Annotated in this window: 313 protein-coding genes, 5 tRNA genes, 1 pseudogene and 1 riboswitch (1 of these 320 cut by a window edge); of the genes and pseudogenes, 186 read left to right on the forward strand and 133 right to left on the reverse strand. The window is 68.4% G+C overall.

The window, feature by feature from the left end:
- The 15 genes in view from fabG to Q1A98_RS14605 are tightly spaced (at most 49 nt apart) and all read left to right on the forward strand, a layout consistent with a single transcriptional unit that may run on beyond the window.
- Window positions 1-595, forward strand: the 3' portion of a protein-coding gene (gene fabG, locus Q1A98_RS14535) for a 3-oxoacyl-ACP reductase FabG (protein ID WP_299574846.1). Its footprint begins 167 nt before the window's first position; only the last 595 of its 762 coding nucleotides appear in the window; its start codon lies off the left edge, out of view; its stop codon occupies window positions 593-595.
- Window positions 592-1,368 carry an enoyl-CoA hydratase/isomerase family protein gene (locus Q1A98_RS14540; protein WP_299574849.1) on the forward strand — a complete coding sequence of 259 codons (777 nt, stop codon included), beginning with the start codon at window positions 592-594 and terminating at the stop codon, window positions 1,366-1,368. The genes fabG and Q1A98_RS14540 overlap by 4 nt, the downstream gene beginning before the upstream one ends.
- Window positions 1,369-1,409: 41 nt before the next feature.
- Entirely contained in the window at window positions 1,410-2,219 is an 810-nt protein-coding gene (locus tag Q1A98_RS14545; protein ID WP_299574852.1) for an enoyl-CoA hydratase/isomerase family protein, read from the forward strand.
- Window positions 2,216-2,995, forward strand: coding sequence for an enoyl-CoA hydratase-related protein (locus Q1A98_RS14550; RefSeq protein ID WP_299574854.1), 780 nt, complete (start codon window positions 2,216-2,218; stop codon window positions 2,993-2,995). Before Q1A98_RS14545 ends, Q1A98_RS14550 begins: the two co-directional genes overlap by 4 nt.
- A 12-nt stretch (window positions 2,996-3,007) precedes the next feature.
- Window positions 3,008-4,762, forward strand: coding sequence for an AMP-binding protein (locus tag Q1A98_RS14555; RefSeq protein WP_299574857.1), 1,755 nt, complete (start codon window positions 3,008-3,010; stop codon window positions 4,760-4,762).
- Window positions 4,759-6,024 carry an aromatic ring-hydroxylating dioxygenase subunit alpha gene (locus Q1A98_RS14560; protein ID WP_299574860.1) on the forward strand — a complete coding sequence of 422 codons (1,266 nt, stop codon included), beginning with the start codon at window positions 4,759-4,761 and terminating at the stop codon, window positions 6,022-6,024. Before Q1A98_RS14555 ends, Q1A98_RS14560 begins: the two co-directional genes overlap by 4 nt.
- On the forward strand, window positions 6,021-6,551 hold the full coding sequence (locus tag Q1A98_RS14565) for an aromatic-ring-hydroxylating dioxygenase subunit beta (RefSeq protein ID WP_299574862.1): 531 nt from the start codon (window positions 6,021-6,023) through the stop codon (window positions 6,549-6,551). The genes Q1A98_RS14560 and Q1A98_RS14565 overlap by 4 nt, the downstream gene beginning before the upstream one ends.
- A 29-nt stretch (window positions 6,552-6,580) precedes the next feature.
- Window positions 6,581-6,784 (forward strand): hypothetical protein, encoded by a 204-nt coding sequence (locus Q1A98_RS14570; protein WP_299575367.1) that lies wholly within the window; start codon window positions 6,581-6,583, stop codon window positions 6,782-6,784.
- Complete coding sequence (locus Q1A98_RS14575) at window positions 6,777-8,045, forward strand: acetyl-CoA hydrolase/transferase C-terminal domain-containing protein (protein ID WP_299574865.1); 1,269 nt, start codon at window positions 6,777-6,779, stop codon at window positions 8,043-8,045. Before Q1A98_RS14570 ends, Q1A98_RS14575 begins: the two co-directional genes overlap by 8 nt.
- Window positions 8,042-9,247: an acetyl-CoA C-acetyltransferase gene (locus Q1A98_RS14580; RefSeq protein ID WP_299574868.1), complete on the forward strand. Its 1,206-nt coding sequence runs from the start codon at window positions 8,042-8,044 to the stop codon at window positions 9,245-9,247. The genes Q1A98_RS14575 and Q1A98_RS14580 overlap by 4 nt, the downstream gene beginning before the upstream one ends.
- Before the next feature lie 3 nt (window positions 9,248-9,250).
- The gene (locus Q1A98_RS14585; RefSeq protein ID WP_299574870.1) at window positions 9,251-10,624 is read left to right on the forward strand and encodes an OB-fold domain-containing protein; all 1,374 of its coding nucleotides are present in this window, start codon (window positions 9,251-9,253) and stop codon (window positions 10,622-10,624) included.
- Window positions 10,621-11,814, forward strand: coding sequence for an acetyl-CoA acetyltransferase (locus Q1A98_RS14590; protein ID WP_299574872.1), 1,194 nt, complete (start codon window positions 10,621-10,623; stop codon window positions 11,812-11,814). The genes Q1A98_RS14585 and Q1A98_RS14590 overlap by 4 nt, the downstream gene beginning before the upstream one ends.
- Window positions 11,811-13,043, forward strand: coding sequence for an enoyl-CoA hydratase-related protein (locus tag Q1A98_RS14595; protein WP_299574875.1), 1,233 nt, complete (start codon window positions 11,811-11,813; stop codon window positions 13,041-13,043). Before Q1A98_RS14590 ends, Q1A98_RS14595 begins: the two co-directional genes overlap by 4 nt.
- Before the next feature lie 49 nt (window positions 13,044-13,092).
- A complete protein-coding gene (locus Q1A98_RS14600) occupies window positions 13,093-13,284 on the forward strand; it encodes a ferredoxin (protein WP_299574876.1) in 192 nt (63 codons plus the stop codon).
- A 4-nt stretch (window positions 13,285-13,288) separates the two neighbouring features.
- A complete protein-coding gene (locus tag Q1A98_RS14605; RefSeq protein WP_299574879.1) occupies window positions 13,289-14,548 on the forward strand; it encodes an NAD(P)/FAD-dependent oxidoreductase in 1,260 nt (419 codons plus the stop codon).
- A gap of 20 nt (window positions 14,549-14,568) precedes the next feature.
- Here the strand turns inward: Q1A98_RS14605 and Q1A98_RS14610 are convergent, their stop codons facing one another.
- Together Q1A98_RS14610 and Q1A98_RS14615 are read right to left on the reverse strand one after the other, a co-directional pair.
- Window positions 14,569-15,297: a TetR/AcrR family transcriptional regulator gene (locus Q1A98_RS14610; protein WP_299574881.1), complete on the reverse strand. Its 729-nt coding sequence runs from the start codon at window positions 15,295-15,297 to the stop codon at window positions 14,569-14,571.
- Window positions 15,298-15,355: 58 nt separating this feature from the next.
- Window positions 15,356-16,366, reverse strand: a complete 1,011-nt coding sequence (locus tag Q1A98_RS14615) for an MBL fold metallo-hydrolase (RefSeq protein ID WP_299574883.1) — start codon at window positions 16,364-16,366, stop codon at window positions 15,356-15,358.
- Between the two features lie 96 nt (window positions 16,367-16,462).
- On the opposite strand from Q1A98_RS14615, the gene Q1A98_RS14620 reads away from it, so the two are divergent.
- The gene (locus Q1A98_RS14620) at window positions 16,463-17,326 is read left to right on the forward strand and encodes an SDR family NAD(P)-dependent oxidoreductase (RefSeq protein WP_299574885.1); all 864 of its coding nucleotides are present in this window, start codon (window positions 16,463-16,465) and stop codon (window positions 17,324-17,326) included.
- A 150-nt stretch (window positions 17,327-17,476) separates the two neighbouring features.
- Window positions 17,477-19,114: an AMP-binding protein gene (locus Q1A98_RS14625; RefSeq protein ID WP_299574887.1), complete on the forward strand. Its 1,638-nt coding sequence runs from the start codon at window positions 17,477-17,479 to the stop codon at window positions 19,112-19,114.
- A 38-nt stretch (window positions 19,115-19,152) separates the two neighbouring features.
- On the opposite strand, the gene Q1A98_RS14630 is transcribed toward Q1A98_RS14625, so the two are convergent.
- Window positions 19,153-19,977: an endo alpha-1,4 polygalactosaminidase gene (locus tag Q1A98_RS14630; RefSeq protein WP_299574889.1), complete on the reverse strand. Its 825-nt coding sequence runs from the start codon at window positions 19,975-19,977 to the stop codon at window positions 19,153-19,155.
- A complete protein-coding gene (locus Q1A98_RS14635; protein ID WP_299574891.1) occupies window positions 19,974-20,888 on the reverse strand; it encodes an alpha/beta hydrolase in 915 nt (304 codons plus the stop codon). The genes Q1A98_RS14630 and Q1A98_RS14635 overlap by 4 nt, the downstream gene beginning before the upstream one ends.
- A 128-nt stretch (window positions 20,889-21,016) precedes the next feature.
- On the opposite strand from Q1A98_RS14635, the gene Q1A98_RS14640 reads away from it, so the two are divergent.
- The 5 genes from Q1A98_RS14640 (at window position 21,017) to Q1A98_RS14660 (ending at window position 25,979) form a co-directional block, all read left to right on the forward strand.
- Window positions 21,017-21,415, forward strand: a complete 399-nt coding sequence (locus Q1A98_RS14640; RefSeq protein ID WP_299574893.1) for a VOC family protein — start codon at window positions 21,017-21,019, stop codon at window positions 21,413-21,415.
- Between the two features lie 149 nt (window positions 21,416-21,564).
- Window positions 21,565-22,998: a citrate:proton symporter gene (locus tag Q1A98_RS14645; protein WP_299574896.1), complete on the forward strand. Its 1,434-nt coding sequence runs from the start codon at window positions 21,565-21,567 to the stop codon at window positions 22,996-22,998.
- A 110-nt stretch (window positions 22,999-23,108) separates the two neighbouring features.
- Window positions 23,109-24,788, forward strand: coding sequence for a sensor histidine kinase (locus Q1A98_RS14650; protein ID WP_299574898.1), 1,680 nt, complete (start codon window positions 23,109-23,111; stop codon window positions 24,786-24,788).
- Window positions 24,788-25,462: a response regulator gene (locus Q1A98_RS14655; protein WP_299574901.1), complete on the forward strand. Its 675-nt coding sequence runs from the start codon at window positions 24,788-24,790 to the stop codon at window positions 25,460-25,462. Before Q1A98_RS14650 ends, Q1A98_RS14655 begins: the two co-directional genes overlap by 1 nt.
- 118 nt (window positions 25,463-25,580) lie before the next feature.
- Complete coding sequence (locus tag Q1A98_RS14660; protein WP_299574904.1) at window positions 25,581-25,979, forward strand: hypothetical protein; 399 nt, start codon at window positions 25,581-25,583, stop codon at window positions 25,977-25,979.
- A gap of 161 nt (window positions 25,980-26,140) precedes the next feature.
- Here the strand turns inward: Q1A98_RS14660 and Q1A98_RS14665 are convergent, their stop codons facing one another.
- Window positions 26,141-27,022, reverse strand: coding sequence for an oxidoreductase (locus Q1A98_RS14665; RefSeq protein ID WP_299574906.1), 882 nt, complete (start codon window positions 27,020-27,022; stop codon window positions 26,141-26,143).
- Between the two features lie 125 nt (window positions 27,023-27,147).
- Between Q1A98_RS14665 and Q1A98_RS14670 the strand changes: the two genes are divergently transcribed.
- Window positions 27,148-27,570 carry a helix-turn-helix domain-containing protein gene (locus Q1A98_RS14670; RefSeq protein WP_299574909.1) on the forward strand — a complete coding sequence of 141 codons (423 nt, stop codon included), beginning with the start codon at window positions 27,148-27,150 and terminating at the stop codon, window positions 27,568-27,570.
- Between the two features lie 4 nt (window positions 27,571-27,574).
- Here the strand turns inward: Q1A98_RS14670 and Q1A98_RS14675 are convergent.
- A tRNA-Lys gene (locus Q1A98_RS14675) sits at window positions 27,575-27,647 on the reverse strand.
- Between the two features lie 43 nt (window positions 27,648-27,690).
- Window positions 27,691-28,389, reverse strand: a complete 699-nt coding sequence (locus tag Q1A98_RS14680; RefSeq protein WP_299574911.1) for a TetR/AcrR family transcriptional regulator — start codon at window positions 28,387-28,389, stop codon at window positions 27,691-27,693.
- Between the two features lie 106 nt (window positions 28,390-28,495).
- On the opposite strand from Q1A98_RS14680, the gene Q1A98_RS14685 reads away from it, so the two are divergent.
- The 4 genes from Q1A98_RS14685 to Q1A98_RS14700 all read left to right on the forward strand — a co-directional run bounded on the left by Q1A98_RS14685 (window position 28,496) and on the right by Q1A98_RS14700 (window position 30,451).
- Window positions 28,496-30,010, forward strand: coding sequence for a DHA2 family efflux MFS transporter permease subunit (locus tag Q1A98_RS14685; RefSeq protein WP_299574913.1), 1,515 nt, complete (start codon window positions 28,496-28,498; stop codon window positions 30,008-30,010).
- Window positions 30,011-30,125: 115 nt separating this feature from the next.
- Window positions 30,126-30,198: transfer RNA gene (locus Q1A98_RS14690), tRNA-Glu, on the forward strand.
- Between the two features lie 59 nt (window positions 30,199-30,257).
- Window positions 30,258-30,334 (forward strand) — tRNA-Asp (locus Q1A98_RS14695).
- Window positions 30,335-30,377: 43 nt separating this feature from the next.
- Window positions 30,378-30,451: transfer RNA gene (locus Q1A98_RS14700), tRNA-Phe, on the forward strand.
- A 94-nt stretch (window positions 30,452-30,545) separates the two neighbouring features.
- Here the strand turns inward: Q1A98_RS14700 and Q1A98_RS14705 are convergent.
- The 3 genes from Q1A98_RS14705 to Q1A98_RS14715 form a co-directional block, all read right to left on the reverse strand.
- Window positions 30,546-32,405, reverse strand: coding sequence for a GIY-YIG nuclease family protein (locus Q1A98_RS14705; RefSeq protein WP_299574916.1), 1,860 nt, complete (start codon window positions 32,403-32,405; stop codon window positions 30,546-30,548).
- Between the two features lie 158 nt (window positions 32,406-32,563).
- Window positions 32,564-33,505, reverse strand: coding sequence for a GTP pyrophosphokinase family protein (locus tag Q1A98_RS14710; RefSeq protein WP_299574918.1), 942 nt, complete (start codon window positions 33,503-33,505; stop codon window positions 32,564-32,566).
- Window positions 33,506-33,573: 68 nt separating this feature from the next.
- Window positions 33,574-34,257 carry a type 1 glutamine amidotransferase domain-containing protein gene (locus tag Q1A98_RS14715; RefSeq protein ID WP_299574920.1) on the reverse strand — a complete coding sequence of 228 codons (684 nt, stop codon included), beginning with the start codon at window positions 34,255-34,257 and terminating at the stop codon, window positions 33,574-33,576.
- Window positions 34,258-34,298: 41 nt separating this feature from the next.
- Between Q1A98_RS14715 and Q1A98_RS14720 the strand changes: the two genes are divergently transcribed.
- Window positions 34,299-34,601: an antibiotic biosynthesis monooxygenase family protein gene (locus Q1A98_RS14720; protein ID WP_299574922.1), complete on the forward strand. Its 303-nt coding sequence runs from the start codon at window positions 34,299-34,301 to the stop codon at window positions 34,599-34,601.
- An 8-nt stretch (window positions 34,602-34,609) separates the two neighbouring features.
- Here Q1A98_RS14720 and Q1A98_RS14725 read toward each other — a convergent pair whose 3' ends face one another.
- Window positions 34,610-34,939, reverse strand: coding sequence for a GAF domain-containing protein (locus tag Q1A98_RS14725; protein ID WP_299574924.1), 330 nt, complete (start codon window positions 34,937-34,939; stop codon window positions 34,610-34,612).
- A 68-nt stretch (window positions 34,940-35,007) separates the two neighbouring features.
- Window positions 35,008-36,384, reverse strand: coding sequence for a permease (locus Q1A98_RS14730; RefSeq protein ID WP_299574926.1), 1,377 nt, complete (start codon window positions 36,382-36,384; stop codon window positions 35,008-35,010).
- A gap of 121 nt (window positions 36,385-36,505) precedes the next feature.
- Between Q1A98_RS14730 and Q1A98_RS14735 the strand changes: the two genes are divergently transcribed.
- Entirely contained in the window at window positions 36,506-37,597 is a 1,092-nt protein-coding gene (locus tag Q1A98_RS14735) for a spore photoproduct lyase family protein (protein ID WP_299574928.1), read from the forward strand.
- Between the two features lie 85 nt (window positions 37,598-37,682).
- Here Q1A98_RS14735 and Q1A98_RS14740 read toward each other — a convergent pair whose 3' ends face one another.
- Window positions 37,683-38,918 (reverse strand): diguanylate cyclase, encoded by a 1,236-nt coding sequence (locus Q1A98_RS14740; protein ID WP_299574930.1) that lies wholly within the window; start codon window positions 38,916-38,918, stop codon window positions 37,683-37,685.
- A 129-nt stretch (window positions 38,919-39,047) separates the two neighbouring features.
- Here Q1A98_RS14740 and Q1A98_RS14745 point away from each other — a divergent pair, with 129 nt between their 5' ends.
- Window positions 39,048-40,226: a zinc-dependent alcohol dehydrogenase gene (locus Q1A98_RS14745; protein WP_299574931.1), complete on the forward strand. Its 1,179-nt coding sequence runs from the start codon at window positions 39,048-39,050 to the stop codon at window positions 40,224-40,226.
- 4 nt (window positions 40,227-40,230) lie between these two features.
- Here Q1A98_RS14745 and Q1A98_RS14750 read toward each other — a convergent pair whose 3' ends face one another.
- Genes Q1A98_RS14750 through Q1A98_RS14760 form a run of 3 tightly spaced genes read right to left on the reverse strand, consistent with a single transcriptional unit; the run spans window position 40,231 to window position 43,681 of the window.
- Window positions 40,231-41,595, reverse strand: a complete 1,365-nt coding sequence (locus Q1A98_RS14750) for a glycosyltransferase (RefSeq protein ID WP_299574933.1) — start codon at window positions 41,593-41,595, stop codon at window positions 40,231-40,233.
- On the reverse strand, window positions 41,592-42,575 hold the full coding sequence (locus Q1A98_RS14755) for a hypothetical protein (protein WP_299574936.1): 984 nt from the start codon (window positions 42,573-42,575) through the stop codon (window positions 41,592-41,594). The genes Q1A98_RS14750 and Q1A98_RS14755 overlap by 4 nt, the downstream gene beginning before the upstream one ends.
- Window positions 42,572-43,681: a WcbI family polysaccharide biosynthesis putative acetyltransferase gene (locus tag Q1A98_RS14760; RefSeq protein ID WP_366943465.1), complete on the reverse strand. Its 1,110-nt coding sequence runs from the start codon at window positions 43,679-43,681 to the stop codon at window positions 42,572-42,574. Before Q1A98_RS14760 ends, Q1A98_RS14755 begins: the two co-directional genes overlap by 4 nt.
- Here Q1A98_RS14760 and Q1A98_RS14765 point away from each other — a divergent pair.
- The 6 genes from Q1A98_RS14765 to Q1A98_RS14790 are packed head-to-tail and all read left to right on the forward strand — an operon-like array spanning window position 43,647 to window position 48,399.
- The gene (locus tag Q1A98_RS14765) at window positions 43,647-44,717 is read left to right on the forward strand and encodes a glycosyltransferase family 1 protein (RefSeq protein WP_299574940.1); all 1,071 of its coding nucleotides are present in this window, start codon (window positions 43,647-43,649) and stop codon (window positions 44,715-44,717) included. The genes Q1A98_RS14760 and Q1A98_RS14765 overlap by 35 nt on opposite strands.
- Window positions 44,714-45,826: a glycosyltransferase gene (locus Q1A98_RS14770; protein WP_299574942.1), complete on the forward strand. Its 1,113-nt coding sequence runs from the start codon at window positions 44,714-44,716 to the stop codon at window positions 45,824-45,826. Before Q1A98_RS14765 ends, Q1A98_RS14770 begins: the two co-directional genes overlap by 4 nt.
- Window positions 45,823-46,812, forward strand: coding sequence for a glycosyltransferase (locus tag Q1A98_RS14775; RefSeq protein WP_299574944.1), 990 nt, complete (start codon window positions 45,823-45,825; stop codon window positions 46,810-46,812). Before Q1A98_RS14770 ends, Q1A98_RS14775 begins: the two co-directional genes overlap by 4 nt.
- Window positions 46,809-47,636 carry a galactosyltransferase-related protein gene (locus Q1A98_RS14780; RefSeq protein WP_299574946.1) on the forward strand — a complete coding sequence of 276 codons (828 nt, stop codon included), beginning with the start codon at window positions 46,809-46,811 and terminating at the stop codon, window positions 47,634-47,636. Before Q1A98_RS14775 ends, Q1A98_RS14780 begins: the two co-directional genes overlap by 4 nt.
- Before the next feature lie 9 nt (window positions 47,637-47,645).
- On the forward strand, window positions 47,646-47,804 hold the full coding sequence (locus Q1A98_RS14785; protein ID WP_299574948.1) for an ANTAR domain-containing protein: 159 nt from the start codon (window positions 47,646-47,648) through the stop codon (window positions 47,802-47,804).
- A gap of 4 nt (window positions 47,805-47,808) precedes the next feature.
- Complete coding sequence (locus Q1A98_RS14790) at window positions 47,809-48,399, forward strand: CoA pyrophosphatase (RefSeq protein WP_299574950.1); 591 nt, start codon at window positions 47,809-47,811, stop codon at window positions 48,397-48,399.
- 3 nt (window positions 48,400-48,402) lie between these two features.
- On the opposite strand, the gene Q1A98_RS14795 is transcribed toward Q1A98_RS14790, so the two are convergent.
- Window positions 48,403-49,134: a TetR/AcrR family transcriptional regulator gene (locus Q1A98_RS14795; RefSeq protein WP_299574952.1), complete on the reverse strand. Its 732-nt coding sequence runs from the start codon at window positions 49,132-49,134 to the stop codon at window positions 48,403-48,405.
- Window positions 49,135-49,212: 78 nt separating this feature from the next.
- Between Q1A98_RS14795 and Q1A98_RS14800 the strand changes: the two genes are divergently transcribed.
- From Q1A98_RS14800 to Q1A98_RS14810, 3 genes are all read left to right on the forward strand, one after another.
- Window positions 49,213-50,058: an NAD(P)H-binding protein gene (locus Q1A98_RS14800; RefSeq protein WP_299574954.1), complete on the forward strand. Its 846-nt coding sequence runs from the start codon at window positions 49,213-49,215 to the stop codon at window positions 50,056-50,058.
- A gap of 101 nt (window positions 50,059-50,159) precedes the next feature.
- Window positions 50,160-50,708, forward strand: coding sequence for a YceI family protein (locus Q1A98_RS14805; protein ID WP_299574956.1), 549 nt, complete (start codon window positions 50,160-50,162; stop codon window positions 50,706-50,708).
- Between the two features lie 86 nt (window positions 50,709-50,794).
- Window positions 50,795-51,013 carry a hypothetical protein gene (locus tag Q1A98_RS14810; RefSeq protein ID WP_299574958.1) on the forward strand — a complete coding sequence of 73 codons (219 nt, stop codon included), beginning with the start codon at window positions 50,795-50,797 and terminating at the stop codon, window positions 51,011-51,013.
- Here the strand turns inward: Q1A98_RS14810 and Q1A98_RS14815 are convergent, their stop codons facing one another.
- Window positions 51,014-51,595: a TetR/AcrR family transcriptional regulator gene (locus tag Q1A98_RS14815; RefSeq protein WP_299574960.1), complete on the reverse strand. Its 582-nt coding sequence runs from the start codon at window positions 51,593-51,595 to the stop codon at window positions 51,014-51,016.
- Between the two features lie 102 nt (window positions 51,596-51,697).
- On the opposite strand from Q1A98_RS14815, the gene Q1A98_RS14820 reads away from it, so the two are divergent.
- On the forward strand, window positions 51,698-53,335 hold the full coding sequence (locus Q1A98_RS14820) for an adenylate/guanylate cyclase domain-containing protein (protein WP_299574962.1): 1,638 nt from the start codon (window positions 51,698-51,700) through the stop codon (window positions 53,333-53,335).
- A gap of 318 nt (window positions 53,336-53,653) precedes the next feature.
- On the opposite strand, the gene Q1A98_RS14825 is transcribed toward Q1A98_RS14820, so the two are convergent.
- Together Q1A98_RS14825 and Q1A98_RS14830 are read right to left on the reverse strand one after the other, a co-directional pair.
- Window positions 53,654-54,673, reverse strand: coding sequence for an LLM class flavin-dependent oxidoreductase (locus Q1A98_RS14825; RefSeq protein ID WP_299574964.1), 1,020 nt, complete (start codon window positions 54,671-54,673; stop codon window positions 53,654-53,656).
- A 43-nt stretch (window positions 54,674-54,716) separates the two neighbouring features.
- Window positions 54,717-55,670, reverse strand: coding sequence for a threo-3-hydroxy-L-aspartate ammonia-lyase (locus Q1A98_RS14830; RefSeq protein WP_299574966.1), 954 nt, complete (start codon window positions 55,668-55,670; stop codon window positions 54,717-54,719).
- Window positions 55,671-55,747: 77 nt separating this feature from the next.
- Between Q1A98_RS14830 and Q1A98_RS14835 the strand changes: the two genes are divergently transcribed.
- Window positions 55,748-56,620 carry an oxidoreductase gene (locus Q1A98_RS14835; protein WP_299574968.1) on the forward strand — a complete coding sequence of 291 codons (873 nt, stop codon included), beginning with the start codon at window positions 55,748-55,750 and terminating at the stop codon, window positions 56,618-56,620.
- 9 nt (window positions 56,621-56,629) lie between these two features.
- Here the strand turns inward: Q1A98_RS14835 and Q1A98_RS14840 are convergent, their stop codons facing one another.
- Together Q1A98_RS14840 and Q1A98_RS14845 are read right to left on the reverse strand one after the other, a co-directional pair.
- On the reverse strand, window positions 56,630-57,262 hold the full coding sequence (locus Q1A98_RS14840; RefSeq protein ID WP_299574969.1) for an alpha-ketoglutarate-dependent dioxygenase AlkB: 633 nt from the start codon (window positions 57,260-57,262) through the stop codon (window positions 56,630-56,632).
- Window positions 57,263-57,325: 63 nt separating this feature from the next.
- On the reverse strand, window positions 57,326-58,486 hold the full coding sequence (locus tag Q1A98_RS14845; protein WP_299574970.1) for a pyridoxal phosphate-dependent aminotransferase: 1,161 nt from the start codon (window positions 58,484-58,486) through the stop codon (window positions 57,326-57,328).
- A gap of 52 nt (window positions 58,487-58,538) precedes the next feature.
- On the opposite strand from Q1A98_RS14845, the gene Q1A98_RS14850 reads away from it, so the two are divergent.
- Window positions 58,539-59,120 (forward strand): hypothetical protein, encoded by a 582-nt coding sequence (locus tag Q1A98_RS14850; RefSeq protein ID WP_299574971.1) that lies wholly within the window; start codon window positions 58,539-58,541, stop codon window positions 59,118-59,120.
- A 9-nt stretch (window positions 59,121-59,129) separates the two neighbouring features.
- Window positions 59,130-60,104 (forward strand): hypothetical protein, encoded by a 975-nt coding sequence (locus Q1A98_RS14855; RefSeq protein WP_299574973.1) that lies wholly within the window; start codon window positions 59,130-59,132, stop codon window positions 60,102-60,104.
- On the opposite strand, the gene Q1A98_RS14860 is transcribed toward Q1A98_RS14855, so the two are convergent.
- The gene (locus Q1A98_RS14860; RefSeq protein ID WP_299574975.1) at window positions 60,096-61,766 is read right to left on the reverse strand and encodes a DNA repair helicase XPB; all 1,671 of its coding nucleotides are present in this window, start codon (window positions 61,764-61,766) and stop codon (window positions 60,096-60,098) included. The genes Q1A98_RS14855 and Q1A98_RS14860 overlap by 9 nt on opposite strands.
- A gap of 62 nt (window positions 61,767-61,828) precedes the next feature.
- Window positions 61,829-64,237: a helicase-associated domain-containing protein gene (locus Q1A98_RS14865; protein ID WP_299574977.1), complete on the reverse strand. Its 2,409-nt coding sequence runs from the start codon at window positions 64,235-64,237 to the stop codon at window positions 61,829-61,831.
- Window positions 64,238-64,240: 3 nt separating this feature from the next.
- Between Q1A98_RS14865 and Q1A98_RS14870 the strand changes: the two genes are divergently transcribed.
- Genes Q1A98_RS14870 through Q1A98_RS14885 form a run of 4 tightly spaced genes read left to right on the forward strand, consistent with a single transcriptional unit; the run spans window position 64,241 to window position 65,858 of the window.
- Window positions 64,241-64,474: a hypothetical protein gene (locus Q1A98_RS14870; RefSeq protein WP_366943470.1), complete on the forward strand. Its 234-nt coding sequence runs from the start codon at window positions 64,241-64,243 to the stop codon at window positions 64,472-64,474.
- Window positions 64,475-64,532: 58 nt separating this feature from the next.
- Entirely contained in the window at window positions 64,533-64,961 is a 429-nt protein-coding gene (gene moaC / locus Q1A98_RS14875; protein ID WP_299575369.1) for a cyclic pyranopterin monophosphate synthase MoaC, read from the forward strand.
- A complete protein-coding gene (locus Q1A98_RS14880) occupies window positions 64,954-65,430 on the forward strand; it encodes a molybdenum cofactor synthesis domain-containing protein (RefSeq protein WP_299574981.1) in 477 nt (158 codons plus the stop codon). Before moaC ends, Q1A98_RS14880 begins: the two co-directional genes overlap by 8 nt.
- Window positions 65,427-65,858 (forward strand): molybdenum cofactor biosynthesis protein MoaE, encoded by a 432-nt coding sequence (locus Q1A98_RS14885; protein WP_299574983.1) that lies wholly within the window; start codon window positions 65,427-65,429, stop codon window positions 65,856-65,858. The genes Q1A98_RS14880 and Q1A98_RS14885 overlap by 4 nt, the downstream gene beginning before the upstream one ends.
- 263 nt (window positions 65,859-66,121) lie before the next feature.
- On the opposite strand, the gene Q1A98_RS14890 is transcribed toward Q1A98_RS14885, so the two are convergent.
- The 5 genes from Q1A98_RS14890 to Q1A98_RS14910 form a co-directional block, all read right to left on the reverse strand.
- A complete protein-coding gene (locus Q1A98_RS14890) occupies window positions 66,122-66,748 on the reverse strand; it encodes a transglycosylase family protein (RefSeq protein ID WP_299574985.1) in 627 nt (208 codons plus the stop codon).
- A gap of 9 nt (window positions 66,749-66,757) precedes the next feature.
- Window positions 66,758-66,991: riboswitch (cyclic di-AMP (ydaO/yuaA leader) on the reverse strand.
- Between the two features lie 311 nt (window positions 66,992-67,302).
- On the reverse strand, window positions 67,303-67,569 hold the full coding sequence (locus tag Q1A98_RS14895; protein ID WP_299574987.1) for a MoaD/ThiS family protein: 267 nt from the start codon (window positions 67,567-67,569) through the stop codon (window positions 67,303-67,305).
- Window positions 67,566-68,639, reverse strand: a complete 1,074-nt coding sequence (gene moaA, locus Q1A98_RS14900; RefSeq protein ID WP_299575370.1) for a GTP 3',8-cyclase MoaA — start codon at window positions 68,637-68,639, stop codon at window positions 67,566-67,568. The genes Q1A98_RS14895 and moaA overlap by 4 nt, the downstream gene beginning before the upstream one ends.
- 17 nt (window positions 68,640-68,656) lie before the next feature.
- Entirely contained in the window at window positions 68,657-69,190 is a 534-nt protein-coding gene (locus tag Q1A98_RS14905) for a flavin reductase family protein (RefSeq protein WP_299574989.1), read from the reverse strand.
- Complete coding sequence (locus Q1A98_RS14910) at window positions 69,187-69,435, reverse strand: hypothetical protein (RefSeq protein WP_299574991.1); 249 nt, start codon at window positions 69,433-69,435, stop codon at window positions 69,187-69,189. Before Q1A98_RS14910 ends, Q1A98_RS14905 begins: the two co-directional genes overlap by 4 nt.
- A gap of 200 nt (window positions 69,436-69,635) precedes the next feature.
- Between Q1A98_RS14910 and Q1A98_RS14915 the strand changes: the two genes are divergently transcribed.
- A complete protein-coding gene (locus Q1A98_RS14915; RefSeq protein ID WP_299574993.1) occupies window positions 69,636-70,049 on the forward strand; it encodes a cold-shock protein in 414 nt (137 codons plus the stop codon).
- 23 nt (window positions 70,050-70,072) lie between these two features.
- Here the strand turns inward: Q1A98_RS14915 and Q1A98_RS14920 are convergent, their stop codons facing one another.
- Together Q1A98_RS14920 and Q1A98_RS14925 are read right to left on the reverse strand one after the other, a co-directional pair.
- The gene (locus Q1A98_RS14920; RefSeq protein ID WP_299574995.1) at window positions 70,073-70,612 is read right to left on the reverse strand and encodes a DUF2771 family protein; all 540 of its coding nucleotides are present in this window, start codon (window positions 70,610-70,612) and stop codon (window positions 70,073-70,075) included.
- Window positions 70,600-72,369, reverse strand: coding sequence for an MFS transporter (locus Q1A98_RS14925; protein ID WP_299575372.1), 1,770 nt, complete (start codon window positions 72,367-72,369; stop codon window positions 70,600-70,602). Before Q1A98_RS14925 ends, Q1A98_RS14920 begins: the two co-directional genes overlap by 13 nt.
- 363 nt (window positions 72,370-72,732) lie before the next feature.
- Here Q1A98_RS14925 and Q1A98_RS14930 point away from each other — a divergent pair, with 363 nt between their 5' ends.
- The 3 genes from Q1A98_RS14930 to Q1A98_RS14940 are packed head-to-tail and all read left to right on the forward strand — an operon-like array spanning window position 72,733 to window position 76,876.
- On the forward strand, window positions 72,733-73,524 hold the full coding sequence (locus Q1A98_RS14930) for a DUF3027 domain-containing protein (protein ID WP_299575374.1): 792 nt from the start codon (window positions 72,733-72,735) through the stop codon (window positions 73,522-73,524).
- Window positions 73,525-73,535: 11 nt separating this feature from the next.
- Window positions 73,536-76,295: a hypothetical protein gene (locus tag Q1A98_RS14935; protein ID WP_299574997.1), complete on the forward strand. Its 2,760-nt coding sequence runs from the start codon at window positions 73,536-73,538 to the stop codon at window positions 76,293-76,295.
- A complete protein-coding gene (locus Q1A98_RS14940) occupies window positions 76,292-76,876 on the forward strand; it encodes a phosphatase PAP2 family protein (protein ID WP_299574999.1) in 585 nt (194 codons plus the stop codon). The genes Q1A98_RS14935 and Q1A98_RS14940 overlap by 4 nt, the downstream gene beginning before the upstream one ends.
- On the opposite strand, the gene Q1A98_RS14945 is transcribed toward Q1A98_RS14940, so the two are convergent.
- Window positions 76,815-77,096 carry a DUF2530 domain-containing protein gene (locus Q1A98_RS14945; RefSeq protein WP_299575001.1) on the reverse strand — a complete coding sequence of 94 codons (282 nt, stop codon included), beginning with the start codon at window positions 77,094-77,096 and terminating at the stop codon, window positions 76,815-76,817. The genes Q1A98_RS14940 and Q1A98_RS14945 overlap by 62 nt on opposite strands.
- A gap of 117 nt (window positions 77,097-77,213) precedes the next feature.
- Here Q1A98_RS14945 and Q1A98_RS14950 point away from each other — a divergent pair, with 117 nt between their 5' ends.
- The 3 genes from Q1A98_RS14950 (at window position 77,214) to Q1A98_RS14960 (ending at window position 80,582) form a co-directional block, all read left to right on the forward strand.
- A complete protein-coding gene (locus tag Q1A98_RS14950; RefSeq protein ID WP_299575375.1) occupies window positions 77,214-78,698 on the forward strand; it encodes an NCS2 family permease in 1,485 nt (494 codons plus the stop codon).
- Between the two features lie 105 nt (window positions 78,699-78,803).
- Window positions 78,804-79,235: a MarR family transcriptional regulator gene (locus tag Q1A98_RS14955; RefSeq protein ID WP_299575002.1), complete on the forward strand. Its 432-nt coding sequence runs from the start codon at window positions 78,804-78,806 to the stop codon at window positions 79,233-79,235.
- Between the two features lie 87 nt (window positions 79,236-79,322).
- Window positions 79,323-80,582 carry an MFS transporter gene (locus Q1A98_RS14960; RefSeq protein WP_299575376.1) on the forward strand — a complete coding sequence of 420 codons (1,260 nt, stop codon included), beginning with the start codon at window positions 79,323-79,325 and terminating at the stop codon, window positions 80,580-80,582.
- A 110-nt stretch (window positions 80,583-80,692) separates the two neighbouring features.
- Here Q1A98_RS14960 and Q1A98_RS14965 read toward each other — a convergent pair whose 3' ends face one another.
- Both Q1A98_RS14965 and Q1A98_RS14970 read right to left on the reverse strand, forming a co-directional pair.
- Window positions 80,693-81,334, reverse strand: coding sequence for a maleylpyruvate isomerase family mycothiol-dependent enzyme (locus Q1A98_RS14965; RefSeq protein ID WP_299575004.1), 642 nt, complete (start codon window positions 81,332-81,334; stop codon window positions 80,693-80,695).
- Window positions 81,335-81,341: 7 nt separating this feature from the next.
- On the reverse strand, window positions 81,342-82,565 hold the full coding sequence (locus tag Q1A98_RS14970; RefSeq protein ID WP_299575006.1) for a GNAT family N-acetyltransferase: 1,224 nt from the start codon (window positions 82,563-82,565) through the stop codon (window positions 81,342-81,344).
- Between the two features lie 73 nt (window positions 82,566-82,638).
- On the opposite strand from Q1A98_RS14970, the gene Q1A98_RS14975 reads away from it, so the two are divergent.
- Window positions 82,639-83,904, forward strand: a complete 1,266-nt coding sequence (locus Q1A98_RS14975) for an MFS transporter (RefSeq protein ID WP_299575008.1) — start codon at window positions 82,639-82,641, stop codon at window positions 83,902-83,904.
- Window positions 83,905-84,146: 242 nt separating this feature from the next.
- Window positions 84,147-84,977, forward strand: a complete 831-nt coding sequence (locus tag Q1A98_RS14980) for an RNA methyltransferase (protein ID WP_299575010.1) — start codon at window positions 84,147-84,149, stop codon at window positions 84,975-84,977.
- Window positions 84,978-84,987: 10 nt separating this feature from the next.
- Here the strand turns inward: Q1A98_RS14980 and Q1A98_RS14985 are convergent, their stop codons facing one another.
- Window positions 84,988-86,403 (reverse strand): NAD(P)/FAD-dependent oxidoreductase, encoded by a 1,416-nt coding sequence (locus Q1A98_RS14985; protein WP_299575011.1) that lies wholly within the window; start codon window positions 86,401-86,403, stop codon window positions 84,988-84,990.
- 66 nt (window positions 86,404-86,469) lie between these two features.
- On the opposite strand from Q1A98_RS14985, the gene Q1A98_RS14990 reads away from it, so the two are divergent.
- A complete protein-coding gene (locus Q1A98_RS14990; RefSeq protein ID WP_299575013.1) occupies window positions 86,470-86,745 on the forward strand; it encodes a DUF2537 domain-containing protein in 276 nt (91 codons plus the stop codon).
- A gap of 154 nt (window positions 86,746-86,899) precedes the next feature.
- On the opposite strand, the gene Q1A98_RS14995 is transcribed toward Q1A98_RS14990, so the two are convergent.
- The 3 genes from Q1A98_RS14995 to serC all read right to left on the reverse strand — a co-directional run bounded on the left by Q1A98_RS14995 (window position 86,900) and on the right by serC (window position 89,999).
- On the reverse strand, window positions 86,900-87,685 hold the full coding sequence (locus Q1A98_RS14995; protein ID WP_299575015.1) for a hypothetical protein: 786 nt from the start codon (window positions 87,683-87,685) through the stop codon (window positions 86,900-86,902).
- 21 nt (window positions 87,686-87,706) lie between these two features.
- Entirely contained in the window at window positions 87,707-88,738 is a 1,032-nt protein-coding gene (gene sepH, locus Q1A98_RS15000; protein ID WP_299575017.1) for a septation protein SepH, read from the reverse strand.
- Window positions 88,739-88,853: 115 nt separating this feature from the next.
- Window positions 88,854-89,999, reverse strand: coding sequence for a phosphoserine transaminase (gene serC, locus Q1A98_RS15005; RefSeq protein WP_299575019.1), 1,146 nt, complete (start codon window positions 89,997-89,999; stop codon window positions 88,854-88,856).
- A gap of 72 nt (window positions 90,000-90,071) precedes the next feature.
- Here serC and Q1A98_RS15010 point away from each other — a divergent pair, with 72 nt between their 5' ends.
- The 3 genes from Q1A98_RS15010 to Q1A98_RS15020 are packed head-to-tail and all read left to right on the forward strand — an operon-like array spanning window position 90,072 to window position 93,228.
- Window positions 90,072-90,725: a TetR family transcriptional regulator gene (locus tag Q1A98_RS15010; protein WP_299575021.1), complete on the forward strand. Its 654-nt coding sequence runs from the start codon at window positions 90,072-90,074 to the stop codon at window positions 90,723-90,725.
- Complete coding sequence (locus Q1A98_RS15015; RefSeq protein ID WP_299575023.1) at window positions 90,722-91,642, forward strand: ABC transporter ATP-binding protein; 921 nt, start codon at window positions 90,722-90,724, stop codon at window positions 91,640-91,642. Before Q1A98_RS15010 ends, Q1A98_RS15015 begins: the two co-directional genes overlap by 4 nt.
- Window positions 91,639-93,228: a hypothetical protein gene (locus Q1A98_RS15020; RefSeq protein ID WP_299575025.1), complete on the forward strand. Its 1,590-nt coding sequence runs from the start codon at window positions 91,639-91,641 to the stop codon at window positions 93,226-93,228. Before Q1A98_RS15015 ends, Q1A98_RS15020 begins: the two co-directional genes overlap by 4 nt.
- Window positions 93,229-93,233: 5 nt before the next feature.
- Here Q1A98_RS15020 and Q1A98_RS15025 read toward each other — a convergent pair whose 3' ends face one another.
- Window positions 93,234-94,382, reverse strand: a complete 1,149-nt coding sequence (locus Q1A98_RS15025; RefSeq protein WP_299575027.1) for a citrate synthase 2 — start codon at window positions 94,380-94,382, stop codon at window positions 93,234-93,236.
- Window positions 94,383-94,506: 124 nt separating this feature from the next.
- On the opposite strand from Q1A98_RS15025, the gene Q1A98_RS15030 reads away from it, so the two are divergent.
- Window positions 94,507-95,064 (forward strand): TetR family transcriptional regulator, encoded by a 558-nt coding sequence (locus tag Q1A98_RS15030; RefSeq protein WP_299575028.1) that lies wholly within the window; start codon window positions 94,507-94,509, stop codon window positions 95,062-95,064.
- Between the two features lie 28 nt (window positions 95,065-95,092).
- On the opposite strand, the gene Q1A98_RS15035 is transcribed toward Q1A98_RS15030, so the two are convergent.
- Both Q1A98_RS15035 and Q1A98_RS15040 read right to left on the reverse strand, forming a co-directional pair.
- Window positions 95,093-97,534 (reverse strand): cytochrome P450/oxidoreductase, encoded by a 2,442-nt coding sequence (locus Q1A98_RS15035; RefSeq protein WP_299575030.1) that lies wholly within the window; start codon window positions 97,532-97,534, stop codon window positions 95,093-95,095.
- A gap of 87 nt (window positions 97,535-97,621) precedes the next feature.
- Complete coding sequence (locus tag Q1A98_RS15040) at window positions 97,622-97,747, reverse strand: hypothetical protein (RefSeq protein ID WP_299575032.1); 126 nt, start codon at window positions 97,745-97,747, stop codon at window positions 97,622-97,624.
- A 180-nt stretch (window positions 97,748-97,927) separates the two neighbouring features.
- Between Q1A98_RS15040 and Q1A98_RS15045 the strand changes: the two genes are divergently transcribed.
- From Q1A98_RS15045 to Q1A98_RS15060, 4 genes are all read left to right on the forward strand, one after another.
- A complete protein-coding gene (locus tag Q1A98_RS15045) occupies window positions 97,928-98,392 on the forward strand; it encodes a hypothetical protein (protein WP_299575033.1) in 465 nt (154 codons plus the stop codon).
- Between the two features lie 156 nt (window positions 98,393-98,548).
- Entirely contained in the window at window positions 98,549-99,196 is a 648-nt protein-coding gene (gene pdxH / locus Q1A98_RS15050) for a pyridoxamine 5'-phosphate oxidase (RefSeq protein WP_299575377.1), read from the forward strand.
- Window positions 99,196-100,461: an MFS transporter gene (locus tag Q1A98_RS15055; RefSeq protein WP_299575035.1), complete on the forward strand. Its 1,266-nt coding sequence runs from the start codon at window positions 99,196-99,198 to the stop codon at window positions 100,459-100,461. The genes pdxH and Q1A98_RS15055 overlap by 1 nt, the downstream gene beginning before the upstream one ends.
- Before the next feature lie 22 nt (window positions 100,462-100,483).
- Window positions 100,484-101,287 carry a phosphatase PAP2 family protein gene (locus Q1A98_RS15060; protein WP_299575037.1) on the forward strand — a complete coding sequence of 268 codons (804 nt, stop codon included), beginning with the start codon at window positions 100,484-100,486 and terminating at the stop codon, window positions 101,285-101,287.
- On the opposite strand, the gene Q1A98_RS15065 is transcribed toward Q1A98_RS15060, so the two are convergent.
- Window positions 101,268-101,735 carry a DUF4442 domain-containing protein gene (locus Q1A98_RS15065; protein WP_299575039.1) on the reverse strand — a complete coding sequence of 156 codons (468 nt, stop codon included), beginning with the start codon at window positions 101,733-101,735 and terminating at the stop codon, window positions 101,268-101,270. The two genes, Q1A98_RS15060 and Q1A98_RS15065, sit on opposite strands and share 20 nt — an antisense overlap.
- An 81-nt stretch (window positions 101,736-101,816) precedes the next feature.
- On the opposite strand from Q1A98_RS15065, the gene Q1A98_RS15070 reads away from it, so the two are divergent.
- Complete coding sequence (locus Q1A98_RS15070; RefSeq protein ID WP_299575041.1) at window positions 101,817-104,861, forward strand: MMPL family transporter; 3,045 nt, start codon at window positions 101,817-101,819, stop codon at window positions 104,859-104,861.
- A 2-nt stretch (window positions 104,862-104,863) separates the two neighbouring features.
- Here the strand turns inward: Q1A98_RS15070 and Q1A98_RS15075 are convergent, their stop codons facing one another.
- The 6 genes from Q1A98_RS15075 to Q1A98_RS15100 all read right to left on the reverse strand — a co-directional run bounded on the left by Q1A98_RS15075 (window position 104,864) and on the right by Q1A98_RS15100 (window position 109,425).
- Window positions 104,864-105,448 carry a dihydrofolate reductase family protein gene (locus Q1A98_RS15075; protein WP_299575043.1) on the reverse strand — a complete coding sequence of 195 codons (585 nt, stop codon included), beginning with the start codon at window positions 105,446-105,448 and terminating at the stop codon, window positions 104,864-104,866.
- A gap of 60 nt (window positions 105,449-105,508) precedes the next feature.
- A complete protein-coding gene (locus Q1A98_RS15080) occupies window positions 105,509-106,084 on the reverse strand; it encodes a TetR/AcrR family transcriptional regulator (RefSeq protein WP_299575045.1) in 576 nt (191 codons plus the stop codon).
- 172 nt (window positions 106,085-106,256) lie between these two features.
- Entirely contained in the window at window positions 106,257-106,556 is a 300-nt protein-coding gene (locus Q1A98_RS15085; protein WP_299575047.1) for a DUF1540 domain-containing protein, read from the reverse strand.
- Between the two features lie 162 nt (window positions 106,557-106,718).
- Window positions 106,719-107,711, reverse strand: a complete 993-nt coding sequence (locus Q1A98_RS15090) for an oxygenase MpaB family protein (protein ID WP_299575049.1) — start codon at window positions 107,709-107,711, stop codon at window positions 106,719-106,721.
- Between the two features lie 176 nt (window positions 107,712-107,887).
- The gene (locus tag Q1A98_RS15095) at window positions 107,888-108,763 is read right to left on the reverse strand and encodes a biotin-dependent carboxyltransferase family protein (protein WP_299575051.1); all 876 of its coding nucleotides are present in this window, start codon (window positions 108,761-108,763) and stop codon (window positions 107,888-107,890) included.
- Complete coding sequence (locus Q1A98_RS15100) at window positions 108,760-109,425, reverse strand: carboxyltransferase domain-containing protein (RefSeq protein WP_299575052.1); 666 nt, start codon at window positions 109,423-109,425, stop codon at window positions 108,760-108,762. The genes Q1A98_RS15095 and Q1A98_RS15100 overlap by 4 nt, the downstream gene beginning before the upstream one ends.
- Window positions 109,426-109,513: 88 nt before the next feature.
- Here Q1A98_RS15100 and Q1A98_RS15105 point away from each other — a divergent pair, with 88 nt between their 5' ends.
- The 3 genes from Q1A98_RS15105 to Q1A98_RS15115 all read left to right on the forward strand — a co-directional run bounded on the left by Q1A98_RS15105 (window position 109,514) and on the right by Q1A98_RS15115 (window position 112,796).
- Window positions 109,514-110,440: an aldose 1-epimerase family protein gene (locus tag Q1A98_RS15105; protein WP_299575054.1), complete on the forward strand. Its 927-nt coding sequence runs from the start codon at window positions 109,514-109,516 to the stop codon at window positions 110,438-110,440.
- Window positions 110,441-110,459: 19 nt separating this feature from the next.
- Window positions 110,460-111,407, forward strand: coding sequence for a PfkB family carbohydrate kinase (locus Q1A98_RS15110; RefSeq protein WP_299575055.1), 948 nt, complete (start codon window positions 110,460-110,462; stop codon window positions 111,405-111,407).
- A gap of 72 nt (window positions 111,408-111,479) precedes the next feature.
- Entirely contained in the window at window positions 111,480-112,796 is a 1,317-nt protein-coding gene (locus tag Q1A98_RS15115) for a citrate synthase (RefSeq protein WP_299575056.1), read from the forward strand.
- Between the two features lie 21 nt (window positions 112,797-112,817).
- Here the strand turns inward: Q1A98_RS15115 and Q1A98_RS15120 are convergent, their stop codons facing one another.
- Window positions 112,818-113,615 (reverse strand): carbon-nitrogen hydrolase family protein, encoded by a 798-nt coding sequence (locus Q1A98_RS15120; protein WP_299575057.1) that lies wholly within the window; start codon window positions 113,613-113,615, stop codon window positions 112,818-112,820.
- A 46-nt stretch (window positions 113,616-113,661) separates the two neighbouring features.
- On the opposite strand from Q1A98_RS15120, the gene Q1A98_RS15125 reads away from it, so the two are divergent.
- Window positions 113,662-114,303, forward strand: a complete 642-nt coding sequence (locus Q1A98_RS15125; protein ID WP_299575058.1) for a GntR family transcriptional regulator — start codon at window positions 113,662-113,664, stop codon at window positions 114,301-114,303.
- Here Q1A98_RS15125 and Q1A98_RS15130 read toward each other — a convergent pair.
- Window positions 114,275-115,624, reverse strand: coding sequence for an MFS transporter (locus tag Q1A98_RS15130; protein ID WP_299575059.1), 1,350 nt, complete (start codon window positions 115,622-115,624; stop codon window positions 114,275-114,277). The two genes, Q1A98_RS15125 and Q1A98_RS15130, sit on opposite strands and share 29 nt — an antisense overlap.
- 127 nt (window positions 115,625-115,751) lie before the next feature.
- On the opposite strand from Q1A98_RS15130, the gene Q1A98_RS15135 reads away from it, so the two are divergent.
- Window positions 115,752-116,426, forward strand: coding sequence for a DUF2848 domain-containing protein (locus tag Q1A98_RS15135; protein WP_299575060.1), 675 nt, complete (start codon window positions 115,752-115,754; stop codon window positions 116,424-116,426).
- A gap of 71 nt (window positions 116,427-116,497) precedes the next feature.
- Window positions 116,498-116,857, forward strand: a complete 360-nt coding sequence (locus tag Q1A98_RS15140; RefSeq protein ID WP_299575061.1) for an FKBP-type peptidyl-prolyl cis-trans isomerase — start codon at window positions 116,498-116,500, stop codon at window positions 116,855-116,857.
- A gap of 9 nt (window positions 116,858-116,866) precedes the next feature.
- Here Q1A98_RS15140 and Q1A98_RS15145 read toward each other — a convergent pair whose 3' ends face one another.
- Entirely contained in the window at window positions 116,867-117,349 is a 483-nt protein-coding gene (locus tag Q1A98_RS15145) for a DUF6328 family protein (protein ID WP_299575062.1), read from the reverse strand.
- 147 nt (window positions 117,350-117,496) lie between these two features.
- Entirely contained in the window at window positions 117,497-117,997 is a 501-nt protein-coding gene (locus Q1A98_RS15150; protein ID WP_299575063.1) for a CinA family protein, read from the reverse strand.
- Between the two features lie 78 nt (window positions 117,998-118,075).
- On the opposite strand from Q1A98_RS15150, the gene Q1A98_RS15155 reads away from it, so the two are divergent.
- Window positions 118,076-119,026, forward strand: coding sequence for an ROK family protein (locus Q1A98_RS15155; protein WP_299575064.1), 951 nt, complete (start codon window positions 118,076-118,078; stop codon window positions 119,024-119,026).
- A 20-nt stretch (window positions 119,027-119,046) separates the two neighbouring features.
- Here Q1A98_RS15155 and Q1A98_RS15160 read toward each other — a convergent pair whose 3' ends face one another.
- From Q1A98_RS15160 to Q1A98_RS15170, 3 genes are read right to left on the reverse strand one after another with little or no spacing between them, the layout of a single operon-like run.
- The gene (locus tag Q1A98_RS15160) at window positions 119,047-119,433 is read right to left on the reverse strand and encodes a hemophore-related protein (RefSeq protein WP_299575066.1); all 387 of its coding nucleotides are present in this window, start codon (window positions 119,431-119,433) and stop codon (window positions 119,047-119,049) included.
- A 35-nt stretch (window positions 119,434-119,468) separates the two neighbouring features.
- The gene (locus Q1A98_RS15165; RefSeq protein WP_299575067.1) at window positions 119,469-120,821 is read right to left on the reverse strand and encodes a HAMP domain-containing sensor histidine kinase; all 1,353 of its coding nucleotides are present in this window, start codon (window positions 120,819-120,821) and stop codon (window positions 119,469-119,471) included.
- Window positions 120,822-120,859: 38 nt separating this feature from the next.
- Window positions 120,860-121,609 carry a response regulator transcription factor gene (locus Q1A98_RS15170; protein WP_299575068.1) on the reverse strand — a complete coding sequence of 250 codons (750 nt, stop codon included), beginning with the start codon at window positions 121,607-121,609 and terminating at the stop codon, window positions 120,860-120,862.
- Between the two features lie 66 nt (window positions 121,610-121,675).
- Here Q1A98_RS15170 and Q1A98_RS15175 point away from each other — a divergent pair, with 66 nt between their 5' ends.
- Both Q1A98_RS15175 and Q1A98_RS15180 read left to right on the forward strand, forming a co-directional pair.
- Entirely contained in the window at window positions 121,676-123,073 is a 1,398-nt protein-coding gene (locus Q1A98_RS15175) for a deoxyribodipyrimidine photo-lyase (protein WP_299575069.1), read from the forward strand.
- 77 nt (window positions 123,074-123,150) lie between these two features.
- Window positions 123,151-124,410, forward strand: coding sequence for an Nramp family divalent metal transporter (locus Q1A98_RS15180; protein ID WP_299575070.1), 1,260 nt, complete (start codon window positions 123,151-123,153; stop codon window positions 124,408-124,410).
- 11 nt (window positions 124,411-124,421) lie between these two features.
- On the opposite strand, the gene Q1A98_RS15185 is transcribed toward Q1A98_RS15180, so the two are convergent.
- From Q1A98_RS15185 to Q1A98_RS15220, 8 genes are read right to left on the reverse strand one after another with little or no spacing between them, the layout of a single operon-like run.
- The gene (locus Q1A98_RS15185; RefSeq protein ID WP_299575071.1) at window positions 124,422-125,483 is read right to left on the reverse strand and encodes an ABC transporter substrate-binding protein; all 1,062 of its coding nucleotides are present in this window, start codon (window positions 125,481-125,483) and stop codon (window positions 124,422-124,424) included.
- A 44-nt stretch (window positions 125,484-125,527) separates the two neighbouring features.
- Window positions 125,528-126,346, reverse strand: coding sequence for an ABC transporter permease (locus tag Q1A98_RS15190; RefSeq protein WP_299575072.1), 819 nt, complete (start codon window positions 126,344-126,346; stop codon window positions 125,528-125,530).
- The gene (locus Q1A98_RS15195; RefSeq protein ID WP_299575073.1) at window positions 126,343-127,185 is read right to left on the reverse strand and encodes an ABC transporter permease; all 843 of its coding nucleotides are present in this window, start codon (window positions 127,183-127,185) and stop codon (window positions 126,343-126,345) included. The genes Q1A98_RS15190 and Q1A98_RS15195 overlap by 4 nt, the downstream gene beginning before the upstream one ends.
- A complete protein-coding gene (locus tag Q1A98_RS15200) occupies window positions 127,182-128,030 on the reverse strand; it encodes an ABC transporter ATP-binding protein (protein ID WP_299575074.1) in 849 nt (282 codons plus the stop codon). The genes Q1A98_RS15195 and Q1A98_RS15200 overlap by 4 nt, the downstream gene beginning before the upstream one ends.
- A gap of 47 nt (window positions 128,031-128,077) precedes the next feature.
- Window positions 128,078-129,376, reverse strand: a complete 1,299-nt coding sequence (locus Q1A98_RS15205; protein ID WP_299575075.1) for an ABC transporter permease — start codon at window positions 129,374-129,376, stop codon at window positions 128,078-128,080.
- The gene (locus tag Q1A98_RS15210; protein ID WP_299575076.1) at window positions 129,373-130,272 is read right to left on the reverse strand and encodes an ABC transporter ATP-binding protein; all 900 of its coding nucleotides are present in this window, start codon (window positions 130,270-130,272) and stop codon (window positions 129,373-129,375) included. The genes Q1A98_RS15205 and Q1A98_RS15210 overlap by 4 nt, the downstream gene beginning before the upstream one ends.
- A 36-nt stretch (window positions 130,273-130,308) precedes the next feature.
- Entirely contained in the window at window positions 130,309-130,998 is a 690-nt protein-coding gene (locus tag Q1A98_RS15215) for a hypothetical protein (RefSeq protein WP_299575077.1), read from the reverse strand.
- The gene (locus Q1A98_RS15220) at window positions 130,995-131,273 is read right to left on the reverse strand and encodes a helix-turn-helix transcriptional regulator (RefSeq protein WP_299575078.1); all 279 of its coding nucleotides are present in this window, start codon (window positions 131,271-131,273) and stop codon (window positions 130,995-130,997) included. Before Q1A98_RS15220 ends, Q1A98_RS15215 begins: the two co-directional genes overlap by 4 nt.
- Window positions 131,274-131,435: 162 nt before the next feature.
- On the opposite strand from Q1A98_RS15220, the gene Q1A98_RS15225 reads away from it, so the two are divergent.
- Entirely contained in the window at window positions 131,436-131,915 is a 480-nt protein-coding gene (locus Q1A98_RS15225) for a helix-turn-helix domain-containing protein (RefSeq protein WP_299575378.1), read from the forward strand.
- A gap of 125 nt (window positions 131,916-132,040) precedes the next feature.
- The gene (locus Q1A98_RS15230; RefSeq protein ID WP_299575079.1) at window positions 132,041-133,213 is read left to right on the forward strand and encodes an acetyl-CoA C-acyltransferase; all 1,173 of its coding nucleotides are present in this window, start codon (window positions 132,041-132,043) and stop codon (window positions 133,211-133,213) included.
- Here the strand turns inward: Q1A98_RS15230 and Q1A98_RS15235 are convergent.
- The gene (locus Q1A98_RS15235; protein WP_299575080.1) at window positions 133,206-134,324 is read right to left on the reverse strand and encodes an NAD(P)-binding domain-containing protein; all 1,119 of its coding nucleotides are present in this window, start codon (window positions 134,322-134,324) and stop codon (window positions 133,206-133,208) included. The two genes, Q1A98_RS15230 and Q1A98_RS15235, sit on opposite strands and share 8 nt — an antisense overlap.
- A 10-nt stretch (window positions 134,325-134,334) precedes the next feature.
- Window positions 134,335-135,828, reverse strand: coding sequence for an HNH endonuclease signature motif containing protein (locus Q1A98_RS15240; protein WP_299575081.1), 1,494 nt, complete (start codon window positions 135,826-135,828; stop codon window positions 134,335-134,337).
- A gap of 106 nt (window positions 135,829-135,934) precedes the next feature.
- Between Q1A98_RS15240 and Q1A98_RS15245 the strand changes: the two genes are divergently transcribed.
- Together Q1A98_RS15245 and Q1A98_RS15250 are read left to right on the forward strand one after the other, a co-directional pair.
- A complete protein-coding gene (locus Q1A98_RS15245; RefSeq protein ID WP_299575083.1) occupies window positions 135,935-136,417 on the forward strand; it encodes a GNAT family protein in 483 nt (160 codons plus the stop codon).
- A 5-nt stretch (window positions 136,418-136,422) separates the two neighbouring features.
- A complete protein-coding gene (locus Q1A98_RS15250) occupies window positions 136,423-137,154 on the forward strand; it encodes an enoyl-CoA hydratase (RefSeq protein ID WP_299575085.1) in 732 nt (243 codons plus the stop codon).
- A 10-nt stretch (window positions 137,155-137,164) separates the two neighbouring features.
- On the opposite strand, the gene Q1A98_RS15255 is transcribed toward Q1A98_RS15250, so the two are convergent.
- On the reverse strand, window positions 137,165-137,551 hold the full coding sequence (locus Q1A98_RS15255; RefSeq protein WP_299575086.1) for a (2Fe-2S) ferredoxin domain-containing protein: 387 nt from the start codon (window positions 137,549-137,551) through the stop codon (window positions 137,165-137,167).
- Window positions 137,552-137,735: 184 nt separating this feature from the next.
- On the opposite strand from Q1A98_RS15255, the gene Q1A98_RS15260 reads away from it, so the two are divergent.
- Together Q1A98_RS15260 and Q1A98_RS15265 are read left to right on the forward strand one after the other, a co-directional pair.
- Window positions 137,736-139,415 (forward strand): hypothetical protein, encoded by a 1,680-nt coding sequence (locus tag Q1A98_RS15260; RefSeq protein ID WP_299575087.1) that lies wholly within the window; start codon window positions 137,736-137,738, stop codon window positions 139,413-139,415.
- A 21-nt stretch (window positions 139,416-139,436) separates the two neighbouring features.
- On the forward strand, window positions 139,437-140,915 hold the full coding sequence (locus Q1A98_RS15265; protein ID WP_299575088.1) for a carboxyl transferase domain-containing protein: 1,479 nt from the start codon (window positions 139,437-139,439) through the stop codon (window positions 140,913-140,915).
- 119 nt (window positions 140,916-141,034) lie between these two features.
- Here the strand turns inward: Q1A98_RS15265 and Q1A98_RS15270 are convergent, their stop codons facing one another.
- On the reverse strand, window positions 141,035-141,622 hold the full coding sequence (locus tag Q1A98_RS15270; RefSeq protein WP_299575090.1) for a lysozyme: 588 nt from the start codon (window positions 141,620-141,622) through the stop codon (window positions 141,035-141,037).
- Between the two features lie 160 nt (window positions 141,623-141,782).
- Here Q1A98_RS15270 and Q1A98_RS15275 point away from each other — a divergent pair, with 160 nt between their 5' ends.
- The gene (locus tag Q1A98_RS15275; RefSeq protein WP_299575091.1) at window positions 141,783-143,516 is read left to right on the forward strand and encodes an ABC transporter ATP-binding protein; all 1,734 of its coding nucleotides are present in this window, start codon (window positions 141,783-141,785) and stop codon (window positions 143,514-143,516) included.
- 17 nt (window positions 143,517-143,533) lie between these two features.
- Window positions 143,534-145,444 (forward strand): ABC transporter ATP-binding protein, encoded by a 1,911-nt coding sequence (locus Q1A98_RS15280; protein ID WP_299575379.1) that lies wholly within the window; start codon window positions 143,534-143,536, stop codon window positions 145,442-145,444.
- A 15-nt stretch (window positions 145,445-145,459) separates the two neighbouring features.
- Here the strand turns inward: Q1A98_RS15280 and Q1A98_RS15285 are convergent, their stop codons facing one another.
- Window positions 145,460-146,920 (reverse strand): Ig-like domain-containing protein, encoded by a 1,461-nt coding sequence (locus tag Q1A98_RS15285; RefSeq protein WP_299575093.1) that lies wholly within the window; start codon window positions 146,918-146,920, stop codon window positions 145,460-145,462.
- Between the two features lie 332 nt (window positions 146,921-147,252).
- Between Q1A98_RS15285 and Q1A98_RS15290 the strand changes: the two genes are divergently transcribed.
- The 4 genes from Q1A98_RS15290 (at window position 147,253) to Q1A98_RS15305 (ending at window position 151,494) form a co-directional block, all read left to right on the forward strand.
- Window positions 147,253-148,128 (forward strand): ParA family protein, encoded by an 876-nt coding sequence (locus Q1A98_RS15290; protein WP_299575094.1) that lies wholly within the window; start codon window positions 147,253-147,255, stop codon window positions 148,126-148,128.
- Window positions 148,129-148,375: 247 nt separating this feature from the next.
- Complete coding sequence (locus Q1A98_RS15295; protein ID WP_299575096.1) at window positions 148,376-148,999, forward strand: hypothetical protein; 624 nt, start codon at window positions 148,376-148,378, stop codon at window positions 148,997-148,999.
- Complete coding sequence (locus Q1A98_RS15300; RefSeq protein WP_299575097.1) at window positions 148,996-150,414, forward strand: carotenoid oxygenase family protein; 1,419 nt, start codon at window positions 148,996-148,998, stop codon at window positions 150,412-150,414. The genes Q1A98_RS15295 and Q1A98_RS15300 overlap by 4 nt, the downstream gene beginning before the upstream one ends.
- Window positions 150,415-150,510: 96 nt before the next feature.
- Window positions 150,511-151,494 carry an NAD-dependent epimerase/dehydratase family protein gene (locus Q1A98_RS15305; RefSeq protein ID WP_299575098.1) on the forward strand — a complete coding sequence of 328 codons (984 nt, stop codon included), beginning with the start codon at window positions 150,511-150,513 and terminating at the stop codon, window positions 151,492-151,494.
- 6 nt (window positions 151,495-151,500) lie between these two features.
- Here the strand turns inward: Q1A98_RS15305 and Q1A98_RS15310 are convergent, their stop codons facing one another.
- The gene (locus Q1A98_RS15310) at window positions 151,501-151,917 is read right to left on the reverse strand and encodes a nitroreductase/quinone reductase family protein (RefSeq protein ID WP_299575100.1); all 417 of its coding nucleotides are present in this window, start codon (window positions 151,915-151,917) and stop codon (window positions 151,501-151,503) included.
- A 235-nt stretch (window positions 151,918-152,152) separates the two neighbouring features.
- Between Q1A98_RS15310 and Q1A98_RS15315 the strand changes: the two genes are divergently transcribed.
- A complete protein-coding gene (locus Q1A98_RS15315) occupies window positions 152,153-153,433 on the forward strand; it encodes a solute carrier family 23 protein (RefSeq protein WP_299575380.1) in 1,281 nt (426 codons plus the stop codon).
- Window positions 153,430-154,236, forward strand: a complete 807-nt coding sequence (locus tag Q1A98_RS15320; protein ID WP_299575102.1) for an acyl-CoA thioesterase domain-containing protein — start codon at window positions 153,430-153,432, stop codon at window positions 154,234-154,236. The genes Q1A98_RS15315 and Q1A98_RS15320 overlap by 4 nt, the downstream gene beginning before the upstream one ends.
- On the opposite strand, the gene Q1A98_RS15325 is transcribed toward Q1A98_RS15320, so the two are convergent.
- From Q1A98_RS15325 to Q1A98_RS15335, 3 genes are all read right to left on the reverse strand, one after another.
- Window positions 154,233-155,036 carry a sulfate ABC transporter permease subunit gene (locus Q1A98_RS15325; RefSeq protein ID WP_299575104.1) on the reverse strand — a complete coding sequence of 268 codons (804 nt, stop codon included), beginning with the start codon at window positions 155,034-155,036 and terminating at the stop codon, window positions 154,233-154,235. The two genes, Q1A98_RS15320 and Q1A98_RS15325, sit on opposite strands and share 4 nt — an antisense overlap.
- A complete protein-coding gene (cysT, locus tag Q1A98_RS15330) occupies window positions 155,023-155,817 on the reverse strand; it encodes a sulfate ABC transporter permease subunit CysT (RefSeq protein WP_299575382.1) in 795 nt (264 codons plus the stop codon). Before cysT ends, Q1A98_RS15325 begins: the two co-directional genes overlap by 14 nt.
- A 65-nt stretch (window positions 155,818-155,882) precedes the next feature.
- Complete coding sequence (locus tag Q1A98_RS15335; RefSeq protein WP_299575384.1) at window positions 155,883-156,881, reverse strand: sulfate ABC transporter substrate-binding protein; 999 nt, start codon at window positions 156,879-156,881, stop codon at window positions 155,883-155,885.
- A gap of 420 nt (window positions 156,882-157,301) precedes the next feature.
- On the opposite strand from Q1A98_RS15335, the gene Q1A98_RS15340 reads away from it, so the two are divergent.
- Window positions 157,302-157,598 (forward strand): hypothetical protein, encoded by a 297-nt coding sequence (locus tag Q1A98_RS15340; RefSeq protein ID WP_299575106.1) that lies wholly within the window; start codon window positions 157,302-157,304, stop codon window positions 157,596-157,598.
- Window positions 157,595-159,103, forward strand: coding sequence for an alpha/beta hydrolase (locus Q1A98_RS15345; RefSeq protein WP_299575107.1), 1,509 nt, complete (start codon window positions 157,595-157,597; stop codon window positions 159,101-159,103). Before Q1A98_RS15340 ends, Q1A98_RS15345 begins: the two co-directional genes overlap by 4 nt.
- Here Q1A98_RS15345 and Q1A98_RS15350 read toward each other — a convergent pair.
- From Q1A98_RS15350 to Q1A98_RS15365, 4 genes are all read right to left on the reverse strand, one after another.
- Window positions 159,078-160,382, reverse strand: a complete 1,305-nt coding sequence (locus Q1A98_RS15350) for a hypothetical protein (protein ID WP_299575109.1) — start codon at window positions 160,380-160,382, stop codon at window positions 159,078-159,080. The genes Q1A98_RS15345 and Q1A98_RS15350 overlap by 26 nt on opposite strands.
- Window positions 160,383-160,460: 78 nt before the next feature.
- The gene (locus tag Q1A98_RS15355) at window positions 160,461-160,898 is read right to left on the reverse strand and encodes a hypothetical protein (RefSeq protein WP_299575111.1); all 438 of its coding nucleotides are present in this window, start codon (window positions 160,896-160,898) and stop codon (window positions 160,461-160,463) included.
- 11 nt (window positions 160,899-160,909) lie between these two features.
- Window positions 160,910-161,455 (reverse strand): hypothetical protein, encoded by a 546-nt coding sequence (locus Q1A98_RS15360; protein WP_299575113.1) that lies wholly within the window; start codon window positions 161,453-161,455, stop codon window positions 160,910-160,912.
- Between the two features lie 151 nt (window positions 161,456-161,606).
- The gene (locus Q1A98_RS15365) at window positions 161,607-162,917 is read right to left on the reverse strand and encodes an MFS transporter (protein WP_299575115.1); all 1,311 of its coding nucleotides are present in this window, start codon (window positions 162,915-162,917) and stop codon (window positions 161,607-161,609) included.
- A 94-nt stretch (window positions 162,918-163,011) separates the two neighbouring features.
- Between Q1A98_RS15365 and Q1A98_RS15370 the strand changes: the two genes are divergently transcribed.
- On the forward strand, window positions 163,012-163,464 hold the full coding sequence (locus tag Q1A98_RS15370) for a MarR family transcriptional regulator (protein ID WP_299575116.1): 453 nt from the start codon (window positions 163,012-163,014) through the stop codon (window positions 163,462-163,464).
- Between the two features lie 12 nt (window positions 163,465-163,476).
- Here the strand turns inward: Q1A98_RS15370 and Q1A98_RS15375 are convergent, their stop codons facing one another.
- Window positions 163,477-164,706 (reverse strand): hypothetical protein, encoded by a 1,230-nt coding sequence (locus tag Q1A98_RS15375; RefSeq protein WP_299575117.1) that lies wholly within the window; start codon window positions 164,704-164,706, stop codon window positions 163,477-163,479.
- 49 nt (window positions 164,707-164,755) lie between these two features.
- The gene (locus tag Q1A98_RS15380; protein ID WP_299575118.1) at window positions 164,756-165,031 is read right to left on the reverse strand and encodes a GlsB/YeaQ/YmgE family stress response membrane protein; all 276 of its coding nucleotides are present in this window, start codon (window positions 165,029-165,031) and stop codon (window positions 164,756-164,758) included.
- 292 nt (window positions 165,032-165,323) lie between these two features.
- On the opposite strand from Q1A98_RS15380, the gene Q1A98_RS15385 reads away from it, so the two are divergent.
- The 3 genes from Q1A98_RS15385 to Q1A98_RS15395 all read left to right on the forward strand — a co-directional run bounded on the left by Q1A98_RS15385 (window position 165,324) and on the right by Q1A98_RS15395 (window position 168,215).
- On the forward strand, window positions 165,324-166,265 hold the full coding sequence (locus tag Q1A98_RS15385) for a dienelactone hydrolase family protein (RefSeq protein WP_299575119.1): 942 nt from the start codon (window positions 165,324-165,326) through the stop codon (window positions 166,263-166,265).
- A 139-nt stretch (window positions 166,266-166,404) separates the two neighbouring features.
- Window positions 166,405-166,845, forward strand: a complete 441-nt coding sequence (locus Q1A98_RS15390; RefSeq protein WP_299575121.1) for a hypothetical protein — start codon at window positions 166,405-166,407, stop codon at window positions 166,843-166,845.
- A 56-nt stretch (window positions 166,846-166,901) separates the two neighbouring features.
- Window positions 166,902-168,215: an alpha/beta hydrolase gene (locus Q1A98_RS15395; protein WP_299575123.1), complete on the forward strand. Its 1,314-nt coding sequence runs from the start codon at window positions 166,902-166,904 to the stop codon at window positions 168,213-168,215.
- 20 nt (window positions 168,216-168,235) lie between these two features.
- Here Q1A98_RS15395 and Q1A98_RS15400 read toward each other — a convergent pair whose 3' ends face one another.
- Window positions 168,236-169,216, reverse strand: coding sequence for a 2-oxoglutarate and iron-dependent oxygenase domain-containing protein (locus Q1A98_RS15400; protein WP_299575124.1), 981 nt, complete (start codon window positions 169,214-169,216; stop codon window positions 168,236-168,238).
- A gap of 99 nt (window positions 169,217-169,315) precedes the next feature.
- On the opposite strand from Q1A98_RS15400, the gene Q1A98_RS15405 reads away from it, so the two are divergent.
- Window positions 169,316-169,999, forward strand: coding sequence for an HAD-IA family hydrolase (locus Q1A98_RS15405; RefSeq protein ID WP_299575126.1), 684 nt, complete (start codon window positions 169,316-169,318; stop codon window positions 169,997-169,999).
- On the opposite strand, the gene Q1A98_RS15410 is transcribed toward Q1A98_RS15405, so the two are convergent.
- Window positions 169,987-170,748, reverse strand: a complete 762-nt coding sequence (locus Q1A98_RS15410) for a hypothetical protein (protein WP_299575128.1) — start codon at window positions 170,746-170,748, stop codon at window positions 169,987-169,989. The genes Q1A98_RS15405 and Q1A98_RS15410 overlap by 13 nt on opposite strands.
- A gap of 352 nt (window positions 170,749-171,100) precedes the next feature.
- Here Q1A98_RS15410 and Q1A98_RS15415 point away from each other — a divergent pair, with 352 nt between their 5' ends.
- From Q1A98_RS15415 to Q1A98_RS15425, 3 genes are all read left to right on the forward strand, one after another.
- A complete protein-coding gene (locus Q1A98_RS15415) occupies window positions 171,101-172,105 on the forward strand; it encodes an aldo/keto reductase family protein (protein ID WP_299575129.1) in 1,005 nt (334 codons plus the stop codon).
- A gap of 19 nt (window positions 172,106-172,124) precedes the next feature.
- Window positions 172,125-173,378, forward strand: a complete 1,254-nt coding sequence (locus Q1A98_RS15420; RefSeq protein ID WP_299575131.1) for an FAD-binding domain-containing protein — start codon at window positions 172,125-172,127, stop codon at window positions 173,376-173,378.
- 221 nt (window positions 173,379-173,599) lie between these two features.
- Window positions 173,600-174,805, forward strand: a complete 1,206-nt coding sequence (locus Q1A98_RS15425; protein WP_299575133.1) for an aminotransferase class V-fold PLP-dependent enzyme — start codon at window positions 173,600-173,602, stop codon at window positions 174,803-174,805.
- Window positions 174,806-174,868: 63 nt separating this feature from the next.
- Here Q1A98_RS15425 and Q1A98_RS15430 read toward each other — a convergent pair whose 3' ends face one another.
- A complete protein-coding gene (locus tag Q1A98_RS15430) occupies window positions 174,869-175,573 on the reverse strand; it encodes an alpha/beta hydrolase (protein WP_299575135.1) in 705 nt (234 codons plus the stop codon).
- A gap of 36 nt (window positions 175,574-175,609) precedes the next feature.
- Window positions 175,610-178,714, reverse strand: a complete 3,105-nt coding sequence (locus Q1A98_RS15435) for a DEAD/DEAH box helicase (protein ID WP_299575137.1) — start codon at window positions 178,712-178,714, stop codon at window positions 175,610-175,612.
- A 47-nt stretch (window positions 178,715-178,761) separates the two neighbouring features.
- On the opposite strand from Q1A98_RS15435, the gene Q1A98_RS15440 reads away from it, so the two are divergent.
- Complete coding sequence (locus Q1A98_RS15440; RefSeq protein WP_299575139.1) at window positions 178,762-179,334, forward strand: GNAT family N-acetyltransferase; 573 nt, start codon at window positions 178,762-178,764, stop codon at window positions 179,332-179,334.
- On the opposite strand, the gene Q1A98_RS15445 is transcribed toward Q1A98_RS15440, so the two are convergent.
- Window positions 179,325-179,903, reverse strand: coding sequence for a hypothetical protein (locus tag Q1A98_RS15445; RefSeq protein ID WP_299575141.1), 579 nt, complete (start codon window positions 179,901-179,903; stop codon window positions 179,325-179,327). The genes Q1A98_RS15440 and Q1A98_RS15445 overlap by 10 nt on opposite strands.
- Before the next feature lie 283 nt (window positions 179,904-180,186).
- Here Q1A98_RS15445 and Q1A98_RS15450 point away from each other — a divergent pair, with 283 nt between their 5' ends.
- Genes Q1A98_RS15450 through Q1A98_RS15480 form a run of 7 tightly spaced genes read left to right on the forward strand, consistent with a single transcriptional unit; the run spans window position 180,187 to window position 185,029 of the window.
- Entirely contained in the window at window positions 180,187-180,723 is a 537-nt protein-coding gene (locus Q1A98_RS15450) for an alternate-type signal peptide domain-containing protein (protein WP_299575143.1), read from the forward strand.
- An 8-nt stretch (window positions 180,724-180,731) separates the two neighbouring features.
- Complete coding sequence (locus Q1A98_RS15455) at window positions 180,732-181,292, forward strand: hypothetical protein (RefSeq protein WP_299575145.1); 561 nt, start codon at window positions 180,732-180,734, stop codon at window positions 181,290-181,292.
- Window positions 181,289-181,849: a signal peptidase I gene (locus tag Q1A98_RS15460; RefSeq protein ID WP_299575147.1), complete on the forward strand. Its 561-nt coding sequence runs from the start codon at window positions 181,289-181,291 to the stop codon at window positions 181,847-181,849. The genes Q1A98_RS15455 and Q1A98_RS15460 overlap by 4 nt, the downstream gene beginning before the upstream one ends.
- Window positions 181,846-182,406 (forward strand): SipW-dependent-type signal peptide-containing protein, encoded by a 561-nt coding sequence (locus Q1A98_RS15465; protein WP_299575149.1) that lies wholly within the window; start codon window positions 181,846-181,848, stop codon window positions 182,404-182,406. Before Q1A98_RS15460 ends, Q1A98_RS15465 begins: the two co-directional genes overlap by 4 nt.
- A complete protein-coding gene (locus tag Q1A98_RS15470; RefSeq protein ID WP_299575151.1) occupies window positions 182,403-183,869 on the forward strand; it encodes a signal peptidase I in 1,467 nt (488 codons plus the stop codon). Before Q1A98_RS15465 ends, Q1A98_RS15470 begins: the two co-directional genes overlap by 4 nt.
- Before the next feature lie 26 nt (window positions 183,870-183,895).
- Window positions 183,896-184,264: a VOC family protein gene (locus Q1A98_RS15475; protein ID WP_299575153.1), complete on the forward strand. Its 369-nt coding sequence runs from the start codon at window positions 183,896-183,898 to the stop codon at window positions 184,262-184,264.
- Between the two features lie 45 nt (window positions 184,265-184,309).
- Window positions 184,310-185,029 (forward strand): hypothetical protein, encoded by a 720-nt coding sequence (locus tag Q1A98_RS15480; RefSeq protein WP_299575155.1) that lies wholly within the window; start codon window positions 184,310-184,312, stop codon window positions 185,027-185,029.
- Here Q1A98_RS15480 and Q1A98_RS15485 read toward each other — a convergent pair.
- On the reverse strand, window positions 185,019-185,330 hold the full coding sequence (locus Q1A98_RS15485; RefSeq protein WP_299575157.1) for a hypothetical protein: 312 nt from the start codon (window positions 185,328-185,330) through the stop codon (window positions 185,019-185,021). The two genes, Q1A98_RS15480 and Q1A98_RS15485, sit on opposite strands and share 11 nt — an antisense overlap.
- 99 nt (window positions 185,331-185,429) lie before the next feature.
- Here Q1A98_RS15485 and Q1A98_RS15490 point away from each other — a divergent pair, with 99 nt between their 5' ends.
- The 5 genes from Q1A98_RS15490 (at window position 185,430) to Q1A98_RS15510 (ending at window position 194,670) form a co-directional block, all read left to right on the forward strand.
- On the forward strand, window positions 185,430-185,792 hold the full coding sequence (locus Q1A98_RS15490; RefSeq protein WP_299575159.1) for an SseB family protein: 363 nt from the start codon (window positions 185,430-185,432) through the stop codon (window positions 185,790-185,792).
- 9 nt (window positions 185,793-185,801) lie between these two features.
- Window positions 185,802-186,392: a hypothetical protein gene (locus Q1A98_RS15495; RefSeq protein ID WP_299575161.1), complete on the forward strand. Its 591-nt coding sequence runs from the start codon at window positions 185,802-185,804 to the stop codon at window positions 186,390-186,392.
- 3 nt (window positions 186,393-186,395) lie between these two features.
- Window positions 186,396-192,470, forward strand: coding sequence for a putative T7SS-secreted protein (locus Q1A98_RS15500; RefSeq protein ID WP_299575162.1), 6,075 nt, complete (start codon window positions 186,396-186,398; stop codon window positions 192,468-192,470).
- Window positions 192,471-192,472: 2 nt separating this feature from the next.
- Window positions 192,473-192,805 carry a contact-dependent growth inhibition system immunity protein gene (locus tag Q1A98_RS15505; protein ID WP_299575163.1) on the forward strand — a complete coding sequence of 111 codons (333 nt, stop codon included), beginning with the start codon at window positions 192,473-192,475 and terminating at the stop codon, window positions 192,803-192,805.
- An 80-nt stretch (window positions 192,806-192,885) separates the two neighbouring features.
- A complete protein-coding gene (locus Q1A98_RS15510; RefSeq protein ID WP_299575165.1) occupies window positions 192,886-194,670 on the forward strand; it encodes a TerD family protein in 1,785 nt (594 codons plus the stop codon).
- A 120-nt stretch (window positions 194,671-194,790) separates the two neighbouring features.
- Here the strand turns inward: Q1A98_RS15510 and Q1A98_RS15515 are convergent, their stop codons facing one another.
- From Q1A98_RS15515 to Q1A98_RS15525, 3 genes are all read right to left on the reverse strand, one after another.
- Window positions 194,791-195,648 (reverse strand): hypothetical protein, encoded by an 858-nt coding sequence (locus Q1A98_RS15515; protein WP_299575167.1) that lies wholly within the window; start codon window positions 195,646-195,648, stop codon window positions 194,791-194,793.
- Window positions 195,649-195,911: 263 nt separating this feature from the next.
- Window positions 195,912-198,737: a PQQ-binding-like beta-propeller repeat protein gene (locus Q1A98_RS15520; RefSeq protein WP_299575169.1), complete on the reverse strand. Its 2,826-nt coding sequence runs from the start codon at window positions 198,735-198,737 to the stop codon at window positions 195,912-195,914.
- Complete coding sequence (locus Q1A98_RS15525) at window positions 198,734-199,660, reverse strand: hypothetical protein (RefSeq protein WP_299575171.1); 927 nt, start codon at window positions 199,658-199,660, stop codon at window positions 198,734-198,736. Before Q1A98_RS15525 ends, Q1A98_RS15520 begins: the two co-directional genes overlap by 4 nt.
- Window positions 199,661-199,983: 323 nt before the next feature.
- Here Q1A98_RS15525 and Q1A98_RS15530 point away from each other — a divergent pair, with 323 nt between their 5' ends.
- On the forward strand, window positions 199,984-200,487 hold the full coding sequence (locus tag Q1A98_RS15530) for a hypothetical protein (protein WP_299575173.1): 504 nt from the start codon (window positions 199,984-199,986) through the stop codon (window positions 200,485-200,487).
- A gap of 99 nt (window positions 200,488-200,586) precedes the next feature.
- Here the strand turns inward: Q1A98_RS15530 and Q1A98_RS15535 are convergent, their stop codons facing one another.
- From Q1A98_RS15535 to Q1A98_RS15560, 6 genes are all read right to left on the reverse strand, one after another.
- A complete protein-coding gene (locus Q1A98_RS15535) occupies window positions 200,587-201,462 on the reverse strand; it encodes a hypothetical protein (protein ID WP_299575174.1) in 876 nt (291 codons plus the stop codon).
- Window positions 201,463-201,536: 74 nt separating this feature from the next.
- On the reverse strand, window positions 201,537-202,091 hold the full coding sequence (locus Q1A98_RS15540) for a hypothetical protein (RefSeq protein WP_299575176.1): 555 nt from the start codon (window positions 202,089-202,091) through the stop codon (window positions 201,537-201,539).
- Window positions 202,088-202,633 (reverse strand): hypothetical protein, encoded by a 546-nt coding sequence (locus Q1A98_RS15545; RefSeq protein ID WP_299575178.1) that lies wholly within the window; start codon window positions 202,631-202,633, stop codon window positions 202,088-202,090. Before Q1A98_RS15545 ends, Q1A98_RS15540 begins: the two co-directional genes overlap by 4 nt.
- A complete protein-coding gene (locus Q1A98_RS15550; protein ID WP_299575180.1) occupies window positions 202,630-203,931 on the reverse strand; it encodes a hypothetical protein in 1,302 nt (433 codons plus the stop codon). The genes Q1A98_RS15545 and Q1A98_RS15550 overlap by 4 nt, the downstream gene beginning before the upstream one ends.
- Window positions 203,928-204,233 carry a DUF6317 family protein gene (locus Q1A98_RS15555; RefSeq protein ID WP_299575182.1) on the reverse strand — a complete coding sequence of 102 codons (306 nt, stop codon included), beginning with the start codon at window positions 204,231-204,233 and terminating at the stop codon, window positions 203,928-203,930. The genes Q1A98_RS15550 and Q1A98_RS15555 overlap by 4 nt, the downstream gene beginning before the upstream one ends.
- On the reverse strand, window positions 204,230-204,703 hold the full coding sequence (locus Q1A98_RS15560; protein ID WP_299575183.1) for an SseB family protein: 474 nt from the start codon (window positions 204,701-204,703) through the stop codon (window positions 204,230-204,232). Before Q1A98_RS15560 ends, Q1A98_RS15555 begins: the two co-directional genes overlap by 4 nt.
- Window positions 204,704-204,852: 149 nt before the next feature.
- Between Q1A98_RS15560 and Q1A98_RS15565 the strand changes: the two genes are divergently transcribed.
- Window positions 204,853-205,296, forward strand: coding sequence for a helix-turn-helix domain-containing protein (locus Q1A98_RS15565; protein ID WP_299575185.1), 444 nt, complete (start codon window positions 204,853-204,855; stop codon window positions 205,294-205,296).
- Window positions 205,293-205,640 (forward strand): HepT-like ribonuclease domain-containing protein, encoded by a 348-nt coding sequence (locus Q1A98_RS15570; RefSeq protein ID WP_299575187.1) that lies wholly within the window; start codon window positions 205,293-205,295, stop codon window positions 205,638-205,640. The genes Q1A98_RS15565 and Q1A98_RS15570 overlap by 4 nt, the downstream gene beginning before the upstream one ends.
- 30 nt (window positions 205,641-205,670) lie before the next feature.
- On the opposite strand, the gene Q1A98_RS15575 is transcribed toward Q1A98_RS15570, so the two are convergent.
- Window positions 205,671-206,876, reverse strand: a complete 1,206-nt coding sequence (locus tag Q1A98_RS15575; RefSeq protein WP_299575189.1) for a hypothetical protein — start codon at window positions 206,874-206,876, stop codon at window positions 205,671-205,673.
- A gap of 230 nt (window positions 206,877-207,106) precedes the next feature.
- Here Q1A98_RS15575 and Q1A98_RS15580 point away from each other — a divergent pair, with 230 nt between their 5' ends.
- On the forward strand, window positions 207,107-207,739 hold the full coding sequence (locus Q1A98_RS15580) for a heme-binding protein (RefSeq protein WP_299575191.1): 633 nt from the start codon (window positions 207,107-207,109) through the stop codon (window positions 207,737-207,739).
- Between the two features lie 7 nt (window positions 207,740-207,746).
- Here Q1A98_RS15580 and Q1A98_RS15585 read toward each other — a convergent pair whose 3' ends face one another.
- From Q1A98_RS15585 to pnuC, 3 genes are read right to left on the reverse strand one after another with little or no spacing between them, the layout of a single operon-like run.
- Window positions 207,747-208,442, reverse strand: coding sequence for an NUDIX domain-containing protein (locus Q1A98_RS15585; RefSeq protein WP_299575193.1), 696 nt, complete (start codon window positions 208,440-208,442; stop codon window positions 207,747-207,749).
- Window positions 208,439-209,527: an AAA family ATPase gene (locus Q1A98_RS15590; RefSeq protein WP_299575195.1), complete on the reverse strand. Its 1,089-nt coding sequence runs from the start codon at window positions 209,525-209,527 to the stop codon at window positions 208,439-208,441. Before Q1A98_RS15590 ends, Q1A98_RS15585 begins: the two co-directional genes overlap by 4 nt.
- Before the next feature lie 7 nt (window positions 209,528-209,534).
- Entirely contained in the window at window positions 209,535-210,176 is a 642-nt protein-coding gene (pnuC, locus tag Q1A98_RS15595; RefSeq protein ID WP_299575197.1) for a nicotinamide riboside transporter PnuC, read from the reverse strand.
- Window positions 210,177-210,303: 127 nt separating this feature from the next.
- Between pnuC and Q1A98_RS15600 the strand changes: the two genes are divergently transcribed.
- The gene (locus Q1A98_RS15600) at window positions 210,304-210,744 is read left to right on the forward strand and encodes a hypothetical protein (protein ID WP_299575199.1); all 441 of its coding nucleotides are present in this window, start codon (window positions 210,304-210,306) and stop codon (window positions 210,742-210,744) included.
- A 76-nt stretch (window positions 210,745-210,820) separates the two neighbouring features.
- On the forward strand, window positions 210,821-211,408 hold the full coding sequence (locus Q1A98_RS15605; RefSeq protein WP_299575201.1) for a DUF6642 family protein: 588 nt from the start codon (window positions 210,821-210,823) through the stop codon (window positions 211,406-211,408).
- A 765-nt stretch (window positions 211,409-212,173) separates the two neighbouring features.
- Here Q1A98_RS15605 and Q1A98_RS15610 read toward each other — a convergent pair.
- Window positions 212,174-213,079 (reverse strand): hypothetical protein, encoded by a 906-nt coding sequence (locus Q1A98_RS15610; protein WP_366943467.1) that lies wholly within the window; start codon window positions 213,077-213,079, stop codon window positions 212,174-212,176.
- A 160-nt stretch (window positions 213,080-213,239) separates the two neighbouring features.
- Complete coding sequence (gene dndA / locus Q1A98_RS15615) at window positions 213,240-214,433, reverse strand: cysteine desulfurase DndA (protein WP_299575202.1); 1,194 nt, start codon at window positions 214,431-214,433, stop codon at window positions 213,240-213,242.
- A gap of 88 nt (window positions 214,434-214,521) precedes the next feature.
- Here dndA and dndB point away from each other — a divergent pair, with 88 nt between their 5' ends.
- Genes dndB through Q1A98_RS15640 form a run of 5 tightly spaced genes read left to right on the forward strand, consistent with a single transcriptional unit; the run spans window position 214,522 to window position 221,030 of the window.
- A complete protein-coding gene (dndB, locus tag Q1A98_RS15620) occupies window positions 214,522-215,679 on the forward strand; it encodes a DNA sulfur modification protein DndB (RefSeq protein ID WP_299575204.1) in 1,158 nt (385 codons plus the stop codon).
- A complete protein-coding gene (gene dndC, locus Q1A98_RS15625; protein WP_299575205.1) occupies window positions 215,676-217,214 on the forward strand; it encodes a DNA phosphorothioation system sulfurtransferase DndC in 1,539 nt (512 codons plus the stop codon). Before dndB ends, dndC begins: the two co-directional genes overlap by 4 nt.
- Window positions 217,211-219,181: a DNA sulfur modification protein DndD gene (gene dndD / locus Q1A98_RS15630; protein ID WP_299575207.1), complete on the forward strand. Its 1,971-nt coding sequence runs from the start codon at window positions 217,211-217,213 to the stop codon at window positions 219,179-219,181. The genes dndC and dndD overlap by 4 nt, the downstream gene beginning before the upstream one ends.
- A complete protein-coding gene (gene dndE, locus Q1A98_RS15635; protein ID WP_299575209.1) occupies window positions 219,178-219,576 on the forward strand; it encodes a DNA sulfur modification protein DndE in 399 nt (132 codons plus the stop codon). Before dndD ends, dndE begins: the two co-directional genes overlap by 4 nt.
- Window positions 219,573-221,030 carry a DNA phosphorothioation-associated putative methyltransferase gene (locus tag Q1A98_RS15640; RefSeq protein ID WP_299575211.1) on the forward strand — a complete coding sequence of 486 codons (1,458 nt, stop codon included), beginning with the start codon at window positions 219,573-219,575 and terminating at the stop codon, window positions 221,028-221,030. Before dndE ends, Q1A98_RS15640 begins: the two co-directional genes overlap by 4 nt.
- Before the next feature lie 5 nt (window positions 221,031-221,035).
- Here Q1A98_RS15640 and Q1A98_RS15645 read toward each other — a convergent pair whose 3' ends face one another.
- From Q1A98_RS15645 to Q1A98_RS15660, 4 genes are all read right to left on the reverse strand, one after another.
- On the reverse strand, window positions 221,036-221,452 hold the full coding sequence (locus Q1A98_RS15645; RefSeq protein WP_299575212.1) for a hypothetical protein: 417 nt from the start codon (window positions 221,450-221,452) through the stop codon (window positions 221,036-221,038).
- Between the two features lie 53 nt (window positions 221,453-221,505).
- Window positions 221,506-223,563: an AAA family ATPase gene (locus tag Q1A98_RS15650; RefSeq protein ID WP_299575214.1), complete on the reverse strand. Its 2,058-nt coding sequence runs from the start codon at window positions 223,561-223,563 to the stop codon at window positions 221,506-221,508.
- Window positions 223,564-223,747: 184 nt separating this feature from the next.
- Window positions 223,748-225,895 carry a DEAD/DEAH box helicase family protein gene (locus Q1A98_RS15655; protein WP_299575216.1) on the reverse strand — a complete coding sequence of 716 codons (2,148 nt, stop codon included), beginning with the start codon at window positions 225,893-225,895 and terminating at the stop codon, window positions 223,748-223,750.
- On the reverse strand, window positions 225,892-228,114 hold the full coding sequence (locus Q1A98_RS15660; RefSeq protein ID WP_299575218.1) for a sigma factor-like helix-turn-helix DNA-binding protein: 2,223 nt from the start codon (window positions 228,112-228,114) through the stop codon (window positions 225,892-225,894). The genes Q1A98_RS15655 and Q1A98_RS15660 overlap by 4 nt, the downstream gene beginning before the upstream one ends.
- A 1,195-nt stretch (window positions 228,115-229,309) precedes the next feature.
- Between Q1A98_RS15660 and Q1A98_RS15665 the strand changes: the two genes are divergently transcribed.
- Window positions 229,310-231,253: a hypothetical protein gene (locus tag Q1A98_RS15665; protein ID WP_366943468.1), complete on the forward strand. Its 1,944-nt coding sequence runs from the start codon at window positions 229,310-229,312 to the stop codon at window positions 231,251-231,253.
- An 803-nt stretch (window positions 231,254-232,056) separates the two neighbouring features.
- Here Q1A98_RS15665 and Q1A98_RS15670 read toward each other — a convergent pair.
- Complete coding sequence (locus Q1A98_RS15670) at window positions 232,057-232,374, reverse strand: hypothetical protein (RefSeq protein WP_299575222.1); 318 nt, start codon at window positions 232,372-232,374, stop codon at window positions 232,057-232,059.
- A gap of 63 nt (window positions 232,375-232,437) precedes the next feature.
- Here Q1A98_RS15670 and Q1A98_RS15675 point away from each other — a divergent pair, with 63 nt between their 5' ends.
- The 4 genes from Q1A98_RS15675 to Q1A98_RS15690 all read left to right on the forward strand — a co-directional run bounded on the left by Q1A98_RS15675 (window position 232,438) and on the right by Q1A98_RS15690 (window position 241,334).
- Complete coding sequence (locus Q1A98_RS15675) at window positions 232,438-234,108, forward strand: PD-(D/E)XK nuclease family protein (RefSeq protein ID WP_299575224.1); 1,671 nt, start codon at window positions 232,438-232,440, stop codon at window positions 234,106-234,108.
- Window positions 234,109-234,110: 2 nt separating this feature from the next.
- Window positions 234,111-237,335 (forward strand): exodeoxyribonuclease V subunit beta, encoded by a 3,225-nt coding sequence (locus tag Q1A98_RS15680; protein ID WP_299575226.1) that lies wholly within the window; start codon window positions 234,111-234,113, stop codon window positions 237,333-237,335.
- A gap of 193 nt (window positions 237,336-237,528) precedes the next feature.
- Complete coding sequence (locus Q1A98_RS15685) at window positions 237,529-239,586, forward strand: GTPase (RefSeq protein ID WP_299575227.1); 2,058 nt, start codon at window positions 237,529-237,531, stop codon at window positions 239,584-239,586.
- The gene (locus tag Q1A98_RS15690) at window positions 239,583-241,334 is read left to right on the forward strand and encodes a GTPase domain-containing protein (RefSeq protein WP_299575229.1); all 1,752 of its coding nucleotides are present in this window, start codon (window positions 239,583-239,585) and stop codon (window positions 241,332-241,334) included. Before Q1A98_RS15685 ends, Q1A98_RS15690 begins: the two co-directional genes overlap by 4 nt.
- 528 nt (window positions 241,335-241,862) lie before the next feature.
- On the opposite strand, the gene Q1A98_RS15695 is transcribed toward Q1A98_RS15690, so the two are convergent.
- Both Q1A98_RS15695 and Q1A98_RS15700 read right to left on the reverse strand, forming a co-directional pair.
- A complete protein-coding gene (locus tag Q1A98_RS15695) occupies window positions 241,863-243,383 on the reverse strand; it encodes a PD-(D/E)XK nuclease family protein (protein ID WP_299575231.1) in 1,521 nt (506 codons plus the stop codon).
- Between the two features lie 3 nt (window positions 243,384-243,386).
- On the reverse strand, window positions 243,387-245,192 hold the full coding sequence (locus Q1A98_RS15700; protein ID WP_299575233.1) for a hypothetical protein: 1,806 nt from the start codon (window positions 245,190-245,192) through the stop codon (window positions 243,387-243,389).
- Between the two features lie 304 nt (window positions 245,193-245,496).
- On the opposite strand from Q1A98_RS15700, the gene Q1A98_RS15705 reads away from it, so the two are divergent.
- From Q1A98_RS15705 to Q1A98_RS15765, 13 genes are all read left to right on the forward strand, one after another.
- A complete protein-coding gene (locus Q1A98_RS15705) occupies window positions 245,497-245,799 on the forward strand; it encodes a type VII secretion target (RefSeq protein ID WP_299575235.1) in 303 nt (100 codons plus the stop codon).
- Window positions 245,784-247,190 carry a hypothetical protein gene (locus tag Q1A98_RS15710; RefSeq protein ID WP_299575237.1) on the forward strand — a complete coding sequence of 469 codons (1,407 nt, stop codon included), beginning with the start codon at window positions 245,784-245,786 and terminating at the stop codon, window positions 247,188-247,190. Before Q1A98_RS15705 ends, Q1A98_RS15710 begins: the two co-directional genes overlap by 16 nt.
- The gene (locus Q1A98_RS15715) at window positions 247,187-248,011 is read left to right on the forward strand and encodes a hypothetical protein (RefSeq protein ID WP_299575238.1); all 825 of its coding nucleotides are present in this window, start codon (window positions 247,187-247,189) and stop codon (window positions 248,009-248,011) included. The genes Q1A98_RS15710 and Q1A98_RS15715 overlap by 4 nt, the downstream gene beginning before the upstream one ends.
- Before the next feature lie 30 nt (window positions 248,012-248,041).
- Complete coding sequence (locus Q1A98_RS15720; protein WP_299575239.1) at window positions 248,042-249,694, forward strand: ATP-binding domain-containing protein; 1,653 nt, start codon at window positions 248,042-248,044, stop codon at window positions 249,692-249,694.
- A gap of 258 nt (window positions 249,695-249,952) precedes the next feature.
- Window positions 249,953-251,065 (forward strand): hypothetical protein, encoded by a 1,113-nt coding sequence (locus Q1A98_RS15725; RefSeq protein WP_299575240.1) that lies wholly within the window; start codon window positions 249,953-249,955, stop codon window positions 251,063-251,065.
- A gap of 80 nt (window positions 251,066-251,145) precedes the next feature.
- Complete coding sequence (locus tag Q1A98_RS15730; RefSeq protein WP_299575241.1) at window positions 251,146-251,556, forward strand: hypothetical protein; 411 nt, start codon at window positions 251,146-251,148, stop codon at window positions 251,554-251,556.
- On the forward strand, window positions 251,553-251,768 hold the full coding sequence (locus Q1A98_RS15735) for a hypothetical protein (RefSeq protein WP_299575243.1): 216 nt from the start codon (window positions 251,553-251,555) through the stop codon (window positions 251,766-251,768). The genes Q1A98_RS15730 and Q1A98_RS15735 overlap by 4 nt, the downstream gene beginning before the upstream one ends.
- A 161-nt stretch (window positions 251,769-251,929) precedes the next feature.
- Window positions 251,930-252,400 carry a peptide-methionine (R)-S-oxide reductase MsrB gene (gene msrB, locus Q1A98_RS15740; protein ID WP_299575245.1) on the forward strand — a complete coding sequence of 157 codons (471 nt, stop codon included), beginning with the start codon at window positions 251,930-251,932 and terminating at the stop codon, window positions 252,398-252,400.
- Window positions 252,397-252,945 (forward strand): peptide-methionine (S)-S-oxide reductase MsrA, encoded by a 549-nt coding sequence (msrA, locus tag Q1A98_RS15745; RefSeq protein WP_299575247.1) that lies wholly within the window; start codon window positions 252,397-252,399, stop codon window positions 252,943-252,945. Before msrB ends, msrA begins: the two co-directional genes overlap by 4 nt.
- 434 nt (window positions 252,946-253,379) lie before the next feature.
- Window positions 253,380-254,063 carry a hypothetical protein gene (locus Q1A98_RS15750; RefSeq protein WP_299575249.1) on the forward strand — a complete coding sequence of 228 codons (684 nt, stop codon included), beginning with the start codon at window positions 253,380-253,382 and terminating at the stop codon, window positions 254,061-254,063.
- Between the two features lie 245 nt (window positions 254,064-254,308).
- Window positions 254,309-254,848: a hypothetical protein gene (locus Q1A98_RS15755; RefSeq protein WP_299575251.1), complete on the forward strand. Its 540-nt coding sequence runs from the start codon at window positions 254,309-254,311 to the stop codon at window positions 254,846-254,848.
- A gap of 550 nt (window positions 254,849-255,398) precedes the next feature.
- The gene (locus tag Q1A98_RS15760; RefSeq protein WP_299575253.1) at window positions 255,399-256,622 is read left to right on the forward strand and encodes a hypothetical protein; all 1,224 of its coding nucleotides are present in this window, start codon (window positions 255,399-255,401) and stop codon (window positions 256,620-256,622) included.
- 133 nt (window positions 256,623-256,755) lie between these two features.
- Window positions 256,756-257,280 carry a hypothetical protein gene (locus Q1A98_RS15765; protein ID WP_299575255.1) on the forward strand — a complete coding sequence of 175 codons (525 nt, stop codon included), beginning with the start codon at window positions 256,756-256,758 and terminating at the stop codon, window positions 257,278-257,280.
- 79 nt (window positions 257,281-257,359) lie between these two features.
- On the opposite strand, the gene Q1A98_RS15770 is transcribed toward Q1A98_RS15765, so the two are convergent.
- Window positions 257,360-258,454 carry an alkene reductase gene (locus tag Q1A98_RS15770; protein WP_299575257.1) on the reverse strand — a complete coding sequence of 365 codons (1,095 nt, stop codon included), beginning with the start codon at window positions 258,452-258,454 and terminating at the stop codon, window positions 257,360-257,362.
- 209 nt (window positions 258,455-258,663) lie between these two features.
- On the opposite strand from Q1A98_RS15770, the gene Q1A98_RS15775 reads away from it, so the two are divergent.
- On the forward strand, window positions 258,664-259,581 hold the full coding sequence (locus Q1A98_RS15775) for a GIY-YIG nuclease family protein (protein WP_299575259.1): 918 nt from the start codon (window positions 258,664-258,666) through the stop codon (window positions 259,579-259,581).
- A 108-nt stretch (window positions 259,582-259,689) separates the two neighbouring features.
- Here Q1A98_RS15775 and Q1A98_RS15780 read toward each other — a convergent pair whose 3' ends face one another.
- Genes Q1A98_RS15780 through Q1A98_RS15795 form a run of 4 tightly spaced genes read right to left on the reverse strand, consistent with a single transcriptional unit; the run spans window position 259,690 to window position 262,084 of the window.
- Window positions 259,690-259,959, reverse strand: coding sequence for a hypothetical protein (locus tag Q1A98_RS15780; RefSeq protein ID WP_299575261.1), 270 nt, complete (start codon window positions 259,957-259,959; stop codon window positions 259,690-259,692).
- An 11-nt stretch (window positions 259,960-259,970) separates the two neighbouring features.
- Window positions 259,971-261,470, reverse strand: coding sequence for a hypothetical protein (locus Q1A98_RS15785; protein WP_299575263.1), 1,500 nt, complete (start codon window positions 261,468-261,470; stop codon window positions 259,971-259,973).
- Window positions 261,470-261,760, reverse strand: coding sequence for a WXG100 family type VII secretion target (locus tag Q1A98_RS15790; RefSeq protein WP_299575265.1), 291 nt, complete (start codon window positions 261,758-261,760; stop codon window positions 261,470-261,472). Before Q1A98_RS15790 ends, Q1A98_RS15785 begins: the two co-directional genes overlap by 1 nt.
- 3 nt (window positions 261,761-261,763) lie before the next feature.
- A complete protein-coding gene (locus tag Q1A98_RS15795) occupies window positions 261,764-262,084 on the reverse strand; it encodes a WXG100 family type VII secretion target (protein ID WP_299575266.1) in 321 nt (106 codons plus the stop codon).
- A 185-nt stretch (window positions 262,085-262,269) separates the two neighbouring features.
- Between Q1A98_RS15795 and Q1A98_RS15800 the strand changes: the two genes are divergently transcribed.
- Together Q1A98_RS15800 and Q1A98_RS15805 are read left to right on the forward strand one after the other, a co-directional pair.
- Entirely contained in the window at window positions 262,270-263,628 is a 1,359-nt protein-coding gene (locus tag Q1A98_RS15800) for a hypothetical protein (protein WP_299575268.1), read from the forward strand.
- A 21-nt stretch (window positions 263,629-263,649) separates the two neighbouring features.
- On the forward strand, window positions 263,650-263,988 hold the full coding sequence (locus Q1A98_RS15805; RefSeq protein WP_299575270.1) for a DUF1801 domain-containing protein: 339 nt from the start codon (window positions 263,650-263,652) through the stop codon (window positions 263,986-263,988).
- A 307-nt stretch (window positions 263,989-264,295) separates the two neighbouring features.
- Here Q1A98_RS15805 and Q1A98_RS15810 read toward each other — a convergent pair whose 3' ends face one another.
- On the reverse strand, window positions 264,296-265,303 hold the full coding sequence (locus tag Q1A98_RS15810) for a hypothetical protein (protein WP_299575272.1): 1,008 nt from the start codon (window positions 265,301-265,303) through the stop codon (window positions 264,296-264,298).
- Between the two features lie 67 nt (window positions 265,304-265,370).
- Between Q1A98_RS15810 and Q1A98_RS15815 the strand changes: the two genes are divergently transcribed.
- Together Q1A98_RS15815 and Q1A98_RS15820 are read left to right on the forward strand one after the other, a co-directional pair.
- Window positions 265,371-266,021, forward strand: a complete 651-nt coding sequence (locus tag Q1A98_RS15815; RefSeq protein ID WP_299575274.1) for a GNAT family N-acetyltransferase — start codon at window positions 265,371-265,373, stop codon at window positions 266,019-266,021.
- Between the two features lie 290 nt (window positions 266,022-266,311).
- Window positions 266,312-266,884 carry a hypothetical protein gene (locus Q1A98_RS15820; protein ID WP_299575276.1) on the forward strand — a complete coding sequence of 191 codons (573 nt, stop codon included), beginning with the start codon at window positions 266,312-266,314 and terminating at the stop codon, window positions 266,882-266,884.
- Here the strand turns inward: Q1A98_RS15820 and Q1A98_RS15825 are convergent.
- Window positions 266,835-267,173, reverse strand: a complete 339-nt coding sequence (locus Q1A98_RS15825; RefSeq protein ID WP_299575277.1) for a hypothetical protein — start codon at window positions 267,171-267,173, stop codon at window positions 266,835-266,837. The genes Q1A98_RS15820 and Q1A98_RS15825 overlap by 50 nt on opposite strands.
- 110 nt (window positions 267,174-267,283) lie before the next feature.
- Between Q1A98_RS15825 and Q1A98_RS15830 the strand changes: the two genes are divergently transcribed.
- From Q1A98_RS15830 to Q1A98_RS15845, 4 genes and pseudogenes are all read left to right on the forward strand, one after another.
- Entirely contained in the window at window positions 267,284-268,228 is a 945-nt protein-coding gene (locus Q1A98_RS15830) for a hypothetical protein (RefSeq protein ID WP_299575279.1), read from the forward strand.
- Window positions 268,229-268,374: 146 nt separating this feature from the next.
- Complete coding sequence (locus Q1A98_RS15835; RefSeq protein ID WP_299575281.1) at window positions 268,375-268,995, forward strand: hypothetical protein; 621 nt, start codon at window positions 268,375-268,377, stop codon at window positions 268,993-268,995.
- Complete coding sequence (locus Q1A98_RS15840) at window positions 268,992-269,519, forward strand: hypothetical protein (protein WP_299575282.1); 528 nt, start codon at window positions 268,992-268,994, stop codon at window positions 269,517-269,519. The genes Q1A98_RS15835 and Q1A98_RS15840 overlap by 4 nt, the downstream gene beginning before the upstream one ends.
- 21 nt (window positions 269,520-269,540) lie before the next feature.
- Window positions 269,541-270,284, forward strand: a pseudogene (locus Q1A98_RS15845) (NAD-dependent deacylase).
- 6 nt (window positions 270,285-270,290) lie between these two features.
- On the opposite strand, the gene Q1A98_RS15850 reads toward Q1A98_RS15845, so the two are convergent.
- The 4 genes from Q1A98_RS15850 to Q1A98_RS15865 form a co-directional block, all read right to left on the reverse strand.
- Window positions 270,291-272,009 carry a thiamine pyrophosphate-dependent enzyme gene (locus Q1A98_RS15850; RefSeq protein ID WP_299575284.1) on the reverse strand — a complete coding sequence of 573 codons (1,719 nt, stop codon included), beginning with the start codon at window positions 272,007-272,009 and terminating at the stop codon, window positions 270,291-270,293.
- Between the two features lie 22 nt (window positions 272,010-272,031).
- Entirely contained in the window at window positions 272,032-273,621 is a 1,590-nt protein-coding gene (locus Q1A98_RS15855) for an FMN-binding glutamate synthase family protein (RefSeq protein ID WP_299575286.1), read from the reverse strand.
- A 299-nt stretch (window positions 273,622-273,920) separates the two neighbouring features.
- Window positions 273,921-275,144 carry an NADH:flavin oxidoreductase/NADH oxidase gene (locus Q1A98_RS15860; protein ID WP_299575288.1) on the reverse strand — a complete coding sequence of 408 codons (1,224 nt, stop codon included), beginning with the start codon at window positions 275,142-275,144 and terminating at the stop codon, window positions 273,921-273,923.
- Window positions 275,145-275,253: 109 nt separating this feature from the next.
- The gene (locus Q1A98_RS15865) at window positions 275,254-275,559 is read right to left on the reverse strand and encodes a hypothetical protein (RefSeq protein ID WP_299575290.1); all 306 of its coding nucleotides are present in this window, start codon (window positions 275,557-275,559) and stop codon (window positions 275,254-275,256) included.
- Between the two features lie 253 nt (window positions 275,560-275,812).
- Between Q1A98_RS15865 and Q1A98_RS15870 the strand changes: the two genes are divergently transcribed.
- From Q1A98_RS15870 to katG, 3 genes are all read left to right on the forward strand, one after another.
- A complete protein-coding gene (locus Q1A98_RS15870) occupies window positions 275,813-279,319 on the forward strand; it encodes an ATP-binding cassette domain-containing protein (RefSeq protein WP_299575292.1) in 3,507 nt (1,168 codons plus the stop codon).
- 63 nt (window positions 279,320-279,382) lie between these two features.
- Window positions 279,383-279,820 carry a Fur family transcriptional regulator gene (locus Q1A98_RS15875; protein WP_299575294.1) on the forward strand — a complete coding sequence of 146 codons (438 nt, stop codon included), beginning with the start codon at window positions 279,383-279,385 and terminating at the stop codon, window positions 279,818-279,820.
- Window positions 279,821-279,892: 72 nt separating this feature from the next.
- Window positions 279,893-282,103, forward strand: coding sequence for a catalase/peroxidase HPI (gene katG / locus Q1A98_RS15880; protein ID WP_299575295.1), 2,211 nt, complete (start codon window positions 279,893-279,895; stop codon window positions 282,101-282,103).
- Window positions 282,104-282,191: 88 nt separating this feature from the next.
- Here katG and Q1A98_RS15885 read toward each other — a convergent pair whose 3' ends face one another.
- On the reverse strand, window positions 282,192-282,341 hold the full coding sequence (locus tag Q1A98_RS15885; protein ID WP_299575297.1) for a hypothetical protein: 150 nt from the start codon (window positions 282,339-282,341) through the stop codon (window positions 282,192-282,194).
- 394 nt (window positions 282,342-282,735) lie between these two features.
- Between Q1A98_RS15885 and sigJ the strand changes: the two genes are divergently transcribed.
- The 3 genes from sigJ (at window position 282,736) to Q1A98_RS15900 (ending at window position 285,115) form a co-directional block, all read left to right on the forward strand.
- Window positions 282,736-283,692 carry an RNA polymerase sigma factor SigJ gene (gene sigJ / locus Q1A98_RS15890; RefSeq protein WP_299575299.1) on the forward strand — a complete coding sequence of 319 codons (957 nt, stop codon included), beginning with the start codon at window positions 282,736-282,738 and terminating at the stop codon, window positions 283,690-283,692.
- A gap of 97 nt (window positions 283,693-283,789) precedes the next feature.
- The gene (locus Q1A98_RS15895; RefSeq protein ID WP_299575301.1) at window positions 283,790-284,542 is read left to right on the forward strand and encodes an SDR family oxidoreductase; all 753 of its coding nucleotides are present in this window, start codon (window positions 283,790-283,792) and stop codon (window positions 284,540-284,542) included.
- 108 nt (window positions 284,543-284,650) lie between these two features.
- Entirely contained in the window at window positions 284,651-285,115 is a 465-nt protein-coding gene (locus tag Q1A98_RS15900; RefSeq protein WP_299575303.1) for a hypothetical protein, read from the forward strand.
- A gap of 173 nt (window positions 285,116-285,288) precedes the next feature.
- Here the strand turns inward: Q1A98_RS15900 and Q1A98_RS15905 are convergent, their stop codons facing one another.
- On the reverse strand, window positions 285,289-286,044 hold the full coding sequence (locus tag Q1A98_RS15905) for an SDR family oxidoreductase (RefSeq protein WP_299575305.1): 756 nt from the start codon (window positions 286,042-286,044) through the stop codon (window positions 285,289-285,291).
- 718 nt (window positions 286,045-286,762) lie between these two features.
- Between Q1A98_RS15905 and Q1A98_RS15910 the strand changes: the two genes are divergently transcribed.
- Window positions 286,763-287,467 (forward strand): hypothetical protein, encoded by a 705-nt coding sequence (locus tag Q1A98_RS15910; protein ID WP_299575307.1) that lies wholly within the window; start codon window positions 286,763-286,765, stop codon window positions 287,465-287,467.
- Window positions 287,468-287,562: 95 nt separating this feature from the next.
- Entirely contained in the window at window positions 287,563-287,925 is a 363-nt protein-coding gene (locus tag Q1A98_RS15915) for a hemophore-related protein (RefSeq protein ID WP_299575309.1), read from the forward strand.
- 60 nt (window positions 287,926-287,985) lie between these two features.
- Here Q1A98_RS15915 and Q1A98_RS15920 read toward each other — a convergent pair whose 3' ends face one another.
- Window positions 287,986-289,023, reverse strand: coding sequence for an aliphatic amidase (locus Q1A98_RS15920; RefSeq protein WP_299575311.1), 1,038 nt, complete (start codon window positions 289,021-289,023; stop codon window positions 287,986-287,988).
- A gap of 150 nt (window positions 289,024-289,173) precedes the next feature.
- Here Q1A98_RS15920 and Q1A98_RS15925 point away from each other — a divergent pair, with 150 nt between their 5' ends.
- From Q1A98_RS15925 to Q1A98_RS15935, 3 genes are read left to right on the forward strand one after another with little or no spacing between them, the layout of a single operon-like run.
- Entirely contained in the window at window positions 289,174-290,205 is a 1,032-nt protein-coding gene (locus Q1A98_RS15925; RefSeq protein ID WP_299575313.1) for an AAA family ATPase, read from the forward strand.
- Entirely contained in the window at window positions 290,202-290,654 is a 453-nt protein-coding gene (locus tag Q1A98_RS15930) for a MarR family transcriptional regulator (RefSeq protein ID WP_299575315.1), read from the forward strand. Before Q1A98_RS15925 ends, Q1A98_RS15930 begins: the two co-directional genes overlap by 4 nt.
- 55 nt (window positions 290,655-290,709) lie before the next feature.
- Entirely contained in the window at window positions 290,710-291,753 is a 1,044-nt protein-coding gene (locus Q1A98_RS15935; protein WP_299575317.1) for a substrate-binding domain-containing protein, read from the forward strand.
- Between the two features lie 10 nt (window positions 291,754-291,763).
- Here Q1A98_RS15935 and Q1A98_RS15940 read toward each other — a convergent pair whose 3' ends face one another.
- Window positions 291,764-291,970 carry a DUF2510 domain-containing protein gene (locus Q1A98_RS15940; protein ID WP_299575319.1) on the reverse strand — a complete coding sequence of 69 codons (207 nt, stop codon included), beginning with the start codon at window positions 291,968-291,970 and terminating at the stop codon, window positions 291,764-291,766.
- Window positions 291,971-292,092: 122 nt separating this feature from the next.
- Between Q1A98_RS15940 and Q1A98_RS15945 the strand changes: the two genes are divergently transcribed.
- Window positions 292,093-293,562 (forward strand): DUF4185 domain-containing protein, encoded by a 1,470-nt coding sequence (locus Q1A98_RS15945; RefSeq protein ID WP_299575321.1) that lies wholly within the window; start codon window positions 292,093-292,095, stop codon window positions 293,560-293,562.
- A gap of 16 nt (window positions 293,563-293,578) precedes the next feature.
- On the opposite strand, the gene Q1A98_RS15950 is transcribed toward Q1A98_RS15945, so the two are convergent.
- The 3 genes from Q1A98_RS15950 to Q1A98_RS15960 all read right to left on the reverse strand — a co-directional run bounded on the left by Q1A98_RS15950 (window position 293,579) and on the right by Q1A98_RS15960 (window position 298,362).
- Entirely contained in the window at window positions 293,579-295,504 is a 1,926-nt protein-coding gene (locus Q1A98_RS15950) for a glycosyltransferase family 39 protein (RefSeq protein ID WP_299575322.1), read from the reverse strand.
- Complete coding sequence (locus Q1A98_RS15955; protein ID WP_299575386.1) at window positions 295,501-296,724, reverse strand: bifunctional glycosyltransferase family 2/GtrA family protein; 1,224 nt, start codon at window positions 296,722-296,724, stop codon at window positions 295,501-295,503. Before Q1A98_RS15955 ends, Q1A98_RS15950 begins: the two co-directional genes overlap by 4 nt.
- 141 nt (window positions 296,725-296,865) lie before the next feature.
- Window positions 296,866-298,362 carry an amino acid permease gene (locus Q1A98_RS15960; RefSeq protein ID WP_299575323.1) on the reverse strand — a complete coding sequence of 499 codons (1,497 nt, stop codon included), beginning with the start codon at window positions 298,360-298,362 and terminating at the stop codon, window positions 296,866-296,868.
- 61 nt (window positions 298,363-298,423) lie between these two features.
- On the opposite strand from Q1A98_RS15960, the gene Q1A98_RS15965 reads away from it, so the two are divergent.
- The 3 genes from Q1A98_RS15965 to Q1A98_RS15975 all read left to right on the forward strand — a co-directional run bounded on the left by Q1A98_RS15965 (window position 298,424) and on the right by Q1A98_RS15975 (window position 301,358).
- Window positions 298,424-299,392 (forward strand): ADP-ribosylglycohydrolase family protein, encoded by a 969-nt coding sequence (locus Q1A98_RS15965; RefSeq protein ID WP_299575324.1) that lies wholly within the window; start codon window positions 298,424-298,426, stop codon window positions 299,390-299,392.
- 135 nt (window positions 299,393-299,527) lie between these two features.
- Complete coding sequence (locus Q1A98_RS15970) at window positions 299,528-299,980, forward strand: DUF5994 family protein (protein WP_299575325.1); 453 nt, start codon at window positions 299,528-299,530, stop codon at window positions 299,978-299,980.
- Window positions 299,981-300,047: 67 nt separating this feature from the next.
- Window positions 300,048-301,358, forward strand: coding sequence for an NAD(P)/FAD-dependent oxidoreductase (locus tag Q1A98_RS15975; RefSeq protein WP_299575326.1), 1,311 nt, complete (start codon window positions 300,048-300,050; stop codon window positions 301,356-301,358).
- Between the two features lie 88 nt (window positions 301,359-301,446).
- On the opposite strand, the gene Q1A98_RS15980 is transcribed toward Q1A98_RS15975, so the two are convergent.
- Window positions 301,447-303,852 (reverse strand): amino acid permease, encoded by a 2,406-nt coding sequence (locus Q1A98_RS15980; RefSeq protein WP_299575327.1) that lies wholly within the window; start codon window positions 303,850-303,852, stop codon window positions 301,447-301,449.
- 184 nt (window positions 303,853-304,036) lie between these two features.
- Between Q1A98_RS15980 and lysX the strand changes: the two genes are divergently transcribed.
- The 7 genes from lysX to Q1A98_RS16015 all read left to right on the forward strand — a co-directional run bounded on the left by lysX (window position 304,037) and on the right by Q1A98_RS16015 (window position 315,002).
- A complete protein-coding gene (gene lysX / locus Q1A98_RS15985) occupies window positions 304,037-307,450 on the forward strand; it encodes a bifunctional lysylphosphatidylglycerol synthetase/lysine--tRNA ligase LysX (RefSeq protein ID WP_299575328.1) in 3,414 nt (1,137 codons plus the stop codon).
- A gap of 89 nt (window positions 307,451-307,539) precedes the next feature.
- On the forward strand, window positions 307,540-308,217 hold the full coding sequence (locus tag Q1A98_RS15990) for an alpha/beta fold hydrolase (RefSeq protein ID WP_299575329.1): 678 nt from the start codon (window positions 307,540-307,542) through the stop codon (window positions 308,215-308,217).
- Window positions 308,214-309,521, forward strand: a complete 1,308-nt coding sequence (locus Q1A98_RS15995) for a cyclopropane-fatty-acyl-phospholipid synthase family protein (RefSeq protein WP_299575330.1) — start codon at window positions 308,214-308,216, stop codon at window positions 309,519-309,521. Before Q1A98_RS15990 ends, Q1A98_RS15995 begins: the two co-directional genes overlap by 4 nt.
- 60 nt (window positions 309,522-309,581) lie before the next feature.
- Window positions 309,582-310,373: a DUF1295 domain-containing protein gene (locus tag Q1A98_RS16000; RefSeq protein ID WP_299575331.1), complete on the forward strand. Its 792-nt coding sequence runs from the start codon at window positions 309,582-309,584 to the stop codon at window positions 310,371-310,373.
- A gap of 131 nt (window positions 310,374-310,504) precedes the next feature.
- Window positions 310,505-312,238 (forward strand): twin-arginine translocation signal domain-containing protein, encoded by a 1,734-nt coding sequence (locus Q1A98_RS16005; protein ID WP_299575332.1) that lies wholly within the window; start codon window positions 310,505-310,507, stop codon window positions 312,236-312,238.
- A gap of 60 nt (window positions 312,239-312,298) precedes the next feature.
- Complete coding sequence (locus tag Q1A98_RS16010) at window positions 312,299-314,572, forward strand: FUSC family protein (protein WP_299575333.1); 2,274 nt, start codon at window positions 312,299-312,301, stop codon at window positions 314,570-314,572.
- 79 nt (window positions 314,573-314,651) lie between these two features.
- Window positions 314,652-315,002 carry a hypothetical protein gene (locus tag Q1A98_RS16015; RefSeq protein ID WP_299575334.1) on the forward strand — a complete coding sequence of 117 codons (351 nt, stop codon included), beginning with the start codon at window positions 314,652-314,654 and terminating at the stop codon, window positions 315,000-315,002.
- Between the two features lie 202 nt (window positions 315,003-315,204).
- Here the strand turns inward: Q1A98_RS16015 and Q1A98_RS16020 are convergent, their stop codons facing one another.
- The 3 genes from Q1A98_RS16020 to Q1A98_RS16030 form a co-directional block, all read right to left on the reverse strand.
- Window positions 315,205-316,131 (reverse strand): SGNH/GDSL hydrolase family protein, encoded by a 927-nt coding sequence (locus tag Q1A98_RS16020; protein ID WP_299575335.1) that lies wholly within the window; start codon window positions 316,129-316,131, stop codon window positions 315,205-315,207.
- A 4-nt stretch (window positions 316,132-316,135) separates the two neighbouring features.
- Complete coding sequence (locus tag Q1A98_RS16025) at window positions 316,136-317,029, reverse strand: SGNH/GDSL hydrolase family protein (protein ID WP_299575336.1); 894 nt, start codon at window positions 317,027-317,029, stop codon at window positions 316,136-316,138.
- A gap of 160 nt (window positions 317,030-317,189) precedes the next feature.
- Entirely contained in the window at window positions 317,190-318,446 is a 1,257-nt protein-coding gene (locus Q1A98_RS16030) for a cytochrome P450 (RefSeq protein WP_299575337.1), read from the reverse strand.
- A gap of 236 nt (window positions 318,447-318,682) precedes the next feature.
- On the opposite strand from Q1A98_RS16030, the gene Q1A98_RS16035 reads away from it, so the two are divergent.
- From Q1A98_RS16035 to Q1A98_RS16065, 7 genes are all read left to right on the forward strand, one after another.
- Window positions 318,683-319,339: an SDR family oxidoreductase gene (locus Q1A98_RS16035; RefSeq protein WP_299575338.1), complete on the forward strand. Its 657-nt coding sequence runs from the start codon at window positions 318,683-318,685 to the stop codon at window positions 319,337-319,339.
- Window positions 319,336-320,475: an MBL fold metallo-hydrolase gene (locus Q1A98_RS16040; RefSeq protein ID WP_299575339.1), complete on the forward strand. Its 1,140-nt coding sequence runs from the start codon at window positions 319,336-319,338 to the stop codon at window positions 320,473-320,475. Before Q1A98_RS16035 ends, Q1A98_RS16040 begins: the two co-directional genes overlap by 4 nt.
- 75 nt (window positions 320,476-320,550) lie before the next feature.
- A complete protein-coding gene (locus Q1A98_RS16045) occupies window positions 320,551-320,715 on the forward strand; it encodes an antitoxin (RefSeq protein WP_299575340.1) in 165 nt (54 codons plus the stop codon).
- Window positions 320,715-321,968, forward strand: a complete 1,254-nt coding sequence (locus Q1A98_RS16050) for a lipase family protein (RefSeq protein WP_299575341.1) — start codon at window positions 320,715-320,717, stop codon at window positions 321,966-321,968. The genes Q1A98_RS16045 and Q1A98_RS16050 overlap by 1 nt, the downstream gene beginning before the upstream one ends.
- A gap of 38 nt (window positions 321,969-322,006) precedes the next feature.
- A complete protein-coding gene (locus tag Q1A98_RS16055; protein WP_299575342.1) occupies window positions 322,007-322,447 on the forward strand; it encodes an SRPBCC family protein in 441 nt (146 codons plus the stop codon).
- A gap of 65 nt (window positions 322,448-322,512) precedes the next feature.
- Window positions 322,513-324,159 (forward strand): substrate-binding and VWA domain-containing protein, encoded by a 1,647-nt coding sequence (locus Q1A98_RS16060; RefSeq protein ID WP_299575343.1) that lies wholly within the window; start codon window positions 322,513-322,515, stop codon window positions 324,157-324,159.
- Window positions 324,160-324,465: 306 nt separating this feature from the next.
- Window positions 324,466-326,178 (forward strand): AMP-binding protein, encoded by a 1,713-nt coding sequence (locus Q1A98_RS16065; protein ID WP_299575344.1) that lies wholly within the window; start codon window positions 324,466-324,468, stop codon window positions 326,176-326,178.
- A gap of 49 nt (window positions 326,179-326,227) precedes the next feature.
- On the opposite strand, the gene Q1A98_RS16070 is transcribed toward Q1A98_RS16065, so the two are convergent.
- A complete protein-coding gene (locus Q1A98_RS16070) occupies window positions 326,228-328,402 on the reverse strand; it encodes a glutamine synthetase III (protein ID WP_299575345.1) in 2,175 nt (724 codons plus the stop codon).
- Between the two features lie 158 nt (window positions 328,403-328,560).
- Window positions 328,561-329,433, reverse strand: a complete 873-nt coding sequence (locus Q1A98_RS16075) for a LysR family transcriptional regulator (protein ID WP_299575346.1) — start codon at window positions 329,431-329,433, stop codon at window positions 328,561-328,563.
- A 174-nt stretch (window positions 329,434-329,607) separates the two neighbouring features.
- On the opposite strand from Q1A98_RS16075, the gene Q1A98_RS16080 reads away from it, so the two are divergent.
- The 4 genes from Q1A98_RS16080 (at window position 329,608) to Q1A98_RS16095 (ending at window position 333,160) form a co-directional block, all read left to right on the forward strand.
- A complete protein-coding gene (locus Q1A98_RS16080; RefSeq protein WP_299575388.1) occupies window positions 329,608-330,717 on the forward strand; it encodes a YbfB/YjiJ family MFS transporter in 1,110 nt (369 codons plus the stop codon).
- A tRNA-Arg gene (locus Q1A98_RS16085) sits at window positions 330,673-330,745 on the forward strand. The genes Q1A98_RS16080 and Q1A98_RS16085 overlap by 45 nt, the downstream gene beginning before the upstream one ends.
- 120 nt (window positions 330,746-330,865) lie before the next feature.
- A complete protein-coding gene (locus Q1A98_RS16090; RefSeq protein ID WP_299575347.1) occupies window positions 330,866-331,393 on the forward strand; it encodes a hypothetical protein in 528 nt (175 codons plus the stop codon).
- Window positions 331,394-331,477: 84 nt separating this feature from the next.
- Complete coding sequence (locus Q1A98_RS16095) at window positions 331,478-333,160, forward strand: cellulase family glycosylhydrolase (protein WP_299575348.1); 1,683 nt, start codon at window positions 331,478-331,480, stop codon at window positions 333,158-333,160.
- A 9-nt stretch (window positions 333,161-333,169) separates the two neighbouring features.
- Here Q1A98_RS16095 and Q1A98_RS16100 read toward each other — a convergent pair whose 3' ends face one another.
- Entirely contained in the window at window positions 333,170-333,478 is a 309-nt protein-coding gene (locus Q1A98_RS16100) for a hypothetical protein (protein WP_299575349.1), read from the reverse strand.
- A 174-nt stretch (window positions 333,479-333,652) separates the two neighbouring features.
- On the opposite strand from Q1A98_RS16100, the gene Q1A98_RS16105 reads away from it, so the two are divergent.
- On the forward strand, window positions 333,653-334,861 hold the full coding sequence (locus Q1A98_RS16105; protein WP_299575351.1) for a polysaccharide pyruvyl transferase family protein: 1,209 nt from the start codon (window positions 333,653-333,655) through the stop codon (window positions 334,859-334,861).
- Window positions 334,862-334,873: 12 nt separating this feature from the next.
- Here the strand turns inward: Q1A98_RS16105 and Q1A98_RS16110 are convergent, their stop codons facing one another.
- Together Q1A98_RS16110 and Q1A98_RS16115 are read right to left on the reverse strand one after the other, a co-directional pair.
- Complete coding sequence (locus tag Q1A98_RS16110; RefSeq protein ID WP_299575352.1) at window positions 334,874-335,350, reverse strand: glutathione peroxidase; 477 nt, start codon at window positions 335,348-335,350, stop codon at window positions 334,874-334,876.
- 1 nt (window position 335,351) lies between these two features.
- Window positions 335,352-336,302, reverse strand: a complete 951-nt coding sequence (locus Q1A98_RS16115; protein WP_299575354.1) for a hypothetical protein — start codon at window positions 336,300-336,302, stop codon at window positions 335,352-335,354.
- A 179-nt stretch (window positions 336,303-336,481) separates the two neighbouring features.
- Between Q1A98_RS16115 and Q1A98_RS16120 the strand changes: the two genes are divergently transcribed.
- Together Q1A98_RS16120 and cobF are read left to right on the forward strand one after the other, a co-directional pair.
- Window positions 336,482-337,315: an SDR family oxidoreductase gene (locus Q1A98_RS16120; RefSeq protein ID WP_299575356.1), complete on the forward strand. Its 834-nt coding sequence runs from the start codon at window positions 336,482-336,484 to the stop codon at window positions 337,313-337,315.
- Window positions 337,312-338,070 carry a precorrin-6A synthase (deacetylating) gene (cobF, locus tag Q1A98_RS16125; protein WP_299575358.1) on the forward strand — a complete coding sequence of 253 codons (759 nt, stop codon included), beginning with the start codon at window positions 337,312-337,314 and terminating at the stop codon, window positions 338,068-338,070. The genes Q1A98_RS16120 and cobF overlap by 4 nt, the downstream gene beginning before the upstream one ends.
- Window positions 338,071-338,208 lie beyond the last annotated feature (138 nt).

A 338,208-nucleotide genomic window follows, 5' to 3' on the forward strand; every position in this document is an offset into this window, starting at 1 on the left:
GGAGGCGATCGGGGAGCGCGCGATCGCCCATGCGCCCGACGTCACCGACGAGGGTGGCGTCGCCGAACTCGTGCGGGGGACCGTCGACCGGTTCGGGCGCCTCGACACGTTCGTCTACAACGCCGGCATCACGCGCGACGCGTCGACGAAGAGGATGTCGATCGACGACTTCGACTCCGTGATCACCGTCCACCTGCGCGGCACGTGGCTCGGTGTCCGCGCCGCGTCGGCGGTGATGCGTGACGCGAAGAGCGGATCCATCGTCAACATCTCCTCGCTGTCGGGGAAGTCGGGCAACCCGGGGCAGAGCAACTACAGCGCGGCCAAGGCGGGCATCGTCGGCCTCACGAAGGCGGCCGCCAAAGAGGTCGCCCACCACAACGTGCGGATCCACGCGGTGCAGCCCGGCCTCATCCGGACCCCGATGACCGCGGCGATGGATCCTGCGGTCTTCGCCGAGCGTGAGGCCGCGATCCCCATGCGACGGGCGGGTGAGCCGGGAGAGGTCGCGAACGTGGTCCTCTTCCTCGCCTCGGACCTCTCCGGATACATGACCGGAGCGGTCCTCGAGGTGGGCGGGGGGCGGTTCATGTGAGCGCAGCAGCGTCGGAGGCGACGGTCGAGGTGGAGCGCGAGGGTGCCCTGGGCCGGATCTGGCTGAACCGGCCGGACGTCATGAACGCCATCTCGATCGAACTCGGCACCGAGCTCACCCGCGCACTGGACGACCTGTCCGGCGACTCGGAGGTCTCGGTCATCGTGATCCGCGGACGAGGTGGGAACTTCTGCGTGGGCGGCGATTTCGACGAGGTGCAGCGCCTCCGGGAAGGAGGTCCCGACGCCTTGATGCCGTTGTTCGACCGATTCGGTGCCGCATGTGCGCTCATCGCCGAGATCGAGGTACCGGTGGTCGCGGTCGTCGAGGGGTTTGCGATGGCGGGGGGGTTCGAACTGATGGCTGCGGTGGACATCTCGGTCGTGTCGAGTGAGGCGGTGATGGCCGACAACCACGTGCGGTACGGCCAGATCCCCGGGGGCGGGGGGTCGCAGCGATTCCCGCGCGCAGTCGGGATGCACCGGGCAATGGGACACATGTTGACCGGCGATCGTCTTCGCGGACAGCAGGCGGTGGACTGGGGTCTGGCCTACCGATGCTTTCCCGCCGAGACCTTCGACGAGGACGTCGCAGACTTCCTCGCGGCGCTTGCGGGACATCGGCGGGATGCGCTGTGCGGCATTAAGACACTGATCCGTACGGGTGCAGCGATGCCCCTCGCCCACGGGCTGGCCGCGGAGCGCGACGCGGTTGTCGCCCACATCGGCGGCGAGGCCGGTGCATCCGGCGTGGACGCCTTCGCCCGGCGATGACGACCCGCTCGATCCCAGACTTCCCCGTCGAGGAGACGATGATGACGACACATCTGATCGATTCCGGCCCCGTGCTGCTCGATCTCGACAACGACGGCGTCGCGAGGTTGCGCCTGAACCGTCCCGAGGCGTCGAACGGCATGGATGTGGGCCTGTTGATCGCCCTGCACGCCGCCGTCCTGCGAGCGCACGCAGAACCGGGCGTACGTGTGGTGGTCATCTCGGGGGAGGGTCGCAACTTCTGCACGGGTGGTGACGTCAAGACCTTCGAGTCGAAAGGCGCCGACCTGCCCGAGTACCTTCGCGAGGCGACCGCGTGGCTGCAGATCGCGACCTCGGCGATCATCGCCCTCAAGGTGCCGGTGATCGCGCAGGTGCACGGATACGCTGCCGGCGGTGGTGGGTTCGGGCTCGTGTGCGCCTCCGACCTGGTCGTGGCCGCGGAGTCGTCGAGGTTCTTCTCGGGCGCCGTGCGGGTCGGGATGGCTCCCGACGCCGGCGTCACGGTGACCCTCACACACCTCGTCGGGCTGCGCCGGGCGATGTCGATCCTTCTGACGAACGAGATCCTCACCGCCGCTGATGCACTCGCGGCCGGGTTGATCACGACTATCACCGCCGACGGTGACCTCGATTCGACGGTCTCCCAGATGGCGTCGTCGCTGGCGCGCAGTGCCCCGCTCGCCCTGGCCGCGACGAAACGCCTGGTGTGGGCTGGTGTCGGATCCGGCGTCGCCGGCCAGCTGCCTGAAGAGGCGCGCACGGTCTCGGAGCTGTCGGGTACCGCCGACTCGCTCGAGGGTCTCGCCGCCGTGCTGAGTCGCCGCACGCCGGAGTTCACGGGACGATGACCGACGCAGCCCCGGTCCTCACCGCCGACGACGGCGTCGTGCGAGTCATCACGCTGAACCGCCCCCACGTGCGCAATGCGATCGACATCCCGTTGCGGGTCGCACTCGCCGACGCGATCGAGACGGCGATGGCCGACAGGTCGATCCGCGCGATCGTGCTCACCGGGTCCGGCGGCACGTTCTGTTCCGGCGGTGACATCGCGACGATGGAACGGATGCCACCGGAGCATTCGAGGCCGCGTGCCGAGGCCGCACAGCGCGTGATCCGCGCCATCTGGACCGGTCCGACACCCGTCGTCGCCGCGGTCGAGGGCGCGGCGTTCGGCGCCGGCACCGCACTCGCGCTGGCGTGCGATCGGGTCGTCGCGTCGACGGACAGCATCTTCGGGACGACCTTCACCGGCGTGGGACTCGCCGGTGACATGGGCATCTTCTCGAGCCTGCCCGACCGTGTCGGACCGGCCGCCGCCCGCCAGCTGCTCATGTTCCCTCGACGTGTCCGCGGTGACGAGGCCGAACGGATCGGCCTGGTCGACGCGACGAGCGAGCCCGGTCAGGCACTGACACAGGCGATGTCGGACGCGCGGCGTATGGCGGCCGGGCCCCCACTGGCCCTGCGCACCATCAAGTCGATCCTCGGTGGCCCCCGTCGCGACCGGCTCGATGTCCTCGACATCGAGATCGACCACCAGGTCCGACTCTTCGACAGCGAGGACTTCGGCGAGGGCGCAGCCGCGTTCGTCGCCCGACGACAACCGACCTTCACAGGTCGCTGAGAAATGGGACCTATGAACGACTTCCCGGAGAACGACGACATCGCGGTGCGCCGCGCCGCCCTGCGCGATGCGCACCCGGTGTGGACGCCCCGGACCCTCGACGGGTTCCTCGACGTGTGCGCATGTCGACACCCCGACCGACCCTTCGTGATGACCGACGACGTCGTCCTCACCTACGCCGAGGTCGCAGACCGCTCGCGGCGGATCGCCGACGGGCTCGCCGCCCTCGGCGTGGTCCCCGGCGACAGGGTGGGGATGCTGATGGCCAATCATCCCGACTTCGTCCCCCTGAAGTTCGCCATCGCGCGCATCGGGGCCATCGCGATCCCGTTCAACTTCCTCTACCGCGAGCGCGAACTCCGCTACGTCCTCGCGCAGTCGGGGTGCCGGGTGCTCATCACGATGACCGCGCACGCAAACCTCGACTACCCCGCCATGCTCGATCTCGTCACCCCGGGGTGGGACTCGCCGTCATTCGCCGATCGGCCGGTGGATCAGGACGATCCCACGCCTGAGCTCCGCCACGTCGTGGTGCTCGACACCGGTGGCGACATGCGCCCCGGCCCCATGACACTGCCCGCGCTCACCGAACTCGGCGACGCCCACCCCGGGGCATGCGACGGTCGACAGGCCTCGCCGAGCGACGTCGGCGACATGCTGTACACCTCCGGCACGACAGGCTCGCCCAAAGGTGTTCTCGTCACTCACGACGCGGTACTCCGCACGGGCTATGCGTCCGCGCTCACCCGCGCCTACGAGGACGGTCGTCGGATCCTGTTCTCGCTGCCGTGCTATCACATGTTCGGTTACGTCGAGGGCATCATCTCGGTCATGTTCGTCGGTGGCGCGGTGGTGCTGCAGAGGACCTTCGACCCCATCGGGTACCTGTCGGGGATCCAACGTCACCGGGCGAGCGACATCCTCTGTGTCCCGACGATGGCTGTGGCGATGGTCGAGCACCCCCGTCGCCATGAGTTCGACCTGAGTTCGCTGACCGCGATCCTCTGCGGTTCGGCCCCGGCGCCGATCTGGCTGTGGGAGCGGGTCGAGCAGGAGTTCGGGGTCTCCGAGATCGTCACCGGTTACGGGATGACCGAGTGCGGTGGCGCGATGACGCTGACGCTGCCCGAGGACCCGCTGGAGCTCACCTCCACCACCGTGGGACGCCCAAAGCGTGCCGGCGCCGCGAGCGTCCCGGGAACCGACGACCTCGTGGTCTACCGCACGGTGGACCCCATCACCGCGGAGCTCCTCCCGCTCGGTGAGGAAGGCGAACTCGTCTCCCGTGGTCCGTCGACGATGGTGGGGTACTTCGGCAAACCCGACGAGACGGCGGCCGCCCTCCGTGACGGGTGGCTGCACTCCGGCGATCTCGGGATCGTGCGGGCCGACGGTTACCTGGAGGTGACCGGCAGGAGCAAGGAGTTGTACAAGAGCGGCGGAGAGCTCGTCATGCCGCGTGAGGTCGAGGATCTTCTCGCCGCCCATCCCGGGATCAGCCAGGTCTTCGCCTTCGGCATCGCCGACGACCGGTGGGGCGAGATCGGTTGTGTCGCCATCGTCCGCTCCCCGGGTTCGACGATCGACGAGGTCGACGTCATCGAGGTCTGCCGAGATGGTCTCGCGCGCTTCAAGGTTCCCAAGAGGGTGATGTTCCTCGAACCCGGTGAGCTCCCGACCACACCGACCGGCAAGGTCCAGAAGTTCCGCCTCGTCGACCTCGCGCGCGACCACAGCACGACTCCTCTGGAAGGGAGCACACGATGACCGCAGTGATCGAACCAGGTGCCAGTCGCCTCGACACGTTGATCGAACCGACTCGCGTCCACGGCTCGCTGTACACCGATCCTGACATCTTCGCCGAGGAGCTCGAGAAGATCTGGTACACGACATGGGTGTTCGTCGGGCACGAGAGCGAAGTCCCCGAGCCGAACGACTACGTGCGCAAGAAGCTCGGCCTGCAGGACATCATCATGACCCGCGACCGCGACGATCGGATCCACCTGTTGGTGAACCGGTGCGCGCATCGCGCCAATCTGGTCTGCGACGACGCAAGTGGCAACTCGAGCTCGTTCCGATGCCCGTACCACGGGTGGACCTACCGCAACACCGGGGAACTCCTCGGCTACCCGTACAACAAGGGCTACGGAGGCAAGAAGGTCCTCGATCTCCGGATGGGTTCGGTCACCAGGGTCGAGTCCTACCGCGGCTTCGTCTTCGGGAGCTTTGCCGCCGAGGGCCCGTCGCTCGTGGAGCATCTCGGTGCTGCGGCCGGGGAGATCGACCGGCTCGCCCGGCTGTCCCCCCAGGGCCGGGTGGAACTCACGGCAGGTTGGCTGCAGCACTCGACTCGCGCAAACTGGAAACTTCTGGCCGAGAACGAGACCGACGGTTACCACCCACAGTTCGTGCACGGGTCGATCTTCGGTGTCACCGGGTCGCCCATCGGTCCGCTCTACAGCGACTCGTCGACCGCGGTGACCCGCGATCTCGGCAATGGCCACAGCGAGAACGATCTGCGACCCGAGTTCTGCAAGTTCGCCGAACCGATGCGATGGTTCGGGACGACCGAGTCACGGGTGCCCGACTACGTCGCCGCGATGCGGGCTCTCCATGGCGACGACGCAGAGCGGATCCTCATCGAGGGCGCACCGCACGTCATGATCTTCCCGAATCTGTTCATCGCCGAGATCCAGGTGTTCAACATCCAACCGGTCTCGGCCGGGGAGTGCGTGCAGTACGCGACGGCTGTCCAACTCGCCGGCGCGCCGGAGTTGAACCGTCGCATGATCTCGCAGTCGATCGGATCGGTCGGCCCTGCCGGGATGCTCCTCGCCGACGACACCGAGATGTACGAGCGCAACCAGGTCGGCGTGGGTATGCGCTCGCCGGAGTGGCTCGACGTCCGACGCGGTATGGCCCGTGAGTCCGTCGACGAGAACGGCTTCACCGTCGGCTCGGCCACCGACGAGGTCGGGATGCGTGGCTTCTGGTCGCACTACAAGACGTTGATGGAGGCGCAGCGATGACGACCGTCGAGACGACCGGGCAGGGACCGGTCCCGGCGCCGGAGATCGACATCCGCGAGGTCGAACAGTTCCTGTACCGCGAAGCCCGTCTGGCCGACGAGAGCGACTACGACGGTTGGGAGGCACTGTGGACCGATGACGCGATCTACTGGGTCCCGGCATCCGAACACGATGCCGACCCGTTGCGGTGCGTGTCGATCATCTACGACAACCGGAACCGCATCTCGACGCGCATGAAGCAGGTGCGCACCGGCAAGCGCTATGCGCAGTCACCGCCGTCGAACCTCCGCCGTCTGGTGTCTAACGTGGAGATCCTCGGCGGGCACCGGGCGTCCGACGGCTCTGTGGACGTCGAGGTCGGCGCGAACGTCCTCATCTTCGAGTCCAGGGCGCGTGGCAACGAGCTGTGGGGTGGACGTGTGACATACCGTCTGCGGCCGAGTCGGGATGGGCTGCGCCTGTCCTACAAGAAGGTCGTCCTCGTCGATCATGACAAGGCCGTCCCCACACTCGGGTTCCTCGTGTGACCGCGACGGTCCCCGACCCGCAGGAGCGGATCGTCGACAGCGAGTTCGCCCAGGTTCGCGTGGCGTTCGACGACACCGGACGGTCGACGCGCCTGCGTCTGGAGGACGCCAAGACCGGCCGTGTGCGGTTCCTCGACGCGCTGGAGCTCGAGACGCTCATCTGGGTGGCCGACGAACGGATCGACGCGTTGCTCGATCCGTCGGCCGATCGGTGGAACACCCGCGGTGACTGAGCCGGCAGCCGACCTCGACCTGACCCGATGGATACGGCCGGGTGACACCGTCGTCTGGGGACAGGCTTGCGCGGAGCCCCGAGCGCTGACCGCTGCGCTGGTACAGGCCCGCCACGAACTCGACGGGATCCGCTGTGTCGTCGGCATCCCCGCCACGACCACGCTCAAACCCGACACGGTCGACGGCATCGATGTGGTGTCCTACTGCGGGAGCGGCGGGAACGCCGCACTCGACCAGGCCGGTCTGCTCGACGTCCTGCCCGTGCACTACTCGACCCTGCCGGCGCTGCTCACCACGGGTGCGCTCCGAGCCGACGTGGTGCTGGTGCAGGTGTCACCGGCGGATGCGCAGGGTCGTCACTGCCTGGGACTCGGTGACGACTACTTCTCGTCCGCGATCGACACCGCGCGCGTGGTGCTGGTCGAGGTAAACCGCCACGTGCCTTTCGTCGACGGCGCCCGCACCATCGCCACCGGCGACTGGGCTCACGCCGTGTGGTCGGACGTCCCGCCCGCACAGATGCCTGCCGGCGTCCCGTCCGACACGGTTGCCGCCGTTGCCGATTCGGTCGCCGACCTCGTCGACGACGGTGTGACGCTGCAGATCGGGATCGGTGCGCTGCCCGACGCGGTCCTCGGGCGACTGCACGACCGCACGGACCTCGGCTTCCACTCGGGCATCCTCACCGACGGGGTCATGTCGCTCATCACCTCCGGTGCGGCCTCCGGTGCGGCCAAGACCGTCGACCCCGGCGTCGCGGTCGGCGGCTCCCTCGTCGGGACCGCCGAGCTGTTCGAGTTCGCCCACCACAACCCGCGGATCACCCTGCGCCCCACCGGGTACACCCATCGGATCGACGTCCTCGCCGCGCAACACCGGCTGACCGCGATCAACTCCGCCGTCGAGGTCGACCTCACCGGCGCGGTCAACGCCGAGACCGTCGGCGATCGCTACGTGGGTGCGGTCGGCGGGGCCATGGACTTCCTGCGCGGCGCCGCCCTGTCGCCGGGCGGCACCCCGATCGTCGCACTGCCGTCCACGGCGCGCGGCCGCAGCCGGATCGTGGCGCACCTGTCCGGACCGGTCAGCACGCCCCGCGCCGACGCCGGCCTGATCGTCACCGAACACGGCCACGCGGACCTGCGCGGACTGTCGATCTCCGCGCGTGTCGAGGCGATGATCGCCGTCGCCGCCCCCGAACACCGAGACGAACTCGCCGACAGCGCAGCTCGTCTCGCGACAAGAGAGGTCACCGCATGAACCGCGCCGCCATCGTCGCTCCCGTACGCACACCGGTGGGGGGATTCGGCGGGACCCTGGCCCCTCTCACCGCCGCGGATCTCGCCACCATCGCGATCACGGCGGTGGTGGAGCGATCCGGGATCGACCCGGATGCGGTCGAGGACGTCTCGTTCGCGCAGTCCTACGCCAACTCGGAGGCCCCCTGCATCGGGCGCTGGGCCGCACTCGACGCCGGACTCCCCGTCGGTGTCCCCGGATTCTCGGTCGATCGGCGTTGCGGCGGTGGCCTCCAGTCGGTCGTGACCGCGGCGATGATGGTCCAGACCGGTGCCGCCGACGTGGTGGTCGCCGGCGGCGCCGAGTCGATGAGCAACATCGAGCACTACACGACGGGTGCACGCTGGGGCTCACGTAACGGGACGGTGTCGTTGTTCGACCGCCTCGACCGGGGACGTGAACGCTCGCAACCGGAATGGCGGTTCGGGAGGATCAGCGGGATGATCGAGACGGCCGAGAACCTCGCGCGGGAGTTCGGCATCTCCCGCGAGGACTCCGACGCCTTCGCCGTCCGCAGCCATCGTGCGGCGGCCGCCGCGCACGAGGCGGGGACCTTCGATGCCGAGATGGTCCCGGTCGAGGTCCCGCAGCGGCGTGGGGAGCCACTCGTCGTCACCCACGACGAGGGCGTGCGTCCCGACTCGTCGATGGAGACTCTCGCCCGGCTCCGCAGCGTGACGCCCGACGGCACGGTGACCGCAGGCAACGCGGCGCAGCAGAACGACGCCGCGGCAGCGTGCCTCGTCGTCGCCGAGCACCGTCTGGACGAGCTGGGACTCGAACCGATCGGCTTCCTGCACAGCTGGGCCGCGGTCGGCTGCGAGCCGTCGCACATGGGGGTCGGACCCATCGGCGCGGTCGCGAAACTCTTCGCCGCGAACGGGCTGACGTTCGACGACATGGACCTCATCGAGATCAACGAGGCGTTTGCCGTACAGGTCCTCGCGGTGCTCTCCGGTTGGGGCGTGACACTCGGTGACGTCGAGGACCGGTTGAACGTCAACGGTTCCGGCATCTCGCTGGGCCACCCGATCGGCGCGACCGGCACGCGGATCATGACCACGATGCTGCATGAGCTCGCGCGTCGTGAGGGCCGCTTCGCGTTGGCGACGATGTGCATCGGTGGCGGTCAGGGTATGGCCGCGGTCTTCGAGGGGGCCTGACGCGTGGCTGTCGAACTGATCTCCTTCGCCGCCTATCTCCCGTCCGGTCGGCTCGCCCCGACCGACGTCGGCGGGCGTGCCGGCGGGCGTGATCGTGTCGTCGCGTCCTTCGACGAGGACTCGACGACGATGGCTGTCGAGGCCGCAGCGCGGGCGTTGCGCCGTATCGACACCGCCGCGGATCCGGCCACGGTCCTCCTGGCCACCACCAGTCCCGCCTACGCCGACAAGACGAACGCCGTCGCCGTGCACGCGGCGCTCGACCTGCCGCGTTCTGCGTTCTGCGCTGATCTCGTCGGCGGCGGCAGGTCGTCTGTCGCCGCATTGCGGTTGGTGTCCCGCGACGGCGGCATCGCCGTGATGTCGGACGTCCGGGTGGGGCGCCCGGGGTCCGAGGACGAGAAGCTCGGCGGCGACGGGGCGGCCGCGTTCGTCTTCGCCGACACCGCGGAGACCGGCGACGGTGTGGCCGCGGTCATCGGGACGGCGTCGGTCTCGGCGGAATTCCTCGACCGGTGGCGTGATCCCCGCAGCGAGGTCGGTGAACAGTGGGAGGAGCGGTTCGGAGTCGAGCAGTACACCCCACTGGTGCGTGAGGCCGCCGCTGCGGCATTGGCCTGCGCCGGGATCGAGTCCGCCGATCACGTGGTGATCGCATGTCCGAACTCGGGCATCGCCAAGCGTGCTGCGACGCTCGTCACCGGCGTGGTCTCGACGACGACCTCGACGGTCGGGCACAGCGGTGCCGCCGATCTCGGGGTTGCGCTGGCCGCCGCGCTCGACGGTGCCGGACGCGACCAGTCGATCCTCGTCGTGTCGGCCGTCGACGGGTGCGACGCCCTCGTGCTGCGTACCTTGCCGGGGATCGAGCGGCTCGGCACCCAACCCACTGTGGCCGAACAACGTTCGTCGGGCACCGCGGTGCGCTACCTGGACTACCTGTCGTGGCGCGGGCTCCTCGACAAGCAGCCTCCGCGTCGTCCCGAACCCGATCGGCCGGCCGGGCCGCCGTCGCGCAGATCGGTGGCGTGGAAGTTCTCGCTCACCGGCTCCCGCTGCACGGTGTGCGACTTCCTGCACCTGCCGCCGGCGCGGGTGTGTCGCGGGTGCGGGACGACGGACGCCATGCGGCCGGAGTCGGCCCGGTCGACATCGGGCACCGTGGTCACCTCCACCATCGATCGTCTCGCGTATTCGCCGGCGCCCCCGGTGGTCGAGGTCGTCGTCGACTTCGACGGTGGAGGACGAACCACTCTCGAGGTCGCCGATGCCGCTCCCGACGGTGTCGGGGTGGGTGCGCGTGTCACACCGACGTTCCGCAGGCTGTTCACCGCCGGCGGCGTCCACAACTATTTCTGGAAGGCGAGGACAGCATGACCAGCAACGGGATCCGCGACCGGGTGGCCGTCGTGGGCATGGGCTGCACCCGGTTCGGTGAACTGTGGGATTCGTCGACCGACGACCTGGTGATCGACGCGGTCGGCGAGTGTCTGGAGTCCGCCGGTGGTCTCGACATCGACGAGGTCGACGCCTTCTGGCTCGGCACCCTGGGTTCGGGGCAGTCGGGACTGGCCCTGAGTCGCCCGTTGGGGATCGACTACAAACCCGTGACCCGGGTCGAGAACTACTGTGCGACCGGATCGGAGTCGTTCCGGAACGCCTGCTACGCCGTCGCTTCGGGCGCGTACGACACCGTGATGGCGGTGGGTGTGGAGAAACTGAAGGACTCGGGGTTCTCGGGGCTGCTGCGCAGCGATCCACCCGCAGACGGTACCGCCAGTGAGCTGTCCCTGACCGCGCCGGCGGCCTTTTCGTTCCTCGATCCCGCGTACTGCGCAGCTTTCGGTGTCCACCCGGACGAGATGCGGGCCGCGATGACGCACGTGGCGTGGAAGAACCACGTCAACGGAGCGCGGAACCCGAAGGCCCAGTTCCGGTCCGAGGTGTCTCGGGAGAAGATCGACCAGGCGCCCCGTGTCGCGGGGCGGCTGGGGGTCTTCGACTGCTCGGGCGTCTCGGACGGAGCGGCGTGCGCGCTGATCGTGCGGGCCGAGGACGCCCATCGGTACACCGACACCCCGATGTACGTGAAGGGACTGTCACTGTCCGCGGGACCGGCGCGTGGCGCGCTCGATCCCGAGTTCGACTACACCACCTTTCCCGAGGTCGTCCGTAGCGCGGCCGACGCCTACCGGCAGGCGGGTGTGGACCGACCCGCCGACGACCTCTCGCTGGCCGAGGTGCACGACTGCTTCACCCCCACCGAGATCGTCCTCATGGAGGACCTCGGTTTCACCGACCGCGGGCGGTCGTGGAAGGACGTGCTAGCCGGTGAGTTCGACGCCGACGGGTCGCTCCCGGTGAACCCCGACGGCGGCCTCAAGTCCTTCGGCCATCCGGTGGGTGCGAGCGGGTTGCGCATGCTCTACGAGTGCTGGCTCCAGTTCTCCGAACGCGCGGGGGATCGCCAGATCGACGACGCTCGACTGGCTCTCACACACAACCTGGGAGGTCGCCCGGGTGCGTGCGTGTCGTTCGTGTCGATAGTCGGACGTGATCTGTCGTGAACCACCTCACAGGGGATGGCGCGGTGGCCGACGGCGCCCCGGCCGTGCTCGCGCAGGCGCTCTACGGCGCGCTCGCAGCGGGTGACAGGGAGGTGCTCGACCATGTCCTGCACGCCGACTTCAGTGGCCGGGCGACGGAGGGTCTGCCCGTCGGTCTCGGTGGTGAGCACCCCGATCCCCGCGCCATGCGGAGGGATTTCTGGGGTCGGATCGCGAAGCACTACACCGCAGCCGCTCACCCGACGGAGATGGTGGCGCTCGACGACGGCCGCCTGCTCGTGCGAGGCCGCTACACCGGGACCGCCCGTGTGTCCGGTCGCGCGCTCGACGCCGAGTTCGTGCACGTGCTGACCTTCGCCGACGGTGCCATCAGTCGACTCGAACAGCTCACCGACAGTCATCTCTGGTGCAGTGCACTGGGCGCCGACGACCGGGGGAGGACGCTGACCACGATCGACTTCTCGGTCGAGTACGGTGTCGCGACGATCCGCCTCGATCGTCCGGACCACCGCAACGCAATCGACCTCACGCTCGCCGAGGACCTGCTCGAGGCCGCCCGCCGATGCGCCGCCGACCGATCCGTGCGGGCGGTCCTGATCGAGGGTGCGGGAACGGATCTCACCGTCGGCGGTGACATCGCCTACTTCGGGGGCGACAGTTCCGACGAACTCGGGGCAGTCCTGCGTCGGATGACCGGCCCGTTCCACGAGGCGTTCGCGATCCTCGCCTCGCTCGACGCACCCGTCGTCACCGCGGCCCATGGGTCCGTCGCTGGTGGCGGCCTCGGTTTCGTCTACGCAGCCGACATCGTTCTCGCCGCCCCGGACACCCGCTTCGTCACCGCGTTCGCGGCGATCGGACTGTCCGGCGACGGCGGCGGAACGTGGCATCTCCCGCGGCTCGTCGGCGCGCGGCGTGCCGCGAAGATGTATCTCGAGAACTACCCGCTGGGCGCCGCCGAAGCCCTCGAGTGGGGTCTGATCACCGAGATCGTTCCTGCCAGCGACCTGTCGCGCATCGCACGAGAGAGGGCCCGCGCCCTGGCATCCGGACCGACACGGGCGTTCGCGCAGATGCGGATCCTGCTGCATGCGTCCTCGACCTCCACCCATACCGAACAACTCCACGCCGAGGTGGAGGGGATCGTCCGCGTGGCGTCGACCCACGACGCCTCGGAGGCGCTCACCGCCTTCGTCCAGAAACGCCGGCCCACGTTCGAGGGCCGATGACTCACCCACCGGGACCGAACACGGTGCCGGCCATCACCGAGGAGATGCCATGAAGGTCATCGTCGACCGCACCAGATGCACCGGCCTGGGGATCTGTGAATCCCTCGCGCCCGCCTTCTTCGAGGTGAACGACGACGGCGACCTGGTTCTGCTCGAGGACGAGATCGAGCCCGGGGAACGGTCGGAGGTCGACGAGGCAGTCGCGGGGTGTCCCACCGAGGCACTCCGTATCGAGGAGTGAGCCGATGAGCACCACTGACCGACGACGGCTCGTCGTGGTCGGGGCCTCACTCGCCGGTCTCCGCGCGGTCGAGGCCGCGCGCAAGGCCGGGTTCGACGGTGAGATCGTCCTGATCGGTGCCGAACAACATCTGCCGTACGATCGCCCGCCCCTGTCGAAGGCGTTCCTGGAACCGGCCGACGCCGGCACGCCGGTGCCGGACCACCCGGTCTTGAGGTCCGAGGAGATGTTGATCTCGCAACTCGGGGTGCATCTCATGCTCGGTACACGCGCTACGGGTCTCGACACCGATCGACGGGTCGTGGTCACCGCCGCCGACGACGTCGCCTACGACCTCCTGATCATCGCGACCGGCGCTGGTGCGCGCGAACTACCCGGCACACAGGGGATCTCGGGAGTGCACAGCCTGCGTACCCTCGACGACGCCATCGCGGTGCGTGCCGCGCTGGACGACGGTGCGCGCACCGTGGTGGTCGGCGCCGGATTCATCGGGAGCGAGGTCGCGTCCACCGCGTCCAAGCGCGGTCTCGCGGTGACCGTCGTCGAAGCACAACCCACCCCACTCGTGCGGGCGATCGGGCCCGTCATGGGCGAGGCGATCGCATCCCTGCACCAGCGGAACGGCACCGCATTGCGCTGCGGAGTCGGGGTCGGCCGCATCGAGAGTGTCGGGACCGCGGAGTCCCGACGCGTGGACAGCGTCGTTCTCGAGGACGGTTCGACACTCCCCGCCGATCTCGTGGTCGTCGGGATCGGTACTGCTCCCGCCGTCGGGTGGTTGCGCGACTCGCCGCTGACCCTCGAGAACGGGATCGTCTGTGACGAGACCCTGTGGACCGGCGTGGAGGGAATCTACGCGGCCGGGGACGTGGCGAACTGGTACAACCCGCTTGTCGCTCGGCGTCAACGACTCGAGCACTGGACCAGTGCGGCCGAACAGGGCGCGGCCGCCGCGCGGAACGCGGTGGATCCGAACTCCGCGAGACCGTACTCCACCGTGCCCTACTTCTGGTCGGATTGGTACGACAGCCGAATCCAGTTCGTCGGGATCACCGATGCCGACGAGGTCGCGGTGGTGGACGGAGACACCGACGTCGCCGGCCGATGGGTTGCGCTCTATCGCACCGGGGACGCGCTGGCCGGTGCGCTCACCGTGAACGGACAGGCCGACATCATGAAGTACCGCGCCCAGATCGCGAAGGGGACGTCCTGGAGCGACGCGCTCCGGTTCGCCGAGAAGCGCAGAGTTCTCGCCGCGCGGTGAAGAACGGAGGTCGTCGGCGCTCAGGCGCTCCGGGCTGCGCTCCGTCGGGATGCGGCGGTACGGCTCGCGCGGGTTCGAGGCGAGTCGGCCGAGGTGATCGACTCGGCGGTGGACGGTGACGGCGACAACCCGGCTCGCACGAGCGTCTGTGCCGACGCGACGACGGAGTCGAGGGACCCGCGGCGCGGATTCCACCACTCCACCGCCCAGTTGAGGGCGCCCATGACGAGCATGCGCGCCACCCGCTGATCCAGGTCGGCGCGGATCATCCCGGCATCGGCGGCGTTCTTGAACAGCTTCCGCCACACCTCGCCGTACAGTGCCTCCTCGGACTTCTGCCGAGCGCTGATCTGTTCGGGTACCTGCCCGGAGTTGCGGATGGACGCGGTGGTGTAGTCGGAGATCTCCAACTCATGCCGTAGATGCGCCTCGACGGCGACCATGATGCGGTCCATCGCGTCGGCGTCCGGGTCGGCGGCGTCGAGCGCCGCGAGGACATGCTCACGCATCTCGGCGATACCGACCCACATGACCTCCTCGATCAGTTCCTCGCGCGACGGGAAGTAGTAGTAGATCGCCGGGGCCTGCAGTTCGGCGTACTCGGCGACGTCGGTGAGCCGGGTGCCAGAGTACCCCTTGATGCTGAGTACGTGGGCAGCCGCATCCAGGATCCGACCGCGGGTGCGCTCGGACTTCGTCTCCCGGGGACCGGTCGGTGTCGTCGGTCCCGCGGTGCGCCTTGCTGCCATCAGGCAATAGTAGGAGGTCGACCACCACCGCATCGAGCGACGAGCCGTGGGGTCGTGCTCACGATGCCGCCGGGAGGTATCGGTCGATGGACCGGTCGTTCTCCCTTCGTAGCCGGCCCTCGTCGACGAGCACCTCGGCGTGGGCCACCGCTTCGAGAACCGCGGTCCACTGCTGGTCGTCGGCAAGCTGATCGAGTGTCTGCTCACGGCGGGTCCATCGCATCCCCCGAGCGATGTCGAGTCCGGTCCGGCATCCGTCGTCGACGAGTTCGGCGACGGTGGCCAGGCGCCTGCGGTGGTGGTCGATGAGTTCGAGCGCTCGATCACCCGATGAGCCCCCGGGCGCGCCGTGTGCAGGCAGGAGGGTCGTGCGGGGCCGGTCCGCGATCAACCGCAACGAGGACAGATACGACTGGAGCGCAAGGCGGTCCGGTGCCCGCTCGTAGGCGATGGACGGGGTGATCCGCGGGAGGATGTGGTCGCCGCTGAACAGGAAACGGCCGTCGGCGTCCTCGAACGCGAGGTGCCCCCGGGTGTGGCCAGGCGTCGCGATCACGTCCAGACAGACCCCACCACAGTCGATCCCCTCGCCGCCGTCGAGGTACCGGGTGGGGTCGCCGTAGGCGATCCCCTGCTCGAACTCGGCGATCGGCCGCTCGTACATTTCCCGTGCCCGGATGGGATCACCGGCGCGCTCGAGGAGGGTCACCTGGTTTGGGAAGGCACCGTCGAGCTCGACCCAGGCGGCGATGCTGTGACGCTCACCGGAACCGACCGCCAACGGGATGTCGCGTCGGGTGGACATCGCGAACGCCGCGCTGTAGTGATCCCAGTGCGAGTGGGTGACGAGGATCTGTGACACCTCGTCGATCGACGTACCGATCTGAGACAGGCCCCGTGACAGGGCATCTCGCGTCTCCGGCGAGGCCCAGCCCGGATCGATGAGGGTCGTTCCCGAGGTCGAGGCGATCGCGTAGCAGTTCACGGATCGGAGCTCGGCCAGCGGGAGGGGGAGCGGGATGCGGGTGATCCTGTCGGAGATCGCATCCGAAGCATCGTCGTCACTCATCGCATCCTCCTCGGCCACAGCGCATTCACGCACGACACGGAATTAATTTAATATATGATAAAAATTGGCGGACAACTGCGATCAGGGAGTGATGTCATGGGTGGAGTCGTCGACAGGGTCATCGTCGTCACGGGGGCCGGTGGAGGGCTCGGCCGCGACTACGCGCGCCTCCTTGCGTCAGAGGGTGCACTGGTCGTCGTGAACGATCTCGGCGGCGCGCGCGACGGCAGCGGTGGCGGGTCGTCGATGGCCGACGCCGTGGTCGCGGAGATCACCGCCGACGGCGGTCGCGCGGTGGCCGACTACAACGACGTGTCCAGCGCGTCTGGAGGGGAAGCGTTGGTGCAGAACGCCATCGACTCATTCGGCGCGGTCCACGGGATCGTGAACAACGCGGGCATCCTCCGTGACGCCAGCTTCGCCAAGTCGACGCCGCAGGGATGGGACGCGGTGCTGCGGGTCCACCTCCACGGCAGTTTCCATGTCACCCGAGCGGCGTGGCCGCACCTGAGGGAACAGGGACACGGCCGCATCGTGATGGCCACGTCGACGAGTGGATTGTTCGGGAACTTCGGCCAGTACAACTACGCGGCGGCCAAGTCCGGGCTGATCGGTTTGACGAACACCCTCGCGATCGAGGGTGCACGGGCGAACATCATCGTGAACGCCATCGCGCCGATGGCTGCGACACGGATGACCGAGGACATCGCCCCGAGAGAACTTCTCGACTCCCTACCGCCCGCGTTCGTGTCGCCGGTGGTGGGCTATCTCATGACCGACGAGTGCGCCGAGAGCGGGTCGGTGCTGGTGGCCGGCGGCGGCTCGGTCTATCGCGTCGCCCAATTCGCCAACACGGGGGTCAGGTTCGATACGCCGCCGGCCGTGGACGACGTGGCGCGGAGATGGTCGGAGATCGTCGACATGTCCGTTGCGAGTCTGGGCGCAAACCCACTCGCCTGAGAAATTTATTCCAGATTTTAAAAATGCTTGCCCGCGGTCGGGGCGTCCCCTATCGTCAGCACCAGGCCAGAGCGCAATGCGAAGCCGGCCCTGTCCCAGAGCCCACCGCCGGCCGCGACTACAAGATCCTGAGCGGAGTGTCCAGATCTGATGTTGCTCAACGATTCCGCCCTGTTGACCGAGGCCCATCGGCCCGCTGACACCTCGGTCGAGATCCTCGAGGTCACCGTGGGACAACTCCTCGTCGACCGTGCCGCGACCCACGCCGACACGCTCGCGTTGGTGGGAACTCGGCATGGTGACCACGCGCCCGTCCGGCTGACCTACGCAGAACTGCTCGATGAGGCGCTCCGTGTGGCCACCGCGCTACGCACGATGGTCGAACCCGGCGCGTACGTGGCGATCTGGGCGCCGAACGTCGTCGAGTGGCCGGTCATCGAGTATGGGGCGGCGCTGGCAGGTGTGGTCCTTGTGGCACTCAATCCCGTCCTCCGGGCCGGTGAACTCGACTACGCGATCGGGCATTCCGGTGCGCAGGTGCTCCTCCACGCCGATCGCAGCCGCGAGTACGACATGTCCACGGTGGCGCAGGACTTGGCCGCGCACCACCCTGGCCTGACGCGGATCAGCCTGTCCGATCGCGAGCGGTGGCGGTCCGACGTGGTCGATCCGCGCGTCCTGGTGGAGGCGCCCACCGATCCGGATGCCGTCGTGATGCTGCAGTACACGTCAGGCACCACCTCCACGCCCAAAGGTGTCGTGCTCCGCCACCGATCGCTGGTGAACGTCGCTCGCCTGACGCTGGACGCCGTCGGTGTCGAGCGAGGTGCGGTCGCGGTCAACCCACTGCCCATGTTCCACACCGCGGCGTGCGTCATCGGCACACTCGGCCCGCTGTGGACAGGCGGCACCGTGGTGCTGGTCGAGCAGTTCGACCCCCGCACCGTCCTGGGACTGCTGCGCGCGGAGTCCGCCTCCGTCCTGTTCTACGTACCCGCGGTGCTGTCGGCCATCATCGAGGCCCAGCGCGGATCCGACGCGCCCGCTCCGCAACTCGCGGTGGTGATGGGTGGTGCCTCGACGGTGACCGCGCGGATGATCGCCGACGCCCGGGAACTCTTCGGAGCCTCGGTCATCAATCTCTACGGGATGACCGAGCTGTCACCGGTCGTCAGTGCGACGCGCCCCGACGACACGCAGGACGACCAGGTGGAGACCGTCGGGCGACCGCTCCCACAGGTGGAGTGCAAGATCGTCGACCCCGTCACCGGTGAGTCATGTGCCTGCGACGAGACCGGAGAGATCTGCGCCCGGGGGTACCAGCGGTTCGTGGAGTATCTGGACGATCCGGACGCGACTGCCGGCACCATCGATGCTGATGGCTTCGTCCATACCGGCGATCTGGGTGCGATGGACGCGCGCGGGTACCTGAGGATCACCGGCCGCCTGAAGGAGATGATCATCCGCGGCGGTGAGAACATCGCGCCTGCAGAGATCGAGACGTGCCTGGCGCGGCATCCGTCGGTGCTCTCCGCGACGGTCGTCGGGCTGCCCGACGAGCGTCTCGGCGAGGTGGTGGCGGCGGTCATCACGGTTCGCGGCGACGAACCCGTCGACCTGCGGGAACAACTCGTGGCTCATGTCCGCGAGCACCTGTCACCGCACAAGTGCCCGACGAGGTGGTTCATCGGGGATGAACTGCCCGTCACCCCGACCGGCAAGGTCCGCAAGTTCGAACTCGTGAGCAGGCTCGGTCGGGGCGAGTTCGGAGAGTTGCCCGACACCTGAGTGGAGATCGCGCTCGTCGGTGTGCCGCCGGCTGCACATCAGCAGTGGGCGTAGACATGACCCGCCGTCCCTGCGGGCACGAGCGCCCGGTCGCGCAGGATCGTGCGCACCGGCGTCCGTCGACACACGTCGCCGAACGAGCCACGCAGATTGTCGGTGTACTCGATGTCGAACACCGACGACCCATACACGTCCGACGCCGCGGAGCACTCGTCGTAGCGGTCGCACTCCTCGGTGACGGCGAAGTCGAAGCCGACGTCGACGCGACCGCGACGGGCGAGGTCGACGGCGTTCTTCTGCGCCACGACGAGCCCTGCGCGATGCGCGCGATCGACCAGCAGCCGAGCGAACGCCATCGCCGCGTCAGCCCCGAACGCACCGTCGGAACGGGTGTACGAGTCGAGGTTGTCGAGCTCGATCCCGGCGAAACCCGCTTGTGCACAACGGTCGACGACGTCACCGACCCGCGCGGCCGCCTGCGCCCTGCGAGCCGCTGTGCCGATGTCCAGGATGTTCTCGTCGGGCCAGTCGGGGTCGACGATCGGCCGGCCGTCGTCGCCGCGGACGAGCAGGTCGACCGGCCACCGGTCGCCCGGCTGGGTCTGGAAGGCGTTGACGTAGCAGACGGAGAACACCCCCGACGCCGGAGGCGCCGACGCGTCGCGCACCACGACGCGAGCTCCGGCGGGCACCACGGACTCCCCGCCGAGTTGGTAGTCGAACCCGCCGGTGGCGGGGATCGCGGACCGGCCGGCCGGCGTGGCGGAGCGCGTCGCGGTGGGGCCGCTGTGGCCGTCGTCCGGTGCCGCACAGCCCGCGACGACCACCGCGAGCAGCAGAGCGACCGCCGCCCTGCGGATCACTCGACGGCGACCTCGTCCCAGATGGTCATCAGTTCCTCCAGGATGTCGGTGGCCGTGTTCAGTGCGCTCAGGTGGCTGTCCCCGGGCAGCGTGTAGAACTTCGCGTCGGGCAGGCGGTTGGCGACGTGCTCGCCGTGGGCGTGCGGGATGATCCAGTCGGAGTCGCCGTGCCAGACCCGAACGGGGACAGTGATGTCGGCGAGGCGGAAGCCCCAGTCGCGGGCGAACACGATGATGTCCGACAGCGGTGCCTCCATCCGGTGCTTGCCGCCGTTGAGCAGGTCGTCGGCAAACATGGCGCGGAACTCCGGACGTGCGAGAAGCTGCCGGTCGGCGCGGTGGGAGATCATCCCGAACGCGGCGATCGCGGGGTCGGCGACCGGGCGCGCTACGCGCATGAGCGAGCTCAGCACCCGTCCGATGGGAGCGCCGGCCACCTCCAAGGTCCCGGAGAGTCGTTTGCCGAGCTCCATCGCTCCGCCGGAGATCGCGTCGGGCCCGACGGTGGGCGCGACGCCGCCGAGGACGGCGGCCGCGACCACCCGATCGGACAGCGCGTGCGCCACGCCGAGTGTGTACGGCCCGCCGCCCGACAGCCCGATCACGGCGAATCGGTCGATGCCGAGGTTGTCGGCGACGGTCCGGAGGTCGGCGGCGAACCCGACGACGTTGTCGTAGCGGTACTCGGTCGACGATCCGACGCCGGGCCGGTCGACACCCAGCAGGCGGACACCGTTCGTCGCCGCCCATCGACGGGCCTCGAGTGGGATCTGTCGCCGGGCGCCGGGTGTGCCGTGCAGCCAGAACACCGCGCGGCCCTGCGGGTCACCGAATTCGGCGAAACCCATGCGGCGGCGGCCCTCCCCGACGGCCACCGATCCCTCGATCTGGGGACGGTCGATCTCGATCATGAGAACCACTATTCCACCCGCACCGAGCGATTGATCGGGAACGGGGGTACCCGAGGATTGCGGTCCGCAGCTGTCCGCGATCACCGGCACGATCAGCCGCGTCGTCCGCACCCATGTCAGGAGCCCCCGTGAACCTCGCATCCATCCGCATCATCACCGCCGACGTCGACCGCCTGGTCGGCTTCTACGAGATGCTGACCGGCGTCACCGCCGACCGGCCCGCACCGGTGTTCGCCGAGATCGTCACCGCGGCGGGCACGCTCGCGATCGGCGACCAGGCGACCGTCGCGCTGTTCGGTGAGGGATCGGCGCACCCTGCCGACAACCGCTCGGTGATCATCGAGTTCATGGTCGCCGACGTCGACGCCGAGTACGACCGCCTGGAAGGTCGTCTCGACGCGGTCGTGCAGGTCCCGACGACGATGCCGTGGGGCAATCGCTCGCTGCTCGTCCGCGACCCGGACGGGAATCTCGTCAACCTGTTCGCGCCGGTCACGGCGGACGCGATCGCTCGTCAGGAGCGCTGAGGCGCCGCGGCGCGCAGAAGTCGCGGGCGACGCGCGAAATGCGCAGAAGTCGCGGTTACGCACTCAAGCGTGACTGTGACCGTCGACACCTCGACGCTTCGTGGGTAGCGGAGATCACTCCGGCAGTTCACGGAAGCGACGGTATCGACATGCTTGTGGCACTCGGCCTCCTGATGGTGGTCACCTTCATGGCCCTCATCATCACCAAGCGAGCGACCCCGGTGGTCGCCCTCCTCCTGGTCCCGGTGGCGTTCGGCCTGTTCGCCGGCGCGGGCCTCGGCATCAGCGACATGATCACCGACGGGATCAAGGACCTGGCCCCGACGGCGGCGATGCTCTTCTTCGCCATCGTCTTCTTCGGGATCATGATCGACGTCGGACTCTTCGACCCGGTGGTCCGCGGGGTCGTGAAGCTCGTCCGCGACGACCCGGCCAAGCTCGTGGTCGGCACCGCGGTGCTGGCGATGGTCGTCTCCCTCGACGGCGACGGTTCGACCACCTTCATCATCACCACCTCGGCGCTGCTGCCGCTGTACCTGAAGCTCGGTGTGAGTCCGGTGGTGCTGACCGTCGTCGCCGGCCTGTCGAACGCGACGATGAACATCCTCCCGTGGGGCGGGCCGACCGCCCGGGCCGCGTCGGCGCTGAAGATCTCGCCGTCGGAGGTGTTCGTCCCGATGATCCCGTCGCTGGTCGTCGGCCTCGTCATCGTGCTGCTGTTCGCCTACCACCTCGGTGTCCTCGAGCGTCGTCGCATCGGCAAGATCGAGATCCGCGAGTCGGTGCTGGCCCGTTCGGGCGGCGGAACCGGTTCGGGCGTCGCCGTTCTCGACGGCCCCGGCACCGGAACCGTTCCCCCGGCGCGCCTGTCGGGCTCGGCCGACATCTCTCTCGACGACGACTCGACCGACAACGCCTCCGACACCGGCTTCACCGCCGGCACGCTCGACCCGAACCGCCCGACGCTGCGTCCGAAGCTCCTGTGGTTCAACGCTGCCCTGACGATCGGCCTGCTGGCCGTCCTCGGCATGGACGTCATCTCGATCCCGGTGCTGTTCATGATCGCCGCGGGCATCGCCCTCGTCGTGAACTTCCCGCAGGTGAAGGACCAGTCGGCCGCCATCACACGGCATTCGTCGTCGATCGTCGCCGTCGTCTCGATGGTGCTGGCCGCCGCCGTGCTGACCGGCGTCTTCTCGGGCACCGGCATGGTCGAGGCGATCGCCGACTGGCTGACCAGCATCCTGCCGACGTTCCTCGGGCCGCACCTGGCGATCGTGATCGGTCTGCTCTCCATCCCGTTCACGTTCTTCATGACCAACGACGCGTTCTACTTCGGCATGCTCCCGGTGCTGTCCGAGACGGCGCAGAAGTACGGCATCGACCCGGCCGAGGTCGCCCGGGCCTCCATCACCGGCCAGCCGGTGCACATGCAGAGCCCGCTGGTCCCGGCGATCCTGCTGCTGGTCGCGCTGGCCGGTGTCTCCCTGGCCGACCACCACAAGAAGGTGCTGTGGCGGGCGTGCCTGGTGTCGGTGGCGATGCTGGGAGTCGGCGTGCTGGTCGGTTCCATCCCGTTCTGACGGGCGTGACTCCCGAGTCACCTCACGGCATCCGCCGGATCGCGTCGTCGCGGTCCGGCGGATGCCTACTGTTGTCGGGTGCAGGCCGGCCACGTGGGATCGCGACACGCATGAGGCTGCGCACCCAGGTCCTGCTCCTGCAGATCGTCGTGATCCTGCTCAGCCTCGGCGTCGGGTTCGGCGTCCTGATCGCGGGGTCGGGGGACCGGCTCCGCGACGAGTACGCGCAACGCGCGCTCGCCATCGCACGCTCGGTCGCGAGCGATCCCCAGGTCCGCGAGGAGACCACCCGCTATTCGACGGACGTCGCGTCCCCTCTGACGCCGACCCGTGCTGTGCTGGAAGCCTCGGCGCTGCAACGACAGTCGCAGACAATCGCCGCCCGGACGGGCGCTCTGTTCGTCGTCGTCGCCAACGACCGCGGCATCCGGCTGGCGCATCCGGAGCCCGATCAGATCGGCGGCCCGCTGTCCACCGATCCCCGACGTGCTCTGTCCGGCCAGGAGGATCTGTCCACCGACCGCGGCACCCTCGGCGAGTCGGTCCGGGCGAAGACACCGGTCTACGCCGACGACGGACGGGTCGTCGGACTCGTGAGCGTCGGCATCTCGACCGAGCGGGTACGCAAGGACGTCCGCGGCGACCTGCTGACGACCGCCGGGATCGCCGCGGGTGCACTCCTGGTGGGTGTCATCGGGTCGATCGCCCTCTCGCGGCGGTGGCGTCGTCTGACCCTCGGGTTGGAGCCGGACCAACTGTCGGAACTGGTGCGGGAGCAGGAGGCCGTCCTGCACTCGGTGGGCGACGGGGTGTTGGCGGTCGACGCGAGCGGGGTTGTGCGCGTCGTCAACGACCGTGCCCGCGGACTCCTCGCTCTCTCCGGGGACGTCGGCGACCGCGTCGAGGACATCGGGCTGACACCGCGCGTCCTCGAGGTCGCCCGCGAGCCGGTCGAGACGGCCCGCGCCGCGGCCGTGGGGGATCGCATCGTGCTGGTCTCGTCGCGCCGGGTCCGCCGCGACGGTCGGGATCTCGGACTGGTGGTGTCCGTCGTCGACCGCACCGACGTCGAGGGCCTCACCCGCGAGGTCGCGTCGATCAAGGCGATGACAGATGCGTTGCGGGCGCAACGGCACGAGTCCGCCAACCGAATCCATGTGGTGTCCGGGCTGATCCGTCAGGGTCGTGCCGACGCCGCCCTCGAGTACCTCGACGAGGTGGCCGGCACCGGACGGTTCGCGATCGACGTCCCCGGACTGGACAACGTCGCGGAGCCGCACCTGCACGCGTTCCTCGACGCGAAGGCCGCCGCGGCGCGCGAACACGGTGTGACGCTGACCCTGGGGCCCCAGACCTGGATCGACGGTGAGCTCGTCAGCCCAGTCGACGTCGTCACGATCGTGGGCAACCTCGTCGACAACGCGATCGACGCCGCACGGGAGGGATCGCGGGAACCGCGGGTGGTGGAGGTGGAGATCGTGGCCGAGGGCGACACCGTCCTCGTCACCGTCGCCGACAGCGGCGACGGCATCGGCGGCCTTCGGCTCGGCGCCGACGCCGCGATGGCCGCCGACCCGCAGTCGGTGTTCGTCGAGGGCGTGACGTCGCACGCCGACCCGACGGTTCCGGGTGGTCGGGGGATGGGTCTCGCGTTGTCGCGGCAGTCGGCGCGGGGGCACGGTGGCGACGTGGTGATCGGCGACCCCGGCGGCGCGGTCGGGCCGGAGAACCCGCTGGGCGGTGCGATCATGGTCGCGCGGATCCCCGGGGTGTTGCGAGGTGGTGGTTGATGGCGCGCACGCCGATCCGAGTCCTCGTCGTCGACGACGACTTCCGTGTCGCCGCCCTGCACGCGTCCATCGTCGACGCGGTGATCGGGTTCGAGACGGTGGCTCGCGCGGGCAGCATCGCGCAGGCACGCACGGCGGTCGCCGAGTCCGGCGACGTCGATCTCGCCCTGGTCGACGTGCACCTGCCCGACGGGTCGGGCATCGAGCTCATCCGCGAGCTCCGGTGCGACGCCTTCGTCGTGACAGCCGAGGACAGCGCCACCGCGCTGCGTCATGCCGTCACCGCCGGAGCGATGGCGTACCTGATCAAGCCGTTCGAGAACACCGAGCTCGCGCGTCGACTCGCGGGCTACGCGCAGTACCGGCGGATCGTCGAGGTGCCGACGGTGACGCAGTCGCAGGTGGATTCGGCGATGGGTGCGGTGCGTGGCGAGCGCCCGCAGGCGTCGCGCGGGTCGGAGGTGTCGCAGACCGAGAAGGCGATCCTCGCCGCCGTCGCCGGACACGACGGTCCGATGGTGGCCGACCAGATCGCGGAGGCGGTCGGGATCTCTCCCCCCACCGCGCGTCGTCATCTCGCCGGCCTCGTCGCCGACGGCCGCCTCGAGATGGCGCTCCGGTACGGGACCACCGGAAGGCCGAAGCAGGAATACAAGATAGTGAACTCTGCGTAGGGGTCACGGGGATGGGGGATCGGGGGCCGTTAGGGGATTCGGGGCAGACCCCTACACCTGTTGGGTAGGGGGTTCGAATGTCTGGTGGGCCTCGCCGGCGCGGTGTTTGCTTTCGGTCATGACCTACACCACACGCATCGCCCGCATCACCGCTCTCACCGGATCTGCCGTCGCCGCAGGTGCTTTCGCTGCTGTCTTGATCGCTTCCCCGGCGTCGGCCGACTCGCTCGGCACCGTGCTGACCAACGGTTCACAGCAGCTGGGCACCGCCCTCACCAACGGCTCACAGCAGCTGGGCACCGCGGGCACGAACGCGGGTTCGCAGCTGGGTACGGCGGGCACGAACGGTCAGACTCAGCTGGGTACCGCGGGCACGAACGCCGGCTCGCAGCTCGGTACGGCCGGAACGAACGGTCAGACTCAGCTCGGTACCGCGGGCACGAACGCGGGTTCGCAGTTGGGTACAGCCGGCACGAACGCGCTGCGCCAGCTCGGGTCGTTCCTCGGCGGCCGCTGACCCCTCGTCCACCTCACCGCCCGGTGTCGCACCCCACGCGACACCGGGCGGTCTCGCGTTCCCGCGACCCTTCCCGTCGTTCTCGCGACCGCTCCCGCATCGCGCGACCGTCCCACGGGTAGCCGGGGTCAGGGACGGTCGCGGGTGCGCAGCGCCCGCTGTCAGCCGCCCGATCGACCGATCCGATCGAGTGCGGCAAGGTCGTCGTCGTCGAGGGCGACGGCTGCGCGGGCAACGTTCTCCCGGAGGTGCGCGACCGACGACGTACCCGGGATCACCAGGATGTTCGGCGACCGTTGCAGGAGCCAGGCGAGGGAGATCGCGATCGGCGTCGAGTGCTTCGCAGTCGCCACCTCCACGAGATCGTCGGCCTGGACGGGCGTGAAACCGCCGAGAGGGAAGAACGGGACGTACGCGATCCTCGCGTCGTGGAGTTCGTCGATCAGGTCGTCGTCGTGGCGGAACGCCAGGTTGTACATGTTCTGGACGCAGACGATCGGCCCGAGGCGCCGCGCCTCCTCCACCTGCGCGGCGGTCACGTTGCTCACGCCGAGATGACGGATGAGGCCCTCCTCGCGGAGGGCGAGCACGGTCTCGAACGGCCGGGCGAGCGAACCCTCCTGGGGCCCGGTCGCGTCGCCCATCCGCAGGTTGACAACGTCGAGGGCGTCGACGCCGAGCGCGTCGAGGTTGTCGTGCACGGCCCGACGGATCTCGTCGGGCTCTCTGGCCGTCGGCCAGTTCCCGGCGGCGTCGCGCGTGGCCCCGACCTTCGTCGCGATGTGCAGCGATGCGGGGTAGGGGTGCAGTGCTTCGCGGATCAGGTCGTTGACGACGCGCGGGCCGTAGACGTCCGCGGTGTCGATGTGGGTGATCCCTAGTTCGACCGCGGCGCGCAGCACATCGAGTGCGCCCCCACGGTCCGCCGGCGGGCCGAGGACGCCGGGGCCGGTCAGCTGCATCGCCCCGTATCCGAATCGGGTGACGGTGAGGTCCCCCAGATGCCAGGTGTCGCCGGGGAGCGAGGTCTGTCGGGTCGTCATGAGTTCTCCTTCGCACGGTCTTCCGTCGCACTGCGACCAGCACGATCGTCGCCCGCTAACATCCCATCGGGAAGTAGGTACCTGAGAGTGCGTTACTCACCACGATCGCGAGGAGGCGGTGAACCATGGCGACGATGACGGCAGCGCAGAAGCGCAGCAGGGCGAAGGTCGAGTACGACGCGTTCCTCGCCGGATGCCCGAGTCGTGATCTGCTGGAACGCATCTCGAACAAGTGGGTGGCGCTCGTGATAGCGGGCCTCGCGGGGACCGGCCCGTGCGGTGGCGACGGACCGACGGCGATGCGGTACTCGGAGTTGTCGCGGTTGCTCGCGGGGATCAGTCCCAAGATGCTGACGCAGACGTTGCGCACCCTTGAGCGGGACGGGCTGGTGTCCCGCACCGTCGTCCCCACGGTCCCGGTGACGGTGTCCTACGAGCTGACACCTCTCGGGCTGTCGCTGAACGGCGTGATCAGTGCGGTCAAGACGTGGGCACAGGACAACATGGACGACGTCTTCGCCGCGCGCGCTGAGCACGACCGCGCGTGAGCGGTGCCCCCAGTAGGGCTCGAACCTACGACCTGCGGATTAAAAGTCCGTAGCTCTACCAACTGAGCTATAGGGGCTGGTGGCCTCGAAAGGCCCACTGACCGCAGGAGTCTACAGACCTCAGCGGCCCGAGCAGTCGCCGCGTGCGCCGTGTTTCGCGGCGTGGATCTGTTCTTTGGTGAGCGCGGGGACGGTCAACGGCATGCGGGTTCCGTCGGCGCGGATGGAGTCGAGCAGGAGTGACAGGTAGCGACGCCAGGTGCCCGGCACCGACGCTTCCGTGAGGTCGGCGATGGACCGCAGCATGCAGAAGATCGCGAAGAAGTCGCTCTCGGCGATGTCCTCCCGGAGGACGCCGGTCACGCGCCCACGCTCGAACACGGCGTCGACCGACGAGGTCAGCGACTGCTTGGCGGCCTCGACCGACGCCGCGCACGGGTCGACGCGCAACATGACGGCGGCGAGCCCCCTGTCGGTGGCCATGGACTCGCTGACGAACGTGACCAAGTCGACGATCCCCTCCCACGCGTCGTCGGCGTCGAGGGCTTTCTGGACGCGAGTCTGCACGTGACCGAAGTGCTCGGTCACGATCGCCTCGAGCAACTCGTCACGGTTGGCGAATCGTCGGTAGACCGTCCCGACACCGACCCCCGCATGGGCGGCGATGTCGTCGAGCGTGACGTCAGGGCCCCTCTGCGCGAACAGCTCTCGCGCGGCGTCGAGGATGCGCAACCGGTTGCGCTCGGCGTCCGCGCGCAACGGCTTGGAGGAGGTGTCGGCGGACGGCGTCGTTGCCGACCGCGAGTCAACCGTGGTCATGCTCACAGTCTAACAAGTGGAGACAAGTTCTCCGGTTGGTGTTACCGTTCTCACCAAGCGGAGGACATGCCTCCGCATAGGCCTTCTGAGAATCGCAGGTATCCACATGACGACGAGTTCTGTGACCGACGCCCCGACGGGCGTCCCGGAGACAGGTGAGGAGCGGCACCACCGGCTGCGGTGGCTGGTGCTGGGGGTCCTCGCACTGGCGCAGCTGATGGTGGTTCTCGACGTGACCATCGTGAACATCGCGCTCCCGCACGCCCAGCAGTCGCTCGGGTTCAACGACGCCGACCGCCAATGGGTGGTCACCGCATATGCACTCGCCTTCGGCAGCCTTCTGCTGCTGGGTGGGCGACTGTCCGACCTGTGGGGACGTCGCACGACGTTCACCATCGGACTGGCCGGGTTCGCCGTGATGTCGGCGGTCGGCGGCGCGGCGGTCAACTTCGAGATGCTGGTGATCGCCCGTGCCGGGCAAGGTGTATTCGGTGCCCTGCTCGCGCCGGCGGCCCTGTCGTTGCTGACCACGACGTTCACCGACCCGGCGGAACGGGGACGCGCGTTCGGCATCTTCGGCGCGATCGCCGGTGGTGGAGGTGCGCTGGGTCTGCTCCTCGGCGGCGCCCTCACCGAGTGGGTCGACTGGCGGTGGTGCCTCTACGTCAACCTGGTGATCGCCGTGATCGCGCTCATCGGTGCCTTCTCGGTCATCGGCAAGCAGCGCAGCGAGAACCGGCCCCGGCTCGACATCCCGGGCGTGATCACCGTGTCTGCGGCACTGTTCTCGATCGTCTACGGCTTCTCGAACGCTGAGCACAACGGCTGGGGTGACTGGGCGACCATCACCTGGCTGGTGGCCGGAGCCGTGCTCCTCGCGGTGTTCCTGCGGCTGCAGACCCGCACCGCGCACGCCCTGCTGCCGCTGCGGATCGTCCTCGACCGCACCCGCGGCGGCGCGTACATGACCGTCTTCATCGCGGGGATCGGGATGTTCGGGATCTTCTTGTTCCTGACCTACTACCTGCAGCAGAACCTCGGCTTCACACCAATCAAGACCGGGCTGGCGTTCCTGCCGATGATCGGTGGCCTGGTGCTCACGGCGACGACCTCGACCTCGGTGATCCTGCCGCGGTTCGGCCCGCGGTGGCTGATGGCCGGCGGCATGCTGGTCGCGGCGGCCGGCATCACGCTGCTGACGCAACTGTCCACAGACAGCACCTATGTCGCGCACATCCTGCCCGGATTGGTCGTCACCGGTATGGGCATGGGCGCCGCGATGGCACCGGCCATGCAGGGCGCGATCTCGGGTGTCTCGCCCGACGACGCGGGTGTCGCCTCGGCGACGGTCAACACCATGCAGCAGGTGGGTGGCTCGGTCGGCACGGCGCTGCTGAGCACCATCGCGTCGAGCGCACTCACCGGCTATCTCGCCGATCACCCGGCCAGTGGCGGGGCCGCCGCGATGCAGCTCGCCCAGACAGCGGCGGTGCACAGCTACACGACGTCGTTCATGTGGGTCGCGGTCATCTTCGCGATCGGCGGCGTGCTGGCCGCCGTCGTGGTGCGGCCCGGGAAGCTGCCGGCGACGCCGGAGGGCGCGGTCGCCGTCCACGCCTGATCCGATCGACAACAGGACCCGGGGTCGCTGTGGCGGCCCCGGGCCCTGTGGCCAGCGGATTTGAGAAAATTCCGGCCCATGTCCTAAGCTCGTCTAGCTCCCCACGGAGATACTGGCCCCCTTCGTTTAGCGGCCTAGGACGCCGCCCTTTCAAGGCGGTAGCGCGGGTTCGAATCCCGTAGGGGGTACGCCATCCGGCGTTCGAGGTGACATCTCGGAGACGCCGGACAGCGTGCTGTACACGCAAGGCCCTGTGGCGCAGTTGGTTAGCGCGCCGCCCTGTCACGGCGGAGGTCGCGGGTTCGAGTCCCGTCAGGGTCGCCAGATTTCTGGTGATCAACCGGAAGTCGGTGCAATCGCACCATCCGGCCAGGTAGCTCAGTTGGTACGAGCGTCCGCCTGAAAAGCGGAAGGTCGTCGGTTCGATCCCGACTCTGGCCACTACTTCGTCGGCGCTAATTTCTGCGGCCAGCGCGAGTCTGCGGACCGATTGAGTCGCTTGCAAGGTCTTATGTGACCGCCCCGTTCAAACCTGTCAGGTACCCGAGTGGCTGCGTAAAGCCGCGTCTACCAGGTAGGGATTGTGCGATTCGCGCGTTTTGCCAGTGGCTCCCTTGTTCATGATGTTGAGTGCCGCAGTCGCCGCCGCGCGAGTTACTGCGGTGTCGTCCAGCAGGCGCTCGAGCGCATCGAGATCGGTGGCATGTAGCACGGAGTTTGCGGGTCCAGATTGGGCATACCCCGCCTCAGTGTCGTAACAGCCGGGGTGCCGTCGAATGACCGACAGATATGACGCCAGAGTCTCGTCCTCGCCGAACAGCTCGACGTCGGCCACCTGGACAAAGCCCTCTATCGCGCCAGTGGCTTTGGCTTCGGTGATCACCAGGGTCTCGGTCCAAGAGGTGGTCAGGCAAGCTAGCCGCTGAAAATCCTTGTTTTGGGTTCCTGGCAGTGCGCTCACCGACCAGAATCCATACTCGGTGCGGCTGGGAAACGGTATGCACCGGGCGATATAGGCGCCGATTACTCGCTCGACTTGATTTGCATGTTTTGGGTAGGTTCGTCGGAAATTTTCGTAGTTGTGCTTTGCGCCGGGAAAATCGTCTGCGGTGCGAAACTGAGACTCTGACTTGTCTGTGTTGTTCGTCTCGACGGGTGAATTAAGCCAACGTTCTTGATCCTCGGCCGGGACAAGGTTGCGAAAGCTTTCGGTACCGGGGGTGATTGTCATGTCGCTCAGATTCCGCGCCGGCATCTTAGCTTGCTGCACACTATGGATAAGTTGCTTTTCGACAGCCAGAAGATGGCGGTTGGGAAGTGGTGAGGCCATGGCTTCGGTGTCAGTGCGCACAAATGCGACTTCAATATCCTTGAACTTCTTGGGGTGGTCGGAAGCGACTCGGCGTGGAATATATTGCGACTGCCCGACGTAGCATTCTCCGTTCTCAAACTGCAAAATGTAGTAGCCGGCGTCGCCGCATTCGCGCTCGTTGAGCGCTTCCACTATCAAGCCACGATCGATCGGTAATGGTTCGCCGAATCCGTTTTCCTTAGACCATGCGGCAATCGATTCCTTTCGTTCCAATACTGTCTTCTCATCGGGCCGCTGAGGTGCGCTGAGAGGCGCGATCTCCACAACTGATTTCGGAGAGACGCCACCCTGAGAGTGCCAGAAGCCTCCAAAATTTACTGGTTCGAGAAATGACCAAGAAGGCGCCAACAGGAGTGCAATTCTAAGAACTTCCCCAACGGAACATGCCTGAATCTCGCTGTTTGATCCGCGAATTCCTGTGGAGCCGGAGTCTAGCTTCCATGCATCGCCCCGATTCACGAAGCGCACGATCCCGGTTCCGGGTTGCGTGTTAGCCGCTGCAAGAAATATTCGCTCGAGAGTCTTCGCTTCGATGGAATCATTTGTCGGGAAGGTGGTTGTTAAGTCAAGATAAAGCTCTGCTTTGTCAGATTCGCGGCTTTCGACGACGACTTTGCATCCACACGAGGTCAATACGATTATAGCTTCAACCAGATCACCTAATTCGCGCTCGATATAATCGAAGTGCTGATGAAGATCGCCCTCTGGTAGGTTCGACCATTCGCGACGGGTACGCGCCCGGGCGCGGATTTGAGGTGGTAGCAGCAGCGCCGGAATTGGCTCGAGTTCATCCCTATCGTCAGTACTTTCCGAGTCATTGTCGAAATTCCAACCGGTCGTTTTCTTCCTCGCCATCGCCCTACCGATGTCGTCGAGCTCTAGGAATAGAACGGGATTCGAATCGTGGCCGAACGACAGGGACGCCTCTGTCTTGTAGCCGATAAAAGGAGCCAGGAGCAATTCGTTCGGCAGGTCGTCTTGGAACAAGAGAATCGATCCCGTTGCTGACTCTGCTGAAACCACGCTTCCTCCGACCGTGCACTCTGCTACGACGCGTTCGAGCGTCTCGCGCTGCCGCCATCTGCCGAAGTCAGAGTAGCCACGAGTAGAGGAAGCGGCAGGCGTTGCAAAACATTTGCCCTAAACCCGTTTGAATCGCTGATTGGTCGGCGTTTACGAGCTCATGGGTTGAGTAGTCGGCCCAACCGGTAGTGCAGCTTGGGTTCCCGGTCCCTGTCCGACGCCATGTCGGCTGTCCGCGCGATGTGGTCCGCCCCGAACCGGGCGAGCAGCAGGTCGTCGACGAGCCGGACATGGGTGGGCTCGAAGCGGTACTCCATCGCGGCCACGACAGCGTCGACGTCGGCCGACGCGAGGAAGCCGTCGAGATCCTCCCGCACGACGATCCCGTTCGCGGCGAGCAGCGTGAGCAGCCACTCGTAGGCGTCGGACCGGGCCGGTTTGATGTCGGGGAACGCTTTCGTCAGCACCTCCTGCAGCGTGCCGATCTCGATCTCCTCGGTGGCGTGCGCGTGCGCCAGGTCGGCCCTGTGCAGCGCGTCGACCTCCGCGAACTGGGCGTCGGCCAGCTCGATGAGGCCGGCGGCGAGAGTGAAGGCACGATCGATCGGCGGCGACGACGTCGTCCGCGAACCCTTGTAGCGGATGCCGTGTTCGATCTCCGCCCAGGCGTGTTGGAGGACCGTGCGGATCTGCACCTCGAAGTGGAACTCGTCGTCGGCGCGCAGGATCAGGTGGGTACCCGCGTACCCGAACATGCCGGCGTTCTGCGTGACGGACGTCCTGTCGACTCGCTGCCGCACCTCGAACGCGGAGGTCAAGGCCTGCTCCGCGCGGTCGATGTCGGAGGTGAGGTAGGTGATGACCCGTACGCCAATGAGGTCGGTGACCTCGCGGAGGGGGTCGGTGAACATGGGTTGACCGGACTCGTCGAGTCGCGCGAATTTGCCTGCGGCCGAGTCGGGTTCCTTCGTCCGGGACTGGACCGCATGCACCGCGATGTAGCTCTCGGTCAGCCGCGCCGACACCGCGCGTTCCATCTTCGCGGTGAGGCCCTGGAACCGTGCGAAGTCTCGAAGATACTGATCGATCGCGGAGGTCAACGGAGCGTCCTTCCCACGGTGACGTGGTCAGCGACCACTCTAGGAGGGACGGGGACGGTCGGGGGGCATCAGGCCTTCTGCAGGAGATCGACGAGTGCGGTCGCGGCCTCGGCGGACGAACTCGGGTTCTGGCCGGTGATGAGGATGCCGTCGCGGACGACGTACGAACCCCAGTCGGGTCCCTTGCTGTAGTCGCCGCCGAGCTTGATCAGCTCGTCCTCGACCAGGAACGGGACGACGTCGGTCAGCCCGACGCCCTCCTCCTCGCCGTTCGTGAAACCGGTGACCTTGCGGCCCTTCACCAGGGGCTCGCCGTCGGAGCCGGTGACGTGCCGCAGGACGCCCGGCGCGTGGCAGACGAGACCGACTGGGGTGTCGGCGGCGATCGCGCTCTCGATGAGGTTGATCGAGTCGCGGTCCTCTGCGAGGTCCCACAGCGGGCCGTGACCACCCGGGTAGAACACGGCGTCGAAGTCGTCGACGCTCACCGATTTCAGCGGCACCGTCTCGGCCAGTTGGGCTTTCGCGTCGTCGTCGGCCTCGAAGCGGTGGGTGTCGTCGGTCTGGAAGTCGGGCTGATTGCTCTTCGGGTCGAGCGGGGGTTGTCCGCCTGCGGGCGAGGCCACGACGATGTCGGCCCCGGCGTCCTTGAACCGGAAGTAGGGGGCGGCGAATTCCTCGAGCCAGAACCCGGTCTTCTCCCCGGTGTCGCCGAGGGTGTCGTGGGACGTCAGGACCATGAGGATCTTCATGCGGTCCATCGTGCCAGGACCCCGAGAGGCACGATGGGGGCATGACATGTCTCGTGCTCCTCGAAATGCACCTCGACCCGGCTCAGCGCGACACCGCGCCGGCGATCATCGACGAGACCCTGGTGGCCACGCGGAACTGGCCGGGCAACCAGGGCATCGAGGTGCGTGTCGACGACGACGATCCCGACCACGTGATGGTCGTCGAGCAGTGGGCGACCACCGAGGACCACGCTGCATACGCGCAGTGGCGCACCACGCCCGAGGGTGCGAGTCGGCTGCGCGAGATCGTCGCGACGCCGCCGGTCAAGACCATCTGGTCGTCGACGGTGCCGCTGCGAGACTGACCGTCGGGTCAGCGACCGCGTCGCCTCCACACCTCGACGGACTGCGACCAGACATCGGGGTCGTGGGTCTCCTGGAAGTTGCGGCCACCGCGGGCGAAGGTCTGCAGAGTCGCGGCGGGGACCTCGTGTTCCGGCACGGGCTGATCGGTCCAGGTGCAGGGTCGCACCTCGGTCAGCCCCACCGCGACGGCCTCGTCGCTGTCGTCGTGGCGTAGTGGGCCCGTGAGCCGGCCGACGAAGTACTCGCTGTCGGCGTCACGGGTCCAGACGAGGGAGCCGTCGGGAACGTCCGCGAAGCGCTCGACCCGGCGGGCACCGCGTTCGTCGACTGCGGTCATCCCGCAGATCCTGAGATCCAGAGCGCGCTGGACGCCACCGACCATCGGCGCCCGGAAGACTCGTCCGCTCACCGCGTCCCGATGAGGATCAACAGCGTGTACACCGCGACGATCGGGATCAGGACGGTCCACGCGGTGAGGAAGATTGCGCGCAGGTTGGTCGATCGGCACAGCCCCATCACCCCCACCATCGTCGGATTCGGCAGAGGCCCGTACGTGTCGGCTTTCGACGAGAACAGCAGGACCACAACCCACACACCGGCACCGATGCCGGCGACGTCGGCGAGCGGACCGAAAACCTTGTCCATCAACACCACCTGCGCACCGGTCGCGCCCGGTATGCCGATCCAGCCGATCACCGCGATGGTCATCGCGAGCAGGAACGGCGTCATGTGGCCGATGTCGTCGCCGAAGGACCCGAGCACCACCGAGAACGGGTTGATGCGCGCGATCGCGGTGAACAGGACCGCCAGCAGGAGGAACAGGAAGAACAGCCAGGCGAGTGACGACACCCCTCGGCGGACCGCGTGGGCGAACGCTGCGGGCCGCATCCCGCCCGCGATCGCCGTCACCACGGCGAGAAGAGGGAGAGCCACCAGCGGCAGCATCACGCCGATCGTGAGGACGGTCGCGACGGCCAGCACCACGACGAGCGTCACCGTGAACACCAGTGCTGCGCGCGAGGCCCGTCGACTGGCGTGGGCGTCGACGACCTGCGGCACCGCGCCGAGTTCCTCGGCGGGGTAGTGGTCGTCGGTGCGCGCGGTCCTCCGCTGGATCCAGGGCACGATCAGCATCCCGATCGCGAACGACAGGACCGGGAGCCAGATGCCGCCGCGCAGGAGGTACTCGACGTAACCGATGTCGGCGGCCTGCATCACCGCGATCGTGCCGCCGGCGAACGGTGCGATGCCGAAACCCGCACAGCCGCCGATGAACACGGCCGACGCAGTGGCGGACCGCGTGAGTCCGGCGCGGGCCGCGACGGGCAGGAGAACGGGAACGGCGACGGCGAGCGCGCCGGCGAGGGTGCCCAGTGCGGTGACCAGCACGCAGCAGGTCGTCATGATCCCCGCCGCGACAGCTGTGGTGCTGGTGGTGCCGGTCCCACGCAGCGTCGTCGAGACGATCGTCGTGGCCGCGCCGGTGACGCGGAGCACCTCAGCCAGCGCACCGCCGAAGAGGATCGCGAACCCGATGATCGTCACCTGATCGGTGACGGCGTCGCCCGCCATCTCGAGGGCCGTGCCGGGACCGGGCAGGAGGATCAGCAGGCTCGACACGACGGCGACCACCGTCGCCCGCACGATCGGCATGCCCATCGCGGCGAGCACGCCGTACAGCGCGATCGGTAGGAACCCCCACAGTGTCGAGGGGTTCACCGTGACGCCGACGACCAGCGAGACGATCAGGCTGCCCACGGCCAGCGCGTCGACGGATCGCACGCGGGGAGTCGTCCTGCCGGTGGGACGGATCCGGCCTCTCGACGTGACCTCTGTCATCACCGGATGGAGCCTATGGCACGGATGCCGGGATGGTCGTGTTCGTCCGCGGCGTTCATCCGAGGTGACCGATGTCGTCAGCGCCCCCACGCGGATCTGGACACCCTCGCGTGTCCTGGTCATCCGCGCCGCGGCGGACCACCCGCACACCGCCGAGATCCTGCGCCGATGCGAGGCCGCCGGCGTCGAGGACATCCAGATGCTGTCCGGCGACCGCCTGACCGGGCTGCGCGGCGAAACCGAGCGGCAGACCTACGCCCTGGCGAAGACGACCCTCGCCGTCGTCGTCGCGCCGCCCAGCACCCGCAAGCCGCAACCGATCCCACCGAGCGCGGACTGGCGCATCGACCTCGCCCGCGGGTGCCCGGCGCATTGTCAGTACTGCTACCTCGCCGGATCGTTGTCGGGACCACCCGTGACACGCGTCTACGCCAACCTCGACGAGGTGCTCGACGGCATCCGCACCCACGCGGGACAAGGGACGGTCACGTCGGGCACGGTGGAGCGCGGACACGAGGGCACCACCTTCGAGTTGTCCTGCTACACCGACCCGTTGGGCATCGAGCGCGTCACCGGCTCGATCGCCGAGGCGGTCCGTCGCGTCGGCGTCGGCGACTACGGCGACGGTGTCTCACTGCGGTTCACCACGAAGTTCGACGACGTCGACGACCTGCTCACCATCGACCACGGTCGCCGGACCCGGGTGCGGATGTCGGTCAACGCCGACGAGGTCGCGCATCGGTTCGAGGGTGGGACCGCGCGGATGCCCGCTCGCATCGACGCGCTGCGTCGCCTCGCGGTCGCGGGGTACCGCGTCGGACTGACGATCGCGCCGGTGATGCCGGTCCCGGATTGGCGCGAGGAGTACGGACGGCTCCTCGCCGACGTCGCCGCCGCGCTGCGGGACGTTCCCGGTCTCGACCTCACCGTCGAGATCATCACGCACCGGTTCACGGAGTCCAGCAGGGAGATCCTGCTCGGCTGGTACCCGGCGACCAAGCTCGAGATGGACGAGTCCGCGCGGACCGCCAAGCGGAACAAGTTCGGTGGCACGAAGTACGTGTATCCCAAGGACACGATGACGGCAATGCGGTCGTGGTTCCTCGCCGAGCTGGACCGTGTGCTCCCGGACGCGCGATTCCTCTACTGGACGTGAGCGCTGTCCGAGATCCGCACCGTCACGAACCTCCGTGGGCACAATGACCACGATGGACCGCCAGGATGCGGGTCTCGGACAGAAATCAGCGCGGGCGGGCCGACTTGTCGCGGTACATCCGTTCGTCGGCGACGCGGAGGAGTCCGGCGGGGTCGTCGCCGGACCAACTCGAGCCCGCCGAGACCGAGATGCGTAGGGGTGTCGCGGTGGAGGTCAGGGTGTACGGCTCGCTGAGCACCTTCTTGAGCCGCATGCGCTGCTCCTCGAGATCGTCGGCGGTGCGCGCCGACCGCACGAGCACGACGAACTCGTCACCGCCGAAACGCGAGGCGGAGTCGGCGACTCCGATCACCGCGCGGATGCGGTCGGCGACGGCGACGAGCAACTCGTCACCGACCGTGTGTCCGTGGGTGTCGTTGACGGCCTTGAAGCCGTCCAGGTCGAGGTAGAGCATGCCCACATTCGTCGTCGCCGACTGCGCGATCTCCCCGATCTGCGCGAGCAGCAGGTGACGGTTGCCCAGGCCGGTCAGGGCGTCGGTCGTCGCCTGACGCGCCAGCGCGTCCTCGGCCGTCCTGCGCCGGGTGATGTCCTGCACCTGGGCGATGATGATGTCCTCGGTGTCGGCGTGGGCCGCGCGCACGATCACCGCGTTGCGCTGGACCCAGACGACGCTGCCGTCCTTGCGTACGTAGCGCTTCTCCGACTCGATCTGGTCGCACGTGCCGTCCAGCAGCGAGGCCAGGTGGGCATCGGCATCGGCCACATCGTCGGGGTGCGTCAGCTCGCGGAACGAGGTCGCGGTCAACTCCTCCGCGGTGTAGCCGAGCAGCGCGCACATGGCGCGGTTCACCTGCAACCAGCGGCCGCTGGTGCTCACGACGGCCTTGCCGATCGGCGCGAACTCCATCGTGGTCGCGAGCAGCGACATCGACTCGTCGCGATCGAGTTCGATCACCGAGCTCGACGGGACGTCGGTCACCTGGCTGAAGAACCCGACGACGTCGCCGTCGACGACGTCCGGGACGAGAGCGACGCGGATGTGGCGCCCTCGACCCGACGCGTCGATCATCGTCCGCGTGTAGTCCTGGCGTTCTCCGCGCAGCACGGCCGCCAGGTGTGGTCGGTCGAGCGCAAACATGTCCGGACCGACGAGCTCGAGCATCCCGCGGCCCGTCGCATCCGGCAGACCGAGGAGCGTGAGGAGAGCGTCGTTGGCCACGACGTTGCGCAGGTCGGAATCCCAGTAACCGATCGCGGCAGGAACGCCGTCGAACACCCTGAGGATGGTGTCGGCCCGGTGGGCAGCACCTGCAGTCATGGGGCCTTCACCCCCTGCTGGTTCGGTGGCCGACCGTCCGAGCATCGTCACATGCCGTTCGCAAAACGTTACCTGTTCGCGGACTGTGGTCCGTGTTTGATTCCGAACACGTGCGGGCATCCCGCCGTCATGCGTGCAGTCACATGGCAGGGCAAGCGGGATGTCAGCGTCGACGAGGTCCCGGACCCCACGATCCAGAAGCCGAGCGACGCGATCATCCGCGTCACGTCCACGAACATCTGCGGGTCGGACCTGCACCTCTACGAGGTGCTCGGCCCGTTCATGACCGCAGGCGACATCCTCGGCCACGAGCCGATGGGTGTCGTCGAGGAGGTCGGATCGGCGACAGGTGACCTCAAGGTCGGCGACCGCGTCGTCATCCCGTTCCAGATCTCGTGCGGGTCGTGCCACATGTGCTCTGACACGCTGTACACCCAATGCGAGACGACTCAGGTGCGCGACCAGGGGATGGGCGCCGCCCTGTTCGGATACTCCTCGCTGTATGGCGCCGTCCCGGGCGGCCAGGCCGAGTACCTGCGCGTCCCGCAGGCTCAGTTCACCCACATCAAGGTTCCTGAGGGGCCGTCGGACGCACGGTTCGTCTACCTCTCCGACGTGCTCCCGACGGCATGGCAGGGCGTGAAGTACGCCGGTGTCCCCGATGGTGGATCCCTCACCGTGCTGGGGCTCGGGCCGATCGGCGACATGGCCGCCCGGATCGGCGCCCACTTCGGCTACCGCGTCATCGGCGTCGATCGTGTCCCCGAACGACTCGAGCGCGTGCGGTCCCGGGGGATCGAGGTCGTGAACATGGACGAGGTCGACGATCTCGGTGACGAGATCCGTTCACGCACAGGTGGTCGCGGCACGGATTCCGTCCTCGACTGTGTGGGTATGGAGGCACACGGATCGCCGGTGACGAAGGCGGTCCAGCAGGTCGCCGGGCTCCTGCCCGACGCGATCTCCGGACCGATGATGGAACACGCCGGCGTCGACCGGCTCGGCGCGCTGTACTCGGCGATCGACATCGTCCGGCGGGGCGGCACGATCTCGTTGACCGGCGTATACGGCGGCATGGCCGACCCGCTGCCGATGCTGACCCTGTTCGACAAGCAGATCCAGCTGCGCATGGGCCAGGCCAACGTGAAGAAGTGGGCCCCGGAGATCATGCCGCTGCTCACCGACGACGACCCGTTGGGCGTCGACTCCTTCGCCACGCACGAGCTGCCGCTCGAGGACGCGCCCCACGCCTACGACATCTTCCAGAAGAAGCAGGACGGCGCGATCAAGATCGTGCTCAAGCCCTGACACGTCACCAGTCGAGGCGGGGCTCCTCGACGAGAGGCGCGACTCCGTGGTCGTCGGCGTCGCGGCGCAGGACGGGGAACAGGTCCTCGGCCAGCGTCGCGGCGTCGACGCCGAGTGCCCGCGCGTGGCGGTGAGTGCGGGAATCCGCTCGAGTGGAACGGATCTCCACGATCACCTCGTCGTCGGCGACGACATCCAGTCGCCCCGCCCGAGCCGTGTCGAGTTCGGCGACCAGCGCTGGGAGTGAGCCTGTCTCGGCGTCGATCGGCCGACGGACACGCATCGTGATGCGCGACCGGGCATCCTCGGTCGGTGGTCCCACGACGATGCGGGGGTCGGCATCACCCCATGCGGCACGCAGGGTCGTTGCGCCCTCGCCGACGAGGTGGACGACGGCGTCCAGCTCGGTCAGGATCGTGCCGACCGTCACGAGAAGTGTTGCTGCCGAATGGCCGTCGGTGTCGACGACGACACGGACCTCCGGCAGGGCGAATCGGATCCCGTGTCGCCGCGCGGCGGGGTCCGTGATGCGGGACGCCAGCGCCAGTGCCTCGGCGTTCTTCCCCACCCGATCGGACGTCGACCGCTCGGCCCAGTCGGGTCCGTCGTGCCATGCGACCGCGTCGACGACGTGCGCGAGCACTGCGCCGCGTTCCCAGGCACGCGCCGCGAACTCCCAGTCCTCGCCGCCGTAGCCGATGAAGCCCTCGTCGAAACCCCCCGCGGTCCAGAAGAAGTCGCGATCGCAGGTGAGCACGGCACTGATGACGTGGCGATACGACCGGTGGTCGGCGTGCAGCAGGTCCGCGGAGTCGCGATAGGCATCCCGCAACCACGTCGGCTCGGTCAGCTCTGTCGGCGCCGTTCCGCCGCGGAACCACGCGAGGAGGCCATCGGGCGACCAGCCCGTCAGATCAGCGTGCCGCCGACGTCCCACCGCGACGATGTCGGCAGCTGCGGCCGAGAGCCGCACGGCGCGTTCGACATACGTCGGCTCGGGCACCGTGTCCGCATCGAGGAAGCACAGCACCGACCCGTCCGCGGCTCGGGCGCCGAGGTTCCGCGCCGCGGCGGCGCGGAAGCCTCTGTCCTCCTGACGCACGACGACAGCGCCGTCGAACGCGCGCACGTCCGGCGACACCGACGACCCGTCGTCGGCGACGACCACCTGCAGCCGGGAGCCCGGGTGGGTCTGCATCGACAGCGCGGCGAGGACCAGGTCGAGCTGACGCTGCTGCTCGTAGAACGGGATCACCACCGACACGGTCGGCGGCTCGACGTCCCGGGGCGCGAGGTCCCAGCGATTGCCGGGCAACACCGACCGCCCGTCGGGAAGCACCCACCGGCCGTCGGGGAGTCGTCGGGTCACGCGGCCCACCGCGCGAACACCTCGCGATGCATGGTCACCACGTCGTCCCAGGAGGGCCGGACGTCGACGTCACCGAGCCATGTCCGCGTGGGCTCGGCGAGAGCCGACCGCAGCGCGCCGACGAGATCCTCGTCGGCATAGGTGGTCAGCACGCCGGGGGAACGGTCGGCGAACTCGTCGATGTACCGCCCGTGTGGTGCCAGCGGTCGGCGACCGGCAGCGATCCAGGTCGGGATGGAACCCGACGCCGAGATGTGACGGTGGTGTGCGACGGGCACTGCCACCGCGGCGAGCGTGGCGTGCAGTGCCTCGTCCTCGACGAACCCGGTGACGCGGAACCGACGACCGAGACGGTCCGCGCGACGACGCAGGTCGTCGACGAGATCGTCGTGGCCGGGGGACGGCGACCCGATGGCGACCACGCCGACATCGGGATCGAGATGCGCTGTCGCCTCCACCACCTCGTCGTGGCCCTTGCCGGGGTAGATGAAGCCGAACACGCCGATCTCACGATCGATCGACGGCGGTCGCACCACGCCGCGCGGTGGACTGGTCAGGGCCAGCGGGATGACATCGGGGTCCGGTCCGGTCCAGCCCGCCTCGCGCAACAGGGACCGCTCGTGCCGGCTGCTGACGACGAGTCCCCGGCACGCGCCGGCGATGCGGAGGTAGGCCGCGGCACGACGTCCGTAGGCGGCGCCGTCCGATGGTTGCGGGATGTCGTGCAGGGTCGCCCCGACAGGCACGCCGAGCTCGCGGACGAGCTCGACGAAGCGGTCCGCGGCCGCGGTGGCGTCGCGGCCGAACAGGCGGTCGGTGACATGGACGTGCAGCGGCCCGCGCCCCGGTGAGGTCGGGTCGACGTCGTCCGGCGTGCCCGCTCGGACCACGGGAGCGCCGAGCGCGGCGGCGATGTCGCGCGCCCATCGGACGACGCCGTGTCGGTCGGGCCCGACGACGAGGTGCACGACGTCGGTCACCGTGGACCGAGCCCGAGGATCTCCATGACCTCACCGTGCCGGGCCTGCGCCGCCGCGACGAACCCCGGATACCGCTCGTAGCACCGCATCTGGACACGATGGATCTCGTCCGGCGTCATCGTGCGCAGATGCACGGACCACTCCGATCGGGTCTTCCCGTGCAGTCCCAACGCGTCGAGGACGCGCTGCTCTACCGGCGCACGGATCCCACCCAGCAGTGTCCGGCCCGGGTCGCTCACCGCTCCGGGCCATCCGAGCGCCTCGAGGATGCGATGACCGAGCCGGACCAGCACCGCGTTCTGGGGATGGTTGATGGTGTGTGTCGCCTCCGCACCGACGTCGTCGAGGATGTCGGACACGGCGACGTCGGTGTCGCGCGCCTCCCGACGACGCAGCTCGTCGGCACTGCGTCGCGCCACCTCGCGGAACGCGTCGGCGGGCACGTCGACGTCCCAGGGCTCGTCGGCGGATCGGCCGTCACGGGCCGCGGCGATCGTGCGCAGGTCGTGGTACGGGACGCCCGGCGGGTCCATCGACGGGTCGTCGGGGTGACGCACGATGGCCTGGAAGGGGTGCAGCGCCGACCAGCGCACCACCGGCCAGCGGAGGATGGGCACGTCTGCGGGCAGGCGATCGCGCAGGTCGTCCAGGCCGATCGGCAGCCCGCGATAGCCCCGGGAGACGGGCTGCGACAGCACGGCACGCGTGCGGCGAAGCAGTCGAGCGAGGTGGGGGAGGTCGTCGGAGGTGAGCTCGTGCACCGGAGGTACCCGTAGGGTCCGAGGGGGGGTAGTGTTCACTGTGTTCAGTACGACCCGGAGTGCTTCGGCCTGGCAGTTGCCCCAGACGAGCACCACCGGGAGATCGGTCGAGCCAGCGGCCACCGGACCGCCCTCTACGCCGTAGAAGCCGCCGTAGTGGCGTGTCCGACCGTCAATCTCCATCGGCGCCCACGGTACACCCCGGCGCGCACCACTTTTCGCTTTGCCCGGCTGTGACCCCCTGTGGCACAGCCTTTCTCGCTCGGGTGCAGCAGTGCGGCCCGGCCCTTCGTCGTGGCCGAGAGGACGTATGCTCACCGTGGGATCGGTCCCATCCGCGCACATCTACGTGCAGCACCTGCAACCCGTCGACGCCGTCGGTGACGACGAACGCGTCGTCCGCCCACCGGATCCGACGCCGGTCGGTGCCACCTCACCCGGCCAGTGGTGGCCGCCTGTCATGTTGCGTCCGGACTGGATCGCCGAGCACGCCATCGAGATCGACGTGCTGCACGTGCATTTCGGGTTCGAGTCGTCGACACCCGCGGAGCTGTCCGACACGGTCGCGGCGCTGACGACGCACCGCGTGCCGCTGGTGCTCACCGTGCACGACCTCCACAACCCCCACGAGGTCGACCCGACCGCACATCTCGCCCGTCTGGCCGTGCTGGTCCCCGCCGCGGCCGAGGTCATCACCCTGACCGACGGCGCAGCGCGGGAGATCGCCGACCGGTGGGGTGTACGCGCCACTGTCGTCCCGCACCCGCACGTCGTCCCCCTCGACTCCTTCGCCGGACGCGCACGAACCGGTGCTCCGACGGTCCTGGGCGTGCACGCGAAACACCTCCGCGCCAACAGTGATCCGGTCCCCGTCGCCCGCGCGCTGCTCGCCATCGCCCGCGATCGCGACGACGTGTGCGTCCGCGTCGACCTAGACGACGCCGTCGTCGACCCCGCGAGCACCTGGTTCGCGCCCACCGTCGTCGACAGACTCCGTTCTCTCGCGGACGATCCCCGCCTGGAACTGCGTGTGCATCCCCGGTTCGACGACGACGCACTGTGGGCCTACCTGCGGGAGATCGACGCGTCAGTGCTGCCGTACAGGTTCGGGACGCACTCGGGGTGGCTCGAGGCATGCCACGACCTGGGCACGCCGGTGATCGCACCGCGGTGCGGCTACTTCGACGAGCAACACGGCTGCACCACCTACGGATTCGACGACGCCGGCGTCGACATCGCTTCGCTGGCGACGGCGGTGGACGCGGTCGTGGCGTGCGTGGGCACGTCGCGTGCCGCGGATCCGGACGAGCGTCGGCGCGAACGGGATGCCGTCGCCGCCGCGCACGCCGAGATCTACCGCCGGGCCATGGTGAGCCTGTGAGCCGGGCGGGTGCGCTGCGGATCGCGGTGCTCGCGTCCTCGAGCTTCCCCATCGAGCAGCCGTTCGCGGGTGGGTTGGAGGCGCACGTCTACAACCTCTCGCGGGCCCTGCGCGAACGTGGCCACGAGGTCAGTCTGTTCGCCGCACCCGGATCGTCGCTCGACCACGACATCACGACCCTGCCGGTGCACACCCTCGACCTCAGTCCCGCGTCGCTCCTCGACCCCGCGATGACCCCGACCGCCGTGAAGGAGCACCACGCCTACCTCGGCGTCATGCTCGATTTCGCCGGCCATCTCGCCGAGGACTTCGACGTCATCCACAACCATTCGCTGCACTACCTGCCGCCCGCGATGTCGGCGACGTTGCCGATGCCGATGATCACCACGCTGCACACCCCGCCGGTCCCGTGGCTGGAATCGGCTGTGGCGCTGGCGCCGCGGGACGTGAACACGTACGCGGCGGTCAGCCACTTCAACGCCGCCGAATGGTCGTCGGTGGTGCCCGAACTGACGGTCATCCGCAACGGGATCCCGTTGTCGGACTGGCCCGTCGGACCCGGTGGGACGGAGGCGGTGTGGTCGGGACGGATCACGCCGGAGAAGGGCACACACCTGGCGATCGACGCCGCGCGGATGGCGGGCGTGCGACTGCGGGTCGCCGGACCCGTCTACGACCCGGCGTACTTCGCGGACCAGGTGGAGCCCCGTCTCGGCGACGACGTCGAGTACGTCGGGCATCTCGATCGCGCCGACCTCGCGGCGCTGGTGGGGTCGTCGTCGGTCGCGCTGGTGACACCGGTGTGGGCGGAGCCGTACGGGCTCGTCGTCGCCGAGGCGCTCGCCTGTGGCACGCCCGTGGCCGCGTTCAGTCGCGGAGGGGTGCCGGAGATCGTCGACGCCGAGTGCGGTGTGCTCGCCCCCGGGGACGACGTCGCCGCCCTGGCCGCCGCCATCCCGCGAGCGGCACGGCTCTCGCGGGCCGCCGCGCGTCGTCGGGCCGAGAAGCACTGCTCGTCGGAGCAGATGGTCGATGCCTACGTCGACCTCTACCGCGAGGTCGTGGCCCGGGGCCGAGGGGTCCGCGAGGACGAGAGGTCCATCGCATGATCGGCTGGTACGTCCACCACCAGGGGATGGGTCACGCGCACCGGTCGGACTCGATCGCACGAGCGCTGGACGAGCCCGTCACCGTGCTCTCGTCCCGACCCCGCCCGGCCGGCCACGCGGCCGCGGTCTGGTTCCGGCTGCCCATGGACGTGGCCCCGGGTTCGGAGGCCGCGGACCCGAGCGCCGGCGGCGTCGTGCACTGGGCGCCCCGGCAGACGCCCGGGCTGACGGCGCGGATGGCCGCGATCGCGTCCTGGGTGGAGCGGACGAGGCCCTCGCTGGTCGTCGTCGACGTCTCCGTCGAGGTGGCGCTGTTCGTGCGGCTGATGGGCGTGCCGGTCGTCGTGATGGCCATGCCCGGCGACCGCGACGACCGCGCACACGCCGCGGCGTACGACGCCGCCGACGCCATCATCGCGCCGTGGTCGCGCGCGGTGTACGACCCGCCGTGGCTGGCCGCGCGCGCCGCCACCACCACCTGGGTCGGCAGCATCAGCAGGTTCGAGGGTCGACCGCGACCGACCCCGAGCCTCGAGGGCCGCCCCGTGGTCACGGTGCTCGGAGGTGCAGGCGGCGGAGCGGTCACCCTCGACGACGTCGCCCGCTGGCAGGCCGCGGACCAGCGATTCCGGTTCCGTGCCGTCGGTGCGCAGGGCGCCCCGTGGACCGCGGACGTCTGGCCGGTGCTCACCTCGTCGGCGGTCGTGGTGACCCACGCCGGCCAGAACGCGGTGGCCGACGTGGCCGTGGCCGCGCGACCTGCGGTGATCGTGCCGCAGGCGCGGCCCTTCGCCGAGCAGTCACGGACCGCCGCCGCGCTCGCCGATCACGGCGTCGCCGCTGTCCGCGGCGAGTGGCCGACACCCGCGAGCATCGCCGACGCCATCGACGACGCCCTCGCGCTCGGGACCTCGCGGTGGGCCGATCTGCAGACCACCGGTGCCGCCCGACGGGCAGCCGAGGCGATCGCCGGTGTGGCCGCATGACACCGACCGTCGCCGTGGTCACCGTGGTGTCGGGACGGCACGCTCATCTGCGCGCGCAGCGGCGCGGACTCGCGGCCTCGACCACAGCGGCGATGCACGTCGTGGTGGCCATGGACGACCCCCAGATCGCTGATGTCGTCCGGGACGCCGATGTCCCGACCGTCGTCGTGGACTGTCCCCGTGATCCGGACGGCCGCCTCCCTCTCGCCCGGGCACGCAACCTCGGCGCCGAGGCCGCCTCCGCGGCGGGCGGCACGCTCGTGGTGTTCCTCGACGTCGACTGCATCCCCGCTCCGGACACCCTGCGCCGCTACGTCGAGGCCGGCGCCATCCGACCGGACGAGATCCTCTGCGGCCCGGTCACCTATCTGCCGCCGGGAATCCCGGGCGATGCGTGGCCGGACGACTGGTCGGTGCACACCGACCCTCATCCGGCGCGTCCGGCGCCGCCCGTCGGAGAACTGTGGCGCGTCGACGATCCCGACCTGTTCTGGTCCCTGTCCTTCGCGCTGCACCCCGACGTGTTCCTCCGCGTCGGCGGGTTCTGCGACGAGTACGCCGGATACGGCTGCGAGGACACCGATTTCGCGGCCACAGCCGCAGGTGTGGGCGTGGCGATGTCGTGGGTGGGCGGCGCCGACGCCTACCACCAGCACCACCCCGTGTCGCGGCCGCCGCGCGAACACCTCGCCGACATAGTGTCCAATTCGGCGGTGTTCCACAGACGTTGGGGTCGATGGCCGATGGAGGGATGGCTCTCGGCGTTCGAGTCCGAAGGGCTGATCAGGCGGTCTGACGACGGCGTCATCGCGATGGAGTCGTGAGGGGTGGTGATGGAGCGTTTCGGGGTCGGCGCGGACCGCGCGTTCTCGATGCTGGCGACGCTGTCGCAGGAGTCGAACATCCCGGTCGCGCAGGTGTCCCGCAGGTTGGTCGACGCATCGTCCCGATCGGGTGCCGTGACCGCCGCCGACGCCGAGGGTGCACAGTGATCGGGTGACCCCCGAGCAGATCGCCGCGCGCCTCGACGCGTTCGAGGTGCGCCGGATCGATCTCCCCGGCGCGCGGCGGGCCGCGGTGGCCGTCACGGTGACCGTGGTCGAGGGCCGGTGCGGCATCTGGGTGCTGCGGCGCCCCGAGCAGATGCGAAACCACCCCGGCCAGTTCGCGCTCCCGGGTGGATCGATCGACCCCGGTGAGGACGAGGTCGATGCGGCGCTGCGAGAACTGGACGAGGAGGTCGGCGTCCACGTCGGTCGCGACGCCGTGCTCGGCCGACTCGACGACTACGCCACCCGTTCGGGTTTCGTGATGTCACCCGTCGTGTGCTGGGCCGGCGCCGACCGGGAAGTCGCGCCCAACCCCGACGAGGTGGCCCACCTCTACTTCGCGGGCCTCGACGAGATCGCCGTCGAGCCGCGGTTCGTCACGATCCCGGAGTCACCGCGGCCGGTGATCCAATTACCGATCCTCGGTGCACTCATCCATGCGCCGACCGCCGCCGTGATCTACCAGTTCGCCGAGGTCCTCGCGGGTCGTGCGACCCGCGTCGCCGATCTCGAGCAACCCGTCTTCGCCTGGCGCTGACCGTCACTCGTCCCGGCCGCAGGCCGCCACGATGCGATCCAGCCAGTCCAGGAGCAGGGACCGTTCCGCGTCGCTGAGGCCGCCGACATGCGGAGCGACGGTACGGAATCCGACCACGGCGGCGCTGACCGCATCTCGCGGATCGTCCGGGGCGTCGGTCAGGATCGCCGCGGCCACCGCGTGCCAGAGATCGTCGGCCAGAGGTGAGTCCGCGGCCGCGTCGGGAGTCGACAACAACACGCGGACGGCGCCGTTGGCCGCGGCCGACATCATGTCCGCGGCACGCGACTCGTCCACCCGCAGTCGACCCGTGGCGGCGGCCCGACGCACCCGTCGAGCCAACACGTGGCGGCCCTCCCGCGCGGCCTCCGACCGGACGACGCGCTCGGGATCACCGAAGAGGTGGAACAGCGACGGATGGGCGAGACCGAACTCGACCTGCCGGTACCACCCGTCGCGGAGGTCGTCGACGGGATCGACACCGTGCGGTGTCGCGGCGACCTCGGCAGCCTTGTGGGCGACGAACTCGGCCATGACGTGCTCGGCGACCGCCTCGAGCAGCCCGTCCTTGTCACCGAACAGGCGATAGATCGTCGGTGGCTGGACGCCCGCCGCCTGGGCGACGCCGCGCGTCGTGACCGCCGACGGGCCGTGGTCGGTGAGCAGGTGGGCGGCGGCCTCGACGATGCGGACACGGACGTCGTCGCGGTCCTCGTCGTGCTGCGCGCTCGTCATGTTCCGACGATAACAACGATCTGTTATCGTCGATGTTATCAACGGAAACGCTTGTACCGAATCAATGATAGGACCAGCATGATCATCGTCACCGGCGCCACGGGTGCCCTCAACGGCGCGACCACGGACCACCTGCTTGCGAGCCTGCCGGCCGAGGACCTCGCCGTCGTGACCCGTGACCCCGCCAAGGCGCGTCATCTCGCCGAGCGTGGTGTCGGGGTCCGGCGTGGCAACTACGCGGACCCCGCATCGCTGCCCGCCGCGTTCGACGGTGCCGACCAGCTGCTCCTGGTGTCGTCGAACGACCCGTTCGCCGACGCCGTGGTGTCGCACCGCGCGGCGATCGCCGCCGCAGTGGACGTCGGCGTGGGTCGGATCCTCTACACCAGCCATCAGGGGGCCGCCGCCAACAGTCCGTTCGCCCCCGCGCGCGACCACGCCGCGACCGAGGAGACGCTGGCGCGCTGCGGACTCCCCTGGACGTCTCTGCGCAACGGGTTCTACGCCCACAGCCTCGGGTGGCTGGCCGGACCGTGGCGATCGACAGGCGTCATCCGCATCCCCGCTGATGGGCCCGTCTCGTGGACCGCACGCGAGGACGCGGCCGAGGCCGCGGCGGCGATCATCCTGTCCGACGGGGCGTACGACGGGCCCGTGACGATCACCGCGCCCGAGGCGCCGACCTTCGCGGACGTGGCGGAGTCGGCCTCGACGCTCGTCGGGCGGGCGGTCGGCGTCGAGGTCGTCGACTCCGAGCAGTGGGTCGGCGAACAGGTCGCCGCCGGGGCGCCGGAGCCGCAGGTGCGGTTCTCCCTCGGCATGTACGAGGCGGCAGCCGGGGGCTTTTTCGCGGGCGTGGACCGGCTGCTCACCGACCTGCTAGGCCGCGCACCTCGAACCGCCCGGGACGCGCTCGTGGCGTGACCCCGATCACGATCGGCGGGCGAGGAATGATTCGGACCGCGGTCCGCTTATAGTTCTCGACGGGCCGGACAGGCCGACCCACCGCGCTTCGAGGAGTTCCCATGACCACCGCAACCGCCGCCGGTCTCGCCGCCGGCACCTGGACCATCGACACCGTCCACTCCGCCATCGCTTTCTCGGTCCGCCACCTCATGGTGAGCAAGGTCCGCGGCACGTTCGACACCTTCGGCGGCGAGATCACCGTCGCCGAGGACGGCACGCCGTCGGTGCGCGCCGAGATCGACGTCCGCTCGATCAATACCAAGAACGAGCAGCGCGACGCCCACATCCGGTCCGCCGATTTCTTCGACGCCGACAACCACCCCACCGCGACCTTCGTCTCGACGTCGGTGACCGGCGACAACGGTGACTACGTGCTCACCGGTGACTTCACCCTGCGCGGTGTCACCAAGACCGTCTCGATGCCGCTCGAGTTCAACGGCGTCAACCCCGGCATGGGCCACGGCGAGGTCGCGGGCTTCGAGGCGTCGATCGAGTTGAACCGCAAGGACTTCGGGATCTCGATCGACATGCCGCTGGAGACCGGCGGGACCGTCGTCGGCGACAAGGTGACCATCACCCTCGAGATCGAGGCGACCAAAGCCGCGTGATCACGCGGAAATTCGGATGACAGTCGGCTGACCGACGTCCTACCGTCCTCGGTGTCACGTCCCACACCGACCCGAGGAGGCAGCCCATGGTCATCACGACCCGCATCCCGGCGCCGGCGGTCTCCAGCCGCCTGTCGCCGACAACCGTTCTGACGCAGCTGGTCTCGCGTCTCACGCGGCATCGCGTCGCGGCGAGCCGCGCCGACCGGGAGCGCCATCACCGCCTGCGCCGTGAACGGATCGAACAGGAACGACGCTCCGCGCGATCCGATCTGGCGATGCTGTACCTCGGCGTCCGCCGGTAGTCAGCGGGCGCGGATGCCGTTCAAGAACAGGTCGACGAGGCCCTCCAGGTAGGCCTCGTCGACCTGTTCGTGTGCCAGGAGCCTGCGCGCGTAGATCGGTCCGTACATCGCCTCCAGAGCGAGGCGGTGATCGACGCCGGACGCGATCTCGCCGCGCTCGACGCCGCGGTCGAGGATCGTCGCGACCTCGGTCATGCGCTCGTCGGCGATACGACGACGCGCCTCCTCGAGACGCTCGATCTCGATTGGCATCGTCGCGAGACGCAGCAGAGCCCAGTTCTGGGGCGACGACATGGACTCGTCGAGGCCGGCCAGCAGGGCGATGAGGTCGTCGCGGACCGACCCCGTGTCGGGGACCTCGATCGCGAGCGGGTCCAGGTGGCTCAGCACCGCGTCGGTGATGAGCTGCTCCCGGGTGCGCCAGCGCCGGTAGATGGATGTCACATGCACGCCGGCGGCCTCCGCCACGGATGCGACCGTCACGCCGTCGACACCCACGTTGAGCAGCTCGTTCAGGGCTGCGGAGAGGACGTTGTCGCGGACTGCCTTGCCGCGACGGTGGCCCGCTGTGGCTGACGACACGGAATGAGCCTAACGCAACCGTAGTTGCGCTCTGTAAGCTGATTGCAACTCGACTTGCGATGGCTGCCTGACCAAGACTGCCGAGACGAAACGAGCTGCACCATGACCGGACACGATCACCATCAGGACAGGCGCGTCGTCGCCTCGCGCCTGATGGGTTTCGCGACGGTGGGCATCATCCTCGCCAACGTGGCCGTCGGTCTCGAGACCGCGCTCCTCGTCGCTCTCACGACCTCCGGTGGCCACCTCACACTCGGCGCCGGCGGCCAAAGCGTGTCCGGCGTCTTCTGGGGTCTGCTCGTCGGTGCGACCATCGACTTCGTCGCCGCCATCGCGGTGCTCCGTCCCCACATCCAGTGGTATCTCTCCGGTGCGGCCGCGGACAAGCGACGCCGACTCTCCCTGCAGCGCATGCCGTTGACCGGTGTCGTCGCCACGGGCGTCGGGTGGGTCGCTGGGGTCGTGGCCTACGCGGCCGTCGCGGGGCGGGACCTCGGCGGGATCGACCTCCTGATCATCGCGACGGCCTTCGCGTTCGGTGGGGCGTCGTGCGCTGCGGCTACGTACATGATCCTCGAGCGCGTCGGCCGTCCGTTGGTGGCCGCCGCGATGCGGGACTCCCCGCCGCCGGAGCCGATCCTCGGTGTCCGCGAGCGGATGATCGTGCTGTGGATCGCCGTCAGCGGTGTCCCGCTGGGTGGCATCGTCCTGGTCAACGTCGGGCGTGCCATCGGCTGGGTACCGCCGAGCGACACCGTGCTCGACATCCCCACCGTCGTCCTGGCGATCATCTGTCTCGCCAGCGGCGTCAGGGCGATCGCGCTGGTCACCCGGTCCATCACCGACCCGCTGCGCGACATCCGCGGCGCGGTCGAACGCGTCGCCGACGGCGACTACTCCACGCGCGTCGACGTGTACGACTCGTCGGAGCTGGGCGTACTGCAGGACGGTTTCAACACCATGGTCGACGGCCTCGCCGAGCGGGACCGGCTACGCGACCTGTTCGCGCGGCACGTCGGCACCGAGGTCGCCGCCCGAGCGCTGCGCACCGACATCGGGATGCACGGATCGCAGGCCGATGTCGGCGTGCTGTTCGTCGACATCGAGGGGTCGACGCGGTTCGCCGAGTCGACCGATCCCGAGACCGTCGCGGCCAGCCTCAACCGGTTCTTCACCATCGTCGCCGACGTCGTCGCCCGCCACGACGGCTTCATCAACAAGTTCGAGGGCGACGCGGCGTTGGCCGTGTTCGGCGCCCCGAACGCCGTGCCCGATCCCGCCGCGGCCGCCCTGGCCGCGGCACGGGAGCTCGGCGCCGAACTCGAGGAGATCCATCCGCTGCGCGTCGGGATCGGCGTGTCCAGCGGTCGGGTGTTCGCCGGCAACATCGGCGCCGAGTCCCGCTACGAGTACACCGTCATCGGCGACCCGGTGAACGAGTGCGCGCGTCTGGCCGACGTCGCGAAGCAGAGCCGGTCCAACGTGCTCGCCAGCGGTGCCGCCGTGAGCAGCCTCGTCGCGGACGCCGTCGACGACGACGGCGAGCCGACCGTGATCGCCGAGCACGACGAGTACTTCGAGTGGACCGCCATCGGTCAGGTGTCGCTGCGCGGACGCGCTGCGCCGACCGACGTCCACGCGCCGGTCGAGCTCGTCGGCGACTCGGACGTGAGCTTCACCGACCTCGTCGACGGGTTCCTCCGTCGACCGCTGTCGATGCTGTGGAGCAAGCGCGCCTGACCCGGCCCCGCGCCACCTGTTTGGCAGCCGGGAGCCGTCTGTTGGGCAGCCGGGACCAGTCGTTGGGCGCCCGGAACCGTTTGTTGGGCGCCCGGAACCGTTTGTTGGGCGCCCGGGACCAATTGTTGGGCAGCCGGAGCATCTTTCAGCGCGAGCGGGTGCTCCAAGTGCCCAACGAACGGCTCCGAGTGCCCAACGAACGGCCCCAACTGCCCAATGAACGGCTCCGAGTGCCAACGAACGGCTGCAGGTGCCCACCACGAGGTGGAGACGACGCGACCCCCGCCTGCCGGGCAGACGGGGGTCGGGCGAGAGAACTCAGCGCCAGCCGAGTTCCGGCGCCACGTGGGTCAGGATCGACTCGATGACGTGGGCGTTGTACTCGACGCCGAGTTGGTTGGGAACGGTCAGCAGCAGCGTGTCGGCCTCGGCGATCGCGGAGTCCTCGGCCAACTGCTCGACGAGCTTGTCCGGCTCGTCGGCATAGGACCGGCCGAACCGGGCGATGCCGCCGTCGATGTGGCCGACCTGATCCGACTCCTCGCCCCCGTGACCGAAGTACGCGCGGTCACGGTCGTCGGTGATCGCGAAGATGCTGCGGCTCACCGACACCCGCGGCGTGAACGCGTGTCCGGCGTTCTGCCACTCCTTGCGGAACACGCGGATCTGTTCGGCCTGCAGCTCGTGGAACGGGACACCCGTGTCCTCGGTGAGCAGTGTCGAGCTCATCAGGTTCATGCCCTGCTGCGCAGTCCATTCCGCGGTCGCCCGTGTCCCGGCGCCCCACCAGATCCGCTCCCGCAGACCCGCGGAGTGCGGCTCGAGCCGGAGCAGTCCCGGCGGGTTGGGAAACATCGGCCGCGGGTTGGGGCGGGCGAAGCCCTCGCCCTCGAGGCCCTGCAGGAACACCGCGGTGTGGCGCCGGGCCATGTCGGCGTCGGTCTCGCCCTCCGCGGGCGCATAGCCGAAGTACTTGTAGCCCTCGATCACCTGCTCCGGCGATCCCCGGCTGATGCCGAGCTGCAGCCTGCCGCCGGAGATGAGGTCGGCCGCACCGGCGTCCTCCACCATGTACAGCGGGTTCTCGTAGCGCATGTCGATGACGCCGGTGCCGATCTCGATGCGCGACGTGCGTGCCCCGACCGCGGACAGCAGCGGGAACGGCGACGCGAGCTGGCGCGCGAAGTGGTGCACACGGAAGTAGGCGCCGTCCGCGCCGAGCTCCTCGGCGGCGACGGCGAGGTCGATGGACTGGAGGAGCACATCGGCCGCGGACCGCGTCGCAGACTGCGGAGAGGGCGTCCAGTGCCCGAACGACAGGAAACCGATGTTCTTCATGTCCCTATAATGGACCGCGGTCCGTTTGTATTCCAGTCGCAGGTCAGCCCGCGGTGGCGAACAGAGTCGGGTCGACGTTCCCGCCCGAGATGACGATGCCCACACGACTGCCCGCGAACCGGTCGCGGTGACCGATCGCCGCGGCGAGACCGAGGGCACCCGTCGGCTCGACGACGAGTTTCGCGCGGGTGGCCAACAGCCCCATCGCGTGGCGCAGCGCGTCGTCGTCGGCGGTGAGGATGTCTGTGACGTGCTCCCGGATGATCGGGAACGTGCGGTCGCCGAGGCGGGTGGTCTGTGCGCCGTCGGCGATGGTCCGCGGCGTCGGGATCTCGACGATGTGCCCTGCTCGCAGTGACTGCAGCGCGTCGTCGCCGGCGGCCGGTTCGACGCCGTAGACCTCGGTGGTCGGAGACAGCGCGCCGGCCGACAGCAGTGACCCGCTGAGCAACCCGCCGCCGCCCAGCGGGACCAGCAGGACATCGAGGTCGTCGACGTCGGAGAGCAGTTCGGCGACGGCGGTGCCCTGCCCCGCGATGACGTCTGGATGGTCGAACGGCGGGATGATCGACGCTCCCGTCCGCTCGGCGATCTCACCCGCCACCGCGACACGGTCCTGGGTGTAGCGGTCGTAGCGGATGACCGTCGCGCCGTAGCCCTGCGTCGCCGCCACCTTCGGCGCGGGCGCATCGTGCGGCATGACGATGGTCGCGGGGACGTCGTGCAGCTGCGCGGCCAGGCTGAGGCCCTGGGCGTGGTTGCCCGACGAGTAGGCGAGCACACCGGCGCGACGGCGGTCGGCGGGCAGTCGGGACACGGCGGTGTAGGCCCCGCGGAACTTGAACGCGCCTGCGCGCTGCAGGTTCTCGCACTTGAGGAACAACGTGGCCCCGACCATCTCGTCGAGCAGCCGAGAGGTCACCGCGGGGGTGCGGTGGGCGACGCCGGCGATGGTCGCGGCCGCCGCGGCGACGGAGTCGTAGGTCGGCGCGGTCATGTCCGCAGCATAGGAGCGGCCCCGCCCGGCTGTGACCGCGGCACGAGTTCACGTTCGCCGCACGTAGGATCGCGACCGTGAGCTGGACGACGAGCGACATCCCTGATCAGACCGGCCGGACGTTCGTGATCACCGGCGCCAACAGCGGACTCGGCGCCGAGGCGGCGAAGGCGATCGGCGCCGCGGGCGGGTCGGTGATCCTGGCGTGCCGTTCCACCGAGAAGGCGCAGCCCGTCGCGCAGGAGATCGGTGCGAACGCCACGGTCTCGCGACTCGACCTCGCCGACCTCGCGTCGGTGCGGGAGTTCGCCGACAGCGTCGAGAAGGTCGACGTGCTCGTCAACAACGCCGGCGTGATGGCCGTGCCGAAGGGCCGCACCGCCGACGGCTTCGAGATGCAGTTCGGTACCAACCATCTCGGTCACTTCGCCCTGACCGGACTGCTGCTGCCCAAGATCACCGACCGCGTCGTCACGGTGTCGTCGTTCGCGCACGCTCTCGGGAAGATCGGTCTCGACGACCTCAACTACGACCGCCGTCGATACGAGCGGTGGACCGCCTACGGACAGTCGAAGCTCGCGAACCTGCACTTCGCGTTCGAGCTGGCTCGCCGCCTGGGCCGGTCGGGGTCGACCATCGGCTCGATGGCCGCGCACCCCGGCTACGCGAGCACGAATCTGCAGTCCCACACGGAGTCGCTCTACGACCGCCTCATGACGGTGAGCAACTTCCTCGTCGGCCAGTCCGCGGCCAACGGTGCGCTGCCGGAGCTGTACGCCGCGACCTCGCCCGATGCGGCGTCGGGTGCGTTCTACGGGCCGAAGGACCTCGGTGGCATGCGCGGCGAACCGGTGCTGACCAAGCCGCTGTCGAAGGCACGGGACGAGTCCGTCGCGCAGGCGCTGTGGATCGCCTCGGAGAAGCTCACCGGCGTCACCTACGACCTCTGACGCCCCGTCTCAGAACACTCCGACAGGCCGGAACTGCACACTGATGCGGGGGCCCACACCCGAGACCTTCGGGACGGCGTGCTCCCAGGTGCGCTGGCAGCTGCCGCCCATGACCAGCAGGTCGCCGTGCGAGACGACGAATCGCAGCGACGCGCCACCACCACGGGGGCGCAGCATCAGCGGCCGCGGTGACCCCAGCGAGATGATCGCGACCATCGTGTCCTCGGTGCTGCCGCGGCCGATGGTGTCGCCGTGCCACGTGACGCTGTCAGAACCGTCTCGGTAGCAACACATCCCGGCCGTCGCGAACCCCTCCGGTAGTTGCTCGCGATAGTGCGCGGAGAGCGCGGCGCGCGCCTCGACGAGAACGGGGTGGGGGAGGGGCTCGTCCTCGTGATACGTGCACAGCAGGCGCGGGACGTCGACGACGCGGTCGTACATCTGGCGGCGCTCGGCGCGCCAGGGCACCGTGGCGCGCAGATGGTCGAACAGGGCGTCGGCGCCGTCGAGGAATCCGGGGCGGACGTCGACCCAGGCGCCGTCGGTGAGGACCCGCCGACGCACGGACGAGCCGAGGGAGGCGACGGTCGGTTCGGCGTCGTCGGCGGCGAACAACGACCCCTGGGTGCCCGCGGAGGTCATGACCGCCAGATTACCCATGATCGAACGTGTGTGCGAGCGGTTTCTCGCGACCGGTCGAGAAGGTCAGCCGGCGAGTCGGCGGAGGCGTTCGATCCCCTCGTGCAGCACCTCGTCGCGCTTGGCGAACGCGAAGCGGATGAGGTGCTGCCAGGGTTCACGACGGTCGACGAAGGCGCTGACCGGCACACCGGCCACGCCGTACGTGCCGGGCAGGTCGCGGCACAGGGCCTCGCCGTCGGTGATGCCCAGCGGACGCGGGTCGGCGCAGACGAAGAACGTGCCCTCCGTGCGGTGGACGCGGAACCCGATGTCGACCAATGCTTCCGAGATCAGGTCACGCTTGCGCTGCAGGTCCTTGCGATTGGCGTGCACCCACTCCATCTCGGCGTCGAGTGCGCCGGCGACCGCCGGCTGGAACGGGCCGCTGCCGACGAACGTCATGAACTGCTTGGCCGTACGCACGGCCGCGACCAGACGTTCCGGGCCGCTCACCCACCCGACCTTCCAGCCGGTCACGTTGAACGTCTTGGCCGCGCTGGAGATGCGGAGCGTGCGGTCGCGCATCCCGGGGAGGGACGCGATGGAGCGATGCTCGCGGTCGTCGAAGACGAGGTACTCGTAGACCTCGTCACTGATGACGATGATGTCGTGCTCGACGCATTCGGCGGCGATCGCCGCGAGATCGTCGTCGGAGAGGACCGAACCGGTCGGGTTGTGCGGGCTGTTGACGACGATCGCCGCGGTCTTGTCGCTGACCGTCGCGGCGAGAGCCTCGCGGTCGAGGACGAACCCGTCGCCGTCGGCGACGAGCGGTACGGACCGCCGGAACCCGCCGGCCATCGCGACCGCGGCGGCGTAGGCGTCGTAGAAGGGCTCGACGAGCACCACCTCGCTGCCCGGCTCGACCAGCCCGACGACGGACGCGGCGATCGCCTCGGTGGCGCCGACGGTGACCAGGACCTCGGTGTCGGGGTCGTAGTCGAGTCCGTAGGTGCGGGACTGCTGATCGGCGACGGCGCGGCGCAGCGCGGGCACACCCGGGCCCGGCGGGTACTGGTTCGCGCCCGAGGTGATCGCCGCACAGGCGGCGTCGAGCAGGGACCGCGGGCCGTCGGTGTCCGGGAAGCCCTGCCCCAGGTTGATCGCCTCGTGCGCCACCGCGAGCTGCGACATCTCCGCGAACACGGTGGTGGCGAAGGGGGCGAGACGGGCGACGGTGCTCATCCGACCAGGCTGTCACAGCGCCGACGGACCGCTCGGTCGTAGGGTCGCTCGGGTGACCGACGTGCGAAGACGGCGGACGCGACCGCTGCTCGTCGCGGTCGTGGTGATCGTGGTGCTGCTGGTCGCCGTCGCGGTGGTCGCGGTCATCGGTGGTCGGGGTGCGGTCCGCACCTCGGCCGACGTCACCGTCGGCGGGTGTGTGGTGGTGAACGATCGTGGCAACGACGCGGTGGCCGTCGACGCCGTCGGCTGCACCGGTGACGGCATGACCTTCTACGTGGCGGCGAGGCCCACCGGCCGGGCCGGGTGCCCCGCGACGGTCTCCGGCTCCCCGCAACTCGCCCCCGATCTCCGGGTGGAGATCGGGGGCGACGCGATCTGTCTCGTGCCCGACCTCCGACAGGGCCGGTGCTATCTGCTGCCCACCGGGGGTGACGGATCGGCGGCCCGTCGCGCCGCCCGGCACGAGCGCAAAGGGTGTTCGACGGTGGCGGGTGCCGCGGACTCGCCGATCTACGCGGTGACGCGTCGCGCCGACGGCACCGCGCGCATCGCCTGCCCGGGCGGACAGGCGGCGTGGGGGACCGAACACCCCCGCGCGATCGCGTACTGCCTGGCGCCGACGCGCGGCTAGGGTGAACCGATGAGCGGTCCGCAGGACGGCCCCGACGACCAGGGCCGCACCCCCGACAACGGCGCGCCCGAGGGATGGGAGCCCGCGCCCGGGTCATCCGGTCCGTCCGACGGGCAGCCGCCGTCGTATCCGCAGTACGGGTCGCCCGAGTCCGCGACGCCACCGCAGTACGGCTCGCCACCGCAGTACGGGAGCACTCCCCAGTACGGGTCTGAGCCCCAGTACGGTTCGCCGCCGCAGTACGGTTCGCCGCCGCAGTACGGGGCGGCGCCCCAGTACGGTTCGCCGCCGCAGTACGGGGCGCCGCAGTACGGCGGTCCACCGTCGTACCCGCAGCAGCCGTATCCGGGCGCGTACCCCGGACCGGGTGGACCGCCGCCCGGCGCGTATCCCGGTGCGCCGACGGCGTTCCCGGGTGGTCCGCCCCCGCCGTGGGGCGATCAGCCGCAGCGGCGACGTCCCTGGGTGAAGTGGGTCGTGGTCGCGTCGGTCATCGCGGTGGTCCTGCTCGCCGCGGTCGTCGTCGCCGGGCTGTTCGTGCAGTCGCGGGACATCTCCGACATCGACGACACCGCTGTCGGCCAGTGCATCACCGTCTCCGGCACCAGTGACGCCGCGACGCCGCACCGTGCGAACTGCTCGTCGACCGACTTCAGCTTCTACGTCGGGCAGAAGGTCGGGGAGAGCGCGCAGTGCACCGACGACTACGCCCTGCACCTCACCCAGCGCGGCAAGGGGCGGCTCTGTCTGACGCCGAACCTGCGCGAGGGCAAGTGCTATTCGCTGCCCGGTGAGACCGGCTCGGTCACCGACTTCGCCGAGGTCGACTGCTCCGCAACGGGTCTCGCGGTGTCGAAGACCGTGATCAAGGTGCAGCAGCGCGTCGAGTCGTCGGCGTCGAACGTGTGCTCCACCGGTGAGCAGCTGTCCTACCGGCTGCCCAGTCCGGTCAGCTACTGCGCCGACGTCCTGACGTCAGGCTGACCCGGATCCCTCACCGATGGCGGGTCCGAGCAGGTCGTCGGCGTCGGTGATCCGATACGCGTAGCCCTGCTCGGCGAGGAACCGCTGACGGTGCGCGGCGTAGTCGGCGTCGAGGGTGTCGCGCGAGACCACCGAGTAGAAGTGGGCCTGGCCCCCGTCCTTCTTCGGCCGCAGCAGGCGGCCGAGGCGCTGCGCCTCCTCCTGCCGCGACCCGAACGTGCCCGACACCTGCACGGCGACCGACGCCTCGGGCAGGTCGATGGAGAAGTTCGCGACCTTGCTGACGACGAGGGTCGAGATCTCGCCGTTGCGGAACCGGTCGAACAGGATCTCGCGATCCTTGTTCTTGGTGGACCCCTGGATCACCGGGGCGTCGAGCGCCTGCCCGAGTTCCTCGAGCTGGTCGATGTAGGCGCCGATGACCAGCGTCGGTGACCCCTGGTGGCGGGCCAGGATCGACTTCACGACGTTGACCTTGGTGTGGGCGGTGGAGCAGAGCTTGTACTTCTCCTCCGCCTCGGCGACCGCGTACTGCAGGCGCTCGTTGTCGGTGAGGGTGACCCGGACCTCGATGCAGTCGGCCGGGGCGATCCAGCCCTGGTTCTCGATGTCCTTCCACGGCGCGTCGTAGCGCTTCGGGCCGATGAGGCTGAACACGTCGCCTTCGCGGCCGTCCTCGCGGACCAGGGTGGCGGTGAGCCCGAGGCGACGACGTGACTGGAGGTCGGCGGTCATCCGGAACACCGGCGCGGGGAGCAGGTGGACCTCGTCGTAGATGATGAGGCCCCAGTCGCGGGAGTCGAAGAGTTCGAGATTCCTGTACTCGCCCTTCGACTTCCGCGTCATCACCTGGTAGGTCGCGATGGTGACGGGCCGGATCTCCTTGCGCTCGCCGGAGTACTCGCCGATCTCCTCCTCGGTGAGCGAGGTGCGCGCGATCAGCTCACGCTTCCACTGCCGGCCGGCAACGGTGTTGGTCACCATGATCAGCGTCGTCGCGCCGGCCCGGGCCATCGCGGCCGCACCGACCATGGTCTTGCCCGCGCCGCAGGGGAGCACGACGACGCCGGATCCGCCGTCCCAGAACGAGTCCGCGGCGAGCTGCTGGTAGTCGCGCAGCTCCCAGTCGTCCTGGACGAGCTCGATCGCGTGCGCCTCACCGTCGACGTATCCGGCGAGATCCTCGGCGGGCCAACCGATCTTGAGCAGCATCTGCTTGATGTGGCCGCGCTCGGAGGGGTGGACGATGATCGTGTCGTCGTCGATGCGCGCGCCGAGCATGGGGGCGATCTTCTTGTTGCGCATCACCTCCTCGAGGACGGCGCGGTCGAGCGAGACCAGGGTGAGCCCGTGCACGGGGCTCTTGACCAGCTGCAGACGGCCGAAACGGCCCATGGTGTCGACGATGTCCATCAGCAGCGGCTGCGGCACGGCGTAGCGGGAGTGCGACACCAGGGCGTCGACCACCTGCTCGGCGTCGTGCCCGGCGGCACGCGCGTTCCACAGGGCCAGCGGGGTCACGCGGTAGGTGTGGACATGTTCGGGTGCGCGCTCGAGTTCGGCGAACGGCGCGATCGCGGCACGGGCCTCCCCGGCCTGGGGGTGGTCGACCTCGAGCAGCAGGGTCTTGTCGGACTGGACGATCAACGGGCCATCGGTCACCCATCCATTGTCCACACCTGCTCGGACGCCACAGCTCCGGCGGCGATCGACGCAGGTCAGAGTCAGTTCTCGAGCAACTCCACCGAGGTGATGCGGTGCAGGGAGTACCGCTCGCCGCCGTCGTCGTCGGCCGCCCCGGTCACGAGTTGCCCCGCGCCGACCGAGGACGGCACCACGACGTGCTTGCTCGCGGACCCGTGCGCGTCGACGTAGCCGATCCGCACCCGTCGGCCTGTGCGGACCGCGAGCGCCAGCAGCGCGGTCGCCGACTCCCCGCCGCCCGCGCTGACCGCCGCCGCGCCGCGGGCCGGGGTGGCGGACTCGGCCGCGTCGTGGGAACGCATGCGCTCGACGACGGCGCCGAGGCGGTCGGGGCCGATCTGCCCGGGCCGCCGGGTGGGTGCGCGGCGCGGACCGCGGCCGCCGGGCAGGCGCACACCGTGGTCCCGCATGTCGACGAGCGCTCCGCGTGAGTCCTCTCCGGCCGGGGCGAACCCCGCGGCGCGCAACTCGTCGAGCACCTGACGGAGGGGTGCCTGCGACACGGCGACGGTCGGTGCGAGCGCGCGCAGCGCCAGCGACTCGGCCACCGGCGCGGCGAGCACCGCCGCGAGTGTCGTGGCGTCCTCACACCGGACGAACGACGTGGCGACCCCGACCCGGAGCTGTCCGTGGCGGCGGGCGACGTCGGCGACGAGGTACTCCAGCGACTGCGGCACCGGTGTGCGGGAGTGGGCGGCGACGAAACCGGTGATCTCGGTGCCGGTCCGTCCGGTGTCCAGCGCGCGCCGCACCGAGTCCTCGGTGACGCGGTACACCGATGCGGCACCGCCGGATTCGAGGTCGGCCAGTGCCGACAGCTCGGCCGCGAGCTCGGGTGTCAACGGACCGGGCACGGTGATGGTGAGGTCGGCCTGGGTGAGGAAGAAGTCGATCGGCTCGGGCAGGGCGGCCGCCATCGCCAGACGCAACGTCTTGTCGACGTCGGACTCGGGGGCCGTCGGGCGCGGGTCCCGGTCGACGGTGATGTCGAGCAGGGCCCGTCCGACCGACGAGAGCGCCCCCCGCGCGACGACGCCGACCATCCGCGCCTCGTCGAGCGTCGCCTCGACCGAGCGACGGTGCAGGCGGCGCTGCCAGCGGGGATGACGCCACGCCAGCAGCTCCATCAGGGAGTCGACGTCGACGGAGGTGCCGGGCTCCGCCCCGGCGAGCGCGGCGACGACCATCCGTCGTTCCAGCGGTGCGGCGACGTCGTGCAGGTCGCCGGCCAGCGCGGGTGTGGGGGAGCCCTCGGTGCTCGGCTCGCCGATCAGCCAGGCCCGGCGCGGCATCGTCCACCACGCCTCGAGGACGGTCTGCCAACGCTTCTCGGCCGGCTGGTGCGTCCAGGTGTCGACCGCGACGGTCGGTGCCCACACCGCCTCCCCGACACCGGTCGGCGGATCGGGGAACCCGTTGTCCAGCAGTCGCGCAGCCACGGCGACCTCGACGACGAAGGCCAGCAGCGTCGTGTCGAGACCGGTCGCCTTGGCGACGCGCCGCAGTTCGCGGACGCCCAGCCCGCCCGACCGCAACACCGCGGCCGGCGCCGCGCCGAGGACGTCGAGCGTGTCGGCGACGTGGCGGAGCAGTTCGAGCGCCTCGCCACCCGCTGCGGCGTCGACGTCCTTCACCCCGGACCGTCGCCGTCCGGCCGTCGGACCGTCGGCGGCCTCGAGGACGGGTTCGCGCAGGTCGTGGGGACCCCGGGTGCGCTCGCCCCGGACCACGGCGCCGACGACGGGCGCGAGTTCGACGGTCTGGTCGTCGACGCGGGCGAGCAGGTCGAGGGCGAGCAGTCGGGGGACGGGGCGCGAGGGGTCCGCGGTCGGCGCGGCGTCGCGGGTCCGGCCGAGTGGCGATCCCTGCGCGAGGGTGTCGAGGAGTTCGCGCTCACGCTCGTCGAGACCGTCGATGCGGGAGCGCAGTGCCTCGGTGTCGAGGTCGGCGAGAGGCCCCGTCAGGTGCAGGCTGCGTCCAGGCAGCGCTGCGGGGGCGTGGGCAGCGGTCCGCAGCGCGTCGTCGGGGCCCCAGACGAGCGCGCGGTCGCGCAGGAGGTCGATCCGCGCGGCGATGTCGGCGTCGTCGGCCCGACCCGCGAGGGCCGCGCGGACGTCGTCGGCCGAGGTGGTCCCGAGGCCGGGTGCCTCGTCGCCGCGGCGGCCGGCCGCAGCCGAGCAGAGCCGGATGATCTGCTCGAGCACGGCGACACCGAGCAGATCGAGGTCGTCGGCGACGAGGTTGATCGACGGGGCGGCCAGCGCGCGCTGGGCGAGGACGGCCGTTCCCGCAGGCGGCGGGCTGGCGAGATCGGGGCGGGCCGCGAGCAGCGCGACGAGCGCGTCGTCGGAGCGGGCGGCGAGATCCTCGGCGAGGGTGCCGGGCGCAGACGCCGTAGCGGTACGCCGCGCACGCTCGGACGAGGTCATCTCATCGATCATAGGGAGGGGGCCGCATGGCAGAATGAGCCCGTGGCCGAGAAGAGCAGCAAGAAGCGGTACGTCGACAACGGGTGGCCCCAGAGCGACGAGGGCGATCACGAGCACGCGGTGTCGGAGTTCGCCGCCTCGATCTCCGGTGCGCTGTCGCCGTTCGGGGAGACGGAGTTCCCGCTCCCGGTCGACCAGCTGCCGTACACGCACGCCAAGACCACGGTCAATCGCTGACCCCGTGACCGAATCGGCCCGTCGGCTGTCGCACGTCGACGCCGACGGCGCCGCCCGCATGGTCGACGTCGGCGGCAAGCCCGTCACCGACCGTGTCGCCGTCGCGGCCGGCTCGTTCCGGACGACCCCGGAGGTCGTCGCGGCCATCGCCGACGGATCCGTCGCCAAGGGTGACGTCCTCGCGACCGCCCGTATCGCCGCGATCATGGGCGCCAAGCACACGCCCGACCTCATCCCGCTGTGCCACCAGGTGGCGTTGTCGTCGGTCACCGTCGACCTGCGCGTCGGCGAGTCCTCCGTCGAGGTGGTCGCGACCGCGGCGACCGCCGATCGCACCGGGGTCGAGATGGAGGCGCTGACCGCCGTCGCGGTCGCCGGACTCACGTTGCACGACATGGTGAAGGCCCTCGACCCACGGGCCTCCATGACCGACATCCGGCTGATCGAGAAGACCGGTGGCAAGCACGGTCGGTGGACGCGTGACTGATCGCCTCGCCCACGTCGTGGTCGCGTCCACCCGCGCCGCGTCGGGCACCTACCCCGACCGCACCGGCCCGATCATCGACGCCTGGCTGACCGAACGCGGTTTCGTCGTGCACGTCGACGTCGTCGCCGACGGGGACGCCGTCGGAACCTCGCTGCGTGCGGCGCTCGACGCCGGTGCCACGCTCGTCCTGACCACCGGCGGCACCGGACTCACCCCCACCGACGTCACCCCGGAGCAGACCCGCCCGCTCCTCGACCGCGAGATCCCCGGCCTGGCCGACGCGGTGCGCGCCGCCGGGTCCGATCAGGTGCCGACGGCGATCCTGTCGCGCGGGGTAGCGGGGATCGCCGGGACCACGCTGGTCGTCAACCTGCCGGGATCCACCGGTGGCGTGCGCGACGGGTTGTCGGTGCTGGAGCCCGTCCTCGACCACGCGCTCGACCAGATCCGCGGCGGCGACCACCGATGAGCGGCGCCCGCGTCGTGCGGACCGTCGTGACCGACGCCGTCCTCGACCCCGACGAGCACCAGCGGGCCGTCGCCGACGACGCCGCCGGCGCGATCGTGTGCTTCACCGGGGCCGTGCGCGACCACGACAGCGCGCGCTCGGTGCGCGCGCTGCACTACACGGCCCATCCGACGGCGGATCAGGTGCTCGCCGACGTGGTCGCGGGCATCGCGGCACAGTCCGACGGGGTCCGCGCCGTCGCCGTCTCGCACCGGGTCGGGGACCTGGCGATCGGTGACGTGGCGTTCGTCGTGGCGGTCGCCGCCGACCATCGTCGCGCGGCCTTCGAGACCTGCTCGCGTCTCGTCGACGACGTGAAGGCCGCGCTGCCGGTCTGGAAGCACCAGCACTTCGCCGACGGCACCGACGAATGGGTCGGCTCCGCCTGACTTGGCACCCCACCGCGTCGAGTGGGCGGTCGGAGACGTCGAGTGTGCGGTAGGAGCAGTCGAGTGGGCGTCTGCTGCCCACTGGACGCGTCCGAGCGCCCACTCGACGCCTCCGACTGCCCACTCGACGGGTGAGGGCGGCGGGAACCGGGAACCGGGAACCGGGAAGCACGGGGGCTGTGGAATGGAAAAGGACCCCGCACGGACCAGAGGTCTCGTGCGGGGCCCTTCGTCTGTGTGGCCCTGCTCAGATCACGGGGTGATCACTGGAAGGGGATCAGTCCCTTGTTCTGGTTGAACAGGGCGATCTGGTCGGCGGAGAGGGTGATGCCGCTGCGCTTGGCCTGCTCCCACAGTCCGACGATCGCCGGGTCGATCTTGTTCTGCTTCTGGGCGTTCTCGACGATCTCGTCGACCTGCTTCTTCACGTCGTCGGTCGACTTGGCGACCTGATCCTTCACGTCCTGGACCGAGGGCAGCTTCGGCGCCTTCGGCAGGTCGGTCGGGGCGGAACGCGGGGTCGGCGCGCCGAGGCCGGTGCCGCACACGGGCCAGGCACCCTTGCCCTGGCCGGCGAGCACGCGCTCGGCGACGGTGATCTGCTGCTCCTTGGTGGCCTGATTGGCGGTCGGCGCGAACTCGGTGCCGCCGTGGCCGGCCCAGGTGCTCGGGCTGAACTGCAGGCCGCCCTGGTAACCGTTGCCGGTGTTGATGGCCCAGTTGCCGCCCGACTCGCACTGGGCGACCTGGTTCCACTGGTCGTCGGTGGCCGCGGAGGCGGCGCCGACACCGAAGAAGGCGCTCGCGCCGCCGCCGATGACGGCGGAGGTGAGAACGACCTTGGCGGCGGTACGGGTGGCGGAGGACTGCTTGCGATGACGTCCGGACATAGGTGCTGTTTTTCCTCTCCCCACGCGCCTGCGAGGTGAGCTGTCGGGTTCGGGCTGAGAGGTTGCCCGGCTCCGCGTCGCGGAGCTTCACCCCAAGGGATCCGGATCTCGCGATCCGGCCCGATCCTCGTCGACCCCGTTCACCGTCTGGTGTCCGTCGACGAGGTGGGTCCCCCGTCCTCGTTCCTGAAGTCTGGTCTGACGTGGCCCTGTCCGTGGAACGAGGTTCGGCGCGGTGAACAGGGCCTGGCTTGGTGGTGGCCACGGGTGTGACCGCCACGGACGCTACGTGGTCGACGGCGCCGAGTCATACCTTCGGGTGACGCATGTCCGCGCCTGTCAGGGCCGTGTTTCGACGGCGTGACCGCGTCGATGCTGGTGAGCGCGTCGATACCCATCCCGTATCCGATCCGTGACCCCACCGTTATGTGAAGAACCTCACAGTTCTCGCGACACGCTGCGGGAAGAAATCAGCCGTGATCCGCGCCCACCGGTGTTCGATGATGTGCCACACACGATTTCGCAGATCGGACCATCGGGACGAGCCCGACGGGTCAACCGCCTGCGAACGGCGGCAGCACCTCGATGACCGAGGCGTCGCCGAGCGGGATGTCGAACTCGCGCACCACCACCGAGTCGCGCAGGAACGAGCTCCGGTCGAGGACGCGGGCCAGTCCGGGGTGCGCGGCGCCGAGCTGCGTACGCAGCTGCGTGAGCGTCGTCGACGGGTCGATCTCGACGACTTCGGATGCGAGCCCGGCGGCGGCCTCCGCGGCCGCGAAGTACCGCACCTCGACGGGGCGCCGTGGCTTTCCGGTCATCCGCCGATCGCCGACATCGGACGGTCGGGCTGCAGGAACGACGGGTCGTCGATGGCGTGCCCCGGCAGCTTCCCCCACGACGCGACCCGCCACGCCTGCCCGACGGCCTCGTCGTCGGCGCCGGCACGGAGCAGTGCGCGCAGGTCGGTCTCGGTGGTGGAGAACAGGCAGGTGCGCACCTGGCCGTCGGCGGTCAGGCGGGTGCGGTCGCAGTCGCCGCAGAACGGGCGGGTCACCGACGCGATGATCCCGACGCGGGCGGGGACCTCGGCACCATCGGCGTCGACGGCGGTGTGTCCGTCGACCAGCCACGTCTGGGCCGGTGAGGCCCCCCGGGGGCGCGGGTCGGGGAGCAGCTCGAAGTCCCGCGAGAGCCGCTCGTGGATCTGTGTGGCCGTGATCATCCGCTCCCGCGACCACGCGTGGTCGGCGTCGAGCGGCATCTGCTCGATGATCCGCAGCGAGTACCCCTTCTCGAGGCACATGCGGAGCAGGGCAGGCGCGTCCTCGAGGCCCCCGTCGGGATCGAGGACCGCGTTGACCTTAACCGGACGCAGGCCGGCCTCGTGGGCGGCGGCCAGTCCGTCGAGGACGTCGTGCAGCCGGTCGCGGCGGGTGATCGCGGCGAAGCGCTCACGGTCGACGGTGTCCAGGGAGACGTTCACGCGGGACAGGCCGGCGTCGGCGAGGGCGCGGGCGTGGCGACGCAGCGACAGCCCGTTCGTCGTCACCGACATCTCGGGCGCGTCCGGCAGTGCGCTCACGGCGCCGACGATGTCGACGAGGTCGCGGCGGAGCAACGGCTCACCACCGGTGAACCGCACCGACGTCACCCCGAACTCGTCGACCGCGATCCGGATGAGGCGGACCATCTCCGTCGCGGACAGCAACTCGGTGTCCGGCATCCAGTCGAGGCCGTCGGCGGGCATGCAGTACGTGCAGCGCAGATTGCACCGGTCGGTCACCGACACCCGCAGGTCACGCGTCACCCGGCCGTGGGTGTCCACCATGGGTCCGGCCGTCGGCATGCCCGTGACGTCGGGCTGTCGGGGCGACGCCGCGACGGGCATGCCCAGGCCGATGGAGGTCATCCCCCCAGCGTAGACGTCTCCGAGCGGGCTTCCAGGGCACGGAAGGTGCTGGCGTGGAACACCAGAGGCTCCACCGACGGATCGGCGTCGAGCGTGTCGATCCGCAGCAGCACCAGGACGTGGTCCCCCGCGGGCACCTCGTTGTAGACGGTGCAGTCGAGGACGGCGGCCGCGCCGGGCACGAACACCGACCCGGTGTCGGCGACGAGCGGGGTGAACCCGTCGAACCGGTGCTCGGCCGGACCGGCGAGGCGCGTGCACAGCGACTCCTGGTCGGCGGCGAAGACCGACAGACCCAGGCTCGGTGCCGATCGGAGTCGCGGCCACGTCGACGACGTGTGTTGCACGCACAGCGACACCAGCGCGGGCTCCAGCGACACCGTCGCGAACGAGCTGGCGGCCATCCCGACGGGCACGCCGTCGATCTGTGCGCACACCCCGACCACGCCGGACGGGAAACAGCTGTAGGCGCGGCGCAGGGCCGTGCCGTCGGTCGCGGGTTGCAGTGCGTCGAGAGCGTGGAAGGTCATCGCGCACCCCGGCTGTCGTCGACGTCGCCGTGCAGATCGGGCCGGCGACGACCGGACCGGAGCGCGAACACGATCGCGAGGACGAACCCGATCGGCAGTCCGAGGGTCGCGGCGTACACCCAGACGGGGGCGCGTACGCCGTCGTCGAGGGCGGGCACCGCGAACATAGTGACCGTGGCGACGAGGCCGATCGCGAAGAAGGCGAGGGCGACGTGGAGGAGCCGGTCGCTCGGCTGTTCTCGCATGCTCAAACGGTAGATCAGCGGCGCGGGGCCCGGCCATTCGCGGGGTCGGGCGACGTCGTGACGAGTGCGGACTTTCCGACGGCGCGCGGTAGAATGGGAGGCCGATGCGTCCTCCGAGGGGCTTCCACCCCTCCGGTGGGCGCATTCGTCATGATGCGACTCGCGACATGACACCAGCGACCAGAGTTGAAGGTGACACGGTGCCGACCGGCAAGGTGAAGTGGTACGACGCGGAGAAGGGCTTCGGGTTCCTCTCCCAGGACGACGGTGAGGACGTCTACGTCCGGTCGGGTGCGCTGCCCGCCGGCGTGGAGTCGCTCAAGCCCGGCCAGCGCGTCGAGTTCGGGATGGCCGCGGGCCGTCGGGGCCCGCAGGCGCTGTCGGTGACGGTCCTCGACCCCGCGCCGAGCGTCGCGAAGAACCACCGCGAGGCCGCGCGCGAAGCCGCCAAGCGGCACACCCCCGACGAGCTGCACGGCATGGTCGCCGATCTCATCACGCTGCTCGAGGCGAAGGTCCAGCCCGACCTACGCAAGGGGCGATACCCCGATCGCAAGACCGCGCAACGCATCTCGGAGGTCGTCCGCGCGGTCGCGCGCGAACTCGACCACTGACTCCACGCCGCGTCCGGCCAGGGTCAGGACGCGCCGGCCGGCACCTTCGTGCCCGGCGGCAGGGTGCCGATCGACCAGAACGCGCGGGTGATCGGTGCCCCTGAGGTGTCGACGCGACTCGACGGCAACCGCACCTCGATGGTGCTGAGCACCGCGTCGGATGTGGACCGTGCGGTGAACGAGAACTTCTCGTTCGGCCCGAAGAACTGCGGCGGGCGCTGCTCGAAGCCGCGGGGGGTCAGGTACTCGAGGGTGAGGACCCACGGTGCGGACGCGATCTCCTTGCTCACCGACACCAGCACGCTCTGGCCGGCCGGAACGGGGAGCTTCTTGGCGAAGGTGCCGGGCTCGCCCTGCCGACAGTCGCTGAGGTCGATGCCGCAGTAGATCGTCGGCTCGACGGTGATCAGGCTCTTCCCGGTGGTCGCCTGCACGTAGGGCCTCTCGTCGAACCCGTCGCGGGTGAGCAGGTACACCGAGACGACCACGACGAGTGCGGCGACCACGATCACCGCCCCCGCGACCAGTCCGAACTTCTTCTCGCCTCGCGTCAGCGAGCCCACGTGCGCTCCTCCCGTCCGCCGCGCGTGCCCGTCGGGATGCCCCCGGTCGGCATGGCCTGGTCCGGACGGCGTCCGCCGAGACCGGGGATCAGCGTCGCACCACGGTCGGTGACGATCGTCTGCACGGCTCCGACGGCCATGATGACCGAGACGACGGTGAACCCGATCCACAGGGTCGGCGGCAGCAGCACGCCGAGTGCGGCACCGAGGACCCAGCACAGCTGCATGACCGACTCCGAGCGGCCGAACGCCGAGGCGCGCGACTCGTCGGGCAGGTCGTCCTGGATCGACGAGTCGAGGCAGACCTTGCCGATCGCGCTGGTGCCCGCCGCGACGAGGGCGGCGAGGGCGGCCACGACGATCGAGCCGAACACCGCGGCGAGCACACACACCACGAGGCTCGCCACCGTCGACGCGACGACGATCCGCTGCGGGTTCCGCAACTCGAGTCGGGTGCCGGCGGCGTTGCCGGCGAAGTTGCCGATGCCGGCGGCGGCGCCGACCGACCCGATGAGCGCGAGCTGCACCCACCCGGAGTGGTTGCCCTGGTTCGACTTCGCGTAGAACGCGATGTACAGCGTCAGGAAGCCGGTGAGCACCCGGATCGTTCCGTTGCCCCACAGCCCGGTCAGCACCCGGCGGCCCAGCGGCTGCCGCATGGTGGCGGCGAGGGCAGAAGGGGTGAACGACTTGCGTGCCGGCTCGGGTGCCGGCGGTTCACCGTGATAGGTCAGCGTCGTGGGGATCTCGCCCGCGGTCGACTCGACCCACGACGGGATGCGCATGCACGCGTAGGACGCGATCGCGGCGAGGATCAGCAGCAGCACGAACGCGCCCGGGAGATGCAGCGGCAGAACACGTCCCAGCGCGGTCTCGAACAACGCCGCCAACGCACCACCGATGACGGTGCCCGCGACGAGCCCCCAGGTCGTCAGTCGCGAGTTCACCCGCACCAGGTCGATCGACGGGGGCAGCACGCGCGGGGTGACCGCCGACTTGAGCACCCCGAACGACTTCGAGAGCACCAGCAGGCCCAGTGCGCAGGGGTAGAGCACCCAGGGGTCGTAGGTGAGCTGGTTCGACGCCGAGTCCCACCCCGAGTTGGCCATGATCAGCAGCGCCAGCACGGCGCGCAGCCCGAAGGTGGTCGCCATCGCGATGCGTCGACCGCGCTGCAGCTTGTCGAGCATGGGACCGATCAACGGGGCGATCAACGCGAACGGCGCGATCGTCAACGCGAGGTACAGGGCGACCTTGCCCTTGCTCTCGGCGCTCGCGGCCGCGAAGAACAGGGTGTTCGCCAGCGCGACGGTCATCGCCGCGTCGACCGCGTAGTTCAGGACCACCGGCAGCGTCAGCGCGGTCAGCCCCGACCGGTCCGCCCCGTCGGCGGTCGCCGCGGCGCGCACGCGACCGACGCCCTTCGAGGTCAGCTGGCGGCCACGGAACGCGGCGACCCGCGTCACCGTCAGCTTGCGCGGCATCGCGCGACCGTCGGGATCGACCGGGCCGGGCGGCTCGGGATCGTCGACTCGGGGTGTGTCGATCGGGTCGAGGTGGGGGTTGCGCGTCGGCGGCGGTCGGTAGGCGTCGGCCTTCGACGGGCCGCTCCGCGGCGGCTTCGACGGGCCGCGTCGTGGTGGGACCGGCGGCGGCTGCGGCCGACCGCCGCGGCGCGGCGGGACCTCGCGACCGTCGTCGACGGGATAGTTCACGGCACCGGGGTGTTCCTCGGGACGCCGTGGGGCACCGGGCATCCGACGGGTCGCGTCACCGCGGCGCTCGCGCGGATCGAGACGCGCGCGCCGGGGTGCGCCCGCGTGTCGGTCGCCTGGCCGGTTCATCGGCACCATTGTTCCCTATCCCGCGGCCCGGTCGCACTGTGCCACGCGGCGCGCTGACCTCGACGCGTACGCACCCGCACGGGTGCCACGAGGTGCGGATACGGCAGACTGGAGGGCGTGGACACCGACGTGACCGACGCCGATTCGCAGACGACCCCGCCCGCCGACGACACGTCGGGCACGGCGTCTGCCGCCCCGGAGACGGCTGTGCCGGACACGGCCGACGCCGACTCGTCCGGCGACGCCGCCGCCGAGCGGCCCGCGATCGACCCCGAGGTGCGAGCGCATCTGGAGGCTGTCGTGTCCGCCGCCGTCGACATCGCGCGAGAGGCGGCCGTGGCCGTCGGCGAGACGTCGGTGGGCGAGCACCTCGACGCCGTCGTCGAGGGCGAGTGCACCGTCAGTCATCACTTCTCTGCCGACCTCCCGGGCTATCGGGGGTGGGTCTGGTGCGTGGTGCTGGCGACCTGCCCGACCGACGACGCCGACAGTGACCCCGTCGTCACCGTCAGCGAGGTCGCGCTGCTCCCCGGCGACGACGCCCTCACCGCACCGGAGTGGGTGCCGTGGGCGGAGCGTCTCGCGCCCGGCGATCTCGGTCCCGGCGACACCCTCGCCGCCCCGCCGGAGGATCCCCGTCTCGTCCCCAACCAGGTCGACGCCGACGAACTCGAGTCGACGGGACTGCTCGACGAGGCCACCGACACTCACCTCGCGCTCGGACTCGGCCGCCGCCGTGTCCTGAGCCGCGAGGGTCGCGACGAGGCCGCCGAGCGCTGGTACACCGGCGACCACGGCCCGGACAGCGAGATGGCATCGGCCACCCGGTTCTCGTGCGGCACATGCGGTTTCTACCTCCCGCTGGCCGGAGCCCTGCGTGTCGCCTTCGGTGTCTGCGCCAACCGGTACGCCGCGGACGGCCACGTCGTCTCGGCCGAGTACGGCTGCGGCGCACACTCCGACGCCGTGGCGCCGTCGGGTGAGGGATCACCCGCGTACGACGCCTACGACGACGGCGCCATCGAGGTCGTCGCCCCGCACGCCGTCGCCACCGACAGCCGCCACTGACGCCGCCGGCGGTGACGCCCGACCCGTTCGACACCGCGTCGCTGCGGGCGGCGGTCCTGGCCGCCTGGACCGCCTCGCCCACCCGGCTGGCCGAGGATGCCGCGGCCGAGGACGACCTGGCGCGCATTGGGTACCGCGATCGCGTCGTCACCGAGCTCGCCGCCAACGCCGCCGACGCCGCGGGGATCGCCGGATCACCCGGCCGACTGGACGTCTCGAGTGCCGGCGACGGCACGGTGTCCCTGGCGAACACCGGCGCCCCACTCACCGCGGACGGTGTGCGATCCCTCGCTGCCCTCCGGGTCTCGGCCAAGGTCGGCGACGACATCGTCGGACGCTTCGGGGTCGGGTTCAGCGCCGTGGTGGCCGTCGCCGACGAGGTCGCGATCCGATCGCGGCACGGGGGAGTGGTGTTCTCGCGCGCCCGCACGGCCGACGCACTCGCCGACGCGGGCATCGACGTCCCGCGCGCGGGCGCGCCGCTGCTGCGACTGCCCTGGCCCGACATGACCCCACCCGCACAGGGTTTCGACACCGAGGTGGTGCTGACGCCGCGCGGCGACGCCGCGACGATCGTGGCGGTGGCGGCCGACCAGGCGCCGATGTTGCTCGTCGAACTGGTCGCGCTCGAGTCGATCACCGTGCAGGGCAGAACCATCCGCCGCGAGGTCGAGACGGTCGCGGATCCCGCGCACGACGTCCTCACGGTCGGCGACGCCTCCTGGGTGCAGATCGCGTCCGGCCGCTCCCGGTGGTTGATGCCGGGGACGTCCGACGCCCCGCGTCCCCTGGAACGAGAGCGCTTGCGAGCGCCCACGGTGACCGACGTCGAGGTGACGCTGCCCGCCCTGTGCGTTGCCGACGTCGCGCTGACCCCGGACCGACGATCCCTTGACCCGGCCGCCGAGATCGGAACGGTGGCACGCGGATACCACCTCCTCGCCCTCGCGCTGGACGCCGCGGTCCGGCTGGCCGTCGTGCCGTCCCCGACCATCCCGGCCGGACCCGTCGACGCGCAGCTGCGGGCGGCCGTCACCGCGGATCTGACGACCGGTCCGTGGCTGCCGACCGCGACCGGTGACACCGTGGCGCCTTACCGCGCCGTCGTCGTGCCGGGTGCCCCACCCGCGCTCACCGACATCCTCGCCGACATCGTCGACGGCGTGGTGGACGCCCGTGTCGGACACCCGGCGCTCGGCGACCAGGCGGCACTGTCGCTGCTGCGGTCCGTCGGTGTGCGGGAACTGTCGTGGGATGCGCTGTGCGACACACTGACCGGCGTCGACCGACCACCGACATGGTGGCGCGACCTGTACGAGGCGCTCTCGTCCGTCGTCGTCGACGATCGTGTGCGTGAGGCCGTCGCGACCGTCCCCGTGCCCCGCGCGGACGGGCGGATGGCCGTCGGTGCTCGCGGACTCGTCGTGATCGACGCACCGACTCCGGAGGTCGCGGCCGCCCTGGGGGAGGTCGAGGTCTCGTGGGTCGCCACGGTCCACCCCGACGCCGACCACCCTCTCCTCGACCGGTTGGGTGCGCGACGGGTCACGGTGTCCGAGGTCCTCGCCGATCCCGCCCTCGAGGCGATCATTGCGAACGGTGAACCGGAACCCGCTGTCGCACAAGCGGTCCTCGCACTCGTCGCGGCCGATCCCGACGCCGCGACCCCGCCGTGGCTCGGTGGTCTGCCACTGCTCGACGACGACGGCGAGGATCGTCCCGCCGACGAACTGCTGCTGCCCGACAGCCCGCTGCGTCGGGTACTGGTCGACGACTCCCCGTTCGGGGTCGTGGCCGACGCCGTCGTCGACCGGTGGGGACCGGACGTGGTGCGGCGGATCGGCGTCGGGTGGGGGTTCACCGTCGTCACCGACGAGATGCCCGTCGGCCCCGACCACGACCTCCCCGACGAGGAGCTGTGGTGGGACACCCGCGTCGACGAACCGCAGCGGGTGGTCGCCGTCCGTGACCTCGATCTCGTCGAGCCCGACCGGTGGCGAGATGCGTTGAGCCTGCTGGCCTCTCAGGAGAACTGTCGCGACGCACTCGCCGACCGGGACGGCTACACCGCCTGGTGGCTGCGCCGGTTCGCACAGCTCGACGGCGTCCCGCTCGGCCACCTCCGTGCCCCCGACGACACCACGTTCGTCGGTCTCCTCGACGTCGCAGACCACCCCGACGCCGACGCCGTCGCGGGCGTCTTCGCGGGCACCGAGATCACCACCACGGATCTCGCGGAGCTCGTCCTCGACCGCCTCGGTGACCCCGACCGGCCCGTCGCGCCGGGGGTGGCCGCCACGGCGCACGCGGCGCTGGTGCGGGCCCTGCGGCGCGCCGACCTCGACCTCGACCGCCTCGACCCGCCCACCCGGGTCCGCACGATCACCGGGCGCACCAGCGCCGACGGCATCGTCGTCGACCTCCCCTGGATGCTTCCCGTGGTGGGGTCGGCCGACGCCGTCGTCCTCACACCGCCGGTGACCGCCGACGCCGCCCGCGACCTCGCGACCGTCCTCGACCTCCCCACCGCCTCGGAGGCGTTGCGCGTCACCCCGACCGACCCCGGTGTCGCCTCGACCTGGTCCGACAGCCCCGAGGCGATCGCGACGGCCGTCGCGCGCGGCACCGACCTCCCGTCCGGGGAGGTCCGTCTGCACGACGAGCTGCGCCTCGAGGTCGTCCGTGACGGCGACCGTCGCACCGTGACCGCCGACTGGTGGGTCGACGACGCGGGGGTCCACCACCTCACGCGGCAGGAGACCCGACGATGACCCCGGCATTCGACCGCGACGTCACGCAGTGGGTCGCCGACCACCGCGTCGACTGGCTGACCACCGTGTTCCGGGTGATCACCACGGTCGGCAACACGGCCGCGATGACGCTGATCGCGATCGTCGCGACCGTCGTGCTGTGGCGCCGCGACCGCGGGCTCGCCCTGACCGTCCTGCTCGGTTCGGCGAGTGGGTGGCTGCTGATGCAGGCCCTGAAGTACGGGGTCGCGCGACCGCGACCGCCGGAACGGTTCCGTGTGCTCGCCATCGACACGTACTCGTTCCCGTCGGGCCACGCGATGATGTCCGCGATCGTGCTGGGATTGGTGGCCGTCGCCGCGTGGCGGACGTCGGCGTGGGTGCGCGGGCACCGGGCAGTGCTCGCGATCGCGCCTGTCGCGTCGGCGCTGATCGGTGCCAGCCGTGTCTATCTCGGCGTCCACTGGACCACCGACGTGGTCGCGGGATGGGTGATCGGCGCGCTGTGGGTGGTGGTGGCGTTGGTCGTCGGCGGTGTGCTCAGTCGAGGCCGCGCTGCGCGGCGCGGTCGCCCCGTCGACTCGCCCGGCGCTGCACCGTGAACACCGCGGTGCCGAACAGCCCCACCGCGAGTCCGACGAGGCAGCTCACGAGTGTCGACGTGGTGCCGAGCCCGGTCGCCGCGACGACCACGGTCGCGACCAGCCAGCAGGCCATCCCGACGTAGACGACGTTCGCCGGCTCGGCCAGCCACTGCGGCAGGCGCGGCAGGTCGTCCGGGCCGGGTGCACCGGTGGTCTGCGGACCCTCGCTCGTGCTCACGACGGCCAGCGTAAGGTCCCCCGCGACGGGTGGACAACGTCCGCCCCCGGTTGCCTCCGAGAGGGAGGCGAGGAGGTAGGCGTGTCCGGCGAACCCGACTCTGGGGAACTCGACAAGCTGACGACGAGCACCGACGAGACCCCCGCCCAGACGCCCGACGGTGTCCGCGGCCGGCTGGACCGCTATTTCCGCATCACCGAACGCAGTTCGTCGTTCGGTCAGGAGATCCGCGGCGGGCTCGTCACCTTCTTCACGATGGCCTACATCGTGGTCCTGAACCCGATCATCATCGGCGGCGTCGCGGGCAGCGAACGCAACGCCGACGTCGTCGGCAACGTCCTCCCGATCGCCGCCGTCGCCGCGGTGACCGCGCTCGTCGCCGGCATCATGTCGATCCTGTTCGGGGCGATCGCCAACTACCCGTTCGCCATCGCCACCGGACTGGGCATCAACAGCCTTCTCGCGGTGAGCATCGCCCCGCAGGTCACCTGGCCCGAGGCGATGGGCCTCGTGGTCATCGACGGGATCATCATCGTGCTGCTCGCCGTGACCGGACTGCGGACGCGGGTCTTCACCGCCATCCCCACGGAACTCAAGGCGTCCATCGCCGCAGGGATCGGCTGCTTCATCGCGTTCATCGGACTCGTCGACGCGGGCTTCGTCACGCGCGTCCCCGACGCGGCGGGCACCACCGTCCCGGTGGGCCTCGGCAACGGCAACTCGATCACCACGCTGCCGACGCTGATCTTCGTCCTCGGCGTCCTCATCATGGGTGTGCTCGTGGTCCGGAGGGTCCGCGGCGGCCTGCTCATCGGCATCGTCGTCACGACGATCATCGCGGTGATCGTGCAGGCGTTCGCCGATCTCCCCGCCTCGGGCAACGGCAGGTCGGGGTGGAGTCTCAACATCCCCGAGTGGCCGAAGGCGGTCGGTGATCTGCCGGACCTGTCGCTCGTGGGCGACGTCGACCTGTTCGGGGCCTTCGTGCGCATCGGCGTCCTGTCGGCGTCGGTGTTCGTGTTCACCCTGGTGCTGTCGAACTTCTTCGACGCGATGGGGACGATGACCGGGCTGGGCCGCGAGGCCGGTCTCGCCGACTCCGACGGCAACCTCCCGAACATCGGCCGCGCGCTCGCGGTGGAGGGCGCGGGCGCGATCGTCGGTGGCGCCGCGTCGTCGTCGTCGAACACCGTCTTCGTCGAGTCGGCATCCGGCATCGCGGAAGGCGCGCGCACCGGCCTGGCGAACATCGTCACCGGTGCGCTGTTCCTCGTCGCGATGTTCTTCACGCCGCTGTACTCGATCGTCCCGCTGGAGGCGGCTGCCCCGGCGCTGGTCGTGGTGGGCGCGTTGATGATCGCCCAGATCCGGCACATCGACCTCACGCGGTTCGAGGTCGCCCTCCCGTGCTTCCTCACCATCGTGGTGATGCCGTTCACCTACTCGATCGCCAACGGGATCGGTGTCGGGTTCATCAGCTGGGTGGTGCTCGCGACGGCCCGCGGGAAGTTCAAGACAGTGCATCCGCTGTTGTGGGTGGTGGCTGTCCTGTTCGTCCTGTATTTCGCGAAAGGCCCGATCGAGTCGCTGATCGACTCCTGACGTGTCGTCCGTGCGACGGACACGACACGCCGCGGCGTCGCCACCGGCGTGTTCACACACGTAGTTTGTCGTGCATTCGAGTTGCGGTGTCCTATTGTTAGGCGCGTGAGCGGTAAAGACGACAATCTGGCCAGCGACTTGTCGCTGGCAGTGGTCCGCCTGGCCAGGCATCTGCGCGGGCGCCGCGCGGCGTCGACCGTGTCGCTGACCCAGCTCTCCGCACTGAACACCCTCTCCCAGCAGGGGCCGATGACCCCGGGCGCGATGGCTGCGCAGGAGCGTGTGCAGCCGCCGTCGATGACCCGCGTCATCGCCTCCCTCGCCGACCTCGGGATGGTGAAGCGCGACCCGCACCCCACCGACGGACGCCAGATCATCGTCACCCTGTCCGATCTGGGACAGAAGGTGATCGCCGACGAGACCCACGCCCGCGAGGCGTGGCTGCGCGGTCAGCTCGAGAAGCTCGGCGCCGACGACCTCACCACCCTGCGCAGCGCGGTCGACATCATGTCCGGCATCGTCGCCGGTGACGACTGACCGACCCCCGCACCGACTGACCCCCGGGAACGGCTGCGGCATTCCTCATTAGCGGCGGTTACCATCGTTCGAGTGCCGCTGCCCACGATGTTCTCGTCCCTCGGGGTACGGAACTATCGTCTCTGGGCCGGCGGCCAGGTCGTGTCGCTCGTCGGGACGTGGATGCAGCGCATCGCCCAGGACTGGTTGGTGCTGCACCTGTCCGGCAACAGCGGCATCGCCATCGGCATCGTGATGGCACTGCAGTTCGGTCCGACCGCGGTGCTGTCGATGCCCGCGGGCGCGCTGGCCGACCGCTTCGACAAGCGCAAGCTCCTCGTGCTGACCCAGATCGGCATGGCGGTGTGCGCACTCGTCCTCGGTGTCACCGACACCCTCGGCGTCGCCACCCTCGGTCTCGTGTATGCGATGTCGTTGGCGCTCGGCTGCATCTCGGCGGTCGACGCGCCGATCCGTCAGTCCTTCACCGTCGAGATGGTCGGGCCCGAGCACCTGCCGAACGCGGTGGCGCTGAACTCGATGACGTTCAACACCGCCCGCATCATCGGGCCGGCGATCGCGGGCGTGCTCATCACGGTGATCGGCACCGGACCGGTGTTCCTGGTGAACACGGCGACGTTCGTCGCGGTGCTCACCGGTCTGCTGATGATGCGCACGGGGGAACTGCACCGCAGCGAGAAGGCGCGGGGCCGGGGCTCGGTGGTGGACGGGCTGCGGTACATCCGCGCCCGTCCGCATCTGGTCGCGCTGTTCACGACGGTGTTCTTCGTGTCGACCTTCGGGCTGAACTTCCCCCTGTCCCTGGCGTTGCTGACGAAGAACACCTTCGCGGGATCGGCCGGCGGGTACGGCTTGCTGTCGACGGTGCTCGCTGTCGGGACCCTGGCCGGGGCCACGATGGCCGCCCGCCGGAACCGCCCCGCGCGGGTGCGGCAGTTGATGATCGCCGCCCTCGCCTTCGGTGTCCTCGAGGTGGTCGCCGGACTCATGCCGAGCTTCGCGCTGGTGGCGATCCTGCTCGTCCCCGTCGGTGCCGCGCAGCTGACGTTCAGCACCACGGCGATGAACATCGTTCAACTGTCCGTGGATTCGACGATGCGCGGCCGGGTGATGGGCGTCTACATGCTGGCGTTCCTCGGTGGGACGCCACTGGGCAGCCCGCTGCTCGGGTGGCTCGCCCAGGTCACCGACCCTCGCGCGCCGCTCGTCGTCGGCGGTGCCGTCAGCGCCGTGTCGGCGGTGATCGCGGCCGTGGTGTTCGGCGCGGCCGCGCGACGCCGGGTGCAGGCGGCCGACGACGCGGTGATGACCCCCGACGCGACCGCCGAGGTCGGTGTCACCCGCTGAGCGCCGCCGAGCGTGCGTCAGATCCCGTCGACCGTGCGGTAGATCCCGTCGAGTGGGCCAAAACTGGCCGCCGACCGTGCCGAAACTCCCCGCCGAGTGGACCGATCCGGTCAGCGCAGTGCTGCGCGCACGACGTCGACGCCGTCGCCCGACAGGTCGTCGACGGCGACGGCACGACGGGTGAGCGAGAGCATCACTGCCTCCGCGGGGCCGGAGACCGTCGGACGTCCGTCGTCGGGACCCGACGACCAGTCGACGTCCTCGGCGACCCAGCGGACCGGGACGGTCAGCGGCGCGAATCCCCGACGTGACTTGGGGGAGTTCAGGAAGTCGAGTGCGGCGCGCCGGCGGTCGGCGTCGACAGAGCGTTCGATGCGCAGCGGTCGGCGGATGTCCTGCCCGTGTATCAGCAGGTCCGTGAGGGGTGCGATCGGTCCGGTTCCCGGCGGAGTGAACCGGTGATGCGCGTTGTCGCGCAGCATCTGTGGGAGCTCGTGTCCGTACCGCCGCACGACGCGGGCGGTCAGTGCCACGTTCGACTTCTCGAAGTCCCCCCGTGCTCGCAACACCAGCCAGACGATCTCGGGGATCCCCGTGACGGTGGGAGCGAGCAGGTGTGCGGCGACACCCCGCACGTCCCATTCACCGCACAGTGACTGCGTCGCCCACTGCGCGTCGTCGAGGCCGTCGAGCACATCGGCGAGCGCCCGACGTTCGTCCGCGATCGCGTCGAAGATCTGTGCGTCGTCCATGGGTCTCCTAGAAGAACGTGCCGGAGAACGGCTTCCGATCGGTGAGGAACGCCTGATCGAGTTCGCACAGTGTGGAGTGGTCGGATGCCCACAACCGGTTCGCGGCCGCGAACTCCGTCGCGCGGTAGCCGCCGAGGTAGATGCTCGACAGCACCGACACGTCCATCCGCACGGTCGCCGGGTCGTCGGTGACCGACACGGTGGCGACACCGTCGCGCACCGTGAACGCGAAACGTCCACCGTTGCCGCGGAACTGGTCGATGATCTCGAGGACGGCGTCGACGTCCTCGGAGTAGGTGCGTGCCTCGAGCGCGGCGGGGATGTCGATGATGCGCAACCACATCGAGTCCGACAGTGCGGTCATCTTCGGTGCCCGCAGGTTCGTCAGCTTCATGGGAAGCGGGTCGTCGACGGGCATCGAGACGTGGATCGTCGGGATGAGATCGAGACCGAGCAGCACGCGCCAGAGATCGGTGTGGGCGGCGTCGGTGACGGCGAAGAACTCCGACACGTTGGCCGACGCCGTGCCGCCCTCGTGGCTGATGCGATAGCTCGCGTACCCGTCCGGGTGCACCAGGTAGTGCAGCGCACTCTGCCCGTCCCGCAGCAGTTCCCGGTCGGCGAAGATCATGTTCCACCACACCCGCGACCGCACGATCGCGCCCGGGTTCATCGCGGCCCACCGGTCGTGCAGATCGGGGACGAGCTCGCGGACCTGCTCGGCGGTCGCGAAGCGCACGGGCGTCCACGACGGAGGTGGTTCCCGCAGCTCGGCCTTCGACAGGTCGATCTCGGCCTTCTGCTCGAAACACGCCGGTCCGTAACCGAACCGCTCGTAGATGGTCGCCTCGCTGGCGGTGAGGATCGAGAAGACCGACTTCTCCTGCTCCCACTGGTCGAACAGTTCGGTGATCATCCGCCGCAGGATGCCCCGGCGGCGGTGCGTCGCCGCCACCGAGACCCACGAGAGCCCCGGCAGTTCGATGCGCGCGCCACCCGGCAGCGTCAACGTCATCCGGTAGAACATCGCGACGCCGGCCAGCACCGGCCCCACCGGACCGGACTCGTCGTAGACCACGACGACGTCGCCGTCCCGCAGCTTGCTGCGGATGTCGGCCTCGGCCTCGGCGTCGAGGGGATGGATGAACGCGAACGCGCGAGCGTCGGCGGCGATGATCGCGGGCCAGTCGTCGTCGTGCGCCCGGCGCAGGACGAGTTCGGAGTCGGTCACCGTCACAACCTATCGGGTGTGACGAATCCGTCCTGGTACCGCTGCTGACCACACGGAATGGCCGAGAGCCCCGATGAGCTTGTATATCCACATGTCCTCCGCCACCACCTCCGCCGCCACGGCGACGGACCCCGGGAGCCGCGCCCCGCAGACCGTCGGCCTGATGGTCGTGTTGGCGACCGTGATGGTCGGCACGACGATGCCCACGCCGCTGTACGCCGACTACGAACGCGCTTTCGGGTTCTCGCTGCTCACGGTGACCGTCGTCTACGCCATGTACGCGGTCGGCGTCCTCGCGGCACTTCTCGCGTTCGGCACCTGGTCCGACGTCCTGGGTCGTCGCCCCGTCCTGGCGCTCGGCGTCTTCTTCGCCGCCGCCAGTGACGTCGTCTTCCTGCTCGCGGACGACACCGCCGTCCTCCTGGTGGCGCGCGTCGTGTCCGGGCTGTCGGCGGGTGTGTTCGTCGGCACGGCGTCGGTCGCGATCATCGAGATGGCGCAGGGTCGGTTGTCCTCCCGCGCGCCGCTGCTGGCCAGCCTGGCCACGATCGGCGGGCTCGGCATGGGCCCGATCGTCGCGTCGCTGCTGGTCACGTGGGCACCGAGTCCGCTGCGCACCACGTACTGGGTGCATCTCGGACTGATGGTGATCGCGGCGCTCATCGTCGTCGCCGTGCCGGAGACCCGCGGTCGGCACCGCGACGAGAAGCTCGGATTCATGCCGCTGACCGTGCCCGCCGAGATCCGCGCCTTCTTCATCCGGGCCGCGATCCTGGGCTTCGCCGGCTTCGCGGTGATGGGCCTGTTCACGGCGCTCGCACCGACGATCGCGTCGCGGTTCGCCGGGGTCGACTCCGTGATCGGCCAGGCGCTGCTCGTCGCCGCGGTGATGGGCGGCTCACTGGCCGGTCAGATCGCCGGCCGCGCCCTCGACGACCGCATCTCCGAGGTCGTCGCGATCGCGATGATGATCGCCGGCATGGCGCTGCTCGTCGCGACCCTGCTCGCCGGGCACTGGCCGCTGCTCGCGGCCGCCGGACTCGTCGGCGGGTTCGGTCAGGGCGTCGCGTTCGCGCGCGGGCTGTCGGGGATCGCCACCGGCGCCCCCGCCGACCGCAAGGCGGCGACCACGTCGGCGTACTTCGTCATCACCTACATCGCCATCAGCATCCCGGTAGTCGCCGAGGGGCTGCTGTCGCGGGCGGTCGGGGTGCGCACCGCGGGCATCGTGTTCGCGTGCGTGGTGTCCGCGCTCGCGCTGACGGCCGGCGTCCTCGCGTGGCGTGAACAGACCCGCGTCGACGACGACGCCGAGAAGGCCGACGCACCCGCCCACTGAACTGCTCCGCCTGCCCAACGAAGGGCTCCGAGTGCCCAACGAACGGCTCCAACTGCCCAACGAACGGCTCCAACTGCCCAACGAACGGCTCCAACTGCCCAACGAACGGCTCCAACTGCCTAACGAACGGGGCGACGCCGTTCGTTGGGCGGCAGGAACCATCGGTTGGGCGGCCGGAACCGTCGAGTGGGCGGCAGGAACCGTCGAGTGGGCGGTCCGGACTCGTCGGGCAGACTGACGCGATGCCCGTCGACGTCATCGACATCGCCGACCCTGACGACCCGCGCGTCGACGACTTCCGCGACCTGAACTCCGTCGACCGCCGCCCCGACCTGCCGGTGCTGCCGGGTGGCCGCCCGGGCCGCGGGCTCGTCGTCGCCGAGGGTGTGCTGGTGGTGCAGCGGATGATCGCGTCGCGGTTCACCCCGCACGCCTTCCTGGGTGTCGAGAAGCGGCGCGCCGAACTCGACGCCGACCTCAGCGACCCGTCCGTCGACGGCCTGCCGTTCTACCGCGCGACCGCCGAGGTCATGGCCGAGGTCGTCGGATTCCACCTGAATCGCGGCGTGCTCGGCGTCGCCCGCCGGCCCGAGCGTCTGTCCCTCGACGCCGTCGTCGCCGGGGCGCGCACGGTGGCGGTCCTCGAGGGCGTCAACGACCACGAGAACATCGGCAGCATCTTCCGCAATGCCGCCGGTCTCGGCGTCGACGCGGTGGTCTTCGGTCGCGGCTGCGCGGACCCGCTCTACCGTCGTGCGGTCCGGGTCTCGATGGGCCACGCGCTGCTGGTGCCGTTCGCGATGGCCGACGAATGGCCGGGCGACCTGCACACGTTGCGCGACAACGGGTTCACCGTCGTGTCGCTCACCCCTGACCCCGACGCCGTGCCCCTCGCCGAGGCCGTCGACGCCGACCGCGTCGCGTTCATGGTGGGTGCCGAGGGTCCAGGCCTGTCCGAGACGGCGATGCGAGCGGGAGACGTCCGGACCCGGATCCCCATGGCGCGCGGTACCGACTCCCTCAACGTCGCGACCGCCGCGGCGATCGCTTTCTACGCCCGCGCCGCCCGGTGACGACCATCGATCACCGGTGCAGGTGCCGTAGCGCCGATTCGGCTGCGTTGTAGCCGCACATGCCGTGCGCGCCGGCGCCGGGTGGGGTCGACGCCGAGCACAGATAGACGCCGTCGATCCCGGTCGCGTACGGGTCGATCGCGGGTCGCGGCCGCAGCAGCACCTGCAGTCCGCCGTTGGACCCGCCGATCACGTCGCCACCGGCGAGGTTCGGGTTCGACTGCGCGAACTCGGTCGTCGTGGTCACCGCGGTCGCGCGGATCCGATCGCGGAACCCGGGCGCGAACCGCTCGATCTGGGCGGTGATCGCCTCCGTGGCGTCGCCGGTGTACCCATGTGGCACATGGGCATACGCGTACAGGGGGTTCACCCCATCCGCCGACCGTGTCGGGTCGGCGACGTACTGCTGCCCGACGATGAGGAACGGGCGTTCCGGCATGACGCCCTGCGCCACCTGACGTTCCGCCGCGACGACCTCGTCGGCGTCGCCGCAGACGTGCACCGTGCCCGCGGCCGCGACGCCCTCGGCGATCCAGGGGACGGCCCCCTCGACGGCGTAGTCGACCTTGAACGCGCCCGGAGCGCGACGAAAGCGGTTGTAGGACCGCCGGATCCGACGGGGAAGCGCGTCGCCGTAGATGTCGACCGCGACCTGCGGTGAGGTGTCGAGCAGCACGACGTCGGCGGACGGGATCTCCGCGGCGGACCGGATGTGGCGCCCGGTCTCGATCACACCGCCGAGGTCGGTGAGCATGGCGGCGAGTGCGGTGGTGATCGACGCCGACCCACCGCGGGCCACCGGCCAGCCGAACCGGTGGCCCGACGCGGCGAGCATCAACCCGACCGCGGACGTGAGTGGTCGGTCCAGACGCGTGTAGGCATGGGCGGCGGCACCCGCGAAGGCGGCGCGGCCCTGCGGGGTACCGAACAGTCGCATGGTCACCGTGGCGGGTGGCAGCGCGCGCGGACCCAGTGTCGCGAGGGCGAGCAGATGCCGCGGCATGTGCGCGATCGGGCGCATGACCTCGGCCGCCAGGTCGTCGAAGCGGGAGGCCAGCGGACCGACGAGGGCCCGCCACCGGGCGCCGTCGCGGCCGAGACCGTCGACCGTCGCGTCGATCGACCGGTACAGCAGCGCCGCGGTGCCGTCGTCGAGTGGATGGGCGCAGTCGACCGGGGCGTGGTCCCAGAGCAACCCGTACCGCTCGAGATCGAGCCCGGCGAGGAACGGTGACCCGACGCCGAGCGGGTGGAAACCGGAGCAGTGATCGTGGATCAGGCCCGGGAGTGTCAGCTCACCCGACCGTGTGCCGCCGCCGATCGAGTCCGCCGCCTCCAGGACGGTCACCGACACGCCCGACCGCGCGAGGTGCACGGCGGCGGCCAGCCCGTTCGGGCCGGATCCGACGACGACGGCGGTGGTCATGATCTCGACGGTAGCCGACCGGCACGTCGTCCCCGGCCGGTCGGAGTCCGGCGCGAGAATGGACCGATGACCGCCGCCGAGCCGACGCCGTGGGGACCGGGCATCACGCTGGCCGCCGTGTGCGCTGTCGTCGTCGCCGGCACGGTCGGAGGCGTCTACAGCGTCGTCGCCGAGGCGGGCCGACTCCTCGGGGTCCTCGCGGTCGTCGTCGTGTGTGGCGGTCTGGGACCGTCGGCCTGGGTGTGGCGACGGCGACCGGTACTGCGCTGGATCGGCTCCGGCGCTCTCGTCGGCCTGGTCATCGGACTGGTGATCGCGACCGCGCTCGCCGCCGAACGGTGACCACACCCACGCTTGACGATCGTTAGCCGGTCGAATTTATAATCGGTGCACTGCCGACGTCGCCGCAGAACTCGTGGGGTGTGACGACTTCGGCGATCAGGGTCGGTGCCGGCAGCAGTACGCCGCCGGCGCCGCCCCGGTTCCTCGCGTCGGGTCAGCGTCGCCCGAAACCGAACCACCGCGCGACCTTCGTCGGCGCGGACACGTCCTCGCCGTCCTCGGTCTGCTCGGCGTCGTGGGCCGGCTCGGGATTCCGGGTCTCCGCGCGGTGTGGATCGCGCAGGTCGTCGGCGGTCGGTTGATGACCAGGGGGCCGGATCGCGAAGCGCGACACGGTGATCGCCTCGGGGGAGATGACGTCCGGGCCGAACGGCGGCGTGAGGCGGAGACCCACCCAGTTCGTCGACGCCTGGTCGGCGAACTCGGTGGGGTGGAACGGAAGTGCCTGGGGGTCGGGCATCGCGCCCTCGCTGTAGCGCAGGGGCCGTTCGCCGGCCCAGAATTCCCGCTCGAACACGTACGGCAGTCCGATGTTCTCGGCGATGTCGACCGGGTTCGACGCGAACGACCGTCGGAGCGTGCCGTTCTCCCACGACGCGAAGGCCCCGAAGGACCGTTCGATGTCGGTGACGATGAGGTGGACGACCTGGGCGGGACGCGCGGCGATCACCGAGTCGGGCAGGTGCGACGGGTGATCGGTCGCGACGGGTGCGCCGACGACCACCGCGATCCGGCCGAACGAGCCGACCGCGACCTCGTCGTCGCCACCGGCGGCGGCACGGTCGAGGGTGGTCTCGCCGCGCGGGACCAGGACGGAGTCGCCGACGACGGCCCGCGCCAGATGTGCTGCGGCCTCGGGATCGTTACGGACACCGAACCGCAGGTCGGCGATCGGGTCATCGCTGTCGACGAACCAGAGCATCCCCGCGTTCGCTCCCACACCAACCCTTCCGGTCGTGTCCTACTGGCTGCCGTTGCTGCGCACCCCGAGAAGGACATCTTCCCACGCGGGTACGGCCGGCTTCCGCGAGGCCTTGCGCGGCCTGCGCGCAGGGGTCGAGGTGTCAGGGGTCGTCGCCGCCGGGTCGTCGTCCGTTGCGGCGGTGGACTCGTCGGCTCCCGGGTCCCGGCGGGTGGGGACGTCGTCGGGATCGAAGTCGGCGGCCTCGAGGTCCTCGATCGTGTCGGTGGCGCGGGCGGCGACGGGATCGGCTGCGGCACTGGCCACCTCGGGCTCCGGGGCGTCGATCGCCGTCTCGGCGTCGACGTGTCGCGACCGGGATCGCTGGGCGTGGATGAGGTCGTCGGCGCCGACGGTGACCTCGTCGGCGACGGGTGTCGGGCGGCCGGACGGGCGTGCGGTGGGTGGCGTCGCGAACGAGACGACGGACCCGGATCCGCTGAGGGGACGCGTGAGGTCGGCGTCGGTGAGTTCGTCGGCCATCTCGTCGAGCGGCTCGGTGGTGCCCCCGCTGGACCCCGGCAGGAAACGCCAGTGCGCACGGTTCTCCGATCGGCCGACGCGCCAGGCGACCTGCACGATCCACCGGTTGTCGTCGCCCTTCCAGGCGTCCCAGGCGGTGTTGTCGGGGTCGTGTCCGCGGGCTCCGAGCGCCGCCGCGACCACCTCGCCGAGCGTGGACAGCGCGGGACCGTCGATGCGGATCGGGTGCGACGACGCCGCCATCTCGGTGGCGCGGGAGCGCTCGAGAAGCACCGGGTGCGCGAAGCGATCGATCTTGTCGACGGAGACCCCGGCGGCGGCCGCGACCTGTGCGACCGAGGCGCCGGAGCGGATGCGGGCCTGGATCTCGCGCGGCCGCAGGGCGCTCTCCATCTCGATCTCGATCTGACCGATGCGGGAGATGTCGCCACGGAGTGCGGCGCGGAGCCGATCGTCCGCCGGGACGGTGAACTCCTCACCGGAGACGGGGTCGCGGCAGATCACCGAACCACTCTCGGCGTCGACGCCGATGACACGCAGTTCGCGCATCTGCCCTCCTCACCACACCAGAGTTGGGGGTTCTGCCGACTCTAGTGCAGCGCACACCCCGCGCGGGCCCGACACGCAGGTCGGATGCACGGGGTGGACCCGCAGCGGCGGTCGGTCAGAGAGCGGCGACGACGTGGTCGATGCACTGCGTGAGCGCGGTGACGTCGTCGGGCTCGATGGCCGGGAACATGCCGATGCGGAGCTGGTTGCGGCCCAGCTTCCGGTACGGCTCGGTGTCGACGACGCCGTTGGCGCGCAACGTCTTCGCGACGGCCGCGGCGTCGACGGAGTCGTCGAAGTCGATGGTCCCGACGACCTGGCTGCGCAACGCCGGGTCGGTGACGAACGGCCGGGCGAACTCGCTCTTCTCGGCCCATTCGTAGAGGCGCGAGCTGCTGTCGGCCGTGCGCGCGACGCACCAGTCGAGGCCGCCCTGGGCGAGCATCCAGTCGATCTGGTTCGCGAACAACAGCAGCGACGCGACAGCCGGGGTGTTGTAGGTCTGGTCCTTGCTGCTGTTGTCGACGGCGGTCGGCAGCGACAGGAACTCCGGCACCCAGCGGTCGGTGGCACCGATGCGCGCGACGCGCTCGAGCGCCGCCGGGCTCATCAGGGCGACCCAGATCCCGCCGTCGGAGGCGAAGCACTTCTGCGGCGCGAAGTAGTAGGCGTCGGTGTCGGCGACGTTCACCGGCAGGCCGCCGGCGCCGGAGGTGGCGTCGATGGCGATCAGGGCGTCACCGGCGGCAGCGGGACGCGACACCGGCACGGCGACGCCGGTCGAGGTCTCGTTGTGGGCCCACCCGACGAGGTCGACGTCGGCGGTCTGCTCGGCGGTGATGTCCGACGGGCTCGGCGCGGTGCCCGGATCGGTGGAGATCACCGTCGGGTCGTCGAGGAAGGGGGCCTTCTTGGTCACCGAGGCGAACTTCGACGAGAACTCGCCGTAGGTCAGGTGCAGCGACTTCTTCTCCACCAGTCCGAGCGCGGCGGCGTCCCAGAACGCGGTGCTGCCGCCGTTCGACAGGACCACCTCGTAGCCCTCGGGCAGCGAGAACAGGTCGGCCAGGCCGGCGCGGATGCGTCCGACGACGTTCTTCACCGGCTTCTGGCGGTGGCTGGTGCCGAAGACGGAGGCGCCGGTGTCGACGAGCGACTGCAGCTGTTCGGGGCGGACCTTCGATGGCCCGCAACCGAATCGGCCGTCGGCGGGCAGGAGATCGGCGGGGATGGTGATCTGCGCCGTCGTGGTGTCGCTCATGGTCACGATCGTAGAGGGGCGTGTGTGGGCGTCCCCTTCCCGTCCGTTGAACAAGCGTTTAGCATCTTGATCATGCGTTCAGCCGACGATGCCGACCTCACCGCCCGCGCCCGCATCCGCGACGCGGCCATCACCGTGTTCGTCCGTGACGGCTTCGGTGCGACCGTGCGCGCGGTCGCCGCCACGGCCGACGTGAGCCCCGGTCTCGTCATCCACCACTTCGGCAGCAAGGCCGGGTTGCGCGCGGAATGCGACGCCCACGTGCTCGCCCACGGCAGAGAACGTGCCGACTCCCTGCTCGGCGACCGGGCGCGGATGGGCGACGCGATCGGGGCGGCACTGGCCCGACTGGCCGACGAGGGCCCGATGCTCGGCTACCTCACGCGGGTCCTTGCCGAGGGCGGTGAGGTCGCCCGCTCGTTCCTCGATCGCCTCGTCGCCGACACCGAACGGTCGATGCGCGTCGCGGTCGCCGCGGGCACGGTCCGACCGTCCGTCGACGAGGCCGCGCGGGCGCGGCACATCGTCGCGATGTCGCTGGGCACGCTGTCGATGGACCTGGTGATGAACCCGCCCGACGACCCGACCGACGGTGCGGCGATCGTCGCGGCGTACGCCGATCGCATGCTCGTCCCGGCCACGGAGTACGCGACCCACGGCCTCTTCACCGACACCGCGGCCCTCGACGCCGTGCTCACCGCTCGCGCCACGGAGGAGCAGGCATGAACACGGATCCCGTCGTCGAGGTCGACGGCCTGGTGAAGTCGTTCGGTCGCACCCGTGCACTCGACGGCCTGTCACTGCGGGTCGGCCGCGGCGAGGTCGCCGGTTTCCTCGGCCCCAACGGCGCGGGCAAGTCGACCACGATCCGCGTCCTCCTCGGTCTCGTGCACCCCGACGCGGGGACGGTCCGGGTGTTCGGTGCCGATCCGGTGCGCGACGCGGTGGCGATCCATCGGCGCCTCGCCTACGTGCCCGGCGACGTCGCGCTCTGGCCCCGTCTCACCGGCGGCGAGTGCATCGACCTGCTGCTGGGGATGCGGGGCGTCACGGTCTCCGCCGACCGTCGTTCCGAACTGCTCGACCGGTTCCGGCTGGACCCGACCCGGCGGGTGTCGACGTACTCGAAGGGCAACCGCCAGAAGGTGGTGCTGGTGGCCGCGTTCGCCGCACCCGTCGACCTGCTGGTCCTCGACGAGCCCACCTCGGGCCTCGACCCGGTGATGGAGACCGTCTTCGCCGACTGCGTCCGCGAGGCCGTCGACACGGGGTCATCGGTGCTGCTGTCGAGCCACATCCTCAGCGAGGTGGAGAAGCTCTGCGACTCGGTGACGATCGTCAGAGACGGCGCGACCGTCGAGGCCGGCGCCCTGTCCCGCCTGCGGCGGATGACGCGACTGCGGGTCTCCGCCGAGATCGGCGCCACGGGCACGCCGGTCGGCGACGGGATCGACGACCTGCAGGTGGAGGCCGGCCCCGGAGGGCGACGGAGGATCAGTTTCCTCGCCGATCGCACGCGGATCGCGGCGATCGTCGCGGGCCTCGACGCGCTCGACGTCACCGACCTGACCGTCACGCCGCCGTCGCTGGAGGAACTGTTCCTGCGCTACTACGGCGGCGCCCCGGCGCAGGAGTCGCTGTGACGGCACCCGCGGGCGTGGGCGGTCTGCTCCGACTCGCCGCTCGGACCGAACGCATCCCCGGAGTCGCCGGGGCGCTGGTGGTGCCGGTGCTGCTCGGGGCGACGGCAGCCGCGCTGACGCCGCTCTATCCCGATCGGGCGTCGCGCCTCGACCTCGCTGCGGGCGCGGCCGCGAACCCGGTGTTCCGGGTGCTGCTCGGGCCGCTGCGCGACGTCTCGGGGGTCGGGGTGCTGTCGGTGTGGCGGATCGGCCTGCCCGCGCTGCTGGTGATCGCGATCCTCGCCGCGGCCACCGTCACCCGGAACCTGCGCGGCGCCGAGGCCACCGGTCGGATGGAACTGCTCCGGTCGGCCGCCGTCGCGCCCCTCGCGCCTCTGGTGTCGGCAGTCGCGGTCGCGCTGTCATGGGCGGTGGCGACAGCTGCACCGGTCGTCGTCGTGGCGGCGGCGGTCGGGGTCCCGATCGACACCGCGGCCGGGGTGGGCGCGCAGGTCCTCGCCGCAGCGGTCGCCGGGATCGGGATCGCTGTCGTCGTCGACCAGGTGGTGACCACCTCCCGGACCGCGCTGGCCACGTCGGCGGGGGTGCTGGTGGTGGCCTTCCTGGTCCGGGGTGTCGCCGATGCCGCCGACGGCTGGTCGTGGCTCGCCTGGGTGTCGCCGCTCGGGTGGGTCGAGCGGATCGACCCACTGGGTGGGTTCTCGCCGACCGGACTCGTCGCGTGCCTGGTGCTCCTCGTCGTCGGTGTCGCGACGGCGACGGTGATCGCCCGGCGCCGGGATCTCGGTGCAGGGCTGGTGCATCCGCGACCGGGCCCGGACCGTGCGCGGCTGCCGATGCGACTGCCGACGGTCACCGCGGTGACGATCGGCCCGTCGCTGCGACCCTGGCTCGGGGGGTCCTTCGCCTACTGCGTTCTCGTCGGGTTGCTGCTCGCGTCCGCCGGCTCCCTCGTCGGCTCCGGCGGCACGGCCGATCTCGTCGAGAAGCTCGGGCGCCAGGCCGATCTCACCGACGCCCTCGCGAACACGGTCCTCGGCATCGTCGGGGTGGTCGCCGCGGCCGCAGGGGTTGCGGTGGTCGGTGCGACGCGTGGCGACGACCGAGCGGGACGCGGGGAGATGCTGCTCGCCACCGCGGTCTCACCGGTCGGGAGATACCTGGCCGCAACGGGTCTCGTCGTCGTCGCGACGATCACGGTCCCGGTGCTCGCGGCCTGCGGGATGGGTCTGGGGCGCGCGCTCACCGGCACCGCGGACGGCCCGTCGACGGGCGAGATGATCGCGGCAGCGACCGTGGGGATGCCCGCAACGTGGGTCGTTGCGTCGATCGGGCTCGCCGCGTACGGGCTCCGCCCGCGCCTGGTCGCCCTGGGGTGGGTGGCCGTCGTCGTCGACCTGCTTCTCGGACCGCTGGGAGTGCTTCTCGGAGCGCCCTCCTGGCTGCGGGACGTCGCGCCCCACACGCACCTGGCCGCGACGGTGGGATCGGCGGTTCCCGGTGTGCCCGTGGCGAGCTGCCTCGCGGTCGGTGTCGTGCTCGCGGCGGTCGGGGCGGCCGCGCTCCGACGGCGCGACCTCACCTGAGGTGATCAGTGCTGGGTGACCGACTCCCAGCCGACGACGTCCTCGGGGCGACGCGGCGCGGGACCGACGTAGAGCGCGGCGGGCCGGACCAGTTTGGCGAGACGCTTCTGCTCGAGGATGTGCGCGCACCAGCCGGCCGTGCGGCCGCAGGTGAACATGGCGGGCATCATGTGCGGCGGCACCTCGGCGAAGTCGAGGATGACCGCGGCCCAGAACTCGACGTTCGTCTCGATCGCGCGGTCCGGGCGACGCTCGCGCAGTTCGGTCAACGCGGCCTGCTCGAGCGCCGAGGCGACCTCGAAGCGCGGGACGCCGAGTTCCTGGGCCGTTCGTCGCAGCACGCGGGCGCGCGGGTCCTCGGCCCGGTAGACCCGATGGCCGAAGCCCATGAGCTTCTCCTTGCGGTCGAGGATCCCCTTGACCAGGCCGCGAGCGTCTCCTGTGCGCTCGACCTCCTCGATCATCGGCAGCACGCGCGCGGGGGCGCCTCCGTGCAGCGGACCGGACATCGCACCGATCGCCCCGGACAGCGACGCGGCGACGTCGGCGCCGGTGGAGGCGATGACGCGGGCGGTGAACGTCGACGCGTTGAGGCCGTGTTCGGCCGCACTCACCCAGTAGGCGTCGATCGCGCGGACGTGCTTGGGGTCGGGGTTGCCCTTCCAGCGCGTCATGAACCGTGCGGTGACGGTGTCGCAGCCGTCGATCTCCTTCTGCGGCACCGCCGGCTGGTGGATGCCGCGCGCGGACTGCGCGACGTACGACAGCGCCATCACCGACGCCCGGGCGAGGTTGTCGCGGGCGGTGGCGTCGTCGATGTCGAGCAGTGGGCGGTACCCCCAGATCGGGGCGAGCATCGCGAGCGCGGCCTGCACGTCGACGCGGACGTCGCCGGTGTGCACGGGCAGCGGGAACGGCTCGGCCGGCGGGAGGCCGTCGCCGAAGCGGCCGTCGACGAGCAGCGCCCAGACGTCGGAGAAGGTGACGCGGTTCTCGACGAGGTCCTCGATGTCGACGCCGCGGTAGCGCAGGTTGCCACCGGCCTTGTCCGGCTCGGCGATCTCGGTGGTGAAGGCGGTGACGCCCTCCAACCCCGGGACGAAGTCGTCGGGGACACCCGCTGACCTGGTCGGCGTCTCTGCGGTTCCTGCCATGGTGGCGACTCCCTCGTCGGAGATCTCACGCTGTCACCAGGACTGTAGTGCTCTCCGCCGGCGGCACGGCCGACTCCCCGGCTCGTCACCGTCGTCCCGGGCTGACTGACCTAGGCTTTCCCTCGTGAGCGCAACCGACTTCCACTCCGAGGTGCGGGCTCTGCGTCTGGAGCGGGTGCTGGACGCGTCGGTCGAGATCATCACCGAGCAGGGCTGGGACGGGCTCAGCATGACCGCGGTCGCGAAGCGGTCCGGGGTACCCAGGCAAAGCCTGTACAAGGAGGTGGGGACCCGCGAGGAGCTCGGCAACGCAGTGGTGTTCCGCGAGGTCGACCGCTTCCTGGAGCGTGTCCGCACCGGTCTCGACGCCCATCCCGACGACTTCGAGGCGGGCGTCTCCGCCGCCGTGCGAGGCGTCCTGGAACACGGCCGGTCCAACGCCGCACTCGCGGCCGTCCTGCGGCCCGGCCACGATGCGGGCCTGCTCGCACTGCTCACCGTGAACCCCGACGCCGTACTGGGCCAGGCCACCAGCGCCCTCGAATCGCTGCTGCAGGGCGCCGTGTCCGCGGCGCTCGTCGACACCGTTGTGCGACTGACGATGAGCCATCTTCTGCAACCGACGGTGGACGTCGACGAGGCGGTCGACCGCATCGATCGGGTGGTCCGCGGATTCGACTGACCGCCCGCGAATCGTGCGCTCGCCCCGCTTACAGGTCGAGCGTCAGTTTCTGCGAGAGCGATCGGGACACGCACAGCATCACCGTGTCCCCGCGCTCACGTTCCGCCCGCGTGAGGACGGAGTCGCGGTGGTCCGGGGTCCCGTCGAGGACGTCGGCCTGGCAGGTGCCGCAGATGCCCTCCATGCACGACCCCATCACGTCGACACCGGCCTCCTCGACCGCCTCGAACATCGTCGTCCCCGCGGGGACGGTGACCGTCACGCCGGACTCGACGCACTCGACCTCGAAGGAGTCCAACGCACCCTCGGGAGCGTCGATCGCCTTGGGGGCGAACCGTTCCAGGTGCAGGCTCTCGGACGGCCAGACGGCGCACCTCTCCTCGACGGCGTCGAGGAGGACGTCGGGGCCGCAGCAGTAGACGAGTGTGTCGGGCCGGGGGTCGGCGAGGAGCGTGTCGAGGTCGAAGCGTGTGCCGCGGTCGTCCTTGGCCCACACCGTCACTCGGTCGTCGCCGTCGAACTCGTCGAGGTACGCCATCGTCGACCGGGACTTGCCGACGTAGACCATCTCCCACTTCGCCCCGTGCCCTTCCGCGGCGGCGATCATCGTGCGGATCGGGGTGACGCCGATGCCGCCGGCGATGAACAGGTAGCGCGGCGAGTCGACGAGCGCGAAGTGGTTGTCGGGACCCGTCACCCGGAGGGTCGTCCCCTCGGCGAGCTCGTCGTGGACGAAGGCCGACCCACCACGGCCGTCCGGTTCGCGGAGGACCGCGACCGTCCACGACGACCGGTCGGCGGGATCACCACACAGCGAGTAGTGACGCGTCAGTCCCGGGCGGAGGAGGAGTTCGACGTGCGCACCCGGAGCCCACTGCGGCAGGGGTTCTCCCGCCGGGGCGGTGAGCGTCAGCTCGACGACACCGTCGGCCGCATCCCGTCGCCGGGCGACCTGGACGTCGAGCACCGTCCGCTCGACGCGGCCCGTGCGCTGCGGTCGGGCCGGCGCCGGCGTCTCTGCGGCCTGTGCCCTCCCGCGCCTGCGCCGCTCCTGGTGCATGGCGCGATAGGTGCCGTGCTGTCGCCGCTCGGCGCCCTTCGGCGTGAGCTGCACCATCATCGAGCTGTAACCGCGAACGAAGTTCGACTGCACCCGTTCGGGTTCGGCGAGGACCTCGATGTCGTCGAAGCGCTCGAGCAGCTCCTCCCACAGGATCCGCAGCTGCAGCTCGGCAAGTCGGCTGCCCATGCAGCGGTGCGTGCCGATACCGAACGCCAGGTGGTGGCGGGCGTTTCGACGGTCGATGACGAAGCTGTCCGGATCGTCGAACGTGCGCTCGTCGCGGTTGGCCGAGGCGTACCACATGACGACCTTGTCGCCCTTGCGGATGAACTGACCGTTGAGAACGGTGTCGCGCGTGGCGATCCGGCGCATGTAGGCGAGCGGCGTCTGCCAGCGGAGGATCTCGTGGACCATCTTCGGCACGAGCGCAGGGTCCTCGCGGAGGCGGTCGAACTGCTCGGGGAACTGGTTGAGCGCCAACAGGCCACCGGTCATGGAGTTGCGGGTGGTGTCGTTGCCGCCGATGACGAGCAGCACGATGTTGCCGAGGAACTCCATCGGGCGCTCGATGAGGTCCTTGGTGTCCTCGGACATCTGCATCAGCGTGATGAGGTCGTACCCCGGCTTCTCGCCGGCCTTCAGACGCGCGGCCTTGTCGTGCCACAGGGCGCTGAAGCTCTTCGCGGCGTCGGCCGCGGCCCGGTAGGCCGCGTCGGTGTCGGTGGATCCGCCGGTGGCCGATGCGCTGGCGGCGACCAGATCGGTCCACTCGACCAGCTTGCGCCGCTCGTCGTACGGGAAGTCCAGCAGCGTGGCGAGCATGCGGGAGGTCAACTCGATGCTGACCCGGTCGACCCAGTCGAAGGGCCTGTCGGTCGGCAGCTCATCGAGGACCTCCTGCACCCGCGAGCGGATGAGGGCTTCCATCTCCTCGAGGTTCTGCGGGGCGACGACGCCCTGCACCGCACCGCGCTGCTGGTCGTGGCGCGGTGGGTCCATGGCGATGAACATCTCGATGTCGAGTCCCTCGGGCGGCGCACCGAGGATGATCTGCGGTTCGGCGGAGAAGGTCTCGAAGTCCTTGTCGACCTGCACGATGTCGTCGTACCGGGTGACCGACCAGTACGGGCCGAACGCGCTGTTCGCCTGGAAGTGCACCGGCGCCTCGTCGCGCAATCGCGCGAAGTACGGCTGCCACTGCTGCTGACGCCACAGGAACGGGTTGCTGACGTCGATCTGGGTCAGGTCGAGGTCCGCGACGTCCGGGATCTCGGCCTCGGTGAAACGCGGCTGCCCGTCGCCCACGACGAGCTTCTTCGCCCGCTGCGCCAGGTGCAGCGCCTGGATCTGGCGCTCCATCGGGATCGTCGCCTGGGCCTTGTTCCGGACCTGATCGAGAACGCGCATACCTGTGACCACCTTCACTCGTCGTCGTGACAACAGTGAAGCAGATGTCAGTCGCGGTGACAATAGTGCTTGTTTTGTCGCAAGCCGTCAGCCGGGCGGGCGACCGTCCGGGTTCCGCGACTGGTCGATCGCGAACGTGACCACTGTCAGCGTCGCAACCGCAGGCGTCTCCGGGTAATGGTTTGCGCGGAGTTGCTCGACGAAATCGCGCATGCCGTCTCGGCGGACGCCCCGACGTCGGTGGGGGAGATCGCGTCGGATCGGTGACTGGTGATCGTGACGATTCGCTCGGGATGCGTTGCCGACCCGGTCATCTGTCTCGTCCCACTACAGTGCTGCCATGCCGAGGCGCTCGTCGTCGCAGTCCGTCGGACTTCATCGGGACTCTGCCGCATGACGCCGCGTCGGGTGTGTGAGTCCGTCCACGTGGTGGCCACGCTCGCGATCCCATGGGCGTTCGCCGCCTGGTTCTTCGTGCCGCGGGGGCGGTCGCAGACCATCGCCGACGAAGCGCACTTCGTCTTCGTGTTCTTCAGTGCCGCTGCGATCGCGGCGGGCGTGCTCCTCTGTAGTTCGGCGATGTTGCGGGTGGGCGGGCGCGCTGTCGCGGCGTCCATCCCGTTCACGATCTTCTGGGCGCTCGCACTCGCCGCGGCTCTCTACGAGATGCACGAGTTCGGCGAGCCCTATCGCTGCGACGTCGACCTGTGCATGCCGTCGTTCGGGCTGTTCCTGGTCGTGGTGCCCTTCGCTTTCGTCGTCACGGCCGGTGTCGCCGGATCCATGGCGTTCACCCGGTCTCGCGACGCAGACCGGTCTCGCGACGATGCAGTCGGCGACCTACCCCGACATCCCTGAACGCGCCACCGAGGTGGTGGTCGACGACAGAAACACATCCGCGACGGACGGGGAGTCCGCCGCGCCGGCGGTAGGTACAGACTCTCGCGGCAACCCCATTGGCTCCCGGGAGTAGCGTCGATGCGCGTGACTGGCGAAGCGGTGAACGTCTCGGCGATGCGCGTCGGGTACCGGCCGGGTGGTGACGACGACCTCGAGCCCGACTGGCTGAGCGGCGACCCGATCTGGCTCGACCTGTTCGAGCGGTGGCTCGCCGAGGCGGTCGAGGCCGCCGTACCCGAGCCGAACGCGATGGTCGTCGCCACCGTCGGCGCCGATGGCGCGCCCGCCACACGGACCGTGCTGTGCAAGGCCGTCGACGAGCGCGGCATCGTCTTCTACACCAACTTCGGGTCCGGCAAGGGTCATCACCTCGCCGAGCGGCCGGTCGCGTCGGCGACCTTCCCGTGGATCGCGATGGAACGCCAGGTGCACGTCCGTGGCCCGGTCGTCCGCGTCGCCCGCGACGAGACGCAGGCCTACTGGGACAGTCGTCCGCGCGGCTCCCGCCTCGGAGCCGTCGCGTCCGACCAGTCGCGCCCCATCGACTCGCGAGACGCACTGCGCCGCAGGGCCGAGGAGGTCGAGCAGCGCTTCGGGGCCTCCGACGACGACGGCCCGGTTCCCCTGCCCGACGGGTGGGGCGGGTTCCGGATCGAACCGGCGTCGGTCGAGTTCTGGCAGGGCCGTGCGAACCGTCTCCACAACCGGGTGCTCGCCACACGGACGGACGACGGCTGGACCGTCGCCCGCCTCCAGCCCTGATGGCGCGGCTCCTCGCCGACACCGCACCCCTGCGCAGTCCGCAGTTCCGACGGCTGTGGACCGCCAACATCGTCACCGTCATCGGTGCCCAGCTGACCGTCGTCGCGGTTCCCGCCCAGATCTACTCCGTCACCGGCAGTTCCGCGTACGTCGGACTCGCCGGACTCTTCGGACTCGTCCCGCTCGTCGTGTTCGGGCTGTGGGGCGGTGCGGTCGCCGACGTCGTCGATCGTCGTGTGCTGCTGATCATCACGACCCTCGGGCTCATCGGCTGCAGCGCGCTGTTCTGGCTGCAGGCGGCCGTCGGGGTGGACAACGTGTGGGTGATCCTCACGCTGTTCGCGGTGCAGCAGGCGTTCTTCGCGGTGAACCAGCCGACGAAATCGGCCATCCTGCCCAAGATCGTCCCCATCGCCGATCTCCCCGCGGCGAACTCCTTGAACATGACGGTGATGCAGGCCGGCGCGATCGTCGGTCCCGTCGTGGGCGGGGCGCTCATCCCACAACTCGGGTACTCGACGCTGTATCTCGTCGACACGATCTTCCTGTTCGCGACGCTGTGGGCGGTCGTCGCGCTGCCGTCGCTGAAGCCCGAGCGCGACGCGTCGGCGCCCCGGGTGGCCGGATTGCGCTCGGTGATCGACGGTTTCGTCTACCTGCGCGGCCACAAGGTGTTGCTCATGTCGTTCGTCGTCGACCTGATCGCGATGGTGTTCGGCATGCCGCGGGCGCTGTTCCCGCAGATGGCACACGAGAACTTCGGCGGGCCCGAGGACGGCGGCCTCGCCTTCGCGCTGTTGTTCGCGGCGATCGGCGCGGGAGCGGTTGTCGGAGGTGTCTTCTCGGGCTGGGTGTCCCGTGTGGAGCGGCAGGGACTCGCGGTGATCGTCTGCATCGTCGTGTGGGGTCTGGCGATCGCGGGCGCAGGTATCGCGGTGGCGTTCGCCGGGGGCTCCGCGCTGCCCGTGCTGCCGATCGTGATCGCACTGCTGATGGTCGGCGGAGCCGCGGACATGGCGTCGGCCGCGTTCCGGCAGTCCATGCTGCAGTCCGCGGCCAACGACGACGTGCGCGGGCGCCTGCAGGGAGTGTTCACCGTGGTCGTCGCGGGCGGTCCGCGGATCGCCGACGTCGCGCACGGCGGTGTCGCCGCGGTCGCGGGTGTGGCCGTCACCACTGCCGGCGGCGGCATCCTGGTGGTCGTCTTCACAGTGGTGGCGGCACTGGCCGTCCCGGCCTTCGTCCGCTATCGCGTCACCCACTGATCGCGCCGGTAGCGTGGCTCCGATGAGAGAGATGGCCGCGCGCGTCACCGGGAGCATCGTGTTGCTCGCGGCGATGGCCGCGGTCTACCTCGTCGCCGTCTGGACCCGAGGCGGACAGTCCGTCGATCAGCGGCTCTACGAGGAGATGTTCGGCGCCAGTTCGTGGCGGGAGCTGCTGCATCGCATCGGTTTCGAACGTGTCACCGACCCCCGACTGTGGGTGGTCGCCGGCGTCGTGGTGATCGGCCTCGGGCTGCTGTCCCGACGGCGCGCGAGCATCATCCCGCTGCTGGTCCTGCCCGTCGTCGGTGTGGTGGTCGCGCGGGCCCTCCGGACCGTGATCCTTCCCCGCCCTGAGCTCATCGACATCGTCCGGGCCGCCTACAACACCTTTCCCAGCGGCCACACCGCCGCAGCCGCCGGATGCGTGGCGGCCGCGATCCGTGCCGCGCCACGGCCGCTCACGCCGATCGGGGCCGTCGTCGGCGCCATGTGGGTGACCGTCGTCGGGCAGGGCCTCATGGAGGTCGGGGCGCACCGCCCGAGCGACGTCATCGGGTCGCTGTTCATGGTCGGGGCGCTGCTGATCCTGGTGCCGACGTCCTCGCGTGAGCGCGGGTGGGGTCCGGTGACCGCAGTCGGCACCGCGGTCGTCGGGTTGGTCGGGCCGGTCCTGTGGGCCGCCTACACCGGCCACCCCGTCGTCGCCGCGGTCGGCGTCGTCGCGTCGGTGGTGTTCGCGATCCTGACCCTCGGCCCGTCCCGCGAGGGTGTCGCGCCCCTCGCCCAGCGGGACAGACGCGAGGTCACGGCTCGGACGCCATGACGCGGGTCTTTCGGACGTAGACCTCGCGGGACACCTCCGCGACGACGGTGCCGGATTCGTCGACGATGTCCGTCCGGAACCACCGCAGGTGCTTCCGGCCGCCATCGGTGGCCTCCCGGATCGCGTCGACGACCTCGTCGGTGACCACGAAAGTCGCGCGAAGTCGGCCGTGTCCCGGTGTGCGGAACAGGATGTGTCCCTGCGTGTCCCACACGCGGTAGCCGGAGCCCAGCCGGTGGGCGATCAGGAGGCAGAAGAACGGGTCTGTCATCGACGCCATGGTCCCGCCGAACGCGGTGCCGAACGCGTTGCGGGTCAGCCGCGTGACGCGGTGCTCCACGGTGAGGTGGCGGCCCGCGGGGTCGGCTTCGACCACGCGGACACCCGCGCCGAGATAAGGGGGCCACCACCGCATCACCCGACGCAACGTCGAGGGTGTGTTCGCCATCACTGGACTCCTACTCAATTGCCGTTACTATGCGTCACACCATAATGATTGTGTCGGCGGTGGTCGATCGGGAGGGGACACATGGCGCACGGACGGAGTGCCCGGTTCGCGCGGATCGGTCAGCAGATGACGCGTCGTCGGTGGTGGGTCATCGCGTTCTGGGTGCTCCTCGTCGCCGGACTGAACGTCGCTGTGCCGCAACTGGAGTCGACGGTCGCCCAGCGGTCGGCGCCGTTCCTGCCGTCGGACATGCCGTCCCAGGACGCACTGCGTGAGATGTCGCGTGACTTCGGGTCGCCCGCGTCGACCGCGCTCGGGAGCATCGTGGCGGCAGACGACGGCGGTTTCGATTCCGCCGATGAGCGGTGGTATCGCACGCTCGTGAACCGGCTCACCGACGATCACGAGAACGTCGCCTACGTCCTCGACATGGACGGGAACCCCGCGACCCGCTCCGCGGCACGCAGCCCCGACGGGAAAGCCGTCCACCTCACGGTCGCGGCGGAGGGCGACGTCGGCAGCACCCGGGCACATCACAGCACCGTCGCGATCCGCGCCCTCGTCGACGACATCCCGCGCCCGGACGGTCTGCAGGTGCACTACACCGGGCCGTCGCCGACCCTGGCCGACCTGTTCAGCTCGATCGACCTGTCGCTCCTGATCATCACCGGGGTGTCGATCCTCCTCATCACCCTGCTGCTGGTGATCGCGTACCGCTCGGTGATCACCGCGCTCGTCCCGCTCATCACGATCGGCATCGCGCTGGGGGTGGCCCGCCCGATCGTGTCCCTCCTGGGTGTCCACGACGTCGTCGGGGTCTCGAACTTCTCCATCGCGATCATGACCGCCCTGGTCCTGGGGGCCGGAACCGATTACGCGATCTTCCTCATCGCGGGCCACCACGACGCGCGTCGTCGCGGGCGATCGCCCGACGGCGCGGTGACCGAGGCGACGGCGCGGACCTCGGCCATCGTCGTCGCCTCGGCGGCGACCATCGCTGCCGCGGCCGGGGCGATGGCCTTCACCCAGGTCGGCATGTTCCGCACCTCCGGACCGCCGACGGCGGTCGGTGTCCTCGTCACGATGGCGGTGTGTCTCACCCTGACCCCGGCACTGATGTCCGTGGTGGCACGCCGCGGGCACCTCGAACCGCGCCGCTCGACCGAGCGGCGGTGGCGTCGGCTCGGAGCGCGTGTCGTGCGTCGCTCCGGCGCACTGGCGGCGGCCGCCATCGTCCTGCTCCTGGCGCTCGCCGCGGTCATCCCCACCTTCCGGGTCAGCTATGACGAGTCGGCGGTGCAGATCTACGGAAGCGACTCGACGCGTGGCTACGACATGGTGCGCGACCACTGGGGTGTCAACGAGGTGGTCCCGGAGTACCTGCTCGTGCGGTCGGACCACGACATGCGGAACACGACCGACCTCGCCGCCCTCGAGCTGATGGCGATGTCGGTGTCGAAGGTTCCGGGGATCGCCTACGTCCGATCGATCACCCGGCCGGACGGGCGCCCCCTGGCCGAGTCGGCGACGGGTTTCTCGACCGGGGCAGTCGGTGGTCAGCTCTCCGAGGCGCACCGTCGCGTCGAGGCGGCCACACCCGAACTCCAGCGGCTCGCGGCCGGGGTGACCGCTCTGCGTGACGGGGCCGACGAGGCGTCCCGACAGATGCCGCAGCTGGTCGCCGGCACCGACGAGGTCGTGTCACTCGCCGACGGTGTCCTCTCGGCGGTGGGGACCGCGGAACGGATCGTGGCGATCGCCTCGGACGGGACCACCACTCTTCCGTCGAGCGTGCGGACGCTGGCCGCGCTCGCGGACACGGTCTCGGCGTTGCTCACCGAGATCGGCGACGACGCACGACGTTCCGCCGGTGTCGCCGCCGGGCTCCAGTCGGTGTTCGGTCCCATGTTGGCAGGCCCTGACGGTCCAGGATGCTCCCGCGACCCGGCCTGCGCGGCGGCCCGCGCCGCATTCCTGGCCGTCGACCGGGCCACCGGTGGACGGGCGGGGCAGGCTCTGCGCGAGGCGACGTCGGCAGCGTCGGCGCCGTCGGGCGCCGTCGAGCGGGCACGTGCGCTGCTCCCCGAACTGCGGACCGGGTTGTCGCAGCTGCAGACTCTGCTCGACCGCCTCGACGGACGCTCGCCGGCAGAGCTGCGTGCTGAGCTGGGGGAGCTGACAGATGGCGTCTCGCGGTTGTCGACAGGACTCGACAGCCTCGCGGGCGGACTCCGGCAGGTCGAGGCCGGTACCGACCAGACCGTCGCGCTGACGGCCGAGCTGACTGCCGGACTGCGCCGGGCAGGCGACTATCTCACCACCATGTCCGACGCGACACGGTCGGGTGCGGGTGCCGGGTTCTACCTGCCGCCGCAGGCGCTGTCGGACCCTCGCTTCGTCGCTGGGACGCGACTGCTGATGTCCCCCGACGGGCGGTCGGCGCGAATGCTGGTCGTCCGATCCGTGAACCCCTACGGACATCGCGCGCTGTCGGAGGTCGGAGCCATCGCCGACGCCGCCCGCGCCGGTGCGCGCGGTACCGTCCTCGCGCGCGCCGCCGTGTCCTCGACCGGCCTGACGTCGCTGTCGGCGGACATGAACAGGCAGGTGCAGCGCGACTTCGCCCTGTACGCCGCAGTCGCGGTGCTGGCCGTCCTCGCGATCCTGATCCTGTTGCTGCGCAGTCTCCTCGCGCCCGTCCTGCTGGTCGCGGCCGTGCTGCTGTCGTTCGCCGCGACGGTCGGGCTGAGCATCCTCTTCTGGCAGCACCTTCTCGGGATCGACCTCGACTGGTCGGTGATCCCGGTGTCCTTCATGGCGCTCGTCGCGGTCGGCGCCGACTACAGCATGTTGTTCGCGTCCCGCATCCGAGAACACGCGCGGCACGGCATGATCGGTGGTGTGATCCGCGGGTTCGGGACCACGGGTGGCGTGATCACCACCGCAGGAGTGGTTTTCGCGGTCACCATGTTCGCGTTGATGAGCGCGACGGTGACCAATCTGTTGCAGATCGGCTTCACCGTGGGCGTCGGACTGATTCTCGACGTCGCCGTCGTGCGGACCGTCCTGGTGCCCGCGGCGATGGCCGCGATCGGCAACCGGATCTGGTGGCCGGCCCGGGCGTGACGTCATGCCCGGCGGGGTCGGTGGCGGGTGATCACGACCCCGGACGCCGTCGTCGACGACTCCACCAGGTCCATCGGCACGGGGGTCTTCTCCGGCCCGAACAGCCGTCGCCCCGAGCCGAGGACGAGCGGGTGGATCATCAGCAGCATCTCGTCGACGAGACCTCGGGGGAGCAGGGACCGCACCAGCTCCCCGCTGCCCATCACGACGAGAGCCCCGCCCTCCTGTCGGCGGAGCTCGGCGACGTGATCGACAGCGTTCCCGGCGAGCAGGACCGAGTTCGGCCACGGCAGCGCCGTGTCGAGACCGGACGAGACGACGTACTTGGTCGTCGCGTTCAGACCGTCGCGGAACGGTCCACCGACGGTGTTCCAGTGCGCGAGCATGTCGTCGTAGCTGCGGCGACCGAGCAGCCATGAGAACTCGGTACCCATCACGGCGCCCATCGCCGCACCGATCGCGGGATCCGCGGCGGCGGACTGGGCCCAACCGCCGTGCCGGAAACCGTCTCGCCCGTCCTCGTCCTCGCGTCCGGGGGACTGGATCACCCCGTCGAGACTCATGTGCTCGATGACCACCACGCGCATCCCTGCTCCCTTCGTCGGTGTCACGGGGACAGACCGGCGCGGGCGACCGATCTCATCGGGTCAGGCGGGGATTGCCGCCTCGAGCAGCGTGCGTAGTTCCCCGGCCACATCGTGCAGGGGTTGCATCGACCGCTGTGACCGCGACAGCAGCAACGCTCCCTCGACCGCCGCGATGGCCGTCGAAGCCAGCGTCCGCGCGCGGGTCTCGTCGACCCCGCTCTCGGTCAGCGCCGCCGCCAGGGTGCGGTGCCAGGTCGTGAAGATGTCCGCCACCAGTTCGGCGAGGTGCGGGTCGACCTCGGGGCCGCTGACCGCGGCCCCGACAACCGGGCACCCCGCGGTGAAGTCGCTGTCGACGAGTTGACGCGTCCAGAACGCGACGAAGACGTCGAGCAGTTCGGCGGGGCCGCGGTGTTCTGGCGAGGTGAGGATCGCACCGATCACGTCGCCGGATGCCTGCAGGGCGGCGGCCACGATCTCGTCCCGGCCCCCCGGGAAGTGGTGGTAGACCGAGCCGCGCGGTGCGCCGCTGTCGGCGAGGACGGCGTCGACGGTGACAGCGGCCGCGCCACGACGCTGCATCAGCCCGATGGCGCTGTGCACCATCCGGTTGCGCGTCTCACCTCGCCGTGCCATCCGCGTCCGTCCCGTCCGTCGACTATGCGCCCGAGCATAGTGCGGTGGGCGAGGTGCGTGGTCGCGTCGTCGTGGTGGGGCCGGGGACGAGCTCCGGCACGGGAGACCGCCGAACGCCAGAACGCCCCGCCGGCGAGGGCGGGGCGTTCTGGTCGATCGGTGCGAGGTGGTCTCAGCGCTTGCTGTAGGTGAGACAGTTCGCGGTGTCCGAGCTCTCGCCGGCGCCGATGCGGACCGCGGCGGCGGTGCACTCGAGGTTCGCGTTGTGCTGGCAGTCGGACCGCTGGCACGCGCCCACCTGCGGGGAGACGACGTCGAGGCCGCCCTTCACCGACAGCGGGATGAACGTGCCGCAGTCCGCGGTGCCGTTGGAGCCGCCGACGTTGATCGCGAAGGCGTGGCAGCCGTCGTGGTTGTAGGAGCAGCTGCTGACGCTGCACTCGCTGACGTGGGGCATCTCGAGGGTGGCCATGTGAACCTCCGGGTCTCGCGGTCGATCGGGGCTGTCGAACACGCGGTGCGGATCGTCGAACCGCATGTCTGGCAGCGACGATAGGAGAGATGTCCGACTCGCACCAGCAAGGTCAGGCAACCCTTCGAATCGGACATCGACGGCGAAAAGGCAACCCTTACCTCACTTTTGGGCGGTGCGCTCCCACGGCAGATCGGCCCGACGGGTGGCGGTGACAGGGCAGTAGTGCATCGAGGAGCCCCACTCGCTCCGAGGCGGGAGGTTGCGAACCGGCGTCTCGACCGGAGGGGTGTCGGGTGTGAGACGTCCTGTCGCCCTGTCCCATCCGTCACGGGCGCGAGGATGCATGCGCAGCCGGTGGGGGAGCAGTCGGAAGGTGCGGTCGAACCAGCGGCCGGCGAACCGCAGCATCTTCTCGTCGCGGTCCGACCACGCGAGGCCGAGCGTCTCGCGGACGGGTTCGTCGTAGAGACCGGTGGTGATCCACAGGAACGCGCGGCCGATCGGCTTCGCCATCTGCCGCCACAGCGCGTCGGGGACGCGGGACAGGAACGGTGGCGGCGGGAGTTCGGAGATGTCGAGCACCGTGCGCACCGCGGGGTGGTCCTGCAGGACGTCTCGACACATGTGGTCCCAGTAGACGAGGAAGTCCTCGTAGGTCTCCGGACACGGCCGCATGCTCACCCCGTAGCGGGCGTACCAGGCGCTCGACTCGTCGAACATCGCGCGCTTGTCGGCCTCGGTGATCGGCGGACCGAAGTACTCCGCGCACCGCACCGCGCCGTACCAGAAGGTCGCGTGCGCCCAGTAGAAGACGTCGGGGTCCAGGGCGTGGTAGCGCGACCCGTCGGGCATCGTGCCCTTGACGTCGCGGTGGTAGTCGCGGATCTCGTGACCGGTCTCGACCAGACCCGATGAACCCGCCGGATCGAAGACGACGCCGATGATCGGGTAGAGCGAGCGCATGAGGCGCTGCCACCGTTCACCGAAGAAGTCCGAGTGCTCCCACACCGCCTCGCCCAGTTTCGGGTGCATGTTCTGCATCGACCCCGACCACAGCCCCATGAGCATCCCGTGCCACCCGCCGAAGAAACGCCAGCTCGCGGAATGCGGGCCGAAGACGGCGACATCGGTGGCCGGCGGGGACGACGTCATGAGACGGAATCGTATTGTCGTCTCAAAGGGGCGTCAACGACGGTGCGCCCCGGCCCGTCGACCGGACGCTCACCGATTCGACTGGGTGGCTGCGTACGCCGACTGGGCGAGACCGCACACTCGATCGCTCCGAGCGCCCACCGGACGCCCGCAACCGCCCACTCGACGGGTCGGGATCAGGACCGCAGACGCACGCGCTGCCCGGGGACGAGTTGGGCGGCACGGTCGGTCGAGTCGGCGGTGAGCACGGCGACCACGGGATAGCCGCCGGTCACGGGGTGGTCGGCGAGGAAGAGCACCGGCTGCCCGCTGGGCGGGATCTGCACCGACCCGAGCGCGACGCCCTCCGACTGCAGCTCGTCCCGACCCGGCAGCAGTTCGACGGGAGGGTCCTGGCGGTCGGGATCGCGATTCAGCCGGACGCCGACGCGATCGCTGTGGGGATCGACGAGCCAGTCGCCGGTCACCAGGGAGCCGCGGTCGCGGAGGGCGTCGTCCCGCGGACCTGCGACGGCGTGCAGGACGACGACGTCGGCGCCGCCGGACCCCACGTCACCGAACGCGATCGTCTCGCTCGGCCACCCGACGGTGTCGGTGCCGATCGGCAGTCGGGCGCCCGCGGCAAGCACGTCGGGACCGATCCCCGACAGGGTGTCGGTGGACCGCGATGCGAGCACCGGCGGGACGTCGATGCCGCCACGCACCGCGAGGTAGGCGCGCAGGCCGGACACGGCTGTACCCACCTCGATCAGGGCGCCGTCGGGGACGACGACCGTCGACGCGTGTCCGACCGGCGTGCCCGCGACGGTGACCGGGCACCGCGCTCCGGTGACCGCGACGGTGACGGTCCCCTCCGCGACGGCGGCGAGGCCGCCCATCGTCACCTCGAGCACCGCGGCGCGGGCGTGGTTGCCCACCAACCGGTTCGCGGTCGCCGCCGACGCGCGGTCGGCCACACCCGACTGCGGGACACCGAGATGCGCGAACCCGCGACGTCCCAGGTCCTGCACCGTGGTCAGCGGCCCCGCGCGCGTGACGACGAGCGTGGTCATGACGCCGTGAACCGCACCCGACGACCGGGCTCGAGCAGTGCGGGAGGGTCGCGGTCGAGGTCCCAGAGCGTGACGTCGGTGCGCCCCAGCAGGTTCCATCCCCCGGGTGACGATCGGGGGTAGACAGCGGAGTGGCCCGCGGCCACGGCGACAGCGCCGACCGGGACCTTCGGGCGTGACTCCGATCGCCGCGGGACGGCGCACAGCTGCCGCATCAGGTCGTCGCCGGGCGTCTCGTCGGGCACGAGGTAGCCGAAACCCGGTGCGAAGCCCATGAACTGCACACGCCAGAGGATCCCGGTGTGCGCGGCGACCACCGCGTCGGCGTCGGTTCCCAGGCGGGCGGCGACGTCCGCCAGGTCCTCGCCGTCGTAGGTGACCGCGATGTCGAGCGGTGCTGGGCTCTGCACGCTCGACTCCGTCGGCACGTCACCCGCGGCGCGCAGGACCCGCCGGACACCGAGGCGGTCCATCCCGCCCCCCGGTCGCGACTGCACCAGCACCGCCTGGGCGGTCGGGATCACGTCGACGACGTCGGGCAGGCGTCCGTCGGCGGCCGCCGCACGCAGCACCTCCCCGGCGTGCAGGGCGCGACGCCAGGGCATCTCGTCGTCGGCGAAGTCGAGCAGGAGTGCGTCGTGGCCGGCCGATGTCTCGCGCACGCCTTCACCGTACGACGCCCGAGTGCGGGCCGAGGTGCCTCGGCGCATGCCGGTCCGGAGGACCGATCCGGTGTGCCAGACTCGGACCGTGGGTGAGTTCGCTGTCTCCGCCGGTGACTACTCGGCCGTCGTGGTCTCGCAGGGTGCCGGTCTGCGCGAGGTCCGCCATGCGGGCCGCCTGCTGACCGAGTCGCCGCCCGTCGGCCCCGACGAGAAGCCCCCGCTGTCCGCGGGTCTGGTGCTCGCACCGTGGCCGAACCGGACCGCCGACGGACGGTTCACCTTCGACGGTGTCGAGCACCGACTCGAGATCACCGAGGTCGACCGGAACAACGCCAACCACGGCTTCGTCCGGACCGTCGAGTGGGCGCTGTACGACGCCACCGAACGCTCGGTCACGCTCGGCGTGCCGATCGGGCAGCACCCTGGCTGGCCCTTCGATCTCACGCTGGTCGTGGACTACACGCTCGACGAGACCACCGGTTTGACGGTCACCAGCACGGTGACGAACAGCGGGGACGTCCGCGCGCCGTTCGCCCTCGGCTTCCACACGTTCGTCCGCGCCGGAGACGCCGCCACCGACGACTGCACCCTCACCGTCCCGGCCGGCCGCACACTGCCACTGGATCCCGAACGGCAACTGCCGCAGGGGGATCCGACCCCCGTCGACGGCACCGATCACGACTTCCGCGCGGGACGACGCCTCGCCGGGCTCTGGCTCGACACCCCGTTCACCGACTTCACCGCGACCGACGGCCGGTACGTCAGCACTCTCGCCGATCCCGACGGCATGACCACCGAACTGTGGACCAGCCCGGCGTTTCGGTGGGCGCAGGTGTTCACCGCTGATCCCGACCACGACCAGAGCTTCCCTGGCCGCGGCCGTGCGGTGGCCGTCGAACCGATGACCGCGCCGCCGAACGCGTTGGCGTCGGGTGACGACCTCGTCGTCCTCGAGCCCGGGCAGACCTGGTCGGGGGAGTGGGGTATGCGACACCGGGACTCGGCGGCATGAGCCGGACGGGTGTCACCGCGTGAGCCGCATCGTCGTCTGCGGCGAGTCGCTGGTCGACCTCGTGCTCGACGCGCGTGGCCGGGACGCCGACGACCGCGGTCTCGCGCCGCTGCAGCCGGCGCTGGGCGGCGGCCCGTTCAACGCCGCGATCGCGCTCGGCCGACTCGGGTCCTCGGTGTCGTTCTTCTCGCGCGTCTCCGGCGACCACTTCGGCGACGCGCTCATGGCCTCCCTGCGTGACGCCGGCGTCGACACCGCGCTGGTCCAGCGCGACCCGGCCCCGACGTCGCTCGCGCTCGCCACCGTCGGCGCCGACGGGTCCGCGGCCTACAGCTTCTACGTCGAGGGCACCGCCGACCGCCGAGTCGTGGACCCCGGGGCGCTCCCGGACTCCGTGGGGGCGCTGGCCTTCGGCACCCTGTCGCTCGTGCTGGAACCCGGCGCATCGGTGTACGCGCGGATGATGGCCGATCACCACGCCCGCGGACGACTCGTCCTGCTGGACCCGAACATCCGCAGCGCCGTCATCGACGACCCCGACGCCTACCGCCGCCGGTTCCGTGGCTGGTTGGAGTCCGTCGACGTCGTGAAGGTCTCCGACGACGACGCCGACTGGTTGGCACGGGGGCCCGAGGGTTCCACCCCGCAGGACTGGCTCGAATCCGGTGTCGCCGCGGTGGTCTCGACCCGCGGCGCCGACGGTATCGCGGTGTCGACGTCGACGGGGACCGTCGCGGTGCCCGCCCCGCCGGTCACCGCCGTCGACACCATCGGAGCGGGCGACACCACCGTCGGGGCGCTGCTGCACTGGCTCGACACCCGCGACGCGCTGAGCCCTGACGCCGTCCGTCGCCTGACCGACGAGGACTGGCGTGCGGGCGCCGCTTTCGCCGCCCGTGCGGCCGCGATCACCGTGTCGCGGCCCGGCGCCGACCCTCCGTGGGCGGGTGAGCTGACCAGCGACTAGTTTGGTCGCAGGGATACGCACATCTGGATCACCGTTCACGAGACGGCTCCAGCCAGTCGAAAAGGGGCCCGAGTGTCCGCCGAAGCAGTGTCTGACGGGTCGCAGACCCGGTCCGCGAAGTTCGAGTACCCAGGGGGCAGTCTCGACCTCCCGATCGTCGAGGCCACCGAGGGTGCCGACGGCGTCGCGCTGGGCAAGTTCCTCTCCGAGACGGGGATGACCACCTTCGACGGTGGTTTCGTGAACACCTCGTCGACGAAGTCGGCGATCACCTACATCGACGGCGAGGCCGGGATCCTGCGGTACCGCGGGTACCCGATCGACCAGCTCGCGGAGAAGTCGACCTTCATCGAGGTCAGCTACCTGCTCATCTACGGAGAGCTCCCGACCGCGTCGCAGCTCGAGGAGTTCACCACCCGGATCCAGCGGCACACCCTGCTGCACGAGGACCTGAAGCGGTTCTTCGACGGGTTCCCGCGCAACGCGCACCCGATGCCGGTGCTGTCCAGCGCGGTGAACGCGCTCAGCGCCTACTACCAGGACTCGCTCGACCCGAAGGACCCCGAGCAGGTCGAGCTGTCGACGATCCGCCTGCTGGCGAAGCTGCCGACGATCGCGGCCTACGCCTACAAGAAGTCGGTCGGCCAGCCGTTCCTCTACCCGGACAACTCGCTGTCGCTGGTCGAGAACTTCCTGCGCATGACGTTCGGCTTCCCCGCCGAGCCCTACGAGGTCGACCCCCGCGTCGCCAAGGCGCTCGACATGCTGTTCATCCTCCACGCCGACCACGAGCAGAACTGCTCCACCTCGACGGTGCGCCTCGTCGGGTCGTCGCAGGCCAACCTGTTCACGTCGATCTCCGGTGGCATCAACGCGCTGTGGGGCCCGCTGCACGGCGGCGCGAACCAGGCCGTGCTGGAGATGCTCGACGACATCAAGGCCGGCGGCGGTGACACCACCGACTTCATGAAGCGGGTCAAGAACAAGGAGCCCGGCGTCAAGCTGATGGGCTTCGGACACCGGGTCTACAAGAACTACGACCCGCGCGCGGCGATCGTGAAGAAGACGGCCGACCAGATCCTCGAGACGCTCGGCGTCACCGACGACCTGCTCGACATCGCGAAGGGTCTCGAGGAGGTCGCCCTCTCCGACGACTACTTCATCGAGCGCAAGCTGTACCCGAACGTCGACTTCTACACCGGTCTCATCTACCGCGCGATGGGTTTCCCGACGCGCATGTTCACGGTGCTGTTCGCGCTGGGCCGCCTGCCCGGCTGGATCGCGCACTGGCAGGAGATGAACTCCGACCCGACCACGAAGATCGGTCGCCCGCGTCAGATCTACACCGGGTACACCGAGCGCGACTTCACCGAGATGGGCGACCGCTGAGCGGTCGACCCTGACCGTCGATCACAGGGGTCGCCGGTTCCGCAGGACGGGCAGGGTGGCCCGGACCGAGTCGACCAGGTCGGAGTCGAGGTCGACGACGAGCAGGCCGGGCCCGTCGCCGAGCTGATCGGTGACGGTTCCGGTGGGGGACACCACCATCGAGTGCCCGACTCCGCGTGGTGCGGGGGAGTCGAGCACGTCGGCCGGGAGGGCCTGATCACAGGCCATCACATGACTGGTGGAATCCAGCGCTCGCGCCCGCGCGAGCAGGGTCCACTGGTCCACCTTGCCCGCACCGGCGCCCCACGACGCCGCGACCACGATTACCGACGCGCCGAGATCGGCCAGTCGATGGAACAGGGCCGGGAACCGGATGTCGTAGCAGGTCGCGAACCCGACGCGGACGCCGGCGACATCGACGACAAGCGGGTCCGAACCCGGTGCGACGGTGTCGGATTCGAGGAATCCGAACGCGTCGAACAGGTGGATCTTGTCGTAGTGCGCCTCCACGCCGCCGCCGGTGACGAGCAGCGTGTTGCGGACCCGGCCCGCGTCGGCCGGGGTGAACATCCCTGCCACGACGGTGATCCCGACGCGGGCCGCGATCGCGCGGACCGCGTCCGCCCACGGTCCGTCGATCGGTTCGGCGACGTCGGCCAGCGGCCCGCCGAAGCACCGCATCATCGCCTCGGGGAAGACGACCATCGCGGCCCCGGACTCGGCGGCGCGGGTCGCGTGGTCGTCGATGATCGCGAGGTTCTTCACGGCGTCGGCGCTGCTGCAGACCTGGGCGAGGCCGATGCGGATGGTGGTCGTCACGGTGTCACTCCTGGTGCGGTGGGTGTGGGCCGGATATACATGTCGTATGCAAGCGATGTCGGGTCGGGAGAAGGCGTACCTGTTCGTGCGCGACGAGGTCCTCACGTCCCCCGCTGCCACCGGGACGTTCCTCAACGAGCAGGAACTCGCGACCCGCATCGGGGTCTCGCGCACCCCGGTCCGCGAGGCGCTGCTCATGCTCCAGTCGGAGGGGCTCGTCGAGATGGTCCCCAAGCGGGGTGCCCACGTCCCGGCGATGTCGGGGCGTCAGATCGGTGAGCTGATGGACCTGCGCGGTGTGCTCGAACGGCACGCCGCGTCCCGGGCTCTCGCCGACGGCCGGGCGCCTGTCGACCTGATGTCGGCCGCGCTCGCCGAACAGGAGGCGCTCGCGGACTCGCGGGACACCGATGCGGCGACGCGCTTCATCGAGATCGACGGCCGCTTCCATCAGACCCTCGTCGACTCGGCCGGCAGCGAGCTGCTCTCCCGCACCTACGCGGGACTGCGTGCCCGACAGCTCCGCGTCGGCGTGAGCGCGCTGTTCAGCGCGTCCGACCGGCAGCACCGGGTGTGCGCGGAACACCGGACGATCGTCGACGCGCTCGCCGCGGGCGACGAGGCGTCGGCGCACGCCGCGATCGACGATCACCTGGAGGTCACGCTCGGAGTCCTGCTGCGGGCGTGAGCAACTCGCTCTCGGCGTGCATCGTCGCGTAGTGCTCGTCCTCGGACGGGTCGGGGTCGCGGCCGAGGGCCAGTCCGATCAGCGTGAGCACTCCGACGACGGCGATGTATCCGGAGATCGGGATCCAACTGTCGGTCTGGTCGAGCAGGTACACGAAGATCAGCGGCGCCATCGCGCCGCCGAAGACGCCGGCGATCGTGTAGGCCAGCGAGCTGCCCGTCGACCGCAGGCGCACGGAGAACTGCTCGGTGACGAAGGCGGCCTGCGGTCCGTACATGAACGAGTGGAACGCGAGCCCCACCACGACGCCGAGGACGAGCAGCGGCAGTGAGTTGCCGCCGATGACGAGGAAGAACACGGCGCTCCACACGACACCGCCGACGGCCGCCACGGCATAGACCAGCCGACGGTTCACCCGGTCGGAGATCGCCCCGGCGAGCGGGATCAGTCCGAGCTGACACGCGGACCCGACGAGGATCGCGGTGAGGACCTCGCCACGGTCGAAGTCGAGGTGCTTGGTGCCGTACGTGATCGAGAAGACGGTGAACAGCGCGTAGATGACGTCGGGTGCGATACGGGAGAGGATCCCGGCGACCAGGGGTCGGAGCTGCGTGCGGAACACCTCACTGATCGGCGCCTGCGCTCGGTCACCACTCTCCTGCAGCGCCTGGAACACCGGGGTGTCCTCCAGCTTGAGGCGGATCCACAGACCGAAGCCGACGAGCACCGCGGAGAACAGGAAGGCGATGCGCCACCCCCACGACTCGAACTGCGCCTCCGTCGTCGCGACCGTGAGCAGGGCCAGCGCACCGTTGGCGAGGAGGTTGCCGGCCGGCGGACCGATCTGGGCGGCCGACGACCAGAACCCGCGTTTGCGCGGATCGCCGTACTCGCTGGAGAGGAGGACGGCACCGCCCCATTCGCCACCGACCGCGACGCCCTGGGCGAAGCGCATCGCGACGAGGATGATCGGTGCGGCGACACCGATGCTCGCGTAGGAGGGGATGAGGCCGATCGCGAACGTCGTGACCCCGATGAGGAGCAGCGTGATGACGAGGAGCTGTTTGCGGCCGATCACGTCGCCGAGTCGCCCGAACACGAAGCCGCCGATCGGCCGGGCGACGTATCCGACCGCGTAGGTCGAGAACGCCAGCAGCGTGCCGGTCAGCGGGTCGTTGTCGGGGAAGAAGATGTCGGGGAAGACCAGCGCGGCGGCGGCGGAGTAGACGGCGAAGTCGTACCACTCCAGCGCGGTCCCCGTGAGGCTGGCCGCGAATGCCTTGGCCAAGCCTTTCCTGTCTCCCGCGACGTGCGTGGTCATCCGTGCTCCTTCGACTTCTCGGCGGGTCTCGCCCGTTGTCCGCTTCACATACTTGATGTATACAAGGCGTATGCGCAAGGGTTTCGGCGTATCGGCAACGAGAAAGTAACGAGGAGGGCCCCACACGATGCTCACGTTCACGCTCCCCGACGGGTCGACCGAATCCGTGGAACCCGTCGCGGTGCTCAACGCCGGGTACGCCGGTCGTGATCAGGAGTGGGTCGCCGCGCACATCGCCGAGCTCGCGGAACTCGGCGTCCCGGCGCCGACGGTCACCCCGGCGCTGTACCCCATCGCGCCGTACCTGGCGCAGCAGACCGACGAGGTCTTCGTCCAGCACGGGCGGACGTCCGGCGAGGCGGAGTGGGCGCTGGTCGTCCTCGGCGACACCGACGACGACGTGTTGCTCACCGTCGCATGCGATCACACCGACCGGGACCTGGAGGTCCACAGCGTCGCGTGGAGCAAGAACGCGGCACCCGACGTCGTCGGACGCGGTGCGTGGCGGCTGGCGGAGATCGCCGGGCGCCTCGACGAGATCCGTCTGCAGGCGTGGGCCGACGACGTCCTCATCCAGTCGGGATCGCTCGGTGATCTGCTCGCGCCGCAGTACTGGCTCGACGTCCTGCGCGGCCGCGGCCTCCTGCGCCGGGGGACCGTGCTGGTGTCGGGGACGATCCCGATGCGCAGCGGGGTCGACCAGTTCGCGGGGTCCTGGCGGGTCGAGATGTCGGATCCCGTCACCGGTGACGTCCTCACGTGCGCCTACCGCACCGTCGCGATGCCCGCACCGATCGGATGAGGCCCACGCCGTAGAGTCGGTCATCGAACGCACCGAGTGTTCGACGACGAGATGAACGCAGGAGACGTCAGGTGACCAAACCAGAGGTGGATTTCCCCGAGGGTCCCGCGCCCAGCGAGTTGGTCACGGAGGACATCATCGTCGGCGACGGTGACGAGGCCGTGCCGCACGGCATGGTCGACGTGCACTACGTGGGTGTGGAGTACGAGACGGGCGAGGAGTTCGACTCGTCGTGGGATCGCGGGCAGTCCGCCAACTTCCCCCTCGACCGCCTGATCGTCGGCTGGCAGAACGGCATCCCGGGGATGCGCGTCAACGGCCGCCGCAAGCTCGTCGTCCCGCCGGAGCAGGCCTACGGGCCCGCGGGCGCCGGACATCGGCTGTCGGGCAAGACCCTGGTGTTCGTCATCGATCTGCTCGGCGTCGGCTGACGCCGGCGGTCACGGCGTCCGGCGTCGGAGGACGAGTGGGAGTGCGACCCACAGGGTGACGGCGACCGCCGCGATCACGATGCCGACGGTCAGTCCGGTCTGTGGGTCGACGACCACGTCGAAGATGAGTGTGATCACTCCGATGACCGCGACCCCGAGCAGTCCGAAACCGGCGACCGCGAACCTGTTCGCCCAGCGGACGACAGTGGCTATCGCGTGGCGGCGGAACAGGATCCGGTGCATCGCCACCGGTGCGACCACCAGGACCGTCGCGAGGACCGACGCTGTCGTCGTGACGAGGTAGATCGCGACGTCGCGATCGGAGATCTGCGCGAACCGCGCCTGGAACGGCAGCGTCAGCAGGAACCCGGTGAGCAGCTGGATGCCGGTCTGCATGACGCGCATCTCCTGCAGCAGGAACGACCAGTTCCGGTCGAGGCGTTCGGTGGGCGTCTCGCCCCGCGCTCTCTCGTTCCACCTGTCGTCGTCCACCGGTCGATCTCAACACAGCCGACACCGCCCACACGGCGGGAACCACTCCTCGAGCGTGCAGCAGATCCCGCCGAGGGCCGCGAACAGGCACGATCGCTCGGATCCACTGCACGGTCGCGGCGATCGAGTGCACGCTCGACGGCGGGGTCAGGACGCCTCGGCGCGTTCCAGGAGGAGCCGGACGCCGAAGTGCACCGTCGCCGCGAGGACGTCCGCGGGGTCGCCGTCGAACTCGACGCGGTCGGCGCTCGCCTGACCCCGGTCGACGACGCCGACCCACACGGTTCCGGGCGGGACGTCCTCGTCGGTGTCCGGGCCGGCCTCACCGGTCAGGGCGATGGTGAGGTCGGCGCCGAACATCGTCGCCGTGGAGTGCGCCATCGCGCGGGCGGACTCCTCGCTGACGACGGGACCGTCGGGCACGTGCAGCAGCGAGTGCTTCACCGACGACCGGTAGGCGATGACGCCCCCCGCGTACCACTCGCCCGACGACGGTGCGCGACCCATCTGGGCGGCGAGATTCCCGGCGGTGAGGGACTCACACGTGGCGATCGAACGCCCGGTCCGCTGCGCCACCTCGGCGAGCCGCTCGCACAGCTCGGTGGTCTCCGCGTCGACGGGCAGGTGCTGTTCCGGTTGGACGGTCATGCAGACGCGGATGGCCCCGCCGCCGGGGTCCCAAACATCGCGCTCCGGCCGCCGGGGCACCCGTGACAGACTTCGACGATGAGCAAGCACGGGCACGGCCTGGTGGCGGGCGTCGACGTCGGCGGGACCAACATCGAGGTCGGGTTGGTCGACGCGCACCACGCCGTCGTCGGGCGCGCCAAGGCGCACACCCCCACCGACGGCCCCGATGCCGTGCTCGACACCATCGCCGATCTGATCGGCTCGCTCGGCGACCGGCCCGCCGCGGTCGGCGTCGGGATCCCGGGCGTCGTGCATCGCGGTGACGTGCTCACCGTGCCGAATCTGGCCAACTGGACCGAAAAGGTGCAGATCGGCGAGGAGCTCGGCGACCGTCTCGGTCTCCCGATCGCGCTCGGCAACGACGCGAACGTCGGGCTTCTCGGCGAGCACGTCGCCGGTGCCGCGCAGGGCGTCGACGACGCGCTGGGCGTGTGGATGGGGACGGGGATCGGCGGGGCGTTGGTCCTCGGCGGCGAGCTGTACAGCGGCACCCGCGGCGCCGCCGGCGAGATCGGCCACGTCGTCGTCCAGGAGCGCGGCGCGCTGTGTGGGTGCGGACGTCGGGGCTGCGTCGAGGCCTACGCCGGGCGGCGTCAAATGGAGGTCACCGCGACCGCCTTGCAGGAGGCGGGTCGGGAGACACGACTGTTCGCGATCCGCGACGAGGTGGGCAAGACCAGTGTGACGTCGAAGGTGTGGAAGCACGCCCTCGACGAAGGCGACCCCGTCGCCGTCGAGCTGTTCGCGACGGCGCTCGACGCGCTGGGTGTCGCGATCGGCTCCACGCTCAACGTGCTCGACGTCGGTCTCGTCGTCGTCGGCGGTGGACTGGCGGAGAAGCTGGGGCAGGACCTCGCCGACCGCATCGCGACGGCGACCGCCCCCTGGGTGCTCCAGTCCGACCCCGACCGCCGGTTCGTGGTGTCCGCGCTCGGTGACGACGCCGGGATCGTCGGGGCGGCGACGCTGGCGCGCGGCGCGCTCTGAGCGACCCCGGCGTCACCGGGTCAGTAGCGGTTGCAGGTCGAGAAGACCAGCGCCACACGCTGATCGACCAGCGGGCGGTACTGGCGTACCAGGCCGGCGATGCGCGGGTTGCGCTCGAGCAGCCGGTTCACCTCGGCGGTGCGCTGCGGCTCGGGAAGGACGACGATGCGCTCGAACTCGCCGCGCACCCGCGGGTTGTCGAGGTAGCGGGCCACCTCCGGGGATGTCGCGGCGACGGCACGCTCGACCTGGGCGGTGGTGCAGTCGGTGCCGGGGACACGGTCCTGCGGTGCGGCCGACGCGGATGCGGCCGGGATGGCGAGGGCTGCCGCGGCTCCCAGGGTCGCCGCGCCGAGGGACAGGGCGCGGGTGAACGGACGTCGAGTGGTCGTGCGTCGAGTGGTCATCGAGGAGAACCCTTCGCGGATCGAGCAGGACGCGCTCATCGGAGCCGGGGGTCTGCAGCGGCGCGCTCACTCCCGACGGTACCGGCGCCGATCGTGACGGTCAGTCGGGTGCCGCCCCACGGGCTGTCGGACAGCGTGGCGTCGCCGCCGTGCAGCCGGGCCTGCTGTGCGATCAGCGCCAGGCCGAGGCCGGATCCCGACTGTCGGCTGGTGCCCCGTTCGAAGCGACGGAACACCCGTTCGCGGTCGGCGGGTGGGATGCCGCGGCCGTCGTCGTCCACGACGATCGCGACGGCGTCCCCGCGCTCTTCGACACCGACACGCACCCGTCGGGCCTCGCCGTGGCGTACGCCGTTGGTCACGGCGTTGCCGACGGCCATCCGGATCCCGGTCTCGACGGCGTGCACGGGCACCGACTGCGGTGAGGCGAGGTCGATCTCGACGCCGCGGTGGTGTGCCCGTGCCTCGGTGACGACACGGTCCAGGATGTCGGCGAGATCGACCGGCACACGGTCGCGGCCGCCGAGGTCGCCCTGCGCGAGGCTCTCCAGCGCGGCCAGCGTCTCCTGCACGCGCGCGTGGGACCGACGCAGGTCGGCGACGATCTCGGCGCGGGCCGCGGCGTCCGGGGCGAACGACTCGAGCACCTCGAGGTCGGTCCGCATAGCGGTCAGCGGTGTCCGCAGCTCGTGCGCGGACACGGACGCGAAATCGCGGGCGGTCACCAGCGCCTCGTGGGTGCGGGCGCGTTCGGTGTCGACTCGACGCAGCAGCGACTCCATCGCCGACGCGAGTTCCTCGGCCTCGCGCGCACCCCGGACCTGAGCCAGCGCAGCACGTTCCGGTGCCTCGGGCCCCGCCTCGACGGGGATGGTCTCGGTCTGCCGGGTGAGACGTCGCAGGGGCCGGATCGCCAGGCCGCCGAGCAGCCATGCCAGCAGTGCCGACGCGGCCACGGCGGACAGACCGATGTAGAGCAACGCTCGGTGCTGAGAGGCGACGCGATCGAGGGTGGGCTGCAGGGGGACCGCCACCGAGGTCATGACCAGCCCGTTCAGCAGACCCGAGTTCGCCGCGCTCGTCGTCTTCACCCGGTAGCGCGTGCCGTCGATCGTGATGTCGGCCTCACCGACGCCGCGCGCCGGGATCTGCCTGCTCGTGGTCTGCAGGACGATCCCGCCGAGACGGCCGGTGGCCAGCGCACCGTCGGAGACACCGGAGGTGATGGTCTCGGTGTTCGACGTCGACAGGCTCGGCTGGAACGCCGCCGACAGGGTGTCGACGCGGGCGTCGAGCTCGCGGTAGGCGCCGGCGCCCACCTGCACCCATGCGACCGTCCCGATCGCCAGCACGATCAGGACGGTCACCAGCGCCGCGGCCGCGGTCACGCGCGTCCGGAGCGACGGTGAACGCCTGCGGCCGCCGATCACGGGTGCGCCCGCAGGACGAACCCGACGCCGCGCACGGTCTGGACGACGCGCGGTTGTCCCTCTGCCTCGAGCTTGCGCCGCAGGTAGCCGATGAACACGTCGACGACGTTGGTGTCGGCGGCGAAGTCGTAGCCCCACACCTGACTCAGCAGCTGCGTCCGGCTGAGCACCATGCCGGGGTGCTCGGCCAGCGCGACCAGCAGCTCGAACTCGCGGCGTGTCAGGTCGACGGGGTGACCGTCACTGGTGACCTGCCGGGCGTCGACGTCGACGGTCACGTGCTCGACGACCAACGTCCGATGGGGTGCGCTCGGGGTCGTCTCCACGGCGGGTGTCACCGGTCGTCGTCGCAGCAGTGCCCGCAGCCGGGCGACGAGCTCCCCGAGGTCGAACGGCTTGGTGAGGTAGTCGTCGGCGCCGGCCTCCAGGCCGGTGATGCGATCGTCGACGGTGGTCCGTGCGGACAGGACACAGACGGGGATGTCGTCGCCGAGCGCACGCAGTGCCGTCACGACCGCGACCCCGTCGAGCCCGGGCATGTTGATGTCGAGGACCAGCAGCGACGGACGGTGCTCGGTGATGCTGCGCAACGCCTGCGCGCCACCGGTGGCGGTGTGGACACGGAACCCGGCCAGGCGCAGCCCGCGCTCCAGCGAGTGCAGCACGTCGGGGTCGTCGTCGACCACCAGGACGTCGGGCGTCCCTGCGTCCGGGGCGCCGGTCTCGTCGGTCGGCGGTGGCGTCATGGCGGCCATTGTGCCGAAGACCGCTGGTCGGGACCCGTGACCCACCGGCTGCGGCAGGATGGGGTGATGACGACCACCGCGCTGCTCTGGTTCCGCCGTGACCTGCGTCTGTCCGATCTGCCGTCGCTGCTCGACGCGACCGAGGCGGCCGATCGGGTGCTGGCGTGTTTCGTCCTCGACCCGACGCTGCTGTCGTCGTCGGGTGAGCGCCGAGTGCAGTTCCTCGGCGACTCGCTGCGCGACCTGTCCGAGCAGCTCGACGGTCGGCTGCTCGTCGTGCGGGGCAAACCGGAGAGCCGCATCCCCGAGCTCGCGAAGGCCGTCGACGCGACCAGCGTCCACATCTCCAGCGATCACACGCCCTACGGCGTCGCCCGCGACAAGCGTGTCGCCGAGGCGCTCGGGGACGTCGAGCTGGCCGCGCAGGGGTCGCCGTACGCCGTGACCCCGGGCCGCCTGACGAAGAACGACGGCGAGCCGTACAAGGTCTACACGCCCTACTTCCGGGCCTGGCGGGACCACGGGTGGCATTCGCCGGCCGACACCGGAGCGAAGTCCGCCACCTGGGTGGACCCGAAGGACGTCACGTCCTCGAAGCTCAAGGCCGCCGACATCCCCGACCCCGGCGCCGATCTGCCGCAGGCCGCCGGTGAGACCGCCGCGCTCGCGCGGTGGAAGCAGTTCGTCGACGGGACGAAGGACTTCTCCGAGCACTCCGTCGCCGACTACGACGACGTCCGCAACCGCCCCGACCTCGACGCGACGAGCAGGATGTCGGCGCACCTGAAGTTCGGCAACATCCACCCCCGCACGATGCTCGCCGACCTCGTCGACCTGGAGAAGAAGACGACGACGAAAGACGGTGCGACGGGATACATCAGGGAGATCTGCTTCCGGGACTTCTACGCGACGATCATGCATCACTGGCCGCGCAGTTCCTGGTGGAACTGGAACTCGCAGTTCGACGACATCGAGCTCGACACCGGCAAGGACGCCGAGAAGGCGTTCGAGCAGTGGAAGAGGGGGGAGACCGGGTTCCCCATCGTCGACGCCGCGATGCGGCAGCTCAACGAGTCGGGCTGGATGCACAACCGGCTGCGGATGATCGTCGCGTCGTTCCTCGTGAAGGACCTGCACCTGCCGTGGCAGTGGGGTGCGAAGTACTTCCTCTCCCAACTCACCGACGGTGACATGTCGAGCAATCAGCACGGGTGGCAGTGGACCGCGGGCTGCGGCACCGACGCCTCTCCCTACTTCCGGGTGTTCAACCCGACGACGCAGGGCGAGAAGTTCGACCCGAACGGCGACTTCGTCCGGCAATGGGTGCCGGAACTGTCCGAGATCGCGGGCAAGGCGGTCCATCAGCCCGGTGACGATCGTCCCGACGGGTACCCGGAACCGATGGTCGACCACAAGGCCGAGCGCGAAGAGGCCCTCGCCCGGTACCAGAAGGTCAAGAACTGACGCATCGAGTTCGGCTCGCCTAACTTTTTTCTTCGACCTGGTTTGAAACCGCTCATCGGCTGTGACACGCTGGGCCGATGGCGTTGGGGACCGGTCCGCAGCTGAGTCCGGCTCCGTTGCGGCGGTCCCGGTTCGCTGGGGTCGCCCTGCTGGGCCCGGCGTTCGTCGCCGCCATCGCCTATGTCGACCCGGGCAACGTCGCCGCGAACGTCACCGCCGGTGCCCGCTACGGGTTCCTGCTCGTCTGGGTGCTGGTGGTCGCGTGCGCGATGGCGGTGGTGATCCAATACCAGTCGGCCAAGCTCGGCATCGTCACGGGCAAGACGCTGCCCGGGTTGCTCGGGGAGCGGCTTCCCCGGCGTCGCCGGCTCGCGTTCTGGGCGCAGGCCGAGGTGGTGGCGGCGGCCACCGACATCGCCGAGGTCGTCGGCGGCGCGATCGCCCTGCACCTGCTTTTCGACCTGCCCCTCGTTGTCGGCGGGGTGATCGTCGGCGCGATCTCCATGGCGCTGTTGGGTTTCCAGTCACGCAGTCGGCAGCGGACGTTCGAATCCGCGATCGGTGCGTTGCTCCTGATCATCGTTGTCGGGTTCCTGGCCGGTCTCGTCGTGGGCCCGCCGTCACCCGGCGACGTGCTCGGCGGACTGGTGCCGCGCCTGCAGGGCACCGACACCGTGCTGCTCGCCGCGAGCATGCTCGGCGCGACGGTGATGCCGCACGCGATCTACCTGCACTCCAGCCTCGTCATCGACCGCCACGGGCCCAGCGTCGACGACACGCGTCGTCGACGGCTCATCCGGGCGACACGCTGGGACGTCACCGTCGCGTTGGTGATCGCCGGTGCGGTGAACATCGCGCTGCTGCTGCTGGCCGCGCAGAACCTGCAGGGCCGCGCGGGGACCGACACCATCGAGGGTGCGCAGCGAGCTGTGGGCGACGCGATGGGTCCGGTGATGGCCGTCGTGTTCGCCGTCGGCCTGCTCGCGTCGGGTCTCGCGTCCACCTCGATCGGGTGCTACGCGGGCGCGTCGATCATGCAGGGACTGTTGCGCGTTCGCGTGCCGGTGTGGATACGCCGGATGGTCACCCTCGTCCCCGCGCTGATCGTCCTCGGCAGCGGGGTCGACCCGACATGGGCGCTGGTGATCAGTCAGGTCGTGCTGAGCTTCGGCATCCCGTTCGCGGTCATCCCGCTCGGCCGCTTCACCCGCGATCGTGCGCTGATGGGCTCCTTCGCCGACTCCGGTGTGCTGCGCGTCGTCGCGATCGCGATCGCCACGGTGGTCGTCGTGCTCAACGTCGCGCTGATCTGGCTGACCGTGACCGGCACGGCCTGAAACCGCTCCGCCTATGCCTTCTTCAGGTCCGGGTTCTCCTGGTACACCTCGGCGAGGACCGACATGTCGAAGATGTCAGCGGCCTTGATGGTGTAGCCGGCCTTGGCGAGCGCCTCGATGTTCTCGGCGATCAAAGCGTCGGTCATGGTGAGGAGGCCGTTGGCCTTCGTGTCGGCGGAGACGACGAGGTCGTTCTGCGCGATCGCCTCCTTGGTCTGGTCGTCGACCTTGAGGCCGAGGTTCTTGCCGTAGACGTTCACGGCGAGTTCCGCGGAGCCCTGGGGATCGGCGACGGCGTCGTTCCAGCCCTGGACCTCCGCCTTCAGGAACTTCTTCAGCAGGTCGCGCTCGGAGTCGATGGTCTCCTGGCGCACCACCAGCGTCTCGGCGACCAGCGGCAGGTTGTGGTCGGCGAACAGCAGGGTCGCCGTCGGGAAACCCTGTGCGGCCAAGGTGATCGGCTCGTTGGTGCTGTAGGCCACCCAGCCGTCGACCTCGCCCTTCGTGAGGGGGGTGGGGTCGTACTGGACGGTGATCTTGTCGACGTCGCTCTCGCGGAGGTTGTTCGCCGTGAGCAGTGCCTTGAAGACGTTCTCGTTCGACGCCTGCACGCCGATCTTCTTGCCCTTCATCTCGGCCGGGGTGGTGATGGGGGTCTTCGCCGAGGACATGATGCAGAACGGGTTCTTCTGGTAGGTCGCGGCGACCGTCTTGAGCTTGGCGCCCTGCAGGATCACCGGAGCGGTGAGCTGCGGGGCGGTCATCCCGATCCACACCTTGTTCGACGTCAGACCCGTCTCGACGCCGGTGCCCGCACCGCCGCCGGTGACGAGCTCGGGGTCCGGGGTGAACCCCGCCGCCTTGTAGTATCCCTTGTTCAGCGCGTGGTACTCACCGGCGAACTCGATGTTCTTGATCCACGACAGCTGGACCTTCTTCGCACCGCCCGACGACGAGGACGACGACCCGCTGCTGCACGCGGCGAGGACACCGGACGCGCCGAGCGCGCCGGCGGCGCCGCCCGCGAGCAGGGAGTAGCGGAGGAAGTTGCGGCGGTCGACGCTGGGGGACATGGGTTCTCCGTTCGGATGGGGTGAGGGACGAGGTGGTGGGTGGGTCAGGACGTGGCGGTGCCCATGCGGGACAACACCAGGGCCTCGCACACGCCGACGACGGCGTACAGGACGATCGAGCTGACGGTGATGACGACAACCGAGGCCCACAGCTCGTCGTAGGCGGCGGCGGGCAGTGCCTGCTGAAGACTGGCGCCGAGTCCCTTGTTCGTGCCGAGCCATTCGCTGACCGTCGCGCCGATCATGGCGCCGGGAACCGAGATCTTGGCCGCCGCGAACAGCGACGGGACCGCGGCGGGCAGCGAGGCGAGACGCAACGTGGTGGTGCGGGAACCGCCGTAGGCGCTGATGACGTCGGCGATCTGACGCGGCGCGCCGGCCAACCCGGTCATGATCATCACGAGAGCGGGGAAGAACACGATGATCCCGCCCATCACCGCCACACATGCGGGTCCACGCCCCACGATCATCGTGATGAGCGGTGTGACCGCGACCAGCGGCACCGAGCGCATCAGCATCGCCAGCGGCATGAAGGTCTGGGCTGCGGGCCGGGACAGAGTGAACACCGCGGCGACCACGATCGCGGCCACCATCCCGGTGACGAAACCGATCCCGGTGTCGGCCAGCGTGATCCACAGGCGGTCGAACAGGTCACCGCGGTTGGCGGCGGCGTCGGGGTCGGTGAACAGGTAGGCGAACACGTCGAGCGGGGTGCGTCCGATGATCGGTCCGACGTCCGGGAAGGCCAGCAGGAACGCCACCCAGATCACGACGATGAGCACCAGGGAACCCAGGAGCGACAGGAGGAGTCGCGTCGCGGAGCCCGCCCCGCGGATGCGCGGGCCGGCGATCGCGGCGGTCATCGAATCGCCTCCCCCCGCGCCCAGCGGTCGACGAAGCGGGCGATGACGGCGACGATCGCGTATCCGACGCCCGCGACGACGCCGGCGATGAGCGCGATCGCCCACACCTGCGGGATGGCCGCCTGCTGCTGGGCCAGGATCATGGACGGACCGATGCCCTGCTCGGGCATGGACAGGAACTCCCCGAGCACGGCACCGAGCACCGCGGCCGGGGCGGCGATCTTCAGCGCGGCCAGCGTGTTCGGCAACGCCGAGACGATCCGCACCCGCACGAGCTGTGCGAACGGGCCGCCCCCATAGACCCGGACGAGGTCGAGTTCGGCGGCGTTGGGCGACCGCAGCCCGGACAGCACGCCGATCATGGTCGTGAAGAACACCGAGATCGCGGCGAGGAACACGATCATCGTCTGCACCTCGCTGAACGCGACCTGGATGATCGGCGCCACGGCGATCAGCGGTGTGCAGTAGCTGATGATCGCCAGCTGCGTCGCGAGGCCCTCCACGGCGGGGATGAGGACCACGAGGAGCGCGATCGCGATGGCGAGCCCGTTGCCCCAGAGGAAGCCACGCAGCGCCAGCTCGACGGTCGGCGTCACGTTCGTGGCGTAGAAGTCGCCGCCCTGCTCGCCGATCGCACGCAGCACGGCGACCGGTGTCGGGATGGTGCCTCGGAACCACTGGAAGACGCCCGCGAGGGTCCAGACGGCCAGGACCACGACGATCCCGAGCGCGCCTGCGCCCCAGCGTGACCCGGCGGTCCGCGCACCCGACCACCGCGTGCCGGGGAGCGGACCCGGCTCGGCGGCGAGGTCGGGCCGGGGCTCGGCGAGCGTGGTCATCGCGATGTCCCGGCGGGCGCCGCCGTCTCGTCGGTCCGGCGCCCGAAGAGGACGCCGCTGAGGTGGTCGTGCAGGGCGTGGAACTCGGGTGTGCGCAGCATCTCCGGCACACGCGGGCGGGGCAGGTCGATGGGGAGCACCTCGACGATCCTCCCGGGGCGGGGGCTCATGACGGCGACCTCGTCGGACAGGAACACCGCCTCGGCGATGCCGTGGGTGACCATCAATGTCGTCGCGGGCTTCTCGGTCCAGATCCGGAGCAGCTCGTCGTTCAGGCGCTGACGCGTCATGTCGTCGAGGGCGCCGAAGGGTTCGTCGAGCAGGAGCGCGGTGGGCCGGACGACGAGCGCGCGTGCGATGGAGACACGTTGACGCATACCGCCGGACAGGGTGGCGGGCTTGGCCTTCTCGAACCCGGAGAGCCCGACGAGCTCGATGAGTTCGGCGACGAGGTCGTCGTCGGCGGGCATCCGCGCCACCTGCAGCGGGAGCTTGATGTTCGCCTCGACGCTGCGCCACGGGAGCAGGGCCGAGTCCTGGAACGCGATGCCGAGACCGTGGTCCCGCTGCAGATCGCGCGGTGACTTGCCGTTCATCAGGGCCGTGCCCGCGCTCGGGGTCTCCAGGCCGGCGAGGATCCGCAACACCGTGGACTTCCCGCAGCCCGACGGGCCGAGGAGGGACAGGAACGATCCCTCGGGGGTCTTCAGCGTCACGTCCTCGAGCGCCGTCACCGGGGTCTTTCGCGAACCGAAAGTCTTGGTGAGTCCCGAGATGTCGACACCGGTGCCGGCCGGGGGAACCCGTGCCGGCACCGGTGCCGGGGTGGTCGGCTCCTGCGTCATGAGGGCTGACGGTAGGAGCCGCCTGTTGCTGCGGTGTTACCTCACGATTACGCCGTCTCGACCGGGGTCCGTTTCGCCTCCGGTGTGCGGGAGAACAGGGCCTCCGACCACTTCACGCGCGACCCGGTCCGCAGGATCGACCGCTGGTAGATGCGCGACGCGGCCCAGGTGCTGGCCGCGCAGGCGGCCATCATGATGAGCACGGTCCCGATGATCTGCACGACGCTCGCGTCGCCCGTCGCGATGCGCATCGGCATCAACGAGGCGGAGAACGGCGGGATCCAGGACAGGATCGTCATCGGCGTCGACGTGATCGCGTTGATGCCGAAGATGCCCGCGTAGAGGACGCCCAGCGCGAGGAAGGTCAACGGAAGCGTCGTCGAGGCCGCCTCCTCCTGGCGCGAGACCATCGATCCCGCGGCGGCGTAGAGCGTGGCGAAGAACAGGAAGCCGAGGAGGAACCACACGATCACGGCGACGAACATCGACACCGCGGTCGTGGGGACCGTGAGCAACCCGGTCGCCGTGCCCGTGATCAACCCGGCCCCGGCGAGGACCACCAACTGCCCCAGCAGGATGGCGCCGATACCGAGGATCTTGCCCCACAGCAGGTGCAGCGGCTTGATGGTGGCGAGCAGGATCTCGACGATCCGCGACGACTTCTCCTCCACGACACCGGAGGAGATCATGCCGCCGCCCTGCATGATGACGATGAGCAGCAGGACGACGCCGATGTAGGCGATCGCGACGCGCTGTCCCTCATCGGGTTTGGTCACCTTCGTCTCGGTCACCGACAGCGTCGATGCCGCGGCCGCCTGCGAGGTGACCGCGACGGGGTTCGCCCCGGCCGAGGTGATCGCCGCACGCAGGCCCGACTGCGAGACCGCGGTGCGGAGCAACGTCTCGGTCGAGCCGGACAACCCGTCCTTCGTGATCGCGGTGAAGGCCGTCGACGATCCCGGGGCGTTGGCGACGAGAGCCGCTGAGACGTCACCCGACTCGACCTTCGAGCGCGCCTCGTCGGCCGAGGCGAACGATCGGATGTCGACGCCGCTGCCGGTGACGCGACCGGCCTGGGTGAGTGCGTCGGACACAGTGCTGCCCGAGGCTGCGACGACGCCGATCTTCGGTGCGTCGTCGCCGCCCTTGCCGACGAACTGTGCGGCGACGATCAGGCCGCCGACGATGAGCACCAGCAGCAGTGCGTTGATGATCCGGAACGACTTCGTCGAGACGCGGGTGGTGATCTCGCGGCGGGCCACGAGCGCGACGGACCGTGCCGCGCCGGCGGCGGTGCCCGTCGTCGGGACGGTCGGGGTCGGGTCGGGGGTCAGGGTGCTGGTCATGCCGACACCACCTCTCGGAAGAGCTCGGTCAGGTCGGGGGTACGCGGCGTGAAGCGGCGCACGGGGCCGTGGGCGAGCGCGGCCCGCAGGATCTGCTGGTCGTCGGCGCCGGGCGCCACACCGACGACGGTGGTGTCCGGGCCGGTGTGACGGACCGACGTGACGCCGGGCAGACCGTCGGCCCAGTTCTCGACGGTGGACGGGCCGGCGACCTCGATCTCGGTCCCGCCGTGCGATCGCAACTCGTCGACCGTGCCCAGGGCGCGCATCTCACCCTTGGCGATGATGCCGACCCTGTCGCACAAGCGCTGCACGAGATCGAGCTGGTGGCTGGAGAAGATCACCGGGACTCCCTGTGCGGCCTTCTCTTTGAGGACATCGCTCATGACGTCGACCGCGACGGGGTCGAGTCCCGAGAAGGGCTCGTCGAGGACGAGCACCGCGGGATCGTGCACCAGCGCGGCGGCGAGCTGGGCCCGCTGCTGGTTCCCCAGACTGAGGTCGTCGACGGTGTCGTCGATGCGGTCGGCGATGCCGAGTCGGGTCAGCCAGTCCCGCACGGTCGACGCGGCGTCGGACCGGGAGAGGCCGTGCAGCTCCGCGAGGTACTGCAGCTGTTCGCCGACCTTCATCTTCGGGTACAGGCCGCGTTCCTCGGGCATGTAGCCGATACGGCGGCGCAGGGCGAGGTCGATGGGCTGGGTGCCGAGGGAGACGGTGCCGGAGTCGGCCGAGAGCACACCGAGCACGATGCGCATCGTCGTGGACTTTCCGGCGCCGTTGCTGCCGACGAACCCGAAGATCTCTCCCGGGTGCACGGTGAAGGTCATGTCCCGCAACGCGGTCAGGTCGCCGTATCTCTTGCTGAGACGGTCGATGATCAGGGAGTCACTCACGATCGTCCTCTCTGTGGTGGGGTCTGTGGTCCGGGGTCACCAGGGGGCCGGTGCCGGCGGGTCGAGGGGTGTGTCGTCGGGTCGGGTGGACGGGCGTGCGTCGGCGCTGACACGGGGTGGTTCGACAGGCGCTGCCGCAGGGGCGGGCGTGTCCGGATCGGCGAAGTCCTCGGGGTCGGGGTCCTCGGTCCACCAGGCGAGAAGCAGAGTGGGAGTGCAGGTCCCGATCAACAGGAACGTGATGAGCAGGATCCCGAAGCCGTAGACGGTGTCACCGCTGACGGAGTCCGCTGCCGATCCCACGAAGATGAGGACGAGGTAGGGGATGAACATGAGGCTGAACACCGCGAGGTAGCCGATGGACCGGGCCGAGTTCCGTTTGGCGAGCTGGAGTTCGTCGAGCGACGCGACGGGCGCCTCGGCGATGTTGCCGGTGACGATGCCCAGCAGCTTGAGGAAGGTCAGGACCCCGGCCAGTCCGAGGACGAACGGCAGGAAGAACCACGGCTGGAGCACGAACGACATGGCCGACGCGATCAGGAGCAGCACCAGCGAGAACAGCACGCCCGCGGCCAGGATCCGCGCGCCGCGGCGATTGCGCATGCCCACGAGGCGGTGCGCGTTCTTTGCCTGCGTCTTCTCGTAGTACCGGACTCGCCACGCCTCGTAGCGCACCCAGAACGCGGGCTTGACGTGCTCCGGGATGGCGGAGTTCGGATCGGTCATGAGGCGCCTCCGTTGCGGTTCGCGTACAGCTCGGTCGACATGGCCGTGAACTCCGTCCGACTGAACACCGCTTCGACGGGGAGATCGAAGACGGCGCAGATCCGGAACGCGAGATCGAGGCTCGGGTAGTTGTCGCCGCGTTCGAGCGCACCGACCGACTGCACGTTGATGCCGACGGCGTCGGCGAGCTCTGCACGCGACATGCGCCGCTCGGCGCGCAGGACACCGATGCGGTTGTAGATGGGGAGCTGCGCTCCCCGTCGGACTGGGCTCACGCAACACAGTGTTAGGAAAACACAACACAATGTCAAGACTTTCCGACGTACGGACGTTTGGCTAAGCCCGTCGTCGGCGCGGTCTGCGTAAAGCTGTCGTTATGTAGGCTGGGAAGCATGAGTGGCACCCCAGAGCCGGACGGCGACGGCCGTCCGGCGCCGATGACCTTCGGCCCGGCGCTGGCCGACCGGAGCCGATGGAGCACCGAGAGATGTTCCATCGCAGCCGTTCTGGACGTGCTGAACACCCGGGCGGCGTTCCTGGTGATCCGCGAGTGCTTCTACGGCACCACACGGTTCGACGACTTCGTCGACCGTGTCGGGATGTCCGCCCCGGCGGTGTCCCGGGCGCTGAAGCGACTCGAGGACGCCGGCGTCGTCGCCGGTTCGCCCTACCGCGAGCCCGGGGCGCGGACGAGGACCGAGTACGTCCTGACGCCGGCGGGGGAGGAGCTGCTGCCGCTGCTCATCGCGCTCGCCCAGTGGGGTGACGCGCACCTGCGGGACGGTCGGGGGCCGCTGTCCTACACCGAGATCGCCTCCGGGCGTGCAGTGCGAGCGGTGGTGACCACCGATGACGCCGACGACGCCATCCCCGCCGACGCGATCCTGGTCGAACCGGGTCCGGGCTCCCGTCGTTGAGCATTTCTGTCTGTCCCGTCACATCGGCTGGATAATGCTTGCGTTGGTCAGCCGATCGGCGTCTACTGGCTGGGTAACGATAACATGATCCAGAATGTCTGGGTGATCTGGGGAAGAGGGACGTCATGGCCACAGCCGTCATCGTCGACGCGGTCCGCACTCCGATCGGGAAGGGCAAGGCCTCCGGGGCTCTGCACGACGTGCACCCCGTCGACCTGCTCGCGCACAGCCTGCGCGCGATCGTCGACCGCACCGGCATCGACCCCGCCGAGATCGACGACGTCATCACCGGCGTCGTCACCCAGAGCGGGGAGCAGAGCGTCAACATCGCCCGACGCGGTCTGTTGGCGGCCGGGTATCCGGAGTCGGTTCCCGGGGTCAGCGTCGACCGCCAGTGCGGGAGTGGGCAGCAGGCGATCGCGTTCGCCGCGCAGGCGGTCGCGTCGGGTGCCGCCGATGTGGTGGTCGCGGCCGGTGTCGAGTCGATGTCGCGGGTTCCGATGGGATCGGCGGCGTTCGGCACCGAGAACCTGAACGGGCAGGCGTTCGAGGATCGGTACCCCGAGGGGCTCGTAGGTCAGGGGATCTCTGCGGAGCTGATCGCCGCGCGCTACGACATCTCCCGTACGGCGATCGACGAGTTCTCGTTGCGCTCGCACGAGTTGGCCGCGACCGCGACGAAGAACGGACTGTTCGACGGAGAACTGGCGCCGCTGGCAGGACTCGCCGCGGACGAGGGGATCCGCACCGGGAGCACCCTGGAGCAGCTGGCCGGTCTGCGGCCCGCCTACTACGACGAGGCGATCGCGCGGCGATTCCCCGAGATCGACTGGCGGATCACGGCGGCCGGCGCGAGCCAGATCAGCGACGGTTCGGCCGCGCTCCTGGTGACCAGCGAGGAGGCCGCCGCGCGTCTGGGGCTGCGGCCGCGTGCTCGTGTCCACACCGCATCGGTGGTCGGCGACGACCCGCTGTTGATGTTGACCGCGATCATGCCCGCGACGCGAAAAGTGCTCGCGCGCAGCGGTCTGTCGCTGTCGGACATCGACGTGTTCGAGGTGAACGAGGCGTTCGCGCCGGTGGTCCTCGCATGGCAGAGGGAGCTGGGTGTCGACCTGGATCGGGTCAACGTGCACGGCGGGGCGATCGCTCTCGGCCACCCGTTGGGGGCCAGCGGCGCACGTCTGGCGACGACCGGACTCTCGGCGCTCGAGCAGCGCGGTGGGCGCTACCTGCTGCAGACGATGTGTGAAGCAGGCGGACTGGCGAACGCCACGATCTACGAGCGGATCAGCTGACCGTCGCCGCTGCGTCGTCGTCGAGGAGGTCGGCGACGACGCGGGCGGCCTCACGGCCGGCGCGGTTGGCGCCGATGGTCGACGCAGACGGCCCGTACCCGAGCAGCTGCACGCGAGGGTCGTCGGCGACGACGGTGGCCAACCGGCCGGTCATCGTGATGCCGCCTCCGGGGCCGCGCAGCCGGAGCGGTGCGAGGTGGTCGAGCGCGCTGCGGAACCCGGTGTTCCAGAAGATCGTGTCCAGCGGCAGGTCGGGGCGGGAGCCGTCGCGCCAGCGCACACCCTCTGGGGTGATCTCGTCGAAGATCGGCATCCAGGTGAGGATCCCGTCGGCCTCGGCGGCCGCGATCGCCGGGGTGCGCCGGAGTCCGGTCACCGACACGACGGACGTCGGCGGCAGTCCGGCGCGCACCCGACGCTCCACGCGGGCGACCGCCTCGCGGCCCTCCGCGGGGGTGAACGGCCCGTCGGAGAAGACGGGCTCGCGGCGGCTGCACCAGAACGTGGTGACGTCGTCGGCCGTACGGGCGATCTCGATGAGCAACTGCACCGCTGAGATGCCCGCCCCGACGACGAGGACGCGCTCGCCGTCGAAGTCGTGGGGACTGGCGTAGTCGTGGGTGTGCAGCTGGCGACCGGCGAACGTGTCGATGCCCGGTACGTGCGGGATGAACGGTCTGTCCCAGGTTCCGGTGGCGTTGACGACAGCCTTCGTCCGCATGGTGCACGGACCGTCGGCGGACACGGCGGCGATGGTGAAGTGGTCGGGTCCGTCGTGGCGGACGGCGCGGACGTGCACCGGCCGTCGGATGGGCAGGTCGAAGCGGCGCTCGTAGCGGCCGTAGTAGTCGGCGACGGCGGTGGACGCGGGCCAAGCATCGCAGTCCACACCGAGCGCCTCGGTGAGGCCCCAGCCGGGGAGGTCGTGCACGCGGTTCGCGCCGGCGAGGGTGAGCGTCGGCCAGCGGAACTGCCACGCGCCGCCGGAGGCGGGGCTGTGGTCGAGGACGACGAACCGGTCGCCGAGGCCGAACCGCTGCAGGAAGTATGCCGCCGACAACCCGGCCTGTCCGCCGCCGATGACGACGCAGTCGTACTCGTCGGTGGTCACGGACGGCACTCTACGCAGCGCTGTCCGGCCACCACCGGATGTCGGCACGTCGCCGCGTGCTCTCCGCGAGAACGAGGTTCAGACGGTGCTCGGCGACAGACCAGTCGGGGTCGGGTGGTGCGGTGTCGTTGAGGATGCGGTCGGGCCGGTGGAGGTGGTTGGTGCGCGGTGGGTCGGTGGTGCCGTTGGCGATCCATCCGTATTTGCCGCGGTCGGGCCCGTCGGTGATCTTGACGGTCTGCCAGCCGCCGGGCCCGTCGTGGACGGCCCGGTTGTGCGGGCCGCACGCCGGTGCGAGGTCGGTGATGTCGGTGTGCCCACCGGTGGCCCAGTCTTGTTCGGCGTGGTGGGCCTCGGTGTGGGAGAACGGGCGCGGGCAGCCCGGCTTGGAGCAGCCGCCGTATTCGGCGAAGGTGACGAACCTCTGCGACTCCGACGCCAGCCGCTTCGCGCGCCCGAAATACAGCGGCTCGCCGGTGTGGTCGTCGAACACCGAGAGGTACATCTGCGCCTGCGCCGCGAGCTTCACGATCTCGGACATGGGCAGGTCGGTGCCGGTGGTGGTGTGTCCGATCCCGGCCCGGTCGCGCAACTGGGCTTCGGTGATCGAGACGACGATGTGCGGCGGCAGTCCGCGATGCGACGCGCCGTACAACCCACCATCAGCCGCTGCCTTGAGCAGTGCGTGGAACGCGTCGTGGTTGCGTTGGGTCTGGGTGCGGCAATCGCGCTGTGCGGCCTCGCGCAGCGCCTCCTGATCGACGCTGTCGTCGTCGGCACCGCTGCGTGGCGACTCGTCGTCGTCGGGATTGTTCATCCCCGGTTTCGCCCACGACGCGAGGAGCACCTCGAACAGTGCCCGCGTCGTCGGATCCAGGGTGCCCATCAGTTTCGACATGCCCAGCGTGTCCTGCGAACCCAGCGACACGCTGCGATTCCGGGCTCGGTCGCGCTCATCGGGGAGGTCACCATCAGGGTCGAGGTGCTGCAGAATCCTGGCGCCCGCCCGGGTGATGTCCCGCGGCGAATGATGCCGCGCGATCTCGGCGAGTTGCTCCTCGGCGAGATCCCGCACCTCCGGTGGTGTCGCCGTGGGCACCTTGGCCAGTACGTCCAGCACCGCATCGACATGCTCGTGGGTGAGGTCGCCACCAGCGAACGCATCCGCGGTCTCCGGGCAGCGCGGCGGCAACTTCTCCCCGGTCATCGAATGCATCGCAGTCAGCTCGGTCACCTGCCGCAACCGCTTGCGTGGGTTCGCGATACGCAGCCGCTGACCGACGAACTCGTCGAGCTTCGTACACTGCACCGCCCGGTATGCCTCGCGGTCACTGACATCCAGGATGCGCTGCAGACCAATCGAACCGAGCTTTCGCACGATCCGTTCATGGGTGATTGCCAACTCGGCAACCTCCACCTCGGAGCACGCATTCGAGGAGGCGAGCGCGATTTCGTCGACCAACGATTCGAGCGCGTCGTACGCGGCGACCAGACCGTCGCTCACAATGCACCTCCCCGACCCGCAGCTGTACGTCCATACTAGAACGTATGTTCGAACAATGCTGTAGTCTGAACAGTGGAATCCTCACGGCGGCGGCTACATTCGCCCCGTGATCGAACTCCGGCCGGCCGTGCTCACGGACGCAGAGGCGATGGCAGAGGTGCAGAACGCGATCCATCGCGCCGGGCTGCGATCGAGCCCGGTCGACGTCGACGAGATCCGCGGACGCTACCTCGAGCACGAGCACTCGATCGCGTGCACGGTGGCGGTCGAGGGGCAGCGGGTCGTCGGATTTCAATCCCTGAAACGGGCGTGGGTGGACAACCCCTACGACGTCGCCGTCGGTTGGGGGATCATCGGCACCCACATCGACCCGGATGCAGGCCGGGGTGGCATCGGGCGCCGGCTGTTCGTCGTCACCCGCGCGGCGGCGGAGACAGTCGGCCTGCGACACGTCGACGCGACGATCGGCGTCGACAATCGTGCTGCGCTCGCCTTCTACGCGGCCATCGGCTTCACGCCGTATCGGGAACGCGACAGCGCAGGCGCCGTCGGGTATCGCTTCGACGTCGACGGGCCGCCGTTAGTGTGACGCCCATGATCGTCAGCTCGACGGAGGGCTCCGTCACGACCATCCAGCTGAACCGCCCGGAGAAGCGCAACGCGCTCGACCATGCGATGGTCGCGGACCTCGGAGCGGCGTTCGACGACGCGGTGTCGGCGGGTGCGCGCGCCATCGTCCTGACGGGCGCCGGCGACGTCTTCTGTGCGGGCGCCGACCTCTCGGGTCCCGTCTACGACCCGGAATTCCTCGCATCGCTGGTCGCCACGCTCACCCGCCTGGAGGCGGTGCAGGTGCCGGTGATCGCTGCGCTCAACGGGAGCGCGCTCGGCGCAGGCCTGCAACTCGCGATGATCGCCGATCTCCGGGTGATGGCGCCCGGTGCCACGGCGGGCATCCCGGCTGCCAAGATCGGTGTCGCCGTGGACGAGTGGACCATCCGTCGCCTGATATCCCTGGTGGGGGCCGGAACTGCGCGCGGGATGCTCATCGGGTGCGATCCCCTCACCGCAGATCACGCGCTGGCAACGGGTTTCGCCAACCGTCTGGGTGACCTCGCTGCCGCGCAGGAGTGGGCTGCGACGATCGCCGCCCTCGCGCCTCTGACGCTCGCGCACTACAAGGCGGTCTTCACCGGTGACGGCGCGCGGGACGCTGCGCCCGAGGATCGACAGGCCGCGATGATGCGGGCGTGGGAGAGCGAGGATCTCGTCGAGGGGCGGACGGCGCGGACCGAGAGGCGCGCACCGAGGTTCCGCGGACGCTGACGGGGCGCCGTCAGCCCTTCTTCTTCTTTTTCTTGGTGCCCTTCGTCGACGACCCGGGCCGGTAGACCAGCCGCTCGACGGCGGGCGGCGGGATCGCCGCCCCGGGACCGCCGGCGTGCAGCCACTCGCCGATGTCCTGCATCGCCGAGACCGTCAGCACCTTCTGCAGCCACACCGGTCGGCCGCCCTCGGCGCGTCCGGCGCGGGACGGCGACACCACCATGACGTTGGATCGCTTGCAGTCGTCGAGGCAATCGCTGGTGCGGACCCGCGCGGCGTCCTGCACCGATCGCCGGAGCTCGTCGAGCTGGGCGTCGTGATCGACGTCGGGGTGCTTCTTGCGGGTACCGCAGCAGCATCCGCGACAGACGGTCACGGTCGGCACCTTGTTGCTCATCGTCGTCCACAGTACGAGAGCGGTCGAAGAATGCTTTACGGCACCCGGCAAAGCTACGCAAGGCTAAGCGCTGGGAGTTTTCCTGCCGGAAACACGGGTGCACAGCGATCGACACACGGCGTCCCTACTTTCGCGCTATTGCCCAGCAGCGGGCGAGATCCCCACTGCGCGAACAGGAGCATCCATGACAGACGTGGCCGAACCGCCGAACACCACCACCCTCGCGACCGGACCAGCGGCCGCCGCGACCCGGGAGACCCTGGAGGACTACACCCTCCGGTTCGCACCCCGCAGCTACCGCAAATGGGGGCCAGGTGTCGTCGCGATCTCCGCGCTCGGCGGTATCGCCTACCTGGCCGACTTCGCCATCGGCGCGAACATCGGCATCGCCAACGGCACCGGGAACGCGCTGTGGGGCATCCTCTTCTTCGCCGTGGTCATCGTCCTCACCGGATATCCGCTGGCCTACTACGCGGCGCGGTACAACATCGACCTCGACCTCATCACGCGCGGAAGCGGTTTCGGGTACTACGGCTCGGTCGTCACCAACGTGATCTTCGCGTCGTTCACGTTCATCTTCTTCGCCCTCGAGGGCTCGATCATGGCGCAGGGCCTCAAACTCGGCCTGCACATCCCACTCTGGCTGGGCTATCTGCTCTCGTCGGTGTTGATCATCCCGCTCGTCATCTACGGGATGAACACCCTGGCCAAGCTGCAGGTGTGGACCACCCCGCTGTGGCTGGTCATGATGGTCCTGCCGTTCCTGTACCTGCTCATCAGCCACCCCGACGCGATCGGTGACTTCCTCGCCTACAGCGGCGGCACCGACGCCAAGGGCGGACAGGGTGTCTCGTTCGCCGGGACCATGCTCGCCGCGGGTGTCTGCCTGTCGCTGATCGCCCAGATCGCCGAGCAGATCGACTACCTCCGCTTCATGCCGCCGCGCACCGCGGAGAACCGCCGCAAGTGGTGGACCGCCGTCATCACGGCCGGCCCGGGCTGGGTGTTCTTCGGTGCGATCAAGCAGGTCGTCGGGCTCTTCCTCGCCGTGTACCTGATCCTGAACTTCTCGGCGCAGGCCGGCGTCGCGAACCAGCCGGTCGAGCAGTTCCTCGCCATCTACGACGACTTCATGCCGCACTGGCTCGCATTGACCCTGGCCGTGATCCTCGTCGTCATCAGCCAGATCAAGATCAACGTCACCAACGCCTACTCCGGCTCACTCGCGTGGACGAACAGCTTCACCCGCGTCACGAAGACCTACCCGGGTCGCATCGTGTTCCTGGTGTTCAACGTCGCCATCGCGATCGTGCTGATGGAGGCGGACATGTTCAGCTTCCTCAACAACCTGCTGAACTTCTACGCCAACTGCGGCATCGCGTGGATCGTCGCCGTCGCCTCGGACATCGCGATCAACAAGTTCCTGCTCAACCTGTCGCCGAAGCAGCCCGAGTTCCGACGCGGGATGCTCTACAACGTCAACCCCGTCGGCTTCGTCTCGGTGATCGTCGCCGCCGGCGCGTCGATCCTGGTGTACTTCCACGTCTTCGGGGATGCGATCCAGCCGTACTCGCCGATCGTCGCGCTCGTCCTCGCGCTGGTGCTCCCGCCGATCATCGCGCTGGCGACCAAGGGCAAGTACTACCTGCGGCGCACCGACGACGGCATCGACATCCCGATGCTGGACGAGGACGGCAACCCCACCGACGTCAAACTGCTGTGCTGTGTGACCGGTGTCGAGTTCGAGCGCCCGGACATGATCGCCTCGGCGAAGCCGGGTCCGAACGGGGAGAAGCAGTACATCTCGTCGCTCGCCCTCTCCTGCGACAAGACGGGAGAGCACGTCCTGCCCGCGCAGAAGTGACGGCTCGACGATGATGGGCGGGTGACCCGACGCAGCGCCCGCCAGGTGATCGACGTCCTCGCCGACGACGGCACCTGGGAGAGCTGGGACACCCCGGTCGTCGTCGCAACCGACGACGTCGCGTACGCCGACGATCTGAACAGCGCTCGCCAGACGACCGGTGAGGACGAATCCGTCCTCACCGGTCGTCTGTCACTCCGGGGGTGGCGGGTCGCGGTCGTCGTGAGCGAATTCGGGTTCCTGGCCGGATCGATCGGCCGGGACGCAGGACTCCGGGTGACCACCGCGATCCGTCGCGCCACAGCCGAGCGACTGCCGGTGCTGGTCCTCCCCGCCTCCGGCGGCACGCGTATGCAGGAGGGGACACCCGCCTTCCTGCAGATAATGACGATCACGGCCGCGGTGGTCGACCACAAGGCCGCGCATCTGCCGTACCTCGTGTACCTGCGCCACCCGACGACCGGGGGCGTGTTCGCGTCGTGGGCCTCGCTGGGACATGTGACGATCGCGGAACCGGATGCGCTCGTGGGCTTCCTGGGGCCTCGCGTCTTCGAGGGCCTCTACGGTGAGCCCTTCCCCGACGGTGTTCAGCGTTCCGAGAACCTCAGACGGCACGGGATCGTCGACATCGTCAGCGCGGTCGACGACCTCCCGGTGATAGTCGAGGTGGTGCTCAGGGTCACCCGCTCGAGCGGCGGCGACGGTGTCGCGGTCCCGGCACGCGTCGATCGGGAAGCGGTCTCGGTGGACCCGTGGGACGCGGTCGTCGCATCTCGTCGTGGTGACCGGCCCGGTGCGCGAGAGGTGTTGTCGCGGATGTCGTCCGACCTCGTCGACCTCAGTGGTACCGGGGAGGGTGAGAACGACCACGGGGTGATCGTGGTGTTGGCTCGGACAGGTGGCGTCGGTGCGGTCGTCGTGGCCCAGGACCGTCGGCAGCAACGACCGGGATCACGACTGGGGCCGGCCGCCCTGCGCATCGCCCGCCGGGGCATGCAGATCGCGGCCGACCTCCGGCTCCCCCTGGTGACGATGATCGACACGCCGGGCGCCGACCTGTCGGTCGCCGCGGAAGAGGGTGGTCTGGCCGGGGAGATCGCCCGGTGTCTGGCCGATCTCGTCGCGCTACCGACCGTCACCGTGTCGGTGCTGCTCGGGGAGGGCGCCGGGGGAGGTGCGTTGGCGTTGCTCCCGGCCGACCGGATCGTGGCCGCCTCGCACGCATGGCTCGCGCCGCTGCCGCCGGAGGGCGCGAGTCTCATCGTCTTCCGCGACACCGATCACGCCGACGTGATGGCCCGCCGTCAGGGGATCGAGGCGCCCGCGCTCGCCGCGCGCGGTCTCGTCGACACGGTCGTCGACGAGGGCGCCGACCCGGCCAGGGACCCCGAGGGCTTCGCACGGGCGATCGGTGCCGCGATCGTCGCGGCGATCGGCGAGGCTCGCACGATTCCCGACGATCGTCGCCGAGCCGATCGTGCCGCCCGCTTCGCCGGCTGATCCCCACTCGTCGAGTGGGCGTCACCGGAAGTCGGTTGGGCGGGCGGTGTCACGAATCGTCCGGAACCGCCCAGTCGACGGGTGGCGTCAGGGGCCGCTGACGATCAGGGCGGGAGGGCTCAGGGCCAGAAGATCGTGCCGCCTGCGAAGTCCTGCGCGAACCGGTTGCCGACGCGGTACTCGTCGGTCTGCGGCATGCCGTAGTACCCGGTCGAACCACCCATCGACGCCCAGCGGCCCAGGATCCTGCCCCACACCTGGTGGGCTCCCGCCGACGACGACCAGTAGACGTTCCCGCCCTGGAAGTCCTGGCGCTTGCCGCGGCCCGGAACGTCCTTCTCGTCGCTGATCGGGTAACCGAGGGCCTTGCGCTCGAAGCCGAGAGCGCCCCACTTGGTGCGGATGGCCCCGCCGACGAAGTGGGCCTTCCCGCTGTCGACGCCGCCGTTCCAGTAGAACGAGACGTTCTTCTCGAACACCTGGAAGCGACCGTTGCGAAGCGCGACGCGCTCAGGCGTGACCGGGTTGCCCCACTTGTCGACGCCGCCGGTGGCGTCGAACGCCTCCTCGATGCGTCCGCCGACGGTGAACTCCCCGTAGACGGTGTCGGCGGAGGCGGGTGCCGCGGTGCAGACCGTGGCGGCTGCGGCACCGGCGAGGACGACGCCCAGGACACGGGCGCGGAGGGTGGGTCGAGACGTGTGCATGCCGCATATGGTCACATCTCCCGCCCGGCGGCGCGGCACCACCCGAAGGTCCCGGTCCGAACGGCTCTCGCGGCGGGAAAAGGGAGAAGCGGGCGTCGGTCCCGAGCTGTAGCGTTCTGGAGGTGCCGCCTCCACCTGTCCCGACGCCGGAGACGCGATCGTGCTGATCCGCCTCCTGCGGACCTACCTCGCCCCCTACCGCCGTGAACTGGGGGCGGTTGTCGTCGTACAGGTCATCGCGACGGTCGCGATGCTCTACCTCCCGACGCTCAACGCCGACATCATCGACAACGGCATCGCCCGCGGGGACACCGACTACATCCTCCGCATGGGCGGCTGGATGCTGCTGTTCTCCGTCGTCCAGGTGGTGGGCAGCGTCGCGTCGAGCTTCTTCGGGGCGCGGGCGTCCCTGGGCGCCGGCCGCGACCTGCGCCGCGACCTCATGCGCCGCGTCGGGTCGTTCTCGGCCCGCGAGGTGGGCACGTTCGGTGCGCCGTCGCTCATCACCCGCACCACCAACGACGTCCAGCAGGTGCAGCTGCTCGGCGTGATGGCCGCGACGATCCTCGTCACCGCACCGATCATGTGCATCGGCGGCATCGTGATGGGTGTGCGCGTCGGCGCCTCGCTGGCCTGGGTGCTCGTCGTCGCGGTCCCCGTCCTCGGCGGCGCGATGGCGCTCATCATCGCGCGGATGATCCCGCAGTTCCGGGCGATGCAGGTCCGCATCGACGCGGTGAACCGGGTTCTGCGCGAACAGATCACGGGTATCCGGGTCGTGCGGGCGTTCGTCCGCGAGGACCACGAGCGCCGCCGCTTCGCCGACGCCAACGACGACCTCACCTCGGCGTCACTCCGGGTCGGTCGGCTCGTCGCGCTCATGTTCCCGACGGTCCTGCTCATCACCAACGTGACGATGGTCGCGATCGTGTGGGTCGGCGGCTACCGAATCTCCGACGGCGCCGTCGAGATCGGCGCACTCACCGCGATGATCAGCTACGTCATGCAGATCCTGATGTCGGTGATGATGGCGTCGTTCCTCGCGATGATGGCGCCGCGCGCGTCGGTCTGCGCCGAGCGCATCACCGAGGTCCTCGCCACCGACAGCTCCGTCGTCCCCGCCGCTGCCCCGGTCCGCTTCGCCGGCGACCCCGGCCACGTCGAGTTCCGTGACGCGCAGTTCCGCTACCCCGGCGCCGACGCCCCCGTCCTCTGCGACCTCACCCTGACCGCCCGCCCAGGCACGACGACGGCCATCGTCGGGTCCACCGGCGCGGGCAAGACGACGATGCTCTCCCTCATCCCGCGGCTCATCGACGTCACCGCCGGGGCGGTGTTCGTCGGCGGCACCGACGTCCGCGACCTCGACCCCGAGGTCCTGCGCGCCGCGATCGGCGTCGTCCCTCAGAAGCCGTACCTGTTCTCCGGGACCATCGCGTCGAACCTGCGGTACGGCAAGGCCGACGCCACCGACGACGAGATCTGGGAGGCGCTGCGCATCGCCCAGGCCGACGGCTTCGTCCGCGAGATGCCCGACGGCCTCGACACCGCCGTCGCCCAGGGCGGCACCACGGTCTCCGGCGGGCAGCGGCAACGCCTCGCGATCGCCCGCGCCGTCATCCGCCGGCCGTCGATCCTGCTCTTCGACGACTCGTTCTCCGCGCTCGACCTCGCCACCGACGCCCGCGTGCGTGCCGCGCTGAAGCCGGTCACCCGGGACGCCTGCGTGATCGTCGTCGCCCAGCGCGTCTCGACGGTCGTCGACGCCGACCAGATCGTCGTCCTCGAACACGGTCGCATCGTCGGCATCGGCACCCACGACGAACTGCTCGCGGGGTGCCCCACCTACGCCGAGATCGTCGACTCCCAACTCGCGGCGCAGGGAACGCGGTGAGCAGCCCGGCCGGTGGGATGCCGGGGGAGAAGGCGCGGTCGTTCCGGCCGTCCGTGCGGCGCCTCCTCACGCTCCTCGCGCGTCGCCGGATGTCGCTGGTGGTCGTCGTCGCGTGCACCGTCGGATCGGTTGTCCTCAGCGCGATCTCGCCGCGGATCCTCGGTCACGCCACCGACATCATCTTCGCGGGCGTCATCGGGGCGCAGCTGCCGTCGGGGATCACGAAGGCGCAGGCGGTCGAGGGCCTGCGCGAGCGTGGTCAGAGCACCTTCGCCGACCTCGTCGCCTCGACCGATCTGACCCCCGGCGTCGGCGTCGACTTCAGCGCGCTCGGCCGCACGCTGACCCTCGTGCTCGCCCTGTACGTGGTCTCGGCGATCCTGGCGTGGGCGATGGGCCTGCTGCTCAACGTGACCGTGCAGCAGACGGTCCGGGAACTCCGCGCCGACGTCGAGGACAAGATCCACCGACTGCCGCTGGCGTACTTCGACCGCACGCCGCGCGGGGAACTGCTCTCCCGCGTCACCAACGACATCGACAACCTCGCGCAGTCGATGCAGCAGACCATCTCACAGCTGCTGAACTCCGTGCTGACGGTGGTCGCGGTGCTGGTCGTCATGGTCGTCATCTCGCCGCTGCTGTCGCTGATCGCCCTGGCCACCGTGCCGCTCGCGGTCCTCGCGACGGCGCTGGTCGCCAAGCGGTCCAAGCCGCACTTCCTGGCGCAGTGGAAGAACACCGGTCGGCTCAACGCACAGGTGGAGGAGGCCTTCACCGGCCACGAGGTCATCACGCTGTTCGGTCGCCGCGAGGAGGTGCAGCAGCGCTTCGACGAGCGCAACGAGACCCTCTACGCCGCGAGCTGGAAAGCCCAGTTCATCAGCGGGATCATCATGCCCGCGATCATGTTCCTCGGGAACCTCAACTACGTCGCGATCGCCGTCGTGGGCGGGCTGCGCGTCGCGTCGGGGTCGTTGAGTCTCGGCGAGGTGCAGGCCTTCGTGCAGTACTCGCGTCAGTTCACCCAGCCGCTGACGCAGATCGGGTCGATGTTCAACCTGATGCAGAGCGGTGTCGCATCGGCCGAGCGCATCTTCGACATCCTCGACGAGGAGATCGAGACCCCCGACCCGGCGTCGCCCGCCACACCGCGCGCCGACGGCCGCGGTGCGGTCTCGTTCACGGACGTCGACTTCCGCTACCGCGAGGACCAGCCGCTCATCACCCAGCTGTCGCTGGCCGCCCAGCCGGGGAACATGGTGGCGATCGTCGGGCCGACGGGCGCGGGCAAGACCACTGTCGTCAACCTGCTCATGCGGTTCTACGACATCCACTCCGGGTCCATCGAACTCGACGGCGTGGAGACGCGGACGATGACACGGGCCGACCTGCGTGCGCGCACCGGCATGGTGCTGCAGGACTCGTGGCTGTTCGGCGGCACCATCTGGGACAACATCGCCTACGGCGACCCCACCGCGAGCCGGGAGGCGGTCCTCGAGGCTGCGCGGGCGGGCCACGTCGACCGGCTGGTCGCGACCCTGCCCGACGGGTACGACACCGTCATCGACGAGGAGGGCGGCGGCGTCAGCGCCGGCGAGAAACAGCTCATCACCATCGCGCGGGCGTTCCTCGCCCGGCCGCGACTGCTCATCCTCGACGAGGCGACGAGTTCCGTCGACACCCGCACCGAGCTGCTCATCCAGAAGGCGATGGTCGCGCTCCGGGCCGACCGCACGAGTTTCGTGATCGCACACCGACTCTCGACCGTGCGCGACGCCGACCTGATCCTCGTCATGGAGTCCGGGCGGATCGTCGAACAGGGCACCCACGACGAGCTCCTGGATGCGCGGGGCGCCTACCACCGGCTCTACACCAGCCAGTTCACCGGTCCCGTCGACGACCTCGACACCACCGTCGCCGCGCGCTGAGCCGGGACGCCCCGCTCAAGCGTGGACGGAGCCGGGCAGGCCGGCGATCACCGGGATGACCGCGTGCACCACAGCGTGGCGGCGGTCCTCGACGGTCACCGTGAACGAGTCCCCGTCGACGAGGGGTGCCGCCGGCACGTACACGAAGTTGCCGCTCTCGGACACGGTGACCGTTCCCCGCGACGGCGCCGCCGCGAGCGTGAACCGACAGGGGTTCGCGTCGTCGGCGACGATCGTCCCGTAGAGCGGACCCCCGACGGCGGTGATACCCGCGGCCGTCGTGACATAGCCGCGGCCGTCGGGTCCGGCGAGGACATGTCGGGCGAACTCGCCGGTGACGGCGGCCGAGGTCACCGCGCCGGTCTCGGTGTCGACGATGCGCACGCAGTCGTCGAAGGCGGCGGCGACGAGGACCCACCGACCGTCGGGCGTGACCGCGACACCGGTGTGGAACGTCTCCAGCGGGGTGGTCGCGACGACGGCCATGGACGAGAGATCGACCGTCATCAACGAGCGGGTGCCGTCTTCGACGAAGTGCGCGCGAGTCCCGTCGGGGGAGACGACGACGTCGAACACGAAGCCGTCGGCGCGGAACGTGCCGTTCCTCCGCGGGTCGTGCAGCGGCGAGCGCACCACGTGCAGGAGGGCGTCGGTGGCCGACTCGTCGAGCACGAGCGCCGTGCGGGAGTCGGCGGTGAGGACGAGCGCGCGGGGCCGTCCGCACCCGCTGATGCGGGCCAGGATCGCGTGGTCGGTCACGTCGACGGTGACGAGGTCACCGGTGTCGGTGGCGACGACCACCGCGCGGCCGTCGACGGCGGCGATCGCACGGGGACTCGGCAGGCCGATGGCGTCGACGACCTCGAGGGCGGCGACGTCGACGACCTCGACGAGATTCAGTTCGGGCAGTGTCACGTAGAGACGCCCGGTGGAGCGGTCGAGGGCGAGGTCGGAGGGTCGACCGATGAGGGCGACGGTGCCGACGACGGTCATGGTCTCGGTGTCGATCGCGACGACGCTCGCGGCGGTGGCGCTGACCGTGTAGAGGCGGGTGCCGTCGGCCGACAGGGTCAGACCGCACGGGTGCTCGTCGACCGCGACGTCCGTCGACCCCATCGAGTTCGCCGTGTAGGCGACCGGCCAGGGATGGCCGGCCGCGGCGACGACCGGCGCGATCGCGACGGCGGTCTGCCGACCACGGTCGTCGGCGACGGCGGACCGGAAGGTGTCGGTGACGGGCACCCGGGCGGACGCACGGAGCCGTTCGGCGGTGCGGGGAAGGTACGAGAAGGTGCCGTCGGCGGAGACGGTGACCGTGCCGCGATGGGGCGGCGAGGTGACCGTCAACGTGTCGTGTGCCTCCGGGGCGGTCGTGATGCGCCCGTGCACACCACCGTCGCCCGGCGCACGACGTGCCGTCGGCACGGGCGCGCGGTGGCGGCGCAGGCCACCCCAGCGGGGGCGGATCGGCGCCACGACCACACGAGACGGTGCCACCACAGACGCGCTGACCAGGGCATATGTTGTCGGTTTGGTGCGTGAGGGGACCAGGTCACCGACAGTGACCACCTCGTCGTGCATGGGGCTCGCCTTCCGACTCGAACACGTCAGGTGAGCGAACCGCGTCGTTCATCTGTCAGGTCTCATCCTGACACAGAATTCACTCAGATTCCGCACAGGATTCAGAATCGGTGAGAAGTCCTATGTCGTTGTGGGGGAGAACATTTCGCCGACGTAAAAAGTTCAGTAGGTAACCAACTCCGAGTTTGCTGTAGTGGACCTCTGGACAGGTCTCTTAGGCTCGTCCGGTGCCCGCCGTCATCGCGACGCTGAACCTCAAAGGCGGGGTCGGGAAGACCACCGTGACCGCCGGCCTCGGTGAGTTCCTCGCGGGCGAGTTCGGACGGCGGGTGCTGCTCGTCGACCTCGACAGCCAGATGAACCTGACCGCGGTGATGATCGGGCCGGATCGGTGGATGGGGCTCAACAGCCGCGGCGCGACGCTCGCGGCGCTGTTCGCCGACGCCGTCGACGGGACCAGCACATTCCGCCTGGCCGACGCGCTGCAGCGTGACGTGTCGACGGTGTCCGGTGTCACCGGCGTCGACCTGATGCCGTCGTCGCTCGACCTCATCGAGCTGGCCGAGGAGCTCAGTGCGCTGCGGGTGCGCCGCGACGACACCCTGGCCGCCGTCGGGATCCTGGGCGACGCGCTCGCGCCCGTCCTCGGCGACTACGACATCGTGCTGCTCGACTGCCCGCCGTCGATGGGTCCGATGACGCTGAACGGCCTGGCGATGTCGCACGGTTACCTGGTGCCGACGATCCCCGATGTGTTGTCCACATACGGGATCGGACAGGTGCAGACCCAGATCGCGCGGTTCGCCGCGGAGCTCGGGCGCCCGATCGTCGAACTGGGGGTGGTGGTGAGCAAGTACCGTGCGAACGCCTCGGTGCACCGCGAGACGGTGATGCGCCTACGCCGGGATCCGACCATCGCCCACGTTCTGCCGGGCTACCTCGGCGAGTCCAACGCCATCGCCGCTGCGGCCCGCTTCGATGTCTGGCCCTCGTTACGGGCGCGGTACGGCGCGCGCGGCCAGTTCGAGCAGTTCCGCGAACTCGCCCGGACGGTCCTCGTCGAGATCGACGCCAAGCTCAGCGGGGTATCGCGGCGACGGTGACCACTCGCGCGTGCGCGATCGCGCGAAACGCGCCGCGATCTGCGCGGCGAGAAGTATCTTCACGATCACGAGCCGGTACGTCAGCATCATGCGAGAAGGAATCGGGAAGCGCGACACGGGTGACGGCGTGGAGGCCACGGCGCCGCGACACCACGACGACTGACTCGCGTCAGTCACATCGTCTGTCCGGCAACCGATTCGCCGTCCTCATGATCGGGGCCCGTCGGTTGGCCGGGGAAAGGTCGCCATGACCGCCACCAGCCCGTCCGCCCAGTCCGGCGCAGCGCGCCTGTCCCGGATCACCAACAACCCCGTCGTCGGCTTCGCGCCGTGGATCGCGTTCTGGATCATCGCCTCCGGGCCGAGCACCTGGCTGCACGGCGCGATCGCGGCACTCGTCATCGCGCTGATCCTGCTCATCCCCGACGTCGCGCGACGCTCGCCGAAGATCCTCGACATGGGCACCATCGCGTTCTTCGTCGCCCTCGTGATCGCCGGGATCGCCCTGAACGCCCGCGACGGCGACTGGCTCGACCGGTACTCCAACCCCATCTCCACCGGTGTCCTCGCGGTCATCGCGCTCGGCTCGTTGGCGTTCGTGCCGTTCACCGAGCAGTACGCCCGCCAGGACACCCCGCGCGAGGTGTGGAACACGCCGGTCTTCAAGAAGATCAACCGTGTGCTCACCCTCATGTGGGGCGTCGTCTTCGTCATCAGCGCGATCTGCGGGCTCATCGCCATCTGGGCGCCGTCGACCAACGACTGGACGCAATGGGTCATCCCCATCGTGCTGCTCGTCGGGGCCATCAAGTTCACCGGCAGCTACCCCGACAGGGTCACGGCGAACCTGCCCGACCGCACCGTCGCATGACGGCACCCGCGGGGGTTCCGCCGCGTCCCGCGCCGGTGGACCTCGCCCGGCACGTCCACCTGCGCGGGGTCTTCGAACCCCAGCGCACCGAGATCGACGTCGCGGGACTGGCGGTGGCGGGGGAGATCCCTCGCGGGCTGCGCGGCACCTACCTGCGCAACGGGCCCAACCCCCGGTTCGACCCGATCGGCAGCTACCTCTATCCGCTCGACGGGGACGCGATGGTGCATCGCATCGAGCTCGCCGACGGGTCCGCGCGCTACACCAACCGATTCGTCCGGACCCCGATGGTGGTGGCCGAGGAGGCGGCGGGCCACGCGATCTGGTCGGGCATCACCGACGGGTACACGCCGTCGGCGGCTGAGGTGGGGGCCGACCTCGCCGGCACGATGCGACACCTCCCGGACATCAACATCGTTCGGCACGGTGGGCGTCTGCTCGCGATGGCCGAGGGGGACCAGCCCTACCGACTCGACCCGGGCGATCTCGCCACCCTCGGGCGTGACCCGTGCGACGGCGCGATGGCCGTCGGCAGCACCGCCCACCCGAAGATCGATCCGGCCACCGGCGAGATGGTGCTGTTCACCTACGCGCTGGAGGCGCCGTTCCTCACGTGGTCGACCGTCGCGCCCGACGGACGCGCCACCCGCGAGCCCACTCCGATCGATGGTCTCGCCGAGCCGTTGATGATCCACGACATGGCGCTGACCAGCCGATACATCGTGCTGTTCGCGTGCCCGCTGGTCTTCGACATCGCCGCCGTGATGACCGGCGGGTCGCTGCTGGACTGGCGGCCCGAGTCCGGCACCCGCATCGCACTCGTCCCGCGGGACGGTGGCCCGGTGCGATGGCTGAGCGACGAGGCGTTCTGGGTGTGGCACGTCGCCAATGCCTACGACGAACCCTCGGGTGAGGTCGTGGTCGACTACGTCGAGTGGCGGTATCCCGGCGGCCTCGCCGCGGTGTCCACACCCAACGCCGGCCGCCTCGTCCGTGCGCGTCTCGATCCCGCGGGCCGCGTCGACCGGACCGTCGTCGCGGACCGGTCGATGGAGTTCCCGCGTGTGGACGACAGGTCGCTCACGACGGAGCACCGTCACGTGGCGACCGTCGGCCTGGGGCGCGGGCCCGATCCGACGGACACGCTGCTGTTCCACGATCTGCACACCGGTACGGAGACCGAGTGGGACCCAGGGCTGTCGATGGGGGAACCGGTGTACATCCCGCACGACGACGGCGACCTCTGGGGTGTGATCGCCACCGACCCAACGGATCTGACGTCGGCGTTCCATCTTGTCGCCGTGGCCGACCCGGGAGGAGGGCCGATCGCCAGCATCGCACTGCCGCAACGGGTCCCGGCCGGACTGCACGGCGCGTGGCTGCCCGATGTCGGGATGGACGCCGCGCGAGGGTGATACGCGATCGTGGCGATTTCGTCACGCGGAAACCCCCGAGACCGTGACGTCGCCGTGCGACGATCGTCCGATGACGTCGGACATGAGGAGCGCAGAGTGGGTGTGACGGTGGCCATCACAGGACCCACCGGCGAGATCGGGATCTCCGCCGTGACAGCGCTCGAGGCCGACGACCGGGTGGAGCGGATCATCGGGATGGCCCGCCGCCCGTTCGACCCCTCCGAGCACGGGTGGACGAAGACCGAGTACCGACAGGGCGACATCCTCGACCGCGAGGCCGTCGACGGGCTGGTGCGCGACGCCGACGTCGTGGTGCACCTCGCGTTCATCGTCCTGGGTTCGCGCGACGAGGCCGCGCGGGTGAATCTCGCCGGCACCACGACCGTCTTCGAGGCGACGATCGCCGCCGAGCGACCGACCCGCATCGTCTACACGTCGTCGGTCGCGGCGTACGGCTACCACGACGAGAACCCGCTACCGCTCACCGAGGAGACCCCCATCCGCGGGTCGGACGAGCACTACTACTCGGCGCAGAAGGCCGAGTGTGAACTGGCGATCGCGGATCTCGTCGAGGGCACCGACCTCGAGGTCTACACCCTGCGGCCGTGCATCGTCGCCGGTCCGAAGTCGCCGGCACTGGCCGAGTCCATGCCGTGGAACATGCTCCCCGGACCGGCAAAATTGCTGCTCAACGCCGTCCCGGGGCTGAAGATGCCGTTCCCCGACCACGGCGTGCCGGTGCAACTGGTCCACCACGACGACGTCGCCGAGGCGATCGCGATCTGCGCGGTCGCCGAGGCGCCGCCGGGCGCCTACAACATCGCCGGTGACGGCACGGTCAGCCTCGGTGAGATCGTCGAGACGCTCGGCGGGCAACCGGTGCCGTTCCCCGCCATCGGGGTGAAGGCCGCCGCCGAGGTGGTAAAGCGGATGCCGTTCCTGCCGTCGTTCGCCGAATGGATCCACATCGGCCGGACGTCGGTCGTCATGGACACCGCCCGTGCCCGCGACGAGTTGGGGTGGACGCCGAAGCACTCCGCGCGGGAGACACTCGACGAACTGGCGGCGTCCCGCGTCTGACCCCGGTCAGGGGGTCAGACGGAAGATCGGGAACCGACGCCCCTCGGCGGTCTTCTCGTACTCCTTGAAGCCCGACGACGCCGTGGTGAATCGATCCCAGGTCTGCGCCCACTCGTCGTCGCCGATCTCGGTCACCGCTACCGACACCGTCTCCACACCCCCGTCGCCCGGCTTCTCCACGTCGATCCGCGGGTGGGCGCGCAGGTTGTGCACCCACGCGGGGTCCTTGGGAGACCCGGCCGCCGACCCGACCACCAGCCACGCGTCGCCGTCGGGCAGGGCGAACAGCGGCACCTCCCGGACCTTCCCGGACTTCGCGCCGACGGTGTGCAGTATCAGCAGGTTGTCGCCGAAGCCCGCCGTCTCCACGTGGCCGTCGTTGCTGCGGAACTCGTCGATGATGGTGGCGTTGAAATCGCTCATGGGCTGATCTTGCTCCTGACGACGGGGTCGAGGTGGCCGTTCGCGCCGGTGTCGCGTCACGTTCCCCGCCCGATCTCGTTCATCCGGATGCTCGCGGATCGCGCCGGATGGTGGTGACCCGCTCGGGATGAGCCCGACGGAACCGTCCGTCAGACTGTCCGTCATGCCGCAGAGCCCCGCCGCCCCGTCGAGCCCCGCCACGCCGCCGCCCGTCGTCGAACCCGCGGTCACCGACATGTTCCGGTGGCGTCGGGTCGGCGCCGACGACCTCGCCGACGGTGGTGTGGTCGCCCCCGGGGACCGCCTCAGCTGGCCCCGCACCGTCGGGATCGGTCTGCAGCACATCGTCGCGATGTTCGGGGCGACGTTCCTCGTGCCCGTCCTCACCGGATTCCCGCCGGCGACGACGCTGCTGTTCTCGGGCATCGGCACGATCCTGTTCCTGCTCGTCACCCGGAACCGGCTGCCGAGCTACCTCGGGTCGAGTTTCGCGATCATCGCGCCCGTCACCGCCGCGTCGGCGTCGCACGGGCAGAGCTCGGCCCTCGGCGGACTCGTCGCCGTGGGCGTGTTGCTCGTGGTGATCGGGCTGATCGTGCAGCTCGCGGGGACGGGCTGGATCGAGGCGCTGATGCCGCCGATCGTCACCGGCACCATCGTCGCGATCATCGGCCTCAACCTGGCGCCCACCGCGAAGACCAACTTCACGAAGGACGCGGTCACCGCCACGATCGTGCTCGTGCTGCTGGTCGCGGTGCTGATCTTCTTCCGCGGACTCTTCGGCCGCCTCGCGATCGTCGTGAGCGTCATCGTCGGCTACCTCATCGCGCTCGCCCGCGGGAAGGTCGAGACCGGCGGCATCGGTGACGCGTCGTGGGTGGGCCTGCCGGACTTCACCGCGCCGTCGTTCCACCTCTCGGTGCTGCCGCTGTTCATCCCGGTGGTGCTCGTGCTCGTCGTCGAGAACATCGGGCACGTCCGGTCCATCACGACGATGACCGGCGTCGACCACGACAAGCAGATCGGACGGGCACTCGCCGCGGACGGCCTGGCCACCGTCATCGCCGGGTCCGGTGGCGGTTCGGCCACCACCACCTACGCCGAGAACATCGGGGTGATGGCCGCCACGCGGGTCTACTCGACGGCCGCCTACTGGGTCGCGGGCGTGGGCGCCGTGCTGCTGGGGCTCTCACCCAAGGTCGGCGCGGTGATCGCGTCGATCCCCGCGGGCGTGCTCGGCGGCGTCACCACCGCGCTCTACGGTCTCGTCGCGGTGCTCGGCGTGAACATCTGGGTGTCGGCCCGCGTCGACTTCACCCGGCCGATCAACCAGTTCACCGCGGCCATCCCGTTGGTCATCGGCATCGCCGACTTCGCCTGGACGATCGGCGACCTCGCGTTCGGCGGCATCGCCCTGGGCGCGGTCGCCGCGCTGGTGATCTACCACGCGATGCGCGTCATCGGGGGGTGGCGGGGGACCGTCGTCGAGTCGCCGCGTGAGAACGTGAGTTCGTGATCCACTTCTTCGACGTCGACACCGGTGGGAGCGAGCCGCGCTACCGCGGCACCCAGAACTCGCTCAGCGGATGGGGTCCCGACCAGGTGGCCGGCCCCGCGGTGGTGGGATTGTTCGCCCAGGTCCTCGACGACGAGCGCGCTGTCGAGGGCTTCACGCCCGGTCGCCTGACCATCGAACTCCTCCGCCCGTTCCGCACCGCGCCGACCACGATGCACACCGAAGTGATCCGGACAGGTCGGCGGATCGTCGTCTGTCGCGCCGACGCCGTCCAGGGCGACCATCTCGTCGCGACCGCCACATGGGTCCAGTACCGCCGTACCGAGAACGCGCCCGGCGAGCGGTGGCGACCCGATCTGACCGTCCCCACGCCTCCGGCGCTCGCGACCCCACCCGCGGTCGTCCCGGGGTCGGAGGACGCGACCACCTGGTACCACTCCGATTCCGCAGGCTGGACCACCGGGGTCGTCGATCACGCGAACGCGGACCGGTTCACCGCGTGGTGGAACCCGCCGCAGGTCACCGTCGGCCGCGACCCCGGCCCGTACGCGCGGGCGATGATGGTCGGCGAGTGGACCAGTCTGGTGACCAACGTCGGCACCACCTGGGTCGGCTACATCAACGGGGATCTCACCATCGCCCTCACCCGCCTCCCGGTCGGTGACTGGGTCGGGATCCAGGCGATGTCCCACACCGACCACGACGGGATCGCCGTCGGCACGTCGACGCTCGCCGATCTGAGCGGCGTCATCGGCTCGGGGATGGTCACCGCGATCGCGAACAAGCACCCCGACTCGACCTAGGACGCGTCCTTGCGACGGGCGAGGACGGTCATGAACACCAACGCGACGATCGCGATGAGCATCAGCATCGTCGACGCCGTGTACGCGCCGTATTCGTTGCCCTGCTGGTGGCGCCCGTACACCAGCAGCGTCAACGACTGCGAGACGCCCGGCTGGTTCGACGACACCATGATGACCGCGCCGAACTCGCCGAGACTGCGTGCGACGGTGAGGATCACGCCGTACCCCAGCCCCCAGCGGATGGCGGGCAGCGTGATCCGCAGGAACGTCTGCCACGCCGACGCGCCGAGTGTCGCCGCGGCCTCCTCCTGCTCGACGCCGATCTCCCGCAGGACCGGTTCCACCTCGCGGACGACGAACGGCAGCGTCACGAAGACGGTGGCGAGGACCATGCCGGGAACGGCGAAGATGATCTGGATCCCCCAGTCGGCGAGGAAGCCGAACCAGCCGTCGACACCCCACACCAGGATCAGCGAGACGCCGACGATCACCGGCGAGATCGCGAACGGCAGGTCGACGATCGCCTGCACGATGGCGCGGCCGCGCCAGCGTCCGCGCGCCAACGCGAGGGCGATCACCACGCCGAAGACGACGTTGAGCGGCACCACGATCGCCACGATGAGCAGTGACAGGTTGATCGCCGAGATCGCCGCCGGCGACGACATCGAGTCGATGAAGGCGCCCACGCCGGGCGAGAACGTCCGGTAGAGGATCAATCCGAGCGGCACCAGCAGCAGGATCGTGAGGTAGACGAGCGTGAACGCCCGGTTCGCGTAGCGGGCGGTCCTACCGTGCTGCACGGGTCGGGGTCTCCTTCCGGGAGAGCCGGTCCGCGGTCACGCGCAGCACCAGCAGGACGAGGAACGAGATCGCCAGCAGCACGACGGACACCGCGGCCGCGGCCTGCGGGCTGTCCTGCTCGATCAGTGCGCGAATGTACTGCGACGAGACCTCTGTCTGCTTGGGGATGCCACCGCCGATGAGCACGACGGACCCGAACTCGCCGATCGCGCGGGAGAAGGCCAGCCCCGCGCCCGACAGCAACGCCGGTGCCAGAGCAGGGAACACGACGCGCCGCAGCGTCGTCGCCGTCCGTGCGCCGAGGGTGGCGGCCGCCTGCTCCGCCTCCCGGTCGAGTTCGAGGATGACCGGCTGCACCGTCCGCACCACGAACGGCAGGGTGACGAACAGCAGCGCGATGCCCAGTCCGATCTTCGTCTGCTGGACGTGGATCCCGACCGGACTGTCGGGGCCGTACAGCGACAACAGCACGATGCTCGCGACGATCGTCGGCAGGGCGAACGGGAGATCGATGAGGGCGTCGACGATCCGCTTGCCGGGGAACGAGTCCCGCGTGAGCACCCACGCGATCTGTACGCCGACGACGGAGTTGATGATCGTCACCACGACCGATGTGCCGACGGTGACCTCGAACGCGGCGACCGCGGCGTCGGAGGAGACGGCGTCGACGAACGCCGACCACCCGCCGTCGACCGACCGGGCGACGATGGCGGCGATCGGGATGAGCACGATGAGGCTGAGCCAGAGCGTGCCCGCACCGATGCCGAGCGCGGTGCCCACGCCGGCGCGCCGCCCACGCCCCGGCGGGGGCGTGGGCGGCGCGACGAGCGAGGCGGGGACCGCCACTATCCGGTCGCCTTGGCGTACACCTGGGTCAGCAGACCGTTCTGCTTGTCGAAGAGTTCCTTGTCGACCGTCTTCCACCCGCCCAGGTCGCTGATCGTGTAGACGGTGCCGAGGCTCGGGAACTGGCCGGCGGTCTCGCTCGCCACCTGCGGGTCGACCGGTCGGAAACCGGCCTGCGCCCAGAGCTTCTGCCCGTCGGACGAGGTGATGTAGTCGACGAAGGCCTTCGCCTGCGTCTCGTGGCTGCCCTTCACCACCGCGACGGGGTTCTCGATCTTGAAGGTCGTCGGGGGATCGATGAAGTCGATGTCCTTGCCCTGGCGCTGCAGGTTGATGGCCTCGTTCTCGTAGGAGATGAGGACGTCGGCGGAGCCCTGCAGGAAGAGATCGGAGGCGTCACGACCCGAGCCGGGGCGGGCCTTGACGTGGTCGGTGACGAGCTTGCTGACGAAGTCGATGCCCGCCTGCTTGTTCTTGCCGCCGTCACTCGCCGCGGCGTAGGGCGCCAACAGGTTCCACTTCGCCGACCCCGACGAGCGCGGGTCCGGGCTGATGACCGTGATGCCTGGGCGCAGCAGGTCGTCCCAGGTGCGGATGTTCTTGGGGTTGCCCTTGCGCACGACGAGGGACACCACCGAGCCGAATCCGACGCCCTTGTACTGGCCGGTGTTCCACGACGCGTCGACCTTGCCGGCCGTCACGAGTCGGGTCACGTCGGGTTCGACGGAGAACGCGACGACGTCGGCGGCGAGACCCTGGACCACCTTGCGCGACTGGTCGCCGGAGGCACCGTAGCTCTGGTTGAAGCCGACACCCTTGCCGGCGGCGGTCGCTTGGAAGCCGGGGATCACCTTCTCGAACCCGGGTTGTGGGACCGCGTAGCCGACCAGCGAGAGCGTCGTGGTCGTCGCGGCCTGACTGCCGCCGCCGTCCGCGCTGTCGCTGGTGCCGCCACCGCATGCGGTGAGTCCCACGGTCGCGGCCAGGGCGACCACCATCGGGGCGAGAATCCGTGATCGCGTCACACGAGCACCTTTCGTTGCCGGGTCCGATGAAGGATCCGTCGGAGGAGGGGGACGTCGGGGTGCCGACGCGGGCGACCCGGCGGAGGTCGCCGATTCGAGCAGGGACGCTAGCAGAGACCGACGGCGCCACCGGCAGCCGAAAAGTACTGTGCAGAGCGAACTTCTGGGCGGTGGTGCACGTGGCGCGGTGTCGTCCCGGGATAGCCGCAGTTCACACCCCGACGCACGATGAGGGATGTGGGCGACGGAACGGGCGCGGGTGATCCCGCAAGCGTCAGAATCCCGCTGATCGCAATCTGGGGCATCTGCACCGATCGACGGGGATCCACAGAGGCACCGTCGTCGATCGCGCTCAGCGCCGGCGTGATCGGTTGACGATCCTACGGTGACGACATGCCGGACGGGTTGAGGATGGATGCCGATGCCGTGGTCGAGTTCGCCGCGGTGCAACGGGCGGTCGGTGCCGATCTCGGTGCCGTCGATCCGCGCGGCGTGGGACTGCACCCCGGTGAGCTCGCGGGTTCCCTGACCGCGGACGCGCTGGGCCGCGGCGTCGACGCGATCGCGCTGGCGCTGGCGCACGTCGCGGAGCGGGTCGAGGATCTGGGCCGCCGAACCGCGTGGGGCGCGGCGGAGTTGCGTGAGACCGATGCCGCCGGCGCTGACGGACTGCGGCGGGGTGGCGGGTGACGGTCCCGCCGTCGGTCGCCGTGGTCGCCGGATGGAGCCGTGACACCCATCGTCTCGACGAGGTGGCGGTCGCCCTCGACACCCTCGTCGACCGCTGCGACGAGCGGATCGCCGCGGTGGTGCGCGGGTCGGACGCTGTCGCCGAGCGGTGGACGGGGACCGCGGCAGAGTCCCACCGGGCCGCGCTGCAGGAACGACGGGCAGATGCCGCCCGTGCCGCGATGGCGGCGCAGGAGGTGATCGCCGCGGTGCGCCGAGGGGGTCCGGAGCTCACGCAGACGGTGGCGGCCGCGGCCGCGTTCCTGCGCGCGCTGGAGACCGATGGTTACCGGGTCGACGTCGACGGTCGGGTCGACACCGAGCCCGGGCGCCGACCGGCCGACGTCCCCCACGATGCGAGTACCGCTCTCGCGCAGTCGATCGCGTCGATCAACGCGGCTGGACACGGTGACACCCTGCGTCGGCTGATCGGCGCGGCGCGCGAGGCCGATGCGTCCCTCGCCGCCGCGCTCGACGCAGTGGCGCCTGCGGTGGCCGCCGACACCGGGTCGGTCCTGCCACGCGCGCTTCCGCTCGGTCCGCCGGCCGCCGTCGCCCGGGTGTGGCGCGCCGCCTCGGTGGGTCAGCGGATGGCCTGGGCTGCTGCGGATCCGGAGATCGGCAACCGGGCCGGGATCCCCGTCGCCGACCGCGACCGGCTGAACCGGGTGCGGTTGTCGGCGGCGCGCACGACCACCGCCGCGCAGCGCGCGCTCCGACGCCGACTGTCCCAGCCCGATCGATTCCTGCTCACACTGCGCGACGACGGGCGGGCGGTCGTGGCCGTCGGCGACCCGGACATCGCGCGCGATGTGGCCGTGATGGTCCCGGGGACAGGGACGACGCTCGCGTCGCTGTCGACCAACCTCGATCGTGCCGACCGCCTGCGAACTGCGGCCGGCGGTGGCACGGCGACCAGCGTGGTCGTGTGGCAGGACTACTCCGCCCCACCCGATCTAGCGACGGCCGCGAGTCCGTCCGCGGCGCGCGCCGCTGCGTCCGGTCTCGCCGCCTTGACCACGGACCTGCGCACCACGCACGTCGGGGCAGCCGCGCATCAGACGGTGATCGGGCACAGTTACGGCAGCACCGTCGTCGGGGTCACGGCGTCCCGGCCCGAGGGCATCGACGCCTCCGACGTCATCCTGGTCGCGAGTCCCGGTGCCGGTGGCGTGGCGACGGCGGCAGGCCTGCACCTCGCGGGGGTGGCCCCCGGGTCTGTCCCGGACCACGTCTGGGCCGTCACGGCCGACCGGGACCCGATCCGTCTGGCGTCCCCCTACGTGCTCGGTCGCGACCCGACGTCACCGCTGTTCGGTGCGCGGGAATTGCCGTCGGCACCGGGTGATCCGCCGTGGGATCCGCACAGTCGCTACGGGATCGAGAACCACTCGGGTTACTGGGACACAGACTCGCCCACGCTCGCGGCGATGGGTGCGGTCATCGCCGGTCGCGGGGATCGCTGAGGTGCGGCGGACGCTGATCCCGCGGTGGGCGCTGATCGCGGGGGCGGTGTTCGTGGCTGTGCTCCTCCCGGCGACGCGGGTCCACCGTCCGCGACGGGGTGCGTCGTCGGTCGATCAGGACCACCCGCAACGCCCCGCGCAGCGAGCGGGCCACGTCCTCCCACCTCCACGACTCGACGAGACACGCGTGGGCCTCCTCGACGTCGTCTCGGTCGGCCGCGGCGTCGGCGGCGGTCTCCCACTCGTCCCGCTGACCGATGCACACCCGGTGGCACCGCAGGATGACGTCGCGATCGCGTTCCATCACCCCGGCGACCTGGTCCGGCCGAAGGGCCGCGGACTGCGTGGTCGCGACCAGCAGGAGTGCCTCGAGCTGCACCGGGAGCGTCACCGTACGGCCGGTTGTCGTCGTGACGTCGGATGTTCGGATCATCGACGGCGACTCCGGCGCGACGTCGTCGCACTCGCCCGGCGCCCCGGCCTCCACCTCGTCGAGGGCGTCGCGGATCTCCTGCGTGCCCTTCTCGAGGAACGTGAACCATCGGGTGAGCTCCGACCGCAGGTTCGCCGGCGAGAAGTCCGCGGCCTCGATCCGCATCCGCGCGACCAGGGCACCCGACCGCACGGTGACGGCCACGCCCGGCCAGCGGTCGGCCACGCCGAACAGCATCTCGGCGGTGACCGCGTCACCGGAACAGATACGGGTGCAGAACACCTCGACAGCAGCCTCGTCCTCGCTGACGCGCAGCCACGACGGGACCGCGGTGGGCATCGGGATGTCGCCGTCGGCGTCCTTGCTGACCGGGTGACCGGAGATCTCGGCGATGGTCGCGTCGACCATGTGCTGCAGCGCTTCCGGGCTGTCGGGGCGCCCACCGGCGATCGGTGCGGGAGACGCGGCCGGTGTGCCGTCGACGAAGCTGGCGTCCGCGACCGCGAACACGCCGCGCAGCACGTCGACCGTGCACCGGGCGAGTCGGTCGGCACGTCGCCGGGTGGCCTCCATCGTGCGCGGGAACGTGCCGCGAGGACGCCATCCCCACTCGGCGAGGATCGCGTCCTCGGCGGCCGTCGCGTTGCAGACGGTGACACGGACGCGCGTCGTGCCGTGGGGGGTGATCACGACGAACGGCGGGTGCTCGCGTGACAGTCCCTCGTCGCAGAGGAAGTCGAGGCGGATGACGTGGGAGTCCCCGGGCTCCATCGTCGCGAGCCGGTCGCCGAGGTCGACGGTGAACCGTCGCCACCCCGCCTCGACCGCGCCGTCGAAGTCGTCCATGATCGCCCTCCCTTCCCCGTGTGCACCGTCGTGGTGATGGGGAGAAGGTAGCGATCGGGTCCGACAGTCCGACTCGTCTCAGACGGTCAACAGATGCGGGATCGGGAGGATGTAGCTCGGCGTGGGGATGAGTCCGGTCTGCGGGGGGAACGGCCCGTAGACGACGAGCGCGACAGGGCCGGTTCCGGTGCGCAGCACAGCGCCACGGTCGGGGTAGTCGAGTGGATTTGCCGGCGCCACACGATCGGGGAGACCGGTGCTGCCCGCGGCGCCGGTGCGGAGGTTCACCCACGCCACGGTCAGCTGCGAGGGTTCGATGAGGAAGCGCTGCAGCACGGTGATCGTGCCGTGACCGTGGTCGACGGCCGCGTCGACCCGCTGTCCGGGATTGCCCCCGGGGTGCAGGGTGATGACCTGCGGAGCCGGTGCGGCAGCGGCTGTTCCGGCGCCGACCAGGCCCAGGCCGAGTGCCAGGACGGTGGCGACGGCGGCGACGAGACCTCGGAGTGTGGTCATGGTGATTCCTCTCAGGGGGTGGGTGGGGCGGTCAGGACAGGAGGACAGGTGCCGGTGCGTTCGCCGATGGAGTTGATCTCGGCGTTCGACCGCGGGTCGCCGGCGTAGTTCGTCTGGTTGGTGCAGCGCGAGTAGTCGACGCTGGGGAGGGTGCCGGGTGTGATGACCGGCGGACAGGTGCCGGTGCGTTCGCCGATGGAGTTGATCTCGGCGTTCGACCGCGGGTCGCCGGCGTAGTTCGTGCGGTTGGTGCAGCGCGAGTAGTCCACCCCTGTCGGGGCGACGTCGGTGGGGGTGACGGCAGGCGCGGTCGTCGTCGTCACGGGGGCGTCGGTTGTCGGTGGCGCCGACGCCGGTGTCGCCGACGTCGACGACGTGGACGGGCTGAGCGACACCGACGAACTCGACGAGGCGGTGCCCGCACCGTCGGAGCCGCCGGTCGAGCACGCGGAGAGTCCGGCGATGGCAAGCACCGACCACACCGCGATCGTGGCCCACATCAGCAGGGTCGTGATGCGTCGGCGAGCAGGCGTCGACAGGACGGATGTACGGATCATGTCCAGATCGTCGGATACGGACGCTCCGCCGTTACTTCGCGCCGCAAAAATTCACGCGATCGCACGACGGTCTGTCCGCGATCTGCACCGACGGCAGTCGCCGCGGTCGTGGTGACCGCGGCGACCGCTCAGGATGCGGATCTCGGACAGGTCAGGGACGCGACGCGTACCGCTCGTCCTCGGCGAGGGCCTCGCGCGCGAGCACCGCCTCCGATGCGTCGGCCGGTACCTGCGCGACGGCACGCTCGGCGTCCGCGCGCTCGTGCGACACGGGTTGCGTCTCCTCGACGTCGGCGGCGTCGATGTCGCGACGGACCGTGAAGAGCACCACCGCGGCCAGCAGGGCGGTGACCGCACCGAGGACGAACGGGACGTGGGCGTTGAAATGCTCCACGAGTTTGCCCGCCGCGAACGGCGCCAGGCCGCCGCCGATGAAGCGAACGAACCCGTACGTCGCCGACGCCACGGACCGCTCGACCGGCGCGATGCTCATGACGGCGGTCGTGACGAGGGTGTTGTTCAGGCCCACCACGATTCCCGACGCGATGGTCGCGCCGATCACGACGGCCGGGTTGTCGGAGAAGATGCCGATGAGCAGGCAGGCGATCACCATGCCGCTGAGCGCTCCGTACAGGGTGTGCGTGGTCCCGAAGCGCGCCTTCAGCATCGGTGCACCGAACACGGCGAAGATCGCGACGAGGATGCCCCAGGCGAAGAACACCGCGCCCAGCTTCAGCGCCGACAGGCCCATGAGGAACGGGGCGTACCCGAGGATGGTGAAGAACGCCCAGTTGTAGAGCAGCCCGGTGACGCTGGTGGTCGCGAGGCTGCGGTGACGCAACGCCGTGATCGGCTCACTGATCGACGACTTCGTCTGCGGCGCAGGGGTTGCCGGGACCAGCACGATGGTCGCGACGAGCGCGATCATCATCAGCACGGCGACCCCGAAGAACGGACCGCGCCAGGAGATGTTGCCCAGCAGTCCACCGAGCAGCGGACCCGACGCGATACCCACACCGAGCGCCGCCTCGTACAGGATGATCGCCCCGCCGAAGCCGCCCGACGCCGAGCCGACGATGACCGCGAGCGACGTCGCGATGAACAGCGCGTTGCCCAGCCCCCATCCGGCGCGGAAGCCCACGATCTCGGCGATGCTGCCCGAGAAGCCCGCCAGGGCGGCGAACGCCACGATGAGCACCAGGCCGGCGATGAGGGTGCGCTTCGCGCCGATGCGGCTCGACACCCAGCCGGTGACGAGCATCGCGACCGCGGTGACCACGAGGTAGCTGGTGAACAGCAGCGTCACCTGCGACGGCGACGCGTTCAGCTGCGACGACAGCGAGGGCAGGATCGGGTCGACGAGACCGATGCCCATGAAGGAGATGACGCAGGCGAACGCGACCGCCCACACCGCCTTCGGCTGGCGGAATGCGTCGGTGAACGATCCGGACGAGTGCGACACGGTGACACCCCTGACTCGACGACTGTGGTGCTTCCATAGGTACTCTATATAAATCGTCTATGCAATGGTCTGAAGGAGTCCTATGCTGACCGGCATGAGCGAGGTGCTGACGGAGGAGATCGGGGAAGCCGTCTATGCGCTCGCCACCGAGGTGGTGCGACAGATGCCCCGGGACCTGAGCCTGACCTCGGTGGCGACGCTGTCGACGCTGGCGCGGCGCGGCCCCCGTCGGGTCACCGAGCTCGCGGCGTCCGAGGGTGTGGCACAGCCGTCGATGACCGCGCTGGTCACGTCGCTGGAACGCGACGGGCTCGTCGAACGCCGGCCGGATCCGCGGGACAGGCGGGCGGCCCTGGTGACGGTCACCGAGGCCGGACGGGAGTACGTCGCGCATCGCCGACGCATCGGTACCGACCTGGTGTCGTCGACCCTGGCGGAGCTGTCGGACGAGGATCGCGCGGCGCTCGCCGACGCGGTCGGCGCGCTGCGTCGCGTGCGCGAGATCCGCGCCGCCCATCGAGAGGACACCACCACCGCCACGGGGTGACGGGCGGTCGGGTCAGCGCGTCGCGCCGCCGGAATCGCGGGAACGGCCCGTCGCGGACCGGACGTCGCGTTCGCGCAGGAGGTCGACCGCGCCGCTGACCGACATCAACATGGTCCGGCACACCTGGCGGTCCTCTTCCAGGCTGCCGGCGAGCGGGGTGTCGCCCTCGTCGGCCGCCTGTCGCTTCGCCGCCCCGATCGCGAGAAGCCGCCGAGCCCCGGTGATCAGGCACCGGCGGGCGATGATCGCGTTGCTGTCGCAGAGGCGCGCGACACCCGCGGCGGGTAGCGGGGCGCCCACCGTGGTGAGCGCGGTCATCGTGTCGAGGAGTCGCTCGACCTGGTCGGGTGTGGGTTCGCGCCCGCGGCGGGCGGCCATCGGGTCGGCGGCGTCGGCGATGCGGGCGGTGATCGCCGGCGCGCCGTCGCGCAGGAAGTCCCGCCACGACTCGATCGCGGCGATCACGTTGGTGGCGACGAACGTCGGGACGACGAGACGCTGTGTGGCCCAGACGTGTCCGTCGAGCACGTGCACCGCGACACCGGTCCAGCGGGCTCCCTCGGCGACGACGATCTCGTTCACGGTGCGGTCGTCGACGCAGACCGCCGCGACGCACGCGACGAACTCGACGACCGGTCGCGCCGGGTGAACGCGCAGCTGGATGGTCTGGGTCCCCATGTGCACGCGGATGTCGCCGTCGGCGTCGACGAACGCGTCGTCGGCGTGCGCGGCGAGGGTGTCGAGCAGGAGCTCCTGGAGGTGCTCGGTGTCGGCGACGGGATGCGCCGTGGACGCGGTCGCGGCGGTTCCGGGATCACGCCGAGACGATCGCTGGATCGTCGCGTGGTGCGAGGTGTCGGCGTCGAGGGGGTCGAGGAACGTGGGGTGCAGTACGCCGCACACCTCGCGCAGGACGTCGGTGGCCGCGGCGCACACCTCGTCGACGCGACGACGTCCGACCTCGAGGATCACGCGGCCGTCACGAAGACGCCGCCACCCGTCGCCGATGAGGACCGCGGTCTGGTCGGCGGAGAGATCGCCGCGCACCACCGTGCAGCGGATACGGCGCGCGCCGGTGCCGACGAAGGACAGCAGGGGAGTCCAGGGGGAGGACGCGTCGTGCGCCCACCGGACGACCACCTCCTCGTCGACGGCGACGTCGACGAGGAGGTCGGCCAGGCCCGTCCGGAAGTCGAGCCACGCGGCCTCGAGCGCGGCATCGAACCGTGTGCTCGTGGTCATGGCGTGACCTCCTCGGTCATGGACGGGTGAAGCGGGATGGTGCGGTGTGTCAGCGCTTGACGGAGCGGCGCCCGGTCGCGGCGACGAACAGTCCGATGAGGATCGCTGCGACGACGATGCCGACGACGAACGGGACGACCTCCCACCCGCCGTTGCTGTTGTTGTAGCCGACCTTGTAGGTGACCCACGATCCGATCAGGGATCCGAGGATGCCCAGGATGATCGTCATGATCACCCCGATGTTCTGCTTGCCCGGGAGGATCAGGCGCGCGAGGGCGCCCACGATCAAACCGACGACGATCGCGCTGATGATGGTGCCGATCATGATGACGCTCCTTTGCGTGCGCCCGGTCGTCCGACCGAGCGGGGATGCCCGACCGGGACCACGGGTCGACGTGTCTGGTCCTCCCCGATGACGGCCGTGCAGGGCAAGTCTCGTCGCGCCGTCGGTGGCGGGGAACCCCCGCGCGCCGAACGGCACCAGATCGTGTCGCCGTGTCGGATGAGGTCACGAATCGGCAACGGCCCGCGTGCCGCGCGGTGCTCTGGCACGGTGGGTGGGGCGGGTGACGCCCCACCCGTACCGACACTCCCGGGGCGGCGAAAGCGAGTGCAGGATGGCCGAGTTCACGCAGTACATCGCCGAGGAGATCGCGCTCGACCACGCCGACGGGATGTTCGGCCGCCGGGAGGCGATCCGACGTCTCGGGATGCTCGGCCTGTCGGCGGCCGCCGCGTCGAGTGTCCTCGCTGCGTGCAGCAGTGGGGGCGAGTCGGCGAGTGCGACGTCCTCGTCCGCGGCGCCGGGGGGATCCTCCGGGTCGGCGGTCACGACGACGTCGTCGGGATCCCCCGACGCGCCGGGCGCCGCGGCCGCGCTGCCCACGCGGACCATCACGTTCCCCGGTCAGAACGGCGAGCTGCAGGGCGCCTACGCCGCGGCGGCGAACCCGAAGGGCGTCGTCCTCGTGATCCACGAGAACAAGGGTCTGACCCCGCACATCGCGTCGATCGCGGGACGTCTCGCGGGCGCCGGCTACGCCGCGCTCGCCGTCGACCTGCTCTCGGAGGAGGGCGGCACGTCGACGTTCGGTGACACCGCGAGGGCCACCGCGGCCCTCGGCACCATCCCCAACCAGCGGTTCGTCTCCGACGAGAAGTCGGCGATCGCGGAGCTCCAGCGCCGCGTTCCCGGGAAGAAGGTCGGCGTCATCGGGTTCTGCTTCGGCGGCGGTCAGGTGTGGTCGCTGTTGGCCTCGAGCGAACCGCAGCTCTCCGCCGCGATCCCGCTGTACGGGCCGCTCCCGCAGGACCACGACTTCGCGGGCTCGAAGAACGCCGCGGTCCTCGCCGTCTACGCGGGTCTCGACAACCGCGTCAACGCCGGACGCGCCGAGGCGGAGGCCGCGCTCACCCGGGCCGGGCTGACCCACGAGATCCTCACCGTCCCGAACGTCGACCACGCCTTCTTCAACGACACCGGTGGCCGCTACAACCAGGCCGCGGCCACGGAGGTGTGGGGCCGCGCGCTCGACTGGTTCGGCAAGTACCTCGCCTGACCGCCGAGCGGGCCAGAACTCCTCGCCGACCGTGCGGTAGATCCCGCCGACCGTGCGGTAGATCCCGCCGACTGTGCCAAAACCCCTCGCCGAGCGGGCCGATACTCTCCGCCGAGCGGACGTGCGGTAGACCGAGATCATGACTGCTCTCCTCCAACCCACCTCCGCCCCCGAGACCGGAGCCCAGCAGATCGGGCGGGTCGCGCTCGGATCGGCGATGGTGTTCGCCGGGATCGGACATCTGACCTTCGCGCGGCAGGAGTTCCGCGCCCAGGTGCCGCGGTTCGTCCCGCGCGTCACGAAACTCTCCGTCGACGACGTCGTCCTCGCGTCGGGTGTCGTCGAGATCGCGCTGGGCGGGTCGCTCATCGTGCTGCGCAGCCGTCGTGCCGCGGTCGGGCTCTTCCTGGCCCTGTTCTTCGTCGCGATCGTCCCCGGCAACCTCGCCCAGTGGCGCCACCACCGGGACGGGTTCGGACTGAACTCCGACCGCGCTCGCGCACTCCGCCTCGTCTTCCAGCCGGTCCTCGTCGCGTGGGCGCTGTGGTCGACGGGGGCCTGGGCGGAACTGCGCGGCTGAGCAACGATCGATTCCGTACTCGACCAGGCTGAGTGAACACCTGTACTCTCAATCGCATGGACACGCTCGAGCGGCAGCGGCGGACGGAGCTCCGTGAGATGGGGCGGCTCGCGTTCGCCGAGCTCGGGGACGCGACCACCGGGATCGCGAAGGTGCACTCGGCCGTCAGCGAACACCTGTTCACCGGCTTCCGGCTCGGCCTGCGCCCGGTCGGTCTGGCCGACTTCGTGGCCCCGGCCAAGCTCGTGCACGACGCGATCGCCGGCGGTACCTACTCGACCATCGCCGCCGTCTGCGACACCGCGTCCGAGGTCGCCGGACAGTCCGCCGACGGCTGGGGTCGCCCGCCCTCGCAGACCGTGAAGGGTGGGGCGCTCATCGCTGCCATCAACGGCCTCATCGGCGACGAGCTCCACGCCGCCCGCAGCCCGCTGGCCGAACCCATGGCGGTGCGCGTCGACGGGGCGATGATCCCACCCATGCCCGACGCTCTCCGGCATGCATTCCCGACCGCCACCGACCATCTCGTCGTCTTCCTGCACGGATTGATGGAGACGGAGGCCGCCTGGCGCATTGGCGGACGGCCCACCTACGGCGCGCGGCTCGCCGAGGACGTCGGTGCGACGGAGATCCAGGTCCGCTACAACACCGGTCGGCACATCTCGCAGAACGGGCGGGAACTCGACCGCTTGATGACGACGCTGGTCGACGCGTGGCCGATCCCCGTCCGGACCATCACGCTGATCGGTCATTCGATGGGCGGTCTCGTCGCGCGCTCCGCGTGCCACCGCGCCGGGCTCGAGGGCGCCGACTGGGTGCGCTCGGTCGAGACCGTCGTGTCGCTCGGTTCGCCCCACCTCGGCGCACCGCTCGCGAGATCGGTCCACTACCTCGCCGCCGCACTGCATCTGGTGCCGGAGTCGCGGCCGTTCGCCCACCTGCTCCGCCGCCGCAGCGCCGGCGTGCGGGACCTCTTCCACGGCTCCCTCGTCGACGAGGACTGGTCCGGCCGCGACCTCGACGCGCTGCGTGTCGCAGCGGTCGAGGAGGTGCCTCTCGTCGACCACGCGACGCACCTGTTCGTCTCGGCGACGATCACGCGCAACGCCCGTCATCCGCTCGGGCGAGTCGTCGGCGACGGCCTGGTGCTCACGCCCAGCGCGATCGGCCGGAACAAGAAGCGTCACATCGGTTTCCGTGACGAGGACGGTTTCGCGATCAGTTCGGCGAACCACTTCACCCTGCTGAACGACGACTCGATCTACGAGTGGCTCCTGCCGCGCCTGCGAGGGGTTGGCGCGGACGAGGAGCGCGCGCTCGTCGGGGCCGAGCCCGTGCGCCCGCCCGACACCGACCTCGGACGGTGTTGAGGCGGGCGTTCGGGATCTGATCAGGCCCGGGCGACGACCTCGTCGGGGTACCAGCGCTCGACCACGTCGGGATGCGCGCGGGTCCGGCTCTTCCACGTGTTCTGGCCGTAGCTGTCGAACAGCGGGTTGTCGGGGTCGTCGGTGATCCGAGACGGTCCGCCGTCCCGGGTGGGGATCCTAGGCATCACCGCGTCCAGCGACGGCGCGTAGAAGTACGGGATCGACAGCCGCTCGGGGGCGCCGGGCGGGGTGACGACGCGATGACGGGTGGCGACGAGCCGCCCGTCGGTGGCGACCTCGAGCATCTCGCCGATGTTGACGATGAAGGTGCCCGGCTGCGGCGTGGCCTCGAGCCAGGCGCCGTCGGTGCGTTCCACCTGCAGGCCCGACGAACCCTCCTGCGCCAGCAGCACCGTCAGCACGCCCGAGTCCTTGTGCGCGCCGACTCCCTGATCGGTGAAGCCGTCCTCGCCGACCGGACGTGCGGGATAGCGCACCACCTTCATCAGGGTCGCCGGCAGCGCGAACGCGTCGTCGAAGAAGTCCGATCGGGCGCCCAATGCCTCTGCCCACCGCCCGAGCAGCGTCCGCGACACCCGCGCCAGCTCGTGCTGGTACTCGACGACCACGGTCCGCAGTTCCGGCAGCGCGGCCGGCCACTGGTTGCGGCCCTGCAGTCGCATCGGTCCGACGGCGTCGGGGATCGGGTCGCGGTCGGGTGCGATGTCGATCTGTTCCCGACGGTCGACGCGGCCGTTCGTCAGTTCCCCGCCGAGCCGGTTGTACCCGCGGAAGTGCGGGCTGTTCACCATCGCGATGGCGTCCTTGTCGGCCTGCGGCAGCGCGAAGAACCGGCCCGCGACGTCGACCATCTGCTGTTGCACGGCGTCCGGGACGCCGTGGTCGGTGAGGTAGAAGAACCCCACGGTCCGCGACACCTCGGCGAGATGGGCACGGCCGCCGGCCGTCTCGAGGTCGGTCAGCGAGATCAGCGGCAACACAGCTCCGAGCGTAGGTCGCGTCCGAGGCGGACGCCCGGGTTCGCCTCGCGCTGATCGGGACGCGGGTAGACAAGTGGCGAGCCCATCGAAGGAGATCCCATGGCCCGGCCGACCGTCGCGTTCCTCGACGTGAACGACACCCTCTCCGACCTCACGTCGGTCGAACCGGCGTTCGTCGACGCCGGTCTGCAGCGACACGACGTGCGGATCTGGTACCTCTCGGTCCTCCGCGACGGCTTCGCGCTGGCCGTGTTCGGTGAGAACGCGTCGTTCGCGGACCTGGGTCGTGACCAGCTGCGGTCGATGTTGTGGCTCGCCGACCCGTCGCGGGGCGATCTCGACAGCACGGCCGACGTGCTGCTGCAGGCGTTCATCGACGCAGCGCCCCACGCCGACGTCGTGCCGGGGATCGTCGCGCTCGCTGACGCCGGGCTGCGCGTCTACACGCTGAGCAACGGGTCGGCCGACGTCGCCCGGCGCCTTCTCGAGTCGACCGACGCCGGCCCGGCGATCACCGACTACCTGTCCGTCGCCGACGCCGCCACGTGGAAGCCGGGGCCGACGTCCTACCGGCACGGGCTGCAGGCCGCGGGCGTCGAGGCGGGGGAGGCGCTGATGGTCGCGGTGCACCCGTGGGACCTCGACGGCGCCCGGCGCGCCGGACTGCAGACCGCATGGATCAACCGCGACGGTGTGGCCTACCCCGACGCCTTCGTTTCACCCGACCACACGGTCGCGTCGTTCATCGACCTCGTCCCCGAGCTGACCCGTCACCACTCGTGACCGCAGTTCCCGCAGTGGAAGTCGGGAACCTCGTCGGGAGGCGCCGACGATGCGGTGACGCCGATCGGTAGCGGTGCGTCCGAGTGATTCACCGCGACGACGTCGGCGTGCCGCGCCGCGCAGCTCGGGCACGGTGGCCGCAAGCCGTACATCAGCTCCGACGCTGTGGGGGCGAGGGGCTGATGCAGGATCTCGTGACACGACGGACATACGGCGACGGTGATGTCGAGGTCGATGCGAGCGTCGATGCGCATGCCGGTGCGGTGTGCCTCGAACCGCGGGGTGAACTCGGTGCGGGGGTCCCGGCCGCACATGTTGCACCCCCACGTCCGGGCGATGGCGGCGTCGTAGTCGGTCAAACTGTCAGCGGCGCAACTCTGGTCGACGCGGTGCCACGGCGTGGGTGACACGGTCTCGGCACGTACCGCGGCGATGGTCAGATCGGCCCATCCGACCTCGAGGGTCGCCGTGAACCGTGGGAGTGCCCGCCGGACGCGAGCCTCGACCGCCGGCACGGAGACCCCACAATGGTCGACGAAGGGCTCGATCGCCTGCAGGGTCGGAGTGGTTCGGCGTAGCTCTGGGCTGACGAGCTCGTAGACGCCGTCGATCGCCCACAAGTGTGTGGCCACCACCCCGATGACGCGGTTGCCCACCTCGATCCATGACGGGATGACGTATGACGCGTCGGTCGGCTCACGCACGAGGATGTGCGTCGGCGGTACCCAGGGGTCGCCAGGGTCGTCCATGGTGTCGGTCCGATCTCGTCAGGGGAGGGGCGATCCGGGTACGGGTCGCGTGGCGCGGGGGCACTTCGGAACGGGCGCAGGACATCTCGGCGTTGCTCGAGACGTCGGTGCGTTCATCGGTGCCCTCTCGTGACAGGACCGTACGGACGGGGTCCGACAGATTTCCTCGCCGCTCTCGGCGTGGCGTCGCGCGATCGCAGCCCGATCATGATAGCCATGCTCACGTTTGTCGTGGCGTACCGGTGCCCGTTTCGTCCGACCTGATCGCAACTTCGGGGTACGCGCCTACCCTCGGGCAGTGCACGGGCCCGACCCCGGTCGGGCGAGAAGCGAACGGAAGCGGTGGACACGCATGGCGTATCGGTATCTGGGCAGCAGCGGTCTCAAGGTCTCGGAGATCACCTACGGCAACTGGCTCACGCACGGTTCGCAGGTGGAGAACGACGTCGCCGAGAAGTGTGTCCACGCGGCGCTCGACGCCGGGATCACCACGTTCGACACCGCTGACGTCTACGCGAACGGGGCCGCGGAGGAAGTGCTCGGCCGCGCCCTGAAGGGGCAGCGCCGCGAGGGTCTCGAGATCTTCACCAAGGTCTACTTCCCGGTCGGCGAGCGCGGCCCCAACGACACGGGACTGTCGCGCAAGCACATCCGCGAGGGAATCGACAACTCGCTGCGCCGCCTCGGCGTCGACTACGTCGACCTCTACCAGGCGCACCGCTACGACCACGAGACGCCGCTGGAGGAGACGATCGCGGCCTTCGCCGACGTCGTCCGGTCCGGCAAGGCGCTCTACATCGGTGTGTCGGAGTGGACCGCCGACCAGCTGCGTGCCGGCCAGACCCTGGCCCGCCAGGCCGGCTTCTCCATCGTCTCGAACCAGCCGCAGTACTCGGCGCTGTGGCGGGTCATCGAGGAGCGGGTGGTTCCCACCTCGCGTGAACTGGGGATCGGGCAGATCGTGTGGTCGCCGATCGCTCAGGGCGTGCTCACCGGCAAGTACAAGCCGGGTCAGGCGCCGCCGGCCGGGTCACGCGCGACCGATGAGAAGGGTGGCGACGAGATGATCAAGCGCTACCTCACCGACGACGTGCTCAGCCGCGTGCAGGACCTGCAGCCCATCGCCGACGACCTCGGCATCACGATGGCGCAGCTCGCCGTGGCGTGGGTCCTGGCCAACGACAACGTGTCCGCCGCGCTGGTCGGTGCGTCGCGGCCCGAACAGCTCATCGAGAACGTGAAGGCGTCCGAGGTGACACTCGACGCCGACGTGCTGTCGCGGATCGACGCCGCGCTCGGCGACGCGATCATCACCGACCCCGAGCTCACGCGCAGCCCCGGGAAGCGTTTGGCCTGACGACGGTGTTGTCGGGAGGGTGACCGCCCTCCCGACGCCACCGCCGCCCCGCCCCGACGGCGACCACGCCGAGTCCGTCGCGTGGGTCACCGAGCACCTCGGCGACCTCGCCCGCGAGGAGCCGACGGACATCGCAGCCGGGGCGTTCACCGGCGGGCAGACCGCCGCCGACATCGCGCTCGGCGCGCTCGACATCACCGGGTACGCGTCCCGTCGCAACGAGGTCCTGCCGGTCGCCCGTCGCGGCGCGAGCCGCATGTCCCCGTACATCCGGCACGGCCTCACGCCGTTGCCCGAGGTGTGGGACGCGGTGTCGGGCGCGCCCGGCCGTGACCGCACCAAGTACCGCGACGAACTGCTGTGGCAGGAGTACGCGCGGCACCTCTACTCCCGCGTCGGCACCGACCTCGGGCAGGCGTTGCGCTACGAGCAGCCGCGTCGTGACCTGCCCGCCGGCGACCGCCCGTTCGGCGGCGATCCTTGGCCGCGCGAGATGACGTGCATGGACCTCGTCGTCGACGAACTCCACGAGAACGGCTGGCTGGTCAATCAGACCCGCATGTGGGCGGCGTCCCAGTGGACCGTCCGCGTCGGTGCGACGTGGCGGGACGGCGAGGACGAGATGTTCGCTCACCTGATCGATGGATCCCGCGCCGCCAACCGCCTCGGCTGGCAGTGGACCGTGGGCACCGGGTCGGGCAAGCCCTACGGATTCAGTCGATGGCAGGTGAAGAAGCGGTCCCCGAAGCTGTGCGATCAGTGTTCGCTGAACTCCAACTGCCCCATCCAGGACTGGCCGTCCGACGACCACGGCGCCCCCGTCGACGGTCCGTACCTCGGTCCGGAGGACATCCCGTCGGGGCCGGACGAACCGTCGAACAGCGGCGAGGCCGACGCGGTGTGGCTCACGGCGGAGTCCCTGGGTGACTCGGATCCTGCTCTCGCGGTGGACGAGTCCCGACCCGCCGTGTTCGTCTTCGACGAGCCGCTGTTGCGTCGACTCCGGTTGTCGGGCAAGCGATTGGTGTTCCTCGCCGAGTGCCTCGGCGATCTCGCTGAACGACGCGAGGTCGAGGTCCGTCGCGGAATTGTCGCCGACGAACTCGAGGGCCGATCGCTGGCGTCGACCTGGGCGCCGGTTCCCGGATACACGCGCATCGCCGACCGGCTGCAGCCCACCGAGGTCCACCCCTGGCCCTGGCTGGTCCACCCCAAGCGCGCCCCGGTCCGCTCGTTCAGCGCCTGGCGCAAAGCAGTCGGCGCCCCCCGCTGACCCCGGGGTCACTTCGCCGACCGTGCCAAAACCACTCGCCGAGTGGGCCAAAACCCACCGCCGAGCGTGCGGTAGATCTCGCCGATCGTGCGGTAGATCTCGCCGACCGTGCGGTAGATTCCGCCGATCGTGCGGAAGATCCCGTCGAGCGGGCGGAAACCCCTCGCCGAGCGAGCCGGTCTTTCCGCCACGCGTGACCTACTGGTGCGACACTGACCGCCATGACGCGCCCCACCGCCGACGACCTCGACGCCGCCGACGCTCTCGCCGAGTTTCGCGCGCAGTTCGTCGACGGCGACGGCGTTCTGGCCTACCTCGACGGCAACTCCCTCGGCCGGCCGCTCAAGGTGACAGCCGACCACATGCGCGAGTTCATCGAGCACGAGTGGGGCGGTCGATTGATCCGCGGTTGGGACGAGCGGTGGCTGGACCTGCCGACGGGCCTCGGTGACCGCCTCGGCGCGGCGGTTCTCGGCGCGGCGCCCGGGCAGACGGTGGTCGCCGACTCGACGAGCGTCCTGATCTACAAGCTCGCCCGCGCTGCGCTCGCGATGCGGCCGAACCGCAGCGAGATCGTCATCGACCGCGACAACTTCCCGACCGACCGCTACCTGGTGGAGGGCATTGCCGCCGAGACCGGCACGACCATCCGGTGGATCGACACCGACCATGACGGCGGCGTCACCGTCGACCTCCTCGACGAGGCGGTCTCCGATCGCACCGCCCTCGTCCTCGTCAGCCACGTCGCCTACCGCTCGGGGTACCTGCTCGACGCGCCCGGAGTCACGCAGCTCATCCACGATCGCGGTGCGCTGCTGTTGCTCGACGTGTCGCACTCGGTCGGGTCGGTGCCGATGCAGCTCGACGCCTGGGGTGTCGACTTCGCCGCCGGCTGCAGCTACAAGTACCTGAACGGTGGGCCAGGTGCGCCCGCGTTCGCGTACGTCCGGCAGGGTCTCGTCGACGATGTCGCACAACCGATCTGGGGCTGGCTCGGCGCGGCGGACCCGTTCGAGATGGGTCAGGGATACGTCCCCGGGCCGGGTGTCCGACGCCTGCTCAGCGGCACTCCGCCGATCCTCGGGATGCTGCCGATCGCCGACATGCTCGACCTGATCGAGCGGGCGGGGATCGACGCCATCCGCACGAAGTCGGTGGCGCTGACCGAGCTCGCGATCACGTTGTCCGAGAGCGTCCTCCGACCCCTCGGCGCCACACTGGCCTCACCTCGCGACCCGGATCGCCGCGGCGGACACATCACCGTCGACCACCCGAACTCCCGGCAGGCCGTCACGCGGCTGTGGCGCCAGGGCGTCATCCCCGACTTCCGGACGCCCGACGGAGTGCGTCTGGGCTTCAGCCCCCTGACCACCAGCTTCGACGAGGTCGAACGCGGCATCGAAGCCCTCGCCCTCGCACTCGGCTGACTCGCCGACCGGACCGAAACCTCCCGCCGAGCGGGCAGAAACTGCGCGCCGAGCGGGCAGAAACTACGACGCGACGCGGTGCTCGACGGCCGCCAACACTTGCGCCCACAGGCGATGCTGTGGGGCGATGATGTCGAAGTGGTCGCCGGGTGCGGAGACCTCGTCGATGTCGTCCCCGGCCTCGATGGCCGTGCGCGCATAGTCCCGACTGATCGCGAGCAGGTGCGGGTCGTCGTCGTGCCCGCAGGCGATCACCTGCGGCACCCGCAACGGCAGGCGGTGCCGCGGCGAGGACGCGACGTCGTCGGCGTCGTCCGCCGACCACGGATGCCCGAGCGCGTTCTCGACCGCCCCGTCACCGAGCCCGAGCTGGTGGGCCTTCTCGAGGTCGATGACACCGGCGAGGGACACCGCCAGAGCCGGCGGAGACGACGCGTCGGCCGCGACCCGCAGCGCCAACTGCCCACCGGCCGAGTGCCCGATCACCACGACCGGCGTCTCCGACCCGACCGCGGCCAGTGCGTCCGCCAGGTCCGATGTCGTTGCTGCCCAGCCGTGCTGGTCGGGACGGCGGTACTCGACGTTCCACGCCGTCACCCCTGATGCGGCCAGGGCGTCGGCCATCGGTTCCATCAGCTCGGCCGTGTACTTCGACCGCCAGTACCCGCCGTGGACGAGCACCGCCGACCATCGCGACTCTCCGTCTGGACGCGTGATGTCGATGTACTGATCGGGATGGGAGCCGTAGCGAATGGTGTCCTGGGCCATGACACCAGTGTGCTCGCATCACCCGCCGGTGAGACATCACCCACCGAGCATCTGCGCGATGTCGTCGCCTGTGATGGCCGACCCGAACACGTCACCGTCACCGATGACCGCGTCGAACAGGGCCCGCTTGCGCTCCTGCAACGCGACGACCTTCTCCTCGACGGTGTCCGCGGAGACCAGGCGGAACACCGTCACCGGCTTGGTCTGCCCGATCCGGTGCGCGCGGTCGACCGCCTGGGCCTCCGCGGCCGGGTTCCACCACGGGTCGCAGACGAAGCAGTAGTCGGCCTCGGTGAGGTTCATCCCGAAGCCGCCCGCCTTCAGGCTGATCAGGAACACCGACGGCCCACCCGCGCGGAACTGCTCCACCTCCGACGCCCGGGCATGGGCCGACATCGACCCGTCGATGTAGCAGGTGCGCACACCGCCGGCGTGCAATCGATCCCGGATGATCCGGAGGAAGCCGGTGAACTGGCTGAACACCAGCGCGCTGTGCCCTTCGGCCAGGAGCTCGGGCACCACCCGGGCCAGGTGGTCCACCTTCGCCGACGTCACCTCGGCGTGCTCGTCGTCGACGAGACCGGCGTGCAGACTCAGTTGGCGGAGCATGGTGAGTGAACTGAGGATCGCGATCCGATTGCGCCCGAAGTCGTCGAGCAGACCGAGCAGGCGTTGACGTTCCCGGTTGAGGCGGGCGCGGTAGATGCGCTCGTGCTCAGGGTCTAGCGCGAGCGCCACGGTCTGCTCCTGCTTCGGTGGCAGATCGGTTGCCACCTCGGTCTTGCTGCGGCGCAAGACGACCGGCCTGATCCGCCGCTGCAGCAACGACAACCTCGCCGAGTCACCAAAAGTCTCGATGGGCCGCCGGAAGTACTGCGTGAAGATGTCCGACGACGGGAACAGGCCGGGAACCGTCAGCGACAGCAATGCCCACAGCTCCGAGAGGTTGTTCTCCATCGGGGTACCGGTGATCGCCAGGGTGAACGGCGCCTGCAGCCGGCGCGCGAGCAGGTGGGTCTTGCTCGCGGGGTTCTTCACGAACTGCGCCTCGTCGAACACGGCACCGGCCCAGCCGATCTGCGACAACTGGTCGAACTGCAACCGGAACAGGGCATACGACGTCACGACGATCCGCGCCCCGGACACGACGTCGACGACACGACGCCCGGACTTCTTCTCCGTCTCCATGAGTCCGACCGCGGCGAGATGAGGCACGAAACGTTCCGTCTCCGACAGCCAGTTCCCGACGACGCTGGTGGGCGCGACGACCAGGAAGGGGGCGCGGCTGTCGACGTGCGCCATGAACGCGAGCGTCTGCAGGGTCTTGCCCAGACCCATGTCGTCGGCGAGGATCCCGCCGATCCCGTTCTCCCACAGGAAGGTCAGCCAGTCGAGCCCGTGCCGCTGATACTCCCGGAGGTCGGCGCGGACCGTCGGCGGCACATCCACCGCCGCGGGCGGTGCGGCCGATGCCAGGCGCGCTGTGCGCTCGCGCCACGCGGACAGCTGTGATTCCACGGTCCCGAGTCCCAGCACCTCGTCCCAGAGGGTGGCATTCATCGAGTCCCGGCGGACCCGACCCCCGTCGATCTCCCCGAGTGCCCGCGCCTCGGCCAACAGGTCGGACAGTCGCCGCAGCTCGGGGGTGTCGAGGCGAAAGTACGTCCCGGACGGCAGCAGCATGTGCGACGCCCCACTCGCCAGTTCCGACATCACCTCGGCCAGCGACACCTGCTCGCCGTCGATCTCCACGTCGACGGTCAGGTCCAGCCAGTCGGTGCGTGTGTCGTCGTCACCGAGGCCGAACGTCACGGTGGCCGGAACTCGCGCCGGTCGAAACCGATCGACGTCGCCGTGCACCTCGACGACGATGTCGCCGCGGGCCCGGAGCTCGGGGATGACCTCGCCGATCAGCACGGCCGCCTCCACCGGCGCCAGCGTGTAAACGCGTGACAGCACGGATGTCGGTGCCTGCGCGATGGACCGGGGCAGCGGGTCGAGCCGTTCCATCCAGAGTCCTGCTGCCCGGATGTCGTGCGCCTCGTGCCGGACCGCCTGCTCTCGCCACCGCGTAGCAACCGAGACGGTCCGCTCGAGCGCGTCGCGGATCCTGTCCCACATCGTCAGTTCCGCCGCGATGTCGCGCAGCGGGTCCGCGTCGATCTCGTACCTGGGATCGAATTCCCGCCAGGTGTCGTCGATCTGGTAGCGGACCGTCCACTCGATGCGGGCGGCACCGTCGGCCGCGAGGTGTACGACCAGCGCAGGCGTGGGCGGTTCGATGACCTGCCCCTCGAGCACTTCGTCGTCCATCCGGACGTGCACACGCGCGTGGATCGCGGGAAGGAACGACGACGTGAACTCGTCGAGGTCCCGACGCGGCACGCGTAGGGGTGGGCCCGAGATGAGGTCGAGTACGAGGGGATCGGCCGACGCGAAGCCGGCGAGGTAGAGGGTCGTCACGCCGATGACGGCGACTCCGTGCGGTGGCGCACCGAACGTCATCGCCGACGACGTCCCGCGGTGCGGCACCCGCAGCGTCACTGCCGGCGCGACGGTGATCCCTCCATTCGGGTCGGCCATCAGCTGCAGTCCGGGTTCGATCGGCTCGACCACCTCGACTGCGTGGACGGCCAGCGATGGCGCCGGCTCGAGAGTGACCCCGGCATCGACCGCCCGTCGCAGGAACTCCCACACGGGCGCCGCCGCCTCGTTCAGACACGTCGTCGACGACCGGTGGCGGGGCCGTCCGCACGACATGACCGCGGCGAGCGCGCGCACCGCCGAGAGGTGGTCAGGGTCGATCGGCGGTACGTCTACCGACCACAGGTCGTGGCGTCCGCCGATCGCCCAGATCTCATCCCAGTCGATCTCGCGCCGACCGTGCAGGCCGAACTCGCTCGGGACGGTGATGCGCAGCGACAGGTCGCACAGACCCGTCGTGTCGCGGACGGGTTCGACGACGATCGTCAAGGCTCGGTGGGTGGGTGCGTCGGTTGCGTGGGTCAATCGTGCACGCCAGTCCTGCTGTGCGGCAGGCTCACTGATCTCGGGGAACATGCCCGCCACGGTGGTGTCGGACACCGACAGCGGCGCCATCACCACCCCTCCCGACGCGCCGTTGTCCACAGATCGGCCCATGTCCCCACCCGGTTGCCACGTCGCAGCGACTGCGTGATGCTGACCCCATGACCTGGGAGACCCATCCGGTCACACCCGACCGGTTCGACGACTTCGCCGACGTCATCAACCCGAACCGTCGGACGACGCACTGCTGGTGCCTCTCGCACCGACTGCAGGCAAAGCAGATCGAGGAACTGGGGAAGGGTTCGCGCGAACAGGCCGCCCGCGCCCTGTGCGAGCGCGAGCACCCGCCCGGCGTCGTCGCCTACCGCGACGGGACACCCGTCGGCTGGTGCAGCATCAACCCCCGCGCCGACACCCCGCGCCTGGAGCGCAGCAAGCTCATCCGACCCCTCGACGGCCTGCCGGTGTGGAGCATCATCTGCGTCGTCGTGCGCGCCGGGCACCGCAAGCAGGGCGTCGCCGGTCAGGTGATCCAAGGTGCCGTCGACTACGCCGCCGCCAACGGCGCACCGGCCGTCGAGGCCTACCCCGTCGACCCACCCTGTCGGATGGATCTCACGATGGCGTTCGTCGGGACACGGAAGATGTTCGAGGCGGTCGGTTTCGAGGTGGTCGGTCAGACCGACGCCGTGGCGTCGAAGATGCCGCGGCTGATCATGCGCCGCTACCTCTGATCGAACGGCCACGGCACGTTGTGCTCGGCGTAGTCGATGGGCTCGAGCGGATCATGCGTCGGCAACTCGAGCCCCGCCTGCGCCAGCAACATCGCGTCCACGAGATGCACCGACAGCAGCTCGCCCCCGGACACGTCGGACCCTCCCACCCGGATGTCGATCCGCGACGCACCCTCGGCCGGCGCGGTCAGTTGCGCCCTTGACCCGTCGAGCCGCCGGCACCGGTCGATCCACGGGTCGTGCGGGGCGAGACACAGCGTCTCCGGCCCGCCGTCGCGGGACACCCGCACCGGCAGCGACGCCCGCACCGTCGACGTGAAGTCCAACCACACCGCGTCGCCGCGCCACACCGGCGCCAGGAACTCCGCACCGCCGCGCTGACCGACGTCGTCGGCCGGCCGCAGTTCCAGTGGACCCAGATCGGGGAGCAGGCCGAACCGCTCCGCAGCGATGACCGTCCGGCGCACACCGATCACGAGGCACCCCTCGAGCCCCGTCTCGTCGAGCGTCAGCTGGATCCCGTCGGCCCCGATCTCCGCGACCACGTCATGCCTCTCGTCAACCCTCATGACCGTTAGATGTGCGTCGGGGCCATCTGGTTCCACCCCTCTCGAAGGCGGACGGGCTCCGAGCCCTGTGCGACCGCGATTTGGCATGCGAAATTCGTGTAACGCCCGACCCTCCCGTTTGCGACAATCCCACCGAGATTCATCAAAGTCACGACCCAATGCGCGATAGCAAAGGGTCACCGTGGAGATTCGGGCACCTCCCAGTGGTCGGGCGACACCTCGCGATGAGCTCGTCTCTTCCCGACCGCGGCCACCCACGGCTGCCTTCTCACCGAGGACCACCATGAATCGCAACACCAAAGGCGCGCTGGCCGCCGGAGCCGCCGTCGTCGTCCTGCTCGGAGGGGCGGGCTCGTTCGCACTGTGGAGTGACAACGCCAGCAGCACGCCGGGCAACCTCACCACCGGTCAGCTGAAGCTCACCGCGGTGGGGACGCCCTCGTGGAAGGACGTCTCGGCGAACGGGATCATCGGCGGCACGACGGTGAACCCCGCCACCGACTTCCTCGTCCCGCAGGACACCTGGGAGTACACGGCCAGTTACACCGCGCTCGCGACCGGCAAGAACATGAAGGCGCAGGTCACCGTGAACCCCGGAACCGCCGGCACCCTCCCGACCGGCGTCACCATCACCCCGACGGCCACCGTCGCGGGCAACGCGGCCACCGGCGGCACCGCCGTCGACATCGCCCCCGGCGCCGCGCGCACCGTGGAGGTGAAGGTGACCGTGGCCTTCGCCGACGTGACCGGTCAGACGAGCCAGAACTCGGCGGTCAACGTCTCGAACATGTCCGTCAGCCTGAACCAGGTCCGTCCCTGACGATGGACATGTCGGGCAGAGCCCGGCTGCTGCTCGTCGGGATCGTGGTCGTGGTGGTCGGGCTGTCGCTCGCGGCGGTGCAATCCACGGGAGCGCTGTGGTCGGGTAGCGCCGCGACCGGTGCGACCACCGCCACCACCGGCCAGCTGCGGCTCGTCGCGGGCGGCGGAGCGGGATCGACCTATCAGTTCCCGGGTCTCACGGGTTCGGCGATCCTGCCCGGTGCGCAGGCGCAAGCGCCGCTGGTGATCAGCAACGGCGGCACCACGCCGCTGCGGTATCGGCTGACCGCCGCCGGCCCCGAGGTGTCCTCGGGGCCGGGGGTGACGGTCGTGCTGTCCGGAGCTGTCGGGGGGACCTGCTCGACGGGTCCTCTCACCGGTACCACGGCATTCCCGACGACGACGAGCTCGGCGTCCACCACCGCGATCGCGGGCACCTGGCGATCACTGGCCAGAGGGGCCTCCGAGACCTGGTGCATCCGCACTGTCCTGCAATCGGTCTCGGGTGCAGGCTCGTCGACCTACTCCCACCTTTTCACCTTCGCCACGGAGCAGACACGATCATGACCACCGAAGCCACGGAGCGGACACGCACCGGTCCGCTGTGGTGGATCTGGCAGATCGTGACGTGGGTGCTTCTGCTTGCCGCGGTCGCCGTCCTCCTCGCGACGATTGTCGTGCCGAAGATCGCCGGCGCGCAGCCCTACACGGTTCTCACCTCGTCGATGAAGGACAAGTACCCGCCCGGCACGCTGATCGTCGTCAAGAAGGTCGACCCGGCGACGCTCCAGATCGGTGACGTGGTCACCTACCAGATCCGTTCCGGCGAGCCGGATGTCATCACCCACCGCGTCGTCGGCTTCACCTTCGACCAGCGCGGCAACCGATTGCTCACCACACAGGGCGACGCTGTGCCCACCCCTGACGAGCGACCGGTCCAGGCGGGTCAGGTGCGGGGGAAACTCTGGTACTCCATCCCGTATCTCGGCTACGTCAACAACTGGATCACCGGGTCGACGCGGATGGTGGTCGTCTACGCGATCGCCGGGGTCCTGATCGTCTACGCCGCCGCGCAGTTCGTCGGGTCGGCCCGCGATCGACGGGCGGCGAGGGCAGCGCGGTGAATCGTGTTCTCGCCGCAGCCATCAGTCGGCGCACCAGGGCGCTGCTGTCGATCGGGATGGTCGTCGGTATCAGCGTTGTCGGCACATTGGCGCTGTGGTCGTCAACAGTCTCGACACGGTCGGGAGTCTTCACCACGGCGACGATCAACCTTCTCGCGGACGGGGCGAAGGCATCGACCTTCACGTTCACCCCCAGTGGTCTGCTGCCCGGACAGTCGGCCGCTAAGGTTGTCGCCGTCACCAACACGGGCACCGCGCCCCTGACCTATTCGGCCGCGGTGTCGAGCCCTGACTCACTCGGCCGCGCGATGACCCTCACCGTGGTCGCCGGCGCCACCGCAGCCAACGGCGTCTGCGGTTCGGGTACATTGCTGACCTCCGGCACGGCGATCACCGCCACCGCGACGACCTTCGCGACCAATCGTGGTCCTCTGGCCGCCACGAACGGTGCTGAGAACCTCTGCGTGCAGGTGGGTCTTCCGTTGGCCGCCGACGCGTCACTGGCGGGTACCGCGGGATCCGTTGCGCTGACGTTCACAGGGAGCGCCGGCACATGAGCGCGCGCAGTAGGAAAATTGTGGTCGAGACGGCGCTGACGGTCGGGGCGCTCGCCGGGGTGCTGTGTGTCGTCGTCGCGATCGTCAGTGTCGCGTTCGGGCTGTCGCCGCTCGTGGTGCGCTCGGGCTCGATGACCCCCACCATCGCCACCGGTGACATCGCCGTCGCGCGATCGGTTGCGGCGACAGACGTCCGCGTCGGCGACATCGTGAGCGTCACCCGACCCGACGGGACCCGCGTCACCCACCGCGTCACGACGATCGATGCGCGCGTAGGCAATTCGACGACCATGACCCTGCGTGGCGACGCCAATCCCGTCGCCGACGCCGAGCCCTACACCGTCACCTCGGTCGACAGGGTGGCATTCCACATCCCGAAGGCCGGATACGTCCTCACCTGGTTCGCGACGCCGTGGGTGTGGGCCCTCGCGACGATGGCTGTGCTCGGTCTGCTGTGGGTGGCGTTCCGTCCCGATCGGCTGTGGCACGCCCGTCGACACGGCCGCCATGCGAAGGTCAGCCGTACAGCCGATCGCCGCTCGATCGCCGTCCAGGTGATCGCCGTGGCCGTCGTCGTCGCGTCTGCGCTGACCGGATACGCCCGCACCAGCGGCACATTCGCGGCGCTGACCGACACCGCGACCGCAACGGGCAGCGTCTCGGCGATCCGGCCCACCGCGCCGGCGTCGTTGAGCTGCACCACCGTGGGCACCTTGGTCACGTCCGCGCGGTTGTCGTGGCCGAACCCCGTCGCAAGCCAGGGCTACGACTATCAACTCGTCTTTACGCCCAGGTTGTTGGGGACGTCGCGGACGGTCACCGTGCCCGCGTCCACCACCGACCCGACGACGCTGAACGTCACCAGCAGCTACGTCACCACCATCCTCGGGCTGTCGGTCCTCGGTACCTACGACGTCGAACTGCGCAGCAAGGTCGGCAACTTCACCTCGAGCGGTCGGCTCACGATCGCACTCGGCGTGGTGCTCGGCAGCGTCTCCTGCGGGGCGTCGACGGGTACGTCGTCCGCTGCGGCCGCGCCCCCCGCAGCTCGCCAGACCGCGCCCACGTCGTCCGCCTCGACGACCCCGTCCACCTCGACGACGAGTAGTGTGCCGCCGAGCTCGATGACGACCGCCCCGACCACGACGACCTCCCCGTCCTCGACTCCGCCGGCGACCACGACGACCACGCCACCGGCGATCCCGGCGGGAGTGCCGTCACCGGACGGCTCCTATGTCGCGCTGGTGTCCGACGGCGTCGTCGTCATCCGCACCGCCGCCGGCGTGGAGGAGTACCGGGGGAGTGGGACGTCGGCGACGTGGATCGGCCCGTCGACCCTGCGTGTCATCGCATCCGACGGCACCACCACGGATCTCGTCCGCTCCGGCGGCCAGTGGACGGCCGTGTCTGCCGCCGCATCGGACACGTCCAGCGCGACCACGACGACCGACGTCGTGGGCTGACGGCAACGGGTCTACCGTTCCGGATCGTGAACACCGTCGCGGTCCTCTATGTCGGCGACCTGGTGCGCATGCGCCGCTTCTACGAGGTCTGCTTCGGCTGGCAGGTCGTCGACGAGGGCAATCGGTACTGCGGGATGCGGTCTCGGGCGGGTCTGGTCACCCTCGTCGAGACGGCTGACGCGCGGGTCGAGATCAGCCCGTCGCCCCGTCGTTTGGCCACCGCGATCAAGCTGGTCGTCGAGGTCGACAGCATCGACGACGCCGCAAAAGCGGTGGCCGAATCCGGTGGCCGGATCGACTCCGCCGACCGCCCGTGGATGTTCCGTGGGACCGCACATCTTGACGTCATCGATCCCGAGGGCAACGTCGTGCAACTGGTCCAGAGTGCCCCCTGACGGTCGTCTAGTATCCGTACGCCACACGAACGAGCGGAGGACGTCGTGAGAAGGATCGCGCTGACCGGGACCGTCGCGCTGTCGGTACTGACTGCGGCGGCGTGCAGTTCCGGGACCACGACGTCGACGGCGCAGGGCGGTGCCGCTGCCACCTCGTCGCAGACGTCGTCGAAGCCGTTGTCCGCCTACCTCCTCCAGCAGTCCGACATCCCGAGCGGCTACCAGCAGCAACAACTGCCGCCGGGCGCCGCCGACGCGGTCGGCTCCATCACCGCCGCGACGAAGGGTGCCAAGGTGACCCCGACGTCGTGCCAGCCCGACCTGTCGGGTTTCGATGCGCAGCAGGCCCTCTCGACCCCGAAGGCCATCTTCGCGAACACCGCGACCGGGGCCGCGATCGTGACGGCGGTCAGCACCAAGTCGGCCGGCGCCAACGGATCGGTCGAGGACTTCCGCCGGTACAACCTCGGTGACTGCGCGACCCACCAGATCACCACGACGGTCGGCGCGAACTCCGTCACCGCGACGCAGAAGGCGACGCAGCTGACCGTCGACACCCCGGGCGTCAGCGGGGCGCTGGCCGCCCGCCTCGAGACCACCGCGCAGGTCCCGGGAGCGCCGGAGCGGACCAGCGAGCAGCTCGTGGCCCTTCTGCCCATCCCCGACGGCGCCGTCCTCGTCAGCGTCAACAACCTCACCGCTCAGCCCGACGAGGCCGTCTTCCGACAGGTCGTCACCGCCGCGGCGAAGAAGATCAGCGGCTGACCATCGCCTGCATCAGCACCAGAGTCGGCACGACGAGAATCAGCCCACCGATCACCCGAGCCGTCGCGTTGCCGATCGCCACGCCGACCGCGGCGAACACAACGGTGGCGACCGCGAGGCCTTTCGCGATCGCCACGCCGCTGTAGTCGGCGGTGTGGGTGCCGCTCTCGAAGTCGCTCGCGAACTCGGTGCTGGAGAGCAGCTCCAGGATGGGGATAGCCGCGAGCAGCGCGCAGAGAACCGCGGCGAGTGCGCACGTCAGTCCCAGCTTCTGCCGAGGTGTCAGATCGTCGTTCGTCATGGTCGACAGTCCATCGGCTCCGGAGCACGGCGACCAGCGCGGAACTACTCAGGCGACGCCACATCTGACACCCTGTTCCGGACACGACCGGGGGTGACGGTGGATTTCACGCAGGAGCGAGCGGCGTTCCTCGCCGGGTACGGCGACCCCGTCTCGCTGCTGACGGCGCTGCGCGAACAGGCGCTGTACGTACCGCTCGACGTCGACGACCAGTTCTTCACGCTCGTCGTCGACGACATGCCGTGGAACGTCGCATTCACCACCTGGGAGCGCGCCCAGGACTTCGCCCGAGCGGCTGGTCGCGATCTCGCATCCGTAAACGTGTACGAGGTGACCGGCGGACCGTTCATCGATACAGTCACCACCGAGGGGCCGGTGCCGACGGGGCTCGTCGTCGACGCGCACCAGGCCGACACGATGGTGTTCCCGCCGGACGCGCTGACGCCCGGCCCGAGCAACTAGGGGGTCGCGATGGGCGTGAACGTACAGCCCGAGGTGCTGCACCAGGCCGCGAAGGGCATCAACGGGGTCATCGACGGACTGTCGGGCACACCCGTGATCGGTGCGTACGCGGGACAGACCGGTCGCGGTTTCAACGACCTCGCGCTCTCCGGCGAACAGATGAGCCGCCCCGAGGCCAAGGCCGCGATGGACGACTTCTGCGAACGCTGGGAGTGGGGAATGCGCGCGCTGGTGCAGACCGCCAACGACATCGCCCATCACCTGAACCTCGGCGCCGGCATGTACGAGAACCAGGAGAAGTACAACGCCGACGCCTTGAGAGACTTCGCCAACGACCTTGTCGGCGACCCGAGCCTGCAGAAGGAGAGCGTCCGCGACGGCGACGGGAACATCGTCGTGAAGGGCACCGACGACATGTCCGCCGGCGAACTGGTCGACTACAACCGCGACCGTCTCACCCACCCCGACGTGTCGGCCGAGTCCTTCGCGGCGGTGAAGGACGACGTCGAGAACAACCTGAAGTCCGCCGCCGGCGACATCCCGCAGGCCCTCGGCAACGTCAGCGCCGTCGGCACCGCGAACGCACTGTCCGGCGGGTAGCCGGTGGGCTGGTTCGACGATGTCGTCGACACAGGTGAGGGCCTCCTCGACTCCGGCGAAAAGTTCCTTGGCAAGGCAGTCGACAAGGGAACCGATCTCGTCGGCGACGGCCTGCGCGCAGTCGGTCTGGACGGTGCCGCCGATGCAGTCGAAGACTTCGGTGATTCTGTCGCCGACCAGCTCGGCGCCACCCCCGAAGAGAAGTCGCTCGACGAGACCGACGATCCGAAGGAACTCGTCCACGGTGACCCGGGCGCGCTACGCGACCGCGCCTCGTCGCTGAGCACCATGGCCGGCTCGCTGAACGACGGCGGATCGGGGCTGCGCGGGATCTCAGTCGGCGACTGGACCGGTGAGGCCGCCGACGGATACCACGCGAAGACGTCTGCGGAGTTCCCCAAATGGTTCACCGCATCCGACGCGTGCGACGCAGCGTCCGGGGCGCTCACGTCACTTGCGGGCGCGGTGGAGTCCGCCCAACAGCAGGCGGCCGAGGCCGTACGGCTGTGGAAAGAGGCCCAGCGACAACACGATGCATGGCTCGCCGACGTCAACCGTCGCACCGACGCCTACAACGCGGCGGCGGATGCATACAACGCGGGCGCCACCGATGTGAAGCCGACCATGCCGACGTTCGGCCCCGACCCCGGTCCCGCGCTGAAACAGCAGGCGAACGACGTCCTGAAACGAGCTCGGACACAACGCAATGCAGCCGCCTCCGACGCTGCCGGGGCGCTGCACGGTGCTGCCGGTGAGGCGCCGCCGCTGCCTGCCGCCGGCGACAGGCTGCTCGATTCGATCGGCGACTACGGCCAGGCCTTCGACATCGCCAAGGACCACTTCGCCATGGGATTCGCCGGCGTCGCCACCGACACGGTCAAGATGGTCCGCACGGTCAACCCGTTCGACGCGTACAACCAGGCGCACCCCGCCGAATACCTCAAGAACTCGACGCAGCTCGGCGCTGGACTCGTCCACGCCGCCGCGAATCCCGAAGAGCTCGTGAAGGGCTTCGTCGGCACGGGTTGGAGCAAGGATCCCGCGCAGGCGTCGGGCGCGTTGACCGCCAACATCATGTCTCTCGTCGCGCCCGGGCCGAAGGGCGCCGGCGCACTGTCGGGGGCGGGTCGTGTCGCCGGTGCCGCCGGTCGTGACGCCGCGTCCGCGGCTTCCGGCGCCGCTCGGTCCGCGGCGAGTGCGGGCACCCGCGATGCGGCCGCTGCAGCGGGCCGGGGCCTGTCCGACGTCAAGGCGCCGGTGACCAAGATCGGTGACTCGGTCGCCGGCGACACCCGTGCAGCTACACCGTCGGCCGGTGCGCCGCGGTCTGACGGTCCCGTCGCCGCCCGTCAGGACACGGCGGCTGCGCCGGCGAAACCGGAACCCACCACGCAGCCCGTCTCTCATCGAGCCGATTCCGATACGCCCGCGTCGGGCGATCCTCCCCTGTCGAAGCCGGACGCCGACGCCCAACCAGGACACGGGGACCACCCATCGTCCGACACCACGCCCGGCACACAACCGAAGCCCGAGCCGGACCAGCCAAGGCCGCCCGACAACGGTGACACCCCGGCTCCCGACCGCGACAGCCAGCAGGGCCGCGACGACACGAACCAGCCCGTCCGCGAACAGGATCCGTCAGCCGGCCGTGATCCGGACACGACTGCGAACCACCCGGCAGACGATCCGACACCCCCGCGATCCGACGACCCGTCGTCTCCGCGGGACGGCGACACGCCGCAAGTGCGGGACCACGACCCGTCGACACCGCGCGATCCTGAAACGCCGCAACTGCGCGATCACGACCCGGCGCCCGATCGGACACCAGAACCCTCGGCTCGACCCGACAACCCCGACGGCCGCGCGCCCGTCGACCACGGTGGTCCCGCCCCTGACAGACCGGCTGACCCCGGTGCCACTCACCCCTCGGCGGCGGAGAAGGCGGACCCCCCGCCCGTTGCGTCGACGACGCCGGCCGCGGCCCACACGCCGACCGCACCGGCGCATTCGCCACATCTCGCGGACACCAAACCCGTCGAGACGCGCCCGGTTGGCGACGCTCCGCGGGTCGATTCACCCCGTGTCGACCAGCCCTCCCCGGCAACCCCGTCGACGACGACGGCGGCGCCGCGAGGCGACATGTCCGGTCGTCCGTTCGACAGCGGTATGGCGTCGCGTCCCCTGGGGTCGGAGCCCATCGGACAGCCGCCCGGCCGACTGGGCGATGCGCCTCCGACTGGTCACCCGGCGCCCGGGCACGGCCGGTCGGACTCCACCCCGCCTGCGGCAGTTGCCACCAAGCCTCTCGACACCACCGAGACCGCACCGGCGCGAACCGATCCGGGAGCGCCGACAAAGGAGGCATCGGCCGGGTCGGGAGACCGCGGGGTTGGGCAGAACGATCATCAGGTGTTCGACCCGAAGGAGACGCTGACCCCGAACGGTCAACTGGACCGGGACAACCCGAACGCGTCCGTCGACCGAGAACTGTGCCCCAGAGCCGGCGAGCCTGTCGATGTCGCCACCGGTGAGTACTTTCTCCCCGCAACAGATGTCGACCTACCGGGGATCCTGCCGCTGACACTGGTGCGCACACACCGGTCGAACTTCCGTGGCGGGCAGTGGTTCGGCCTGTCGTGGACCAGCACTCTCGACAGCCGACTTCTCGTCGACGCCGACGGCGTGACCACCGTCGACCCCGACGGCGTCGTCCTGCGCTTCCCGCCTGTCGACGGTGACGACGTCGTCGTGGCCGAACGCGGTGCGCTGTTTACCCTGCAACGCACCCCCGTCGGCGGATACGTCCTGACCGACGGAACGGGCGACCGGCATCACTGGTTCGACCCGAAGCCCCAGCTGGCCGGTGCCGACGTCGCCGCGGGTGCATACACGCTCAGTGCCATCACCGACCGCAACCGCAACCGGATCCTGTTCGGCTACAGCGACAAAGGTGTCCCGGTCAGCGTCGAGCACTCCGGCGGCTACCGGATCGCCATCGACACCGTCGGCGGCCGCGTGGTCCGGTACCGCGCGATCACCCTCGACGCGGACGGCGTCACCTCCACCACTCTGCGCGAGTTCGGCTACACCGACGGCGATCTCACGTCGAGCACCACCGCAGTCGGCGCCACCACGCGATTCACCTACGACGACCACCGCATCGTCGGCTGGGTCGACTCCATCGGCCAGACCTACGAGAACGTCTACGACCCCGATGGCCGGGTCGTCTTCCAGACCGGCACCGACGGCATCTGGGCGAGCCGCTTCGACTACCGCGACCTCCCCGACGGGACCGGCAGCGTCACCGCGGTGACCGACGCGCTTGGCGCGACCACCTTCTACGCCATCGACGTCGACGGCCGCCCACAGCGGGTCGCCGACCCGATGGGCCGCGAAACCGTCACCCGCTGGGACGTCCGGCGCAACCCGATCAGCACGACGGACCCGGCGGGGAACACCACGACGTTCGACCACGACGAGAACGGTGACCTCGTTCGCGTCGTCGGACCGACAGGATCGACGACCGTCGCCTCCTACGCCCAGCCCGGCCGGCCGTCGCGTATCGCGCGCACCGACGGGTCGGTCGAGACGGTCGGTTACGACGACCGGGGGAACCCCGTCGAGTACACCGACGCCAGCGGTGCGACCCGCCTGCTCGAGCGGTCACTCAATGGTGCCGTCACCGGGCAGACCGATCCCGATGGGCGACGCGTCACCGTCTTAACGGACACCGCTGGGCTCCCTGTTCGCGTGGAGGACGCGCAGGGCCACGCGACGGCCGTCGACTACGACGCCTTCGGTCGCCCCGTGCGGATCACCGCACCCGATGGCGCCGTCACGACGCGGAGCTACGACCTCGAGGGACGGCTCGTCGCCGAGACCGCGCCGGATGGTGGCATCCAACGATGGACCTACGACGGCGAGGGCAACCGTGTCGCGCACGTCGATGCCGTCGGTGCCGAGACCCGCTGGGAGTACGGCTACTACGACCTCCCGGTCGCTCGTATCGAACCCGACGGAACACGTACCGCGTTCGAGTACGACCGGGCGCGTCGGCTCGCCGGCGTCGTCAACGCACTCGGGGATCGCTGGATCTACGAGTACCACCCGGATGGACGTGTTGCTCGCGAGGTCGACTTCTCCGGCGCCGAGACCACATTCGGCTACGACGAGGTCGGTCGACTCGCGTGGAAGCAGAACGGTGCCGGCCAGCGCATCGACTACCGCTACGACGCCGCCGGGTCACTCGTCGAGGAGCGGTCGGGCGACGAGGTGGTCACCTACGAGCGCGATCGGGTCGGCCGGATGGTCTCGGCGCAGAACACTTTCGGTCGTGTGGAGTTCGGTCGCGATGCAGTCGGACGAATGGTGTCGGAGTCGTGGAACGCTGCCGCTGTGTTGTCCGCGTGGAGCGCCGGCGGTGACTTGGGGCGCCGGTCGATGCCGGGTGGATCCACGGTCACCTACGGGTACGACCCCCGCGGTGCGCTCGCGAGCGTCGACATCGACGACCGCTCCATCGAGCTGACAGTGGATGCGGTCGGCCGTGAGACCCGCCGCGCGTTCGGGACCGTCGCGATCGACTCCGCCTGGGACAGCGTCGGGCGGCTGCGTCGTCGTGCCGTCGTCGACGGCCTCGCCGACGCCGGGCGGCTCAACCTGGCACTCGGCCCGTCCGCCTTGTCTGAGAATGTCCGCGCCGCCAGCGACTTCACCTATCGCGCCGACGGCGCACTGCTCGAGGTCGTGAGGGAGGGACCCGCGACTGAGAGTCTTGCTCCGGCTGCACGCTTCGGTCTCGACGGCGCGGGGCGTGTCCACACGGTCACCGACCCGGCCGGCCAGGTCCGCGAGTCCTTCACCTACGACGCGAACCACAACATTGCCCGGGCTGGTTCGCCTGACGGGGAGTCGGGGTGGGAGTACCGGAATGGCCGACTTGTCGATGACGGCCGCAGCACCTACGGCTACGACGGCGCAGGTCGCGTCGTCCAGGTCGTCCGGCGGCGGCTCAGTCGGAAACCGGATGTGTGGCGATACGGCTGGGATGCGTGGGACCGACTGAGGTGGGTGATCGATCCGTCTGGCCGTCGGTGGGAGTACGAGTACGACCCGCTCGGTCGCCGCACGGCCAAGATCGCCGACGACGGGTCGCGTGTTCTGTTCCGCTGGTCGGGAACCCAGCTCGTCGAGCAACTCGACGCATCGACTGGCGAACTCACCTCATGGGTGTACGCGCCGGGTGGTCTCACCCCGGTGGCGCAGGTGTCCGGCCCAGTGGCGTCTCGCGAAACCGGCGGTCTCCTCAACCTCGCCGGGGCAGATGGAGACGCTGCGCCTCTCACGCAGTCGGAGGTCGACCGTCGGTTCTTCGCGATCGTCAGCGACCAGATCGGTATGCCCGTCGGGCTCCTGGATCCCGACTCAGGTGAGATGGCCGGCCGCGCCACCACCACTCTGTGGGGACAGGCCACCTGGACCGGCGAATCGACGCCCATCCGCTTTCCAGGCCAGTACGCCGACGACGAATCCGGGTTGGTCTACAACCTCTTCCGCTACTACCACCCGGGCTCGGGCCGATATCTGACGCCAGATCCTCTCGGTCTTGCTCCGGCCCCCAATCCCTATGCGTATCCGACCAACCCGACGACCACAGCCGATCCGTTTGGTCTGATGCCCGATGGCTGTAAGCAAGACTTCCCCGGCGGGTCGCTGGAAGCACACGAGAATGCAGGCGGACACACCATCGAGAAGCACGTGGGAAAGTCTGATGACTATCTGCGCAACCGCCTCGGGACCTCCGGAGTTCAGGCGGCGTCGACCTTTTCGGATCTCGCTACCGCGGAGAGGGCGATAGCGAAGTTGCTCGGCGACAGGTCCGGGGACATCGGTTCGTGGTTGAACGGCGCGCGACGGCGTCTCGTCCTCACCGGCGATGTCGGCGACATCGTGGGAAGAGTGCTCGAGCGTGGTGTCCCCAGTCCGTCGGCGGCTTCCGCGATCCGTGTCGTGCTTGATCGCGGCGGTCCAGAGAATCTCGCGTACCTCATCAGAACCGCCTTCCCCGTATTGGAGTGACCATGAATTATCTCGAGACGCTTGTGCGGGACTATTACCACCAGGACTACGAGATGGATGGTGGAAGGTGGGGCGCCCTGGATGTGTTCATAGACAACTTCGGGGGCTCTGAGGCCGCAGTCGCGCTGATTCGTGAGATCGATCGGCTATTTGAGGCATCGGGCTCGGACGATGACCGCGTGTCAGATCATATCGCCAAGCTTGGTATCCAGATCATGCCGAGCGCTTCGGAAAAGAATTACGCTGGTTGGCTGCGCCAAGTTCGGGCACGAGCCGAGAACATGCTGCTCGCGCAGCCGGGCGGCCGGCGAGAGGACCGCGATGACGCGGAGTGAGGGCGGCCCGACCAGAATGAGTGCCGTCTTTCACGAGGCGCACTCCGAGACACGGTCGAGTTTCGCGAAGTGAGTTGTTGATGACCGACGATCGGTGGACCTTGGTTGATGTCGAGACCTCTGGCCTGAGTGTGCAGCGGGATCGTGTGCTGAGCATCGCGGTTCTCAATCTGGATGGCGACACGGTCGTGGACGAATACAGCACGCTCGTGAACCCCGGTTGCGATCCCGGACCGGTGCATGTCCATGGCCTTACTCCGGCGCGGCTGCGTGACGCTCCGCGATATGACGAAGTAGCCGCCGAGATTCATGGCAGGCTTCAATCGCGAATCCTAGTTGCCCATAATGCGGCCTTTGATCACGGCTTTCTTTCTGCAGAGGCCGTGCGACTCGGCGACGCGCTCCCCACGCAGCAGCGTTTGTGCACGGTGGCGTTGACCCGCCGATTGCAGCTGAACGTACCCAACGCGAAGCTCTCGACGCTGACCCGCTACTGGAGGATTCCGCACCGCCGGGCGCACGACGCGCGGGAGGACGTCGTCGCGTTGGCCGGAGTTTTCCGCCAGAGTCGTAGTTTGGCGGCCTCGTTGGGTCTGCCACTCCCGATCGTTTCCTGCGGTGTGGATGCCAAGGCAAGCCCGTCGCGAAGCGGCACCACGCGAGCGCCGCGTCCGCCCAAGCGGAATTGCCCATTCCGCAATCCAGGTCGCTTTCATGAGTCGACGGGACTGATTCAGGGCATGCGTGTCGCGATCACGGGACCGCTGTCGCGGCCTCGCGGCGAAGTGGTCGACGCGCTGACCACAGCCGGCCTCGACGTCACGGGTTCTGTGAGCGCGCGAACCAGCGTGCTGGTCACGAACGAGCCGTCTGACTCCACCAAGTCACGTGCTGCCGACGCGCATGGTGTTCCGATCATCGACGAGCGGACACTGTTTCGGCTTCTCGATCGAGTGCGCCCGGGTACGCCTGCGGACGCCCCGGTGGAAGTCGAGCCGCATCAGCCCGTTCGCGCGTCGGGCAATGCTCATGCGAATCCGATTGCGTCGGGCGTACAGCGCGGCCCATGGAGCCGTCGCCGCGTACTGCTCGTCGGTGGTCGCCATGTGGAGGCGACCATCATGCGTTCCCGGCTGATCCAGTTGGGTGCGCTCCCGGCGGTGAACCTGACGGCGGGGGTCACTGATGTTCTGGTACTCGACGGCGGTGACGGCGATCCCCGCATGCCGCGCATCCGCGAGCGCGGGCTCACCGTGCTCGCGCCGCGAGATGTCAACGCACTGCTCGGAACGGCTGCCGGTGATCCGCCGTCGGCGCCGATGACGCCGCCATCTGATGAGCACGAGCCGGTGGTCGTGCCGGCAGGGGGAGTGGTCGATCTGCCGCCTGAGGTCGACGATCTGACCGTGAACGTCTCGTGGTCGGTCGCGTCGGATGCCGATGTCGACGTCGTCGCCTTCGAGCTCGGCACGGACGACTTGGTCCCGTCGGATTCTCATTTCGTGTTCTACAACCAACCGTATGGGCCGACCAGCGCGACTCAGTTGAGCATTGACGGTGACCGCGAGCAAGCCATTCACATCGACCTGGCGGCGATCGACGACGGCATCTCCCGTGTAACCGTCGCTGCTGCGCTGGACGGGCCTGGATCATTCGGTGACATCGGGGCGTTGGGTGTGACTGTCGATGGGGGAGAACGACTTCTCGCATCATCGGTGCTGGACGCTGCGACGACCGAACGCACGATGATCGTCGCCGAGATCTACCGGCGGAGCGGGCTCTGGCGTGTTCGGGCGGTGGGGCAGGGATACGACCACGGCCTCGCGGAACTCGTGGTGGGATATGGAGTCGAGGTGGATCAGTAGGCGACGTAGCGCAAGTTCGGACTGATTCGGGTTGGCGTGGACCACCAATCGTCGCGGGAAGCTGAACAGCAGCCGCGGTGGATCGAACGACGCTATGAAATTGACGCGTCGCACGCACTGTCACCACTCCGTGTCGCAGACGCCGCACACCCAGCGTGTGACATCCATGTCGGTGATGTCGCACCCGCGGAGGGAGGTCCCGAAGGGCGGCGGCCCGGGCGGGAAACCGCGGAGAATCGAGAACGCCTGATGCTCGCCGCATTCGGGGCAGGCCGGACGGTTGCTGAACATCAGTTCCTCCACCGTCGGACCGAGCGGCTGGTGCAGGATGTCGTGGCACGACGGGCAGACGCCGACTGCGCCGGAGTCCGCCGGTGACCAGTCGTCCGGTCGGTGAGCGCCGACATGGGTCTCGAACCGTGGCGCGAACCGACGGCTGGTGTCGCGACCGCACCCGCCACACCCCCACAGACGTGCCTTCTGAATTGCGTCGTCGTCGTGCGCCCGGTCGCAGGCGTTGTCGAGGTCGCGCCACGGGGTCGGTGAGTCGGCTTCGGCGCGGATCCCCGCGGTCAACGCAGCGGCGTCGCTCGAGGCCAGTGTTCCTGTGCGTCGCGGAATGCTGACAGCCACCCGCCGCTCGACAGCCTCCAGAGAAGCGCCATCAGGAAGGTGGGGGCCGACGTGATGCAGAGCTCCTTCGCCGTTCATCTCGGTCCACACCGAGACGCGTGCGACGGCCCACTCTCGAGCATCGACCAGAGTCACAACCGCGTCCCCGACCTCGATCCCGTCCGGGAGATCCCAGGACACGTCGGTGGCGTCAGCCCCTCTCTGGAACGCGGTCCACGGTTCGGCGATCGCGATGTGCAGAGGGCGCGACGGGTCGATCTCGGGTTGACGCCGTGCCGGCCGTCGACGGGAGATGGGGACGCGCTTCCTGGGCGCGTTGCGCGCGCCTGCTGTCGGCTCTCTCATGCGTGCTCCTTTCGCGGTCTCGTGCACCATAGGGCGACCCACCGACATCTCTGGGTGCGAGCCGACATCGCGCCCGCGGCCGTAGTGGGTGTCCTTGTTGCGACACAACGTCCGACGAACACGCGCAGGATCACGACCCCGACGGCTCTCGATCCGCTTCGCCCGACCACGGGGCGGTCAGCCCCGACAGCGCGGCGGGACGCGCCATGAGCGCCGACGCGTGGAGTCAGCTGTGGTCGGCCGTGTGGGTTCCCGCCGTGGCATCACCCGGTCGTGCCCGGCCGGTAGGCGGTGGTGCCCTCCGATCCGCGGCTGTTGCTGACGAGCTTGGCGAAGCACTGGTTCGGGGCGATCGCCTTCGAGTCACACCACGCGTTCGCGCCCGCGGCGTCGAGGACGTTGGGCTGCGCCACGGTGATCCACCACCCGCGGAGGTCGAAGGTCCGCCACTCGTCGGACCACAGCAGCCGTACCTCGGGATAGCGGGCCCGCAGATCGAGGTGTTGCCGGAGGATCTGCTCGGGCGTCCAGGCGACCATGGTGCGGTCGTCGACGTCGGTGGCCATCATCGGCGGCGTGCGGACCTGCTTGGCCGAGATCTGAGCCAGCCACCGGTCGAGGTACTGCGACTGCACCAGCGGGCGGTCGGCGTTCGCCTGGGCGCGGAGCGCGTCGACGGCGTTGACCGACAGGTCGACTCCGGTCTGGGCGGCCACCTGGGGTGCCCCGACGATCGCACTGCTCCCTCCCGTCGACCCGGAGAACTCCTGTCCCGGGGCGACGCTGTCGACACCGACGCCTGAGCACTCCACAGTCTCGCCACCGGCGCCGACCGACGTGCTCGATCCGCTCCCACCGGCCAGCGACGACGGCAACCGGAAATACGTGCCTGCGGGGAAGGCGAAGTCGCGCAGGGTGTCCTGCTTGCCGGGCATCGCGAGGGGCGATTTTGCCAGGTCGAACGTCGACGACGCGACGACGCTTCTCTGATCGCGGACGGTGACCTGGTACATCGAGTTCGACAGCACGTCACCCCCCGCGCAGCCGGGCGTGAACTTCAATCGCACGACGAGGCTCTGCGCGTCCACGGAGAAGGTGACCGGTGTGACCGTCGGCGGTGTGGTGCACCGCGTCACCGGACCCGACGCGTCCTGTGCGGCGGAAGGGATGACGCCGCCGAACAGTTCGGCTGCACCGCCCGTCGGGTGGAAGCCGACGATCGCACGCGTCCCGACGACCACGAGATCGTCGCCGACGGCGACGACCTTCTGGTAGTCGCCGGTGTCGGGCAGACCGACCGACCAGGACGTGTCCCCGGTGGCGACATCCATCGCGAACAGTGACCGGTCGCCCACGTCGGACGTCCCGAAGACCCGCTGCCCGTCGGTGGCGAGGTCGTAGGAGAACGACGTCGCCGGCTTCTCCCAGAGCGTTCGCCCGCTTCGGATGTCGATCCCCACGGACCGGCCCTGGTCCGAGGAGTTGAACACGGCGACGGTTCCGACGACGGCGACCACGTCGCCGCCGAAGCTGTCAGAGGACGTCCACGGCAGCGTCCACAGGACGTGGCCGTCCGTGGGGTCGATGGCGGAGTCGTAGGTGAAGGCCACGTCGACACCGCTTGCCGGCGCATACAGACGTGGCTGCGTGGGTGTCGACGAGGTGAAGTAGAGCCGCTTCCCGGTGTCGTCGAACATCAGAGCCGAGTCGCCCGGCGGGTGTGCGGTGTAGCGGTCGCGCGTGATCAGCGACCCCTGATCTGTTCTGCCCCCGATCTTCTGGCCCTGCTCGGTGTAGGCGAGAGACCACCCACCGGTGGCGCTGCCGTCGGTGAAGACGACGACGTCGTCCGACGCGGTCAGCGTCGTGCGGGTACCACCGGGGATCTGCTCGGTGCGGGTCCAGAAGGCGGTCGGGTTGGTGCGTGTCCCCAGGGACACCGTCGCCGTGGTGTCGTCGTGCTTCGCGTACGCGTACTTGTCGCCGAGCTTCTGCACCACCTGATAGTCGCCGGCGAGCTTCGCGATCTCGGATCCGTCTCGCGCCGAGAGCAATACGAGACCGTTGGGGGCGGTCGCGCATCCGATGGTGTCGTCGTCGAACACGTCGGAGCAGTTGAGTCCGCTGTAGCTGGTCTGGCGCCAGGCCTCCTGTCCCGTGCGGGGATCGACGGCCACCAGCGCACCGTTTCCCATGCCGGTGATGAGAAACCGGTCGGACCGGAGGAACCCGGTGGATTCCTCACCCCCGACGAGGTAGTTCGGTCGGGTGAACGCCTGGGCGCCGAGTTGCTCGGGTACGACGGCGAACGCCGGTGACGGGACTGTCGGGAACGCGCGGTGGACCATTCCCGACGGGAACGCGGTCGCTGCGGCTTCGGTGCTGTCGCTCCGTGACTGCCATGCACGCCATCCCACGAACGCTCCCGCGCCGACGACGAGGATCACCACGACGGTGAGCGCGGCGGCGATCACCGGCATCCGCGATCGGGTGGACCGTGGCCCGGGGGAAAGCTGCTGCGGCGGGGACATCGACGTGGTGACCGGAGGAGGGAGGGGGTCGGTCGGCTGCGGGGGAGCGCCCGCTCCACCGAACGCCGGGTCGCCGGCCGGAGTTGTCTTGACCAACGACACCGGCGGTGTGGCCGGACTCTGCGTCGGTGGTTCCTCGGCCGGCGGGGGCGAGGGTGTCAGCGGAGCCGACGGCGTGATGGAGGCAGGCGGTGTCGTGGCCGGACCGCTCGTCGCCCCCGGGGCATGCGGCGAGGGTGGTTGTGTCGCGACGGGCGGTGTGGGCTGCGGCCACGCGGGCGGCATCGGTTGGCCACCGTCCCGAGTGGTGCCGGCGGGCACCCTGGTCGCCTGCAGCGCCCCGCGGAAGCGCGAGACCGCGCCGGTGAGGTGCATTGCCGTGTCACCCAGTCCGGCATGGGCGTTCATCCCGGTGATCAGGCACAGCGAGTACGCCCCGCACAGCAGGACGAGTAGCACACCGAAGGCCGTCCCGGCGGGGATGAGGAACGCCACGATCGCGCCTGCGCCCATCGCGACGGCGATCAGCGGGCCGGCGATGTACCGGTTCGTGGTCATGAACAGACTCCTGCGATGTGGGTGGTGGCCGACGAGAACGTGGACGGGCTGAACATCCCGTCGATGTCCTCGAGTTCGCCACCGTCGTCGCGGACCTTGCCGTCGTCGTAGCCCTTCGCCTTGTCTGCCAGATCACTCACCTCGTCGGTGACGTCGATCGTCGTGTCGTCGTTGACGACGCCGCGCGCCGACTCGTACGACGAACACAGTTCGGCCTTCGTCGTCGTGTGGAAGGTTCCCGAACCGACGGCGAGCGCGACGACCACGGCAAGCGCGAGGACGACGATCGCTGCCGTCGGGATGGCTGGGAGGTGGCGGGCGACCGAACTCGACTGACGACGGTGGTTCGGCCAGGCGGTGGCCGGGGCCGGTGCGAGGCGCGTCGCGACACCAGAACCAGATCCGCCCGTCGGTGCGCTCGCCACCGCCAGCTGTGGGGTGATGGCGTGCAGCGCCGGGAACACCGTGTCCAAGAGGTCGTGGTGCGCAGCGAGTGCGGCGCGGGGTGGGCCGCTCCACCACAGCACGGTCACCTCGCCCAGGGTGTCTCCGTCGTCGCCGGCGTGGACGGCCACCGAAGCCTCGTAGAGTCCCTGCGTGTCGTTGCCGACTGCGATCACGACGCGACCGTTCGCGTGATGGCGGTAGTGCGGCATGAGCGGCCCGGGCGTCGCTGCCTCCGCGACGCCGGGGAGTGTCGAGATCACCTGCGACGCCTCTTCGGCCGACATCGCGACTCGGAACGACTGTGCGGTTCCTAGCTCGTGGGCGTACCGATTGGTCTCGGCCTGCCTCCACAGGCCGCGGAAGGGCAGGGCCACCAGGGCGATCGCCGCGTCTGCGACCCCGTCGACCACCTTGTCGAGCACCCAGATCCCGACCGCGATCGCACCGATGATTCCCAGCGCCAGCAGGAGTGTCATTGCGGGCTCGCGTCGTGATACCGGGGGGCGCCCCCCGAGGGGTTGTAGCTCATCCCGGGATGCTCGCAGCCGCGATTCCCCGTCGCTATCGGCTGATCGTGGGATTCATGTGTGGGTCCGCGGAAACGGAAGGTACTTCGCTTCAGTATTCAGTCTTCCCTCACCGCAACGTGATTCATCCGATCAGCGGATCGCGTTTTCAGGTGTGCGACCTCGACGATCGAGGTGCCTCGTCCGAGGCTGTCGGCGCCAGGGGGCGATCGGAGTCAGTCTGCTCCGGTGCGACCATCGCTGTCGCCATCTCATCGCGAGCAAGGAACCACATGAACATTCGACGAATCGTCGCCTCAGCGATGGTCTCGACTGCCGCCGCCGCAACTCTCGCCGCCGCGCCTGCGGCTGCGGCGCCGGCGGGCCCCAGCGTCATCACCGACCTCCTCAACACGGGCTCGGCGATCCTGCGCTCCGCTCCGCAGACCCCGCGGGCGCCGCAGTCGCCGGGCAACTTGCGCAACGGGGTCGCGAGCATGAACCTGACGGTCACGAACTATTACGGAAGGAAGTACGGACCCGATCTCTACGCGACCGGATTCGCGCCAGGTGTCACCTGGTCGGCGCGGGATCGTGGGAACGGCGAGGTGAAGGGCCAGAACTGCCAGGTCGAGGTGTCCTTCCCGGGAACGAGTTTCGCGACCTATCGCTCGGCGGCGTGCCAGGGCGACGTCGGATTCACCAGCTTCTTCTATCGCACGCCCGGCACGTACACGATCGCTGTGGTGGATCGGGTGTCCGGCGCCTCGAGCAGCAAGACCTTCCGGATCAGCTGACGGGATCGGGCGGGGTCGAGCGTCGACCCCGCCCGTTCGCGTCAGGCGCCGTCAGGCGCGGGAGGAGAGTGTCTCCGTCAATGGCGCCAGCGAGTCCATTTAGACGGCGGCGAGCGCGTCGGAAATGGACGCCGCCTCACGGATCTGGGTCGTCTCGTGGCGGTCCATGCTGTCGTCGACGAGCAGCTCGAGGTCGTCGATGCCGTTGAGTCGCGCCAGATAGTCGTACTTGTTCTTTCGGCGCTGGATGCTGGCGACGACGTCGCAGTAGCTGTCGAGAGCGGTCAGCCGTTCGTACAGCGCACCGACGGCCCGCTCGATCGCCGTCGCTTTCTCGACGTACAACCGGACCACCTCGTCGTCGCTGCGCAGTTCGCCTTGTGGCTGCGGGCCGAGCACCTTCTGCTGGTGCCGGAGGCGTCGAGCGCGCTTCGTCACCTGGTTGACTTCTTCGGTCAGGTCGACGCGGACGGAGTGTTCGTCGAAGAACTCGAGCCGCCATACGCGGTACGTGTTGATTCGGGCCGCGAGCGTTCCCGCTGTCGCGGCGATGGTGCCGACGGGGTCGACGAGCATGTCTGCGTGCTCAGCCTTTTCGTCACCGCCGAGCGCGTAGGTTCGGGCGACCCGCGCGGCGACGGTCTCGTCGGTGTCCGGGGTCGCGTCGAGGTCGCCGGTGTAGAACGGCACCCAGTTCCACCCACGAGACCTGTTGCGATCGGTGAACTCTCGTCCGCACCAGACGTCGAGCGCCATGGCCTCATATCCCAGGACGTGTCCGTTCTCGGGCCGGCGCTCCTTCGGGAAGGACCGCCGCGCCGAGCTCCGCGTCGACTCGCACCACGTCGTCCGCTCAGCGTTCGCGGCTTTCAGGTCGGCCGCGAGCCGGACCAGAGGGGGCTTCGGCGTAGTCGGCTGAGCCGACGCAGCAGCCCGTCGCGCGCCCGCCCACCGCCTGCGACCCCGCTCGTTCATGCCGCCAGTGAAGCACCCGATTCAGACACAGGGTAGGCACCCGCCGGTTGCAGGCGGCGGAGCGCTCGGGTGGCTCACCGAAGCCACCCGAGACCCCTCATGACCGTCTTCGCCGCCGGCGCCGTTCGTTGACACCAGTCAACGCTTGGGCTCGATGGGCGAGTGAGTTGCAGGTCGGGGAGCACGATGACCGTGATTGCTTGGTCGGTCGGCCCGGTTCTCGCCGTGAACTCGGCCTGGCACATCGCATCGGTCTGTCTCGGCGGAAAGAGCTCGACGCCGTCGCCCACATCGACCGGACCCGTGGAGATCGATGCCAACCGATCCCGTCCGCCTGCGACCTGGACGACGTTGATCCCCAGAGTGTTCTCCCCGGTAGACCACCTACACCCGGGCGCGGTGCCTGACATCGATGTGTCGACCTCGCTTCTCACCTGCGCGTCTCCAGGCTGGCCGCCGGAGCCGGGCTGCAGGTCGAACAGCTTCACCACCTCCGCCGACGGAAGGCCTTGGCACAGTGACTCTGAGGCAGCGTTTGGCGCGCCCGCGTCGCCGGCGGTCGTGCATGCGGACGCGGTCGCGACGATCGCCGCCGAGCCCAACGACGCAACGAGTCGTTCGACTCTCACCCTCGGCGCCTCATCCGGGACCAGGCGCTCGGACGCTTGACCCGTGGCGGTGCCTTCCGCCCCGTTGCCGCTTCGAACTCCTCTGTCGAGATGTACTTCTGCAGCAGACCGACGACAAGGGCGACAAGTACACCCACGACGAACAGTTGGGCGATGATCACGAGGCCACCGCCGAAAAGCCCAGCCCTGTATCCGGCGGACCCCGCTTGGCGGTGCTGCTCGACAGTGGTGCCGGCGCGCATGATCATCGGTACGCCGAGCTTTTTCTCTTCTTCTGACCGGCGCATCAAGGAGAAGCCCCAGACAAAGCTGCCCGCCACAGCGAGCGACATGGCCCCCACCAACAGAACTCTTCCGACCCCAGTGGTGCCGTTCGCCGCTGCAGCGAAGAGCCCGACGATGATCCACACGACGAATGCGAGGATCGCGCTCCAAAAGACAAGCAGCGCTGCACGCCGAATCCAATAGCGGAACCCGCGTTCGTACCAGGTCGTTCCGAGTAGGCGGATTGGCTTGATCTCGAGATTGTCGCGAGTGCTCACCCGAAGACCGACTTCCACAGGGAGGCTGTCGTGTTCCCGACGCCCTTGCCCATGTCGACCATGTCCGACCACGTGTTGGAAGCGGTGTTGCCGGATCCATGAATGATCCCGGCGACGACGCCGTGATCGTGGATGTCTTCGGACCAATGCTCGTGAAACGCGTTGTAGCCGACTCCGCCGACAGCGATCCCCGTGAAGCCGGCCAGCGCGGAAACTGCGACCACAGGAGCTTCGATGGGCGCGGCCGCAACGGCCAGAGCGCCTGCAGCAAGCCCGACACCACCTGCCGCGTAATCGTTGACGTGGGCGGTGGTCTCGCTCCATCCCTTCTGGTGGTCGTCGATGGCCTGCAGTTCGGCGACGACGCCGGTTGCGGCGACGTCGATGACCGGGATGTCGCTGAGAAACTTCAGCTTGCCGGGCAGCTTCTCAGACAGGCCGGCGATCCCCTTGAGGTCGGACATCTTGGTGTTGAGGATCTGTGACATGGGCAGCTCGCCCTTGCCCGCCTGGGCGTCCGCGAGCTGGGTCTTCAGGTCGTCCAGCGCCTGCGAACCGGCGAGGTGATCGAGGCGTGCTTGGGTTCCCTCCGGAACCGCCATTCCGCGTTGCTTGTAGGCGGCCTGCTCGGCTTTCAGCTTCCATCGGAGTTCGCGGAAGTTCTCCCGCGACTTCGCGATCTCCTGCGGCAGAGCCTGTTTGACCCGGGCGTTTCTGTCGTTCGGCACCACGTAGAACGCCTTGAAGTAGTCGCCCATCGTGATAGCACCGTCGAGGGTCAAACCTTTGCCACCCTCGGACACGACCGGTTCCGCGAGGCCGGCGAGGTCGGACGCCGCGTCGAGGCGGAATCCCTGCGCCAACTGTTTGGCCTCTGCGTAGGCGGCTTGGTAATCCTCCTGCGCCTGCAGGGCTGCCACAGCTGCCGGCGAAGTCGGGTCGCCTGTGATCACGAGCGGGAGTGGCTGCCCTTCGGCGCCGATCTGCGCGCCGCGGGACTGTGCGTCGTGGGCGCTGTTGTAGAGAGCGGACTCCAGCGCGGCAAGGTGGTCTCCCAGTCCGGCGATGATGTCGCCTGCCTTGCCTGCCATCGCACCGATCCCTCCGGCACGGACCGCATCGGAGGTCCACAGTTTGCGGAACGCCTGCGCGGCCTCACCCGACCAGCTCGCGTCGTCTCTTAACTTGTCGACGCCATCGGTCAGCTTCGCCACGATCGGTTCGATCAACCCGGGAGCGCGCTGCAGCGTGCTGCCCATGGACTGCAGGCCGGCGATGTCGCCGCCGATCCAGCTCATCGGAAGTCCTTGTTCAGGTTGTCCCAAAGGAAGCGGTTCTTGTTGACGTCCTCCGTGCGGTCGTACTCGTCGCGGGCATCGTGCAGCTTGGCGGAGTGGTCCTCGATGGATGCGGCCATGGACTTGTGAAGCACGTCGAGCATCTCCATGACGGCGGTCATCGCGCTGTTGCAACTCCCGTCGCCGCTGTCGACGACAGGCGGGGTCACGCTGGCGGCAGCGGATCGGTAGTCGCCGGCTGCACCGGCAAATCGCGCCGACAGTGCGTCGAGATCCTGGAGGACGACGGAGAACGTGCTCATCGGACTTCCTCTTGCAGAGCGGCCAGGCGGTCGGCGCTCCACAACTTCTGAACGACCCTGGGAACGGGGTCGAGAACGATGGAGATGCCGGAGTAGACGGCGCCGATCTGGGCGGGAGTCAGTCCCAACCACGGCTGATGCTCGCCGAGCGTCTCGACCAGTCCGTCGACGGACGAGAACGCTGGGATCAGTGGCCGCCCGTTCGACTCCGTCAGTTCGATGTCGAAGCCTCTCGATCCATCGGGTCGCGGATGAGCAGGCACGACGACGACCTCCGGCAGCTGTGTACCGACGGTCGTGGTTTCGGCCTCTTCCACCGAGCTCGCTGCGGCTGCGTGGGCTGCCTCGGCGGCAGCGACCTCGCGCCACCTGGCGACGCTCGACTCCGGCGGCTCGACTGCCCACCCGTGCTCCTCGACCCACTCGTCCTGCAGCTGTGCCGCCGTCAGGTCACCTGGTTGCCACCGCACCCGTGTCCACCCCTGTGTCGTACGGAAGTTCTGCTCGAGGACAACTTAGCGGTGCGAAGCGCGCCCGTCGTGCTCTGGGTCGGAGTTGTCCACAGGAGTCGCGTGGTGTTTATATCGCACGCGATAACCCTCGGCGATACGCTGACGACATGGACCTGCGCGGGGAACGATTGGCGGCTGGGATGAGTCAGTCGCAATTGGCTCGTGCTGCGAAGGTCTCGCAGCCCAATCTGTCTGCCTATGAGAACGGGCGGCGGGTCCCGAGTCCTGACGTGCTCGTGCGGATCGCGGCCGCGTTGGAGGGCCGACCGTCCGCGAGGGTCGAGCGTCATCGTGACGAGATCCGCGCCACCGTCGAGAGGTTTCGTGGCCACCGTCCACGAATCGTCGGCTCGGTCGCCAGGGGGGAGGATCGTCCGGGGTCCGACGTCGACATTCTCGTCGACTTCACCGACGAGGCGACCCTCCTCGACGAGGTCGGGATGCGCCTCGCGCTCACCGATTTGTTGCGGGTGAAGGTCGACGTCATCGCGTCGGACTCCCTGCGCGGTGAGATCCGCGATCGATTGTTGAGCGAAGCGGTGGCCGTGTGAATGACGGTTGCAAGGCCCGGGACGCGGTGCACGCTGTGATCGGTGTGTGCGACAGACTGATCGAGCTGACCGACGTCGGCTTCGAGTCCTTTCGAACGGACACCCGCAGTCAGTGGGCTGTGGAGATGGGGTTGATCCGCATCGGGGAGGGGATCAACCGAATCCCCCATGACGTCCTCAAGCGGTTCGACGGCCAGCCGTGGCGGGAGATCGTGGGGATGCGGAACTTCGCTGCTCATCAATACGACGATCTCGACCCGAAGCGGGTCTGGCGTACCGCCACCCTCGATGTACCCGCGCTCCGCGCCTATCTCTCCGACACCGTGCTGCCAGGAATGGATTGACGAGCAGCGTGGCCCAGATGCGAACGGTGGTCAGGGTTTCTGTTCCGAGATCGTTGTGTCCGCAAGGAACGACGGGTGCACGCAATCCCAGGTCGCGAGCAGGGCGTCGTCGATGATGTGCCGGGCGACAGCCTCGGCGTCCGAGCCGCCGATGGTCAACCACGCCCCGTCGTCCGACCAGCCGGCCTCGAACAGCAACTCCGACTGCTCGTTTGAGCACTCCTGATCGGGGTGCAGGGTCGTCGCGTCGATGGCGGCAGTGAACCCGCCGGTGTCCGACGCGGTCACCACAACCACACCGTGCGGGCCTTCGGGGTACTCCCACGACTGCGCGACGGTCAGCCGCTGCCCGGGCTCGAGGGCCTCGATCTCCGCGGACAGCTCCTCGACGTAGCCCTCCCACGCCTCGGCCACCATGAGATCCACCGACGGTCGGGCAACTCGACTGGCAGTGGGCGTCCCGTCGGGCTCGTCGCCGATGCCGAGTGCGTTGCGCAGCAGGGGAAGACCCTCGTCGAGGAACTCGAACCACCGACGGAGGTACCAGCAGAAGTAGAGGAAGTTGTACCCGTCGCAGGGCGCGAACGTCGCGGCGTGCAGGTCGCCGTCTCGGACCACGAGGGTGATGTGGTCGAACTTCTTCCCGATCAGGCGCGTCAACGTCTCCGTCGAGACGTCGAACGGCAGGTCGGTGATGACGCGCGCGAAGATGTCGAGCTGCGGCTTCTCCATCGACACCGCCACCGACGTCGGGAAGTCGGCGCCGGGGATCCGGATGATGAAGTCGGGGCCGATGACTGGTGCCCCGCCGATGAACGCGGCGATGTCGTCGCGCACGCGTCGCCGCAGGGCGTCGGGACCGAGACGCCGCGGCGGCGGCGTACCGTCCGGCTGGTAGTCGCCGAGGGGTGCGATCTCGTCGGGATGGTCGAGCAGCCAATGGGTCCGGGCGATCTCGACGACGGTCACGGCGATGTCGTACGCCTGATACCCGATCTGGGTGAGCCGGTCGGATCGAACCTCCGCCCATTCCGGCGCGGCCCCGTCGTCCGGGCGCGGCCCGGTGAGCCGCATACCCTGCCCCGTCCGCAGATCGATCCGCAGACCGGCACCCGCGTCACCCTCGGCGGGCGCGACGAACATCCAGTCCATGATGGTGTCCCGGTCGATCCGGCGGGCCAGTGAATCGGTGAACGCCTCCCACGCGGCGTCGGCGAGCGTCAGTTGGTCGATCATGGTGACCTCCTCAGATGCTGACGCGGGCCGGTCATCAGCAAGGTCGATCGGGGCCGTCGGGTCCGCGATGCGGAACCCGAACTCGGCGGAAGAACCACCGTTCACCTGCAGGTTAGGGGAGGGGTCCGACAAGCCCCGCGGGCTCGTTCGGTAGCGCGGGGAACGAACGCGGCCAGGTGATCGTTCAGAAAGTGAAAGACAGTGGAGACGGAACCGAGGGGATGAGCGACATGTTGTCGACAGTCGTGAACGTTGCCGAGCAGGCGGCCGACGCCGCACTGGGGATGGTGGGGATCCGTGTGCTGACAGAGGAGCCGTCGCACACCACGCGCCGGTTGACCGACAGCGTCGAGATCCGACGCTACGGCCCGCGGATCGCGGCCGAGACCACCGTGGAGGGTGTCGACGAGGAGAAGGCGCGGTCGGACGGGTTCCGTCGCCTGGCCGGCTACATCTTCGGTGGCAACCAGGCGGGCGAGAAGGTTGCGATGACCGCGCCGGTCAGCCAGGGCGCGACGAGCGGTCAGAAGATCGCGATGACCGCGCCGGTGTCGACGTCGAGTGACGAGAACGGCTGGGCCATCCGGTTCTTCATGCCGTCGAAGTGGACCATGGCGACGTTGCCGACGCCGAAGGAAGACCGCGTGCGTCTCGTCGAGGTGCCGGAGGAGGCCGTCGCCGCGGTGCGCTTCAGCGGCTCCCGCAGCCCCGAGGCGGTCGCGACGAAGACGAAGGAGCTGCTCGACGTGCTCGCCGCGAAAGGCGTCGAGACTGCCGGCGAGCCGGTCAGCTGGTTCTACGACCCGCCGTGGACCCTGCCCTTCCGTCGCCGCAACGAGGTGGTTGTCCCGATCGCGGAGTGACCAGCACTCACGCACGGAGCATCGGGGGATGCAATGCGGTCGCCGAGCCGGCCCGATATAGCTGTGCGTGGCGTCCTCGCGATCCGGTGGAAGCGGTCCGGCCGACGACGGGACGTACGAAGTCCGGTGTGGCGAGGACCTTGCGCCGAAAGTTGGCCCGGTCCCACGTGGTTCCCCACACCGTCTCGTACACGGTCTGCAGGTCGCGCATGGTGAAGGTCTCCTCGACGAACTCGGTTGCCAACGTGGAGTACTCGAGTTTCGAGCGGACGCGTTCGAGCGCGTCGTCGACCATCTCGCGGTGGTCGAACGCCATCTCGCTCGGGAGGTCGTCCACCTCGATCCACATGGCCTCTGCGGCATCCGTTCCTGCGACCGGGTCGGGAAGATTGGGCGCGAACGCAACGTACGCGACCGAGACCACACGCATCCGGGGGTCGCGATCGGGTGACCCGTAGGTGGCCAACTGCTCGATGTGACCGTCGAACAACGCGAGCCCGGTCTCCTCGAGAAGCTCGCGCGACGCGGCGTCGTCGATGGACTCGTCCGCGCGGACGAAGCCTCCGGGGAGGGCGAGGTCTCCACGGAACGGCTCCTCGCCGCGGGTGATCAGCATCAGGCACAGCCGGTTTCGGCGGATCGTCAGGATGGTGAGGTCGACGGTGACGGCGAACGGCGGGAAGTCAGCACTGCTGTAAGTCACTGCATCACCGTCGGAGGGGTGAACTGAGAGCGATGAGTGAGCATTCGGTCGACGACTCGTGTCGCCAGGTCGAGTCTGTCGTCGAGGCTTCCTGTCAGCAGAACCCACGACAAACCCTGCCGCGTGAGCGCGTCGATGAACCAGCCGGTCATCTCCGCGCGGATGTGTTCGCCGTCGCGAATGCCGTCCTGCACGAACGGAACCCCGTGATGGTCGGTGACGAGGTAGATGCGTCCTCGGTCGTCGGCAGTGTGGCAGGCGAAGCGGCTGTGTGGACCGAGATACCGGCGCTCCCAGACGGTGGTCGCGAATGCGTCGGTGTCGCAGACGAGGAGGGGTGATCCATCGCGGGCTGCTGCGTCCTCCAGTGCCTGCTGGGTGCGGGCGATAAGTGCGAAGTCCTCGCCGGTCCACGTCAGCTCTGACATGTCGGCGGTCGGGTCCTGCTCACGGAGCGCGTGCAGTTTCGCGTCGGTGGTGTCTCGGCCGTATTCGGGGACCCAGCGGGTTTCGGTCCAGATCCCTCCACGCTCTCGGAACCTCTGCGCCAGTGCCTGACTGACGGTCGTGGTTCCCGTCGACTCGGAACCCAGAACCACGGCGCGGGTGGTGAGGCCGGCCCGTGCGGGGGCGTCCAGACGGCGCCAGTTGCCGGCCAGATCTGCGCGGCACGCGGTACCGGAGATCGGTACGCGGAGTCGTGCAGGATCGACGGCGACGTGGTCGGCGTCGAACCACCGGGCCAGCTCCGGACCGTAGGCCTCGCTGCTGACGACGACGTCGATCGACTCGTCGGTGACGGTGCGGATGGCCGCCCGCATGCAGGCGACCTGCGCTGCCCACACCGGTGTGGAGGTCAGGTCGACCGGCGCGTCGCACCGGATGCCGGTGACAGCAACGTTGGGATCGTGGCTACGCGATTCACGCAACCATGCGACGCGGTCGGCGAGCGAGATCGTCTCTGCTGCTGTCGACATCGCCACCACGACGACACGATCGGCGATCTCGGCCGCGTGCCTGATCAGCATGTGGTGGCCGGCGTGTGGCGGATAGAACTTCCCGATCACCAGGGCACGGCGGAACATGTCGGCGCTACCTCTGTGCGACCAGCACGGCGTCGTGGGCGATCTCGGCGCTGTCTCGACGCCAGGCGCGCAGGCCCATGACGCAGAGGGCGAGGAAGCCGACGTAGAGGATCGCGGTGAGGACGAGGTCCTTGTAGAGGTAGAGAGGGACGTAGATCAGGTCGGCGGTGATCCACACTAGCCACGACTCCCAGCGCTTCTTCGCCTGACCCCACGTCGCCATCAGCGACAGCGTCGTGGTGAGCGCGTCCCAGAACGGCACCACCGATTCGGTGGCGAGCGCGAGCAGCGTCGTGATGAGGATGGTCCCGACGACCCCGGCGCCGATGAGCCAGAACCACTCTCGACGCGATGTGCCCGTCACCGCCGACGGCGACGCATCCCGTCCCGCGACCCACAGGTACCAGCCCCACAGGGCGAGCGCGATGTAGACGACCTGCAGTGCGGAGTCCGCATACAGCCCGGCGGTGATGAACAACAGGATGAATGTGACGTTGTTCGCGATGCCGATGGGCCAGTTCCACACGTTCTGCCGCGCAACCAGATAAACGCAGACGGCGCCGGTGGCGAAGCCGATCACCTCGACCCATGACGTGGGCGCGCCGAACGATGTGAACGCAGTCGACCCCAGCCAGTCGATGACCCCCACGACGACCTCCTCAATTTGTAGTCGATCTGACTACGAAAGTGGACGATAGCACCCCTCGCGGCTGTTCATCTCCATGATTTGTCGGTGGCCGTCGCTACCGTCAGGTTGTCGAGACGAGGAGGAACAGATGACACGGGATACCGAGCCGGCGGGTACACGCGAGTGGTCCGACATGACGGAGTGGGTCGTCGATTCCGTATCAGACAAGCCGGTGGGTTTCGTCTTCGACCTGGGTCCGCGCGACTACGGACCGGCCGAGGAGGAAGAGGGCGTCGAAGCTATCTGCGCTCAGGTGGTCGTCCTGCGAGATGACGTCCTCATGCTTCGTCGCTCGCGGACGGTGCTGCACCGTCTGAACCTCGGCGACCACTCCGCCGACGACCTGCCGCTCGAGGAGTGGCTCGACGGCGAGCACTTCGAGGACTGCACGGACGGCTACATCTTCACCCAGGACGTCGACCTGGTCGCCGACGCGGTGACGTCGTGGTTCCGCGACTGCGGCCTCGTCACGACGCCCGATGAACTCGGCTGCAGCTATGAGTTCCCGGACGAGCTCCTGCCGGGTTAAGTAAACGATCCAGAACCTTACGAAAGTCGCGCTAACGTTGCGTCATCGGTCAATAGTGAACTGGAGGACGGCTACCGTGCCAAAAACGCCTGGACTGCTATGTCTCGAAGGTGAATGGGATGAGGATGATCCCGCGATCCGCATCAGTGTGGAACCGACACTTCGAGTCCTAGAGAAGTCCGGATACTTCGACGTCGTCCATCGTGATGTCTGCACCGAGCAGGAGCTTTGGCGCCACCTAGATCGCTGGTCCCACCACAAAGCGTTTAAGGGATACACGACTCTATACCTCGGGTTTCATGGCTCGCCTAACGAATTCTACGTTGGTGACGTTGCCGTCGGATTGGAGCAGCTTTCCCAGCGACTCGAGGGCAAATGCGACGATCGTGTGATCTACTTCGCTTCATGTGGTGTGCTTAAAGCGGACGACTCAACTTTGAAGGCGTTCTGCAAGCGAACTGGCGCAAAGGCCGTTATGGGTTATACAGAAGAGGTGGATTGGCTCGAATCTGCCGCCTTCGAACTCGTAAATATTGGAACTATCGCGACTACTTCTAGTCCAAAAATGGCTCACAAATCGATCGTCAAAGGCTACGGAGAGCTGGCCTCCCGGCTAGGCTTCCGTGTCGCAACCGCGACATGGGCTTCCGACTGGGGTTACTAGGCACGTGTGCATGGCCGACATGAGGGCTCTACGGGTGTGGTCCGGGTGTCCACCTACCGTGGGGACTATGGCATTAGTGAGAAGTCTGGCTCGTGGCACCGGCGTGGTTCGGCCGATTCAGTCCGAGGTTGATGCGACCTGGGTTGTCGCGCACGACGATTACTATGGGACTGTCCTTAAGATCTCGACGTACGGCTCGGACAGCCGAGCCTCCTCGCCGAAGCCGAGTCAGGTAATCGAGGTCAACGCGGACGTTGCGCACGAACTGGTTGACCTTTTGACCGAGACGTTCGGACCTCGCTCGCAGGGCAAGGCGCGATGAGGCAGACGTTGCCTTCGGGAAATGGGTATGAGTGGAGCGACACCGTCCACCGCGTTCATTCGTGTTCGACCGGCAATCGGTTCAATCAGGTCATCGCGACCTGGTAGTTGTGGTTGCAGGACAACGCTTCTCGGGTGGAGCCCTTACGAGAATCGCCACGCTAGTGGGCCGCGTCGAATACTGTTTCCATGCAGTAGCAGCACGTGCCTTCCTGTCGCAGTCCCAGCCGCCAGCTTTTTTCATTTTCTTCGCGCGTTCCCCTCGCTGCCGACCTGCCAAGCAGCACGGCGCACCACGGCGTCCTAACGTCTGCTGTTCTGACCACCGCACCGTTGCCTGGTGAAAATTAGCGCGGACACGAGCGCCTCTTGGTGAGGTCGCGTCGGGTGGAGGCATGTCCGTCGGAAAGTTTGTCGGGCCGAAGCTGTTGGCAGTGGGCCGATTCAGTTGTGAGGTGATGCAGTGCTTCTCGAGTTTGAGGATCGGTGGCGTCGATGACGCACCCCTTCATCCCTCCTGTGAGCAGCACCTTGTAGAAGTTGCGGACGAGCTGGTTGAACCGCGCGTCGGAAACTCGGGTTGCCGGCGCGTGCCTTGCGAACGGCGTGGTGAACGGTCTGGACAGCGGCCTGCTGGTCGCCGAGCAGATTAAAGCGCTCGCGAATTTGCACTTCATCGGCTGCCACCTTCAGCAGCTGCCGCGATGGTGCGATGGCAGAGCGGAGCAGGGTGTCGGCAGCCGCTGCTCCGGACGCCGGCGCGAGCCGGGAACGAAGGAACTCGATGAACTTGCCGAGAGCCGCGCCGGTGAACAACCGTCCCGTCGTCGACACCGGCACTGCGGACAGGTCCGCAACAGTTGCGGTGTTCGTCGCGTTGTGCAGGTACGCCGCACCTGCGAGCGCATCCGGCTGATCCGCCAAAGCCCGGACGAAGTCCGCGAGGTAGCTGCAGTAGCCCTGAACCTGCCGTACCGGACGCAATTTTGGACCACCGTTCATCCCGGGAACCGTCACGAGCTCCGGATCGCCCTCGAACATCGTCGCTGCCGACCATTGCTTGAGTTCGAGGACGACGTAGGAAGCCTGCCCAGTCGCTGGATGGATACCGGCGAGTACGACGTCGGCGCGTTGCGATGTGAGGGGCAGGTGGATGAGCATCTCGACGTCTCCGAGGCCGGCAGAACGCAGGTCGGACGCGAGCGCCGGCAGACTCCGCCGCCACGACTGCTGCTCTGAGGGCGAGGCGCGGTATCCGCGAGTGATGAGCATCTGTCCCAGCAACTGCTCGACGAGCGAGTCCGGGTCAGCAACGCCGAGCTCGTCCGCAGTCCTGCGTAGCAGTGTCAAGAACCGTCCCCAAGGAACCACGAAACAAGTCGTGCGGTGGGGACATGCCCTCACGGGGAGTCCGTCGAGCCGTGCTTCTACGCTACCGCCTGCCGGTTCGGTCGATCTCACGCCAGGACGTGGGAGCGAGTTCTCGCTCAAGTCGCGCCACGGTCACGACCTATAGACCACCCTGGATCGCTGCGAGTCTTTCCGTAATCGCGTTGATGGGGACCGCATCTGTAAGCGGCCCCCAGGAGAGTCGCAGTGCCCCGTCGATTCTCGATTGTGGCAATCCGGCTGCTGTCAGGACGTGACTCGATGTGTAGCTCTGCGATGTGCATGCCGAGCCATTGGAAAGCGCGGCCACATCCTTCAGCGCCACGATTGCAGCCTCGGAGTCGACGCCCGGAATGGAGACGTTGAGCGTGGTGGCGATCGTCCGGCCGAGATCGCCGTTGAATTCGGCCCCTAGTGCGATGAGGGCGTCTGCGAGGGCTTCTCTAATCGCCATCGCTGCTGACTCGCGCTGGGAGTGCTCAGACAATGCCAGTGCGGATGCCATTCCGAGTCCAGCGATCAATGCGACGGGAAGGGTGCCGGGCCGTAGTCCGCGCTCCTGGCCTCCGCCAAACATGAGCGGTTGGAGGGGTGGGCGCTTGTATCCTCTGCGCCGGCCGATCAATGCTCCGACCCCTTTTGGTCCGCCCACTTTGTGGCCCGATAGTGACAGCAAGTCGATACGTTGGTGACGCAACGGGTGGATCAGCTTGCCGAAGGCCTGTGCTGCGTCGACGTGGAAATACGCCTCATGATCTGCCAGAAGGTCGGCGGCTTCGTCAACAGGCTGAATGACGCCCGTTTCATTGTTTACGGCCATAATCGATACAAGTAGCGTGTCGCCCCGAAGAGCGGAAGCTATGTCGGTCGCCGACACCCACCCGCCCTCTGTGGGATCGACCAGGGTGACTTCGAAGCCAGACTTCGCGAGCTGCTCGAGGGGTTCGAGAACCGCCTTATGTTCGATCTTTGTCGACACGATGTGCATGCGTCCCGTCCGCCGACCATGGTCGGCGAGCCCCAAGATTGCGAGGTTGTTGCTCTCAGTAGCTCCGCTGGTAAAGGTGACCTCGTCGGAGTTCGCAGCTACGACGTCCGCGACCTCCTCACGTGCGCGGTTCACGCGCTCTTTGGCGATTTGACCGAATGTGTGCGTTCGGCTGCCGCTGTTGCCGAACTCCAGCGTCATGAACCGCATCACCTCGGCGGCCACTCGCTCGTCCATCGGAGTCGTTGCGTTGTGGTCGAGATACGCAGGCCGAGAGGGGGTTGTGGACAGATCTGCCCGCGTGTCGGAGTCGCTCGCTACGGTCATGTTCGGATCCTACCGCGTTGTATGGGTCGTGTTCGGGTAAGTTCGGCAGATGTTTGGATGTGTGGTCCGAACATGATAGGAGTGGAGCATGACCGGAGACGGGGCGGCTGCGACGACGCCAGCAATGTCTGGAACTGGTTCGCGCGCCGGAGAGTTCGAGTACGTCTTCCCGGCCATTCGAGGTGTTCAGGCTGGTCGTCAGTACTACGTCACGATGTGCCCCTTGCGAATCATCCCGCGGCTCTTTCTCTTCAACGAGGAAGAGCTTCCGCCCGAGATGCGTGCACAACGTTCACTTAATCGAAACCGAATTCCTGAAATTGCCCGGTATATTGTCGAGAATCCAGACTCCTACGTTTTTTCCGCGCTCACCGCAAGTGTAAACGCCGAAGTTCGATTCGAGTCAATCGTTGACGGTACCGGCCCCGCTGCTCGTGTCGGAACGCTAACCATCCCAATGTCTGCGACCTTCGTAATCAACGACGGTCAGCACCGGCGGGCGGCGATACAACAAGCGCTTACTGAAAATCCGGATATCGGGGACGAGACGATCGCGATAGTCATGTTCGTCGACGTCGAGTTGGATCGTTGTCAGCAGATGTTTGCAGATCTCAATCGACACGCTATTCGTCCGGCCCCTTCGATTGGGGTGCTCTACGACCACCGGGATCCTCTGGCTGAGCTGACACGCACCGTCGTGACACGGACGCCCTTCCTGCGGGACGTCACCGAGATGGAAAGCAGTAGTCTCGCACAGCGATCGCGGAAGCTGTTCACCCTCTCTGCAATCCATACCGCAACGGGATCACTTCTCGAAGACGTGGAGCACGATTCGGAATCCAGGCGGGTTGAGCTTGCATCCCTGTATTGGGAGTCAGTTGCACGTCAGTTTCCGCTTTGGCAGCAGGTGTACCGAGGCTACGTGACGGCTGGCGAGGTACGTCGGGATTTCATCCACACGCACAGCATCGTGCTTCACGCACTCGGACGTGTGGGCAACTCGTTGCTGCGGGAGTCTCCTGATCCGAAATCTTGGGTGGGCCGACTCGACAAGTTGCAAAGTATCGACTGGCACCGCGCCAATCGCGAAGTGTGGGAAGGCCGAGCAATGTCCGGTGGAAATGTGAGTAAGAGCCGTCGCAATGTTGATTTGACGACCGCCTACATTCGAACACGACTCGGCATGCCGTTGCCCCCAGACGAACAACGCGCAGAAGACGCATTCAATCGAGGGGAGAACAAGTGACTACCAAGCTTCCGATTCGACCGAGGTCGGCGTTCGACGACCTGGGATTCAAGGGCTCAGTTGATGCGCTCGTTGCGCAGACGCAGCAGCTATATCTTGCTGACGGTGTTCCCTGGGTAGTCGGTTACTCGGGGGGAAAAGACTCGACCGCGACGCTTCAGCTCGTCTGGCTCGCACTCGAAGGCCTCGACCCTGAGAAGCGCACAAAGCCCGTACACGTCATAAGCACCGACACCCTGGTGGAGAACCCAGTCGTCGCCGCGTGGGTGACCCATTCGCTGGATGTCATGGCTGAAGCGGCGGCTGAGAGGTCGCTCCCGCTGACACCCCATCGTCTGACCCCGGCAGTCACTGACACCTTTTGGGTGAACCTCATTGGTCGCGGTTATCCGGCACCTCGGCCGAAGTTTCGCTGGTGCACGGAGCGCCTGAAGATCAAACCCTCCAACACGTTCATCCGTCAGATGGTGCGGTCTCACGGCGAGGCGATACTTGTTCTCGGCACGCGGAAGGCAGAGAGTTCGGGTCGCCATGCGCGGATGGCAGCGCTGCAGTCACGACGTATGCGCGACCTCTTGAGTCCTAATGACTCACTTCCCAATGCACTGGTTTATTCACCAGTGGAGGATTGGTCGAACGATGATGTGTGGACCTTCTTGATGCAGTCACCCAACCCGTGGGGCTACTCCAACAAGGAACTTCTCACCATGTATCAGGGCGCATCTGCTGACGGCGAGTGCCCGTTGGTCGTGGACTCCACCACACCGAGTTGTGGTGACAGCCGATTCGGCTGCTGGACATGCACTCTCGTCGAGCAGGACAAATCCATGGCCGCAATGATACAGAACGACGAAGAGAAGGAATGGATGCTTCCACTTCTTGATCTTCGTAACGCGCTGGACGTCGCCGACGATCGGCACTTGCGCGACTTCCGCCGAATGAACGGCTCTGTGCAGCTCTTCCACGACCGACCAATCCCTGGCCCTTACAAGCAGAGTGCGCGCGAGGACTGGCTGAAGCGACTATTGGAGGCCCAAGCATGGATTCGGAAGAACGGTCCAGACTACGTAAACAAGCTGGATCTCATCACCCTCGCTGAGCTCGAAGAAATTCGTCGGATATGGGTGGTGGACAAGCACGAGTTCGAGGACAGTCTTCCGGGGATCTACCAATCCGCTATGGGTGAGGTCTACCCGGGCGGCAAGCTCGACGAGCACCTGCCTCTTGGCGCTGACATGATCGATGCGCTGCGTCAGGTAGCCGGGGACGACCGGCTCCATTTCGAACTTGTCCGAGAGCTGCTGGATATCGAGCAGCGGCATCGTGCGCAAGTACGCCGGGCTGGCTTGTTCGAGTCGCTCGAGAAAGCGATGCGACGGGGCTTCTACGACGACGAGGCCGACGCCACACAGCGTGCGCAGCACCGTAAGGCGGCGACGGAGCGCGCTAACTCCGATGTGTCAGAACATGATCAGCCCAATGTGATCGACGTAGCTGATGGCTACGTTCGGCCAGTTCCTGAGGCGGGCCTGTGATTCTCAACGAGCTTGTCCTGCACAACGTCGGTACTTTCGCTGGACGCCAAGCCATCGATTTGACGCCTCCGTCTGCTGCCAAGCCGATCGTGCTTGTAGGTGGGCTGAATGGAGCGGGAAAGACAACAATTCTCGAGGCTATTCAGCTGGCGCTCTACGGGTCTCTTGCGCATCAAGCGGGCCGGCGGGCTGGTAGCTACGAGAAGTATATCCGCGGTTTGATTCACCGCGGTGTGCCGGCCAGCGAGGGTGCCGCTGTCGAATTGACGTTTACGGCCCATCAAGAGGGGCAAGAGCATACTTACTGGATTCGGCGTAGTTGGAAGTCGGAGTCCTTTCGCGAAATCCTGCTGGTGTCGGTGGACGGACGTCACCACCCATCTTTGGCATCGACTTGGAACGAACATGTCGAGACGTTTCTCCCGCGTGGAATAACAGGGCTCTTTTTCTTCGACGGCGAGCAAATCGAAGCTCTGGCAGACCTAGACAGGTCGCGTCAGGTACTCGCTTCGGCTCTAGCAGCGCTCCTCGGCTTGGATCTCGTGGAGCGTTTAGCGACTGACCTGTCGGTTCTCAAGCGTCGTCATCGTGGCGAACACGTTCCGGAGGGCCTGCGTCAAGAGGTCGAAGAAAAAATGCAGGCGGTCACCCTGAGCCGGCAGTCGGAAGAGACCGCAGCCCAGGCCGAGCGTGATCGGCATTCCGATCTCGAACGAGCGAAGAAGCTATTCCATGAAGCGACTGAGGCTTACCGCGCGGCGGGTGGTGAGTTGCTCGAGCAACGCGAAAGTGCCGAAGCTAAATCCGCAATGGTGCGGGCAAGTTTGACTCAGTGCGAGGACGATATTCGCCACGAGTTATCAGAAGTTTCGCCGCTTCTGCAGCTTGACGAACTAATGCTCCAACTGGCCAACCAGGCGCGAGACGAGGAGGTGGCGCGGCAGAACGCCGCCCTAATTCACGAGCTGGCTTCCCGCGACGACGCTGTGGTGCAGGAGTTGCAGGGTGCGGATGTCAACTCGAAAGCCATCGCAACCATACGAGAGTATTTCGAGGCGGACAGGCTTCGGCGAGAGGCTTCGGCCAGCATCAGCGAGGTTGGGGACCTAGTCAGCTACGCCGTCGTCGATGGGCTGCGCAGCGGGTCGATTCCTGAAGCAAGGAGGCGTCTGCAGCTTGCGATAGACCGTCGGTCGGCCTTGAAGACCGATCTCGACCAGGCCGAGCGGGTACTGGTCGCGATACCTGACCCTGAAGCGTTGGCTCCACTCCTCCGGGTGCGCGAGGCGACCAGAGACGGCCTTCGGAAAGCTGAAGCTGCCGCTGACCTTGCCACCGGAGTAGCCGGCATTGCGCGATCCGAAAGGATTAAGCGTGCTGAAGCCTACGAAGCGGCCCTCGACAAGGCGGCGCACGCAAATTTCGCCGCGGACGACGATCGGCGTCTAGTCGACCACGTCGATCGCGTCCGGCAGACCCTCGAAGGACTGCGGGTGGCGGCGACTACTCGCCACCTCGAGAGGATCTCGAGCCTGGTTCTCGAAGCCCTTGGAATGCTCCTCAGGAAGCAGCAGCTCGTGACCGAGGTGCGGATTGATCCATACGACTACACGGTCTCGCTGACCGGCGCTGACGGCCACGCGCTTCCAGCGAAGGACCTGTCAGCAGGCGAACGCCAGCTATTGGCTGTCGCGCTTCTCTGGGGGTTGGCGCGCGCCTCCGGACAGCCCCTTCCAGTCGTCATCGACACACCGCTAGGGCGACTCGATTCATCGCATCGCGGTCACCTCATGGACCGGTACTTTCCGCATGCGAGTCATCAGGTCGTCCTGTTGTCGACTGACACCGAGATTGACGAGGACGCCTACCGGCGGATCGCGCCCAAGGTCGGGCGTAGCTACCACCTCAAGTTCGATGGCGACAGAAATGCCACGACCGTTCGCGACGGATACTTTTGGGAGCAATGATGCCGATCGAACACGTGCGAGTTAACCAACAGGCGCGAGATCAGTTGATCACGTTGAAGCGTCGTACTGGGGTGCAGCAGTGGAACGTTCTGTGCCGCTGGGCCCTGTGCAGATCACTCGCCGAACCCGCGCCGCCGCCGATCATTCGACTGACTCTCGACAGCAACGTCGAGATGAGTTGGCGAACCTTTGGTGGGGACCTTGGTGATGTGCTGTGGTCGCTCGTTCGGTTACGAGCACGAAATGACGGGCTGGAGCTCGATGACGACACGCTGGGTCAACAATTTCGGCTTCATCTTCATCGCGGTATCGGCTACCTGGTCGGCGACCCACGGGTGTCGGATGTCGCCGGACTAGCAAGTCTGGGGCTGGCTGAACAACCTGCTTCTGCATGACCGAAATGCGTATTGCGCGCCACAAGACTGCGCTCAGCCGCAGCTCGTTGTCACGACCGATCGCTACCGCCATTGCGGACGGTCTAATCGGTCAGGAAAGCACTCTTTTCGACTACGGCTGCGGTAAAGGTGATGACATTCGCTATCTGGCCGCGATGGGCTACCTTGTCGAAGGCTGGGACCCAACCCACCGATCGAATGTCAAACCGCGGCCGGCCGAGGTGGTGAACCTTGGGTTTGTGCTTAATGTGATCGAAGACCCTCTTGAGCGAGTACACGTACTAAATCGAGCATGGTCATTAACTGAAAAAGTCCTTGTTGTGGCCGCTCGAATGGTGTGGGACGCTCGCGGCCTTTCGGGCCGACCGATGGGCGACGGGGTGCTCACACGAAATGGGACATTTCAGAAATTCTACGAACAAGCTGAACTTGCGCAATGGATTGAGTCGGCTAGTGATGTAAAGCCTTACGCTGCGGCGCCCGGGATATTCTACCTCATCCGGGACGAGTCGTTGGCGCAGCGATTCCTCGCGTCGCGGGTGTACTCTTATCGTCCGCGGATCACAATAAGTTCGCAAGACCAATACGCGGCGAACGAGACAATTTTGCAACCGCTTCTGGAATTCATGAACCATCATGCCAGGCCTCCGAAGTCTCACGAACTAGCGCCCGACGTGGTGCAGGCACTAACTGAAGCGATCGGCGGAGTTGGAAAAGCGCAGCGGCTCATTCGTCGCGTGACGGACGATGAACATTGGGAACAGGTAGCGCAGCATCGTCGGGCCGAGCTTCTTACGTACGTTGCATTGTCGAGGTTTGGGCGTCGACCGAAATTCGGTCAGCTTGACAACACCCTCGCTGGTGATCTTCGTGCGACTTTCGGGACGTACCAACGTGCGTGCCTCGAGGCGGACCGCTTACTACTCGCGTGTGGCGACCAAGCTTTGCTCCAGGTCAACGCACGTGGTTCCAAGATCGGCAAACAGACACCGACCGCGCTCTACGTACATCGATCAGCAATGCCGGAAGTTTCGCCCGTTCTTCAGGTGTACGAGGGCTGCGCGCGCGTGTTGGCAGGGACAGTCCCGAGTGCGAATATGATTAAGTTATCGGTTGTCGAACCTCAGATTTCCTTCCTGACCTATCCGGAATTTGATCGCGATCCCCATCCACGGTTGCAATCGTCCGTGACGGTAAACCTTCGTCGCCTGAGCGTCGAGTGGCGTGACTACTCTCGCTCCGAGAATCCGCCGTTGCTGCACCGAAAAGAGGAGTTCCTCGGATCAGATGACCCACGACGTCCACTCTATTCGCGTCTTACGCGAGCGGAAGTCCAGGCGGGATTGTACCGTACTCCAGAGAAGATAGGAACGACTCTGGGTTGGCTTGACACTCTAAAGAATGCTGGGTTGACGCACCGTGGTCACAAATTGGTGCCGTGGGAGCCGGGGTAGCTCCGTCAGCTCCAGCTAACCCCTCGGAGGAGTTCATCAACACTGGCCGGTGCAGCACCTCCGCCGCTAGCAAGCGCTTCTGAAATCAGGGCATCAACAACTAGATCCGCCGTGAGGTGTCGGACGTTAACCTGCTCCTGGATCACATCTAGACCGCCGTTCGCGAACTCCTCAAAAATGCGAACACGCTCTTCCAGCCTCGGGGCGTCCAAAATTTCAGGATCATTGCCAACTATATTCGCTGCAATCATATTTATCAACGCCTCGGAATGGACAGGTGCGGTCATTGTCTCATAACGGATTGGATCACCAGCAGCATCGGAGTAGGACGCCCGGCGGTTGAAGTGGAAACCTATACCTGCAGCTAAAAGCAGTATGTCGCGAAAGGTGCCGAAGCCGGCATCTTCCTGCAGCTCTTTCATCAGACGTTCGTGCTGTTGGGGTCTGCGTATGCGAACGTCGGAAGGAACTGAACTCATGAGATCTCCATTAGTAATGCGAAGTCATCCTCGGCGGATCGGATATACGGGTAAGAATTTCCTCTTAGCAAGATGTCTTCTTCACGAGCTTCGGCGAGACTGCTGTGTGCCTCGATGACTCCGAGGTTGCTGACGTAGGGGTCAAGGACATTGACGACCTTTCCCAAGCCTTGGCTCTTGCTTACCAGGACTACCAACTGAGGCGCAAGCTGCGCTAGCGCCCGGGCGACTGTTTCCTGATAGTTCTCATCCAGAGAGCCGAACGCCGCATCCATCACAATCGGGTAGGTTCCCGAGTCGGGGCCTGGATCGCCCTCGGCTCGGCTCTCGCTCCGAACCTCGCGCGCGACTTTGGAAACTGCCGCGACGAAGCTCAGGCTCAAGATTTGGTTCTCTCCCGTGGATTTACCCACTGGTAGGTGCACGCCGTCCACAATCGTGTGCAAGTTGAGCTCAAAGGAACTGCTTAGCGACGGGACATAGTTCTTGTATGTGATGCCGCGGTATATTGACTTCAACTCCGAGTCTAGACGTAGACGCATCCGCTCTGCACGTATCTCAAGAATCTCCTCGAGAGCTCGCTTTACATTCTGAACAACGTCGGATCGGGATCGCGCCTTCGCCGCCAAGTGGTCTGTGACCTCGGCATTCTTACGATCTCTTATCTTCTGCTCAATCTCTTTGCTGATCGTGTCCAAGTCATGAATTACTGCTCCGATTTTTCGCTGCTTCAGCGAATGACGTTCATTTAAATCGATACGCTTGGACTCCAGAGCTTGCACGTCCTCAAGCCCTGGTCCTTTGAGTTTTCCGTCGAGTTCCGACAGTGTCTCCTCAAGGTCCGATATCTGGGATCGAAGATCACTGATTTGTTTCACGTGACGACCTAAGTTTTCCTCGAAATCTCCCCGCGCAGAGTCCATCGGTTCAATCTGAGCACTGAGCTTCTGCCACGCTGTTTCAACGGCTTGTAACCCTGCGTGCTGTCGCCAGCTAGTAACTTTCTCCCATGGCCCGGTGCCGACCTGAAGCGTTGTACCGCAAATACACTCACCCTCGACCAGGAGTTTGTCGACGAACTCGCGCTTAAGGGGTGTGGGGAGAGCGCCCCTCTCGTATAGCGACGTCGCCATTGCGTTGGTGGCTGCGCCAAGATCCTCGGTGAAGGCGAGAAACCCGCGCGTAGCGAGGAGATTCGCCTTCTCTCTGCGCGCAGAGTTGAGTGCCAGACGCGATTCACCAAGCGCCTTCGAGGTGGCATCACGCTGGAGCTGAATGGGCGCAACTCGTTCGTGCTTCCTAAGAAGATCGGTCACCTTCTCTCTCTCGTCGGCTAGCACGGCGAGATCCGCTTCTAAGATCCTATTCTCTTCGTTAAGTGCCGCTTCCCGATCCCGGAGGTCGTCAATAGCGGACTGGATCTCGCTGGCTTTATCGCCGCCATGCTTACGAATATCAGCCGCAAATCGTTTGTCAACTTTTGGCAAATGCAATATCGCACGCTCTACTTGTTCTAGATCCAGGAGGACCTTTATATCTTGCTGGACCTCGCTATATGCACTCTTTTCTACCAGCTTTTCAATTCTTTCACCGTTGAAGAAAAAGAATCTGCTGATGCTTTGTGGGAGGATCGATAGGATGCGTTCCTGGGGGGCTCGGACCGTATCAGTTGTACCGTCAAGCCGAGTTTTCCATAATTGAATGTCGGGTGACATTCGGCTCTGATCCTCGCTATCCTTGAACAGAGTCGCTCGCCGCAACAGACGAAAGCGCTCACCATCGTGGTCGAAAACGACCTCTACATGAGCTGTGACGGAACTGCCGACGCGGGCGGCTTGCCAGACAGTGTTCGTTACGAACTGTTGTTGTTGCTCGACATCGTCCGAGAACTCCCCGTAAAGAGCCCATGTAAACGCGTTCAGAAGGGTCGTTTTTCCTGCGCCGTTCGCGCCAAATATCAAGTTCACGGGCTTAACAGTGTCTGACTCGAGGTTGAATCTCTGAATGCCTTTGAACTGTCTGAAGTTATTCAACTCGATTGACAAGAGTCTCACGGGAGCGCCTCCTTGACGGCAGCTAACAGATCTTCAGTGGCTTCATACTTTGCAACGTGAAGTTTGGATCGCTCTATTTCCAAAACTTTCTTGAGAAGCTGCCGCTCAACTAGAGACAGCTCCTGCACTACCTGCTCCTCAGTGCGATCATCCGTTGACATTGGGTCCTTCATTGTTGATAACCTCACATATCCATAAGTTGGTAGCGCTCTTTTAATGGCCGAAGAACCCGCAATGTCTCCTCGTAGTTTTGCGAAAGTTTTCCAAACTCGTTCGCCCTCGACAGTTCACGAACGAGCAGACGGCGCTCGAGCTCGAAATTTATGGGTATGCCGTCTCTGGGAACCGCCAAGTAGTCAAAAATCTCCGCTCGCTCCTTTCCGTCGGCTTTCCGAAGCAAACGTCCGCGACGCTGAATGAACTGTCGGGGATTACTGCTGCTTGCCAACAGGTAGCCAGTACGTGCGTCCGGTATATCGACCCCCTCATCTAGGCAACGCATCGCGATCAGCACCTGAAGATCGTCGCCCCGTCCAAATCGTCGTAGTAGTTCTTTTCGTTCGGTTCTTGGTGTGTCGGAGACGTAGACGTGTGCGGTGAGTCGCATTTGGTTACCGATCAAGTCGGTGACCTCCCGCAGTTGATTAGGTCCGTCGGGCTCACCTGTGTTTGCTGGCCGTGCACCCTCGGCGCAATAGACAAGTTGGAACCAGGCGTCGCGGTGAGCTTTCAGATCACCGGCCAACGCGGCCAACTTGCCTGCCGCGTGCCCCAGTACTCCCGCTCGTTTGCGAAGAAGCAGTCCGAGCATGGATTCGGGATCTGCAGCCCCCAGTTCCTCGCCAGCAGCCATACGTACGGCAATTTTTGCTGAAAGCTCCGCGTAAAGCTCGGTTTCAGCCTCGTCCAGGGTGATTAGACGCGGATGGTAGTTATACCTACAAAGCGCGCCAATTTGAATCGCTTGATCGAGTCCGAGCTCGAAAAGCACGTTTCCAAAGTATGTGACTAGCGCGCTTGTCCCCAAATCGTCGTTCCAACGCTCTGGTGTTGCTGAAAGACCCAGTCGATAAGTGGCTTTAGCTGGCAGCATTGACCTCAACGACGCCGATCCGAGGTTATGTACCTCATCGGCGATGATGAGAAACGGCTGACCTATGCGGTCCATGATTGCCTGAAACTTATCGCCCGAAAATGACTTGTTGGTGGCTACCATCGCTACGAGCGGCCGGAGACCGAGCCTCATCTGGGTGAGCTGCTCTTCTACCACGGGCAGCCATGCGCGACTCGCTTCGTATACCGGAATTCCGCGTATTCCGAATTCACGCAGTTCTTTCATCCATTGATCGACTAGATGTTGAAGCGGTGCAACAATTAACACCACAAGAGGCTCTTCTCGTTGCTGCGAAATTGCTTCTGCAAGCTTGCACGCGGCTATCAGCGATGTCTTAGTTTTGCCGGTGCCTGTCGCCATCTTCAAGATTCCGCGACCTTGCTCAGCGAACCATGCGTCCACCGCCTTGCGTTGATAGTCGCGGATCCTTAAGGCCTCGGGTATCGCAAAGCGTTCCGGAGAGTCTTCGTCGGAAGCAGGGAATGCTAGAGCATCGGCGGTTGCTGGAAGGATGTATTTCCTCTCTTTTCCTAAGTCGATCAATCTATCTCGAGAAACTTCGGGAAAGTCCTCGACAGAGAGCATAGGCGTATTGTTTGCCCACAGAGTGTTGAAGTCATGTTCCAAACTAGCCGCGCGTTCCCCGTCGCCGTCGAGCCACCCCCGATACACTTCGATCGACTCAAAATTCGCCACCAGTCCGCCCGCCGTCTCGTTGCTGCTGCCTGTGAACGCGACCAGGTCCCCTGATGGGTCTCGAAATATGCCAAGCTTTTCATGATATATTCCGATGCGTCCTTCGTGTCTCACGAACGCGAGCTTGATATCAAGCTTCTCATCGGCAATTAGTCGACCAAGAAGCCCGAGCCCATCCAATACCGAAGCCGCATCTTCCAAATTCAAGACCCGCTCTGTGGCCCGTGTCAAGATGTCGCGGAGGCTGTAACCGCGCTCGATGTCGAGAACATCGTCTTGCGTCAAATTCGGCGAAGCAATGAGACGCATTTGACCGCCGTTTCTCGCGAATTTCTCGATCCCTCGTGAGTAGAGAGCCAAACTAGTAGAAGTAAAATATCCCACCGCTCGCGAGTAAGTGGAAGCAACTCGGAAAGCGGGCAAATAGAAGTCCTTGACAACGTCCCCGCGGTTGCTCCGATAGCGAGCATTTAGTGGAAGGTCACGAAGCCCCGGCTTCGTCTTCTTCTCCGTTGAGGTCATAGGAGATCCATAATCTCGTGCACATCAACATCGACATCAACTCTTGCAGCTTCCGTTGCGGACACGAAAAGATGGCGCGCATCCGTCAGAAGTTTCGCGATATCTTCGTCCCCACGCTCCCGGTAAGCCCCGATAATGCTATCCATGGGAGAGTCGTCGGGAAGTTCAACAGCCCGCGCTAGAGATAATCGAGCGCTTTCGATATCGCCAAAAGGTTCGGCGTCGATAAGGGTGAGGGCATCTTTAAGGGGCTCGCCGACCAGACTTCGGGCGAGTCTGAAACCGAATCTGCCTGACTCCTCAAGAACGAGAAATGCCTCTGCGTTAAGTTTCGCATCCGCGGCCAGGAGGAACCGCCGGATGGTTCCGAAGCTGGGTTGTATTCCTGTCCATGTAACTGTTTGCGGTCCGAGTGGAGATTCAAGTTGAACCATCTCTCCCGCGTTCAAACTAAGCAATGTCGCCACCGCCCTGGGAGCGATTGAGCCGCTGCCACGAAGATGGTCCGCGGTGACTTGAACCCGATACGCCCATCCATCATTTACTCTGAAAAGTCGACGTGTATTTGTGGGCGTTTTACGAGCGATCCGATCTGAGTCGCCAAACTGGACAAATCCATTTTTAATACTGAATGGAGGTGCGGACGCGTAGGCGACCACGCTATTAGCACTGACGCTATAGTTACGTGTGATAGATTCAACAATTTCCGACAAACGGATGTGGCCGCCTCCCGCGACAACTTGTTCCGTAATCAGGGACCGGATCCCCCCGTAAGCGTCCAAGCCCCACTCTTTCAGCGCCCATTTGTCGCGATCAACCCTCTCCAACCGCGGATCTAGGCCCATCGCGTTACGCAGAGCACCGAGTGTTCGTTCATGCGTGAACTCTTCGATTATTTCCTGAGCACTGAGTGGTCGTCCGCTAAGTGATAGGATCGCAGCAGCATAGTCACCTACGGACGACGTGCGCGTTAGGGCATAATCTTTGTAGACGACATACCCGCATTCCGACAGCCAGCGTGCACTTATTGCCGCTCTGCGAGACGCGTGTTGTGTTTCAATTATTGAAATCGTCTTCAAGTCGACGACTCCGTATGGATCTGAGAGTTCCTGCAAATGTGTGTTGGTAAGTTCGCGCACCGCATTAATGGTGGGAACGACACACCAGTCGCCCTCGATCTCGTACGCGTCGTCAAGTCGGTCAAAGAACCTCCAAGCTGGCTGACCTAATTGGGGAACGGTGTATCCAAGTGCAGGAAGGAGATCAACAATCTCGTCAAGCGGACGAATTGTCGACGTCATTCCCCGCACCGTCTTCGCTACAGCGGCCAGTGGAGCAGATTCTGATACTGCACTAGTCAGTGTGCCGCGAGCTTTTGCCTCAATCTGACGAATGCGCTCTCGGGTAACGCCGTGCTGGTGACCGATATCATCGAGGGTCATAGGTTTGTCGGCGAACAGACGCGCCGCGAGCACCTCTATTGCCCGCGAGTCGAGACGCAGTAATGTCTGGTCAATAAGAGAAGCAGCGTCTGCGACAGGTTTGTCGGCAACAACTTCTTTGGCAGTAAGCTGCTCGATTCGCTTTCTTGCGTCCACGATTCGGGCCGGTGTTCCAAGAGGAAACGGATCACCGAGAAGTTCCCTCTCAGGCAATCCGATAGTCGCAAACCAATGTGAAGCATAGATTAGGTCATCAATGAGCGATTTTGCCCAATCTGCAATAAAATTCGCATCATCTAGGCGTCGGCGATCGGTCGGCGCGTTTCTTGGGACGGTATCGCTAACCGCCGATGTTGGCTGACGCGTGGAAATTTCGGCCAGCACGCGAAACATCGATTCCGCAGTTCCGACGCCTATTTGGCGCCAGTCCAGCAACTCTTCTATAGAAATTCCTAGAATTTGCTCAGTAGTAACTGCTTCGAATCGAATAAAGGCATTGAGGGCCCGAGCTGGGAGGTTAAGCTTGAGGAGCTGGACGTCCGGGGAGAGCCCAGGAAAAATCTGGCCGACAGTCCACCGTGGAAGACGCTCCATCGCTAGTTCGACGACGGTTGCCATGCGTTGCTGCCGCGTGGCCGGGTCGACAGAGTCCAGCCGCTCGCTTGACCAGGAAATCTCGTTGGGTTGGTCAGCCTCTATGACGCCGGGAAGCCATGGGAACGCGTCCCCCCACGTTTGAGGATGAGTGTCCTCGTTTCGTTCAGCTGCCAGGGACATAGATCGGTTCTTCAACTTCCTGTAGTGCAGGTATGGCGCGAACCGCGGGGGAACGGAGTGCTCCCGCAACTGGTCAACCGAGAGGTATCAACGGCTGGGCTCGGGTTGGCGCCGGGTTAAACGATTGGTTCGGCTCACTCGGTTTGGTTGCGCACACGCGGTTGACTCTACGGCTACACCGGAAGCGTGTATCTGAAACGGACTCTCGCGGTACGGTCTAGACGGATGGCAACTAACTCTTCTCAGCCAGCGCACGCGCCAGAGCGGTTCACGGCACTGAACTCGGACCTGGCGCCGGCAGGGCCCGGAATCTACGCGTGGTATGCGCACGTGCCACTAGGCGTGAATGATTGGCGTCCGAACTTGGTCGATGGATCGGATGCGGCGGCTTCGGCGTTCCACCGAGGCCTATCGAAGTACGCCAGTGCTCATCGTCCGCCTCCGATCGAGCTAGTCGGTTCTGGAACCTACGATCTGAGGTGGGAGGGAACGCTTCACTTAGGTGCGGTCACAGATGCTCGCGCCGGTGAAGCGTCGTCGCTGCTGGGAGCGCGGATGGACTTCGTCATGGAGGACCCCGATTCTAGGCAGCGCCTGCTCAGCCTGATGCGCGCAGCTCCGCCAATTTTCGCTACACCCCTTTACATTGGGGTTGCCACCAACCTTCGCGCGCGTCTTGGTGAGCACAAGCGTGACTACGAGTCGGCAAAGGCCGCAATTCGTTCTGACCCGACTCGGAGTGCGCACATGCAATTCGAGGGAAAGTCGTTTGGTGAGAGATTGGCGGGTTGTGGGCTGACACTCGATTCTGTGGAGGTCTGGGTACTGCAAGCCCAGCTTCACGAGCCTGATCGGTCAGCGGAAACTCGTGCAGCAATGCCTGCGCGCGTGGTTGCACAGGCTGCCGAGTGGATCCTGCAACGAGTATTTCAACCTGCGCTCGGAAGGAAGTAACGTGGGTATCGGAAGCGCTAAGAATACTAGATCGTTTCAAGAGCGAGTTCAGGGCACTTTAGGCACCTTCGCAACGCCGGCCGGTCGAGTTGATTACCTTATGACCAAGGCTCGGCTGGGGGAGGACGCTACTGATCCGGAACGGCGTCTCACTCGACATCTAGTTCCTTTCCGCGAAGTCATTCCTTCGGAGGACCTCGACTTTAATCAGCTTTTGCAGAGGGACCTTGACGATCATCGCGTGGCCATAAATCTCGTACCGTATCTACTGAATCCGGCCAAAAATGGTCCCGCATTCTTTCCCCCAATTCTGGCGATTCTTCTGCCGTTTCAGTATCAGAGGCCATCTTCTTTCCCCGTATTAGACAACGTCGGCTCTGTCACAGATTCAGGTTTAGACTGGGATGAGAGTGTGGCGGGTGACGCCGTCAAGATGCGTCGGCTTCTCGTTGACGGCTCTCGCGAGGTTAATCCGATCCCGCTGGGAGAGGTTCATTGGAACTCCGAGTTTGCTCGCCTGGTCGTTGTCGATGGTCAACATCGCGCCATGGCCTTGTTAGCGGTAGATCGAACGATGCGATCGGCATGGCAAGGGACCCGGGGGGCTCGATATAAGTACTTTTACGAGTCCACTATTACGGATATGCTCAGCGACGGCGCGTCTGTCAGTGATCTCGAGGTGCCAGTAACTATTGTGTGGTTCCCCGAGATGTTTGGACCCGGGCATGAACCACATAAAGCGGCGCGAAAACTATTCGTCGATGTCAATAAGGAGGCGCGGACGCCAAGCGAGTCGCGCCTGATTCTTCTGTCGGACACGCAGCTGTCTAATATCTTTGTTCGGACGGCGCTGTCAACACTTCGGAACGATGCTGGAGGCGGGTTCCTGCCGCTTTATTCAATCGAGTACGACAACCCCGATACTAAGACAACCCAGTCCGCACGATGGTCCGCGATGACCAATATTCACGCACTCAAGCTCATGGTCCTAAGGGCAGTATTTGGTCCGCCAAAATATATCAATGATATGACGGCACAGATTGGCCGAAGAGAGCCGTTGGATGAAATGGACACATTCATGCGGATGCAGCTCGATGTCGAGACGCTATTTCCGGCAGTCGTCGATGAGAGCGAAGAGTTCGCGAGAACCTCGCTTGGAAATGCGGATTTCCCGGAATCGGCTGTCGAACCTATGTCGGCCCGATTTATGGAGACATGGGGTTTCTCCCTGCTAACTTTGCTGAGCGAAATCCACCCCTATCGGGCTCACGCCCAAGCTCTTAGGGTGCTAAAGCAAAATTGGATCGCCGATGACGCAATCTCGTCGTTGGCATTCGATGCAGTTTTCGGCGGCGTAGGGATGTTCTGGACTCTGCGTGAGGCTGCGACGCACTGGCAAGAAAACGTCGCAGCTCCTGGACGCTCTTCTACAGCTGAGAAGCCGGATGTCGTGCGAGCGTGGGAGCTTATCGCGGTGCGGCAGACTGAATTTGAGGAGTTGCGAGCAAAAGAGCTTCTTGGTTCTGCGTCGCGGAAGGACGATGCTGCCCGGGTCTATCAGGCGGTTAATACACACGCGTGCCAGCTTGGACTTGCGCTCTCGTTTGCAAGCTTATTCTGTGTGGCCCGCGAAGATGGTCTAACTCCCCAGGAGCTAGCCATTCCCCTGGCTTCGACGGTTAATTTCTGGATGAACAGTCGAACTCACGGAAAGTACGACAGACGATTGGCTCTATCGAAGCGAGCTTCTAATTCACCGAAGTGGCCGCTTAACCTTATCGCGAACATGGATATGCCGAGGGCAGTACAGTTCAGGTATTTTTGGCTAGAAATTTTCGCGTGTCCGGCTGGGGAGGAACATCTGACTGGTCTCATTCGCCGCGACAAGCTCGAAATTCTGAGAGACGAGGCACGAAGCGCTTATGTGGCTTATGTTACTCAAGAGAAGCAGAAGGCGTTGCGGACTACACGCCCGGAGCTCAATCTGCAGAATCGAGAGGAGCTTGCGCGGCGGGAAGCGAATCGTGAGATTCGAGAGGCACTTTTAAAATGGTTTGATTTAGATGAGGAAAAATTGGAGGCGTGGTTTTCGAGTTTGTCTGCTTCTCAGGAGTCGGTGATCGACCCAGAAAATGAAGTGGATGAGCCTTCTACCTTCGATGAGAATGATGCTTCGGTGGAATAGGTTCTTTTACTTTAGATATTGAGTCCGAGAATCGATTGCCGAGACCAGGTAGATGAAGATTTCCTTCGCAGGTCCTTGCGAATTTCGAGCGAAGCTCCTGAGCTCCTGAGCCCTTGAGCCTAATGATTTCACAAGCAAGCATTGTTCTAGTGCCGGGCGAGGCAGCGCGAAGTGATCTTATTTTGAGGATGATCGCCCGGCGTGGTTTGGTAAACACCGTCATTTCCTCGCAACCGGCCTTTAGCGCAGAGGTAGGGCGTCGGCTATTTGTCCGTCTAGCTGCACTCAAGCCTGAGACGCTTGCTGTTGCGATCGGTGCCCGGCTCGCGTGGTAGCCCGGTCTGTCCGACGAGACCGTCGACGAGCCGATCACGGCTCACACCCTGGTGGCGGCGTCGTGGGAGATCGCGCACCTGGACCGCTCGGCGATCTCTGCGCCGACACCGCTTGTGGCGGAGCTGCTGCGGATTCACGACGCGGCGGTGGCCTCGCTCGGCGATCGCTACTACCTGCCATGCGAAGCGCACCGTGCCGCGATGGCGAACCTTGACTCGCTCGGTGAGGTGCTCGTCTACTGCCCGACGCCGCGGACGCCGCAGGAAAAGGAACTGCTCGACGCGCTAGCTGCTCGGGGGACGGTGATTGATCCGCCCGAGCCGACGTTCGGGACGCAGGTCATCCATGCGTCGGACGCAGACGACGAGGTGCGGGCGATCGCGCGGCTTGTTCGGCAGCATCTGGCCGATGGGACGCCTGCACATCGGATCGGGATTCACTACGGATCGCGTGAGCCGTACCTGCGTCTACTGCACGAGCACCTTGGGGCCGCCGGTGTCGTATTCAATGGGCCGGCCGCAGAGGGTCTCGCGGACCGGCCGATTGCGCGTGCCCTTCGCACGTTGCTGAGCTTCGATCCCGACGACATCCCGCGACGGGAACTGCTCGACGCATCGTCCGAACGCGTTCTGATCCAGCCGCCGTTGGCCGACGAAGTGATGGGTCAGCCGCTCATCGAGAGACTGACCCGCAAGAAGGTCCCGATTGTGCGAGGTGACGATTGGGAACGGCTCGCGCCCGGACGGGTAGAGGGCAGCCACACGGCCGCCGCTGAAGCCCTGCATGCATGGGTCACTGAACTACGCCGTCAGCTCACGAAGATCCGCCAGGCAGCTAGTTGGACCGAGGTGTCCACAGCCCTCTCCGGCCTGATCGACTCGATGTTCCGATCGCCGGCCGATGAACTCGCCGCGCGAGACCTCGAGGCGATCCGCACCTTCATCGCCGACCTCACTCAGATCGACGGCATCGCGCCGGCGCCGACAGCCGCACGGATCGCAGATGCGGTGGACCGACGCATCCGATCGCACGTCGGGCGCGTCGGCACACGCGGCGTCGGCGTCAGCATCGGACCGCACAGCGACGGCGTCGGACGCGACCTCGACGTCAGCATCATCGTCGGCGCGGCGGAGGGGATCGTCCCCGCACGCCGCACCCCGAACCCGCTGCTCCCGCCCGAGGTCACCGGCATCACGCCCGCCGACGACATCGCCTACCAACGCGCCGTCTTCGAACGCACCCTCGCCGCCGGCGAACACCACCGCGTCATCACCTTCCCCCGCGGCAGCCTCCGCGGAGGCGCCGAGAAGGTCCCGTCACGCTGGCTGCTCCCGACGCTGGAACACCTCGCCGGCCACCCCGTCGGCATCACCAGCTGGGGCGACGACACCCGCGGCGTCGACGCCATCGTCACCGTCGAGTCCTTCGACTCAGCCGTCCAATCCGTCGACCCACGCCTCGGGACCAGCGCCGCGTCGGCCACCGAGTGGCGACAACGCGCCCTTGCCGTCGTCCCTGCACGCGAGCGCCGCGGTGTCCTCGACGACCCGATCGTCACCCTCGGCATGGCCATGCGCAGCGATCGCCTCAACGGCCGCTTCACTCGGTTCAACGGCAACGTCTCCGACGTTGCTGATCTGATCCGCGTATTCGACGAGCCCATCGCGGCAACCACACTCGAACGGTGGGTCGCCAGCCCGTATCGCTACTTCCTCACCGACATCCTCAAGGTGCGCGTCCTCGACGATCCCGACGCCGACCCGCAGATCGACGCGCTCACCAGCGGCAACGTCATCCACCGAACGCTGGAGAAGTACATCCAGGAGCGGATCGACGGCGGCGAGCCATCCCTGGACCGACTGCTGACACTGGCCGACGCCGAACTCGCACGGGAGCGCAATGATTCACCCGGCTGGCTCGCCCAGCTGTGGGAGCGCGACCGGGCGCGCATCCGCGCCGACATCGAGGACTTCTACGAACACGACCTCGCCGACCACGGCACCGGCTGGCGACCCCACGCCGTCGAGCACAAATTCGACGCGCTCGAGCTCGTTCTGCCCGGAGCGCCGATTACCCTGAGCGGTTTCATCGACCGCATCGACCTCCGTGAGGGAGCCGTACGCGTCACGGACTACAAGAGCGGCTCACCCAAGCCGTTCGGCGGGATCACCGCCGACGCACCCACCGACGGCGGAACCAAGTTCCAGCTCCCGATCTACGCTCACGCCGCCCGCGATCTCGGCGCCCCCGTCGACACCCGCTACTGGTTCATCACCCGCCAGGGTGGCTACGCGGAAGTCGGGTATCAGATCGACGATGCGGTTCAGGCCATCCTCGTCGACGACTTGCGCCTGGTCTGCGACGCGATCCGCGCCGGGTATTTCCCGCCGAAACCCGTCGAAAGTCATTGGGGTGACGACCTGCTCGAGCTCATCGGGATCGCCGGCCTCCGACGCAGCTGGACCAACCTCGACGACGTCGACGAGATCGCCGAGTACACAACGAAGTACGGGAAGTGACGATGACCGAGCAGGCACTCGTCGACGCCGCGGCCCGTCGACGCATCACCACCGACACCCGCAGCACGCTGTTCGTCGAAGCCGGCGCCGGTAGCGGCAAGACCCACGCGATGGTGTCGCGCATCTGCCGGCTCGTGATCGAGGACGGCGTCGACCTCGACCGCATCGCCGCCATCACCTTCACCGAGAAGGCCGCCGCCGAACTCCGCGAACGCGTGCGCGTCGAACTCGCCCAGCACAGTGGGGCCCACGCCGAACGAGCACTGCTCGCCGTCGACACAGCCGCACTCGGCACCCTGCACGCGTTCGCGGCGCGAGTCATCAGCGAACACCCGCTGGAGGCGCACGTGCCACCGCGGATCTCCGTCGTCGACGCACTCGGCTCGCAGCTCGGCTTCGACCACCGCTGGCAGCGGATCCGTGCGCAGCTCTTCGGTGACCGCGGCATGTGCCCACCGGATCTGGTCGCCGCGACAAGCATCATCCTCGCCGCCGGGGCGTCCATCGACCAGGTGCGCGGGTACGCCGATGCGCTCGACCAGAGCTGGGACAGGCTCGTCGTCGGCGAGTCAGCGCCAGCTCTCGCCGAAGCCGACATCAGCGAGATCGAGTCGCTCGTCGACGATCTCCGCCGACTGTTGGGCGACTGCTCTGACATGGAAGACGGACTCGCCGTGCGAATCTCCGAGGTGCTCGCTTGGCGTGATGATCTGCGCGCAGGAATCGACACAGATCGCTGGGTGGCCCTGGCGCTCGCTGCGCCGGGCGCGCCGAACAAGGGGAAGGGAGCGTGCTGGACCGGTGGCGCCGCGCGCGTCAAGGAGATCAAGGAACAGCTGCGCGAGCTGAAGGCCCTCGGTCCAGAGGTGGCCGGACGCTACATCGGCAGCGCCGTCGCCGTTCTGACTCATCACCTGTCGCGGACCATTCTCGACGAGGCCGACGCGCGACGGCGGACAGGCGCGTTGGAGTTCCACTACCTGTTGGTACTGGGTCGCAACGTCACTCGTGACCCGGCGGTGCAGGAGGCGGTGCACGCACGGTACGAGCGGATCATGCTCGACGAGTTCCAGGACACCGGCCCGCTGCAGCTCGAACTGGTGAACAACATCGTCGCCGGGGCCGACGTCACGGGGCGCCTGTTCACCGTCGGTGATCCGAAGCAGTCCATCTACCGCTTCCGTCGCGCCGACATCGCCGCGTACATGACTGCACGGGAGGCGACGCCGGCGTCCGACATCGTCAGCCTCACGACAAACTTCCGGTCGACGGTGCCCGTCATCTCCTGGGTGAACCAGGTGTTCGGCGCGCTCATCGCTGCAGAGCCGCGGATCCAGCCGGAGTATCAACCGCTCGACGCCGCATCGGGTCGCCCGGAGTGGGGCCCCGCCGGCGGATCGGGTGCGTTCGTCTTCGCGGACACGGCCGACGTCACTGAGGACGAGGCGACCCTCAGCGGCAGCGAGCTCGCGCGGACGCGGGAAGCCCGCGACGTCGCGCAGATCATCTACACCGCGGTGACCGCCGGGTGGCGCAAGGAGGTGCGTGCCGGCGCCGGCTACACGCACGAGCCGATCAATCTGCGGGACATCTGCATCCTCATCCCGTCGCGCACGGTGTTGCCCTACCTCGAACGGTCGCTCGACGGCGCGGGTATCGAGTTCCGCTCCGAGGCATCGTCGCTCGTGTACTCGACGCAGGAGGTCCACGATCTGCTGCTGACTGCGCGGGCGCTGGCGAACACGGCCGACGAGGCGGCCCTCGTCGGTGCGCTGCGTACTCCGCTGTTCGGGTGTGGTGACGACGACCTGCTGCGCTGGAATACCGCAGGGGGTCAATGGAACTGGTACGGCGATCCCCCGGCCGGACAGGAGGAGTCACCCGTCGCCGCCGGGTTGCGCTACCTGCGCGAGGTGTGGTTCGAGCTGGGGCAGCTGACGCCGGGGCGCCTGCTGAGCAAGCTCGCCGTCGATCGCCGGGTGTTCGAGGTGTCGATGGATTCACCGCGACACCGAGACGTCTGGCGGCGGCTGCGGTTCGTCGTCGATCAGGCGCACGCCTGGTACGAGGAGGACCGCGGATCGCTGCGCGAGTACCTCGACTGGGCGGCGACGCAGCAGGAGGAGACCGCGCGCGTCGCCGAGGCGGTGCTGCCGGAGATCGGCGTGAATGCGGTCCGCATCATGACGATTCACGCCGCGAAGGGTCTGCAGTTCCCGATGGTGGTGCTCGCCGGGATGAGTGGGGGAGTGCGGCGTGCGGCCGAGGCGCTGATCGTCGACGACGACGGCGTCATGCACTCCTACATCTCGAAGGGTGCCAAGAGCGTCGACTATGACACTGCAAACGCACGCGAGAAGCAGCATGCGATGGCCGAGCGGATCCGGCTGCTGTACGTCGCGTGCACGCGGGCCGAGTCGCAGCTTGCGGTGTCGGGGTACGGCGGCACTCGCGATGCGTGGAGCGCGGTCCTGCAGCCCGGGCTCGACGCCGTCGTCGATCCGGTGACGCCGGAGCTTCGCGACGTTCAGCGGCTCGAGGAGCCGGTCGTCGAGCGGTCGACGGGCGGGGAAACCTGGGATGAGTGGGTCGCGACGACCGCAGTGGTGCAGGAGAACTCGTCGAAGGTGTCGCTGATGTCGGTGACGTCGATCGTGCACGGGGAGTCGCCGGCTCAGGCTGCCGTGAAAGGTGGGTACGCGGTGCCGCCGCGACCGGACGACGAGGTGTTGCCGGCGTTGACCGGAGCTGTCGATCACGGCAAGCAGGTCGGGACCGCGCTGCACGCTGTCCTCGACACGATTGGGCTCGTCGAGCCGGATGACCCGTCGGTGGCGGAGGTCGCCGAGGCCATCGGCCGGAGAGCGGGTGTCTTCGACATCGAGGCGTTCACTGCGATGGTGCGATCGACGCTGGCGAGCGACGTCGTTCGACGAGCTGCCGCCTCCGAGCACTGGACCGAGATGCCGCTGTACGGAATGGCGCCGAATGGTGAGACCGCGATCGAGGGCATCGCCGACCTCGTCTACCGCGACAACGGTGACCTGGTCATCGCCGACTACAAGACCGACCTCGGCGTCACCGCCGCCACCTTCGACGCCTACTTCACCCAGCCCGGCATTTACGCGTCGCCGCTGTCGAAGGCGACGGGGGAGCGAGTAGGCCGAGTTGAACTCGTCTTATGTCGCGCAAACGGCTCATCCGTGATGACTCGCGTGTTGGACTGAATAGTGATCGAAATCGGGAAACCCTTGCCTGCGTCGAACGCGCGACGAGTCGCCCCGCGAACGTCGAGCCATCGCATAGATGCGTCGACTCGTACAGTTCGAGAAATGGCTGTTCGTCGAGCGCGAAAGAATTCGGTAGACGGGACGATCCCGCGACCGTGCGGCAAGATCGCCTAACATGTGTGTGTATCCGATGCCGATTTCCCAGACGGAGCGGCTGGACCCATCTTTACTCGGCAACGAGCCAGAGTCGCTCGACCCGTACCAAGCGTTGACAACCAGCCTGACCACGTTTCGGTCGATCGTCGACGGGCTTCGCGACCGCGCTGTCCACGAGGCGGAGGATGCCTTCGTCGCCGGGACCAATGCTCTCAGCCACATCGAGTCAACTGCAACGCCCACACAGCCAGAGCAAACTCGGCCGCTGATGCGTGTGGTGATGATGGGGCGGACCATGGCAGGCAAGTCATCCCTGCTCGCCGCATTGACGGACTCGCATCAGGATCGAATAGGTGACGGGCGCCAGCGCTTCTCCCGAGACGTTCTCGGAGCAGCGGCCTCTGCGGGGGGTCAGATCGAGGTGGTTGACACTCCGGGGGTCGGGGCCCAAGACGGCGCTGATGACACGGAGATGGCCCTCGATGCTGCGCGAACCGCAGATGTAATTCTGTGGGTGAACAGCAGCGACTCAATCCAGCAGGAGTCTGCCACTACCTTGAAGTACCTGGCAGCGATTGGGAAGCCGATCATCGTTGTGATCAACTGCCGACAATCGCTCGGGGGCGTCGGCGAACTGAACCTCCTCCGTTTTCCCAACCGCGTCTTCGGCGACAAGGAGGGTCTTGTCGACGAGATCAAACGGCATTTGGCTGACGTGGGCGTGCAACCCCTTGCGGTCGTGCGCGTCCACGCGCTCGCCGCGTCGCAATCATTCGTCGGTGGCGCCCGCGGTACCCAACTTCGAGATGCGAGTCGAATTGACGACCTGACGGCAGCACTCCAGCGGGAGCACGATGCCAACCGTGAGATCCGCCGTACCCTCCGCCTCGTCGACCGGGAGCGCGCACATGCGCACGCTATCGCCTGTTCCCTTGAGGCAGGAGCGGCCACTTTTCGCCAACAGGCGGAGCAGGACCGTGCTTCAACGGAAGATGCGCACGCGCGACTCCAGCGTGTGGTGCGCGCGACAGGCGAAAAAATGGAGTCGGACATCGAAATCTTGGTGGGCCGACGTCGCGATTGGCACCTCAAAGTAACCGACTTCGGGAAGTCACTCGAAGCGCGATGGTTCCGTACGCTGGCCGCTCTCAGGGACGAATTACAAACGACCCTGCAAGAGCGGCTGATCGGCCTCGCTGATGAGATCAAGTCCACGATCGAAGAAGCCAACACGGAGTGGGCAGAGGTGGCTCACGAGCAGTTTCATTTTCGCGAGCTTTCGGACCCAGACGCTGTGTGGGGCAACCGGATTCTGCGAGCAGGGGTCGGGATAGGCGGCGCAGCGGCCATGATCGGAATCGGCGCGCTGGCGGCAGGCCCGGTGGGATTTGCGATCGCCGCCGTCGGCAGTCCCGTGCTCGGCGCCGTGTTGAGACCGTTGAAGCGGGTCCCTGACCGCGTTTTTCAGGGCAAGGCCGCCGTACTGCGAAAGAGACGCGGCGAGGTGGGTAAACAGGTCGGCCCGATCCTGGATGACCTCGCTGAGCACTATCGGACGGCGATAGGAGCTCGACTCGCGGATTTGTATGACTTTCTGTCGCGGGAGCGTGCGCGCGACGACCGACATTGCGCCGCGCTGGATCGTCTGGCCGAAGTGTGGGCCGACGGCGCCGACGAATTGCGTGCGCTGTTACGCAAACTCGACCGAGACACTGCCTCGGCTCTACTCCGCATCGGAGGCTGCGAGGACCTCGCGAGTTCCGTCAAAAAAGCGACCCGGGTCCCAGGAGTCTGCATTCTGGTCGAGTTCGAGCAGTCTGCTTCTGTCGAGTCACTCCCGGCCAATATCGGCGAGCGCCTCGCCGGCGGCAGCACTCAGACGCTCGGAAGCGAGCCATCAAGCGCAGTGTCGTATGTGCGCGGTCTCGTCGACGCAGCAGTTGAGATCGTCAAGGTGGATAACACCTGCGCCGTGATTCGCGTCGACGCTGACGTTCCAAGTTCGGTCACCCGAGCGTGGTCTGAAGGTCTGAGTTCTCACGTCGGGAAGCAGATTCAGATCGAGTCAAGCCGAAGGACCAGAACCCCATGACTCCGAACTTGTTCAAAGAATCCTCGCGCGCTGCACGCGTCCTGAGTACCGAGCTCCGAAACATCCTTGAGGATCTCGATCCAATGCTCGGCCAGCCACTGCTTGATCGTATGTCGGTAGAAGCGCACCCCACTCCGCTCTTGGTGTTCACGGGTTATCACAGCGCAGGCAAATCGACGCTGATCGAGGCGCTGACGAATAGAGCATTCAGGATCCCAATCGGCTCGGGCGTCACCACCGACAAGGTCACCGAGTACGACTGGGACGGCGACGTGCGGCTGGTGGACACGCCTGGTGTGCACGCCGATCGGCCAGGCCACGACGAACTTGCCGAGCGAGCGCTGGCAGCGGCGGACCTCGTGCTGTTCGCCGTGCCCGTCGAACTTTTCGACGATGTGCTCGTCACGCATCTCCGCGACGTGCTCGGGAGGCTCGCGAAGTCGCGTCAGACGCTTATCGTCATCACGAAGGCGGGGACGATGGACGCTGCTCCCGGGCACCGCGAAGCGGCGATCAAGGATGCACTTGGCTCGTTCGAAGAAGTGCCCTGGGTCGAGTGCGACGCTCAGTATTACCTCGATGGCCTCGACTTGAGTGAAACCTCCCCGAGCGACTCCCAAGCCTTCATCCAGGCGTCCGGATTGGCGAAATTGTCAGCCCTCATCAACAGCTTCGCCAGCCGGAACGGCGAACTAGGCAGGTTGAGCCAGCCACTGCAGCTCCTCGTAGCCATCTCGCTCGAGGCGTCGGCCTTGCTAACTGAAGACCCGAGCGCCCAAGCAGCCCTCTCGGTTCTTGCGCGCCATCGTCTCACGCTGTCCAAGAGGCGGATCCATCTCAGTGATCTCCTGAGTGAACGATCAGCTGTGTTCTGTAATGACGCCATACGAGCCGCAACCGAATTCGCGGACGCCATCGAGCGCGACGAAGAATCCGGCGAGCTCTCGGACGTGGTGCTTTCGACCCACACGGCAGCACTCAACGAGGCCCTCGGCGCGGCGCTCGAGCGGTTCCGGACCTCCGTGAAGCAGGTTCTCGAGATTCAGTTCGATGACCTTGCCTCAGAGGTTCTTGCGATCGCAGCGACCCCGTACGGCCGCATCGCAGGCAATATCGCCGACCCGGAGACCGCCGACTTCGAAAGCCAAGAGGTGCTTGTACGGCCGGGCAAAGCGGGAGCGCCAGCTGCTCCGCGTTGGAGAGGTGACCTCTCGAAGTACCTGAACCAGTTTGGCAAGTTCTGGGGTGCCGGGAGCGGAGTTAAGGGTGCCGCCGGAAGCAATGGGCACGGGGTCGTGCTGAAGATTGGCCACGCTTTCGGCAAGAAATTCAAGCCATGGGAGGCTGTCAAAGCCGCGAACTCAATCGGCAAAGCAGCCAAGGTCGGCGGAGCCGTCGTCGGTGTCGGGCTTGAAGCTTACGGTGTCTACGCCCACGAGCGCGCAGCCGTCAAGGCGGAGAACGCCCGTAACGATCGGCGTCGAAGCGTCACGCAGCAGATCATGGCTCAAGCTGAAGCCATCGTTACTGATGCAATTGACACGATCGGGAAGGATTTGGACGGAATTTTCAGGCCCGAGTTTCAACGCATCGACGCGATGGCTGAGGAGATACAAGAAGCGCAGTCAACACGCACCGACCTTCGTGATCGCCTCGTTTCGATCCGGGCCCAGGCCAGCTCAACCCTAGTCGCGTTGGCGTCGTCAACCGCCGAAGTCGACCAAGTCGCCCTAGAGGGGGAGCCGTGAGCCACCCCCCCCGGGGAGTACGACCGCCGGCTTCAGCCAGGTCGGCCGGCGTGAGCTTCAGGGCGACGTTTGAAAGGTTGTCGACGGCCACTGGTGAGAGATCGTCGATGGCGCTGTCGAGTCTCTCGGCGAGGGACTGGCAGATGCACTTCTGAGATTCCGAATTGCCCTCCTGCCAACAAGAGCCGATTGCTCGCAGTTGGAGAAGGTCGCAATGTCGGCTCCCAGGGGGTTCCGGAACCGGAGCGTTGTTTCTGTGGGAGCGTCTTCCGTCACCCCTCCTCCTGGCCACCACTTCGCTGTCCGTAGAGGACCGACAAGCGATAAAGGCTGTTGAGAGGCGCGCGCGGCTCATTAATGCAGCGGTTACATGGCCGCGGCCTGCGGGATTGTCGAGAGAGTCACCTCGTCAGTGAATGCTCTGGAATGTTCCTCGTGCGTTGTCATGCTTGGGCGGTAGAGCGACGGCGGATTCGAGCGCGACAGCGTGCTTCTCTCGACCTATCTACTCACGAGCGCCCCCCGCTGCTACCACTCACTGGTCTCAAGAGCCGTCTGATGCGTCTCGGCGATGGACACCAGCTGCCCGACGGTCAGGTTCGCCGCCGGAATGCTTCGGTAGATAAAGGCTGGATCGAAGCGATTGAATCCGTCGACGGGTCCAGCAGACGCCGCCGATGTCCCGAGGGTCGCCGCGATACTGTTGAATTCGAACAGCCCGGGGTGGGCGCTCCCCCAGTCGATCCGCTTCTGGCGTGCTGCATCGGTGCTGCCTGCCAGCGTCGGGATGTTCGCGAAGAGGCGCAGTCTTCCGCCTTGCAGCTGCCAACCTGCAGCTGTCGTCTTCTTGTATCCGGTCTTCGTGTAGAACGCCTCGACGAGCGGGAGCGAGTTCGACATCCCCGGTCTTACCGACCGGCGAAGTTTGGTCTCCGCAAGACGCGACCTGACGTAGGCGGCGATCGCGTCGGCCTGAAGCTTCGCCAGTGACCTCCGGATCTGATTACCGAAGGAGTCGTCGTCGGGGACCAGGATTCCCGCGTACGGGATGGAGTCGTCTGAGATATGAGTGACACTGCTGGCGAGTTCGTCCAGGGACTCGATCAACGAACAGTACAGAGCGACCGTCAACCACTCGTACGACGTCGAGTCACCAGGAATGCTGCTCCGCATCATCTTCGCGAGATCGGCGTAGGAGACGCGCGTCCACGTCACCTTCTCGTCGTTCTTCCGCCCTTTGGCGGTGTACTCGCCCTCCGGCCAGCCGGGATCGGCAAGGCTGAGCAGCACGGGTCGTGCTCCGGACAGATCTTTCGACTTCCGGATCTTCGCCGAGTAGAGGTGCAGCTGTTCCGTGTCAGGGAGGCTGAACACTTTGTTCTCGAGGACGAAGCCCTTGCCTGCGTCGTCCAGAACCACCAGATCCAGGTTCTTGCTCTCCCGTTGAATCGATGCGGCATGGTTCGGCGTCTCGTCGAGGCCGGCAAGTGATTGAAAGACGGGCATTGCCTCCGGGGCCATGACGTCGAAATACCAAGCAAGGAGGTTCGAGTGGAAAAGCTCCCTCGAACCAGGCATGAGCCGAGCGAGTGGATTGGAACGAAGGTCGGAGATCGCGGTGGTCACCGGGCCCGGCGCGGGTGCGTCCCCAGCGGAGCCGTCGGAGATGATGACATCAAACATCCGCGGGTCCGTCTGCCACCTATTGGTGGGGCCCACGGCCTCGTCGTCGAGCACGTACATCGCGATGGCTACTCGGGAGAGGGTCGTCCCTGTTTTCTCCGCGACGTCCCACTCGACCACGGCAAGCTGATCGACGCGAACGGACTCGTAGTCGAGCAGATCAAAGGGCAGATTATCGTCGGGGTGCATGGGTATCCAGTCGCCCAGATCTCGATAGAAGCACCCTGATGTGGTGCTCAGATAGAGGATCCTGGCGACCTTGTCGTCAGCGTCGATCAGCGCCTCGAACGAATCCGTACTCACGCGCTTCACGATGCCCGATGTTGCCCACCCCGGTAGGGCGATCTGATCGATCAGGGCGGCCACGATTCAGCGCTGGTCGTTCTCCAGATCGATCTGCTGGGCGTCCGCCGGCACCAGTCCGTTGCTCTCGAGGAATGTAACCAGGTTGCGGGCCAGGTCTCGCTCCGCGATTAGGGCGGTGAGGGATCGGGACTTCGGGTCGCTGATCGGCTCCACCGTGTTCACCTGTGCCGAAAGCTCGGCGGAGACCGCAGTTGCTTTTCGCCAGATGTCCTCGTCGTAGTCGTGTCCGAACTTGTGCTGCGCATATGCGACTGCGGTAGCGAGCAGCAGCTGACCGGAGTTCAGTCGTGCGCCGTCGACTCTTCCGCCGACAGCGGCTGCGGTCGTGATCGCCGCGCCGGTTCCTGCGATCCCGCCGATCGCCGCAATACCGCCGGCCATTCCGCCGGGTCCGAGCGCGGCCAACCCGCCGCTCAGGGCAGCCGCGCCGGCCGCCCCCGTAGGTGCCAGGGCGAACAGGCTGTAGGGCGCAATCGCGATGACCGCGACCCCGGCGGCCGCGAAAGCAATACGGCCCCAATTCGCCCCGGGCTTGGTCATCTTGGTGATCGTCGCGTTGAACGCGCGAACGACTGACTCCAACTCGCCACCGAAGCCGGGCGGTAGCCCGGACTTCGAAGCGATCGACGGAAGCGCCTTGAACGCAGCATCCTCGATGTCGATCTCAAACGGAGCGATGAGGTCACTGAGCGCGAGGATCGTCAGCTGCTCGATCAGTCCCTTGACCGTCCAGTAGTTCGGGATGCCGGGAGTCTTCCCCTCGGCGAGCTGGTGGAATTCGCGGGGGAGTGGGATCCCGTTCGAGTCGGCCTCCCAGATCTCTGCGACCAGTTCGGCGCGCTTGATGCGTGCTGCTTCTGCGTAACGCGGCTGTACCTTTTTGTCTGTGATCGCATCTCGAACTGCATAGCGAAAATGCAGCTCGAGAATCAGCGCTGCCAGATCATCGTTCAGCGACGTCGTGACGCGGCTGGTGCGAGGAGGCGTCAGCGGTGAACTGTGGAACGCAGTTCCGACGGCGCGCGCTACGGCGGTGTTTCGCAGATACACCTTCGAGCGGTGTCCGGCCCCACCGATGTCGACGCGGAAGTCTTGGACGTCGGCGAAGACGCCCGCGAGTCCGCGAGCACGTGTCACCGGATCGCGAGGGCTGAAGAAGTTCAGCCAGGAATCTGTCGAACCGTAGGGGAAGTTCCCGATCAGTTCTCGCCTCGACGTGGTGAAGAGCGCTGTGTTGGCCGGGCTTCCGATGGTGACCACCCGTCGGACATCGATGTTCCTGGGGAGACGACTGATCAGATCGACGGTCACCACGCTGCCCAAGCTGTGTCCGACGATGACGACCTCACCCTCGGCGGGCAGTTGCGAGAGCACTCGTTGCAGGACGGCTCCGCGGATGCCCTTCTGGTAGGCGTATGCCTTGATCTGGCCGATCTCGTTGGCAAAAAGTTTCTCGGGAAGGGCACCTTTCAACTTGCCAAGCGCCCACTCTGGTGGTTCGACGTCCAGAAGCGGAAATCCCAGGCTTTGCACCGACGGGTCTGCGCCGACGGCCCTTGCGGCCTCGATCTGCCGGTTCAGGAATTCGGCGCGCTCGGCGGAGACATCGGCCTTGGCGCCCTGAGCTGTCGGCTTCGGGATGGGAGCTTCCGCGTCAGGCGACAACAAGATGTCTGCGTACAGCGGCGCGATGATGTCGTCATCGCTGATCGGAGAAAGTTTCTGCGCTTCGAGGCCCTCGTTGAGGCCGGCGAGCCATCCGCGGTCGACGTCACCGTCGCCGACGCCGTGCAGATACACAAGTTTCATCAAGGCCCTTCGGCTCGTACAGATACACCGTCGACGTGCTGCCGTGTTCAGCGAATCCGTCGGAGCCGGCACCGCTGTCAGGATTACGGAGCTTAGGTCGACACCCCGACACATTCCCCATGTCGTGTTTGTCCGTCCTGTTTTATCAGATCGCTAACCGACGACATTGCTTCGTGAAGATGAACCTGCCAGCGAGATGGCGTGGATGAGTTGTGGCAACCGAGCCTGTGGACAGTGCAACGCGCTCGCCGACGTCGAACTGTACTGTCTTACGGCGAACGGTTGACGACGCAGAGGAGGGCTCGTGTCATCAGTCTGGGTTGACCCTGAGCGGTTACGTGCGCTCGCGGACAAGGCGACCTCAGCCGCGGACACCGCTCAGTCCGCACACGTCGATCGTGCGGTCGAGGCCGGTTGCGACGGCCTCCCGGGTTCGTCGCTGCAGTGGGCGGCGCAGCAGATCGGTCATCAGCTAGGCCAGCAGGTGACGGCGTACGCCGAATCCGCCCGCGGCACGGCCGGCCATGTCGCCGGCGCAGCCCGGGACTACCGGATGACCGACCAAGACGCGGCCACCGTCCTGAACAAGGCGTGGCCGGCGCAGTGATCCCGTCACGCTCGAGGCTCGAGACCTGGCGCCCAGAAGGGCTTGCAAACGCCGCACCCGGGATCACCGCCGGCGGCGACAGCATCGAGCAAGCTTCATCGGCGGCCCGCACCTATTGCGCGGCATTGCCCGTCGATCAGGGATGGACCGGTGTCGCGCACGACGCTGCGCAAGGCGCCTTCGACCGAGGGTTCAAGTTCGCCGCTTACGTCTCCGACATCTGCTCGGCGGTCGCGTCCGCATTGACCACTGCGTACCACGCGGTCTCGCGAGCGAAGAACGATCTGCTCGATGCGACACACGGCGTCGAGGCGACAGGCAAGTTCACCGTCGACGACCAGTGGGTGGTCGAACTGGCAGCGATTCCATGGACTGCAGACGAGATCGACGACGCACGGGGAGCGCAGCGCGAAGCGCAGACGGTGATCAACGAGCGCCTCGTCGCGTTGGCCGACGCGGACAATCCTCAGACACTTCTGGGTGCGGTGAAGGCGCTTGGGATCACTCCGCCAAGTGAGCTCTTCGGAATGCCTCTGCCGGGTTCGCTTCCCCCGTCCGATGAGGCGCCCAACCCTGCGAGCCCGGTCACCGGACTGCTGCAGCAGGACACCATCCGGCGGCAATGGGAGGCATCCACGCCGCGCAAGGTCAGTGAGGAGCACGTGCCCGAGCATGACGGCTATCAGGGGTACCGCAGGAAGACCTTGGAGATGCAGGACGGCAGCCGTCAGGTGATCGACACCGTCGATCCTCCTGCCCGTCCATGGGAAGAGAATCCGAACACCGCTCAGCACGACAAGGTCTCGGTGACGACCTTCGATCCGTCCGGCAAATACGTGTCCACGGTGTCGTCGTACAAGTGGGTGGACGGAACTCAGAACACCGAGACCCATTTTGCGAGCGGAACGACGATCGTCTACACGCAGACACCGAACGGTGTGAAGTCGGCCAGGATCGACGTCGGCGGTTACAGCCGCGAGATCCCGGCGGATGACAAGCTCTGGCAGCATCCTGTGTCCGACACGGTGGGGAGCGCACTCACCGGCGTGGAAAATGGGCTTGAGAAGTCCGACGACATCCCCCGTGTTTCTGCCGCCACCGCCAGCAAAGTGGAGGTCGGGTCGCGGTATGCCGGGCCTGCCGTCGGCATCGCAACCTCACTCGTCGACGTGTACCAAGCGCGGACCCTGGAGGACAAGTGTGTCGCGGTCGCATCCGGGACCGGAGGGTTCGTCGGGGGCGAGGTCGGCGGACAGGCCGGCGCTTGGGGGCTCGGTTTGTTCACCGAGAATCCGGTGGGTGCTGGTTTCGGTGCCTTCGCCGGAAGCCTGGGTGGAGGCTGGATTGGGTCATCCCTCGGTGAGAAGGTGGGTGACATGCTGTGTCGGTGACGTCAGAACTGCCGCCGCCGAACGGGTTTCAGCCGAAATGGAATCCGTATTCACTGAAAGCCGTCGCAGGGCTGTTGATGTTCACAGCGTTCGGAGTGTTCTTTGCCTTTCTCAGTGTCCGTGCAGTGGTCGAGACCCGTTGGCCGTACCTTCTTTTCTACGTGCCCGCCGCAGTGGTGTGCCTGATCCCGACGTTGCTCATCGGACGCGTCCGGCCTGGCGCCGACAGTTCCGCCATGCAGGAGTTCACGGCTGAGCACGGAGATGGTGAGCTACGCCTTCAGCGTGAGCTCGGTGCCACGGTGGGGCTGATCGCCGTATCCCTCATTGCGACCCTCGGTTGCGCGACCTTCTCGATCGGTGTGTGGACTGGGTCGCTCGAGTTCGATCTGTCGCGCCGCCAGCACGGCAGCTTTCCGGTGCTGGTGGCGATGCTCGGTCTCTTCTTCGCGTCGGTCGCCATCGCAACTGCGCTGCGCGGAACGAGTGGATGGCTCGCGCTGACGCCGACTGAGATCGACTTCATGGAATGGGGCATCAGCCGTCGCCGGATCGCGTGGGACGAGATTGCCGACATGACGTTGACGCCGCAGCAGAAAAAGAAGCGCGACCGCATGTACTCGCCGAGTCGTGCGTGGTTGCTGAAGAAGGGCCCTCAGAAGCGCCCGACTTCGATCGCGATCAACTGGCCGATGGGCAACCGCGCAGCGTTCTGGCTCATTCACTTCTACTGGTCGCACCCGGAGCTTCGGGACGAACTTGCCGACGACCGAGTTGTCGACCGAATCGCAGCCGGCCGAATCCTCGACGAAGTGGCCTGACGAACCGTACGGCCGTGTCAGGGTGGTGGGATGGCGCAGACCATCCCGGCTGAACCCCGCTTCGCGAACTCCGCAGAGAAGAAGGTCTACCGGTGCCTCGTCGACCAGTTCGTCGGCGATGACCTGATCGTCGTCGGGCAGCGGGTCACCGATCACGACAAGGATCACGAGATCGACTTCGTCGTCGCCATCGACGGCGTCGGGATCGTGTGTCTCGAGGTGAAGGCCGGCGAGATCACCCACGACGGTGCCGATTGGTGGCAGGGCAGGGACGACGGCCGGCACCGGATCGACCCGGTGGCTCAGGTCCTGGGTGCGTGTTACGCATTGCGGAGTTTCGTCGAGGCCGATCCGCGGTGGACGCAGGGCCGTGTGCGGTGGACCCACATGGTGGTCTTCCCGCACACGTCGATCGCGGCGGACTTTGCATTGCCCGACTGCCCGCGGTGGAAGGTGATCGACCGCGATCAGCTCGACCAGTTCTTGCCACTGCTGCGTGCTGCGCTGGTCGATCGTGACACCGGTGAGCTGTTCATCGGCTCGAAGGGGATCGAAGAGCTGCAGCTCGCGTTGGGCGGGCGTGGTCTCCCGCAACACGACGTCGTCGCGCGTGCGCAGGAGAACGAGGACAGTGCCGACATCCTCTCGGAGCAGCAGGTCATGATCTTGCACGCGGCGTCGCTTCTACCGCGCGTCGAGGTCCGCGGTGGCGCCGGCAGTGGCAAGACGTTTTTGGCCATGGAGAAGGCGCGGCGGATGGGTCGCGACGGTAAGCGCGTCGCGCTGATCTGCTACTCGCACGGCCTTGCGTCGTTCCTGCGTCGGTCCACCGACCGCTGGTCTCGTCGTGAGCAACCCGCGTACGTGGGCGAGTTCCATGAGCTCGGCAAGCAGTGGGGTGCGCCGGCCGGACCAGACGAAGGTGTGCGCACCGACGACACGGTTCGGTTCTGGGAGCACGAGTTGCCCGCGATCATGGCGGGTCTCGCCGGCGAGCTGCCGCCAGGTAAGCGTTTCGACGCGATCGTCGTCGACGAGGCGCAGGACTTCGCCGACGACTGGTGGACACCTCTGTTGGCGTGCCTTCGTGATCCCGAGAACGGGGGTGTGTACGTGTTCAGCGACGAGGGCCAGCGCGTGTTCGACCGGCAGGGATCGCCGCCGGTCCCCCTGGTGCCGTTGATCCTTGACGCGAACATCCGCAACACGCGTCAGATCGCCGAGGCGTTCACGCCGCTGGTCGGCCAGCGGATGCGCATGCACGGTGGTGACGGCCCGGCGGTCCGCTTCATCTCGTGTAGTCCGCAGGATGCGGTCGACGAAGCCGACGGCCAGGTCGAGCTGTTGATCGACGAGGGGTGGCGCTCCGAGGACATCGCACTCCTCACCACGGGGAGTAGACATCCCGTTCAGGCCGAGAGGCAAGCCGACGGCAACGCGGCCTACTGGGACACGTTCTGGGACGGGGACGACATCTTCTACGGGCACGTCCTCGGATTCAAGGGTCTCGAACGCAATGTCGTGGTGCTCGCCATGAATCAGACTGCAGCACATGACCGCTCGAAGGAGCGCCTGTACGTCGGATTGTCCCGCGCACGCGAACAACTCGTCGTCTGTGGTGACCCGGCTTTCGTTCTCGAGGTCGGTGGATCGGAACTTGCTCGCCGGCTCGGTGTGGCGTGACGGGCCGATCCATCGCCGATGTTGAATGCGTGCGCACGCCACCGCCCACCGTCACTCGTGGAAGTAGTCCGGTCACCACTGCGTAGCTGCAGTGGACGCACGTCCACGGCTGGTCGCAGGCTGTCCGGCGTGGCTCGCCGATACAGGTGGCGGAACGGGATGACACCTCGCTGCCCCCGGCTTCGCCGCGCTGCCGGGCACCCGTATCGAGACCGGAAATCGACCAAAGCTGTCGTGGTCTGCGGATATCGTCGGGCCGTGCCTCAGCTCCCTAATTCGATCGAGCCCAACTGGACGCCGGGCCCGAAGGTCGCCCAGTGGGCGAAGAAGCATGGGTTCGGCGACCCAGTGCCCGCGACGGACTCAGACTTCCGCGCCTTTTCGAAGGCTCACGGTGGGGCGGCGCCTGGCCTTTACCTCTGGGGGGACTCGGAGCACCGCATCTACATCGGTATCGCGACACAGCACGTCGTGAAACGCATGAGATCGCACGTCAAGGAGTTCCTACCGGTGTCGAACATCCAGAACTTTAGGTATCGGCCGATGGCGAAAACGTCGGCGGAGCTTCGTGAGGTCGAGCGCAAGCTGGTCCACAAAGCCGTGGAGGACTCATCCAACTTTGTCGTCATGAATCGTGAGCATGCAGCGGTCATCGTGGGTGACTCTGTACTAGATGACGTCATGAGCCAGGCGGATCAAGCCGCCTGGCTCGAGGATCCGATCTCTACCTGGCGTTCCTCGTCTAGTTCGCAGGCTGTGGATCGCGCGGCTGCTGCGGAAAAGGCCTGGAGAAAGTTTGAGAAGCGGTCGGATAAGGCCGACATTGTCGAAGCAGTGGCGCTCTACGCCCGACTATGTATCCCCTACGCCCCGCAGACGGTGTACGACTGGTGGGTCATCACATGCCCGGGTTGGAAGAACAAGGACTTCGAGCGAGTTTGCACCGTGAACATGGCATTCCTCGAGTTGCTCTGGTTTGTGGAGGACCGGAAGTCCGGCAAGCTCACGGTGTCAGTCGGAACTGACAAAAACTTCCTGCCGACTCTGTGGTCGACTGTGCAGCTGAGGATGTTTCCGATCGGCCAGCAGCACCAGTCCGGTGGTTCATATGAGGAGGTCATTCAGTTTGCGTCCATCGCTGATTTCAAGGACGCGCTGACACGGTCTGGTGCCCTGCGACGTGGAGCCGCGAGATTCGCACTGAATCGAATGCGACGCGGGAAAGTGGGTGGGCGATATATGTCGTCACACAGCCCGCAGCTTGCAAACGCGGTACTCGACCGCGCGAATGAGCTGAATGTGAAGCCGGTCGAGGAGAAGAGTCTCAAGACACGCCTCCCCAAGGGCTGGTTCAAGAACTTTTTCAGGTGATGGCGGGGAATGAAAGCACGGGCCGATCGGATCTTGTGCAGATCGCAGACGCCATCGCAGTCGAGGCGCACCGTGGACAGATGGACAAGCTAGGCGTCGACTACATCGAACATCCGCGAGCGGTATCGCGTCGGGTCGATCCCGAGCGGCCGGACCTCGTGGCTGCGGCGCTTCTGCACGACGTGATCGAGGACTCGGAGTTCACCGCGTCCGACCTGCTCGAGCGGGGTATCCCGCAGGCCGTGATCGACGTCGTCGGCAAGGTGACGCGTCGCGACGACCAGTCCCCCGACGATTACTACGCCGAGATCAGCCGCGACCCCGACGCGACCGCGGTGAAGCTCGCCGACCTGGGCGAGAACACCGACCCCGGCCGGATGGGGCGGCTGCCGCCGGAGATGCAGGTGAAGCTCCGGACGAAGTACACGAAAGCGTTCCGGGCGCTTGGACGTCATGACCTCGCCGATGAACTCGACGGGCGTCAACCATGAGCACCTCAGCGGATGTCGACGCGGTTCTGCGCGGCGACCGCTCCTATGACTTCGTCTCAGCCCGTGACCAGGAGGAAGTGCGGGTGCGTTGGGCAGCTGACTTCGACCGGCGAATCGAGTCAATCGACCTCTCTGGCCGGTTCATCGCTGAGGGTCGTCCGTTCGTCGAACTTGATTCCGACGGTCAGCTTGCCATCAGGCGCCCACGGTGACTAGCGGACCCGGCGTATCGCGGGGATGCCGCGAGCTCACATCTCCTAAACAGACATTGGCTTGACGGTCGTTGCCGGTCCTCGTGAGGACGGGACCAAAACCGGACTCTCGTTGGTTGAGAGGGAGGACGACGCAGCCAGCGTCGTCGGAGGAGGTTCTCTTGAACTCGCGTTACAGCAAGACCGACGAGGCCGTGAAGGCGTTGACCCCCGATCAGTACCGGGTCACCCAGAAGGACGGCACCGAGCCGGCGTTCCACAACGAGTACTGGGACAACCACGAGCCCGGCATCTACGTCGACGTGGTGTCCGGCGAGCCGCTGTTCTCCTCGACCGACAAGTACGACAGCGGGACCGGGTGGCCCAGCTTCACCCGACCCATCGAGGACGACGCGGTGACCACCAAGTCCGACCGCAAGCTGTTGATGAAGCGCACCGAGGTGCGCTCGGCGTCGGCCGACAGCCACTTGGGCCACGTCTTCGGCGACGGCCCCCGCTCGGCGGGCGGGCAGCGATACTGCATGAACAGTGCTGCGCTGCGGTTTGTCCCCGTCGACCAGCTCGAGGAGCAGGGTTACGGCGAGTACCGCGCCCTGTTCACCACCACGACCACCGAGGAGAACGCACGATGAGCACCGACACCGGCCAGGTCACCACCCGCCCCGGCACCGAGACCGCCGTCCTCGCGGGCGGCTGCTTCTGGGGCATGGAGGACCTGATCCGCCGCCAGCCCGGCGTCATCTCGACGCGCGTCGGCTACACCGGCGGCAGCAACGACCACGCCACCTACCGTCGCCACCCCGGTCACGCGGAGGCGGTGGAGATCGTGTTCGACCCGACGCAGACCACCTATCGCGACATCCTGGCGTTCTTCTTCCAGGCGCACGACCCGACGACGAAGGACCGTCAGGGCAACGACGTGGGGTCGAGCTACCGGTCGGCGATCTTCCCGCAGAGCGATGAGCAGGAGCGGGTTGCCCGCGACACCATCGCCGATGTGAACGCCTCAGGGCTGTGGCCCGGGCCGGCGGTCACCACGATCGAGCCCGCGGGCCCGTTCTGGGAGGCCGAGCCGGAGCACCAGGACTACCTGATCCGCAACCCCGGCGGCTACACCTGCCACTACGTCCGTCCGAACTGGGTCCTGCCCAAGCGTGACGAGGCGACGGCACAGTAAGTCGTTCGACGCAGCGCCCCCGTTCTCTTCGGAACGGGGGCGTTGTGCTGTGTTGTGGTTGTCGGGCCTGTCGTGCGTTTGTGCGGCGTGCCGATGTAGATTCCACAGTCGGACACGACGGGGCGTGATGGGGGAGTCGACGTCGAATACCCTGACCCCCGACAAGTCGTTCTGACCGCTAAGGAGCACTCCGTGGGGACTCGGGTTCGGGCCTGTTCCACATGTGCGCGAAGCGGCAACGGCGCTGATTATCTGGCGTTGATGGATCGCCCCGCCCCGGCGAAGTACCTGTGGTTCGCGAAGAGCGGCCAGCGTCGGTTATGAGTTCCGGGGATGCATGGACGCTCTCGACTCACGAGTTTCGCCTCTTGTGGGAGGCGCAGGCCGACGCGGCTCCGTACCCCCAGACTTTCGCCTACGGCGGTGTCGGGGAGGTGTTCCAGGACGCCGATGAGCGGCGAAGCGTCGAGAAGAAGTTGCTCGAGCGGCTTCGTTCGACTTCGACGCCGGCGAAAGAAGCGGCGTTTGCGGCCTTCACCAGGCCACGGCTAAGTCTGGACGTGATCGGTGGTTACGCAGGCAAATTCGGTCCTGCCCACTTTCGCATCCATGGGGCGTGGCGGGGTAAGCCTGAGAACGCATTCGTGGCGGTACAGGGGTCGACGCCTGACCTCACGATCGGCGGCGACGTGTCCATCACGACCCACCCGTCGGAGGATTGGACCCGAGCAGTGGTTCAACGGTTCCCGACGCGACCGGCTGCAGGGCGCCGCCAGGTCGACAACGCAGTGCCAACGTCCACGCAGCTGATGGGGGAGTCCGTAGTGAGGACCGTGATTGCCAACGCGTCGAGTACATCGGCGGCCGCTGCTTTCGTCCACCTCAAACCGGTTCTAGGTGCTGTCATCACCGTGCGTGTCGGGGCGCTGGCGGACGGGGTCACGCCAGGCGAGGCTGAGATCCACGTCGCGGATATCGAGGACGAGGGCCGGTATGCACTGGTGATGGACAGCCCCGCTACGGCGCTCGGAGTAGACGCCGAAGGCTTGGCTCGTTTGATCAATAAGGTGTTCAACTCCGTTCGTGACCGCCGTCGTCGACGAGTGGATGCGCTGTGAAGTACTTAGCTGGCGTCGATGGCATCATCTTTTGGCGTACAGCTGTTCGAGATTTAGGGGGCGATATGGCGGCTCGGAGATATCAGCGACGATTTTGGGTGCCGATTGCTCTCGTCACGGCGCTTGGCTTCCTCGCGACCGGCTGCTCGTCGTCTGGCGGTGCGGCTCCAACCGGCGCGTCTTCGTCGTCGAACTCGTCTCTCCTCCCGACACCTCCGGGTACCGTCCCTGATTCGATCGAGGACGTGAACTCGACGAAGGACATGACCGGCGTCGTTACAACACTCAGCGATCACGACTCACCGAGAAATCCGTATTTTGATCTCATTCCGAATGTTTGCGCTTTCCTGCCTGACTCGCTGACCAAGGATCGGCTGGGTATGGCAGAGAAGAACACGGGATTTGCTGGGAAACACTCTTTACTGCAGCTCTGCAATATGGCTACTACGAGCGGCCCAAACTACGAGCAGCTGGGTCTGGTAGTGACCATCCAGGCGACAAGCATTGCAGACGTCTCGTCTAATCCTGAACACCGCGACATCGACAAGAGCGTCCCTGTTTGGCGGAACGTGACTGGGGTTCTCTATAAGAATCCCGCCGACGATACGCAAGGGGACCAAGTCTGCAATTTAGCTTGGGGTACCTTCTATGGATCTGCGGTCGTAACGGTATCCACGACAGGCGGGTACAAGGCAGACCCGTGCAGTAAGGCGCGCGAATTTTCGGCGGAGATCGCGCCGTACCTACCATCCCGTCCTGTGCAAATGCGACCTTCGGAGGGCTGAAATGTCGGATTCGCCGCTTAGCTCAATAAAATCAGATACAACGCTCAAATTTGACCCTGATACGGCCCGCGCCATATCGCAGCAGTGCAATTCGGCAGCAGCCGCTTTTGAGCAAATTCTACGCTCTGCGCGTCGATTGACAGATACGGGTACGGCGGGCAATTTCGGTTCAGCTCAAAGCATCCAGTCCTCCTTAAAAACTCTTGGAGAGACATGTACTTCGGCGGCGACGGGCTTGAGGGAAATGGCTCGCGAACTTGGCGATGCAGTTCGGGCGGCAGGACAGCGGATCGAGACCACCGACGCCATGACGGCGGCGGCGCTCCGTTCAACATCCGATAAGGCCGACAACTACCCAGCCGTAGGCCAATCATCCGCTGGAGCAGTGAATTGTCAACCAGGGGACCCTGGTAAGGGGGATGCCTTTCTGGGGCGGTTTCCCTGCGACACAAAGTTCGAGACGTCACCGGGTGGTGGCGTCGTCGATTGGGGATTCACTAATAGCCAGCCCGCCGACGTTGGAAAACTCCAGGCGCTCGTGGAGGCATGGATGTCCGTCGCGCGCGACATCGCCGCGACGGCTCAGGCAATGGAGGCCGGGATTGGCGGCATTCTGAACAGCGGGAGCTGGACGGGCACAGCGGCCGAAGGCATCCGGGCTGGGTCACAGAACGTAGTCAACATCGCGTCGAGCACTGGTAACAACGCCTTTTCGAACGCCAATGTGGTCGCTGGATGGGCGGCCGCGGTGATCGGAACCCGCAGCGGCTTCGAGGGTCTGAAGCAGCAGCTCGAGCAGCAGAAGTTCGCGTACAACACCGCGATTGCGTCGTCGGGGTTCAGCCCGACGCTGGTCGCGCAGCAGCAGGCTGCGTTGCAGGCACTCGATCAACAGGGCCGGGTCCTCATGAACTCGACCTACAACCCAGGGTCTGTCCACACCTCGACGAGCTTGCTCAACTTGCCCGACCCGGGTAGCCCGATCGGAACGATCCTGCCCATGGGGTTCGCTCAGTCCGGAGGCGGCGGCGGCGGCGCCGGCGGAGGAGCGGGTACGGCTGCCGCATCTTCCGGTGGTGGTGGGGGCGGAGGAGCTTCCGGCGGGGGTGGAGGCGGCGGCGGTTCGACTGCAGCCAGAAACGGCACCGATGCTGCGGGTCAGTTGGCGCGTCAGGGGACCGGTGATCCGGTGAGCAACGCTGCGAAGAACGCGTCGTCGCAGGCGGGTCAGAATCCGGCGGCGGCTGCGCAGCAGGCGATGTCGAAGGCCGGTGACGGCGCGAAGAGCTTGGGCGGTTCTCGGTCGGGGGCTGGGTCGATGACGCGGCCATCGGGTCTGGGTGCGTTGAGTGAGGCGGAGAGAAACGCTGCGAAGGCTGCTGCCGGCGGCATGAAGGGCGCTGGAGGCGGAGGCGGCGGCGCCGGGAAGCTCGGTGGCGCCGGTGGTCTGGGTGGTGCGGCTGCAGCGGAGAGTGCGTTGTCGCGCAACAGTTCGTCGCTCTCGGCGGCGGAGAAGGCGTTGGCGGGCCAGCAGGGTGCGACGGCATCTCGGGCGGCGACGCCCGCTTCGGGCGGCCCGATGGGTGCGCGTGGCGCGGGTGCCAAGGGCGAGGAGGACAAGGAGCACAGGGCTGCCAAGTACCTCAAGCACGCCGAGAACGGTGAGGAGATCGCTGGCGACCTCCCGGACACCGCACCTCCGGTGCTGGGCGGGCTGAACCTGGACACCAGCGACGACGCCGAGACCTCGTCGAAACCCGGCGATCGCTCGTGAGACCGAAGCGGACCTGATTGCCCGAACGGACAATGCGTGCAGACGCACCAGATTCCTGGGCGTTCCGTGGCAATCGTCTGCCGGTATGCGTCGCTGAGGTGTCTGGGCCGAAGGCCGGTGGGACTGTGCAGGTATGCCTTCTGCTCAATGGTCGAAAAGAGTTGCCGCACTCGCAGTGACGGTCGGCTCTGCCGTGGCGATCCTGTGTGCGACTGTCCCGTCGGCGCAGGCTGCCCCGTCACTGACTGACATCCCCGCGATCGCCAACGGCGGTATCGCTTTCGCCCGCGGCGCGACCATGCTGCACAGCAACGACTTCGGCGAGTACGGCTGCGAGGACTTCGTCGACGCCGCCTACGGCAAGACCACCGCTACCGGCATCCCCCACGACGGCGCGCTTGCGTTCTACCGCCAACTCGAGGCGAACGGCCAAGGTCACACCTCGCTACCGGCACCGCCTGGTGCGCTGGTGTTCTCGCAGGGCGAGGACGGCGACCACGTCGACATCTCCCTTGGCAACGGCCAGTACGAAAGCGGCGGGGTGCAGGGCTTCGCGCCCGGCTGGGGCGACGGCACCGACATCCAGATCTTGCCCGCACCGAACCTGGGGAATTGGAACTTGGTCGGCTGGGCGTACGCGCCATGGAGCGCCATCTGACCCAAGCCCAGATACGCCGAAGCCGGTGCGGCGAAGCGATGGTGGTCGCTCGCGGCACCGGCTTCGGTGATCGACTGGGTTAGGCGTCCTGCGTGGCCAGCGTGGGGTAGTCGATGTACCCCTCGGGGCCGGGTGCGTAGAACGTCGCCTGGTTGGGCTCGGCGAGCTCGGCGCCCTGCTTGAGGCGGTCGACTAGGTCGGGGTTCGAGATGTACCAACGACCCACCACCACCGCATCAGCGGTGCCATCGGCGACGAGCTTCTCGAGCTGCGAGAAGTCGGACTCGATCGCGAAGCCGGTGTTCAGCAGGAACGGCACTGTGATCTCGGGACGCAGCGCGGTGAGGACCTCGTCCTGCGGCTCGATGAGGAAGTGCACGTAGGCCAGCGGGATGTCGGCGATGGCCTTGAGCAGTGCCTGGTGCACCGGGACGGTGTCGGCCTCGTTCATGCCGTTGGCCTTGTGGCCGGGGGAGAGGCGGATGCCGGTGCGGTCGGCGCCGATCTCGTCGACGACAGCCTTCACGATCTCGACGACGATGCGCGCCCGATTCTCCGGCGAGCCGCCGTACTGGTCAGTGCGCTGATTGGTGTCGTCACCAAGGAACTGGTGCAGCAGGTAGCCGTTGGCGGCGTGGATCTCGACGCCGTCGAGGCCGGCGTCCACAGCGCGACGGGCCGAGCTGCGGAAGGCGTCGACGATGCCGGGGATCTCGTCGGTCTCCAGTGCACGCGGCGTCACCAGGGGCACCTTGCCGTTGGGGCCGTGGGTCTCACCGTCGGCGCGGATGGCCGACGGGGCGACGGGGTCCCCGCCGGGGAGGTCGGGGTGCGCGACGCGTCCGACGTGCCAGGTCTGCACGAAGATCCGCCCACCCTCGCCGTGGACGGCGTCGGCGATCTCCGACCACTTCGCCTGCTGGGCGTCGTTGTGGATGCCCGGGGTGTTCATGTACGCGCCGCCCGCGGTCGCGCTGGACTGCGTGGCCTCGGTGATGACCAAGCCGGCGCCTGCACGCTGGCGGTAGTACTCGGTCTGCAGGTCGGTCGGGGTTCCGTCCGACTCAGCACGCAGGCGCGTCAGCGGCGCCATGAAGATGCGGTGCGGGGTGTCGATCACGCCGGAGGTGAACGGCCGGAGCAGGGGTGAATCAGGTTCCAGGCGGTAAGTCATGCGAGAGGTAACGCGCCTGAACCGGACCGCAGTCCCGGGTGAGAGGGAGGTCACTGCGCCCTGGTCTGACACTCAATGGTTGGCCACTGCACCGCAAACACAATTCTTCTGGCTCCGCCCCGGCCAACGGTCGAGGCGTGCGGTGCCATGCACGCCTGCCGCCGTCCGGTTTCGTCTAGTTTGCTTCTACCGACGATCGGGAGACGAAAATGACCGAGGCAACAATCAAGGCCGACATTGCTGCGCTTCTGAAGCGGTACGTTTACGCACTGGTCGACCCTCTCAACGGTGAACCGTTCTACATCGGCAAGGGCACGGAGGCGCGTGTCCTTCAGCACGGCTGGGATGCGGACAAGTGGGCCTCGGCGGTGGACGAGAGCAAGGCCGGGTCTGCTGACGATAGTGTCAAGGCCGAGCAAAACTCTAAGTTGGCGCGCATATCTGAGATCCGGTCGGCCGGACACGAACCCGAAATCTGGATACTTCGGTACGGACTGACTCCGGAGCAATACTCGCTGATCGAGTCGACCGCGATCGATCTGCTGTTGACATTTCCGGTGGCACCGCTCGTAACCGACGGGCGCCGGTCAGCACTCGTCGGTGGAACTCCACTGACGAACAAGGTTCGCGGCGCTGATGCTGCCAAAGGAATAGTTCGTCTCATCGATCTTGTCCGAGAGTTCTCCGCTCCGGACTTGACCAGCGACGTTCCACTTTTGCTGGTGACACTGGGGCCCTGGGACTCTTCGGACGAGGTCTTGCCGGGCGGGGGTAGGCGCAGCGGTCACGGGTTCAAGCCAGAGTGGACTGATCCCGCGGTCCTCGAACCGGAGTTAAACGTCCTCGGTGAATCGGTTTGCTGCTGGTGGAAGATGAGCGAGAAGCATGTTGAAGAGGCGGGGATCGAACACATGGTGGCCTGTTATCGCGGAGTAACTCGTGGACTGTTCGAGATCGAACCGGGCTCTTTGGGGAAAGCAAAGGTGCACAATAGTTTTCGGAAGGGTTACACCGTGAGTCCGGTGAAGTCCGGCACCTTGTGGGACGAGGTAGTGGGCCCCAATGGGCACCGCATCCCGAAGAAGAAGCGAGGTGAACAGGCTCAGTTTCGGTACTGGCCTTTCTGAACTTTTCATCCGGTCCCGTGTGTCGTTGAAGCCGCGCGAGCATGTGCGGCGCGCGACGACTTGCAGAGGTGGGCCCCTCTACTGGGCCCCTGGCCGGAGAACGGCGCCCTACTGCGGAATAAAGGGTGTGCCCCGGTTCCAGCCGGGCTGCAGAATCAGTAGGTCGTCATGTTCGCGGCGCCGGCACGCGTCCGCGAAATCCCTTGCGGCGCGCGGTTCCTGGAGGAATCGCGCGTATTGGTCATCGCCGATCCGGTAGTACTCCTCGTAATCCATCATGTTCGAGCCGACAGGTATCGACAGATAGAGGTTGCCCGAGTCGGTGTCCCGACCCAGCGAGTACAAATCGGCCTTTGAGAAGAACTCGTCTTCGAACATGCAGGTGGCTCCTAGTTGACCTTTGACACGATCTTAAGCGCATCGGGCACGTTGCCCGCGTCGATGACGGCCTCCGGCATGCCGCCTGGGAGGTAGCCTCCAGGAATCCACATTTCGTTCGCGCCGGCTTCGTTGCCCGACGGCATCCTGACACCGAACTGCGTCGCGTCATCGATGTCGACTCTCATGATCGACGAGTTTTGTAGTTGGCCCTCCGGCAACCCCATGAATTCTTCCAGCTTGCGCGGATCTCCCTTGGCTGACTGGAGCAACGCGTCCACGTCGGCTTTGGGCATCACAAAGGAGGTGCCGTCCTCGACGCGAGCGATCCCATATTTGTTCAGGTCATTTTCTTTCATCAACCGGGAGACACCATTTTGGAACTGAGCCTCATGGTCTGCGTAGGGGCCAGGATCGACGTAGGACCTCGGGTCTGGTCGATTCCCCTTGCCCAGGTCGATGACTTCTTGAACCTTGGATGCCGTCAAGCCAGAAGGCGTGACCGCGGGATCGTCTATCGGTTTCGGGCCGTGGGCAGACGCCGAGGTCGCACGCTTGACCGCGCCTTCCTCCATCGGCTTCAGCTTGCTGAGAAGCTCGCCTGCTCGGCCCGCGACGCGACCGATCGATGCCGCGACGGCACGCGCGGCGGCGATGAGTGCCTCGATGATCGCGCGGATCTTGGCTGCGGCAGCGGAGAGTCGAGCGGTCTCGACGGCCTGGCCGGCGAATTCGCCAATGCCGGCGGTGAAGAATCCGGCAATGGCACTGACGGCCTCGATGGCAACCGTCTGGGCGAGGAGGACCTCGAGTTCGTGGATGATCTCGTGGTGCGCCTGGTCGAGGTGGCTGGCGTACTCCGAGCAGGACGAGCCGAGTTCGGTGAACACCGAGGACAACTCGCGCAGATGGGATCCGGCGTCGGTGCACGCCTGCGCGGCGGCCGCGGCTTCTGGGCTCTGCTGCGCGGACACCGCCGAAGCTGCTGCGCTGGTCGGTCCGGCAGCGTCCTGCAGTTGTGCCGCAGCAGCTTTCCAGGCCGCGTCCGCAGCGTGAAGACGGTCCTGGTGGCCGTTGGGCCAGACGTAGCCGACGAGGCCCTCCACCATCGACCACCCAGGCGGACCGCCACCGCTGCCACCCGCTGACGACGGGATCGACGGCGCCGACATCGTCGGGGGAGCGGGGGCCGCGCCGAGCGACCCGTCACCGCCGCCACCGATGACCGACGATGCATCGGCATGGGCGTGATTGTCGCCGGTGGCGTGCAGTCGAGTCGCGATGTTGCCCACCGCCCCGACCGCTGAGGCAGCGGCGCTGAGTGCCGCCCGCGCGCCCTGGTCGTAACCGTCGGCCCAGGTGGTTCCGGCGTTGTCGGAGCCGGCCATCCCCGACGACGCGCCCAGTTCACCGGCCAGCGAGCTGACGGCGGAATGGGCGGAGTGTGCCACCGACGTCATGCCCTCGGCGGCGTGCGCATACTGCGCGGGGTCGACGACGAGCGTCGGCATCAGCCCCACATCTCCTGGTTGGCCTGCACCGCGGCGGTGTAGTTGGCGTGTGCGGTGTCACCCGCCTTGCGCAGATCGGCCACGGCCGAACGCATCTCGGCCGCACCGTGGGTCCAGCGTTCGTGAGCGGCCCGCTGGGCGTTCGCCGCCTCGCCCGTCCAGGATCCGTGAAGTCGTTCGACGGTCTGCTCCGCTTCGCGGCAGATCGACTCGGCGTCGGAATCGAACTTCGCCATGTCGGCGACGATGTCCGCCAACAGTTCGGTGTTGACGGTGAACTTCTGCGCCATCGCTCAGACCGCCAGGTTCAGGCCGGAAGCCGATTGGCCGACGGCGGACGTGTTCGCGGATTCCTGCGAGGAGTAGCTCTGCGCGCTCGACGCCAGCAGCGCGGCCATCGAGTCCAGACCGCCCACCACGTCCTTAGCACCGTGCAGCCACTGCTCCCAGTCGCGACGGAAGGCGTCCGCGGCCTGCCCCTTCCATCCGCTGCCGAGCAGTTCCTCCACCCTCGAGGTGAGGGCACGCACGCGATCGTCGAGCGTGTCGGCGGCGGAGCGGATGCCGTTTGAGGCCGAGGTGACCTCGGCCGGCGTGACGGCGAGCTCGGACATCGGACGTCCTCTCCTGGCGATCTGGGCAAGCGTGCGAATCGGCCAACCGAGAATACGATACGCATCGCGAAGGAACCACTCTCACCAGCGGAAATCGGACAAACGTCGCCAACTGCCTGTCGATCCCTCGTACCAAGAAGTCGCTAGCGGTTGCCGACCGCGGTCAACGATCTAACATTCGACCGATGAGGCCCCACGGCGCCGAACAGCGTCGGTCATCGCCGGTACGTCGGACCCTCCGTCTCCTGGCCATCGCGACTCTCCTGGCGTCCATCGCCGGACTGCTGCAGCCCGTCGTCGCGTCCGCGGCCCCGCCCGCCGCGAACGCCGGCGTGAAGTGTGTGGGCTCCGCCGACGTCACCCTTCCCGAGGTCTACGACGCCATCGTCGAATCGCTAGCGCCGTCGCTGCCGTCCGGCGCGCGGGCGCAGGCTCTGGCGAGCCGCCCGGGGGTCCTGAAGCAACTGAAGTCGATGGGCGTCTCGGACACGACGATCTCCGAGCACCCGTCCGAGCTCGGCGTCACCGCGGACTCCCCGTACCCCAGCTACCGCGACCCGGTGAGCACCTTCATCGTCACCCAGCTGATCCGGGCGCGAGAAGGCAAGTCCGGCGCCCGGATCCGGCTCGACCAGATGACGCTGTCGCAGGCCGTGGAGACCGCCTACTTCTACATCTACGTGTCGTTCATCGTCCCGGCGTCGCTCATCTCCGCGACCGTGCCGCCGCTGTTCCCCGTCAACGGCGTCGGACTGGGCACCCTCATCACCCTGCCGCTGTCGTTGGGCGCGACGGGCATGAGCCTCATCCTCGGACAACTCAGCGACCGTCTCGCGTCGGCGTGCCTGGCCCGCAAGACGCAGAAACAGATCGACGACGTGCACGCCGCGCAGCAGACCGATCTCCGATTCACCAAACAGGTGCCGAAGATGCTGTACGACCTCGCGAGCCAGGTCCGCCTCGCCGACCGCTCGACGTGTCCGTCGATCGGCGTGCAGCCCCTGTCGCGCATCGTGACCCGCGCATCGGACTACCTGCGGCGCTCGGATCCGAAGTCCGCTCCGCGTGTCACCGACGCCGAGCGCAAGATCCAGTCCGCGCTGCGGACCACGCGCATCAACCGGGCGATCATCCCGACCGACCAGGCCGAGTTCACCACGGTCGAGTCGGTACTGGCGACGGTTCTCTCGTTCGCGCCGACCATCGGTGGTCCGATCACCAACGCGATCGTCGGACTCGGCGACCGCAACCTGGGCCCGGCGAACAAGCGGAACATCGTGCCGCTGGCCGACCTCCCGGTCCAGGACGCGCTCACCGGGATCGGGTACGGCTACGCGGTGACGACGCAGATCCTCGCGTACGTGACGGGCAACATCGGCAGTGGGATCGGCGCCGCGCTCGCCCCGGCGACCGGGGGACTGAACGTGTGGAACCTGGTCCCGTCGCCGTGGGGTCTCATCAACGCGCCCAACACCTACGGCATCTCCACCTACAACAACGTGCTGCGGTCACTGTGCTTCGCGGAGGACTACCGACCGCGGTGACCGCGGGACTAGGGTTCCCCCATGAGTGACTGGCGTGAGGACACCGGCGAGCACATCCGTGGCCTGATCCTGGCCGCCGACGCGGGGATCACCGAGGAACGCAAGTGGAAGAAACCGTCGAATCCCGATGGTGTGCCCACGTTCTCGTGTGACGGCCTGATCTGCACGCTGGAGACCTACAAGGACAAGCTGAAAGTCACCTTCGCCAAGGGTGCCTCGCTGCCGGATCCGTCGACGGTCTTCAATGCCAGCCTCGACGCCGGCACGCGCCGAGCCGTCGACATCAAGCAGACCGACACCATCGACGACGACGCCTTCACCGCTCTCATCCAGGCCGCGGTCGCGCTCAATCGGAGCTGATCAGAGTAGTTCCCGAACCGCGTCCGCGGCGGTGATGGACAAGGGATCCGCGGCCAGCTCGGCCAATGCCCCACGGAGACGGGCAATGTAGTCGCGCTCGGAACGCTCGACAATCGCGTCGTCAAGGTCGGCCGGGAAATGGTCGACTGCGAAACGAAACATGGGAAGCCTGGACTTTCGGTCGCCGGACATGGACGGACGCACCGATCGATCACGGTCGGGAGTCACGAGACGTCCGGCGCCGTCAGAGACCGACGCCAGGAACCGTAAGCAAAGCAAAGCCGGCGCCGCCGGGCAAGTGAAACGCTCAGACGATCCCGGGATGCCCCTGGTCGTCGACCGGAACGGGATCGGGTTCGTCGGACCTGCCCCGGACGGCCATCTGCAGGATCAGCAGCGGCGGATCCGAGTCGGGCACGAGCTCGCCGGCCGCATCGACGACGAGCCACCCGCCCTCGAGGAATCTCAGCCGGATGTTCTCCAGCGAGCCACGGACGATGTCCCCGTTGAGTGCTGCGCCCGCCTTCTCGAAGATCCGCTTGACGTCGTCCGGATGTGGGGTGTCCCGGTTGTCGCGCACATCCTTCCATGCCACTCCGGGGGGTGGATCGGTCAGCCATCGCAGTGCGCGCATGCGATGCACGTCCATGAGGACGACGTGGACGGGTGCGACTCGGGACAAGGCGGCCATCGCGAGCGCCTCCACCGACTTCGTCGTCTCGATGTGATCGACCTCGAACAGCACGCCGGGGATCCGCTTCTCGCCTGCGACGGGAAGCAGGTCGAGCACACCGTTGATCGACGTGTCTCTCAGGGGAGCGCGCACCGTTCCCCGCCACCGTCGAGGTGGTCGCGCCAGCATCGCCTGCGCCAAGGCGATGGTGTCCGCGACGTCGACGTTCCGGAGGGCTTCGGCGCTGGTGATCTGATTCCCGCCGGGGCCGGTGTCATCGCGAGCGAACAAGATGCGGGCCTCGTCCGACTCGGTGACCAAGCGGGCCGCCGGATCCCACAGCAGAGACGTCGCGAACGGAGGTACGCCCTGTCCTCCTCGGGGACGTACCCACGCTGCGGAGAGACTCCCGGCCGCCCCGGGAACCGGCCGGACATCGAGGTCGGTGGGTGGCGCGCCGGCACGGCCTCCACCACTCCAGCGAGCGAAGTCGGAGGCCAGCTCGCGGCCTCGAGTGCCGCCGGTGAGTTCGCCCAGGGCCCGGGCCAGCGACGTGCGATCCCGGGCGGTGCCGTCGCGACACAAGACTGCCGGCTCATCGGGCACGCGCAGGTCGACGAGGATCCACGAGCTCTGCGCCATAGCCGGACGGTACGGCACAAATGTGCGAGAAGCGCGCTCGCGACATGCGTGCGGCAGGATCGAGACCATGGCAGGTGAAGGAGTGGTCCGCGTCGCCGCTCGCCCGGTCCCGATGCAGGCGTGCGCGCATGTGCTCGCCGACGCATTCGCCGACGACCCCCTGATGTCGTCGATCTGGCCCGACCGCTCGCGCCGCGCAGTCGCGCTTCGTACCTACTTCACTGCGACCCTGTCCCACGAACACAGCGTGGTCGGCGTCGTCGAGTTCGTCGCGGTGGAGGGACGACCCGTGGCGGTCGCGGCATGGGACGGCCCGAACCGCGGGTCGGCCCTTGCCGGACTGTGGCGGACGCTCCGTGCCGCACCCGAACTGCTCTCAGCCCTGAGGACCCGTCTGCCCGTCGGGGTCGACGTTCGAAGACGCCTCGACGAGCACGAACCAGGTTCTCCGCATTGGACTCTTGTGAACCTCGGCGTGCATCCCGATCATCAGGGCAGCGGGCTGGCGCGCACCCTGCTGAATCACCGCCTCGCGGCGATCGACGCCGATGCCGCCGCGTCACACCTCGTATGCACCCGAGCAAAGAACGTCTCGCTCTACGAACGGTTCGGCTTCACCACCACAAAGGAATTCGGTCTGCGTGACGGCACGCCCCTGTGGGCGATGGATCGCCGATGGCGTGCTCTTTGTGACGCTCCTCCTCGCTACCCGGCGTGACTGCACATGACATGACCGATGGGCGTACATCTGTTCGGATGGTGCAGAATCGACTGCGATGAACGTCGAGCAACCCGCAGTGATGACGTGGACGCGACATACGAAGAGCGTGCAGTCACGCCACCCGTGGCTCGGAGCCTTCAATCTCGTGATCAGTTGCTTCATCGCATACTTTGCTGCGTCAGAACGGGTATGGGCGCCGGTAGCGTTCGCAGTCGTCCTTGCGTCGCCGACACCAGTGATGTTCACCAGGGCGGTCCTGCGCTTGACGGTGGACAAGGTTGCGGTGCATGTTCGACGCCAGCCTGCCACTCGCAACTCGGCCGTGTACCTCGGCGCAGGCACCGTCGCGGCCGGCCTCGTGCTGGTGGTGGGATATGCAGCGCAGCGTCGTCTGGACGTCTGTGGGTGCGGCAATCTCTGTTCTGGGGACGCTGCTCGCAGCATGGGCGTGGCGGGTCCAACCGTTCCGAATCACGCATGACGCCATCATTTTCGCGAATGAGGTGACGTTTCCGCTTGCCACCCTCACGGCGGCGATCGACTACGGGATCCGTAGCGACGACATTGCTCAGCTGAATGCGAACCGGACGCTGACAGGAGGCCCGAGGCGCTATCTGGCAGAGCGCGCTTACGGAATTCACCCGAACACCTCGCTGTCGACCATTCACCAGATTCAGGCGTGGATGCGGGATGGGGTGTCTGTCTCGCTCCACACCGTCGCCGACATGTTGTCGATTCCCGACCAGCCAGACGTGCCTGTGAGAGGCAGCGTCGAGTTCGAGCTTCGCGCAGGTACCACCCCGATCCGGGTCAGTGATCCATGTTCAGGCCCGGACCCGACGGATTCCCAGAGGCCCTGAGGCGCTCAGCATTGCGACGTTCCGTCGACTCATAGTGCCGGGCCGCATATCGGATGCGGTCCGCGCGCACATGCATCTCGTCCGTGATCTCCTTCGAGTGCTTCTCCAGCTTCTGGACCGCTTCTTCCAGCGCCCTCTTCGAGTCGCCCACCCAGCCCACGGCCTCACCGCGCATCGCGCCATACGCCGAGGACGCCGCGCGGCGGAACGCAATCTGCGCCTCGTCCACCTGATGGGCCGCGAAGAACAGATCGGCCGAGCGAACTGTGAGCTTGTCTCCGCCATCCACAGGGCGACCTCCGGTCAGACGATGCGTGTACGTCAGTACGGTAGCGTCGTTCGGCGTCAGAGGTTTGCCGGGTTCGACACTGGAGGAGCTGCAGGGTGGGTGGTCTCAGCGTGGCCGACATCGCCAGGTGGGATCCGGCCGCGCTGGGGCAAGTTGCCGACACAGCGAAGAAGTTGGCCGTGTCGGTCGACGAAACGGTGCAGCCCCTGCCAAACCTGCACGTCTTCGGCGTCTGGACCGGAACTGCGGCCGACAGCGCCCGCTGGGCGATGAAGGACACCCACACGAAAGCAGACGGCTTCGAAGGCGCCGTGAAGATCCTGGGCGGTGCGGCCTCCATCGCGCAGGGCGTCGTCGAGGGGCTGGTCCGCGCGCTGGTCGACATTCGTATCCAGGCGTCTGCACACGGATTCCGGATCAACGAGGCGGCCAACACGGTGGAGATCGCCATCTCCACTGCGCACTGGTCGGATGAGGACTTCGCGCAGCTGAAAGCCGACCAGCGAGAACTACAGGCGCGGGTGGACAAGCTCGTCGAGGAGGCGAATCGCGTCGACGACGATTTGGCGAAGGCGCTGTCGGTCGTGGGTGACGAGAAGGTCTTCTCGCAATCCGGTGAAAAGCTGACTTCGTTGGTGGTTGGCACGCTGGTGGGTGCGAAGACGGACCTCCTCGCAAAATACGGTTCCAAGGCGCTGGAGGCAGCGGACAGCAGCTTGAAGCCGTGGCTGAAAGAGATCAGCCTGCTGCAGACCAGCCGGATCGGAGTGGTCGGCAACGTCGCCATGATGATTCCCGCCGTCATCCAGGATGTCGGACAGGGCGACTCTGTCGCGAAGGCAGTCACCCGGGAAGCGGCGGGTACCGCAGCCGGTGTTGCTGCCTCGGCGGGCGCGGGGTGGCTCGCTTCGGCCGCAACGGGGGCAATTGCTGGATCTGCCTTGCCGGGGCCCGGAACTGTCATCGGGGCAGGAGTGGGTATCGCGGTTGCCGCGCTCGCCGGTGACGCGGTGTCCGGCGAAGTGTCCGACTGGGTGGGAAAACTGTGGGGATGACACAGTCTGCGAAGTACGTCTGGCAGCACGCCTCTCGGTCATGGATGCGGGATTGGCGGGCGCCACTCATCTGGGCCGCCGTGACCGTGATCCCTGGGATCAGCGCGTTTTGGTTGGGCAGATCGTGGTCAGGTGCAGGACTTCTCGTGCTGTCACTTGCTGCCTCACCTCCTTTGTTCCGGCCGCGGCCGCGCGTCGATGTCGTCGATGGCACCGCGGTCCGAGTTCGACAGAAGCCCTGGTTCATCAACACCTACTGCATGTTTCCGCTCTCTTTCTGGGCCGGTGCTGTGTTGATGACCTGCGAGCGGATAATCGGATCCCTGGACTCGACCGGCGTGCGCTACGCGTTCCTCCTCGTGTGTGCGTACGCAGGTGCGATCTTGTCGACCGTCCTGTGGTGGCGCTTTCGCGGAACCCTCATCGTCACGCCGATGACGGTGTCAGTGGATGCGCGCTACGAGGCGTCATTCCCCGGTCTCGAGGTGGACATCTCGAAGGCCGTCCGGGGCGGATTTCCATTCCTGGTACTGAAGCCTTCCGAGGGAAGACACCGAAACCTGTACCCCACCATGAGTTACGGCCTCGAGGCGAACTCCGTCTACTCGACATTGCGACACCTGGCGGAGACGGACGAGGCGACGCGGAAGACCTACAGCCCCGAGTTGATCCGAGAGATGTTGTTGTTCACTCCCGATCGTGAGGTCGCGGTGGGGGAGAGCATCGAGGTGCGGGTTGTCGCGCAGCCGGAGGTCCGGACGGCGTGACCGCACCCATCGATCCGCGGGCCCTCGGCCACCCGATGGCCACGGTGACACTGTTCGACGACTTCGCCACAACGGGTCTCGTCGTCGACGGTCTGCCCGACGGGTGGCGCAAAGTCCGTCGTGATGCCGAGATCGTCACCGTCTCAGACCTGTGGATCGACGTTGCGGAGGCCGAACAACAGGCGGACCGCGACCCCGCCGAGCGGTTCGTGTCGAACGCGCTCGCGACCGCGTGGCACCTCGCCGACCTCCCGGTCCCCGCCGAGCACCTGCTGGAGTTCGCCGAGGCGATGACCACGGGCGTGACGGGGTGGCACCTGCGACACCGCGAGGTCGACCCGATCAACGAGTGCGGTTCGACGCTCTGCGGAACGCTCGACTCGCCCTTCGGACCACTCGTCTCGAACTCACATGCGGTGATCCAGCAGAAGCCCGACGGGTCGTATGTCCTCGCCCAACTCGCGGTCACCGCGCTGCCTCACCACGGCGATGCCCTCGACGCGGTTCGGCTCCGCCCTGTCTGACCGTCGCGAGACCATGGACCCATGAGCGACACAGCCGTCACCCGCGCCGTCGAGGCCATCCGCTCTGCCACGACGGTGACCGTCCTGACCGGTGCCGGCATGTCGGCCGAGAGCGGGGTCCCCACCTTTCGTGACGTGCAGACCGGACTGTGGGCCAAATACGACCCGATGACCCTCGCGACAACGGACGCCTGGGACGACGACCCGGCCCTCGTCTGGGCCTGGTATCAGCGCCGCCGCGCGATGGTCCAGGCCGTCGAGCCGAACGACGGACATCGCGCCCTCGCTGACTGGGCGTCGACGGCAGACGTGCGTGTGGTGACGCAGAACGTCGACGACCTCCACGAGCGCGCGGGCAGCACCGACGTCGTCCACGTTCACGGCAGCTTGTTCGCCTGCCGCTGCGACACGTGTGGACGCGCGCACGAGGTCGAGGCGAGTGAGCCCGACGGCGATCGCGTCGACCCGCCCCGGTGCGAGTGCGGCGGCCGGGTGCGCCCAGGCGTCGTGTGATTCGGGGAGATGTTGCCGCGGAACGCGTTCGCCGAGGCGGAGACGCGTGCGGAGGCGTGCGACGTGTTCCTCCTCGTCGGCACGTCCGGTGTCGTCTATCCCGCGGCCGGTCTCCCCCACATCGCGCGGGGGTCCGGTGCGACGATCGTCGAGATCAACCCGCAGGAGACCGATCTGTCCGACGCCTGTGACATCACCGTCCGCGCGACGGCCGCGACCGCGCTACCGGAGATCGTGTCCGCGCTGCACTGACGATGGTCAGGTGCGGCTGGACAGCGTCTCCGTCAGCTTGGCGATGGCGAATCCCCACGCCTGACCCGCTGTCGGACGAGCCGGCACCGACACCTCGTCGGGATTCGTCATCATGTCGAGCAGCGCCGGACCGGGGTGGGCGAGCGCGGTGCGCACCGCCTCGGCGACGTCCCCGGGACGCGTGACCCGCTGCGCGTACAGGCCCATCGCCTGTGCCACGGCGGCGATGTCGGGGTTGTCGAGCTCAGTCCCGAACTCGGCCATCCCGGTCTGCTCCTGCTCGAGTTTCACCATGCCCAGGCGCTGATTGTCGAAGACGACGAACGTCACCGGCAGCGAGTAGGTGACCGCGGTGCGCAGATCCCCGAGGAGCATCATGAGCCCGCCGTCGCCGCAGAACGCGATGACCTGACGGTTCCGGTCGAGCGCCTGGATCCCCAGTGCCTGGGGCATCGCGTTCGCCATCGATCCGAGGTTGAACGACCCGACCAGCCGCCGGCGGTCACGGATCGTGACGAAGCGCGACAGCCACACCGTGGACATGCCCGTGTCCGAGGTGAAGACGGCGTCGTCGGCGGCGGTCTCGTCGACCGCGGCGGCGACGACCTCGGGTCGGATCAGCTCGTCGGGGTTGTCGAGGTGCTTGCGCACGCGACCCACGAGGGTGGAGTCATGGGCGGGATCGGCGAGTCGCTGCTGCGCGGCGTGCCACAGCTCGAACTCGGTTCGGTGATGGTCCAGGAACGACCGGCTCGTCTTGGGGGCAACTCGTTCGACGAGTCGGGCCACGGCGTCACCGGCATCGCCGACAACTCCGACGGACACCGACACCCGCCGGCCGATGTGCTCTGCGCGCGTGTCGATCTGGACCACAAGCTTGTCGTGCGGTAGCCAGTCGCGGTACGGGAAGTCGGTGCCGACCAGAAGCAGAGCATCCGCCTGATGCAGGGCGAGGTGTGCGGCCGGGTTCCCGATGAGACCGGACTGTCCGATCTGGAAGGGGTTGTCACCCTCGAAGCCGTCTTTGGCCTTCAGCGTCAGCACCATGGGGGCGGCGAGGCGGTCGGCCAGTCGCAGAACGTCCGCGCGGGCGTTCCGCGCGCCGTGGCCGACGAGCATGGCCACCGACGACGCCTCGTCGAGGATCTTCACGGCGTCGGCGATGTCGTCGGCGTCGGCGATGGAGCCCGCATGGCGCGGGGCGAACCGCGGCGTTCCCTCAGGGGCGTCCATCGCGCCGATGTCACCGGGGATGGTCAGGATGGCGACGCCGGACAATGCCAACGCCGAGTTGACCGCCTGCTCCAGCAGATACGGCATCTGCGCCGGCGACGACACCGTGGCCCGATAGACCGCGACGTCGGCGAAGACGGCGTCGTTGTCCACCTCCTGGAAGAAATCGGTACCCATGTTCTCGCTGGGCACCTGACCGCAGATCGCGAGCATCGGCGCGTGTGACTTCTTCGCGTCGTACATCCCGTTGATGAGGTGCAGCGAACCCGGCCCGACGGTGCCCATGCACACCCCGAGGGTCCCCGAGATCTGGGCCTGCGCACCGGCAGCGAACGCGGCCGCCTCCTCGTGCCGTACGCCGATCCACTCGAGGCGGTCGTCGTCGCGGATGGCGTCGGTGATCGGGTTCAGGGCGTCACCGACGACACCCCACACCTGGCGCACCCCCAGATCACCGAGGGCCGAGACGATCATGTGCGCGATGTCAGGCATGGGGTTCCTGTCTTGTCGGTGGTCAGACGTGCGTGGGGACGAAACTGTCGGCGTCTGCGTGAGACCAGTCGTCGGCCCAGCCGACCGGCGGATCGCGAAGCAGGACACCGGGTTCGAGCCACTCGTAGATCTCGGCGTAGGACCGCTGCATCACCGGGCCCAGCCGTTTGCGCAACATGGACGGGGACAGCGCGCTGGGGTCGGTGACACCCATCGACGCCATGATCCGCATCGCCTCGGACACGGTGGCCTGCTGGTAGCGGTACACCCGCGCGCTCTTGTCGGTGACGTCGAGAGCGCGCGCCCGTGCGGGGTCCTGCGTGGCGACGCCGACGGGGCAGTGGTTGGTGTGGCACCGCTGGGACTGGATGCAGCCGACGGCCATCATCATCGCGCGGGCGGCGTTCGTGTAGTCGGCACCCTGGATGAGGCGTTTGACGATGTCGGTACCGGTCGCGACCTTGCCGCTCGCGCCGATCGTGATGCGATCACGCAGCCCCGCCCCGACGAGCGCGTTGTGCACGGTCATCAGTCCGTCCGTGAGGGGGAGCCCGACGTGGTCCTCGTACTCGAGAGGCGCTGCGGCCGTTCCACCTTCGGCGCCGTCGACGATGATGAAGTCCGGGGTGACGTTCTCGTCGAGCATGGCCTTGCAGATGCCGAGCAGCTCCACGCGCGACCCGACGCACAGCTTGAACCCGACGGGCTTGCCGTCGGCCAGCTCGCGCATCCGGGCGATGAAGCGGATCAGCCCGCGGGGCGTCGAGAACTCGCTGTGCCCGGCCGGACTGACACACTTCTCACCCTGGGGGACACCGCGGTACTCCGCGATCTCGGCGCTCACCTTCGACGCGGGGAGCACGCCGCCGATGCCTGGCTTCGCACCCTGGCTCAGCTTGAGCGACAGGCATTTGACGTTCTCGTCCGCGGCCTTGCGGGCGAACTCGTCGGGGTCGAAGCGGCCGTCGTCGGTGCGGCACCCGAAGTAGCCCGACCCGATCTCCCAGACGACGTCCGCGCCACCCAGGTGATACGGCGTGAGGCCACCCTCACCGGTGTCGTGGGCGAAGCCGCCCCGCTGTGCACCGGCGTTCAACGCGCGCAACGCGTTCGCCGACAGCGCACCGAAGCTCATCGACGAGACGTTCAGCAGCGACATCTCGTAGGGCTGGGTGCAGTCGGGCCCGCCGATCCGGACGCGCGGCGGGTTGTCGGGGGGATCGAGCGGTGCGGTCGAGTGCGTGAGGTACTCGTACCCGTCCTGGTCGAGGTCGCGCTCGGTGCCGAAGGACAGCTCCGCCGCAGTGCCCTTGGCACGCTCGTAGATCAACGATCGGACGTCGCGGTCGAACGGGCGACCGTCGAAGTTCCGTTCGATGAAATACTGCTGCAGTTCCGGGCGCAGTGCCTCCAGCAGGTACCGCATGTGGCCCAGCACGGGATAGTTCCGCAGCACCGAGTGGCGTCGTTGGATCAGGTCGTATACGCCGACGACGGCCACGATCCCGACGACAACGGCCGGGATGATCCATCCCCACCCGACGAACACCGCGCCGACGATGCATCCCGCGGTGGCAAGCACCAGCGCCGCGACGAGGGCGACGCGCATCATCGCGAGCACCGTCCGTCAGGCGGGACGCTCACGAGTGCGACGATTCGTCGTCCGGGGTGGGCGAGGCTGTCGCCGCCCGGATGTCCCGATCCTGTCGTTCGGCCACTGTTGTCCGCTCCCGTCCACGCGCTCAGGCACGTCGTGATCACGACAGTCGCGGGTGCTTCACGACAGGCGCGGCGAACGCTACCCCCCGACCGACCGGCGGGCAACGACGGATCCCGGAACGTCCTGTGCCGGCGGGGGTTCAGGTCGGGGTTGCGGGATTTGCCGCTTTGACCTGCGTGCGGTCGCCCGCGTCAGGCGGCGTTCTCCTCGCGGTCGGCGATCACCTTGGCGGGCGGGAGGCCGATGCTGTCGTCGTGGCCGCGGAAGTTCTCCAGCCACCAGCGCCAGTCGTCGCAGACGAGCTCGAACGGGGTCTCGTGTCCGAGTTCGCGTGCGGCCCAGACGGGCCAGTGGGGGTTGGCGAGTGCGGGACGGCCCAGCAGGACGAGGTCGATCAGCTCGTCGCGGATCACGCTGTCGGCCATCTCCGGCACGCCGAGATTCCAGCTGGTGGCGACGGGGATCCCGATCTCGCGCTTGACCCGCGTCGCCCGTGACAGCATGAAACCGGGCTTGTCCATGACGTTCTCGCGCATGTCGTCGGTGTTGAAGCCCAGAGAGATGTCGGCGAGGTCGAGGCCGTGCTCGGCCATCCAGCCGATCGCGGTGACGGAGTCGTCGAACTGTGTGCCGTCGGGGTGCAGGTCGTCGGAGCCGAGGCGCATCGTCAGTGGGAACTCCTCCGGCCACACGGCGCGGACGGCGTCGAGCGCCTCGAGGTGGAACCGCGCACGGTTCTCCAGGCTGCCGCCGTACTGGTCGGTCCGCTGGTTGGCCAGCGGCGAGAAGAAGCTCGCGCCGAGATAGCCGTGGGCGTAGTGCATCTCGAGCCACTGGTAGCCGGCCTCGGCGGCGCGACGGGCGGCGTCGGCGTAACTCTGCATGAGGTCGGCGATCTCCTCGACGGTCAGCTCGTGCACGTCGAACGAGTGGTCACCGCCGTAGGGGATGGCGGACGGTGCGCGGCAGGTCCAGCCCTGCGGGTGGTCCGGCGGGAGTTGTGCGCCGCCGGGGAAACCGTCGATGGTCTTGTACTTCGGCACCTCGCTGCCCTTGCGGCCGGTGTGGCCGAGCTGGATGGCAGGCACGCCGCCGAAGCTCTTGATGATGTCGGTGACGCGCTTGTGTCCCTCGATCTGGCTGTCGTCCCAGATCCCGGCGCACGACGTCGACGTGCGGCCGTCGGGGGTGATGGCGATCTGTTCGGGGAAGACGAGACCGAAGCCGCCGGCGGCGCGGGCGCCGAGATAGCTGACGTGGAAGTCGTCCATCGTCCCGTCGGTGGAGCGGTACATGGTCATCGGTGACATCGCGATGCGGTTGCGCAGCGTGACGCCCTTGAGGGTGAACGGGGAGAAGAGGTCGGGCACGGCGAGCTCCTGGGGTGAGCGGGTGATCCGGATGCGCCTCTGCACCCGCGGACCCCCATTACCGCATGCGTGAGAGACGGTCCGATTACGCCGGACTACGGTCTCCGTTACGCCCGTCTCACCTGGCCGGAGGTCGACGCGTGAGGCGCTGTGATCAGCGCGCGTCGGGTGCTGCGGAGGTGTCGCCGTGGTGGCGCCAGTCCGCGTCGTACTCGGCGAGCTGCTCGGGGCTGGGCCGCCCGGCGGGAGCGATGGAACCGTTGGTCAGGATCGCCCGTCGGAGGATGGTCGCCGAGGTCGCGAAGCCGACCACCATCACCAGCAGGCAGACGACGGCGGTGAGGTCGTCGCCGCGGGCGAAGCGCCACACGGTGAGACCGAATGCGGCGAGACCGATCACCATGCAGACGTACCCGAACCAGACGGTCGGGGCGGACATCGACTTCTGGGGTGTGCTCACAGCGGAACCTCTCGTCGGGCCCGCCGTGGCGAGCGTCATCGCGTCATCTGCATCACTATCCACGGTACGCCGCCGTCAGGTGGGCCGCCACGATCTGTGATGTCTATTCCGTTGTCGCAGTGGCGATTAGACCGCTTGGTCTGATTCCGCACGTCGGGCGAATGGCAGGTCGACGAGGCGCCCGCGCCGGCGGGCTCGGTATGTCCGGAAAACGACTTTCCCGATGTCGTTGCCCCTGCGTACTGTCGGGGCGATGTCCCTCGCACCCGCCCCGGAACGCACGCTGAGCGCTGCGTCGGTGGCTCGTGCCGACGATCCGCGGCAGACGGTCGACTGGCGCCGGATGCGGGGTCGCGCGATGGGCGTCGCGCTGACCCTCCTCGTGGTCGCGTCGATCGCCGAGGCCATCGGCACGGTCGTGGTCGGACGCGTCGCCGACGGGCCGACCCTGAGCCTCGTCGTCGTCCTCGGCATTGCGCTTATCGGGTCCGCCGTGCTCGACGCGATCGGCCGCACGGTGTGGACGTCGGTGTCCGACCGCGCCGAGGGCGCCCTGCGCGACGACCTGCTGACCGCCGCGCTGGGCCAGCCGCTGTCGGTGCTGTCCGAGACGGCCGTGGGCGAGATCCTCGACCGCGTCGACGACGACACCCACGAGGTCGGGTCCCTCGTCCGCCTCCAGCTGTGGGACGCGCTGCGGACCGTCGTGCTTGTCCTCCCGATGTGGATCGTCGCGGGCCTCACGTGGTGGCCCGCCTGGATCCTCTTCCCGATCGTCGCGTCGGCGGTGCTGCTCTCGATCCGTCCGCTCCTGGGCGTCCTCACCGACCGCAAGGTCGTCGAGGAGATGGCGTGGACCGACCACGCGGCGGCGCTGGAGGAGGGCATCGCCGCCCGCGACGACCTCCGCACCAGCCTCGGCCAGGCGTTCGTGCTGCGGCGCAACGGCGAACTCGCCGCCGCGGTGCACCGCGCGTTCCTCACGGTGGTGCGGATCCAGGCGCGGATGACCGTCCGCGCCGGACTGCTGCTGCACCTGCTGATGGCCGTCATCGCGGTGGCCGGGGCGCTGCTCGTCGCGGGTCGCCACCTCGAGGTCGGCGCGCTGGTGACGCTGTTCCTGGTGTCGACGACGTTCGTCGGCCAGATCAACCAGCTCGCCCGGCACCTCCCGGACCTGCAGGCCGGCATGGGTGCGATCGTCCGCCTGCGGCAGCTGCTGGCCGCGCCGCCCGAGCCGGTCGGCGGCCTGTCGCTGCCCGACGGGCCGCTCGACGTCACCATCACCGACCTCGAGTTCGCCTACGACGAGGGCACGTTCGCCCTGTCCGGCATCGATCTGCACATCGCGGCCGGCACCACCTGCGCCCTCGTCGGTAGGACGGGGTCAGGCAAGTCGACACTCGCCGCACTCATCTCCCGTGCGGTCGACCCGCCCGTCGGGACGGTGCGCCTCGGCGGGGTCGACGTCACCGAACTCGACCTGCACCGCCTGCGCGCCGCCGTCGGTGTCGTCACCCAGCGGACCGAGATCGTCGCGGGCACGCTCGCCCAGAACATCGCCCTGTTCGGCGACGTCCACCGCGAGCGCATCGCCGAGGCTGTCGCCGACCTGCAGCTCACCGACTGGGTCGCCGGACTTCCCGCGGGCCTCGACACCCCGCTCGGCCCGGGCGGCACGACGCTCTCGGCGGGGGAGGAGCAGCTCGTCGCGTTCGCCCGCCTGCTGGTGCGCGACGTGCGCATCGTCGTGCTCGACGAGGCGACGGCCCGCATGGACCCGCTCACCGAGGCGCGGGTGGTCCGCGCCGCCGACCGGCTGCTCGCCCGCCGCACCGGTCTGCTGATCGCTCACCGACTCACCACGGTCGCCCGCGCCGACACCGTCGCGGTCCTCGACCGCGGCAGGCTCATCGACCACGGACCACAGTCGGTGCTCGCGCAGCGTCCGGGACCGTTCCGGACCCTGCTCGACGCGGCCGCCACGCACACCTCGTCGGAACCGGTCGAGACGACCGGCGGATCGGTCGGAGCCGTTCGGCGACAAGGTGATCCACCGCCGACCCGCGGCGTCGAGAGCGGCCCCAGCCTCGGGCGCGGGGTCGTCTCGCTGCTTCGCGTGCACCCCGAGTGGGGCCTGTTCGGTGCCGCACTGTTCCTCAGCGCCGCGCTCACCGGTGCGTTCGGTGCGGTCACCGCCGCCCTGTGGGGTCACGTCGTGGCCGCAGTCGGTCGCGGCGACGTCCCGACCCTCCTGCTGGTGGGTGTGGTGGTCAGCCTGATCGTCTCGCCGTTCCTCGTGGCCGGCGCCGTCCTGCGCTACACCCGCTGGTGGGTCGACGGGTTGCTGCGCGTGCGCACCTCGGTGCTCATGGCGCAGACCGAACAGCACCGCCTGCCGCGGACGCCGCCGGGCGAGATCGTCGCGCGCGCACTCGACGCCGACCGCTTCATCCGCTACGCCGACCGCTGGGTCGACGTCGTCAACGGCATCATCGTCGTGGTCGTCACGACGATCATGGCCGGCAGCCTCCTGGCCGGATCGGTCCTGATGGTCGTGATGGTCGCCGCCGCAGCGGCTTCCGCGGTCGGCCGTCCGTTCGCCGGGAGGTCGGCGGCCGCGGCGTCGGCGACCCGCGCCGCCTTCGGACGGTCGCTGGTCTCGGTGCTGGAGAGTGCGCGCACCATCAAGCTCGCCGCCGCGACCGAGGACGCCCACCGCCACCTCACCCGCACCGACGCCGGTCGCGTCGACGCGGCGGTGCGCGAACACCGCATCCAGTCGATCCTCATCGGCGTGCCCGTCGTGCTGGTGTACGCCGGAGTGGTCGCCGCGTGGGCCGTCTTCCTGGCCGGCGGCTGGGGCCTGGCGACCGCACTCCTGGTGTCGGGCACGGTGATCGGCTTCGACTGGTTCGGCCGGGTCGCGGGTGCGGTGATCACCGAAGCCCCCGGCACGAGAGCGTGGCAGCGGGTCACAGCCCGCTTCGCGGGCGGTCGGGACCTCATGGCCGTGCCGCGCGCCGTCGACCTCCTCCGCGGGTCGTCGCCGCCCCCGGAATCACCGACACGTGTCCCTCTCGAGCGCCTGTCGGTGCACTCCTTCGACGCCGTCCACTCCGACGGCACCATCGGTGCCACAGGCATCGACATCCACGTCGACGCGGGCGAACTCGTCCTGCTCCTCGGACAGGTCGGGTCGGGCAAGTCGAGCCTGCTGTCCGCGCTCGCCGGTCTCATCGACCACCGCGGTGAGATCCGCTGGAACGACGAGACCGTCACCGACACGCAGGCGTTCCTGCGTCCGGGTCAGGTGGCGCACGTCGCTCAGGTGCCGCGGGTGCTGTCGGGGACTTTCGCCGAGAACATCCGCGTCGACCACGACCGTCGCATCGACGGTGCCGTCGATGACGCGCGCCTCGCCCCCGACGTCGCCGCGGCCGGCGGGGTCGACGCGGTGATCGGCCACCGCGGGGTGCGACTGTCCGGCGGTCAGGTCCAGCGGCTCGCCCTCGCGCGGGCACTCGCCAGTGAGCCCGAGCTGCTCCTCGCCGACGACGTGTCGTCGGCGTTGGACGCGACCACGGAGGTCGAGCTGTGGCGGTCGCTGCGCGAGCGGGGGACCGCGGTGCTCGGCGCCACCAGCAAGCGTGCCGCGCTCGCCCAGGCCGATCGGGTGGTGGTGCTCGTCGACGGGACTGTCGCGGCGATGGGTGCGTGGCGCGACCTCGAGTCGTCGTGGGGTCACCTCGCCGGCTGATGCGGCGGAGAAAACGCGACAATCACTCTTGACTCAGTCCAGAAAACTGACATAGTGGTGAGCGTGGCCACACGAGGAGATGCAGAGCAGCAGTTGCGCTCGGCGTCGCTCCGTGTCACCCGCCCGCGGGTGGCGGTGCTCGACGTCGTCGACGCACACCCGCATGCCGACACCGATTCCATCTTCACGGCCGTTCGCGAGACTCTGCCCGACGTGTCTCGGCAGGCCGTGTACGACGTCCTCGGCGCACTGTCCGCGTCGGGGCTCGTCCGCAAGATCCAGCCCACGGGATCGGTGGCCCGGTACGAGTCACGCGTGGGGGACAACCACCACCACGTCGTGTGCCGGGTGTGCGGGGCCATCGCCGACGTCGACTGCGCCGTCGGTGACTCCCCGTGTCTGCACGCCTCGGACGACAACGGTTTCGTCATCGACGAGGCCGAGGTCATCTACTGGGGCACCTGCCCCGATTGCACACCCACGCTCCGATCGCAGCCGTGATCGAGATCAGCTCAGTTCACCACCCCCGGAAGGAAAGCTGTGTCTGAAGACCACACAACCCGCGAAAAAGAGATGAACCAGGATCAGCCCGAGGAGCATGCCGGTTCGCATGCGCCCGGCTGCCCGGTCGTCGGCGGTCACCGCAAGTACCCCGTCGAGGGGTCCAGCTCGCGGGACTGGTGGCCGGAGAAGGTGAACCTGCGGATCCTGGCGAAGAACCCCGACGTCATCAACCCCGAGGGCGCCGACTTCGACTACGCATCCGAGTTCGCCAAGCTCGACCTGGCCGAGGTCAAGTCCGACCTCACCGCGGTCATGACCGACTCCAAGTCGTGGTGGCCCGCCGACTGGGGTCACTACGGCCCCTTCTTCATCCGCATGGCGTGGCACTCGGCCGGCACCTACCGCGTGCACGACGGTCGCGGTGGCGCGGGCGCCGGCATGCAGCGCTTCGCGCCGCTGAACAGCTGGCCGGACAACGCCTCGCTCGACAAGGCCCGCCGCCTGCTGTGGCCGGTCAAGCAGAAGTACGGCCGCCAGCTGTCCTGGGCCGACCTCATCGTGCTCACCGGCAACGTCGCACTGGAGTCGATGGGCTTCCAGACCTTTGGGTTCGCCGGCGGCCGCGAGGACCGCTGGGAGCCCGAGGAGGACGTCTACTGGGGCCCCGAGCACACCTGGCTCGGCGACGAGCGTTACACCGGCAACCGTGAGCTCGAGGAGCCGCTCGGTGCCGTGCAGATGGGCCTCATCTACGTCAATCCCGAAGGCCCCAACGGCAACCCGGATCCGCAGCTGTCGGCCAACGACATCCGCGAGACCTTCGGCCGCATGGCGATGAACGACGTGGAGACCGCGGCGCTCGTCGTCGGCGGCCACACGTTCGGCAAGGTGCACGGCGCCGGTGACCCCGAGAAGTACATCGGGCCCGAGCCCGAGGGTGCCCCGATCGAGCAGCAGGGCCTCGGCTGGAAGAACAGCTTCGGCACCGGCAACGCGGAGTACACCATCACGTCCGGCATCGAGGGCGCATGGACGCCGACGCCGACGAAGTGGGACAACTCCTACCTCGAGACGCTGTACGGCTACGAGTGGGAGGTCCACAAGGGTCCCGGTGGCGCCAACCAGTGGCGTCCGAAGGACGGTGCCGCAACCGATCTCATCGACGACGCCCATGTCGAGGGCAAGAAGAACCCGCCGATGATGCTCACCAGCGACATGGCGATGCGCGTCGACCCGATCTACGAGAAGATCACGCGTCGCTGGCTGGAGAACCCGGCCGAGCTGGCCGACGAGTTCGCCAAGGCCTGGTACAAGCTGACCCACCGCGACATGGGCCCCATCGAGCGCTATCTCGGACCCGAGGTGCCCTCGGAGGAGCTGCTGTGGCAGGACCCGGTTCCGGCCGTCGAGGGCCAGCTCATCGGTGACGCCGAGATCGCTCAGCTCAAGGAGCAGATCCTGTCGTCGGGCCTCACCATCTCGCAGCTGGTGAAGACCGCGTGGGCGTCCGCGTCGTCGTTCCGCAACTCCGACAAGCGCGGTGGCGCCAACGGCGGTCGCATCCGTCTGCAGCCGCAGGCCGGGTGGGAGGCCAACGAGCCCGACGAGCTCGCCCAGGTGATCAGCAAGCTGGAGAGCATCCAGGAGTCGTTCAGCGGCACCGTGTCGTTCGCCGACCTCGTCGTCCTCGGTGGCGTCGCGGCGGTCGAGAAGGCCGCGAAGAACGCCGGTGTCGACATCACCGTGCCGTTCACGCCGGGTCGCACCGACGCCACCCAGGAGAAGACCGACGTCGAGTCGTTCTCCTACCTGGAGCCGCGGGCCGACGGGTTCCGCAACTACCTCGGCAAGGGACTTCGCCTCTCGGCGGAGTACCTGCTGGTCGACAAGGCCAACCTGCTGGGCATCTCGGCCCCGCAGATGACGGTCCTCGTCGGTGGCCTGCGTGCCCTGGGTGCGAACTACAAGGACTCGAAGCTGGGTGTCTTCACCGACAAGTCCGAGACGTTGAGCAACGACTTCTTTGTCGAGCTGCTCGACATGGACACCGTGTGGGAGCCCACCGACGACGAGAACGGCACGTTCGTCGGCAAGGACCGGGAGACCGGTGCCGAGAAGTTCACCGCGAGCCGCGTCGACCTGATCTTCGGGTCGAACTCGGAGCTGCGGGCGATCAGCGAGGTCTACGGCGCGAGCGACGCCAAGGACAAGTTCGTCCGCGACTTCGTCGCCGCGTGGACCAAGGTCATGGAGGCCGATCGTTTCGACCTGCACCGCTGAGGTCGTGACGGCTGACTGACAGCCACACCCGGACGCCCCGTGAACCACTCGGTTCGCGGGGCGTCCGTCGTCTGCGCGTCGTCCGTGCTCAGACCGCGCCGGGCGGTGCGGCCCAGGGGATGACGGCGACCTGTCGGTCACCGCGATCCTCGACCACGAGCACCGTCGCGCCCACCTCGATCTCCACCTCGGCGGACGCGAGGTACGTCTCGCGCGTCCCTCCGACACGGATCTCCACCTCGCCGATGCATCGCGAGGTCCCACGCCCAGCCGCATATGCCGGTCCGCGAGCACTCCGAGATCGCTCTCGCGGTTCGAGACGCAGGCGGTGGCCGCTCGGCGACGTCGGGCGAACACGACGTCGATCTGATCCCGTCGGGCGGGCGCAAGCTCGGCCCGATCGACTGGATCTCCTTCACTGAGCTGCCGGCGAGAAAGCCGTGGCGGCGGCGAATCACTGGCCGCCGCCACGAAGTGCGATCCGAACATTCGGTCATCATCGCTGTCAGGAGGTTGACGCTTGATGCTGCCGACCTCACGTTTCGGAGTTCCGATCCGTCGTATCTGATGAGAGTGTCGTGGGTTGTCATGGTCCGCAGGGCCGCGAAGCGGTCCTCTCAGAGAGGCGGAAGATGTCGCACGAGGAGCCGGCAGTGGTCCCATCCGGGGGTGACGCGGACGTTGTTGCCGAACGCCGTCGCCTCGTTTCCCTGGCCTACAGGATGACGGGAACTCTGGCAGATGCGGAAGACGTCGTTCAGGAGACTTACATTCGGTGGTACCGGCTGACAGAACAGGAACGCGGCGAGATCCGCAGTCCTGCAGCCTGGCTGACCCGAGCCGCCGGCCGAATCGCACTCGACGTGCTCAGTTCGGCCAGAGCTCGTCGCGAGAAGCAGATCGGACAGTGGCTGCCGGAACCGATCCCATCCGACCTCTTCCTCGGCACGGGAGCAGCCTCAGACGCCGCTGTCGGTGTGGTGGAGGATCCGCTGGACCGAGTGACCCTCGACGACGCGGTGAGTACTGCGCTCCTGATGGTGCTGGAGTCCATGACTCCGGCAGAGCGCGTCGCGTTCGTGCTGCATGACGTATTCGGCACTCCGTTCGACGAGATCGCAGACCTGGTTGGACGTTCGCCCGAAGCCACCCGTCAGTTGGCTTCCTCTGCGCGGCGACACGTGCGTGAGCGGCGTACTTCTGTAGTCGCCTCGAAGACACATGACGACGTGGTTCGCGCGTTCCTGGCCGCGAGTCAGGGAGGGGACATGCGACTTCTGATGAGAACTCTCGCGCCTGAGGTCGAGTTGCGGGCTGATGGCGGCGGAGTGGTGCGCGCCGCTCCCAACGTCGTCACGGGATCCGATCGCGTTGCGCGTTTCCTCATGGGCGTCATGCAGAAACAGCCGGAGCTCGTGTTCGAGGAACGGCGCACCGCGGACGGCTTGGGATACGCCTTGACTCTGGGCGGACGACTTTTCGGCATTGCCAGCTTCCACGTTGAGGGGGAGCAGATCACCGACGTTTGGCTTGTGCTGGACCCTCGCAAGCTCGGCGAGTGGGTGACCCCCGGTCAGATCACCGAGTGAGCCTGACATTCACCGTGCCTGTGCCGTCAAGTACATGAGGGCATCGAGCCGCTCGCGCTGCGGGAGGTTCCTGCTGCGCTGAGAAAGGGAGTCGAAGATGAAGATTGCAGTCGCGGGTGGAACCGGCACCGTGGGAAAATACGTTGTGCAGGCGGCGCGTCGTCGTGGTCACGAGGTGGTCCTCTTGACACGCAGCAACGGCGTAGATGTCCTTCAGGGCAGTGGCATCGACAAAGCCATCGCAGGGGCGGATGCGGTCGTCGATGTGCTCAACGCGACCACGCTGTCGACCAGAAAGGCGGTCGAGTTCTTCGAGTCGGCGTCGCGACAGTTGCTGAGCGCGGAGACTCGTGCGGGAACGCCGCACCATGTGGCGTTGTCGATCGTGGGAATCGACAATATCGACACGTCGTACTACGCCGGAAAGCTCGCTCAGGAACGTCTCGTTGCCGCATCCGATGTGCCTCACACCATCGCTCGTACCGGCCAGTTCCACGAGTTCGCTGAGCAGATCGTCGCGCAGACCACCATGGGTGCGCTGACCCTGATTCCGAAGACTCTTACTCGGCCCGTTGCCGCCGAGGAGGTCGGCGAACACCTCATCGCTGTCGCCGAGAACGAACCCACTGGTCGGGCAATCGATCTGCTCGGTCCTCGGGACGAGTCCTTGGCCGACATGGTTCGCCGGATGTACGCGCACGACGGAACGCGACGTCGGGTGCTGGAGTTGCGTTTCCCTGGCACTTACGGGCGAGGTCTGGCTTCCGGCGAGCTCCGCGGCGGCACCTCGAAGACAACTGCGCGCAGAACGTTTGACGAGTGGCTGCGCACCGGGCATCACGCCGAGTAGTCCGCCGGGTTCGGCTCTTCCTCGTGTCAACTGCGCCGAGCACCGACAGACGTGCGTCACTCCCTTCCACATGGTCTACCGACGCCCGGCGTCGAGAACGGGATTTTCATGAGCAACCGCGCCCACCTTCCCGGTGACACTGCGAGCGATGACCCACGCGTCGGCAGAATCCAGCTGGCTGCTCTCATCGGCTCCATCGTCATCGCCGCCGTCGTCGGTACATGGGCATACTTCTTCCCGGCGCAGTTCTACGATCACTTCCCGGCAGTCCTGGGCGAGTGGATCTCGCAAGACGGGCCGTACAACGAGCACCTGATCCGCGACCACGGCGCCCAGTACCTCGCACTCGGGCTGGCGAGCGTCTTCGGCCTGTTCTGGCACTCCCAGATCGGCTACCGGCTCCTCGGTATCGCATGGACCACTTTCGGGGTGCTCCACTTCCTCTATCACGTCACGCATCTCAGCCACTTGTCCGTATCGGACCGGATCAGCCAGGTCATCGTTCTCGGCTTCGCTGTCCTACTCGGTGTCGGCCTCTTCATCCCGCCGCGGCGCCGTCCTCGCCCTGCGTGATGGATACATCGGCGCATCAGGCGGCGCTCGGCACCCATGGCGGCAGCTGACCTGACGGCCACGTTCTCGAGGAGCGACAGATGCCGAAAAGAGCCTCACCTTCCACGCTCATAGATCGTGGGAGGTGAGGCTCTTCGACTCGAGATCAGGTCGGGCCCGGCGGGTGGAATGGGTCAGCTCGCGAGCGGGATGTCGCGGATCGGGTACAAGGTCTTTCCCACGTGGTACTCGCCGCGAGGCACCATCGCGTCCTCAGCGCCAAGGCTTTCCACCGTGACGACGTCTCTGGGGTCGCCGGTGGCTGCCAGCGTGCCGCGGAGCAGGTCGTCCATGTGGAACCGCTCGGGCCCGGCGATCTCGACGTCGCCGAGGGGGCCGCCGGACAGCGTCACCTCGACCAACAATGCAGCGAGTTCGTCGAGCTCTACCGGCTGGATCAGGTCCCTCGGAGCGAGAACCTTGCCGTCCACCGTGTGCTGGTCGGCCAGCACGGGAACGTAACTCTGGAACTGCGTCGAGCGAACAACGGTGTAGGGAATCGAGCCCGCCTTGAGCGCCCGCTCTTGCGCCACCTTTGCCAGGTAGTAGCCGATGTCCGACCCGTCTTCGTCGCCGACGCCCACGATGGACAGGAGGATGTGGTGCCTCACACCTGCCTCCTCACCGGCGGCCGTCAGCGCGCGGGTCGTACCGTCGAAGAAGCTGACCGCGCCTTCTTCGTCGAAGCGATTGGTGTTGAGGACATTGACGATGGTGTCCACGCCCTCCAGAACCTCAGCCACTCTCGTGCCCTCGATGTAGTCGACCCCGTCATCCAGGCCGCCGGACACGACCTCCACGCCGCGCGACTCGAGAAGATCTGCAACCTTCGATCCGACTCGACCTCGTCCACCGGCAATGAGAACTTTCACTTTCGCTGGCTCCTTCACGTGGGGTGGCGTTTCCACCCTCTACATGAGTGACGACGCGAACGCTCCCGATGTGAGGTTCGATCTGCCTACCGCAGAACACAACCACGCCCGTGCGCTCCGTGCGGATACAGCACTCGTGACAAAAAGGCTGCACACAAACGGGTTTCGGCAATATCGGCCATGCTCTCACGAACAATGCTGCGAGCCTGGCGTCCCTGATCCGGACCCGGCCGCACGGTCGGCGGCTGTGACCTCGCTCGAGGTGAGGACCGGTGACGAAAGTCCGACGAGATCGTTGCCCCAGGACAGGGTGCGCGGAGCTCTCGCCGCTGCGCGGTGGACTGTGCGACGAGGCGACGCCTCACCCCACGCCGCGAGCGTCACCACCACACCGACCCCACACCGAGACGGACACCGCCAACCCGTGCGACCCGGCCACGAACACGCCGATCGCTACGACAGCGAACCCGGCACCGGTGGCCGGCGCGACCAGCCGGTGTCGCCGACGCCTTCTTCTGAGCCGGCCGGCCAACTCGACGGTGTGCTGATCGTTGCGCGGAGCGGCTCGCTGAGACCCCCCAAAGACCTGTAGGCAACGCCGGAATCGTCGGATTGACCCGGATCGCGAGATCCGCTGCGCGCGAACGGGTGACGCCATCTGATCGGCGGCCTACCATCGCGCTGACGGTGACGGACCGGCCGATGTGCCCGCCGCCTCGAGCGAGCGGAGGTCCGCATGGTGAGACGACTGCTGAGCGTGGTGGTGGCGATCGCCGCCGTCGCGCTCGTCGCGGGCTGTTCGTCGAGCTCGACCTCGGCGCCGCCCACGTCGTCCGTGGCATCGTCGTCGGCCGGGTTCGTCGCGCCACTGACGCAGTTCGTGCTGCAGGAGCGCGACATGCCTGCGGGTTTCCGGTCGATGTCGCTGACCGACCAGCAGCGGTCGGCCACGATCGCGGACGTCGGCGGGCCGGCACCGGGATCGACGGTGAGTCCGGCGCAGTGTCAGCCGGATCCGTCTCTCGTCCCGGCGCCGACCGCCAGCCGTCACGCGGTTTCGGCGTTCGTCGACCAGGCTTCCGGTGTGCTGGTGACCAGCACCGCGTCCCGTGAGGACCCGACATCGGCGATCTACGCCCGCTACCACGTCGACGGGTGTGGGACACGCACCGTCAGGACGTCGTCAGGGACCGTGTCCGTCACCGAGACCCGGATACCGATCGTGATCCGCGGGGTCACCGATCCCGTTGTGGTGGAACAGACGTCCAGTGTTTCGCTTGCCGGGTTCGCGCAGTCGACGACCCACGCGTTGATCGCCGTGTTCGACGTGAAGGGCACGACGGTGACGGTGAGCCGGCGCTCGCTCACCGGCGTCGACCTGAACCGTGTCGCTTTTCAGCAGTTGGTCGGGATCGCGGCGGCCCAGGCGTTGGGGACCTGAAAGTCGGCTGAGGGATCCGACTCTGGCGCTGCGAATCTCAGATTCCCGGCCCACAGTCACAGGCGCATGACCGATGCATTCCGTGAGGAGACACCATGACCGACATCCGACACCCCGCCCGATGGACACGACGGATCGGTGCCGCCGCCGCCGTGACGGTGGGCATCGGCCTCGCCGCCGGTATCCCGGCTGCGACCGCGTCCGCCGCGCCGATCCAGTGCTCGCCGCAGGCCCACGCAGCCGCCGTCGCCCAGGCGGCGCCCGCGATCGCCGGTGTGCTGGCGCGCCACCCTGATCTGGCCGCCGAGCTCGCGCATCTGCGGACGCTGCCGAAGAACCAGCGCCGCGCCGAGCTGAAGGAGTTCCGCAAGGCCCACCGCGAGGAGTTCAAGGAACTGCGCCAGGCGCGGACCCCGATCCGCGACTACCGGCAAGCGTGTCACCCCAAGCGCAAGTGACCTGATCCGGAGTCCCGCCGTGCCCGGTCGACCACATGGTCGGCCGGGCACGGTCGTGTCTCAGGCCTCCATGACCTTCTCGGTGGGGAGGTCACCGACGGGGCAGTCCGCGACGCCGATGGTCTCCCGGGTGATCGACTCGACGGCATGCTGCGTCGCCTCGGCGTCGTTCACCCAGTTCCGGTAGAAGTCGAAGGGGCACTCGGCGACTCCCTTGTCGCCGTCACCGCCGGCGTGGACTCCGGTGTATCCGCGGTGCAAAAGCTTGAACAGGTGGTTCTGCGACTGGTCGTTGGCGCGTGCGTCGCGGATGGTCGACAGCGACAGCTGCGCGTACTGGACGCCGTACTCCTCCTCACCGCACTCGCCGAGCGTCCGGCCGTCGAACCCGATGATCGCGCTGTGCCCGAAGTACGAGTACACCCCGTCCCATCCGGTCGCGTTGGCGACCGCGACGTAGCAGTTGTTCGCCCACGCCATGGCCTTCGCCATCAGCACCTGCTGCTCCTTGGCCGGGTACATGTAGCCCTGCGGGCGCACGATGAGCTCGGCGCCCTTCATCGCGCAGTCCCGCCAGATCTCCGGGTAGTTGCCGTCGTCGCAGATGATCAGCGAGATCTTCAGGCCCTTCGGCCCGTCGGAGACGTAGGTCTGACCACCGGGATACCACCCCTCGATCGGCGTCCACGGCAGGATCTTCCGGTACTTCTGCCGGATCTCGCCCTGGTCGTCGATGAGCACCAGCGTGTTGTACGGCGGCTTGTTCGGGTGGTCCTCGTGGCGCTCACCGGTGATGGAAAAGACGCCCCACGTGCGCGCCTCCCGGCATGCGGCGGAGAAGATGTCGGTCTCGTCGCCGGGGATCACCGACGCGGTCGCGTACATCTCGTCGGGGTCGTACATGATGCCCTGCGTCGAGTACTCGGGGAACACGACGAGGTCCATCCCCGGCAGTCCGCTCTTCATGCCGACCACCATCTCGGCGATCGTGTGTGCGTTGGCGATCACCTCGTCGCGGGTGTGCAGCCGCGGCATCTTGTAGTTGACCACCGCGACCCCGACGGTGTCGGGGCTGGACGAGATGTCTCCGTGGCGCATGGATGGCTCCTGATCTGGCGATGATGCTTCCATCCGGAAGCGTATTGAGAACGGTATCGAGACAGCGATGACCAGCGTGTTGCGCTGGTGTTCACAACTCATGACACGGCCCACCGCCGTGTATTTTCATCTGGAACGAGAGGGGTCCGAGTGTCCGGCTTCGCCACCCAGCGCTTCCACGACCTGTCGACGGGGGCCGGTTTCCGGCTCGGTGACCTGCGCTCGCCTGCGGCGCTCCGAGACGGGCTGCGGGGCGCGGTCGTCGGGCAGGACGAGGCGGTCGAGGCCGTCGTCCGAGCGCTGACCATCGCCGCCGTCGGGCTGCGGGATCCCCACCGGCCCATCGCCTCACTGCTGCTGGTCGGCCCCACCGGGGTCGGAAAGACCGAGCTGGCCCGGCAGGTCGCGCACCACGTGCGGGGCGACGTCGACAACCTGTGCCGCATCGACATGAACTCGCTCGCCCAGGAGCACTACGCCGCGGCGCTGTCGGGAGCACCGCCCGGATACGCCGGGTCGAAGGAGCAGTTCTCCCTCTTCGACCGGGACGCGGTGGAGGGCACGGCGAGTCGGCCGGGCGTGGTCCTGTTCGACGAGGTCGAGAAGGCTCACCCCACGGTGCTGCGCGCCCTGTTGCAGATCCTCGACACCGGCCGGCTGCGTCTCGCGTCCGGCACCACGACGATCGACTTCCGCAACGCCATCGTGCTTCTCACGTCGAACCTCGGATCGAGGGAGGTCCACGACCTGCAGCGCCGGTCCCTGCGGCGGCTGACCGCCGCGGTGCGCGGACGGGGCCCGCGTGAGGTCGTGACCGAGCGCGTGCGCTCGTTCTTCGATCCCGAGCTGCTGAACCGTTTCGACGAGATCGTCGTGTTCGACTCCGTCGAGCGCGGCACGGCGCGGACCGTCGTGGACCGCGAGATCGACCGTCTCGTCGCGACCGTCGCCCATCGTGGCGTGGAATGCCGGGTCAGCGACGACGCACGAGAAGCGCTGCTGCAGAGGGCCTTCGACGTCCGGTACGGTGTCCGCGCCCTGCACCGCTCGCTCCGGGTGCATCTCGTCGCCCCGATCGCGGCGGTCCTCGCCGACCGCGACGGCGACGGACCTGCCCGGCTGCTGGTCGACGTCGTCGGCGGGGACGTGGTCGTCACCGTCCTGGACGGAGGTGCATCGTGACCTCCGACGACACCCCGTCCGTGGGCGTCCTGCTCGCGCGCGCGACGCGCGCCGTCGAGGAGCGGATGGCGCCGGTCCTCGACACGCTGGGTGTGACCGCCGACCAGTGGCGCGTCCTCGTCGTGCTGGGAACGTCCGCCGGCATCACGATGAGCGACCTCGCCCGGCTGTCGGTGCTCTCGGCGGCCGGCGCCACGCGCGCCGTCGACAGCCTGACCGAGCGCGCGCTCGTCTATCGACGCGCGGACCCCACGGACCGGCGACGGGTCGTCGTGTTCCTCAGCGCGCACGGCGCGTCGAGGATGGCCCCCGCGCTGGAGGCCGCCGCGCGGATCGACGCGGCGATCGCCGCCGAGATCGGGTCCGCGCGGTTCCTGGCCCTCGGTGACGGGTTGATCCACCTCGTCTCCGCGGCGGACGGTGCGCTCGCCGGCGAAACGTCGGCGTAATCGGGCGGTGTCACCCTGGGGTCGAGATCCTCGACGACGGACGGCGGGTGAGGCGATGCGTATGGGAGTGGTGATCCCGCGCAGTGGTCCGTCCGGGATCTTCGGACCCTCGTGTGCGGCCGCGGTCCAGGTCGCGGTAGACGAACTGAACGACGGCGACGGAGTGCTCGGTGAGCCCGTCGAGGTCAGCGTCGTCGACGGCGGAGCCGGCCCGGACGCGGTGGTCCGCGAGGTCGCCGAGATGTGCGGTGAGGTCGACGCGCTGGTGGGCTGGCACGACTCGGCGGTCCGACGCGCGCTGGTCGCGGCGCGCACACCGACGGTTCCCTACGTCTACACCGCGACCTACGAGGGCGGCGAGGCGTCCGACGGGGTGTTCCTCACCGGCGAGACGCCTGACCGTCACGTGCTGCCGGCGATGCGGTGGATGGGCGAGGAGCTCTCCGTCCGGCGATGGGCGGTCGTGGGGAGCGACTACGTCTGGCCACGGCGCACCGCGGCGCGGGTTCGTCAGGCCGCTCGTCGGTCCCGCGATCTCGAGGTGGTGTCGACGACGTTCGTGCCACTCGGGTCCACGCGCTTCGGCCCGGTACTCGACGCCGTCGAGCGGGCCGAGGCCGACGGTGTGCTGGTCCTGCTGCTGGGGTCGGACGCCGTCGCGTTCAACCGGGCATTCGCGCGCCGGGGCCTCGCCGATCGCTGCGTGCGCCTCGGACCGCTGATGGACGAGAACATGCTCCTCGCGTCGGGTGCGAGTCGGGGTCTGTACTCGACGGCCGGATTCTTCGAGAACCTCACCAGCGCAGACGGGTTGGCGCTGGGCGCACGGTACTTCGGGCGGCTCGGCAGCTGTGCGCCGCCGCTGACGTCACCGGGCGAGTCGTGCTACGAGGGCGTCCGACTGCTCGTCGAACTGGCCCGGCGCGCCGGCTCGCTCGACAGCGCGGCGATCAATCGGGCTGCGGCGGAGGGGTTCCGCTACGTCAGTCCCCGCGGGGACGTCGTGTTCGACGGCCGCCACCTCGCCCAGGACGTCTACATCGCGGCAGCGGACGCTCTCGAGTTCGACGTCGTGGCGCAGGTGAGTGCCGTCGCCTGACCCGTGGAGGTCAGGACTCCTCGGGGTTGGGACGTGTCTGCTCGGTCCACCCCTCGCCGTCGTGGTAGCGCTCGATCGACGGATCGTGCAGGTCGGGGTACCAGCCCTCGGGCGTGGGGGGAGGGGTGGAGCGGGCGAATCGGATCGCCGGGCGGATCGCGCCCACCAGCACGGACACCACCAGCACCACGATGACGATGATCAGCCAGGTCTGCACTCGTCGAGTATGACGGTTTGTCCGCTATATGTACTCAAGTCTCATCGTCCCCTCGTGCACCGTCTGTACCCGTGTTAGGTTCAGCCGTCTGAATTGCCGGTGGTGGATGAGGTATGTCTGTGATGCGCCGAACCGTGTACGTGGCGATGGCAAGTTGTGCGTTGGTGCCCTTCGCCGTCGCTGCTCCCGCCGTCGCCGCGCCCGCCGCCGCGGCGGTGCTCCCCAGCTCGGGATGTGTCAACGACCTCCCGCAGCCGGCGCGCCCCGGCAGCCCGCTGCGCCCGCGGATCGACTTCGGTCTGCCGTACCTGCAGTTCAAACCGGTTCCGCAGTTCGGGCCGCAGAACTCGCGCCAGCGCATCCCGTCGCCACCGCCGCCGAAGGACCCGTGCAAGGACCCCTGCCCGGACATCACCGATCCGCCGCCGCCGGCGGCCTCCGTCGGATCCGGGTCGGGCTCCATCGCCGTCCCCAAGATCACCTTCACCCCGCGGCCCATCGCGACGATCCCGGTGCCGGTCCCCGGGGGCACGCCCCCTCCCGCGCAGGCACGCCCGCCGGCGCAGAACCCCGCCGCCGTCGCGGGCGCCGTCACCGCGAAGCTTCCGAACCCGCGCGCGGGTGGGCTGAACTACGTCGGCCAGGTCACCGGCCACGGGTCGACCAGCCGCACCGACAAGCGATACCAGGTGAACGGCACCGACCTCGGCATCATGTGGGAGGCGTCGCCGGACAGGGTCGCCGTCGCGTTCGGTGACACCTTCGGCAAGGGCTTCCGCCCGCCCGGCGCCAACGGTGGCGACTGGCGGTCGAACACGCTCGGCTTCTCGACGAACAAGAACCTCGCGCGCGGCCTCACCATCGACTCCATGGTGCAGGACAGCCGCTGCCACGCGGCCGAGGTGATCGCGAGCCGCAAGATCAACTACGTCGAGCAGACCGTCATCCCCACATCGGGTTTCGCGGTCGGCAAGCGGCAGTACATGAGCTACATGTCGGTCAACAACTTCACGGTCCCCGGCCAGTGGTTCACCAACTACGGCGGACTCGCCTGGTCCGACGACGGCGGATCCACGTGGACCAACTCGCAGTACGCGCGCTGGGACAACTTCTTCGGGCAGTCCAAGTTCCAGGTGTCGTCGATGGTCCCGGCGGGCGGCTACGTCTACATGTTCGGCACGCCCAACGGTCGACTCGGCACCACCGCCCTGGCGCGCGTCCCCGCGTCGGACGTGCTGAACAAGACCGCGTATCAGTACTGGGTCAACGGCACCTGGCGGCCCACGGCCAACGGGGACCAGGCGACGCCGCTGTTCGGCGGGCCGACCGGTGAGCTGTCGGTGCGGTACGACGCGGCGGCGCAGCTGTGGCAGGCGACCTATCTCGACGTCGTGCGCGGCGGCATCGTGCTGCGACAGTCGAAGTCACCGCAGGGTCTGTGGTCCGAGCCGACGCTGCTGATGTCGACCGCGCAGTACCCGCAGCTCTACGGCGGGTTCATGCACCCGTGGTCGACCGACAAGGACCTGTTCTTCACGGCGACGACGTACACCTCGTACAACGTCGACCTGATGCACATCCGCACGAACTGATCCGGCGCGGGCGCGGCTACCGTCCGCGCGGTGCGGTGAGGTCGTACAGCGTCACCCCGTCGACGACGCGCGGGGTGAAGTGCGTGGTCACCCAGCGCGTGATCTGCGCCGACGCGCGGTCGGGGTCTCGGCCGCCGAACAGCGCGAATCCGCCGATGAACCAGTGGATCTCCCGGTCGCGCACCAGGTGCTGGAAGCGGGACAGTGTCGGCGCCGGGTCGCTCCCGGCGAACCCCCCGATCGGCATGACGGGGCGCTGCGTCGCGAGCTGATACCCGGCCGCCGACAGCGAACTGACGGTCGCGGCCGCCCACCGGAAACGATCGCCGCCCGCGGTGAGCAGGTCGGTGACAGACCTCGGCGGTGCCTCGCCGGTGAACAGCCGGCGCGCGGTGCGTGCGGCGGCGGCGCCTCCGGGAAGCTGCGGCGCGCGGGAGCCGCTGCGCGCGAACGGGAACGACGTCGTCGCCGGGCCTGCACTGACGAGGCCACCGATTCGCGGGGTGGCGACGGTGTCGATGGAATAGGCGACGGGGCCGGCGAGCCCCGCGACGAGGGCGGCGGCCACCATGGCGACACCGATGCGACGCCCGGGGCGCACGGCGTCGACGAGGAGTGCTCCCGTGGCGACGACGGCCGCGACCACGACGAGCCAGGGCAGCCAGCCGACGAATCCCGGTGTGCGCCGCAGAAACACCACGGCCACGACGGCGGTGATGATCAGAGTGGTCACGAGTGACGCCCGGACCCGGCGGCGCCGGCGTGCCTGCCACCCGCGGACGGCACCGACGCCGACGAGGATCGCGATCGGCGGCGCGAACGCCAGCGTGTAGTAGGGGTGGAAGATGCCGGCCATGTAGCTCATCAGCAGGGCGTTCGACGTGAGCCACAACCACGAGAACACGAGTGCCGCACGCTCGGGGTCGGTGCGAGGGGCCCGGCCCCGCAGCGCGATCGCCACCACTCCGAGGATCAGCGCGGCGGGGATCAGCCAGGCGATCTGTCCGCCGACGGCCGGTGAGAACATGCGCAGCGGGCCGGTCTCGCCGCCGAACATCGCCATCATGTGGCCCATGCCCGCGCCACCCGGTGCGCCGCCGATCCCGCTCGCCTCGTCGCCGGTGACCCGACCGAGGCCGTTGTAGCCGACGGTCAGCTCGATGATCGAGTTGTGTTGCGTGCCGCCGATGTACGGCCGTGACCCCGCCGGCCACAGCTCGACGACGAGCACCCACCATCCGGCGGCGACGACCAGCGCCGCGAGCGCGGTGAGGAGCACGACGATCCGGCGACCCAGCGGTGCCGCGGCGACCACGAGGTAGGTGACGGCGATCGCCGGGACGATGATCAGGGCCTGCATCTGCTTGGTGAGGAACGCCAGACCCAGCAGGCCACCGGCGAGGACGGCCCAGCGCAGACGCCCGTCGTCGAGGATCCGGACGGTCGCCCATGCCGCTGCCGTGAGCAGCAGGACAAGCAGTGCGTCGGGGTTGTCGAAGCGGGACATCACCACGAGGACCGGGGTGAGCGCGAACGCCGTGCCGGCGAGCAGGCCCGCGGTGGTGCCGGCGATGCGTCGACCGATCGCGTACACGATCGCGACCGTGGCCACACCCATCAGGGCCTGCGGCACCAGCACCGCCCACGAGTCGAGGCCGAACACCCGGACCGCGAGACCGGGGATCCACAGGGAGAGTGGGGGTTTGTCGACGGTGATCGAGTTGGCCGCGTCGGACGAGCCGAAGAACCAGGCCTTCCAACTCTGGGAACCCGCCTGGATCGCGGCGGCGTAGAAGTCGTTGGCGTAGCGGTTGATCGAGAGGTCCCACAGGTAGAGGGCCGCGCTCCCGACGAGCAGCGCCACGAGGCCGAGACGGTGCCACGACCGACCCGGCGTCGGGGTGTCGACGGCCTCGGCGGGCGCGTCGGCGACGGCGGTCACGCCGCTGCCTCCGTCCGGATGTGGCGTCGGAACACCCACCGCAGCGCGACGAACCGGATGACCGTGGCCACGAGGTTGGCGACGATCAAGACGGTGAGGTCGACGTGCTTGTCGGCATGGGGGAAATCGACGTGCAGGACGTACAGCGCGCCGGCGGAGATCGCCCAGCCGACCAGGAAGATCACGATGCCCTGCAGATGGTGGCCTGCGGCACCGTCCCGCCCACGCACCCCGAAGGTGAAGGCGCGGTTGGCCCACGTGTTCAGCACGGCCGTGATCAGCAGCGCGAAGAAGTTCGCCGGCTGCGCACCGACGACGGGATGCAGCAGCAGGTAGAGGACGGCGAAACCGATCGTCGACGCGACGCCGATGATCCCGAAACGCACCAGGTGCCCGATCATCCCGCGGGGGACACCGGTGACCTCGGGTTCGTCGAGGCGGTCGCGCCCGATCGTCCGCCGCAGCTCCGCGATGGGCAGGTCACCGCGGCTGATGGCGCGGGCCACCCGCCAACACCCGCGTAGATCGTCGGTGGCGGTGCGGACGATGTCGACCGAGGAGTCGGGGTCGTCGACCCAGTCGACGGGGATCTCCGCGATGCGCAGGCCGACGCGTTCGGCGAGCACGAGCACCTCGGTGTCGAAGAACCAGCCGGTGTCGGCGACGAGCGGGAGCAGACGTCGTGCGACGTCGGTGCGCATCGCCTTGAAACCGCACTGCGCGTCACGGAAATGGGTGCGGAGCGCGGTGCGCAGGATCAGGTTGTACCCGCGGGAGATGACCTCACGCTTGGTCCCCCGCACCACGCGGGACGAATACGACAGCCGCGATCCGATCGCGATGTCCGAGTGACCCGACAGCAACGGCGCGACAAGCGGGACAAGCGCGTTGAGGTCGGTGGAGAGGTCGACGTCCATGTAGCAGACGACCTCGGCGTCGCTGTCCCGCCAGGCGGCGTTGAGAGCGCGGCCACGGCCCTTCGCGTCGAGGTGGACGGCGCGCACGCCGCCGATGCGCTCGGCGAGCGAGCGTGCGACGTCGAGCGTCCCGTCGGTGCTCGCGTTGTCCGCGATGGTGATCCGGGCCGAGAACGGCACCGAGGTCCGCAGGTGCGACGCGAGCCGGCGCACGCAGCGCTCGAGACCGGCCTCCTCGTTGTACACGGGTACGACGATGTCGAGCGTCGGCGACGGGTCGGTGTGGTCGAGGACGACGACCATCCCGGGACGGTCGACCTTCGGTGGGGTCGTCATGCGGCGAGCCTCGCTGTGCCGGAGCGGATGTCGGATATGTCGCGGTCGTGAGTACCGCTAATGATCCGAGTGTACGTGCGTGCGCCCGGCCCGACTGCTCGCGCGAGCTCAGTCCGCGGTGGTCTCCGCCACAGTCGCGGGAGCCTGCTCGCTCCCGGCCAGGCGCGCGTGCCGTCGTCCGTAGACGAGGTAGACGACCATGCCGATCAGGAGCCAGACCAGGAACCGGATCCAGGTCGCCACGACGAGATTCGTCATCAGGTAGATGCACGCCAGGGCGGAGACGATCGGCACCACCGGGGAGAAGGGGACCCGGAAGGGGCGCTTCATGTCGGGCTTGGTGCGCCGCAGCACCGGCACCGCGATGGACACCACGAGGAACGCGAACAGCGTTCCGATGCTGACCATCTCCGACAGCTCGGTCAGGGGCACCAGGCCACCCAGGATCGCGACGAAGATCGTGGTGCCGACGGTGAAGCGGAACGGTGTGCCGAACCGCGGGTGCGACTTCGCCACCGCCTGGGGCAGCAGACCGTCGCGGCCGAGGGCGAACCCGATACGACTCATGGCGATGATGTCGACCAGCGTCACCGAGGTCAGTCCGGCGACCGCGGCGATCGCGATGAGCGTCCCGGCCCAACTCGCGTCGTTGGCGTCGAACGCCTTCGCGATGGGTGCGCTGACGTCGAGGTCGGTGTACTTCTGCATGCCGGTGACGACGAACGCGACGAGCACGTACAGCGTCGTACACAGACCCAGGACGATGAGCAGCGCGCGGGGGATGTCGCGCGCCGGATTACGCGTCTCCTCACTGAGATTCGCGACCGCCTCGAACCCGGTGTAGGCGAAGAACACGACCGCCGCGGCGGTGAAGATCCCCGCGACACCGTAGGTCGCGGGCTCGAAACCGCCGATCCACCGCAGCAGTGGCTGATCGAGTGTGCCGACGGATTCGGTCGACGACACGGACTTCGGGATGAACGGGACGAGGTTGGCCTTCGTGACGAAGAACGCGCCGACGACGATGATGAACACCGAGATCGCCACCTTCACGAGGACGAGGGTGTTGGTCACCCGCGCGGACTCTTTCACCCCGATGGCCGCGACCGCGCCGAGCACCAGGACCAGGGCGACCGCACCGATGTTCACCGGCGCGTCCTCGGTGAAGAGGGACTTCGGGAGGTCGAACAGGTCGGCGAGATACCCCGACCAGCTGCGCGCGACCACCGCTGCGCCCAGGGCGAACTCGAGGACGAGGTCCCACCCGATGATCCACGCGAAGACCTCGCCCAGCGTCGCGTACGCGTAGGTGTAGGCGCTGCCGGCCGTGGGGACCGACGACGCGAGCTCGGCGTAACAGACCGCGGCGAGCATGCTGACGACGCCGGCGACGAGGAACGAGATGACGACGGCGGGCCCGGCGTTCTCCTTCGCCTGGAGGCCCGTCAGGGTGAAGATGCCCGTCCCGATGACGATGCCGACACCGAAGCCGACGAGGTCCCTCGTGGTGAGGGTCTTCTTCAGACCCCGCCCCTCGCCGTCGCCGGCGCCGCTCTCGACGTCGCGGTTGATGGCCTCGACGCTCTTCGTCCGCAGTATGCCCACCGACCTGACGCTACTGCGCATGTCCGGTTGGCCGACGTGGACCGCGCCAACGGAGGCGAAAATGTCCGACTCGCAGGGCATGATCGCGACCATGCAACTGGATGAGGAGCAGCGGGATCGAGCAGTCGGCGCCCTGCTGGGGAGTGCTGTCGGCGACGCGGTCGGGGCGGGCTACGAGTTCACCCATCCGCCGCAGGACGTCGTCGTCGACATGATCGGTGGCGGTCCGTTCGACTGGGCGCCCGGGGAGTGGACCGACGACACGTCGATGGCCACCGGCGTCACGGCGGGGCTGTCGACCGGCGCGGTCGATCTCGACGCCGTCGCGGAGGCCTTCGTCGCCTGGTACGACACCCGGCCCGCCGACATCGGGAATCAGACACGGTCGGTGCTCACCCATCGCGACACCACCGCCGCGTCGATGGCCGCCCGCGCGGCGTCACTGTCGGGACGGACCGGAGGCAACGGGTCGCTCATGCGGACCGGCCCGGTCGGCGTCGCGTTCGTCCGGTCCGACGACGCGGCGTGCGCGCAGGCCGCCGGTGACATCAGCGACCTCACGCATTCCGACCCGCAGGCACGCCAGGCCTGCGAGCTGTGGTCGGTGGCCATCGCCCGGGGGATCCGCACGGGACAGCGGTCCGGTCTGCGGGAGTACCTGACCGAGCGCGAGGCCGACGTGCGCGCCTTCTGGGAGCCCCTGCTCGACGCGGCCGAGTCCGGCAATCCGTCGGACTTCTCGAACAACGGCTGGGTGGTGCACGCCCTGCAGACAGCGTGGTGGGCGCTGACCAGGGCCGACGGCGACGTCGTCGGGACCATCGAGAACTGCGTGCGTGCCGGTGGCGACACCGACACCACCGCGGCCATCGCCGCGGCGTTGGCCGGCGCGTGCGCGGGGACCTCCGGGATCCCGTCCCGGTGGACCGACATGCTGCACGGGTACCCGGACTGGACCGCGACGGACCTCCGGGCCGCCGCGTTGCGTGTCCTCGGGGAGGACCCGGTCGACACGCTCGGGCACTCCTGAACCGATCCGCCGACGCCATCGATGCAGGTGAGGCGTAGTGTCAGGGAGGTACCGACGCGTGAGACACCAGCTGGTGTCCTGTGATTCTCGGTGCGGCATCGCCCGGTCACTCCGCCGGGTAGATCGGAGCGTCTGATGACGCCGTCCCCCTCCACCAGCACCGTGTCCGTCGAGCGCGAGACGGGCCGTGTCGCCCTCAAGGGCAGGCCCACCCCCAGCGACCAGGTCGACGGGGCGTGGTGGCCGTTCTCCCGCGACCTCCCCGAGGAGGTCGACCTGCTGCTGCCCGCCCTCGGGGATCGTGTCGTCGCCGTCGGGCGTGTGGTGTTCCACGCCGGCGACTGGGACTCGCCCCGCGGGCGAATGCAGCACGCGGGCTCGGTGATCCGTCTCGACGGGTACCGCTTCTGGCCCTCGCACCTGGTGAAGATCCGCGCCGTCGCGGACACCGATGCCCTCACCCTGATGGTCATCCCGCCGGAGACCGCGGCGGACACCGCGGCGACCATCCTCGAGCAGTGCTCGGCCGACGGCTCGGTCGTCACGGTCGACGACATGACCGCGTTGCTCCAGCGATCCGCGACCTGAGACGACCCGCCCGGACAGGGCCCCTGACGGTGATCGACCACAGGCCCGGTAGGGCAGTATTGGGCCCATGGCCGACTCGCGACCCCATGTCCTGATCATCGGCGGCGGATTCGGCGGGGTGTACGCCGCGCGTCGGCTGAAGCGCGCCGATGTCCGCGTCACCCTGCTCGACCGGGGGACGTCGCACGTGTTCCAGCCGCTGCTCTACCAGTGCGCGACCGGGTTGCTGTCCGAAGGTGAGATCGCGAGCCCGCTGCGACACCTGTTGCGGCGCAACAAGAACCTGTCGGTGCTGCTCGGTGAGGCGTCGGGCATCGACGTCGACGCGAAGGTCGTGACGGCGACACGCTTCGACGGCACGACGTTCGAGGTCGACTACGACCACGTCATCGTCGCGGCGGGGATGCGGCAGAGCTACCACGGCAACGAACAGTTCGCGATGTACGCGCCGGGCATGAAGACCGTCGACGACGCGCTCGCCATCCGCCGGAAGATCATCTCGTCGTTCGAGATCGCCGAGACCCTGCCGACCGCCGACCTGCGCAAGCCGTGGCTCACCTTCGTCGTCAGCGGTGGCGGCCCGACCGGCGTCGAACTCGCCGGGCAGATCCGCGAGATGGCGACGCGATCGCTGTCGAAGGAGTTCGACACCATCGACCCGACCGAGGCCGACGTGATCCTGGTCCACGGCGGCGAGCGGGTGCTCGAGTCGTTCCACCCGAAGCTGTCGGGGAAGGCACAGAAGATCCTCGACCGGATCGGCGTCCGCACCCTGTTGGGCCGCCATGTCACCGACGTGTGCAGCGACTACGTCGTCACCACCGACAAGAAGACCAAGGCCACCGAACAGATCGACGCGCACACCATCCTGTGGACCGCGGGCGTCGAGGCGGTGCCGTTCGCGCACGCTCTCGCCGAGGCGACGGGAGTGACACAGGGCCGCGGCGGCACGATCCCCGTGCAGCCGGACCTGACCATCGCCGGCCACCCGAGCATCTCCGTCGTCGGCGACGTGATGAGCCTCGACGAGCTCCCCGGCGTCGCCGAGGTCGCCATGCAGTCGGGGTTCCACGCCGCCGGCAACATCGCGCGTGTCGTCGAGGGCAAGTCGGACCCGCGGACACCGTTCACGTACCGCGACCTCGGCACGGCTGCCTACATCGCCCGCTACCACGCGCTGCTGCAGTCGGGCCCGATCCGGCTGTCGGGTTTCCTCGGCTGGCTCGGGTGGGGCGGCATCCACATCACGTTCCTGGCGGGGACGCGGAACCGCGCATGGACGCTGGCCAGCTGGGCCACGACCATCATCGCCGGCAGCCGCGGCGAACGCGCCATCACCTACGGCGACCCCGACACCGCCCGCCGGCCCTACGCCTGACGGATCGGCCCGCTCGGCGGGGAGTTTTGTCCCGCTCGGCGGGGAGTATCGGCACTGTCGGCGGGATCTGCCGCACGGTCGGCGGGATCTACTGCACGGTCGGGGAGTTGCTGCCGTCGTCGGCGGCGGCCTCGTCGCCGTCGTTCTGGCTGACGATCTCGTAGGTCGGGTCGATGATGACGGTGCCCTTGCGACCCTGACGGGCCTTGCCGCCGGCGCGGACCAGCTGGCCCGGCACCAGATCGCTGCCGGTGCTCCCGTCCTTGCCGGTGAACCGCAGCCGCATGAGCCCGCTGTCGTCGGTGACCTCGACGATGTGCACCTCGTCGTCGTCGATGACGCGGTCGAAGGTGTCGCGGACGCGGCCCTCGATGGTCCCGCGGTGCCCGGGGATGAGGCCGCTGATGGCCAGCACCGACGACGAGCTCTCCGGGGCGTCGTGGTCGGCGATGTCGCGATCGGTCTCCTCGGCCAGTCGGGCCTGGAAGGACTCGACGCGGCGTGCGAGCCGCTCCTCCATGAGATCCGGGAACGCCTTGCGGATCTCGGCCTGCACGTCGAACGGGATGATCGTCGCCGCCGCGTGCGGGATCTCGCTGATCGCGCGGGAGATCTTGTCGGCGCTGCGGTCGTGCAGGAGGCGGCCGAGCAACGGCGCGTACGTCCGTCGCGGGAGCAGCACGGTCACGTGCGATCGCGGCGCGGCCGACAGGGCCTCGACGACCAGTCGCTGCACGCCGCGGGTGATGCGGCGGTCGGGGCAGTCGATGATCTTCAGCGGCGTCGTCAGCCCGTAGTGCTCCCACCGCTCGCGCAGCTTGCGGGCCTGCGCGGCGTCGACGACGAGGTGCACCGCGATGAGGTCGTCGGCGCGCAGACCGTGCCCGTAGCGCAGCGCCTCCAGGACGGCGAGGTCGACGGAGTTCACCAGCACGAACGCGGTGTGGCGGGCGTAGTTGACCTGCTCGGGCCGGTTCGACCGGAACTCCTCGAGGATCGCGGCCTCCGCGCGGTACTCGCGGTTGAGCCGGATCAGGATGAACACCAGCAGCGGGAACACCACGACGACGAGCCAGGCGCCCTCGGTGAACTTGGCGACCGCGAAGATCGCGACCACGATCGTCGACAGGATTCCGGCGCTGAGGTTGATCGCCAGCCGGTACCGCCACCCCGACTCCTTGTGCGTCAGATGGTGTTTCGTCATCCCGAAGCCGGCCATCGCGAAGCCGGTGAACACGCCGATCGCGTAGAAGGGGATCAGCGCGTTGACCGAGCCGCCGGTGACCAGCAGCAGCACCACCGCGAGGACGGTCAGCACGATGATGCCGTTGGAGAACACCAGTCGGTGCCCGCGTTTGCCGAGCTGTCGGGGCAGGAAGCGGTCGGCGGCGACGAAGTTCGCCAGTGCCGGGAACCCGTTGAAGCTGGTGTTGGCGCCGGTGAACAGGATGGCCGCGGTCGCGATCTGCAGCAGGACGTACAGCGTGGTGCCCACCGCGCCCGACCCGAACACCGCGCGGGCTATCTCGCTGAGCACCGACGGGTACCCGTCGACGTACGGCGTCGCGTGGGTCTCGTGCGCCAGCCAGGCGACACCGCTGAGGAGGACGAACAGGATTGTCGCCATCACCGTGAGCACCCGACGGGCGTTGGTGCCCTCCGGCTTCCGGAACGAGCCGACGGTGTTGCTGATCGCCTCGACGCCGGTGAGCGACGAACCGCCGTTGGCGAACGCCCGCAGCAGCACGAGGATCGTCGCACCGGCGATCAGTCCGCCGCCCTGGTGGACCTCGACGGTCCCGGGCAGCTCCGACGGGATGTACCGCGGCAGGCCGGTGGTGAAGTCCTTCACCAGACCCACGGCGATCAGCAGCAGCACCATTCCGGTGAAGAAGTAGGTCGGCAAAGCGAACGGTCGACCCGCCTCACGCAGGCCACGCAGGTTCATCAGGCACATCAGCAGCACGACGGCGACGGTGATCTCGAGGCTGTACGGCCCGAGCACCTTCACCGCCGACACCACCGCGACGGTCCCGGCGGCCGCCTGGACGGCGACGGTGACGACGTAGTCGATGAGCAGCGCGGCCGCGGCGATCTGCGCGACCCGGGGGCCGAAGTTCTCCCGGGCGACGACGTAGGAGCCGCCCGCCCGGGTGTATGCCATCACCACCTGGCGGTACGACGCCGCGACGAGCACGAGGATCGCCAGGATGACGCCGGTGATCGGCAACAACAGCGAGAACGCGGCGATGCCGGCGTAGGGGAGCAGCTCGACGAGGATCAGCTCGCTGCCGTACGCGGTGGACGAGATGGCGTCCGGCGCGAGGACACCGAGGGCGACCGGGTTGGTGAGCCGTTCGTCGCGCAGCTGATCGGTGATCATCGGCTTGCCGAGGAACAACCTCTTGAAGCCGTACCCGAGCGATTCGGGCACGTCCCGCGACAGCTGGAGGTCGACGGCGCGGCGGGAACGCGACGCGGGTTGCTGCGACATGACGACCCTCTCGAAAGTGCTCGACCGCCGAGACATTACGCAGCCGTGACCGGCCCCGTGGCGGCAGTGGCACGCCGCGTGAGCAGGTCCGGACATATCCGGCGCGTCCGGTCGGCGGACACGCCTCCGTCGGGTGTCGCGAAGGTCCGATTACGCCGACTTCTCGCTGCTAGTCTCGGTTTTCATGTCCGCCGCACCGACGCTCGACCGCCCCGACGGCAGCGACGCACGCCCCACCCCGTCGACGGCCCCGGCGCGCCGACCGCGACCGTCGCGAAACCGTCAGGACACCTTCGCCGAGCACGTCGCCCGGTGGTCGTCGCGGCTTCTCACCCTCGCCGCGGTCGTCTCGCTGCTGTCTATCCCGCTGCGGCACTTCCGCGTCACCGATGTCGTCACCGACATCCTCGGAGCGCTGAACCTCCCGGCCGACCCGAGCATCTTCGTCGTGTGTCTGGTGCTGGCGCTGGCGGGCGCGGTCCGGCGCCGGTTCAAAGGCGCCCACACCGCGCTGATGCTCGTGATGGCGTTGTCGGTGCTCGACGACCTGCTCGCGCTGATCACCTTCTACACCGACGACATCACCGTCGACGACGGCTACGGACAGTTCCGTACGTCCGTGGTGACCGCGTCGGTCGTCTTGGCGATCGGCGTCGTGGTCTTCGTGGCGGTGGCGTTCTCGCGCCGCGCCTACACCGCGGAACTCGCGCCCGGATCGGTTCGGACGGCGCTGGCGGTGCTCGTGGGCGGCATCCTCACGTCGTTCGTCGTCACGTTCGTGCTCACGATGCTGTTCCCCCGTCGACTCCGCGGGCTCGACGAGAAGGCCGTCTGGTCGCTGCGGTCGACCTTCGGTGACCGCGCCGACCTCGGCGACGCGGTGCTCCAGGGACACGAGGGGCACCACTGGATCTACGCGGCCGCGGGATGGATGTCGGCCATCGCGCTGATCCTCGCGCTGGTGACGCTGTACCGGGCCAACCGCGACAACGACTTCGTCGACGCCGACGAGGAACTGCGCGTGCGCGAGCTGCTCCTGCGCTTCGGCGAGGACGACTCGCTCGGGTATTTCGCGACGCGCCGCGACAAGTCGGCCGTGTTCTCCCCGGACGGCAAGGCGGCCGTCACCTTCCGCGTGGTCGGCAGCACCAGCGTGGCCAGCGCCGACCCCATCGGTGATCGGGAGTCGTGGCCGGCCGCCGTGCAGGCATGGCTGGAGAACTGCCGCGTCCACTCGCTGCACGCCGCGGTGCTCGCGGCGAGCGAGGCGGGCGGTCGGGTGTACCGCGGGGCGGGGCTGCGGACGCTCGCGATCGGCGACGAGGCCATCATCGACGTCGACGACTTCACGCTGCGCGGGCAGTCGATGAAGCCGGTCCGTCAGGCCGTGAACCGCGTGACCGCGGCGGGGTACACCACCACCATCCGCCGCCACGGCGACCTCACCGCCGAGCAGCTCGCCGAGGTGGAACGGCTCGCCGACGAGTGGCGCGGCGAGGAGACCGAGCGCGGGTTCTCCATGGCGCTCAACCGTGTCGGCGACCCCGTCGACGATCGCTGCCTGATCATCTGCGCCCACGACACCGACGGCCGCATCCGCGCGTTCCTGTCGTTCGTGCCGTGGGGCCTGCGGGGTGTGTCGCTGGACCTGATGCGCCGCGACCGCGCCGCGGAGAACGGTGTCAACGAGTACCTCGTGGCCCGACTCATCGAGGCCTCGCACGACCTCGGGGTCCGACGGATCTCGTTGAACTTCGCCGTGTTCCGGTCGGTGTTCTCCAGCGCCGAGCGTGAGGGCGCCGGCCCGATCACCCGCGCCGTCGACGGTCTGCTCGGATTCGCCTCGCGCTTCTATCAGCTCGAGTCGCTGTACCGGTCGAACCAGAAGTACCACCCGGTGTGGGTGCCCCGGCTGCTCTGCTACCACCCGTCGCTGACGGTGATGCGCGCCGCCATCGCCGTCGGTGTCGCCGAGGGTTTCCTACCGCATCTGGGCCCGAAGTTCCTCGTCGGCGACAAGACGCCGGAGGAACAACCGCGACGCACCGATGCCGAGTTCCTCGCGCGCGTCGCCGAGCTCGACGACCGGTTCCTCGTCGCCCGCGCACCCGCGCCGCGCCTCAACGACCAACAGCGCGTGCGGATGTCGAAGCTCGAGCGGATCCGCGCCGAGGGCGACGAGGCGTACCCGGTGTCGGTGCCGCGCACCGACCGCGTGGCCGACGTCGTCGCCGCGCACGCAGGTCTCGCCGCGCGGGAGCGCACGGGCACGACGGTGTCCGTGGCGGGCCGCATCCGCGCGATCCGCGACCTCGGCGGCGTCGAGTTCGCCGTCCTCGAGGACGACCGCGCGCGCATCCAGATCCTGTCCGACGCGCGCGTCGCCGAGCGCGGCATGCACGAGACCTTCCGCCGTCGCGTCGACACCGGTGACCTGGTGAGCGTGACCGGTGAGGTGGTCGCGTCGCGCTCGGGAGAGCTGTCGATCGCGATGTCGTCGTGGCGGATGGCGGGCAAGTGCCTCAACCCGTTGCCGACGCTCGGCGCGGAGATCGGCGACGACGTCCGCGTCCGGGACCGGCCGCTGGACCTGCTGACCAACCCCGACGCCGTCGACCTGCTCCAGAAGCGGTCGCGCGGGGTCCGGGCGCTGCGCGACACCCTGCAGGGCAACGGCTTCGACGAGGTCGAGACACCGATGCTGCAGACCGTGCACGGCGGCGCCTCGGCCCGACCGTTCAAGACGCACATCAACGCCTACGACCAGCAGCTGTTCCTGCGCATCGCGCCCGAGCTGTACCTCAAGCGACTGTGCGTGAGCGGGATGGGCGCGATCTTCGAGCTGAACCGCAACTTCCGCAACGAGGGCGCCGACGCCACACACAACCCGGAGTTCACCTCACTCGAGGCGTACCAGGCCTACGGCGACTACAACTCGATGCGCGAGCTGACCCGCGAGTTGATCCTCGCGATGGCCGTCGCGATCAACGGCGAGCCGGTGGCCTACCAGCCCGACGAGAACGGTGAGCGTCAGAAGGTCCGGCTCGACGGCGCCTGGCCGATCATGACCGTGCACGAGGCGGTGTCGCGGGCTGCCGGGACGTCGCTGACGTCGTCGAGCACCCAGGCCGAGGTCGCCGCGGTGTGCGCCGAGCACGGCGTCGAGGTCGCCTCCGAGATGCCCGCCGGGAAGATGGTGATGGAGCTCTACGAGGCGCTCGTGGAGAAGCAGACCCGTTTCCCGACGTTCTACTGCGACTTCCCCAAGGAGGTGTCTCCGCTCGCGCGGCGTCACCGCACCGACCCCAGGCTGACCGAGCAGTGGGACCTCGTCGGGTTCGGCGCCGAGCTGGGCACCGCCTACTCCGAGCTCACCGATCCCGTCGACCAGCGCGACCGCCTCACGTCGCAGTCGATGCAGGCCGCGGGCGGGGACCCGGAGGCGATGAGCCTCGACGAGGACTTCCTGCACGCGCTCGGGTACGCCATGCCGCCGACCGGCGGTCTCGGGCTCGGCGTCGACCGCCTGGTGATGATGCTGACCGGCGTCACCATCCGGCCCACGCTGACGTTCCCGTTCGTCCGACCCACCCAGTAGCGCACGCGTGTCGGTACCGTCGTCGGCATGGTGATCGCGGACACGCACGGGCAGCAGATCCACGGCGTCGGCGGCGCCGAATGGCAGGCATGACGTCCGCGACGCCCGGCCCGCACCCGCCGGTCCTGCACCGGATCCACCACGTCGCGGCGCCGGCGGTCGTGGTGCTCGTCCTGCACGGCGGCAAGGTGCGCAGTACCGAACCGGCCCAGACGAACCACCTGTCCGCCGCGCGGATGCGGCCCTTCGCGCGGGCGGTCGCCCGCACGATGCCCGACGCCGCGGTGCTGATGCTGCAGTACCGCTTCCGGGGGTGGAACGGCGCCGACCGCAGCCCCGTCGCCGACGTGCGGTGGGCCCTGGACAAGATCCGCGACCGCCACGGTGACGTGCCCGTCGTGCTGCTGGCCCACTCGATGGGCGCCCGTGCCGCGGCCGCCGTCGCCGACGACCCGTCGGTCGACTCGATCGTCGCGCTGGCCCCCTGGTGGCCCGACGGCACCGAGACCGACCTCATGCGGCCCGGCCAGCACCTCCAGGTGCTGCACGGCCGACTCGACCGGTGGACCAGTCCCAAGCTCTCGCTGCAGGCGACCCTGCGCGCGGCCGACCGCGGCGTCGATGCCCGCTGGCTGTCGATGGGACTGGCCGGACACTTCATGCTCATGCGGCCCTGGGTCTGGACCCGCCGCGTGGTCGCGGCGGTCGGTGCCGCGGCCGCCCGCATCGCCGATGAGAACCACGAACCCCAGGAGAACCTGCGATGACCGCCACCCAGACCGCGACGACGCGCACCACGACCGGTGCGGCACAGACCATCGCCGAGCTCCTCGCGCCCTACGTCGGCGGCGAGCTGCCCGTGCACCTACGCGCGTGGGACGGCAGCGAGGCCGGCCCCGCCGACGCGCCCGTCGTGGTGCTGCGCAGCCCGGACGCGCTGCGTCGCCTCCTGTGGAGCCCGGGCGAACTCGGGGCCGCGCAGGCCTACGTCACGAACGAACTCGACGTCGAGGGTGATCTGAACGCGGCGCTGACCCACGTGTGGTCGGTGATCGCCGAGCGTGATCTCGCGCGTATCTCGATCACCCCGTCGCGGCTGGCGCGTCTCGTCCGGTCCGCGGCGAAGCTCGGTGCGATCGGCCGACCGCTGCCCGCCCCGGCGAGTCAGGCCGTCGTGAAGGGCAAGCTGCACACCCTCGCGCGCGACCGCGCCGCGATCAGCCACCACTACGACCTCTCGAACGACTTCTACGCCCTCGTCCTCGACCCGAACATGGCGTACTCGAGCGCCTACTTCACCTCCGACGCACCCGATTACACGCTGGAGCAGGCGCAGCGAGACAAGCTGGACATGGTGTGCCGCAAGATCGGGCTCGACGCACGCCCGGGCATGCGGTTCCTCGACGTCGGATGCGGCTGGGGATCGCTGAGCCTCTACGCGGCGCAGACCTACGGCGCGCAGGTCACCGGCGTCACCATCTCGAAGGAACAGAAGGCGTTCATCGACGCCCGGATCGCCGAGCGCGGCCTCGGCGACCGCGTCGAGATCCGCATCCAGGACTACCGCGAGATCCCCGACGGTCCGTTCGACGCCGTCGCGTCGATCGAGATGGGCGAGCACGTCGGTCAGGAGAACTACCCGACGTACACGAAGGCGTTGCACGACAACGTGATCGAGGGCGGGCGCGTGCTCATCCAGCAGATGTCGCGCAAGAAGGGCGACAACCCCGGTGGCGGCCCGTTCATCGAGCAGTTCATCGCCCCGGACATGTTCATGCGCCCCGTCGGTGAGACGGTCGCGATGATCGAGGAGTCCGGGCTCGAGGTCCGCGACGTGCACGCCATGCGCGAGCACTACGTGCGCACCGTCGACGTCTGGTACGAGACGTTCGAGAACCGCTGGGACGATGTGGTCGCCATGGTCGGTGAGGAGGTCGCCCGCGTGTGGCGGCTGTACCTCGTCGGCGGCGGGATGGCGTTCCGTGACGGCCGTATGGGTGTCGATCAGATCCTGTCGGTGCGGCCCGACGCCCGCGGCCGCTCGTCGATGCCGCCGGTCCGGAATTTCTGAGCGACGCCCCGACGCTGACCTCGACGTCAGCGTGCATCACCCGAGCCGGAGGTGTCGGCAATGAGTTTCGACTGGAGTCAGTTCGGCATCGTGACCGGCGCGAGCATCGCCGGCGTGATCATCCTGCTGGCGATCACCGCGGCCATCGGCTTCTCGATCGGTCGGCACAACGTCGTCGACGTGACGTGGGGTCTCGGCTTCGTGCTGATCGCGGCGATCACCGCGATCCTCGGCAACGGCGACCTCTGGCGTCGACTGCTCGTCCTCGTCCTCATCGGTGTCTGGGGTCTGCGATTGGCGTCGTCGATGTTCCGACGCTCGCGCGGCAAGGGTGAGGACCCGCGCTACGAGAAGCTCCTCGACGACGCGGGCGGCAACCGTGCTCTGACCGCCATCACCAAGATCTACGCGACGCAGGGCCCCGCGCTGTGGTTCGTCTCGCTGCCGCTGCAGGTGTCCTCGGTCGCGCACGGCACGCTCTGGTACCTCGCCGTCATCGGGGTGCTGGTCTGGGTTCTCGGCGTCACGTTCGAGACCGTCGGCGACCTGCAGATGGACCGGTTCAAGGCCGATCCCTCGAACAAGGGCACGGTCATGGACACGGGTCTGTGGCGCTACACGCGACATCCCAACTATTTCGGCGACGCCTGCGTCTGGTGGGGCACGTTCCTGGTGTGCTGCACCTTCTGGCCCACCGTCGCGACGATCTTGTCGCCGGTCGCCATGACCTACTTCCTGGTGTTCGCGACCGGCGCGCGACTGCTCGAGCAGCACATGGCGGAGCGACCCGGCTATCGCGAATATCAACAGCGCACCAGCTACTTCGTCCCGCTGCCACCGAAGAAGGCCTGATCGTCCCTGCCGCCGGCGTGACGCCGCACGCCATGTCCGATTGGCGGCAGTTCACTACCTTCACCCGTCGTTCACCTTCGCGCCTCCTGCCCGACACCGTGGTGCCGGGCCGGGACGGTGGTCTCATATGCATGGCCGACACTGTGTCCCCCGCGCGCGCGAACCCCCTCGGAGAAACCGTCGACACCGGCATCCCGCGGGAGGTCGCGGCGTCGATGACCACCGCCGAACAGCACGAGTGGCACCGCTGGAACCTCAAGCGCCACAGCGTCAGCCGACGCAATTTCCTGTACGGGTCCGCCGCCGTCGCCGCTGCCGCCGGGATGGGCAACCTCGCGTGGTCGGGCATCGCCTACGCCGCGGACGCCCCGATCGCCGTCGGCGGCCGGCACGTGGCGTTCGGCAACGACGCCGCCAGCCAGCTCCGCTTCTCCGCGCAGCTCTCCCGCAACCCGGGCGGGGCAAAGGTCTTCCTCGACCACGGCCCGACGCCCGCACTCGGTGCCACCACCGTCGCCGAGGTCCGCAACCTGGTCAGCCAGGTGCCGATCAGTTCCGGCGGAATCCTCGGCGCCGAGCAGTTCTACGTCCACGCCGCGGTCGACGGCCTGCCCCCGCACCTTCCGCACTTCTACCGCTGGCGCACCGCCGACGGGCGCACCACCGACATCCGCAGCGCATCGACCGGTCTGCGTCCGGGACGCAGCCTGCCGTTCCGGTTCACGATGATGGGCGACCAGGGCACCGACACCACCCCGACGCAGCCGCCCGGCCTCAAGGCCGGCGACTACGACGATCGCTACTACAAGGCGGACAACGACCCCACCGCACCGCACGCCGCGAACATCGTGAACGCGATCGCCGCGCGTAACCCGGCCTTCCACATCCTCGCCGGCGACATCGCCTACGCGGACCCCTCGGGTGGCGGCAAGCCGCTGCAGTTCGTGCCCAGCGGTGGCAGCGCGGCGTCGGGCTTCGACAAGTACAACCCCTACGTCTGGGACGGCTACCTCGCCGCCATCGAGAAGAGCGCGTCGCGCGCGCCGTGGATGTTCGCCACCGGCAACCACGACATGGAGGCCCTCTACTCGCCCCACGGCTACGGCGGTCACGCGGCGCGCCTCGACATGCCCACGAACGGTCCCGCCGGGTGCCCGTCGGTGTTCTCGGTCACCTACGGCAACGTCGCTGTGCTGTCGCTCGACGCGAACGACGTTTCCTTCGAGATCACGGCCAACACCGGGTACAGCGGCGGCGCGCAGACGTCGTGGGTCGCCTCGACGCTCGCCCACTTGCGGAACGACCCGAACATCGACTTCATCGTCTGCTTCTTCCATCACTGCGCGTACTCGACGACCGCGCAGCACGCGAGCGACGGCGGCGTCCGGGCGGCGTGGGCGAAGCTGTTCGACCAGTACCAGGTCGACGCCGTCTTCCAGGCGCACAACCACATCTTCGAGCGCACCGACCCGATCCGGAACGGTCAGCCGCGCAAGGCCGCCCCCGACCGCTCGACGGTGTCGCCGAAGGTCGACGGGACCGTCTACTACACCGTCGGTGGGGGCGGTCGGCCCCGCTACGAGTTCCAGCCGGGGGAGTCGGAGAGCTACCGCGGCAAGGTCGTCGCCGACGACACCGTGCCGAACAGCTATGTGTGGACCTCCGACGGGAAGAAGCAGACCGAGAGCGTCGAGTGGTCGCGGGTGCGGTTCCGCAACTACTCGTTCATCAGCATCGACGTCACCCCGGGCCTGCCCGGATTCGACTCGCGCATGGACATCTCGGCGATCGACGAGTACGGCCGCGAGTTCGACCGCCTGACGTTCGCCCGCCGCGTTCCGCTGGGCGTGGGCTTCGGGTCCTGACGTCCGGGGCGTCGCCGTTCGTGAGCGGCGACGACCCCGCCGGGCCGTAGGCTTGCCGCCATGGGCCGGCCGCGGGGGATGACGTCACGCGGCGTCGGTGACACCCCCGCCCGACTCGTCCGGTTCCTCGTCGTCTCCGACCCGGGGCAGTTGCGGCTGCGCAGCGCCAGTCAGACGACGTCGACGCTGGTCGTCGCCCTCGTCTGCCTCGTCGTCACGACGAAGGCGCTGGGCCAACCCATCACGGTGGCGATGCTCGGGTCCGTGGTGGCGATGTTCTCGTCGTTCGTCGTGCGGGACCGCACGGCCCGGGGACGGTTGCTCACGACGGGGTTGATCGCGGTGCCCGCGGCGATCGCCGTGACCGTGTCGACCCTGCTCGGCCCGTACCGCGTCGCCGCCGACGCCGGGTTCATCGTCGTGCTGTTCACCGCCGTGTACGTGCGGCGGTTCGGGCCCCGCGGTTTCGCGCTCGGCATGGGCGCCTTCATCTCCTACTTCTTCGCGCTGTTCCTCCGCGCCCAGACGGCGCAGCTGCCGTACCTGCTGATGGCCATCGTGATCGGGATCGCGGCGTCGCTGACGGTGCGCTACCTCTTCCAACGGGAGTGGGCCGGAGCCGAACTCACCCGTCTCACCCGGGCGCTGCGCGCGTCGGCGCTCGACGTCGTCGACACCATCGACCCCCTGGGGGCGGACGGTCACGCCCCGGCGATCCCCGGACGTCACGAGGCCGGGCCTCGGCGGGCCGTCGCCGAGAAGCTCGAGCGGCTGGCCAACACCGCGCTCATGATCGAGGACTGGCTCGACCGCAACGTCGCCGGCGCACACGTGTCGGTGACCGGGAACGACCTGTCGCGCCGCATCTTCGACGCGCAGCAGGCCACCGAGCAGGTCGCGTTCGCGATGCGCGGTGCCGACCCGACGAGACTGTCGGACCCGGTGCGCCGGGTGTTCGCGGCGCTGCGCGTCGCCCTGCACAACACACCCACCGACGAGGAACTCCGGTCCGCACGGCGGGTCGTGACGAAGGCCGAGGCCGCGGCGACCGGCAGCGACCAGGAGTCCATCGTCATCCGGTCCGTCGCGCGCGCGGTGCGGGCGCACACCGCCGTGCACCGTGTCGCCGCGCACGCGATCGAGCGGGAGGCGGCGGGGGAGCGGTCGAGTGCACCGGAGCCCGCGCCCACGACAGCGGCCGGGCCCGGTGACAAGGACGAGACGTCGCCGTCGGAGCCTCGGCGCTGGTTCTCGTCGTCGGAGACGGCAGGGTGGTTCGGCCGCCTCGAGCCGACGACCCGCACCGCCATCCAGGTGGCCATCGCCACGTCCGTCGCGACCGTGCTGGGCGAGCTGGTGTCGCCGGCGCGGTGGTACTGGGCGGTGCTGTCGGCGTTCGTCGTCTTCACCGGCACCACGACCCGCGGTGAGATCCTCACCCGCGCAGGGCATCGCATCGTCGGGACCGTCGTCGGGGTGATCGCGGGCGTGCTGCTCGCCGCCCTCGTCGGACACAATCCGCCGGTGCAGTTGGCGCTCATCGTCGTCTGCGTGTTCTTCGCGTTCTATCTCGTCGCGGTGGCCAACGGGCTGCTCGTCTTCTTCATCACGGTGCTGTTGGCGATGCTCTACGGGCTGCTCGGGACGTTCAGCGTCGCTGTTCTGGAGCTGCGGATCGTCGAGACGTGCGTCGGAGCGAGCGTCGGCATCGCGGCCGCCTACTTCATCCTGCCGACCCGAACGCGGGAAACCGTGCGCGAGAAGGTCGACGACTACCTCGAGGCCCTCGACGAGCTCATCGTGCAGTGCGTCGACTCGGTCGTCGAACCGGGGCGCGAGGTGGACCTCGTGCCCGCCGCCCGTCGACTCGACCTGGCGTTGCAGGCCCTGCAGACCGCGGCGCGACCGCTACAGGTGGGCACCTCCGACCGGCGGTCGTTGCGGGTGGCGCCGGCCAGCCGGGCGCGGCGGTCCACCGCGCGGCTGGTGCGCGTGCTCGAGGCGTGTGATCGGGCCGCGCACGCGTTGACGCGCGCCGGGATCGTCGCTGCCGGAGCCGATCCCGGGACCGCGCCGTCACCGGAGGTCCGCGAGGCGTTGCGGTCGGGGAGGGACGACGTGCGCGAGTCGGTCGCCGCGCTGCGGTCGGTGGTGCGGGAGGCCGGCGGCGAGTCCGACGGTTACGAAGGCACCCGCTCCCACGCCATGGAGCAGACGCCGGTGACCGCGCTCGTCGCCCGCGACCCCGAACAGCTGCCGACGGCGACCCGCATCGCCGTCCGCGCGCTCGATCGTCTCGACCACGCGGCGGCCCTGACACGGGTGCGTATCTGAGCCGCATCAGCTCTTCCGTTCGGCCGTACGAATGTGCTATTCATGACGTGGGTCGGGGACCTGTCGAGAGGAACCCCGAATGCGCAGAATGCTCACCGCCGCTGCCGGACTCGCCATGATCGGTGCCGCGATCGTCGTCGCACCGACTGCTTCCGCGGCACCCGGCATCCCGGATCTCAGTCTGTCGATCACCCGGAACTCGTGCGACATCACCGTGACGAACGTCGGCGGTGCCACCGCGACGGGCGTGTCGCTCTACTCACTCACGTTCGGCCGTCTGTCGACCTTCCCGACGACCCTCGCGGCCGGCCAGTCGTCGACGTACCACATCCTGGATTGCCCTCCGGGGTCGCCGTATCCGAATGCGTTTCTCACCACTTCCGGCAACGGCGACCTGAACCCGTTCAACAACGTCGGCGTGCTGATCTGACCGATCCGGGCACCCTGTCGCCGGGCCGCCGAATCCACTGTCGTGCATCCGGAACCACTCATCGGGCGGTCGGCGCCGCCAGGCGCTCCTACCGCCCAACGAACGGTTCCAGCCGCCCAACGAACGGTTCCAGCCGCCCAACGAACGGTTCCAGCCGCCCAACGAACGGTTCCTGCCGCCCAACGAACGGGGATGGAGGGGGTCAGGTCAGGGAGAGGGCGAGGGTGGCGACGACGGCCTTCGCGATGCCCTCGCTGCCCGCCGGGGTCGGGTGCGTCGACGGGACCCCCTCTGCCGGACGGACTCCCGTGAACCAACGCTGCCCGGGGGCGGCGCACGAGTCGTGACCGACCGCCGCGGCCCCGACATCGACGAACCCGGCGCCGGCCCGCTCTGCCGCGGCCAGGTAGACGCCGTCGAGCTGACGGAAGAACCCGGCGACCACGGGTGCGTCGGCGTCGCTGAACGGGGCCTCTCCAGGACACCCGCGCGGCCCGAAGTATCCGCCGTGGCCCACCACCAGGAGGCGTGCGGACGGCGCGTGCGCTCGGACGCCGGCGAGGACGTGATCGAGCCGAGTCGACAGCGTCGCCAGCCGCCCGGCGATCAGCCCCGGCAGTGCCGGGTCGGCGCGGCAGTCGCGGTCCCGGCCGGGCGTGGCCTCCATGCAGTGGTCGACGATGCCGAACCAGCGGATGTCGTTGCCGCCGACGGACAGGGTCACCAGGGTGGTGTCCGGACGCAACACGGCGGTCTGCACCGGGACGCGCCGACCGTTGCTCGTCGACTGTCCGCGATCGACGACGTCGGCCGCCACCGCGCCGCCGCAGGCGACGGTGGTGAACGACGCGACCCCGAGTGCCCGCGCCACCAGTTCCGGGTACCCGGCGTCGGTCCGACCGCACCCGTCACCGCCCGCCTGGGACGTGGTGGTCAGACCCGCTGCGCGCGAGTCACCGAGGGCGACGTAGTGCACGGCCGACGTCGCCGGGGCGCTCGCCTCGCCGCTGGGGTCCGGCAGCGGGGTCGCCGACGCCGCCGTCAGGTGGCCGACGAGCACCGCGATCACGGCGAGCAGGACGGCAGCCGACGACCGCCGGCGCGCGGTGGCGCGGCGAGGCGTTCTCATGAGTTCAGGATCGTAGGGCGCGCACCACGAGATCACCCATCGACGCGCTGCCGAGCGGCGTCGGATGGTTCGGGGGAGTCAGGCCCGACGGGAACTGCCCCGCGAACCAGCGGGTGCCGACCGGTGCGCACGCGTCGTGTCCGACGGCGGGGCCGGCGATGTCGACGAAGGTCGCCCCGCGTGAGGCCGCGCCCTGCGCGAGGGTCGCGTCGAAGCGGCGGAAGAAGTCGGCCACGAAAACCATGTCGGCGCGGCTGACGGTCGCGGTGGGGAAGCAGCCGACCGGTCCGTAGTAGCCACCGTGGCCCACGACGACGACACGCGCCTGCGGCGAACGCTGCCGGATGGCGTCGAGTACACGCTGCAGCTTCGGCAGGAGACCGGCGAGCGCGGCGTCCTGCCGGGCGCGTAGTCCCGCGTCTCGGCGACATCCGCTGTCGATCTGGTCGCTCACGCCGAAACAGGGCTGGATGAGAGACGCCCAGGCGATGTCGTTGCCGCCGATCGACAGCGTCACCAGGTTCGTGTCCGGGCGCAGGGCCTCGATCTGCGGGCGCGTCGTCCGGAACGGCGGCACCGGGGTCCGCTGGCCGCGGTCGACGATGTCGTCGGTCGTCGCGGCGACGCAGGTCGCATCGGTGAACGAGGAGGGCTTCAGCGCGGCCCGCACGCGGTACGGGTAGCCCTGGCCCGACCGCGCGCACCCACTCGGTTCGAGGAGGGTGGTGAGCGACGGGGCGGCGCCACGGGAGTCACCCAGCGCGACGTAGCGGATGGGTCCGGACCCGGCCGGTTCGGCACCGGCGGGGGCGGTGCCGGCCATCACCGGCAGGGCGACCGCTCCGATCATGGCGGCCATCGCGGCCCGCATCCATCCCGATCGCAGCACTGCTCGCACGTCTCCCCCTCGCGTCCCCGGCGCCGACGCACCAGAAGGTCCAGCCCCCGACCGGATCATGCACCATCGCGGTGTCCAGGACCCCAACGCCTGTCGAACTCGAGGCGGGCTTGTGAGAGATCACGAGATCCGGACCTTCAGAACCGGACACGCTGTCATCTCACCAGGTGACACCGAGGTGGCGGGGCCCGCGCACGACCATCTCCGACTTCCAGTCGACGTCGGTGACCCGCAGGTCGGGGAAGGCGCCACTGAGGGCCGTCAGCGCTTCCTGCAGCTCGACACGGGCCAGCGCGGCGCCGAGGCAGTGGTGCGCGCCGTGGCCGAAGCCGATGTGCCCCGATCGCCCGCGAGAGGGGTCGAACTCCTCGGGCCGGTCGAACACCTCGGGGTCCCGGTTGGCTGCGGCCACGCTCACGAGCACCGGTTCGCCGGCCCGTACGACCACACCGGACAGCTCGACGTCCTCGGTGGCGTATCGGGCCTGGCCGCCGCCGAGGCCCAGCGGCACCAGACGCATCAGCTCCTCCACGACCCCGGGCACCATCGACGGGTCGTCGTGCAGGGACCGCCACGCGTCGTCGGAGATCGGCAACGACCCGAACTCGTCGGGGCGCCCCATGAGGAACAGCAGGAAGTTGGGGATCTGCGACGCGGTGGTCTCGTGGCCGGCGACGAGGATGCCGTTGCACAGGTCGATCAGTTCGAGCTCGGTGAGGCGGTCCTCGCCGTCGCGGGCGTCGAGCAGCGCGCACATGAGATCGTCAGGGGCCTCGCCGGCGGCACGACGAGACCGTTTGTCGGCCAGCAGGTCCCGCATGTACGCGCGGAACTCCTCACGGCTGGCGTCGAACTCCTCCGAGGTGAGTGTCGTCGTCGACATCGCGTCGTCGCTCCACCGGCGGAACCGGTCCCGATCGGCCGTCGGGACGCCGAGGAGCTCACAGATCACCTGCACCGGCAGGGGGAGCGCGAAGCCGTCGACGAGGTCGACCGGCCGCCCGGTGCGGGCGTGCTCGGCACGCATCCCCTCGACGAGGTCGGCACAGATGGACGCGGCCTTGGGGCGCAGCGACTCGATGCGGCGAGGGGTGAAGGCACGCGACACCAGGGTCCGCAGACGCGAGTGGTCCGGCGGGTCCATCGAGAGGATCCCCGAGGTCACCCGACCGGCCCGCATCCGGGGTTCGTCGTGGTGGGCGGCGACAGCACGGCTGAAGCGCGGGTCGGCCAGGACGGTCCGGACGTCCTCGTACCGCGTGGCCAGCCACCCCTCCTCCCCGAACGGCATGCGGACCCGGGCGAGGCCGGTGGTCCGTCGGATGTGTGCGTACTCGTCCGCGAGGCGCAACGAGTCCGGGCGGTTGAACGGGTAGTCGAGCACCTGGTCGAGATCGGATTCACGGGTGATGGTCACGGCTGGTTCCTTCCGTCGGGGCCGCCCGACGACGGCGACAGTTGCTCATGACAACGTCTTGCTTAGCGACACGAAACAATCTATCGACCGGGCGGCGGGACGGCAAGAGAAATGTGCGGACGGGCGGAGACGTTGGCACGGTCCGACGGGTCGAGAACGGGCCGAAGAGATCGCCGACGAGCACACGAGCGGCGATCAGACGACGTCGCCGACCGCGGCGACACGAGGAGGACCACATGTCACGCATCGCCATCATCGGAGGTCACGGCAAGATCGCACTGCAGGCGGCGAAGCTCCTCACCGATGACGGCCACGAGGTGTCGTCGGTGATCCGCGACGCCGGCCAGTCCGACGACGTCGCCGCCCGGGGCGCGACGCCGATCGTCCTCGACGTCGAGAAGGCGTCCACCGAGGACATCGTCGAGGCACTGGACGGTCACGACGCGATCGTCTTCTCGGCCGGAGCGGGCGGTGGCAACCCCGACCGCACCTACGCCGTCGACCGGGACGCCGCGATGCGGACCATCGACGCCGCGTCGGCCGCGTCGATCACGCGCTACGTGATGGTGTCGTACTTCGGGGCCTCGACCGACCACGGCGTCGACCCGGACGACTCCTTCTACGCCTACGCCGAGGCGAAGGGTGACGCGGACCAGTACCTGCGCGCCAGCGACCTCGACTGGACCATCGTCGCTCCCAGCACCCTCTCCGACGACGACGCCACCGGCACCATCACCACCAAGGAGCAGGGTGCCGAGCGCGGGACGAAGGTCTCGCGTGCCGATGTCGCCGCGGTCATCACGGCGGTCCTCGAGACCCCCGGTAGCGTCGGCCGGATGATCGAGTTCACCGCGGGGGACACCCCGATCGCGGACGCCGTGGCGGGCGCATGACGCCGCTGCGCAGGCTGGTCACCACGGCGGGTGTGGGCACCGTCGAGGCCGTGACGTCGGGGCTGGCGGCGGCGGGATCCGCCACCGGCCGCGCGTTCGGCGCGTCACCGGAACAGATCGCGCCCCACGTCGCGCGATCGCCCCACCAGACCGAGGGCTTCTTCGCCAACCGCGAGCCGGCGTCGGAGATCAATCCCGACCGCGGCACGGCCGTCGACATGATCCGCCAGCGACGTCGCGGTGAACCGCCGCGACCGGTGCCGGTGGTCACCCCGGACCTCCGCGCCGACGCCGCGTCGCTGGCCGTGACCTGGCTCGGGCACGCGAGTGCGATCGTCGAGATCGACGGGCGTCGCGTGCTTACCGACCCGGTCTTCTCCCGGCGGTGCTCGCCGTCGCAGCTGGTCGGTCCCGCCCGTATGCACGACGTCCCCCTGACGGTGGCCGAACTGCCCGCGCTGGACGTCGTCCTCATCAGCCACGACCACTACGACCACCTCGACATGGCCACGGTCGTCGCGATCGCACGCTCGCAGCCGTCGGCGCGATTCGTCGCCCCGGTGGGTGTGGGCGCGCACCTCGAGTACTGGGGCATCGCCGCCGACCGCATCGACGAGGGTGACTGGGGTGAGCGGATCACGGTCGGGGATCTGTCGTTCGACTGCATTTCCGCCCGGCACTTCTCCGGACGCGGCGTGGTCCGCAACCTGACGCAGTGGGTGAGCTGGGGCATCCACGGCCCCACGCGCTCGGCGTTCTTCACCGGCGACACCGGTTTCACCGAGAGCTACGCGGACGCCGGCCGAGACACCGGTCCATACGAGCTGACGCTGGTCCCGATCGGCGCCTACGACCGTTCATGGCCCGACGCCCATGTGGACCCGGAGGAGGCCGTCGCCCTGCACACGATGCTCGCCGGCGACGAGCGGACGAACTCGCTGATGGTCCCCATCCACTGGGCGACGTTCAACCTCGCGCTGCACCCGTGGGCCGAGCCCGTCGCGCGGATGCTCGCCGTTGCGGCCGAGCACGACGTCGTCACCGCGACCCCGGCGCCCGGCGCCCGGATCGACGTCAGCGACCGCACCGGCCCGGGCATCGACACGGCCTCGTGGTGGCGATCGGTGGCGGGATAGTCCGTTTCGGGAACTCGGCAGGCGTCTGGGGCGTTCCCCCTTCGACAACCCGCACTATCCGACGAGGTGGAAGACATGAACTTCAAGCAGCTCGCCGACAAGGCCAAGGCCGTCGTGCAGAAGAACCCGCAATACATCGACAAGGGCGCCGACGCGGTGAACAAGGCGACCAAGGGCAAGTACGCCAGCCAGGTCGACAAGGGCCGCGACGCCGCGAAGAAGTTCGGCCAGCAGCGCTAGTGCACCCCTCGCGGGTCGCCCGCGTCACGACGGCCGCGATCACCCTGGTGGTGGTCGCGGCCGCGTGTTCTCCGGATGCCCCACCCGACGGCGCGCGATCGTCGTCGAACCCCGCGACGGCGTCGGCGTCGTTGCCGGCGCCCGTGGCCGCGTCCGACCGGGGCAGTGTCCTCTCGCAGTCACCGATGGCGGTCGACGCGGACGGACCGCTGGCGTCCTTCGACGTCACCCGCGTCGTGTATCGGTCGAACTCGGGGTACGCCCCGGGCGATCCCGACGGCGACTTCGGCGTCCGCGTCTCCGGTGTGGTCGTGGCACCCCAGGGGTCCCCGCCCGCCGGCGGGTGGCCGGTGGTCGCCTTCGGCCACGGCACCACCGGCACCGACGAACAGTGCGGACCGTCCCTGCACCCCGACCTGCTCGGGCAGGCGTCGCAGATCGCCCGGCTCGTCCGCGCGGGCAACGTCGTGACCGCCACGGACTACGTCGGTCTCGGGGAACCCGGTACCCCGCACCCGTACCTGATCGCGCGCAGCGCCGCGTACTCGATGATCGACGCGGTCCGCGCCGCGCGGCAGGTCGTCCCCGGCACCTCCGACCGGTGGGCGGCGCTCGGCAGTTCGCAAGGGGGACAGGCGGCCTGGGCCGCCGCCGAGTGGGCGGGCACCGACTACGGTGCCGGGCTGCGGTTCGTCGGTGCGGCTGCACTCGCGCCCGCCGCCGACGTCGCGCCGATCGCCGACGGCTATGACGCGACACCCTTCCGCGCGCCGACGTTCACCACCCTGCAACTCGGGTTGATCCCCCTCGTGCTCGACGGGCTGCGCACCGTCGACCCCGGGCTCGACGAGTCGCAGTACATCCGGGGCGGTCTGGCAGCCGGCGCCGCGGCGCTGGCGTCGTGCGGGGAGAGCAGTGAGTTCCGGAAGTACTCGGCCCTCACACAGATCCGCCCGGGCGACGCGACGGTCACGTCCCCGGCGGCGTTGCGGTCGCTGCACGACATGCTGGCCCGGTCGTCGCTGCCGCAGCGGCGCGCGGCCGGTCCGCTGTTCGTCGCGTACGGCGATCGCGACCAGCTCGTCACCCCGGCGTGGACGGCCGGCGCGGTCCGTCGGGCCTGCGCGACAGGAGACACCGTCGCGGTGACCGTCGAGGCGGGACGCGGTCACACCGACCTGCAGTCGGGACCGGACGCGGTCACATGGATCGGCGACCGGTTCGCGGGCCAGGCGGCCCCGTCCTCCTGTTGACGCCCGTCGCCCGTGCGTCGACCCCTATCCTGATCGCCATGGCATCCGTGAAGGAAACCGTCACCGTCCCACTGAGTCCCGACGTCGCCTGGGGTCACGTGCAGGACCTGTCCCGCTTCGACGAGTGGCTCACCATCCACGACGGCTGGCGCAGCGACCTCCCGTCTCCCGACCAGATGAGCAAGGGCACCAAGGTGGCCAGCGTCGTCGCCGTGAAGGGCACCCGCGTGCGCTTCGACTGGACCGTCGATTCCTACGACCCGCCGACGAAGGTCGGGCTGAAGGGCAGCGGCAAGGGCGGGGTGAAGGTGAAGCTCGCGCTGTCGGTCGCGCCCTCGGGGGACGGCTCCACCGTCGCCATCGATCTCGACCTGGGCGGTCTGCCGATGATGGGTCCCGCGGGCAAGGCCGCGGCCAAGCTCGTCTCGTCCGATCTGCGCGAGTCGTTGCAGAAGTTCACGGCCACCTTCGCCGACTAGTGGGCCTCCGTCCCGTCCGATAGCATCCGTCCGATTCGACGGGTTCGTCCGGGGACGGGGGAGGAATGGGTCGCCACGCTGTGGGCGCGACACCGCAGGACAGGGGTCGTGCCGGTCGTCCACGCCGTCACGGCAGATGGCTGGTCCTCGGTGTCGTCGTCGCGCTGGCCGTCGCCGGTGGCGTCGCCTGGGCGGTGACGCGCGACAGCGGCCCCGACTGTGCGACACGGACACCCATCACCATCGCCGCCGACCCCGCGATGACGACCGCCCTCAAGGCGGTCGCGCCCACCGTCTCGGCTGACTCGTGTGTCGATTACACCGTCGCGGCCGTCTCCGGCGCGGGCATCGCGGGTGAGCTCAGCACCGGTACCGCCCCCGACCTGTGGGTGGCCGATTCGTCGCGGCGTGCCGCCGACGTCACGGGACAGGTACGCATCCCGCTCGACACCGTCGGGTCGTTGGCCTCGTCACCGGCCGTCGTCGTCGGCAAGCAGCTGCCCGCACTCGCGACGTGGGTCGACGTGATGCGGCTGCCCGGACTGCGCATCGGCAGTCCCATCACCACCAGCACCGGCAACGCCCCCATCGCCGGTGCGGTCGCGGCGGTGGAGAAGGGGACGCTGACGAGCAAGCAGCTCACCGACGCGATGACCGTCCTGGCGATCCAGCAGGGCAACATCCGCGCCGACGACGACAGCGAGGAGAACCGCCTCGACCTCGCCGACGGCCAGGGGTCGCCCACGGTCACCAGCGAACAGCAGTTCGTCGCGCACAAGCGCGCCACCGCGACCTCGACACTGACCGCGACCGTCCCGAGGGACGGCACCACGTTCCTCGACTTCCCGCTGGTCGTGACCGCCGGTGCCGGCGAGCGCGACGCTGCCCGCGATGCGGGACGACGCTTCGCCGACGCCATGGCGAGCCCGGAGGGTGTCGCCGCCCTGCGCGACGCCGGGTACCGGCCCGCGTCGAAGGAGCCGCTGCCGGGAGTGGGTGTCGGACGGGTTCCGGAGGTCACCGTCCGGGACACCGCCGCGCAGGAGAAGACGCTGCGGCAGTGGGCGGTGGTCGCCGAACCGATCCGCACCCTGGTCGCGATGGACGTGTCGGGGTCGATGACCGAGGAGGTGGGGTCCACCACCCGGGCACAGCTGCTGGTGCAGGCCGCGCTCGCGGGGAACAAGCTGTTCCCCAACAACACCGAGATCGGTCTGTGGTTCTTCTCCACCGACAAGGGTGGCCCCGGGCAGGACTGGACCGAGATCGCCCCGATCGCGCGGGAGGACTCCGTGCGTCCGGACGGGACCACGCAGCGGGACTACCTGAACTCCCGCGCGGAGAACTTCACGCGGTACATCGGCGGCGGGACCGGCCTCTACGACACGACGTTGGCCGCGTACCGGAAGGTGCTCGACTCCTACGACCCGAACTACTCGAACAGCATCATCGTGCTGACCGACGGTCGCAACGACGATCCCGAGTCCATCTCCCTGGACGAGTTGAGCCGGCGCATCCGAGCCCTGGCAGACCCGGCCCGTCCGGTCGAGATCGTCACCATCGGCATCTCCGACGACGTCGACACCGACGCCCTGAGGACGATCTCCGCGCTGTCTCCCGGCGGGACCAGCTACGTCGCCCGCGACCCCGGGGACATCGGGAACGTGCTGGTCAACGCGGTCGCAGCTCGAGTCACGGCCGCTGGTCGCTGACCATTGGTGCGAGCCCGGAATTCGCGCTCGTCCCACCCATCCGGGTCTGTATTGGTAGCGAACAGGTCGCCTGCTGCCACTCCGGTGCGAGGTGAGCAATCCGCGCTCGTCCCACCCATCCGGCTGTGTGTTGGTGGCGAACAGGTCGCCTGCTGCCACTCCGGTGCGAGGTGAGCAATCCGCGCTCGTCTCACCCATCCGGCTGTGTATTGGTAGCGAACACAGTGTGCGGCGCCCGTTGCATGTAACGGGGAGGGGTCGTCGCGCGACTGACGAGACAACTCGCCGAGCCGGAGGAGACACAGCGTGCCGATCCCCGACGACCTCACGCCCCGCGGCGTCCGCGCCGCGGTTCCCTCGGTGACCACCCTGTCCGTCGCCGGCTCCGCCGGCGTCCGGGCGCTCGCCGCCGACCACCGCATCAGCACGGAGACCGTCGTCGCGGCCGCACTCGTCGCCTACCGCGGGCCCGGTCCCGAGACCGCCACGCCGCGTGTCGGCGTCGCCGTCTCGGACGGTTCCCGGATCGCCCCGGTCGACCTGCCGGTGGGCGCGCGGCACAGCGCGTCGGGCCTCGTCGTGCGTGTCGGCGCCTGTGTCGACAGTCCCGTCGACCCCGATCCCGCGGTCGCCCCCCGCGACGTCGTCGTCGCCGAGGGCGGCCCCGCCGACACCACGGCCGCGCTCGCCGGTGTCCCCGTCGTCGTCTGGTGCCGCGCCACCGAGGGCGGGCTGCTGACCCTCGAGATCGCCGCCACGGCCGGATCGTCCTCGCTGGATCTGCACCTGCGGCGCTTCGTCGAGTTCCTCGAACGCTTCACCCGCGCGGGCCGCGCCCCCGTCGGCAGCCTGCAGATCGTGTCCGAGGCCGAACACGTGCTCCTCGACGACTGGAACGACAGCGCCGAACTCCTCGCCCCCAGCACGCTGGTCGACCTCGTCGACATGGGGATCGCCCGCGACCCCGACCGCGCGGCGGTCGTCACCCGCGACGGCGTCGTGACCCACGGCGACATCGACCGCTTCGCCAACCGCATCGCCCGCGCGCTGCTCGCCTCCGGCGTCGGGCCCGGGTCGGTGGTCGGCGTGCTGTGCGAATCGGCACCCGCGGCGATGATCGCGTCCCTGGCCGTCCTGCGCGCCGGCGGTGCGGTTCTGATGTTGTCGACGCGCGTCGGCGCCCCGGAGACGATCGTGCGGATCGCCGAAGCCCGCGCCACCCGCGTCGTCACGGACAGCCCCGCCGCCGCGATCGTCCCGCCGTGGGTGGAGGTCGTCGCCATGGACGACGAGGAACTCGACCACCATCCCGACGAGCCCGTCACCGCCGATGACGGCGCGGGGCTGGGCCACCTGCTCGCGACCGCAGAGGTGACGGTCAGCAGCACCGGTGACGACCTCGCCGCACTCGCCCACACCCACGCCGCGCTCGCCAACCGTCTGCAGTGGACGATCAGCGACTGGGAGGCAGCGCGGGCCCCGGGCGTGCAGCAGGTGCTGATACCCGCCGACGCGCATCGCCTCCGTGACCTGTGCGATGTGCTCTGGCCGTTGGTGATCGGTGCGACCGCGCACACCACGGTGGGTACCGGCGTCGACCGCGTCACCGCCGGAACCGGCAGCGTCATCGAGGCCGCCGGCGCCGCGTTCCGTGTGTCCGACGACGAGCGGCCCGGATGGAACGTCGAGGCCTACGTCCTCGACGAGCACCTGCGGCTGGTGCCGCCGGGAGCGTCCGGGGACCTCTACGTCGGCGGCGCCCAGGTCGCGCTCGGGTGGCCGCGCGACACCGGTGCCACCGCAGATCACTTCGTGGCCAACCCGTTCCGGCCCGGCGAGCGCATGGTGCGTGTCGGGATGGTCGCCGCCCGCGGGAAGTCCGCGGCCGACGACGTGGACGTGCTGCGTCGTGTCGTCGCGGCCGTCGGCGTGACCGACCACACCGGGACCGCAGCATCCCACGCGGACGCCGCGCTCCCCGACGAGATCCGCCCGGCCCGCAGCGGGCCCACGCTCTAGCGGGGACCGCCGGCGAACCGGGCGGCGAGTCGATCGATCGGCGGGGCGACTACAGGATGGTCAGCATCTCGTTGTAGGTCGGCAGCGGCCACAGGTCGTCGGCCACCAGGGTCTCCAGGGTGTCCGCGGCATCGCGCACCGCGGCCATCGCGGGGATCAACGTCTCCAGCGCGTACGTCGACTCCTCGAGTTCGGACTCACCGTGGAACGAGTCGATGCCCTTCTCGAGCGTGGCCAGTGCCGTGCTCAACGCGCCGATGGCCGTGGTGATGTCGGACAACAGCGGGTTGGTGGCGTCGAGTCCGGCCGCCTTCACGTTCACCGCGATGCCGGCCAACTCGCCCTGGTACCGCAGCGCGGTCGGCAGGATCATCGTCTTGGCGATCTCGGCGGTCTCCTTGGCCTCCACGAGGATCGTGAGTGCGTACTGCTCGAGGATGACGTCCTTGCGGGCCTCGAGCTCGCGCGCGGACAGGACTCCGTAGCGCTCGAAGAGTTCCTCGTTCTCCTTCTCCGCCATGAACGGGATGGCGTCGACGGTCGTGCGCAGGTTCTTCAGTCCGCGGGAGGCGGCCTCCTCCTGCCACGCGTCGGCGTACCCGTCGCCGTTGAAGATCACGGCCCCGTGGTCGATGACGATCTGCTGGAGGACGGTCTGCACCGCAGAGTTGAACTCGGTTCCGTCGGTGGTCAGCTTCTCGATCTCGGTGGCCAGGTAGTCGATCGAGTCCGCCAGGATCGTGTTGATCGCGACCATCGGGTCCGAGATGGACTGGTTCGACCCCGGCGCACGGAACTCGAACCTGTTGCCGGTGAACGCGAACGGGCTGGTGCGGTTGCGGTCGCCCGGGTCGGCCTTGAGCGGCGGCAGGCTGTCGACGCCGAGCTCGAGCACACCGGACTCCTTGGACTGCGTCGCGCCGCCCTTGGCGATCTGGTCGAACACGTCCATCAGCTGGTCGCCGAGGAAGATCGAGATGATCGCCGGCGGAGCCTCGTTCGCGCCGAGACGGTGGTCGTTGCTGGCCGACGCGACCGACGCGCGCAGCAGCCCGCCGTACTTGTGGACGCCGCGGATGATGGCCGCGCAGAACACCAGGAACTGCACGTTCTCGTGCGGGGTGTCACCGGGGTTGAGGAGGTTGCCCTGGTTGCTGTTGCCGAGCGAGAAGTTGACGTGCTTGCCCGAGCCGTTGACGCCGGCGAACGGCTTCTCGTGCAGCAGGCAGGTCATGCCGTGGTTCTCGGCGACCTTCTTCATGATCGTCATCATCAGCTGCTGGTGATCGTGTGCGAGCACCGAGCGCTCGAAGACCGGTGCCAGCTCGAACTGGCCGGGGGCGACCTCGTTGTGGCGGGTCTTCGACGGGATGCCGTGCTTGAACAGCTCGCGGTCGAGATCGATCATGTAGCCCAGCACCCGGTCCGGGATGGCACCGAAGTAGTGGTCGTCGAACTCCTGACCCTTGGACGGCTTGGCGCCGAACAGGGTCCGCGACGTGGTCATGATGTCGGGACGCGCGTAGTAGAAGTGCTCGTCGATGAGGAAGTACTCCTGCTCGGCGCCCGCGTACGACACGACCGTGTCGACGTCGTTGTGGCCGAACAGCTTCAGCAGACGCATGGCCTGCTTGCTCATCGCCTGCTGGCTGCGCAGCAGCGGGGTCTTCTTGTCCAGCGCCTCACCGGTCCACGAGATGAACACGGTCGGGATGCACAGCGTGTTCCCGGCCGGGTTCTCCAGGATGTAGGCCGGGCTGGTGACGTCCCACCCGGTGTAGCCGCGGGCCTCGAACGTGCCGCGCAGGCCACCGTTGGGGAAGCTCGACGCGTCGGGCTCGCCCTGCAGCAGGGTCTTGCCCTGGAACTCGGCGAGGGATGCGCCGGAGGAGTCGGGCTCGAGGAACGAGTCGTGCTTCTCGGCGGTGAAACCGGTGAGCGGATAGAAGACGTGCGCGTAGTGCGACGCACCCTTCTCGATCGCCCAGTCCTTCATCGCGTTGGCGACGACATCGGCGATCGTCGGGTCGAGCGCGACGCCCTCGTCGATGGTGGCGGAGACCTTCTTGAAGACGCTCTTCGGGAGACGGTCCTTCATGGCCGCCTTGTCGAAGACGTTGACGCCGAAGAGCTCGGCGAGTGGAGCCTCCGCCGTGGCACACTCCGGCGTGCTGTGGGCGGTTACCGCCTTGATCGCCTCACGGCGGGAAATGCTGCCACTCATCTGTTCACCCCTGTGTCCGATCCGCCCCGATGGGCCGAATGCTGGTGTCGAAACCTCAGGCGACGGTAGGGCTGACACATCGCCGCGGCGTTTCCACCGTGTGACGCCCAGGAAACACGGCCGGTGACAGACCCGACCCGTTAGGAGTGCTACGGAGCCTACGGCAGGTCGCCGGCTGTGTCTTGCGCAGCTGCCGCAGCGGCGAGCGCGGCGACGAAGTCCTCGACGGCGCGGCGAGTACCGCCGGCCGGTCGCCAGGCGGCGAGGATCGTCGACGGTGGCACACCGGGGATCCGGCGGAACACCACGCCGGGGTGCGCGACACGCGACCAGATGAGCTCGGGCACAGCGCTGATCCCACGACCCGCTGCCGTCAGCTCGATCCACTCGTCGAAGTTGCTGCAGCGCACCACGACCCGGCCCGGATCGGGATGCGCCCAGGAGTCCGGGCGGGTGGTGCCCGACGCGGTGTTGACGATGACCGGCTCGGCGGCGAGGTCGTCCCAGGTGAGGTCGGCACGAGTCACGAGGTCCGAGGACGCGCAGAGGGCGACGACGCGCTGCTCGGTCGCGAGCACGCGCGTGGCCAGGCCGGCGCCCGGGTCGGGCTCGACGCGGCTGATCGCCACGTCGACGGTCCCGGCCGCCACCGCCGCGACGGGATCGTCGAGGCGACGCACGGTGACGCCGCCGCCGTCGGACTCCGCATCCCGCACCGCGCCGGCGAACCAGTGCGGCAGCAGCCATGCGAACCCGACGGTGATGTCCGAGCCGGCCCGCATTCGTGCGACGAGGGCGTCGAGGTCGGTCAGGATCCGCCGGGCGTGCTCCACGAACTCGACACCGGCGTCGGACAGCCCCGACGACCGCGACGTCCGGACGACGAGGTCGCGGCCCACCATCCTCTCGAGGTGCTGGATCGTGCGCGTCAAGGCGGGTTGACTGACAGCGAGCGACGACGCTGCCGCGGTGAAGGTCCCCTCGTCCGCCAGCGCCACGAGCGCGCGCAGGTGCCGCACGTCGGGATCCATGCGTCCACGTTATACCTGATGCTCAGAAGGCATTTCCGCGCGCGGGACCGGATACCTAGCGTGGCGGTCGTGAACATCGTGGGTGCGCATCAACGGGTCGCGTGGGCCGGTGCCGGGGGACTGGTCGCCGCGATGGGGGTGGGGCGGTTCGCCTTCACCCCGCTGCTGCCGGTGATGGAGTCCGACCACGCGCTCACCTCGTCGGGAGGCGCTCTGGTCGCCACCGCCAACTACGCCGGTTACCTCGTCGGCGCGGCCGCGCTCGCGGTGCGGCCGGGGGTCAACACGTCGCTGCACCTGCGCGCCTGGGCTGCGCTGCTCATCGCCTCCGAGGCGTTGATGGCCGTGGTGTCCGGGGTGGGCGCGTTCTCCGCGCTGCGCTTCGTGGCCGGGGTGGCCAGCGCGGTCGTCTTCGTCGGATGCATCAGCACCGTCACGGCGGCGCGACGCCACGGTGCGTCGACGGCCGTGACCTTCTCCGGCGTGGGAATCGGGATCGCGCTGAGCGGGGCCGTCGTCGCCGCGGTCGGTGGTCGACTCGGCTGGCAGGACCTCTGGCTGGTGTCCGCCGCACTGACGGCGGTGTTCCTCCTGCCGATGCTGCTGACAGCCGTCGAGCCCGAGGCCTCCGCGGTGGCAGCGCATCGTGATCGGTCGACCGCGCACCACCTCACCTGGCGGTTCCTGCTGGTGTCCTACTTCCTCGAGGGCGTGGGCTACATCGTGATCGGCACGTTCCTCGTCGCCGCGGTGAGCGCGGGATCGTCGGCGGGCGAGGTCGGTCCACTCGTCTGGGTGGTGGTGGGAGTGGCCGCCGCGCCGTCGGTGGCCCTGTGGACCCGATGCGCTCGACGACTGGGCGCGCACCGCGTGCTGGTGATGGCGCTGGTGGTGCAGGCCGTGGGTGCCGCCCTGCCCGCGGTGTCGTCGAGTCCGGTGGTCGCGGTGATCGCCGCCGCGATGTTCGGTTCGACCTTCCTGGGGGTGGTGGCGGTGACCATGGCCGTCGGGTCGGCGCTGCCCGTCGCCCGGACGGCGGCGATCCTCACCGCCGTCTACGGGGTGGGGCAGATGCTGGGACCGCTCGTCGTGGCGCCGGTCATCGGATCGTCGTACGCGATCGCCTTCGCGCTCGCGGCGGGAGTCCTCGTCGCCGCCGCGGCAGCGGCGGTCGGCGTCGCCCGGACGATGCCGTCGGGCCGGTCGGCGACCTCGCCTGCCGTAGACTCCCCGACGCCAGCCTTCGTAGCTCAGGGGATAGAGCAACCCTCTCCTAAAGGGTAGGTCGCAGGTTCGAATCCTGCCGAGGGCACACACACGGTCGGTCGCTGCGTGACCGACGGTCACGCTCACGCACCCCCCGCTGTGAGAGTCCACGACGTCGGGGGCAGACCGTCGCCGTCGCCGCACGCGTGTCGTTACGGTGCCGCGCATGTCACCGACCTCGCGCCTCACACCCCTCGACGTCACGCTCATCGGGTTCGGCACCGCCTACGCGCTGTCGGAGCTGAACCTGATGCGCATGGTCGGCCCGGCGGCGGGCGGCGTCTACCGGGAGATCCAGACGTCGCCGTCGGCGGCCGCCTACCGGAAGTCCGTCGCCCGACTCACCCCGACGATGCGAAAGCGTCTGCGCAGTCACTACTTCCCCAACTTCGGTCACCCGCTGCTGTACGCGATCGCGCTGCGCACCGGTGGGCAGCGCCTGGCGCAGCTCGTCCCGCTGGCGCCGGCGGTGCAGACGTTCCTCACCGTCGGCCCGTGCGTCGGCGCGGCCGCCGACATCACCGAGAACGTCGTCCGGCTGCGGCTTCTCGCCGACGACGACGCGGTGACCGACCTGTCGGTGCGGACCGCCAGCGCTCTGGCCGTCACGAAATGGACCCTGGCCGTCGTCCCATTGGCCTACATGTCGACGCGCTTTGTCCCCTTCTGGCTGCGCATCCTCCGCGACCGCTGAGCTCGCCGAGCGGACTGTCTGGTCGATGGTGTACTGATTGTCTGATTCGCGGGAACGCATCCGCGACAGACGCACGGAGATCGAATGACGCGCCCCGCCCGGGTATCTCGTCCCCTCGCCCGCACGGTGGTCGCCGCGACGGCGCTCGTCCTGCTCGGTGCCGCCGCCGGCCAGGCGTTGATGCCGGGAGGTGCCGCCCCGCAGCGCCCGGCCGTCACCGCGGCGGTGATGCCCGTCGCCGACATCATCGAGAAGGCCGACACCCTCGGCATCGCCGACAGCGACCTCTACTTCAAGACCCAGGCCGAGATCGACGCCTCGCTCGACCGGATGCAGGCCCTCGGCGTCCGCAACGTCCGCGTGCTGATCCCCTGGTACGACGTCGAGCCCGACGAGGGTGTCTACAAGTGGGACAACATCGATCGCGTCGTGGCTGCGGCCGACAAGCGGGGGATCGGCGTACTGGCCACCATCACCCACTCGCCGTACTGGGCCGTGCGTCCCGGCGACACCCCGGTCACCAGCCCTCCCGCCGACGCGACGGTCTTCGGTGACTTCACCGGCCTCGTCGCGCAGCGGTTCGCCGGGAAGATCGCCGCCTACGAGGTGTGGAACGAGCCCAACGGGGCCATCGCGTTCACGCCCACGCCCGACGCAGCCCGCTACACGGAGCTGCTGAAGGACGCCTACGCCAAGATCAAGGCAGCCGACCCGTCGGTGACCGTCATCGGCGGGATCCTCGGCGCGGTGCCGACCCGCCCCGGCGAGTCGATCGACTCGCCGACGTTCCTCCAGCAGATGTACGACGCCGGCGCGCACGGGTACTTCGACGCGATCGCGTTCCACCCGTACCAGTTCACGACGCCCTACTCGCAGGGTCTGGACCTCACCGGGTCGCCGCTCAACGAGGTCACCGCGATGCGTGCGCTCATGGTGGCGAAAGGTGATGGCGGCAAGCTGATCTGGGCGACCGAATACGGCCTGGCGACCATCGCACCGATCAAGCCCGCCGACCAGGCGGTCACCGAGGAACACCAGGCGGCCTACATCAAGGACTTCGTCGCCGCGTGGAGCGCGCAGTCGTTCGCCGGCCCGATGTTCATCTACACGATGCAGGACAAGCCGCAGTACACCGGATCGCTGGAGGACTCGTTCGGCCTCTACCGCGCCGACGGCACCCCGAAGCCCGCCGCGCAGGTGATCGCCGACTTCATCGCCGCGCACCCGCAGTACGCACCCGGTCCGAACCTGCTGGCCGTCGTGACGCAGGCGGTGCAGCGGTTCTTCTCGCAGATCGCGGCGAGCATCACCGCGGTCGTCCAGAACACGATTCGCGCGATCGTCGACGCCATCAGCGCGGTCTTCGTACCGAAGGTGTCCGCGCCGATGACGGTGGCGGCACGGTCCCTCGCCGCGCCGTCGAGCACGGCAGAGACCGCTGTCCAGGAGGCCGCGTCTGTCCCGTCCTCGGCGGCCGGGACGTCGACGGCCACGTCGACCGCCGGGCGGTCTGCGGCTGATCCGTCGACGACAGAGCCGTCAAGCGCACCCGCGACGACCGCGACGACGCCGTCGACGACGGTCGCGACCACGACGTCCACGTCGCAGTCGGGGCAGACCTCGACATCGGAACGGGCCGCACCGCAGTCGGAGTCGACGACCCAGACGACGACGGAGGTGGTCCCGACGACCACCACCGGCACGACGTCGTCGGCGACGTCCTCGACCGCAGAGCGCTCGACCGAGACGACCAGCGCGGTCGAGTGACGACGGGGGTCAGAAACCCAGACCCATCCAGTCGGTCGCGATGAAGCGGCGCTCGAGATCGGCCGCCTCGACAGCGATCTCGTCGGGATCGGGGTCGAGGCCGGCTGTCTCGATGTCCGACGCGGCGAACGCACGCAGCGACGCCTCGACGGCGTCGCGGTAGCTGCCGAAGGCACCGAAGATCTCGCTGTCGGTGTGGGCGTCGGTGGTGTCGCGCCACCACGCGAACAGCCGCATCCCGTCCGGGGACGGGCTGAACCCGATGGTCTGGCCGTCGCGGGTGATGGTCGGGCAGTCGTCGGGGAAGCGATCCGGCATGGCGCCCAGGCTAGGACGCCGGTGCGACAGCGTCGGGTGGCGGCTCGGTCCGCGCAGCAGGCGGCGTCCACCCCTGTTGTCTGGAACAGTGGACGGTATGACCGTTTTGCGACCGAGCGTCGGCGACTCGCAGACGACAGGGCGCGAACCGCGGCAGCCGGCTGTGACAACTCTGTGAGCCCGTTTCGGTCCCGTCGCAGACAAGGCGACACCGGCTCTGCGCCCCTGCTGTATCTGATCGCGCCTGCCGGCATCCCGAATTTCGGGGACGAACTCATCGCCCGCAGTTGGATCCGGCACCTCGCACGACGTCACCCCGGAGCCCGTGTCGTCCTGGACTGCCACACCCCGGGCACCGCCGCGGTCCTGCTCCGCGACGAACACCCCCGCCTGCTCGTCGTGGACACGGTGTGGCGAATCGCGAACAGCCACCCGCACTCGTCGTTGACCGACGCGATCCGTCACATGCGTGACGCGGTCATCGACCCCGGGGTGGAGCCCCATCTCGCGAGCGGACTCCGCCTGCTCCAGCAGGCCAGCGTCGTGCATGTGGTGGGTGGTGGCTACATCAACGCGATCTGGCCGCACCACCTGCAGCTCCTGGAAGCCGCTCGGGCGGCGGCGGTCGTCGGCGGGGCACGAACAGCTGCCACCGGCCAGGGACTGCTCCCGGAGTCGACGTCGTCGTGGGTGGCCGCTCTGACCGACATCGTCGGCGACTTCGACCTCGTCGACGTGCGCGACGCCGCGTCCGCGCAGCTGCTGGACGGGTTGCCGCTGCCCGTGTCTCACAGCGGTGACGATGCGTGGCTGGTCCGCGAGCAGCCGACGTCCGTCTACGCCGCGCCCCACACAGCCGCCCGCCGATGGATGTTCGTCGTCCAGTCCGACCTGGTCGGCGACGACGCCACGTCGTCGGACACCGCGTCTGCGCACATCGAGAGCGAACTCCGAGAACTGATCACCCGCTGGGGGATCCGAGGTGACGACTGCGCCTTCGTGGAGGGGATCCCGCGAACCGATCGCCACACCTTCGACCGTCTCGCCCCGCTTCTCCCGGGAGCACAGTTCATCTCGTTCGAGGAGCTGTGGAACACAGGCCTACCGGCACGCCCTGGTCAGGTGTGGGTCTCCTCCAGGTTCCACTTCCACCTGCTGGCCGCGGCCGCCGGCGCAGCAGGCGTCCACCTACCCGGCCGGACCGACTACTACCCGATCAAACACACGTCTCTCGTCGACGCCGGATCGCGGTGGATCGGCCTCGACGAGACCGGTTCCGAACCTCCGTCGACGCCGGGGTTCGATCCCACGACCGTCAACCGACTCCACGCCGCCAAGCGAGCGGTCGCCGACGCGATCTACGAGGACATCGTCCCCACATGAGCCGCGAGCGGGTCAGAGCACCTTCTCGATCGCGTCGCGCATGTTCTCCGGCTTGGTGATGGGGGAGAAGCGATCGACCACCTGGCCGTCCTTGCCGACGAGGAACTTGGTGAAGTTCCATTTGATCCGGCTGCCGAGCAGAGAACCCTTCTCCGACTTCAGCCAGTCGTAGAGGGGGTGTGCGCCCTTGCCGTTGACGTCGATCTTCTCGAACATCGGGAAGGTGACGTCGTAGCGGAGGTTGCAGAAGTTCTTGATCTCGTCGGCGTCGCCCGGCTCCTGGTGGCCGAACTGGTTGCACGGGAAGCCCAGCACCACCAGTCCGCGGTCGCCGTACTCACGGTTCAGCTTCTCCAGGCCCTCGTACTGCGGGGTGAATCCGCACTGTGAGGCGGTGTTGACGATGAGAAGAGGCTTGCCCCGGTACTGCTCGAGGCTGACCTCCTCGCCGTCGATGGTGGTGGCCGAGAAGTCGTAGGCGGTGCTCATGTCATCCGTTCGTAGCAGGTGAGCAGGTGGATGGCGAACCGTCCGCGGCAAGGACGGGCAGGTGGATCTCGTTCTCCGTGGTCGACCGCTCGGCCTCCGACGACCCGAACAGGGCGACGAGGACGGCGCCGATCACGGCGAGCAGGAAGCCGAGTGCCCCGAGCCACCCCAGACCGGGGACGGTGGAGTCGCCGAGCAGCCAGACACCCACGATGCCGGGTACTGCGGTCTCGCCGACCACCATCGCGGCCGTCGACCCGTTCACCGCCCCGAGCTGCAGCGCGACGGTGTGGAGATAGAACCCGAACGCCCCGGCCACCGCGATGGTCCACGCGGCGGGGTCGGAGAGGAGGGCGGTGATCGAGAACGGCGCAACGCCGTCCAGCACCCGCACCGCGATGGCGATCGCCCCGAACAGCAGGCCGGCGGACATGCCGGCCACCACCGATCCCGTGTGGCCGAGACGGCGCACCACGAGCAGCGAGATGGTGATGATCGCGATGGTGGCGACGAGGAGTCCGAGCTTGAACGGCAGGTCGGCGTGGGTCGCCCCGTGCGCGTGCGACGCGGTGCCGAGCATGCACAGCGCCACCAGGACGGTGACCATGGCGGCCCAGTCGCGGGGGTGCAGGCGGATGCCGAGGAATGTCGCGCCGAGGACCGCGGTGATGATGAGGTTCCCGGCGACGATGGTCTGTGACAGGAACAGCGGCAGCATCCGGGCCGCCCCCGCGCCCGCGGCGAACCCGAGGACGTCCATGATCGCGCCGAGCACGAACACACCGGTCATCGCCGCGGCGAGGGTCGAGCGGAGGGTGGGGCTCCCTGACTCGGTGGTCATGCCGGTCCCATCGGACGCGGCGGTCGCCTGTCGGGCCCCGAGGGCCTGCATCACCGACGAGAGGCCGTAGCCGATCGCTGCCAACACGGCCAGGACGATTCCGACCAGCACCGACCCCACCCCTTTCACTCCGACGATCTCGTCGGATCACGATCCGGCGGCGCTCAGTCGGCGACATCGATGGCGCACGACGAGCTGCTCGGACGGGGTCAACGCCTGAGAAATCCCTGAGATTCCCTCATGACCACACCGGTCTGTGGGTGCGGACCGCGGGTCCTAGAGTTGTCGCCGTGGCAGCAGCAACCGACAAGGCCGTTCGCCGTGTCCTCGTGACCGGTGTGTCCAGCGGGATCGGGGCCGAGGTGGCCCGACTCCTCGTCGCCCGCGGACACGAGGTGATCGGGACCAGCCGTCGTCCGGCCGCGATCGCCGACGACGTGCGCGTCCCCGGCGTGCGGTACATCGCCCTCGATCAGACGGAGCCCGCGAGCATCGCGGCGTGCGTCGCCGAGGCCGGAGAGATCGACGTCCTGATCAACAACGCGGGCGTCAGCCACATGGGACCGCTCGAGGACGTCCCGATGAAGTCGCTGGAGAACGTGTTCGCGACGAACGTGTTCGGTCCGATCGCCCTGACGAAGGCGTTCCTTCCGGGCATGCGGGCGCGGCGGTCGGGGACGATCGTGATGGTCGGGTCGATGCTGGGCAGCTTCCCGCTGCCGTTCCGATCGGTGTACGGCGCCACGAAGAGTGCCATCAAGGCCTTCTCCGACGCGATGCGGCGGGAACTCGCACCGTTCGGGATCGCGATCACCACCGTCGAACCGGGCACCATCGCGACGGGTATCGGCGACCGGCGCATCTACGACGTCGCCGACGACTCCGCGTACCGCGCCGACTACGACACCGTCGCCGCGGCCACCCGCCGCAACGAGGACAAGGGTCTCGCCGTCGAGCCGATGGCGAAGGTCATCGTCGAGGCCGCGCTCGCGTCGAACCCGAAACCGCTGTACGCCTTGGGCAACAACGCGTCGATGGTGTTCGCGCTGAAGCGGATCCTGCCCACCCAGGCGATGCTCGACGTGATGTCCCGCTTCCACGGTCTGCGTCGCGTCCGCCCGTGACCCGCACCCTACGGGTGATCGGGATCGGCCCCGGCGGTGTCCGGCAGGTGACCCTCGAGGCGGTCGACGCGATGCAGGGTGTCGACGTCTTCTTCGTCCTGGACAAGGGTGCCGCGTCGGCGCCGCTGCGCGACGTCCGACGCCAGATGTGCGACGAGCACATCGGTCCCGGGCGGTATCGGTTCGTCGAGATCGCCGACCCGCCGCGTGATCGGGACCCCGTCGACTACGACGCCGAGGTGCGTCGCTGGCACGACGCGCGATCGGAGGCGATCGAGGAGGCGCTGCTGGCCGAGCTGCCCGACTCCGGAGTCGGCGCGATCCTCGTCTGGGGTGACCCGAGCCTGTACGACTCGACGCTGCGCATCACCGACGCGATCGTCGAACGCGGCCGCGTGGCCCTCGACGTCGAGGTGGTCGCCGGGGTGACCAGCGCGTCGGCGCTCACCGCGGCCCATCGGATCCTGGCCAACCGCATCGGCGAACCGATCCACATCACCACCGGAAGGCGGCTCGCGTCGACGCCGGAGGGTGCGGACACCAACCAGATCGTGATGCTCGACGCCGACTGCACCTTCCTGCGGACGGCCGATCCCGACGACCGGATCTGGTGGGGTGCCTACCTCGGCACCCCCGACGAGATCGTGCTGTCGGGGACCGTCGGGGAGATCGGCGAGACGATCCGGTCGACACGCACCGCGGCCCGCGAGCGGCACGGCTGGATCATGGACATCTACCTTCTCCGCACGCCCTGACCGCACGCTCGGCGACGGGTTTCGGCCCACTCGACGGAGAGTTTCGGCCCGCTCGGCGGTGAGTTTTGGCCCAGTGATACTCGAGGGGCCTGGTTCGTGGGTCGGTCTGGCTCATTTTGGCCCTGACACCACCCGGTG

Origin of the sequence: uncultured Williamsia sp. (genome assembly GCF_947494875.1) — a bacterium.
Lineage (GTDB): Bacteria > Actinomycetota > Actinomycetes > Mycobacteriales > Mycobacteriaceae > Williamsia_A.

Excerpts from the sequence above, each read along its gene's own strand:
- Q1A98_RS14545 (WP_299574852.1), top strand. The coding sequence starts at position 1,410 with ATGACGACACATCTGATCGATTCCGGCCCCGTGCTGCTCGATCTCGAC.
- Q1A98_RS14550 (WP_299574854.1), top strand. The coding sequence starts at position 2,216 with ATGACCGACGCAGCCCCGGTCCTCACCGCCGACGACGGCGTCGTGCGA.
- Q1A98_RS14555 (WP_299574857.1), top strand. The coding sequence starts at position 3,008 with ATGAACGACTTCCCGGAGAACGACGACATCGCGGTGCGCCGCGCCGCC.
- Q1A98_RS14560 (WP_299574860.1), top strand. The coding sequence starts at position 4,759 with ATGACCGCAGTGATCGAACCAGGTGCCAGTCGCCTCGACACGTTGATC.
- Q1A98_RS14565 (WP_299574862.1), top strand. The coding sequence starts at position 6,021 with ATGACGACCGTCGAGACGACCGGGCAGGGACCGGTCCCGGCGCCGGAG.
- Q1A98_RS14580 (WP_299574868.1), top strand. The coding sequence starts at position 8,042 with ATGAACCGCGCCGCCATCGTCGCTCCCGTACGCACACCGGTGGGGGGA.
- Q1A98_RS14590 (WP_299574872.1), top strand. The coding sequence starts at position 10,621 with ATGACCAGCAACGGGATCCGCGACCGGGTGGCCGTCGTGGGCATGGGC.
- Q1A98_RS14600 (WP_299574876.1), top strand. The coding sequence starts at position 13,093 with ATGAAGGTCATCGTCGACCGCACCAGATGCACCGGCCTGGGGATCTGT.
- Q1A98_RS14605 (WP_299574879.1), top strand. The coding sequence starts at position 13,289 with ATGAGCACCACTGACCGACGACGGCTCGTCGTGGTCGGGGCCTCACTC.
- Q1A98_RS14610 (WP_299574881.1), bottom strand. The coding sequence starts at position 15,297 with ATGGCAGCAAGGCGCACCGCGGGACCGACGACACCGACCGGTCCCCGG.
- Q1A98_RS14615 (WP_299574883.1), bottom strand. The coding sequence starts at position 16,366 with ATGAGTGACGACGATGCTTCGGATGCGATCTCCGACAGGATCACCCGC.
- Q1A98_RS14620 (WP_299574885.1), top strand. The coding sequence starts at position 16,463 with ATGGGTGGAGTCGTCGACAGGGTCATCGTCGTCACGGGGGCCGGTGGA.
- Q1A98_RS14625 (WP_299574887.1), top strand. The coding sequence starts at position 17,477 with ATGTTGCTCAACGATTCCGCCCTGTTGACCGAGGCCCATCGGCCCGCT.
- Q1A98_RS14635 (WP_299574891.1), bottom strand. The coding sequence starts at position 20,888 with ATGATCGAGATCGACCGTCCCCAGATCGAGGGATCGGTGGCCGTCGGG.
- Q1A98_RS14645 (WP_299574896.1), top strand. The coding sequence starts at position 21,565 with ATGCTTGTGGCACTCGGCCTCCTGATGGTGGTCACCTTCATGGCCCTC.
- Q1A98_RS14650 (WP_299574898.1), top strand. The coding sequence starts at position 23,109 with ATGAGGCTGCGCACCCAGGTCCTGCTCCTGCAGATCGTCGTGATCCTG.
- Q1A98_RS14655 (WP_299574901.1), top strand. The coding sequence starts at position 24,788 with ATGGCGCGCACGCCGATCCGAGTCCTCGTCGTCGACGACGACTTCCGT.
- Q1A98_RS14660 (WP_299574904.1), top strand. The coding sequence starts at position 25,581 with ATGACCTACACCACACGCATCGCCCGCATCACCGCTCTCACCGGATCT.
- Q1A98_RS14665 (WP_299574906.1), bottom strand. The coding sequence starts at position 27,022 with ATGACGACCCGACAGACCTCGCTCCCCGGCGACACCTGGCATCTGGGG.
- Q1A98_RS14670 (WP_299574909.1), top strand. The coding sequence starts at position 27,148 with ATGGCGACGATGACGGCAGCGCAGAAGCGCAGCAGGGCGAAGGTCGAG.
- Q1A98_RS14680 (WP_299574911.1), bottom strand. The coding sequence starts at position 28,389 with ATGACCACGGTTGACTCGCGGTCGGCAACGACGCCGTCCGCCGACACC.
- Q1A98_RS14685 (WP_299574913.1), top strand. The coding sequence starts at position 28,496 with ATGACGACGAGTTCTGTGACCGACGCCCCGACGGGCGTCCCGGAGACA.
- Q1A98_RS14715 (WP_299574920.1), bottom strand. The coding sequence starts at position 34,257 with ATGAAGATCCTCATGGTCCTGACGTCCCACGACACCCTCGGCGACACC.
- Q1A98_RS14720 (WP_299574922.1), top strand. The coding sequence starts at position 34,299 with ATGACATGTCTCGTGCTCCTCGAAATGCACCTCGACCCGGCTCAGCGC.
- Q1A98_RS14725 (WP_299574924.1), bottom strand. The coding sequence starts at position 34,939 with ATGACCGCAGTCGACGAACGCGGTGCCCGCCGGGTCGAGCGCTTCGCG.
- Q1A98_RS14740 (WP_299574930.1), bottom strand. The coding sequence starts at position 38,918 with ATGACTGCAGGTGCTGCCCACCGGGCCGACACCATCCTCAGGGTGTTC.
- Q1A98_RS14745 (WP_299574931.1), top strand. The coding sequence starts at position 39,048 with ATGCGTGCAGTCACATGGCAGGGCAAGCGGGATGTCAGCGTCGACGAG.
- Q1A98_RS14765 (WP_299574940.1), top strand. The coding sequence starts at position 43,647 with ATGCTCACCGTGGGATCGGTCCCATCCGCGCACATCTACGTGCAGCAC.
- Q1A98_RS14760 (WP_366943465.1), bottom strand. The coding sequence starts at position 43,681 with ATGTGCGCGGATGGGACCGATCCCACGGTGAGCATACGTCCTCTCGGC.
- Q1A98_RS14775 (WP_299574944.1), top strand. The coding sequence starts at position 45,823 with ATGATCGGCTGGTACGTCCACCACCAGGGGATGGGTCACGCGCACCGG.
- Q1A98_RS14780 (WP_299574946.1), top strand. The coding sequence starts at position 46,809 with ATGACACCGACCGTCGCCGTGGTCACCGTGGTGTCGGGACGGCACGCT.
- Q1A98_RS14785 (WP_299574948.1), top strand. The coding sequence starts at position 47,646 with ATGGAGCGTTTCGGGGTCGGCGCGGACCGCGCGTTCTCGATGCTGGCG.
- Q1A98_RS14795 (WP_299574952.1), bottom strand. The coding sequence starts at position 49,134 with ATGACGAGCGCGCAGCACGACGAGGACCGCGACGACGTCCGTGTCCGC.
- Q1A98_RS14800 (WP_299574954.1), top strand. The coding sequence starts at position 49,213 with ATGATCATCGTCACCGGCGCCACGGGTGCCCTCAACGGCGCGACCACG.
- Q1A98_RS14805 (WP_299574956.1), top strand. The coding sequence starts at position 50,160 with ATGACCACCGCAACCGCCGCCGGTCTCGCCGCCGGCACCTGGACCATC.
- Q1A98_RS14810 (WP_299574958.1), top strand. The coding sequence starts at position 50,795 with ATGGTCATCACGACCCGCATCCCGGCGCCGGCGGTCTCCAGCCGCCTG.
- Q1A98_RS14820 (WP_299574962.1), top strand. The coding sequence starts at position 51,698 with ATGACCGGACACGATCACCATCAGGACAGGCGCGTCGTCGCCTCGCGC.
- Q1A98_RS14825 (WP_299574964.1), bottom strand. The coding sequence starts at position 54,673 with ATGAAGAACATCGGTTTCCTGTCGTTCGGGCACTGGACGCCCTCTCCG.
- Q1A98_RS14830 (WP_299574966.1), bottom strand. The coding sequence starts at position 55,670 with ATGACCGCGCCGACCTACGACTCCGTCGCCGCGGCGGCCGCGACCATC.
- Q1A98_RS14840 (WP_299574969.1), bottom strand. The coding sequence starts at position 57,262 with ATGACCTCCGCGGGCACCCAGGGGTCGTTGTTCGCCGCCGACGACGCC.
- Q1A98_RS14845 (WP_299574970.1), bottom strand. The coding sequence starts at position 58,486 with ATGAGCACCGTCGCCCGTCTCGCCCCCTTCGCCACCACCGTGTTCGCG.
- Q1A98_RS14855 (WP_299574973.1), top strand. The coding sequence starts at position 59,130 with ATGAGCGGTCCGCAGGACGGCCCCGACGACCAGGGCCGCACCCCCGAC.
- Q1A98_RS14865 (WP_299574977.1), bottom strand. The coding sequence starts at position 64,237 with ATGACCTCGTCCGAGCGTGCGCGGCGTACCGCTACGGCGTCTGCGCCC.
- moaC (WP_299575369.1), top strand. The coding sequence starts at position 64,533 with ATGGTCGACGTCGGCGGCAAGCCCGTCACCGACCGTGTCGCCGTCGCG.
- Q1A98_RS14885 (WP_299574983.1), top strand. The coding sequence starts at position 65,427 with ATGAGCGGCGCCCGCGTCGTGCGGACCGTCGTGACCGACGCCGTCCTC.
- Q1A98_RS14890 (WP_299574985.1), bottom strand. The coding sequence starts at position 66,748 with ATGTCCGGACGTCATCGCAAGCAGTCCTCCGCCACCCGTACCGCCGCC.
- Q1A98_RS14895 (WP_299574987.1), bottom strand. The coding sequence starts at position 67,569 with ATGACCGGAAAGCCACGGCGCCCCGTCGAGGTGCGGTACTTCGCGGCC.
- moaA (WP_299575370.1), bottom strand. The coding sequence starts at position 68,639 with ATGCCCGTCGCGGCGTCGCCCCGACAGCCCGACGTCACGGGCATGCCG.
- Q1A98_RS14905 (WP_299574989.1), bottom strand. The coding sequence starts at position 69,190 with ATGACCTTCCACGCTCTCGACGCACTGCAACCCGCGACCGACGGCACG.
- Q1A98_RS14910 (WP_299574991.1), bottom strand. The coding sequence starts at position 69,435 with ATGCGAGAACAGCCGAGCGACCGGCTCCTCCACGTCGCCCTCGCCTTC.
- Q1A98_RS14925 (WP_299575372.1), bottom strand. The coding sequence starts at position 72,369 with ATGCCCGGTGCCCCACGGCGTCCCGAGGAACACCCCGGTGCCGTGAAC.
- Q1A98_RS14940 (WP_299574999.1), top strand. The coding sequence starts at position 76,292 with ATGACCCCGGCATTCGACCGCGACGTCACGCAGTGGGTCGCCGACCAC.
- Q1A98_RS14960 (WP_299575376.1), top strand. The coding sequence starts at position 79,323 with ATGTTCTCGTCCCTCGGGGTACGGAACTATCGTCTCTGGGCCGGCGGC.
- Q1A98_RS14965 (WP_299575004.1), bottom strand. The coding sequence starts at position 81,334 with ATGGACGACGCACAGATCTTCGACGCGATCGCGGACGAACGTCGGGCG.
- Q1A98_RS14975 (WP_299575008.1), top strand. The coding sequence starts at position 82,639 with ATGAGCTTGTATATCCACATGTCCTCCGCCACCACCTCCGCCGCCACG.
- Q1A98_RS14980 (WP_299575010.1), top strand. The coding sequence starts at position 84,147 with ATGCCCGTCGACGTCATCGACATCGCCGACCCTGACGACCCGCGCGTC.
- Q1A98_RS14985 (WP_299575011.1), bottom strand. The coding sequence starts at position 86,403 with ATGACCACCGCCGTCGTCGTCGGATCCGGCCCGAACGGGCTGGCCGCC.
- Q1A98_RS14990 (WP_299575013.1), top strand. The coding sequence starts at position 86,470 with ATGACCGCCGCCGAGCCGACGCCGTGGGGACCGGGCATCACGCTGGCC.
- sepH (WP_299575017.1), bottom strand. The coding sequence starts at position 88,738 with ATGCGCGAACTGCGTGTCATCGGCGTCGACGCCGAGAGTGGTTCGGTG.
- serC (WP_299575019.1), bottom strand. The coding sequence starts at position 89,999 with ATGAGCGACACCACGACGGCGCAGATCACCATCCCCGCCGATCTCCTG.
- Q1A98_RS15010 (WP_299575021.1), top strand. The coding sequence starts at position 90,072 with ATGCGTTCAGCCGACGATGCCGACCTCACCGCCCGCGCCCGCATCCGC.
- Q1A98_RS15015 (WP_299575023.1), top strand. The coding sequence starts at position 90,722 with ATGAACACGGATCCCGTCGTCGAGGTCGACGGCCTGGTGAAGTCGTTC.
- Q1A98_RS15025 (WP_299575027.1), bottom strand. The coding sequence starts at position 94,382 with ATGGCAGGAACCGCAGAGACGCCGACCAGGTCAGCGGGTGTCCCCGAC.
- Q1A98_RS15035 (WP_299575030.1), bottom strand. The coding sequence starts at position 97,534 with ATGCGCGTTCTCGATCAGGTCCGGAACAAGGCCCAGGCGACGATCCCG.
- Q1A98_RS15040 (WP_299575032.1), bottom strand. The coding sequence starts at position 97,747 with ATGCGCGATTTCGTCGAGCAACTCCGCGCAAACCATTACCCGGAGACG.
- Q1A98_RS15045 (WP_299575033.1), top strand. The coding sequence starts at position 97,928 with ATGACGCCGCGTCGGGTGTGTGAGTCCGTCCACGTGGTGGCCACGCTC.
- pdxH (WP_299575377.1), top strand. The coding sequence starts at position 98,549 with ATGCGCGTCGGGTACCGGCCGGGTGGTGACGACGACCTCGAGCCCGAC.
- Q1A98_RS15055 (WP_299575035.1), top strand. The coding sequence starts at position 99,196 with ATGGCGCGGCTCCTCGCCGACACCGCACCCCTGCGCAGTCCGCAGTTC.
- Q1A98_RS15060 (WP_299575037.1), top strand. The coding sequence starts at position 100,484 with ATGAGAGAGATGGCCGCGCGCGTCACCGGGAGCATCGTGTTGCTCGCG.
- Q1A98_RS15065 (WP_299575039.1), bottom strand. The coding sequence starts at position 101,735 with ATGGCGAACACACCCTCGACGTTGCGTCGGGTGATGCGGTGGTGGCCC.
- Q1A98_RS15070 (WP_299575041.1), top strand. The coding sequence starts at position 101,817 with ATGGCGCACGGACGGAGTGCCCGGTTCGCGCGGATCGGTCAGCAGATG.
- Q1A98_RS15075 (WP_299575043.1), bottom strand. The coding sequence starts at position 105,448 with ATGCGCGTGGTGGTCATCGAGCACATGAGTCTCGACGGGGTGATCCAG.
- Q1A98_RS15080 (WP_299575045.1), bottom strand. The coding sequence starts at position 106,084 with ATGGCACGGCGAGGTGAGACGCGCAACCGGATGGTGCACAGCGCCATC.
- Q1A98_RS15085 (WP_299575047.1), bottom strand. The coding sequence starts at position 106,556 with ATGGCCACCCTCGAGATGCCCCACGTCAGCGAGTGCAGCGTCAGCAGC.
- Q1A98_RS15090 (WP_299575049.1), bottom strand. The coding sequence starts at position 107,711 with ATGACGTCGTCCCCGCCGGCCACCGATGTCGCCGTCTTCGGCCCGCAT.
- Q1A98_RS15095 (WP_299575051.1), bottom strand. The coding sequence starts at position 108,763 with ATGACCACGCTCGTCGTCACGCGCGCGGGGCCGCTGACCACGGTGCAG.
- Q1A98_RS15125 (WP_299575058.1), top strand. The coding sequence starts at position 113,662 with ATGCAAGCGATGTCGGGTCGGGAGAAGGCGTACCTGTTCGTGCGCGAC.
- Q1A98_RS15130 (WP_299575059.1), bottom strand. The coding sequence starts at position 115,624 with ATGACCACGCACGTCGCGGGAGACAGGAAAGGCTTGGCCAAGGCATTC.
- Q1A98_RS15135 (WP_299575060.1), top strand. The coding sequence starts at position 115,752 with ATGCTCACGTTCACGCTCCCCGACGGGTCGACCGAATCCGTGGAACCC.
- Q1A98_RS15150 (WP_299575063.1), bottom strand. The coding sequence starts at position 117,997 with ATGACCGTCCAACCGGAACAGCACCTGCCCGTCGACGCGGAGACCACC.
- Q1A98_RS15155 (WP_299575064.1), top strand. The coding sequence starts at position 118,076 with ATGAGCAAGCACGGGCACGGCCTGGTGGCGGGCGTCGACGTCGGCGGG.
- Q1A98_RS15160 (WP_299575066.1), bottom strand. The coding sequence starts at position 119,433 with ATGACCACTCGACGCACGACCACTCGACGTCCGTTCACCCGCGCCCTG.
- Q1A98_RS15170 (WP_299575068.1), bottom strand. The coding sequence starts at position 121,609 with ATGACGCCACCGCCGACCGACGAGACCGGCGCCCCGGACGCAGGGACG.
- Q1A98_RS15175 (WP_299575069.1), top strand. The coding sequence starts at position 121,676 with ATGACGACCACCGCGCTGCTCTGGTTCCGCCGTGACCTGCGTCTGTCC.
- Q1A98_RS15180 (WP_299575070.1), top strand. The coding sequence starts at position 123,151 with ATGGCGTTGGGGACCGGTCCGCAGCTGAGTCCGGCTCCGTTGCGGCGG.
- Q1A98_RS15185 (WP_299575071.1), bottom strand. The coding sequence starts at position 125,483 with ATGTCCCCCAGCGTCGACCGCCGCAACTTCCTCCGCTACTCCCTGCTC.
- Q1A98_RS15190 (WP_299575072.1), bottom strand. The coding sequence starts at position 126,346 with ATGACCGCCGCGATCGCCGGCCCGCGCATCCGCGGGGCGGGCTCCGCG.
- Q1A98_RS15195 (WP_299575073.1), bottom strand. The coding sequence starts at position 127,185 with ATGACCACGCTCGCCGAGCCCCGGCCCGACCTCGCCGCCGAGCCGGGT.
- Q1A98_RS15200 (WP_299575074.1), bottom strand. The coding sequence starts at position 128,030 with ATGACGCAGGAGCCGACCACCCCGGCACCGGTGCCGGCACGGGTTCCC.
- Q1A98_RS15205 (WP_299575075.1), bottom strand. The coding sequence starts at position 129,376 with ATGACCAGCACCCTGACCCCCGACCCGACCCCGACCGTCCCGACGACG.
- Q1A98_RS15215 (WP_299575077.1), bottom strand. The coding sequence starts at position 130,998 with ATGACCGATCCGAACTCCGCCATCCCGGAGCACGTCAAGCCCGCGTTC.
- Q1A98_RS15225 (WP_299575378.1), top strand. The coding sequence starts at position 131,436 with ATGACCTTCGGCCCGGCGCTGGCCGACCGGAGCCGATGGAGCACCGAG.
- Q1A98_RS15230 (WP_299575079.1), top strand. The coding sequence starts at position 132,041 with ATGGCCACAGCCGTCATCGTCGACGCGGTCCGCACTCCGATCGGGAAG.
- Q1A98_RS15250 (WP_299575085.1), top strand. The coding sequence starts at position 136,423 with ATGATCGTCAGCTCGACGGAGGGCTCCGTCACGACCATCCAGCTGAAC.
- Q1A98_RS15255 (WP_299575086.1), bottom strand. The coding sequence starts at position 137,551 with ATGAGCAACAAGGTGCCGACCGTGACCGTCTGTCGCGGATGCTGCTGC.
- Q1A98_RS15260 (WP_299575087.1), top strand. The coding sequence starts at position 137,736 with ATGACAGACGTGGCCGAACCGCCGAACACCACCACCCTCGCGACCGGA.
- Q1A98_RS15270 (WP_299575090.1), bottom strand. The coding sequence starts at position 141,622 with ATGCACACGTCTCGACCCACCCTCCGCGCCCGTGTCCTGGGCGTCGTC.
- Q1A98_RS15280 (WP_299575379.1), top strand. The coding sequence starts at position 143,534 with ATGCCGGGGGAGAAGGCGCGGTCGTTCCGGCCGTCCGTGCGGCGCCTC.
- Q1A98_RS15295 (WP_299575096.1), top strand. The coding sequence starts at position 148,376 with ATGACCGCCACCAGCCCGTCCGCCCAGTCCGGCGCAGCGCGCCTGTCC.
- Q1A98_RS15300 (WP_299575097.1), top strand. The coding sequence starts at position 148,996 with ATGACGGCACCCGCGGGGGTTCCGCCGCGTCCCGCGCCGGTGGACCTC.
- Q1A98_RS15310 (WP_299575100.1), bottom strand. The coding sequence starts at position 151,917 with ATGAGCGATTTCAACGCCACCATCATCGACGAGTTCCGCAGCAACGAC.
- Q1A98_RS15315 (WP_299575380.1), top strand. The coding sequence starts at position 152,153 with ATGTTCCGGTGGCGTCGGGTCGGCGCCGACGACCTCGCCGACGGTGGT.
- Q1A98_RS15335 (WP_299575384.1), bottom strand. The coding sequence starts at position 156,881 with ATGGTGGTCGCCCTGGCCGCGACCGTGGGACTCACCGCATGCGGTGGC.
- Q1A98_RS15340 (WP_299575106.1), top strand. The coding sequence starts at position 157,302 with ATGCCGGACGGGTTGAGGATGGATGCCGATGCCGTGGTCGAGTTCGCC.
- Q1A98_RS15350 (WP_299575109.1), bottom strand. The coding sequence starts at position 160,382 with ATGGACGACTTCGACGGCGCGGTCGAGGCGGGGTGGCGACGGTTCACC.
- Q1A98_RS15355 (WP_299575111.1), bottom strand. The coding sequence starts at position 160,898 with ATGACCACACTCCGAGGTCTCGTCGCCGCCGTCGCCACCGTCCTGGCA.
- Q1A98_RS15360 (WP_299575113.1), bottom strand. The coding sequence starts at position 161,455 with ATGATCCGTACATCCGTCCTGTCGACGCCTGCTCGCCGACGCATCACG.
- Q1A98_RS15370 (WP_299575116.1), top strand. The coding sequence starts at position 163,012 with ATGAGCGAGGTGCTGACGGAGGAGATCGGGGAAGCCGTCTATGCGCTC.
- Q1A98_RS15375 (WP_299575117.1), bottom strand. The coding sequence starts at position 164,706 with ATGACCACGAGCACACGGTTCGATGCCGCGCTCGAGGCCGCGTGGCTC.
- Q1A98_RS15380 (WP_299575118.1), bottom strand. The coding sequence starts at position 165,031 with ATGATCGGCACCATCATCAGCGCGATCGTCGTCGGTTTGATCGTGGGC.
- Q1A98_RS15385 (WP_299575119.1), top strand. The coding sequence starts at position 165,324 with ATGGCCGAGTTCACGCAGTACATCGCCGAGGAGATCGCGCTCGACCAC.
- Q1A98_RS15390 (WP_299575121.1), top strand. The coding sequence starts at position 166,405 with ATGACTGCTCTCCTCCAACCCACCTCCGCCCCCGAGACCGGAGCCCAG.
- Q1A98_RS15395 (WP_299575123.1), top strand. The coding sequence starts at position 166,902 with ATGGACACGCTCGAGCGGCAGCGGCGGACGGAGCTCCGTGAGATGGGG.
- Q1A98_RS15405 (WP_299575126.1), top strand. The coding sequence starts at position 169,316 with ATGGCCCGGCCGACCGTCGCGTTCCTCGACGTGAACGACACCCTCTCC.
- Q1A98_RS15410 (WP_299575128.1), bottom strand. The coding sequence starts at position 170,748 with ATGGACGACCCTGGCGACCCCTGGGTACCGCCGACGCACATCCTCGTG.
- Q1A98_RS15415 (WP_299575129.1), top strand. The coding sequence starts at position 171,101 with ATGGCGTATCGGTATCTGGGCAGCAGCGGTCTCAAGGTCTCGGAGATC.
- Q1A98_RS15425 (WP_299575133.1), top strand. The coding sequence starts at position 173,600 with ATGACGCGCCCCACCGCCGACGACCTCGACGCCGCCGACGCTCTCGCC.
- Q1A98_RS15430 (WP_299575135.1), bottom strand. The coding sequence starts at position 175,573 with ATGGCCCAGGACACCATTCGCTACGGCTCCCATCCCGATCAGTACATC.
- Q1A98_RS15435 (WP_299575137.1), bottom strand. The coding sequence starts at position 178,714 with ATGGGCCGATCTGTGGACAACGGCGCGTCGGGAGGGGTGGTGATGGCG.
- Q1A98_RS15440 (WP_299575139.1), top strand. The coding sequence starts at position 178,762 with ATGACCTGGGAGACCCATCCGGTCACACCCGACCGGTTCGACGACTTC.
- Q1A98_RS15445 (WP_299575141.1), bottom strand. The coding sequence starts at position 179,903 with ATGAGGGTTGACGAGAGGCATGACGTGGTCGCGGAGATCGGGGCCGAC.
- Q1A98_RS15450 (WP_299575143.1), top strand. The coding sequence starts at position 180,187 with ATGAATCGCAACACCAAAGGCGCGCTGGCCGCCGGAGCCGCCGTCGTC.
- Q1A98_RS15455 (WP_299575145.1), top strand. The coding sequence starts at position 180,732 with ATGTCGGGCAGAGCCCGGCTGCTGCTCGTCGGGATCGTGGTCGTGGTG.
- Q1A98_RS15460 (WP_299575147.1), top strand. The coding sequence starts at position 181,289 with ATGACCACCGAAGCCACGGAGCGGACACGCACCGGTCCGCTGTGGTGG.
- Q1A98_RS15470 (WP_299575151.1), top strand. The coding sequence starts at position 182,403 with ATGAGCGCGCGCAGTAGGAAAATTGTGGTCGAGACGGCGCTGACGGTC.
- Q1A98_RS15485 (WP_299575157.1), bottom strand. The coding sequence starts at position 185,330 with ATGACGAACGACGATCTGACACCTCGGCAGAAGCTGGGACTGACGTGC.
- Q1A98_RS15495 (WP_299575161.1), top strand. The coding sequence starts at position 185,802 with ATGGGCGTGAACGTACAGCCCGAGGTGCTGCACCAGGCCGCGAAGGGC.
- Q1A98_RS15505 (WP_299575163.1), top strand. The coding sequence starts at position 192,473 with ATGAATTATCTCGAGACGCTTGTGCGGGACTATTACCACCAGGACTAC.
- Q1A98_RS15510 (WP_299575165.1), top strand. The coding sequence starts at position 192,886 with ATGACCGACGATCGGTGGACCTTGGTTGATGTCGAGACCTCTGGCCTG.
- Q1A98_RS15515 (WP_299575167.1), bottom strand. The coding sequence starts at position 195,648 with ATGAGAGAGCCGACAGCAGGCGCGCGCAACGCGCCCAGGAAGCGCGTC.
- Q1A98_RS15520 (WP_299575169.1), bottom strand. The coding sequence starts at position 198,737 with ATGACCACGAACCGGTACATCGCCGGCCCGCTGATCGCCGTCGCGATG.
- Q1A98_RS15525 (WP_299575171.1), bottom strand. The coding sequence starts at position 199,660 with ATGACACTCCTGCTGGCGCTGGGAATCATCGGTGCGATCGCGGTCGGG.
- Q1A98_RS15530 (WP_299575173.1), top strand. The coding sequence starts at position 199,984 with ATGAACATTCGACGAATCGTCGCCTCAGCGATGGTCTCGACTGCCGCC.
- Q1A98_RS15535 (WP_299575174.1), bottom strand. The coding sequence starts at position 201,462 with ATGAACGAGCGGGGTCGCAGGCGGTGGGCGGGCGCGCGACGGGCTGCT.
- Q1A98_RS15550 (WP_299575180.1), bottom strand. The coding sequence starts at position 203,931 with ATGAGCTGGATCGGCGGCGACATCGCCGGCCTGCAGTCCATGGGCAGC.
- Q1A98_RS15555 (WP_299575182.1), bottom strand. The coding sequence starts at position 204,233 with ATGAGCACGTTCTCCGTCGTCCTCCAGGATCTCGACGCACTGTCGGCG.
- Q1A98_RS15565 (WP_299575185.1), top strand. The coding sequence starts at position 204,853 with ATGGACCTGCGCGGGGAACGATTGGCGGCTGGGATGAGTCAGTCGCAA.
- Q1A98_RS15575 (WP_299575189.1), bottom strand. The coding sequence starts at position 206,876 with ATGATCGACCAACTGACGCTCGCCGACGCCGCGTGGGAGGCGTTCACC.
- Q1A98_RS15580 (WP_299575191.1), top strand. The coding sequence starts at position 207,107 with ATGTTGTCGACAGTCGTGAACGTTGCCGAGCAGGCGGCCGACGCCGCA.
- Q1A98_RS15590 (WP_299575195.1), bottom strand. The coding sequence starts at position 209,527 with ATGTTCCGCCGTGCCCTGGTGATCGGGAAGTTCTATCCGCCACACGCC.
- Q1A98_RS15600 (WP_299575199.1), top strand. The coding sequence starts at position 210,304 with ATGACACGGGATACCGAGCCGGCGGGTACACGCGAGTGGTCCGACATG.
- dndA (WP_299575202.1), bottom strand. The coding sequence starts at position 214,433 with ATGACCGTAGCGAGCGACTCCGACACGCGGGCAGATCTGTCCACAACC.
- dndB (WP_299575204.1), top strand. The coding sequence starts at position 214,522 with ATGACCGGAGACGGGGCGGCTGCGACGACGCCAGCAATGTCTGGAACT.
- dndE (WP_299575209.1), top strand. The coding sequence starts at position 219,178 with ATGATGCCGATCGAACACGTGCGAGTTAACCAACAGGCGCGAGATCAG.
- Q1A98_RS15640 (WP_299575211.1), top strand. The coding sequence starts at position 219,573 with ATGACCGAAATGCGTATTGCGCGCCACAAGACTGCGCTCAGCCGCAGC.
- Q1A98_RS15645 (WP_299575212.1), bottom strand. The coding sequence starts at position 221,452 with ATGAAAGAGCTGCAGGAAGATGCCGGCTTCGGCACCTTTCGCGACATA.
- Q1A98_RS15655 (WP_299575216.1), bottom strand. The coding sequence starts at position 225,895 with ATGACCTCAACGGAGAAGAAGACGAAGCCGGGGCTTCGTGACCTTCCA.
- Q1A98_RS15660 (WP_299575218.1), bottom strand. The coding sequence starts at position 228,114 with ATGTCCCTGGCAGCTGAACGAAACGAGGACACTCATCCTCAAACGTGG.
- Q1A98_RS15670 (WP_299575222.1), bottom strand. The coding sequence starts at position 232,374 with ATGCAGGGCTTCAGCGGCGGCCGTGTGGCTGCCCTCTACCCGTCCGGG.
- Q1A98_RS15680 (WP_299575226.1), top strand. The coding sequence starts at position 234,111 with ATGACCGAGCAGGCACTCGTCGACGCCGCGGCCCGTCGACGCATCACC.
- Q1A98_RS15685 (WP_299575227.1), top strand. The coding sequence starts at position 237,529 with ATGCCGATTTCCCAGACGGAGCGGCTGGACCCATCTTTACTCGGCAAC.
- Q1A98_RS15690 (WP_299575229.1), top strand. The coding sequence starts at position 239,583 with ATGACTCCGAACTTGTTCAAAGAATCCTCGCGCGCTGCACGCGTCCTG.
- Q1A98_RS15700 (WP_299575233.1), bottom strand. The coding sequence starts at position 245,192 with ATGAAACTTGTGTATCTGCACGGCGTCGGCGACGGTGACGTCGACCGC.
- Q1A98_RS15720 (WP_299575239.1), top strand. The coding sequence starts at position 248,042 with ATGGCGCAGACCATCCCGGCTGAACCCCGCTTCGCGAACTCCGCAGAG.
- Q1A98_RS15730 (WP_299575241.1), top strand. The coding sequence starts at position 251,146 with ATGGACAAGCTAGGCGTCGACTACATCGAACATCCGCGAGCGGTATCG.
- Q1A98_RS15735 (WP_299575243.1), top strand. The coding sequence starts at position 251,553 with ATGAGCACCTCAGCGGATGTCGACGCGGTTCTGCGCGGCGACCGCTCC.
- msrA (WP_299575247.1), top strand. The coding sequence starts at position 252,397 with ATGAGCACCGACACCGGCCAGGTCACCACCCGCCCCGGCACCGAGACC.
- Q1A98_RS15760 (WP_299575253.1), top strand. The coding sequence starts at position 255,399 with ATGTCCGTCGCGCGCGACATCGCCGCGACGGCTCAGGCAATGGAGGCC.
- Q1A98_RS15765 (WP_299575255.1), top strand. The coding sequence starts at position 256,756 with ATGCCTTCTGCTCAATGGTCGAAAAGAGTTGCCGCACTCGCAGTGACG.
- Q1A98_RS15770 (WP_299575257.1), bottom strand. The coding sequence starts at position 258,454 with ATGACTTACCGCCTGGAACCTGATTCACCCCTGCTCCGGCCGTTCACC.
- Q1A98_RS15775 (WP_299575259.1), top strand. The coding sequence starts at position 258,664 with ATGACCGAGGCAACAATCAAGGCCGACATTGCTGCGCTTCTGAAGCGG.
- Q1A98_RS15780 (WP_299575261.1), bottom strand. The coding sequence starts at position 259,959 with ATGTTCGAAGACGAGTTCTTCTCAAAGGCCGATTTGTACTCGCTGGGT.
- Q1A98_RS15785 (WP_299575263.1), bottom strand. The coding sequence starts at position 261,470 with ATGCCGACGCTCGTCGTCGACCCCGCGCAGTATGCGCACGCCGCCGAG.
- Q1A98_RS15790 (WP_299575265.1), bottom strand. The coding sequence starts at position 261,760 with ATGGCGCAGAAGTTCACCGTCAACACCGAACTGTTGGCGGACATCGTC.
- Q1A98_RS15795 (WP_299575266.1), bottom strand. The coding sequence starts at position 262,084 with ATGTCCGAGCTCGCCGTCACGCCGGCCGAGGTCACCTCGGCCTCAAAC.
- Q1A98_RS15800 (WP_299575268.1), top strand. The coding sequence starts at position 262,270 with ATGAGGCCCCACGGCGCCGAACAGCGTCGGTCATCGCCGGTACGTCGG.
- Q1A98_RS15805 (WP_299575270.1), top strand. The coding sequence starts at position 263,650 with ATGAGTGACTGGCGTGAGGACACCGGCGAGCACATCCGTGGCCTGATC.
- Q1A98_RS15810 (WP_299575272.1), bottom strand. The coding sequence starts at position 265,303 with ATGGCGCAGAGCTCGTGGATCCTCGTCGACCTGCGCGTGCCCGATGAG.
- Q1A98_RS15815 (WP_299575274.1), top strand. The coding sequence starts at position 265,371 with ATGGCAGGTGAAGGAGTGGTCCGCGTCGCCGCTCGCCCGGTCCCGATG.
- Q1A98_RS15820 (WP_299575276.1), top strand. The coding sequence starts at position 266,312 with ATGTTCGACGCCAGCCTGCCACTCGCAACTCGGCCGTGTACCTCGGCG.
- Q1A98_RS15850 (WP_299575284.1), bottom strand. The coding sequence starts at position 272,009 with ATGCCTGACATCGCGCACATGATCGTCTCGGCCCTCGGTGATCTGGGG.
- Q1A98_RS15855 (WP_299575286.1), bottom strand. The coding sequence starts at position 273,621 with ATGATGCGCGTCGCCCTCGTCGCGGCGCTGGTGCTTGCCACCGCGGGA.
- Q1A98_RS15870 (WP_299575292.1), top strand. The coding sequence starts at position 275,813 with ATGTCCCTCGCACCCGCCCCGGAACGCACGCTGAGCGCTGCGTCGGTG.
- katG (WP_299575295.1), top strand. The coding sequence starts at position 279,893 with ATGAACCAGGATCAGCCCGAGGAGCATGCCGGTTCGCATGCGCCCGGC.
- sigJ (WP_299575299.1), top strand. The coding sequence starts at position 282,736 with ATGTCGCACGAGGAGCCGGCAGTGGTCCCATCCGGGGGTGACGCGGAC.
- Q1A98_RS15895 (WP_299575301.1), top strand. The coding sequence starts at position 283,790 with ATGAAGATTGCAGTCGCGGGTGGAACCGGCACCGTGGGAAAATACGTT.
- Q1A98_RS15900 (WP_299575303.1), top strand. The coding sequence starts at position 284,651 with ATGAGCAACCGCGCCCACCTTCCCGGTGACACTGCGAGCGATGACCCA.
- Q1A98_RS15910 (WP_299575307.1), top strand. The coding sequence starts at position 286,763 with ATGGTGAGACGACTGCTGAGCGTGGTGGTGGCGATCGCCGCCGTCGCG.
- Q1A98_RS15915 (WP_299575309.1), top strand. The coding sequence starts at position 287,563 with ATGACCGACATCCGACACCCCGCCCGATGGACACGACGGATCGGTGCC.
- Q1A98_RS15920 (WP_299575311.1), bottom strand. The coding sequence starts at position 289,023 with ATGCGCCACGGAGACATCTCGTCCAGCCCCGACACCGTCGGGGTCGCG.
- Q1A98_RS15935 (WP_299575317.1), top strand. The coding sequence starts at position 290,710 with ATGCGTATGGGAGTGGTGATCCCGCGCAGTGGTCCGTCCGGGATCTTC.
- Q1A98_RS15945 (WP_299575321.1), top strand. The coding sequence starts at position 292,093 with ATGCGCCGAACCGTGTACGTGGCGATGGCAAGTTGTGCGTTGGTGCCC.
- Q1A98_RS15955 (WP_299575386.1), bottom strand. The coding sequence starts at position 296,724 with ATGGTCGTCGTCCTCGACCACACCGACCCGTCGCCGACGCTCGACATC.
- Q1A98_RS15965 (WP_299575324.1), top strand. The coding sequence starts at position 298,424 with ATGTCCGACTCGCAGGGCATGATCGCGACCATGCAACTGGATGAGGAG.
- Q1A98_RS15970 (WP_299575325.1), top strand. The coding sequence starts at position 299,528 with ATGACGCCGTCCCCCTCCACCAGCACCGTGTCCGTCGAGCGCGAGACG.
- Q1A98_RS15975 (WP_299575326.1), top strand. The coding sequence starts at position 300,048 with ATGGCCGACTCGCGACCCCATGTCCTGATCATCGGCGGCGGATTCGGC.
- Q1A98_RS15980 (WP_299575327.1), bottom strand. The coding sequence starts at position 303,852 with ATGTCGCAGCAACCCGCGTCGCGTTCCCGCCGCGCCGTCGACCTCCAG.
- lysX (WP_299575328.1), top strand. The coding sequence starts at position 304,037 with ATGTCCGCCGCACCGACGCTCGACCGCCCCGACGGCAGCGACGCACGC.
- Q1A98_RS15990 (WP_299575329.1), top strand. The coding sequence starts at position 307,540 with ATGACGTCCGCGACGCCCGGCCCGCACCCGCCGGTCCTGCACCGGATC.
- Q1A98_RS15995 (WP_299575330.1), top strand. The coding sequence starts at position 308,214 with ATGACCGCCACCCAGACCGCGACGACGCGCACCACGACCGGTGCGGCA.
- Q1A98_RS16000 (WP_299575331.1), top strand. The coding sequence starts at position 309,582 with ATGAGTTTCGACTGGAGTCAGTTCGGCATCGTGACCGGCGCGAGCATC.
- Q1A98_RS16005 (WP_299575332.1), top strand. The coding sequence starts at position 310,505 with ATGGCCGACACTGTGTCCCCCGCGCGCGCGAACCCCCTCGGAGAAACC.
- Q1A98_RS16010 (WP_299575333.1), top strand. The coding sequence starts at position 312,299 with ATGGGCCGGCCGCGGGGGATGACGTCACGCGGCGTCGGTGACACCCCC.
- Q1A98_RS16015 (WP_299575334.1), top strand. The coding sequence starts at position 314,652 with ATGCGCAGAATGCTCACCGCCGCTGCCGGACTCGCCATGATCGGTGCC.
- Q1A98_RS16020 (WP_299575335.1), bottom strand. The coding sequence starts at position 316,131 with ATGAGAACGCCTCGCCGCGCCACCGCGCGCCGGCGGTCGTCGGCTGCC.
- Q1A98_RS16035 (WP_299575338.1), top strand. The coding sequence starts at position 318,683 with ATGTCACGCATCGCCATCATCGGAGGTCACGGCAAGATCGCACTGCAG.
- Q1A98_RS16040 (WP_299575339.1), top strand. The coding sequence starts at position 319,336 with ATGACGCCGCTGCGCAGGCTGGTCACCACGGCGGGTGTGGGCACCGTC.
- Q1A98_RS16045 (WP_299575340.1), top strand. The coding sequence starts at position 320,551 with ATGAACTTCAAGCAGCTCGCCGACAAGGCCAAGGCCGTCGTGCAGAAG.
- Q1A98_RS16055 (WP_299575342.1), top strand. The coding sequence starts at position 322,007 with ATGGCATCCGTGAAGGAAACCGTCACCGTCCCACTGAGTCCCGACGTC.
- Q1A98_RS16060 (WP_299575343.1), top strand. The coding sequence starts at position 322,513 with ATGGGTCGCCACGCTGTGGGCGCGACACCGCAGGACAGGGGTCGTGCC.
- Q1A98_RS16070 (WP_299575345.1), bottom strand. The coding sequence starts at position 328,402 with ATGAGTGGCAGCATTTCCCGCCGTGAGGCGATCAAGGCGGTAACCGCC.
- Q1A98_RS16075 (WP_299575346.1), bottom strand. The coding sequence starts at position 329,433 with ATGGATCCCGACGTGCGGCACCTGCGCGCGCTCGTGGCGCTGGCGGAC.
- Q1A98_RS16080 (WP_299575388.1), top strand. The coding sequence starts at position 329,608 with ATGGAGTCCGACCACGCGCTCACCTCGTCGGGAGGCGCTCTGGTCGCC.
- Q1A98_RS16090 (WP_299575347.1), top strand. The coding sequence starts at position 330,866 with ATGTCACCGACCTCGCGCCTCACACCCCTCGACGTCACGCTCATCGGG.
- Q1A98_RS16095 (WP_299575348.1), top strand. The coding sequence starts at position 331,478 with ATGACGCGCCCCGCCCGGGTATCTCGTCCCCTCGCCCGCACGGTGGTC.
- Q1A98_RS16100 (WP_299575349.1), bottom strand. The coding sequence starts at position 333,478 with ATGCCGGATCGCTTCCCCGACGACTGCCCGACCATCACCCGCGACGGC.
- Q1A98_RS16110 (WP_299575352.1), bottom strand. The coding sequence starts at position 335,350 with ATGAGCACCGCCTACGACTTCTCGGCCACCACCATCGACGGCGAGGAG.